Here is a 461,373-nt window from a genome sequence, read left to right as displayed (position 1 = left end):
AGTCAGAAGCCGCCGTGGCACGACGCCACGGCCGGACATCTTCTGCTTCTCCGAACCCGATCAGGATGAGCTCAGGGGGAAGCAAGCTACAAGCCGATAAACCAAGTTGATCGAATCTGTCCGGAACGAGCCGATCCCTTGACTGAATCGATCGGCTACCGAAGGAGTGCGGGGTGGCGCCCCGGTTCCTCTCCGCGCGCTACCAGGCGGCGGTCGCGAACATCCTGACTGAGAGATCGCAGTCGAGAGGCGGACGGAGACGGCGGAAGAATCCTTCGGTCCACGTCGGAGGCACGCGATGGCTGCCGTTGTGCGTGTCAACGGATGCAAGGACAGACGCCTTCCCTGCATCTGCGGGCGGAAGGCTTAGAACGATCGGGTCGACCTACATGACTTCGGCGTAGCCGAACGCCGAGACGCGGCTCGGCGATCTCAATTAGGCTCCTGCAAAAAGCACATGGGGGGCAACGTGACCATCGACGTAGTCGACGCCGTAGGGCTCGTCCACAAGAACCGGAAGACGCGCAAGCGTTTGCAAAAGGCGGCTCAGGAGCTCGATCGGCAGGCCACGGAGGACTCCGTCGCCCTGAGCAAGGCACGGCAGATGCTCTACGACGTGGCCGTTCTTCCCTCCCGTGATGTTTACGGGCGTATGAAGAACGTAGATCACTTCGAACTGGCGATGATCGAGAGGCCCACCGCGAGTAATGAGGGGGGTGTCGAGCCACGGCGAACGGGTGGTGTCGCTGTGTTGCCGGCCGCCCGCATGGTGGGCGGCGTGGTTCTGGTCGTCGCGCTCCCACTCGTCGTCGGTCCCGCTGTCAAATCGGGGTCCTATCGCGCGGTGCAGAGCCTCGGATCCGCCTCCACGGGCAGGGCGATCAAGACGCTGCGTGGGGTCGCAGCCCGCAACGCCGCAGAAGCATGGTTTGGTCGTGGGGCCGTTGCGGTCGGCGGCGGCGGGCGAGCGGCCGGTAGGAAGATGCTGGACCAGATCGAGGCCACTTCGGGCAAGGTCACGTACGAACTGGCAGCGACATGGCGGATCCAAGCGCTCGAAGCCAGCAAGCAGGAGGAGGCGCAAGTACTGGAGCGGCGCGAGGCCGGCGTAAAGCAGAGGCAGGACGAGGCGCTCGCGCTGCACGAGTGCGTCGAGGGCATGCAGCGCGTCATTCAGGATCTCCGGTCCGAGCTGATGACGAGGTTGCCGTCACTTGTCGCTCTGGTCGACAAGTGTGACGATTTCGCCCGATACGACTCCCGTCAGCGCGCAGAGGTCGCGACGATGGTCGATCTCGACGGTCTCGCGGTGAAGGTCATGAAGTGCCCAATGGTTGACCCAGCGGGATGCCCGACCGAGGAATCGAAGCTCGTCGTTGCCGAAGTCGAGGCGCGGCTCCAGGCGATGCAACCGCACGCGTGAGCTCCACAACTGGAGTGCTGATCTGCATGGACTCGGCGCGCGCTGGTGTTCAACCGGGTCTCGGAGCCGGGACATCCCAGGGACTTTTCAGGGACTTTCACGTCTGTCCCAGGGCGTCCCCAGGGACTTTCCGCCGCGTAAGCAGGGAAGGCCCTGACAGCGCTGAAAGATGCGAACACGCTGGTCAGGGCCTATCTGCCTAGTACTCGATGATGTTGACTGCGAGCCCGCCCCGCGCCGTCTCCTTGTACTTCACGGACATGTCCGGGCTATTGCCTAGGATCGATGACCGTTCCAGCGGAACAGGTCCTGTTCCTCGATCACCTGGTCCACAAGAGCGGACATGGCATGCAGCAGGCCGTTCCCATCGCGTGACGGCGTGGCGGTGGGGATGGGAGCGCCACGCTCCAGCACGTCGGAGTCGATGATCTCCGCCCGAATGAAGGTGGAGCCCTTCCCTTGCTGGCAGTAGGCATCCAGCCAGGCACTCTGAACATCCGTTTTGATGCGTTTTTCCGTCAGAGCGTAGATCTTGCTGGTGATGGCGCTGCTGATCTCTTCGACGATCGCGTCCCGCTGCTCACCGGTCGGAGGTTCCCCCTCCCAGCGCACGGGACGCTCAAGCAGCCACATGATCTGCACCTGAAGCTCATTGCGGAGTTCAGCGACAGGTTTGAGTGTGTCGTACTCGTCCCACCCCCATTCACCGAGCCGCCTGGAAAGGGCCTTGATCCGCGTCCAATGCTCCTTCGCGTTTGACTCAAGACCGAGAAGCCCACGCCATCGAGCCCGGTAGGTGCTCGCCGCTTTGGTCACGGCGAGGGCCAGATCCATCCGGTCGAAGACCGGCTTCGCCGGCCCCAGTGGCACCGATTCCTCACCATCGGCGAGTTGTCGTGTCAGTGCCTCGAGCTGACTGATGGTGCGTCGGGCACTGTTACTGACGGGACGTAGTGGTTTGTGCATTCCACCGACGAAGTAACAGCGCCGTTCCAGTCGCCGTCGGATTCCCCGCTCTGCTGTCGTACCCAGCTCCTCCCCGATGGAGCTGAGCATGTTCTCCGCCGAGGCGCGAACATGCTCTTCCCGGTCCGCGAAACTCGGAAGGTTGTCGGCTCTCATGCGGTCGAAATGGGTGAACAGGAAGCTCAGCTTGCTCGTGTTCCCCGAAACGGCAATGGACTTCAGAGCCGCGGCCGGGGCTGCCTGCATGGGAGCGGTGGCATTGTCCACAAGGAGGATGGCATCGACTTCGTCGAGCCGCTTGGCCAGATCGGTGGAGAGCGTGGACGCCGACTTCGGCGTATGCCCCAGACCCTCCAGGTCGATGAGAACCATTCGTTGAGGCGCATCTGCCCACGAGGAAGTGAAAGGCCCGCCCACTCGGATGCCGTTGACGAGTGGCGTGAGCAACCGACCGAAAAGCGGAGCGTAGTTGCTGGAAAGCCACGTGACCGACTTGAGGAACGCACCACGGTCCTCGGTCGACAGCGTCCAGGTGAGCGGCCACCCCTGACGCGTGCGCCGGAGCTTGCCCTCCGTGAGGAGTGCGAAACGGAGTTCGATCTCGTGGAGCATGTTGTCGACGATGGTGTGGAACTCCTCCAGCTGGCGGAGCGAGGAGTCGAGTACTTCTTCCAGGAGCTCCTCGATGACACGCTCGTCGTCACCCGCCTGCGGCTGCAGGTCCGCAAGGGCACCCTGCTTCTGTTCCGCCACCAACCTTCGCAGCTCGGCCACGGCCGTGATGAGCATGGCGGCGGTCGCGTCACTATCGATGGCGGCGAGTTCGTCGGCTTCGAGCGCAGTCGCGTCCTCGTCCGTCTCGTCCTCGTCATCGGGCATGTCGTCGTCATCGGGATTCAGCGTCGGCCGGCCGAGTGTGTAGCTGAACCGGAAGCGCTGGTTCACGTGATCCAGAAGTCGCCTCAGCACTTCGCTGTTCGATTTCCCCTGGAAGATTGCCAATGCGGCGGAGGACACGTTGTCCGTGAGGTGATCGATCACCTCATCTCGAGCGGCGAAGGTGACCGCAGCCTGGTAAGGGCCGTCCTCCGTCGGGATGATCTCGGTATCGGCCACCGTGGTCTTCGCTGTCGACGTGGACGGGAAACGCTCGGTGCCGGGATCTGTGCCGAGTAGTTGCCGCACCGCCGTGGTTTTCCCGGCACCCGTCGTACCCAACAGGAGGACATGGGGGTATCCATCAGCCAAGGTCGGCAGAGGCAGAAATTCTTCGCGCAGTCCTCTGAAGTCTGTACGGGTGGCTTCGAGCCCGTCGTAGAAGACATCGACGATCCGCTGGTCATACAGCGCGATTGCTTTGGACCGGGCCTGCGACTCCCACAGTCCTTCGTCCTGAAGGATCCGATTCAGTTGGTCGACGAGGGCGTCAGCCTCCTCGTCGACGCTCGTTCCCAGTCCTCGTCGGACACGCCGCCCCTTTTTACCGGTCGCCGGATCAAGTCGACTCGGGTGTCGGAAGATCACTGACCATCCGTCTCGCCCCTGCGAACGACTTTTCGACGCGGTGTAATGACGTCCCATTGCCAACCCCCCAGTTGTTCCCGGTTGTTCCGAGATGCAGAACGTTGGCAGGCAGGGTGACGCATAGTCAAATCGATCAAGCCGTATTTCCTGCGGTGGCCGTTGATCACGATGCTTGGCTGGCTGTCACGGCCTGCCTGCGGGGCTGTCCTTCCGCGTACCTGCGTGAAAGCTGACAAGCGCGAGACGCTGCTGGCGCTGTCCGAGATCGAGCCCGGTCTGCTCAGCGGCCGTAGACGGATGGCGGTTCAGCTTGCCGGTCCGACGTGACACGAACGGCATCGGACGTTGCGAGGCTGCTTCGGTGACAACCCTCCGTATAGAAGTGACGGACACTCAGATTGGGCTGATGTGCCGTCATCTACTCAAGATCATCTTGCACATACATTGCACAAGGTACTGAAAAGCAACAGTGATCAGTGGGGGGTTGTGAAGGTAGGTATCCGCAGTTCAGCGGCCAGATTGAGGTGGCGTGCCCCTTGCCTTCAAGGGGCACAACACCTCGCCGATCAGATGTCCCGGAACGTCTCGATCTGCGCCCCGATGGAGTTCAGCCGCTCCGCCAGGTCCTCGTAACCCCGGTTGATGACGTACACGTTGCGCAGCACCGAGGTGCCCTCGGCCGCCATCATCGCCAGCAGGACGACCACCGCGGGGCGCAGGGCCGGCGGGCACATCATCTCGGCGGCGCGCCAGCGGGTCGGGCCCTCGACCAGGACCCGGTGCGGGTCCAGGAGCTGGAGCCGGCCGCCGAGGCGGTTCAGGTCGGTCAGGTAGATGGCACGGTTGTCGTAGACCCAGTCGTGGATGAGGGTCTGGCCCTGGGCGACCGCCGCGATGGCCGCGAAGAACGGGACGTTGTCGATGTTCAGGCCCGGGAACGGCATGGGGTGGATCTTGTCGATCGGCGCCTCCAGTTTGGAGGGCCGGACGGTGAGGTCCACCAGCCGGGTGCGGCCGTTGTCGGCGAAGTACTCGGGCGTGCGGTCGTGGTCGAGGCCCATCTCCTCCAGGACCGCCAGCTCGATCTCCAGGAACTCGATCGGGACCCGGCGCACCGTCAGCTCCGACTCGGTGACGACGGCCGCCGCGACCAGGCTCATCGCCTCGACCGGGTCCTCGGAGGGGGAGTAGTCCACGTCGACGTCGATGGTCGGCACGCCGTGCACGGTGAGCGTGGTCGTGCCGATGCCGTCGACCTTGACGCCGAGGGCCTCCAGGAAGAAGCAGAGGTCCTGGACCATGTAGTTGGACGAGGCGTTGCGGATGACGGTGATGCCGTCGTGCCGGGCGGCGGCCAGCAGCGCGTTCTCGGTCACAGTGTCGCCGCGTTCGGTCAGGACGATCGGGCGGTCGGGGCTGACGGAACGGTCCACCCGGGCGTGGTACTGGCCCTCGGTGGCGGCGATGTCCAGGCCGAAGCGGCGCAGCGCGATCATGTGCGGCTCGACGGTGCGGGTACCGAGGTCGCAGCCGCCTGCGTAGGGCAGCTTGAACGAGTCGACGCGGTGCAGCAGCGGGCCGAGGAACATGATGATGGAGCGGGTGCGGCGGGCGGCGGTGGCATCGATCGACGCCAGGTCCAGCTCGGAGGACGGCACGATCTCCAGGTCGACGCCGTCGTTGATCCAGCGGGTGCGCACACCGATGGAGCCCAGCACCTCGAGGAGGCGGTACACCTCCTCGATGCGGGCGACGCGGCGCAGTACTGTGCGCCCCTCGTTGAGCAGTGAGGCGCACAGCAGCGCCACGCACGCGTTCTTGCTCGTCTTCACGTCGATGGCACCGGACAGCCGGCGGCCGCCGACCACCCGCAGATGCATCGGACCGGCGTAGCCGAGCGACACGATCTCGCTGTCGAGGGCCTCCCCGATGCGCGCGATCATCTCAAGGCTGATGTTCTGGTTGCCGCGCTCGATCCGGTTGACGGCGCTCTGGCTGGTTCCGAGCGCCTCGGCCAGCTGCGACTGGGTCCAGCCCCGGTGCTGCCGGGCGTCACGGATGAGCTTGCCGATGCGTACGAGGTAGTCGTCTGCCATGCGACTGAGGTTATCTCAGATATGAGATGTCGCCCGATCGGGGGGTCCGAACGGGTGACGGGACGTCAATCCCGCCCGGTGGCCTCAGTGTCGACGCTCCCTCGTGGTGCGCCGCCACCCGAAGGGTCCGGGCAGATCCATCGATGTCGTACGACGTCCCGTGCTGCTGTGGGTGTGACGCGGGCCGTTCTTTCCGCCGCCGGTGGTGATGGACCAGGAGCGCTTGTTGATGTTCAGCCGCACCCCCGGAAGGATCCGGAAACTCTTGCGGAACGTGAGCGGCATGCCTGTCCCCTCCTCCGTCTCGGGTGGATACCTGGTTCGGGTACCCGGGAAAAGGGCGCACATGACCGCACGGCGGGCGCCGGGGCATGACCATCCGGCACTCGTGTACTAGAGTTATCTCGACATCGAGATATCTGCCGAGAGAGCACCGCAGCCGCACGCCATCATCCCGCTGGCGGTAAGGGTTACCTAACTTAGCCTTACCTTAGCGGATCGGCCAAAACGCCGTGGCGGCAGGATCGTGGTGGTACGCGCACATCAATGAAGGAGACTGTCGTGTCGGCGAACAGCTTCGACGCCCGCAGCACGCTGCAGGTGGGCGACGAGTCGTACGAGATCTTCCGGCTGGACAAGGTGGAGGGCTCGGCCCGCCTTCCGTACAGCCTCAAGGTCCTGCTGGAGAACCTGCTCCGCACCGAGGACGGCGCGAACATCACCGCCGACCACATCCGTGCCCTCGGCGGATGGGACTCGCAGGCCCAGCCCAGCCAGGAGATCCAGTTCACGCCGGCCCGCGTGATCATGCAGGACTTCACCGGCGTTCCCTGCGTCGTGGACCTCGCGACCATGCGTGAGGCCGTGAAGGAGCTGGGCGGCGACCCGGCGAAGATCAACCCGCTGGCGCCGGCCGAGCTGGTCATCGACCACTCCGTCATCGCCGACAAGTTCGGCACCAACGACGCCTTCAAGCAGAACGTCGACCTGGAGTACGGCCGCAACAAGGAGCGCTACCAGTTCCTGCGCTGGGGCCAGACCGCCTTCGACGAGTTCAAGGTCGTCCCGCCCGGCACCGGCATCGTCCACCAGGTGAACATCGAGCACCTGGCCCGAGTCGTCATGGTCCGCGAGGGCAAGGCCTACCCGGACACCCTGGTCGGCACCGACTCGCACACCACCATGGTCAACGGCCTCGGCGTGCTCGGCTGGGGCGTCGGCGGCATCGAGGCCGAGGCCGCCATGCTCGGCCAGCCGGTCTCCATGCTGATCCCGCGCGTCGTCGGCTTCAAGCTCACCGGCGAGCTCACCCCCGGCACCACCGCCACCGACCTCGTCCTCACGATCACCGAGATGCTGCGCAAGCACGGCGTCGTCGGCAAGTTCGTCGAGTTCTACGGCGAGGGCGTCGCCGCCACCTCGCTGGCCAACCGCGCCACCATCGGCAACATGTCGCCGGAGTTCGGCTCCACCGCCGCGATCTTCCCGATCGACGACGAGACCATCAACTACATGCGGCTCACCGGCCGCAGCGAGCAGCAGCTCGCGCTGGTCGAGGCGTACGCCAAGGAGCAGGGCCTCTGGCTGGACCCGAAGGCCGAGCCGGACTTCTCCGAGAAGCTGGAGCTCGACCTGTCGACGGTCGTGCCGTCCATCGCCGGCCCGAAGCGCCCGCAGGACCGCATCGTCCTCGCCGAGGCCGCCCAGCAGTTCGCCAAGGACGTCCTCAACTACGTCGAGGCGCCCGTCGCCCAGCAGACCGCCGCCTCCCCGGTCGACGAGGCGAGCGCCGAGTCCTTCCCGGCCTCCGACGCCCCGGCCTACGGCAGCCAGGAGAACGGTGCCGGCGCGCCGCAGCACGCCGACGGCACCGGTGCCGCCGTTCCGTCGAGCCCGGTCACCGTCACCGCCCCCGACGGCTCGACCTACGAGATCGACCACGGTGCGGTGACGGTCGCGGCCATCACCTCCTGCACCAACACCTCCAACCCGTACGTCATGGTCGCCGCCGCCCTGGTGGCCAAGAAGGCGGTGGAGAAGGGCCTGACCCGCAAGCCGTGGGTCAAGACCACCCTCGCCCCGGGCTCCAAGGTCGTCACCGACTACTTCGAGAAGGCGGGCCTGACCCCGTACCTCGACAAGGTCGGCTTCAACCTCGTCGGCTACGGCTGCACCACCTGCATCGGCAACTCCGGCCCGCTGCCGGAGGAGGTCTCCAAGGCCGTCAACGACCACGACCTCGCGGTCACCTCGGTCCTCTCCGGCAACCGGAACTTCGAGGGCCGCATCAACCCCGACGTCAAGATGAACTACCTGGCGTCCCCGCCGCTGGTCGTCGCGTACGCCCTCGCCGGCTCCATGAAGGTGGACATCACCAAGGACGCCCTGGGCACCGACCAGGACGGCAACCCGGTCTTCCTCGAGGACATCTGGCCGACCGAGGCCGAGGTCAACGAGGTCGTCGCCAGCGCCATCGGCGAGGACATGTTCGCCAAGTCCTACAGCGACGTCTTCGCGGGCGACGCCCAGTGGCAGGCGCTGCCGATCCCCACCGGCAACACCTTCGAGTGGGACGCCGAGTCCACCTACGTGCGCAAGCCCCCGTACTTCGAGGGCATGACGATGGAGACCACCCCGGTCTCCGACATCTCCGGCGCCCGGGTGCTCGCCAAGCTCGGCGACTCGGTCACCACCGACCACATCTCCCCGGCCGGCGCCATCAAGGCCGACACCCCGGCCGGCAAGTACCTCACCGAGCACGGTGTGGAGCGTCGTGACTTCAACTCCTACGGCTCGCGCCGAGGCAACCACGAGGTCATGATCCGCGGCACGTTCGCCAACATCCGCCTGCGCAACCAGATCGCGCCGGGCACCGAGGGCGGCTACACCCGCGACTTCACGCAGGAGGACGGCCCGGTCTCCTTCATCTACGACGCCTCGCAGAACTACCAGGCCGCCGGCATCCCGCTGGTCGTCCTGGCCGGCAAGGAGTACGGCTCCGGCTCGTCCCGCGACTGGGCCGCCAAGGGCACCGCGCTCCTCGGCGTCAAGGCCGTCATCGCCGAGTCGTACGAGCGCATCCACCGCTCGAACCTCATCGGCATGGGCGTCCTGCCGCTGCAGTTCCCCGAGGGCCAGTCCGCCGAGTCCCTCGGCCTCACCGGTGAGGAGACCTTCGACTTCACCGGCGTCGAGGAGCTCAACAACGGCACCACCCCGCGCACGGTGAAGGTCACCACCGACACCGGCGTCGAGTTCGACGCGGTCGTCCGCATCGACACCCCCGGCGAGGCGGACTACTACCGCAACGGCGGCATCATGCAGTACGTGCTGCGCAGCCTGATCCGCAAGTAAGCGGACCGCCACGGCAGTTCGAGGGCCGCGTTCCCGGGTGACCGGGGGCGCGGCCCGCGCCGTTCACGGCAGGGCGCCGGTCTGGGCAGTGGGTCGCCCTCGAGTCGGACCGCATGACACGCCTGGTCGAGGACCTGCTGCTGGCCCGGCTGGACGAGGGCCGCTCGCCGCGGTCCACCGGGGTGGACCTGGCGGCGCTGGTCGCCGAGGCCGTGCGGGAGGCCCGGACCACGGACCGGGACCGCACCTGGCGACCGGCGCTCCCCGTCGCCGCCCCCGGCGCGTCCGCACTGGTCACCGGCGACGGACCGGGCCTGCGCAAGGCCGTGACGAAACTCCTCGTCAACGTCCGCGTCCACACCCCGCCCGGCACCACGGTGGTGGCCGAGGTGGAGGCCGGCGCCGAGCGCCACGTGATCCGCGTCCGACGACGACGGCCCCGGCCTCCCGCCGCGCCTCCTCGCCACCGCCTTCGACCGTTTCACCCGCGCCGACCCCGCCCGCTCACGCAGCGGCCAGGACGCCGGGGGATCGGGTCTCGGCCTGGCCGTCGTCGAGGCGATGGCGTCCGCGCACGGTGGACGGGCCCGGGTGCGCAGCGCGCCGGGGCGCACCGAGTTCACCGTCGAGCTGCCGAGCAGAACGGAACCGTCCCCGCCCAGCGGGGTCTCGGGGCTCTCCGAGCGGTGCTGAGAGGCGGCCGGGTCACTCGCCGCGGTACTTCGCCGCCGCGGCCTGGGCGAGGTCCTGCGACTTCTCGAGGGCCGTGTCCACCGACTGCTGCCCGGCGATGGCCGCGGCGATCTGCTCGGAGACCGCCGTACCCAGCACGGCGAACTCGGGAATGCCCAGAAAACCGATGCCGTCGTAGGGGCGGGGGGTGACGCCGGGGTCCTTCGGGTCGGCGGAGTCGGTCGCGGCGCTGTACTCCTGCCGGTACCAGGCACCGGCCGCCTGCCGGTACTCGGGCTTCTCGTAGAGCGACTTGCGGTTCCCGGCGGGAGCCGAGGTCCAGCCGACCTCCTCGCCGACCAGCTCCTGGAACTCCTTGGAGGAGGCCCAGGAGATGAACTCCCAGGCGGCGTCCTTGTTCTCGGCCGCCTGCTGGATGCCCCAGGCCCAGGTCCACAGCCAGCCGGCCTTGTCGGTCCGTTCGTGCGGGGCCTGGACGTAGCCCACCTTGCCCTTGACCGAGGAATTGTCGGCCTCGACCGACGAGGCCAGCGAAGTGGCGTCGTACATCATGGCGCACTTGCCCTCGACGAAATGGTCCAGGATCTCCAGCACGCCCATCCGTTCGGCGCCGGGCTGGCCGTGGGTGCGGAGCAGGTCGACGTAGAACCCGACGGCCTCCCTGAACTGCGGTGCGGTCAGGCGGGCGTTCCAGTCCATGTCGTACCAGGTGCCGCCGAAGGTGTTGACGACCGTGTTGATCGGGGCGAGGTTCTGGCCCCAGCCGGGCAGGCCGCGCAGGCAGATGCCGCTCGCGCCCTCGGTTCCGTCGACCCGGGCGGCGAGGTCCGCGACCTGCTTCCAGGTCGGGTTCGGCGGCATGCTCAGGCCGTCCTTGCGGAACAGGTCCTTGCGGTACATCAGGAAGGAGCCCTCGCCGTAGAAGGGCTCGGCGTAGAGCTTGCCGTCCTCCCCGGTCAGCGAGGACGCCAGGTTCGGGAAGACGTCTCCCTGGTCGAAGTCCTCGTCCGCCTTCACATAGGAGTCCAGCGGGGCGAGCCAGCCGTTGTCCGCGTAGATCGGCACCTCGTACGCGCTGACGCTGGCCACGTCGTAGTGTCCGGCCTGGGTCGCGAACTCGCGGTTCATCTTCTCCCGCGCCTCGTTCTCCGGCAGGACCGTGTAGTCGACGGTGATGCCGGTCTCCGCCGTGAAGTGCTTCTTGGTGAGCTTCTTGAGGGTCTGCACCTGCGGCACGTCCGTCGCGAGCACCTTGAGCTCGGCCTGCTCCTCGCCACCGGGCAGGTCGGCGTCACCGCACCCGGCGAGGGCCAGGCCGGCGGCGGCCGTGGCGGCCACGACCGCCATGGTGAGGCGGCTGGGATTCATGGCATTCCGGCCCCTACCCACCTTTGCCGTTTGTTAGGCATTTCAAGAAAAAAGGGATAACAGGCGGATATCACGCAGGCCGTGCCTCACGGCCGGCCGCGTCTGGCCTCGGCCCGCCGCGACAGCGCGTCGGCCGCCACGGCGGCCAGCAGCACCCCACCCGTGATCATGAACTGCACGGCGTCCTGGACCCCCAGCAGCCCCATGCCCGAGGCGATCGACTGGATGACCACCACACCGAGCAGCACCGACCAGGGCGAACCCCGCCCTCCGAACAGACTCGTCCCGCCGATGACGGCCGCCGCGATCGCGTTGATCAGCAACATCCCGGAGCCGGCGGCCCGTGCCGTCGTGGGACTGGCCGAGGTCAGCCCCGACGCCACGAACAGCCCCCCGACCGCGGCCAGCGTCCCCGACACCATGAACATCGCGACCCGCACCCGCTCCACCCCGATGCCGGCCCGGCGCGCCGCCTCGACCCCGCCGCCGAGCGCGTAGACCCGCCGCCCGTGGCGGGTGCGGCGCAGCAGGTAGTCCGAGACGACCAGGACCACCAGGAAGATCAACAGCGCCAGCGGCAGCCCCTGGAACCGGTTGAGGGTGTGGGCCGAGGCGAAGGCGAGCACCGCGAGCAGACCGGTGCGCAGCCAGATGTCACCCGCGGGCCGGTAGGGCATCCCGGCCGCCCGGTAGCGGCTCTGCCGGCGGCGGGCGGCCAGGAAGTACCCGGCCGTGCCGAGTGCCGCGACCGCGTACGCCGCCAGGTCGCCGCCGAAGTGCCGGCTGGTCAGGGAGGCGACCAGGCCCTCCTCGTCGATGTTGATGGTGCCGCTCGCCCCCAGCAGGTAGAGCGTCAGGCCGTTCCAGATCAGCAGCCCGGCCAGCGTCACCACGAACGCGGGCACGCCGAGCCAGGCGAAGAAGAGCCCGTGGAAGGCGCCCACGGCCGTCCCCGCGGCCACCGCCACGATCACCGCGAGCCACTCCGGCACCCCGTGGTTGACGTTCAGCACGGCGAAGGCGGCCCCCGCGAGCCCGCTGACGGAACCCACCGACAGATCGATCTCGCGGATCAGCAGGACGAACACGATGCCGACGGCGACCAGGCCGGTCCCGACGATGTCCACGCTGAGGTTGGACAGGTTGCGCGGTGAGAGGAACTTGTCGTCCAGGCTCTGGAAGACGATCCAGATCACGAGGAGCCCGGCGATGACCAGGAGCGGCCCCCGCTCGCCGTCCCGCACACTGCCGCGGATCCCCCGGACGTACTCCCGCAGGCCGTCCTGCCAGCCGCGGGCGCGCTGCCCGCCGCCGGTGGTGACCGGCCCGGCGCTGCCCGGCCCGGCCGGTCCGCCGTCGCGGTGCGTCCCGCCGCGGCTCACGGCCAGGCCTCCTCGTCCCCCTTCGTGCGATGGGCCACGGCGTTGTCCGCCGCCCCCGTGACGGAGGAGATGATCTGCTCCTGGGTCACCGTGCTCACGTCGAACAAGCCGTTGTTGCGACCCAGCCGCAGTACGGCGACCCGGTCCGCGACCGCCTTGATGTCACCCATGTTGTGACTGATGAGGATGATCGCCATACCCCGGTCGCGCACCTCCTCGATCAGGTCGAGCAGGTGGCTGGTCTGCTCCACGCCCAGGGCGGCGGTGGGCTCGTCGAGCAGCAGCACCTTGGGTGCGCCCATGAGCGAGCGGGAGATCGCGACGGCCTGCCGCTGCCCGGCCGACAGCGCGGCGACCGGCATCCGCACGTCGGGGATGCGGATCGACAGGGCGCGCATCAGGTCACGGGCACGGCGCTCCATCTCGACCTCGTCGAGGACGCCCACCCGGTCGATCTCGCGGCCGAGGAACAGATTGCCCACGACATCCAGGTTGTCGCACATGGCGAGGTCCTGGTAAACGGTCGCGATGCCCAGGGCGTGGGCGTCGTGCGGACGTTTGATCTGCACCGGCCGGCCCTCCCACTCGATGACGCCCCGGTCGGCTGGGCTGACCCCGGAGATCACCTTGACCAGGGTGGACTTGCCGGCCCCGTTGTCGCCCGCCAGGGCCACCACCTCACCGGCCCGGACCTTCAGGTCGACGTCCACGAGGGCCTGGACGCCCCCGAACCGCTTGGTGATGCCGCGCAACACCAGGACGGGTGGATGGACCACGGAGAACCACCTCGCTCACCGGGTGAGCCCGGCCCGGTCGCAGGCCGGGCGGAGCTTCGGGGTGCAGATCTGGCCGAGCGTGTAGACGCCGTCCCGGACGAGAGTCCGGACGATCGTCTCGCGCGTCACGGCCGTCGGGGTGAGCAGGAGCGCCGGGACGTCCTCGTTCGTGGGGCTGTCCACCGTCGTCGTGACCAGGGCGTCGATGTCGTCGTCACGCGCCAGGGCGACGGCCATCGCGGACGCCGCCTCGGTCTCCAGCCGGAACGGTTTGTAGACGGTCATGTACTGCTCGCCCTTGACGATGCGCTGCACGGCGTCGAGGTCGGCGTCCTGCCCGGTGACCGGGGGCAGCGGCGAGACACGGGCGCTCTTGAGCGCCGAGACGACACCGGCGGCGATCGAGTCGTTGGCCGCGAGCACCCCGTCGATCCGGCCCGGGCCGAGGGAGCTGATCGCGGCGGACATGTGGTCGTGCGCGTTCTCCGTGCGCCACCCGAGCGTGCTGTACGACTTCAGGAGCCGCACCTCGCCCCGGAGGACGGACCGGGCTCCGCCCTCGTACCAGGCGGCGTTGGGACTGGACGGGTCGCCGTTCATCATGACGACACCGCCGCCGTCGGCCCTGGCGCCCATGCCCTCGAGGAGTGAGCGGCCCTGGAGCCGGCCGACCTGGCCGCCGTCGAAACTGACGAAACCCGAGACCGGGCCCTCGGCGAGCCGGTCGTAGGCGAGGACCGGGATGCCCTCGCGCCGGGCCTCGCGGACGGAGGAGCGCAGCGCCTTGGGGTCGACGACGTCCAGGATCAGGGCCGAGACGCCCCGGGTGATCATGGAGTTCATCTGCTGCCGCTGGCTCGCCGCGTCGTTCTCGGCGTTGGCGTACACGACCGTGCAGTCCGGGCACAGCTCCTTGATCCGCTTCTCGATCAGGGGCTTGTCGGACTTCTCCCACCGGGGCACGGCCCGGCTCGGCAGCAGCAGCCCGATGGTCGGGCCGCCCCCGCCCTCCCCGCCGCCGTCCGAACACCCCGCCAGGGACACGGCGAGTACGACCGCCAGCAGCCAGGCGGCGCCACGCCGGCTGAGGCCACGCATCAGAAACCTCCCCGGTCGGGCCGGTCCCGGTGTGGGGGTGGTTCTCCAGCCGGATCTCCACGCCGACCGGGGTCCGGGTGGGGGTTGCGTTCGCCCCGGTCGGTCTCGTGATCCGCTGTCCCGCGCGCGGCCGGGTCGCCGTCGCGGTCTGTGGTCGGGTCGCTGTCGTGGTCTGTGGCGGGGTTGCTGTCGTGGTCTGTGGCGGGGTTGCTGTCGTGGTCTGTGGCGGGGTTGCTGTCGTGGTCTGTGGCGGGGTTGCTCTCGCGGTCCATGGCGGGGTCGCTGTCGCGGTCCGCGGTCCGGTCGTCGCGGTCCGGCCCCTGCTCGCGCGCCTTGCGGCGGTCGCGGTTGCGGCCCCGGCCCCAGGTGCGGTCACGGCCCAGGCCCCACACACGGCCCGGCCTGCGATCCTCCTCCGGCGCGGTCTCCGGTTCCGGCTCCGGATCCTCGCCGGGTTCCGCATCCGGGTCCGGGCGGGTGACGACGATCTCGCTCCACACCTGCTTGCCGCCGCCCACCGGCACCGATCCCCAGGCCGCCGACACGGCCTCGACCAGGAAGAGCCCCCGGCCGCCCGTCGACTCCCAGTCCACGACCACCGGCTTGGCCGGTGCCCGGGGCGAGGAGTCGCTCACGGTCACCCGCAGCCGGTCCGCCGCCAGGGTCAGTTCCACCCGGACCGCGCCCTGTGTGTGCACCAGCGCGTTGGTGACCAGCTCCGACACGACCAGCAGCACGGTGTCGGCCTCGGCCGCGATGCCCCACGAACGCAGCGTGCGCGCACTGAACCGGCGTGCGTGCATCACCGCGTCCGGCAGCCGCCACACCACCCAGCCCGCCCGCACCGGCCGTATCCGCATCCCGTCGTAGCGCAGCAGCAGCACCGCCACGTCGTCCTCACGGCGCCCGGTCTCGCCGAGCAACGCGTCGGCCATCCGCCCCGGGTCCGCGGGATCGGCCGCGGCGAGCGCCTGACGTACGAGCCGCATCCCCTCGTCCACGTGGAGATCCGCCGACTCGACCAGGCCGTCCGTCACCAGCGTGAGCACCGAGCCCGGGGCCAGCGCCAGCGCCGTCAGCGGGAACTCCGCGTCCGCGAGGACGCCCAGCGGGAGCCCGCCCTCGACCGCGATCTCCGCGGTGCCGCCGTCGGGGTGCCGCACCAGCGGGGCCAGATGCCCGGCCCGCACGAACAGCGCGTTGCCCTCCTCCATGTCCAGCTCTACGTAGCAGCAGGTGGCGAACAGGTCGGTCTCCATGCCGACGAGCAGCCGGTTGGCGTGCGCGACGACCACGTCCGGCGGATGCCCCTCCACGGCGTAGGCCCGGACCGCCGTACGCATCTGGCCCATGATCGTCGCGGCCCCGGCGCTGTGCCCCTGCACATCCCCGATGACCAAGGCCACCTTGCTCTCCGACAGCGCGATCACGTCGTACCAGTCGCCGCCCACCTGGAGTCCGCGGCGGGCGGGCAGATAGCGGGCCACGGCGGTGCCCCCGGGCAGCCGGGGGAGCCGGCGCGGCAGCAGGCTGCGCTGGAGCATCGTCGCGAGCTCCTGCTCGGCGTCGTAGGCGTGGGCGCGTTTCAGGGCCTGTCCGACCAGCCCGGCGGTCGCGGTCAGCAGAGCCCGTTCCTCGGGGGCGAACTCGTGCGGGGTGTCCCAGCCGACCAGGCACACCCCGGCCACCCTTCGCTTGGCCGGCAGCGGCAGCACCGCCAGCCCCCCGGGGCCGATCCCCGCGAGCCCGGGTTCCAGCACGGAACCCGCCGGCCACAGGCTCATCCGCCCGTCCCGCAGCGCCGCCTGGAGCGTGGGCAGGGCGGTGACCGGCGCGTCGGGCCACTCCGAGCGCCATTCGCGCCGCCACAGCTCCGGCCAGGCACCGGCACCCGGCGGATCGAGCACGGTGACCGCCAGCCGGTCCTCCAGCAGCTCGGCGAGCGCCACCCGGTCGGCACCGAGCGGCTCACGCAGCGCGGCGACCACCACACGGCTGACGTCCCGGACGGTCGTGGCGTCGTCCAGCGCGGCCGTCAGCCACTGGATCCGGGCCACGTCGCTGGCACTGCGGCGCAGCACGGGCGCCGCCGTCACCACGCCCAGCACCCGCTCCGGGGCACCCTCGGGCCCCTTCAGCACCCGGCAGCTCAGCCGCAGCCAGCACAGTTCACCGGTGGGGCGGCGGATACGGAATTCCAGCTCACGGCGGCCCGGCGTCTGCGCGGACGGTTCGATGACCGACATCAGGGCGGGGACGTCCTCCGGGACGCTGCACGAGAGCAGGGTGTCGGTCTTGCCGTCGAAGCCGCCCTCGGGGATGCCGACGAGTTCGAGCAGGGCGGAGTCCGTCTCGACCAGCCCGGTGCCGGGCGACAGGGCGAACGAACCGACCCCCATGGCGCGCAGGGCCGGATCCAGCACGGGCGAGGGGGCCGACCGGTCGGCCTCGCCCCGCAGCCGCTCGGCGACGGCCTCGGCATACCGCTCCAGGAACTCCCGCTGCTCGGCCCCGAATCCCTCCCCGGCCTCTCCCACCACGAGGAGACAGCCCAGCCACCCGCCCACGGCCCCCAGCGGCAGCGCCCCGAGCGGGACGGAGGCGGCCGTGCCTTCCTCCCGCCCGGCGGGCATCGCAGCGGCGCGCCACACCGGCCGCCCCCGCAGATAGGCCTCGGCCACGGGCGGGCCACCACCGCCTCCCGTGCCCGGCGGGCCCGGGGGCACCGGGACGGGGGCGTCACGGGGGGCGGGCGAGGTCGGTGAAGCGGGGGCGCGCGTACGGTCCGGAGCGAGGTTCGGGCCCGGCCCGGGAGAAGTTCCCGGCCCCGAGCCGGGAGACCCCTCCGAAGCAGTGGTGACCACCCGCTCCGGCACGTGGTGAGGCTGCTCGGACCCGGCTCCCGCCACCTCCGCCAGCCGCAGCTCCGTGCCGTCCTCGCACCGCACGTACACCGCTGCCAGGACCACCCCGGCGAACGCCAGCACGCGCGCCCGCGCGGCGAGCTCCGGCGAGGGACGAGACGGACCGGTGCCCCCGTTTCCCGGCGCCCGAAGGCCCGGGACCGCGGCCCGGGCATCGCCGTAATGGGGCATGTTCCGCATCCACCTCCCGTTCATGCCGCAGCCACCGGCAGGTGGGAGTCCCCGGAACTCAGGTGACGACGACGCGGGCACGGGACCGGCGGCGCGGCGTCGCGCCTCCCATGGCGGATCCACGCCGCACATGAGCGGCAGGGCACCCTCCAACAGAATCGCACACCTGGATAACCGGGACATATGGGGCGAACAGTCGGGTTCGGTCGACGGGGTCCGACGGGTTCTGGCGACCCACCCGCCTGCTCGGCCCACGTGGTGCCCCAGGTCGCCCGGAACCCGCTGCGACCAGTGCCCCGATCCGGCCGATCGCCATGGGCGGCTCGGCGCACGCCAGGGGGCCCACCGGCTCCGGCGGCTCGCCGACGACCTCCCCGCGCCCGGCTGTCCTGGGCCGCTCGGCCGGTGGACACGCCGCTGCGCGAAGCCCCCACCCGGCTGCCCGCGCCCCTCCGCGGCGCCCGAGCCGGGCGCTCCTGCGCGCCCACGCCGACCTCCTCAGCGGCCCCAGGGGCCGTCCCGGCGCCGGTCCCAGTCGGGACCCACGGGTCCGGGCAGCGCGACGCCGCCCGACCGCCACGGCCGGCCGTCAGGGGGCCGCCGGGCTGACGACGCTGTCACCGCCGCCCGGCGAGGCCGCGCAGTTCGCCGACCCTCATCAGGTGGGCCAGGGCGAGGTACCCCGCCGCCATGACGGCCGTTCCGGCAGCGAGACCGGCCGCGGTGGGCCAGGTGCCCTCGCCCAGCGAGGCGTCACAGGCCCGGGCGGCGGCCCAGCCGAGCCCCGCGGCGGGGGCGGCGGCGCACAGCAGCTTCGTGTAGGTGCGGCGCACCTTCCCGTCGTCGAGGCGAGCGCCCAGCTTCCCGCGCAGCCGCCACGCCGTGACGGCCAGCCCGGCCAGATAGGACACCGTGTAGGCGCCGGGCATGCCGGTCACCGCCCATCGGGCGGGAAGCAGCAGGTGGCAGACGGTGACCAGGGCGATGTTCACCGCGGCGATCCATGTCGCCATGAGGAAGGGTGTGCGCGTGTCCTCGAAGGCGTAGAAGCCGCGCAGGAGGAGGTACTGCGCCGAGAACGGGATCAGCCCGAGCCCGAACGCCTGGAGCATCTGCCCGGTCGGCTGGACGCAGGCGGCGTCGGCCGCGCCGTGGGCGAACAGCAGCGCCGAGATCTGCGGGCCCAGCGCCAGGAAGAGGAACCCGGCGGGCACGATGACGACCCCGGTGGCGCGCAGCGCCCGTGAGAGGTCGGCACGCACCTCGGGGACCCGGCCCTCGGCGGCGGCCCTGCTCATCCGCGGCAACAGCGCCGTCACCAGGGAGACGGTCACGATCGACTGCGGCAGCATCCAGATGGTCTGCGCGTACATGTAGGCCGAGTAGCCGGCTCCGGCGTGCGGCAGCGCCTGGTCCGCGGCGTTGGCGAAGTTCGTCACGACGGTCAGCGCGACCTGGTTGACGAGGACGAACAGCAGCGTCCACTTCGCGGCATGGGCGCTCTTGCCCAGGCCGGTGCCCCGCCAGTCGAAACGTGGCCGGAACCGGAAGCCCGTGGCGCGCACGAAGGGGATCAGCGCAAGGGCCTGGAGTGCGATTCCGACCGTTGTCCCCAGCCCCAGCAGCCGCACCTGCCCCGCCGTGATGTCCTCCACCCGGTCGGGGACCGTCATCAACCCCAGATACGCGGCGAACATGCCGATCAGAACGACGTTGTTCAGCACCGGCGTCCACATCATCGCGCCGAACTTCTCCCGGGCGTTCAGCACTTGGCCCAGCATGCCGAACAGGCCGTAGAAGAAGATCTGCGGCAGCAGGAACCGGGCGAAGACCACGGTCAGTTCGAACGCCTCGTGGCTGTCCGCGGTGTCGCGCATGTACAGGCTCATGATCTGCGGCGCGGCCCATACGGCCAGCACCGTTCCCGCGGCCAGGACGCACAGCACGAGCGTCACCAGCCGCTGCTCGTAGGCCTTTCCGCCGTCGGCCTCGGTGGCCCGCGCCCGGACCAGTTGCGGCACCAGTACGGCGTTGAGCGCGCCGCCGATCACCAAGGTGTACAGACTCGTCGGCACGGTGTTCGCCGTGTTGTACGTGCTCGCCAGCAGCCCGGTGCCCAGCGCCGCCGCCTGAAGCACCTGCCGGATCAGACCCGTTGCCCGGGACACCACCGTGCCCAGTGCCATCAGCAGGGACGAGCGGGCCGGTCCGCCCTTCCCCGCCGTGCCGCTCCGCGCCGGCTGCCGCCCCCCCGGCCCGCTCACTCGCGCCCGCCGGCCCGGCCGCGGCCCCCGCCCCCCACACCATGGCGTCAACCTACGCGGTCGAGACCCCCGCGAGGGAACCGGGACGGTGTGCTTCGGCCGGACGCGGTCCTGCGGCACCTGCCGTGCCGACGGGCCCGGTCACCGGACCTCTCCGGTCATCGGGCCCGCCGCGAGGGTCGGTTCAGCCCACCCGGCAGGGCAGGCCGCTCGCGCTGTCACCCCCCGGCCCGGAGACGACGTAGCCGAACGTCGTGCTCTTGCCCGGGGCGAGGGAGCCGTTCCAGTTGGAGTTGTGGACCATCACCGCCTGGCCGTTGTAGGTCGCGCTGCCGCTCCACAGGCTCTCGACCTTCTGGCCCGACGGGAGGGTCCAGTCGACCATCCAGCCGAGCATCGGGACCGTGCCGGTGTTGGTGACGGTCACCTCGGACTGGTAGCCGCCGCTCCAGGTGCCGGTGGTCTTGCGGGTGGCCGTGCAGGTGCCGGGCACCGGCTCGGACGGGTTGCCCGGCTGCTTGATGCCGGTCACCTCGCCCTTGCCACCGTCGAAGACCACGTCGGAGCAGGAGTAGAAGGTCTCCTGGCTGTCGGAGCGCTGCCAGACCATGTAGATGATGTGGCGGCCCGACTTGTTGTCGGGGAGCTTCCCGGCCCAGGAGTAGTTGGCCTCGACCGTGCCCGGGGAGCCGTTCAGCGGCGGGTGGTCGACACTCAGGAACGGCCGCTCCTCCATGTCGTTCCAGGTGAGCGTCTTGGTGGGGTCGAAGCCGTCCTTGGTGATGTAGACGTAGAACCAACCCGGGTGCGCCGCCCAGGCGTTGTACGAGAAGTCGACGGTCGCGCCCGAGGTGAGATGGGTGAGCGGCCAGTCCTTGCTGGGCGTGTTGAATCCGGTGAAGTTGGGGTTGCCGCCGCTGCACAGCTCGCCGTCCGGTACGAAGCCCCGGGTGCGGCCGGCGCCGTCCGAGCGGAGCACCGAGAACCAGTTGTAGAACGGCGTGGTGCCGCTGACCTGCTGTGCGCCCCGGCACGCGGGGTTCACCGGCTTGATCTCGCCGGTGTCGGTCAGTCCGTCCTGCCAGCACAGGAACGTACGGCTGCCGGGCTTCATGGGGGTGCCGTGCGCCTCCGCCTCACCACCGGCCGTCATGACCAGGCCGAGGGCCGGGACGGTGACGAGGAGGGAGAGCAGCACCAGTAAGAGGGCTCTGGCCCGGTGGGGGAGCGCTGATCGGGGCATCGTGGATCCTCCCGGTCGGCTTGTCAGGATCATGACAGCATCATCCGTTCGTGGGGGTACGGACCTGCGGATGTGTGTACACGGATGAGCGGGATGGGGGCACTCGAGGGCGGGTTCCGGTCCACCGTTATGGGAGCGCTCCCACCCCGCCTGTTGCGGAAGGTAGCGCCAGCCGGCCCGGTTGTCTACGGCCGGCGCACCGGGTCCTGGTCCTCACTGCGGCGACAAGGGCCGGTGTTCACGGCGTTCGCGGCCCGAACACCCTGGCCGGCGTGCCGGCGGTGCTGCCGTCGCGAGCCGCACGCCGTCGCCGCCACCGGCTCCGTCGGCGGCAGGGGGCACGCGGACACGGCGGCTCCTCGCATGAATCGGCCGCACCACAGAAACTTGCGGCCGTCCAGGGGTGGTTGGCCCCTGGGGGCTACCCACCTTCGATGCGGATCCAACCCGGCACAGGCGCCCCGTCGGACTCTCGCGGTACCCATTGACAGCGCTTTCTGCTGCCCCTAAGTTGCCGCGGAGTTACCGGTAAGAGCTCGAAAGTTTCGGTTCCGCGTCCCTGCTCACGGGAGGCCCGAGCAATGAGCACGTCCACCACACCGGCCCCGCCGGGCACCCAGGACCCGCCTCCGGCCCGGACCGCCCCCAGGCGCGGCGGGCGGACACCCGCCCCGACCGGCTGGCGGCGGGCGTTGCGCCGCGACTGGCAGTTGTACTCACTCGCGATCCTGCCGCTGCTGTTCTTCCTGGTGTTCCGCTATCTGCCGATGATCGGCAACGTGATCGCGTTCCGGCGCTTCGAGCCCGGTGGTTCGCCCTTCGGCGAGGAATGGGTGGGCCTGCGCTATGTGCGGATGTTCCTCGGCGACCCCACCTTCTGGCAGGTGTTCCGCAACACCCTGTGGCTGGGCGGGCTCACGCTCGTCTTCTGCTTCCCTCTCCCGATCGTGCTCGCGCTGCTGCTCAACGAGGTGCGCCGGCGTTCCCTGAAGCGGTTCGTGCAATCGGTGTCGTACCTCCCGCACTTCCTGTCGATCGTGATCGTCGCGGGCATCACGATGCAGATGCTGGCGAGCGACGGCCCGGTCAACCACGTCCTCGGCATGCTCGGCCACGAGCCGGTCCGCTTCATCCAGGAACCGGAGTGGTTCCGCACGATCTACGTCGGATCCGAGATCTGGCAGACCGCCGGCTGGGGCACGATCCTCTACCTCGCCGCGCTCACCACGATCGACGAGGACCTGTACGAGGCCGCCCGGATCGACGGCGCGGGCCGTTGGCGGCAGATCTGGCACGTCACCCTGCCCGGCATCCGCCCCACCATGATCACGCTGCTGATCCTCAACGTCGGCACCTTCATGGCGGTCGGCTTCGAGAAGGTGCTGCTGCTGTACAACCCGCTGACCTATCCGACCGCCGACGTGATCTCGACCTACGTCTACCGGGCCGGTGTCGAGTCCAGCAGCTTCAGCTACGCCGCCGCCATCGGCCTGTTCGAGGCGATCATCGGCCTGGTCCTGATCACCTCCGCCAACACGCTCTCGCGCCGCACAGTGGGGACCAGCCTGTGGTGAAGCCGAGCCGTTCCCACCGGGTCTTCCAGGGCGTCAACGGCGTGGTCCTCACGCTCGTCGTGCTGGTGACCCTGTACCCCTTCGTCAACATCATCGCGAGGTCCTTCAGCGGGGAGCGCCAGATCCGGGCCGGTGAGGTGAGCCTGTGGCCCAAGGGGTTCAACCTCACGACGTACAAGATCGTGTTCCAGGACTCGATGTTCTGGCGCACCTACGGCAACACCGTGTTCTACACGGTCGTGGCGACGGCCGTCGCCATGGTTCTGACGACCTGTTACGCCTACGTCCTGTCGAAGCGGCACCTCAAGGGCCGGGGCGTACTCGTCGGCATCGCCGTGTTCACCATGTTCTTCACCGGCGGCCTGATCCCGAACTACATCCTGGTCACGAGCCTCGGCCTGAAGAACAGCGTGTGGGCGATCGCCCTGCCGAACGCGATCAGCGTCTTCAACCTGCTGGTGATGAAGGCGTTCTTCGAGAACCTGCCGACGGAGCTGGAGGAGGCCGCGCAGATCGACGGCCTGAGCACCTACGGCATCCTGCTCAGGGTCGTGCTGCCGCTGTCCAAGGCGGTCGTGGCGACGATGCTCCTCTTCTACTCGGTGTCCTTCTGGAACTCCTGGTTCAGCGCGTTCCTGTACATGGACCACTCCGGCCTGATGCCGGTCACCGTCTATCTGCGCAACCTCATCGCCGGCGCCACCGGAGGCGGCAACGCGGGCGCGGGCACCGCGGAGCTCAGCCAGGTCGGCGCGAGCATCCAGGCGGTCACCATCGTCCTCACCGCCCTGCCGATCCTCCTCGTGTACCCCTTCGTCCAGCGCTTCTTCGTCTCGGGCGTGATGCTCGGCGCGGTCAAGGGCTGACGCCGCACCACTCCTCTACTGATCTACGGAACAAAGGAGTTCCCGTGCAGAACACAGGGCAGCTGTCGCGGCGCCAGATCCTCGCCGCCGCCGGGTTCATCGGCCTCGCCACGGTCACCGGCTGCGGCGGCGGGGACGACGGCGGCGACGGGAAGGACCTGTCGAAGAAGCAGGACGGGGCCATGAAGAACTACCGGGCCGGACAACGCTTCAAAGCGGCACGGCCGCTGTCGTTCTCGGTGCTGCACAACAACAACCCGGTCTACCCGATGAAGGACGGCTGGCTGTTCTGGAAGGAGCTGACCAAGCGCACCGGTGTGACCCTCAAGCCGGTCGACGTCCCGCTGGCCGACTACGAGAAGAAGCGCAGCGTCCTCATCGGCGCGGGCGACGCACCCTTCCTGATCCCGAAGACGTACCACCCCTCCGAGGTGGCCTTCGTCTCCTCGGGCGCGATCCTCCCGGTCAGCGACTACGTGAAGCTGATGCCCAACTTCCGCGACAAGGTGCGCAAGTGGAAGCTGGAGCCCGAACTCGACTCGATCCGCCAGTCCGACGGCAGGTACTACCTGCTGCCCGGCCTGCACGAGAAGCCCAAGTCCGGCTACTCGCTGTCCTTCCGCACGGACGTCCTCGACCGGCACGGCCTCAGCCTGCCCACCACCTGGGACGAGGTGTACGGCGTCCTCAAGGCGCTCAAGGAGGAGTACCCCGGCACGTACCCCTGGACCGACCGCTGGAGCACCAACACGCCCTTCCCGTGCGGCGCGTTGTTCAGCTACCTCGGCCAGGCGTACGGGGTCAAGGCGGGCTGGAGTTACGACAACATCGCCTTCGACGCCGAAGCGCGCAGGTTCGTCTTCAACGGGGCGACGGACGGCTACCGTCACATGATCGAGTATCTGAGAAAGGTCGTCGCCGAGAAGCTGCTGGACCCGGAGAGCTTCACGCAGCAGGACGAGCAGGCGGTGCAGAAGCTGCTGGCCGAGAAGTCCTTCGTGATCAGCGCCAATCCGCAGGAGCTGGTGCAGAACTACCGCTACAACCTGGAGAAGCAGGTCAAGGGCGCGACGATCGAGATGGTGCCGGTGCCGCTCGGCCCGGCCGGTCCCGTGGTGCTCGGCGGCACCCGGCTGGAGAACGGCGTCATGGTCTCCAGCAAGGCCCTCGAGAGCGACCACTTCGTCGCGATGATGCAGTTCCTCGACTGGCTCTGGTACTCGGACGAGGGCCAGAAGTTCTGCAAGTGGGGCGTCGAGGGCGTCACCTACACCCGGTCCGGCGGCCGGTTCGAGCCGAAGCCCGGCATCTCCCTCATGGGCTCGGACCCGGACGCGCCGAAGGACCTCCAGAAGGACTACGGCTTCTTCAACGGCGTCTTCACCTACGGCGGCAGCTGGGACCTGGTCTCGTCCTCGTTCAGCCCGGACGAGAAGAAGTTCCAGGACGCCATGGCCCGGCGCGAGGAACTGCCCGTCGACCCGGCCCACCCCCTCCAGTCCTTCGAGCAGGAGCAGGCGACCCTCTGGGACACCCCGCTCAAGGACCACGTCGTCCAGAACACCCTCCGGTTCGTCCTCGGCAAGCGCCCGCTGTCCCAGTGGGACGACTACCTCGCCGAGCTGAAGTCGAAGAACATGCAGCAACTCGTCGACCTGCACAACAAGGCGTACGAGCGGTACAGGAAGGAGAACGGGTGATCCGGGTCCCCGACGCGCCCCGCGACCGGCCCGCCGTCACCCGGCGCCACCCGGCGCCCGGGCGGGAGGTCACGGCGTGAGCACCGTACGGACCTCCGACTTCGGCACCGGAACCCTCTCCCGGGCCTCCGCCCTCATCCACACCGTCCTCACCGTCGAGGCACTGCTGCTCCTCGCCGCCTCCCCAGGTCCGGCCGGGTTGCTCCTGCTCGGCCCCGACCCGGCGAACCTTCCCCTGGCGGCCCTGTGCCTGCTGCCCCTCGGTCCGGCCCTGTCCGCCGGGCTCTACGCCCTGCACCACCGCAGCCGCGACCTCACCGAGCTGCACCCGGCCCGGGCCTACCTGCGCGGCTGGCGGCTCAACGCCGTACCGGCACTGAAACTGTGGGCACCCCTGCTGGCCTGGCTGACGGTCATCGCCTTCACCCTCACGCACTTCTCCGCCACCGGCCTGCCCGGCTGGTGGGCGCTGCTGCTCGCCGTGATCGGCGCCGGCTCCCTCCTGTGGGGCGCACACGCCCTCGTCCTCACCTCGCTCTTCACCTTCCGCGCCCGCGACACCGCCCGCCTCGCCGCGTACTTCCTGTTCCGGCACGGCCACGCCACCCTCGCCGCCGCCTCCCTGCTGATTCTCACGGCCGCGTCGACGGCCCTGCTGACCGAGGCCCTGCCCGCCCTGCTGGCCGCCCCGCTGCTGCTGTCCCTGCTGCACGGCAGCCGGACCGTGATCGCCGAGACGCGGAAGGACTTCACCGCATGACGCCCAAGATCCGCTACGGGGGCGACCACAGCCCCGAGCAGTGGCCGCCCTCGACCCGCCCGGCGCCGACCGGGTCGTACGCAGGGTCCTGGCCCGCCACGACCTGCCCGGCCCCTACGCCGGCCATCCGGCGGTGGAGACCGCCACCCGGGTGGCACCCGACGGCACCCGTCTGCTCTTCCTCCTCAACCACGCCCCGCAACCGGCCCGGCTGACCGCCCACGCCCCGGCCACCGACCTGCTCACCGGCAAGCGGGTGGACCAGGGCGACCCCCTGGTCCTCGACCCTCTGGGCGTGGCGGTCCTTCAGTAGATCCGCCGCCCCCGCGCGTCCGGCACCCCGGACTTGCGAAGGAAGTAGCTGTTGATCTGGTCGCGCCACTCGCGGGCGCTGCGGAGCTGCTCCTCGTAGCGCTCCGCCACCCGCGCGTGGCGCCCCGGCTCGACGAGGTCCGCGAGGCCCGTCCACACCCGGCGGGCCTCCTCGGCCTCCTCGACGCCCTCGAAGTGCGTGTCGTAGATGTGCTGGATGACGGTCTTCCCGCTCTTGAGCACATGCCCGTAGGGCACATGGTGGAAGAACAGCAGCAGCTCGTCGGGGCAGGTCTCCGGCGACTCGTACAGCCCGGACCAGGGCTTGCCGTACTGCCCGGCGAAACCCGTGCCGGTCGCCGCGCTGCGGTCGACGCCGACCCCGTCCCGGTCGGCGAAGTGATAGGTCCCCCACGGGCTGTACTCGTACCCGTCCACGCTCGGCCCGTAGTGGTGCCCCGGCTGCACCATGAAGCCCACGCCCAGCGGAGCGGTGTACTTCTCGTACGTCCGCCACGAGCCGTCGAGCACGGCGTGCAGCCCGTCGGCCAGCAGGGCGGGGGCGTCCGGGAAGCTGAGCGCGATCCACTCGTCGAGCAGCGCGCGCGGCTCGGCGTCCGGCTGCCAGGCCAGCCGCCCGAAGGTGTAGAGGTTGGCCTGCGCCAGCGGATGCCCCGTCCAGAACGGGTCGTCACCGGCGTTCGACACGGCGACGAGCCCGCCCCGCGCCGATGCGCCGACAGTGGACCCGGACGCGTGCCGGAATCGCAGCACCTCGCTCCACATGGGCCCCAGCCAGCACACATGCCGCTGCTGCCCGGTGTACTCCTGGGTGGCCTGCAGCTCCACCGCCAGCCGGGTGCGCGGCATCGCCCCGATCAGCGGCGAGACCGGCTCACGCACCTGGAAGTCCATCGGCCCGTGCTTCACCTGGAGCACGGCGTTCCCCGCGAACTCGCCGTCCAGGGGCACGAAATGGTCGTACGCGGCCCGGGCCCGGTCGGTCGTCCGGTCCCGCCAGTCCTGGCGGTGGTCGTAGACGAAGGCCCGCCAGTGCACGGTGCCGCCGAACGGCTCCAGCGCCGCCGCCAGCAGGTTCGCGCCCTCGGCGTGACTGCGGCCGTACGCGAACGGGCCCGGCTGGCCCTCCGAGTCGGCCTTCACGACGTACCCGCCGAAGTCGGGTATCGCCTCGTACACCCGCCGGGTCACCCCGGCCCACCAGGAGCGCACTTGCTCGTCCAGCGGGTCGGCCGTGGGGAGCCCGCCGAGCGTGACCGGGGCGGCGAAGGAGACCGACAGGTGGGTGCGGATGCCGTAGGGCCGCAATGCCTCGGCGATGCCGGCCACTTCACCGATCCGCTCGGTCAGCAGACGCGCCTCGGTGGCGTGCACGTTGACGTTGTTCACGCAGAGCGCGTTGATCTGGCACGCCGCGAGCAGCCTGCCGTAGGCCCGCACCCGGCCGGGTTCGCCTCGCGCCCTGCCGTCCTCCCAGAACAGGGAGCCGCCCGCGTAGCCGCGCTCCACCTGGCCCATGACCGGGTGCACGGCCACGTTGTCCCAGTGGTCGAGCATGCGCAGCGCGACGGTGGGACGACGGATCTCCCGCGCCCACGTGCCGGTGAAGGCCGCCTCCCCGAGGCGCAGGACATGGAACAGCCCGTACAGCAGCCCGCGACCGCCGGAGGCGGTGACGGTCGTCGTGCCGCCCTCGCGCGCGGTGGCGAAGCCCTCGCCGCCGAGGTCGTCGGCACCGAGGCCGAGGACCAGGTCGTACGGGCCGTCGTCCGACGCGTCCCGCACGACCCGGCCCCCGAATCTCCGGCAGGCCTCCGCCACCTCCCCGTGCACCGTCTCCACCAGGAGCCCCGACCCCCGGATCAGCGTCCGGCGGCCACCGATCGCCCGGAAGGCGGCGGGCGGCAGCCAGGCCGGGTCGACCCCCTCGGGCGGGACGGGCACGGGAAGCGGCATGAGACCCCCAACTCACGTGATCAGCGCAGCAGTTCGACCTCGGCCAGCGTCGCCTCGCCGTCGAGGACCAGGCGGTACTTCCCGTACGTACCCGGTGACTTCACCGAGAACGCGCGGGTCTGCCGGTCCCACGCGAAGGTTTCCCCGGAGCGCCGGTCCAGCGTCCGCCAGGTCTCACCGTCGGAGGAGCCCTGGAGCGTCCAGCCGGCCGGTGCCTTCGCCCGGTCCTTCGACGACGTCAGGGTGTACTGGACGGCCTCGGCACCCTCGCCTACCGGCAGGTCCACGGACGTCACCGCGGCGTCCGTCGCCGACGTGTCGTCGAACAGGGCGCCGTCACCCCTCAGCACGTCCGCGCGGGGTGCCGGTACCTCGTCGTCCTGGGTGATCGACACGGGCGCCGCGTCCTTGCCCGTGCCCCACGACGACGGCCGCGAGCCCATGTCGAACTCCAGGACACCGCCCTTGGCGACCAGCGAGTGCGGCAGCGAGGTCTTCGACCAGGTCCGGCCGTTGACCTTCAGCCCCTGCACGTAGACGTTCTTCGCGCTGTTGCGCGGCGCCTTCACCACCAGCTCGCGCCCGTTCTCCAGGTGCACGGTCGCCTTCTCGAACAGCGGCGAGCCGATCGCGTACTCGCCGCTGCCCATCACCAGCGGGTAGAAGCCGAGCGCGGAGAACAGGAACCAGGCCGACTGCTCGCCGTTGTCCTCGTCGCCGTGGTAGCCCTGACCGATCTCGCTGCCCGTGTACAGCCGGGACAGCACCTCACGCACGTTCTTCTGCGTCTTCCAGGGCTGCCCGGCCGCGTCGTACATGTAGAGGGCGTGGTGGGCGACCTGGTTGGAGTGCCCGTACATGCCCATCCGCACGTCCCGGGCCTCGGTCATCTCGTGGATGACACCGCCGTAGGAGCCGACGAACTCGGGGGAGGCCGTCTCGGGGGTGGACAGGTACGCGTCCAGCTTGTCGGCGAGGCCCTTGCGCCCGCCGTACAGGTTGGCGAGGCCCCGGCCGTCCTGCGGGGCGGTGAAGGCGTACCCCCACCCGTTGGTCTCGGTGTAGTCGTGGCCCCACACCCGCGGGTCGTACGTCGAGGACTCGACCCGCCAGTCGCCCTTGGCGTTCCGGCCCTGGAAGAACCCGGCCTTCCGGTCGAAGAGGTTCACGTAGTCCCGGGCGCGGTCCAGGAAGTACTCCGACTCCTCCTTGTAGCGCCGCTCGCCGGTCTCCTCGTAGAGCTTGTGGCCCATGCGGGAGATGCCGTAGTCGTTGAGGTAGCCCTCCAGCGCCCAGGACAAACCCTCGTGGGTCTCGGTGCTCGTGTAGCCGAGGAAGGGGGAGGTGGCCATGCCCTTGCGGCCGACGCCCGAATTCGGCGGGACGACCGTCGCGTTCTTCACGGCCGCCTCGTACGCCGCCTTCGCGTCGAAGTCGACGCCCTTGACGTACGCGTCCGCGAACGCCACGTCCGACGAGGTGCCCGTCATGAGGTCCGCGTAGCCGGGGGAGGACCAGCGGGAGGTCCAGCCGCCGTCCTTGTACTGCTGCACGAACCCGTCGACCAGCTCACCCGCCTTGCCCGGCGTGAGGAGGGAGTACGCCGGCCAGGTCGTCCGGTAGGTGTCCCAGAAGCCGTTGTTGACGTACACCTTGCCGTCGACGATCTTCGCGCCGGTGTGCGTCGGGGTGTCCGGGTTCGGCATGGGGGAGAAGGGCGAGGCGTACCGGTACTTCCCGTCGACCTTCTCGAACCCGGAGTTCGGGTACAGGTAGAGCCGGTACAGGCTGGAGTACAGCGTCGTCAGCTGGTCGGGGGTCGCGCCCTCCACCTCGACCTTGCCGAGCAGCCGGTCCCACTGCCGCCGGGCGCTCCTCTTCACCGCTTCGAAGGACCTGCCCTCCGGGATCTCCTGCCGGAGGTTGTCCTTGGCCTGGTCGAGGCTGATGAGCGAGGTCGCCAGGCGCAGGGTGACGGTCCGGTCGTCGGCCTTGAAGCGGAGGTAGCCCTTGACCCCGGTGGCGTCCGACTCGGTCACCGGCTTGTCGAACTCGCCGTAGACGAACAGCCGGGTCGCGCCCGTCGACAGCCCGGACTTCACGTCCGAGTAGCCGGTGACGATCCCGTTCTCCTTGTCGAGCGTGAGCCCCGCCTGGTCGGTCACGTTGTCGAAGAGGACACTCGCGTCATCGCCCGGGTAGGTGAAGCGCAACGCCGCCGCGTGGTCGGTCGGCGCCATCTCGGCCTTCAGCCCGTTCTCGAACCGCACCCCGTAGTAGTACGGCCGCGCCGTCTCGTTCTCGTGCCGGAAGGCCAGCTCGCGCGCTTCCCGGCCGAGGTCCGGAGTACCGGCGGCGACCGACGGCATCACCTGGAAGGTCTGCCGGTCGCCCATCCAGGGACTCGGCTCGTGGCTCGCGCTGAACGCCTGGATCGTCGGCAGGTTGTCCGCGTTGTTCGCACGCGCGTAGTCGTACAGCCAGCTGAGCGAACCCGCGTTGGTCACGGGCGTCCAGAAGTTGAAGCCGTGCGGCACCGCCGTCGCCGGGAAGTTGTTGCCCCGCGAGAAGCCGCCGCTGGAGTTGGTGCCGCGGGTGGTCACCGCGTAGTCCGACAGGTGGGCCTTCGGCTGCTCGGGGGCGACGGAGGCGATGCTCACGTCGTCCAGCCAGCCGCGGAACTTCGCCGGGCCCTTGGGGGAGTCGTAGGCCACCAGGATCCGGTCCACAGTCTTCCCGGCCGCGACCGAGCCGATCCGCGAGGCCACGTTGTTCCACTGGTTGACGTAGAGGATCTTGGAGGCGCCCTGACCCTGCGGGGTCAGCGGGAAGCCGTGCTGGTCGGTGGCGCGCAGGTCGCTCAGGCGGGTGCCGTCGGTGAAGGCCAGGTCGACGGAGACGTTCGTGGCGTCGTAGTCGAGGTCACCGTCCGCCATCGACGGGAAGATCCGGTACGACAGCCGCGTGTTCCGGCCGACGGCCACGTTCACGTCGAAGACCTTGTTGTACGAGTACGCCCGTCCCTCGGTGGTGTGCCGGCCGGCGTAACGCAGCGCACGCCTGCCCGTGAACCCGGCGCCCGCCTTGGCGGTGGGGGAGCCGCTCGGTCCCCGGTCGACCAGCGAGAGCATGTCCTGCGGGACCGGCCCGTCGCCGCCGCCCGTGGACAGCTGGAGGTCGGCGAGCTGCAGGATGCCACCGCCGTTGTTCCGGGTGACCTCCAGCCGGAAGTGCCGGTACTCGGCGGGCTCGGCCAGGTCGTAGGTCTTCGTCTGGAACCGCTCCGTGAAGGACTCGCCGGAGCGGGTGTCGAGCGTCGTCCACTCCTTGCCGTCGGCCGAGCCCTTCAGGGTCCAGTCCTTGGGGTCGCGTTCCTCGGCGTCATTGGCCGACGTCAGTGCGTAGCGCACAAGTCTGACGGGTTTGTCCAGGTCGAACTCCACCCAGCCGGTGGACTCGAAGGCCAGCCACTTGGTGCTCGGCTCGCCGTCGACGAGGTTCTCCTTCACCTCGCCACCGCCGGTGTTCTCGGCACTGGCCCGGACGTCGGTGACCCGGTCGGTCACATTGCCCGGTATGCCGCTGCTGTAGCCGCCGTCCACGCCCGAGGCGCGCTTGCCGCCGTCGGGGCCGGTGTCGACCGTGTTCGTCCAGTCCGGAAGCGGGTCGTCCGCCTCGAAGGAGGACGTGAACCCCCGATCGGGTCTCTCAGGGGCCTGGGGCAGTGCGACCGCAACGCCCTGTGAACCCAGGGCCAAAGCGAAGGCGGTCGCCGACACGACCGCCGAACCCCATCTGTGCCGAGCTTTCCGCTGCATCAACGGGTACCCTCCCTGCGCAGTGGACAACGTTGTCACCTTCGATGCGCAAGGACCAGTAGTTGCCCAAGTAGCGGGGAGTGTCAAGGGTGTTGCCTGTGGCATTACGGCGCGGCGACCGGGATATTTCCGGCGGAGCACCCGCAGGCCGCTCATACTTCCGCGAGGTCTCAACTCGGATAAGACCCACGGTCAACCTTGTGTTCGATCTTGATCCGCCGACGGGAAGTGGACTATACCTGTCGGGCGATTCACACGATCCGCACGTCACCACCCGCACTTTCCTGCACGACCCAGCTTGACCCGATCGCGGTGCCGGAGGATCCGGTTCACCGCCTGAGTCCTGGAGAAGGCGAGGACTTGAGCATGGGATCCACTTCCGCCGAGAACCACGGCACCGAAGGTGTCGGCCGCCGTGATCTGATCAAAAGGTCTGCCGCGCTCGGTCTGATCTCCGTCCCCACCATGAGCTTCCTGTCGGCCTGCGCCAGCAGTGGCGGCGACGGCAGCGGAGACAAGGCCAAGGCCGGAAAGAAGACCGCGAAGAACCCGCTCGCCGTCAACGACACGGCCGGTATGGAATTCGTCCTGTTCGACGGCGGCTTCGGCAAGGAGTACGCCGAGGACGCCGTGAAGATCTACGAAAAGAACTTCCCCAAGGCCCAGGTGAAGTTCTCCGCCACCCAGAAGATCCAGTCCACCCTCCAGCCCCGCTTCAACCAGGGCACCCCGCCGGACCTCATCGACAACTCCGGCGCCGAGCAGATGGACATGGGCGTCCTGGTCGGCAAGAACCAGCTCACCGACCTCACCCCGCTGCTGGACGCCCCCTCCTACGACGACCCGAACAAGAAGGTCCGCGACACGCTGCGCCCCGGCATCGTGGAGATGGGCCAGTTCGACGGCGAGAAGGTCTGGATCCTGTACTACGCCTACACGGTGTACGGCGTCTGGTACTCGCAGAAGGCCCTGGACTCGCTCGACGAGCAGTACCCCGAGACCTGGGACCAGATGCTCGCGGTCTGCGCGAAGGCCAAGAAGAAGGGCATGGCGGGCTGGACGTACGCGGGCAAATACCCGTACTACATCCCCTTCTCGCTCTACCCGATGATCGGCAAGGTCGGCGGCCGTGAAGTCCTCGACGCGATCGACAACCTGGAGCCGAACGCCTGGAAGCACCCGGCCGTCAAGGCCTGCTTCGAGGCGTACTACGAGCTCTACAAGAAGGGCTACGTCCTGAAGGGCACCCCGGGCCTGGACCACATCCAGTCGCAGACCGCCTGGGCCGAGGGCAAGGCGCTGTTCATCCCGAACGGCTCCTGGGTGGAGAACGAGTCCGCCAACGTCATCCCGAAGGACTTCGACCTGGCCGTCTCCGCGCCCACCGGCCTCGACTCCTCCGACAAGATGCCCTTCGGCACCATCTGGGCCTCCGGCGGCGAACCCTTCATCGTCCCGGCCAAGGCGAAGAACGCCGCCGGCGGTATGGAGCAGCTGCGCATCATGCTCAGCGAGGCCTCCTCGAAGAACTTCACCGGCAAGGTGAAGTCGCTGACCGCGTACAACGGCGGCACCGACGGCGTCGCCCTCACTCCCGGCCTGAAGTCGGGTGTCGCGGCGCTGGACAAGGCCGGGGAGAACGTGGTGAATCCCCGTCTCCAGGACTGGTACGTGCAGTTGCAGAAGGAGAAGATCGGTGTGTCCGGTCTGGGCGAGATGATGGCCGGCCGCCTCACCCCGGCCGAGGCCATCAAGAAGATCCAGGCCTTTGCCGACGAGGCCGTCAAGGACGACTCCATCAAGCACTACAAGCACCAGTAACAGCACCGGAAATCGATTTCCGCAACGGCACCGGAGTGGCGATGCAGCACGGCAAGTACCGGTTCATCGTGGGCTTCCTCGCGTTGCCCCTAGGACTGTACGCGCTCTTCGTGGTCTGGCCGTTCATCCAGTCCATCTATTACTCGTTCACGGACTGGACCGGCCTGAGCCCCGAATTCAAGATGGTCGGTTTCGACAACTACAGCCGCATGCTCGATGACGACATCTTCTGGAAGTCGTTGCAGCACAGCCTGCTGTTCGCCCTCCTGCTGCCGGTGGTGACGATCGGCCTCGCGCTGTTCTTCGCCTTCATGATCAACGTGGGCGGCAGAAAGAGAAAGAACGGCCCGGTGATCACCGGCGTCCGAGGCTCCTCGTTCTACAAGATCGTCTACTTCTTCCCGCAGGTCCTCTCGATCGCCATCGTCGCGCTTCTGTTCGCGTTCGCATACAACCCGGACAGTGGCGCGATCAACTCGCTCCTGCGCGGCGTCGGGCTCGCCGACCTCCAGCCCCTGTGGCTGGGCGATCCCGACCTCGCGCTGTGGGCCGTGATGGCGGTCCTCGTCTGGTCCACGGTCGGCTTCTTCGTCGTCCTCTTCTCCGCCGGCATGGCCTCCATCCCGGCGGAGATGTACGAGGCGGCGCTGCTGGACGGCGCCAACCGGGTCACCACGTTCTTCCGCGTCACCCTGCCCCTGCTGTGGGACACCGTGCAGTCCGGCTGGGTCTACGTGGGCATCCTCGCCCTGGGCGCCGAGTCGTTCGCGGTCGTGCAGATCATGACGACCGGGCCGGGCGGTCCCGACTACTCGACCACCGTCATGGTCCTGTACGTGTACCAGAAGGCGTTCCGTGACGGGCAGGCCGCCTACGCCACCACCATCGGTGTCGCCCTGCTCGTCGTCACGCTGGCCTTCGCCGCCGTGGTGATGCGGCTGGGCCGTCGCGAGCGGCTGGAGTACTGACCGATGAAGACGACCGAAACCCCCGCTCCCCTCCCGGCCGAGTCCGGCGCCCCCATCGCCAAGACGGACGTCCCGCCGCCCGCACCCGTGAAGGAGAAGAAAGAGGGCACGGTCCTCAACGTCTTCTCCCACGGCGTCCTGGTCCTCTGGGCGTTCATGGTGGTCATGCCGCTGCTCTGGGCGGTCATGACGTCCTTCAAGGACGACCGTTCCATCTTCAGCTCCCCGTGGTCGCTCCCGGACTCCCTGCACTTCGACAACTGGTCACGGGCGTGGACCCAGGCCAACATGAGCGACTACTTCCTCAACACCGTTCTGGTGGTGGGCGGTTCGCTCATCGGCACACTGGTCCTCGGCTCCATGGCGGCCTACGTCCTGGCGCGCTTCGAGTTCCCGGGCAACCGCTTCATCTACTACCTGTTCATCGGCGGCATGAGCTTCCCGATCATGCTGGCGCTGGTCCCGCTGTTCTACGTGGTGAACAACATGGGCCTGCTGAACACCATCCACGGCCTGATCCTGGTCTACGTCGCCTACTCGCTGCCGTTCACCGTGTTCTTCCTGACGGCGTTCTTCCGTACGCTGCCGACGTCGATCGCCGAAGCGGCCTTCGTCGACGGCGCGTCCCACAGCCGCACGTTCTTCCAGATCATGCTGCCCATGGCCAAGCCCGGCCTGATCAGCGTCGGCATCTTCAACTTCCTGGGCCAGTGGAACCAGTACATGCTCCCCACGGTCCTCAACACCGACCCGGACAAGCGTGTCCTCACCCAGGGACTGGTCCAGCTGGCGGTCAGCCAGGGCTACAAGGGCGACTGGTCGGGCCTCTTCGCGGGCCTGGTGATGGCGATGCTGCCGGTCCTCGCCGCGTACATCATCTTCCAGCGGCAGGTGGTGCAGGGGCTGACCGCGGGCGCGCTGAAGTAGCCCGGGCCTGAGCGCCACGGCCGGGTGGGTGCGCGACTCGGCGCGACGAGGTGCCTCCCCCCCCGGCTCTCGGCTTCGCTCGAGCGGGGGGCCCGACGCCCACTCGTGCCGCCCTCAGCGGCACGACTGCCCGAAGCCAAGCGGGACTGGGCGCCCGCCCCCGCGCACGTCCGCCCCCACACGCCCGCACCCGCCGGACGACGCAAGGGGCCGGGTCGGGGGACGTCCGCCCGCAGCGGCCGGCGCGTCGACGGACAGCGAGTCGGCACGCGGCCCCCATCGCGCCGTTCGTCGACCGTCTCGCCGACCGCGTCGGCGCCCCGGCCCGAGGACGAACACCCCCGGCGCGGCCGCGGCCCACCCCCGGCGGACGACGGCCCGCACCCCGCCCACCTCGGCCGACAGAAAGCGCGAACTATCACGTAGCGCTCCGCGACGACCCGTACACCGCCCGGAATCAGTTCAACCTCTTGACGGGAGGCAACCCGAACGGCTCAGCTTAGAGTTCACTAGTTGGACATAGACGGGGTCTCATCGAAGCGGCCCCGTGCGCAGGAGGTCGTCGTGGAGACTCCGGGGTCGCAGTCGTCGCTGCACCGAGCCAACCTGGAGCGGGTCGTACGAGCCGTGCGCCTGGCGGGCTCCCTCACCCAGGCCGAGATCGCGCGGACGACAGGTCTGTCCGCGGCGACGGTCTCCAATATCGTCCGGGAGTTGAAGGACGGCGGCACGGTCGAGGTCACTCCGACCTCCGCCGGCGGCCGCAGGGCCCGCAGCGTGTCGCTGAGCGGCGACGCCGGCATCGTCATAGGTGTCGACTTCGGCCACACCCACCTGCGCGTCGCCATCGGCAACCTCGCTCACCAGGTCCTCGCCGAGGAGTCCGAGCCGCTGGACGTGGACGCCTCGTCCACCCAGGGCTTCGACCGGGCGGAACAGCTGGTCACCCGCCTGGTCGAAGCCACCGGCGTCGACCGCTCCAAGATCGCCGGAGTCGGTCTCGGCGTCCCGGGTCCCATCGACGTCGAGTCCGGCACCCTCGGCTCGACCGCCATCCTCCCCGGCTGGACCGGCACCAAGCCGGCCGAGGAACTGCGCGGCCGCCTCGGTGTCCCCGTGCACGTGGACAACGACGCCAACCTCGGCGCCCTCGGCGAAATGGTCTGGGGCAGCGGCCGAGGCGTCCGCGACCTGGCATACATCAAGGTCGCGAGCGGTGTCGGCGCCGGCCTGGTGATCGACGGCAAGATCTATCGCGGCCCCGGCGGCACCGCTGGAGAAATCGGACATATTACACTCGATGAATCCGGCCCGGTCTGCCGTTGCGGCAACCGCGGCTGCCTGGAGACCTTCGCGGCCGCGCGGTACGTGCTCCCGCTCCTCCAGTCCAGCCACGGCACCGATCTGACCATGGAGGGCGTCGTGCGGCTCGCCCGGGACGGAGACCCGGGCTGTCGTCGGGTGATCGCCGACGTCGGCCGCCACATCGGAAGTGGAGTGGCCAATCTCTGCAACCTGCTGAACCCGAGCCGGGTGGTCCTCGGCGGTGATCTCGCCGAGGCCGGTGAGCTGGTGCTCGGGCCGATCCGGGAGTCCGTCGGCCGCTACGCGATCCCCAGCGCGGCACGCCAGTTGTCCGTTCTCCCCGGTGCCCTCGGCGGCCGTGCGGAGGTGCTCGGAGCGCTCGCTCTCGCTCTCAGCGAGATGGGCGATTCGACCCTTTTGGACGGGACTGCCACGGGACCGCTGAAGGCCGCTACCCCTGCCTTCACTTAGAGAACGGATGGCACCGTTGCCATCTCGTTAAGGATTTACTTCTTGACGTCGCACGTGCGGCCGAGTTGACTTCCAGCCACCTCGGCCGCAATGTCGCGGCCTCGTCAGGGAGGTTTCTGAAGTGAACACGCGTATGCGTCGCGCCGCTGTCGCTATTGCCGCCGGTGCGATGGCTGTTTCGCTTGCTGCCTGTGGCAGCGCCAAGGAGTCGGGCGACAACGCCGACTCCACGGGGTCCGCCAAGAAGGGCGACGACATCAAGGTCGGCCTGCTCCTTCCCGAGAACGCGACCGCCCGTTACGAGAAGTTCGACCGGCCGCTCATCGAGAAGAAGGTCAAGGAACTCACCAACGACAAGGGTGAGGTCGTCTACGCCAACGCCAAGCAGGACGCCAGCACGCAGAACCAGCAGGTCGACACCATGGTGACCAACAAGGTCGACGTGCTGATCGTGGACGCGGTGGACTCCAAGGCCATCGCCGGCTCGGTGAAGAAGGCCAAGGACGCGGGCATCCCGGTCGTCGCCTACGACCGCCTGGCCGAGGGCCCGATCGACGCCTACACCTCGTTCGACAACGAGACGGTCGGCAAGACCCAGGGTGAGGCCCTGCTGAAGGCGCTGGGCGACAAGGCCAAGGACGGCCAGATCGTCATGATGAACGGTTCCTCCACCGACCCCAACGCCGCCCAGTTCAAGAAGGGCGCGCACTCCGTGCTCGACGGCAAGGTCAAGATCGGCCGCGAGTACGACACCAAGGAGTGGAAGCCGGAGAACGCCAACTCCAACATGGAGGGCGCCATCTCCGCCCTCGGCAAGGACAAGATCGTCGGCGTCTACTCCGCCAACGACGGCATGGCGGGCGGCATCATCACCGCCCTGAAGGCCGCCGGCATCGCCGACATCCCGGTCACCGGCCAGGACGCCGAGCTCGCGGGTGTGCAGCGCATCGTCACCGGTGAGCAGTACATGAGCGTCTACAAGCCCTACCCGCAGGAGGCGGACGTCGCGGCCGAGATGGCCGTCGCCCTCGCCCAGGGCAAGTCGCTCGACTCGATCGCCAAGGACAAGGTCGACAGCCCGACCACCAAGGCCATCCCCTCCGTCCTCGTCCCGGTCGTCTCGCTGACGAAGGACAACATCAACGACACGGTCATCAAGGACGGCATCTACACCGTCAACGAGATCTGCGCGGGCAAGTACAAGGCCGCCTGCGACAAGATCGGCCTCAAGTAAGCAGCCGCCAGGTCCCCTGAGGGGCACGGGAGCCCGACGGCTCCCGTGACTCCCGTGCGGGGACCGGCTGCCCCCCGAGTTCCTCCGGCGCCCCGCCCTACCAGCCCCGCAAGCTCCGCGGGGCGCCGGACGGATCACTCCACCCACACTTCTGCACAACCTCCCGCCGGGTCAGGCGGCGAAGGAGATGGTTTACGTGTCCGCTACGCCCGTGCTGGCGTTGCGCGGGGTCTCCAAGCGGTTCGGTGCCGTTCAGGCGCTCACCGACGTAGAGCTTGAGGTCCACGCCGGTGAAGTGGTCGCCCTGGTCGGCGACAACGGAGCCGGAAAGTCCACGCTGGTCAAGACGATCGCCGGCGTGCACCCCATCGATGAGGGTGTCATCGAATGGGACGGCAGGTCCGTCCAGATCAGCAAGCCGCACGACGCCCAGAACCTGGGCATCGCGACCGTCTACCAGGACCTCGCGCTCTGCGACAACATCGACGTCGTCGGCAACCTCTACCTGGGCCGGGAGATCCGCAAGCGCGGCGTCCTGGACGAGGTGGAGATGGAACGCCGCTCCCGCGAGCTGCTCGACACGCTGTCGATCCGCATCCCCAGCGTGCGCATCCCGATCGCCTCGCTCTCCGGCGGACAGCGCCAGACCGTGGCCATCGCCCGTTCCATGCTCGGCGAGCCCAAGCTGGTCATCCTCGACGAGCCCACCGCGGCCCTCGGCGTCGAGCAGACCGCGCAGGTCCTCGACCTGGTCGAGCGGCTGCGCGAGCGCGGCCACGCCGTGATCCTCATCAGCCACAACATGGCCGATGTGAAGGCCGTCGCGGACAAGGTCGCCGTCCTGCGCCTCGGGCGCAACAACGGCGTCTTCGAGGTCAAGTCGACCTCGCAGGAAGAGATCATCTCCGCCATCACCGGCGCCACCGACAACGCCGTGACCCGCCGTGCGGCGCGCACGAACGGGGAGGGTTCCAAGTGAGCATCGACAAGACCTCCGCGGCTCCGGACGAGCACGTCGTGGAGAACCCCGAGGCGGCCAAGGCCGCCGTCACGGTCGTGGACCCCCGGCTGCTGGTGCGCGAGCAGGGCCTCAAGGGCTACGTCAGCGAGTTCAAGCGGAAGATGAAGTCCGGCGACCTGGGCTCCATCCCGGTCGTCATCGGCCTGGCCATCATCTGGCTCATCTTCACGAGCCTGAACTCCAACTTCCTCACCGCGGGCAACCTGTCCGACATGTCCGTCGCCATGGTCGGCACGGGCATGATCGCCGTCGGCATCGTGTTCGTGCTGCTGCTCGGCGAGATCGACCTGTCGGTCGGCTCGGTGTCCGGTGTGGCGGGTGCTTCGTTCGCGGTGCTGAACGTCACCAACGGCATGAACGAGTGGCTCGCCTTCGTGCTGGCCATCCTCACCGGCACGGTCGCCGGCGTGCTGCACGGCTTCTTCTTCGCGAAGATCGGCGTTCCCGCCTTCGCCGTCACGCTCGCCGGTCTGCTGTTCTGGAACGGCTTCATGCTCCAGATCCTCGGCGACAACGGCACCATCAACCTCGACCCGGACGGGGTCGTGGCCCAGCTGACCAGCTACTACTTCTCCGACGTGGCCGCCGCGTACGCGCTGGCCGCGGTGGTGACCGCCGGCTTCTTCGTCAGCTCCTTCCTCGGCAACCGGCGCCGCGAGGCCGCGGGCGTGCCGTCGCGGCCGCTGAGCGAGACCGTCGTGCGGACGGTGCTGCTGGCGGTGCTCGCCTTCACCGTGGCCATCGTCTTCAACCAGTACAAGGGCCTGCCGCTCGCCGTGGTGATCTTCATCGTGGTGCTGCTGGTCACGGACTTCGTGCTGCGCCGCACGTCCTACGGCCGGAAGGTGTTCGCGCTCGGCGGCAGCGTTGAGGCGTCCCGCCGGGCCGGCATCAACGTGGAGATGGTCCGGATCTCGGTGTTCGCGATCTCCGGCACCTTCGCCGCGGTGGGCGGTCTGTTCATCGCCTCGAAGATCGCCGCTGCCAACCAGGGAGCCGGTGGCGGTGACCTGCTGATGAACGCGATCGCCGCGGCGGTCATCGGCGGCACGTCGCTCTTCGGTGGCCGGGGACGCACCTGGAACGCGCTGCTCGGTGTCCTGGTGATTGTGTCGATCCAGTACGGCCTCGCCCTGGAGGGCATCGCCTCCCCGGTGCAGTACATGATCACCGGTGGTGTGCTGTTGGCCACGGTCGTCATCGACGCCGTCACCCGTAAGACGCAGAAGACCGCAGGGCGCGCGTAGCGCCCGGGAACACCCCTGTGCCCGGTACCTCCCAGGTACCGGGCACAGCCGTGTCGTAGGTGTGGCGCACCATGGGTAGAGCCGAACGCGTGACGTACGACGCACAGCCTCGGCGCCGCCCGCAAGGGCGGAACATTAGACTCGACAAGCCCGGCAACAGCTCTACTGCAAGGAGGCACGGGTGCCGCTGCTGACCCGTATCAGGGGACCGCGCGATCTGGACCGGCTCAACCTGGAGGAGCTGAACCAGCTGGCGGAGGAGATCCGCAGCTTCCTCGTCGAAGCGGTCTCCAAGACCGGCGGACACCTCGGCCCCAACCTCGGCGTGGTGGAGCTCACCATCGCCCTGCACCGGGTCTTCGACTCGCCCAAGGACAAGGTGCTCTGGGACACCGGCCACCAGTCCTACGTCCACAAACTGCTCACCGGCCGCCAGGACTTCTCGAAGCTGAAGATGAAGGGCGGCCTGTCGGGCTACCCCTCGCAGGCCGAGTCCGAGCACGACGTCATCGAGAACTCGCACGCCTCGACCGTCCTCGGCTGGGCCGACGGCATCGCCAAGGCCAACCAGATCCTGGAGCGCGACGACCACGTCGTGGCCGTGATCGGTGACGGTGCGCTGACCGGCGGCATGGCCTGGGAGGCGCTGAACAACATCGCCGACGCCAAGGACCGCCCGCTCGTCATCGTCGTCAACGACAACGAGCGCTCCTACGCGCCGACCATCGGCGGCCTCGCCAACCACCTGGCGACCCTGCGCACCACCGACGGCTACGAGCGCTTCCTCGCCCGCACCAAGGAGGTCCTGGAGCGCACGCCCGTCGTCGGACGGCCGCTCTACGACACCCTGCACGGCGCCAAGAAGGGGCTGAAGGACTTCATCGCCCCGCAGGGCATGTTCGAGGACCTCGGCCTGAAGTACGTCGGGCCGATCGACGGGCACGACCTGGAGGCCCTGGAGTCGGCGCTCGCCAAGGCCAAGCGGTTCGGCGGGCCGGTCATCGTGCACTGCCTCACCGAGAAGGGCCGCGGCTACCAGCCCGCCCTCCAGGACGAGGCGGACCGCTTCCACGCCGTCGGCAAGATCCACCCCGACACGGGCCTGCCGATCGCCAGTTCCGGCGCCGACTGGACGTCCGTCTTCGGCGAGGAGATGGTCAAGCTCGGCGAGGAGCGCGAGGACATCGTCGCCATCACGGCCGCCATGCTCCAGCCGGTGGGCCTGGACAAGTTCGCCAAGCGCTTCCCCAAGCGCGTCTACGACGTCGGCATCGCCGAGCAGCACGGCGCCGTCTCCGCGGCCGGTCTGGCCACGGGCGGCGTGCACCCGGTGTTCGCCGTGTACGCCACGTTCCTCAACCGCGCGTTCGACCAGGTGCTGATGGACGTGGCCCTGCACAAGTGCGGCGTCACCTTCGTGCTGGACCGGGCCGGCGTCACCGGCACCGACGGGGCCTCCCACAACGGCATGTGGGACATGTCGATCCTTCAGGTCGTCCCGGGGCTGCGCCTGGCCGCGCCGCGCGACGCCGACCAGGTGCGCGCCCAACTGCGCGAGGCCGTCGCCGTCGACGACGCGCCGACCGTGGTCCGCTTCTCCAAGGGCGCCGTCGGCCCCGCCGTGCCCGCCGTGCGGCGCGTCGGCGGCATGGACGTCCTGCGCGAGCCCGGCACCGACCGGCCGGACGTGCTGCTGGTCTCCGTCGGCGCCCTCGCGCCGATGTGCCTGGAGATCGCCGCTCTGCTCGACAAGCAGGGCATCTCCACGACCGTCGTCGACCCGCGCTGGGTCAAACCCGTCGACGAGGCCATGGCCCCGCTCGCCGAACAGCACCGCGTGGTCGTCACCGTCGAGGACAACAGCCGGGTCGGCGGCGTCGGCTCGACGATCGCCCAGGCGCTGCGCGACGCGGGGGTGGACGTGCCGCTGCGGGACTTCGGCATCCCGCCGCGCTTCCTCGACCACGCCTCCCGCGCCGAGGTCCTGGCCGAGATCGGTCTGACCGCGCCGGACATCGCCCGGCAGGTGACCGGCCTGGTCGCCAAGCTGGACGGACTCCCCACCGGTCGCAGCGCCGCGGACGCCGTGGAGAGTGCGCGCGACTGACGCGGCCGACGGGGCCGATACGGCCGAACGGGTACAGGATGGGCCGGTTTCCCCACCATGAGGGTGGTGGAACCGGCCCATTGGCGTGAATTCGCCCGTGCCGGGGCATACGGATGGTGCCACCTCTCGATCATGTCGAGGACGACGAGCGTGGGAGGTAACCCCGTGAGCAGTACCCTCTTCCGGACGAAGAAGGTCGAGCAGTCCATCCTCGACACCGAGGAGCCAGAACACGCGCTCAAGAAGTCCTTGTCCGCGCTGGATCTGACCGTCTTCGGCGTCGGTGTGATCATCGGTACCGGCATCTTCGTTCTCACCGGCACGGTCGCCAAGAACAACGCCGGGCCGGCCACGGCTCTGGCGTTCGTGGCGGCCGGCGTCGCCTGCGCCCTGGCCGCCCTCTGTTACGCCGAGTTCGCGTCCACGGTCCCGGTCGCCGGGTCCGCCTACACGTTCTCGTACGCCTCCCTCGGTGAACTGCCCGCCTGGATCATCGGCTGGGACCTGGTCCTGGAGTTCGCACTCGGTACGGCGGTGGTGGCCGTCGGCTGGTCCGGCTACATCCAGTCGCTCATGGACAACGCGGGCTGGAACATGCCGGCGGCCCTCGGCAGCCGCGAGGGCGCCGAGGGCTTCGGCTTCGACATCCTCGCCGCCGCGCTCGTCCTCGTCCTCACCGGCATCCTCGTGGTCGGCATGAAGCTGTCCGCGCGGATCACGTCGATCGTCGTCGCCATCAAGGTGACGGTCGTCCTCGTCGTGATCATCGCGGGCGCGTTCCTCATCAAGGGCGACAACTACGACCCGTTCATCCCCAAGGAGCAGCCCGTGGAGGCAGGGGCGAGTCTCGACTCCCCTCTGATCCAGCTCATGTTCGGCTGGGCACCCTCCAACTTCGGCGTGATGGGCATCTTCACCGCCGCCTCGGTCGTGTTCTTCGCCTTCATCGGCTTCGACGTCGTGGCCACGGCCGCGGAGGAGACCAAGAACCCGCAGCGCGACATGCCGCGCGGCATCCTCGGCTCCCTCGTCATCTGCACCACGCTGTACGTCCTCGTGTCGATCGTCGTCACCGGCATGCAGCACTACTCCAAACTGTCCGTCGACGCCCCCCTCGCCGATGCCTTCAAGGCCACCGGACATCCGTGGTACGCGGGCTTCATCAGCTTCGGCGCCGCGGTCGGCCTGACGACGGTGTGCATGATCCTGCTGCTCGGTCAGACGCGTGTGTTCTTCGCGATGAGCCGCGACGGCCTGCTGCCACGGTTCTTCTCGCACGTCCACCCGCGGTTCAAGACACCGCACCGGCCGACGATCCTGCTCGGCGTGGTCATCGCCGTCCTCGCCGGGTTCACGCCGTTGACGGAGCTGGCCGCGCTGGTCAACATCGGAACGCTGTTCGCCTTCGTGGTGGTCGCCATCGGCGTGATCATCCTCCGCAAGAGGCGCCCCGACCTGCCCCGGTCCTTCCGCACCCCGTGGGTGCCGGTCATCCCGATCCTGTCGGTGTGCGCCTCGCTGTGGCTGATGATCAACCTTCCCGCCGAGACGTGGGTCCGCTTCGGCATCTGGATGGCCGCCGGCTTCCTCGTCTACTTCCTGTACGGCCGCAGCCACAGCCGCCTCGCCCGCCGCGAGGCGGGGGAGGAACAGCCGAGCGTGGGCGGCGGCACGCCGTAAGGCGGCCGGGGCCCCGGTCGCTCGATGCGGGCCGTGCTGCGCGCCCGGCGCCGGGTGTCGGGCCGGGGGCGCGTCGGGGGGCCGTCGTCGGAACGGCGCGGGGGGCGTACCGACTCACTCCCCGCTGACGCGCCGACCGGTGCGGGCGGACACCCCCGACCCGCCCCCTTCTCGCGTCCGCGGGTACGGATCCGCTCGGCCCGCGGGCGCGCGGGCCGCCCGGGGCGGCACGGAGGGGCAGGCGGCACCCCGCTGCGCCGGGGTGCGGACCCGCCCGGCCCCGGCCTCGGCGTACCGCACCTACGGTCGGACGGACCGCGGCCCCGCCACCTCCGCCCCCAGTTCCCCGACCCGCCTGCGCAGCTCCCGGTCCGCCGTGATCACCAGGACGGACCGGTCACCGGCCGACGCCACCACCTCGACGATGTGGTCGTCCCCCTCGCCCGGCGCCGACGACACCCGCACCCCCGGCACGGACTCCACCCCCCGCGCCGCCCCCTCCACCACCAGGACGATCTCCGCCGGGCCGGGGACGGCGGGAACCCCCTTCGACGCCAGCCGGTCACGCAGCCGTTCCGCCGCGCCCCGACGGTCCCGCCACCACCCGTCCGGCACCGATCCGACGACGTTCGCGGCGTCGACGACGACGAGGACAGGCGCGTTGGCGTTCATGTGGCCAGGGTCGCACGGCGGACGGACCCGAGGCAGAGGCCGGCGGGCGCACCGGGCCCTGTCGGGCGCATAAAGTGAACAGGTGAACGGCGACTGGCTCATCCGCGGCCGCGACGGCCGCCTCACCGTCTACCTGCCCTCCGGCGACGCCGTCCTGTGCCGTGCGGAACGGGGCCCCGCCGGCCCCTGGGAGGACGCTCCACGCACCGTCGGCGGCAGCCAGAGGCTGCACCCGGGTGCGGCGGTCGGCCAGGGCACCGACGGGTACGCCCACCTGGCCGCCTGGCGGCCCACCGTGCCGGGGGAGTCCGGGCTCGTGCACTCCACGCACTTCCGGCCGGGGCTCGCGGCCCTGGACTGGGTCCCGATCGGGCACCCGGACCAGAAGGGCGAGCGGACGGGCCCGCCGGCCGTCGCGGTCGACGGTGCGGGGCGCGGCTATGTCTTCGTCCGGAACGGAAGCGGCGGGGTGAGCCTGCGCAACCAGAAGGTCAAGGGCGGCTGGGGAGGCTGGCTGAACCTCGGAGGGCAGGACGTCGAGGGGGAGTTGGCCGCCGTGACGGGGGAGTCGGGGCTCGTGGAGCTGTACGCCTGCGTGCCCGGCGGGATCCTGCGCTGGCGGCAGGAGGGGGACGGGAAGAAGCCGGTGCGGGCCGAGGGAGTCGACGCCTCCGTCCGTCCGGGGACCCTGCGCGCGCTCGCCACGTCCGCCGACCGCACCACCCTCTTCTTCACCGACACCTCGGGGGACCTGTGCGTCTGGCGCCCCGGTGAGAAGCCGGTGACCCTCCTCGCGTCCGCCGGCCCCGGCCCGGTCTCCGCGGTGCGGTGTGAGATCGAGGGGCACGACTGCACCGTGCTCGCGCAGCGGTCGGCGAGCGGACGGGTCGCCTTCGCCGCGTATCCGACCGAGCAGGAGTCGGCCGGTGCCTGGTGGACCGAGTCCGGCCCTCAACTGCCCGCCGACGCCATGGTGTCGGTGGCGCTCGACGAACACGACGAGGTCGTCGCCGCCTCCCTCTCGCCCTCGGCGGGGACCGTGCTGCTCACCCGCCGCAAGGACGAGCCGGGGCTCGCGCTGGAGGCCTGGAGGGAGGTCTGACGCCCTCCGGTAACCGGAACAGAACCTGTCACTCTGTGGCTCTCGACGCTCCAGACACCCGAGCTGTGTCGAGGGTTGTACAGATGTGTGCGTGACAAGGCGCACCTCGGGTGAACGTGGTCAAAAAGTGAAGGTCTTGTTAGCCTCCTCGGACTTGTTCGATTTTGCTCGGGGGGCCGGTTGCTGCAGCGTCTGGCCGACGCCGTGGCAACGGGGTTGGGGAATGATGTCGTGAGCAGATCCTCCACGGTGGATCTTGTCGTTGTCGGACTCGGTTACGTGGGGCTGCCGTTGGCAAGGTCCGCCGCTGCCGCGGGCCTGAAGGTGGTCGGTCTCGACCGCAGCCGGCGGGTGATTGACGGACTGAACACCGGCCGTTCACACGTCGACGACATCACCGACGCCGAAGTGCGCGCCATGCTGGACCAGGGCTTCGAGGCCGTCGACCGGGCCGACGTGATCGCGGACGCCGCCGCGGTCGTGGTGTGTGTTCCCACGCCGCTCACCGATCACGGTGCCCCGGACCTCGGCGCGGTGCACGCCGCCGTCGACGACATCGCCGCCCACCTCACGGCCGGCACCCTCGTGGTGCTGGAGTCCACGACGTACCCGGGCACGACCGACGAGGTCGTCCGGCCGCGTCTGGAGGCCGGGGGCCTGCGCGTCGGCATCGACTTCCACCTCGCCTTCTCCCCGGAGCGCATCGACCCGGGCAACGCCTCCTTCGGACTGGAGAACACGCCCAAGGTCGTCGGCGGCATCACGGCCGACTGCACCAAGGCCGCCCGCACCCTCTACGAGCGGTTCGTGAACCGGGTCGTCGAGGCCAAGGGCACCCGCGAGGCCGAGATGGCCAAGCTGCTGGAGAACACGTACCGGCACGTCAACATCGCGCTCGTCAACGAGATGTCGATGTTCTGCCGCGAGATCGGCGTCGACCTGTGGGACGCGATCCGGTGCGCCTCCACCAAGCCGTTCGGGTTCGCGCCCTTCTACCCCGGCCCCGGCGTGGGCGGGCACTGCATCCCGATCGACCCCAACTACCTGTCGTACAAGGTGCGTTCGCTGGGCATCCCGTTCCGGTTCGTGGAACTGGCGCAGGAGATCAACCAGCGGATGCCCGTGCACGTGGTGAACCGGGCCGCCGATCTGCTCAACGACCAGGGCAAGGCCGTGCGCGGGTCCCGCGTGCTGCTGCTCGGTGTGACCTACAAGCCGGACATCTCCGACCAGCGGGAGAGCCCGGCGCTGGCCGTCGCCGAGACCCTCCTCGCGCGCGGTGCCGAACTCGTCTACTTCGACCCGCGGGTCGAGGACTGGCGCGTCGGCGGTGAGCCCGTCGAGCGGGCCGGGGACTACCTCGCCGCCGCCGAGGCCGCCGACCTCACCATCCTGCTCCAGCCGCACCGCGAGATCGACCTGGACGTGCTCGCCGACCGGGCCCGGGCGCTCTTCGACACGCGGGGCAAATCCGCCGACCACCCGCGGGTGGTCAAGCTGTGACTGCCGACGACGCGTACATACCGGGCGCCGTCGACTCCGGTGGCCGACGGGCCCACCGCAAGCGGCGGCACCTGAAGGTCTCGTACTTCGTCTTCCTGGGCCTGGCCGCGCTGATCGCCACCCGGCTCGACGCCGGTTCCCTGCACCTGTACTCGATGGGTGCCATGGGCCTGCTGGCCCTGAAGATGTTCGGCGCCCTCTTCTACCGCCCGGCCAAAGCGGGCCGGGAGGAACTGGAGTACCTGGAGAACGCCTGGGTCACCGCGGTCATCCCGATCTACAACGAGGACCCGGTGATGTTCGAGCAGGGCATGCGCAGCCTTCTCGCGCAGAGCCGCCTGCCGAACGAGATCCACATCATCGACGACGCCAGTGCCAACGACTCCGGCATCCGGGCCGCCAAGAAGATGCGCCGCGAGTTCGAGGCCAAGGGCGTCAAGTACACCGTCAGCGTCCAGCCCGAGAACAAGGGCAAGCGCGAGGCGCTGGCGCTGGGCTTCGAGGCCGCGCCGTACTCCGACATCTTCCTGTGCGTCGACTCGGACACCGTGCTCTCCCGGGACACCGTGCGCGAGTTGCTGCTGCCGCTGGCCGACGAGAAGATCATGGCCTCCACCGGCATGGTGCTGGCGCTCAACCACGACAGCAACATCTTCACCCGCCTCCAGGACCTGCGCTACGGCAACTCGTTCCTCTTCGAGCGGGCCGCCTACTCGCGGCTGAAGTCGGTCCTGTGCTGCTGCGGCGCGCTGTCCGCGTACCGCGGCACACTGGTGCGCAAGTACCTGCCGGACTTCCTCAACCAGCAGTTCCTGGGCAAGCCGGCCGTCTTCGGCGACGACCGCCGCATGACCAACTACTGCCTGATGGAAGGCCAGGTCGTCTTCCAGGAGACCGCCGTCGGCTACACGGCCGTCCCCGAGAAGCTGCCGCACTTCCTGCGCCAGCAGGTGCGCTGGAACAAGTCCTTCTTCCGCGAGTCGCTGTGGGCGTTCCGGCACCAGAAGAAGTACCGCCCGGCCTTCTGGCTGACCTGCATGGAACTCGCGCTGTGGCTGGTCTTCGGCTCGGCGATGTTCTACTCGATGGTCATCCTGCCCATCATGAAGCCCCAGCAGTTCGTCCACCACATCGGCGACTACCTGGTCTTCATGGTCCTCATGGGCTATCTCCGCAATGTGCGCTACCTCGACTTCCCGCGCCGCGGCATGGGCTTCGTCAAGCGCTTCGGCATGTTCCTGCTCGCGCCGATCTACGGCGTGATCCAGCTGACCCTGCTGACCCCGCTGCGCTTCTACGCCCTGTTCACCCTCCACAAGGGCAGTTGGGGCACCCGCCAGGGCGGCGTCGAGGTGTCCGTGGCCGGCGACCACGAGAACGATGTGACGGAGATCTTCGAGGAAGAGGACCCGTACTCCGACAAGAAGGTCACCGAGACGCTCCAGTTGATGCGCCTGGAGGGCGTGGCGCTGCGCACCCGGCCCCGCCCGGAGGGCGGCATCCCCTCCCAGCCGCAGCCGATCCCCGGGTACGACGAGGAGCAGCACGCGGCCGTTCCGCAGCAGCGCGTGAGCTGGGGGGCGCCGGCACCGGCGGGGCACCCGCAGTGGCAGGGCGGGCACCCCGGGCACCACGACCCGTACCAGCAGCAGTACCCGGGCCAGGGCGGCCACGCCCCGCAGCAGGGGGGCTATCCGCCCCAGGACCCCTCGTGGCACCAGGGCCAGGGGCAGGGCCAGGGATACGGGCAGGGCGGCTGGTAGGGCCGCAGGAGAACGCGGAGAGGGGCGGCCGGGGGGCCGCCCCTCTCCTGTGCGTCCGGGCCGTGCGTCCGGGCCTCAGGTGTAGGAGGCCATGGCCTCCTCGACCGTCAGCACCGGGATGTCCCGGTCGTCGATCGCCTTCATCAGTGTCTCCAGGCCCGCCTTGCCGATCTCGGTGCTCGTCGCGGGGGCGCCGTCGACGACCTTGTGCAGACACAGGATCAGCCAGTCACCGCTGTTCACGCACCGGTCGAGCCGGCCGCCCGCGCCCGTGAGCTTCGACAGGGCCGTACCACCGATGCCCGTGCCGTCGTTGATGCCCGTCAGCGCCTTGAGGCGGTACGGCATCGCCGGGGCGAAGGACTCGATGGTCTCGGAGATGATCGACCGGGCCGTGGTGAAGTGCCGGCTCGCGATCTGGTCGACCGGCACCCCGTCGGACGTCTTCTGGAACGCGCCGTGCGGATAGGCGAAGTGCTCGCTGGTGAAGCCGTTGGACACCAGCCACTCGCGCAGCTTGCGGAAGTCGTCGTCGGCCTGCTCGGCGGTGAGCTTGGGGTAGCTGGCCGTGTGGACGGCGTTCGCGTACGAGTGGCCCCCCATCTCCCAGCCGGAGAAGTCCTGCATGGACCGCATCTGGTTGAGTGTCAAGAAGCTGCCGGTGCCGATGGCGTCGGCGATGTTGTAGACCGTGCCGGGGAAGCCGTAGCGGTCCATCACCGGCCGGGCCAGGTCGTGGATCGACTTGTGGGAGTCGTCGAAGGTGATGGAGACGACGCCCTTGGGGAAGACGGAGACGGTGTCCGGTATCAGCTCCACGGCCTGCAGCCGGTAGGTCACCGGGCCGCCCGCGTCGTCGTACACGGCGAACGACATGTCGGTGAAGCCGGTCTTCGTGGACGGCTTGCCGTCGGCGCCGATGGAGTACGTGCCGGCCGCCGCGTTGACGTCCGCCCACTGGAGGTGGACGGTCACCCACTCACCGGACTGGACGTAGTTGGCCGAGGTCTTGGAGTGGACGTGGTGCGTCCAGGCGAAGTGGTTCGCGAGGGAGCCGCTGCCCAGGTAGAAGACGAGCTTGGCCAGGTTCGTCACGTCCTCGACGCGGAAGACCAGCCGGATCATCTTGCCCGTCAGGCTCATCGCCGGCATGCCCGTCTTGCGGACGTAACTCTGCTTGCCGGTGCCGCTCGTGGTCACCCGGACCGACTGGGTGCCGCGGACGAAGACGGACTTGTCGTTCGCCTCGGCCGACGCGGTGCCCGTGCCCCCGGGCGTCCAGCCGTGGCCGGACTGGAACTGCTGGGACCAGCTCGCCCGGCGGTACTTGGGGCGGCGGCCCGAGGGGGCGTAGAGGGGAGGCGTGGTGAGGCCTCCGATGCCGGCCCCGGCGGCCGGGGCCGCGGCGGGCTGCGCCACCACCTTGCCCAGCCACGCGCCGCCGCCGGCCATCGCGACGCCTCCTGTGCCGCCCATCAGCAGTGCGGAACGCCTGCTGACCACCGGCTTGTCCTCCGTTGCCTCGGCAGCGTGCCTGTGGGCGCCGGACCGCCTTTTCCTCACCGGGACTCCCGAACCGTGTCGAAGTAGTTCATGCCCTCGCCGGTGAAGCCTTCGACAGCGGACTGCACTTGCTTCGCCGACAGGGTTTCGTTCGCGCTGTAGTAGAGCCAGTCCACCTTCATGTCCCAGGCGCGGTCGCCCTTGAACGGCAGATCGATGAACCAGTGGTTGAAGTTCACGGACATGTCCGCACGCGGGGTGTACTTGCCGTCGCTGAGGAAGAGCTTCTTGCCGTCGAGCCAGTAGGCGACGACGCCGTCCTTCACCCTGATCAGCACGGTGTGCCAGGTGTCGAGGCTCTTGTTGGTGGTCTTGTAGACCCGGTCGTTGGTCTTGTGGTCGAACCAGGTCACGGTGTCGAGCTTGGGACCGGGACGGCCCCAGCCGCCGTTGGGCATGTACTCGTTGTCCAGCTCGCTGTACGTCGAGCCCGTGCCGCCGATGGTGTAGAAGGTCTGGTTGACGTGGTCGCCGGTGTCCCCCGTGGCCGGCTCGTCGCTGAAGTGGATCCGGGCCGCGTAGGTGCCGTCGCGGAACTTGCTCGCGGCCGTGCCGAGGCTCGCCTGCTTCGTCCCGGCCTTCGTACCGTCCGTGCTCGCCCGCAGGTTGAGCACCTGGCCGTCGGCGTGCGAGCCTTCGGCGGTGGGGAAGCTGACGCCGTCGGCCGACCAGGTGTTGTCGACGCCCGGGCCGCCCTTGCTGGTGCGGACCAGCCAGCCGTGCTTGAACAGGGCCGGGTCCTTGGGGCCCTGGTAGGTGAAGTCGTCGAACAGCACCCCGGCCGGAGGGGCCGGCAGCGGGTCGGCCGCCGAAGCCTTCGCCGTGGCCTTCTTGGCGTCGCTCGCCTTGGTGCCGTCCGGCTCCTCGCCCCAGACAAGGACGCCCCGCTTGTAGGCGGTGACCTTCTCCGCCGCCTTGTAGCTGGTCATCTCCGCGTCGAAGGAGCGGTCGTCGGACTGCTTCAGCTTCTTGCGGTCGGTGCGGAAGAGCTGGAGGTCGATGCCCTTGCTGTTGGCGCCGGGCTTCAGGCTGCCCGCGGCGGCCGTGAACCGGACCTCCAGGTAGTGGTCGGCGGTGTCGGTGGGCTTGTCCATCGTGACGATCCGACCGGCGACGTTGGAACAGCCGAAGACGACGTTGACACAGTTGAAGGCGTACGAAGAGGGGCCCGCGGCGCCGTCGGCCGTGAACCAGTACCGGAGCGTCACATCGCTCAACGGCACTGCCGTCTCCGTGTCGTTGAAGACCTCGAAGGACGGCTTGGCCGCCGCGGCCGTCGCCGGGGTGTCGGTCCGGTAGCGGACCTTCAGCTCGGGCGGATCCGGGTTCGCGGCCTTCCACACGGGGTACAGCGCCGTGCCGCCGGCGGCGACGACCGCCACGAGGAGCAGGAGCCTGATCTTGGGCCAGACCCGGCGTCGGGGTGTTCGGCGACGAGGGGACGCCACGCAGGACTCCTTCGAGGGCACCCTGCGGTCTTGGGTGGAGACCGTCAGGGTCGGGTAAACAATGGTCGGATTGTGTGAGGATCCTATCCGTGGCGGCATGCACAAAGGGGGGCGGGTGCACGGATTGTTACCGTACGCCCCACCCCCCTCAGGGGTTACGCGTTACGCCGGGACGCTCGCGACGCCCTGGGCCAGGAACCTCTTGCCGTTCACGCGCTCGGAGACACCCTCGCGGTCCAGGTACGGCGTGATGCCGCCCAGGTGGAAGGGCCAGCCGGCGCCCGTGATGAGGCAGAGGTCGATGTCCTGGGCCTCGGCGACGACGCCCTCGTCGAGCATGATGCCGATCTCCTGCGCCACCGCGTCCAGGACGCGGTCGCGGACCTGCTCCTCCGTCAGGACGGTGTCGCCCTGCTTCAGCAGCGCGGCGACCTCGGGGTCCAGCTCGGGCTTGCCGCTGTCGTAGACGTAGAAGCCGCGCTTGCCCGCCTCGACGACCGCCTTGAGGTTCGGGGAGACCGTGAAGCGGTCCGGGAACGCCTTGTTGAGCGTCTCGGAGACGTGCAGGCCGATCGCCGGGCCGACCAGCTCCAGCAGGACCAGCGGCGACATCGGCAGACCGAGCGGCTCGATGCCCTTCTCGGCGACCTCGACGGGGGTGCCCTCGTCGATGATGTTCTGGATCTCGCCCATGAAGCGGGTCAGGATGCGGTTCACGACGAACGCCGGGGCGTCCTTGGTGAGTACCGCGGTCTTCTTCAGCTTCTTGGCGACACCGAACGCCGTGGCGAGGGAGGCGTCGTCGGTCTTCTCGCCGCGGACGATCTCCAGCAGCGGCAGGACGGCGACCGGGTTGAAGAAGTGGAAGCCGACGACCCGCTCGGGGTGCTTCAGCTTCGAGGCCATCTCCGACACCGACAGCGAGGAGGTGTTGGTGGCGAGGATCGCGTGCGCCGGGGCGACCGCCTCGACCTCCGCGAACACCTTCTGCTTGACGCCCATCTCCTCGAAGACCGCTTCGATGATGAAGTCGGCGTCCGCGAAGCCTTCGGCCTTGTCCAGCACACCGGTGACCAGCGCCTTGAGGCGGTTGGCCTTGTCCTGGTTGATCCGGCCCTTGCCGAGCAGCTTGTCGATCTCGGCGTGGACGTAGCCCACACCCTTGTCGACGCGCTCCTGGTCGATGTCGGTCAGCACGACCGGCACCTCCAGGCGGCGCAGGAACAGCAGCGCCAGCTGGGAGGCCATCAGACCGGCGCCGACGACGCCGACCTTGGTGACCGGGCGGGCCAGGGACTTGTCCGGGGCACCGGCCGGGCGCTTGCCGCGCTTCTGCACCAGGTTGAAGGCGTAGATGCCGGAGCGCAGTTCACCGCCCATGATGAGGTCGGCGAGCGCCTTGTCCTCGGCGTCGTAGCCCTGCTGGAGGTCGCCGTTCTTGGCGGCGGCGATGATGTCCAGGGCGCGGTAGGCGGCCGGGGCGGCGCCGTGCACCTTGGAGTCCGCGATGAAGCGGCCCTTGGCGACGGCCTGGTCCCAGCCCTCGCCGCGGTCGATCACCGGGCGCTCGATCTCCAGCTCGCCCTTGAGGACGGCGGCGGTCCAGATCAGCGACTGCTCCAGGAAGTCCGCGCCCTCGAAGATCGCGTCGGCGATCCCGAGCTCGTAGACCTGCTTGCCCTTGAGCTGCTTGTTCTGGTTGAGGCTGTTCTCGATGATCACCGAGACGGCCTTCTCGGGGCCGATCAGGTTCGGCAGCAGCGTGCAGCCGCCCCAGCCGGGCACCAGGCCGAGGAAGACCTCGGGCAGGGAGAACGCCGGGAGGGCCGCGGAGACGGTGCGGTAGGTGCAGTGCAGACCGACCTCGACACCGCCGCCCATCGCGGCGCCGTTGTAGTACGCGAAGGTCGGCACGGCCAGCTTCGACAGCCGCTTGAAGACCTCGTGGCCGCCCTTGCCGATGGCGAGCGCGTGCTCGTACTCCTTGAGGATCTCCACGCCCTTGAGGTCGGCGCCGACCGCGAAGATGAACGGCTTGCCGGTGATGCCGACGCCGATGATCTCGCCGTCCGCCGCCTCCTTCTCGACCTGGTCGATGGCGGTGTTCAGGTTCGCCAGCGAGGCCGGGCCGAAGGTGGTCGGCTTGGTGTGGTCGTGGCCGTTGTCCAGGGTGATCAGGGCGAAGCGCCCGGCACCCAGCGGGAGGTCGAAGTGGCGTACGTGCGCACTCGTGACGACCTCGTCCGGGAACAGTTCGGAAGCCTGCTTCAGAAGCTCGGCGGTGGTGCTCACTTGTCCCCCTCGAAGTGCGGGTTCTCCCAGATGACCGTCGCGCCCATGCCGAAGCCGACGCACATGGTGGTCAGGCCGTAGCGGACGTGCGGCTGCTCCTCGAACTGGCGCGCCAGCTGCGTCATCAGACGGACGCCGGAGGAGGCCAGCGGGTGGCCGAAGGCGATGGCGCCGCCGTACTGGTTGACGCGCTCGTCGTCGTCGGCGATGCCGTAGTGGTCGAGGAAGGCCAGCACCTGGACGGCGAAGGCCTCGTTGATCTCGAACAGGCCGATGTCGGAGATCGACAGACCGGCCTGGGCCAGCGCCTTCTCCGTCGCCGGGATCGGACCGTAGCCCATGACCTCCGGCTCGACGCCCGCGAAGGAGTAGGAGACCAGGCGCATCTTGACGGGGAGGTCGTGCTCCCGCGCGAAGTCCTCGGAGGCGATGAGCGAGGCGGTGGCGCCGTCGTTCAGACCGGCCGCGTTACCGGCGGTGACCCGGCCGTGCACACGGAACGGGGTCTTCAGGCCGGAGAGGTTCTCCAGGGTCGTGCCCGGGCGCATCGGCTCGTCGGCGGTGACCAGGCCCCAGCCCGTCTCACCGGCCTCGGGGGAGGTGCGGCGTACCGAGACCGGCACCAGGTCGGCCTGGATCTTGCCGTTGGCGTACGCCTTGGCGGCCTTCTCCTGGGAGCGCACGGCGTACTCGTCGGCGCGCAGCTTGGTGATCTGCGGGTAACGGTCGTGCAGGTTCTCCGCGGTCATGCCCATGAAGAGGGCCGACTCGTCGACCAGCTTCTCGGAGACGAACCGCGGGTTCGGGTCCACGCCCTCGCCCATCGGGTGGCGGCCCATGTGCTCGACACCGCCCGCGATGGCGATGTCGTAGGCGCCGAAGGCGACGGAACCGGCGACCGAGGTGACGGCCGTCAGGGCGCCGGCGCACATGCGGTCGATGGAGTAGCCCGGCACGGACTGCGGGAGACCGGCGAGGATCCCGGCGGTGCGGCCGATGGTCAGGCCCTGGTCACCGATCTGCGTGGTCGCGGCGATGGCGACCTCGTCGATCTTCTTGGGGTCGAGTCCGGGGTTGCGGCGCAGCAGCTCCCGGATCGCCTTCACGACGAGGTCGTCGGCACGGGTCTCGTGGTAGATGCCCTTCGGGCCCGCCTTGCCGAACGGGGTGCGGACGCCGTCGACGAAGACGACGTCCCTGACGGTACGAGGCACGATGGCTCTCCTCCAGGGTCAGGATCTGCATTGCTGCTGCGATGCGCTGAGCGCGCGCTCAGGCCCCATGCTACTTATGAGTAACGTAGCTGCACAGTCCTGACAGGGGGAGCGGTGAAGGTCACACCTTCGGCGGTGCCGTGGAGCCCCGCGGGGTCAGCACGGGAGTGGGCACCGGATGCGATCCGGCCTGGCCCCCGGTGATCACCGAGAACAGCGTCCGGGCCACCTCCGCCCCGAACCCGTGCACGTCATGGCTCATCGCCGACAGGGTCGGGTGCGTCAGCCGGCACAGCTGCGAGTCGTCCCAGGCCAGCAGCGACACGTCCTGAGGCACCCGCAGCCCCATCTCCGCCGCCACCGACAGCCCCGCCACCGCCATGATGTCGTTGTCGTAAACGATCGCCGTCGGCCGGTCGGCGGGCGACGCCGTCAGCAGCGACCGTGTCGCCCGCGCCCCCGCGTCGCCCGAGAAGTCCGTCGCGACCTGCCACGCCCCGGCCAGTGCGAGTGCCCCGGCCGCCTCGTCGAACGCCGCCGTCCGGATCGTCGTGTGACCGAGCTCCGCCGCCCCGCCCACCCGGGCGATCCGCCGGTGCCCGAGCGCGGCCAGATACCGCACCGCCTCCGTCACGGCCGTGGCGTCGTCGGTCCACACCGACGTGAGCCCCCCGGTCAGCGAGGGGTGCCCGACGGCGACCACCGGCATCCCCAGGCGCTCCGCCAGGGCCGAGCGGGGGTCGTCGGCCCGGAAGTCGACGAGGATCGACCCGCCGATCTGCCGCCCCCGCCACCACGCCTCCTGGACGGCCACCTCCTCGTCCATGTTCCGCACGAGCCGCAGCAGCAGCGAACTGGAGTGCTCGGTCAGCACGCTCTGCACGCCCGAGACGAACTCCATGTACCAGGGCTCCAGTCCGAGCACCCGCGCCGGCCGGCACACGGCCAGCCCGACCACGTCCACCCGCGATCCGGCCAGCGTCCGTGCCGTGAGGCTCGGCGCCCAGCCCAGCTCCCGCGCCGCCCGGAAGATCCGGTCCCGGGTGGCCTCCGACAGCCCGGGCTTGTGGTTGAACGCGAGGGACACGGCACCCTTGGACACACCGGCGCGCGCGGCGACGTCCTTGATGGTGACGCGAGGGGTCGGCGTTGCCGTCATCGGGTGGGCTCCACGCAGTACAGGGCAGAACGAGCGGTCTCCGCGTCCGGAGTCTTCCAGCCGCGGACCCCGATGGTCACCTCTTCGCCCGGCAGCAGCGTGACCCGGCCCCGGTCGGCCCGCGCCCCCGGCTCCAGCCGGTCGGCCTGGAGGAGCAGGTCCCGGACCAGGGTGCGGGCGGTCACCGTGATGCCGCCCGGAGTGAGCGCGACGTCGAACCGCGGGGCGGGATAGGGGACGTCGCGGTCGGGCACGGGGAAGTGCACCGCCCGCAGCCCGCCCACGTCGGCGACCAGGAACTCCTTCGGCCCGGCGGGCGTCAGCTCGCGCGGCACGTCGACACGCCCCACGGTCCGCTTCCCGGCCAGCAGTTCCCCGTCCGCCCGCCCCAGCACCTCGCCCTCGACGGAAAGCCGCCGCAGGGTCAGTGTGTCCCGCCAGTCGTCCGCTCCCTGGTTGACGGCGGCCAGCTCCAGCCCGCCGTCCCCCGCCCGGATCGTCAGCAGCCGGTCCGCGTACAACCGCTTCAGCTCGTGGTACAGCGGCTTCTCCCGGCCGTCCCCGTCGATCGCCGCCCAGGACGTCACCGGCCAGCAGTCGTTGAGCTGCCAGACGATCGTGCCCGCGCACACCGGCCAGTGCGCACGCCAGTGCTCGATCCCGGCCGCGACCGCCCGCGCCTGGTTGAGCTGCATGAGGTAGTGCCACCGGTCGAAGTCCCCCTCCGGCAGAGCGAAATGCCGCCCGAGTCCCCGCTCCAGCTTGCCGTTGCCGTCGTCCGCCTTCTGGTGGTGCAGCATGCCGGGGGAGTCCGGCGCGAGCTCCTCCCCGGGCAGGGCGCGGCGCAGGGTGGTGTACGCGGGAGGCGCCTGCCAGCCGAACTCGGCGACGAACCGGGGCACGCTGAGCCGGTAGTCCGCGTAGTCCTCCCGGTTCCACACCTCCCACGAGTGGTGGGTGCCGTGCGCCGGGTCGTTCGGGTGGTGCCGCCAGGACCCGGACCAGGGGCTCCCCGCGGTGTACGGCCGGGTCGGGTCCGACTCGGCCACCACGCGCGGCAGGAGGCCCAGGTAATAGCCCTCGCCCCAGGAGTCCCCGGCCAGCCGCGGCTCCCACTCCCAGTCCCGGAAGCCCCACAGGTTTTCGTTGTTGCCGTTCCACAGCACGAGCGAGGGATGCGGCATCAGCCGTACGACGTTCTCCCGGGCCTCGGCCTCCACCTCGCCGCGCAGCGGCTGTTCCTCCGGGTAGGCCGCGCACGCGAACGGGAAGTCCTGCCAGACCAGCAGGCCGAGTTCGTCGCAGGCGTCGTAGAAGTCCTCGCTCTCGTAGATCCCACCGCCCCAGATCCGCACGAGGTCCACGCCCGCGGCGGCCGCCTGCTCCAGCCGCTGCCGGTAGCGCTCGCGGGTGATGCGGGACGGGAAGACGTCGTCGGGGATCCAGTTGACGCCCCGCGCGAAGAGCCGCTCGCCGTTGACGACGAGGGTGAAGCCGGTGCCGTGCGCATCGGGCCGCCGGTCCAGCTCCACGCTGCGGAAACCGATCCGCCGCCGCCACACGTCCAGGTCGTCCTCGCCGTGCAGCAGCCGCAACTCGATGTCGTAGAGCGGCTGTTCGCCGTACCCGCGCGGCCACCAGAGTCGCGCGTCCGGCACCCGCAGCCGTACGGTCCCGCCCGCCCCCTCGATCTCCGCCCGCGCCCGCACCCCCGCGACGGTCGCCTCCACGGCGAGCGGTGCCTCCACCCGGGTCCGCTCGACGTCGACGGCCAGCTCGACGACGCCCGTGCCCTCCTCGACGGTGATCAGCGGGCGCACCCGGGCGATCCGGGCCGTCGACCAGTGCTCCAGGCGCACCGGCCGCCAGATCCCGGCCGTCACCAGGGTCGGCCCCCAGTCCCAGCCGAAGGAGCAGGCCATCTTGCGCAGGTACTGGTAGGGCTCGGCGTAGGCGGCGGGCCGTTCGCCCAGCCGGCTCCGCACGGCCTCGGCCTCGGCGTAGGCGGAGACGAACCGCACGGACAGCCGCCCGGACAGGCCCGTCACGTCGAACCGGTACGAGCGGTGCATGTTGCGCACCTTCCCCAGCGGCCGCCCGTCCAGGGAGATCTCGGCGACGGTGTCGAGCCCGTCGAAGACCAGGTCGGTCTGCTCCTGCCCCGGGGAGCCGCCGATCTCCCGCTCGTACGTCCAGTCGCGGCGCCCCACCCACGCCACCTCGGCCTCGTTGCGGCCGAGGAACGGGTCCGGGATCACCCCGGCCGCCATCAGATCGGTGTGCACGCAGCCCGGCACGGTGGCCGGCAGCGTGTCCGCGTCGTGCCGCAGGATCCATCCCTCGCCGAGCGGTGTGGCCTCCAGCATGCGCACTCCCTTAACCGGTTCAGTGAAGAGTCGAGTGTCGGTTTCGCATCGTTGGCGGGATTGGGACTTTACCGGTTGAGTGCACGCTGTCAGAGTTCCGAACCAGCCATACCGCACGTGCTCGTCCGTCCCGAGTTCCCCTCCGCGAACGGAGCTGATGCACATGAACCGCCGTACCCTCCTCGCCCTCGCCGCGGGCGCCGCCCTGCTCGCCTCCGGCTGCACCGGCAGCGGAGGCTCCTCGAAGGGCGCCGACGCCGAGGCGCCCGGCGATCCCTCCAAGGTCGACGGGACCATCACCGTCCTCACCCACCGGACCGACCTCGTGCAGGACGGGACGCTGAAGAAGTACGCCGCCGAGTTCAACAAGACGTACCCGAAGGTGAAGGTCGAGTTCGACGGCATCACCGACTACGAGGGCGAAGTCAAGATCCGTATGAACACGGAGAACTACGGCGACGTCCTCATGATCCCCGCGGTGATCCAGAAGAAGGACTACCCCCGGTTCTTCGCCTCGCTCGGCAGCCAGGAGGAGCGGAGCAAGAAGTACCGCTTCACGGACTTCACCGCCGTCGGCGGCAAGGTCTACGGCCAGAGCCCGCTCGGCGCGGTCCCCGGGTTCATCTACAACAAGAAGGTGTGGAGCGAGGCCGGGGTCACCGACTGGCCCACGACACCGGCCGCGTTCCTCGCCGGGCTCAAGGCGATCAAGTCGAAGACCGACGCGGTCCCCTACTACACCAACTTCAAGGACAAGTGGCCGCTCAGTCAGTGGACGGGGGTCAACGGCTCGGTCAGCTGCGACGAGCAGGCGACCACCAGGCTGGCCGAGGGCAATCCCTGGGCCGAGGGCGCCGACCTGCGGGTGGCCGACACACTGCTGTACGACATCGTGCACGAAGGGCTCATCGAGAAGGACCCGACGACCACCAACTGGGAGGCGTCCAAGCCCAAGCTGGCCAAGGGCGAGATCGCCACCATGTGGCTCGGCTCCTGGGCGGTCATCCAGATGCAGGGCGCGGCGAAGCAGGCCGGCACCGACCCGGACGACATCGGGTTCATGCCCTTCCCCGCACAGAAGGACGGCAGCTTCTGCGCGGTCACGTCACCCGACTACAACCAGGCCGTCAACATCCACTCCGAGCACAAGGAAGCCGCCCGGGCCTGGATCGACTGGTTCACCGAGAAGTCCGGCTACGCCCGGGACAACCTGGCGCTCTCCCCGCTGAAGTACGCCCCGCTGCCCGACGTCCTGAAGCCGTACGAGGAGGCGGGCGTCAAGCTCCTCGAACTCGACGACAGCAAGGGCGCCGAGGTGAAGACCATCGAGAACCAGTCCGAGGTCGGCATCAACAAGCCCGACTACCGCCAGGAACTCGTGGACATGGCCCGCGGCGCCAGGAAGGGCGACCCGGACGACTACCTGGACGGCCTCGGTGAGAAGTGGACCGAGACCCAGAAGTCGCTGGGGTACTGATGAGGGGCACGACCGAGACGGCGGCCGTCAAGGCCACCGCGGGAGCGGCCGCCCCCGCACCGGCCCCCGCCCCGCGCCCGGCCCGTCTGTGGCGCGGGGCCACCCCCTGGCTCTTCCTGCTCGCCCCGCTCGCCCTGCTGATCGTCTTCACCTACGCGCCGATCGCCAACATGGTCGCGTACAGCTTCACCGACTGGGACGGGGTGAGCCCCGAGCTGCGCTACACGGGCACCGAGAACTACGCCGAACTCTTCACCCGCTCCGAGCTGTTCGAGGTCTTCTGGGTCAGCGGCTACTACCTGGCGGCCTCGGCGTTCCAGATCGTGGCCGCGCTCTACTTCGCCACGATCCTCAGCTTCAACGTCCGCTTCCGGAACTTCTTCAAGGGCGTGCTGTTCTTCCCGTACCTGATCAACGGCGTGGCGATCGGGTTCGTCTTCCTCTACTTCTTCCAGGACGGCGGCACCCTCGACTCGGTGCTGAGCCTGCTCGGAGTGGAGACGGACCGAGCGTGGCTGGGGAGCCCCACCTCGGCGAACACGTCCCTCGCGGCGGTCTCCGTCTGGCGCTACCTGGGCCTGAACTTCGTCCTCTTCCTGGGGGCGATCCAGTCGGTCCCGGGGGAACTGTACGAGGCGGCCGAGCTGGACGGCGCGAACCGCTGGCACCAGTTCCGCCACATCATCGCGCCGGGCATCAAGCCGGTCCTGTCCCTGACGGTGATCCTGTCGATCTCGGGCTCCCTGTCGGTCTTCGAGATCCCGTACATCATGACCGGCGGCGCGACCGGCACCGAGACGTTCGTGATCCAGACCGTGAAGCTGGCCTTCCAGTTCGACAAGACGGGCCTCGCCTCGGCGGCCGCGGTCGTGCTGCTGCTGATCGTCCTGGCGGTGACCTGGGTGCAGCGGCGCCTCGCCCCCGACGACAAGGTGGACCTCGTATGACACGCCGCGCGGTGACCCGCGTCCTCGTGTACCTGTCGCTGATCGCCGCGACCGCGGTGGTCCTGCTCCCGCTGGCCGCCGTGCTCCTGACCTCCCTCAAGTCCGAGCGGGAGATGGCGGACGGCAGCGGAGCGCTCGCGCTGCCCGACGACCCGTTCAACTTCCACAACTACGTGACGGCGTTCCAGGACGGCCGGATGCTCTCGGCGTTCGCCAACACCGCGATCATCCTGGTCGTGGCCATCGGCGGCACCGTCCTCATCGGCTCGATGACGGCCTACGCCATCGACCGCTTCCGGTTCCGCCTCCGCACGTCGGTCCTGGCCCTGTTCCTCATCGCCGCGCTGGTCCCCGGAGTGACCACCCAGGTGGCCACCTTCCAGATCGTGAACAGCTTCGGCATGTTCGACAGCCTCTGGGCGCCGATCGCCCTCTACATGGGCACGGACATCGTCTCGATCTACATCTTCCTGCAGTTCGTCCGGTCGATTCCGGTCTCCCTGGACGAGTCGGCCCGCATCGACGGGGCCAACGCCTTCACGGTCTACCGCAAGGTCATCTTCCCGCTGCTGAAACCGGCGATCGCGACGGTCGTGATCGTGAAGGGGATCACCGTCTACAACGACTTCTACATCCCCTTCCTCTACCTGCCCTCCGAAGATCTTGGCGTGATCTCGACGTCGCTGTTCCGCTTCAAGGGACCGTTCGGCGCCCACTGGGAGACGATCTCGGCGGGAGCGATCCTCGTCATCGTCCCCACTCTGGTCGTCTTCCTGTTCCTCCAGCGGTTCATCTACAACGGTTTCACCCGGGGGGCCACGAAGTAGCCGGCCTTCCTCAGGCCTCCTTCGGGGACAGGGCCTCCACCAGCACCGGCGTCACCTGCTCCACCTGCCACGGCCGCGCACCATGACCGGCCAGAGCGGCCGCCACCGATTCGGCGTCCACCACCGCCGGCGGCTCCCAGCACACCCGCCGCACCGTGTCCGGCGTGATCAGATTCTCCTGCGGCATGGCGAGCTGCTCGGCCAGCGCCGACACCCCGGCCCGGGCCGCGGACAATCGCGCCGCGGCCGCGGGGTCCTTGTCGGCCCAGGCACGCGGCGGCGGGGGCCCGGTCACGGGCTGCCCCGGCTGCGGCAGCTGCGCCTCGCTCAGCGCCTTCGCCCGGTCCACCGCCGCCTGCCACTGCTCCAGCTGCCGCTTGCCCACGCGGTGGCCGAAACCGTTCAGCGCGGACAGCGCGTGCACATTGGCCGGAAGCGCCAGCGCGGCCTCCACGATGGCCGCGTCCCCGAGCACCTTGCCCGGCGACACGTCCCGCCGCTGCGCGATCCGGTCCCGGGTCTGCCACAGCTCCCGTACGACGGCCAGCTGCCGCCGCCGGCGCACCTTGTGCATGCCGGACGTACGCCGCCACGGGTCCTTGCGGGGCTCGGGCGGCGGAGCCGAGGCGATCGCGTCGAACTCCTGGCGGGCCCAGTCCAGCTTGCCCTGCCGGTCCAGCTCCTTCTCCAGCGCGTCGCGCAGGTCGACGAGCAGCTCGACGTCCAGCGCCGCGTACCGCAGCCAGGGCTCGGGCAGGGGCCGGGTCGACCAGTCGACGGCGGAGTGGCCCTTCTCCAGGACGAAGCCCAGCACGCTCTCGACCATCGCGCCGAGGCCGACCCGGGGGAACCCGGCGAGCCGCCCGGCCAGCTCCGTGTCGAACAGCCGCGTCGGCACCATGCCTATCTCGCGCAGGCAGGGCAGGTCCTGGGTGGCGGCGTGCAGCACCCACTCGACGCCGGACAGGGCGTCTCCGAGGGCGGACAGGTCGGGGCAGGCCACGGGGTCGATCAGGGCCGTTCCGGCGCCCTCGCGGCGCAGCTGCACGAGGTAGGCGCGCTGCCCGTAGCGGTAGCCGGACGCGCGCTCGGCGTCGACGGCGACGGGCCCGGATCCCGCCTCGAAGGCGGCGATCACCCGGGCCAGGGCGGTCTCGTCCGCGATGACGGGCGGAATGCCCTCACGCGGCTCCAGCAGAGGGGTCGGCGCCTCCGTAGCAGAAGATCCGCCGTCGTCCGGAGGAGCGCCTCCGGTGGTTCGCAGTGAGCTGTCTGCTGCGGTGTCGTGGGCGTCGGTCACCTGTCAAGGGTATCCATGTATGGACAGCGCCCGCCGACGGAACGTTCCGTCGGCGGGCGGCCCAGGGTCGCAAACCAGTCATGTCGGGGAAGCAGCGGGTTCGCGAACCGTGCGTGACGCGAACGGGGCCGGAGCCCGATCCCGTTCACGTGAACGAATGATCACGGGAGGTCACGGCGGAGCGGGTCAGTGGATGATCCCGGTCCGCAGCGCCACCGCGACCATGCCGGCGCGGTCGCCCGTGCCGAGCTTGCGGGCGATGCGGGCGAGGTGGCTCTTGACGGTCAGGGCGGACAGTCCCATCGAGACGCCGATCGCCTTGTTCGACTGGCCTTCGGCGACCAGCCGCAGCACCTCGACCTCACGGCCGGACAGTTCGCGGTAGCCGCCCGGGTGGCTCGGGGCACCCGGGGGGCGGCGGTGCAGACGGGCGGCGGCGGCGCCGATGGGGGCGGCGCCCGGGCGGGTGGGGAGTCCGACGTTGGTACGGGTGCCGGTGACGACGTAACCCTTCACCCCGCCGGCGAGTGCGTTGCGCACGGCGCCGATGTCGTCGGCGGCGGAGAGGGCGAGCCCGTTGGGCCAGCCCGCGGCGCGGGTCTCCGACAGCAGGGTGAGGCCGGAGCCATCCGGCAGGTGGACGTCGGCGACACAGATGTCGCGGGGGTTGCCGATGCGGGGACGAGCCTCCGCGATGGACGAGGCCTCGATGACATCGCGCACACCGAGCGCCCACAGATGGCGGGTGACGGTGGAGCGGACGCGCGGGTCGGCCACGACCACCATGGCGGTCGGCTTGTTCGGGCGGTAGGCGACCAGGCTTGCGGGCTGCTCGAGGAGAACGGACACCAGGCCTCCTGGGGTGCGGGACGGGGCCGGCTCGTGGGGGTGAAGCCGGGACGAACCGTGCTTTCAAGGTCACAGTCGTCTTCGGCACCGAACCCGTCCGCCTTTAGAGAATGATCACGATTCGGTGATAACAATCCGTGCAATTCGGACACGCGGTCGATCATTCGAAGGTCGAACGGTTTCGGTCTGCGTCGCTACGCGGTCGAAAGTGGCCGTATCGACAAAGTGATTCGGCCAAGAGGGGGACGCAGGTGTGATCGTCGGCAGGACATGGTTGACCGCCCCGCACAAGATCGATCAGTGCGGGGCGGCCAGGGGTGGATCAGCGGGACTGCGGCCCTCGCCGCTGGGGCAGCGTCACGATCGACGCGTCCCCGGGCCCGGCCGGGGGCAGCCCGGCGATCTGGGCGAGCAGATCGCACCAGGACGCGAGATGGGCGGCCGTGTCCGGTACCCCGCCCAGGCCCTCGCGCGGCGTCCACGACGCGCGGATCTCGATCTGCGAGGCGGCCGGGCGCGCGGACAGCCCGCCGAAGTAGTGGGAGCTCGCGCGCGTGACGGTGCCGCTCGGCTCCCCGTACGTCAGTCCGCGCGTCTGGAGCGCGCCGGTCAGCCAGGACCAGCACACCTCCGGCAGCAGCGGGTCCGCCGCCATCTCCGGCTCCAGCTCCGCGCGCACCAGCGTCACGAGCCGGAACGTGCCCCGCCAGGCATCGTGCCCGGCCGGGTCGTGCAGCAGCACCAGGCGGCCGTCGGCCAGGTCCTGGTCGCCGTCGACGACCGCGGCCTCCAGCGCGTAGGAGTAGGGGGCGAGCCGCTTCGGCGGGGGCGTCGGCTCGACCTCGATCTGGGGCCGCAGCCGCGCCGCCCTCAGCGCGTCGACGGCGGCCCGGAAGGGCAGCGGGGCGGAGTCCGCCTCCCGCCGGTCGTTCTCGGTGTCCTTCGCTTCGTCCATTCCGCCAGCGCCGTCCGACAGTCGTCCCTGAGCCGCAGCCATGCGGGAAGATTACGGGGACCGGAGCCCGGGTGCCGGGCTAGACACCCCGCGCCTCTCCAGGGGCTGGATCGCGCTGTACGGCAGCGTGCGAAACTTGGCCCCGTGAGTGCCAACGACGCCCCTCGGGCCCAGCAGCCGTCCGCCCCGTACGAATCCGCCTTCCTCAAGGCCTGCCGGCGCGAGCCCGTGCCGCACACGCCGGTGTGGTTCATGCGGCAGGCCGGGCGCTCACTGCCGGAGTACCGCAAGGTGCGCGAGGGCATTCCGATGCTCGAGTCCTGCATGCGGCCCGAGCTGGTCACCGAGATCACCCTCCAGCCGGTGCGCCGGCACGGCGTGGACGCGGCGATCTACTTCAGCGACATCGTCGTCCCGCTCAAGGCCATCGGCGTCGACCTCGACATCAAGCCCGGCGTCGGCCCGGTCGTCGAGCACCCCATCCGCACCCGCGCGGACCTGGCGCAGCTGCGAGACCTGGCCCCCGAGGACGTCTCCTACGTCACCGAGGCCATCGGCCTGCTCACCCGTGAGCTCGGCGCCACCCCCCTCATCGGCTTCGCCGGCGCCCCCTTCACCCTCGCCAGCTACCTCGTCGAGGGCGGCCCGTCCCGCACGTACGAGAACGCCAAGGCGATGATGTACGGCGACCCCGAGTTGTGGGCCGACCTGCTCGACCGCCTCGCGGACATCACCGCCGCGTTCCTGAAGGTGCAGATCGAGGCCGGTGCCTCGGCGGTACAGCTGTTCGACTCGTGGGCCGGCGCGCTGGCCCCCGTCGACTACCGCCGCTCGGTGCTGCCCGCGTCGGCGAAGGTCTTCGACGCCGTGGCCGGCTACGGCGTGCCGCGCATCCACTTCGGCGTCGGCACCGGCGAGCTGCTGGGTCTCATGGGCGAGGCCGGCGCGGACGTCGTCGGCGTCGACTGGCGGGTCCCGATGGACGAGGCGGCCCGCCGGGTCGGCCCCGGCAAGGCACTCCAGGGCAACCTCGACCCGACCGTGCTGTTCGCCCCGACCCAGGCCGTCGAGGCCAAGACCCTCGAAGTCCTGGACGCGGCGAAGGACCTCGAGGGGCACATCTTCAACCTCGGCCACGGCGTCATGCCGTCCACGGACCCGGACGCGCTGACGCGGCTCGTGGAGCACGTGCACACGCGGACCCTGCGCTGAGGCGAAAGCCCGATCGGCCGGACCGCTGAACGCGGCCGTACGGGCGTGCGTATGTGTCGGCAACCGCCCGCGGCGCGGGGAAGGCGGGTCGCGGGGCCGACGTGAGGAACAGGCGATGAACGACCGAGTTACTCCCGCGATGCACGCATTGCCCGACGGCGAGGCGGAGCTGACGCTGGTGGTGCGGCTGCCCTGGGAGGACGTGGCCCGCCTCGGCCAGGAGGCGGGGCGGCTGGCCACCCAGTTGCGGCGGCCCGTGACGTTGGAGGAGGCGGTGAGCCACCGGCTGCGGTCGACCCGGGTGGCCTCGCACGCGAAGCCGGCCGGGGAGCAGCCCCCGGCGGTGACGGCTTCGGCGTCGGTGTCCTCCCTGCCGTCGCGGCCGCCGGCGGAGCAGGCGCGCCAGGCGATCGACCGGATCAACGGGACGGTCGGGACGGCGTAGGGCTTCGCCTCAGGGGTGCGGGGCCGTCGCCGGGTGCGCGACGTCCGTGGCTCGTCGCGCAGTTCCCCGCGCCCCTGAGGCACCCGCCCCGTCACGAGGTGCCGCGGACCTTTGCCGCCGCTTTGCGGGCCGCCACCAGGACCGGGTCCCAGACCGGGGAGAACGGCGGGGCGTAACCGAGGTCCAGCATGGTCATCTGTTCTGCCGTCATGCCCGCGGTGAGGGCGACCGCCGCGATGTCGACCCGCTTGCCCGCGCCCTCCCGGCCGACGATCTGCACGCCGAGGAGGCGGCCCGTGCGGTGCTCGGCGAGCAGCTTGACCGTCATGGGGGAGGCGTTCGGGTAGTAGCCCGCGCGGCTGGTCGACTCGATGGTGACCGAGTGGAAGCGCAGCCCGACGCGGTGGGCGTCCTTCTCGCGCAGGCCCGTGCGGGCGATCTCCAGGTCGCAGACCTTGCTGACCGCGGTGCCGACCACGCCCGGGAAGGTCGCGTAACCGCCGCCGATGTTGGTGCCGACGATCTGGCCGTGCTTGTTGGCGTGGGTGCCGAGCGGGATGTGCCGGTCCTGGCCGGAGACCAGGTCGAGGACCTCGACGCAGTCGCCGCCGGCCCAGACGTTCTCGTGGCCGCGTACCCGCATCGAACGGTCGGTGAGGAGACCGCCGTGCGGGCCGAGCGGGAGGCCCGCGGCCCGGGCGAGGGTCGTCTCGGGGCGGACGCCGATGCCGAGCACGACCACGTCCGCGGGGAACTCGCGGTCCTGCGTGACCACCGCCCGCACCCGCCCTCCCTCAAGCTCTCGGCTGCGCTCGAGCAGGGAGGTGCCCCCGTCGTCGGTGAGGATCTTCGTGACCTCGGCGTCGTTCACCATCGTGATGCCCAGGCCCTCCATGGCCTCGTGCACCAGGCGGCCCATGTCCGGGTCGAGGGTCGACATCGGCTCGCTGCCGCGGTTGACGACCGTCACCTCGTAGCCGCGCTTGATGAGCGCCTCGGCCATCTCCACACCGATGTAACCGGCCCCGACGACCACCGCCCGGCGGCCTCGCGTGTGTTCCAGGGTGTCGAGAAGCGCCTGGCCGTCGTCCAGCGTCTGCACTCCGTGCACCCCGGCCGCGTCGACACCGGGCATGTCCGGCCGGATCGGCCGGGCGCCGGTCGCGATCACGAGCTGGTCGTACGACGTCCAGTACTCCTCACCGGAGCCGGCGTCACGGGCGCGTACCCGCCGTCCGTCGAGGTCGAGTTCCGTGACCTCGGTGCGCAGCCGCAGGTCGATGTCCCGGGCGCGGTGCTCCTCGGGGGTGCGGGCGATGAGCTGGTCCCGGCCGGTGACGTCGCCGCCGACCCAGTAGGGGATGCCGCACGCCGAGTACGACGTGAAGTGGCCCCGTTCGAACGCCACGATCTCCAGTTCCCCGGGGCCCTTCAGACGGCGCGCCTGCGACGCCGCGGACATGCCCGCGGCGTCGCCGCCGATGACGACCAGTCGCTCCCGTGTACGGCTCATGTTCATGCGAACACGCTACGGGAGCACGGCAATTCAGTCCTGCTCGCCCGGGGTCCGCGGCCGTGTGGACTCCGGCGCCGGGCGGGCCGCCGGCAGCGGGCCCAGCGCGGTCGTCATGGGTGCGGGCTCGGGGCGGCGCGGCAGCCGGGGGCGTACGACACGCAGCCACAGCAGCACGATCAGTGCCGCCACCGCCGCGAACGGCAGCACCGCGCCGAAGGCCACCGCGAGCCACCGCAGCATCGTCACGAAGGCGTTCCAGCCGCCCGCGAGCGCGTCGACGAACCCCGGGTCGTCGTCCTTGGCCTCCGCCTTCTTCACCGGGGTCTCGGACAGCGACAGGGTGATGGTGGCCAGGCTGGTGCGGTCCTTCAGGGACTCCTGCCGGGCGAGCAGCGCCTCCAGGTCTGCCTGACGGCTGCTCAGCTCGCCCTCCAGGGTCACCACGTCGCTGAGCTTGCCGGCCCGGTCCATCAGCTCGCGGATCCGGGCCACGCTGGCGCGCTGCGTCCTGATCCGGCTCTCCACGTCGACCACCTGGTCGGTGACGTCCTCGGCCTTCGCGCTGCGGTCGAGGAGCTTGCCGGCGCCCTCCAGGTCGGTGAGGACCTCGTCGTACTTCTCGACGGGCACCCGCAGCACGACCCGGGTGCGCTCATGGCCCTCGGCGTCCCGGGTGGTGGTCTCGTTGCCGACGTAGCCGCCCGCGTTCTCGGCGCCCGCGCGGGCCTGCTCCAGGGCCTTCGGGACGTCCTTGACCTGCACGGCCAGGGAGGCCGTGCGGATGATGTGGCTCGCGGCGAGCTTCGGCGGCGCCGTGGCCTTGGCGCCGCTTCCGGCACCGCCGGGGGCGGCCTCCGCCGAGCCGGCCTTGCCGTCCGCCCCGGGGGCGGCGACGCCGCGGTCGGCGGAGCTGCTGCCGCCGGCCCCGTCGTCCTGGGCGCTGCACCCGGTGAGTGCGACGGCGGCCGCCAGCAGGAGCGCTGCCAGGGCCGGGGCGGGGTGTCGTACGGATCGTCGTGTGCGCATGCGGGCATCCCCCGGGGTCGATTCTGCTGACGCTTCTTCGACGCCCGGACGGCGCCGATCGTTTGGCCCTGGACGGTTCCGATGCGGTCACGGTCGGGACTCGTGACGGACACCGGGGCGCGGCCGCGGTGCCGGCGGGGTCTGAGAGGCTGGGGGCATGCGCGAAGTTCAAGGGCAGGTCGTCGTCATCGGGGCGGGTATCGCGGGGCTGGCCGCCGCACACCGGCTGCTGGAGCGCGGGGCGCGGGTGACCGTGCTGGAGGCCTCCGGCCGGGTCGGCGGCAAGCTGCTGCCCGGGGAGATCGCGGGTGCGCGCGTGGACCTCGGCGCCGAGTCGATGCTGGCCCGCCGCCCCGAGGCGGTGGCACTCGCGCGCGAGGTGGGCCTCGCCGAGCGTCTGCAGCCCCCGGCCACCGCGACGGCCTCGCTGTGGACCCGCGGCGCCCTGCGCCCCTTCCCCAAGGGGCATGTGATGGGAGTGCCCGGCACCGCCTCCGCCCTGGCCGGGGTGCTGTCCGAGGAGGGCCTCGCCCGCATCGAGCGGGACGCCGAACTGCCCCGCACCGAGGTCGGCGACGACGTGGCGGTGGGGGAGTACGTGGCGGAGCGCCTCGGCCGCGAGGTCGTCGACCGCCTGCTGGAGCCCATGCTGGGCGGGGTGTACGCGGGCGACGCGTACCGCATCTCCATGCGCTCGGCCGTCCCGCAGCTCTTCCAGGTGGCCCGGAGCCACACCTCCCTGACGGCCGGGGTCCGCGAGCTCCAGGCGAAGGCGGCCGCGGCCCGGCAGACCGGCCCGGTCTTCATGGGGATCCGGGGCGGCGTCGGCACCCTGCCCCTCGCGGTGGCGGACTCGGTCAGGGCCCGCGGGGGCGAGATCCTCACGCGGACACCGGTGACGGATCTGCGTCGCACCCCCGAGGGCCGCTGGCACGTCGCCTCCGCCGGGCGCGAGTGGCTCGCGGACGCCGTGATCGTCGCCGCCCCCGCCCCCGTCGCCGCCCGGCTGCTGCGCGCCGAGACCCCCGGGGCCGCCGCGGAGCTCGACGGAGTCGAATACGCCTCCATGGCCCTGGTCACCCTCGCCTACCGCCGCGACGGGGCGGCCCTGCCCGACGGCAGCGGCTTCCTCGTGCCGCCCGTCGACGGGCACACCATCAAGGCGTCCACGTTCGCCTCGCAGAAGTGGGGCTGGATCGCCGACGAGAACCCGGACCTGGTCGTCCTGCGCACCTCCGTGGGACGCCACGGCGAGACGGAGATCCTCCGGCGTGACGACGGCGAGCTGGCCGACGTCTCCCGGCGGGACCTGAAGGCGGCGACCGGCCTGGACGCCACACCCGTCGCCACCCTCGTCACCCGCTGGGACGACGGCCTGCCCCAGTACCCCGTCGGCCACCACGCGCGCGTGGCCCGCATCCGCGACCACCTCGCCCGCCTCCCCGGCCTCGCCGTCTGCGGCGCCGCGTACGACGGCGTCGGCATCCCGGCGTGCATCGCCGGCGCGTACGCCGCCGTCGACCAGATCCACGGTGACCTGCGCGGTGTGCAGGAGCTCACCGCCCACCCGGTGCAGAGTCTGCACGGCGGAGCGGGAGAATGAGGAGCATGAGTGACGACGCCTCCACCACGGCCTCCAGCACCGCGCCCGAGCGCATCCCGAACAAGGGCAAGCTGGCCAAGGACCTCAACGAGGTCATCCGCTACACGCTCTGGTCCGTCTTCAAGCTGAAGGACGTCCTCCCCGAGGACCGCGCCGGGTACGCCGGCGAGGTCCAGGAACTGTTCGACCAGCTCGCCGCCAAGGACGTGACGATCCGCGGCACCTACGACGTGTCGGGCCTGCGCGCCGACGCCGACCTCATGATCTGGTGGCACGCGGAGACCAGCGACGCGCTGCAGGAGGCGTACAACCTCTTCCGCCGCACGCAGCTGGGCCGCGCCCTGGAGCCCGTCTGGTCGAACATGGCGCTGCACCGCCCCGCCGAGTTCAACCGCTCGCACATCCCGGCGTTCCTCGCCGACGAGACGCCCCGCGACTACGTGAGCGTCTACCCCTTCGTGCGCTCCTACGACTGGTACCTGCTGCCCGACGAGGACCGCCGCCGCATGCTGGCCGACCACGGCAAGATGGCCCGCGGCTACCCCGACGTCCGCGCCAACACCGTCGCCTCGTTCTCCCTCGGCGACTACGAGTGGATCCTCGCCTTCGAGGCCGACGAGCTGTACCGCATCGTCGACCTCATGCGTCACCTGCGCGCCTCGGAGGCCCGCCGGCACGTCCGCGAGGAGGTGCCGTTCTACACGGGCCGCCGCAAGGACATCGCCGAGCTGGTCGCCGGCCTGGCCTGATCAGCGGCCGCGCCCGACGGCCCCGGCCCGGTCCGGGGCCGTCGGCTTCGGCTCGGCGTGCGGGGCGCACTCCGCGCGCCGTCCCGGCAGCCGGCCCTGAAGCAGATACGCCTCCATGTGCCCGTTGACGCAGGCGTTCGGCCCGCCGGCCAGGCCGTGGGCGCCGGCGTCCCGCTCCGTCACCAGGACCGAACCCGCGAGGCGGTCGTGGAGTTCGAGGGCGCCGTCGTAGGGCGTGGCGGCGTCCCGCTCGGCGGCCAGGATCAGCGTCGGGGGCAGCTCGCCCGGCCCGGCCGCCACATCGAGCGGCCGCTGCCGGGGCGCCGGCCAGTACGCGCACGGCAGGTTCGTCCACACGTTGTGCCAGGTCTCGAAGGGCGCCACCCGCGCGAGCCGGGTGTTGTCCCGGTCCCACACCCTGAAGTCGGTGGGCCAGGGGGCGTCGTTGCACTCGACGGCCAGGTAGACCGCGCGCGAGTTCTCCGCCTCGACGGCCGCTTCCGGGTGTTGCTCCATCTGCTCGACCAGCGGCTTCGCATCGCCCTTGAGATATGCGGACAGCGCGTGCGCGCGGTGCGGCCACTGGTCGTCGTAGTACCCGGCTTGGAGGAACGCGCCCTGCAGCTGAGCCGGTCCGACCTTTCCGCCCGCCGGCTCGGCGGCCAGCTTCGCGCTCGCCCGCTCGTAGCCGCGCAGCACCTCCCGCGCGGTCCCGCCCAGCCCGTACACGTCGTCGTGCCGGGCGATCCACGCCCGGAAGTCCGCCCAGCGACGCTCGAACGCCGCCGACTGGGCGAGGTTGTTGCGGTACCAGATCCGCGCCGGGTCGGGGTGGACCACCGAGTCGAACACCATCCGCCGTACGTGTGCCGGGAACAGCGTCGCGTACAGGGCCCCGAAATAGGTGCCGTACGAGGAGCCCATGAAGGTCAGCCGTTCCTCGCCGAGCGCGGCGCGCAGCACGTCGAGGTCCCGGGCGTTGTTCAGTGAGTGGTAGTGCCGCAGCGCGTCGCCGGCCCGTTCGGCGCAGCCGCGCGCGTACGCCTTCGCCTGCGCGACGCGCTCCCGCTTGTAGGACTCCGAGGGGTGCGTCGGCGCCTGCGAGGGCCCTTTGAGGAACTGCTTCGGGTCCCTGCACGACAGCGGCGCCGAACGGCCGACCCCACGCGGGGCGTAGCCGACGAGGTCGTAGGCGGCCGCGATCCGTTTCCACTCGGGGAGCAGGCCGATGAGCGGGAAGTACAGGCCGGTGGCGCCCGGCCCGCCGGGGTTGTAGAGGAGGGCGCCCTGCCTGCGGACGGTGTGGGTGCCGTGGTGCGGGTCCTTCCGTGTGGCGCGGGCCCTGCTGACGGAGAGTTCGATCCGCTTGCCGTCCGGGCGGGCGTAGTCCAGCGGGACGTTCACCGTGCCGCACTGCATGCTGCCGGGCAGGTCCTGCGCGTCGGGGCACGGACCGAAGTCGACACCGGCCGCCTTCGCACGGGCGGCGGCCACGGCGGTGCCCCGCATCTCGGCCGCCCCCGTCCGGTCCTCGGTGGCCGGGGCCGCGGTGAGGGTGCTCAGCAGCAAGGACCCGGCGGCCGAGCAGAGGAGGGCGGCTCTCATCGCGTATCCCTTCGGTGCACGGTGGCGACGAGAGGGATGTTTCGTTCGGCGCGGCGGGAAGGCAAGCACTGTCCGCCGGTGTCGGGCCGGATGCCCCGTGTGCGCCGCCGGTCGGTCAGTCGTGCGACTCGCGGTGCGTGAACGCGGCGCGCAGATCCGGTTCGCCGATCGCGCGGACGCCGCGTACGGCCACCGAGGTGAGGTACGTACGGTCGTCGGCGGCGCCGTCCGCGGTCCGGGTCAGCGCGCCGAGCAGCCGCTGACCGGCCGGGGAGGCCCAGCGCGAGTAGGGGTGGATCTCGACCCGCGCGACGGCGAGGCAGCTCAGCGTCAGGGCGAGCGGCAGCGCGAACCACAGGGCGATCAGATGCCGCGGCATGTCCGGCGGGGCGGGTGTCAGCAGCGCGGCCACGCCCAGTCCGAGGACGGCGACGGCCGCCCCGCGCACCTGCCGGACGGCGCTCGCGACGGTGGTACGGGCGCTGTCCGGCACCGCGAGCCCCGCGCGCTCCAGCCCCTCGGCGATTCCGCGCACCGCGTCCGCCGTGGCGGCCGTGGCCCGCACCGGCGCGATGCGGGACTGCCCCTCGGGGCCGATGGCCCCTATCACCGACCGCTCCATCTCGTCCCGCCCGCGTGGGTCGACGACCGTGGCCCAGCCGGTGCGGGCGAGGAGCAGACGGCGCTGGCGGGCCATGGCGACCAAGGTGACGTCGGCGACCCGCCGGGGGCCGCCGGAGAGGAACGCGGCCTCGTACAGCGTGAGTTCACGCCCCCGGCCGGTGTCCGTGTCCACGGCCGCGGCGCGTACGGCGGCCAGGCACAGACGCGTGCACGCCGTACCGGCCACGGCCCAGGCCGCCAGCAGGAAAAGAACCCAGAGCATATGTTGTTTGTATGTGACACGGTCCCGAAAGCACCATGCCTCGTTCACGATCCGGACGGAGTGTTGTCGGTATGTGACGTTCCGTTTCAGCCCGGCGGCGGGCTGTAGGCGGGTGGCGGGAGCGTGTCGTCCGGCGACGGGGACGCGGGCGGCGGTACGGCCGGCCCCGGGTCGACGCCCGGGGGAGCGCTGTCGCCGGCCAGATCGCGGGCCACGGCGTCGAAGTCGACGTAGCCCGTGGCCTCCAGGACGGCCGGGGCGAGACTCTGGCCGGCGATGCGGTGCCGGAGAAGCAGGCCGCTGCCACCGGCGGGTCACGCCCGGGACACGAACGAGGCGAGGGGGAGGGGCGTGGTACCGACGGCGGGTGAGAGCGCGGACCGGGCGTGCTCCCCTCAGCGCCGCAGCAGGACGCGGCGCGTGGCGCGGGCGAACCGGTGGGCCGGGCGGCGGGAGCGTGGCGTCGGACCCGACCGTTCCAGCCACCACTCCCGCAGCTCCCGCCGTGCCTGCGTGTCCCCGGGGTGCCCGGTGGACAGCAGGTGCTCGGCGAAGGTGAGGGCGTCGCGCCGGTAACCGGCGGTCATCGGACGGGTCTGGGCGTAGCCGAGGAACGCCGTGCGGTACTCGGCCCCGAGGATCACCGGCAACTCCGGAGCGACCTTCGCCACGACATCCGCCCGCTTCGCGGCGAGCGCCCGCGCCTGTACGCCGATCCGCGTCCGGTCGAACCCCTCGGGCACGGGCGTTCCCGCGACCAGCGCCGACAGCAGCGCGGCCTGCGCCAGCCCGAGCCGCTGCCGAGCGCCGTCGACGCCCTGTTGGTGGGGCAGGCCGAAGGCGCCCCGTGTCGCCTCGACCGCCCCGGTCTCATGGCCCCGCGGCCCGGCGCCGTCGCCCCGGGCCTCTTCCCGCGGTCCTGCGCCGGCGCCTGCGAACAGACCACCGTCGACACGCCCGGCTTCGTCCCGCCGCCCGGAGCCGGCCCGCACCGGCGCCTCGTCGCGCCGTCCGGCCTGCGCCCGCCCCGCGGCCGCGAGGACCGTCGAGCGGAACTGCGTCTTCACGCGCTCGACCGCCCCCGCCTCCAGCGCCCGGCGGATCGAGGTCAACTCGCCCTCGAGTTCCGCCGGTTCCGGGAAGTTCTCGTCTCGTTCCAGGAGGACACCCGCGGGACAGACGCGGGAGGCGAGGTCCGTGAGGATGTCGAGGACCGGCCGGGGAACGGGGTGGGCGTGGCTGTCGTGCCAGACGCCGTCGCGTTCGAAACCGCCGGCGACGTGGACGTAGGCGATGGCCTCCAGGGGGAGCTCGGCGAGGGCCTTGGCCGGGTCCTCGCCGCGGTTGACGTGGTTGGTGTGCAGGTTGGCCACGTCGATCAGGAGACGGACACCCGTGCGGTCGGCGAGGTCGTAGAGGAACTGGCCCTCCGTCATCTCCTCGCCCGGCCAGCAGATCAGCGCGGCGATGTTCTCCACCGCCAGCGGCACCGGCAGTGAGTCCTGCGCGATGCGCACGTTCTCGCAGAGCACGTCCAGGGCGTCCCGGGTCCGCGGGACGGGCAGCAGGTGGCCCGCCTCCAGATGCGGGGACGCCGTCAGTGATCCGCCCGCCCGTACGAACGCGATGTGCTCGGTGACCAGCGGCGAGCCCAGCGCCTGGGCACGCTCGGCCAGTGCGGTCAGCCGGCCCGCGTCGGGCCGGTCCGCACCCCCGAGGCCGAGCGAGACGCCGTGCGGCACCACGGTGACGCCGCGCTCGCGCAGCCGCCGCAGCGAGTCGGGCAGGTGCCCGGGGCAGACGTTCTCGGCCACGGCCTCGACCCAGTCGATCCCCGGCATCCGCTCCACGGCGTCCGCGATCTCCGGCCGCCACCCGATGCCCGTCCCCAGTCGCTCCATCGTCCCCTCCTCCACCCGGCCCGTTCCTCGAACGTGAGGGGGGTATGGCCCAGCCGTCCGCGCCCGAACCCCACCCGGCCCGCCTTCAGAGCAACATTTGAGGTTCGGCGCCCCGCTTCTCGCCCCCACCGACGGAGGCGCAAGGATCGCGCCGGCCCCTGACACGTCGTAGACCGGAGGCATGTCCGAAGGCAGCGAGCAGCCGCAGCGCCCCGCGCGGAAGCGGGAACCGGAGTCCGGGACGGCCGCCGTCCGCCGGCTGCGGCTCGGGGCCGGAGCCCTGCTCCTGGCAGTCGGCACGGCCTACTTCCTGCTGCCGCTGGAGGGGCTCGGCGCCGACCGCCCCTGGCTGGGCCGGCCGCTGTTCGTGCTGTGCCTGGCTCTCGTCGCCACGCTGCTGCTGCGCCACGTGCGCGACATCGTGCTGGAGAAGCCGCAGGCCCGGTCCGGCATCATGATCTCGCTGCTGATGTGCCTGGCCGTGCTGGTCTTCTCGTCCGGGTACTACGCCCTCGCCCAGCAGCCGGGTCAGTTCACCGGCCTGCGCACTCGCATCGACGCGCTGTACTTCACCGTCGTCACGCTCGCGACCGTCGGCTACGGCGACATCACCCCGCGCGGGCAGGAGGCCCGCCTGGTGACCGTCGTGCAGATCGTCTACACGTTCGTCTTTCTCACGGCGGCGGCCACCGCGCTGACGCGCCGGATGCACGCGGTGGTCGCGGAGCGCGAGCGGCGCCCGCCGCCTACTTCCTGACCGGGCGCCCTACACCGGGCGGGAGGAGCGGTAGTTGAACACCGACCACAGGACGAACAGGCCGGTCACGATCATGATGATCGACCAGAAGGGCTGGTACGGCAGCCAGAGGAAGTTCGCGATCAGCGCCAGGCCGACCACGATCGCGCTCACGACCCGCGCCCAGGCGGCCCCGGTGAACAGGCCGCACCCGGCGGCCACCACCAGCACACCGACGATCAGATGGATCCAGCCCCACGCGGTCAGGTCGAACTCGAAGGAGTACTGGCCGAAGCTCGTGTACACCTCGTCGCCGGCGATCGCCGCGATGCCCTGGAGCACCGCGAAGAGGCCGTAGACGACCATCAGGATGCCGCCGAGAGCGAGACCCCCCGCCGCCCACGGGTCACCGGAGTGGCCCGGGCCGGGGCCGCCGGGCATCCGGTCGTCGGAGGCGGGCGGGGCGGGGCGGGGGGAGGGGGCGCGGCGCTGGACATGGCTGCCTCCTGGGTCGGGTCGACTGGTAACCCCACTGGAGCACTCGTCCACGGCCGCCGCGCCCGCGGCTACTCCGAACGGGTGGACGCCGGGCCGCTCGTCCCGTGCGGCTCCTCGCGCAGCGCCGGGTGGTCCGCCACCACCGTGCACGAGCCGGGCGCGATCTCCGTGAATCCCGCGTCGCGCACCAACGGCAGCCCGCTGCCGGTCAGTCCGGGCCAGCGGTCCGCATCGGCCGTGCGGACGGCGAGGGGGAAGCCCGCCTCCCGCCAGGCCGTCCGCTCCTCGTCGGACAACTCCCACCAGGCCAGTTGGGCGGCGTGGCCCGCCTGCGCCATCGCCTTCCCGGCCGACATGCCGAGGTCCGGGTTCAGCCACAGCACGGGAGCGGCCGGGTCCGCGTCCACCGGCGGCTCCGGGTCGTCCAGGTCGGTGCCGGACACCTGGAGCCTGGCCAGGTCCTTGGGCCAGCCGTCCAGGGGGACGGGCGGGAAGACCCGCACCTCCGCCGACTTGCCGGTGACCGTGATGCCGTCCAGCGCCTCGGCCCGCCGCCACTCGGCGCCGCGCGCCCGCCGCACCACCTTGCGGATCCGGGCGTCCTGCCAGTCCCGCATCGCCCCGGCCCACTCGCCCTCACCGGCCGACCGCTCGTCGGCCAGGATCGTCAGCACGGCCCGCGCGGCCGTCTCCAGCGCGTCCGTGCGCGGCGGGGGGTCCGCCCGCTCGATCCGCACGACCAGGGGCAGCACGAACTGCGGCGCCTCGTCGCGCGAAGAGGGCTCGGACCGGAAGGGACTGTCGCTCACGGGCGTCGGGTCTTCACTCACGAAACCCAGTGTGCCAGTCGGAAGATCGTGCAGGATGGGGCCCATGCGACCCGACCTGTGCCTGCGGAACGCGGGCCGACGGTACGGTCTGCGCGGCCCCTGGGTGCTGCGCGGTGTCGACCTGAGGGTGGCCCCGGGCCGGCTCGTCCGTGTCGAGGGCGCCAACGGCAGCGGCAAGTCCACGCTGCTGCGGCTGATCGCCGGCATCGACGCCCCGAGCGAGGGCCGCGTCACCGGCCGGCCGCGCACGGCGTACGTCCCCGAGCGGTTCCCGCCGGCCCTGCCCTTCACCGCGGCCGGCTATCTCACCCACCTCGGCGCCGTGCACGGCCTGACCCGCTCCGCGGCCGTGCGGGCCGCCGGGGAGTGGCTGGAGCGCCTCGGCGCCGCCGCGTACGCCGGGACGCCGATGTCCCGGCTGTCGAAGGGCAGCAGCCAGAAGCTCGCGGTCGCCCAGGCCCTGATGGCGGAGCCGGAGCTGCTGGTGCTGGACGAGGCGTGGACCGGACTGGACACCGAGGCCCGCGCCGAGTTGGAGCGCGCCGTCGCCGAACGCACGGCGGCCGGCGGATCCGTGGTCTTCGTCGACCACGACCCTCGCCGCCTCGCGGGCCTGCCGGACGCCACGTACGCCGTGCGCGACGGAGGCCTCGTCCAGGGCGCGTCACCCGAGCCGGGCCCGTCCGGCCCGCAGGTCACCGTCGACGTACAGGGCCCGCCGGACGGACGGCTCCCCGACGACGTACGACGGATCATCGCCTCCGCCGACGAGACCGCCCCGGGCGGCTACCGCCTCACCGTCCCCGCACCGCACTCCGACGTCCTGCTGCGCACCCTGCTGACGGCCCGTCCGCCCTGGCACGTGGTGAGCGTGTCCCCGCGGACGACGGCTTCGGGGAGGCAGGGATGACCGCCCTCACGCGCTACCACGCCGCCCTGCTGATGCGCTCGCAGCGCTGGCTGCCGCCGTTCCTGCTGTACGCGGCCTTCCTCGCCGTCAGCATCCAGGCCGGGCAGCCCGTGCTCGACTCGCTCGGCTACACGGCCGCCGCGTTGCTGCCCGTCGCGGCGTGGCTGGCCCGGATCTGCGTCACGGGCGAGCCGGACGCGGCACGGGGCTGTGTGGCGGCGGCCGCCGGGCCCGCGCGGGCTCATGTGGCCTGTCTGCTGGTGGCCCTGGCCGGCGCGACGGCGCTCGGCACGCTCGCGGTCCTCGCGGTGACGCTGCTCAGCGATCCGGTCGCCTCCGACCACCGCACCCGGGTGCCGCTCGCCGCCGCCTGCGGGGCCGGGCTGCTCGCCGCCCTGGCCTGCGCCCTGCTCGGCACGGCCGTCGGCGCGCTCACCAGCCGGCCCCTGCTGCGGTCGCCGGGCCGGGCCGTCCTCGCCCTGCTGCTCGCGGCGCTGCTGTCTCTGGTCGCCACCGGCTCACCGGCCCAGGCGGCCGTGCAGGGCCTGGTCACCGGCTCGCGGCAGGGCACCGTCCCGCTGCCGCTGCTGCCCCTGGCCGCGGCGGCCCTGGTCACGGCCGGGGCGCTGGCCCTGGCCGGTGCGCTGGCCTCCCGCAGATCACCCTGAGCAGGCGGTGCGCTGCGCCTCCTGCCATTCGCAGACGGGGCAGAGCGTGATGCCCTTGTACGACTCGGGATACTCCGTCGGCTCCCGGCACAGCACGCACTCCGCGTACGGCGGCCCCTCCGCCGCGGGCGGCCTGGTCGCGTCGATCAGGCAGTAGTCGTCCTCGCTCATACGTCCAGCGTAGGCCCGGGCGGTCGTCACAGGTCGTGCTGCTCCAGCGGCTTGGTCGCCGGGCCCTGGATCACCTTGCCGTCCGTGTCGAAACGGGAGCCGTGGCAGGGGCACTCCCAGGCGCGTTCGGCGGCGTTGAAGTCGACCAGGCACCCCAGGTGGGTGCAGCGGGCGGAGACGGCGTGGAGCCGGCCGTCGTCGTCCCGGTACACCGCCAGGCGCCGGCCGTCGGCGCGGACCACGGCGCCCTCGCCGGGCGGCAGGGACTCCACCGGCGGGGAAGGGCGCAGCCGGTCGCCCACGAAGTGCCCGGCGACCTTGGCCTGGGTCTTGAGGAACGTCGGCGCCTCACGCACCGCGGCCTTCACCCGGCGCGGGTCGTACAGCGCGCTCCACTCGCACTCCTCGCCCGTGATCTGCGCGCTCAGCAGCCGGCCCGCCATGATGCCGCCGGTCATGCCCCAGCCGCCGAAGCCGGTGGCCACATAGGCGTGCCGGGCTCCCTGGTGCAGCGGGCCGACCATCGGCACGGTGTCCGTGGGTTCGGTGTCCTGGGTGGCCCAGCGGTGGGTGATCTCCAGGTCCGGGAAGTGGCCGGTGGCCCAGGCGGTGAGGCGTTCGAAACGGGCCCGCGGGTCGCCCGTGCCCGGTGTGAAGTGCTCACCGGTGACGATGAGCAGCCGCCGGTCGCCCTCGTACGGCGCGGTGCGCACCGAGCGGGTCTCCTCGTCGGGGGTGATGAACATGCCGTCCGGGTCCTGCTCCGCGGGGATCGTCCCGGCGACCACCAGTTCGCGGCGCGTGGACAGGCGCGCGAAGAGCAGGGCCCGGTCGAAGATCGGGTAGTGCGTCGCGACGACGACGTCCCGGGCCCGGACGGTCGCCCCCGTCGCGGTGGACACCCGGCACGGCTCGCCCTCGTCCAGGCCGAGAACGGTGGTGTCCTCGTAGATCCGCCCGCCGTGCTCCACCAGGTCGGCGGCGAGGGCCAGCAGGTACTTGCGCGGGTGGAACTGGGCCTGTCCGGTGACCCGGACCGCGCCCGCCACCGGGAAGGGCAGCCCGGTCTCCGTGACGAACGAGGCGGGCAGCCCGGCCTCGGCCGCGGCCCGGGCCTCCGCGCGCAGCTCCTCCACTCGGCCCTCGTCGCGGGCGTAGGTGTAGGCGCTCCTCGTCTCCCACTCACAGTCGACGCCCAGTTCCCCGGCGATCCGGGCCGCGTGCTCGATGGCCTCGACCTGGGACCGCGCGTACAGCCGCGCGCCCTCGGGGCCCCGGGTGCGCCGCAGCTTGTCGTAGACCAGTGTGTGCAGGGCCGTGACCTTGGCGGTGGTGTGCCCGGTGACGCCGGCCGCGACCCGGCCGGCCTCCAGCACGGCCACGCTGCGCCCGGCCCGTGTCAGCTCCCACGCCGTCGACAGCCCGGCGATCCCGGCGCCGATGACCGCCACGTCGACGTCCAGGTCATCCGTCAGCGGCGGGTGGTGACCGTCCGGCGCGGTCTCGAGCCAGTACGAGCTGCTGACCTGCTGCTTTTCGCCCATGGAGCATCGAGTACCCCGGTCCGCCCGCTTCAGTGTCGGGCGGGTCGCTGTACAGAAGGGTCGAGCGGGACTAACATACAACCAAATGGTTGTAGATGAGCTGAGCGACGAGACGGTGGACCGGCTGTTCCACGCCCTGGCCGACACCACGCGCCGGGACATACTGCGCCGCTGCGTGCGCGGCGAGCTGTCGGTGTCCCGGCTGGCCGAGTCCTACCCGATGAGCTTCGCCGCGGTGCAGAAGCACGTCGCGGTGCTGGAACGGGCGGGTCTGGTCACCAAGCAGCGCAGCGGACGGGAGCAGCTCGTGCGCACCGACCCCGACGCGGTGGGCCGCGCGCGACAGGCCCTGGACGCACTCGAGTCGGCGTGGCGCGGGCGGGTGGACCGCATGGCCCGGCTGCTCGCCGAGGACACCGGAACCGCAGAGAACGACCCGACGGAAGGACCCGGACGATGAGCGTCACCAGTGTCGACAAGGACCTCGACAACCTCACCCTCACCCTGATCGCCGACTTCGCCGCCCCGCTCGAGCGGGTGTGGCGGCTGTGGGCCGACCCCCGGCAGCTGGAGCGCTGGTGGGGCCCGCCGAGCTATCCGGCGACCGTGGAGGCGCACGACCTGACCCCCGGTGGGGAGATCGCCTACTTCATGACCGGCCCGGAGGGCGACCGGCATCGCGGCTGGTGGCGGATCACCTCGGTCAGCGAGCCGACCGCCCTGGAGTTCACCGACGGTTTCGCCGACGACGACGGCAAGCCCAAGACCGACATGCCGACCACGTCCGTGCGGGTGCGGCTCAGCGAGCACGAGGGCGGCACCCGCATGGAGATGCGCTCCCTGTTCGACTCCCGCGAGCAGATGGAGCAGATGGTCGCCATGGGCATGGAGGAGGGCCTGACGGAGGCCGTCGGCCAGATCGACGCCCTGCTGGCCGCCTGAGCGGACCGATCAGGGCTGCTCCAGCAGCCGTCTGCGGCACTCGTCCACGTCGAAGTCCGCCTCCGGATACCGCGGATCCAGCTCCTCGAAGTGCTCCAGGAGCAGGGTGCTGACCGCCCAGTTGCGGTACCACTTGTGATCGGCCGGGACCAGGTACCAGGGCGCGTACGAGGTGCCGCAGCGCCCCAGGGCGATCTCGTAGGCCTCCTGGAACGCGGGCCACAGGGCACGGTCGTCGATGTCGGAAGCGGCGAACTTCCAGTGCTTCTCCGGCTTGTCGAGGCGTTTGAGCAGCCGGCGGCGCTGCTCGCCGTAGGAGAGGTGCAGGAAGCACTTGACCAGGGTCACGCCGTCGTCGGCGAGCAACCGCTCGAAGCGGTTGATCTGCTCGTAACGCCGTGCGATCTCGGTGGCGGGTGCGAGCTCCCGGACGCGGGCGATCAGCACGTCCTCGTAGTGGGAGCGGTCGAAGATGCCCAGCTCGCCGTGGGTCGGGAGCGCCTGCTCCACCCGCCACAGGAAGGGGTGCGCGCGCTCCTCGGCGGTGGGCGCCTTGAACGCGGTGATCCGGCAGCCGGACGGGTTGAGCAGGCCGATGACGTGCTTGACCGTGCCGCCCTTGCCGCTGGTGTCCATGCCCTGCAGGACCAGCAGGACCCGGCGCCGGTCGCCCTTGGTGCTCGCCGCCCACAGCCGCTCCTGGAGGACGGCCAGCCGCTCGCCGACACGGTCCGTGGCGGCCCTGCCCGCCGCCTTGCCGTCCGGGCCGGCGGGGGTGGCGGCGGCGTCGTACCGGGTCAGGTGGACCGGTTGGCCCGGCGGGAGGCGGAGCCGGTCCCGCAGCGGGGTGCTGTCCTTGTGTGTCATCGGGCCCCCTTGAGGTCCTGTGCCTCTGGTTCGGCGGGACGCCGGGTCTCGCCGGCGTCCCGTCCGGCAACTGAGCGCCGGCTAGCGGCGCCAGGGGCCCGTCACCGCGAACGTGGTGCCGGGCGTGTAGCAGTTGACGTACATCGTGTCGCCGTCGGGCGAGAAGGTCACCCCGGCGAACTCGCCCCACTCGGGCTCCTGCTCGGTGCCGATGTTCTGCCGGTTGCGGGCCATCGCGTAGACCTCGCCCCGCCTGGTGACACCGAAGACGTGCTGGGCGCCGTTGCCGTCCTCGCACACCATGAGTCCGCCGCTGGGCGCCAGGCAGATGTTGTCCGGCGACTCGCCCGGCAACTGCACATCGGTGTCCGGGCCGAACACGATCACCAGGGTGAGCCGGCGGCGCTCCGGGTCGTAGCGCCAGACCTGCCCGAAGTGGTCGGCGGCCGAACCGTCCGAGCGGCGGGCGAAGGACGACACGAAGTACACCGACCGGCCGCCCCAGTAGCAGCCCTCCAGCTTCTGGGCGTGCGTGATGCCCCCGCGGCCGAAGTCCTGGAACCGGATCGGCGTCTGTGCGGCCTGCGGGTCCGGGACGTCCACCCACTCGATGCGGTCGAACTCGGCGCCGACGTCCTGGACGGAGGACAGGTCCGGCACCCCCGGCACGCGCATGGCCTGGAGCCGGCCGCCCGCGCGCAGCGAACCCCGTCCGCCCAGCGGGCGCTCCGGCAGAAAGCGGTAGAAGAGGCCGAAGGGCTTCTCGAAGGCGTCCTCGGTCTCGTACACCACACCCCGCCGGGGGTCGACGGCGATCGCCTCGTGCGCGAAGCGGCCCATCGCCGTCAGCGGCACGGCCCCGCTGCGGTGCGGGTCGGCCGGGTCGACCTCGAAGATGAAGCCGTGGTCCTTGGTGTAGCCGTTGGTGCCGGCCTTGTCCTCGGTCTCCTCGCAGGTCAGCCAGGTGTCCCAAGGGGTGGGGCCGCCCGCGCAGTTCACGGCCGTACCGGCGATCGCGACGCGTTCCGACCGGACCCGGTTGTGGGAGTCCAGCGTCAGCGCCGTACAGCCGCCCTTGGCGGCCGGGTCGTAGGTGAGACCCTCGACGGCCGGGACCGGCACCTTGCCGTTGGCGCGGTTCTCGTGGTTGCGGACCAGGTGGACACGGCCGCCTCTGCCCGGGAAGGCCGACATGCCGTCGTGGTTGGAGGGGACCTTGCCCTCGCCGGAGCGGAGTTCGTCCCCCTCGCGGGAGAGGATCCGGTAGTGGAACCCCTCCGGCAGGTCGAGGACGCCCTCGGGGTCGGGGACGAGCGGGCCGTAGCCGGTGCGGCCGAGGCCCTGAGCGGCGGCGGTGCCGGCGAAGAGTTCGGACAGGGCGCCGGAGAACGCGATCCCGACGCCCAGGGCGCCCGTTCCGGCGAGCATCTGACGTCGTGTGGCGGAGCGACCGGATGCGGTCATGGGGAAACCTTCCTGCTGGCGGACAGGAACTGTGATCCCGCTGTGTCTATCACCTGGTGCGGGCGGCGGGAACCACGCGCGTAGCGCGGGTCACTGCTCGACCGCGCGCCGCAGCTGCTCCATGGCCTCTTCGGCCTGTTCCGTACGGTCGACGGCGCCCTCCGCCAGTTCCGCCCGGTCCGCCGCCTCGGCGTGTCCCGCGCTCTGCGCGGGGGGCTGCTGGCCCCGCTCCAGGAACCGCAGCAGCTCCACCGGGATGGGCAGGACCAGCGTGGAGTTCTTCTCCGCCGCCACCGCCATGACGGTCTGCAGCAGCCGGAGCTGGAGCGCCGAGGGCGTGTCGGCCATCTGCTGGGCGGCCTGGGACAGCTTCTTGGAGGCCTGGTACTCGGCGTCGGCGTTGATCAGCCGGGCCCGCCGCTCCCGGTCGGCCTCCGCCTGGCGGGCCATGGAACGCTTCATGGTGTCCGGCAGGGAGACGTCCTTGATCTCCACGCGGTCGATGGTCACGCCCCACTCCACGGCCGGGCTGTCGATCATCAGCTCCAGGCCCTGGTTGAGCTTCTCCCGGTTGGACAGCAGGTCGTCCAGCTCGCTCTTGCCGATGATCGAGCGCAGCGAGGTCTGCGCCATCTGCGAGACGGCGAAGCGGTAGTCCTCGACGTTGACGATCGCGGCCGCCGGGTCCACGACCTTGAAGTACACCACCGCGTCGACCCGCACGGTCACGTTGTCGCGGGTGATGCCCTCCTGGGCGGGGATCGGCATGGTCACGATCTGCAGGTTGACCTTGCGCATCCGGTCCACCGCGGGGACGACGAGAGTGAAGCCGGGCCGCCGCACCTCCCCGTGCAGCCGCCCGAGCCGGAAGACGACGCCGCGCTCGTACTGCTTGACGACCCGCGCCGCGGAGGCCAGATACACCAGTGCCCCGGCGCCGGCCGCGACCACCACACCGACCAGCTCTTCGACCATGCCGACCTCCCCGTTCAGAGGTCCGAAATCTTCGCCTTCTGTAACGATATGCCCGGATCGCGGTGCGGGGCCACGCCCTGCGGGCCGGGGCGGAACGGGAGCGGACGCGAGTGGTCCGGGGCGCGCAGCCGGCGCGCCCCGGACCGGGGATCGGGTGGGTCGGCCGTCCGCTAGGCGGCGGTGACCTTCTCCGTCGGGGCCCCGACGGGCTCCGTGACCTTCACCGGCTCGGTGCCCGTCGCACTGTGCCGCGCGGCCCAGTTCTCCAGGGCCGTCCGGCAGGCGTGGTCGAGGTGGTGCAGGCCCGAGAGGTCCAGCACGACCGGGCGGTCCTGCGGCAGGCCCTCCAGGTTGTCGAGGATCTTCGGCAACCGCAGGAAGGTCGCGTTGCCGGACAGGTACGCCTGGATCGGGCCGGCGCCCTTGTCGATGATCTCGAGCTTGATGTGCGAGGCCTCCCAGGCGGTCTTCACGACCGACAGGGCCAGACCGATGAGCACGCCCTCGAACATGTTCACCGCGACGATCGACACCGCGGTGACGACCAGGATCAGCGCTTCGCCCTTGTGCTCCCGCCACAGCGCCGTGATCTGGCTGAACGGGATCAGCTTCCAGCCGGCGTGCACGAGGATGCCGGCCAGGGCGGGGATCGGTATCAGCGCCAGGGCCCACGGCATCGCGGCGGCGAACAGCAGCAGCCACACGCCGTGCAGCACACGCGACGCCTTGGTCTTCGCGCCCGCGTTGACGTTGGCGGAGCTGCGCACGATCACCGCGGTCATCGGCAGCGCGCCGAGCAGACCGCACAGGGTGTTGCCCGCGCCCTGGGCGACCATCTCCTTGTTGTACTCGGTGCGCGGACCGTCGTGCAGCCGGTCCACGGCCGCCGCGCTGAACAGGCTCTCCGCGGAGGCGATCAGCGCGAAGGCGATGATGGTGCCCCAGATGGCCGGGTTGGCCAGCTCGCCGAAAGCCTCGGCCCCGGGCGGCTGGATGACGCCGAGCAGACCCTCCACCTGGACGGTGGCGACCGGCAGGCCGAAGGCGAGCACGGCGACCGTGGCCAGGATGACCGCGGCGAGGGCGCCGGGCACGGTCTGAACCGCCTTCGGCAGCTTCTTCCACAGCACGATGACGGCGATGGTGCCCGCGCCGATCGCGAGGGAGGCCAGGGCCTCGGTGCTGCCGAGCGCGTCGGCGAACGCCCCGGGCAGGCCCGCGATCTTGCCGAGACCGGACTCCGGGGCCTTCAGGCCCGCTGCCGCGTAGATCTGCCCGGCGATGATCACCAGACCGATTCCGCAGAGCATGCCCTCGACGACGGAGACGGAAATCGCCCTGAACCAGCGGCCTATCCCGAAGAAGCCCATGGCGAGCTGGAGCAGCCCGGCGAACAGCACGATCACGCCGAGCGTGGCCACCCCGAACTCGCTGACGGCCTCGAAGACCAGCACGGTCAGGCCGGCGGCGGGCCCGGAGACCTGGAGGCTGCTGCCGCGCATGAGCCCGGTGACGATCCCGCCCACGATGCCGGTGATCAGGCCCAGCTCCGCGGGAACGCCGGATGCGACCGCGACGCCGACGCACAGCGGTACGGCGACCAGGAAGACGACGATGGAGGCGAGGAAGTCCTGCCTCAGGTAAGGGAACTTCGACAGCATGGTCACCAGCCCCTCAGAGCGTCTCGAAGGTGTCGGATTCCGCGCGGTGTTCCCGCACGACGCCGGTGTGGACCTCGTAGTACCAGCCGTGCAGATGGAGTTCGCCCGCGTCGAGGCGCTTTTCGACGCACGGGTAGGAACGCAGCCGCAGCAGCTGCGTCAGCACGTGGTTCTGCACGGCCTCGGCGACGGTCGGGTCGGCCGGGTCGGAGCACTTGGGCTCGTCGGCGGCACGCGCCAGCCAGTCACGCACCGCCGGTACGGCGGCGAGGTCGTCGCCCCGGACCACCGCGCCCACGGCGCCGCAGTGCGAGTGGCCGCAGACCACGATCTCCTTGACGCCGAGGACCTCCACGGCGTACTCGATCGTGGCCGCCTCCGATGTGGGGTGCTCGAAGGAGTGCGGGGGAACGACGTTGCCCGCGGTGCGCAGCTCGAAGAGCTCGCCGGGACGGGCGCCCGTGATCAGGGCCGGTACGACCCTGGAGTCGGAGCAGGTGATGAACAGGACGTCGGGGGACTGACCCTCGGCGAGGTGGGCGAACTCCTCAGGGCGCTGTCCGAAGGTGCGGGCGTTGTCGATGAGGGGTTGCATGAGTGTGGTGACTCCTCCTGGCGCGCAGTGGGGGCGCGTCGGACGGGCATGACAAGGGGTGGGGGGAAACCGCTCCGCTGCTCAGCAGCGGTAGACCTGAAGTGCCGCCGGGGTGTGCGACGTCGAGGATCTCGAGGTGCGGTGATGCGCGGCGGCGGGTCCGGCCGCTTCCGGTGTCGTCGGCAGGATGTGCCTGTGCAGCGGCCGTTCGGGCGCCGTGGGCGCCGAGGCGGTGTGGGACCGGTCGCGGGTGCGCAGGGGACCGGTCGGGTCCCCGTGGTGTCCGGCGCGGCAGGTCGCCGTCTCGTCGCGCAGAGCCTTCCCGAGGAGCTTGTGGCCGGGGCGCGAGGACTTTCCGGAGGGCTTCGTACCGGGCTGAGCGTTGGCCTCGGCTTGACCGTGCGTATGCGCGGAAGCGAAGGACGCGGTCGGTGCGAAGAGCTGGAGGGCGAACAGGGCGGCGGCGATGACCGAAACCACGGTCCGTACCGTCGTACCTCGGAACATGCGCCCCCCTTCAGGTGATTGACACGTCTAGTGCTGACCAACACTTGGTCAACGACTGGTCAAGAAACACGTTAACCCTGCAACGTCGTTTGCAGGGTTAACTTAACGTTTCAAGCTGAAGAGAGCCTGAAAACCGTAGGTGGGCTGGCCTGAACAGGCCCTGCCCACCGTCCGGTCGGCGCGGTAATAAGGTTGTGGTTACCGGACGTCCACCAGCTTGCCCGCGTCACGGGCGAGGGCGGTGAGCCGGGAGATGGCCCTGAAGTACTTCTTGCGGTAGCCGCCGTTCAGCATCTCGTCGCTGAACAGCTGGTCGAAGGGCAGGCCCGAGGCGAGCACGGGCACCTCGCGGTCGTAGAGCCGGTCCGCGAGGACGACGAGCCTGAGGGCCGTCGACTGGTCGGGCACCGGCCGCACCCCGGTGAGGCACACGGCCTTCAGTCCGTCCGTCAGAGCGCCGTACCGGCTGGGGTGGACCCGGGCGAGATGCTCCAGGAGGGGCGAGAACGCGTCGAGGGACGCGCCCTCGGTGGCGTGCGCCGCCTTCGTCACCTGTTCGTCGGAGTAGGGCGGCGGTGCCTCGGGCAGGCCGCGGTGGCGGTAGTCCTCGCCGTCGATGCGCAGGGCGCGGAAGTGGGCCGACAGGCCCTGGATCTCACGCAGGAAGTCGGCCGCGGCGAACCGGCCCTCGCCGAGCTTGCCGGGCAGCGTGTTGGAGGTGGCGGCCAGCGCCACGCCCGCGTCGACGAGTCTGCCGAGGAGCGTGGAGACCAGGACGGTGTCGCCCGGGTCGTCGAGCTCGAACTCGTCGATGCACAGCAGGCGGTGACCGGACAGCGTCCGGACCGTCTGCTGGAACCCGAGGGCGCCGACCAGGTTCGTCAGCTCCACGAACGTGCCGAAGGCCTTGAGCGCGGGCTCGGCCGGGGTGGCGTGCCACAGGGACGCGAGCAGGTGGGTCTTGCCGACGCCGTAGCCGCCGTCGAGATAGACGCCGCGCGGGCCGGCGGGGGCCTTCTTCGCCGCCTTGCCGAAACCGAACAGCCGCCGCTTGCCGGAGCCCGTGGCCGCCTCGGAGCCGAGGCCCGCCGCGAAACCCTCCAGGACCCGGACGGCCTCCGTCTGGCTGGGCTGGTTCGGGTCGGGGAGGTACGTGCTGAAGCGGACGGAGTCGAACCGCGGCGGCGGCACCATCTCGGCGACCAGCCGGTCCGCGGGCACATGCGGCTCGCGGGCGCACAGGGACAGCGGGGCCGGGTCGGCTATGGGGCCGGTTCCGGAGGGGACGGGGGAAGAGGACACGGTTCACCATGCTACGGGGCGTGGAACACTGCACGGCATGCGACGTCTGTTCCCTGTGACCGATGAAACAGCAGCTCCGGCCCCGGGCGGCGGGTCCGGTGGGGACGCCGGACGGGAGTGGAGTCTGGACGAACTGGCCGCCGCCTACGCCTACCCCGAGCCGGGGCCCGCAGGCCCGGTGCCGTGGCTGCGCGCCAACATGGTGTCCACGCTGGACGGGGCCGCCCAGCACGACGGCCGTTCGCAGCCCATCTCCAGCGCCACCGACATGCGGATCTTCGGCACCCTGCGGGCGCTCGCGGACGTCGTGATCGTCGGCGCCGAAACGGTGCGCAAGGAGGGGTACCGGCCGGCCCGCGCGCGGGAGGACTTCGCGGCGATGCGGGAGGCGGCCGGGCAGCGGCCCGCACCCGCGATCGCCGTGGTCACCGCCGGCCTCGACCTGGACTTCTCGCTTCCGCTGTTCACCTCGCCCCTGGTGCCCACCCTGATCCTCACCGGCGCCGCGGCCGCCCCGGACCGGGTCGCCACCGCGCGGAAGGCGGGCGCCACGGTGGTGACCGCAGGGGACGGCATCGGTGTCGATCCCGCCCGCGCCGTCCGGGCCCTCGCCGACCTCGGCCACACCCGGTTGCTGACCGAGGGCGGCCCGCGGCTGCTGGGCCAGCTGGTCGCGGCCGGTGTCCTCGACGAGCTGTGCCTGACCGTCTCCCCGATGCTCACGGCGGGCGACGCGCAGCGCATCGCCGGGGGGCCGGCGGTCACGGTCCCGCACCGCTTCGCACTGGTGTCGATGCTGGAGGAGGACGGTTTCCTGTTCACGCGCTACGGGCGTGCCTGACGTACTGAACCACCGGTCGCGGGGTACAAGGTGTCGACGGTCGGACCGTCACACCGGCTGGTTCGTCCGGATACGGGGCCAAGGTCGCCGCAGGTCCGTTCATCATCGGAATGTGCCATTCCGTTTGGTGTGCGGAGGGCACACTGGGTCCGGCACTACCCGTGCGAACACGGGGCAGGATGGTTTCCGCAGGGCCCGGCGCGGCCTGCGGAGGAGCGGGGCCACGGGCCCCCGGAGCAGAAGGGGCGCCTGGTGTTCACCAGCGTATTGATGATCGAGAAGGCGCTGACGTCCGCCGACGTGGAGTTCGTCACCACCTTGCACGGCGAGGAGCAGGTCTCCTTCCAGGTGCTGCTGCAGCCGCGCGGTGAGCAGGCTGATCGTCTGCTGCGGGCCATCGACGACGTGGCGCTCGGCGAGCTCGACGAGGCCGTCCGCGAGGGGGAGACCCCTGAGGGCGAGGAGGCGCTGACCGTGGGGCAGCGGGCCCTGGAGGTGTCACTCGCCGCGCTGCGCGCCTCCGGCAGTGCGGCGGAGGGGCGGCTGATCGAGGATCACCCGCTGGACGCGCTGAAGTCCCTGGTGCAGGAGGTCGGGGCGGACGAGGTCATCGTGCTGACCGACCCCCACTACGTGGAGGAGTTCTTCCACCGCGACTGGGCCTCCCGGGCCCGGCACAAGGTGGGGGTGCCGGTGCTGAAGCTGTTCTCGCACAGCAAGGCGTGATGCCGGGCCGTGATGTCCGTCGGGTGCGGGCCGCTCGGGCCGCCCGTGGCTGCTCGCGCGGTTCCCCGCGCCCCTGATGGGCATGGCAGCCCGGCGCACGCAATAGGCTTGGCCCCGCTCACCCTCGTCACCCGAACTTGGAGACACACACATGGCAGCCGGCCTTCCTCCCGCCATGGACCGACCGCACTTCATCGGGATCGGTGGGGCCGGGATGTCGGGGATCGCGAAGATCCTTGCGCAGCGCGGGGCCGCTGTGGCGGGCAGCGACGCCAAGGAGTCGGCCACGGCCGAGGCGCTGCGGGCGCTGGGCGCGACCGTGCACATCGGGCATGCCGCCGAGCACCTCGCCGATGACGCCAGCTGTGTGGTCGTGTCGTCGGCGATCCGGCAGGACAACCCCGAGCTGGCCCGCGCGGCCGAGCTGGGCATCCCCGTCGTGCACCGCTCCGACGCGCTCGCCGCGCTGATGGACGGGCTGCGGCCGATCGCCGTCGCCGGGACGCACGGCAAGACGACCACCACGTCGATGCTGGCGGTGTCGCTGAGCGAGCTGGGCCTGAAGCCCTCGTACGCGATCGGCGGCGACCTGGACGCGCCCGGCTCCAACGCGCTGCACGGCGAGGGCGAGATCTTCGTCGCCGAGGCGGACGAGTCGGACCGCAGCTTCCACAAGTACGCGCCCGAGGTCGCGATCGTCCTCAACGTCGAGCTCGACCACCACGCCAACTACGCGTCCATGGACGAGATCTACGAGTCGTTCGAGACGTTCGTGGACCGGATCGCCGAGGGCGGCACGCTGGTGATCGCCGCCGACCACGAGGGCGCGCGGGAGCTCACGCGCCGCGTCCGGGCCCGCGACGTGACCGTGGTGACGTACGGCGAATCCGAGGACGCCGGCGTGCGCGTCCTGTCCGTCGTGCCGCAGGGGCTGAAGAGCGAGGTCACCGTGGTGCTGGAGGGTGAGGAGCTGACCTTCACCGTCTCCGTGCCCGGCCGGCACTACGCGCACAACGCGGTCGCCGCGCTGGCGGCGGGCGTGGCGCTCGGTGTCCCGGCGGCCGAGCTGGCCCCGGCGATCGCTGCGTACACGGGCGTCAAGCGGCGGCTCCAGCTGAAGGGCGAGGCCGCGGGCGTGCAGGTCATCGACTCCTACGCGCACCACCCCACCGAGATGACCGCCGACCTGGAGGCCATGCGCGCGGCGGCCGGAGACGCCCGGATCCTGGTCGTCTTCCAGCCGCACCTCTTCTCGCGCACGCAGGAGCTCGGCAAGGAGATGGGCCGGTCCCTCGCCCTCGCGGACGCCTCGATCGTGCTGGACATCTACCCGGCCCGCGAGGACCCGATCCCGGGTGTGACGAGCGAGCTGATCATCGAGGCGGCCCGGGCCGCGGGCGCGGACGTGACCCCCGTGCACGACAAGGCGGACGTCGCGTCGGTCGTCGCGGGAATGGCGAAGCCCGGGGATCTCGTTCTCACCATGGGAGCGGGCGACGTCACCGACCTCGGCCCGCTGATCCTGGACCGTCTGTCGAACTGAGGGGCTGGAGGCTCATGCCGTACGACGTGGAGAAGCCGGACGAGCAGTGGCGCGCGGAGCTGTCCCCGGGGGAGTACGCGGTCCTGCGGCAGGCGGCCACCGAACCCGCCTTCACCGGTGAGTACACCGACACCAAGACCCGGGGCGTCTACTCCTGCCGCGCCTGTGGCGCGGACCTGTTCACCTCGGACACGAAATTCGAGTCCCACTGCGGCTGGCCGTCGTTCTTCGACCCCAAGGACACCGACGCGGTGGAGCTGATCGAGGACCGTTCGCACGGCATGATGCGGACCGAGGTGCGGTGCGCCCGGTGCGGCTCGCACCTCGGGCACGTGTTCGCGGGCGAGGGGTATCCGACGCCCACGGACCAGCGGTACTGCATCAACTCGATCGCGCTGCGCCTGGCCCCCGAGGAGGGCTGAGGCGCCGCTCAGCGGATGCGGCACTCCTTCCGAGTGAGGGGTGCCGTGTTTCCCGCGGCGCGCCGGCACACCTCGTGCGGTGCGGACGTGCCGTCGGGGGCGCGGCTGACCTCCTTGAGGACGATGCTGTGCCCGGTGCGGTCGCCGTACAGCGGGGCGCCCGTGAAGTCGATGGTGCCGGTGGCCATCCCCTCGATCTTGACGTTGCGCAGATTCACCCAGGTCGAGGCGCGGCTCTGCGGCCGGTCGTCGCGGGTGGCCGCCCAGAACAGGGCGCGGGTCGCGTCGTGGGCGAGGGCGGTCTGGCCGCTGGCCAGGGCGGGGCTGTCGTAGCGCAGACTGCGGCCCCGCATCCCGGGCAGGTGCTGGGCGGCGTCCAGGTAGAAGCCCGTTCCGGTGGCGGCCTCGTGCAGCTCCGCGAGGGCCGCGTGGTACAGCGTGACCTTCGGCGCGACGGACTGGCCGCCGCCGGCGAAGTCGGCCTTGGACAGGTCGTCGCCGGTGAGGATGGCCAGGGGCTTGCCGGCGCAGCCCGGCTCGGTGCCCAGCTGGGTCATCAGGGGGTCGATGTCCTCCACCCGGCCCGCGAAGTAGATCACGGAGGGGACCCGCCCGCCCCGGCAGATCTCCTGGGCGTGCGAGCGGAGTTCGGGCTTGCCGCCCCTCAGGGTGTAGCGGCGCTGGTCGAGCAGGCTGAAGCCCTGCCGTCGCAGCATCCGCTGGCCGTAGCGCGCCTGCTCGTCGGTGTAGAGGTCGTCGGTCCTCGCCGTGTCACGGGCCAGCACGAGGGCGTACTGCCGCCGTCCCGGGGTGCGCAACTGGGCGGCGATCAGACCGAGTTGCCGGGTCTGCCACTCGTCCGTGGCGGCCAGGCTGAACCAGTTGGCGAACTCGCGGGGCAGATAGGTCGCGGAGTTCGTGCCGGAGACGACCGGCAGGCCGGCCTCCATCAGGGTGCGGGTCGTGGCCCGGCTCGACTTCAGGTCACGGCCGGTGCCGACGACCCCCACCACGGTCGGGTCGTGGGCGGCGTACGCGGCGATCGCCTCGGCCATCTCCTCCTGGTGGCCCAGGTCCACACCGCCGTTGGCGATCAGGACGCGCAGCTTCACGCTGGAGTTCTCGTTGACGACGGCCTGCGCCAGGTACACGCCCGCCAGCTCCTCGGCGCCCTTCACGAGGGAGGAGCCGGCCGCGGCGTCGGCGCTGAGCGGACCGGCGTAGACGACGGTGACGTACCTGCCGGCGTGGCCGGCGAGGACGTCCTCGTTCTGCCGGGCGATGCGGTCCTCCAGGTCGGCCACCGTCCAGGGGGTGTGGTCGTCGGCCGTGAGCGCCTTGACGTCGTCGCGGGGCTCGGGCGCGGGCAGCCAGTCGGCGAAGCGGACGTCGTCCGTCGCCACGCCGATGCACTCCGTGCGGCCGTCGGGTGCCGCCTCGCGCCGGGTGTCGCGGTTGGCGGTCAGCACGGACGCCGAGCAGTACCGGTCGTGCAGGGCGTCGGCCCGCATGACGGTGCCCGCGGCCAGCAGGGCGATCACCAGGACCAGGGTGTGCAGGGCCCACACCAGCCGGGCGGGCGTCGGCCGGGTGGAGGCCCGCAGATGGTGGCGGCCCTCCTCGACCGGGCCGAGCTGGTCGTGCGGCAGCGGGACCTTCATCACCCACGGCAGGACGGAGCGTTCCCGGCTGGGCGACTGCTCGGCGCGCAGGTTGCGGCCCCACTCCCGGTACCAGGTGCGCAGCCGGACGCCGAACGTGGGCGGCGCCGCCTCGGGCGCGGGCGCCGTCCGGACGACGCTGCGCTCCAGGCGCGGCACGTCGTGCGTGCGCACCGCGGCCACCACGAGCAGCGGATCGAGCTCGCTGCGCCGGCTGCGGACGTCGCTGATGGCCCGGATCAGTTCGATGCCGCCGTTGCGGTCGTCGGCGTGGGGCAGGAACAGCATCGGCGGGCGCGGCCGTTTGAAGCCGCGCAGGTCCCAGCTCCAGCGGCGGTGGTTGTCCCGCAGGTCCTCGCGCAGCGCCAGCACGTACAGCTGGAGGTGGAAGTCGCCGCCCGCCGTGAGCGCCTCGGCCACGTCGTGGGCCCGGGCCGCGATCGCCTTCCAGGAGCGCACCGGCCGCAGCAGCGAGACCTCGGTGGGCTCCTCCTGGTCCGCAGCCCTCAGGAAGGTCGTCGTCATGAACCAGCGGCTCTCGCGGCGCAGCCACAGGAAGATCGGCGCCCGCCCCGGCAGGGCGTAGTTGAGGACCGTCAGCACCAGCAGGAAGACGAGACCGGAACCGACCGCCACGTACCACTCGCTGCGGGCCAGCAGCGCGGCGAGCACGGTCACGAGGCTCGCCGGGAGGATGTGCGCCATGTCGAACAGCGGCAGGCCCGAGCGCCACCGCGCGGTGTTCTTCGGCCGCCAGCGCTGCTGCGCCAGCTCGTTCAGCAGCCGCTGCCGCTGGTCCTGCCCGGCCTCGGGGCTGCCGGGGGCGGGCGTCGGCCAGGTGTCGCCGAGGGCCGCCACCGCGTCGTCGATGGCGTGCACCAGCCGCAGCCGCGGGAACGCGTAGCGCCGGTAGACCGCCTTCGGGCCGCCCCACTTCCTCGGGTCGCCGAGTGCCCGCACCAGGGCCGCGGCCCGCCGCACCTCGGTGGAGCCCTCGTACGCATCCTGCGTCACCGCGCAGCGCGTGCCGTGCGCCTCCTGGCCCGCGTACAGCTGCCGGACCAGGCCGGCCACCGCGTCGTCGTCCCGGTCCTCCTGCCCGTGCACGACGAACACCGGCATCGGCGGTTCGGTGCTCCGGCGGAAGTCCTGGATGAGGATCTCGAGCTGGTTCTGCAGGAGGCGCCCGGCGTCGCTCTCCGGCATGCCGTCATGCCCTCCGGGGCACTCCGGCGGCGTGCGATCGGCGTTCACCATGGGCAACCCCCGTTAACCTTCGGTGACCTACGAGGCTAACCGGTGCGGGTGGTGTGGGAGTGGGTGACGGGCGAACTCCTGTTTCGTCCCGGTCGTCGACGCCGCCCGCCCGCGACCCTCCAGGCTCGCGTCCCGCACCCCGGCCGGCTTCCGGACGCCGAGCTGCCCCCCCCTGCTGGTCGTGCCCGCCTGCCGCCGACGACTCCGTCCTCGACCGGCTGCGTGCCTGCGCCCGGGCCGGCGGCCATCTCGTCCTCGGCCCGCGCACCGGCTACGGCGACACCGAGGCCCGGGCCCGCACCGGCCTCCAGCCGGACCGGCCGGCCGAGGCCGCCGGGGTGACGTACGACGAGTTCGGCAACCTGCGGGACCCGCTGTCCGTCACCGGCACGGACTCCCTCCCCCTCCCGCCCGGCGCGCACGCCCTGCACGGGACGCACGGGCTGTCGCCGCGGGGCGCCGAGCCCCTGGCGGTCTACGAACCCGCACTTCGGCCGCCGGCCCGCCGCCACCACGCACCGCCACGGCGCCGGACGCGTCACCTACGTCGGCACCGTGCCCGGCCCGGCCTTCGCCCGCGCCCTGTCAGCCGCTACGCCCCGGACGGCCTCCTGAGCCCCGCCCACCCGAGCGTCACGGCGACCTCGGCGACCGCCCGGGACCGCCGCCGCCGGGTGCGCTTCCCGCACAACTGGTCGTTTGACGACGGTGTCCGTGCCGGTGCCCGCCCCCCCCGCGGGACGTGCCGTCGGACACCCTGTACGCCGACGCGGTGCCGCTCGGACCGTGGGGCGTGAAGGTGCTGCGGCCGGAGCAGTCGGCCGGCCTTCCCCCGCGCGTGGGGAGTTCCGGCCGCCTGTTCGCTGGGCATCGTGTCAGGGGCGTGGGCCGCGCCGTCCCGGAGGGGGAACGGGCGGGCCGTGCCGCCCGGGCGAAGGGATGAGAAGCCATGACGTCACCGCTGCCCTCGGAAGAGACGCTGCCCCAGCCGGTGCTCAACCCACCGGCGTCGGTCGCGGTGTTCCTGGTCGCCACGATCGAACCCGGCGGGGAAGGCGCCGTACGGGAGGTGCTGGGGTGCCTCGCGGGCCTGGTGCGGTCCGTCGGCTTCCCCAGCCCCGACGGCGGCCTCGGCTGCGTCGCCGGGGTCGGGTCCCGGGCCTGGGGCCGGGTGTTCGGCGGTCCGCGGCCCGCCGAGCTGCACCCGTTCCGCGAACTGGCCGGCCCGCGGCACCACGCCCCGTCCACCCCCGGGGACCTGTTCTTCCACCTCAGGGCCGCCCGCACCGACCTGTGCTTCGCGCTGGCCGCCGAGCTCCTGCGGCGGCTGCGCGGCGCGGTCACCGTACGGGACGAGACGCAGGCCTTCTCCTACTTCGACTCGCGCAACCTGCTCGGCTTCGTCGACGGCACCGAGAACCCGGTCGGGCAGGCCGCGGCGGACGCGGCGCTGGTCGGCGCCGAGGATCCCGGCTTCCGGGGCGGCAGTTACGCGCTGGTGCAGAAGTACCTGCACGACGTGGACGCCTGGGACGCCCTCGCCGTCGAGGCGCAGGAGAAGATCATCGGCCGCACCAAGCTCACCAACCTCGAACTGGACGCGCCCGGTTCGCACAAGGACGTCAACACCGTCCTCGGCCCCGACGGCGCGGAGCAGCGGATACTGCGGTCCGCGATGCCGTTCGGCAGGCCCGGGCACGGCGAGTTCGGCACGTACTTCGTCGCCTACGCGCGCACGCCCGCGATTCCCGAGACGATGCTGCGCACGATGTTCCTGGGCGGGCCGGGCTCGGGGCCCGACCCGCTGCTGGACTACTCGCGGGCCGTCACCGGCAGCCTGTTCTTCGTCCCCCCGGCCGGCTTCCTGGAGGACCTGCCCGGCAGCTGACCGGCGCCGGCTCACGCCGCCGCGACCCCACCGGCCACCGCCCGCGGGAACCCCGCGCTGCGCAGTACCCGTCTCCCCGCGTCCACCGCGAACACCTCGCAGTTCTCGCGGGCCGCCGCCCACTCGACGCCCTCCGCGCCCAGCGCGAACGCGGCCGTGGCGACGGCGTCGGCCTCCGTCAGGGTCGGGGCCACGACGGTCATGCTGAGGAGGCCCGTCGCGGGGCGGCCGGTGCGGCCGTCGAGGATGTGGTCGCCGCGTTCGTAGCGGGCGGAGGTCGCCACCGCCCGGTCCGTGACGTCCAGGACCGCGCACAGCCGGTCGGCGTGCTCGGGGTGCCGTACGCCGACGCGCCAGGGGCCGCCGGAGGCGATCACGTCGCCTCCGGCGTTGAGGCAGAACCGCCGCGCCCCGGACGCCGACAGCAGCTCCGCTGCCTTCTGCACCGACCAGCCCTTCACCACGGCGCAGGGGTCGAGGCCGCGGCCGGGCAGACGGACGTCGAAGGCGCCCCCGGTCGCGATCCGGTACTCCTCGCACAGGTCCAGGACCTCCCGCAGCCCTGGAGTCGGCTCACGCACCTCGCCCCGGTCCAGCCGGGACACCTCGCTGTCCGGGCGGAACGGGCTGAACCGCGCGTCGACCTCGCGCAGCCAGGCGAACAGGCCGTCCACCGGTGCCTCGGGGAAGTCCTCGTCGTCGATCCGTACCGACACCGGGAACCCCATCACGTGCTCGACGCGCCGCATTTGCCTCAGCCCCTCGCGTCGATGGCGGCCTGGAGCGACTCCTTGTAGCCGTCGCTGGTGATCGTGGCGCCGGACACCGTGTCGATGTCGGCGCTCTGTGCCCGCAGGGTCTCCTCGATCAGCTTCGGCACGGCGGCCGTGGTCTGTGGATGGTCCGGCTGCCGCAGCATCCGCACCGAGGCGATCTCGTCGCCCTCGAAGGTGACCTGGACCTGCACCGGGCCCTTCTCGGTGTCGACGGTGGACCCCGACACGACCGTGGTCGTGGTGCCGCCGGGCCCCGCGGACGACGACACCGAGGGCGTCGACGCCGGGGCGGAGGCCTCCGTGGCTGCGGGCGACGACCCGGTGTCGTGCGACGGGGCGTAGCGCCAGACGGGGATCAGGCCCGCGACGCTCAGGACGAGGACGGGCAGGGCTCGCTTCACGACGGTCTCCTCGTCATCCGGCCAGGCTGAAGCGTTCGAAGTGGGTCTGCGACGACGGCACGCCCAGCTCGCGCAGGCTGCCGAGCACCGCGTTCATCATCGGCGGCGGACCGCACAGGTAGACGTCCCGCCCGGCGATGTCCGGCACCAGCCGGGCCAGCTCCCGCGGCGCCAGCCGGTCCGGCACGGGCGGGCCCGTGACCAGGTGCAGCTCGGCGCCCTTGGCGAGCGCGAGGTCGCGCAGTTCGTCGTGGAGGACGGCGTCCCGGTCCGTGGCGACCCGGTAGATCACGACCGCGTGGCCGTGCAGTTCCTCCAGCAGCGCCCGGATCGGCGTGACACCGACGCCACCGGCGATGAGCACGGCGTCCGGGCGCGTGCGGTGCAGGGCGGTGAAGGCGCCGTAGGGGCCCTCCGCGAACACGCGCGTGCCGACCTTGAGATGCCGCAGGGCCGCGCTGCCGTCACCGGCCCGCTTGACGGTCAGGCGGAGCGTACGGCCGTCGGGGGCGGCGGACAGCGAGAACGGGTTCGCCTGCCACCAGCGGTCCCTCGTCAGGAACCGCCACAGGAAGAACTGCCCGGCCCGGGCGGGCAGCCGGTCCAGGTCGCGGCCGGTGACGTAGACCGAGACCACGTCGTCGTTCTCCGGGACGACGGCCGTCACCCGCAGCCGGTGCCGCAGGTTGCGCCACAGCGGCAGCACCAGCCGGCCGGCGCACACCGAGGCCAGGGCCACGCCCCACACGCCGTACCAGTAGGCCGTCGCCACCGGTGACGAGGTGAACGTGGTCCCGGCCGCGACCTGGTGCGTGAACGCCAGGACCACCGCCACGTAGGTGTACAGGTGGATGAAGTGCCAGGTCTCGTAGGCCAGCCGGCGCCGGGCGTAACGGGCCGAGACCGCGCCGACCACGATGAGGACCGCCAGGGCGACGATCGCCCGGAGCACGCCCTCGACCGTCTCGGCGAGATCCACCAGCTGGTTCACCGGGTCCAGCGACGAGGCCCGCGCGTAGCCGAAGACGATGAACACGGCGTGCGCCGACAGCAGCCACAGCACCGAGAAGCCCGTCCAGCGGTGCCAGGACGTCAGCCGGTCCATGCCGATCCGCCGGTCGAACCACGGCAGCCGCGCCACCAGCAGCAGCTGGAACGCCATCAGCAGCGCCGAATACAGCCCTGCCAGCCGGCCCAGCACGATCAGCGCGTTCGAGGCGAAACCGGCCTGCACGAAGAAGACGGCCACCACGACCGCGTTCGTCAGCAGCACCGCGTACAGGCCGGTGCGGCCCACCACTTCGGGCCGCACGCCAGGGCGGGTCGCCCCGGGAGGTTGCTGGAGGGTCGTCACGGTCGGCAGCTCCTTGATCGGATCCTGGGACACCGAGCTTGGCGCGGGGGAGCTGTCGGGAAGCTGTCGCTCAACTTTCAAGTGTTTATCGATCCCGCGGCGAGGGGGTGCGCGGCTATGGCGGCACGGGACCCGTGCAGCACTATGAGCTCGTGGAAAAAGTACGACTTCTCGTCGTCGACGACGACCCGCCCATCGCCGACCTCGTCGCGACCGTCGCCCGCTACGAGGGCTGGGACGCGGTCACGGCGTACACCGGCGAGGACGCGCTGCGGCGGGCCGCCGAGTTCCACCCGGACATCGTGGTGCTCGACCTGATGCTGCCCGGCGTGGACGGCTTCGGCGTCCTGGATCGGCTGCGCGCCTCCGGCACGATGGTGCCGGTGGTCTTCCTCACCGCCCGCGACGGCGTCGCCGACCGGGTCGCCGGCCTCACCCGGGGCGGCGACGACTACCTGGTCAAGCCGTTCGCCGTGGAGGAGCTGATGGCCCGGCTGCGGACCGTGCTGCGGCGCAGCGCCGGACCCGCCTTCCAGCGGTCCGTGCTCCAGGTCGGCGACCTGACGATGGACGAGGACACCCGCGAGGTGCGGCGCGGCGACCGGCTGCTGTCGCTGACCCCGACCGAGTACGAGGTGCTGCGCTACCTGATGCGCAAGTCGCCCACCGTGCTCACCAAGGCGCAGATCCTCGACCACGTGTGGGAGTACGGCTTCGGTGGCCGCTCCAACGTCGTCGAGCTGGTCGTCAGCCGGCTGCGCCGCAAGCTCGACGAGACCGACGACGGCGGCGTGCCGCTCATCCACACCGTGCGCGGGTTCGGGTACGTGCTGCGCCAGGCCGCCGAGTGATCGCCCGGCTGCGACGGGCCTACCGCGGGATGCGGCTCGGCACCCGGCTGGCCCTCGGCCTCGGCGCCCTGTCCCTGGTGGTGTTCGCCGTCGTCGGCACGGCCCTGACCACGTACATGCGGGACTATCTCTCCGCCCAGCTCGACACGCAGCTGGCGCAGGCCCAGATCGCGCAGTCCAAGAGCATCGCGGACTACGGCACCCTCTCCGGCAAGAAGTACTACAGCTGGTTCTACGCCGTGTACGACGTGTCGGACGGCACGCCCGAGCTCCGCAGGCCCGAGGACCCCGCCGATCTGCCCCGGGACGTCGACGACTTCACCTCCCTGGCCCGGGCGCAGACCGCCGCGCACACCGAACTCCTGCGCACCGAGCACCTCAAGGGCGCCGGCTCCTACCGGCTGCGCGCCTGCCAGGTCGAGCCCGGCGTGGTCCTGGTCAGTGCCGCGCCCCTGGAGGACATCGAGGACACCGTCGGGCAGCTGATCACCATCCAGGTCGTCACCTTCGCGCTCGCGCTGCTCGCGCTGGTCGTCTTCGGCCGCCGCATGCTGCGCCGCGGCCTGAAGCCGCTCAGCGACATGGCCTCCACCGCGCACGGCATCGCCTCGCACGACCTGACCGAGTCGGCGGCCCGGCTGCCGCTGCGCGCCGACGGCCGGGACGGCGGGCCCGAGGTGGACGAACTGCGCACGGCCTTCAACACGATGCTGGAGCACATCGACGACTCCCTCGCCGTGCGCGCGGAGGCTGAGCAGCGGCTGCGCCGCTTCGTCGCGGACGCCTCGCACGAGCTGCGCACCCCGCTGATGTCGGTGCGCGGTTACGCCGACCTCTTCCAGTACGCCGCCGCCAACGCCCCCGAGGAACGCGACCGGCACCTGGCCCGGCTGCGCGCCGAGGCCGCCCGCATGGGCATCCTCCTGGACGACCTGCTGTTGCTCGCCCGGCTGGACGCGGCGGAGGTGGAGGCGCCGCTGCGTCTTCAGGACGCCGATCTGGTGGAGTTGGTGGGGCAGGCCGCGGACGCCTTCCGGGCGGGCCGCCCCGGCCACCCGCTGACCGTCCTCGTGGGCTCGGGCCCGGTGCGGCTGCCGATGGACCCGCTGCGCATCCGGCAGGTCGTCGACAACCTCCTGACCAACGCCGCCGTGCACACCCCGGCCGGCACGAAGGTGTCGGTGGAGGTGGCCCTCGCGCCCGGCGCGGCCGAGGTGCGGGTCGCCGACACCGGACCGGGCATCCCGCCCGGCGACCTGGCCCGCGTCTTCGACCGGTTCTACCGCGTCGACAAGGCCCGCAGCCGCGACCGCGGCGGCAGCGGCCTCGGCCTGGCGGTCGCCCGGTCCCTGGTCCGCGCCCACGGCGGCCGCATCGAACTGAACAGCGCACCGGGGGCGACGGTGTTCACCGTGCGCCTGCCCGTGGAGGGTGCACGCCCTGCGGACCGGTGAAAGGCGCCCTCTAGACTCGTCCGGAAAACAGCCCGTACGACCCTGGCCAACGCTTCCGCCAACCCGAAGGGCTCCGGCGCCTTGATACGGATCGAATCAGTCACCAAGCGCTATCCGGACGGCACGGTGGCTGTCGACCGGCTCTCCCTGGAGATACCCGACCGCTCGATCACCGTCCTCGTCGGACCCTCGGGCTGCGGCAAGACCACCACCCTGCGGATGATCAACCGGATGGTCGAACCGAGCGAGGGAACGATCCTCCTCGACGGCGAGGACATCCAGCGCCGGCCCGTCACCACCCTGCGCCGGTCCATGGGGTACGTCATCCAGAACGCCGGTCTCTTCCAGCACCGCACGATCATCGACAACATCGCCACCGTGCCCCGCGTGCTCGGCTGGGGCAAGCAGAAGGCGCGGGCACGGGCGGCCGAGCTGATGGAGCGCGTGGGCCTCGACGCCGCGCTCGCCAAGCGGTACCCGTACCAGCTGTCCGGAGGCCAGCAGCAGCGCGTCGGCGTGGCCAGGGCGCTCGCCGCCGACCCGCCCGTGCTGCTCATGGACGAGCCGTTCTCGGCGGTCGACCCGGTCGTGCGCAAGGGGCTTCAGGACGAACTGCTGCGCATCCAGGACGAGTTGGGCAAGACCATCGTCTTCGTCACCCACGACATCGACGAGGCGATCAAGCTCGGCACGATGGTCGCCGTGATGCGCGAAGGCGGACACCTCGCCCAGTACGCACCCCCCGCCGAGCTGCTGTCCAGCCCCGCCGACGCCTTCGTCGAGGACTTCCTCGGGGCCGACCGCGGCATCCGGCGGCTGTCGTTCTTCCCCTCCGCCGAACTCCCCCTGACGAGCGACCCGGTGATCCCGGTGGACGCCACCGCCGAGCAGATCGCCGCCTCCGACGCCCCCTGGCTGCTCGTCACCGACGCCGAGGGAAGGCCCCTCGGCTGGGCCGAGCCGCACGACCTGACCGCCGGCGACCTCGACCCCGGCCGGCTCCTGCCGCACGGACGGCCGTTCGTCCCCGGCACCGACTCCCTGCGGGCCGCCCTCGACTGCGCCGTGCTCTCCCCGGCCGGCTGGGCCGTCGCCGTGGACGACACCGGGCGGGTGACCGGCGTGGTCTCGCAAGCGACCATCGGCGAGGCGATCCGCAGCGCCCACGCCGCCGGCCGGGCCGACGAGGCCAAGGTCGCGTCGTGAACGGCTTCTTCGACATCCCGAGCGACCTCCAGCACAGCTACGCCGGACTGATCGGACTCCATCTGCGCGAGGCCCTGCTGCCGGTGCTCGCCGGGCTGCTGCTCGCGCTGCCGCTCGCCCAGCTCTGCGTCCGGTTCCGCTGGCTGTACCCGCCCGTGCTCGGCGCCACCACCATCCTCTACGCCGTCCCGTCGCTGGCCTTCTTCGTGGTCCTCATCGACTACACCGGGCAGACCGAACTGACCGTGATGATCCCGCTGGCCGTGTACAGCCTCGTGGTGCTCGTCCCGGCCATCGTCGACGGGGTGCGGTCCGTGCCCCAGGAGACCCTGGCCGCGGCCACCGCCATGGGGTTCGGACCCGTACGCCGTTACCTCCAGGTGCAGTTGCCCATCGCGGTGCCCGCCATCATCGCCGGGCTCCGGGTCGCCACCGTCTCCAGCATCTCCCTGGTCAGCGTCGGCACCCTCATCGGCAACCAGGGCGCCCTCGGCAACCTGCTCGCCGACGCGCAGAAGTACGACCGTCCCGAACTGGCCGTGAACTCCGTGCTCACCACGGCCGTCCTGGCCATCCTGTGCGACGCCCTGCTGGTGCTGCTGCGCGTGGCGCTGACCCCCTGGATGCCGAGCGGCGGTACCCGCAGGCGCCCGAAGACAGCGCGGCAGCCCCTGCCCGCCCCCCAGGACGTGACCCGGTGAACGTACTGAACTTCGTCAACGCCTTCTTCAGCGACAGCGCCCACTGGCGCGGCTACGACGGCATCCCGCAACGCCTGCTCGAACACCTCCAGTACTCGGCCCTGGCCCTGGCCCTCGCCGCCGCGATCGGCCTGCCCGTCGGCCTGCTGACCGGGCACACCGGGCGGGGCGGCAACGCCCTCGCGTTCATCGCCACCGCCGCCCGCGCGCTGCCCAGTTTCGGCCTGCTGGTGCTGATCGTCATCCTGATGGGCTTCGGCCTGCTGCCCGTGATGATCCCCCTGGTCGTGCTCGCCGTGCCGCCGATCCTCGTGACCACCTACGAGGCCGTCCGCACCGTCGATCCGTCCCCGGTGGACGCCGCCCGCGGCATGGGCATGCACGAGTCGCGGATCCTCTTCCAGGTCGAACTGCCGGTCGCGCTGCCGCTGATCCTCAGCGGTCTGCGCTCGGCCGCCATCCAGATCGTCTCGACGGCCACCATCGCCGCGTACGTCAGCCTGGGCGGCCTCGGCCGCTACATCGTCGACGGGCTCTACCAGCGCGACTACGAGAAGGTCGTCGGCGGCGCCACCCTGGTCGCCGTCCTGGCGCTCGTCACGCTGGCGCTGTTCTGGGTGGCGGGCCGGGTGGCCGTGTCGCCGGGGGTGCGCAGACGCTGAGACCGGACCTCGGGTCTGTAACAAACCGTGACCAAGGCGCTCTTGACTGATCATAAAGCGGCTGGATTGGATCGTTGAATGACTTCTACCGCGAAGAGCAGCAGGTCCAGGACGAGGCACACCGGCGCGGCGGCCGTCGCGCTCACCGCCGCGGCGGCGCTGCTCGCGGGCTGTTCGTCCGGCGACTCCTCCGACAACCCCCTGGCGGGCGAGAAGGCGAAGGCCGGCACCGTCGTCGTCGGCTCCAACAACTTCGCCGAGAGCACCCTGCTCGCCGACATCTACGGCGAGGCGCTCAAGGCCAAGGGCCTCAAGGTCACCTACAAGCACAACATCGGCAGCCGTGAGACGACGTACGGCCTGATGAAGAACGGCTCCGTCACCGTGCTGCCGGAGTACAACGGCTCGCTGCTGGCCTACCTCGACCCCAAGGCCGAGCAGAAGTCCGCCGAGGCGGTGAACGCGGCCGTCAAGGCCAAGCTCGACAAGAAGCTGACGGTCCTTCAGTCGTCGCCCGCCGAGAACAAGGACTCGGTCACCGTCAACGCCGAGACCGCGAAGAAGTACAAGCTCACGTCCTCGTCCACCCTCGCCGACCTCAAGGAGGCCGCACCGGACCTGGTGATCGGCGGTTCGCCCGAGTTCCAGACCCGGCAGCAGGGCCTGAAAGGCCTGAAGTCCGTGTACGGCCTGGAGTTCAGCTCCTTCAAGGCGCTCGACGCGGGCGGTCCGCTGACCCAGGCGGCGCTGGCCAGGAACACCGTCCAGGCCGCGGACATCTTCACCACGGATCCGACCATCGTGAAGGAGAAGTTCGTCGTCCTGAAGGACCCGGAGAACCTCTTCGGATTCGCGAACGTGACCCCGATGGTCAACAAGAGCGGCCTCTCCCAGAAGGGTGTCGACGCGCTCGACGCGGTCTCCGCCGAGCTGGACACGAAGACGCTCCTGGAACTCGACACGCAGGTGCAGCTCGAGAAGAAGGACCCGCTGGACGTGGCGACGGCGTGGCTGAAGTCGGCCGGCCTGGCCTGAGCCGGCCGCCCGTCACGACGGGATGACGGGCCGGGCCGGATTTCGCAGGGGATCGAACGCGGGCCGGTGGTGGGGCGTCACAGGGACGGGACCACCCGGCACCGCGACTCCCTGGGAGAGCCATGCGTACCGACAGGACACGAACCGCCCGTCTTCTGCTCGTCCTCGCCCTGTCCGTCACCGGAGCCGGTGCCGCCACGGGCTGCGGCTCGACCGAGGCCGGCGGCGGCGAGCCGGACCGGCGGCCGCCGTCGCAGGACCGGCCGACACAGGACAGCCCGTCGCAGGACCGCGCCCGCCAGGTCGCCGACGCCTGGGACGGCTCCCGGGCGGCCGCACAGTGGCACTTGGGCTACCACCCCGTGGCGCCGGTCGTCCAACTGCCCGCGGAGGGCCTGCGCGGCGAGGACCGGCGCGCCTACGCGACCGGCAACTTCGACCTGAGGGCACCCCTTCCCTCCGCCCGCGGCGCAAGCGGCCGGGTGACGTGGCGGGACGGAGGCGCGCTCACCAGGCCCCTCATGGCGGCCGACCGGGCCTACCGGGCCCTGGACCGCGACAGCAGCCCCGGCCCCCGACTGACCGTCACCAGGGGAGAGTTGGGGAACATGACCGTGCTCACCGCCCGCGGGCCGGCGACCGTCCCGGCCTGGCTGTTCACTCTGGAGGGCTACGCCAGTCCGCTGAAGAGGGCCGCGGTGAGCCCCTCCGGACTGCCCAGGCCGCCGATCGGGCCGCTCGGACAGGACGTGCCCACCGATGTGCTGGCGCCGCTCGGCGGCCTGATGAAGGTGGCGCAGGACGGCCGGTCCGTCACCGTGGTGGCGCACCACGGTTCCTGTGACGACGGCCCCGTCGTGGCGGCGCTCGAAACGAACGGGAGCGTGGTGTTGTCCGCCGCGGTGACGGGCGTCAACGACGGTCCCTGCACGGACGACCTGCGCGGCGAGAAGGTGACGGTGACGCTGGACCGGCCGGTCGGCGACCGCATCGTCCTGGACGCGTTCACGGGCCGCCCGGTGCCGTACACCGAGCAGCCCGGCGCCGCTCCCCGCCGCGGCTGAACCGTTCCGCCTCAGGCCTGCACCGCCGACGCGATCAACTGGTCGATCAGGGCGATCAGCACGTCACGGCACGACTCCCGGTCCCGGGCGTCGCACAGCAGCACCCGCACGTGCTCGGGCACCGCGAGCGCCTCCCGGATGTCCTCGGGCGGATACGGGTGCTCACCGTGGAAGCCGTTGACCCCGACGACGAACGGGATGCCCCGGCGCTCGAAGAAGTCGATCGCGGCGAAGCTGGACTCGGGCCTGCGGACGTCGATCAGGACCACCGCCCCCAGCGCGCCGAGCGCCAGGTCGTTCCACATGAACCAGAACCGCTGCTGCCCCGGCGTGCCGAACAGGTACAGCACCAGCTCCCGGCTGATGGTGATCCGGCCGAAGTCCAGGGCGACGGTGGTGGCCCGCTTCTCCTCGATGCCGTCGAGATCGTCGACGCCCAGACCGGCCATGGTCAGGGGTTCCTCGGTGCGCAACGGGACGATCTCGCTGACCGACCCGACCATGGTGGTCTTGCCCACGCCGAAGCCCCCGGCGATGAGGATCTTGACCGTGTCGGGTGCCGAAGACGCGTCAGGGGCAAGGTCAGAGCCGGCCAAGGCCGTCCCTCACTTTCTGCAGCAGGTCCAGGTCCGGAGTGGTGCGGGAAACGAGGCGCGGTGGGCGGACGGTGATCCGGCCCGCCTCCAGCAGATCGCAGAGCAGGATGACGACCACGCTCACCGGCAGGTCGAGCCGGGCGGCCAGCTCCGCCACGGCGAGCGGCTCGGCGCACAGCCGGAGGATCCGGGTGTGCTCGGGCTGGCACCGTGCCGCCGAGGCGGGCTGCGGATCGACCGCCGTGACCGTCGAGATGAGCGTGAAGTCGGCGCGGCTGGGCCGGGTCCGGCCACCGGTCAGAGCGAACGGCCTGACGAGCCGGCCCGCCGCATCACCTCCGCCCACCTCACACGCCTGGGTCGACGACGGGGCCGGCCACGCCCCGCGGTGCCGCGCTCAGGTGCTCGCCGATCTTCTTCACCAGCATGTTCATCTGGTAGGCCACCACTCCGACGTCCGCGCCGGGCCCGGTCAGCACGACCAGATGCGCGCCGGGACCGGCGGAGGTCAGGATCAGATAGCTGTTGGCCATCTCGATGAGCGCCTGGCGCACCGGACCGCCCCGGAAGTCCATGCTGACGCCCTTGCTGAGGCTCATCAGCCCGGACGCGGTCGCCGCGAGCCGTTCGGCGTCGTCGCGCAGGAATCCGGTGGACTTGCTGACCACCAGGCCGTCCTCGGAGAGCACCACGGCCTGGTTCACGTCGGCGACCCGCTCCACGAGTCCGGTCAGCAGCTGGTCGAGCTGGGTGTGCGTGGCGGGGATGGGGCGTGTCATTGCGGTGTCCTTCGTCAGCGGTCGGCGGGCGGAGTCGAGGGGACGGGACCGGCGGCGGCCCGCCGGGGTGCTGCGGCCGCCTCGGCGTCGTACGGCGGTTCGGCGTCGTCGTCACGGGCCCGGAGCGTGCCGCGCTGGAAACCGGCCAGGGAGGACGCGGCGGCCTCGGCGGTGAAGTCGTCGAGGGAACCGTCGTCACCGGCGGGCGCGGCCTCCTCGCGCAGTTCCTCCACCAGGCTGGTCTGCGGCACCCTGCGGGGGAGCGGGGCGAGACCGTCCCGGCGGGGGATGACCTCGCGCGGGGCGGACGGGACGGCGGAGGCGGTGCGGGCCGTGACGAGGGCGCGGGGCTCGCGGGCGGCCCCTGCGGCGCGTTCGGTTCCGCCCGGAGCGCCGGAGGGTTGCGGCGCCTCACTCGGCTCGGCGTCCACCGCACCCCGTCCTTCCACCGCCACCAGCGTGTCCTCAGGAGTGCCGCCGGCCTTCGCGCCGCCACCCGGGCTGCTCGGGCCGGCCGGGACCGCGAGGCCGTCGGCACCGGCCGCGGCCTCGGCGGACCGTGCCCGCGGCGCCCCGCTGCCCGCGATCTCCCGCACCACGATCTCGTGCGGTATCAGCACGATCGCCGTGGTCCCGCCGTACGGCGACGAGCGCAGGGTGACGGCGATGCCGTGCCGGTGGGCCAGCTGGGCGATCACGAACATGCCGAGGCGCAGGTCGTCGGCGAGCGCCACCACGTCGAACTGCGGGGGTACGGCCAGCTGTTCGTTGAAGGACGCGTAGTCCTCCTCCGACATGCCGAGGCCGCGGTCCTCCACCTCTACGGCCAGGCCCTTGGCCACCATCCCGGCCCGCACCGTGACGGGGCTCGGGGCGGGGGAGTACGCGGTCGCGTTGTCGATGAGCTCGGCCAGCAGATGGATGACGTCCGCCACCGCGGGCGGCGCGACGTACACCTCCTCCTCGCAGAGCACGTCCACCCGCTGGTACTCGGCGACCTCCCCGACCGCGCTGCGCAGGATGTCCATCAGCGCGACCGGCTCGGTCCAGCTGCGGCCGGGTCGTTCGCCGCTGATGATGACGAGGTTCTCCTCGTAGCGGCGCAACTGGCTCGCGGTGGAGTCGAGTTCGTACAGACCCTTGAGGATGTCGGGGTCGGTGTGCTCGCGCTCCAGCGTGTCGAGTTTGCTCAGCTGGAGGTTGACCAGGTTCTGGCTCTGCCGCGCGATGCCCAGGATGATCTTCTGGAAGCCGCGCCGGGTGTCGGCGAGTTCGACCGCGGTGTGCACGGCCGTGCGCTGCGCGGTGTTGAACGCCCGGGCGACCTGGCCGAGTTCGTCGTGGCCGTAGTCCAGCTCGGTCGTCGCCGACTCCGGATCGACCGTCTCACCTCGCTCCAGCCGCGCCACCACGTCGGGCAGCCGCTCCTGCGCGAGGCTGACGGCGGCCCGGCGCAGGCCGCGCAGCCGCCGGGAGAGCGAACGGGTGATCCGCCAGGACATGCCCACGCACACCAGCAACGCGAGCAGCCCGCCGGCACTCAGCAGCGCCGCCTTGAGCAGCAGGGCGTCCGCCTTGTCGGCACTGCGCTCCAGCAGCCCCGTCGTCTGCTGCTCGATGAGGCCCGCGTAGTCCTCGGACAGCTTGCCCATGGCGGTGTCCCACCGCTTCTGCGCGTCCGGCAGGGCGATCCGGTCGGCGGAGGCGCCGGAGTTGCGCGACGCCAGCACCTGGTCCTCGACGGACTGCAGCGCCTGCCACTGCGGGCTCGCCAGGATGCGCTCCGTCTGCGCCTTCGCCTCGCCCGTCAGCTGCGGCACGACCTGGTCCTTGACCAGCCAGCGCCGCGTGTTCACCAGCTCCGTGAACTGCGTCCACGCCTTGTCGTCCAGATGCCCGGACGGCCAGGCCAGGGTCAGCTGCGCGTCCTCCCGGGAGACCAGTTCCGCCGCGTGCTCGAGGCCGACCAGCGGGCCGGCCTGCGAGGTGAGGTCGCCGTCGTCGACCTGGGACAGCTCCTGGAAGGCGTGGATCTGGTCGTCGATGATCGAGGAGTACTGGTCCAGCGCCTGCTGCGCGGTGATGTCGGTCGGGTCGTCCACCTGGTCCCGGTAGTACTCCAGGCTGCCCACCGAGCCCAGCACCGAGTACAGCCGGTCGGATATGCGGGAGGGCGCCTTCTCGATCGCGTCCGCCTGCCCGACCAGCTTGGCGACCGCCTTGTCGGTCTCCTCGCGCTGCGCGTCGAGGGCGGCCCGGGAGCCCTTCGGCGAGGCCAACCAGGCGGCCGACAGACTGCGCTCCCGCTGCAGCGCGAGCGTCGCGTCGGTGCCCATGGCGCCGGTCGACCGGCTGAGGTCCGTCTGGTCGCGCAGCCTCAGACCCTCCGAGAACATCTGGATCGTCGTGACGCCCCACATGGCGGCGAGGGTGACGCCGGGCACGAGGGCCAGGAGCACCAGGGAGAGGCGTATGGAACCGAGACGGCGCCGGGCACCTGTCCGTCGAGACATCGTCGTCCTAGGGCGATCAGCGGGGGGTGGGGAACGGGGAGGCGGAGCGGTCGGGGGGTGTGGGGTACGGGCGCGGGTGTGGTGCCTTCCCCGGCACGGCACATGGGATGCGCAGGATGTTATCCGTACAAGTGGACGTACGGGCCGGGCCTGACCGAATCTTTGGCGACACCGTCACAGGAAGTGTCCGGTCACCGGGTCCCGGCGGCCGCGAACCGTGCCACGGCGGACACGTTCGACCTGGTCACGAAGGCGGGACCGGTGAGCACCGGCGCCGTCCCGCCGCCGCTGACGTTGCCGTTGGTCCGGTACAGCCACAGGGCGTCCACCGCGAGATAACCCTGCAGATACGGCTGCTGGTCCACGGCGAACTGGACCTCGCCGCCCTGGATCGCCTTGACCAGGTCCTTGTCGAGGTCGAAGGTGGCGACCCCGGCCCTGCTGCCGGCCTGCCGCACCGCCTTGACGGCGCTGAGCCCGTACTGGGCGCCCAGCGTGATGACTTCGTCGATGCTCGAGTCCTGCCGCAGCCGGGCCGCGATCGCGGCGGTCACCGCGTTCATGTCACTGCCGTCCACGTACAGGTTGTCGGTGGCGCCGCGGAACGTCTTGCGCACACCGGCGCAGCGGGCCTCCAGCGCCACGTTGCCCCGCTCGTGCACCACGCACAGGGCGTGTTCGGCCTTGAGGTCGTCCAGCTTGTCGCCGACGGCCCGGCCCGCGACGGACTCGTCCTGACCGAAGTACTCCAGGACCCCGGTCGGGCGCCAGGCGTCGATACCGGAGTTGAGTCCCACGACGGGGATGCCGGCCGCCTTGGCCTGGGCGACCGGGCCGCGCATCGCCGCCGGCTTGGCCAGGGTCACCGCGATGCCGTCGGTCTTGTCGCGGACCGCGTCCCGCATCAGGTCGGCCTGCGCGGCCGGGTCGGCGTCGCTGACGTACGTCAGGTCGACACCGTCCTTGGCTGCCGCCGCCTCGGCGCCCCTGCGCACCAGATCCCAGAAGGCGTCGCCCTGGCCGCCGTGCGTCACCAGGGTGACCTTCATCCGGCCGCCCGGCCCGCCCGCCGTGTCCGGCCCGTCGTCGGCCGCGCCGAGGGCAGAGCAGCCGGACACCAGCAGGCACAGGGCGGACGCCAGGGCCGCGAGGCGCGTGCGTCTCACGGAAGTGTGCGGCGGGGGAGGAGTGTTCATGAGGGGCGGACCTCGCTGTGCGGCCGAGCAAGAGCAGGGTGAGAGTGCAGGCGGGCCGCAGGGTGTGCACCGACCGGATGACTCTCGCTGGCCCGGAGCCAACCGTGTGAGACCACTGGTCGTCAAGTGAGCGGCCACATGCCGTGAGGTGATGCTGCCGCATCGTGATGATCTGTCCGACGGGTCGAACAGCGTCATCGAGCGAAGCTCTCACCTCGGCTTTCAGTACCGTCCGTGCGGTTCGGCCGTCGTGAATGGAGAGGGAGGGGGCCGGGTCCTCCGCTCGCGATCACCGCCGACGCGAGCGGCTCCGGCTCAGGGCGCCCACCTGGACTGGTGCCGCACGCGGGACGGCGGACGCGACGGAAGGGGCGGTGACGGTGGGGGCAGCCCGGCGAGGGCTTCGAGGACCCGTCCGCGGAGGTGCTCGCCCAGGCGGCCGCGGCCTTCGGACTGCTGGCCTCGCCCGCCCGGCTGCACATCGTCTGGGCACTGGCCCAGGGCGAGAGCGACGTGACCGGGCTCGCCGAGCGGGTCGGCGGGGCGCTGCCCGCGGTCAGCCAGCACCTCACCAAGCTGAAGCTGGCCGGGCTCGTCCGCTCCCGCCGCGAGGGCCGTCGGCAGGTGTACTCCGTCGACGATCCCGACGTCGCCGAGGTCGTGCGGCTCCTGGTGGACCGGCGCGTCGCCGCCTCCATGGCCTCTGAGACCGCCGAAGGCACCACCCTGGATGTGCTGCGGCGGCTCGAGTCCGGGCCCCGCGGGCTGACCGAGCCGGAGGCCGCGTCCCGGCTGGCCGCCTACGGCGAGAACACGCTGCCGGACCGCCGCACCCCCGTCCTGGCCCCGCCGGTGCGTGCGTGCCCTGAGCGATCCCGTCACCGCCGTACGGCTCTGCCTCGGCCTGGTGTCCGCCGCCGTCGCCTCCTGGGGCACCGCCGTGCGCAACGGACTGGAGCCCTGGCATCTGCTGATCGTGGCGATCGTCCTGTTCGGCTCGGAGAAGCTGCCGGACGCGGCACGATCGCTGGGCCGCTCGATGCGGATCCTCAAGAGCGAGGCCAAGGCCCCTGAAGGAGGGGGGCGGTTCGGGCGTGGCGCCCGGGGGCGGCCCCGGGCGCCACGCCCGTGGACGCCGCATAGGGCCGGTCGCGCGGCGGGCTCCGCGTGCCGGGAGCCGCTTGGCGGCAGGGCTCAGGGCTGCCCCACCGGCGCCGGGGGCACGGTCTTCGCCGCCCGGGTCTCCTTCCGGCGCTGCCTGCGGCTGACGCGGGGCTCCTGGTCCGGGAGCCAGCCGAAGGTGAGGCAGCTGCCGACGACGCCCAGGAGCAGGCCGACGAAGAAGCCGCCCAGGTTGGAGGTCAGCCAGGTGCCCAGGGAGACCAGCACCCCGATGACCGAGTAGAACAGGCGCTGAGCGGGGTTGAAGAGGATCAGCACGCCGCACAGCAGCATCACGGCCGGGAGCAGATAGCCGGCCAGGCCCTGCATGCCGACGTGCAGGATGACGTCCAGCGACGCCTTCAGGGTGAGCAGGACCTCCGCGCCGCCCAGGGCGAGCAGCAGCCCGCCCCAGAACGGCCGGCCGGCCCGCCACTGCCCGAAGGCGGGCCGGAACCCCTCGCGCGGACCGCGCGGCATCAGCACCCCGATCCGCTGAAGCCCAGCTTCAGTCCCGGCAGCTTGAACACGCCTGCCGTCGTGGCGTAGTTGGTCTGCCGCAGGTTGGCGATGTGCACCGTGTCGGACTGCTGGCTGAACACGCCCTTGGGCCCGCGGCCCTTCGGCCCGGCCTTGTCGAGCGTGCTGGCATCGTTGCCGATCTCGATGTTGTTGAACGCCGCGTCGCCGGTCAGCTCGGTGGAGTCGGTCGTCAGATCGCTGGCGGTGACCTTCTGCGCCCCTTCGCCCGCCCTGATGACCAGGTTCGTGCCGCCCAGGTCCACGCTCTGGCACAGCTTGGTGAGGGTCGCGTTCTTGATCACGGATGTGACGACCAGCACCTGGCCGCCGGTGTCACCCGCGTTGGGGCTGCCCTCGGCCATCTCGTCCAGGCCGCCGAACTGTGCGAAGCCGGTGCCGTTGAGCTCGGTCGCGGTGACCGTGAACGGCATGCCGGAGATGGCGAACTGCACGCCCAGCGCCCCCTCGGCGGTGAGGACCGCGAGGCCGGCGGCGACCAGGGTGGCCGGCACCGCCATCACCGCGGCCCGGCGTGCCCGGACCCGCCCGCGTCGCGCGGGAACGTCGCTGGCGTCCGGGGAGGCGGCGCCGTCCGCTCTCTCGGGCGTGTGCTCGGCGGAGGAGGTCATGTCTGCTCCAGGTGCGTGTGGGTGCGGATCGGGACGTCGGTGGCACGTTGCCCTGGCGCGGACATCGACCGCGTGCGCACATCCCTCGCAACTCCCGGCCGTTGCAAGGGCTTTCTCATTGCGCCGCAGTAGCCATCGAGGAAGTTACCGGCGGTTACATCAAGGGTCAAGGGAAGTGTGAACAAAGAGTGTCGATTCTGCGCCGCAGGTGAGTCGACGATGCCGCGAAAGGCTCAGCCTGCGCACAACTCCCTTGCCAAGCCTTGACGTTGACGGAGACACAGGTCTACAACTCTCCTCGTCCCACCGGATCCGTGGCGCCGGATCCGCCGCGCGGCACCGTCCGCGTGCCCCGGACCCGCTCGTCCCCGTACGGGCAGCTCGTCGCCCGGTGCGTCCGCACGGGCTTTCCCTCGCCCGAGTCCCCTCGTCACGGCACGGCCGCTTCCCTGGAGCCGCGCCACCAGCCACCCCCCGCCCGGCCCGGCCGTAGGTCCCTTCCCGTGTGAGCCTCCGGCCGGTGACCGGCCTGCCGTTGCCGGCCCGTCACGTACGGAGAAGGCGTGACGAGCCGGCAACGGCGGACGCCCGGCGCACCCCCCACCCCTCACCCCACGCTATGAAAGAGGTACACCCGCATGCGTACACGCACCCTCGTCGCTCTCACCGCCGCCGTCGCCGCCCTGGGCCTCGCCGCCCCCGCCTCCGCGGCCGACACCCCCGTCCTGACCACCACCGACGGGGCGGCCGTCGCGGTCGGCGACGTCCTCGACGCGTCCCTGGCGAGCGGCACCGCCGCCACCTTCTACTCCAGCGCGACCGGCACCAACGGCATCTCCTGCACCAAGTCGGCGTTCTCCGCCACCGTCACCGACAACCCGGCCGCCCCCGGCACCGCCACCGAGTCCCTGACCAAGCACAGCTTCGACACCAGCGGCTGTACCGCCAACGTCGTCGGGGTGCTGGGCGTCAGCGGCATCACCGTCGACAACCTGCCCTACACGACCAGCGTCTCCTCGGACGGCACCGTCTCCGTGACCCCGGCCGCGGGCTCCACCGTCCAGTCCACCGTCAAGCTGCGCACCCTGCTCGGCACCATCACCTGCGTCTACCAGGCCCCCGGCCTGACCGGCACGGCGAACAACGCCGACAACAGCATCTCCTTCAGCAACCAGCAGTTCACCAAGGTGTCCGGCTCGTCGCTGTGCTTCGCCAACGCGTTCTTCACCGCCAAGTACGCCCCGGTGACCGCGGGCGGCGTCGCCGTCAATGTCAACTGAGCTGTGAAGACCGTCAGTTCAACGTCGCCGTAGCCGTACGGCCAGGGCGGCGCCGCCGGTGAGCAACAGCACCGCCGCGGCGCCGCCCGCCAGCATGGGCGCGGACGGTCCGGAGGCCGGGCCGGAGGTACCGGCCAGTGGCGTCCGGTCGCCGCCGGGGCGCGGGTCGGGGGTGTGCACGGCAGTGCCGGCCGCCGGCTCCTTCTTCGCCGCCTCCCTCTTCCGCTCGGGCTTCGCCTCCTCCGGCTCCTCCCGCGCTCCCTCCTTCTCCTCCGCCCGCTGCGGCTCCTTCTTCTCCGTCTCCGGGAACACCACGTCCGAGCACGAGTAGTAGGTGTCCGGGGTGCTGCTGTTCTGCCAGACCGTGTACAGCACGTGCCGCCCGGCCCGGTCGGACGGCAGGGTCGTCTCGAAGCGGTACGCGCCGTCCGTCAGGGCCGGGTCCGTCACCTCCGCGAACGGCTTCCCGGGCAGGTCGGACCACGACAGCGGTCCGGACGGGTCGTAGCCGGGCTTCGTCAGATACATCCGGAACGTGCCGGTGTGCGGGATCGTCGAGACGTACCGCATCCTGAGCGTCGCGCCGGGGGTCACCCGCGTCGACGGCCAGTCGGCACGGGCGAGATCGAGGCCCCGGTAGGCGGGCAGACCCCCACTGCACAGCTCCCCGTCGGGGACGACATCCCGGTCCCGGCCGTTCACGTTCGCCACCCGCAGGTTGTCCCAAGCCGTGAAGGGCGCTCCGTTCGCGGCGACGGCCGCACGGCACGCCGCCGAGCCGGCGCGGTCACCGCCCTCCGGGGAACAGGCCACCACCCGGCTGACCGGGTCCGTCGGCGCGCCGTGCGCCCGGGCCGGTCCCGCCGCCCACCACGGCAGCAGCAGCGGTGTCACGAGAGCGGCCGCGAGTGCGGTGCGGTGTGCGGGTCTACGAGACATCCGTCTGCGTCTCCTCGGCCGGGGCGGCGACGTTCGGTATGCAGTACGGGAAATCGGCCCGGTGCGTTCATCGCGCCACGACCTGCTCGAAAAGGGTTCATTGGGCGCTCAACTGCCCGCCATAGAGGGTCGCGTGGCGGCCGGATCGAGGGTTTCCCCCGTATCCCGATGACCTTCCCTTTGCCTATCGTTCGAGCACAGCTGACCCACAGGTAACCCCGAACGGGTCCGCGGCTGTTTCGCGCCTGGCCGGCCATCGCGTCGCTCTTCGCTTTTCGAACCACCCCCCTCCGCTTCGAGGATGAAGCGACCCCACCGCCGCTCCGCCCAGCCCGGAGTCCGGCCACGAAAGGCAACGACCGTGCGTATCTCCCCAGAGCTCAGACGGAAGCTGATATCCGTCGCCGTCGTCTCCACGGCCCTGCTGACCGCAGCCCCCGCCTCGGTCGCCGTCGCCCAGGAGTCCGCCCCCACCCCGGCCGCCGTCCCGGCCGCGCAGACCGAGGCCGCCCCCGGCGCCCCGGCCGAGCGCCTCATCGTCGGATACAAGTCCGGCGCGAGCGAGGCCAAGTCCGACAAGGCCGCCGCCGCCGACGCCGCGACCAAGGCCGAGAAGACCGGCGAGGACGTCGACTTCCAGCGCCGCCTCGGCACCGGTGCCGCCCTCGTCGAGCTGGGCACCGACCCCTCCCGGGCGTCCGTCGCCGACGTCGTCGCCCAGTACGAGGCCGACCCGCAGGTCGCCTACGTCGTCCCGGACCGCCTGAACAAGCCGACGGCCGTCACGCCGAACGACACCGAGTACAGCAAGCAGTGGGACCTGTTCGAGTCCACCGCGGGCATGAACGTCCCCGGCGCCTGGGACACCACCACCGGCACCGGCGTCACCGTCGCCGTCATCGACACCGGCTACGTGGCTCACTCGGACCTGGCCGCGAACATCGTCGGCGGCTACGACTTCATCTCCGACACCGCCGTCTCCGTCGACGGCAACGGCCGTGACAGCAACCCGGCCGATCCGGGCGACTGGTACAACGACAACGAGTGCGGCCAGGGCATCGCCGCCTCCGGCTCCTCCTGGCACGGCACCCACGTCGCCGGCACCATCGCCGCCGCCACCAACAACGGCAAGGGCGTCGCCGGCATCGCCCACGGCGCGAAGATCTCCCCGGTCCGCGTCCTCGGCAAGTGCGGCGGCTACGACTCCGACATCATCGACGCCATCACCTGGGCGTCCGGCGGCACCGTCTCCGGCGTGCCCGCCAACACCAACGTCGCCAAGGTCATCAACATGAGCCTCGGCGGCGGCGGCGCCTGCTCCAGCGCCACGCAGAGCGCCATCAACGGCGCCGTGAACCGGGGCACCACGGTCGTCGTCGCGGCCGGCAACGAGAACCAGAACGTCTCCAACGCCTCGCCGGCGAACTGCAACAACGTCGTCGCCGTCGCCGCGACCAACCGCGCGGGCAGCCGGGCCTCGTACTCCAACTACGGCTCGCTCGTGGACATCTCCGCCCCCGGCGGTGAGACCCGCACCTCCACGGCCAACGGCATCCTCTCCACGCTGAACTCCGGCACGAAGACGCCGTCGAGCGAGAACTACGCCTCCTACCAGGGCACCAGCATGGCCACCCCGCACGTCGCGGGCCTCGCCGCCCTGATGAAGTCGGCCAACTCCGCCCTCACCCCGGCGCAGATCGAGTCGGCCATCAAGGCCAACGCCCGTCCGCTGCCCGGCACCTGCTCTGGCGGATGCGGCGCGGGCCTCGCGGACGCCGCGAAGACGGTCCAGGCCGTGAAGGGCGGATCGTCCACCGGTACGACCTTCTCCAGCACCACCGCCGTCGCCATTCCGGACAACGGCGCGGCGATCGAGTCGCCGATCAGCGTCACCGGCCGCAGCGGCAACGCCCCCTCGGCCCTCCAGGTCGGCGTGGACATCACCCACACCTACCGCGGTGACCTCGTCATCGACCTGGTCGCGCCGGACGGTTCGGCGTACCGCCTGAAGTCCGCCGCGTCGGACTCCGCCGACAACGTGAACACCACCTACACGGTGAACGCCTCCGGCGAGGTGGCCAACGGCACCTGGAAGCTGCGCGTCCAGGACACCGCGGCGCAGGACACGGGCACCCTCAACGGCTGGAAGCTGATCTTCTGAGCACTCTGAATCTCTTCGGGGAACGCTGAACGAGGCAGGCCACACAGCGGGCGGGCCGGCCGGTGCGGATGGGGCACCGGCCGGCCCGCCTTTACGTCTGGCCCCACATCCCCCACAGTTAGATACCGAACCCGCTGTTTTCTTTCACCAGTTGCGCTTGTTTTGCCGGATGTGCGCCCGCACTCCGGCACACCGGCGTGATGAGGGCCGTCTCAGGGTGAGTTATCGTGTACGGGGGGTAAAAACAAACGGCATGACCCGTTCATTTCCGTCCCGGGAGAGTTCAGTCGATGGCGAGGCAGTTGCGAGCCGAGCAGACCCGCTCGACGATCATCACGGCCGCCGCTGACCTGTTCGACCGTCGCGGCTACGAATCGACCAGTCTCAGCGACATCGTGGAGCACGCCCACGTCACCAAGGGTGCCCTGTACTTCCACTTCGCGGCGAAGGAGGATCTCGCCCACGCGATCCTCGAACTCCAGTCGCACACCGCCCGTCGGCTGGCGACGGAGACCGACCAGCGCGGCCACACCTCCCTGGAGGCGCTGATGCGCCTCACGTTCGGCATCACCCGCATGTCCGTCGAGGACCCGGTGCTGCGGGCCGGTCTGCGGCTCGCCACGGGCGGGATCCGGCCCCGGCCGCCCCTCAGCCACCCGTTCACGGAGTGGCTGGACATCGTCACGGCCCGGCTCGTCGGCGCGGTCAAGGAGTCCGACGTCCACCCGGACATCGACATCGACGTCGTGGCCCACTCGCTGGTCTGCTTCTTCGTCGGCACCCGTGTCGTGGGCCGCTCCCGCGAGCCGGTGGCGCGCCAGCCCCGCCGGACGGCCGAGATGTGGAACATACTCATCCGTGGCCTGGTCCCGGTGACCCGCCGCGCCCGTTATCTGAGCCTGGCTGCGCGTCTGGAGCGGGAGATCGCACCGGTGTGACCGGAGCGCCGGGCGGCTCGTCCGGTACGCAGGGCACGCGCGTTACGGTGAGGCCCATGCCCGACATCCCCTCCGCTCCCGTGCTCCTCGGCAATCAGCCGGGCTCCTTCCCCCACAGCGTGCTGGCCGAGCGGCACCCCGCGATCATCAAGCAGGTCCGCGAGGCCTTCCCGTACGAGCCGGCGCAGCACCGCGCCCTCGACGAACTCCTCGCCAACTGCACCGAGGGTGCGATCGAACCCCTCCCCGCCGACGCGCACGACCGGGATCGCTGGGAAAGCTGGGGGCTGCGCGCGTACACCGGCCGGTCCTGGTTCGACGTGCCGTGGCTCTGGTCCGAGAGCTGGTTCTACCGCCGACTGCTCGAGTCCGTCGGCTACTTCGGCCCGGGACCCTGGCAGGGCATCGACCCCTTCCGCCCCTTCAAGCACGCCGAGCTCGACTCCGCCGAGACCGACGAGGAACTCGCCGCCCTCGACGACCTCACCGGCCGGCCCGCCGCCGAACAGGCACAGGCCCTGCTGCACGGCTCCCTCTGGGGCAACCGCGCCGACCTCGGCTTCCGCCTCTCCGCCGAGGGCGCGCGGGACGCGGACGTCGCTCCCGGCCTGGTCGCCGACGACAGCGACCGGCTCTGGTCACTGCTCGACACCACGGGCCCGGGGGCCGGCACCCTGTGCCTGGTCGCCGACAACGCGGGCCGCGAACTCGTCCCCGATCTCCTCCTCGTCGCCCACCTCCTGGAGAGCGGCCGCATCGGACGGGCGATCCTGCACGTCAAGCCGTACCCCTACTACGTCTCCGACGCCACCACCGCCGACGTCGTCGACGCCCTGCGCCGGCTGACCGGCGCCGGGGGAGCGGCCGCCGCGTACGGGCGGCAGCTGTGGTCCGCCCTGGCCGACGGCCGTCTCACCCTGCGCGCCCATCCCTTCTCCAGTGCGCCGCTGCCGTACGAGGAGATGCCCGGCGACCTGCGCGCGGAGTTCGCGTCGGCCACGCTGACGATCGTCAAGGGCGACCTCAACTACCGTCGTCTGGTGGGCGACCGGCTCTGGGCCCCGACCACCTCCTTCGCGGACGTCACCGGCTACTTCCCCGGCCCGGTCGCCGCCCTGCGCACCCTGAAGTCCGATGTGATCACCGGCCTCGACGCGGACACCGAGGCCGCCCTCGTCGCGGCGGAGGACCAGCGCTGGCGCACCGGTGGCACGCACGCGCTGATCCAGGTACGGGACGCCCGGTAGAGGTCCGGGTACGGGACGCCGGTCAAGGGGAGGCGGGCGGTGGCGGCTTCCGGCTGGGGGAGGAACGCCACAACGGTCCGGCGGGAGGCCCGAATTCGCCCCTGATTCACGCGATGGTGTGATCATGTCCCGCCCGGCGGATGCCGCCGCGGGGTGCCGGGTAGGGCCCGGCCATGACGCAGCCGTTCGAACTCCCGCACTTCTACCTGCCGCATCCCGCGCGGCTGAACCCGCATGTCGACGAGGCCCGTGCCCATTCGACCGCGTGGGCGCGTGAGATGGGCATGCTGGAGGGATCCGGCGTCTGGGAGCAGGCCGACCTCGACGCGCACGACTACGGCCTGCTCTGCGCCTACACCCACCCCGACTGCGACGCCCCCGCCCTCTCCCTCATCACCGACTGGTACGTGTGGGTCTTCTTCTTCGACGACCACTTCCTGGAGATGTACAAGCGCAGCCAGGACCGCACCGCCGGCAAGGCCCACCTGGACCGGCTGCCCCTGTTCATGCCGCTGGACCTGTCGGCTCCCGTCCCGGAGCCGCAGAACCCGGTCGAGGCGGGCCTCGCCGACCTGTGGGCGCGCACGGTACCGAAGATGTCCGACGACTGGCGCCGCCGCTTCGCCGTGGCCACCGAGCACCTCCTCAACGAGTCGATGTGGGAGCTGTCCAACATCAACGAGGGGCGGATCGCCAACCCCGTCGAGTACATCGAGATGCGCCGCAAGGTCGGTGGCGCCCCCTGGTCGGCGGGTCTCGTGGAGTACGCGACCGCCGAAGTGCCCGCCGCAGTGGCCGGGACCAGGCCGCTGCGCGTGCTGATGGAGACGTTCTCCGACGCCGTGCACCTGCGCAACGACCTGTTCTCCTACCAGCGTGAGGTCGAGGACGAGGGCGAGAACAGCAACGGCGTGCTCGTCCTGGAGACCTTCTTCGGGTGCACGACGCAGGAGGCCGCCGACACCGTCAACGACGTCCTCACCTCCCGCCTCCACCAGTTCGAGCACACGGCGTTCACCGAAGTGCCCGCAGTAGCCCTGGAGAACGGCCTCAGGCCGGACGAGGTCGCGGCCGTGGCGGCGTACACCAAGGGGCTTCAGGACTGGCAGTCCGGCGGCCACGAGTGGCATCTGCGCTCCAGCCGCTACATGAACGAGAACGCGGTGCGCGGCGGCAGCCCGTGGCCGGGATGCTCCGGCTTCGGCACCTCGGCCGCCGACGTCCGCGCCCTGCTCGCGACGGCCGGAGCGGAGCGGCTGCGCTCCTACACGCATGTGCCGTACCAGAAGGTCGGGCCGTCGCAGATCCCCGACATCCGCATGCCGTTCCCGCTGGAGCTCAGTCCCCACCTCGACAACTCCCGCCGGCAGCTGCGCGACTGGGCGGACCGCATGGGCATCCTCGCCGAGGGAGTCTGGGACGAGGACAAGCTCCGGGCCTACGACCTCGCGCTCTGCTCGGCCGGCCTCGACCCGGACGCCACCCCCGAGGCCCTCGACCTCAGCGCTCAGTGGCTCGCCTGGGGCACCTACGGCGACGACTACTACCCCCTGGTCTACGGCCACCGCCGCGACCTCGCCGCCGCCCGCCTGACCACGGCCCGCCTGTCCGACTGCATGCCGGTCGACGGCGGGGAGCCGCTGCTCCCGGTGAACGCCATGGAGCGCGGCCTGGCCGACCTGTGGGTGCGCACCACCGCCGAGATGACGCCCGACGCGCGGCGCACGCTCAAGGACGCGATCAACGTCATGACCGAGAGCTGGGTGTGGGAGCTGTCCAACCAGCTCCAGAACCGCGTGCCCGACCCGGTCGACTACCTGGAGATGCGCCGCGCGACCTTCGGCTCCGACCTCACCCTGAGCCTGTGCCGGATGGGACACGGCCCGGCCGTCCCGCCCGAGGTCTACCGCAGCGGCCCGGTCCGCTCCCTGGAGAACGCCGCGATGGACTTCGCGTGCCTGCTCAACGACGTCTTCTCGTACCAGAAGGAGATCGAGTTCGAGGGCGAGATCCACAACGCGATCCTCGTCGTGCAGACCTTCTTCGGCTGCGACTACCCGACCGGGCTCGGCATCGTGCACGACCTGATGAGCCAGCGCATGCGCCAGTTCGAGCACGTCGTCGAGCACGAACTGCCCGTCCTGTACGACGACTTCCAGCTCACGGGGGAGGCACGCGCGGCGATGGGGGCGTATGTGGCGGACCTGCGGAACTGGATGTCCGGCATCCTCAACTGGCACCGTGAGGTGGACCGTTACAAGGACGCGTGGCTGTCCCGGCGCGCCCACGGCTTCCTCCCGGACCGCCCCCCGGCCGTGCCCGTGCCCGCCCTCCGCTGAGACGGGGGCGCCGCCCGAAGTTCCGGGCCGGGCCTCCCGTTCCCGCGGCTCGTACCGCACCCGGCGTCCGGGTGCGGTACGAGCCGTGCCCGCGCTCCGCGCCTCCCCGTTGCCGCGCCGGGCCCCGGTCAGTCTCACTCGTTCGTGGCTCGTCGGCCGCCGATGTGCCGGGTAGAGCACCTGCCGTGATCGCCTCCGGGATCCGCCGGAGGCGATCGGCACCATCCGGAGGCGAGCCATGGAACAGACCGCGCTGAGACCCAAGCCGATGCCGGGTCAGGAACCCGAGCGGGCCGCGCCGGCCACGGGGGCCGGCCCGTCCCGGCCCCGCCCGCACGCCGCCCGGCGCCGTGGACGGCGGCTCCTCAACGTCCTGCTGGCGGGGTTCGCCGGCGCGGTCCTGGTGCTGTCCGGGATCGGCCTCGGGGCGATGGGCGTCACCGTGGCCGGCAAGGGCGGGCGCTTCGACCCGCGGGCATGGCACACGCCGTCGCTCCCCGGCCCCGGCCCCTCGCCCTCCGCCGCTCCCGCCACGCCCGCCGCCGCGACCCTCGGCGTGCAGGTCATGGACGCCCGCAAGCCGGGGGCCGTGGTCGTGGGGCTGCACGTCCCCGGGCCGGCCCAGGCCGCCGGCCTGGTGCGCGGCGACGTCCTCCTCGCCTTCGGCACGACCCGGATCGACACGGCCGCCGATCTGGTCCGGGCCGTCGCCCGCGCCCGCCCGGGTTCCGAGGTCAGGCTGACGGTCCGCCACCGCGGCGGCGGCTACGAGCAGCTGACGCTCGTACCGGCCGTCGCCGCGTGAGGCACGCCCTCACGTCACGGCCCGGACGTGGCTCGTGAGCCGCTGCGAGTCGTCCAGGACATGGAACGGTGCCCGGGCGGCGCGTCCCGGTCCGGAATCTGCTCGCCCTCCCGGGGCAGCCGCAGCGTCCACGTCACCCCGGCCCGACGGCCGGCGGCCGCCCCGCGATCGTGGTGCCGGCGGGGGGTGTGGGGTGGCCGGCGATCAGTCCGGCGATCTCGGGGCGGCGGGCCGACGGCGGGCCAGCCGGCCGGGGCACCGCAACGGGTGGGGGTCGGGCCGGGGGCACCTCCCACGCCCTCAAGGCTGCGGGGGAGGGTGGTGCAGGGGCACCGGCGGGGTGGTGGAACGCGAGCGGGGCCGGAAGGCCGTCGTCGAGTGCGTCGAGGGTCGTCCCGATCCAGCCGTACGTCTCTTCGTCCAGTTCCCCGTCGTCGCGGCCCGGCACGGCGGAGTCGCACATGAGCACCACGCCGTCGTCGAAGACCTGCACGCTGTTGACCGGCCTCCGGGCCCCGGCTCCCCGGCCTCCGGCCCTCCGGCCTCCGGGCTCCGGCCCCCCGGCCTCCGGGCCCCGGCCCTCCGGGCTCCGGCCCCCCGCCCCCCCGGCCTCCGGGCCCCGGCCTCCGGGCCCCGGCCCCCGCCCCCCCGGCCTCCGGGCCCCGGCCTCCGGGCCCCGGCCCCCGCCCCCCCCGGCCCCCGGCCCCCGGCCTCCGAGCCCCGGCCCGGCAGCGCCTTGCGGTGGGCGGTACTGCTGTCGTGGTTGCCGGGGGTCAGTACCGGGAACGGGGCATCGCCGGTGTGCAGCCTGGGGTGAATGCCCGCAGACGGCTCGCGCCGCCCCCTTCGGGCGGGCAGGATGCTGCCCGTAACCCCTTCGTCCGTCCTGGGAGGCCCGGATGACCGGAAGCACGGCCGCGTCGTTCACCGCCGACGACTACCGGGCCCGCATGGAGCGCGCCGCGCGCACGGCCGCCGAGGCGGGTCTCGCGGGCCTGCTGGTGGCTCCGGGACCGGACCTGGTGTGGCTGACCGGCTACACGCCCCCGGCGGTCACCGAACGGCTCACCCTGCTGGTCCTCGCCGCCGGGCAGGACCCCGTCCTCGTCGTCCCCGCCCTGGAGGCCCCGGACGCGCGCCGGGCGGCCGGCGCGGCCGCCCTGACCCTGCGCGACTGGACCGACGGCAAGGACCCCTACGCCGCCACCGCCGCCCTCCTCGACGCCAAGGGCCGGTTCGGCATCAGCGACAACGCCTGGGCCCTGCACCTGCTGGCCCTCCAGCAGGCCCTGCCCGGCAGCTCCTACGCCTCGCTCACCGAGGCCCTGCCGATGCTGCGCGCCGTCAAGGACGCGGCCGAGCTGGACCTCATGACGGCCGCCGGCGCCGCCGCCGACGCCACGTTCGAGGAGATCCGGCACGTCTCCTTCGCCGGCCGCCGGGAATCCGAGGTGGCCGCCGACCTCGACCGGCTGCTGCGCCGGCACGGCCACGAGCAGGTCGACTTCACCATCGTCGCCTCCGGCCCGAACGGCGCCAACCCGCACCACGAGGCGGGCGAGCGCGTCATCGCCCGCGGCGACATGGTCGTCCTCGACTTCGGCGGCCTGCGGGACGGCTACGGCTCCGACACCTCCCGCACGGTCCACGTCGGCGAACCCACCGACGAGGAACGCCGCGTGCACGCCCTCGTGCGCGAGGCCCAGGAGGCCGGCTTCCGCGCGGTGCGGCCCGGGGCCGCCTGCCAGGACGTCGACCGGGCCGCCCGCGCGGTCATCGCCGACGCCGGCTACGGCGAGTACTTCATCCACCGCACCGGACACGGCATCGGCGTCACCACGCACGAGCCGCCCTACATGATCGAGGGCGAGGAACGGCCCCTCGTGCCCGGCATGTGCTTCTCCGTGGAACCCGGCGTCTACCTGCCCGGCCGGTTCGGGGTCCGCATCGAGGACATCGTCACCGTCACCGAGGACGGCGGCCGGCGCCTGAACACCACCACGCGCGAGCTGGTCATAGTGGAGTGAGGCCCCGATGTCCCCAGCCCGCCTCCCGAACGGCAACGGCGCGACCATGACCCAGGCACCCACACCGACCGCGGACACCGTCCGCCGGCTCGTCCTCTCCCTCCTCAAGGACGGCAAGGAAGGCAAGGACGCCCAGGACGGCCGGGGCGGCAAGGACACCCGCCCGGCCGGGAGCGGCCCCGGCCCCGACGTCCGGCCCGCCACCCCGGGCACCGATCCCGTCACCTGGTGGGTCGGCACCCGCCACGTGCTGCGCCTGGCCCCCGACCGCGAGGCCACCCTGCGCCAGCGACGCGAGCTGCGCCTGCGCGACCTCGTCCGCCCGCACGTCCCGATGGCGGTGCCGGCCAGTGTCGCGCACGGCGAGTGGGCACCCGGGCTGGCCTACACGCTGGACACCAAGGTGCCCGGCGGCTCGGGGGAGGAGCACGACGTGTCCGCCGTCGGAGAGGCCGACCTCGCCGCGCTCCTCACGGGCCTGCGCGAGGTACCGGTGCGGCAGGCCGAGACGCTCGGCGTGCCGCGCGCCGCGCCGCGTTCCCTGGAGGCCCTGCGCCGGGCCGCCGTGCGCGCCGCCGAACGCCTCGCCGCAGCCGACGAGTTCGACGCCGCACGCCTGAACCAGCTCACCCCGCCCGCCGCCTCCCAGCTCGCCGCCCAGCCCGGCACGGCCGTCCTCACCCACCACTCCCTGACCGGCGGCCACCTCGTGGTCAGCGCCGACGGCCGGGTGCGCGGCGTGCTCGGCTGGGCCGGCGCGGTCGTCGGCGACCCGGCCGAGGACATCGCGGGCCTCGCGCTCGCCGTCGGCTCACCCGCCGCCGTCCGCGCCGCCACTCTCGCCGGGTACGGCGCCCGTCCCTGCCTGCGCGGCCTGTGGCTCGCCCGCTGCGACACCGTCGTCCATCTCGCCGAGGCCCTCACCGGCAAGGACACTACCCTCCTGGGGACCCGGCTGCGCCGCGCCTGGGAACCGATCCTGCTGGAACGGGTCACGGACCTGGGGGACGTGGACGACGCCCTGTAGCGGGCCGGGCCTGCCCGTCCCGCACGGCTATCCTCCGCCACATGAAGAGCACCGTCGCGGCCGTGTCCCTGCTGGCCGCCGCCCTCACGTGCCTGGCCGGCTGCTCGGGCACCGCCGCGCCCGCCACGCCCGGTGCCACGGCCTCCCCGGCGCGGCAGCGCACCCCGGCGGAGCGCCTCGCCACGCTCATGGTCACGGCAGCCGACCTCGGCGCCGGCTACTCCGTGCGGACGTTCGACCCGACCGAGGGGAAGTCCGTCTTCGCCCGGTCCGCGCAGGAGATCACCGGCAGCGCCTGCACCCCGCTGGCGGCCATGACGCACCAGTTGCCCCTCGGCAGACCACAGGCCTTCACGAGCCGCGTCGTCGCGACCGAGGAGGCCCCCGGCACCCGGATCTACGTCACCGTCGCCACCTACGCCCAGGGCATGGCGGTGACGGCGATGGACGCACTCCTCGCCGATGCCGTGCAGGGCTGCTCCCTCGGCTTCACCGCCAGGGCGCACGGCAGCACCGAGCTGTACTACCCGTTCGAACCCGAGGACACCCCCACGGTGGGCGACGAGGCCCTGGCCTACCGCGGCGCCGTCACGAGGGAGGGCGGAGCGACCCGGCCGATCCGCACCGCCGTCGTACGCCACGGGGACACCATCACCGTCTGCACCGCGGTGGGCGGCGCCCGCATCGCGAGGCCGGGGCTCCTCGCGCCCGTCATCGAGGCGCAGGACGCGAAGCTGCGCTGACCCGCCGGGCGCTCACTCCCGCAGCAGCACCACGCCCGACTCCCCGGGCAGCCGCACCACCCCGTCCGCCCCGGGCGTGTCCACCGGCTCCCACGCGGCCAGCACGCGCGCGTGGGGTACGCCGAGCGGCAGCTCGGCCGCCTCGGGGGCCAGGTTCACCACCACCAGGACGTCCCCGCGCCGGAAGGCGAGCCAGCGGCGCTCCTCGTCGTAGGCCACCTTGGTGTCGGCGAGGTCGGGGTCGGTCAGGTCGGGCTGCTCGTGGCGCAGGGCGAGGAGCCGCCGGTACCAGGCCAGCACGCGCGCGTGGGGTTCGCGTTCCGGCTCGGACCAGTCGAGGCAGGAGCGGTCCCGGGTCGCCGGGTCCTGCGGGTCGGGAACGTCCTCCTCCTTCCAGCCGTGCGCGGCGAACTCCCGCCGTCTGCCCCGCCGTACGGCGTCCGCCAGCTCCGGGTCGGTGTGGTCGGTGAAGAACTGCCAGGGCGTGCCCGCGGCCCACTCCTCGCCCATGAAGAGCATCGGCGTGAACGGCGCCGTCAGGACCAGCGTGGCCGCGCACGCCAGCAGCCCGGGGGAGAGCAGGGCCGAAAGCCGGTCGCCCTGGGCGCGGTTGCCGACCTGGTCGTGGGTCTGGCTGTAGCCGAGCAGCCGGTGCCCGGCCACCCGCGTGCGGTCCAGCGGCCGCCCGTGGTGCCGCTCGCGGAAGCTCGAGTACGACCCGTCGTGGAAGTAGCCGCCCGTGAGGGTCTTGGCGATCCCGGCCAGCGGGGCGCGCGCGAAGTCGGCGTAGTAGCCCTGCGACTCGCCGGTCAGCGTGCTGTGCAGGGCGTGGTGGAAGTCGTCGTTCCACTGCGCGTGCAGCCCGAGGCCGCCCTCCGCGCGCGAGGTGATGAGCCGCGGGTCGTTCAGGTCCGACTCGGCGACCAGGAACAGCGGCCGGTCCACCTCCGCGGCCAGGGTGTCGACGGCAGTGGAGAGCTCCTCGAGGAAGTGGTGGGCGCGCGTGTCCACCAGCGCGTGCACCGCGTCCAGGCGCAGCCCGTCGATCCGGTAGTCCCGCAGCCACGCCAGCGCGCTGCCGATCAGGAAGGCGCGCACCTCGTCCGAACCGGGCGCGTCCAGGTTGACCGCCGCGCCCCAGGGGGTGTGGTGGGTGTCCGTGAGGTACGGCCCGAAGACGGGCAGATAGTTGCCGGACGGCCCGAAGTGGTTGTGCACCACGTCGAGCACCACACCCAGGCCGAGCGCGTGGGCCCGGTCGACGAAGCGTTTCAACGCCTCGGGACCGCCGTACGGCTCGTGCACCGCCCACAGCGAGACGCCCTCGTAGCCCCAGCCGTGCGTGCCAGGGAAGGGGCACAGCGGCATCAGTTCCACGTGGGTGACGCCCAGTTCGGCGAGATGTCCGAGCCGCTCGGCGGCCGCGTCCAAAGTGCCCTCGCGGGTGTACGTCCCCACGTGCAGCTCGTACAGCACCGCGCCGGGCAGCGGCCGTCCCCGCCACCGCGCGCGCCACGCGTACCGCTCGTGGTCGACGACGGCGCTCAGCCCGTCCGGGCCGTCCGGCTGCCTGCGCGAGCGCGGATCGGGCAGCACGGGCCCGTCGTCCAGCGCGAAGCCGTACCGGGAGCCGTCGCGCGCCTCGGCCTCGCCCCTCCACCACCCCGCCCGTTCCGGATCGCGCTCCAACGCGCGGGTGACGTCGTCGCACCGGAGCGTCACACGGCCGGCCTGTGGTGCCCACACCTCGAACTGCACGGACGGTTCCCCTTCGTCTGCTCACCGTGATGTAGCCCGTCCATGGTGCGTCAAACGAGATCAATCCGCTGGTGCATCCACCCTTTTGCGGCGGGTCTCGCCGGGTACGCACGCGTGGCGGCAGGTTTCCCGTTTTCTGGACAGCCCGGCCGCGCTGCCCGACAATCACCAGCGTGACGTCGTCCTTCGAGTTCAACACGTTCCCCGCGCGGCTCTCCGACGCGGAGCGCGACCGGGCGCTGAAGGTACTCCGTGACGGCGTCGCCGTGGGCCGCCTGTCCCACGACACGTTCGTCCGCCGCATGGAGCTGGCGCTCGCCGCCCGCCGCCCGGACGAACTCGCCGTGCTCACCGCCGACCTGCGCACCGAGAGCCGGCTCTCGCGCCTGGTGTTCGGCACCGTCGAGGCGGTCTCGGGCTTCACCGTACGCATGCGCAGGGCCTGGCAGTCCGAGCGGCTGCCCAAACTGCTGCTGCCCCATCCGTCGCACGGCCATCCGCTGCGCATAGGCCGCGACCCCGCCAGCGGATTGCGCCTCAACCACGAGACGGTCTCCCGCGTGCACGCCGAACTCCGTCACCAGGGTGGCCTGTGGGTCCTGCGCGACCTCGGTTCCACCAACGGCACGACGGTGAACGGACGGCGTGTCGTCGGCGCGGCCGTCGTGCGCGAGGGGGATCAGGTGGGCTTCGGCCGGATCACGTTCCGATTGTCGGCCGACTGACCGGAAACGGAGCCACCCCTCAGCCCTGGCCTGGGCATTACCGTATGCCGGTCGCGGAAGCGTGGCCGAAATGCCTTTGCCGTCCACGGTGTTGACGTACCTCTGAAGTCGTGACTGACTGTGCGTACGCCATCTACACCTGGTGAACCGACGGCACCGCATGGGGGAGGTGTGCCCTGCCGCCTCTCCCGCGCTACCCGACCGTCGACGAACTGGGCGCCCGGGCCACCGCCCTCGTCGCCCGCCACCCCCGTGACGCCCGGTTGCGCCGGGTCGGCACCTCCCGTGCGGGCACCCCGATGTGGCTGCTCTCCGTCGGCCACGGCAGCCGCCAGGCCCTGGTCGTCGCCGGCCCCCACGCCAACGAACCGGTGGGCGGCGCCACCGTGCTGCGCCTGGCCGAGCGGGCCCTGGCCGACCCGCGGCTCACCGAGGGAGCCGACGCCACCTGGAACCTGCTGCTGTGCCTCGACCCGGACGGTTCGCGCCGCAACGAGGGCTGGCTGGGCGGCCCCTACACGCTCGGCCAGTACGTCCGGAACTTCTTCCGGCCCGGCTTCTTCGAGCAGCCCGAGTGGCTGCCCGACGGCGCGGCCGGCGCCGCCCTGCCGGAGACCCGAGCCCTGCTCGGCCTCCAGGACGAACTGCGCCCGTTCCTGCAGTGCTCCCTGCACGGCGTGGACATCGGCGGCGGCTTCGTCGAGCTCACCCACGACCTCCCGGGCTTCGCCCAGCGCCTCGCCCACATCGCCGCCCGGCTCGGCATCCCGCGCGAACTCGGCGCCTACGACGCCCTGTACTGGCCCGGCCTCGGACCCGCCGTCTACCGCATCCCGCCGCCGCGCCGGGCCGATCTGGCCGCGGCCATCACGGAGGCCGCCGTCGAGTCCACGTGGTTCCACCCCTACCGGCACGGCACCGTCACCGCGGTCGTCGAGGCGCCCATGTGGGGCGTGACGGCCGTGGCGGACGGCTCCCCGCCCGCGGACCGGGACGCCGTGCTGCGGGCCGTCAGCAGCACCCTGCGCCACGACACGGGCCTCCTGCGGCACCTGCTGGCCCGCATCAGGCCGCACCTCGCCACCGTGCCCGACGCGGCCCGCCTGCTCGCCCCGGTCGACGACTACCTCCTGGTCTGCCCCGGCCTCGCCGACGCCTGGGACCCCGACACCGGCGACGGCCCCGCCCACCCCCTCCCTCCGCTGAGCACCGCCCACCTCGTCGCCCTGCGCATCTCCGGGCGGCGGCTCGCGCTGCGCACGGCGGGACTGCTGCACCAGCTCGTACGGGCCGCCGGCCGCGACCCGGCCGGGGCGCTGCCGGAGCTGGACCGGCTGATCGACGCGTGGTGCGCCGACTACCGCGACGGCTGCCGGGCGCGGTGGATCCCGGTGGCCCGCCAGGCCGAATACCAGACCCGTGTGGTGCTCGCCGCGTTCGAGCTGGCCGGACGCCGCGCGCCCGCGCGCTCCGGCTCGGGGGAACCCGTACCGATGCAGCAGGACTGAGACGCGGGGCGGCCGGGGCGCCCCAGGCGTCCGGAGCATCGCGCCGCGCAGCCCCTCCGAAGCTACGAAGCCCTCTCGCGGGCGTGCAGCGCCGCCGCGACGACCGTGCGGGACTGGTGCTCCACCTGGTGCTCCAGAGGCACCCAGCGGGCGCGGAAACGCTCCGCGAAAGCGTCGCTCCAGGTCGAGACGAGCCCCTCCAGCCGCTGCGCCGCCTCGTCGTCCGTCCCGCGCAGCACCCGCAGCAGCATGGCCGCCGCCCGCAGCGGCACGCGGCGCGCGAAGGCGTCCACGCTGCCGACGTACGCCCGGGTGAGGTCGGCGGGCGGGGTGTGGACCAGGTCGTAGGCCAGACCCGGCACCAGCTCCAGCCCCCACCGGGCGGCCCGCAGCAACGGCCCGTCCAGGTCCGCAAGCCGCGGCAGCGCCCCGTCGAGCACCCGTGTCACCTCCCGCGCGTCGCTCTGCAGCCGGCGCGCCAGCCGCCCGATCGCCGCCGCCGGAGCAGGATGCGGAGCCGGGTCGTCGACCAGGTCGCTCGCCCACATCGGCACCTCGACCACCGCGGTCAGCCCGCCGTACCGGTGGGCGTGGTACCAGGTGCTGTGCCGCGCGTCGTCCGGCAGGCTCGGGTACGCCGGCCCGATCTCCGGCGCGGGCATGACGTGCACGCCCGGCCCGGAGGCGGGCCAGCCCGCGGCGTCCGACGCGCCGGTCTCCACCGGGATGTGCAGCTCGGCCGCCGACTTCGCGAACGGCTCGGCGAGCCCCGGCACGTCCTTCGTCAACTGCACCCAGCTGCCGCCCAGGTCCGTGCCGTGCAGCGTCACCTGGAGGTAGGGGCGCAACTCGTCGATGACGCCCGTCAGGGCCCGGGTCTCGGGCGGCAGCCGGTCCGGCGGCAGCAACGACGGCGCCCACTCGGGCTGCTCCGGGCCCGCGGGGCGGAAGAAGCCGAGGTGGTAGTCGAAGAGGCTGCGCGGCGCCGGCGTCACATGCAGGCTCGCCCCGTCGGGATCCGCGCACAACAGGAAGTGCCAGGAGATGCCGTCGCGCAGCTCCCGCTGCTCCAGGACCCGCCGGGCGAGCGCGAGCAGGGTGCAGGAGCCGGTCGGCTCGTTGGCATGGGCGCCGGCCACCACCAGTACCGCGCGGTGGGCGCGGCCCACGGACAGCAGGTGCAGAGGTCTGCCGGCGCGTGAGGCACCCACCTGCCGCAGGGTGCACACTCCGGGGCGCTGAGCGGTCAACGCCCGGGCAGCAGAGACCTGTTCGGTCACCGTCGGGTAGCGCAGCTCCGGCAGGACACTCACCCCCGTCACATCCGCCCGAGTTCGCCATCGCAGTACCCCACGGCCATGGTGCGGTGTCAAGGGCGCGATCGGGGAGGCTCCAGGGGGCGCCCGGAAGCACTGGCCGCCGGCTACTGCTGGTGCAGCCCCCGCCCCGCCAGGGTCAGGAACGCCTCGCCGACTGCCTCGGACAGGGTCGGGTGCGGGTGGACGTGCCGGGCCACGTCGGACGGCTCGGCGTCCCAGCCGACGATCAGCTGGCTCTCGGCGATCATCTCCGACACGTGCGGACCCACCAGGTGCACGCCGAGCACCCGCCCGCCGGTCTCGGCGACGACCTTCACCATCCCGCCCCGTCCGTGCACCATGCCCTTCGCGACGGCGGTCAGCGGCATGGTGTCGGTCTCCACCTCGTACCCCCGCGCGCGTGCCTCGGCCTCGCTCAGACCGACGGCCGCCGTCTGCGGCGACGAGTACGTGACCCGGGGCACGGCCGCGTAGTCCACGGGCGCGGACGGCATGCCCGCCAGCGTCTCGGCCACCAGCAGCCCTTCCGCGAACGACGCGTGGGCCAGCCCGGGCGACGGCGGCGGCAGCAGATCGCCCACGACGTGGACGCCCGGCACAGCCGTCTCCAGCCGGTCCCAGTCGGCCGGTACGACGAACCCGCGCGCGTCCGTGGCGAGCCCCGCGGCCGCCACGTCCAGGCCGTCGGTGACCGGGACCCTCCCGACCGCCACCAGCAGCCGCTCGGCCTCCACCGTGAGGGTCTCGCCCCGGGCGGTACGCACGCGGGCCCGCACCCCGTCGCCGAGGACCTCGGCGTCCAGCAGGCGGGCGCCGGCGCGTACGTCGATGCCGCGCTTCTTCAGCCCCCAAGCCAGATGACGGCTCACCTCCGCGTCCTCCAGCGGCACGATCCGGTCGGCGGCCTCCACCAGGGTGACCTCGGCTCCCAGGGAGCGATGGAACGAGGCGTACTCCACCCCGATCGCGCCGCCGCCGAGGACCAGCACGGACGCCGGGAGCCCGGGGGCGAAGAGGGCGTCGTCGCTCGTCACCACGCGCTGCCCGTCGGGTTCGAGCCCCGGGAGCGTGCGCGGCCGTGAGCCGGTGGCCAGGACCAGTCCACGGCGCGCGGAGAGGTTACGTACGCCGGTTTCGCCGTGCGCGCCCGGGCGGGTGTCCGGGACGCCCGGACCCGTCACCCGTACCGAGCGGGGCCCGGTCAGCCGCGCGCTCCCCGCGATCACCCGGACGCCCGCACGCGCGAGATGCGCCTGCACGCCCCGGTGGTTGCGGGCCACGATGTCGTCACGGGTGGCCACCAGGGCGGGCCAGTCGACCGCGTCCAGGGTGGCCTTCACACCCCAGCGTTCGCGGGCCTCGGCGATTCCGTCGACGAGTTCGGCCGCGTGCAGCATCGCCTTGCTGGGGATGCAGCCGCGGTGCAGGCAGGTCCCGCCGACCTTGTCCCGCTCGACGAGCACGACCTCGAGGCCGAGGGCCGCGGCGCGCAGGGCGGTGCTGTAGCCGCCCGTGCCGCCGCCGATGACGATGACGTCCGGTGAGTCCATGTCCCCAGCCTCCGCCCGGCCCTTGCCATGCGTCCAAGGCAATGTTCTTGTGGATTCGATGCAGGACGTTTATGGGGGAGGGGTTCGTGAGCCTGCGCCAGATGGAGTACTTTCTGACGGTCGTCGAGGAGGCGTCCTTCACGCGCGCGGCGGAGCTCCTGCACGTCTCGCAGCCCGCGCTCTCCCACCAGGTCAAGGCACTGGAACGGTCCGTGGGGGGTGCCCTCCTGGAGCGCCTGCCGCGGGGCGTGCGCCTGACGCCGATGGGGCGCGCCTTCCGGCCGCACGCCGAGCTCGCCGTGCGCAGCGCCGCCCAGGCCCGCCGCGCGGCCCGTGCCACCGCCGGTGCCGAGGGCGGTGAACTCCACATCGCCGCCGTCCACTCCGTCGCGGTCGGCGTCCTCCCGGACGTCTTCGCCCGCTGGCGCGCCGCCCACCCGCGCGTGCTGCTGCATCTGCACGAGTACGCCACCTCGCAGGCGCTGGAGGAGCAGATCGAGCGCGGAAGCGCCGATCTCGCCGTCGGCCCGGCACCGGCCGACCCGCCGGGCACGGTCGTACCGGTCGGCCAGGAGGAGATCGTCCTCGTGGTGCCCTTCGACGACCGCTTCGCGGGCCGGACGACGGTGACGCTGGCGGAGCTGGCCGACCGCTCCTGGGTGCGTTGCGCCATGGAACCCGTGGTCCACGGTGAACGTTTCCTCGACTGGGCGTGCGGCCGCGCGGGCTTCACCCCGCGCACCGCCGTGTTCACCGAGCACACCTCGACGGCGGTACGGATGGCCGCGGCCGGTGTCGGAGTCTGCGCGGCCCCGGCCCACCTCGTCGGCGACGCGGTCGGCGGGGGCTGTGTCGTCCTCACCCCCGACCCGGCCTGGCGGCGCACCCTGACGGTCTTCTCGCGCCTGCCGCCGACCGGAGCGGCGGAGAGGTTCGTGGACCTGCTGCGCACAGCCTGGCCGTGCCCGCGAGCCCCCCTGCCCGCCTACGAGGACTGCCCCGAGGACGGCCCCGCCGTCGCCTGAACTCAGTCACCCACCCTTTCCAGCAACGCCACCGGCACCCCCGCGAACAGCTCCGCCACGCGCGCGTGCCCCGTGAACTCCCGCCCGGGCTCCAGCACGTCCGCCCAGCGGCCCGGCGGCAGCGGCAGCCGCGTGTCCCGCCAGCCGCCCGCCTCCGCGAGCCGCAGGGACAGGCGCGTCACGGCCGTCAGCACCTCTCCGGAGCGGACGAACGCCAGGCAGTGCGCCGCCGCCGGGCCCTCGGCGGGCAGTGCCATGTACGTCGCCGTGTCGCCGAAGGCGCCGGGCCGCCGGGCCCGCAGCCCGAGCGCCGCCCGCGTCACCGCCGCCTTCTGCGCGGACGTGCCGCCGGACTCCTCGGGCGGGAAGTCCACCGCCCGCCGGTTGTCCGGGTCGACCAGCGCCCGGTACTCGGCCTCCGTGCCCTGGTAGACGTCCGGGACGCCGGGCATCGTCAGCTGCACCAGGGCCGTACCCAGCACGTTGGACCGGATGTGCGGCGCCAGCGACTCCCGGAAGGCGGCGACCCGCTCACCCGGCGCCCCGCACGGCCCGGCCGCCACGAACCGCCCCACCGCCTCCTCGTACGCCGGCTCCTGCTCGGTCCAGCTCGTGTGCAGGCCGGCCTCCCGCACATGCTTCAGCAGCGCCCCCCGCACCCGTTCCAGCGCCCCCGACGCCGGGCCCAGCCCGAACACCGTCTGCCAGGCCGCCCACGCCAGTTGCGCGTCCGGCACGCCCTCCCCGGCCCGGGTCACCTCCGCGAGCACGTCCGCCCAGCGGTCCGGGCACTCGGTGAGCACCTGCAGCGCCGCCCGGACGTCGGCACTGCGCTTGGTGTCGTGCGTCGACGCCACGGTGCCGGACACCGGCCAGTCGCGCTGCAGGCGCGCGCAGTAGGCGTGGAACTCCTCCGGCGACAGCGCGGGAGCGCCCGGATTCCCGCCCACCTCGGTCGCCGACAGCAGCGGCACGTACCGGTAGAACGCCGTGTCCTCCACCGACTTGGCCCGCAACGCCGACGAGGTCTGCGCGAACCGCGTCCGGAACTCCAGCTGCGCGGGACCGTCGCCGTACCGCCCCAGCACGAGGTCCCGTACGACGTCCACGGCACCGGCCTCCTCGGGCACCGCGAAGGCCTGCCGGGCCTCGGCCGCCGCCGCCTCGGTGACCACGGACGCCGCGTCGACGGACTCGTAGGGCCGGTAGACCTCCATTCGTACGAGCAGCTCCTGGAGCGCCGTGCGCAGTGCCCAGGGCGCGCGGTCGCGCAGGGCCGGTTCCGGTGAGGTCGCGCAGAGCCGGGTCGCCACCCGGGTCAGCCGGTCGGTCTCGGTGGCCAGCTCGTGCGTGAGGACCTTGTACGCCGCCCGGCGCACCGTCGCCTCCCACTGCCCGCCCCGGTCCGTCTGCGGGGCCGCGAAGCGCCGGTACTGCCCCAGGAGGTCCCCGAACCCGGCCGGGTCCGTGAAGACCCCGTCCACGTGCCGCAGGGCGTCGTAGCCGGTGGTCCCGGCGACGGGCCAGGACGCCGGCAGGTGCTCGCCGTCGGCCAGGATCTTCTCCACGACCGTCCAGCGGCCTCCTGTCGCCTCGTGCAGCCGCGTGAGGTAGCCGTCGGGGTCGGCGAGCCCGTCGGGGTGGTCGATGCGCAGCCCGTCGATCACACCGTCGTGGAGCAACCGGAGGATCTTGCCGTGGGTGGCCTCGAACACCTCGGGGTCCTCCACCCGGACCCCGATGAGCTCCGAGATGCTGAAGAACCGCCGGTAGTTGAGGTCGGTCCGGGCCAGCCGCCACCACACCGGGCGGTACCACTGCGCGTCCAGCAGATGCGGCAGCGGCAGGTCCTCGGTGCCCTCGCGCAACGGCAGGACGTGGTCGTAGTAGCGCAGGACGTCACCGTCGACGCGCAGCTCGTCGAGCACCTCGCCCAGCGGCCCGCCGAGGAGCGGGAGCAGCACCTGGCCGTCCTGCGCCTCCCAGTCGATGTCGAACCAGCGCGCGTACGGCGACTTCGGGCCCTCGCGCAGCACCTCCCACAGGGCGCGGTTGTGGCGCGGGGACATGGCCATGTGGTTGGGGACGATGTCCACCACCAGGCCGAGCCCGTGCTCGCGTGCGGTGCGCGCCAGCGCCCGCAGCCCGTCCTCGCCGCCCAGCTCCTCCCGCACGCGCGCGTGGTCGACGACGTCGTAGCCGTGCGTCGAGCCCGGCACCGCCTCCAGGACGGGGGACAGGTGCAGGTGCGAGACGCCGAGCGAGGCCAGGTACGGCACGGCGGCCGCGGCTGCTGCGAACGGGAAGTCGGGCTGCAACTGCAGCCGGTACGTGGCCGTGGGCACTACCGGGTCAGGTCGCTCAGGTGTCATGGAAACGTACGTACCCGCCACGCCTCCGTTCGTGTCATCGCTCGCGCCAGGTGCGCCGCGCGTCGCCCGGACGAGTGGCTCTTTCCGGACGACGCGGCGGCGGCACGGCCCCGGGGGGCCGCCGGGCGGTCACACGGGCCGCTGGAGCACCGTCATGCTCCGGTCCGTGAGGGTCAGCCGGTCCCCGGCCTGCACCTTCGGGCCGGTGTCGGAGGGGAGCCCGCTCGCGCGGGCCGTGTCGACCACGACCTCCCACTGCCGCCCGTGGTTGACCGGAACCACGAACTCCAACGGCTTCGGCGAGGCGTTGAACATCAGCAGGAACGAGTCGTCGGTGATGCGCTCCCCGCGCGCGCCCGGCTCGGAGATCGCGTTGCCGTTGAGGAACACCGTCAGCGCCGAGGCCTGTGCCGAGTCCCAGTCGCGCTGGGTCATCTCCCGGCCGTCGGGAGTGAACCAGGCGATGTCGGACAGGTCGTCGTGCGTGCCCTCCACGGGCCGTCCGTGGAAGAAGCGCCTGCGGCGGAAGACCGGGTGGTCCCGGCGCAGCCACACCATCGCCCGCGTGAAGGCCAGCAGCTCCCCGCTCAGCCCGCCCTCGGCGTCCTCCCCCTCCTCGGGCCACTCGACCCAGGACAGCTCGTTGTCCTGGCAGTAGGCGTTGTTGTTGCCGTGCTGGGTGCGGGCGAACTCGTCGCCGTGGCTGATCATGGGCACGCCCTGGGACAGCATCAGCGTCGCGATGAAGTTCCGCATCTGCCGGGCGCGCAGCCGCAGCACGTCCGGATCGTCGGTCTCGCCCTCGACCCCGCAGTTCCAGGACCGGTTGTGGCTCTCGCCGTCCCGGTTGTCCTCGCCGTTGGCCTCGTTGTGCTTGTCGTTGTAGGCCACCAGGTCGTGCAGCGGGAAGCCGTCGTGGCAGGTCACGAAGTTGATCGAGGCCAGCGGGCGGCGCCCGTCGTCCTGGTACAGGTCGGACGAGCCGGTCAGCCGGGAGGCGAACTCCGCGAGCGTGCGCTGCTCGCCCCGCCACAGGTCGCGCACGGTGTCCCGGTACTTGCCGTTCCACTCGGTCCACAGCGGCGGGAAGTTCCCCACCTGGTAGCCGCCCTCGCCCACGTCCCACGGCTCGGCGATCAGCTTCACCTGGGAGACCACCGGGTCCTGCTGCACCAGGTCGAAGAACGACGACAGCCGGTCCACCTCGTGGAACTGCCGGGCCAGCGTCGCCGCCAGGTCGAAGCGGAATCCGTCCACGTGCATGTCCGTCACCCAGTACCGCAGCGAGTCCATGATCAGCTGGAGCACGTGCGGGGACCGCATGAGCAGGGAGTTCCCCGTCCCGGTCGTGTCCATGTAGTAGCGGGGGTCGTCCGTCAGCCGGTAGTAGCGCGAGTTGTCCAGGCCCTTGAAGGACAGGGTCGGGCCCAGGTGGTTGCCCTCGGCGGTGTGGTTGTAGACCACGTCGAGGATCACCTCGATCCCGGCCTCGTGCAGCGCCTTGACCGCCGACTTGAACTCCAGCACCTGCTGACCCCGGTCGCCCCAGGACGCGTAGGCGTTGTGCGGGGCGAAGAAGCCGATGGTGTTGTAGCCCCAGTAGTTGTTCAGGCCCATGTCGACCAGCCGGTGATCGTTCACGAACTGGTGTACGGGCATCAGCTCCAGGGCCGTGACCCCGAGCTCGGTGAGGTGCTCGATGATCGCGGGGTGCGCGAGGGCCGCGTAGGTGCCGCGCAGCTCCTCCGGAAGGCCCGGGTGGCGCATGGTGAGGCCCTTGACGTGGGCCTCGTAGATCACCGTGTGGTGGTACTCGGTGCGCGGGCGCCGGTCGTCGCCCCAGTCGAAGTAGGGGTTGACCACGACCGACGTCATCGTGTGCGGCGCCGAGTCGAGATCGTTGCGCCGGTCGGGATCGTCGAAGTGGTAGCCGTAGACCTCCTCGCCCCATTGGATCGAACCGCTGATCGCACGCGCGTACGGGTCGAGCAGCAGTTTCGCGGAATTGCAGCGCAGTCCGCGCTCCGGGGCGTACGGGCCGTGCACCCGGAACCCGTACCGCTGTCCCGGCATGATGCCCGGCACATACGCGTGCCGCACGAACGCGTCGCTCTCCCGGAGCTCGATCGCCGTCTCCGAGCCGTCGTCGTGCAGCAGACACAGCTCTACTCGGTCCGCGGCCTCCGTGAAGACCGCGAAATTGGTACCGGCGCCGTCGTACGTGGCACCGAGTGGATACGCCTCGCCAGGCCAGACCTGCATGAATACGACTCTTTCAGGTGTGCGGCGCCGGTGGGGACGCCTTGGTCCCGAGTCTCCCCGAAAGTGAGGGAACCTCCTATGACTTATCTCCCTCTTACCGAGTGACCAGTGCATACGCGGTATGCCAAACCATTGGGGCAAACACATACTCCCGGGGCTTGGGGGAGTAGGGGGAAGACGTGCGCAACATAGTGCACCGCCACCTGGGCAAGGTGGTGGCGGGTACGGCCATCGCGGTGGCGGGGACCGCCGTGATGATCGGGATCACCCTGCCGGGCACGGCGGGGGCGGACGACACGGGGACCCGCGCGGGGCAGTCCGTCCCGCGGGAGACCGGCGGCCCGGCGGGCGACGGCCCGGCGGGCGGGGGCCGGGCCGTGGCGCCGGGGGTCGTGGAGGAGGCACCGGCCGAGGGGCAGCAGGGCGAGGGCCGTGACCCGCTGACCGACGACGAGCTGAAGCGGGTCGAGAAGATCGCCCTCAGCCGGCAGCTGTTCCAGAGCAGTGAGAGCGTCGACGGGGACCGCGGCCCGCAGCGCCTCGGCGTGGACCTCGCCGAACCCGAGGCCGACGAGGCCGGCAAGCCGGACGCGCCCCGGCGTGCCGACGTGACGTTCTACGACTACCGGGACGACACCCTCGTCACCCGGACCGTCGACCTCGGCACCGGCAAGGTGGTGAGCACCGGCACCCAGCACGGCGTCCAGCCGCCGCTCAGCCGCGCCGAGAAGGCCGAGGCGGCCGCACTTCTGATCGCCGACCCGCTGGGCGCGGACCTCAAGGCCGACTACAACGACGCCACCGGCAAGGCGCTCACCTCCCCGGACCAGCTCCAGCTCAGCGGCGCCGTCTACCGGGCCGCGCCGGGCGCCCAGCCCGCCGTGCTCGACCGGTGCGGGGAGCACCGCTGCGTCCGGCTGTTCCCGAAGATCAAGAACGGGCCGTGGGTCGACGCCAGGTCGCTGGTGATCGACCTGAGCGCCCGCAAGGTCGCCCGGCTCGGCCGCTGACCCACCCTCTTCGCTCACCCGTCCACCTCGCTCCTCCTCGTCAGGGAGTCATCTCGTCATGCGCGTGAACAGCAACACCAAGGTCCGCACCCGGGCGGCCGTGGGCCTGACCGTGGCCGCGCTGGCCGCCGGCGCCACGGCCGGCGCCGGACCGGCCACCGCCCAGCCGAAGGCCGCCCCCGCAGCGGCACCGGCCGCCGACTGCAGCGCCGCCTACCGCATCGAGCAGAAGCTCTCCTCCGGCACGACCTGGCGGATGTGCTGGCGCTACGACGGCAAGGCCGGCCTCGTCCTGGAGAACATCTCGTACCAGCCCAAGGGCGAACCCAAACAGATCAAGGTCCTCAACAGCGCGCGCCTGGGCCAGATCCACGTCCCCTACGACGACGGCTCGGTCGAGTACGACGACCTCACCGGCTTCGACTTCGCCCAGGGCCTGATGAACCTGGCGCCGGGCGAGTGCCCCGGCGGGGCCATCAAGACCGTCAAGGTCCCCGACTCCTGGAACGACGACCCGAACGTCAAGGGCCTGTGCACCACCACCCGCTCCCGCGGCCACGCCTACCGCATGCAGGGCGACACCGCGAACAAGGTCTTCCAGGCCGAGGGCAAGGACCTCCTCGTCTACACGGTGAACCAGGTCGGCTGGTACGAGTACATGACCGAGTGGCGCTTCCAGGACGACGGCACGATCACCATGAACGTCGGCGCCACCGGCAGCCTGTCCTTCGACGACTACGACGCCGGTGACGGCCGCGGCTGGCCCATCGGCAAGGGCGCGAGCGCCAAGGCCACCAGCCACAGCCACAACGCCTTCTGGCGGCTCGACTTCGCCCTGGACGGCTCCACCAAGAACGGCGTCGAGCAGTACGACTCCGCCGTCACCGCGCCGACCCGGGGCCAGCGCGCCCCCACCACCAAGACGACCCGCACCAAGGTCACCAAGGAACTGGCCGGGGACAGCAAGGCCTACCGCTGGTGGCGCATGGTCAGCGCGACCGGAAAGAACAAGGACGGACACGCGCGCTCCTACGAGATCGTCCCGGGGGTCACGACCAAGTACCCGGGCCGCAGCTACACCAAGCACGACCTGTACGTCACGCAGTACAACAAGTGCGAACTGTTCGCCAGCCACAACCCCGGCAACTGCGGGGCCGGAGCCGGAAAGTCCGTCGACAAGTGGGTGAACGGACAGACCCTGACCCACCCGGTGGTGTGGATGAACGTCGGCTTCCACCACATAGCCCGGGACGAGGACCAGCAGCCCATGCCCGTCCACTGGCAGGGCTTCTCCATCGCCCCGCGCGACGTCACCGCCATGAATCCGCTCACTCCGGCCGAGCTCGCCTGGCAGAACGGGCACTGGCGGCCGCGCGGTTGAGAACTACCCTGCCCATCCGGCTGCACCGCCGACCGCTCCCGGAGTACCCTTCCTTGATCGTTGACAAGGGCGGTGCCCGGGGGAGCGGAAGGCGGTGCGCGGGTGGGCTCGGGAGGGCTGGAGCTGCCCCCTGGTGACGAGGGTCACGAGGGGAACTCCGCAGACGTCCCGACCGGTGCCGTGTCCCTGGCGCGGCCGATGGACGCGACGGGTTCGATCGGCCCGGAACTGGACTGGGACGCCGACGCCTGGCGCGAGGTGCGCACCCGTGCCCAGCGGGCCGGCCGGGCCTACATCTGGCTGAACCTCGTCGAACAGCGGCTGCGCGCGGTGGTCGCCGCCGTACTGCGGCCGGTCTACGAACCCGTGCACGGCGAGGACTGGGTGGTGGCCGCCGCCGGACCGGCCGGCCAGGAGTGGGTGCAGCGCGCGGTGGCCGTGCGCGAGGTCAGCCGCCGCAAGGGCTACCTGCTCGACCCGGCCGACGACAACGTGCTGTCCTTCCTCACCCTGCCGCAGCTGCGCGAGCTGATGGTGCAGCACTGGCCCTGCTTCGAGCCGTACTTCGACGACCGCCGGGACGTCGAACTCGCCTTGGACGAGCTGGAGGTCACCCGCAACGTCGTCTCCCGCAACCGGGCCCTGTCCGAGGCCGTGCTGAGCCAGGCCGAGCGGGCCTCGGCCCGGCTGCTGGAGATGCTCGGCGCCGGCGGGGACGTGCCGTCCGCGCGCCGGCTGCCCATCGACGCGGTCGAGGACCTGGTCGGCGACCGGTACGCCGACGTGGTCGCCGTGCACTCGGACCGGGTGCGGCTGATGCGGCAGTTCCCGGCCGAGGACATCTTCGGCGGCGCCCGCCGTCTCGACGCCATCGGCATCGGCCTCAACCTGCTCGTGCAGAACTTCTCCGGCCGGCGCCTGGTGCGGCTGGCCGAGTCCGGCTGCCGGGTCAGGCTGCTGTTCCTCAATCCGGCCTCCAGCGCGGTGAAGCGGCGCGAGCGCGAACTCGGCATCAAGCGCGGTGAGCTCAGCCGGGCCGTCGAGATGAACATCCTGCACATGCGCCGGGTGCGGGCCCGGCTGCGCGACCCGGGCGCCTTCGAGATCCAGGTCTTCGACGAGACGCCCCGCTTCACGGCGTATCTGGTGGACGGCGACGGTGCGGACGGCATCGCGGTCGTGCAGAGCTATCTGCGCCGCACCCGGGGCATGGAGGCACCGGTGTTCGTGCTGCGCAACAGCGGCAAGGTGGTCAAGTCGGGCGAGGTGGACGAAAGCGGCCTCTTTCCCACCTATCGCGAGGAGTTCGAGGTGATGTGGGCGGATTCGCGGCCGGTGTCGTGACCTGTGTCCCTCTGCGCGGTGGTGCCGGGCCCGCCGCCGGGCGTCGGCGGAACGCGGCCCTCTGATTGTCAGTGGTGCGTGGGAAGGTGGAGACCACTGGGGGAACGCACCACAAGAAGGGGGACCGCCCATGAGCTGGCACCGGGAGCTGCTGGTCGGCTTCGACCTGGAGACGACGGGCACGGATCCGCGCGAGGCACGCATCGTCACGGGAGCCGTGATCGAGGTCAGGGGCGGGGAGCCGAGGGGACGCCGGGAGTGGCTCGCGGACCCGGGAGTGCCGATCCCCGAGGACGCGGTGGCGGTGCACGGCATCAGCAACGAACGCGCGGCGGCCGAGGGCAGACCGGCCGACCAGGTGGCGGACGCCCTGGCCGACGTCCTCACCTCCTACTGGAAGACGGGCGTGCCGGTCGTCGCCTACAACGCGACCTTCGACCTCACCCTGCTCTCCGCGGAGTTGCGGCGCCACGGCCTGCCGTCCCTGCGCGACCGCCTGGGCGGTGTGGACCCGGCCCCGGTCATCGACCCGTACACCATCGACCGCTGGGTCGACCGCTACCGCCGCGGCAAACGCAACCTCGAAGCCGTCTGCGCCGAGTACGGAGTCGTCCTCGACGCCGCCCACGACGCCACGGCCGACGCCCTGGCGGCCGCCCGCCTGGCCGGCGCGATAGCCGACCGCCACCCCAAGATCGCCACCCTCGGCCCGGCGGCCCTGCACCACCGCCAGATCGAGTGGTACGCGCAGTGGGCGGCGGACTTCCAGAGTTTCCTGCGCGGCAAGGGCGACGTGACGGCGCTGGTCGACGGGACGTGGCCCGTGCGGGAGTTGGCGGAGGAGCCGGTCTGACAGAGCCTGCCGGCCGTCAGAACGGATACCACCGCACCGTCTCGTCCCCCTCCCGCAAGGACCTCACCCGCCGCTCGAACTCGGCCAGGGCCTTCGGGTTGCTCGGCGCGTGCTGGGCGACCCACGCACAACTGGCCGTCTCCCGGGCCCCGCGCAGCACACCGCAGCCCTCCCACGCGCGTACGTCCCAGCCGTAGGTGTCGGCGAACGACGCGTACGCCCCGTCCGACACCCCGTACCGGTCGTGGGACAGCACCATCACCACCAGATCGTGCTCCCGCAGATCCGCGGACACCGTCTCCAGGTCCACCAGTACGGGACCGTCAGGTCCGACATGCACATTCCGCGGCAGCGCGTCCCCGTGGATCGGCCCCGGCGGCAGATGCGGGGTGAGCGCGGCCGCCTGCGCGGCGAACCCGTCCCGCCGCTCGCGCAGATACGCCGCGTCCGCGGGGTCGATCGCGTCCCCCGCGAGCCGCAGCCAGCGCTCCACACCGCCCAGCAGATCACGGCCCGGAAGCTCGAACGGAGGCAGAGGCGTGGCGTGCACGACCCGAAGGAGTTCGGCCAGATCCCGCGGCTCGGCGGGCCGCACGGCATCCGGCAGCCGATGCCACAGCGTCACCGGATGCCCCTCCACCAGCAGCGCCTTCGGCTCGGCCGCCCGCACCGCCGGCACGCCCGCCCCGGCGAGCCACACCGCGATGTCGAGTTCACGGCGCGCCCGGTCGAGGAGTTCGGCGTCCCGGCCGACCTTGACGACCAGGTCACCGGCGGCGAACACCGCGTTCTCGCCCAAGGCGAGCAGCCGTGCCTCCCGGGCCGCACCCGGCAGCACCCCTGCCGCTGCCAGTACGTCCCGCGCCTGTGCCTCGTCCATCGTCCGCCTCCGTCGTCCACGCTTCGGCCGTCGGGTTCCGGCCATTTCACCGGCCAGTGTCGCATCGGCACAGGTCGGGCGGCGTGTGCGGTGCCTTGACGAGGCATACGGCCTTCACGAGCATGACCAAGCCGGCCGCGTTGTGCGAAGGGGCTGATTCCGTGACATCGGTGACCGAGGCCTCCTCACCCTCGCCCCCTTCGCCACCGAAAGGGCGGGCCGGGCGCAGACCCGGCGGGAGGCGGCCACGGCCGGCCGCCGACCACGGGGCCTGGTTCCTGGTGCTGCCCGCGCTGATCCCGATCCTCGTCCTCAGTGCCGGACCACTGCTGTACGGGATCCTGCTGGCCTTCACCGACGCCCAGTCGGGCCGCACCGAGCCCACCCGGTGGATCGGCGCCCTCAACTTCCGGGACCTGCTGCACGACACGCTGTTCTGGGAGTCGTTCCGGATCGGGCTGGTGTGGGCGGTCGGGGTGAGCGTGCCCCAGTTCCTGCTCGCGCTCGGTCTCGCCCTGCTGCTCAACCAGGATCTGCGGCTGCGCTGGCTGGCCCGCGCCCTGGCGATCATCCCCTGGGCCATGCCCGAGGTCGTCGTCGGCATCATGTGGCGGCTCGTCTACAACCCCGACGCGGGCATCCTCAACGAGACCTTGGGCGACCTCGGGCTCGGCGGCGGCCGGGACTGGCTCAGCGGACTGGCGACGGCGCTGCCCGCCGTGATCGTCGTCGGCGTCTGGGCGGGCATGCCGCAGACGACGGTGGCGCTGCTCGCCGGGCTCCAGAACACTCCGCGCGAACTGCACGAGGCGGCGGCGGTCGACGGAGCGGGCGCCTGGAGACGCTTCCGCACGGTCACCTGGCCCGCGCTGCGGCCCATCGCCCTCGCCGTCACCGCGCTCAACCTCATCTGGAACTTCAACTCCTTCGCCCTGGTCTACGTCCTGACCAACGGCGGCCCGGGCGGCCGCACCCGGCTGCCCATGCTCTTCGCCTACGAAGAGGCCTTCCGCTACGGGCAGTTCGGTTATGCGGCGGCGATGGGGTGCGTGATGGTGGCCGTGATCTCGATCGCCCTGGCCGTGTTCCTCGCCGGCCGCCTCAAGGCAGGTGACGACTCGTGAGGACCGGCCGCCCGGCCCGCGTCGGCCAGTACACGGCGCTGCTCGCCTACCTCGTCTTCCTCGCCTTCCCGTTCCTCTGGCTGGTCTCCACCGCCTTCAAGCCGCCGCGCGAGCTGAGCAGCCTGCACCCGACCTGGATCCCGAACGACCCCACCCTCGCCAACTTCCGGCAGGCCTTCGACGAACAGCCGCTGCTGCACGCCGCGCTCAACTCCCTGATCGCCGCGCTCGCGGCGGCCGTCGTCGCCGTGCTCATCGCGACGCCGATGGCCTACGTCGTGGCCCGGCGCCGCACCCGGCTCGCGAAGGCGGTGACGGGCTGGGTGGTGGTCAGCCAGGCCTTCCCGTTCGTGCTGCTGATCATCCCGCTGTTCCTGGTGCTGAAGAACCTCCGTCTGATCAACTCCGTGCCGGGGCTGGTGCTGGTGTACGTGGTGTGGGCGCTGCCCTTCGCGCTGTGGATGCTCGCCGGGTACGTACGCGCCGTGCCGCCCGAACTGGAGGAGGCGGCGGCGGTCGACGGGGCGGGCCGGGTACGGACGCTGGTGTCGGTGACCGCGCCGCTGCTCGCCCCGGGCATCGTGGCGACCGCGCTGTTCGCGTTCATCACCGCGTGGAACGAGTTCTTCTTCGCGCTCGTCCTCCTCAAGACACCGGAGAAACAGACGCTTCCCGTGATCCTCACCCACTTCATCGGCGCCGAGGGCGTCGCCGACCTCGGCCCCCTCGCGGCGGCCGCGTGCCTCGCCACGCTGCCCTCCCTGGTCGTCTTCGCGCTCATCCAGCGGCGGATCACCGGCGGCATGCTCACCGGGGCGGTGAAGAGCTGATGCGGGCGCGCCTGCTGGCCTTGGTCCTCCTGCTGCTGCTCGCCGGCTGCTCCTCCGGCGGCACCCGCGACGACGGCCGCATCACGCTGCGCTTCCAGTCCCTGGCCTGGCAGGAGGAATCCGTCGAGGCCAACAGGCGACTGGTGAAGGAGTGGAACGCCGGACATCCGGACATCCGGGTCGAGTACGTCCAGGGGTCCTGGGACAGCGTCCACGACCAGCTCCTCACCGCCTTCGAGGGCGGCGAGGCACCCGACATCATCCACGACGCCTCGGACGACCTCGCGGACTTCGCCTACGGTGGCTACCTCGCCGATCTCGCGGATCTGCTGCCCGCCCGGCTCATGTCGGACATCCCGCGGCGCAGTTGGGAGACGACCACCTTCGGGGACGGCATCTACGGTGTGCCGTTCCTCCAGGAACCGCGCGTGCTGATCGCCAACGCCACGTGGCTCCGGGAGTCCGGCGTGCGGATCCCGACGCCGGAGCGGCCGTGGAGCTGGGACGAGTTCCGCCGGATCACCGAACGCCTCAGCGGCCGGGGCACGTACGGCGTCGCCTGGCCGCTGAAGGAACCCGTCTCGGCCACGCTCAACCTCTCCCTGTCGGCGGGCGGGCAGCTCTTCCACCGCGGGCCGGACGGCAAGGTGACGGTCCGGTTCGAGGCGGCGGACCAGGTGGTGCCGCGCACCATCCACGACCAGGCCAACACCGACCGCAGCGCCTCGCCCACGACCCTGGGCAGCGGTGGCTCCGACACACTGCCCGGCTTCTTCGGCGGCCGGTACGCGATGGTCCCGCTCGGCTTCTCCTACCGTCAGCAGATCGTCCAGCAGGCCCCGAAGGGCTTCGACTGGCAGGTGCTGCCCGCCCCGGCCGGGGCGGGCGGTCCGACCCAGGGCGTCAGCCCGCAGACCCTCTCCATCGCCGAGGACTGCCCGCACAAGAAGGAGGCCGCCCGGTTCCTCGACTTCCTCCTCCGGCCACCGAACATGGTCCGTCTCGCCCTCGGCGACTGGATGCTGCCCACGGGCACCGAGGCGCTGAAGGACCCCGCCCTGCACCGCGCGAAGGACGGCTGGGCCACCGGCACCGCCCTCGCCGGGCACCTGAGGCCGGCACCGGCCCAGTCCGTGCGCGGCTACCCGGAATGGAAGGACAAGGTGGCCACACCCGCGTTCCAGGAGTACTACAGCGGGGCGATCGGCATCGGTGAGCTGCGGAAGCGACTGGAGAAGGACGGCAATCTGGTGCTGGCGCGCTACCAGCGCTGACGCACACGATGGTTGCACGAGACGTATCGTCTCGCGTACGGTCGGCGCATGACCCGTCGCGCCCACATCGCCATGTTCTCCATCGCCGCCCACGGCCACGTGAATCCGAGCCTGGAGGTGATCCGCGAGCTCGTGGCGCGCGGCCACCGGGTGACCTACGCGATCCCGCCGGTCTTCGCCGACAAGGTCGCGGGCACCGGCGCGGAGGTGAAGCCCTGGAACACGACCCTGCCCTCGCCCGACGACGACCCGCAGGCGTGGGGGAGCACGCTGCTGGACAACGTGGAGCCGTTCCTCACCGACGCGATCCAGGCCCTCCCGCAGCTGATCGAGGCGTACGAGGGTGACGAGCCGGACCTCGTCCTGCACGACATCGCCTCCTACCCGGCCCGGGTCCTCGCCCACCGCTGGGGCGTCCCCGCGATCTCCCTCTCGCCGGCCATGGTCGCCTGGGAGGGGTACGAGGAGGAGGTCGCCCGGCCCCTGTGGGAGGAGCCGAGGAAGACGGAACGTGGCCGCGCCTACTACGCCCGTTTCCATGCCTGGCTGGAGGAGAACGGGATCACCCAGCACCCGGACGACTTCGCGGGCCGGCCCGACCGCTCGATCGTCCTGCTCCCGAAGGCGCTCCAGCCGAACGCGGACCGCGTCGACGAGCGCGTGTACTCCTTCGTCGGGGCCTGCCAGGGCGACCGCACCGCGGACGGCGACTGGCAGCGGCCCGCCGACGCCGAGAAGGTCGTGCTCGTGTCCCTCGGCTCCGCCTTCACCAAGCAGCCCGGCTTCTACCGGGAGTGCGTCAAGGCGTTCGGCGACCTGCCCGGCTGGCATCTGGTGCTCTCGGTCGGCAAGCACGTGGACCCGGCCGGGTTCGCGGACGTCCCGGCCGACGTCGAGGTGCACTCCTGGGTGCCGCAGTTGGCGATCCTGAAGCAGGCCGACCTGTTCGTCACGCACGCCGGCGCCGGCGGCAGCCAGGAAGGCCTGGCCACCGCCACGCCGATGATCGCCGTACCACAGGCCGTGGACCAGTTCGGCAACGCGGAGATGCTCCAGGGTCTCGGCGTGGCTCGGTACCTCCCCACGGAGGAGGCGACCGGCGAGACCCTGCGCGAGGCGGCCCTCGCCCTGGCCGGTGATCCCGAGGTGGCCCGCCGGCTGAGGGAACTCCAGGCGGAGACGGCCCGGGAGGGCGGCACCGGGCGCGCGGCCGACCTCATCGAGGCCGCACTGGACACCCCCTGGCACCGCCGTCCCGCGTCAGGCCGTGGTCACACCGAGACGGCCTGACGGGTCAGGGGCAGCCGGGCGTTGTCGAGTGTGGCGTCCATCCGTGCCGACTGGCCCTTGGTGAACATGAACATCGCGGCGTCGTCGGTGTAGTCCATGTAGTTCATGAACATGTCGCCGTCCGGCCCGTTGTTGCACGTCACATGCGGGAAGCCGGGCGAACCGACGTTGGGGCCGCCCTGGTTGGGAGTGTCCGCGACGAAGTCGCTGCCGTTGCACCCCGCGTCGTCGTCGCCCCAGATGTGCCGCAGGTTCAGCCAGTGCCCGATCTCGTGCACGGCCGTGCGGCCACCGTCGAACGGCGCCGTGGCGGTGCCGGTGGTCCCGAGCGCGCTGTGCGTGACGACCACGCCGTCCGTGGAGGCGGCGCCGCCCGGGAACTGCGCGTAACCCAGCAGTCCGCGGCGCAACTGGCAGACCCAGAGGTTCAGATAGATGTCCGCGGGCCACGCGTCCTGGCCGCCGCTCAGGCTGAACTTGACCAGGTCGTCGGTGTCCCAGTCGGCGTTCGCGCTCCGGGTCCGCGTGATGCCGTCGGTGGGGCGGCCCAGCGGGTCGGTGCGGGCGAGGTGGAACTGCAGGCGCGCGTCCGCCACGAGGTCCTGCCAGACCGCGGGCACCTTGGCGACATCCGGGTTGCTCCCCCGGAAGTCCTGGTTGAGCACGTCGATCTGACTCTGGATCTGGGCGTCGCTCACGTTCTGCTCGGGGGTGCTGTGCACGACGTGTACGACGACGGGGATGTCGACCGGGCCCTGCCGTCCGGTGACGTGCTCCATCGTCTCGTAGGCGAAGGCGGTGTTCTCGATCAGGGCCCGGTTCTCGGCGTACTCGGGGTTCAGGCTGAGGAGTCTGCGGTCCACCTCCATGGCGCCGCACCAGCGGCTGTAGTCGGCGGAGGTGACGCGGAGGAAGGACTGGGCGTCGGACATGACTGCCCCTCGGGAAGCTGAGGGTGTGCCGCGCAGGCGGCTGCGAAGTGCGCGTCTGACACGCGCCGCGAGGGCCGGGCGACGCCGGGCGGAGCGGTCGGTTGCCCGTTCCCTCCGAACCCATACACTGATAATCCTAGCCACTCATGTGCAATACCGGCAATGTGGACGGCTTTTGGGCGAGTGAGGTGCCGGGTCATGCGACAGCCCCCGTCGGACCTGTTCCGTTCCTGGTTCCATTCCTACGAGGAGGACCACGAGGACGTGCGGGTGTACCGGCCGGACGACTACCCCTTCCCGCCGGCGCGCGGACGCCGCGGCATGGAGTTCGCGCCCGACGGCACCTTCGTCGACCACCCGCTGGGGCACGGCGACGCATCCGGCGCCGTCCCCGGCCGCTGGCACCTCGTGGCGGACCGTCACCTCGCGCTCACCTTCGACGGCACCCGCCCGGAGCGGGAGCTGGAGATCCTGCGCTGCGACGAGCATGAGCTGCAGGTGCGCCGGCTGACGTAGTGCCTCTGTGCGAACCTCGGCCGTCCCAAGTTGAACGACGAACCTTTCGGTTGAGCCGTCAAACTCATCCGCCCTCGGGCGACTTGCCACCCCGCACTGAGCAGCGGAGACTGTGAATGATGACGTAGAGCCCACCGACACTCCGACTCTGCGCCGCCCCGAAGAGCACGAACAAAGGGGTGACCCGGTGGAGAACGAACTGCATATCCTCCTCACCGAAGAGGACGCGGAAGCCGAACGCGTCGCCGAGCTGACCGGCTATCTGCGCGAGGAACTGCTCGATCTCGACGTGGACGACGTCACCGTGCCCCCCGGCGGGGAGGTCCCGCCCGGAGCCCGGGCCGTGGACGTCACCCAGATCGGTGCCCTGCTGGTGACGCTGGGCAGCTCGGCGACCGCCCTGAGCCAGGTGATGACCGTGATCCGGTCGTGGGTGGGCCGTCGCCATGACACCCACCCGTCCCTGCACCTGCGGATGGGGGACGACGTCCTGGAGGTGTCCGAGGCGACCGACGACCAGGTCACCGAGGCGTTCAAGATCTTCGTCGAGCGCCATTCCACGGCGGGAGCCGGGCCATGACGGATTCCAGGCACGCGCTGATCATCGCCAACGACCGGTACACCGACCAGGGGCTCAAGAAGCTCAGGGCGCCTGCCCAGGACGCCGCGGCTCTCGAGCGGGTGCTGCACGACCCGCAGATCGGCGACTTCGAGGTGCAGGTCGTGCACAACGCCTCGGCCGACCTCATGCGCAGGCGCATCCAGAGCTTCTTCAACGACCGCCGCCGCTCCGACACGCTCCTGCTGCACTTCTCCTGCCACGGCCTCAAGAGCGAGTCCGGCGAGCTGTACTTCGCCGCGAGCGACACCGAGCCCCCGCTGCTGGCCGCCACGGCTGTCGCCTCCCAGTTCGTCCGCGGTTGCATGTCCGGCACCCGGGCGGGCCGCAGCGTCCTGTTCCTCGACTGCTGCTACGGCGGCGCCTTCTCCCGGGGCTCGGCCTCCGTGCGCGCTTCCGGGGAGGTCAACGTCCTCGAGTCGTTCCCGAAGGACGAACCGGCCGGTGGGCGGGGCTGGGCCGTCATCACCGCCTCCGACTCCATGGAGTACTCCTTCGAGGGCAACGAACTCGCCGAGGATTCCGCTCCGCGGCCTTCGGTGTTCACTCACGCGGTGGTCGAAGGCCTGGAGACCGGCGAGGCCGACCTCGACGCGGACGGGAATGTCTCCCTCGACGACCTGTACGAGTACGTCTACAGACACGTACGGGAGCAGAACCCCCATCAGACCCCGAAGAAGGCGGCGGAGCTGCAAGGGGAGCTGCATCTGGCCCACAGCAGACGCGGCCGCATCAAGATCGTCGCCATCCCCTCGCCGCCCACCCTGCGGACCGCCCTGAACAGTGACGAGGTCCTCACACGGCAGGGCGCCGTGCTGGAGTTGCGCAAACGGCTGCGGCACACGGAGCTGCCCGTGGCGGAAGGGGCGCGTCAGCACCTGGAGGACATCGCGCGCAACGACATCCAGCAGATCGCCGATCTGGCGTCCGACGCCCTGAGGGAGATCCGCCTGGCACCGTCCCCGGACCACCTGGACTTCGGCCGTGTACCGAGGAGCTCGACCCCCGGGAAGAGACCCGTCACCCTGCACGGCCCACCGCTGGCCCGGCACTGCGTGGCCCAGCCCCAACAGCCGTGGCTGCGGGTCGATCCGACCCGGAGCGGTCTGGAGGTCCACGTCGACACGGCCGCCGCGGGGCCCCTGGCCGGCGACATCGTGCTGAAGGGGGTGGCCGACGAGTCAGTGATCCACGTCGAGGCGGAGGTGGCCCCGGCAGACGAGGCCGGCCGCACAAAGCCCGGCCCCGACGCCTCGAACGACTCCGCAAAGCCGAAGCCTCGATCGGAGGACAAGCGGGACACAGTGGTCATCGAGCCCTCACACGTCCCGCCCCGGCCGATGAAGCCGCCCCTGACCACCGCGCACCGGAAGCGACCGGACCCGTCATCCCCGTCCCGACGCGCTCCCGTCCTTGCCGGTGCCGCCCTCGCCCTCGCCGTCACGGCGGTCGTCACGCTCCTACTGGCTCTCCAGAGGGGGGTGGTGGCCGTCGTGGAACGGGGCGAGGAAGGCAGGTCCGGCAACGTCGAGGACAACATCCGCGAGCACGCGGCGCTCACACCGCTCACCGTGTGTCTGATCACCGGCGCGGTGGCACTGGTCGTCGCCGCGTTCGCCCGGCACGATCCGGGCACCCGCGGGGAGCACGGCACGAGGCGGGCGGTGAGCGGTACGCGCACACTGACCTCGGTCGCGACGGGCCTGGCGATCCCGGCGCTGGTCCTGGCCGTCCTCGCGGGCATCGCCTACCTGGTGGGCAGCGGCCAGTGGTGACCGTCCGCCGCGGGATCGGAGCCGGTCCGGGACTCCAGAACACCTGCTCGGCGAGAGGTGCGGAAGGGCCCGTCGATTCCCCCGGGAACCGACGGGCCCTTCGTGCGGCGGTGGCGGTCAGACCTTGAGGGGCTCGCCCTCGTCGTCCCGCGCCGCCGGTTTGGCGATCGCCTGCGGCGCCTCGTCGTGCGTGAGGTCCGGCAGCCGGTGCAGCCACTTCGGCAGGTACCAGTTGCGCTCGCCGAGCAGCGCCATCACCGCCGGCAGCAGCACGCCCCGGATGACCGTGGCGTCGATGAGCACCGCGGCCGCGAGGCCGACACCCATCTGCTTCATGGACTGCATGGACAGCGTCCCGAAGATCGCGAACACGGCGACCATGATGACCGCGGCACTGGTGACCACCCCGGCCGTGGTGACCACGCCGTGCCGGATCGCGTCCCTCGTCGCCAGGCCCCGCAGCCGTGCCTCACGGATCCGGGAGACCACGAACACGTGGTAGTCCATCGACAGGCCGAACAGGATCACGAAGAGGAACAGCGGCAGCCAGGTGATGATGGCGCCGACACCCTCCGCGCCCACCAGGGACGCGCCCCAGCCGTGCTGGAAGACGGCGACGAGGATGCCGTACGCGGCGCCCACCGACAGCAGGTTCAGCACGATCGACGTGACCGCGATGGTCAGCGAGCGGAACGACAGCAGCATCAGCGCGAAGGCGAAGACCACGACGAACGCGAACACCGGGACGACGGCGCCCGCCAGCTGGTCGTTGAAGTCCTTGGAACCGGCCACCTGCCCGGTGATGGGCGCCTCGACGCCGTCGACCTTGCCGAGCGTGGCCGGACGCACCTCGTCGCGCAGCTTGTCCAGGCTCGCACCCGCCTTGTCCTGGTCGGAGCCGCCGACCAGCGGGACGTAGACGAACGCGACGTTCTGCGCGTCGTGCAGCTTGATCTCCACCGGCCCGCGCGAGGCGCCCGAACTGATCGCCCGCTCGCGGAAGTCGGCGAGTGCGGACTTCACCTCGGGCGCGTTGATGTCGTCCGCCTTGACGATCACCTCGGCCGGCTCGGAGCCGCCCGGGAAGGCGTCGTTGAGCCGGTTGTACGTTTGCACGATGGGCAGCGAGTCGCCGAACTCCTGGTCCAGGGTGAACTGTTGCGTCTTCATGCCGAGCGCGGGAGCCGTGATGGCCAGCAGCGCACCGGCCGCCACGACGACGGCGATCACCGGCTTGGCGAGGACGCGCCGCAGCACGGCCGTCCAGAACCGGCTGTCCTGGCTGCCGCCGCCCCGCTTGCGCCGCCGCAGGAACGGCAGGCGGCCCTTCTCGACGCGCTCGCCCAGCAGCGACAGCAGCGCGGGCAGCACCGTCACGGAGCCCACCATCGCCACGGCCACCACCATCAGCGAGGCCAGACCCATCGCCTCGAACTCGGCGAGCCCGGTGAACAGCATGCCCGCCATCGCCACGCACACCGTGACACCCGAGACGACGATCGCCCGGCCACTGGTCGCGGCGGCGATCCTGAGGGCCGTCCGCGCGTCCCGGCCGGCCTCGCGCTCCTCGCGCTCGCGGCGCAGATAGAACAGGCAGTAGTCGACGCCGACCGCCATACCGACCAGCAGCATCACGGAGTTGGCGGTCTCGCTCATCGGCATGACGTGGCTGACGACGCCCATGAGGCCCATCGTCGCCATGATCGCGGTGACCGCGAGCGCCACCGGCAGCAGCGCCGCGACCAGCGCGCCGAACGCGATGAGCAGAATGCCGAGGGCCACCGGCACGGCGGAGTACTCGGCCTTCTTGAAGTCGTCGCCGAACGCGTCGTCGAACGTCTTCATCATGCTGGCGCCGCCGATCTCCTCGATCCGCAGCGACGCGTGGTCCTCCTGGACGCCCTCGACGGCCTTCAGCACCGGCTCGATCCGCTCGCCGGCGGTGTCCGGCTCGCCGCGCACGTCGAACTGCACGAGCGCGCTGCGGCCGTCCTTCGAGATCGTCTTCGTGTCGTACGGCGAGGTCACCTCGGTGACCCGGCCCGTCCCCTCGACCGCCCGCACGACGGCGCCCACGGCGTCCCGGAACTCGGCGTCCGTCGCCTTCAGGCCACCGCCCTTCGCCTGGATCAGAACCGTCTCACTGGCCGGCTCGTCGATCCCGGCGTCCTCGATGATCCGCGCGGCGGTGTGCGTCTCGCCCTTCAGCTGGTCGCTGTCCTTGACGTCGACCCGGCCCGCTGCCGAACCGAGCCCCATCGCCAGGACGACGAACAGCACCCAGATGCCGACGGCGGCCCATCGGTGCCGGGCGCTCCAGCCGCCGGCCCGGGCGGCGAGTCCCCGCACCCGTATGTCTCCGTTCCCCATGACGGGCCTGCCCCCTCGTGATGCGGTGGCGACCCCCTGCCGCCCCCTTCCGTTTCGAAGGTATGGGCCGGATAAGGCCATCTCGTCGTGCTGGCCGGTGAAGTGGCGGGGCCGCACCTCATCCCCACGGACCGAGCCCCCTCCCCACTGGGGAGGACCGCCACGGACTGTGGTCCCTTACACCTATCGGGAGACATATCGGGCTCCCCGGGTGTGTGGATCCTGAGCAGACGGTTGTGCCCCGCGAAGACCGGTGAGTAATTTACGGGGCCGGGCAGCTGCCCGCCGCGGCCGTCGTGCCCACCCCCACGGGGCACGACGGCCGCCTATCGTGAGCGGATGACGACGACATACGCGGCCCTGCTGCGCGGAATCAACGTGGGCGGCAGCAGGAAGGTCCCCATGGCCGACCTGCGCACGCTCCTGGCCGGCCTCGGCCTCGACGACGTCCGTACATACCTGCAGAGCGGCCAGGCCGTGTTCTCCTCCGGCCACGGGGACGAGGAGTCCCTGACCGGGGAGATCGCGCGGGCCGTCGAGAAGCGCTTCGGCTTCGCCGTCGACCTGATCGTGCGGGACCACGCCTATCTGCGGGCGATCGCCGACGCCTGCCCGTTCCCGGCCGCGGACCTGGAGGCCAAGCAACTCCACGTGACCTACTTCTCCGCGCCCGTCACCGCCGACCGCTTCGCGGAGATCGACCAGGAGGCCTTTCTCCCCGAGGAGTTCCGCCTCGGCGACCGGGCCCTGTACCTGTACGCCCCGAACGGCCTGGGCCGCTCCAAGCTGGCCGAACAGCTGTCGAAACCGCGCATCAACAAGGGCGTGATCGCCACGACCCGCAACTGGAACACCGTCGTCAAGCTGGTGGAGATGACGGGTGCCTGAACACAACCCGGCCGTGGAGTCGGCGATGGAGGGCGAACTGGCCCTGCTCACCCCGAAGGTCCGCCGTTCGCCCGAGCGGGTCGGGGCGCTGCTGCACCCCGACTTCCACGAGTTCGGCGCCTCCGGCCGGCACTGGAGCCGGGCCGCGATCATCGCCTCCCTGGCCGCGACCACCGAGCCGGGGGTCCGGCCCGTCGCCGTCTCCGCGCTGAGAGGCGTCCAGCTCGCCCCGGACCTGGTCCACCTCACCTACGACACGGAGTACGACGGCAGCCGCGCCCACCGCAGTTCGCTGTGGCGGCGCACGGAGGGCCGCTGGCTGCTCTGGTTCCACCAGGCGACCCCGTTCAGCGAACGGGCAACATGACGCGGCGCTCCCCGAGGTAGGGCGCGTACGACGTGATCTCGGCCGGCACGGTCAGCCGCGGATCCGCGAAGAGCCGCCGCCGGTCGTCCTCGGAGCGGGCCGCGGCGACCGCGTCGGCCGCCGCGAGGTCGTCGTCGGTGAGGGGCGCGCCCTTGCGGAGCCCCGGGCCCCAGCCGTCCCAGGGGAGCAGCTCGACGCCGTTCAGCGCGGCCAGGTCGCGCAGCACGTTGCCGCGCACGAACCACAGGCCCCGCAGTTCTTCCACGGAGCTCACACCGCACGTCTCGGGGTCCACGCGCCCCTGCCGACAGGCCCGCCAGACGTCACCGGCCACCAGGAAGGCGTCCCGCGGCACGTCCATCGGGTCGAACGGCACGCCGTACCCGTCGTGGACCTGGGCGTCGGCCAGCCGCGGAACACCGTCCGGCGCACGGTACTCCGTGACCCAGTGGTCCTCGTACCAGCCGTCGGCGAAGTAGGTGGCGAACCCGCAGCGCACACGCGCCGGTGTCCCCGTGGCCCGCAGCAGCGAGCACAGCAGGAGCGAGAAGTCCCGGCAGGTCCCCACGAACCTCGCGGCGGGCGCCCGCCGTTCGGTGAGCGGGGTGTCACCGCGCTCCCGCAGGATCCGCAGGATCTCCGTGACGTACCGGGACTCGGCGTCGTGGTGCAGCCGTTCCTCGGGCACGGTGTACCCGAAGAGCCCGCCCTCGCCCCGGTGGACGACCAGGCCCCTGACCATCGCGGCCAGCCGGCGCGGCTCGCGGGGCAGCACCCCCGTGTCGAGTTCCCCGGGATCGCTGTACGGCGTCTGGCGCAGAGAGAAGTCCTCGTTCATGCCGGGACCCTCGGCCCTGCCCCAGGGGCAAGGTCAACCCGGTCGCCGTTCATGTGAACACCTCCGCCGCCACCTCCGTACCTACGGACGGAGGGACGGCACGAGAACGGAGTCTCGCGAGAGGAATCGCACGGCCACCGACAGGAGCCCGCAGTCATGAGCGACACGAACCTCGTCTACGCCTACGCGGTCCTGCGCCGCACCCCGGAGGCCGCGGCGGCGACCGCCCACCTGCGCGGTGTCGCCGGAGAGCCCATCCACCTGGTCACCCCGGCGGTCACCGGCCCCCAGCTCGCCTTCGCCGTCGGCCACGTCCCGCCCGCCGACTACGCCGACGCCCCCCTCCAGGCCCACCTCGACGACCTCGACTGGCTGGAGTCCACCGTCCGCTCCCACCACGCCGTGGTGGCCGCCCTGGTCGCCTCCGGCACCGCCGTGCTTCCCCTGCGCCTGGCCACCGTCTACCGCGACGAGGACACCGCCCGGCAGGCCCTCGACACCCGCCGCGGCTACTTCCTGTCCCTGCTCGACCGCCTCACGGGCCACGTCGAACTCGGCGTCAAGATCTACGCCACCCCGGACATCACCCCGCCCGAAAGCGGCACCGAGCCCGAACAGGACCCGGTCACCGGCCTCGGAGTCGGCCGCGCCTACCAGGTGATCCGCCGCCGCAGACAACGCCGGAACGACGACGCCTGGCGCACGGTCGCCCTGGCCGCCGCCCACCTCACCGACACGGCCGGCGCCCTCGCCGTCGACCGCGTCGCCCACACCCCCGAACGCGGCAGCCTCGCGGGCTCGGCCCCCGGCACCAACATCGGCAACGACGCCTACCTCGTCCCGAAGGACCGGGTCGCCGCCTTCCGCACGGGCATCCTCGCGGCCGCCCGGGGCGTCCCCGGCCTCCGCGTGGAGATCAGCGGCCCGTGGGCCCCGTACTCCTTCGCCCTCCAGCCCCAGCCGCACGAGGAGACGGCGGCGTGAGGGGCACCGCGACCGGATTCCCGCCCTGACGGCTTCGAGCCGGGCCCGTTCGGAACCCGCCCCGCCGGCCGGCTGAGGTCAGGCGCTCACCGCTGCGAGCAGCGGCACCCGTGCCGCCTCGTACCGTTCCAGCACCACCCGCGCCACCTCCGGCGCCGGGCCCAGGACGTCCGCCAGGACGTCCGCCTCCGCCGCGCCCCGGGCGATGCGGTCCGGGAGGAAGCCGGGGGCCAGGACGTAGGGCGCGACGGCGACGCGCGAGCACCCCAGGGCGCGCAGTTCGCGGACGGCGTCCTCGGTGCGGGGGAACCCCGCGGGAGAACCGGCGGAGGCGAACGCAGGCCGCACGGCGCACCAGCCGGTGTGCCGCCACTCCCGCGCGATTGCTGCGATCACTGCGATCGCCTCCGGGTCGGTGGACCCCGCCGAGGCCAGCACGACCCCGGTCGAGGACTTGTCGGCGGGGGCCAGGCCCGCCTCGTACAGGCGTCGTTCCAGGGCCGCGAGGAGGAGGGGGGAGGGGCCCAGGACGTCCGCCAGGTGGATGCGGAGCTGCGGGGACGCGTCCGCGAGGACCGCGGGAATGTCGGCCTTCGCGTGGAACGCCCGGGTGAGGAGGAGGGGCAGGGCGACGACGTCGCGGACGCCCTGCACCGCCAGGGACTCCAGGACCCCCTGCACGGAGGGGACGTTGAAGTCCAGGAAGCCCGTCTCCACCCGCACGTCGGGGCGCTGTGCGCGCACCCGGCGCACCAGGGCGTGCACCGTCGCGGCGTGGCGCGGGTCGCGGCTGCCGTGGGCGATGACGAGGAGAACGGGCTTGTCGATCATGGGCGTCAGTTCTTCACCAGGAGGCCGCGGCTGCGCAGCACCCACCGCTCCAGCGGGCTGAAGATGAGCAGGTCGATGGCGATGCCGACGATGAGGATCAGGAGGATCGCCTCGAACACCATGGCCATGTCGCTGGCGTTACGGCCGTTCTCCAGCAGCTGGCCGAGGCCCACGCCGAGGTCGGGGAAGGACGCGATGATCTCGGCGGCCATCAGGGAGCGCCAGGAGAAGGCCCAGCCCTGCTTCAGGCCCGCCACATAACCGGGCAGGGCGGCCGGAAGGACGATGTGCCAGGTGCCCTTCAGACCCGTCGCGCCGAGCGTGCGGCCCGCGCGCAGGAACAGCGGGGGCACCTGGTCGACGCCGGAGACCAGGCCGTTGGCGATCGACGGGACCGCGCCCAGCAGGATCACCGCGTACATCATCGAGTTGTTCAGACCCAGCCAGATCACCGCCGGCGGCACCCAGGCGACCGACGGCAGGGACTGCAGACCCGACAGGATCGGGCCGATCGCCGCGCGGATGAACTTCACCCGGGCGACGATCAGTCCCAGCGGCGTGCCGATCAGCAGGGCGAGGCAGAAGCCGAGCAGACCGCGCGAGACGCTGGTCCAGATGTAGCCGAGCAACTCGCCCTGGAGCCACGCCGTCTGCACGACGTCCCACACCGCGGACGGAGCGGGCAGCTTGGTCGGGTCGTCGACGACCTTGAACGAGACGAGCGCCTGCCAGAGCGCCAGCACCAGCGCGACGGCGAGGACGGGCGGCAGGATCTTCTCGGTCAACGTCTGCCGGAACGGCGTGCGGAGCGTCTGCCTCGACTCCAGCGCGTCGAGGCCCGCCTCCAGTCCGGCGAGATCGCTGCCGTCCTTGGCGACGGTCGTCGAATCAGTGCTGGCCATGACGGCGGATCTCCCCACGCAGTTCTTCGGTGATCTCGACGGACAGCTCCGCCACGGCGGTGTCCTCGATGCGACGCGGATGCGGAATGCCCACGGTCCACTCGCGGGCGATCCGCCCCGGACGGGAGGACAGCAGCACCACGCGCTGCGCGAGCCGGACCGCCTCGCGCACGTTGTGCGTGACGAACAGGACGGACAACTGGGTCTCGCGCCAGATGCGGGTCAGCTCGTCGTGCAGCACGTCCCGCGTGATGGCGTCCAGCGCCGCGAACGGCTCGTCCATCAGCAGCAGCTTGCTCTCCTGCGCGAGCGCACGGGCCAGCGCGACGCGCTGACGCATCCCGCCCGACAGCTCGTGCACCCGCTTGCCGTACGCGCCCTTCAGCCGCACCAGTTCGAGCAGCTCCTCGGCACGCTCGCGGCGCTCGGTCTTCGGCACACCCCGCAGCTTCAGGGCGAGTTCGATGTTCTTGCCCGCGGTCAGCCACGGGAACAGCGCGTGCTCCTGGAACATCAGCGCCGGGCGGCCGTCCGTGGCGATCTCGCCGGCGGTGGGGCGATCCAGGCCCGCCACCAGGTTGAGCAGCGTGGACTTGCCGCAGCCCGAGGCCCCCAGGAGGGTGACGAACTCGCCGGGCGCGACATCGAGGGTGATGTCGTCCAGGACGAGCTGCTGCCCGGCGGGGCCCGCGAACGACTTCGACACGTGGTCGATCCGGGCGGCGTGCGTGGCCGACCCGGTGCCGTCGGCGGCCTTGGCGAGGGTCGTGGCCATGGTCGTCACCTCCTGGGAACTCTTCACAATGCGGCTTCGGGACGCGGGCTTACTTCACGCCGAGGCCGGCGTCGTCGACCGTGGGCTCGCCCTCGGCCTTCAGGACCTTGTTCAGCGGAACGAGGTCGTAGATGCCCTTCAGGTCCGGCTTCTCGAGCAGCCCCGCCTTCACCGCGTGCTCGGCCTCGGTGTTGAGGGTGGAGGCCAGCGGGTCGTCGGTGAACTGGATCGACTTCCACGCCGGGTCCAGCACATCGGCCGGCAGCGCCTTGCCGGAGTCGGCCTCCAGCTGCTTGTTCGCCGCCGCCTTCGCCGCGTCCGGGTTGGCGTTGATCCACTTGTTGGTGTCGACCGAGCCCTTCAGCACGGCCTCGACGACCTTCGGGTGCTTCTCGAGGAACTCCTGCCGCACGATGATGTTCGTGATCACGAACTTCTTGTCCGGCCACAGCGACGCCTCGTCGAGCAGCACCTTGCCGCCCTCGGCGACCAGCTTCGACGCGGTCGGCTCCGGCACCCAGGCGCCGTCGACGGACCCGGCCTTGTAGGCGTCCGGAGTGACCTTGTTGTCGCTGCGGACGACCGTGACGTCGCCCTTGCCGCTCTGCGGGTCGACCTTCCAGCCCTGGTCGGCCGCCCAGTTGAGGAACGCCACGTCCTGCGTGTTGCCGAGCTGCGGGGTCGCGATCCGCTTGCCCTTGACGTCCTTCAGCGACTTGATCCTGTCCGGGTTGACGACCAGCTTCACGCCGCCGGACGCCGAACCGCCGATGATGCGCAGGTTCTTGCCGGCCGCCTTGGTGTAACCGTTGATCGCGGGGGAGGGACCGATCCAGCCGATGTCGATGGACTCGGAGTTGAGCGCCTCGATCTCGGACGGGCCGGCGTTGAAGATCGCGGGATCGACCCTCGTGGCGCCGAGAGCCTTCTGGAAGAAGCCCTTCTGCAGGCCTACCAGCGCGGTTCCGTGGGTCAGATTGCCGAAGTAGCCGATCTTGACGCTGTCGAGACCGTCGATCTTCTTCGCCCCGGCGGCGACCTTGGCGGCGCCGTCGTCCTTGGCCTGGGAGCCGTAGCCGCAGGCGGCCAGCGTGAGCAGGGGAAGTGCGGCGATGACCGCGAAACTGCGGCGAAGAGCGGATGAAGCAGGCACGGGAGGTGGTCCTCTCGGAGGCCCGGCGGTCACGGTCTCTCAGGTCGTGGCCGGGAGGTCGGCAGGTTTTCGTCTACGGCGGTGGGGGGTGAGGGCGCGCAGGCAGTGCGCGTACGTCAGCACACACATCGCGCCACTCCGCCCTGCCCGCTGCCGAGAGCACCGCTGCCGACGCGGCCGCCCTCCTTGGCGAACATCGAGTAGAAGTCGGGGGAGGTCATGTCAGAAGTCCCACCCGTCGTCCTCGGACTCGTCCTTGACCGGCTCCGGAGCCGCGAAGGACTCGCCGACCATGCCGGCGGTGAGGGTGGTGCCGTCGTTCGGGTCGATCAGGATGAACGAGCCGGTGCGGCGCGAGTCGGCGTAGGAGTCGACCGGCAGCGGCTCGGCGGTACGGATCTTCACCCGGCCGATGTCGTTGGCGACGAGCTGTCCCGGGTGCGGGTGCAGGGACAGGTCGTCGAGCGTGAGGCGGGACGGGATGTCCTTGACGATCGCCTTGACCGTGCGGGTGCCGTGCTTGAGCAGCACCCGGTGCCCGACCGTCAGCGGGGCGTCGGCGACATGGCAGACGGTCGCCTCGATGTCCTGCGTGGTCGCGGGCGCGTCCTTGCTCGGCACGATCAGGTCGCCGCGCGAGATGTCGATGTCGTCCTCCAGCAGGAGGGTCACCGACTGCGTCGTCCAGGCCACCTCGACCGGCTCGCCGAGCAGGTCGATACCGGCGATCTTCGAGGCCCGGCCGGACGGCAGCACCGTGACGGACTCGCCGACGTGGAAGGAACCGGCCGCGATCTGACCGGCGTAGCCGCGGTAGTCCGGGTGGTCCGGGCTCTGCGGGCGGATCACGTACTGCACGGGCAGCCGGGCGTGGCAGTGGCTCAGGTCGTGCGCGACCGGGACCGTCTCCAGGTGCTCCAGCACGGTCGGGCCGCCGTACCAGTCCATGTTCGCGGAAGGCTCCACGACGTTGTCGCCGACGAGCGCCGAGATCGGGATGGCGGTGACCTCGGGGACGCCCAGTTCGGTCGCGTACGCCGTGAACTCCTCGGCGATCGCCGCGAACACCTTCTCGTCGTAGCCCACGAGGTCCATCTTGTTGACGGCGAGGACCGCGTGCGGGACGCGCAGCAGGGCGGCGATGGCCGCGTGCCGGCGGGTCTGCTCGACGACGCCGTTGCGGGCGTCGACCAGGATCACCGTCAGCTCGGCGGTGGAGGCGCCGGTCACCATGTTGCGCGTGTACTGCACATGGCCCGGGGTGTCGGCGAGGATGAACCGCCGCCGGGGCGTGGCGAAGTAGCGGTACGCCACGTCGATCGTGATGCCCTGCTCCCGCTCGGCCCGCAGGCCGTCCGTCAGCAGCGCGAGGTCCGGGGCCTCCTGGCCGCGGCTCGCGGAGACGCGCTCCACCGCCTCCAGCTGGTCGGTGAGGACCGACTTGGAGTCGTGCAGCAGCCGCCCGACGAGGGTGGACTTGCCGTCGTCGACGGAACCGGCGGTGGCGAACCGCAGGAGGGTGGTTTCCGAGAGTTCCTCGGTCGTGATCGTGCTCATCTCTAGAAGTACCCCTCGCGCTTGCGGTCTTCCATCGCGGCCTCGGACATCTTGTCGTCGGCGCGGGTGGCGCCGCGCTCGGTGAGCCGGGAGGCGGCGATCTCCACGATCACCTTCTCGATGGTGTCGGCGTCGGAGTCCACCGCGCCGGTGCAGGACATGTCACCCACGGTCCGGTAGCGCACGAGCCGCTTCTCGACGGTCTCGCCGTCCTTCGGTCCGCCCCACTCGCCGGCGGTCAGCCACATGCCGGCGCGGGAGAACACCTCGCGCTCGTGCGCGTAGTAGATCTCGGGCAGTTCGATGCCCTCGCGGGCGATGTACTGCCACACGTCCAGCTCGGTCCAGTTGGACAGCGGGAACACGCGGACGTGCTCGCCCGGCGCGTGCCGGCCGTTGTACAGGTTCCACAGCTCCGGGCGCTGGCGGCGCGGGTCCCACTGGGAGAACTCGTCGCGCAGGGAGAACACCCGCTCCTTGGCCCGGGCCTTCTCCTCGTCGCGGCGGCCGCCGCCGAAGACGGCGTCGAACTTCTCCGCCTGGATCTTCTCGGTCAGCGGCAGCGTCTGGAGCGGGTTGCGGGTGCCGTCCGGGCGCTCCTTGAGCACACCGCGGTCGATGTAGTCCTGCACCGAGGCGACGTGCAGCCGCAGCCCGTGCTTCTCGACCGTGCGGTCGCGGTAGTCGAGGACCTCGGGGAAGTTGTGCCCGGTGTCCACGTGCAGCAGCGAGAAGGGCACCGACGCCGGGCGGAAGGCCTTCAGCGCCAGGTGCAGCATGACGATGGAGTCCTTGCCGCCGGAGAAGAGGATCACCGGCCGCTCGAACTCGCCCGCCACCTCGCGGAAGATGTGCACCGCCTCGGACTCGAGGGCGTCGAGGTGCGACAGCGCGTACGGGCTGTCGGTCTCCTCGGAAACGGTGGCGACGGTCGTCATGCCAGTCCCCTTTCGGTCAGCAGGGCGTACACGGAAGCCGCGGACTCCTGCACGGTCTGGTTCTGCGACTCGATGCGCAGATCGGGCGACTCGGGCGCCTCGTACGGGTCGTCGACACCGGTGAGCCCCGAGAGCTCACCCGCGGCCTGCTTGGCGTACAGACCCTTCACGTCCCGCTCGCTGCACACCTCGACCGGCGTGGCCACGTGCACCTCGACATACGCCGTGCCGTTCGCCTGGTGGCGCTTGCGCACCGCGTCCCGGCTGTCCTGGTAGGGCGCGATGACCGGGACGAGGGCCAGCACGCCGTTGCGGGCGAGCAGCTCGGCGACGAAGCCGATGCGCTGCACGTTGGTGTGCCGGTCCTCGCGGCTGAAGCCGAGGCCCGCCGAGATGAACTCGCGGATCTCGTCGCCGTCGAGCACCTCGACCCGGTGGCCCTCCTCGCGGAGCCGGCCGGCCAGTTCGTAGGCGATCGTGGTCTTGCCGGCGCTCGGCAGACCCGTGAGCCAGACGGTGGCTCCGGTCGTCACGTCACTCTCCTGAATCGTCGTCGTCATCCGTGCAGCCCGCACTCGGTCTTGCTGCGGCCCGCCCAGCGGCCGGCGCGCGCGTCCTCGCCCTCCAGGACGCGGCGGGTGCAGGGGGCGCAGCCGACGGAGGCGTAGCCGTCCATCAGCAGGGGGTTCGTCAGGACGCCGTGCTCGGTGACGTACGCGTCCACGTCGTCCTGGGTCCAGCGGGCGATCGGCGAGATCTTGACCTTCCGCCGCTTCTCGTCCCAGCCGACCACCGGGGTGTTCGCCCGGGTCGGGGACTCGTCGCGGCGCAGACCGGTCGCCCACGCCTGGTAGCCCTTCAGGCCCTGCTCCAGCGGCTGCACCTTGCGCAGCTTGCAGCACAGGTCGGGGTCGCGGTCGTGCAGCTTCGGGCCGTACTCGGCGTCCTGCTCGGCGACCGTCTGAACGGGGGTGAGCGTGATGAGGTTGACGTCCATCACGGCCTCGACCGCGTCGCGGGTGCCGATGGTCTCCTCGAAGTGGTAACCGGTGTCGAGGAAGACCACGTCGACGCCGGGCATGGCGCGGGAGGCGAGGTGGGCGACCACCGCGTCCTCCATCGAGGAGGTCACGCAGAAGCGCTTGCCGAACGTCTCCGCCGCCCACTGGAGGATCTCCAGCGCGGAGGCGTCCTCCAGCTCACGGCCCGCCCGCTCGGCGAGCCGCTTCAATTCCTCGGCAGTGCGCTCTTCCTGAACGGTCGTCATATCTGTGCCCCTCCGGAATCGGATCGCTTCAGCCCCTGGGCCAGCAGCCCGAGGAACTTCAGCTGAAAGGCCCGGCTGCACGCCGCGCATTCCCACGCGCCGTGCCTGCCCTCGGCGGCCTCGCTCGGACGCAGGTCCTCGTCGCCGCAGTAGGGGCAGTAGAACGGTGCCGCCCGCTCGCTCACGACAGGGCCTCCTCGCTGGCCCGCGACGCCCAGGCGGCGAACCGCTCGCCGTCCTCGCGCTCGGCCTGGAACCGCCTCAGGACGCGCTCGACGTAGTCCGGGAGTTCCTCGGAGGTGACCTTCAGACCGCGCACCTTGCGGCCGAAACCGGCCTCCAGGCCCAGGGCGCCGCCCAGGTGCACCTGGTAGCCCTCGACCTGCTCGCCCTGGTCGTTGAGCATGAGCTGGCCCTTGAGACCGATGTCCGCCACCTGGATACGGGCGCAGGCGTTCGGGCAGCCGTTGAGGTTGATGGTGAGCGGCTCGTCGAAGTCCGGCAGACGGCGCTCCAGTTCGTCGATCAGCTGCGAACCGCGCTGCTTGGTCTCGACGATGGCGAGCTTGCAGAACTCGATGCCGGTGCAGGCCATGGTGCCGCGCCGGAAGGAGGAGGGCCGGGCGGTGAGGTCGAGCGCCTCCAGCGCCTCGACGAGCGACTCGACCTGGTTCTCCTCGACGTCGAGGACGATCATCTTCTGCTCGACGGTGGTGCGCACCCGGCCCGAGCCGTGCGCCTCGGCGAGGTCGGCGATCTTGGTGATCGTCGCGCCGTCGACGCGTCCGACGCGCGGCGCGAAGCCGACGTAGAACCGGCCGTCCTTCTGCCGGTGGACGCCGATGTGGTCGCGCCACAGCTGGGACGGCTGCTCCGGGGCGGGGCCGTCCACCAGCTTGCGCTTCAGGTACTCGTCCTCCAGCACCTGCCGGAACTTCTCCGGACCCCAGTCCGCGACGAGGAACTTCAGGCGGGCGCGGGTGCGCAGCCGGCGGTAGCCGTAGTCACGGAAGATCGAGATGACGCCCTCGTAGACGTCCGGGACGTCGTCGATGGACACCCAGGTGCCCAGACGCACGCCCAGCTTGGGGTTGGTGGACAGGCCGCCGCCGACCCACACGTCGAAGCCCGGGCCGTGCTCGGGGTGCTTCACGCCGACGAACGCGACGTCGTTGATCTCGTGCACCACGTCCAGCACCGGCGAACCCGAGATGGCCGTCTTGAACTTGCGGGGGAGGTTCGAGTACGCCGGGTTGTTCAGGACGCGGCGCTTCATCTCCTCCAGTGCCGGGGTGGCGTCGATGATCTCGTCCTCGGCGATGCCCGCCACCGGCGAGCCGATCATCACACGCGGGGTGTCGCCGCAGGCGGTGACCGTCGACAGGCCCACGCCCTCCAGCCGGTTCCAGATCTCGGGCACGTCCTCGATGCGGATCCAGTGGTACTGGACGTTCTGCCGGTCCGTGATGTCGGCGGTGCCGCGCGCGAACTCCTGCGAGATCTCGCCGATGACCCGCAGCTGCCGCGTGGTCAGTGCCCCGCCGTCGATCCGGACGCGCAGCATGAAGTACTCGTCGTCCAGCTCCTCCGGCTCCAGAATGGCCGTCTTGCCCCCGTCGATGCCGGGCTTGCGCTGGGTGTACAGCCCCCACCAGCGCATGCGGCCGCGCAGATCGTTCGGGTCGATCGAGTCGAAGCCCCGCTTGGAGTAGATCGTCTCAATGCGTGTCCGCACATTGAGACCGTCGTCGTCCTTCTTGAACTGCTCGTTGCCGTTCAGCGGGGTGTAGTGCCCCGCGGCCCACTGGCCCTCACCGCGGTGACGGCTCACCTTGCGGCGGGGAGTCGCGGCGGCAGGCTTCTGCGGGGTGGCGGCCATGGTTGATACGTCCTTCGGACAGGCAATGGGTAGGGGGCGGCGCGCAGCGCCGTCGTTGAGGGGTGGCGGTCGGGTGACGGGAGGGAGGCTCTGACCTGCGCGTGCGCGCATGGGCATACGTGCGCGTCATTGCGCGGGAAAGGAAGAGGAGAAAGGGGATGTCGGACGCGGGCTGAGTACGCTCAGTGCGCCGGACAGATGGCGCTGGACATGCGGCCGAGGTCGACGTGCCGCCGACTCACCAAGGCAATTCCAGTTCCGGACATGACGAAAGCGTGTCACGGCGATCTGGACACAGTCCAGCTTCGTCCAAGATGCGGACACCCTTGTCTCGCAGAGCAAGACAAGGGTGTCGTGGGTCACATCGTGGGCGCCGCTGAGGAGTCCGTCCAGGTCAGACGGGGAACGCCCCAGGCCACGGTCCCGGAGCGGCGGCCTCCGCCTCTTCCTCGACCTTGGTGTCGAACAGCTTGAAGCCCCGCCGCAGGTAGTTGTCCATCGCGTGCTCGCCGTCCTTGCTGCAGGTGTGCAGCCAGACCCGCTTCGTCGGCGCCAGTCCCGCCCAGCGCTCCGCGAGGTCCCAGGCCCGGGCCGCACCGCACGACAGCAGGTGCCCGCCGATGCGCCGGCCCCGGAAGGCGGGCAGCAGCCCGAAGTACACGATCTCCACGACCGCGTCGTCCTGCGCCTCCAGCTCCACGTACCCCGCGGGCGTGCCCCGGTCGTACGCCACCCACGTCTCCACGCCGGGCCGCTCCAGGTGCTCCACCCACCGCGCGTACGACCAGCCGAGCCGGTCCGTCCAGAGGATGTCGCCGCCCACCGACGCGTACAGGTACCGGCTGAACTCGGGCGAGGGCACCTCGGAGCGGACGACCCGGACATCCCCGTCCGGCGCGGCGGCCGGCAGCAGGTCGGTCGGGGCGGTCTGCTCCAGGGACCAAGTGGTCACGGCGATGGTGGTCATACGGGCCAGAAAATCATCCGGCCCACCGGTCTGTCGATCGGCCCGGCGTCCCCGCGAGCGGCGCCCGTCAGTCCAGCGCCCGGTCGATCGACGTCAGCGGCAGCGCGAACAGCGTCCGCCCCGACTGGGACCAGACCTCGCCGGTCTCCTGCCAGTAGGACAGGGAACCGGAGTCGCCGCTCCAGCAGTGCCGTGTCTCGTCCGTGCCGCACTCCGTCGCCCGCGCGCCCTTTGTGTCCTGGCGCCACAGCGTCCCGTGACCGCCCGGGTCGCCCGCCGTGCGGTCCAGATACCAGCCCGAGCGGTGCGCCAGCACGCCCCGCACACCGGTCGTCTTCGTCTCGTACGCCTCGACCGGGGCCGCCCGTCCGGAGGAGTCCGTGCTGAGCAGGCCCGAGCGGGCCGGGTCCCGGCTCAGCGCGTAGCGCCACAGCCGGGTGCGCCGGTCATCGTCCGCGGGCACCCACTCGCTCGCGACCAGACTGTCGGGGGAGGTGCTGCGGTCCAGGGAGACGGTGGCCGGGCGGGACACGTCGTCACCGCCGGGCAGGGTGTACGAGGCCACGGCGGGCAGCACGTACCGGTAGCCGTGCGCCGCCCAGCCGCCCCGGACCCGGCCGACCGCGTCGGACTCGACGGTGGCGCGCTGGATGCGGTCCATGTCGTACACGTACAGCGCGTCCCGGTCGCGCTCGCGGGTCGTCACCAGCAGCTTGTCCTGGTACCAGACCATGCCGGACAGCGGGGAGATGAGGCCCCGGTAGTCCTGCCCGCCGTCCACCGGGACGGCCAGCAGGGCCCAGGTGTAGCGCAGCCGGGCGGAGTCGTTCGCGTCGACGAAGGCGACCTTGGCCAGACCCTGCCCGGGAGCCGGGCCGTCCATGGACCCGCCCCCGGCGGCGCCGCGGGTCCAGCCGGAGAGGATCACGCGGTTGCCGCCCCAGCGGCCGTCGTCGTCCGCGTCGCCGGAGGTGGTGACCGCGCCGGCCCGCCAGCCCCGGGTGTCGGAGCCGCCGAAGCAGTACGCGCGCGTGGCCGCCGGCTCCACCGGCAGGCTGTGCTTCGCGGCCGTAGAACAGTGGGCCGCGTCCCGCAACGGGAGGTCGGCGCCCTCGAGCACCGTGCCGACGCCCACGGGCCGGCCCATCTTCGACGCCAGCCGGTCCAGCCACCGCCCGGGCACCCGGTGCTCGGCCAGCGGCAGCCGCCCGCCCTCGTCGGACGCGACCGGCCTGAGCGCTCCGGGAGCATCGGCGACGGTGGCCTGCGAGGCGCTGATCAGGGTGGCGGCGGCGGTGAGCGCGAGGGCCGTCCCGGCCAGGGTCGCGCGCAGCGCCCTGCCCCGCCTGCGCCGCCGGTGTCTGCCGCGATGCTTCATGACGTCCTCCCGAGACGGACCAACTGCGCCTGGTGATCCGTACGTTGACGGAGGAGCAGGTGGGGTGGCCCGTAGAGGGATGCTACGGCAGGTAAGCGGTGCGGGGGACGAAGACCCTGCAAATATGCGAAAGATGCACCCCTCGGGGCGGCTTGTACGGCACGCGCAGTGAACCTCAGGGCGTCGATGCGGACCCGCGCTGCCCGCTCACCGCCGGTGCCGTCGAGTGCGGCAGCAGATTCCGCGGGTCGTCCGGAAGCAGCACCTCCACCTCGGCGTCCTCCGCGAACCGGTACGGCCGGTGCTCCAGGAACGCCCCCAGATACCGCCGCACCCGCGACATCTCGGCGCGCACCGTGACCGTGCGGGCCGGGTCACCGAACACGTCCCCGGCCAGGCCCGACGCGCTGCGGCCCGAGCGGTGGACGGCGAGGAGATACAGCAACTCCGCGTGCCGGGGGCTCAGTTCCCTGGTCCACGAGCCCGCCCCGCCGTGCACCTCCACCGACCAGTGCCGCGCCTGCCTGAGGTCCAGCACGATCCGGGCCGGACCGCGCGGCACCGGCTCGTCGGCGGCCGCCGAGAGCAGCCAGCCCCCGGCCAGCGGCTCCACCCAGCACACCCCGAGCGCCGGCAGCCATCTCGGGCCCGGCGACAGCGACTTCGGCAGGGCCACCCGGCGCACGTACGGCATGCCGCCGACCGCGGCGGTCCAGCCGTCCGGATCGACGGCCAGGGCACGGCCGCCGACCCGGGCCAGCACCGGCGCCGCCACCGCCCGCAGCCGCTCCAGCGACTCCACGTGCATCTCCCGCAGCCGCGCCTCGGCCAGTTTGGCCACCGAGCCGACCCAGGCGAGCGTGGCCGGATGCATCGTCTCCAGCGGCCCGCTCACGTCCACCACACCGAGCAGCCGGCCGTCCCGCGGATCCGTCAGCGGAGCACCCGCACACGTCCACCCGGCCTGCGAGCGCACGAAGTGCTCGGACGCGAACACCTGCACCGGCCGGCGCACCACCGCCGGGGTGCCCACACCGTTCGTGCCGACGACGTCCTCACGCCAGTCCGCGCCGAGTTCGAAGCCGAGCCCGTCGGCCTTGCGCAGCACCGGCGGACTGCCCTCGCGCCACAGCACCCTGCCGTCCTCGTCGGCCACCACCATGATGTGGTGGGCGACGTCCGCGGCCGCCAGCAGCCCCTCCCGCAGCACCGGCAGCACATGGCGCAATACCGACGCCTCGCGCCGCCGCTGCACCTCCTCGCGGGACAGCAGATCCGCCCGGAAGTCGTGGTCCGGGTCGACGCCGCTGCGCAGCATCCGCTCCCAGGACCGCTCGATCACCGGACGCGGCGCCATCGGAGCGGGCTGCCCGGCCAGCCGGGCCGAGCGGACCTCGCTGAGGACCCGGGCCGCGCGCGAGCTGTCCACGGCGGCCAAGTGCGTGACGTCCATACGCGGTGCGCCCCCCGGAGTCGCTTTCGACTGTCCGTCTCATAGTGCCGCCTGCCCGAGGGGTGCGCGCACGGTCCGCACACAGTCAGCAGCAAGTTGCAACCCCTTGCAACCCTGGTGGCACGGACCGGCCGTGTCCGAAACTTGAGCGGCGCCGTCCCGAGCGGCGTTCAGTGGCTCGAACGGGCCAGTGCGGCGGGGGTGGTGCCGTGTCGGCGCAGCACCACCCCCGCTTTTCCCGTACCCGGAACGGCGGACCGGGTCAGGACACCGGCCGGGCCCGCTCCACCACCGACGCCAGGTCCAGCGTGTGCGGAAGCGTCCCGAAGACCGCGCCCCCGTCGCCGCCGAGCCGCCCCGCGCAGAACGCGTCGGCGACCTGCGGCGGCGCGAAACGGACCAGCAGCGATCCCTGGAGCACCAGCGCGATCCGCTCCGCCAGCCGCCGCGCCCGCCCCTCCACACCCTCCAGATCGGCGAGTTCGGTCAGCAGGTTCTTGATGGCCGCGTCGAGGCGGTGATCGGCGCCGCGCGCCTGCCCGACCTCCCGCAGATACGCGTCCAGCGCCCCCGGCTCCCGCTGCAACGCCCGCAGCACGTCCAGCGCCTGGACATTGCCCGCGCCCTCCCAGACGGAGTTCAGCGGCGACTCGCGTACCAGCCGCGGCATTCCGGACTCCTCCACGTACCCGTTGCCGCCGAGGCACTCCGCCGCCTCCACGGCGACGGACGGGCACCGCTTGGTCACCCAGTACTTGGCGGCCGGCACGGCGATCCGCAGCAGCGCCCGCTCCCGCTCGCCCCCGTCGTCGCAGGCCGCCGCGAGCCGCAGCGCCAGGGTCGTCGCCGCCTCCGACTCCAGTGCCAGGTCGGCCAGGACGTTGCGCATGAGCGGCTTGTCGACGAGCTTCCCGCCGAACGCCTCGCGGTACGTGCAGTGGTGCACCGCCTGCGCCACGGCCTGCCGCATCAGCCCGGCCGAGCCGAGCACGCAGTCCAGCCGGGTCGCCGCGACCATCTCGATGATGGTGCGCACCCCGCGCCCCTCCTCGCCCACCCGGCGCGCCCAGGTCCCCTCGAACTCGACCTCGCCCGAGGCGTTCGACCGGTTGCCGAGCTTGTCCTTGAGCCGCTGGATCCGGAACACGTTGCGCGTGCCGTCCTGGAGCACCCGCGGCACCAGGAAACAGGTCAGTCCTCCCGGAGCCTGCGCCAGCACCAGGAAACCGTCGGACATGGGCGCCGAGCAGAACCACTTGTGCCCGGTCAGCTCGTACGTCCCGTCCTCGGCGAGCGGCCGGGCCGACGTGGTGTTCGCCCGGACGTCGCTGCCGCCCTGCTTCTCCGTCATGCCCATCCCGAACAGCACCCCCGCCTTGAGGTGGGCGGGCCGCAGCTCACGGTCGTAGACCATGGACGTCAGCCGCGGTTCCCACTCGGCGGCTAGGTCCGGGTCATGGCGCAGGGCGGGCACCGCCGCGTGCGTCATGGACAGCGGGCAGCCGTTGCCGGCCTCGACCTGGGTCCACACCAGGAAGGCGGCGGCCCGCCGCAGATGCCCGGCCGGCCGGTCCCACGCCGCCGTCAGACCGGCCGAGACGCCCTTGCCGAGCAGCCGGTGCCAGGAGGGGTGGAACTCGACCTCGTCGACGCGGTTGCCGTACCGGTCGTGCGTGAGCAGCCGGGGCGGGTTCTCGTTCGCCAGCCTCCCCCACTCCTGCACCTGGGCCGAGCCGGAGGTCCGGCCGAGCGCCGTCAGCTCGCCGAGGACCTCCTCGCGCAGCTCCGGGTGGTCGAGGTGCCGGCCGACCGCGCCGGCCAGGGCCCGGTCGGCGGAGAAGACGTCGTAGCCGACCAGCGGCGGGACCTGGTTCGTCACGGTGTGGGTGCTGCCTGCCATGCTGCGAAAGTACCCCGCGGTAGCACCTTGGCACCCGGCGGACCCGGGCCGGTCCGCGAAGACCCGGCCTGTGGGTGAGTGGGGCCGGGCACGACGGATACCGTTAGGGGGTGCAGCCAGCAAGTGAAACCCCCGACACGCCCTCCGGGCGCCTCCACCGGGCGCGGGCCCTCTACCGGAACGTCTCCAAACGCAGGACCGCCTGGCTGTTGCTCAAGGACACCGTCAACTCCTGCGTCGAGTACCGCATCCTGGGCCTCGCCGCCGAGGCCGCGTTCTTCACGCTGCTGTCGGTGCCGCCGCTGCTGCTGAGCATGATCGGACTGCTCGGCTACGTCGACGCCTGGACCGGCGCCGACACCATCGAGAGCCTCCAGACCAACCTCCTGGAGGCCTCCCGCACGGTCCTGTCCGACCAGGGCGTCCGCGAGATCGCCCAGCCGATCCTGCACGACGTGATGAAGGGCGGCCGGCCCGACGTCATCTCCATCGGCTTCCTGTTCGCCCTGTGGTCGGGCTCCCGCGCGGTGAACGTCTTCATCGACACCATCACCGTGATGTACGGCCTCGACGGTGTCCGGGGCATCGTCAAGACCCGCCTGATGGCGTTCCTGCTGTTCATCGTGGCCCTGCTGATCGGCTCGGTCGCGCTGCCGCTGATGGTGGCCGGGCCGGACGCGGTGGTGCGGGTCGTGCCGTGGTCGACGACGGTCGTGCAGGTCCTGTACTGGCCGGTGGTGATCCTCCTGTCGATCGCCTTCCTGACAACGCTGTACCACGTGTCCGTCCCGGTCCGTTCCCCGTGGATCGAGGACGTGCCCGGCGCGCTGGTCGCCCTCGGCATGTGGGTGCTCGGCAGCTTCCTGCTGCGGATCTACCTGACCAGCACGGTGGAGGGCCCCACGATCTACGGTTCCCTCGCCGCGCCCGTCGCCGTGCTGCTGTGGATCGGCGTGTCCGCGTTCGCCGTGCTCGTCGGGGCCGCCGTCAACGCCGCCATCGACCGGGTCTGGCCGGCCGCCGCCACCGCCGCGGCCCGCGAGGCCAACGAGCGGCTGCGGCAGGCCCAGGTCGCCGAGTACGTCGCCCGCGCCAGCGCCGCGGGCGAGGCCGATCCCGACATGCCCTCCGAGTTCCCGGAACGCTGGTCCCGCTTCCTGCCGCCGGAGGACGTGTCGGCCCGGCTGCGCACCCACGTGAAGAACCCCCACGTGAAGAACCCCCACGTGAAGAACGCCCATGTGAAGACCACCCAGGTCAACGGGGAGGGACAGCCGCCCGAGGAGAAGTGACGGACGCCGGTCTCAGGCCTTCCAGGTCCCGGCCGCCGCCTCCTCGCGCACGAAGTCGCCGAAGTCCCGGGGATCGCGGCCCAGGACCTCCCGCACCCCGCCGGAGAGGTGGGCGTTGCGGCCGTCGAGGAGGGTGCCGAAGATCTCCGTCATCCCCGCCACCTCCTCCGGCGGCACACCGAACCCCACCAGCGCCTCCCCGTAGTCCCGCGTCGAGACGGCCCGGTACGTCAGCGGACGCCCTGTCGCCCCGGCGATCTCCGCGACGGCCTCCCCGAAGGTCAGCAGCCGCGCCCCGGAGAGGGTGAGGGTCCGCCCCACGTACCGTTCGCCGGACGTCAGCGCGGTCACCACCACGTCCGCGATGTCCCGCACGTCGAGGAACGGCTCCCGCACCTCGCCGGCCGGGAACACCAGCTCCCCGCGCTCCCGCAGCTCCGCCACCAGCGGACCCTCGCTGAAGTTCTGCGCGAACCACGCGGCCCGTACGACCGTCCAGTCCGCCCCCGACGCGTGCAGCGCCTCCTCGGTGGGCAGGGCCTGGTCCTCGCCGCGCGCGGACAGCAGCACCAGCCGCCGCACCCCGAGCCCGACCGCCTCCCGCGCGAGGGCGCCGACCGCCTCGGCGGCACCCGGAGCGCCGACGTCCGAGGGGTGGACGAGGTAGGCCGCGTCGGCGCCGCGCAGGGCGTCCGCCCACGTCGAGCCGTCCCACCAGTCGAAGCCGGTCGTGCGCGACGCCGCCCGCACCGTGAGCCCGGCCGCCGCCGCGGCCCGCGCCACCCGGCTGCCGGTACGCCCCGAGGCGCCCGTCACCACCACCGTCATGCCCTGCGGGTTCCGTACCGTGTTCCGTGCCGTGTTCTCCGCCGTGTTCGTCATGCCGACGAGTCAACTGCCGTACACCGCACGGAACCATCGCTGAACGGCTCATTCCCATACGCCCGCGTCTACGCTGGCCCCATGGACGCGCCCCCACGCTCGGACACCCTCACGCGGGGGGACCCCCTCGCAGGCCTGCTGGAGGGCCCCCGCGCGCGGGGCGCGTTCATGATCAGGGCCTGTTTCGACCCGCCGTGGGCGGTGCGCGTGGAGGACCGGGCCCCGCTCACCGTGATGCTCGTCGTCCGCGGCGAGGCCTGGATCGTGCCCGGCCGGGGCGAGAGGGTGCGGCTCGCGGCCGGGGACCTCGCCATCGCCCGCGGCCCCGATCCCTACACCTGTGCCGACGCCCCCGACACGGCACCGCAGGCGGTGATCCTGCCGCACCAGGAGTGCCGCTACCCCGACGGACGGCCGCTCAACGGCTCCATGGACCTGGGCGTCCGCAGCTGGGGCGACCGGCTCGACGGGGCCACCGTGATGCTGATCGGCACCTATCCCATGCAGGGCGAGATCGGCGGGCGGCTGCTGGACGCCCTGCCGCCCCTGCTCGCCCTCACGTCCGACGTGTGGGACTGCCCGCTCACGCCGTACATCACCGAGGAGATCGTCCGGGACGAACCCGGCCAGGAGGTCGTCCTGGACCGCCTGCTCGACCTGCTGGTCATCGCCGCGCTGCGGGCCTGGTTCGCACGCCCCGAGGCGGAGGCACCGGCCTGGTACCGGGCCCTCGCCGACCCGGTCGTCGGCGGCGTGCTGCGCCTGCTCCAGGACGACCCGGCCCACCCCTGGACCGTCGCCGCGCTCGCCGCGAAGGCCGGGGTGTCCCGTGCCGCACTGGCCCGCCGTTTCACCGGCCTGGTGGGCGAACCCCCGATGTCCTACCTCACCGGCTGGCGCCTCGCCCTGGCCGCCGACCGCCTGCGCGACTCCACCGACACCCTCGACGCGGTGGCCCGCAGGGTGGGCTACGGCAGCGCGTTCGCCCTGTCGACGGCGTTCAAGCGGGTGTACGGGGTGAGTCCGGTGGAGTACCGGGGGCGGGTGGCGTAGATCGCCGGGCCCGGACGCGCCGCCGTGCCGCGCGTATCGGGGGCGCGGGGCGGCGCGACGCACCGCACCCGCGCCGGCCCCCGTGTCGCGGCGTAGCCTGGCCCTCGTGTACGTGGAGCGGGCGTCGCGGCTGCCGGGGGCGGTCGTGTGGACCAACACCCCGTCCCGGCCCGGAGCGGGACGGGTCCTGCCCGACGGGTGCATGGATCTGCTGTGGCACGACGGGCGGCTGCTGGTCGCCGGGCCCGACACCCGCGCCCACCTTCCGGACGGTGCGACCGGCCCCTGGGCCGGCGTCCGTCTCTACCCGGGCACGGCCCCGGCGCTCCTGGGCGTGCCGGCGCACGAGCTGCGCGACCGGCGCGTCGAGCTCGCCGACCTGTGGCCGGCCGCGCGGGTGCGCCGGCTGGCCGACCGCGTGAACGCGGCCCGCGACCCGGCGAGCGGCCTGGAGGACCTGGCGCTGCGGCAGGCGGCCGGCACCGAACCCCCTGACCCGCTGCTCCGGCAGATCGTCACCGCCCTCGACGCGGGCCGTTCGGTCGCCGCCACCGCCGACGCGCTGGGCGTCGGCGCCCGCAGGTTGCACCGCCGCTCGCTGTCCGCCTTCGGCTACGGCCCGAAGACCCTGGCCCGCATCCTGCGGCTGAACCGCGCCCTCGCACTGGCCCGGAGCGGTGTGCCCTTCGCGGAGACGGCCGCCCGGGCCGGTTACGCCGACCAGGCCCATCTGGCCCGTGACGTGAGGGAGTTGTCCGGTCTGCCGCTGGGGGAGCTACTCGGCCGCGGTGGCCAGCGGGGCGAACAGGTCCACCCCGTTGCCGTCCGGGTCGAGCACGATGGCGTACCGCTGACCCCAGAAGGCGTCCCACGGCTTGAGCTCGCCGTGGTACCCGGAGCCGGTCAGCTCCTCGTACAGGGCGTCCACCTCCCGCGGCCCGTCGCACCGCAGAGCCAGTGAGGTCCGGCCCCCCGGGGCGGGCGGCCGCCACTCGGGCAGGAAGGAGCGGACCGTCTCCTCGGTGTCGAACATCAGCCGCAGCCCGCCGGGCAGTCCGGCCTCGGCGTGCGGCTGTTCCTCGGCGCCCGCCGGGAAGGCGAACCCGAGCCGGCGGTAGAACGCGACGGAGGCGGCCATGTCGGAGACGACCAGGCCGATGGCATCGAATCGTGCAGTCATGGAGCCACCGTAGGCAGACCCGCACCGCCCGGTCTTGAACGAATCGGACACCCCGGTCCGGCCGTGCCGGGCGGTGCCGGGCCCGAAAATTTCGGTCGCCGCACGGGCCTGCCCGGCGGCCTCGGATCTCCTAGGTTCGGATGTCATGGCACCACGACTGCTCGTCCACACCCGCACCACCGGCTACCGGCACGACTCCATCCCGGCCGGCATCGCCGCCCTGCGCACCCTCGGGGACTTCGACGTCGACGCCACCGAGGACCCGGCGGCCCTCGAACAGCCCCTGGACGTCTACGCGGCCGTGGTGTTCCTCTCCACCAGCGGCGAGATCCTCACCCCGGACGGGCGCGAAAGGCTCGCCGCCTACGTGGAGTCGGGCGGCGGCTTCGTGGGCGTGCACGCGGCGGCCTGTACGGAGTACGACTGGCCGTACTACGGCGAACTGCTCGGCGCGTGGTTCGCCCGGCACCCGCTCCACCAGCCCGGCAAGGCCGTCGTCGAGGACCACGGCCATCCGGCGACCCGGCACCTGCCCGCCGTCTGGGACTTCACCGACGAGTGGTACGACTTCCGCACCAACCCGCGCGGCAGGGTCCGCGTCCTGGTCACCGCCGACGAGTCCTCCTACGACGGCGGCGGCATGGGCGCCGACCACCCCCTGGTCTGGTGCCGCGACCACGGTGAGGGCCGCGTCTTCTACACGGCCCTGGGCCACGCCTGCGAGGCCTACGAGGATCCCGCCTTCCGCGCCCATCTCCTGGGCGGCATCACATGGGCGGCCGGACTCCCGCTGCCCTGAGCCACCGGTGTTCGCCCTGCCGCGCCCGCCTGCCGCCGGTCCCCGACCCGGGCGGGTCCACCGGCGACCCGCCGCCCGCCCGGGACGCCGAAGCCCCGGGCGTGAACCGTCCCTGGGCGGTCCGGGGACGCCGGCAGGGCTCGGACATCCGTGCTACCAGGGGCCGGCGTCCCGTGCGCCCCGCGAGGGCCGAGTCCGTCAGGCCCCCTGCGGATCCACGGGCCGTACCGCGACCGCGTCGACCTCGAACAGCATCCCCGGCAGCGCCAGCGCGGCGACCCCGCTCAGCGTCTGCGCCGGGAGCCGCTCCCCGAAGCGGCTGTGCAGGGCCTTGCCCAGGATCTCCAGCTTGCCCGGGTCGTGGTCCACGATGAACGTGCCGAGCCGTACGACGTGTTCGTAGCCGAGACCGACCCCCTCCAGGGCCGAGCGCAGCCGGTCGAAGGCCAGTTCCACCTGCGCCGCGAAGTCTCCCGGCACCGGTGCGCCGGTGGCGTCCGAGGCGTACTGGCCGCCGATGAAGACGGTTTCACCCGGTGCCGACACGGCGTGGCTGTAGCCGAAGGGCGTGGGGTCGTGGAGAGTGGCCGGGTTGGTGATCGTGCGCGAGTCGCGCGTCATGACCGGCGCTCCTTTCGCTGAGTACGGCCGCCGCCACACCGACGGCTGACCTGGCGCTCCAGCCAACTCCCCCCACCCATCGGCGTATTCCCCGCCGAGGCACCGTCAGCGCACGCGCACCACGAACGCCTGCCGCTCGCTGAAGGCGTTCTCCCCCTGGAGGTCCAGCCGGTCTCCGTCGAAGGCCACGACACGGCCCCGGGCGTCGATGGACGGATGGGCCGCGGGGCGTTGGTTCACCGTGCCGTCGGGGCGGGCACTGATCAGGTCAACCCGGCCGGTGCGCAGATCACGTAGGTAGACGACCTGGCGCGGGCGCTGACCGACGTCCGATTCGTAGACGGCGAAGACGATCCGCCGAGCGTCCGCGCTCGGCCGGCCGCTGTGCGTGGCGTAGCCCGCCTTCGGCCCCAGGACGTGCCGAAGCGTCCCCCGCCGGACGTCCCGTACGAAGACGTCCCCGGTGTCGCTCGTCCCTCCGGCCGGCAGTGTGAGGCACTTCCAGCGGAAGACGACATGCCCGCCGTCGGCGCTGATCGCGGGGGCGCTGACTCCGTTCTCCGCGGGATCCCCGGCGCAGTCGGCGTCCGCGCGGACCCGCTCGCCCGTCCGCCGGTCGAGCACGTACACGCCCTCGTGCTCCTCGCCGGGATCCGTTCCGGCGTCCCACACGACGTAGGCGACGCGGCTGCCGTCTCGGCTCAGGGTGGGGGAGGCGAGGCTCTGGTTTCCGCTGGGCAGCGGGTGGTCGATCCACGAACCGGTATCCCGCAGGAGATCCCGCACGTAGACGCGGAACCGGTTGCCGGACACGTCGGCCGGCCGCCCGGTGAAGGTCACGTAGCGTCCGTTTCCGCTGAGAACCGGTGTCGGCACACTGCGCAGGGCCGGGTCGGCCGTCTCGTCGATGCGTTCGGTCCGGCCCGTCCGGCTGTCGTGCACGAAGGCCGGGAGTCGCGCGTTCTGAGGCGGCGGCCAGGTGTCGGGTGCCAGCGCCGCGAATGCCACCCGGGTGCCGTCCGCGCTGATCGACGGCGTTCCGAACTCCACCTCCTCGCCCTGCCCGTCGGGGACGTCACTGACCCAGCGGAGCCTCCCGGTCCGCAGGTCCTTCACATAGACGTCGGCGGTGCTGTCGGTGTCGCCGGGCGCCAGGTTCGTGGCCCACGACAGGAACGCCACGTGCCTGCCGTCGCCGCTGACCACGGGATACGCCGAAGCGCCGTTCCCCTTCACGCCGTCGGCTGTGACATCGACGTACTCCAGCCCCGGTCTGGGCCGGGACGCCCCTGCGGGCACTGCCGACGTCGCGGCGCACACCGAAGCCACGGCCACGACGACGGCCGTTCGTAACACAGAACGCATTCTTCCCCCCGGTCGGCAAGGCCCCCGCCCCGCGGCAAGGGGCCGGTCCCCATGCAACGGTCCCGTCCGCCTCGGGTCAATGCGTCCATTTCCGTACAACCCGAACGCGTGATCGACCGTCCGTGCCCGTGAAGCCGTGAAGCCGTGAAGCCGTGAAGCCGTGAAGCCGTGAAGCCGTGAAGCCGTGAAGCCGTGAAGCCGTGAAGCCGTGGAGACGAACAGCGCCTCCTATGGTCGCGGCGCCGCCGTACTCGACCGTTCCACCAGGCGCGTCGACAGCTCCGTGCGCGTGGACTCCGGATGATGGCCGTCCATCAGGCGCAGCAGCGACCGCAGGGCCGTCGCGGCCATCTCGGACAGCGGCTGGCGGACGGTGGTCAGGGCGGGGGAGGCCCAGCGGGCCTCGGGCAGGTCGTCGAAGCCGACCACGCTGATGTCGTCCGGGACCCTCAACCCCCTTTCGGCCAGGGCCGCGTAGACACCCAGCGCCATCCGGTCCGAGCAGACGAAGACGGCGGTCGGCGGCTCGGGCAGGTCGAGGAGCTCCAGCATGCGGCGGTGGGCGACACTCTCGTCGAAACCGGCGTGCCGGACGTACTCGGGGCGGTGCCGGACCCCGGCCGACGCGAGCGCCGAGCGGTACCCGGCGACCCGGGCGCTGCTGCACATCGTGCGGCGGGGACCGGCGATGACGGCGACCCGCTCGTGCCCCAGCGACAACAGATGCTCCGTGGCGGTCAGACCGCCCTGCCAGTTCGCCGCCCCCACCGAGACCACGCCCTCCGGCGGTTCCTGCACCGGGTCGATCATCACGAACGGGATGCGGTGCTGCTCCAGCCACGCGTACTGCGAGTCGCTGAGCTCGGCCAGGTTGAACAGGACCCCGGAGGAGCCCCGGGCGACCAGCTTGTCCAGCCAGCCGCGCTCCGGGCGGCCGACCCGGGAGCGGATCAGCGCCGCCGACACCACGACCTCCAGGCCCGCGTCGTGAGCCGCCTCCTCCGCACCGTGCAGCACCGCACCCGACCAGGAGCTCTCCAGCGAGTGCACGACCAGATCGATCAGCCGGGGTGGCTTCGCCGCGTCGAAGCGGGGTCTGCGCACGTACCCGAGCCGGTCGAGCGCCTCGGTCACCCGGCGGCGGGTCTCGGGGGCCACGTCCTCGCGGCCGTTGACCACCTTCGACGCGGTCGGCACCGACACCCCCGCCTCGCGCGCCACGACCGCCAGCGTCGGACCGGCCGTCACGCTCGCACTCGCCGTACGGACCATCGGGAACCCACCTCTCCGGCCCGCCCGTGGGCCGTGGAAAGTTTCGACCAGCGCTGCACACGGCGGTCACGAGGTCCGACCGGGCAGAAAGCGCTTCCTACTGTAGGTGCGGTGCAGGACGGCGGGAAGACAACTGAATTCTTTGCTTCGCGCCGGGCAAAACTTTCGAAACGCCGAACAACGCCCGCAGCCGGGTGTGCAGTTCAGCCGAAACCCGGTGAAGTCCGCCGTGAACGAGGCGTCGACGAGGTCCCGGGCGTGGATGCCCGGCCTCCGGCAACGGCACCTCCGGGTCGCCCGGGTGGTCGGCAGCGGCAGGTCGTCGAGTTCGTACGGACCGGGCGGCTCCCTGGCGCGAGCCGCCCGCACCCCGTCCGGCACGCTGATGTACGCCACATGGCGGTACCACCCGCTCGTGCACCGGAATACCGGGCCACCATGAGTTGCTCTGATCTTCACGGTGCACGAGCGCGGTGAGGGGGCTGGTGGACGTATGACGGCAGACCAGGCGGACCCCGTGGTGAGGACGCCCCACGGTGCCCTGCGGGGCCGGTACGAGCGCGGGGTCGCGGTCTTCCGCGGCATCCCGTACGCCGCCCCGCCCTTCGGCCCCCGCCGTTTCCGCCCGCCCGTGCCGCTGCCGCCCTGGGACGGCGTCCGCGACGCCGGCGTCTTCGGCCCGACCTCACCGAAACCGCCGTACTCCGAGGCCTTCGCCCACTACCTGTCCGACCCGGTCGTGCCCGGCGACGACTGCCTCAACCTCAACGTCTGGACGCCGCAACCCGACCCCGGAGCCCGCCTCCCCGTCCTCGTCTGGCTGCACGGCGGCGCCCTGACCAGGGGCTCCTCCGCCGTACCCGTGTACGACGGTCACGCCTTCGCCCGCGACGGCGTGGTCTGTGTCTCCGTCAACTACCGGCTGGGCGTCGAAGGCTACGGGCTGTTCCCGGACACGCCCCCGAACCCCGGGCTGCGCGACCAGATCGCCGCCCTGACCTGGGTGCACGAGGCCATCGAGGCGTTCGGCGGCGACCCCGGCCGTATCACCCTCTCCGGCCAGTCCGCCGGAGCCATCAGCGTCGGTGCCCTCCTCGCCGCCCCGCAGACCCAGGGGCTGGTCCGCCGGGCCGTCCTGCAGAGCGGTCCGCCGGAGGCGTCCGAGCGGGCCAAGGTGCGGCGGATGGTGCGCCGGATGGCCTCCCGGCTGAAGATCCCCGCCACCGCCGAGGCCTTCGCCGCCGTCGACCGCGACCTGCTGCTGCGCACCCAGGCCGACGTGGGGAAACTGGGCAGCCCGGTGGTCGGCGGACCCGCCTTCGGCCTCGTCGTCGACGGTGACGTCGTCCCGCGCGACCCGCTGGAGGCCCTCACGGAGGGCGGCGCCGCCCCGGGCGTCGAACTGCTGCTGGGCTGGACCCGCGACGAGTACCGGCTGTGGCTGGTGCCGGGCGGCCTGCTGGAGCACGTCGACCGTCTCGGAGCCGTCGCCCTCGCGGGCGCCATGGCCCGCTGTCGCTGCGGCAGCGAGGTGCCGCGCGGCTACCGCACCCTGCATCCGGAGGCGGGCACGGCGGACCTCGTCGGCCAGCTCGTCACCGACCACCTGCTCCGCATCCCCCTGCACCACCTGGCCGACGCCCGTACCGATCCGTCGTACGTCTACGAGTTCGCCTGGCCCTCGAACCTGCCCGGCCTCGGCGCCTGCCACGCGCTGGAGCTGGGCTTCGTCTTCGACACCGGAGACGTCGAGGAGTCCCGGAAGCTGGCGGGGGAGGGGGCGCCGCAGGACTTGGCGGACGCGATGCACACGGCCTGGGTGCGGTTCGCGACGGACGGCGACCCGGGCTGGGAGCGCTGGAACGACGAACACCCGGTGCGGGTGTTCGGAGACCGCGCGCCCGACGCCGAGGACGGCCTGGCCTACACGGTCCACGGCCCCCGCGACCGGGAACTCGCCCTCTGGCGGGCCGATGCCCTCAGGCCCCCGGAGCCCCCGCCCGTGTCGATCCCGTCCGACGGTTCGCCCACCCGCAGCACGGAACTGCGATCGGCCGTACGACGCCTCCGCCGCTCCGGGGCACTCCGCCGGCACTGACGTCCTTCGCGCCGCCGGGCGGGCCGTGCGGCCGGCGCCGACCGGGGAGGCCCCGCCGAGTCCCTCACCACCACGTGCGTGCCCGGCGGCGGGTGTTCGCCCGGGTCGCCCGGGGCGTGCTCCAGGACCGTGCGGAGGGCGAGGCGGCCCACTTCCTCATGGGAGACGTGGACCCGCGTCAGGCCGGGACGCGGTCTGCGCGGATGCCCGGCCGGTCCGGGACGCCGTCGCCCTACGCCGCTCCCAGCGTCCCCGCGATGTTCGAGATGCCCTCCGGGCCCACCCGGCAGCAGCCGCCGATCAGCCGGGCCCCAGCCTGCCGCCAGCCCTTCACCTGGTCGGCGGTGAAGGTGGAGCGGCCGGTCCAGGCGCGTGCCCCGGCGTCCCAGGTCTCGCCGCTGTTGGGGTAGACGACGACCGGCTTGCCGGTGACCCGCGCCGCGGTCGCCGCCGCGGCCTCCACGTCCTCGGGCGCGCAGCAGTTCACCCCGACCGCGATCACCTCGTCCGCCTCCGCGGCCAGGGCGAAGGCCTCCTCCAGCGGCTGCCCGGCGCGCGTGCGGCCACCGGCGACGGAGTAGGTCAGCCAGGCCGGCACCCCGAGCCCGCGCACCGCCCGCAGCAGGGCCGTGGCCTCGTCGGCGTCGGGGACCGTCTCCAGCGCGAGGACGTCGGGCCGGGCGGCGGCCAGTACCTCGAGGCGCGGCCGGTGGAAACGCTCCAGTTCGTCCACGCTCAGCCCGTAGCGCCCCCGGTACTCCGAACCGTCCGCGAGCATCGCCCCGTACGGACCGGCCGAGGCCGCCACCCACAAGGGCCGCGGGACCCGCGCCCGCCGGGCCGCCTCGCGGGCCGACTCCACGCTCAGCGCCATCAGTTCGGCCGCCCGCTCGCGGCCGATCCCGCGCTTGGCGAACCCCTCGAACGTGGCCTGGTAGCTGGAGGTGATCGCCACGTCCGCACCCGCCCGGAAGTAGGCGAGGTGCGCCTCGGTCACCGCCTCCGGCTGTTCGGCGAGCAGCCGCGCCGACCACAGCTCGTCGCTCAGGTCGTGCCCGGCCGCCTCGAGCTGGTTGGACATGCCGCCGTCCAGGACGACCGTCCCGGCGGCGAGGGCTTCGGCGAGGGTGAGGGTGAGGGTGCTGGTCATGCCGACGACGGTAGTCGAGAAACAGCGGCGGTCCCCAGCCGAGTGTGTCCAGTGTATGAACAGGTCGACCAGCATGTGGGACGGCGGGTTACGATCACGGCCCTCCCCCCTCCGCTCGTACAGGAACGCCCATGACCGTCCCCCGCCCCGCCGAGGCCTCCGAACCCGCCGGCCCCGCATCCCCCGAGCCGGCCGCGGCCACCGGCGTGACCCCGCCTCGCCGCCGTACCTTCGGCCTCGCCGCCGCCACGGCCCTCGTCATGGGCAACATCATCGGCGGCGGCATCTTCGCCCTGCCCGCCACCGTCGCCCCGTACGGCACGATCAGCCTGCTCGCCTTCCTCGTGCTGTCGGTCGGAGCCGTCCTGCTCGCCCTGCTCTTCGGCCGGCTGGCGCGGCGCAGCCCGGTCACCGGCGGCCTGTACGTCTACCCGCGGGACGCCTTCGGCGAGTTCGCCGGATTCCTGTCGGCCTGGTCGTACTGGACGATGTGCTGGGTCAGCATCGCCGCCCTGGCCGTCGCCGTCGTCGGCTACGTCGACGTCCTGATACCCCTGCACGGCAACCACGCCCTCCAGGCCGCCGTCGCCCTGGCCGCCCTCTGGCTGCCCGCAGCGGCGAACTTCGCCGGCACGCGCTGGGTCGGCACCGTGCAGGTCGTCTCCACGATCCTGAAGTTCGTGCCGCTGCTCCTGCTCGCCACGATCGGCCTGTTCTTCGTCGACGCGGACAACTTCGGCCCGTTCAACGCCTCCGGACAGAGCGTCTCCGGCGCGCTCGCCGCCTCCGCCGCGCTGCTGCTGTACAGCTTCCTCGGAGTCGAGTCGGCCGCGGTCAGCGCGGGCGAGGTCCGCGACCCCGAGCGCACGGTCGGCCGGGCGAGCGTCCTCGGCACCCTGGCGTCCGCCCTCGTCTACGTCCTCGGCACGGTCGCCGTCTTCGGCCTGGTCCCGCACGACCGGCTCGTCGAGTCGGGCGCCCCCTTCGCCGACGCGGTCGACGCGATCACCGGGGGCGGCTGGGGCGGCACCGCCATCGCCCTGGTCGCCGTCGCCTCGATCACCGGCTGCCTCAACGGCTGGATCCTCATGGCCGCGCAGATGCCCTACGCCGCCGCCCGCGACGGTCTCTTCCCGGCCCCGTTCGCGCGGCTCGGCAAGGGCGGCGTCCCCGGTTTCGGCGTGTGGGCCTGTGTGGTTCTCGGCTCGCTGCTCATCGCCCTCAACTACACGGCCGGCCCGGACACCACCTTCCGCGTCCTCGTGCTGATCACCACGTTCACCGGCTGTGTGCCGTACCTGCTGTCGGCGGCGGCCCAGCTGTACTGGCTGGCCCGCGGCACCCGCGAGCGCGTCCGCCCCGCGGGCCTCGCCCGGGACCTGACGGTCGCGGCCCTCTCCTTCGGCTTCTCGTTCTGGCTGATCGCCGGCGCCGGGTACGCCGCCGTCTACCAGGGCGTGCTGTTCCTGTTCGCCGGAATCCCGGTGTACGTGTGGCTGCGGGGACGCAAGGACAGCGCCGAGGTGTCGGCATAGCATCGGGGGATGCCCGAAGTCGCCGCAGCACATGCCGAAGTACGTGAGGTCCTGGGAGTCCCGGCGGACCAGGCGGTGTTCGAGCCGCTCCCGCACAACCCCTGGAACGGCGTCACGGCCGGGGTGTGGCGGGTCACCGGCGGCGACCGCTCGGCCGTCCTGAAGGTGCTGACGCGGACGAAGGAGACCGGCGTCGCCTGGTCGGCGTCCAACGACCCGCGCCACTGGAACTTCTGGCGCCGCGAGGCGTACGTCTACCGGTCCGGCCTCGCCCAGGTCTGGCAGCGGCACGGCATCCGCGCGCCCCGGCTGCTGGAGTGCGCCGAACGCCCGGACGGTGACGTGGCGTTGTGGCTGGAGGACGTGCCGGGCGAACCGGCCACCGCCTGGTCCCTCACCCGCCACGTCGACCACGCCCACCGCCTGGGCGCCGCGCAGGGCGCGGTCGGCGCGGGCGAGGACACCCCCTGGCTGTCGCAGGGGTTCCTGCGGGACCACACCTCGGGGAAGACGACGGGTGAGGCCCTGCTCGACGACGACGAGGCGTGGCGACACCCCCTGATCCGGCGGCACTTCCCGCCCGGCCTGCGCGAGGACATGGTCCGCCTCCACCACGACCGCGAGTGGTTCCTCACGGTCATGGAGTCACTGCCCCGCGCCCTCTCCCACCTCGACCAGTGGCCGGCGAACCTCCGCTCCGACGGCCCGGGCACCAGTGTCCTGTTCGACTGGGCGTTCACCGGCGACGGCGCCCTCGGGGAGGACCTCGGCAATTACCTGCCCGACTGCGTCTTCGACCTGTTCGTGCCCGCCGCCGACCTGCCGGGCCTGGCCAAGGCGGCCTACGACGCCTACGTGCACGGCCTGCGCGGCAGCGGCTGGCGGGGCGACGAACGCCTCGTACGACTCGGCGTGTGCGCCTCCGCGGTGAAGTACGACTGGCTCACGGCACTGATGCTGGCGCGGGCGGACGAGGAGCAGGTGGCCTACGGCGGCGAGGGCGCCGTCCCGCCCGAACTCCGCTACCGGGAACGGGGCCTGGCCCTGGAGTTCCTGGCCGAGTGGGCCGCCGAGGCCCGGCTGCTGGCTCCCCGGCTCGGCTTCCCCCAAGCCCCCAGCGGCCGCTGAAGCGCGGAAGGGAACCGATGGTCATGGCCCGAGTCGTCGAGTTGTCGTACTACCCCGTCAAGGGCTGCGCCGGGACGTCGGTACGCGAGGCGCTGCTGACGCCGGCCGGACTGGCGCACGACCGCAGCTTCATGGTCGTCAGCGAGGAGGGCGTGTACCGGACGCAGCGCCGGGATCCGCTGCTGGCCGTCATCCGCCCCCTGATCGCCCCCGACGGCGGCCGCCTCACGCTCACCGCGCCCGAGGCCGAGCCCCTCCACCTGCGGGTGGACACCTCCGGCACCCGGCGGAAGGTGGACCTGTTCGGAACCGCTTACCAGGGCATCGACCAGGGCGACGAGGCGGCGGACTGGCTCTCGGACGTGCTCGGCGCACGGAGCCGTCTGGTGCGGGTCCCGCCGGAACACGACCGGGTGACCGACGGTCTGACCCCGGGTACCTCCGGCTACGCCGACAGTTGTGCCCTGCACGTCATCTCCCGCGCCACCCTCGGCCTCCTCGACACCAAGCTCACCGACCGCGGTGCCCGCCCCCTTCCTCTCGACCGTTTCCGCCCCAACCTCGTCATCGACGGCTGGGACGCCCCCCACACGGAGGACCGCGCCCACCGCCTGCGCATCGGCACCACGGAACTGGGTTACGCCAAGCTCGCCATCCGCTGCGCGGTCACCCTGGTCGACCAGCGGGCCGGCACCCGGGCGGGCCCCGAACCCCTGCGTACCCTCGCCGGCTACCGCCGCGCCGCCCAGGGCGGTGTCGCCTTCGGCACGAAGTACGCGGTACTGCGGCCCGGCAAGGTGGCGGTGGGGGACGAGGTGGACGTCACGCTGTGGGGCGAGTCCGAGCTGTGACGCCGGAACTCAGGCCGGCTGAACGGGGGTGCGCGGCGGACGGTCCGCACGGCGGAACACCGGATCGACGGGCTCGACGAGCCTCCCTGACGACCGGGCGGCCGAGGCCGGGGCCGGCGGTCGATCCGAGTTCCTCCTCGACGGCACGAACCGTCGTCTCCCGCTCGATCACGGGTGCGGCGTCCCCCAGGAGCGTCGCAGCGCACGAGTTCATGTACTCGCGTGCCGCCCCCGTCGACGGCCCCGGCCCCGTCGTGCCGCCATCGGTACCGCGAGGCTGATGATCAGGGCGGAGCCCAGGGCATAGGGCCACCAGCCGAAACCGGCGTCGTCCGAGGCGCCGGCGCTGCGCGGGGTCGCACGGGTGGGGGCGGACGGCGTGGGGGCGGAGTGGCTCGGGGAGGTGGCTGCCGTCAGGACGACGTCGTTGCCGTCGCCGCCTCGGTAGGTGAGGCGGTAGCTGGTGTCGGCCAGCTTCACGCGGGCGCCCTCCTTCAGGCCGGTGAAGGTTCCTGAGGTCCTGGTCTCGCCCCGGTGGTCGAGCACGGTGATCTCGGGTGTGTTCCCGGGCGCGGCCGAGGCGTCGAGGTCTCCGGCCAGCCGGACCGGGCCCGTCACGGTCAGCGGCCTGTCCCGCAGGACCAGTGAGCCCTTCCGGCCCTGGGCGTAGGCGCCGTTGACGGTGAGGCCCGTCGTGACCGTGCCGTCGTTGGTGACCGCGCCCTTCACCGTGCCCTTCCCGGTCAGCGTCGTCGCCACGCGCAGGCCCGACCGGCCGGTGTCCAGCCTCGCCCCCGCAGAGGTGAGCCGGATCGACTCGCTGCGGGCGAGTGTCGCTCCGCCGCGCAGCGCGAGGGTGCCTCGGGAGACCGTGGTCGGCCCGGTGTACGTCACCGCCCCGCCCGTCAGGGTCGTCGTGGCGGCGCCCGACTGGGTGAGGGAGCCGCTGCCGCCGACGCGGGACAGGGCGAGGGGCCTGCTGGTGTTGCGCAGGACCAGGGAGCCGTCGTTGACGAGCCGGTAGTGGGCGCCGCCCGTGTACAGGCCGCCGTCGCCGCCCCGCTTGCCGCTGCCCAGACGCAGGACCGCGCCCTTCTCCACCGTCGTGGAGCCGTCGTAGTACTGGACGGCCGCGAAGGTCACGTCGTTGCCGGGGGTGCCCGCGATGACGATGTCGCCGGCGCCGGGGGCCGACAGGGTGTCGTGGAACCGGCCGCCGCCGATCGGGGCGCCGAGCGTCACCGGGCCGTTGTAGTCGAAGGTGAGCCTGGAGCGCGAGCGGGCCGCCAGCAGGTTGATGTACACCGTCTCCGCGGTGCCCGGCATGAAGATCCGGTCGGTCGTGCCGTCGCCCCACCGGATGTTCGCGCCCTTGATGTTGGTGCCGCGCTTGTTGACGTTCTTGCGGGCGGGGGTCCAGTTGAGCGCCGGGTCGCTGAGGGAGGGGTCGGTGTCGCCGCCCCGGTCCGACCAGCTGTACTGGCCGGTCAGGACCACCGTGCCGCCCGGCCGGGACTGGACGTTGATGTCGCTGCCGTACTCGCGCTGGTAGAAGTCCATGCCCATCGTGACGGTCCGGCCCAGCGGGGTGTCGACCGTCCAGGTGCCCTGGTTGAGGATCTTGCGGACGCGGGGGAGGGACGTCGCGTACTCGGGCCGCCCGGCGTTCACCTGTGTGCCGTTGTCGATCACCCCGGAGAAGGAGTGGGCGCCCGACAGATCCCACGTGCCCCAGAGGAACCTGGGCTGTGTGATCAGGCCCGAGCCGCTGATGGTGCCCAGGTTGTAGGCGCTCTTGAGGGAGAGGCGGAGGGTGCCGTCGACCCGGATGTTGTCCTGGTTGAGGCGGAACGCCGGGGTGTTGTACGGGAAGTGGCCGATCAGGCCGGTCGTACCGCCGTTGCCGTACTGGAGCGTCGCGCCGCGCTCCACCGTCACCGCCGGAGGATCGGGGTGGGTGACCGTGACGTACGGGTGGTTGCCGCCCGCCGTCCGCACCCGCTGCCGGGACCGGGGGAGGGTGAAGTCGCTGTCCTCGGTGAGGACCAGCGTCCCGCTGCCGCGCACCGTGAGCGTGCCCTCGCCGCGGAACACGCCGTCGTACGTCGTCGTTCCGGGCGGCACGGTGACGACGGTGTCGCCGACGAGCGTCACGTCCCGGCCGGCCAGGACGTCGGCCGTGACGTCCCGGGCGCCGGCGGCCACCGCCGGGGGAGCGGAGACCAGGGAAGCGACCGCCGCGAGGACGCCCGCGGCCGCTGCTGTGGTGTGGGTGAGGCTGTGCACATGACCGGAGACGGGCCATGTCCCCGCCGATAACAGAAAATTCGGCGGCTGCTGTTTCCGAAACGGCGGAACGTGTTCGTCCCGTCAGACCCGTTGACCTCCTCGTGCCACCCCCTTACCTTTTCGGCGTTCGTAATGACAGATGGTGTTCGAAATCTCAGATGACGTGGAGACGACAACGCCGTGTGTTCCCAGTGAGAGGCAGGCCCCCTGCGCATGAGCCGCGACCGCGACCACGCTCTGCCCGAACCCCCCAGCCGCAGACTGCTGCTGAAGGGCGCCGCAGCCGCCGGCGCCCTGGCCGCCGTCCCCGCCCTCCCCGGCGTCGCCGAGGCAGCACCCCGGACGGAAACCGCTGCCGGGGCTCCCGGCGGGCACCCGAAGCCGGCCCCCTTCGTGAACCCCCTGGTCCGCAACCGTGCCGACCCGCACATCAACCGGCACAAGGACGGTTTCTACTACTTCACCGCCACCGCCCCCGAGTACGACCGCATCATCCTGCGCCGCTCCCGCACCCTGAACGGCCTCGGCACGGCCGACGAGTCCGTCATCTGGCGGGCCCACGCCACCGGCCCCATGGGCGCCCACATCTGGGCGCCCGAACTGCACCGCATCGGCGGCAAGTGGTACATCTACTTCGCCTCCGCGCCCGCCGAGGACGTCTGGGCGATCCGCATATGGGTGCTGGAGAACGCCCACCCCAACCCCTTCAAGGGCACCTGGGTGGAGAGGGGCCAGGTCAAGACGGCCTGGGAGACGTTCTCCCTGGACGCCACCACCTTCACCCACCGGGGCAAGCGCTACCTCGCCTGGGCCCAGCACGAGCCCGGCCTGGACAACAACACCGGCATCTTCCTCTCCGAGATGGCGAACCCGTGGACCCTGAAGGGCCCGCAGGTGCGGCTGTCCACCCCCGAGTACGACTGGGAGTGCATCGGCTTCAAGGTCAACGAGGGCCCGTACGTCCTCAAGCGCAACGGCCGCCTCTTCATGACGTACTCGGCCAGCGCCACCGACTTCAACTACTGCGTGGGTCTGCTGACCGCCGACGCCGACAGCCACCTCCTGGATCCGATGAGCTGGTCCAAGTCGCCGACCCCCGTCTTCACCAGCAACGACACCACCAAGCAGTACGGCCCCGGCCACAACTGCTTCACGGTCGCCGAGGACGGCCGCACCGACGTCCTCGTCTACCACGCCCGGCAGTACAAGGAGATCAACGGCGACCCGCTGAACGACCCCAACCGCCACACCCGCGTCCAGACACTCGGCTGGAAGCGCGACGGCACCCCCGACTTCGGCGTCCCGGTCGCCGACACGGTGAAGGTGGGCGACTGACATGAGACGTGCGTACGCCACCCTCCTCGCCCTGTGCCTCGGGCTGTTCGGCGCCCTCGCCACCGGCGGGCCCGCCCAGGCCGCGCCCCAGACCATCACCAACGGAACCCAGTTCACGGACACCTCGGGCAGCCCCGTCCACGCGCACGGCGGCGGCGTCCTCAAGGTCGGCAGCTACTACTACTGGTTCGGCGAGCACCGCAACGCCGACAACACCTTCCGGTACGTCGACGCCTACCGCTCGACCGACCTGAAGAACTGGGAGTTCCGCAACCACGTCCTGACCGAGGCCGGCGCCCCGGAGCTCGCGACCGCCAACATCGAGCGGCCGAAGGTCATGTACAACGCCTCCACCGGCAAGTTCGTGATGTGGATGCACAAGGAGAACGGCACCGACTACAGCGAGGCCCGCGCGGCGGTCGCCGTCTCCGACACCGTCGACGGCGACTACACCTGGAAGGGCAGCTTCCGGCCGCTCGGCCAGCACATGTCCCGTGACATCACGGTCTTCGTCGACACCGACGGCGCCGGCTACATGATCTCCGCCGCCCGCGAGAACTACGACCTCCAGATCTACCGCCTCACCGCCGACTACACGGGCATCGCGAGCCTGGTCGCCAACCCCTGGCCCGGCGGCCACCGCGAGGCGCCGGCGCTGTTCAAGCGGGGCGGCGTCTACTTCATGCTGACCTCGGGCGCCACGGGCTGGAACCCCAACCAGCAGCAGTACGCCACGGCCACCAGCATCGCCGGCCCCTGGTCGGCCATGAAGAACATCGGCGACTCGACGACGTACGGTTCGCAGACCGCGTTCGTCCTGCCCGTGCAGGGCACCTCGGGCACCTCGTACCTGTACCTGGGCGACCGCTGGGGCAACTCCTTCGGCGGCACGGTCAACGACTCGCGTTACGTGTGGCTGCCGCTGACCTTCTCCAACTCGACCACGATGTCGATGTCCTGGTCGCCCGAGCTCACCGTCGACACGGCCGCCGGGACCGTCACCGGCACCAGTGCCACCTACAACACGCTGATCGCCCGCCACTCCTCCAGGTGCGCGGACGTGACGAGCCAGTCGCTCTGGGCGGGTGCCCAGCTCAAGCAGTACGACTGCAACGGCGGCAGCAACCAGAAGTACTGGTTCAAGTCCGTCGGAAGCGGCTACTACCAGCTGATGGTCAGGAACAGCAGCCTGTGCGTGCAGGAGAACGCGAGCACGGTCACACAGGAGAACTGCGCCTCCTCCGCGACGAGCCAGCAGTGGTCGCTGACCACCACCGGCTCGTACGTGAACGTCAAGTCCCGCGCGAGCGGCGAATGCCTCGACGTGAACGGCGGGTCCACCGCCAACGGCGCCGCGCTCATCACGTACACGTGCAACGGAGGCACCAACCAGCAGTGGACGCGCGGGACATGACGCCGGGACGCTGTACTTGAATCCTCCCCTCCCTGAGGGGAGGAGATTTCTGGCTCAGGCTGCCTCCTGGAGCAGCGCTCCAGGAGGTCTTGCGCCCTCGACACCAGCCGGGTTGAGACCAGCCCGGACGAGCATCACGCGTGCGGAGCTCTTGTCCCGTGGGGACCCGAGCCCGCATGCGGTGCAGGTGTAGGTACGCTCACCCAGCGGCAGGCGGTGCTCGGCTCTCGCATCACACTGCGCGCAGTCCATCGTGGTGTGCGCGGGGTGGACCAGACGGATGTCCCGCCCGTGCTTGCGGCCCATCTCGACCAGAGCGGCCTTTGTGGCGCCGATGGCGGCGTCGGCGGCCTTGCGCGCCATCGTGGTCTTGGCCAGGAACCTCCGACGGAAGTCCTCCACAGCGACGGCATCGTGGTCGCGGACCACCTTCTTGGCCCACTTACGGCCCGTATCCTCACGCTGCCTGGCGACCTTCTTGTACGCCTTCGCCCGCAGGCTCCTCGCCTCGCGGTAGCCCTTCGACGCCGGCTGTCCCCTCTTCGGCCTGCGGCGGGCCGTCATCCGGTCGTACCGGGTCAGCCTCTGCCGGGCCCTCCTACCGTGCTCAGCGTGCGGAAGGTCGTGCGCGTCGGACGTGGCGGTCGCGGTCGCCTTCACTCCAGCCGGCACACCGTGTCCTCTCGAACTCTCCGAAGGACCATACGTACGGCAGCCGCACGGGCGTGCCCTGATCCCGCGGCCATCACCCTGACCGGCGATCACGAGCACACGCGTTCGCGCCCCCCGGTGATACCGGCAGCGCCACGGGTACTCCGTGCCCTGAGCCGGATGTGGCGACGCTCCGCGCTCGCGACACCCGGTTGTGATCCCGCCCCGGCGTGAACCCCGGGGCGGGATCGCAAGTTCAGGTGCACGTTGAATCGATTTCGTGAAAGGGCTTTCGGTCAGGTGAGGTTGCCCATCGCGTGAATGCTGCTCGGGGACTAGAAAGCGCTTGTACAGAGCGATACGGTCCACTTCCAGGTCTTGTCGTCCGCTGGGAGGAGCCCCGAGTGAGACGTTTCAGCATCGCCGTTGCAGCGGCGGTGACCCTGGGTGTCGCGTCGTCGTCCGTACCGGCCCAGGCCCATACGGGCCGGCCGTCCCCGGGCCTCGCGCACTGCACCGCCGACACCTGCCACTTCAACGTTCCGCCGGGCACGTACGACGTGCGGGTCGTGGTCGGCGGAAAGACAGCGTCCGCCACGAGCATCAGCGGCGAGAGCCGCCGGTCCCTGCTCCCCGAGACAGCCGCACCGGCGGGTGAGCGGATCACCCGCAGTTTCACGGTGAACGTCCGCACCCCCGAGGGCGAGCCCACCGGCCCCGAGGGAACACCGGGCCTCGACCTGCGGATCGGCGGCTCCGCCCCGGCCCTCGCCGGCATCCGGGTCACCCGGGCTTCCCACGCCCGCCAGATCTTCCTGGTCGGCGACTCCACCGTCTGCGACCAGCCCGGCGACCCGTACTCCGGCTGGGGCCAGCAGCTGCCCCAGTACCTCCGCAAGGGCGTGTCCGTCGCCAACTACGCCGATTCCGGGGAGAGTACGGTCTCGTATCTGGGGAACCCGCAGCTGTGGGCCACCGTACGGCCCCTGATCCGCCCCGGCGATCTGGTCCTGGTCCAGCTCGCCCACAACGACAAGACCACGGACGAGGCCACCTACCGGGCCAACCTGGAGACCCTGGTGGCGGGCGTCCGGGAGCGGGGCGGACAGCCGGTCCTTGTCACTCCCATCGTGCGGCGCTGGTTCAACCCCGAGGGCACGCTGAACAACGGAACCGCGCTCCTGGTCAACGGCCTCGGTGTCGACCACCCGGCCGTCATCCGCTCGGTCGCCGCGGCGCGTGACGTCCCGCTGATCGACCTCACGGCCAAGACCAAGGCGCTGGTGGAGTCCCTCGGCGCGGAAGGCTCCAAGGCGCTGTACCTCACCAACGAGGCGCGGGACAACACGCACACCTCCGTGCGCGGCGCGACGGCCTACGCGGGCCTCGTCCGCGACGAACTCGTCACCCGGCATCTGGTGCCGAAGGGCAAGGTGCGGGTGGGATGAACCCCTGGGGCGCCCCGACCGGAACCGGGGCGCTCCAGGTCTGATCCGTTCCGACCGGCCCGAGCCCGAAAGACATCCGATGCAGCTGCCTCCCGCCGACCGCACGACGTCCCCGTTCACCGGATACACCCGCGCCCACTGGGAGGCGGCGGCCGACTCCCTGCTCACCGCCGTCGAGCCGTACGCGAGCGAGGACCGCGCGCTCTACCACCTGCCCGGCGACCGGTCGAGCTGGTCGGGCCGCCTCTCCGACGGCCTGGAGGGCTACGCCCGCACCCTGCTGCTCGCCGCCTTCCGCCGCGACGAAAAGGCCCTGGAACGCTACGCGACCGGCCTCGCCGCCGGCGTCTCGGGCGTCTGGCCCCGCATCGAGGACCGCAGCCAGCCCCTGGTGGAGGCGGCGTCCGTCGCCCTGGCCCTCCGCCTCACCCGGGACCTGCTCTGGGACCGCCTGGACGACGGCGTACGCCAGCGCACGGCGGACTGGCTGGCCGACGCCCTCACGGCCGAGCCCTGGCCCTGCAACTGGGAGCTCTTCCCGGTCACGGTGGGCGGCTTCCTCGCCGAGATCGGCCACGAGCCGGACGCCTCCCGCGCGGCGATCGACCGCGGCCTGGAACGCATCGAGCAGTGGTACGTCGGCGAGGGCTGGTACACCGACGGCGACGGCCGCAAGTACGACTACTACAACGGCTGGGCGATGCACCTCTACCCGGTGCTGCACGCCTGGCTGGAGGGCGACGAGCGCCTGCTGGACCTGTACGGCGACCGCCTCTCGCGCCACCTCCGCGACTACTCCCGGCTCTTCGGCGGCGACGGTGCCCCCATGCACCAGGGCCGCTCCCTGACGTACCGCTTCGCGACGACGGCCCCGCTGTGGCTGGGCGCGCTGACCGGCCGTACGCCCCTGCCCCCCGGCGAGACCCGTCGGCTGGCCTCGGGCGCGCTGAAGTACTTCCTGGAGCGGGGCGCGGTGGACGACCGGGGCCTGCTGTCCCTCGGCTGGCACGGCCCCGACGAGTCCGTCCTGCAGGGCTATTCGGGCCCGGCCTCCCCGTACTGGGCGAGCAAGGGCTTCCTCGGCCTGCTCCTGCCCCCGGACCACGAGGTCTGGACGGCGCCGGAGGAACCCGCCCCCGCCGAACGCGCGGACTTCGTCACCCCCGTCGGCCCGCCCAACTGGCTGCTCCAGTCGACCCGTTCCGACGGCGTGGTCCGCCTCCACAATCACGGCAGCGAGGACGTCCGCTACGACCCGTACTACACGCGGCTCGCGTACTCCACCGTGACGACGCCCGCGGACGCGTACGACAACAGCGTCCTGGTCGCCGGGGACCCGAGCCGCACCGGCATCGAACCGCTCGGCGTCGGCGACGGCTGGGTGGCGTCCCGGCACGACGCGGGCGGGGGAGCCCGGGTGACGAGTGTCGTGCTGGCGCGCGGGGCGGTGGAGGTGCGTGCGCATCTGGTGGTGAGCGCGGAGCCGGGGACGCAGGTCCGTGTGACCGGCTGGAGCGCGCCGGACGGCGTCCGGGCGGAACTGCTGCCCGCGGTCGGCCTCGACGAGGACCTCACCGGCGTCACGACCGGGGGCTCCACCTTGTTCGTCGCCCTGGCCCGGCTCACCGCCGAGGCGGATCCGGCTCCACTGGCGGAAGCAGCAGCCGTGACCGCTACCGCGGACGCCGGGTTCACCGTCCGCTGGAGCGAGGGGCCCGAGGTGCGGGTCCGGCTGGACGGGGCCGGGGTCAACGTCGACTGAGGTCTTCACGCTCCAGGGTTCGCCCCGCGGCCGCCGTAGTTCGGCCCGCGCCGAAGCGAGCCGGGCCCAGCATGGCGGCATGACCACAGATCCGCAGCAGACACCGTCACGCCGGGCCGCGACCGCCTTCGCCCGCCTCCACCGTGCCGGAGAGCCCCTGCTCCTGCCCAACGCCTGGGACCACGCATCCGCCCGGGCCCTCGCGGAGCAGGGCTTCCCGGCCATCGGGACGACGAGCCTGGGCGTCGCCGCGGCGGCGGGACTGCCCGACGGGGCGGCGGCGACCCGCGAGGAGACGCTGCGGCTGGCCGTGGCCCTGGGGCCCGGGCCGTTCCTGCTGTCCGTCGACGCGGAGGGCGGATTCAGCGACGACCCGGACGAGGTGGCGGAGTTCGCGCGGGAGCTGCACACGGCCGGAGCGGTCGGCATCAACCTCGAGGACGGGCTCGGACCGGCCGCCCGGCACGCGGCGAAGATCGAGGCGGTCAAGCAGGCCGCTCCCGGCCTGTTCGTCAACGCCCGTACCGACACTCACTGGCTGGGCGACGGCGACGGCACCCTCGCGCGCCTCGACACCTACCGGCAGGCGGGCGCGGACGGGGTGTTCGTCCCCGGCCTCACCGACCTGCGGGCGATCGAGGCGCTGGTGCGCCACCTGGACGTGCCCCTCAACGTCCTCCACTCGCCCGGCGGCCCGCCCGTCCGGCACCTCGCCGACGCAGGCGTACACCGCATCAGCGTCGGCTCGCTGCTGTACCGGCGGGCGCTGGGCGCGGCCCTGGAGACGATGGCGGACCTGCGCGCCGGCCGGACACCGACGGGTGCGACACCTTCCTACGACGCTGTCGCGAGGCTCGCCCTCCGTTAGGGCCGCCCGTCCAGCGCGGCGACCAGCTGGGTGACGGCCGTGAGGTCCGGCGCGGTGCGCAGGCAGGTGACGGCCTGCCGGCCGCCGAACTCGCGCTGTGCGGCGGTCACGGTGGGATCGACGGCCGTCTCGGCCTGCACCCGGATGTAGTTCAGGGCGGTGGCGAAGAGCATCGAGAAGGACTCCGGGCCGGTGAGGACGGCCTGGCCCCCGGCCTCGCGGTAGGCCCGGGCCAGGCGCCGCGCGGCGGCGATGCCGACGTCGTTGCCGCCGGACCAGACGTGGAGGGCGCGGGCGAACTCCCGTTCCGGTGCGACGGGCCCGGCGTTGTCCCAGTCCAGCAGGACGGGGCCGTCCCGGCCGACCAGGACGTTCTGGGGCTGGAGGTCGAGGTGGGAGGTCGCCAGGCCGCCGGGCGGCGAGGGGGTCACCCAGTGGGCCAGCCGGGGTGCGGACGTGGCGATGAACCGGTCCAGTTCGTCCGACCACGGCAGGCCGGCGTCACGCACCTTCTTGAGGACGTCCTCCCAGTCGGCGTCGTCGGGACACCGCTCGTACCAGTCGCCCGGGGGCCCGGCGGCTCCCTCACCGGCCCGGTGGAGCAGTGCCGTGGTCCGGCCGAACCAGTCCAGGACGTGCGGGTCGCAGGCGTCCGCCCGGGCGCCGTCGATCCAGTCGTACAGCTTCACCCAGGACCCGCCGCTCGGGAAGCCGAGGCGGGAGACGTGCGCGCCGTGCCGGTCGGGGTGGAGCCGGGGCGAGGCGATGCCCAGCTCCGCGGCGGAGTCCCGTAACGCGGCCTCGCGGGCCACCTGGGCCTCGTCGCAGCCGAGGAGGAGCTCCTTCACGGCCCAGGAGCGGCCGCCACCGGACAGTTTCCAGATCTGGCCGAGGGCGCCCCGCGTGACGGGGGTCATGGTCCAGGGGCCGGTGCCGAGCGAGTAGGTCTCGGCCATGGCCTCGGCCATGATCCCGGCCGTGTCCTCGGGCCGGGCCGGTTCAGCCATCGGGGGTCCTCTTCTCGCGGGGCCAGTTTTCGAGCAGTACGTGCAGGGCGTGGATCGCCCTGTCCCAGGAGGCCTGTACGTCGCGGGGCGCGCCGAAGGCCCCGGTGGACTCCAGGGCGCAGTAGCCGTGGAAGGTGCTGCGCAGCAGGCGCACCGCGTCGGTGAGGTCGGGTTCCTCCAGGCCGTAGGGGCGGAGCATGCCGGAGATGACGTCGGCCGTGCGGCGCATCGCGGGGGAGCCGGTGAGGAGGTCCTGCTCGATCCGGATCTGCGTCGCCGCGTAGCGGCCCGGGTGCTCCAGCGCGTAGGCCCGGTAGGCGGAGGCGAAGGCGGCGAGGGTGTCCCGGCCGGCCTCCCGGCCCTCGACCGCCCCGGCGATCCGGTCGATCATCTGGCCGCCCGCGAGGAGGGCCATGCGGGTTCGCAGGTCCTTCAGGCTCCGGACGTGGGTGTACAGACTCGCGTCCTTCACCCCGAAGCGCCGCGCCAGGGCGGAGAGGGTGACGCCCTCCAAGCCGGCCTCGTCGGCGAGCTCGACTGCGGCGGCGACGAGGCGCTCGGGAGTGAGACCGGCTCTGGGCATGGGGGTTCGCGGATACCTCTCGAAGAGGGCCAAGTGGGGGGCGGGCCCCACGGACGCAGGGAGCGATCGTAGCCGCCGGGGGGACGCCGTGGCGCGGGGCCGGGATCACTCCCGGCACCGCGGGGCCGGCCACGGACGGACGGACGGGCGGGGCCGGTCGGCGTGCTCAGCGGATCGGCGCGTACACCACCCCGAGCTTGTCGAGCTCGGCGCCCGCGCGGCCGGTGAAGCCCACGATCTGCCAGCCGGAGGGGGCGGTGAAGGTCTTCGCGTCGGACGTGGCCGTGCCGGCGGACAGGGTGTGGTTCCGGTCCGTCGTGAAGGCCGCCGAGAACAGGCGCGTACGGCCGTCCTTCTGGCCCTGCGTCAGCCTGACCGAGGTCAGGTGCTCACCGGCGGCCAGGGTCAGGGAGGTCGCGGTGCCGCCCGTGCCGCCGTGGGTGAGGGTCGTGCCGCCGTCGTGGGTGAGGGACACGGCGTCCAGACGGGCGCCGCCGCGCAGCGTCAGGGTGCGGGGAGAGGGGGCCGGCGGCAGGTCGTCCGCGTCGTTGAAGGCCGTGCCGTGCGGGCCGCCGAAGAAGTCGCTCGCGCGCAGCGACGAGTTGAGCGTGTAGGAGAAGTCGACCGCGTGCGGGAAGTGGTCGGAGAGGTTGCCGCCGGCCGGGTCCAGGAAGGACGCCCACGCGTTGCTGTAGCGGGTCGCGTCCAGGTTCAGCAGCCGGCTGCCGCGGTAGAGGACCTTGTCCACGACCTCGCAGTCGTTCGTGGGCGCCGTGGTGGGGCAGACGAGCGCGTCACTGCCCTGGGCCGGGGGCGTCCCGCCCTTCACGTGCTGGACCCATGCGTCGGTCAGGCCGTTCTCGGCCACGAGGGTGCGGATGTTGTCGCCGGTGCGCGTGTAGCGCGTGTTGGTGTCGCCCATGACGATCACCGCGTTGCCGGACGAGTTCGCCCGGATGAAGGCGGACAGTTGCTCGACGTTGGCGCGGCGGGCGGCGCGCGCGTCGTCGGTGTCGTCCGCGTTCGTGTGCACGTTGTAGAGGTCCAGGAAGACACCCTCGGCGAGCCGTACCCGCGCCAGGGAAAAGCCCTTCGGGGTAAGGCAGTTGGTGCCGGTGCACTTGTTCCACTTCACCCGCTGGAAGTCCTCGAAGGGCACGTCCGAGAGGGTGTTGAGGCCGTCCCCGAAGGGGACGCCGCCACTGGTCGCGGTGCGGTGGGCGTGGTTGTCGCCCGCGTACAAGGCGGCGTGGTAGTTGAAGTCCTCCTGCACGTTGACGAGGTCGTACGCCCCGAGGCGGGGGGAGATCAGCGGTGTGTTCTTCTCCGGGGTGCCGGAGCTCAGGCCCTCGGGGAGGCCCGCGACGTTGTAGGTGAGGACGTTGAAGGAGCCGGAGTCCGCGGCGACGGCGGGTGTCGCGGCGGTGGTGGTCAGGCTCGTGACGGCCAGGGCGGCGGCCACGGCGGTGCCGATCAGTCTCTTCATGGGGGGTGTCTCCGGTCGGAGAGGCGAAGGGGAGGAAGGTGAACGGTGCTCAGGTTCGAGGGCAACGCCCGTGGTGCGCAAGGGGAGTCGCGCGAACAGTGGGGGACACCCTCGTGTCAGGAGGGACGCAGCAGGTCCAGATCCGTGCCCCAGGAGTCGAGGACCTCGTCGTGCCCGGCCGCGCGCGCCGCCTCCTCGATCCCGGCGAAGAGGGCGCGCTGGGTGGGCGGGTCGCCGTCGGCCAGGATGCGCCGCAGGACCGGCAGGAGCCGGTGCGCGTCCCACCGGGGGTCGCCCAGCGGCTGCCGCTCCAGCTCCCACCGCAGGTACTTGTTGTAGGGCCGGACGCGGCGGTGCAGCGCGAAGAGCACCTCCAGGGCGTACGGGACGGACTCGGCGGCGTCCAGATGGCCCAGGTCGGGGCGGTCGTCGCGGTAGCTCTTCAGGGAGCGGTAGGTCTGGTTGACGTAGGCGTCGAGCCAGCCGGCGGCGGCGTCCCGTGCCTCGTCGGCGCCGAGCGCCCGCTTCTCGTCGAGGATCCGGGCGAGCGCCCCGTCGAGCCGGTCGAACAGCACCTCGGCGTGGACGTAGGAGTACCGCGCGAAGCTGTCCGGGCGGCCGGGCATCCCGCGGGTGCGGAACTCCGCGAGGGTGATGACGACGAGGTCGAGGTGGGCCGAGCGGAAGCGGTCGAGAGCGGCGAGGGCCGGGACGCTCTCGTCGCGGACGACGACGTGCAGGTCGTAGTCGGAGTGGACCGTCGGCATCCCGGCGTAGACCCGGGAGCCGCTGAGGACGAGCCCGACGACGCCGGGATCGGCGGTCGCCCGGGAGGTGAAGGCTCGCAGCGTCTCCTCGGGGGTCGCGCCGGGGACGGGGGCGTAGCTGTCGCGCACCATGGTGATCTCTCCATGCGGAAGCGTCCGCGGCGAGCGTGGGCCGCCACGGGTACGGATCGGTTCGCTTCTGCGGCACCGGGAGCACCGCCCAAGAGATCACTTCACGCCGCCGAGGTTACCCGTCCAGGCCTGTGGCTTCAGCCCTTTCGCGCAGCGCGGAACGGTTCCTGCCGGGGGCAGGGGGGTGCGGGTGCGACCTCCCCCGGCCGCCGGGCACGGCCGTAAGGTTGCCGGGGACGCGGGGTGGAGGACCGGGCTCGGACGCGGGGGAGGCGGCATGACGCACGGGGCGGCACGGCGCGAGGACGGACACGGCAGCCCCGCGGAGGCCGCCGACGACGGCTTACGCGGTACGCGTCCGCTGTGGCGCCAGCGCGACTTCGGCATCTTCTGGGCCGCTCAGACCCTCTCCGTGCTCGGTGACTCCTTCGCACTGATCGCACTGCCGCTGCTGGTGCTGGAGGCCACGGGTTCGGTCGCGCGGATGGGGCTGCTGACGGCGGTGGGCGGGGCGGCGGCGGTCGTGGCGGCGGTGTTCGCCGGGGCGGTCGTGGACCGCGTGGACCGGCGCCGGCTGCTCATCGCCTGCGACCTGGTGCGCATGGGACTGTACGGCGTGATCCCGCTGGTGTGGCTGTCCGGCCCGCGGATCTGGCTGCTCTACGGGGTGCTGCCGCTGTGCGAGGCCGTCGGCATGCTGTTCGCCGTCGGCTACGTCACGGTCGTGCGCGGCCTGGTCGGCACCGGGCAACTCACGGAGGCCAACGGGCGGTTGAACGCCACGGCCGCCGCCGCGGGCGTCCTCGGGCCGCTGTGCGCCGGCCTGGTCGCCGCCTGGTCCGGCCCGGCCGCGGCCGTCGGCGTGGACGCGGCCAGCTTCGGGGTGTCGGCGACGTGCCTGTTCTTCGTGCGGTTTCGCCGCCGCGCTCCGGACGAACAGCCGGGCAAGCGCACCGGACTGTGGCAGGACCTCCGCACCGGCATCGGCTTCCTCTACGGCCACCCCGTGCTGCGCTCGCTCACGGTGCTGCTGTTCGTCTTCAGCTTCCTCACCCTCGGCATCAACGACCTGGTCATCTACCACCTCAAGCACGACCTCGGGCACGACGACGGCACCGTGGGCACCGTCATGGCCGTCGGCGCGCTCGGCACCATCACCGGCGCCCTGCTCGTGGCCGGGATCCGCCGCCGCCTCGGCTTCGGGCCGACGTGGACCGGCTCGGTCGCGGGCTGCGGTCTGGCTTTCGCCGGTCTTGGCTGGGCGCGTGACGTGCCGGTCGTCGCGGCCCTGAGCGCCGCGTTCCTCGCCTGTGCCGCCATGGGAGGCACCTGCTCGCTGTCGCTCCGCCAGGAGGTCACTCCGGAACACCTCCTGGGCCGGGTCACCTCCGCGTTCTGGACGCTTCACTACGCGGCGGCGCCGATCGGTGCCGCCGTGCTCACCTGGGCCGCGGAGGAACAGGGCACGGCACCGGTCGCCCTGGCCGCCGGAGCGACCTGCGTCCTGCTCGCCGTGACCGCCCTGTTCACCCCGATCCACAGGTCGGGCCGGACCGTCAGCCGTTGATCCCGCTGTAATGCCGCAGACTCCACGTCCACAGCCCGCGCGCCGCCAGATACGCCAGCAGCCCGAGCAGCGGTGAGGCCGCCGCGAGCCAGTACGGGACTCCGGTCGAGTGGCCGTGGCCCGTCAGGACCGCCGCCGGGAAGTAGGCGACGAACGCGAGCGGCAGGCCGAAGGTCAGGAAGCCGCCCACCGCCTTGGGCAGCACGTTCAGGGGGTAGCTGCCGAAGGTGCCGAGAAGTTCCTCCAGCCAGCGGCCCCACATGTCGGCGGCCGGGAAGCGCAGGGAGGCACTGGCCACGACCGTGAACAGGGCGGCCTCCAGCAGCATGCCGCCGAGGACGGCCGCGATCAGGTACGTCACGCGGCCCGTCGTCCAGTCCAGGTCGCTGCGGGAGAGCGCGCCCGCCATCAGGCCCGCCGCCACCGTCAGGTCCCCGATCGCGTTCGTCGGGAAGAACGCCAGCTGGATCTGGCGGTGGACCGGCATCGGACGCATCAGATAGATGTCGATCCTGCCTTCCTGGACCTGCCGGCCGGCCCAGTGCATGCGCCCCAGGAACAGCACGAACAGTCCGTGCGCCAGCATCCGCGTCGCCGGGATCAGCAGCACGTCGGAGCTGTCCCAGCCGCCCATCCCGGCGAACCGCGACAGCAGCACCGTCGCGAACACGATCACCGACACCTGCCAGATCGCCCCGATCGCGATCATCAGCAGGAACTCGGTGCGGTACTCCAGCTGCGCGCGGAAGTTGAGCGCCGTCACACGCCACACGATCCGCAGAGCCTTCAGCGACATCTCAGCCTCCCTGCGCGATCACGCGCCGGGCGGCCCGCCGCCACAGCAACCGGGTGAACAACGCCAGCGCCACGACCCAGGCGGCCTGAACGGAGAGCTGGAACGCCGCGTCCGACAGGGGGATGCGCCCCACGTACAGCGACAGCGGCACGCTCAGCGTGGCCTGGAAGGGCAGGAACGCGCTCATCGTCACGAACCAGTCCGGGAAGAACCACAGCGGCGCGTACACCCCGGACAGCAGGTTCTGCGCGAACAGCAGGATCAGCATGGCCGCGGTGTTGCGGACCGTCCAGAAGCACAACTGGTCCAGGACCAGCATGACGTAGTACAGGACCCACTGGCCCAGCAGCATGCTGAGCAGGAACACCCCCGCCACGGCGGGCGACGCGGGCGGCTCGACGACGCCCGCGGCCAGGCAGATCAGGTAACCCGTCAACGCCCAGGCCAGCCCGTACAGTTGCTCTCCGGCGGCCCGCAGGGCGTAGTAGCGCTGCGGCGGCAGCGGCCGCAGGTACCAGTACACGATGGTGCCGAAGTGCATGTGCTGCAGGACGGTGTCCCGGCCCGCGTACTGGTCCAGCTCCCGCAGCCGGGACGCCAGCACGGCCAGCACGGCGTACGTGACCGCCTGGTCGCGGCTCAGCCCCGCGGTCGTGCCGGTCTGCGCGTACAGGCCCCTCCACAGCGACCAGACCAGCACCACCTGCACGGCCAGGCGCAGGGCGACGGCGGTCATCCGGGGCGGCGCGTTCAGCTCGCCGAGCGGGGTGACCCGGGCCGCGCGCCAGGCATGGAGCAGGGCCACGTCAGGCCTCCCCGGCGTGGGCGTACGCGGCCCGCATCACGTCCTCGAGGTCCGCCTCGTCCAGGGCGATGTCCGTCACCTCGAACCGCTCGATCACCGCCTTCAGCGCCTGCTGGACGGTGGGCGCGTCCGTCCCGTCCGGGCCGAGGACGATCTGCGCGCCGGTGTGCCGCAGCAGCGTGGTGCCCGGCGGCGGCACGACCTCGGCGTGCGGATCGGCCAGCGTGGCCCGCACCTGCCAGGTCGAGCCGAACTTCCGGCGGATCTCGTCGAGCGAGCCGTCCAGCATCAGCCGGCCGTGGTTGACCAGCACGACCCGCTCGGCGAGCCGCTCCACCTCCGTCATGTCGTGCGTGGTCAGCAGCACCGTACGGCCCCGCTGCTCCACCTGGTGCCGCAGGAACTCCCGCACCTGCTCCTTCACCACCACGTCCATGCCGATCGTCGGCTCGTCGAGGAACACCACCGGCGGGTCGTGCAGCAGCGCGGCGGCCAGATCGCTGCGCACGCGCTGACCGAGGGAGAGATGGCGCACCCGCGTGTCCCAGAACGACGACAGGTCGAGGATGTCGTCGAACTCCTTCAGCCGGGCGGCGTGTTCGGCCTTCGGCACCTCGTAGATGTCCCGCAGGATCGCGAACGACTCGCGCACCGGCAGGTCCCACCACAACTGGGTGCGCTGCCCGAACACCGCCCCGACGTTGCGGGCGTTGCGCTCCCGCTCCCGGTACGGCACCACGCCGGCGACCCGGGCCTCGCCGGACGTGGGCGTGAGGATCCCGGTGAGGATCTTGATGGTGGTGGACTTGCCGGCGCCGTTCGGGCCGAGCAGGGCGAGGAGTTCGCCCGCCGCCACGTCGAAGGTGATGTCGCAGACGGCGTGCTTGGCCACCCGCTCCGGGTTGACGAGGGAACGGACGGCGCCCGTGAAGCCGGGGCGGCGGACGGTGGTGTGGAAGGTACGGGACAGCCCGCGGACCTCGATGGCGACACTCAACTGACCCACCAACTCCCTTGCGGTGAACACAGCGACGGCCGGTCGGCACGAGGGCCGACCGGCCGCGGACGACATCCCGACCCTCTCGGAATGTCGATCAATCGGTCAATCGATTAATCGGTTTCTTACCTGGCGGTCGAGATGACGAACGAGAACTCCACCGGCTCCGCCTTCAGGAAGTACTGCGGCAGCGGACCCGGGCCGCAGGACTGCGAACCGATGCCGTGCAGCCCGTGGTCGAGGTTGACCCACACCGTGTCGCCGGCCGTGAGGTCGCTGCGGTGCCGGGCGGCGTCGAGCTGCTCGGTCGTCCAGCGCCGCGCGGTGAACCAGAACTCCGGGTCGCCCTCGATCCGCAGGCCCCCGAGCTCCACCCAGCGGACGTCGGCGCGGGCGCCGTTCTCCTGCGGACGGACGTACGGCGTCTGCAGCCCGTCCACCGTCGACTGCCAGCGGCCGACCATGGACGCCTTCCGGGTGTCCGGGTACGCCTCGCCGGGACCGCCGCCGAACCACTCCACCCGGTCCGCCTCCGCCAGCCCGAAGCGCACCCCGAGCCGGGGCAGCGGCACCGTCCAGTCGCCCTCCGGCGTCACGGACACCGACAGCCGCAGCCGCTCGCCGTCGGACGTCCAGCGGTACACGGTGTCCAGGCCCACCTCGCGGGCGGCGGGCGCCACCCGGGTCCGGACCGTCAGCGCGTCGTCGCCGGCCTCGACCGAGACCAGGCGGTGCCGCATGCGGTGCAGGCCGAGCGTGCGCCACAGCATCCCGTAGCGGGTGTCGGTCTGCCACTCGGCGCCGTCGTCGTTGTCGGTCGGCGCACGCCACACGTCCAGCCGCGGCGCCGCGGTGACCTCCACCCCGTCGACCGAGAGCAGCGCACCGGTGCGGGCGTCGAACCGGGCCGGGCCGAGCGTGATCCGGCCCCCGTCGAGCACCGGCCGGTCGCTCGCGGGGAAGGACGGCAGCGGCCGCGCCCCCGCCGCGAACTGGCCCCAGGCCACGACGTGGCCCTTCGCGGCCCAGGACGTGCCGTCCGCGAGCAGCGCCCGCACGGTCCACTGGCGTTCGCCGCCCCGGCCGTCCACGGGCGGCTCCGGCAGCTTCACCTCGGCGCTCTCGCCCGGCGCGAGCGCCGGCACCGACAGCGAACCCGACTCGACCGTCTCGCCGTCCACCTGGCACGACCACTCGAAGGCCAGCGCCGACAGGTCGGCGAAGTCCTGCTTGTTGGTGACCCGCACGATGCCGTTCGCGCCGTCGCCCTCGATGTGGACCGGCTCGATCACCTTCTTGTACTCGATCAGGCCCGGCGACGGCGTCCGGTCCGGGAAGACCAGGCCGTCGCACACGAAGTTGCCGTCGTGCAGCTCCTCGCCGAAGTCACCGCCGTAGGCGTAACCCAGCTCGGCGTGCTTGACGCCGTGGTCGATCCACTCCCAGATGAACCCGCCCTGGAGCCGGTCGTACTTCTCGAACAGCTCCTGGTAGTCGGCGAGCCCGCCGGGGCCGTTGCCCATGGCGTGCGCGTACTCGCACTGGATGAACGGCAGCTCGCGGCGCTTGTGGGTGCCGCCGTCGAGCTGCTGCCCGATCTTGTCGACCTCGTCGTGGAACGCGTACATCCGCGAGTACACGTCCGTGTCGCGGCAGTTCCAGTCGCCCTCGTAGTGCACCAGCCGCTCGGGGTCGCGGTCGTGGATCCACTCGGCCATGGCGGTGAGCCCGCGGCCGGTGCCGGCCTCGTTGCCCAGCGACCAGAACACGACCGACGGGTGGTTCTTGTCCCGCTCGACCATGCGTGCCGCGCGGTCCAGCAGGGCCGGGGTCCAGCGGTCGTCGTCGACCGGGTTGTCCCGCCAGTCCTGCTCGGTGAAGCCGTGGGTCTCCAGGTCGCACTCGTCGATGACCCACAGCCCGTACTCGTCGCACAGGTCCAGGAAGGCCGGGTGCGGCGGGTAGTGCGAGGTGCGCACGGCGTTGAGGTTGTGCCGCTTCATCAGCAGCACGTCCTCGCGCATGGTCTCCAGGTCGAGCGCGCGGCCGTGCTCGGGGTGCCACTCGTGCCGGTTGACGCCCTTGAACAGGATCGCCTTGCCGTTGACCTTGATGAGCCCGTCCTCGAGGACGACGGTACGGAAACCGATCCGCAGCGGCACCCGCTCCCCACCCGTGGCCAGCACACCGTCGTAGAGCTTCGGCGTCTCGGCGGTCCACGGCTCGACCGCGACCGTCACCGGCTCGCCCGTCGCGACATCGATGTCCAGGGCAGGCACGGTCACCCTGCCGTCGACGTCGGAGTCGACGCGCAGGGTGCCCTCGCCGGTGGTGTGGTCGTAGGAGGCGTGCACGAAGAAGTCGCCCACGCCGTCCGCCGGGCGGTGCAGCAGGGTGACGTCACGGAAGATGCCCGGCAGCCACCACTGGTCCTGGTCCTCCAGGTACGACCCGGCCGACCACTGGTGCACGCGCACGGCGAGCACGTTGCCGCCCGGCTTCAGCAGCTCACCGACGGCGAACTCGTGCGGCAGCCGGGAGCCCTTGAACTCGCCGAGCTCGGTGCCGTTCAGCCAGACGCGGGCACAGGACTCGACACCGTCGAAGCGCAGCACCGCCCCGCCGTCCGACGGCCAGTCGGACGGCAGGTCGAAGACGCGCAGATGGTCACCGGTCGGGTTCTCCGTCGGGACGTACGGCGGGTCCACCGGGAAGGGGTAGAGATGGTTGGTGTAGATCGGGGAGCCGAACGCCCCGTCGCCCTGGAGAACCCAGTGCCCGGGGACCGTGACCTCGGCCCAGTTCCCGGCGTCGTAGCCCTCCCCGGCGAACGAGTCGTCCTCGGCGCCGGCGGTGGCCGACAGCCGGAAACGCCAGCTGCCGTTCAGCGACAGGGACCGCGCGTCCGAGGACGCGTACCAGGCACGGGGCGGCAGGGCACCGCTGCCCGGAGAGACGTCCTCGACGTAGTCGACGGATGGGGTCGTGCGGAAAGACATCGGTCTCCTAGCTCAGCCCTTGATGCCGGTCTGTGCGATCCCCTGCACCAGCCAGCGCTGGAGGAAGAGGAAGACGAAGATCAGGGGCAGGATCGAGATGGCGGTGGCCATGAAGATCAGGTGGTAGTTGACGGTCTGGTTCGTCATATACGACGACAGCGCCACCTGGACTGTCCAGGCACTCGGATCCTGTCCGATGACCAGGGGCCAGAGGAAGGCGTTCCAGCCGTTGATGAAGGTGATCGTGGCGATGGCCGCGAAGAAGTTCAGCGAGTTCGGCACGACGACGCGCCAGTAGGCGCCCCAGTAGCCGAGCCCGTCCACGCGCGCCGCCTCCTCGAGCTCCTTCGGGAACCCCAGGAAGTACTGCCGGAACAGGAAGCACGTGAAACCGCTGAAGAGGCCCGGGATGATCAGACCCCGGTAACTGTCCACCCAGCCGAGGGACGAGACGAGGACGAAGCTCGGCACGAAGGTGACCGCCGTCGGAACCATCAGGGTCACCAGAACGGCGTAGAACACCTTGTTGGCGTGCTTGTACGGGATCCGGGCCAGTCCGTACCCGGCCATCGAGCAGACCAGCAGGATGCCCGAGGTGTGCAGGACGGCCACGACGACCGAGTTCCACAGGGACCGGGCGAAGTCGACGGTGACGTCGTCGAACGGCTCGCTGAAGTTGCCCCACTGGATGGAGGTGGGGATCCACTTCCACTCCTCGCCCGTGATCTCCTGGTCCGTCATCACCGCGTTGCGGACGATCAGGTAGAAGGGGACGAGGAAGAGGAGGCCTGCGACGCCGGTCGCGATGTACAGGCCGGTGTTTCCGATGACGCCGCCGCGCTTGACCTTGGCCGGCTTCGCGACCTTCCTGACGTCGGGTGCTGTGGTGGTCACTTGGTCTCCTCACCCCTTCCGAAGCCCATGATCTTGCCCTGGAAGAGGGTCACGACGCAGATGAGCAGGGTCAGGACGACCGCGCCCGCGCTGCCCGCGCCGTAGTTCTGGTTCTGGCCGAGGGCCATCTTGTAGAGCTCGACCAGCGGCGGCTGGCCCCAGGTGGCCTTGCCGAGCAGGTTGAAGAACTCGTCGAAGGCCTGGTAGGCGGCGACCAGCAGGAGCAGGATCACCGCCGTGGACGTGGCCCGCAGCTGCGGCAGCGTGATGTGCCGGAAGGTCTGCCAGCCCGGCTTGGCGCCGTCGATGGAGGCGGCCTCGTACAGCTCCCGCGGGATGTTCTGCAGCGCCGCGATGAACAGGATCATGTAGAAACCCGACTGCAGCCAGAGGCGGACCGTCACGATGACCAGCCAGTACCAGGGCGGGTCGGGGTTGGCCAGCCAGGCGATGTTGTCGATGCCGAACCAGCCGATGACGGTGTTGGCCAGGCCGAAGCGGACGCCGTTGAAGATGGACATCTTCCAGATCAGCGCGGCGGCGACATAGCTGACCGCGGTCGGCAGGAAGAACACCGACCGGAAGAACGCCCGCATGAACCGCAGCCGGTTCACCAGCAGGGCGAGTCCCAGCGACATGGCCCAGGTGGCGGGCACGATGAACGCGGCGAACACGGTGAACGTGACGAGGGAGTTCCGGAAGTTCGTGTCCGTCAGGATCTGCTTGTAGTTGTCGAAGCCGACGAACTCGCTCGGCGTGACGGTGAAGCGCGCCTCGAAGAAGCTGAGCCAGATGCTCCAGCCGATGGGCACGAAGACGAAGATGACCAGACCGATCAGGAACGGACCGGTGAACAGCCAGAAGTTGAAGGTGCTGCTCGCCCTCAGGCCCCGCCTCGGCCGGGTCTTGGAGACCTTGGCCGGGGCGGGCTGGGCGACCCCGCGTGTGGTGGTGGTCGACATGTCGAGATCCGTCCGGTGGTCTATCCGAAGAGCTTCTTGAGTTCGGCGTCGACCTTCTTCTCACAGGCGTCGAGCGCGGCCTTCGGGTCGCCGTTCTTGCGGACGGTGTTGGCGATCACGTCCCAGAACGCGGCGATCATGGCCTGCGTCCAGCCGATGTTGTCGAAGTGGCCGAACTCGTTGAAGAGCTTGACGCCCTCGGCCGGCAGACCGGACTTCAGCTTGGTCGCGGACGCGGCGAGCGAGGTGCGCGGCGGGATGTGGAAGCCGTAGGAGGTGGCGAAGTCCTCCTGGTACTTCTTCTGGTCGATCCACAGCCACTTCACGTACTCCTTGGCCGCCTCGACGTTCTTGCTCTTGGCGTTGACGAACATCGACCAGCCGCCGTTGTAGACCGACTGCTTGCCGGCCGAGCCGACCTTCGGGAACGGGAAGATGCCGATGTCGTCGCCGAGCGCCTTCTGCATGGCCGGCATGGCCCACATGCCGCACCACTGGATCGCGGTGAGGCCCTGGATGAACGCCGACGGGTCCCAGGAGTCGGCGGGGGCGTCGAGGAGCAGGTTGCCGCTGGTGAACAAGCCACGCAGCTGCTTGAGGCCCTCTGCGACGGCGTCGGTGTTGAAGGCGGGCTTGTTGTCCGCGGTGAGCGTGTCGGCACCGGCCGACCAGATCAGCGGGCGGTCGATGGAGGTCAGGTCGTTGCCGAGGAAGAGGCCCTTGACCTTGCTGGTGGTCAGCTTGTCGGCGGCCTCGATCAGCTCTTCCAGCGTGGTCGGAACCTCGACGCCGGCCTTCTTGAACAGCGAGGGCCGGTAGAAGAGGAACTGCGGGTCGTCGATCATCCGGACGCCGTATATCTTGCCGTCGACCGTGTGCGACTTGATGTCGGCCTGGTTGAAGTCGTCCTTGACCGGCTCGATGATGTCGGTCAGATCGGCCACCTGACCGCTCTTGACGAGCTGGATCTGCGGGTGGAACTCGAAGACGTCGGGCGCGTTGTCGGTGAGCAGCGCGGCGAAGAGCTTCTGCTCGTAGTTGTTGCCGGTGATCCACTGCGTGGCGACGTTGGCGTCCTTGTAGGCCTTCGCGTAGCGCTTGACGGCCTGCTCGACACCGGCCTCGCCGTACGCGTGGAAGTACTGGACGAGGGCGTCGCCCGACCCGCCGCCGCCCCGGCCGGTGTTGCTGCCGCACGCGGTCAGTCCGCCGGCGGCGGCCAGGCCCATCGCGGCCCGCAGTACGTTTCGGCGGTCCCAGTTCATGTTGCTCGATGCCGACATGCTGACGTCCTTGTCTCGAGTGCGGCTGCGGCTCTGCGGCTCACTGCCTGATGGCTCACGGCCCGGGGGCTCGCGCCAGATGGCTCAAAGAGAGGTGCGGTGCGGGACGCTAGAGCTTCGGTTAAGGCTTCGGCAAGGGGTTGGACGAAGTCTGTACGAAGCGTTGTGTGCGGTTCGCGATTTCGAACGCGCGGGAGGAGTGGAGGAGTTGGTTCCGTCCCTACGACGGTGGGGTGGTGGTGCGTCTCCTCGCGGGGGTGGTGCGTGTGCCGTTCCGCTGCCCGACGGTCTGGAGCGCGCCCTCCAGCGCGAACGTCGCCGCGCCGAGACACACCGGGTCGGTGGGGATCGGGGAGAGAACGACCTGGGTGGCGGCCAGCGGCCGTGGCAGCGCGTGCCGGGTCACGGCCTCGCGCACCTCGTGCAGCAGCGGCTCGCCCAGGGTGCGGGCCACCCAGCTGCTCAGCACGACGATCTCGGGGTTGAACAGGTTGACCAGGTCCGCGACACCGGCGCCCAGATAGCGGGCGGTGTCGTGGACGACCCGGCGCGCCACGGGATCGCCCGCCGCGACCCCGCGGGCCAGGGCGTCGATGGTGGCCGTCTGGTCATCGGGGTGCAACAGCGCGCTGTCGGGGCTCAGTTCGCACAGGTTCAGCATGATGCCGCGTGCGCCGACGTACGCCTCCACACAGCCGTGGTCGCCGCAGCGGCACAGGCGTCCGTCCAGCACCATCGTGGTGTGGCCCCACTCGCCGGCGCTGTTGCTGACGCCGCGGTGCAGCCCGCCGCCGAGGACGAGTCCGGCGCCCACGCCGGTGCCGAGGTTGACCACCACGGCGTTCCCGCGCCCGCGCGCGGCCCCGAACCACAGCTCGGCGACCGCGCTGGCGCGCAGCGGGTTGTCCAGGTACAGCGGGTAGGCGATGTGCTCGGTGAGCAGGTCGAGGAGTGGTACGTCGTGCCAGTCCCAGTTGGGCGCGTACTCCGAGATGCCGGTCGCGCGGTCCACCTGCCCCGGCACGCTCACGCCCACCCCGAGCACCCGGGCGCCCTCGATGCCGGCCTGGGTGACCACCGAGCCGACGGCGGTGGCCACATGGCCGACCACCTGCTCGGGCAGACTCTCACTGGGCCGGACGTCCTCCTCGGCGCGGGCCAGGACGTTCAGGCCCAGGTCGAACAGCTCGACGTGGACGTACGTCTCGGCGATGTCGACGCCGATCAGCGCGCCGCCCGAGGTGTTGACCGCGACCAGGCCGCGGGGGCGCCCGCCCGCCGAGTCCTCGAAGCCGACCTCGGTGATCATGCGGAGGTCGAGCAGTTCGCCGACGAGGGTGGCGACCGTCGCGAGGCTGAGACCTGTGGCCGCCGCCAGTTCCTGCCGGGAGGTGGGCGACTCCGCGATGATCTGGCGCAGCACCTCATAGCGGTTCGCGGTGCGGATGTCACGTGATGTGCGCTTCACCGGGGTGCCCCCTTCCTTCCCAGACCGGCCGGGCCGGGTCGGACGTCGGCACCGGCGCGGCGCAAGGCTATGGGCTGCCGGGACTTTCGACAAGGGGTTAGGAAAGGGGCTTTATAAAGTGCGCGCCTGGTGAAAGCCGGTGATGGCCGAGCATGGCCTGCCCATGATGCCTCAGTGCGGGTGCGGGTGCGGGTGCGGGTGCGGGTGCGGGTGCGGGTGCGGTGGGGCTGCGCGTGCGGGACGGGGTGTTGTCAGTCCGCGTCCTCGGCGGCTCCGTCCGCGGGGCGCGCCGCTTCCTCGCCCGGGCGGCTCGTGCCGGCGACCGCGGCGGCCAGCTGCTGCTGCACCTGCTCCGGCAGGGTGGTGCCGCGCACGGTGCCCACCAGGTCCTGGGCGAGTTGGTGCAGCTTGGTGTTGGTGTTCTGGGAGGTCCGGACCAGCACGCTCCAGGCCGTCTCGGGGCTGAGGCCGAAGGAGGCCATCAGGATGCCGCGGGCCAGATCGATGGTGGGCCGGGTCTGCATGGCGCGGCGCAACTGGGCGACTTCGGCGCGGAGGTCCTGGTCGTCCTCCTGCGGCGGCTCGGCGGCGGGCGTGGCGCTCTCCCGCGGGGCGGTGTCCGCGAACAGCTCCCGGGTGCCCGTCAGGTCGAGAAGGCGCTCGACCGCGACACCGCAGGACCGGACGGTGACCGTCTTGCCCTGGTCGACGGCGCGTGCACGCAGGTCCAGCAGCGCCTTGAGGCCGGAGCAGTCGCAGAACCCGACCGCGTCCAGACGCAGATCGATGCCGCTGCCCGACAGCGTGAGCATGTCGTAGAGCTCGGGCAGCAGCCGGCGGCTGCCCAGGTCCAGTTCGCCCCACATCGTCACGGACAACCGGTCGCCGTCCGGAACGACGTCCATGGTCGCCATGCACGGCGGGACCGCCGCCGGCGCACTGTCGCCCGCCACGGGTGCGGCCCCCGGCCGCGCGTGGGGCGGCGCAGCGTACGCAGGCTCCGGCATGGCCCTGTTCTCCCTCGTCTGTCCGCCTTGCCTCCGCTTCCAGCGTTGCCCCTCTACCCCATACACGTCAACCGATACATGAAATGGAGTACGTGTTTTTGGGTGCATGAATGTCATGTCGCTAGAGTTGGAGCATGGATGGAGTGCCCGAGCCACACACCGGATGGACGTTCCTCACCAACCACGCCCGCGTGCTGGCCGCCATTGCCGACAACCACAGCGCCCGCATCAGGGACATCGCGGCCCACTGCCGGCTCACCGAACGAGCCGTGCAGAAGATCATCGCCGACCTGGAGCAGGACGGATACCTCTCCCACACCCGGGAGGGGCGCTCCAACACGTACCAGATCGACCCGGGCAAGGTGCTGCGCCACCCGGCCGAGGCGGGTCTGACCGTGGCGTCCTTGATGTCCCTGCTCGTCCAGGACGAGGCCGACCGCGCCACGACCTCCACTCCCCGCGTCCGCCCTCACGCCACGACCTGACCGACGGACCGTCGCGGTCGGCCCTCGCCGCCGTCCGTGCGCGTGCGAGCGCGCCCCGCAGGACCTGGGCAGTCCCTCCCGTGGCACGGCCCTGAAGAGACCGCGCTGCGCGGCCGGTCGGCGGGGCGCCGCCGCCCGCTCCCGGATCGCGTCGAGCGCGTACGGCGTCTGCGGGCCTGCCCGCGCGGCCGCACGCCATGACCTGACCCGGCGCCATGACCTGACCCGGCAGGCCGCCCACCGCCACCGGGGCCGGCCGGCCCCGGTGGCCGGCTAAGCCCCCGCGAGCACCTCCCGCACGAAGGTGTTGGTGAACTTCCCCCGGGGGTCCAGCTCCCGCGTCAGCGCCCGGAAGTCGCCGAGCCGCGGGTACAGCGCGCGCAGGGCGGGGGCGGGTACGGCGAACACCTTGCCCCAGTGCGGCCGTGCCTCGAAGGGGGCCAGCGCCTCCTCGACCCGCCGCACCACCGGCAGCACCGCCCGGGTGTCCTCGACCCAGGTGAAGTGCGCCGCGACGGTGTCCCGGCCGTGGGACGGGCTCAGCCACTGGTCGTCGCCGGCGACCGTGCGCACCTCGCAGGTCTGCAGCACGGGGGCGATCGTCTCGCGGATCGCGTCGAGCGCGTGCAGCATCTCCACGGCGTGCCCGCGCGGCAGCAGGTACTCCGACTGCAACTCCACCCCGCTGCTCGGGACGAACTCCGCCCGGAAGTGCGGCAGTCGCTGGTGCCACGGCCCCGGCACGCCGAACTGCTCGGTGCAGTTGAGCGCGGGCATGCCCGGCACCGGGTGCATCTTCTCGGTGGCGGGAGTGGCCCAGGGGAAGGCGGGCAGCGGCTGGTCGGTGCGCCGCTTGAGCCACACCTGACGGAAGCCCGGCGCCCGCCAGTCGGTGAACAGGCTGACGCTGTACCCCGTCGCCATAACCGTCTCGAACGCCCCCTGGTCCAGGCCCTCCAGCGGCAGTTCGGTGAAGACGTGCTGCTCGACCTCGTAGGCCGGCTCCAGGTCGAGGATGAGCGCGGTGACGACGCCGAGCGCGCCGAGTGAGGTGACGGCCCCGCCGAACCGCTCCTCGTCCCGGCCTATGCCGAGGGCCGAACCGTCGGCCGTGACCAGCTCCACCTCCCGCACGGCCGCCGAGAGCGGGCCGTTGAGCACGCCCGAGCCGTGGGTGCCGGTCGCGACCGATCCGGCCACCGAGATGTGCGGAAGGGATGCCATGTTGTGCAGCGCGAGCCCCTGCCCGTGCACCCGGCGGGCCAGCTCCGCGTAGCGCACGCCGCCGCCGACCCGGACCGTACGGGCGGCCGTGTCGACGTCCACCTCCGGGGGCAGACCGGCCAGCGACAGCAGGACGCCCTCGGGGCCCGGTTCGGCAATTTCGTTGAACGAGTGCCCGCTGCCGAGGACCCGCACCCGGTCGCCGTCCGCGACGAGCGCGCGCAGCGCGGCGAGCGAGCCGGGCCGGTGCAGCTCCTTGGCCGCGTAGGTGATGTTGCCCGCCCAGTTGGTCACGGTGCCGTTCATCGCGTCGTCCTTCCCCGAGGCAGCGGGAGCAGGGAAGCCCCCGCCGGAACCTACCCCGGCCGGGGTCCGTTGCCGCCGCCGCCCGGCCCGCCTACCGTAGGCACCGTAGAGAGCGGTTTCTACCCGTGTACGGGAGCCGTTCCGCAGCGTCCCCCGAACCGGAAGGTCACCTCCTTGAGCCAGCGCCCCCAGGCACTGTTCGCCATGGCCGCCGAGAACGTGCCGCAGGTCTTCCCGCCCGGGGTGCTGGCGCGGCTGCGTGAGTCCGTGGACATCGACGTGGACCTCGTGGCCCAGGACTTCCTCGACCCGCGTGTCCTCGACGTGCTGGCCCGGACCGAGATCCTGGTGACCGGCTGGGGGTGCCCCCGCCTCGACGAGGCGGTCCTGGACGCCGCTCCCCGGCTGCGGGCGGTGCTGCACTCGGCCGGTTCCGTGAAGTCCTTCGCCACCCCCGCCCTCCGGGAGCGCGGTGTCGCCGTCTCCTCGGCGGCCGCCGCCAACGCGCTGCCGGTCGCCGAGTACACCCTCGCCATGATCCTGCTCGCCGGGAAGGACGTCCTCGCCGCCCGCGAGCGCATGCGCACGTCCCGCACCTCCGCCGGCTGGGGCGTCATCCCCGGCATCGGCAACTACGGCCGCCGGGTGGGCGTCGTCGGCGCCTCCCGCATCGGCCGCCGCGTCCTCGACCTGCTCCGCCCCTTCGACCTGCGCCCCGCCCTCACCGATCCGTACGTCGACGAGCGCCAGGCCGCCGTGCTCGGCGTCCCCCTGCTGCCGCTGGACGACCTGCTGCGCACGTCCGACATCGTCACCGTCCACGCCCCCGAGACGCCCGAGACCCACCACATGATCGGCCGTCGCGAACTGGCCCTGATGCCCGACGGCGCGGTGCTGATCAACACAGCGCGCGGCGCCCTGGTCGACCACGACGCCCTCGTGACGGAACTGCGCGCCGGGCGCCTGACCGCGATCCTCGACGTCACCGACCCCGAGCCGCTCCCCGCCGACTCGCCCCTCTACGACCTGCCCGGCGCCTTCGTCACCCCCCACCTCGCGGGCTCCCAGGGCAATGAGCTGGCCCGGCTCGGCCTGACGGTCGCGCAGGAGGCGGAACGGCTGCTGGCCGGGAAGGAGCCGGAGTACGCGGTGGACTGGGCGGCGCTGGCTCGCGAAGCCTGACCCGCTCGCCCATCCCGGCGAGAACCGTCACGAACAGGACATTTCATCGGCTCGGGGGGACCCGGTACCGGTCGCGTACACCCATGGGCATACCGTGAGGAGTCGTACGTCCGAACCGGGAGGAGACACGGGATGGGCAGCCGTACCGCGCTGGTCGAGGATCTGATGGAGCGGTTCCCGCACGTACCGCGGGAGGCCGTCTTCAAGGAGGACCTGCTCCGCGGCGGAGTCGCCTTCGACCCGTCCGCGCTCAGCGACAACGAGGGCGGCGAGGTCAAGCCGAAGTCGTACTTCATCTTCTCCTTCGACCACGGCACCCTGCCCGAACTGGGCGAGGCCGCGCTGCGCAGGCCGCCCGAGGAGATCATCCTCACCGGCGGCCCCTACGATCTGCGCCGCACCGTCGTCTCGGTCCGGGTGAACCCCTCCTCGCCGTACCGCGTCGCCGCGAACGAGGACGGGGTGCTCGGCCTCTACCTCGACGGCAAGCGGATCTCCGACGTCGGCGTGCCGCCCATGCCCGAGTACTACCGGCACACCCTCTCCAACGGGAAGTCGGTCATGGAGGTCGCCCCGACCATCCAGTGGGGCTACCTGATCTACCTGACCGTCTTCCGGGTCTGCCAGTACTTCGGCGCCAAGGAGGAGTGCCAGTACTGCGACATCAACCACAACTGGCGCCAGCACAAGGCCGCCGGCCGGCCCTACACGGGCGTGAAGGACGTCGAGGAGGTCCTGGAGGCCCTGGAGATCATCGACCGCTACGACACGGCGAAGGCCTCCACCGCCTACACCCTCACCGGCGGCGCCATCACCAAGACGGTCTCCGGTCGCGACGAGGCCGACTTCTACGGCCACTACGCCAAGGCCATCGAGGAACGCTTCCCCGGCCGCTGGATCGGCAAGGTCGTCGCCCAGGCGCTGCCCCGCGACGACGTCCAGCGCTTCAAGGACTACGGAGTGCAGATCTACCACCCCAACTACGAGGTGTGGGACGAGTACCTCTTCAAGATGTACTGCCCGGGCAAGGAGCGGTACGTCGGCCGGGACGAGTGGCACAAGCGGATCCTCGACTCGGCCGAGATCTTCGGCGCGCGCAACGTCATCCCCAACTTCGTGGCGGGCGTGGAGATGGCCGAGCCGTTCGGCTTCAAGACGGTCGACGAGGCCATCGCCTCCACCACCGAGGGCCTGCGCTTCTTCATGTCGCACGGCATCACGCCCCGCTTCACGACCTGGTGCCCGGAGCCCACGACGCCGCTCGGCAAGGCCAACCCGCAGGGCGCGCCCCTGGAGTACCACATCCGCCTGCTCCAGGCCTACCGGCAGACGATGGAGGACTTCGGCCTCTCCTCGCCCCCCGGCTACGGCCCGCCCGGTGCCGGCAACGCGGTCTTCTCGGTCAGCTCCTTCATGGACAGCCTCCCGGCCGACGAACCGACCGCTGTTTGATAACGCTTCGATGACGTCGTCCTCCGTGGCGGCACGGCATTGAGCAGCAGGGCGGCCGCACCCGTATGACACTCCGAAGCCGGAGCCATGGGGGTGCGGCCGCCCTGTCGTGATATCTGAACAGGGCGCTTGTCAGTTGTGTGAGAGGCGTGAAAAGCTCTTGCCCTGCCGCGAGGTTCCCCCCAACTCCGATTCCGATGTGGTGAGTTGACCTCGCTTGTGGATGCAGGAGACTCATGCCCGACCTGCCGACCCCTCAGGACTCCACCGAGGCCGCGCTGTTCTCCGAGTGCTGGGACGCGGTCCTCGCGTACGCCGATCTGTGCACGTCCGGTTCCACCGCCGCCGCACAACTGGGCCGCGAGGCGTTCGCACACGGCATACGCGAGGCCCGGGCCGCCGAAACCGGCTCGGTCCGCGGCGCCGGCCGCCGCCCGGCCCGACTGCCCCGCATACCCCTGCTGCTGACCGCCGTACGCACCACGGCCGCGGCCTGGGAAGAGGAGGGACAGGGCCACAAACTCGACCCCGACCTGCGCCTGTGGCTCAACTCGGACAAGGCCGCCCGCTACACCGGCCCGCCCCTGCAGCGCCCGCTCGCGCTGCGCGGCCTGCGCGATCTGCAGCAGCCCGACGCGGAACTGCTCTGGTTCGCCGAGGTGGAGGCGCTGCCGCTGCCCCTGGTCGCGCGCCGTCTGGGCCTCGACCCGGCCGGCGCCGCCGAGGAACTCCAGCAGGTGCGCACCCTGTTCCGGGAACGCTGCCACCGCAACCACCTCGACACGCCGATGGACGCCCGGTGCCGCAGCTACGCCCGGCTGCTGGACGCCGTCACCCGCTCCGCCGCCTCCGAGACCCCCGGCGACCTCTCCCGCCACCTCGCCACCTGCGTGCAGTGCGCCGAGGCCGCCGCCTGTCTGCGCCTGCACGGCGGCGGACTGCCCGGTGCGCTGGCCGGCGGAGTGATCGGCTGGGGCGGCCTCGCCTACCTGGAGCGCCGCCGCCGCGCCGCCGAGGTGCGGCTGGGCGCGGGACGCCCCGGCGCCGCCGACCAGGCGGCCGCAGAACCGCAGGACGCGGAGCAGAAGGCGCGCGTCGCCCGCAACGGCCTCCTCGTCGCCGCGGTCCTGGTCTCCGTGCTGGCCCTCGGCGTCTCACTGATGCCCTTCGGCGGTGAGGGCGACGACCTCGGCGCACGCGGGGGCATCGACCGTCAGCCGGTGGCCGATCCCGGCCCGTCCCTGCCCTCCGCCCCGTCCCTGCCGCCCGCGACCTCGAAGCCGGCCGCCCGGAACACGGAGAGGACCGAGCGGCCGGACCCCTCCGGCACGCCGGAGGACAAGAGCCGCCACACCGAGCCGCAGGGCACCTCCTCACCCACCCGCCGGGCCGAGCCCGGTGAGAGCGGGGACCCCGCCTGCCGGGTCGAGTACGACCTGGTCAACCAGTGGCCCGACGGCTTCCAGGCCACCGTCACCGTCACCAGCGCCGAGTCCCTCGACTCCTGGCGCCTCGCCTGGTCCTTCCGGGACGGCCAGCAGGTCGGCCAGATGTGGGACGCCTCCGTCGCCCAGAACGGCTCCCGCGTCACCGCGACCGCCGCCGACTACAACAAGTCGGTCCCCGCGGGCGGCGACCTGGCCTTCGGCTTCCTCGCCTCCTGGCACGGGAAGAACTCCCCGCCCTACGACTTCGAACTGAACGGCCACGCCTGCGCGAAAAGCAGTTGACGCACCTCCGCCGTGACGGGATAACGTTACGGCGGTTCCGCGCACACGGCGGTTCCACGACGACGAGAAGCAGAAGAACGAGGAGGTGTCGACCGATGGCTGTCATTGCGATGAGCGCTGCCCGCATCCAGTTCATCACGTCCACCTCCGTGGCCGCCGGCTGATCCGACCGACTGTCGGGCCGGGGCCGACCTGGGAAGGGTCACCCTTGTCTTCCTCTTCTGCTTCATCCGTTTCCACCGCGCTCGCTCCCTACGGCTGGGACGAGGCCTGGGCCGAGGCGTTCGCCCCCTACGCGACGGAAGGGCTGCTGCCCGGCCGCGTCGTCCGGGTCGACCGCGGGCAGTGCGACGTCGTCACCGCCGGCGGGCTGCTGCGGGCCGACACCGCGTTCGTCACCCCGCACGACCCCCTGCGGGTCGTGTGCACCGGCGACTGGGTCGCCGTCGAGCCCGGCGGGAACCCGCGCTACGTGCGCACCTGTCTGCCGCGCCGCACCGCCTTCGTCCGCTCCACCTCCTCCCAGCGCTCCGAGGGGCAGATCCTCGCGGCCAACGTCGACCACGCCGTCATCGCCGTGTCCCTCGCGGTCGAGCTGGACCTCGGCCGCATCGAGCGCTTCCTCGCGCTCGCCTGGGAGTCCGGGGCCCAGCCCGTCGTCGTCCTCACCAAGGCCGACCTCGTGCCGGACGCCGTGACCCGCTCGCACCTCGTCCAGGACGTGGAGACGAGCGCGCCCGGCGTGCCGGTCGTGCCGGTCAGCTGCGTCGACGAGGGGGGCACCTCATCGCTCGAGCGCAGCCGAGAGCTCGGGGGAGGGCTGGACGTGCTCGCCGCGATCGTCGGCGGGGGGACGTCCGTGCTGCTCGGGCAGTCCGGCGCGGGCAAGTCGACCCTCGCCAACGCGCTGCTCGGCGAGGACGTGATGACCGTCCAGGCCACCCGGGACGTCGACGGCAAGGGCCGCCACACCACGACCACGCGCAACCTGCTCGTACTGCCCGGCGGGGGTGTCCTGATCGACACCCCCGGACTGCGCGGCGTCGGCCTGTGGGACGCCGGGACCGGCGTCGGGCAGGTGTTCTCCGAGATCGGGGAACTGGCCGAGCGGTGCCGCTTCCACGACTGCGCCCACGAGGCCGAGCCGGGCTGCGCCGTGCTGGCCGCCATCGAGACCGGCGAACTGCCGGAACGACGGCTGGAGAGCTACCGCAAGCTCCTGCGGGAGAACCAGCGCATCGTCGCCAAGACCGACGCCCGCCTGCGGGCCGAGATCCGCAAGGACTGGAAGCGGAAGGGGGCGATCGGCAAGGCCGAGATGGAGGCGAAGCGCGGACCGCACTGGCGTTCGTAGTCAGGCCCCCCGGCCCGATACGATCAACGGCCGCCCGGGGGGCGGTCATACGTTCGGATCGAGGGGGATGACATGCGTTTCAAGGCTCTGGGTGCGGTCGCTGCCGCGGTGGGTGTTCTCGCGCTCACCGCGGCACCGGCCGGCGCCGCGCAGAACTGGCAGGCGGTGACCACCACCTCCACCTGGCACTGCGGTGCCTACAAGACCCACAAGGTGTCGGACCACGTCAAGTTCAAGGTCTGCGCCGTCCTCAACGGCAGCCGCTACGGCCAGGCCGTCCTGGTCGTGCAGAACGCGGCGAGCGTGGCGGTGTCGATCGGCGGCGCGGTGAGCAGCAACTTCGACAGCAACGTGGAGTGCGCGAGTTCCACGCTCAACGCCGGCTTCACCCGCGGCTGCCTGGCGCCCACGCAGTACGTCGGCAACGAGTCGATCCTCGTGGTGGCAGGCCGGCTGCGGCTCAACGGAGTCGACGACTGGTACTACGACACGACGTTCTACGTGGGATAGCCCTGGCCGACGTCATGTCCGATTTCCGCCAGCGGCCTCACGGCCGCGGGCGGAGACTGGACCTGTGACGGACCAGGTGACAGACGAGGACCCCAGGTACGAGGCCGTACGCAGCCGCGACGCCCGTTTCGACGGCGTGTTCTTCTTCGCCGTCGAGACGACCGGCATCTACTGCCGGCCGAGCTGCCCCGCGGTCACCCCGAAGCGGGCCAACGTACGGTTCTTCGCCACGGCCGCCGCCGCGCAGGGCTCGGGATTCCGGGCCTGCCGGCGGTGCCGCCCGGACACCGTGCCCGGCTCCGCCGAGTGGAACGTCCGCGCGGACGTGGTCGCCCGTGCCGTGCGGCTGATCGCCGACGGCGTGGTCGACCGGGAGGGCGTCCCCGGGCTCGCCGGACGCCTCGGCTACAGCGCACGGCAGGTGCAGCGGCAGCTCACCGCCGAGCTCGGCGCCGGGCCGGTCGCCCTCGCCCGGGCGCAGCGGGCTCACACCGCGCGCGTCCTGGTGCAGACCACCGAACTACCGATCACCGAGATCGCGTTCGCGTCGGGCTTCGCCAGCGTGCGGCAGTTCAACGACACGATCCGGGCCGTGTACGCGTCGACCCCGAGCGAGCTGCGCGCCGCCGCACCGGACAACGGCCGGGGCCGCCGTACGGCCACCCCGGACGCCGGCATCCCGCTCCGGCTCGCCCACCGCGGCCCCTACCAGGCCGGACCCGTCTTCGACCTGCTGGAACGCGAGGCCGTGCCCGGCATCGAGCAGATGAGCGGCCCGCCCGGCACCCGCACCTACCGGCGCACCCTCCGCCTCCCGTACGGCACCGGCATCGTCGCCGTCGACGAACGCCCGGGCACCACGCGGACCGGGCTCGGCGCCCACCCGGGCGGCTGGCTCGACGCCCGGCTGCACCTCACCGACCCGCGCGACCTCACCACCGCCGTCCAGCGGCTGCGGAGGCTCTTCGACCTCGACGCCGACCCGTTCGCCGTCGACGAGCGCCTCGCCGCCGACCCGCGGCTGGCACCCCTGGTCGCCGCCCGGCCCGGGCTGCGCTCACCGGGCACCGCCGACCCGGAGGAACTCGCGGTACGCGCGCTGGTGGGGCCCGCGGAGGCGGAACGGCTCGTACGCCGCTACGGCAAGGCTCTCGACGCCCCCTGCGGCAGCCTCACCCACCTCTTCCCCGAGCCCGCCGTCCTCGCCGGGGCCGAACCCGGCGGCACCCTCGGCGCGCTCACCGCCGCCCTCGCCGATCACGCCGTCCGCCTGGATCCGGGCGCCGACCGGGAGGACGCGTGGCACGCCCTGCGGGCCGTGCCCGGCCTGGACGCCGGCACGGTCGCGGTCATCCGCACCCGCGCCCTCGGCGACCCGGACGTGGCCCCGCCGGGCCTCGACGCCCCCGACCACTGGCGCCCCTGGCGCTCGTACGCTGTGAACCACCTGCGCGCAGCAGGGGAGTGGGAGTTCCGATGACCGACCCGACCTACTGGACGAGCGTGCCCGGCCCCCTCGGGCCGCTGCTCCTGACCGCCGCCCCGACCGGCGAACTGACCTCCGTGTCCGTGCCCGGCCAGAAGGGCGGACGCGAGGTGCGCGACGACTGGCGGCGCGACCCCGGGCCCTTCCGGGAGGCCGAGGAACAGCTCTCCGCCTACTTCGCCGGGGAGCTGAAGGAGTTCCACCTGGCCTGGCGCACCGAGGGCACCGCCTTCCGGGAGAAGGTCTGGGCCGCGCTGGACGACATCCCCTACGGCGCGACCGTGACGTACGGCGAGATCGCCGCGCGCATCGGGGCGCCCCGGGCGGCCGTGCGGGCCGTGGGCGGTGCGATCGGGGCGAATCCGCTGCTGGTGGTCCGCCCGTGCCACCGGGTGATCGGGGCGGGCGGCGCACTGACCGGATACGCGGGGGGCCTGGACCGCAAGGTGCGGCTGCTGACGCACGAGGGCGTGCTGCCGGCGTGAGACTCAGCCCCAGAAGACCGCGCCGACCCAGGCCGCCGCGATCAGCTGGCAGGTGAACAGTTCGGCCAGGACGCTGGAACCGCCCGCGCGCATGACCGTGCGCAGGGCGGCCACCGCGTCGGCGTGACGGCCGAGGCGCAGCCGTTCGAAGAGGTAGACACCGGCCAGAAATCCGGGGATCGCGCCGAGGACGGGGACCAGGACGAAACCGAGGACGGAACCGGCTCCGGCGTAGGCCAGCATGCGGCTGTTGGTGCGGCTGACGCGCAGCCGCCGGGGCGGCAGGGCCCAGCGCACGCCCAGCGAGACGAGGAGCAGGACCGTGGCGCCGACCAGCACCCACCAGGCGACGGGCTGCGGATCCTTCAGCGCCCACCACATGACCGCGGCCCACACCAGCCACGATCCCGGCATGGCGGGCAGCAGCACTCCGCACAGCCCGAGCAGGATGACCAGCCCGACCAGCAGGAGGTCCCACACTCCCATCTGACCAGACTGCCGGAACACGCGAGAACGCGCAGGTCAGCAGCGTAGCCGGGGATCAGACCCGCAGGTCAGCCGCTCGCGGACCGCCGGGTGCCGAATATCGCATGACCGTTCTAGAGCTCACTCGACGTGTCGTTCACCGGCGGGTGACTGGCCGGTTTTTTCCACAAGCCCCGTTTTCATCCCGCTCGTGCGGTGGACAATGACGGCATGAGCCAGCAGGGGGGAAGGCCCACCGGTCACGGGGACGACTGGTGGAGGCGGTTGTACGACGACTCCACCGACGACACGGGCCCCACACCGGCACCGGACTCCCTCGACGACCGGTTCGCGTCCGCGTCCGGGGCCGTGGGAGACGGTCCGGAAGGACGGTCCGGCTCCGCGGCCGGGCCGGTGAAGCGGCCCTCCGGAGCGGAGCCGGTGGTCCCGGCGCCCCGGGCCGGGGCCGACGACATGATGGACGCGCTCCGCCCCGACGACCTGCCCCCGCGGCGCGCCCCCTGGGAGCCGCCCCCGGCCCGTCCCCCGGGGCCCGTGAGCTTCCCGACGGCGGCCGAACCGCCCGGCCGGCCCGCCGATCGCTCGCCCTCGGACGAACACCCGGGCGGCGCGGCCTCGCCGACCGGCCCCGGTACGCCCTCGGACGAGCGGCCGGGCGATGCGAACGCGCCGGCCGGCCCCCGTACGCCCTCCGCGAGAGTGGAGCGGCCCCCCGCCTCGACGTTCCCCGCATCACGAACGCCTCCGGCCCCTCCGCCCCCTGCGGACCCCCCGGCCACGGCGGCCGGTACACCGGCTGGTCCCACCCCTCCGGCAGTCGCCCCGCCCCCCGACGAAGCCGCCTCCGCACCACCCGAGGCGGGTCATGGAGCCTTGCCCGCCGCCGAGCCCGGATCCACGGCGCACCCGGCCACGACCGCCTGGCCGCCCGTGCCGCCACGGCCCGGTGCCGCGCCGTCGAGCAGCCCCGATCAGCCGCCCGTGCCCCCACGCCCTGCCGAGCCGCCGTCCGCGGCCTCCCGCCCCACAGATCCCCCTTCGGCGCCGCCACGCCCGGCCGAGCCGCCGCCCGGAGCGCGACAGCCCGCCGGCGTGCCGCCCGAGGCGTACCGCCCGGCCGAGCCACCGCCCGCGGCGCAACGCCCCGCCGACCCGTCGCCTGACGCGCGACGCCCCGCCGGCTCACCCGCCACCGACCGCCGCGCCGAGCCCCCGCCTCCGCGTCCGTCCTCGCCCCCCGCCCCCACTCCCGCGACCGACCGGCCCGGCCCTCGGATCGAGCGGCCCGTGCCCACCCCCGGGTCCCGTGGCCACGTCGGGACCCGGCCGCCCACCTACGACGCCGAACCCACCGCTCTCCCGGCCGCCGATCCGGATGATCTCGATGACCTCGTGGCGGACACCGTGCTGGACGGGGCCCGGTACGGGGCCTGCACACTGCGGGCCGTTTCCGTGCGGGGGGACTCCGCGCGGTATCGGGGGGAGCCCCGCAGGGACGCGCTGCTCACGGCCCGGTTCGGCGCGGGGGAGCAGGCGCTGCTGCTGGTGGCGATGGCGACCGGGGCCCGGGCCACACGGGGGGCGCACCGGGCCGCCGCCGAGGCCTGTCACTGGATCGGGCGGGCCGTCGGGCGCAGTCACGCACGCCTGGTCGAGGACATAAGGGACGGCCGGCGCGGCGACCTCAAGTCCGGGCTGCACCGGCTCACCGACCGCAGTCTCGGCAAGCTGCGGGCCAGCGCCTCCGAGCAGGGCGTCGACCCCGAGGAGTACGCGGCCGGCCTGCGCTGCCTGCTGCTGCCGGCCGACCCCGCCTGCCGTACGCGCGTGTTCTTCGGGGTCGGGCCGGGCGGACTGTTCCGGTTGCGGGAGGGGGAGTGGCAGGACATCGAGCCGCAGGTCGCCGAGGTCAAGGGCGAACCCGTCGTGGGGTTCGGCTCGCCGCCCTCCGAGACCCCCGAGGGCGACCGGCTCACCATGGACCTGGGCATCCCGACACCGCCCAGCCCGTACGAACCGGCCCCGGAACCGCCCCGCGAGCCCTTCCGGTTCCGGACCTCCGTCGCCCGCCCGGGTGACACGCTCCTGATGTGCAGCGGCGGTCTCGCCGAGCCCCTGCGCGGTGAGCCCGAACTGGGCGAGTACCTCGCCGAGCGGTGGTCCCGGCCCGAACCGCCCGGCCTCGCCGCGTTCCTCGCCGACTCCCAAGTACGGGTCAAGGGTTATGCGGACGACCGTACGGCCGCCGCGGTGTGGGAGGCGTGAGCGCGGCTCGTGTGACTTGATGGAACCCGGAGGGATCCCAGGAGACCGAAGGGGCAGACGAGAACCATGGCCAAACAGAACGTCGCGGAACAGTTCGTCGACATCCTCACCCGTGCCGGAGTCAAACGCCTCTACGGGGTCGTCGGCGACAGTCTCAACCCCGTCGTCGACGCCGTCCGCCGCAACTCCGCCATCGACTGGATCCACGTCCGGCACGAGGAGACCGCCGCCTTCGCCGCCAGTGCCGAGGCGCAGATCACCGGCGGGCTCGCCGCCTGCGCCGGCTCCTGCGGCCCCGGCAACCTCCACCTCATCAACGGCCTCTACGACGCCCACCGCTCGATGGCCCCGGTCCTCGCCCTCGCCTCGCACATCCCGTCCAGCGAGATCGGCCTCGGCTACTTCCAGGAGACCCACCCGGACCGGCTGTTCGCCGAGTGCAGCCACTACAGCGAGATGATCTCCAGCCCGAAGCAGATGCCCCGGCTGCTCCAGACCGCCATCCAGAACGCCGTGGGCCGCAGCGGCGTCAGCGTCGTCACTCTGCCCGGTGACATCGCCGACGAGCCGGCCCCGGAGCAGGCCGTCGAGACCGCCCTCGTCACCTCCCGGCCGACGGTCCGCCCCGGTGACGCCGAGATCGACCGGCTCGTCGAGATGATCGACGAGGCAGGCAAGGTCACCCTGTTCTGCGGCAGCGGCACCGCGGGTGCGCACGCCGAGGTCATGGAGTTCGCCGGGAAGGTCAAGTCGCCGGTCGGGCACGCCCTGCGCGGCAAGGAGTGGATCCAGTACGACAATCCCTTCGACGTCGGCATGAGCGGGCTGCTGGGATACGGCGCCGCCTACGAGGCCACCCACGAATGCGACCTGCTCATCCTGCTCGGCACCGACTTCCCCTACAACGCCTTCCTCCCCGACGACGTGAAGATCGTCCAGGTCGACATCCGGCCGGAACACCTGGGCCGCCGCTCGAAGCTGGACCTCGCGGTGTGGGGTGACGTACGGGAGACGCTGCGCTGTCTGATCCCGCGGGTGAAGGAGAAGAAGAACCGCCGCTTCCTCGACCGAATGCTCAAGAAGCACGCGGACGCGCTGGAGGGGGTGGTGAAGGCGTACACCCGCAAGGTCGAGAAGCACACGCCGATCCACCCCGAGTACGTGGCGTCCGTGCTCGACGAGGTGGCCTCCGACGACGCCGTGTTCACCGTCGACACCGGCATGTGCAACGTCTGGGCGGCCCGCTACATCTCGCCCAACGGCCGCCGCCGCGTCATCGGTTCCTTCTCCCACGGCTCGATGGCCAACGCGCTTCCCATGGCGATCGGCGCGCAGTTCACCGACCGCAAGCGGCAGGTCGTGTCGATGTCCGGCGACGGCGGCTTCTCCATGCTGATGGGCGACTTCCTGACGCTGGTGCAGTACGACCTGCCCGTGAAGGTCGTGTTGTTCAACAACTCCTCGCTCGGCATGGTCGAGTTGGAGATGCTGGTCGCCGGCCTGCCGTCGTACGGCACCGCCAACAAGAACCCCGACTTCGCCGCCGTCGCCCGCGCCTGCGGTGCCTACGGGGTGCGCGTCGAGAAGCCCAAGGACCTCGCCGGGGCCCTGAAGGACGCCTTCAAGCACAAGGGGCCGGCCCTCGTCGACATCGTCACCGACCCCAACGCGCTGTCCATCCCGCCGAAGATCAAGGCCGAGATGGTGACCGGCTTCGCCCTGTCCGCCTCGAAGATCGTGCTGGACGGCGGGGTCGGCCGCATGCTGCAGATGGCCCGGTCCAACCTGCGCAACGTGCCGCGACTCTAGCTGTAGGGCGTCCACCCACGCGCGGAGGTGTCGTACACGTAGCGGGGCAGGCCCTTGATGCCGCTGGTGCGGAACGGGCGGCCGTCGTCGTCGATCCGGACCGTGCCCCTGCGGCCCTGGGAGGACCAGTCCAGCTCCAGGTACCAGCGGCAGTCGCACGCCTGGGTCCGGGCGTTGACGAGCAGCACCTCGGGGTCCCGCGCGGAGACCCGGTACGGCATGCGCACGGCCGGGATCGGCGTACCGGCGTCGCTCCCGGCGACCGCGCGGGCGATGGGGCGGTCCTTGTCCAGGTTCACGTCGAAGGAGCGCGGGGTGATCGAACCGCCGCAGCCCCGGTCCATGGCGTAGGCGTTGCCCTCGGCGGGTGCCGTGCGCCCCACCACGCGCACGCGCAGGGCCTCCAGCACGACCGCCGTGTCGGTGCGCCCCTGCACGGAGAGCTGTACGAGTGTCTCGCCGCCGTGCACCGCGTTCTGTGAAGCGGCCCAGACTCCGGCGTCCTGCGGGACGGGCGGCGGTGGCACCTGCCGGGGCGGCGCGGCGACGACGTAGTCGTGTCCGCAGCCGAGCTTCCACGCCTGGGAGTCGGCGGACCAGGTGAGGGGGGTGGCGGGGGCCGCCGCGTCTGCGGGCGGGGTGGTGCGGGCTGAGGGAGAGAGGGAGGGGGAGGACTTCTTCTTCGGAGTGGCGGAGGGCGCGGACCGCCGGGCGGTGGGGGAACTGCCGCTCGGGGTGGGGGAGGCGCTCTTGCGGTCCGGGGCATCGGCCTTCGCCGTACCGGACGGGGCCGGAGCGGCCGACGGGGCACGGCCGTCGGCGGACGCACGCCGCCCGTCCGGCAGTGCGGCCAGGCTCCCGAGTACCGCGAACACCGCGCAGGCGGCCGCCAGTCCCACCGCGACGCGTCGGCGGCGGTACCAGGGGCGGCGGGGGAGCAGCGGCGCCTCATGGGCAGGACCGTCGACGCCGGCCGGTGCGGCCTCCGGTTCCTCCGCCTCGGCGGCGACCGCGCCCTCCTCGGCCGTACCGGCCGCGCTCGCGGTGCGGGGCCGCTGCCGCGCTGCCACCGCCAGGAGCCAGCGGCGGTGGAGCTCCAGACGTTCCTCCGGGGACGCCCCGCACAGGGCGGCGAAGCGCTCCACGGGCGCGAAGTCGACGGGGACCGCCTCGCCCGCGCAGTAGCGGTGCAGGGTCGAGGTGTTCATGGCCAGGCGCCGGGCCAGGGAACCGTAACTGCGGTCCGTGCGCTCCTTCAGCGTCCTCAGCAGCGCCGCGAACTCCCCGACGTCGTCCACGTCGTGCTGTGCCGACACCGTTCCCCCGTCCTCAAGGCCCGACCCGGCCCGGAACGGCATCCCAGGCACCTCATGTACCTGCACGTCAGACGGGCTGGGATGGTTCCACCGAGCCGGATCGGATGCGGGCTGTTGCGTCCGCCCGGTGTGACCGCTGATGCTTTTGGTGTCGCACCGACCAGGGCCGGGCCGACCAGCCGGCCCGGCAGCGGCATCGACCATCCACGCATTCACCCACGGGGGACACCCATGTCCAAGCACGTCCGAGCGAGCGCGCTCGCCGCCCTCACCGTCGCCGCCCTCGCGGCGGGCACGGTCCTCACGGCACCGGCCGCCGGTGCCGCTCCGAAGGCCGCCGCACCGAAGTTCCTGTCGGCGTCCCAGCTGCCGCCGCACCCGACCTCGGCCTGGACGGCCGGCCCGGTCACCGAGGGGTTCCCGGAGGGACTCGGCTCCTGCGTGAGCACGGAGGGCGTGCCCTCCTACGACTACCGGTACCGGGAGTTCCGGACCGACCTGGACACCAGCGCCGTGCAGTTGACCGTCGTGGCGGACACAGCCGCCCTGGCCAAGGCCCTGGCGAAGCACTACGACGACCTGATCCGCACCTGCGCCGACCGCATCGAGGAGAACGACCCGGACGTCGAGGCCGAGGGCCGGGACTACGGTTCATTGCCGGTCGAGGAGGGTGCTCGCGTCCGCGGCCTGCACACCGAGACGTCCTGGGGCGCCACGGACATCTCGCTGCTGTCCGTCGGACGGGACGGCAGGACCGTCACCGTCGTGTCGTGGGGCCAGATGGGCGACTTCGGGGACGCCCCCGTCGGCGCCTTCAAGAAGACGACGACCACAGCGGTCAACAAGCTGTACTGACCGCGCCCGACGGAAAACCGGGGCCGTCCTCCCGCCACGGGGGTGGGGAGGACGGCCCCGGGCCGGTCTCGGCGGCTGTCAAGACCGTCGTACTTCGGCCAACTTCACCGCAGCGCGCGCCCTCCGGCCCGCCGCCCCGGCCCTTCACCGCGTACGCAGGGATCGGCAGCCGGCCGTCGGCCCATCGTCCGATCTCCGGCGGTCAGGATCCACCCGAGGACTCTGACCGGCTACCGTCTTGTCCCCTTCCCCTCCACCGCCGTACCGCTCGGCGACCCGCCGCCCGGACCGCCCGTCCCGTCCCGGTGGCCGAACACCCGGTCGTTGACGATTCGACATGACTGCCGCGTGCCCGTTGGGGCATGGATCCCCGTGAACGTGTTCGAGCAGGAGGGGAACCGACATCGGCGCGCGGGCGGGGGTCATGGAGAGGCAGGCACGACGAGGCGGTCCCATAGCGATCGGGGGCTTCTCGGCGAAGACGGTGGAGGACAGGACCGACGACGTCACGGAGCAGGCGCCGGCGCCGCAGTTGAGGCGCAGACTCGGGAGGGCGGACCTGCGGGCCGTCCCGGAGGCCCGCAGGGCCCTGCGGGAACTGCTCGGACAGTGGGGGAAGCACGGACAATCGGACGTCGCGGAACTGCTCACCAGCGAACTCGTCACCAACGCGATCGTCCACACCGACCACGACGCGGTCCTCACGGCCACCGTCGGACCCCGCGGACTGCGGGTGGAGGTGCGGGACTTCGTGGCCCGCAGGCCCCGGCTGCGGGTGGCGGTCCCCGACGAGGGCACGAACGGCAGGGGTCTGCTCCTGGTGCAGTCCCTCGCGGACGCCTGGGGGGTCCGGCCGCACGGAGTGGGCAAGGCCGTCTGGTTCGAGCTGGAGGCCGAGGCGGCCTGAACGCCGAAGGGGCGCGGCCCGCAGGCCACGCCCCTTCACTGTCGTTCTGCGGCTCGGCTAACCGAACTGCTGCTCAAGGTCCTTGAGCTTGCGCTCCAGGGAGTCCAGGCGCGGCAGCGCCATGGTGTCGTCCTCCGCGGTGAGGTCCACGGTCACCGGGTCAGCGCCTTTGCGTACCGGCTGAAGGGAGGGACGCGAGCGGACGGGCAGGGGCTCCGGCGCCGCTATGGCAGGCTCCGCGGAGACCTGCGAGGAGCCGCGCTCCACCTGCACCTCGAGCTGCCGTCCGCCGCCCCGGCCGAAGTGGCCGCGGTGACCGCGGCTGATCGCCTTCAGCTGGGCCCGCTCCACGCGCTGCTGGTCGCGTCGCCGCTGCCGGGTCTCTTCCTTCTTGCGCTTGTCCTCGCGCACCTCGTCGACCGCCTCGTCCAGGCTGCGCACACCCTCCAGGAGCATCAGCGACCAGGCGCGGTAGGTCTCCCGGGGGGCCCGCAGCCAGCGCACCATACGGATCTGCGGCAGCGGGCGGGGCACCAGGCCCTGCTCCCGCAGGGCGGCCCGGCGGGTCTGCTTCAGCGCGCGGTCGAAGAGGACAGCCGCCGACAGGGACATGCCCGCGAAGAAGTGGGGGGCACCCGCGTGACCGGCGCCCCGGGGCGCGTGCACCCAGTTGAACCAGGCCGCGGCGAAGGCGAACGTCCAGACCAGTATCCGGGAGCCGAGCGCCGCGTCGCCGTGGCTGGCCTCGCGCACCGCGAGGACGGAGCAGAACATCGCCGCACCGTCCAGGCCGAACGGGACGAGGTACTGCCAGCCGCCGGACAGTCCGAGGTTCTGTTCACCGAAGCCGACCAGGCCGTGGAAGGAGAGCAGGGCGGCGACGGCCGCACAGCAGAAGAGCAGGAGGTAGGAGAGGGTGCCGTAGAGGGCTTCCTTGCGTCTGCGGCGTTCCTCGCTGCGCTCCCAGGAGTCGTCCGCGCTCGTGTCCTTGACCGAGGAGCGCTTGCCGCGCGCGAGCACCGCCATCGCCGCCAGCATGCCCAGGAGAAGCACGGCGCCCGGAAGCAGCCAGTTCAGCGATATGTCGGTCAGTCTCATCTGGGTGGTCCCTTGCATTGGGATAGGGCGTAACGCCCGCCATAGTGGCCCAATCCCATCGGCCCTCAGGGGGTTTCGGGGCAAGAGGCCGCCAAGGAAGTGCAAGGGAATGCCCAGGGCGGCGTTCTGCTCGAACTGCCGCTTGAGGGGCGGGAGTTGAGTTCGAACAAGACTACCCGTACGAGTGGTTCCCCGGAAAGTTCCCGTGTCGCGTGAGGAAGGTGTGAATCGCCTGTGGGCGTGTGGGTGTCCGGTTCCGCGATGATCTTACGGGACGCCGGGAGCGATCGACCCCGCGCGTACGTCAACTGGCCGTGGCCAGCAGCCTGGTGACCCGGTCCGTGTCGCAAGTGCGCGGGCAGGTGGCGCAGGTGTCCTCCGGGCGCAGCGTGTAGAACATGCAGCAGCTCGCGCGGTCGCGGGTGAGCAGCGGCTCGCCGCCGGGGCCGGCCAGCTCCCGGAACGCGGCCGTGCCCACATACGGCTTGGTCGCGCCCGGCAGGAGCAGCTCCAGCTCGCGCATCGCGCGCCGCTCCTCGGTCTCGCCGAGCAGCTGGGCGACGTACCAGAGGCCCTCCACGATCTCGTCGGTCGCCATACCCCACAGGGCGCGGCCGCGGCGCCGCATCCGGGGGCCGAAACCGGTCAGGACCGGCTCCAGGTGCTCGGCGACCGCCGACCGCACCTCCGCCCGCAGCGCCTCCTCGTCCGGGACGACCCGGGCGCCGGGCAGTGCGGCCGCCGCGTCGCCGGGCAGGCAGGCGAAGCCGGCGGGGCGGACGACCAGGTGTCCGAGGGCGTGGCCGGGGGCGGTGCGGTCGTACGAGACGTGCGTCACGGGGTAGCGGGGGACCCGGCGGTGCAGGAACCACGGCACGGTGATCAGGAGGCAGGCGGGCCAGGCGTAGCGGTGCAGGCCGAAGCCGGCGACGACGTCGGGGCGGGCCTGCGTGCCGTAGTCCCGCTCGATCTGGTCCACGTCCCACGCCAGGAAACGGTCGAGGGCGGGGCCGGCGGCCGCGAGGTCGGCCGCCGCGGCCCAGCCGCCGCCCTGCGGCGCCCGGTCCTCGCCGGTCAGTTCGGTGACGGCGAGCCCCGGGAGAACCTCGGCCAGACGGGTGTAGGCACCGGAGACGGCCGAAAGGGGCGCGGGCATGTGATCACCGATCCGTCGGGGTGAAACGGGGCTTCTTGAAGGTAAGCCTAACCTTACTCAAGATCCGCGGAAGTTGAACGAGGATGTGTTCTGGGCGCCGGGGCGCTTATGGTGCTTGACGGACGAGTAACAACCCGCCGTAATGACCCCAAGTACCGATACGTCCGGAGGAGGACCCGTGAGGCAGGGAGCGCAGGGCTCCGCGGAAACGGGAACTCCGTGGGCGGCGGGTCCGGCCGCGCCGGGTGTGCCGGCCGGGCAGGCGCGCGTGCCCCAGCAGTCCGGGGCGGTGCGGGGGGAGCACACGCACAGTGAGCCGCCCGCGCCACGGACTCGGCCGGTGGTGCAGCGGGCCTCCGTGCGCGGGCAGATCCTGGACGCGCTGCGTGCCGCGCTGGTGGCCGGGGACCTCCGGCCGGGAGAGGTGTACTCGGCGCCGGTGCTCGGCGAGCGGTTCGGGGTCTCGGCGACGCCGGTCCGGGAGGCCATGCAGCAACTGGCCCTCGAAGGGGCCGTCGAGGTCGTGCCCAACCGTGGGTTCCGGGTGGTCGAACGGGGTGTGCGGGAACTGGCGGAACTGGCCGAGATCCGCACGCTGATCGAGGTCCCGGTGATGTTGCGGCTGGCCCGTACCGTCCCCGCCGAACGCTGGGCCGCGCTGCGCCCACTCGCCGAGGCGACGGTCCGCGCGGCGTCCTCCGGCTGCCGCGCGACCTACGCGGAGTCCGACCGGGGGTTCCACCGGGCCGTGCTGTCCCTCTCCGGCAACGAGCAACTGGTCCGGATCGCGGAGGACCTGCACCGCAGGGCCCAGTGGCCGCTGGTCGGGGGCGCACCGGGGGGCCGGGGGCGGGCCGACCTGGTGGCGGACGCGCACGAGCACACGGCCTTGCTGGACGCCCTGATCGCGCGGGACCTGGATGTCGTGCGGGCGCTGGTGGGCGAGCACTTCGCGGGGGCGGCCGCGGCGGGCGCCTGATCGCCGGTGGTGGGTCGGGGCCGCGCCGGGGGTGTCCGTCCTCGGAACGACGCGATCCGGTTGCGTACCGACTGACTCCCCGTTGACCCGCCGACCGCTGCGGGCGGACACCCCCCGACACGGCCCCTTGCGTACGACGGCGGGTGCGGGCGCGTCCCGGCCGGCGCCGCATGCGCGCGGCCCTGGCTGCGGGCATGCGTGCCGCTGGGGGGCGGCACCCGTCCCGAGGAGAGCGGCACCCGCTACGCCGGGCTGCGGACCCACCCTGCCTCAGCGCCGACGCCGAGTGCCCTGCACCGCTCAAGCCGTCGCAGCCGGCGGTACCGGCGGAGCCAACTGGCGGGACAGCCACGTCGGTACGCCCCCGAGCAGCCGGAACAACCGCCGGGCCTCCTCCCGCAGCCGGGACGCCTCCGGCTCCGTCTCGGTGTCGGCGAGGGACACCAGCGCCGGGGCCGTACCGACGAGGTAACCCAGCTCCTCCCGGATCCGCAGCGACTCCGCGAAACCGTGCCGCGCCTCCGCCAACTCCCCGTCCCGCAGGGCGAGTCCCGCGAGGTGACGCCACGTGAAGGACAGCAGCAGCGGGTCGGAGTGCGCCGTCGCCCCCGCATGGGCGCGCCGGTACGCGGCCCGCGCGGCCTGGGGCGCGCTCGTCAGGTTCTCCGCCAGGAGCCCGCGACGGAAGTCGAGCAGAGCCCGCGCCGGGGCCCCCGGAGGGACCAGCGCCGCCGCCCGCCCCAGCGCGGCCCGCGCCTCGTCGGCCCGGTCCCGCACCGCGAGCAGGGTCGCCGCGTAGGCCAAGTACCCGCGTTCACAAGCGGCCGCGCCCCGTTCGTCGTCGCTGTGGGCCATCGCCTCGGCCGTGCGCAGCGCGTCCTCGGCCTCCTCCCAGCCCTGCTCGGTGTAGAGACACCGTTCCACCAGCAACGACGCGCGTTGTAGCGCCGCCGCCGGTGTGGCCGGCAGCAGCAGGGCGGCCGCGTCGGCCCAGCACCCGCGGGAGCGCAGCCGCCATACCGCGGTCTGGAGGGGATCGTCACCGGCGGTCGTTCCGTTACCAGACATGGCGGTATGCGCCACGTTGCCCTCCCCGAGCACGCCATCGAGCTGTTGAGTGGTGGCGGCATCTCAGCACGAATCGGCGGGCCGGGCCAAGAGGGTGGGTGAAGGATTTCACAAAGTCGTGGGACCCGGGGGTGTCCCGGGTTCGCCTCCGGGACACCTCGCGTATCAGCTCATGCGCAGTGCCAGGAAGAAGTCCAGCTTGTCCTCGAGGCGCGACAGGTCACGACTCGTCAACTGCTCGATACGCCCGACCCGGTAGCGCAGCGTGTTGACGTGCAGGTGCAGACGGGCGGCGCAGCGGGTCCAGGAGCCGTCGCAGTCGAGGAAGGCCTCCAGGGTGGGGATCAGCTCGGCGCGGTGGCGGCGGTCGTAGTCGCGCAGGGGATCCAGGAGACGGGCCGTGAAGGCCCGGCGGACGTCGTCCGGGACGAACGGCAGCAGCAGGACGTGCGAGGCCAGTTCCTGGTGGCCCGCCGCGCAGACCCGGCCCGGGCGGGCCGCGGCGACGCGCCGGGCGTGGCGGGCCTCCTCCAGCGCGCCGCGCAGGCCCTCCGCCGAGTGGACGGCCGCGCTGACGCCCAGGGTGAGGCGGCCGTCGCCGTCGAGGCCCGCCGTCAGGGGGTCGCGCACCGATTGCAGGAGCGCGTCGGCGAGGACGCCCGTCTCCGAGCCGTCGTGCTCCGTCGAGACGGCCGGGAGGGGCACCAGGGCGATGGCCTCGTCGCCCGTGTGGGCCACGGCGATGCGGTCGGAGTGCTCGGGCCCGGCGGCGGCGGGGTCGACGAGGACCTCCTCCAGCAGGGCCTGCGCCACCGGGCCGCCCTCGATCTCCTCGCCGTCCCAGTCGACGCGGGCCACGACCACCTGCCAGTGCGGCGCGGCGCCCAGGCCGGGCAGCAGCACCGGCGCCGCCACGCGCAGCCGGGCGGCGATCTCGGCGGGTGCCGCGCCCGTCTGGACCAGTTCCAGGACCTCCTGGGCGAGGCGGCGGCGGACCGTGCGGGCGGCGTCGCGGCGGTCCCGTTCGACCGCGATCAGCTGGGTGACGCCGTAGAGCAGGTCCAGGCGCTCCTCCGGCCAGTCCCCGGCGTCCGCCTCGACGGCCAGCAGCCAGTCCGACAGGACGGTCTCGCGGACGTCCCGGGACGGCTGCGGGGAGCGGCCCGTGGAGCGGACCGGGAACAGGGAGTACGTGGTGGCGCCCAGGACGGCGCGGTGGGGGCCGCGGCGGCCCGTGCGGGTGGCGGCCAGGTGTTCTCCCGCGAGCCGGGCGCACGTCCCGGCCGGCAGGGCGGGGCCCGCCGCCTTCGAGCCCGCGATCAGGCGGCCGGTGGGGGAGAGGACCCAGGCGCGCAGGTCCAGGTCCGTGCCGAGCAGGTCCAGGACCACGTCCGGGCCGCCGCCCGCCGGGCCGGAGGTCATCATCCGGCGGTGGCGGTCGACGACCGCCGCGAGGTCTCCGGCGCGCTCGCCGGAGACCTGCCGCACGACGTGCTCGGTGATCGTCGCGAACGCCACCGACTCGTGCACCGCGAAGAGCGGCAGGTGGTGGCGGGCGCAGGCCACCACCAGGTCCTCGGGGACGTCCCCGAGCTCGGCCTCGCCCGCGGCGAGTGCCGTCACGCCCGCCTGCACCAGGATCCGGACGAACGGCTCCGAGTCGTCGGCGTCCCGGCGCCAGGCCAGGCCCGTGAGCACCAGTTCGCCGCCCGCGAGGTAGCGGCTGGGGTCGCGCAGGTCGGTGGTCATCACACCCCGCACGGTGCGGTCCAGCTCGTCCTCGCCGCCGAGCAGCTTGAGGCCCAGCGCGTCGGTGTCCAGCAGTGCGCGCAGCCGCATTCTCGTCGCCGCCGTTCTTTGTCTCGAAATCTATGGTGGATCGTGGAGGGGTATGCGAGGAACGCCTGTTCGGAGGGTCGGCGGGCGTTGCCCGTCGGCCCCCGGACCGTGTCCGGGTTGTGTCCCAGGTCACGCGGCTGTGTCGCGCGTTTCCACAGGAGAACGAGGAGGTTTCCGAGGACCTCCGTTCATACGAATCTACAAGATGCCTGTCCTGGCCAGCCAACTCCTTCATGGTTTCCGTGACTGACTCGCTCGGCGCAGCGCGCTGTGTACTGAGTCCATTACGCGTCAACAGCACATGAACGAGCCGGGACCGCCGCACACGGATTGGCTCAATCTGAACGCCCCACGAGAAGACGAAGAAGAGAGCCGGTCATGGACTTCCTTCGCCCCGCCAGCTGGGAGGAGGCGCTCGCCGCGAAGGCGGAGCACCCCTCGGCTGTGCCGATTGCGGGTGGCACCGACGTGATGGTCGAGATCAACTTCGACCACCGCCGGCCCGAGTACCTCCTGGACCTGAACCGCATCGGCGATCTCTCCGAGTGGGAGGTCGGTGAGGAGAGCGTGCGGCTGGGTGCCTCCGTGCCCTACACCAAGATCATGGAGAACCTGCGCACCGAGCTGCCGGGTCTCGCCCTCGCCTCGCACACGGTCGCCTCCCCGCAGATCCGCAACCGCGGCGGCGTCGGCGGCAACCTCGGCACCGCCTCCCCGGCCGGTGACGCCCACCCCGCGCTGCTCGCCGCGGGCGCCGAGGTGGAGGTCGAGTCGGTGCGCGGCACGCGCCGCATCCCCATCGACGCGTTCTACACGGGCGTGAAGCGCAACGCGCTGGAGCCCGACGAGCTGATCCGGGCCGTGCACGTGAAGAAGGCCGACGGACCGCAGCAGTTCTCCAAGGTGGGAACCAGGAACGCGATGGTGATCGCCGTGTGCGCCTTCGGACTCGCGCTGCATCCCGGGACGCGGACCGTGCGGACCGGGATCGGTTCGGCCGCCCCGACACCCGTTCGGGCCAAGGCCGCCGAGGAGTTCCTGAACGCCGCGCTGGAGGAGGGCGGCTTCTGGGACAACGGGCAGATCATCGCCCCTTCGGTCGCCAAGCAGTTCGCGGACCTGTGCTCCGCCGCCTGCAATCCGATCGACGACGTCCGGGGCACCGCGAGCTACCGCCGCCACGCGGTCGGCGTCATGGCCCGCCGCACACTGACCTGGACCTGGGAGTCCTACCGCGGCGCCCGCCGCACCACCGAGGGAGCTGCGTGATGCGTGTCAACTTCACGGTCAACGGCCGTCCGCAGGAAGCCGACGACGTGTGGGAGGGCGAGTCCCTGCTGTACGTGCTGAGGGAGCGGCTCGGGCTGCCGGGTTCGAAGAACGCCTGTGAGCAGGGCGAGTGCGGCTCGTGCACGGTCCGGCTGGACGGTGTGCCGGTGTGCTCGTGCCTGGTCGCCGCCGGGCAGGTGGAGGGCCGCGAGGTCGTCACCGTCGAGGGGCTCGCCGACTTCGCCAAGCAGCGCGCCGAGGGCGGCTGCGCGTCGGGCGCCTGCGGTACGTCGATGCAGAACGCACACCAGTGGGAAGCCAAGGGCAGCGACTCGCACACCGGCGAGGGCACCGCGCTCTCCCCGATCCAGCAGGCGTTCATCGACGCCGGCGCCGTGCAGTGCGGCTTCTGCACCCCCGGTCTGCTGGTCGCCGCCGACGAGATGCTGGAGCGCAACCCGACCCCGACCGACGCGGACATCCGCGAGGCGCTGTCGGGCAACCTGTGCCGCTGCACCGGTTACGAGAAGATCATGGACGCGGTCCGGCTCGCGGCCGCCCGGCAGGGAGAGGCGGTCTGATCATGGCTTCCCCCAGCGGAACCCCCACGAAGATCACCCAGGGATCCCGGACCAAGGGCGGCATCGGCGAGAGCACGCTGCGCCCCGACGGCACCCTCAAGGTCACCGGCGAGTTCGCGTACTCGTCCGACATGTGGCACGAGGACATGCTGTGGGGGCAGATCCTGCGCTCCACCGTCGCGCACGCCGAGATCGTGTCCATCGACACGAGCGAGGCCCTCGCCACGCCCGGCGTGTACGCCGTCCTGACCTACGACGACCTGCCCACCGACGTGAAGAACTACGGGCTGGAGATCCAGGACACCCCGGTCCTCGCCCACGGCAAGGTCCGCCATCACGGCGAGCCGGTCGCCCTGGTGGCCGCCGACCACCCGGAGACCGCGCGCCGCGCCGCCGCGAAGATCAAGGTGGACTACCGCGAGCTGCCCGTCGTCACCGACGAGGCCTCCGCCACCGCCCCGGACGCGATCCTCATCCACGAGAACCGCGACGACCACCACGCCGGCCACGTCCCGCACCCCAACATCGTGCACCGCCAGCCGATCATCCGCGGTGACGTCGCGGCGGCGCGCGAACGGGCCGACGTGATCGTCACGGGCGAGTACACCTTCGGCATGCAGGACCAGGCCTTCCTCGGCCCCGAGTCCGGCCTCGCCGTGCCCGAGGAGGACGGCGGCGTCCACCTCTACATCGCCACGCAGTGGCTGCACAGCGACCTGCGCCAGATCGCGCCGGTGCTCGGACTGCCCGAGGACAAGGTGCGGATGACGCTGGCCGGCGTCGGCGGCGCGTTCGGCGGCCGCGAGGACCTGTCGATGCAGATCCACGCCTGCCTGCTGGCCCTGCGCACCGGCAAGCCCGTCAAGATCGTCTACAACCGGTTCGAGTCCTTCTTCGGGCACGTCCACCGCCACCCCGCGAAGCTCCACTACGAGCACGGGGCCACCAAGGACGGCAAGCTCACCCACCTGAAGTGCCGGATCGTCCTGGACGGCGGCGCCTACGCCTCCGCCTCCCCGGCCGTCGTCGGCAACGCCTCCTCCCTGTCCGTCGGCCCGTACGTGGTCGAGGACGTGGACATCGAGGCCATCGCCCTCTACACCAACAACCCGCCCTGCGGCGCGATGCGCGGCTTCGGCGCGGTCCAGGCGTGCTTCGCCTACGAGGCGCAGATGGACAAGCTCGCCGCGAAGCTCGGCATGGACCCGGTGGAGTTCCGCCGGCTCAACGCCATGGAGCAGGGCACGCTCCTGCCGACGGGCCAGCCCGTCGACTCCCCGGCCCCGGTCGCCGAACTCCTGCGCCGCGTCAAGGCGATGCCGATGCCGCCGGAGCGCCAGTGGGAGTCCAGCGAGGGCGCCGACGTACGGCAGCTGCCGGGCGGCCTGTCCAACACCACGCACGGCGAGGGCGTCGTCCGCGGGGTCGGCTACGCGGTGGGCATCAAGAACGTCGGCTTCTCCGAGGGGTTCGACGACTACTCCACCGCCAAGGTCCGTCTGGAGGTCGTCGCCGGTGAGCCCGTCGCCACCGTGCACACCGCCATGGCGGAGGTCGGCCAGGGCGGCGTCACCGTCCACGCGCAGATCGCCCGCACCGAACTGGGCGTCACGCAGGTGACCATCCACCCGGCCGACACCAAGGTGGGCAGCGCCGGTTCGACGTCGGCCTCGCGGCAGACGTACGTCACCGGCGGCGCGGTGAAGAACTCCTGCGAGCTGGTCCGCGAGAAGGTCCTGGAGATCGGGCGCCGCAAGTTCGGCTCCTACCACCCGGCCTGGGCGACGGCCGAACTGCTCCTGGAGGGCGGCAAGGTCGTCACCGACGGCGGCGAGGTCCTCGGCGACCTGGCCGACGTCCTGGAGGGCGAGGCCGTCGAGGTCGAGGCGGAGTGGCGGCACCGGCCGACCGAGCCCTTCGACCTGCGCACCGGCCAGGGCAACGGGCACGTGCAGTACTCCTTCGCCGCGCACCGGGCCGTCGTCGAGGTCGACACCGAGCTCGGCCTGGTCAAGGTCATCGAGCTGGCCTGTGCCCAGGACGTCGGCAAGGCGCTCAACCCGCTGTCGGTGCTCGGCCAGATCCAGGGCGGCACCACGCAGGGCCTGGGCGTGGCGGTCATGGAGGAGATCGTCGTCGATCCGAAGACGGCGAAGGTCAAGAACCCCTCCTTCACCGACTACCTGATCCCGACCATCCTCGACACGCCGACCATCCCGGTCGACGTCCTCGAACTCGCCGACGAGCACGCCCCGTACGGGCTGCGCGGCATCGGTGAGGCACCCACCCTGTCGTCGACCCCGGCCGTCCTCGCGGCCATCCGCGACGCGACCGGGCTCGAGCTGAACCGGACTCCGGTGAGGCCCGAGCACCTGACGGGTACGCAGCTCACCGAGGGCTGAGCAGTCACGTCGACCTGGGGGGCGCCGCCCCCCGGGTCCCCAGTTCGTCTCGGGCCGTCCCCCGGGTCGTGAACATCCCAACCCCCTTTGAAACTTGGGAGACGGCACCCATGACCCAGCAATCACTGGAGCCGAGGGCCACAGCCGAGGACGCGGGTGAAGGCACCCGCGTCCCGGCCGGACGGTCCTGGCTCGACCGGTACTTCCACATATCCCACAGAGGGTCCACGGTCGCCCGTGAAGTGCGCGGCGGCATCACGACCTTCATGGCGATGGCGTACATCCTCCTGCTCAACCCCCTGATCCTGTCCGGCAAGGACGCGGCCGGGGCCACCCTCGCCCAGCCGGCCCTGATCACCGCGACCGCGTTCGCGGCGGCCTTCACCACCCTGCTGATGGGCTTCGTCGGCAAGGTGCCCCTGGCCCTCGCCGCCGGCCTGTCCGTCTCCGGGGTCCTCGCCTCCCAGGTCGCACCCGAGATGACCTGGCCGCAGGCGATGGGCATGTGCGTGATGTACGGCGTGATCATCATGCTGCTGGTCGTCACCGGCCTGCGCGAGATGATCATGAACGCGATCCCGCTCGCCCTCAAGCACGGCATCACCATGGGCATCGGCCTGTTCATCGCCCTCATCGGTTTCTACAAGTCCGGCTTCGTGCACCAGGGCAAGGCCACGCCCCTCGCGCTCGGCCCGGCGGGCGAACTGGCCGGCTGGCCCGTCCTGCTCTTCGCCGGCACCCTGCTGCTGATCTTCATGCTCCAGGCCCGGAACATCCCGGGCGCCATCCTCATCGGCATCGTCAGCGGCACGGTCGTCGCGGCGATCCTCAACGCCGCCGGCGTCGTCGACCCCAGGCAGTGGGCGGGCGGCGCGCCCGAACTGCACGGCAGCGCCGTCTCCATGCCCGACTTCACGCTCTTCGGGGACGTGCGGTTCGGCGGCTGGGGCGAGGTCGGCGCCATGACCGTCGGCATGATCGTCTTCACCCTGGTGCTCGCCGGGTTCTTCGACGCGATGGCCACCATCATCGGCGTCGGCACCGAGGCGAAGCTCGCCGACGACAAGGGCCGTATGCCGGGCCTGTCCAAGGCGCTGTTCATCGACGGGGCCGGCGGCGCGATCGGAGGCGTGTCCGGCGGCTCCGGGCAGACGGTGTTCATCGAGTCGGCGACGGGTGTCGGCGAGGGCGCCCGCACCGGGCTGGCCTCCGTGGTCACGGGCCTGTTCTTCGCGGCCTGCCTGTTCTTCACCCCGCTCACGGCGATCGTGCCGCAGGAGGTCGCGTCCGCCGCCCTCGTCGTCATCGGCGCCATGATGCTGATGAACGCCCGGCACGTGGACTGGGCCGACCGGGCCACCGCCGTCCCGGTGTTCCTCACGGTCGTGCTGATGCCGTTCACGTACACCATCACCACCGGTGTCGCCGCGGGCGTCATCTCCTACGTCGCCATCAAGACCGCGCAGGGCAAGGTGCGCGAGATCGGCGCCTTCATGTGGATCCTCACGGCGGTGTTCCTCGTCTACTTCGCCCTCAACCCGATCGAGAGCTGGCTCGGCGTCCACTGACGCCCCGCCCGCCGCAACCCCAAGGAGACCGAGACAGATGCTGGACATCGCCGAGGAGCTGAACCGGTGGGTCGAGCAGGGCCGTGACTTCGCCGTGGCCACCGTGGTGGCCGTCGGCGGCAGCGCGCCCCGCATGCCCGGTGCCGCGCTCGCGGTGGACACCGAGGGCACGGCGATCGGCTCGGTCTCCGGCGGCTGCGTGGAGGGCGCGGTCTACGAGCTGTGCGAGCAGGCGCTGCGGGACGGCGAAACCGTCCTGGAGCGCTTCGGATACAGCGACGACGACGCCTTCGCCGTGGGCCTGACCTGCGGCGGCGTCATCGACATCCTGGTCACCCCGGTACGGGCCGCCGATCCGGTCCGCCCGGTGGTCGCGTCCGCGCTCACCGCCGCCGCCCGAGGGGAGGCGGCGGCGGTCGCGCGGATCGTGTCGGGCCCGCGCGAACTGACGGGCCGGGCCCTCGTGGTCCGCCCCGACGGCTCCTTCGACGGCGGTTTCGGCGCCCATCCGGAGCTGGACCGCACGGTCGCCGCCGAGGCCGGCGCCTTCCTGGACGCCGGCCGCACGGGCACTCTGGAGATCGGTGAGCAGGGCTCCCGCTGCGGAGTGCCCCTCACCGTTCTGGTCGAGTCGTCGGTCCCCGCACCCCGCATGATCGTCTTCGGGGCGATCGACTTCGCCTCCGCCCTGGTCCGCATGGGCAGGTTCCTCGGCTACCACGTCACCGTGTGCGACGCGCGCCCCGTCTTCGCGACCCGGACGCGCTTCCCCGACGCCGACGAGATCGTCGTCGACTGGCCCCACCGCTACCTGGAGCGCACGGACGTCGACGCGCGGACGGTGCTGTGCGTACTCACCCACGACGCCAAGTTCGACGTCCCCCTGCTGAAGCTGGCGCTGCGCCTGCCGGTGGCGTACGTCGGTGCCATGGGCTCCCGGCGCACCCACCTGGACCGCAACGCCCGGCTGCGTGACGTGGGCGTCACCGAGCTGGAACTGAGCAGGCTGCACTCGCCGATCGGCCTGGATCTCGGGGCCCGCACCCCCGAGGAGACGGCCCTGTCGATCGCTTCGGAGATCGTCGCCGGCCGGCGGGGCGGCAGCGGCGTCTCCCTGACCGGGGCGCACACGCCGATCCACCACGAGCCGGAGTCGACGAAGGTGGGGCGGATCGGCTCGGTGGCCTGAGGGCCCGCAGGGTGACGCCGCTCGGGCCCCGTCCCGCGGCCGGTCCGTCAGGGCTGTCTGAGCAGGCGGTTCAGGGCTCGCCCGAACACGTACCGCGAGGCATGCCGCACCACACCGTCGAAGAGCGACGGCAGGAACCGGACCCGGATCTCCTCCCGCCAGATCACCCGCGTACGGCCCCCCGGGCCGGGCCGCACTTCGAGTTCGGCCCATCCCAGCACCACCCGGCCCCGCTTCTCCAGCCGGCACATCCCCGCTGCCCCGCCCTCGGGCGGCCGCCACACCGTGACCTCCATCGGATCGTTGAAGACCAGCGGCCCGGCGCCCGAGCGGGCCACGACGAGGGTGCCCTCGCGCGTCGGCCCGGGCGGCACCACCCGGACCACCGTCAGCGGCACCGCCGCACCGTGCCGCGGCCACCGCGTGATCCGCCGCCACGCCTCGTCGAGGGGGAGCGGGACGGTGCGTTCGAGCAGGAAGTTCGCCACTCCCCGATCGTAGAGAACCCGTGGAGGGTTATCGGTACACCTTCCCCGGCTCCGCCTTCCCCGGTGCCAGCAGCTGGGGCACCGTGACGAACACGAAGCCGCGTTCCTTCAGGGCGTCGATGATCCCCGGTACGGCCGGCACCGTGCCGTCGTAGAGGTCGTGCAGGAGGATGATCCCGTCGCGTGAGGACTGGGCGAGGACGCGGCGGGTGATCAGATCGGAGTCCGTCGTCCGGTAATCCTTCGCCGTCACGCTCCACAGCACCTCGGACAGGCCCAGTTCACGGCAGATGGCGTGCACGGTGTCGTCGGTGCGGCCCTGCGGCGGGCGCATCAGGGTGGGGCGCCGGCCGGTGAGGCGTTCTATCTCCTCGTTGGGGCGTTCCAGTTCCTCGCGTATCTCCTCGGGCCCGAGCCGGGTCAGGATCTTGTGGTCCCAGGTGTGGCTGGCCACCTCGTGGCCCTCGTCGGCCATCCGCCGCACCAGCTCCGGGTACCTCTCGATGTGCCGCTTGCCCAGGAGGAAGAAGGTCGCCGGGACCTGCTTCTCCTTCAGGATGTCCAGCAGCCGCGCGGAGTGCTCGCTCGGCCCGGCGTCGAAGGTGAGTGCGATGCACTTGACCTCGCGGCAGTCGACGGCACCGAAACGGGCCGCCTGCATGTCCGTGGCCGGGCGGGCCCGGGCGGCACTGGGAGCCGTGGTGTCGGCCCCCGTGCAGCCGCTCAGGGCGAGGGTGAGGGCGGCGGTCGCCGCGAGCGTTCCTGCCGTTCGGAACGCGATCCCCGTTTTCTTCATCTTCCTGGTCAGAGAAGGCATGCCGGGACTATATATCGCGTGTATACGCGCGGTTTATAGTCACCGAGGCGTGCCCCCGACGGCCTGACCTGGTGTTTGAGGGAGCCGTACCGCGGCACCCGCCAGCACCGTGGTCCGCGCACACCGCCGGAGGGAGGCCCGCCCGCATGACCTCGTACGCCGTCGTGATCCCCACCCTCGTACCGGACACCCTCGCCGACTGTCTCGCCGCCCTCGCCGCCGCGACCGGGCCGCGCCCCGAGGAGATCGTCCTCGTCGACGACCGCACCGACCCCGAACCCGGTCCGCTCCAGCACCCGTTGAGCGTCCTCGGCGACCTGCGGGAGCGGACCACCGTGCTGGGTGGCGGCGGTCGTGGGCCCGCCGCCGCCCGCAACACCGGGCTGCGTGCCGTGCGCGCGCCGTGGACCGTGTTCCTCGACGACGACGTCCAGGTCGGGGCCCGCTGGTGCGAGCAGCTGGCCGAGGACCTCGCCGAGGCGTCCCCCGACACCGCGGGAGTCCAGGGCGTCCTCGCCGTGCCGCTGCCCGGCGAACGCCGCCCCACCGACTGGGAACGCGGCACCGCCGGACTCGCCAGGGCCCACTGGGTCACCGCCGACATGGCCTACCGCACGGAGGTCCTCAAGCAGGTCGGCGGCTTCGACGAACGCTTCCGGCGCGCCTTTCGCGAGGACGCCGACCTCGCGCTGCGCGTCCTCGACTCGGGCCGGCGCATCCGGCAGGGCCGCCGCACCACCCGCCACCCCGTGGGCTCCGCCTCCCGCTGGGCGTCCGTGCGCCAGCAGCGCGGTAACGCCGACGACGCCCTCATGCGGCATCTGCACGGCCCCGACTGGTGGCACAAGGCCGTAGCCCCGCGCGGCCGGATCCGCACCCACGCGGCCATCACGACCGCGGGGATCGCCGCGTGCGCCCTCGCCGCCACCGGGCACGGCCGGGCCGCGACGGCCTGCGCCCTCGGCTGGGCGGCCGGCACCGCGGAGTTCGCCCGCGCCCGGATCGCCCCCGGCCCGCGCACCCGCCACGAGGTGACGACGATGCTCGCCACCAGCGTGCTCATCCCGCCCACCGCGACCTGGCACCGGCTGGCAGGTGCCTGGCGCCACCGTCACACCCCCGCCTGGCAGGAGGAGGCCACCCCGTGAGCCCGGTCAAAGCCGTGCTGTTCGACCGCGACGGCACGCTCGTCGAGGACGTCCCCCACAACGCCGACCCCGACCGCGTACGCCCCGTGGAGGGCGCCCGCGAGGCGCTCGCCCTGCTGCGCGAGCACGGCATCCGCACCGGCGTCGTCACCGACCAGCCAGGCGTCGCCCGCGGGCTGCTCACCGACGCCGACGTCCGTCGCGTCAACCACCGCGTCGACGAACTCCTCGGCCCCTTCGACGTGTTCGCGGTCTGCTCGCACGGCCCCGACGACGGTTGCGGCTGCCGCAGGCCGCAGCCCGGCATGCTGCTCTGGGCGGGCGGGCGGATCTGCACCGGACCCGCCGAACTCGTCGTCGTCGGCGCGACCGCCACCGACACGGAGGCCGCGCGCCGGGCGGGCGCCCACGGCATCCTCGTCCCGAACGGGCGCACCCGCCCCGAGGAGACCACGCGGGCCGACCACGTCGCGCCGGACCTGCTCACCGCCGTCCGCGCGGTGCTGGACGGACCGCCGAAAGGCCGCGTCCTCGTCGACGAACGCCCCATCCAGGAGGCGTTCACGGCCGGCCCCGGACCCGACGGGCACCGGTGACGGCTCGCACACCCGAGGCCGTCACCCTCACCGACCCGGCCGCGGTGCTGCCGGGCGGCACCCGATGGGCGGGCCTGCGGCGGCGAACCCGGCACACGCGCGGCAGGCTGCTGTCATGACCCCGGACCGGACAGCGCAGCCCGCCCGCCCCCGCCTCCTCGTCCTGCGCGCCCTCGGACTCGGTGACCTCCTGGCCGGCGTCCCCGCGCTGCGCGCCCTGCGGCGGGCCCATCCGGGGCACGAACTCGTGCTCGCGGCGCCCGCCGAACTCGCCCCGGTGGCGGCGGCGACCGGGGCCGTCGACCGGCTGCTGCCCGCCTCCGCCCCCGGCCGGGCCGTCCCGCGCACCCTCGACTGGACCGGCCCGCCCCCGGACATCGCCGTCGACCTGCACGGCAACGGCCCGCCCAGCCACCGCCTGCTCCTCGCCCTGCGCCCGCTGAAGCTGCTCGCCTTCGCCCACCCCGACCTGCCCGGGATCGACGGCCCGCCCTGGTACGCGGAGGAACACGAACGCGACCGCTGGTGCCGGCTGCTGCGGGCATACGGCATCGAAGCCGACCCGGGCGATCTGCTGCTGCCCCGCCCGCAGGCCGCGTCCCCGGCGCCCGGTGCGGTCGTCCTGCACCCCGGCGCGGGGTCACCCGCGCGCTGCTGGCCCGTGGAGCGGTACGCGGTCGTCGCGGCGGGACTGCGCGCCCGGGGCCTGCGGGTCGTGGTGACCGGCGGCGCGGCCGAGGGCGACCTGGTGGCCCGGCTCGCCAAGGAGGCGCGCCTGCCCGACACCGACGTGTTCGGCGGCGGCCTCCCCTTCGACCGGTTGTCCGCCCTCGTGGCGGGCGCCCACGTCGTGATCAGCGGCGACACCGGTGTCGCCCACCTCGCGGTCGCCCACGCCACGCGTTCGGTCACCCTGTTCGGGCCGGTCGCCCCCAGCCGCTGGGGCCCGCCGTCCGATCCGCGTCACCGCGCCCTGTGGTACGGCCCGGAGGGCGACCCGCACGGCCGCCGGCCCGACCCGGCGCTCCTGCGCATCACCCCCGACGACGTCCTGCACGCCGTGGACGAACTGCCCGGCGCCGCGCGGCCGTAGCGGGAAGGACCGCGTTCAGCTGCCGCACCACCGGCACATCAGCCGGAACGCGGCGAACAGCGTCAGGGGCCACAGCGCGGCGAACGCCCAGATCACACCCGGCTCGGACGTGACGATCCCGGCCACCATCAGCCCGACCGACACCGCGAGCAGGACCGCCACGGTCCAGCCGCGGGGGCGGTAGGAGGCCAGACGGGCCAGGACGCGGGCGGGGTCGGGGCGGCGGCTCACTCGGTGGGTGCGCAACCTGCGAGCCAGGCGACGGTCGCGGCGCAGGGCCCGTTCCATCTCGTCGAGGATGCGCTGCTCGTTCTCGGGAAGTCGGCCGATGGACACGCTCTCTCCTTCCGGGCGGCCGGACCGTCTCTCCTCCCGGGGGGACGTGCGGCGGGGGAAGTACAGCGGGGGACGTACAAGCGGGTGCCCCGTGGTGCCCTCGGGCTAACCGGGCACCGGCCGTGCCAGCGCCTCGACGAGCCGGTCCGCGCTGTCCGGCACGGTGCCCTCGCGGAACCCGTCGCGGATCTGCCGGGCGGTCACCCGGCCCCCGGTCAGGCACCAGTCCCACCAGCGGTCCAGCTGCCGCACGCCCAGCCGCTCCGCGGGCACCAGCGCGGGCCAGCCGCACGCACGGGCCTGCGCGGTCAGCTTGGCGCCACCGGCGACCGGGTCGACGGCCAGCACCGGCGTGCCGACGCGCAGCGCGATCACCAGACCGTGCAGCCGGTCCGTGACGACGAGGTCCAGCCGGGCCAGCACGGACTGCAATTGCGCGGGCGTCGCGCTCAGATGCCAGTCGTGCGTGTCCAGCCGGGTCTCCAGCTCCAGCCGGCCGCAGTCCTTCGCGGCCAGCCAGCGCGTCACCTCCTCGGCGACCTGCCCGTGCCGCCGCAGATGCCCGTACTCGGGCTGCCCGTGGGCGAGGATCACCCCGACGACGGGCCGTGCCGGTACGTCCGGGGCGCGCGCCGCGAGGTCCTCCACCGGCTCGCTGTCCGGTCCGTCCCGGGGCAGCACCCGGTGGAAGCCGGTCACGGCCGCGCTGGCGGGGTCGATCACCGAGGTGCCGACGGCGATCCGCACGCAGTGCGCGAACCGCCGGTGCAGCTCCTCGATCTGCGGCCCGTGCAGCGGGCCGCACACGAACACCAGATGGGTGTAGTCCTCGGGCCACAACCGGTCCAGGTGCAGCGCCTCCGGGCGGAAGCGGGGACTCCAGGCCACGTCGTAGGCAATGCCCGTGCCCCGCAGCACGTCCTCCACCCGGCGCAGGGCCAGTACGTCCCCGGCGGTCGCCTCCCTGTCCCGGAAGCTGAACCACCCGGTGAGCAGCACCCTGCGCGGTCGCTTGCGCTCTTGTGTGTGCACATGCCCTGAGTGCCCGCCCGGCGAGAAGGCAATCAGGGCATTACGCTCATATGCCGCGCCGTCACTGGGCGTAGAAGGTGGCGTCCGCCCGGTCGGTGGAGGTGCTCACCGCCTGTACGTTCAGCAGGTACTCCCAGTGGCGGACGTAACGCCCCGGGTAGTTGTACGACTCGTAGGACACGCCCGCGGGGTCGGCGAGTCCGGCGCGCTGGTGGAAGGTCGCGTCGGACGCGAACCCGGCGCTGCCGTCGTACTTCTCCAGCCACACCTCGAAGTTCTCGTGCCGCAGGTAGTAGCCGGGGAAGTTGGCCGACTCCAGCGAGACGGTGCCGCTGCCCGCGAGACCCGGCACGACCCGGAACTGCGAGTCGGCGAGCTTGCCGACGTTCGCCTCGATCCTGGCCCGGTAGTCGTAGTGCCGGACGAACCGGTCCGGGAAGTTGTACGAGGAGAAGCGCTGCGGGGAGACCCCGTCGGCCACCGGGATGCCGAAGTTCGGGGTGCCGTCGGCGTTCCAGTAGACCTTCTGCACGCGGGTGCGGCGGTTGGGGTCGTTGAGGGGGTCGCCGCTGATGTCCTTGTAACTGCGGTCGTGGTACACGAGGACGTCGCTCCTGCCGTCCTCGGACACGGTGAAGGAGTTGTGGCCCGGCCCGTACTGGCTGGTCGCGGCGCTGCTGGTGAACACCGGGGTGGGGCTCTTGCTCCAGGACGCACGGCTGAGCAGGTCGGCGCTCGCGGAGGCGGTGAGCATGCCCAGGCAGTAGTTGGCGTCGGTGGCGCTCGCGGAGTACGTCATGAACACCTTGCCGCCGTGCTGGATCACGGCCGGACCCTCGTTGACCTTGTATCCGACGGTCTCCCACGCGTAGGTGGGCCGCGACAGCATCACCGGAGTGCCGGTGATCGTCCAGGGGTTGGCCATCTTCGCGAGGTAGACGTCGGTGTTGTTGTTCACCGACGGGTCGCGCTGCGCCCAGGCCAGGTAGCGCACGCCGCCCACGACGAAGGTGGTGGCGTCCAGGGAGAAGCTCTCCCACTGGGTCCTGATCTGCCCCTTCTCCGTCCAGGAGGCGGTGAGCGGGTTGGCGCCGGTGCCCTCCAGGACGTACATCCGGATCGCCCAGACGTCGTTGGTGGCGCCGGCGGCGAAGTAGACGTACCACTTGCCGTCGATGAAGTGGATCTCCGGCGCCCAGATGTGGGCGCCCATCACGCCGCTGGTGTGCTTGGTCCAGATGGTGGTCTCGGGTGCTGTCTTCAACCCCTGGATGGTGGTCGCGCGGCGCAGCACGATGCGGTCGTACTCGGGGACGGTCGCGGTGAAGTAGTAGTAGCCGTCGGTGTGTTTGACGATGTGCGGGTCGGCCCGCTTCTCCGCGATCGGGTTGGTGTACGTGACGGCGGGGGAGTCGGGCACGGCGGCCTGGGCGGGCGCGCCCGCGAGGCAGGCCGCGAGGGCGACCAGGACGGCCAGGAGCAGCCGTACGGCTCTAGGTCTCAAGGGGGTTCTCCGGGGGATCGGGGGAGGGGGGACGAGTCACGCTGTCCGTGATATCGAACACGGTTCGTGAATTCGGCCATGAAGTCGGTCAGAAGATAGGTGGGGCTCCCACCCCCGTCAACGGTTCGGACAATCATGGACAGCGGACGCGGACAGCAGGTCCTCGCGCTGCCGTTCTCCGAACCCGGTTCCGTGACCGCCCGGGCCGGGCCGGCGGCTTCGCACGGCCGTAGGCTGGACGCATGTCCCGTACGGCTGCCGAGCCGCCCGTCGCGCTCACGGTCCGGCCCTCTGCGCCGGCGCTCGTGCCGTTGATCGGCGCGATGGGCTACACCGAGGGGCGGTTCGCGCACTCCGCCGAGCTGGCCCTGCCGACCGGCGGGGCGCAACTGCTGGTGAACCTCGACGGGGACGCCCTGTCCTCGTCCCCGTTGCGGGGCGCGGACCGGCGTACCGGGGGCGCTGCCCTGCAAGGGCCGTACGCCGAGCCGGCCGTGATCGACCCGGCGCAGCAACGGGCCGTCCTGTGGGTGGCGTTCCGGCCCGCGGGCGCCCGGCCCTTCCTCCGCGCCCCGGTCTCGGAGGTCCGTGACGAGCTCGCCGGCCTCGGTGAACTGTGGGGAACGGACGGTGCGGTGCTGCGCGAGCGGCTGCTCGACGCCGTGACGGCCGGTGGCCCACGGGCCGGACTGAAGGTGCTGGAGACGGCCCTGCTGGGCCGGGCGGTACGCCCGTTGGAGCCCGACCCGGCGGTCCGTCACGCCGCTGCCCTGCTCGATCGCGGCACACCCGTGGGCGAGGTCGCCGACCGGCTCGGCTGGACCACCGGACGGCTGGCCCGCACCTGCGCCGAACACCTGGGCCTGACGCCCAAGCGATATGCGCGCATCCGGCGCTTCCAGCGGCTGCTGGGCCGTGTGAACGCCGGGCACGGGGCCCCCGACTGGGCGGTCCTCGCCGTGGACTGCGGCTACCACGACCAGGCGCACCTCATCCACGAGTTCCGCGCGTTCGCCGGCATCACCCCTACCGCGTACGCGCCGCGCTCGCCGCACGAACGCAACCACGTTCCGCTCGGCGGATGACGGACTGCGCCCGGTCGGCGGTTTTCTACAATCCACACCGCCCGGCACCCGCGATCGTGAAGGCATGACGAACACCACCGGCACACCCGCCGTCACCCGCCTCTACGCACGGCTCGTGGTCTCCGACGCGGCCCGGGCGATCGACTTCTACCGGGACGCGCTCGGCGCCGAGGAGACCGAGCGCTACACCGCCCCCGACGGGAAGATCGTGCACGCCGTGCTGCGTCTCGGCGGCACGCAGATCGCGGTCAAGGACGAGGACGCCGGTGACCCGGCTCCCCCGTCCCTCGGCGGCAGCCCGGTGATCATGGCGCTCGACGTGTCCGACGCGGACGCCGTCGCCGAGGCCATGCTGCGGTGCGGGGCGACGGTGGTGTACCCCGTCGCCGACCAGCACTACGGGCAGCGCGGGGGCCGCCTCGCCGACCCGTTCGGGCATCTCTGGATGATCTCCCGGACCATCGAGGACCTGACGCCGGAGCAGATCCAGGAACGTACGACAGGCCTGTTCACGTCCTGAAGCGCAGGTGGGGCACCGGTCAGTGCGTCCGCACGACCGGTTCCTCCACCGAGGAGGTGTCGGCCACCTTGCCGCCCGGGTGCCGCAGGGCGCACAGGAAACCGATGCCCAGGGCGATGGCCATGCCGTAGAACACCCACTGGTTGGCCTCGGCGAAGTCCATGCGGATCGCGGACATCGACTCCCGGGCCGCCTCGGCGGCGGGGCCGGTGCCGGTGGGCGGCCGGGCGTCGCCGCTGCCGGTGATCGACTCGGTGACGTCGCGGGCCACGGTGTTCGCGTCGGCGGCGGACATGCCCCGGGACGTCAGGGTGCCCACCACGTTGTCGGTCGTGACGTGGGTCAGGATCGTGCCGTAGACGGCCAGGCCCACGCTCGCCGCGTAGTTGCGCACGGTCTGGGTGATGCCGGTGACCTCGCCGTACGAGGCGCCGATGGCCCGGTTGACGGCGTCCGTGGAGGCCGGCGCCAGGACGAAACCGATACCGGCCCCGGCGAGGGCGGCGTAGGGCCACTGGTCGTGCATGGACAGGTCGGTGAGCTTGCCCGCCCACAGGGCGAAACCGACACAGCCCACGGCCGTGCCCAGCTTCAGGGCCGGACGCGCACCCCTCTTGTCGAGGATCCGGCCGCCCCACTGCGAGGCGATGGCGAAACCGACGAAGAAGTACAGCAGGAACAGGGCCGCCTGGTTCGGCGAGGCGCTCAGGGACACCTGGGCGTACACGGACGTGAAGAAGAACAACGGGACGAAGGCGAGCATCGAGAAGAACAGCACCGCCGCGTCCACGGTGAACGCCTTGTCCCGGAAGACCCGCAGGTCGATCAGCGGATGTTCCACCCGCCGCTCGAAGCGGACGAACCCGGCGAGGATCGCGAGGCCGCCCGCGATGCACACCCAGGTCGCCCAGCTGTCCCAGCCCCAGGACCAGGCCTGCTGGAAGCCGAGGACGCTCAGGCCCATGCCGGCCGCGATCAGCACGGCGCCCGGGATGTCCAGGGTGCCGGACCGCCGCCGGTCGGGGATGTGCGCCAGGGCCGTGAGGACCAGCGCCACGATCGCCACGGGCACGTTCACCCAGAACACGGCGCGCCACGTCCAGTTGGTCAGCCAGCCGCCCAGCAGCGGGCCGACGGCGGTCAGCGCGCCGGTGACCCCGAAGAACAGGGCGAGGGCGCGGCCCCGCCGCTCGACCGGGAACACCGCCACCACCACGGCCAGGGCCGCCGGGAAGAGCAGAGCCGCCCCGAGCCCCTGCGTGCCGCGGAAGACGATCAGCCAGGTCTGTGCGGCGCCGCCCTCGGGGACACAGCCGCACAGCACCGACGACACGACGAACACCAGCGTGCCGATCACGACGATCCGGCGCGGCCCGTAGAGGTCCGCGAGCCGGCCGCCCAGGGCGAAGAACGCGGCGAGGGCCAGCAGGTAGGCGTTGACCACCCACTGCATGCCGGAGGACGACAGACCCAGTTCGCGGACGATGTCCGGGGCCGCGATCGAGACGATGGTCTGGTCGATGAAGGTCATGGCGACGGCGAACATCATCGCCGCCAGCGCGAGGGACTGCTGCGGTGCGGATCGGGAGGGGGTCGCGGCTTCGCCGCGCCCCGGGCGCGTGCTGCTCACGCCCTCAGTTTGCGCCCGGCCCCGTCGTGTCGCATCACAGGACTCTTTCCGCCCCGGGCGGCACACTGATACCCCCGAACGCGTCCCCCGGCAACCCCTCGGCGGTGTGAGGACGACCTCCTCGGCCATGTGACCACGGCCCGCCACGGATGCCGCGTCGAAGGTGCAGGATGCGGGCACCAAGGAGGACAGGCAGTCGAACGACGGGAGAGGCAGACGATGGTCCCAGCGGAACCGCAACCCCAGGGGATCGGCATACCGGCCGAATCCACTGCGGGCGAGACCAGGGTGGCGGCGACGCCGGCCACCGTGGGGAGACTCGTCGCGCTCGGGTACGACGTGACGGTCGAACCGGGAGCGGGAGCCTCGTCCCGCTTCTCCGACGCGGCCTACGAGGAGGCGGGAGCCCGGCTCGGCGACCCGTGGCAGGCGGAGATCGTGCTGAAGGTCAACGCCCCCTCCGGCGAGGAGATCGGCCGGCTGCGCGACGGGGCGACGCTGATCGCGCTGATCAGCCCCGCCCTCAACCCGGAACTGGTCGAGGAACTGGCGAGCCGTCCGATCACCGTGCTTGCCATGGACGCCGTCCCGCGCATCTCGCGCGCCCAGTCCCTGGACGTCCTCAGCTCGATGGCGAACATCGCCGGGTACCGGGCCGTCGTCGAGGCCGCGCACGCCTTCGGCCGCTTCTTCACCGGCCAGGTGACCGCCGCCGGCAAGGTGCCGCCCGCCAAGGTGCTCGTGGCCGGGGCCGGGGTGGCGGGGCTCGCGGCGATCGGCGCGGCCCGCAGCCTCGGTGCCGTGGTCCGCGCCACCGACCCCCGTCCCGAGGTGGCCGAGCAGGTGCGCTCCCTGGGCGGGGAGTTCCTCGCGGTGGGCGTCCAGCAGGAGGTGAGCACCGACGGCTACGCCAAGGCCACTTCCGACGACTACAACCGGCTCGCGGCGCAGCTGTACGCCGAGCAGGCCGCCGACGTCGACATCATCATCACCACCGCGCTCATCCCGGGCCGCCCGGCACCGCGGCTGATCACCGCCGAGGACGTCGCGCGCATGAAGCCGGGCAGCGTGATCGTCGACATGGCGGCCGCCCAGGGCGGCAACGTCGAGGGCACGGTCGCCGGGAAGGCCGTCGTCACCGACAACGACGTGACGATCATCGGCTACACCGACCTGCCCGGCCGGCTGCCCGCCCAGGCCTCACAGCTGTACGGCACGAACATCGTCAACCTGTTGAAGCTGCTCACCCCCGGCAAGGACGGCCGGCTCGTCCTCGACTTCGACGACGTCGTGCAGCGCTCGATGACCGTGGTGCGCGAGGGCGAGAAGACCTGGCCGCCGCCCCCGGTCCAGGTGTCCGCCGCGCCCGCCGCCACACCGGCCCCGGAAGCCGCGGCCCCGTCCGAGGCGCCGGCGAAGTCCTCCCGCCCGGCTTGGTCCTCGTACGCCCTCGTCGCCGCCGGAGCGCTCGCACTGTTCCTGGTGACGGCCTTCTCACCGAGCGAACTCCTCGGCCACTTCACGGTGTTCGTCCTGGCGATCGTCATCGGCTTCTACGTCATCGGCAATGTGCACCACGCGCTGCACACCCCGCTGATGTCGGTCACCAACGCCATCTCCGGCATCGTCGTGGTCGGAGCACTGCTGCAGATCGGGCACGGCGACACCGCCGTCACCGTGCTGTCGTTCGCCGCGATCCTGCTGGCGAGCATCAACATCTTCGGCGGATTCGCCGTCACCCGCCGCATGCTCGGCATGTTCTCGAAGGGCTGATCAGGGATGACCACAGACACGGCCGCCCAGGCCGCCTACGTCGTCGCCGCGCTGCTGTTCATCCTCAGCCTCGCCGGCCTCTCCCAGCACAAGACCTCGCGTTCCGGAGTCGTCTGGGGCATCGCGGGCATGGTCGTCGCCCTGGCCGCCACGGTCGGGCTCGCCTCCCGCAGCATCACCGCGACCGGGCTCGTGCTGATCGCCGTCGCCACGGCCCTCGGCGCGGGCATCGGCCTGTGGCGGGCCCGGGTCGTCGAGATGACCGGCATGCCGGAGCTGATCGCCATCATGCACAGCCTCGTCGGCCTCGCCGCCACGTTCGTCGGCTGGAACGGCTACCTGGACGTCGACGCCGAACTCTCGGGTTCGCTGCTGGGCATCCACCACGCCGAAGTGTTCATCGGGGTGTTCATCGGCGCCGTCACCTTCACGGGTTCCGTCGTCGCCTACCTGAAGCTCTCGGCCCGCATCAACTCCCGCCCGCTGACGCTGCCCGGCAAGCACGTCCTCAACATCGGCGCGCTCGTCGCGTTCGTGGGGCTCACGGTGGCGTTCGTCGTACGCCCCGGTATCGGCCTGCTCATCGCGGTCACCGTGATCGCCCTCGCCCTCGGCGCGCACCTGGTCGCCTCCATCGGCGGCGGTGACATGCCGGTGGTCGTCTCCATGCTCAACAGCTACTCCGGCTGGGCCGCCGCCGCCTCGGGCTTCCTGCTCGCCAACAACCTGCTCATCGTCACCGGCGCGCTGGTCGGCTCCTCCGGTGCCTACCTGTCGTACATCATGTGCAAGGCGATGAACCGCTCCTTCATCTCGGTGATCGCGGGCGGATTCGGCACACCGGCGGCGACCGCCGACGACGGTGAGCAGGGCGAGCACCGGGAGATCAACGCCGAGGAGACCGCCGAACTGCTCCGCGACGCCACCTCCGTCATCATCACGCCGGGCTACGGCATGGCCGTCGCCCAGGCCCAGTACCCGGTCGCCGAACTGGCGCGCAAGCTGCGCGAGCGGGGCGTGGAGGTGCGCTTCGGCATCCACCCCGTCGCCGGCCGGCTGCCCGGGCACATGAACGTGCTGCTCGCCGAGGCCAACGTGCCGTACGACATCGTCCTGGAGATGGACGAGATCAACGACGACTTCGCCGCCACCTCGGTCGTCCTGGTCATCGGCGCCAACGACACGGTCAACCCGGCCGCCACCGACAACCCGTCCAGCCCCATCGCCGGCATGCCGGTCCTGCACGTGTGGGAGGCGGCCAATGTGATCGTCTTCAAGCGCTCCATGGCCGCCGGCTACGCGGGCGTGCAGAACCCGCTGTTCTTCCGCGAGAACACCCAGATGCTCTTCGGCGACGCCAGGCAGCGCGTGGAGGACATCCTGCGCGGCCTCGACGCCCTCGACACCCCCGCCCGGGAGATGGCCGGCACGACACGCTGAACGCGCGGCTACGTCCCGCCCACGGTCCTGGGCGCGTACGACGGCGCTTCGCCGAGCGCCCCCACCTGTGACGGGCGGTCGCCGGCCGACGACAACGCCTTCTACTGCCCGACGAGCGAGGACTACGTCGACTGGGACACCGACCTCGTGCGCTCCGGCTACCGGTACGGAGACGCGTTCGTGGACCTGGTCGTCACGCACGAGTGGGGGCACGCGGTTCAGAACCGTCTCGATGTCCGAGTGCGGTCGATCGACGGCGCATTGCAGGCGGACTGCCTGGCCGGAGCGGAACTCGCGGGTGCCGCCCCGGACGGGACGGTCGTGTTCGAGTCAGGGGACGTCGACGAGCTGCGTACGGCCCTCGTCCGCGCCGTCGACAAGACCTCCTGGACGAAGGAAGGAGACCACGGAAGCGCCTCCGAGCGGGTCGACGCCTTCGCCATGGGGCAACAGCGGGTTGTCGAAGGATGCCTGCCGCAGGAGGTGTCCACCGCAGGCGCGTCGGCCCAGGGTCGGTGAGGGGGGCTTCACGGAGCCGGCCCCTGTGCCGTACGGGCTGCGCGCGAGGAGGCCGGCCCGACGCGATGTCGGGCCGGCCTCCCGGCGGTGCCGTGGGCTCAGTCCGTGCCGGACTCCATCGCCGCGCGGTCCAGCCAGGCGTCCTCCTCCGAGACCGCGCCGCGGGAGGCGATGGCCTCGGCGCCGCCCTGGGGCAGCTCCGGCATGGTGCCGATCAGCCCGGTCGCGGCGGCCTGGGAGGCGCCGATGGTGGGGCTGCCGGTGCCGATCAGGCCGATGCCGGCGTACTGCTCCAGCTTGGCGCGGGAGTCGGCGATGTCCAGGTTGCGCATGGTGAGCTGGCCGATCCGGTCCACCGGGCCGAACGCGGAGTCCTCGGTGCGCTCCATGGACAGCTTGTCCGGGTGGTAGCTGAACGCCGGGCCCGTGGTGTCGAGGATCGAGTAGTCCTCACCGCGCCGCAGCCGCAGCGTCACCTCGCCGGTGACGGCCGCGCCGACCCAGCGCTGGAGCGACTCGCGGATCATCAGTGCCTGCGGGTCCAGCCAGCGGCCCTCGTACATCAGCCGGCCGAGGCGCCGGCCCTCGGTGTGGTACTGGGCGACGGTGTCCTCGTTGTGGATGGCGTTGACCAGCCGCTCGTAGGCGGCGTGCAGCAGCGCCATGCCCGGGGCCTCGTAGATGCCGCGGCTCTTGGCCTCGATGATGCGGTTCTCGATCTGGTCCGACATGCCCAGGCCGTGCCGGCCGCCGATGGCGTTGGCCTCCATCACCAGGTCGACGGGGGAGGCGAACTCCTTGCCGTTGACCGCCACCGGGCGGCCCTCGACGAAGCCGATGGTGACGTCCTCGGCGGCGATCTCGACCGACGGGTCCCAGAACTTCACGCCCATGATCGGCTCGACGGTCTCGACGCCGGTGTCCAGGTGCTCCAGGGTCTTGGCCTCGTGGGTGGCGCCCCAGATGTTGGCGTCCGTGGAGTACGCCTTCTCCGTGCTGTCCCGGTAGGGCAGGCCGTGGGCGAGCAGCCACTCCGACATTTCCTTGCGGCCGCCGAGCTCGGTCACGAAGGCCGCGTCCAGCCAGGGCTTGTAGATCCGCAGGTGCGGGTTGGCGAGCAGGCCGTAGCGGTAGAACCGCTCGATGTCGTTGCCCTTGAAGGTCGAGCCGTCGCCCCAGATCTGGACGTCGTCCTCCAGCATCGCCCGGACCAGCAGCGTGCCGGTGACGGCGCGGCCGAGCGGGGTGGTGTTGAAGTACGCCCGCCCGCCCGAGCGGATGTGGAACGCGCCGCAGGTCAGCGCGGCCAGGCCCTCCTCGACCAGTGCCGCGCGGCAGTCGACCAGACGCGCGATCTCGGCGCCGTAGGTCTGGGCACGGCCGGGCACCGAGGCGATGTCGGGCTCGTCGTACTGGCCGATGTCGGCGGTGTAGGTGCACGGGACGGCGCCCTTGTCGCGCATCCACGCGACCGCGACGGAGGTGTCGAGACCGCCCGAGAAGGCGATGCCGACGCGCTCGCCGGCGGGCAGGGAGGTGAGGACCTTGGACATAGAAAGAGTATGTATCACTTTGCATAGTCATGCAAGCCGGGTATGCGAAATCGCCGTACGGCCGGCTGCCGCTTCAGGAACCCGCCGCCCCGGAACCCCCGAGCGCGCCGAGGATCCGCTCCGCGGCCAGCGTCGGGGTCAGCTCGCCCTCCCGGACCCGCCGCTCCAGCACCGGCGCCAGCGCCCGTACCGCCGGATCGGCGGTGAGGCGGCCGAGGAGTTCGTCGCGGACCATGCTCCAGGTCCAGTCGACCTGCTGATCGCGGCGCTTGGCGGTGAGGCGGCCGGTGGAGTCCAGCAGGGTGCGGTGCTGTTCCAGGCGCTCCCACACGGTGTCCAGGCCCGTCGACTCGCGGGCGCTGCAGTGCAGGACCGGCGGGGTCCAGAACGCGTCCTTGCCGTGCATCAGCCGCAGCGCGCCCGCCAGTTCCCGCGCGGCGGCACGGGCGTCACGCTCGTGCGGGCCGTCCGCCTTGTTGACGGCGATCACGTCGGCCAGCTCCAGGACGCCCTTCTTGATGCCCTGGAGCTGGTCACCCGTGCGGGCCAGGGTGAGCAGCAGGAAGGAGTCGACCATGTTCGCCACGGCCGTCTCGGACTGGCCCACGCCGACCGTCTCCACCAGGACCACGTCGTAGCCGGCCGCTTCCATCACCACGATCGACTCGCGCGTGGCCTTGGCGACCCCGCCCAGCGTGCCGGCGGTGGGGGAGGGGCGTACGAACGCCGCCGGGTCCACGGCCAGGCGCTCCATCCGGGTCTTGTCGCCCAGGATGGAGCCGCCCGTACGGCTGGAGGACGGGTCGACGGCGAGGACCGCCACCCGGTGCCCGAGCGAGGTCAGCAGCGTGCCGAACGCGTCGATGAACGTCGACTTGCCTACGCCGGGCACCCCGCTGACGCCGATCCGCCGGGCCCGGCCGCTGTGCGGCAGCAGCGCGGTCAGCAACTCCTGGGCCAGCGCGCGGTGTTGCGGCCGGGTCGACTCGACGAGTGTGATGGCACGGGCGATGATCGCCCGCTTCCCGTCGAGCACGCCCTTCACATACGCGTCGACATCGATCACAGGTCGTGCCCGAGGTCGTCCGACAGCCGCTTCACCAGGTCGTACGCCGCGTCCGGGATCACCGTCCCGGGCGGGAAGACGGCCGCGGCGCCCATCTCCAGCAGCGTCGGCACGTCCTGCGGCGGGATCACGCCGCCGACCACGATCACGATGTCCTCGCGGCCCTCCTCGGCCAGTGCCTCGCGCAGCGCCGGGACGAGGGTGAGGTGACCGGCCGCCAGCGAGGAGACGCCGACGATGTGCACGTCCGCCTCGACGGCCTGCCGGGCCACCTCGGCGGGCGTCTGGAACAACGGGCCGACGTCCACGTCGAAACCGAGGTCGGCGAAGGCCGTGGCGATCACCTTCTGGCCGCGGTCGTGGCCGTCCTGGCCCATCTTCGCGACCAGGATGCGCGGACGGCGGCCCTCGGCCTCCTCGAAGTCGGAGACCAGCGCTCGGGTGCGGTCCACGGACGGAGACTCCCCTGCTTCGTTGCGGTACACGCCGGAGATCGTACGGATCTGCCCCGCGTGCCGGCCGTACACCTTCTCCAGGGCGTCGGAGATCTCCCCGACCGTGGCCTTGGCGCGGGCCGCGTGCACCGCCAGCTCCAGCAGGTTGCCCCCGCCGCCGGCGGCCCGGGTCAGCGCGTCCAGCGCGTCCTGGCAGGCCCGCTCGTCCCGCTCCGCGCGCAGCCGCCGCAGCTTCTCGATCTGCTGCGCCCGCACGGAGGAGTTGTCGACCTTCAGGACGTCGATCTGCTCGTCGGTCTCCACCCGGTACTTGTTGACGCCGATGACGGGCTGGCGGCCCGAGTCGATCCGGGCCTGCGTGCGCGCCGCGGCCTCCTCGATGCGCAGCTTGGGGATGCCCGCGTCGATGGCCTTGGCCATGCCGCCCGCGGCCTCGACCTCCTCGATGTGCTGCCAGGCGCGCCGGGCCAGGTCGTACGTCAGCTTCTCCACGTACGCGCTGCCGCCCCACGGGTCGATCACGCGGGTCGTGCCGGATTCCTGCTGGAGCAGCAGCTGCGTGTTGCGGGCGATGCGCGCCGAGAAGTCGGTGGGCAGGGCGAGCGCCTCGTCGAGGGCGTTGGTGTGCAGCGACTGCGTGTGGCCCTGGGTGGCCGCCATGGCCTCGACGCAGGTGCGCGTCACGTTGTTGAAGACGTCCTGCGCGGTCAGCGACCAGCCCGAGGTCTGCGAATGGGTGCGCAGGGACAGCGACTTGGCGTTCTGCGGGTCGAACTGCCTCACCAGCTTCGCCCACAGCAGGCGCGCCGCCCGCAGTTTGGCGATCTCCATGAAGAAGTTCATGCCGATCGCCCAGAAGAACGACAGTCGGGGCGCGAACGCGTCCACGTCCAGGCCGGCTTCACGTCCCGCGCGGATGTACTCCACGCCGTCCGCGAGCGTGTACGCCAGCTCCAGATCGGCCGTCGCACCCGCCTCCTGGATGTGGTAGCCGGAGATGGAGATGGAGTTGTAGCGCGGCATCCGCTGCGAGGTGAAGGCGAAGATGTCGGAGATGATCCGCATCGACGGCTTCGGCGGATAGATGTAGGTGTTGCGGACCATGAACTCCTTGAGGATGTCGTTCTGGATGGTCCCCGCCAGCTTCTCCGGCGGCACGCCCTGTTCCTCCGCCGCCACGATGTACAGCGCGAGCACCGGCAGCACGGCGCCGTTCATCGTCATCGACACGGTCATCTTGTCCAGCGGGATGCCGTCGAACAGCTGCCGCATGTCGTAGATCGAGTCGATCGCCACGCCCGCCATGCCGACGTCACCGGTCACCCGCGGGTGGTCGCTGTCGTAACCCCGGTGCGTGGGCAGGTCGAAGGCGACCGACAGACCCTTCTGCCCGGCCGCGAGGTTGCGCCGGTAGAACGCGTTGGACTCCTCGGCCGTGGAGAAGCCGGCGTACTGGCGGATGGTCCAGGGCTGGTTGGCGTACATCGTCGGGTACGGGCCGCGCAGGAACGGCGCCGCACCCGGGTAGGTGTCCAGGAAGTCCAGGCCCTCCAGGTCACGGCCGGTGTAGAGCGGTTTGACGGCGATGCCCTCCGGGGTCTCCCAGAGCAGGTCGTCCCCGCCGGACGCGTTCTTGACCGCCGTGCGCCACTCGTCGGCGCCACCGTCGGGGGCCGGGGTGCCCAGCTCGATCCCGGAGAAGTCGGGGACGGACGGGCCGGTAGGGGCGGACATCAGGACACTCCCATGCGGTCGAGGGTCGCGGACAGCACGGCCACGGCGTCGCAGCCCGCGAAGACGTGGTCGTCGACACCGGGGTACTCCCCGGGGCGGCCCGCGAGGAACACATGCCGTGCCCCGGCGGCCTTCAGCTCCTGGACGGTGGCCTCGGCCCGCTCCGCGTACAGCGCGTCGCTGGAGCACAGCACGGCCTCCGTCGCCCCGCTCTCCTCGAAGGTGCCCTCCGTGACCGGCTCGATGCCGCCGGCCTGGAAGAGGTTCGAGGCGAAGGTGAGGCGTGCGGTGTGCGCGGCGGCCGGGCCGAGCGCGGCGAGGTAGATCCGGGGCCGGGAGCCGGTCGCGGCGAGGTGGGCGTCGGACCGGGCGCGCAGTGTCTCGTACGCCTCGTCACGGCGTACGCGCGGCAGCCCTCCGGAGCGCGGCTCGGGCGCGCTCGCGCGGACGACCGGCTTCTCCGCGAGGAACGGGAACTCGCTGACACCGGTGACGGGTTCGCGCCGCTTGGCCAGCCCGGCCGTGCGGGCCTGCCAGGTCTCGGCGAGATCCCGCCCGACGTCGCCCGAGCGCAGGGCGGCCGCCATGCCGCCGAGCCGCTCGATCCGCTGGAAGAACTCCCAGCCGGCGTGGGCGAGTTCGTCGGTGAGCCGCTCCACGTACCAGGAGCCGCCCGCCGGGTCGATGACCCGGGACAGGTGCGACTCCTCGATGAGGATGGTGGAGGTGTTGCGGGCGATCCGCCGCGCGAACGCGTCCGGCAGGCCGAGGGCGTGGTCGAAGGGCAGCACGGTCACCGCGTCGGCACCGCCGGCCCCGGCGGCCAGCGTGGCGATGGTGGTGCGCAGCATGTTCACCCACGGGTCGCGGCGCGTCATCATCACCGGCGAGGTGACGACGTGCTGGAGCTGCGCTCCCGCGCGCGGTGCCCCGCAGACCTCGGCCACCCGGGCCCACAGCCGGCGCGCGGCGCGCAGCTTGGCGATCGTCAGGAACTGGTCGGCGGTCGCCGCGTACCGGAACTCCAGTTGCCCACAGGCCTGTTCGACATCCAGCCCGGCCCCGGTCAGCTCCCGCAGATACGCCACCGCGGTGGCCAGCGAGCAGCCCAGCTCCTGGGCCGCCGAACCACCGGCCTCGTGATAGGGCAGCGCGTCCACGGTCAGCGCCCGCAGCCCCGGGTACTGCCCGGCGCACAGCCGCGCGAGCTCCGCCGCAGGCGCGGCATCGCCGGGCCGGCCGGTGCGGGCCTCGTGCCCGAGCGGATCCGCGCCCAGATTGCCGCGCGCCGCGTCCCGGGCGACACCCCGCTCCTCGTACACCCGCAGCAACTCCCGCGCGGCGGGCTCGGTTTCACACCCCGCGTCGAGGACGACGGGCGCCAGATCGAGATAGACGCCGTCGAGGACCCGGCCGAGGTCCGGCACCGCGATGCCGCCCTCCCCGACCGTCAGCCAGAGAGAGGTGACACCGTTCTCGAGGTCACCGAGCACCGCGTCACGGTCGGCCGCGGAGTGCCGTTGCCGTACGTCCCAGCCGCCGACCGTGTTCCCCTCGGCACGGCCACCGCGCACAAAGGGGGCGAAACCGGGGAAACCCGGCTCGGGTGCGGAGTCACGGGCGGTGTAGAGGGGGCGGGTACGCAACCCGTCCTCCAACGCGGTGGACAGGGCTTCCTCGGCCTCGGCCCCCTCGACGTCCTTGCCCGATTTGCGCAGCACACCCGCCACAAGGCGCTGCCACTGCTCATGGGGCACGTCAGGGAACTCGCCGGCCAGTTCAAGCCCGTCGTCAGGCAGGACCGTCATGCTCGGATGCTAGGTCACGGACACGAACGAGCAGCAGAGGGTGCGGCTGTGACCTTGCCCTCGCCCTGACTGTGACCTCGCTCTCCCCGCCGTCGCGGCCGGGATCGTCGCTCATGCTAGCGACCGATCCGCCCGTGGGGGCGGGTTTCGTTGGGAGAGCGCCGTGCCGGGCCGCGGCGGCTCAGCGCAGTACGGCCGTCAGCAGGTCGGTGCCCAGTGCCGTCAGCGCGGGCACGTCGAGGGTGTTGCGGACGTAACGGCCGTGCCGGCGGGTGGTGAGCAGGCCCGCCCGGCGCAGCAGGGCCAGGTGGCGGGAGACCTCCGGAGGCGTGAGTCCCCAGACGTGGGCCAGCTCGCCGGTGGTGTGCGGGCCGCGGGCCAGGGTGCGCAGGAGCCGCAGCCGTACCGGATGCGCGAGCGCCTCCAGCCGCAGGGTGACCGTGTCCAGCGGCACCGGCTCCGACGGATCCGGCTCGGCCACCGGGTACTGCACCACCGGCTGCCACCCCGGCGCGTGGACCGCCACCAGGTGCGGGCGGCCGTGGACGCTGGGAATGAAGGTCACCCCGGTGCCGTCGGCGGTGGTCGCCTTGTCCTGCAGCTTGTCCACGACGATGCAGTCACCGTCCGGCGCCAGGGTGACCGCCCCGGAGACCGATGCCAGAGCCGCCCCGATGCCCTGGCGCCTCAGCAGGTCGTTCTTCACGCGCAGGTCGGTGGCGAGCCGCACCGCGACGCCCGCCCAGGCCGCGTCGAAGAAGGCTTCGGCGCACTGTTCGAGGGTGTGGCGCACACGGGCCCGCACGGCCGCCGGGTCGGTGAGCAGCCGCTCCGCGAAGGCCTCCTGCCGCAGGCCGCGGGCCTGGGCCAGGTCCAGGGCGCGCTCGCGCGCGGCCGCGTCGGCCAGCGGCGACGGCGCGCCGAGGGGGGCCCGGGTACTGCCGCACGTCGTGACGAGTGCGGCGGTCACATACGTGTCGTCGTCGATCCGGTCCACGTCGTCCAGCTCCTCGGCGAGGGTCGGCCGGGGCCGGGCGGGGAGCAGGAAGTCGGCCTGTGAGGACCGCCAGAGGAACTCGGCCTCCCTGAGCCGCTCGGCCAGCTCCGGCCGCAGCCCGGCCCAGACGTCCGCGGCCCAGCCGGAGTGCTGCGGATGATGCCCGGGTTCGGCCAGGACGTGCAGCATCGCGGTCAGCTCGGCCAGCGGGGAGGCGGCGAACCGCAGACCCCCGGACGGCAGTCCGCCGATGTCGATCCTCAACGTCATCCCCCCATCATCAGGGGCCGGGTGCCCGGAGCCGGCGACGGTTGACGATGACCGTCAAGCGACGTGCCCGGACCGGCCGCCGCACGCACCGTGACGCCATGGCAACCACCACCAAGATCCGGCCCCGCGCCCTCGTCCGCGCCTGCGGAGGCCCCCGCTACGCCGTCGCCCTCGCCGTGGACGCGCTCGGCACCGGCCTGCTGCGGCCCTTCCTGCTGCTCTACGGAGTGCTGGTGCTGCGGCTGTCCGCACCGGTCACCGGCCTCGCCATGACAGCCGGCATCGTCGCGGGCCTGGTGTGCATGCCCGCGGTCGGCCGCTGGCTGGACCGGGGCGCCCGCAGCACGGTCGTGGCCGCGTCGATGCTGGTGCGTGTCCTGGGTGTCGCACTGCTGCTGGCCACCCCCTCGGGGCACGTCTGGACGTTCGCGACGGCGGCGCTCTTCCTCGGCGTCGGCAACCAGGCATGGCCCGCCGCACACGCGGCCGTCGTGGCCACGGTCTCCCACGGCCGGGAACGCGACGCCGCTCTCGCCGCGGGCCGCGCCCTGCGCAACGCCGGCCTGGGCGTGGGCGCGCTCGTCGCCACCGTGTGCCTGACCGGCGGCGCCCCCGCCCTGCGGGCGCTGGCCGCCGTCACCGGACTCGCCTGTCTCACCGCGGCGGCCCTGGCCTGGTCGGTCCACCTGCGCGCGCACCCGGCCGCCGCGCCGGACGACGACCCGGCCCACCGTCCCGCGCCCCGGATGCGCGCGCTGCCGGCCGCCAACGTCGTCTACGTCTTCTGCCTCAACGTCCCCGAGATCGCGCTCCCGCTGATCCTGGTGACCCAGTTGCACGCGTCACCGGTGTGGTCGGCGGCCGTCTTCGTGACCAACACGGTCCTGGTGGTCACCCTGCAGGTGCCGCTCACCGTCCTGATGTCCCGCTTCGCCCGGCGGACCGTCCTGGCGCTCGCCGGCGTCGTCCTCACCGCGTCCTACCTCGGCTTCCTCGCGGCCGCCTCCCTGGGGTCCGGCTGGGGCGCCCCGGCCGTCGCCGCGGTGTCCGTGGTCTGCACCCTCGGCGAGATCCTCTACGCGGGCAGCGCCATCGCGCTGGTCACCCACCTCGCCCCCGCCCACGCCCTGGGCCGCACCCTCGCCCGCTTCGAGCTCTCCTCGGGCCTCGGCCTCGCCGTCTCCCCGACGGTCATCACCGCTCTGGCCCCCCACGGCCCGACCGCCCTCTGGGGCAGCCTCGCCGCCGCGACGCTCCTGTCCGCCTCGGCCGTCGCCACCGGGAAGGACGACCGGGAAGGACGACCGGGGAACGCGGCTGGGCGACTGCGGCGCAGAGCACACCGGAACGGCGGGCCGCCGGCAGTATGCGCGGTCCACGCCGGGGTAGGCGAACGACCGAAAGACCCCTGAGCAACACGAACAACAACGAAAGAGCCCCCCCATATGGTCATCCCGCTTATGAAGCAGGCGGCAGATGAGCCGGGCGCGGACGAGCAGACCCACCTGCGCTGCGGCGCGGTCTGGGCAGAAGGCGCAGCTTGCGCTGTCGAGGCGCGCCGGGCCCTGCAGGCATTCCTGGCGTACGTACCGCGCACCGGCCGCCCTCCCGTACCGGCCCCGCTGGCGATCGACGCCGAACTGGTCGTCAGCGAACTGGTCACCAACGCGATCCGGCACGCTCCCGGCCCCTGCGGGATGATCCTTCTGCTGTCCGACGACGAACTGGCCGTCACGGTGTGGGACACCTCGGCGGAACGGCCGGTGGTCAGGCAGCGCGACGGGCAGCGCTTCGGCGGCCACGGGATGCACGTGGTGCACACGGTCAGCACCGATGTCGCCGTCGCACCCCTCGGCGACGGCAAGCAGATCACCGCCTACCTGCGCCCGGTGCCGGACGAGGACACCGATGCCGACGCCGACACCGGAGCGGTGGTCGAAGCCGGCTCGGCCGCCTGACGCCTGCGCCGCGACCGCCGCCGACCTCGGTGCACCCGCCGTTCTACAGCCGCTTCTCGAACCAGTGGTGGGCGTAGGGCTCGTCGTTGAAGGCGGGGACCTCGATGTACCCGCTGCCGCGGTAGAGACGAGTGGCCGCTTCCAGGGCCTTGTTGGTGTCGAGCCGCACCCGGTCGCTGCCGTGCCGGGCGGCGCGGGCCTCGAGTTCGGACAGCAGGCGGCGGGCCAGGCCCAGTCCCCGGGTCCGGGGGTGGACCCACAACCGCTTGATCTCCGCGGGGGCCCCGGCCGGCAGCTTGAGCCCGGCGCAGCCCACAGGCTCGCCGTGCAACCGGGCGACGAGGAACACCCCGCGCGGCGCCCGCAGCTCGCCCGGGTCGGGCAGCAGGCTGTGCGCGGGGTCGAAGCCGCCGTCGAAGAGCTCCCGCAGCTCGGCGGCGTAGGACCGCAGGCAGTACGCGGCGTCCGGGTGGCCGGGGTCGACCTCTTCCAGGGAGACCGTCGAGGCGGTCAGCAACCGCTCGACCTCGGCCATGGCGGCGGTCAGTCGCTCCCGCTGCCGGGCGTCGAGCGGTTCGAGGAGCGAGGCGGCGAGTGCGTCGCTGCGGTCGTCGAGCAGAGCACGCTCCCGCTGCCCGGCCTCGGTCAGCCGCACGGTGCGGACCCGCCGGTCGCGGGGGTGGGGCTCGACGGCGACCAGACCGTCGCGCTCGAGCGCCCGCAGCAGCCGGCTCACATAGCCGGAGTCGAGACCGAGCCGCTCCCGTACGCCGCGCACGTCGTGCGTGCCGCCGTCGCCGATCTGCCAGAGCAGCCGGGCCTGCCCGTAGGGACGGGCCCCGCCCAGATACCGGTCGTGCAGCACTCCCACCCGCTCGGCGACCGTCCGGTTGAACCGCCGTACCTGCTCCACCTGCTCCCTCGCCATTCTCTGACCCTAGTCAGGTAAGGGCGGCGCGGCAAAGGGCCGGCTCGGCTTCTCACGGGGCGTGGGGCGCGAAGTCGGTCTCCTTCGCCGTGATGATCCGGGCGCCCATGTTGCGCTCCATCATCTCCAGCGCCGCGGACGCCAGATGGGGGTGGATGGAGGCGACGGCGTCCTTCGGCACCGTCACCTCCAGGTGACGGATGTGTGCGTCCAGGGCGGAGTAGAGGACGCACTGCTCGGTGACCTGCCCGGTCAGGACCACGTGCCCGACGTTCAGGCTCCACAGGAGGTACGACAGGGGCGTCTCGAAGAAGACCGAGTGGCGGGCCTTCATGACGAAGAGCGACTGGTCGTCGGGCCGGATCGGCTCGATCAGGTGGGCGTTCGGCTGGGACAGGGCCGCGTCCAGCAGCTCTCCGTGGTGCGAGCGCCACAGCCCGAAGTTGTCGTTCACGTAGATCACGGGAACGTCCGCCTCGCGGGCCCGGCCGAGCAGCTCGGTCAGGACGGGCACGATCTCTTCGACGGACGGCACGAGGAGCTCGGCGTCCTCGTGGTCGTAGGTGTTGATCATGTCGATCACGATCAGAGCCGACCGCGTCGGGTCCGCGCCTCGTTCCATGCCCTCCACCGTCCGTCCGGTGCTGTCACTCATGGGGGGCGGCGCGTTCTGGTCGGGGCGGAAGTCGGAGCATCGGATCTCCCGAGTGGAGCGTGTGGTGCGGGTGCCGGGAACGCACTGCTGAGTACCCGGCGGCGCGGCGGACGTAACAACCTGCCCGGAGGCCGTCAGTCCGTGCTGACGGCGTCGCGCCGGCTCCACTCGGTGCCGCGGGCCGCCCTGTGCGGGAAGCCGGCGACGTCCGCGCGGCTGATCTTCGGGTGGCCCCTCATCGGCAGACGCTCTCCGACGCAGTAGCTGCCCCGGGCGGGGTCCTTGGTCAGCATGGTCGGGTGGACCAGCGTCCGGTCCGGACCGCTGGAGCGGATGGCCTTCTCGGCGAGCTCCACGCCGTGCCGGCCGGCTGCTCGCGGCGTTCGCGGCAGGTGTCGGCCGGCGTGGCGGGGGAGGCGACGCGCACGCCGTCGCGGTACAGGGCCGCCTCCACGACGCTCGCCACCTCGGCCGGCTCGTCCCGGTCCGGCGGGGCGACGCTGCCGGGCGGCCGGGGCGCGGGCGGCTGCGGTGAGATCGGCTGCGGTGAGATCAGGGCTCGGCGCCAGGCCGACTCGCGGGCGGTGTGTGGTTCCCGGCCGCGCACGCCCGACCGAGAGGCAGCCGGGATGCACCGGCGCCGCGCCCACCTCGCCAGGGAGAAAGCGCCGCGCCCACCCCGCCGGGGAGGACCAGCCCGCAACATCACCGCAGGCCTGATCAGGCGGCGGAACAGGAGCAGGAGACGCGGCGTACGAGAACCACAACCCCCGCTGCTCGCCCCGTACGTCGCGGCCAGAACCTGTCCGCAAGCCCCGCTACCGTGCCTTCCATGACGAACACCAAGCGGAGCGTCACCGGCACGGCACCCCTGCTCGGCACGCGTGCCCTCAACCGCGCGACCCTCGATAGGCAGCTGCTCCTGCGCCCCGCCCGGCTCTCCGTCTCGGCGGCCGTCGAGCACCTGCTCGGGCTCCAGGCGCAGAACGTCAAGCCGCCGTACTACGCACTCGCCGCCCGGCTCGACGGGTTCACCCCCGAGGCGTTGTCCCGGCCGATGGCGGACCGCGAGGTCGTCCGGATCGTCACGATGCGCTCCACCATCCACACCCACACCGCGGACGACTGCCTCACCCTGCGGCCACTGGTGCAGCCCGCCCGGGACCGGGAGCTGGTCAACTTCCGTGCCGGACTCGCCGGGGTCGACCTCGACCGGCTCGCCGGGCTCGCCCGCGACCTGGTCGAGGCCGAGCCCCGCACCATGAAGCAGCTGCGCGAGGCCCTGCTCAAGGAGTGGCCCGACGCCGATCCGCAGGCCCTGGCGGTCGCCGCCCGCTGCCGGCTCCCGCTCGTGCAGGTCACTCCGCGCGGCCTGTGGGAGCGCAGCGGGCAGGTCAGTCTCACCACCGCCGAGCACTGGCTCGGGCGGCCCGCGGAACCGGCCCCCACGCCCGACGCGGTCGCCTTGCGCTACCTCGCCGCGTTCGGCCCGGCCTCCGTGAAGGACATGCAGACCTGGGCCGGAATGACCCGGCTGCGCGACGCCTTCGAACGCCTCCGCCCCCGGCTCGTGACCTTCCGGGACGAGAGCGGCGTCGAACTCTTCGACCTACCGGACGCCCCCCGCCCCGGCCCGGACACCCCCGCGCCGCCGCGCTTCCTCCCCGAGTTCGACAACCTGCTGCTCTCGCACGCCGACCGCACCCGCGTCATCCCGCCCGAGCACCGAGGCCGCTCGTGGAAGGGAAACCTGGCCTACCGCACGCTCCTGGTCGACGGCTTCCTCGCGGGGCTGTGGCGGCTGGAGGAGGACGCGCTGGTGATCGAGCCCTTCGGACGCCTCACCCGGGCCCAGCGGGAGGAGGTCACCGCCGAGGGGGAGCGGATGCTGCGCGTCATGCACCCGCGGGCGTCGTACGACATCCGGTTCGGCCTCGTGCGCACCTGACCGGAGCGGCGGCTCGGTCCGCCCGGCCCGTCACCGCCACCGTCACGCCCGGGCCGACCGAGATCGGCGCCAGGCCCAACAGCGGCGTCTGCGGGGGCACGTGGTCCGCCGCGTGGGCCACGAACCGCGGCAGGAGGGCGGCGAAGAACACCACGCCCCTGGACGCCCAGGTGCACCGGATGCGCGACGCCCGCCGGCTTCACCGTCAGGTGCACCGTCACCGACCGCTCGACCAGCGGGCCGACGCCGAACGCGATCGCCACGACCAGCGGACAGGAGCCGCCCATTCGAGCACCGCGACCCGGCCGGGGCCATGGAGAGGGGGCGTTGCGGGCCGCTCGTGGAGGCCCGCAACGCCCCCTGGTCATTCACCTGAGGGGTACTCAGGAGCTAGTGGCCGGTCACGAGTTGATCTGCGTCGTGACCAGGTTGGAGAAGGTGGTCAGCCGGGTGTAGACACCCGGGTGACCGGCCTGGGCGCAGCCTTCGCCCCAGGAAGTGATGCCTGCCAGGACGCCCCCGATGAGCAGGGGGCCGCCGCTGTCGCCCTGGCAGGTGTCCACGCCGCCGGTGGTCTTTCCGGCGCACACCATGTCGCTCTGCACGAAGTCGGAGCCGTAGGCGCTCGCGCAGCTGGAGTCGGACACGGTCGGTACGGTCGCGGTGCGCAGCTGGTTGGAGGCGCTGCCGTTCTCGGAGGTGTCGCCCCATCCGAGGATGCGGGCGGTGGTGCCGGCCGCGTACACCGAGGTCTGGGAGGAGGAGACGTACTTCGCCGTGGTGTACGGCATCGACGTCGACAGCGTCAGCACGGCCAGGTCGTCGCCCTTGTTGACGCCGGTGTAGCTCGGGTGGATCCATATCTTGCTGACTCTGGCGACCGTGCCGTTGGTGCCGTTGAGGTAGGTGCGGCCACCGACGACGCGCACGCTGCTGGTGGTCTCACCGACCATGCAGTGCGCGGCGGTGACGACCTTCGTGGGCGAGACCAGCGTGCCGCCGCAGAACTGGTTCTGCGAGGCGTCGGTGATCTGCATGACGAACGGGTACGCGGACGTCGTGGTCGTGGTACCGCCGACGATCGGCTGGGGCGCGGCGACGGCCGTGGGGGCGGCGAGCAGCGCGGTCGTGGCGGCGGCAGCGGTCGCCGCGACGACGGCGGCGGCCTTCTTGGCAGCGTTGAGCCCGAACATGGGTCTCCTTGGGGAGTTGCCGGTGGGGGGTCGCGCGGGTGGTGGTGCACGGGGACCCTGACGCCGTTGTTCGGATCTCCGTGTGCCCGGCGAGCGGCACGCCCCCAAGCTAGAGCCCGGACGAGGGGGCTCCCAATGAGGGAACCCCCTAAGGGAGTTGGGCAGGGATAACCCTCGGTCGGACGCCGTGAACCCAGGTGGGGTCAGGTCGTTCGGCGACCCGCGGCCAGCCGGACGATGTCCACGCGGGAGCGGATGCCGAGCTTGCGGTAGACCCGGGTGAGGGTGGCCTCGACGGTCTTGACGCTGATGAACAGACGCCCCGCGATCTCCCGGTTGGTCGCACCCTCCATCACCAGCGAGGCGACCTGACGCTCCATCGCGGCCAGGCCCTCCAGCGCGTCGAGGGCGACGGCCGGCGCGGTGGCGGCCGGCTCCACGGCCGTGGGACCGGCCGTGGCGGCCGCGTCGACCTGCCGCAGCCAGGGCAGCGCACGGCAGCGCCGGAACAGCCGGGCGGCCTCGTCGTACGACGCCGGTCCCGGCAGGGGCCTGGCGCCGGTGCGGGGGGCGGCGGCGGCCTGGGCGCGCAGCCGGGCCAGCGCGAAGGCGGCCCGGGCCTCCTCCAGGCCGTACCCGAGCCGGCCGAGCCGGTCCTGCACGGACGTCAGCCGGACGACAGCGGCCTCGTGTTCGCCGCGTGCCGCCCGCACCAGCGCCTCGGCCCGGTCGAGGACGGCCAGCACGCTCTGCCGGCCCAGCCGCAGCGCGTGCGCCCGGGTCGTGTCGATGACGTCCTGGGCCTCGCCCGGCTCGCCGATGCGGACCAGGGCCTCGGCGAGGTCGCCGTGCCAGCGGCCGCGCCCGGGGTCGTTGATGCCGAGGCCCTGCTCCAGCTCCCGCACCCGGCGCAGCGAACGGACGGTGGCGGCCGGGTCGCCGGCCACCAACTGGGCGTAGCCCAGCGCCGCCAGGGCCCGGGACAGGTACATCTGGTCGCCGTCGACCTCGGCGTGGTCCGCCGCCTCCCGGGCGAGGGCCAGGGCCCGGTCGACGTCCCCGGCCGAGGCCTCCGCGAGGGAGGCGAGCATCGCCGAGGCACCCTCGCCGATGCCGGAGTCCCGTGCCAGCCGCAGGCTTTCGCGGGCCAGGTCCAGGGCACGGCCGCAGTGCCCGGAGCGCAGTTCCGTGTCGGCGAGGAAGCGCAGGAAGTGCACCTCGCTCTCGACCATGCCGCGCCGGCGCACCTCGCGCAGCAGCGCGGTGATCGTCGCCCGTGCCTCGGGCAGCTGGTCGCTCATGATCAGCCAGCGGAACCGGGCCGACCCGGCGCCGTTGTGGTGGCAGGCCACGTAGGGGTCCTGGGGTTCCTTCAGGGCCCGTTTGACGGTCACGGGGGCGTCCGGGTGGCCCATCAGGGTCTCGGTGGAGGCCTGGAAGGACAGCGCCATCAGCTCGGTGCGCCGGTCGCCGCCCCGGGCGGCGAGCTCCGCCGCGTGCGCGGCCTCCTTGCGGGCCTCGGCGAAGTCGCCCTCGACGACCAGGCCGCGCCAGGCCAGCTGGTAGTGGACCAGGGCGAGAAGGCCCGGGTCGTCACCCGCGTCGGCCAGGACCTGCGGGAAGACCGCGTCGACCTCGCCGAGCGCCTGCCCGGCCGCCTCGATGACCACCATCCAGGCCCGGACGCGCTCGGCGGGCACGGTGGCACGCGTCAGTACGTCACGTGCGATGTCCCGGGCCAGATCGGCCTCGCCGGCGGTGATCGCGTCCTCCGCGGCCTGCAGACGCCGATCGTCGGGGCCCGGGGTGCTGTCCACCGGGGTGTGCCGGGCCGCGAGCAGCCCGAGCGAGGCGGCGACGGAGGGGGCCCCGCGGTCCCGGGCCAGCGCGCCGGCCTCGGCGAGCCGGGCCGCCACGTCCGGGTCGGTGCCGGTGGTCGCCAGGGCCAGGTGCCGGGCCCGCTCGATCGGGTCGGAGGCCGCCGTGGACAGCGCGGCGTGCACGGCCCGCCGCTCCTGCGCCGGGGCCTCCGCGTACAGCGCGGCCGAGATCAGCGGATGCGCGAACCGCAGGGCCGGTGCCTCGGGGTCCGTGGCCAGCAGGCCCAGCGCCGCCGCCTGGGCCGTCTCGGCCTCGGCGTGCTCCCGCCCGGCCGCGTGCAGCAGCGCCAGCGTGGGACGGGCACCGGCGCTGGCCACGAGGAGGGTGCGGCGGGCCTCGTCGGACAGCATCTCCAGCCGGCTCAGCACCAGGGCCCGCAGCGAGGTGGGCACGGGCAGCGGCTCACCGGGCCGGGGCCGGGCCGGACTCTCGGCCAGGGCCCGGCCCAGCTCCAGCGCGAAGAGCGGGTTGCCGCCGCTGGTGCGGTGGATGTCGCGGACCGTGGAGCGGGACAGGGGCGTGTAGCCGCGGTGGTCGAGCAGCGCCGAGACCTGCGTACGGTTCAGCGGGCCCAGCCGGACGGCGAGCGTGTCGGGCGGGGACGCCGGCAGGTGCCGGTCGTACTCCTGGCCCTCGGTCCGCACCGCGCACAGCATCTGCACGGGCGTGTCACCGAGCCGGCGGGCCGCGAAACCGAGCAGTTCGGCACTGGCGGCATCCAGCCACTGGAGGTCGTCGGCGACCACGAGCACCGGGCCCTTGGCGGCCAGCGCCCGCAGCGCCGACAGCACGGCGAGGCGCAGCGCGAGCCCGTCCCGCTGGAGCGTGGACTCGCCGCGGCCGGTGAGCGCCGACTCCAGGGCGGTGCGCTGGGCGGCGGGCAACGCACCGGAGATGTCGTCCAGGACCAGTCCGAACAGGTCGGCCAGGGCGAGGAAGGGCAGATGGGATTCCGACTCGGTCGCCGAGCAGCGCAACACCGTGCGGTCCGGACCGGCGTAATCCGCGGCCAGCGCCCGCAGGACTGTCGACTTTCCAATTCCGGCGGGGCCGTGGAGCAGCACGCTGCCCCCGCGGCCGAGCTGCTCACGCGCCGACGTGAACAGATCCTCCCGGCCGATGAGCAGGTCGGGGCGGCTCCTGGGAGGCTCCTGGAAGTCCCGTCGAACGGTCACCGCTCCCCTCCCTGTGTCGTGTCCTGGCCAATATTAGGCAACGGTTCTTTGAATTTCGGAGGGACGGCGTGGTGAGGGAAATAACAACACATGCCGGTGGGCGAATTCATCGGACTCCCGAATGCCGCGGAACACCAGGGCCGGCGGCCCGTCGGGAACCCGCGGGCGAAGCGATCGCGCGGGATCACGGAGAACACCACAAACCTATGGCAACCACCCCGCCCGTCGCGCGGCGACCACGGCCTCGCCACGGGTGCCGGCCCGTAGCTTCCGCATGGCCGACCGCAGATAACCCTTGACGGTCTCGGGCGTCACGCCCAGCCGTTGCGCGGCCACCGCGTTCGTGGCGCCCGCCGCGACGCACGCCAGCACGTCCACCTCGCGCGGCGCGAGCCGGACCCGCACCGAGGGGCCCGCCTCGGCCGTCAGCAGCGCACACGCCCCGAGCAGCTCCGCGCGCAGCTCCGAATCCGCGATCCGCGGGGCCAGCGCCCGCAGCGCCGCGTGCGCCTCCCGCACCTGCTCCCATCCCGGGCCCGCCCCGGCCCCGGCGGCGAGCGTGCGGGCCTCGTCCCGGACGACCAGCGCCCGCTCCACGTCCCGCGCCGCCTCGACGGCCGTGTCCAGCATCCGCCCGCCCAGCGGCAGGGCCGTGCGCAGCGCCCCGTACAGCACCCCGCGCACCCGGTTGCGCACCACCACCGGCACGGCCAGCACCGACCGCAGCCCCTCCACGGCCACCGGGGCGTCGTACTCGTGGCTGATCTGCCGCGACGCCGAGTAGTCCGTCACCACGCACGGCCGGGACAGTGCCACCGTCTTGCCGCCGAGACCGGTGCCGGACGTCACCACCAGCGACCGCAGGGCGTGCGTCGACGTGCCGCTCAGCTCGCTGATGCGCATCTGCCGCCCGGCCTCCATCAAGCCGCCGAAGGCGACCGGAAGGCCGGTGCCGCGCCGCAGGCGCAGCAGCGCGTTCCGGATCTCGACCGCGTCGGACGCGTCTGCTGTCACCTGATCGCCCCTTCACTACGGCTCCCGCGCGGGCGCACCCCCCGTTCGGGGGTAGTGAGACCTGCATCACGGATTACACGATGGCTCGGAGCCGCCCGGCAATGGTCCGGTACCCAGGAGGACAGATGACATCGGCGACGGAGATGTTCCGCGAGGCGCGGGACTTCCTGCTGGCACACCGCGAGGACTACACGACGGCCTACCAGGGCTTCCGCTGGCCGCGCCCCGAGTACTTCAACTGGGCGCTCGACTGGTTCGACGAGATCGCCGACGGCAACGCCCGCACCGCCCTGCACCTCGTCGAGGAGGACGGCCGGGAGACCGAGCTGTCCTTCGGCGAGATGTCCGTGCGGTCGGCGCAGTTCGCCACCTGGCTGCGCGACCGGGGCGTGCGCGCCGAGGACCGCATCCTCGTCATGCTCGGCAACCAGGCCGAACTGTGGATCACCGCCCTCGCCGCGATGAAACTGCGCGCGGTGGTCATCCCGGCCACTCCGCTGCTCGGCCCTGCCGACCTGCGCGACCGGGTCGAGCGCGGCCGCGTCCGGCACGTCATCACACGCCCCGAGGACACCGGGAAGTTCGCCGAGGTCCCCGGCGACTACACCCGCATCGCCGCGGGCGCCGCCGGCGCGGTGCCGCAGGGCTGGCTGCCGCTGGACGACGCCTACGGCGCCTCCGCCGCCTTCACCCCCGACGGCCCGACCCGGGCCGACGACCCGCTGATGCTCTACTTCACCTCGGGCACCACCGCCCGGCCCAAGCTCGTCGAGCACACCCACACGTCGTACCCGATCGGCCATCTGTCGACCATGTACTGGATCGGCCTGAAACCCGGCGACGTGCACCTGAACATCTCCTCACCCGGCTGGGCCAAGCACGCCTGGTCCAATCTGTTCGCCCCGTGGAACGCCGAGGCGACGGTCTTCCTGCACAACTACACGCGTTTCGACGCCGCTCGTCTCATGACCGAGATGGACCGGGCCGGTGTCACCACCTTCTGCGCCCCGCCGACCGTGTGGCGCATGCTCATCCAGGCCGACCTGACGCAGCTGCGCACCCCGCCCCGCGAGGTCGTCGCGGCCGGTGAGCCGCTCAACCCGGAGGTCATCGAGCAGGTCCGCCGCGCCTGGAACCGCACCATCCGGGACGGCTTCGGCCAGACCGAGACGGCCGTCCAGGTCGCCAACAGCCCCGGCCAGCCGCTCAAGACGGGCTCGATGGGCCGGCCCAGCCCCGGTTACCGCGTCGAGCTCCTCGACCCCGTCTCCGGCGCGCCGGGCGCCGCGGAGGGCGAGATCGCGCTCGACCTGTCGGACCGCCCGGTGGGCCTGATGACCGGCTACCACGGCGACGCGGACCGCACGTCGGAGGCCATGGCGGGTGGCTACTACCGGACGGGAGACGTCGCCTCCAGGGACGACGAGGGGTATCTGACGTACATCGGGCGGAGCGACGACGTCTTCAAGGCCTCCGACTACAAGATCAGTCCGTTCGAGCTGGAGAGCGCGCTGCTGGAGCACGAGGCCGTGGCCGAGGCGGCGGTCGTGCCCGCCCCGGACGAGCTGCGGCTCGCCGTCCCCAAGGCCTACGTCGTGCTGGCCGAGGGCTGGCAGCCCGGCCCCGACACCGCCAAGGTCCTCTTCGAGCACTCCCGCGGGGCCCTGGCCCCCTACAAGCGCATCCGCTGCCTGGAGTTCGGCGACCTGCCCAAGACGGTCTCCGGCAAGATCCGCCGGATCGAGCTGCGGGAGGCCACGGCGGCCGGGTCGGACGCCGAGTACCGCGAGGAGGACTTCCGGTGAGCTCCTACAGCCACGGCACCAGTGGGACGGCGTTGCTCGGCGACACCATCGGGGCCGACCTGGACCGGGCGGTGGCCGCCTGGCCGGACCGCGAGGCACTGGTCGACGTGCCGTCCGGCCGGCGCTGGACGTACGCCGAATTCGGCGCGGCGGTCGACGAGCTGGCCTCCGCCCTGCACGCCTCGGGCGTCGCCAAGGGCGACCGGGTGGGCATCTGGGCGGTCAACCGCCCCGAGTGGGTGCTCGTCCAGTACGCCACTGCCCGCATCGGCGCGATCATGGTGAACATCAACCCGGCGTACCGCACCCACGAGGTGGAGTACGTGCTGAAGCAGGCGGGCGTGTCCCTGCTGTTCGCCTCCCTCCGTCACAAGACGAGTGACTACCGGGCGATGGTGGGCCAAGTGCGCGGCCGGGTCCCGGAGTTGCGTCAGGTGGTCTACTTCGGCGACCCGAGCTGGGAGGCGCTGCTCGGGCGGGCGGCCCCCGGCGCGGTGTACGCGGAGCTGTCCTGCGACGACCCGATCAACATCCAGTACACGTCGGGCACGACGGGCTTCCCGAAGGGCGCGACCCTCTCCCACCACAACATCCTCAACAACGGCTACTTCGTGGGTGAGACGCTCGGCTACTCCGAGCAGGACCGGATCTGCGTCCCGGTGCCCTTCTACCACTGCTTCGGCATGGTCATGGGCAATCTCGCAGCCACCTCGCACGGCGCCTGCATCGTCATCCCCGCCCCCTCCTTCGACCCGCAGGCCACCCTCGAGGCGGTCCAGCAGGAGCGCTGCACCTCCCTCTACGGCGTCCCGACCATGTTCATCGCGGAGCTGAACCTCCCCGACTTCGCGAGCTACGACCTCTCCTCCCTGCGCACCGGCATCATGGCGGGTTCGCCCTGCCCGGTGGAGGTGATGAAGCGGGTGGTCGCCGAGATGCACATGGCGGAGGTCTCCATCTGCTACGGCATGACCGAGACGTCCCCGGTGTCCCTCCAGACCCGCAGGGACGACGACCTGGAGCACCGCACCGGCACGGTCGGCCGGGTCCTGCCGCACATCGAGGTGAAGATCGTCGACCCGGCCACGGGCGTCACCCGGCCGCGCGGCACGGCGGGCGAGTTGTGCACCCGCGGCTACAGCGTGATGCTCGGCTACTGGAACGAACCGGAGAAGACCGCCGAGTCCGTCGACGCGGGCCGCTGGATGCACACGGGCGACCTCGCCGTGATGCGCGAGGACGGCTACGTCGAGATCGTCGGCCGTATCAAGGACATGATCATCCGAGGCGGGGAGAACATCTACCCGCGCGAGATCGAGGAGTTCCTCTACGGCCACCCCAAGATCCAGGACGTCCAGGTCGTCGGCGTCCCGCACGAGCGTTACGGCGAGGAGGTCCTGGCCTGTGTCATCCCCCGCGACCCGGCCGACCCGCCGACGCCGGAGGAGCTGCGGACGTTCTGCGAGGGGCGGTTGGCGCACTACAAGATCCCGAGCCGGGTCCGGATCCTCGACTCCTTCCCCATGACGGTGTCGGGGAAGGTGCGCAAGGTGGAACTGCGGGAGAGGTTCGCCGACGGTTGAGGGGCGCCGCTTCCACCGGTCACAACGCTGCGCGCATGCACACCCGCGGCCAGCGGTCCAGGCCGTGTGCGGACTCCGTCGTGCGGATCTCGCGCAGGCCGGGGGTGAGGTCGGTCTCCGGGAGGGGGCGGAAGCCGAGGCGCGCGTAGTAGGGGGCGTTCCAGGGGACCTGCGTGAAGGTGGTGAGCGTCAGGGCCGTCAGGCCCTCCGCGCGGGCCCGGTCGGCGGCGTGGGCCAGGAGGGTACGGCCCACGCCCCGGCGTGCGGCACGCGGGTGGACCGAGACCTGCTCGATGTGCAGGGCGCCGTCGACGGGTTCCGCGACGAGGTAGCCGGCCGGCCGGTCCCGGTCGTCCGCGGCCACCCAGCAGCGGCCTGCCCTGCGGTAGCGCTCCAGAACGTCGAGCGCGGGCGGCTCGTCGTCGGCGATCTCCGGCATGCCGAGGCCGCGGAAGGGCGCGCCGGCGGCCCGCTCGATGTCCTGGAGGGCCGGGAGTTCGGCCCGGGTGGCGGGGCGGATGCGCATGCGGTGAGTATGCGGTGCGCCGGCGCCCGGCGTCAGGGTGCCCGCTTGCGCGGGCCGGTGGCGGCCAGCGCCTCGGCCGGGGCGTTCACCGGCCTCGGTGTGCCGGTGAGGTCCAGGACGAACAGGGGGACCCCCAGGGCGTCGGCGCGGGCCCGGGCGTCGTCCGCGTACCCGCTGAGGGAGAAGTAGAGGCATTCCGCGGACTCGGTCATGGCCGTCAGCCACAGGCACTCCACGTCCCGCAGGGTCGCCGGGCGCACGGCCGGGTCGACCTGGGCGAGGACGCCGCGGGCGGCCAGCCCGATGCCGGACGGGGGCCGCTGGTCCGCCCGGCGGACGCCCGGGAACCCGAGCCAGCGCAGATACAGCGCGGTGGCCGTGACGGCGTCGAGGGCGGAGCGGATGGCGACGGACCGGAAGGGAGGCCCGGCGGAGGCGGCGTCCGGGGCGGCGGTCTCGCGGGGGCCGGGCGCGGCGTCCTGGCCGCCCGCGTCGCCCTGGCCCGCCGGTGCCTCCTGAACGGAGGCACCGCCCTGGCCCACCGCCGTGTCCTCGCCGGGCATCGCGCTCTCGGGGGCCGGCGTCCCCCCGGCCGCCGCGCCCTGATCCCCGCTGCCGCCCGGGCCCTCCACCACCGCCACCCGCAGCACCATCCCGCACGCGCACCCCACTTCCGGGCGCGGCCACTCGCCGCGCCGCCCGCAGGATCCGCACCGCACCGTCACCCAGTCGTCCTGCCAGACCCGGTGCGAGACGGGCGTCGCCGGGCCGTCGCGGTCCAGCCGCGGGGCGACCGGCGCACCGCACACGCAGGGGTACGCCTGTGCCGTGTAGCGGTGCTCGCGGCGGCAGGCCGGGCAGTGCACCGGAACGGTCTCGGCCATGGCCACTCCAGAACCGTGTCGCGTCGGGACAGCGTGCCCATCGTGCTCCCGAGGGCCGCTCCCTGTCCGGCGCTTGCCCTCTCTTGACGCCCTTCCCCCACCCCACATACATTCATTCCAGATCGTAGAAAACAAATTCCACAATACGGAAGAGCTCACCGCAGGGCGCGACGGGAGTGCGAATCCGACAGCCGAAGCAGGAGTACTCGATGGCTCGAATGACCGCTGCCCGCGCGGCAGTGGAGATCCTCAAGCGCGAGGGCGTCACCGACGCGTTCGGTGTCCCGGGCGCGGCGATCAACCCCTTCTACGCGGCACTCAAGGCCTCCGGCGGCATCGCCCACACCCTCGCCCGGCACGTCGAGGGCGCCTCGCACATGGCCGAGGGCTACACCCGCACCCACGCGGGCAACATCGGCCTCTGCATCGGCACCTCGGGCCCGGCCGGCACCGACATGATCACGGGCCTGTACTCCGCGATCGGCGACTCCGTCCCGATCCTGTGCATCACCGGCCAGGCCCCGACCGCGGTGATCCACAAGGAGGACTTCCAGGCCGTCGACATCGCCTCCATCGCCAAACCGGTCACCAAGATGGCCGTGACCGTCCTGGAGGCCGCGCAGGTCCCGGGCGTCTTCCAGCAGGCCTTCCACCTGATGCGCTCCGGCCGCCCCGGCCCGGTCCTCATCGACCTGCCGATCGACGTGCAGCTGACGGAGATCGAGTTCGACCCGGAGACCTACGAGCCGCTCCCGGTCTACAAGCCCGCAGCGACCCGCGCCCAGATCGAGAAGGCGATCGGGATGCTGAACGCCTCCGAGCGGCCCCTGATCGTCGCGGGCGGCGGCATCATCAACGCCGACGCCGCCGAACTCCTCGTCGAGTTCGCCGAGCTGACCGGCACCCCCGTCGTGCCCACCCTGATGGGCTGGGGCCTGCTGCCCGACGACCACGAGCTGAACGCCGGCATGGTCGGCCTCCAGACCTCGCACCGCTACGGCAACGCGACCTTCCTCGAGTCCGACTTCGTCCTCGGCATCGGCAACCGCTGGGCCAACCGCCATACGGGCAGGCTCGACGTCTACACGGCGGGCCGCACGTTCGTCCACGTCGACATCGAACCGACCCAGATCGGCAAGATCTTCGCCCCCGACTACGGCATCGCCTCCGACGCCAAGGCGGCCCTGCGGCTGTTCGTCGAGGTCGCCCGCGAGCTGAAGGCGGCCGGCAGGCTGCCCGACCGCTCGCAGTGGGCCGCCGCCGCGCAGGAGAGGAAGGCCACGCTCCAGCGCCGCACGCACTTCGACGACATCCCGATCAAGCCGCAGCGCGTCTACGAGGAGATGAACAAGGCCTTCGGCCCGGAGACCCGGTACGTCTCCACCATCGGCCTCTCGCAGATCGCCGGCGCGCAGATGCTGCACGTCTACCGGCCCCGCCACTGGATCAACTGCGGCCAGGCCGGGCCGCTCGGCTGGACCATCCCGGCCGCGCTCGGCGTCGCCAAGGCCGACCCGGAGGCGTCCGTCGTCGCGCTCTCCGGTGACTACGACTTCCAGTTCATGCTGGAGGAGCTGGCCGTCGGCGCGCAGCACAGGATCCCGTACGTCCACGTCCTGGTGAACAACTCGTATCTGGGCCTGATCCGCCAGGCACAGCGGGCGTTCGAGATCGACTTCCAGGTCAACCTGGAGTTCGAGAACCTCAACTCGCCCGAGCTCGGCGTCTACGGTGTCGACCACGTCAAGGTCGCCGAGGGCCTGGGCTGCAAGGCGATCCGCGTCACCGACCCCGCCGAGCTGGGCGAGGCCTTCGAGGAGGCGAAGAAGCTGGCCGCGCGGTACCGGGTCCCGGTCGTCGTCGAGGCGATCCTGGAGCGCGTCACCAACATCTCCATGTCGACCACCAACGACATCGGCAACGTCGTGGAGTTCGAGGAGATCGCCACGGAGCCCGGCCACGCGCCGACCTCGATCAAGACGCTGAAGGTCTGACACCCGCGCGGCACAGGGGGCGGCCCGTCCGGAAGGACGGCCCGCCCCCTCCGTGTCCTCGGCGCCCATGGCCCCGGACCCCTCAGTCCCCGCCGCCCCCGCCGCAGGAGAGGTAGCCGCCCCCGCCCCCGCTCGTCCCGCGCGGTGCGTGCTTGAGGAGGCTCTTGCCGCCCACCTCGGCCCGGCGGACCGGACCCGCCCGCAGGGCGAAGCGGGGGACCAGGAGGCGGAGGGCCGGTTCGCCGTGCAGGGCTACGGCCGACAGCCGGTCGTGGTCGCTCAGGCCGCGCCGGTTCGCCGGCAGGGGGTGGTCGTGCCGGAGGTCCCGGACGTGGCGGCGGGCCGCGCGCGGGGGACCGAGCAGCGGGTAGCGCAGCAGGCCCGCCTCCGCGAGCGGGATGCGCAGGAGGGCCACCGCCAGCCGGATGGCCGGGGCCCTCACCAGGGTCCGGAGGCCGGCGGGCTTGCCCAGGAACGTGTGCATCGCCTCGGCGAGGGCGGACGGCGGCGGTCCCCCCGCCACGGCGTCTGCGACGCCCCTCCGCACGGTCCCGGGCAGGTCCGCCTCCACCAGGCCCCGCAGATGCAGCTCCACCAAGGCGACGGTGACGGCGGCCCGCGGGCCGCCCCCCAGCAGTGCGATCTCGTGCGGCTCCAGCCGGACCGCCGTACCGTCGCCCATGGCCTCACCCCCGTACCGGGGCCCGCCGCCCCCGTGCCGACGGGCCCCGTGTGACGAGAATGTGCCCGGCCCCAGGGGCTGTTGAAGCCCCCGGGGCCGGGTTCAGAGGTTCATTTGAGGGTTCCGTACGGGGTGGACGACCGGTGCCGTAGACGCGCTCACGCCTCGTGGTGCTCCGACAGCCCGGGCCAGTCGTCCGGGCCGCCGCCCTGCCACTCGACGAGGTCGCTCTCCGCGACGTCGGTGACGTACAGGTCGGCCAGGCGCAGGATCTCGGCGACGTCGTCGGTATGGGTGGCGACGCCCAGCGGCTCCTCGCCCAGGGTGACCCGGCGGGAGCCGTCCAGAGCGGGGGCGTGGACCACGACATGCGGATGCTCGGTGGGAGGTGCCATGCCTTCAGGCTGCTGCGAACGGGACGGTTCCGCACCCTGGGGAGGCTGGCCGTCCGGCGGGGCGAGGCTGGGCGCGACAGGACGTTCGCGCCGCCGGACGGGGTCGGGGGAGAGGGGCTGTGCTGGGGACCGCGGCGGGTGCGACGGGCTGCGGGCGGGCTTCCCTCAGGTCGAGAAGCCGGCCCGGGCCCTTCACCACCGCACTGGCTCGCAGCCGCCGCGGTCCGCGCCCTGACGGTGCCCTTGCCCGGGGGACCACCCCTCATCCGGGTCGCCCGGGCGGTCGGGCACCGTCAGGGAGTTCAGTCCTCGCGCAGGGCGCGGACCGCCTCCTCCACGCGCCGCCCGTACTCGGGGTCGGCGGCGTGGAAGTGCGCGAGGTTCTTGTCGATCACGTCGTCGCGGGAGACCTGGGACAGGCCCCCGGCGATGTTCGCGACCAGGCGGGACCTCTCCTCGGCGGACATCAGCCGGAACAGCTCGCCGGCCTGGAAGAAGTCGTCGTCCTTGGTGTGCGGGGGCGCCTCGTGGGTGCCCGTGTGGCCGTTCACCGCGAGCGGCGCCGACAGCGGGCGGCCGGTCTCGACCGGGCCGTCGTAGGAGTTCGGCTCGTAGTTCTTGGCGTACCGGCCCTGGGCGTTGGACGCCATCAAGCCGTCCCGGCCGTAGTTCCGGGCGGTCGTGGCCTTCGGCGCGTTGACGGCCAGCAGGGTGTGGTTGACGCCCAGGCGGTAGCGGTGGGCGTCCGCGTAGGCGAACAGACGGCCCTGGAGCATCTTGTCCGGGGAGGGGCCGATGCCGGGCACGAAGTTGTTCGGGGAGAACGCGGCCTGCTCGACCTCGGCGAAGACGTTGTCCGGGTTGCGGTCGAGCACCAGCCGGCCCACGCGCCTGAGCGGGTAGTCCGCGTGCGGCCACACCTTGGTCAGGTCGAACGGGTTGAAGCGGTAGTCCGCGGCCTCGGCCGCCGGCATCAGCTGGACGTGGAGGGTCCAGGACGGGTGCACACCGCGCTCGATGGCCTGGAGCAGGTCCGTCTGGTGGGAGCCGGGGTCCTTGCCCGCGATCGCGGCGGCCTGCTCGCTGCTCAAGCAGCGGACGCCCTGGTTGGTCTTGAAGTGGTACTTGACGAAGAAGGCCTCGCCCCGGCTGTTCGTCCACTGGTAGGTGTGCGAGCCGTAGCCGTTCATGTGGCGGTACGAGGCCGGGATGCCCCGGTCGCCCATCAGCCAGGTCACCTGGTGCGTGGCCTCGGGGGAGTGTGCCCAGAAGTCCCAGACGTTGTCCGGCTCCTGACGGCCCGTGAACGGGTCGCGCTTCTGCGAGTGGATGAAGTCCGGGAACTTGATCGGGTCCTTGATGAAGAACACCGGCGTGTTGTTCCCGACCAGGTCGTAATTGCCTTCCCCGGTGTAGAACTTCACCGCGAAACCGCGCGGGTCGCGCACCGCGTCCGCGCCGCCGAGCGAGTCGGCCACGGTCGAGAAACGCACGAACACCTCGGTGCGCTTGCCGACCTCGCCGAGGAAGTCGGCGTGGGTGAACTCCGTGACGTCGTCGGTCACTTCGAAGTGGCCGTACGCACCCGAGCCGCGGGCGTGCACCACGCGCTCCGGGATGCGCTCGCGGTTGAAGCGCGCCAGCTTCTCCAGCAGATGCTGGTCCTGGAGCAGGAGCGGGCCGCCCACGCCGGCGGTGGCGGAGTTCTGGTTGTCGGCGACGGGGGCGCCGGACTCGGTGGTGAGCACGCGCTGCGACATCGTGACCTTCCGTACGAGAGGGTAGCGGAAAAGTGTTTCCGCTTTGTGGAGCCTAGGGTCGGGTGATCGGAGCGTCAACAGTTTGTTGAAGCGGTGGGCATGGCTGGTTCCGGGCGGCGCCGCCCCTTTGGGCGCGACAGGACAGGTGTCAGGGGCGGCGCCGCCCGGGATCGTGGGACCCCCGGGGTCGCGAGGGTCGGGAGGAGGTCAGATCCGCGCGCCGGAGAGCCGCTCCACGGCCCGCAGCAGCGCCGAGTGGTCCAGGCCGCCGTCGCCCTGCGCACGCAGGCTCGCGATCAGCTGGGCGACCACGGCGCCGACCGGCAGGGCCGCGCCGACGTTGCGCGCGGCGTCCGTGACGATGCCCATGTCCTTGTGGTGCAGGTCGATGCGGAAGCCCGGCTTGAAGTCCCGGCCGAGGAAGTTGTCCTTCTTGCGGGTCAGCACGGTCGAGCCGGCGAGCCCGCCGCCCAGGACGTCCAGCGCCGCCTTCAGGTCCACGCCGGACTTCTCCAGGAAGACCACGGCCTCGGCGCACGCCTGGATGTTCACGGCGACGATCAGCTGGTTGGCGGCCTTCACGGTCTGACCGGAGCCGTGCGGGCCGCACAGCACGATGGTCTTGCCGAGCGCGTCGAGGATCGGCTTCGCGGCGTCGAAGTCGGCCTGCTCGCCGCCGACCATGATCGACAGTACGGCCTCGACGGCACCGGCCTCACCGCCGGACACCGGGGCGTCCAGGACGCGGATGCCCTTGTCCTTCGCCGCCTGCGCCAGATCGACCGAGGTCTGCGGGGTGATCGAGGACATGTCGATCAGCAGCGCGCCGGACCTCGCGTTCTCCAGGATGCCGTCCGGACCGTAGGCGACGGCCTCGACCTGCGGGGAGGCCGGGACCATGGTGATGACGACGTCGGCGTCCTTCACGGCCTCGGCGACGGAGCCGGCGGCCGTACCGCCGGCGGCGGCCAGGCGGTCCAGCTTGTCCCGTTCCAGGGTGTAACCGGTGACCTGGTAACCCGCCTTGATCAGGTTCTCGGACATGGGGGAGCCCATGATGCCGAGGCCGATCCACGCGATCTTGGGAAGAGTGCTCATGGTGGGGTGCCTTTCGGTACGGGGTCAGCGGGGCAGCCAGTCGAAGGCCTCGGCGCTCGGGCGGTCACCCGGCTTGTACTCGAGGCCGACCCAGCCGTCGTAGCCCGCCTTCCTCAGCTGGTCGAGGAGGTCTTCGAGGGGCAGTGAGCCCGTCCCGGGGGCGCCGCGGCCCGGGTTGTCGGCGATCTGCACATGGCCCGTCCTCGACGCGAACCGTTCGATCACCGACGGGAGGTCCTCGCCGTTCATGGACAGGTGGTAGAGGTCCATGAGGAAGCGGGCGTTGCCCAGCCCCGTCGCCTGGTTGACCCGGTCGACGACGGCCACGGCCGCCGGGGCCGACACCAGCGGGTAGAGCGGGGACTCGGGCTGGTTCAGCGCCTCGATCAGCAGGACCGCGCCGATCCGGTCGGCGGCCCGGGCCGCGAGGACCAGGTTCTCCAGGGCGAGCGCGTCCTGCTCCGCCGGGTCCACGCCCTCGACGCGGTTGCCGTACAGCGCGTTGAGCGCGGTGCAGCCCACGGAGGCGGCGAAGTCCGCGGCCACGTCGATGTTGGCGCGGAACCGGTCCGACTCCGCTCCGGGGACCGACAGGGCGCCGCGGTCCGGGCCGGGGAGCCGGCCGGCGTAGAAGTTCAGGCCGGTGAGCCGGACGCCGGCGTCCTCGATCGCGCGCTTGAGGGCGCCGAGCTCGGACCGCTCGGGGACGGGGGCGTCGACCCAGGGCCACCACAGCTCGACCGCGGTGAAGCCCGCCGCGGCCGCGGCCGCGGGACGCTCCATGAGGGGGAGCTCCGTGAAGAGGATCGACAGGTTGACGTTGAAGCGCTGGTCTGCGAATCCCATCGGGGCGGCGCTCCCTTCCGTGTCTTCCATGGCGCGGGCTCCCATGGTGCTTATTCCGTATTGCGGAATCTTACTTCTGCTTAACGGAAGATTGCCTGTGAGGTGCGAGGGCTGTCAAGAGGGGCTGCCGGAAAGCCCGCCCCGCGCGTTAGGTTGAGCGCGTGCGACTGAGAGTGGAGTTCACGACCGAGCCGTTCGACCTGGACGAGGCGCCCGCGCACGCGGTGGTGGCCCGTGAGGTCGTGGAGGCCGCCGAGCTGGACGCCGTGGACGTGGGCCCGTTCGGCAACACCGCGGAGGGCGGTTCCGACGCGGTGCTCACCGCCGTGGACGCCCTGCTCCGCAAGGCGCTGGAGGCCGGTGCCACCCGGGTCTCGCTCCAGGTCAACGTGGTCGGGGAGGGCGAGGCGTGAGCGGCGGGGACGAGCCGTTCATCGCGGCCGTCAAGCCCCTGGTCGACGCCATGGGCGGCGAGATGATCCCGCCCGACGAAGCCGGCCCCGACGATGTCGTCCTCGCCTGGGAGGGCCGGGACGCCGTCGCCGTACGGCTGCCGCAGCTCGCCGACTCCCTCGATCACATCCTGGCCGCCATGGAGCGCCGCAAGGGCATGCCGCTGGCCGATCTGGACCGCAGGGCCAAGCAGGAGGTCGTACGGGTACTCGAGGCGCGCGGCGCCTTCTCCGTACGGCACGGGGTGGAGACCGTGGCGAGCGCCCTCGGCGTCAGCCGCTTCACCGTCTACAACTACCTCAACCGCGAGAAGGGGGCCTGAACGGACCCGCACGGCACCGTCCGGTTTCACGCCACCGAATTTTCAACAAACTGTTGACGTGCTGTCGCGGGAGGGCGTTAGCTATCGGCACGCCCGTTCAGCACGAAGGCCGCAACCGGCCACGGAGGCTCCCGTGACGTCCACTTCCACGCCGCCGGGCCTGGCCCGCTTCAACACCCTCGAGGAGGACGCGGCCTTCACCGCCCTCCACGAGGCGTGCGCCTCCACGGCGTGGGCAAGGCGACTGCTCGCCGCCCGCCCCTACGCCACCCCCGAGGACCTGTACGCCGCGAGCGACGCCGCCATGGCGGAGCTGACGGCCGCCGACCTCGACGAGGCGATGGCCGGTCACCCGCCCATCGGCCGCCCCAAGCCCGGTGACCCCACCTCGGCGCGGGAGCAGCGCGGCATGGCCGGCGCCTCCGAGGCGCTCAAGGCGGAGATGCTGGAGCTGAACCTCGCCTACCAGGAGAGGTTCGGCCATGTCTTCCTGATCTGCGCCACCGGCCGCACCGGCGAGCAGATGCGCGACGCGGTCAGGGAACGGATCGGCAACACGCCGGAGCGGGAGCGGGAGATCGTCCGCGGGGAACTGGGGAAGATCAACCGCATCCGTCTGGCCCGACTCGTCGAAGAGGACTGACAGCAGCATGAGCACCTCCGCCACCGCGTCCGTGTCCACGCACATCCTGGACACCAGCGTCGGCCGCCCCGCCGGGGGCGTCGCCGTCCACGTCTCCGCCCGCACCGGCCGGACCGCCAACTGGCAGGCGCTCGGCGGCTCCGCCACCGACGCGGACGGGCGGTGCAAGGACCTGCCGGCGCTGCCGGAGGGCACCACCCACGTACGGCTCGACTTCGCGGTCGAACCGTACTTCGAGAAGAAGCAAGCCGATGCGCAGCAGGACGCCCCCGCGAATCGGGACAGCGGTGCGTTCTTCCCCGAGGTGGCGATCACCTTCGCCGTGGAGCCCGGTGAGCACTACCACGTACCGCTGCTGCTCAACCCGTTCGGCTACTCCGTATACCGAGGGAGCTAGCTAGAGATGCCCACGATTCTTGGACAGAACCAGTACGGCAAGGCCGAGAACCGAGTCGTCAAGATCACGCGGGACGGCGCCACCCACCACATCAAGGACCTGAACGTCTCCGTCGCACTGAGCGGCGACATGGACGAGGTCCACTACTCCGGCTCGAACGCCCACGTCCTGCCGACCGACACCACCAAGAACACGGTGTACGCGTTCGCCAAGGAGCACGGCATCGAGTCCGCCGAGCAGTTCGGCATCCACCTCGCCCGGCACTTCGTCACCAGCCAGGAGCCGATCCACCGGGCCCGGATCCGCATCGAGGAGTACGCCTGGGAGCGGATCGAGGCCTCCGACGCCAACTCGCAGTTCATCGGCGCCGACGAGGTCAAGCACTCCTTCGTCCGCAAGGGCCAGGAGACGCGACTGACCCAGATCACCTACGACGGTGAGCGGTGGGAGGTCGTCTCGGGCCTGAAGGACCTCGTCGTGATGAACTCGACCAACTCCGAGTTCTGGGGCTACGTCAAGGACAAGTACACGACCCTGAAGGAGGCCTACGACCGCATCCTGGCCACCGAGGTCTCCGGCCGCTGGCGGTTCAACTGGACCGACGACGAGCAGCGCATGCCCCACTGGGACAAGTCCTACGAGCAGGTGAAGAAGCACCTGCTCCAGGCCTTCGCCGAGACCTACTCGCTCTCGCTGCAGCAGACGCTGTACCAGATGGGTTCGCGGATCATCAACCACCGCAGCGAGATCGACGAGGTCCGCTTCTCCCTCCCGAACAAGCACCACTTCCTGGTGGACCTGGAGCCGTTCGGGCTGAAGAACGACACCGCCGACGGAGCCGTGTACTACGCCGCCGACCGTCCCTACGGCCTGATCGAGGCGACGATCCTCAGGGACGGCTGCGAGGCGCGGATCCCCGTGGACCTCACCAACCTCTGACGTTCCCCTCTTTCGGCACCCGTGGCCGGGGGAACCCTCCTCCCGGCCACGGCACTCAAAACTCCCAGGGTCCTGCCGTGCCCCCTCCACATCAGCGCAAAGGACGAACCATGGCAGCAGACCGGCGCATCGTCATCGAGAACTGCGCGATCGCGACCGTCGACGCGAACGACACCGAGTACGCCTCCGGGCACGTCGTCCTCGCCGGCAACCGCATCGAGTCGCTCGGCGCGGGCGGGGCCCCCGAGGGCCTGGAGAACGTCGTACGCCGTATCGACGCCTCCGGGCACCTCGTGACGCCCGGCCTGATCAACACCCATCACCACTTCTACCAGTGGATCACCCGCGGCCTGGCCACCGATCACAACCTCTTCGACTGGCTCGTCGCGCTGTACCCCACCTGGGCGCGCATCGACGAACCGATGGTCCGCGCGGCGGCCCAGGGCTCCCTCGCGATGATGGCCCGCGGCGGCGTCACCACCGCCATGGACCACCATTACGTCTTCCCGCGGGGCTCCGGCGACCTCTCCGGCGCGATCATCGGCGCCGCCCGCGACATGGGCGTCCGCTTCACCCTCGCCCGCGGCTCCATGGACCGCAGCGAGAAGGACGGCGGCCTGCCCCCGGACTTCGCCGTCGAGACCCTGGACGGGGCGCTGGCCGCGACCGAGGAGACTGTGCGCCGGCACCACGACTCCTCCTTCGACGCCATGACCCAGGTCGCCGTCGCGCCCTGCTCGCCCTTCTCCGTCTCCACCGAACTGCTGCGCGACGGCGCCCAGCTGGCCCGCCGCCTCGGCGTACGGCTCCACACCCACGGCTCGGAGACCGTGGAGGAGGAGAAGTTCTGCCACGAACTGTTCGGCATGGGCCCGACCGACTACTTCGAGTCCACCGGCTGGCTCGGCGAGGACGTGTGGATGGCGCACTGCGTCCACATGAACGACTCCGACATCGCCGCCTTCGCCCGGTCCAGGACCGGCGTCGCGCACTGCCCGTCCTCCAACGCCCGCCTCGCCGCCGGTATCGCCCGCGTCCCCGACATGCTCGCGGCCGGCGTCCCCGTCGGCCTCGGCGTCGACGGCACCGCCTCCAACGAGTCCGGCGAACTCCACACCGAGCTGCGCAACGCCCTCCTCATCAACCGTCTCGGCGCCCACCGGGAAGCCGCCCTGAACGCCCGTCAGGCCCTGCGCCTGGGCACGTACGGCGGCGCCCAGGTCCTGGGCCGGGCCGCGGAGACCGGCTCCCTGGAGCCCGGCAAGCTCGCCGACCTGGTGCTGTGGAAGCTGGACACGCTCGCCCACGCCTCCATCGCCGACCCGGTGACCGCCCTGGTCTTCGGCGCCGCCGCCCCCGTCACCGCCTCCTTCGTGGACGGCCGGCAGATCGTCGAGGAGGGGCGGCTGCTCACGGTCGACGAGGACGCCGTCGCCCGCGCCACGCGGGACGAGGCCCAGCGCCTGGCGCGGATCGCCGCCGAGGCCTGACCACCCGGATACTCCGGCCGGGAGGGACGGCTCCCGGCCGGTGGCCGTGGACCCGAGCGGGGACCACGGCGGTCGTCTCCGGGGCGCGCGTGAACGCGTGCGCCCCGGAACGGCCACCCCCGTCACCTGGTCCCTCCCCCAAACTCTCGGCTCCGCTCGAGCAGGGAGGTACCCCCATGACCACCCGCACCACCTCCTTGACACCCGCGGCGGCGATCCGACGCAGCCGTGTAACCGACCGGAGGGACGCCGCCGTGGCCGACCACCCCGTTGACGAAAAACTCCCCGCGCTCAAGATGGCGACGACCGGCCTGCAACACGTGGCCGCCATGTACGCGGGCGTCGTCGCCCCGCCCCTGATCATCGGCGCGGCCATCGGCCTCACCGCCACCGACCTGACCTTCCTCACCGGCGCCTGCCTGTTCACCGCGGGCCTCGCCACCTTCCTGCAGACCCTCGGCATCTGGAAGATCGGCGCCCGGCTGCCGTTCGTCAACGGCGTCACCTTCGCCGGTGTCGCCCCGATGACCGCGATCGTCGCCTCCACCGAGGACAAGTCCGACGCCCTGCCGATCATCTTCGGCGCGGTCGTCGTCGCCGGACTCCTCGGCTTCCTCGCCGCCCCCGTCTTCTGCAAGGCGGTCCGCTTCTTCCCGCCCGTGGTCACCGGCACGGTCATCACCCTGATCGGCATATCCCTGCTCCCGGTCGCCTTCGGCTGGGCGCAGGGCCCGAACCCGGCCGCACACGACTACGGTTCGGCGACCAACCTGGGGCTGGCCGCCGTCACCCTGCTGATCGTGCTGCTGCTGCGCCGCTTCACCACGGGCTTCGTCAAGCAGATCGCCGTGCTGCTGGGCCTGGTGATCGGCACGCTCATCGCGATCCCGTTCGGCGCCACGGACTTCGGCCCCGTCACGGACGCGGCCGTCATCGGCTTCCCGACCCCCTTCCACTTCGGCGCCCCGCAGTTCCAGCTCGCCGCGATCATCTCGATGTGCGTGGTGATGGTGGTGTCGATGACCGAGTCGACCGCCGACATGCTGGCGCTGGGAGAGATCGTCGACCGTCCGGCCGACGAGAGGACCATCGCGGCCGGCCTGCGCGCCGACACCCTCGGCTCGGCGATCAGCCCCCTCTTCAACGGCTTCATGTGCAGCGCCTTCGCACAGAACATCGGCCTGGTCGCCATGACGAAGATCCGCAGCCGGTACGTCGTCGCCGCGGGCGGCGGCTTCCTGGTGCTGATGGGCCTGTGCCCGATGGCGGCCTCGCTGATCGCCGTCGTACCCCGCCCGGTGCTCGGCGGGGCGGGCGTGGTCCTGTTCGGCTCGGTCGCCGCCAGCGGCATCCAGACCCTGGTCCGGGCCGCCCTGGACAAGGACAACAACGTCCTGATCGTGGCCGTCTCCCTGGCCGTCGGCATCATCCCCATCACGGCCCCGGACTTCTACCACTCCTTCCCGGAGACGGCCCGGATCGTCCTGGACTCGGGCATCTCGACGGGCTGTGTGGCGGCCGTGCTGCTCAACCTGGTCTTCAACCACCTGGGCAGGGGCGGCCGGGACGCCCACGACGTGACCCACCCGATGGAGGCGGGCGAGGAACTCACGGGCACACCCAGGGCTCCGGCCGCGCCCTGAGCCCACCGGACTCCGCTTAGGCTTCTGCCCCGGACGACCGATCGCTGACCGGGAGTCAGGAGACGAGGGGGAGACGGGCATATGAACCACACGACCGAGGTGTTCCAGCCGTTGCGGGCGGACGATCCGCCCGTGATCGCCGGGTACCGCCTCGCGGCCCGGCTCGGCGCGGGCGGCAGGGGCCGGGTCTACCTGTCCCACACCCCCCGGAAGCGTCCCGGCCCTCCCCGACGAAGTCGGCCGCTCCCCAGGTCGAGTCCCAGGCGCCCCTCATGCTGACCCCGGAGAATTCGCTGAGTTTCCGGAAGCCGTTCATGCGCGACGACCGCAAGGGGGACATCCGCTTCGACTGCAAGAGCGTCGGCTGCGCCGTGGAGAGCGACACCAGCGTGTTCCTTCAGCTCTTCGGCAAGTCGGGGGCGACCCTCGACGAGTGCCGGCTCATGCTCGCCAGTGCCGACCGCCACCGCTGGACCCTGGCCGGGGCGGCGGCCGGCAGCGAGATCTGCGTCAAGCACTCCAACGGGGACATCGCCCTGCTGGTGCTCCAGACGAAGCAGACCGCCCTGCCCGAAGTCGCCGCCCTCACGGTGGACATGACGATCTGGCGGGACGCCGCCTAGAGCCCGAACATGCCCGGGTCATCCGCCAGCTTCCTGAAGACCCCGGCGGGATCGGCGACCAGCTTGCGCTTTTCGAGGTCCAGGATCCCGCCGACCGCCGTGATCTCGGCGGCCACCGTGCCGTCGGCCTTCAGCACGGTCTGCTGGATCCGGAACGTCTTGCCGCCGCCCCACTCGAAGGCGCAGGTGACCTCGGCCTCGTCACCCGCGAGCAGCTCGCGTTTGTACCGGATGGTCGTCTCCAGGGCGACCGGGCCCACGCCGCTGCCGATGAGGGCGGCCTGGCTGATCCCCGCGGCCTGGAGCAGCGACCAGCGGGCGTGTTCCGCGTAGTTCAGGTAGACCGCCTGGTTGAGGTGCCCCTGCACGTCCGTCTCGTATCCACGGACGGTCACAGGGACGGAAAACGGCTCGCTCACGGCTTCCCCTTCGGATTCTCGTGCACTGCACAACGATCCATCGATCTTGGCATGCCCATCACGCCCGGCGCGGGGAAGCCAGCAGATACCGTCCCCCGGTGCGCGGCTCACGGTGCTCGCTCACCTGCCAGCCTGCGCCCTCCAGGGTGGCCGCGCAGGCCCGCAGCGCCTCGCCGTCCGGCTCGTGCACGGCGACGGCCTCCGGCTGCGGGGTCTCCCGCACGCGGTATCCCCCGCCCTGCTGCCCCGCGGGGTGGTGCCCGGCGGCCTCCAGGGCCAGCGCGGCGGCCTGCACCAGATGCGCACGCTCCCAGCCGCACGGCCGGTCCACGGCCTGGTCCGGGTTGGTCATCCGGCGCAGCTCCAGCAGCCCCTGCCAGGCGCTGTGCACCTCGCGGCGTCTGGCGGGCCCGGCCTCGGTCGCGCCCTCCTCACCGCCCACGCGCGCGGCGAACACGCCCGTCGACGCCGGGGCCTCTCCGCTCGGCTCACAGGCCCGGGCGATGCCCTGCCGGACCCGGTGCCCCTCGGGGGTCAGGAAGTGATCGTGCGGCGGCCGGGGGTGGCGGAAGGCGAGGCCCCGCTTCACCAGTGCCGTGAGCTGCGACTCCGTGCCCCTCAGTCGCCCGGTGACGGGGTCGGCCGCGTCGATGACACGCCGTTGCGCGGCGGTCGGCGGTCGGGTCACGGCGTGCTCCTCTCCGGCCTCGGAGTGGCCCCGGGGCCACTCGCCCCACCTGCTCGAAGGCTACGACCCGCCACTGACAACCGCGCCCGTCACCGCCCCGCCGCCCTACTGCCGGTACCCGCCGAGGAACCGCCCGATCCGGCCGATCGCCGCCTCCAGGTCGTCCGCGTACGGCAGGGTCAGGATGCGGAAGTGGTCCGGCGTCGGCCAGTTGAAGCCCGTGCCCTGGACCACCTGGATCTTCTCCCGCAGCAGCAGGTCCAGGACGAACCGCTCGTCGTCGTGGATCTTGTGCACCTTGGGGTCGAGCCGCGGGAAGGCGTACAGCGCGCCCTTGGGCTTCACGCAGGTCACGCCGGGGATCTCGTTGAGCATGCGCCACGCCACGTCCCGCTGCTCCAGCAGCCGCCCGCCCGGTGTGGTCAGCTCGCGGATGGACTGCCGGCCGCCGAGCGCGGCCTGGATGGCGTACTGGGCGGGCGCGTTGGCGCACAGCCGCATGGAGGCCAGCATGGTGAGGCCTTCCAGGTAGTCCTTCGCGTGCTGCCTCGGCCCCGTGACCACCAGCCAGCCGGAGCGGAAGCCCGCCACGCGGTAGGTCTTGGACAGGCCGCAGAAGGTGAGGACCACCAGGTCGGGGGCGAGCGCGGCGGCCGAGTGGTGCACGGCGTCGTCGTAGAGGATCTGGTCGTAGATCTCGTCGGCGAAGACCATCAGGCCGTGCCGCCGGGCGAGGTCGAGGATGCCCTCGACGATCTCCTTCGGGTAGACCGCGCCGGTGGGGTTGTTCGGGTTGATGATCACGACCGCCTTCGTACGGTCGGTGATCTTCGACGCCATGTCGTCGAGGTCCGGGTACCAGTCGGCCTGCTCGTCGCACAGGTAGTGGACCGCCTTGCCGCCCGCGAGGGTCGTCACCGCCGTCCAGAGGGGGAAGTCCGGGGCGGGGATGAGGACCTCGTCGCCGTCCTCGACGAGCGCCTGCACGGCCATCGACACCAGTTCCGAGACGCCGTTGCCGAGGAAGACGTCGTCGACGCCGACCCCCAGGCCCAGGGTCTGGTAGCGCTGGGCGACCGCCCGGCGGGCGGAGAGGATGCCGCGCGAGTCGGTGTATCCGTGCGCCTGCGGCAGCATCCGGATCATGTCCTGGAGGATCTCCTCCGGCGCCTCGAACCCGAAGAGCGCGGGATTGCCGGTGTTCAGGCGCAGCACGCTGTGGCCCGCCTCCTCCAGCGCGTTGGCGTGCTCTATGACCGGGCCGCGGATCTCGTAACAGACCTCGCTCAGCTTGCTCGACTGCCGGAACTCCATGCGCTGCTTCCCCTCTGGCGACTGGTGCTGCTTGGTTTTACCAAGTAGGCGCTTGGAAAGTCCAACAAGTTGTCTAGACTGCCTCGCATGCCACCTCGCCGAAGCTACGACCAGTACTGCTCCGCCGCCCGTGCCCTCGACCTGGTCGGCGACCGCTGGACCCTGCTGATCGTCCGGGAGCTCCTCGCCGGTCCCCGCCGCTACACCGACCTGCACGCGGATCTGCCCGGCGTCAGCACGGACGTACTCGCCTCGCGGCTGAAGGACATGGAGCGCGACGGTCTCGCGACCCGGCGCCGGCTGCCGCCGCCCGGCGCGGCGTACGTGTACGAAGTCACGGGGCGCGGGAGGGAGTTGCTGCCCGTGTTGCAGGCGCTGGGGGAGTGGGGCCAGGCGGAGCTCGGGGAGCGGCGGCCGACGGACGCGGTGCGGGCGCACTGGTTCGCCCTGCCCCTGCTGCGCCTGCTGGACGGCGAGGGTCTCGTCGAAGTCCGCTTGGAGGAAGGCCTGTTCCATCTGTACGCCGGTGCCGAGGAGGGGCCCGTGTACGGCGACGGGCCCGCCCCCGGTGAGCCGGACGCGCGGCTGGTCCTGGACACCGCCACGTGCACGGCCGTCGCCCGCGGTGAGCTGAGCCTCCGCCACGCCGTGCGGGAGGGCCGGGTGGCGGTGAGCGGCGACGGCGCCGTCGCCAAGGCGCTGCGCGAGGCATGACAGAAGGCCCGCCACCGGCGGGCCTTCTGAAGGGCGGTCAGGCGAAGGCCGATCGGGCGAAGATCGACCGGGTCAGAGTCCGTCAGGCCCCCGGTGGCACCCGGGACGGCCGCCCCGTCCCGCGCGTCAGCGCGTACCCGCCGACACCCGCCAGCGCGGCCAGGATCCCACCGGCCGCGGTCCACACCCACCGGTCCGACCACCAGCCGGACGCCCAGCCGTCCTCGGGTTCCAGACCGGCCAGCACCGCCGCGTCCTCCCGCTCCTCCTCGGGCTTCGTGGCGACCCCCGGCACCAGCGGCTCGGCGAGCGAGCCGTCCACCGCCGCGGAGCCGCCGATGTCCTTGGAGTCCACCCGCACCTCACTGCCGACCGGGAGACCGAGGTCGGCGGTGGCGACACCGGTGGTCGTCAGCCGGATGTAGTACGTGCCCGGCAGCGGGTCGTTCGCCCACGGCTCCGACCAGGAGCGGACCGTGCGCAGGACGCAGGCCAGCTCGACGGAGGACGTGCCCGCCGCCGCGGTGCGCGTCTGCGCCCCGTACTGGCAGGCCTGACGGCGGCGCAGACCGTCGTAGACGTCGATCTGCCACGTCTGGGAGCCGTGGGTCTGCGGCAGCTTCACCGTCGCCTCGACCGTGGGACGCTGTCCGGTGTCGGCGGGGAACGACCAGTACAGGTAGTCCCCCGTGGACCCGCTCGCCGTGGCCGACTGCCCCTGCTCGATCTCCGTCGCCGTGCGGAACGACGTACCGGCCCGCGTGGGGGCCGGCGTGCCGTCCTGCGACGGGCTCGGCGAGGCGTCGGCCGCAGCCGGGGCGGCCGCCACTCCGAGGGTCAGCAACGCCGCGCTCAACGCTCGTACCACTCGCATCAGTTGGTCCTCCAGACCGCGACCCGCCAGCGCGACAGCCAGCCCCAGACGAGACCGGCGAGGAAGCCGGCGAGGATCAGCACACCGAGCAGCCACCAGCCGCGGCCGAGACCGAAGGCGGCCACATCGCCCGCCTGGCTCGGGGCGTCCACGACGTCCACCGTCAGCTCCAGCGGCAGGCCGGGGGTGGCCTTCACGCCCGAGGCCGCCGAGAAGGAGTGCGAGACGGCGAGGCAGACCGCCTCGGCGGGAGCGTCCTCGTCGTCGCTCTCCGCCTTCGGGTAACGCAGACCCGTCGAGATCACGTCCGTACGGCCGTTGCCCGCCGCCTCGCCGCGCACGATCTCGCGGCCCTTGGACGTCACGGCCCGCAGCAGGACGCCGTAGCCGGGGTTCACCGCCCGGTCCGCGGCGACGCTCACCGAGGCGCGCAGCTCCTGACCCGGCCGCACGTCCACCCGGTACCAGCGCTGCTGCCCGAACTCCTCGCGGTCGGTGTACAGGCCCGACTTCAGCGTCGGCGCCCCGGCGCACCGGTCGGCACCCTCCGCCGGCACCGGCGTCACCACCGGATCGGCCGCCCGGTCCACCAACTGGTTGACCCGGTCGGTGAGTTCGTCCTGGTGCTCGACCGACGTGTAGGTGCCGCCGGTGGCCTCCGCGATGCAGCTCAGCTGCCGGCTCAGCTTGGCGGTCGGCACCAGGCCCAGCGTGTCGATGGTCAGGCCGATGCCCTTGGCCGCGATCTCGCGGGCCACCTCGCACGGGTCGAGCGGGGCGCAGGTGTCCTCGCCGTCGCTGATGAGCACGATGCGCTTGGAGCCGTTGCCGCCGTCCAGGTCGCCGGCCGCCTTCAGCAGGGCCGGGCCGATCGGCGTCCAGCCCGTCGGGCTGAGCGTGGCGACGGCCGTCTTGGCCTCCGTGCGGTCGAGCGGACCGACCGGGTAGAGCTGCGCGGTGTCCTTGCAGCCCGTCTTCCGGTCGTCACCCGGGTAGTTCGCGCCGAGCGTGCGGATGCCGAGTTCGACCTCCTCGGGCGTCGCGTCGAGCACCTCGTTGAACGCCTGCTTCGCGGCGGCCATCCGCGACTGCCCGTCGATGTCCCGGGCCCGCATCGAGCCGCTCACATCGAGGACGAGGTCGACCTTGGGGGCGTCCTGGCCCGTGGGTTCACCGGCGGCCGCCCCGGCCGGGAAGGCGAGCCCGGCCGTCAGCGCGGCGAGCAGGGCACAGACCCCTGCCGCCAGCCGTGTTCTTGTGATCATCGCCGGATCCTATTGATCACCCCGCTCCGGCTCCAAAACGAAGGTCAGCGCAGGGGATTGGGCAGTTCCGCCCACTGGTCCCCGGGCGTCCGGGGCGAGAGCCGCATCAGCGTCAGCGCCTTCGTGGGCAGGGGATCCGTGCACAGGGCCGCGAGATCGGGGCTGCGCGGCAGATCCCGTACGGCCGCCTCCAGGGCCGCTCCCAGCGCCGGCCCCGATCCGGCCGTTCCGGCCAGCGCGCCCGCCACGAGCGAACCGAACAGCTTGCGGCGGAGGGCGCCTTCGTCGTCCGTGACCATCCGGGCGGGCAGCTCGGGCACCGCGATGCCGTGCCGGGCGAGGCGGGCCGGGCTGACGCGGATGTCGGCCAGGTCGCGGTACACGAGCCGCAGGGGTTCGCCCGCCGCCGAGAGGATCACCAGGAGGTTCTGGCCGTGCGCCTCCAGGGCCACGCCCAGCTCCAGCAGCCGCAGCCCGGTCCCTAGGGCGAGCCGTGCGAAACCGGCCAGCCAGGCGGGGGAGTGGGGGAGGCCGGTGGTGGCGAGCGCGGCCACCGGCAGCACCCGCTCGCCGCTGCCCGCGTACGTCTGCGGCGACTCCCGCAGGACGGCCGCGAAATCGGGGGAGCCGGCCGCCGCCGCACCCAGGGTGCGGGTGACGTGCAGCAGACCCTCCGTGCGCGCCGCCGGTGTCCCGGCGAAGTCCGACAGCACCGCCGACGCGGCGACCGAGGGCAGGGAGATGTCCCGCACCGAGGACGTCAGCCGGGCGCTCAGCGAGGTCTTCACGTGCGGCCCGCCGGGCAGGGCGAGCGTCCGCAGGGACATCAGCGGATGGGCGGGGCGCCGCTCCTCGCACGTCCGCTTCAGCACATGCGCCGCCTGCCACGGATGCACCGGCAGCACCACCCGCCCCCCGTCCCGCAGCTCGCCCGGCCACACGCCCGTCACCAGGCACTCCTCCGCCGGGACCGGCACCAGCCCGAGCTCCACGACCGGCCGGTGCTCGGGCCCGTAGGCGAGCTGCTCCGCCACCGAGAAACCGGGCCGGGACCGGCACGTCGGGTGGAACGGATGCCCGTCGACGATCCGCTGCTCCCACTCCCAGTCGCTGTCCGGCCAGCCGTCCCCGTCGTCCTCCTGCCCCGCCCGCGACAGCGCCGACGAGGCCACGCTGTGCCCGAGTTCGGCGGCGAAGGAAGCGGAGTGCGGTACGGCGAGGTCCGTCATCAGCCGCGCCGGATCCTCATAGGCCGTCCCGTCGAGCCGTACGGCGGTGACGTGGGCGCCGGTCGCGTACGGATCCGGCCGGGGGCCGTGCAGCCGGCGACCGTCCGGCAGGAACAGCGTCAGCCCGTCCCCGCCCCCCTCCCTGCGGGTGATCCAGGGCAGCGGATCATGGGCGAGACCGCGCCACAGCCGGGACAGCACGGCCGCCCGGGCGCCGGGCAGTTCGGCCTCGTACCGCGGCAGCAGGCCGGGCCGTACGACGGACAGCTCGTCGGCGACCTCGGTCTCGGCGGTGGGGGGACGGTGCACGGGCGGGCTCCTCGGGTACGAATAGGGGCGTCACAGCGGAATGGCGACGACCGACATACTGATCATCTCCGCCCGGAACGCTGGAAGGACCGTAGGGACGAGTGGAACGCGTGGACCTCATGCCCCCGCCCGCCGACGACGACTCGGCCCACGGCGACCGTGCCCACGGCGGAAGCGCGGCCGTGGGCGCCCTCGCCGACGCCTGCGCCGCCGTGCCCCTGCTGAACTGCCTGCTGCGGGAGGTGGCCCGGCCGGTGCGCCGGGAGGGCGAACACCGCGTGTACCGGCTGCCCGGCGGGGACCGCCTGCTGCGGGTGCGCGGGACACGGCGGCCCGCCGAACCGGAGGTGTGGGGCGCGGGCGCCTGGCACCGCCTCGGCCACACCGAGCTGGTCAAGCTCGTCGCCGAGGAACTGCGCCGGCACACCGGGCTGTCCAACGACGAACTGCCCGCCGAGATGCTCGACAGCCGCGACGCCGTGGCCGCCCTGCTCGCCGCCCGGGCCCGGGCCACCCCGCCCGGCGACCTCTATCTGCGTTCCGAGCAGTCCCTCCTCACCGGCCACACCCACCACCCCGCCCCCAAGGCGCGCGGCGGCGGCCCCGCCGCCGGGTGGCTGCCCTACGCGCCCGAGGCGTACGCCCGCTTCCCGGTGGCCCTGCTCGGCCTGCGGGAGGACGCCGTCGTCGAGGAGGGCGACACCTCCGCCCTCGACGCCCTCGGCACGGCCCCGCCCGGCTACCGCGTGCTCCCGGCCCACCCCTGGCAGCTGGACCTGGCCGGTCCGCAGCTCGCCGCCGCCTTCGCCGACGGCAGGCTGATCCGGCTCGGCACGACCGCCTTCGACACCTGGCCCACGGCCGCGATCCGCACCCTCTACACGCCCGAGCACGACCTATTCCTGAAGTTCAGCCTGGACGTGCGCATCACCAACGACATCCGCCGCCTGTGGCGCCACGACCTGCTCGCCCTGCGCCGGACCGACGCGGCCGTCCGCTCCGCCTTCGAGACGTTCGACGGCCCCCCGGCATGGCTCGGCGACCGCGGGTACCGCACCGCCGGCTTCGCCTTCGAGGCCCTGGCCGTCCTCGTCCGCGACGGCTTCGGCGGCCGCCTCCTGCCCGGCGCGACCCCGCTGCTCGCCGCCGGCCTCGTCGAGGGCTTCGACGGCAGTCCGCTCGACCGCGCCCCCGACCCCGGGGCCTGGTGGGCGGCGTACCTGGCCCAGGTGGTGCCCCCGGCCCTGACGGCGTTCGCCGAGCACGGTGTCGTCATCGAAGCCCACCTCCAGAACACCCTGGTCGCGGTGGACGCCGACGGCCTGCCGGTGCAGGCGCTGTACCGGGACGCCGAGGGCGTGAAGCTGCTGCCGGACGTGTCGCGGCAGGCCGGCTGGGAGCGGCTCGTGTACTGCCTGGTCGTCAACCACCTCGTGGAGATCGCCGGCGCCCTCGCCGAACGCCACCCCGGCTTCGACCCCTGGCCCGCCGCGCGCCGCGAACTCGCCCGTCACGAGATCCCCGAGATCCCCGCCCTGCTCACCTCACCGACCCTGCCCGCCAAGACCAACCTGCTGCTGCGCTGGACAGGCGCGGACGGCGCCGACGCCCGCTACCGGCCGCTGCCCAACCCGCTCGGGGAAGGGACCTGACCCGCGGGGCCCGGGCGTGCGCGTGACATGATCACCACCACACGCAGAGAGGGAGGGTGCGACATGTCCGCGACGCCGGACGCGGGGGGCAGGGTTCCCTGCCGCATCGTCGTCTGCCGGGACTGCTGCTGCGGCAGCCGCAAGATCAGAGGCGTCGATCACGCCGCCCAGGCCGAGCGTCTGCGCGAGGCGGCGCCGGTGCGCGTCTCCGACTGCCTCGACGTCTGCGACCAGGCCAACGTCATCGTCGTCCAGCCGTCCGCCGCGGGCCGGGCCGCCGGAGGCCGGCCGGTGTGGCTGGGCCTGGTCAACGACCCGGCGGCCACCGAGGACGTCGTCTCCTGGGTCCGGGAGGGCGGCCCGGGGATCGCGCCGGTGCCCGACATCCTCGGCCTGTACGTCTTCAGCCCCCACACGCGGCGAGGCGCCGGCCCCTCATGACCCGGTCGCCGGCACGCACAGCACCGGCACGCCCGACAGGTGCAGCAGCTTGTGCGGGGTCGAGCCCAGCAGCGCTCCGCGCACCGGGCTCTCACCCCATGTGCCCACCACGATGACCCTGGCCTCGTGGCGGGCCGCGGCGTCGAGGAGCGCCTGCGCGGGCCGCTCGTCGATGAGCTCCACCGAGGTCCGCACACCGGCCTCGTCGGCCACCCGGACCGCACGACCGAGCGCGGTGCTGCCCGCCTCCCGGACGGCCTCGTGATGGGCGCCGTACTCCTCACCCGTGACGCCGGGGGCGGCGACGCCGTAGACGATCACCAGCGGTTCGTCGTACGCCGCCGCCACCTCGATGGCGACGCGCAGCGCGCTCAGGGCGCCCGGGGACTCGTCGAAGCCGAGGACCACCGACATCTTCAGGACTCCTTGCCGTCGACGAGGTGCGGGTCGACCACGCTCGGGTGTTCCGACCAGAAGGCGGGCGCCGTCAGCCGCCGCACGATCATGAGGACGACGCCCGCGAGGAGGAGGCCGATCCCGATGACGAGCGGCGGTCCGAGCCCGAACCAGGAGACGCCGCTGTAGGAGTTGCCGGGGTCGGACATGTCGGCCACGGATTCCACCAGCAGCCACGCCAGCAACCCCGCACCGATCAGCGGGCCGAGGCCGATCAGGAAGAAGGTGCGGGCGCTGCGGGTCAGTTGGCGGCGGTAGTAGACCGCGCAGGCCACTCCCGTGAGCGCGTAGTAGAAGGCGATCAGCAGGGACAGCGCCGTGAGGGAGTCGAAGAGGGCGTTCTCACTGACGTGGTAGAGGACGAGGTACCAGGCGATGGCGATGCCGGCGACCCACCAGGTGCTCACGTCGGGGGTGCGGAAGCGCGGGTGGATGCGGCCGAAGTACGCGGGCAGGGCGTGCCGGCGTGCCATGGACAGGCCCGTGCGCGACGCCGGGATGATCGTCGTCTGCGTGGAGGCGAGCGCGGACGTCGAGACCGCCAGCAGCACGACCCAGTCCCAGCCGCCCATGGCCTCCTCGGCGAGCAGGGCGAAGATGAACTCCTCCTCCGCCGCGTTCTCGGCGAGATAGTCCGTGCCGGCGTAGGCCACGACCGCGAAGGCGACCGCGAGGTAGGTCACCAGCAGCAGCACCGTGGACCAGACGGCCGCCTTGCCGGGGGCGGTGGCGGAGTCCTCGACCTCCTCGGTGAGGTTGACCGCCGACTCCCACCCCCAGTAGATGAACACGCCCAGCAGCAGGGACGCGGTCAGGGAGGCCCCGCCGGCCCCGAACGGATCGAGCCAGCCGAACTCCGGATCGATGGCGTCCAGGGTGCCGGTGCCGGCGTAGACGCGGTGGAGCGCCACCACGGCGAAGGCGAGCAGGCAGACGACCTGCGCCAGGATGAGGACGTTCTGCACCTTGGCCGACACCTCGGTGCCGATCACGCAGACGGCCGTCATCACCAGGATGAGCAGCACCGTCAGCACCTGGCGCACCGTGTCGTTCTCGGCCCAGCCGTCCAGGCCGACGGCGAGCAGGAAGAACGTCACGGCGACGTCCGCGAGCGACCCGACGACCAGGACGCCGGTCATCGTGATGGCCCAGCCGCCGAGCCAGCCCGCCCACGGCCCCATGGCGCGGGTCACCCAGGAGAACGTCGTGCCGCAGTCCTGGTCGACCTTGTTGAGGTGGTAGAACGCCGACGCGATGAGCAGCATGGGCACGAACGACGCGAGCATCACCCCGGGGGCGTAGATGCCCACCAACGCCACGACCGGGCCGATGACCGCCGCCACGGAGTACGCGGGGGAGGTCGCGTTGAGCCCGATGACCAGCGCGTCGACGAACCCGATCGCGTCGGGCTTCAGGCTCGCCTCCGGGGGCGGGCCCGGGTCTGTGATGTCCTTGGCCATGCTCCCTCGCTCCCTGTGGGTGTGGATCCATACAACAGGGAGCCGTAAGGCGGTTTGATCATTGATGCCCTTTTTAGGGCGTCATGTCGAGCTTCGGCTCCGTACCAGCAGCCGCAGGAAGTACGGCGTGCCGATCACCGCCGTCATCAGGCCGGCGCCCAGCTGGGCGGGTGCGATGACGGTGCGTCCGAGCAGGTCGGCCGTGCAGACGAGCGCGGCGCCCAGCAGGACGGCGACCGGCACGACCCGTACGTGCCGCCGGCCCACGAGGGCACGGGCCGCGTGCGGCGCCACCAGGCCCACGAAGCCGATCGTGCCGGCCGAGGCGACGGCGGTCGCGGCGAGCAGCACACCCACCACCAGGAACCCCAGCCTCGCCCGCGGCAGTCCGAGGCCGAGCAGCCGCGGGGTGTCCTCGTCCAGGGAGACGAGGTCCAGTTCGGTGCGCCGGGCGACCGCGACGACCAGGCCCAGCGCCAGCACGAGCGCGACGGGCAGGACGTCCGCCGTGGTCCGGCCGTACGTCGAACCGGACAGCCAGGTCAGCGCCTTGGTGGCGTTGAACGGGTCGGTGAGCACGATGAGCAGGCTGATCAGGGCCGTGGAACCGGCGGCCATGCCGATGCCGACGAGGACCAGCCGGTTCTGCCGGTAGCCGCCCCGGGCGGACAGCCCGAAGACGACGGCGGAGGCCAGCGCGGCACCCGCGAAGGCGGCACCCGCGATGCCCCAGGATCCGGCGGCGGGCACGGTGGTGACCAGCAGGACGGCGCCCAGCGCCGCACCGCCGGAGACGCCCAGCACCCCGGGTTCCGCGAGGGGGTTGCGGGTCACGGCCTGCACCAGCGTGCCGGCCAGGGCGAGGGAGGCGCCCGCGCACAGGGCCGCGAGCACGCGGGGCACGCGGGTGTCCAGGACGAAGGAGACGGTCTGCCCGGCCCGCCCCTGGAGCCAGTTGGCGACATCGCCGAGCAGGAGCTTGCTGTCGCCCAGCAGGACGCCGGCCAGCGCGACGCCGACGACCGCGGCGACGAGCGCGGTCACGGTGACGAGGAACGCCGTCCGGCTCGGGATGCGCAGCCGGTCGGGGGTGTCGGCCCCGGCGGTGTCCGGCAGCCGCAGGGCCGTCACCACCAGGAAGACGGCGCCGACCAGGCTGGTGACGATGCCCGTGGGGACGGCCACGGCCGTGTCCGCCGGGATGAGGGCGCGCAGCAGCACGTCCGATCCGAGGACCAGTCCGGCACCGGCCAGACCGGCCACGGGCAGGACCGCCCGGGCGCGGACGAAGCCCCGGAACCGGCGGGCGAGCGGACGGACCAGCGCGGGGGCGCACAGGCCGACGAAGCCGATGGGCCCGGCCAGTGTGACGGCCGCCGCGGACAGCAGCGCCGCCAGCACCACCACCGTGACGCGGGTGGCGTGCACCGGGACACCCAGCCCGCGCGCGGCGTCGTCCCCGAGGGCCAGCGCGTCGACCCGGCGGGCGACCAGCAGCAGCCCGGCGAGCCCCCCCAGGGCGACGGGGAGCATCTGCAGGACGCCGTCGAAGCCGTTCTGGCCGATGCTGCCCTGGTTCCACTGGTAGAGGCCCTCCGTCTGCTGCGGGAACAGCAGGAGCAGCCCCTCCGTGACGGAGTTCAGCCCCAGTGCGAGCGCGGTACCGGCGAGAACCAGCCGTACGGTGCCCGTGCCGAGGCCGGACAGGGCGAGCACGACGGCGGCGGCCGCCAGCCCGCCCGCGAAGGCGACACCCGAGGAGGCGAGCAGCGGCAGGGAGACGCCGGTCGCGCCGACCAGCCCGAGCGCCAGGTACGAACCGGCGTTCACCGCGAGGGTGTCGGGCGAGGCCAGCACATTGCGGCTGACGGCCTGGAGGACCGCGCCCGCGATGCCGAGGACGACGCCGACGAGGATGCCGGCGCTCATCCGCGGCAGCCGGGAGGCGACGACCACGGACGCGTCGCCCGGATCGGCCTGCCCGGTCAGGGCCTTGAACACCTGCGCCGGCCCGACGGCGGCGGTGCCCTGGGTGATGTCGACGACGGCGAGGGCGGCGACGAGGAGGACGAGCCCGGCCGTCACCGCGGCCGCACCCGTCCGGGACGCGGCCGCCGGCGGACGGGTGGCGTGGGGTGCTTCGGTGACGGCCATGACCGGCGCTACTTCGTCAGCGCGCCGACGAGGGCGTCGATGTACGCCTCCATCGACCGAGGACCGCCGAACATCCAGATGCCGTCGGGCAGCCGGTGCACCCGGTCCGCCTTCACGAACGGCAGGGAGGTCCACACGGCGTTCTTCTTCAGCTGCCCGGCGAACGGGTTGCTCGACTTGTCCTCGTCGTTGCCTATGTAGGCGAACCGAACGTCCTTCGGCAGGGCGGTGAGGCCCTCGACGTCGGTGGTGCCGAGACCGTAGGCCGGGTCGCCCTTGACCTTCCAGGCGTTCTTCAGGCCGAGCCGCTCGTTGACGGCGCCGATCAGGGAACCGCTGGTGTACGGGCGCAGGGAGACCTGGTTGGAGGTGACGTAGCCGTCCGCGAAGGCGATGCCGGTGCCCTCCAGCTCGGCGTCGGCGAGGGCCTTCCTGCCCTCGGCGACCTTGGCTTCGAAGGTCTTCCGGGCCGTCTCGGCCTTGTCGGTGGTGCCGGTGGCCTCGGCGATCAGGTCGAGGTTCTTGAACATCTGCCCGATCTGGTCGGAGGCGTCGGCGGACTTCACCTCCAGCACCGGGGCGATCTTCCGCAGCTGCTTCACGACCGCGTCCGGCAGGTCGGAACTGGCCACGATGAGGTCGGGGGAGAGCGAGGCGACGGTGTCCATGCTCGGCTCGCCGCGCGTGCCGATGTCCTTCGGCTCGTTCTTCAGCGGGACGGCCGTGTCCCAGGTCTTGTAGCCCTTGACGTCGGCGACGCCCACGGGGTCGACGCCGAGGGTGATGAGGCTCTCGACCTCGTTCCACTCGGTGGCGACGACCTTCTTGGCGGGTCCGTCGAGTTCGACCTTCGCGCCGGTGGAGTCGGTGAGGCTGATGGCCTCGGAGGTCTTCTTCTTCGAGCTGTCGGCGGCCGGCTCGGTGGTGCCGCAGGCGGCGAGGGTGAGCGCCGCGGCGGTGGTGGTCGCCGCGGTGAGCAGGAGACGTCTCATGAGGTGGTGCCGAGCCTTTCGCTTCGGATGGTGCGGGTGTGGTGCCGGCCGATCGGACGGGTCCGTATCCGACCGGTGCGGGGGTCTGTGTCGACGTCGATCCGGATGCCGTAGACGGCGGTCAGCCGCTGCGGGGTCAGGACCTCCTCGGGCCGGCCGTCGGCGACGATCCGGCCCGCTTCGAGCAGCGTGATCCGGTCGGCGACGGCCGCCGCCTGGTCGAGGTCGTGCAACACGACCCCGACGGCGATCCCGTGGTCGTCCGCCAGGTCGCGGACGAGGTCGAGGAGTTCGATCTGGTAGCGCAGGTCGAGATAGGTCGTCGGCTCGTCCAGCAGCAGCACGCCGGTCTCCTGCGCGAGACAGCTCGCGAGCCACACGCGCTGCAACTGCCCGCCGGACAGGTGGTCGGCGCCCCGCTCGGCGAGGTCCGTCACCCCGGTGAGGGCGAGCGCCCGCTCGACGGCGGCCGACGCGTCCGGATCCGGGCGGCCGAAGCGTCCCCGGTAGGGGTAGCGGCCGAACTCGACGAGATCCCGCACGGTCAGTCCGCTCGGCGTGGGGCGCCCCTGCGTCAGCAGGGCCACGTACCGCGCGAACTCCCGGGCGGTCAGGGCGAGACCGTCGGTGCCGGCGTCGATCCTGAGCTCGGCCCGGCGGGCCCGCTGGAGCCGGGCGATCGTCCGCAGCAGCGTCGACTTCCCGCTGCCGTTGGGGCCGACCAGGACGGTCACCTCACCGGGCCGCAGCGTGATCGCCGCATCGTGCACGACGTCGGTGCCGTCGTACGACACCGTCACGCCGGTGGCCGAGAGTCGATGCCCGCGCAGACGCGTTCCGCCGGCCGTTTCTTCACCTGATCTCACGCGGCGAAGGTTAGCCTAACCTAATATCGCCTTGACAAGGGGGTGCGGCGTCCGGGCCCGGACCCCCCTGGGTTCCGGGCCCGGGACACGGCCGTTCAGTCGCCGGTCGTCTTGTCCATCAGCGCGCCGTACGCCAGCTGCAGCGTGTCCGCCCCGGCCAGGGCGGCGAGTGTGCCCATGGCCGTGCGGGTCGCCCGGGGCCAGAGCAGCTGGCCGGCGGTCAGGGTCGAGGCGACCCAGACACTCATGCAGAACGGGCACGTCGCGAGTTCGCCGACGGTGTGCTTGCCCTGCTCGGACTGTGCCTCCTCGCGCAGTTCGGCGGGACCCTGCGGCCCGACGTACCGGGTGAAGGGCGCCCGCAGCGGACTGGTCACCGCCGCCTTGCTGAGCAGCCGGCTGAGCCGGAACGTGGCCACCGACGTCAGGACCACGTCCCACGGCTCGGGCCGCTCGGGCACCGGGCGCCCGCTGCGCCGCACCACCGTGGTCCAGGCCGCCGTGTACGCCGCGAAGCCCGCCATGGCAGCGAGGTAGCCGCCCAGAGGACGGTCGTGCCCGGCCGCGTATTCCCGGCCGGTGCGCCGGAGTGCTCCGTGCAGCCGGCGCGCGATGCGGTTGTCAGCCATGGTCGCCATGCCCATGGGCAGCCCCCGTTCCCGTGGTGCCGCCCCGCCCGGCCGGTTCCCGTCCGTCCTCCGAGGCCTGCCCGCCGTTCTGATGACGCAGGCGCACCTCGACGTGGCCGCCGGTGATCCGTGTCTCGAAGGAGGGCTGGGGTGCGGTGGCCGGTCCGCGCACGTTCCAGCCGTCGGAGAGCCGGAAGACGCTGCCGTGCCACGGGCACCGCACACACCCGTCGGCCACGGTGCCCTCGGACAGTGGTCCCGCGAGGTGGCTGCACCGCTCGGCCAGCGCGTGGATCGCCCCGCCGGTCTCGCGCACCACCAGCACCGGCACGTCGTCCACGCTGCGCCGCACCGGCTCGCCGGCCGGGAACTCGTCGACGGTTCCGATCCGGTGCCAGCCCGCGGAGACGACGTTCGGGACCTCTTCGGCGTGGTTGGCGCCGGAGGCCTGCCGGTAGGCGAGGTGGCCGCCCAGCATGCCGCCGAGCCCGACTGCGGTCAGTCCCAGGAAGCCGTACGCCAGGCCCGCCCCCTCGCGTTCTTTGGCCCGGCAGACGAGCGAGGCGGCGTACAGACCCACGGCCGCCGTGTTGGACAGGGCGTGCACCAGCCCGATCCGCTGCTGGCGGGGATGCAGCTCCGCCCAGTCCACCCAGCCGGCGACGGCCGCGGGGGCCGCCGCGCCCAGCCCGACCCCGATCAGCAACCGCGACTCGCGGGAGTGGCCGGGGCGCAGGTCCAGGACCGCCGCCGACAGCCAGCTTCCTATCGGCACCTGCACCATCAGCGGGTGCACCGGGTGTCCCAGCCACCTGCCGTGCAGCAGGTCCCGGCCCCGCCCCAGGGGCAGGGCCCGCACGCCCTTGCGGAGCGTGTCGATCACCGCATCGGCCCTGGGCTCGTGTTCCAGGCGGTCCAGCAACCACAGGACCCGGTTCTGCCGCATCACGCGGCGTCGTGGGGTTGCGTTCATGCTCGGCCGGGTCCCCACCGGCACCGACGGCAAACGGCACGACGGTGCCGAAGAGGGCGATCGGCCCGTCGTACCCCCGACGTTCCGCGCGCGCACCCGCGGCAGCACGGCCCCGGCCCCGGCCCGGGGCCCTTCGCCGACGGTCACGCCTGGTTACTATGGGCCCTTCGGATCCTGCCCTCCGTGGAGCCCTGGAGCATGCTGAGAGAGGTCACCGCGACCCGCTACGTCGAGCCCCTGCGGTCCGGCGGCTCCGTCCCCGGAGTCGTCGAGGCCGACGACCTCGGCACCTACGTCGTGAAATTCACCGGCTCCGCACAGGGCCGCAAGGCGCTCGTCGCCGAGGTGGTCGTGGGGGAACTGGCCCGTGCCCTCGGGCTGCGCTTCCCCGAACTGGTCCTGGTGCACTTCGACCCGGCGATCGCGGAGCACGAGCCGCACCAGGAGGTGCGGGGCCTGCACGCGGCCAGCGCGGGCCTCAACCTCGGTATGGACCACCTGCCGGGCGCCCGGGACTTCACCCCGGAGATCGCCCGGGTCTTCCCCGTCGGTCCGCTGGAGGCGGGGAGGATCGTCTGGCTCGACGCCCTGACCGTGAACGTCGACCGCACGGTGCACAGTTCCAACCTGATGGTGTGGCCCACCCTCGGCGTCGCACCCCCGCGACTGTGGCTGATCGACCACGGTGCCGCCCTGGTCTTCCACCACCGCTGGGACGCGACCGACCCGCGCAAGGCCTACGACTTCCGGCACCACGCCCTCGGCCACTACGGGCCCGACGTCCGGGCCGCCGACGCCGAGCTGGCCCCCCGCGTCACCGAGGAGCTGCTGCGGCGGATCCTCGCGGAGGTCCCGGACGCCTGGCTCGCCGACGAGCCGGGCTTCGCCACCGCGGACGAGGTACGCGAGGCGTACGTGACCTACCTCCGCGCCCGCGTGGCGGCCTCCGGGGACTGGCTGCCCACCGGCTTCCCCACCCGGGAGGAGCTCGCCGCCGAGGAGGCCCTCCGGGCGGCGAGGAACCAGCAGGAACGCCCCGCGTGGCTCAAGCAGGTGCCCGATCTGCACGGCAAGCCCGCGGCCCGGCAGGATTGGTCGGTGCACCTCGGATGAGTGGCCGTGTCGAGATCGAGTACTGCACCCGGTGCCGCTGGCTGCCGCGCGCGGCCTGGCTGGCGCAGGAGCTGCTCACGACCTTCGAGGCGGAGCTGACGGAACTGGCCCTGAAGCCGGGCACGGGCGGGGTGTTCGTCGTCCGCGTGGGCGACGAGGTCGTCTGGGACCGGCGCGAGCAGGGCTTCCCGGAGCCCACGGCCGTGAAGAAGGCCGTACGCGACCGAGTGGCCCCGGGCAAGACCCTGGGCCACTCGGAGCGCTAGCGGTACGGCCGCGCGGTCAGCCCTTGAGCTGCTCGTACGCCGGGAGCGTCAGGAAGTCGGCGTAGTCCTCGTCGAGGGACACCTTCAGCAGCAGGTCGTGCGCCTGCTGCCAGTTGCCGGCCGCGAAGGCCTCCTCGCCGATCTCCGCCTTGATGTTCTCGAGTTCCCCGGCGGCGACCTTGCGGGCCAGCTCGGCGGTGACCTGCTCGCCGTTGTCGAGGACGACCTCCGCGTTGATCCACTGCCAGATCTGGGAGCGGGAGATCTCGGCGGTGGCCGCGTCCTCCATCAGGTTGAAGATGGCGACCGCGCCGAGTCCGCGCAGCCAGGCCTCGATGTATCGGATGCCGACCTGCACGGCGTTGACCAGGCCCGCGTACGTGGGCTTGGCGTCCAGCGAGTCGATCGCGATCAGGTCGGCCGCCTCGACGGCGACGTCCTCGCGCAGCCGGTCCTTCTGGTGGGGCTTGTCGCCGAGGACCTTGTCGAAGGACTCCATGGCGATCGGCACCAGGTCGGGGTGGGCGACCCAGGAGCCGTCGAAACCGTCGTTCGCCTCACGGTCCTTGTCGGCGCGGACCTTCTCGAAGGCGACCTTGTTGACCTCGGCGTCCCGGCGCGAGGGGATGAACGCCGCCATACCGCCGATGGCGTGCGCGCCGCGCTTGTGACAGGTACGCACGAGGAGTTCGGTGTAGGCGCGCATGAACGGGGCCGTCATCGTCACCGCGTTGCGGTCCGGCAGGACGAACTTCGCGCCGCCGTCACGGAAGTTCTTGACGATGGAGAACAGGTAGTCCCAGCGGCCGGCGTTCAGCCCGGAGGCGTGGTCGCGCAGCTCGTAGAGGATCTCCTCCATCTCGTACGCGGCGGTGATCGTCTCGATGAGGACGGTCGCGCGGACGGTGCCCTGCGGGATGCCGCAGTACTCCTGCGCGAAGACGAACACCTCGTTCCACAGGCGCGCCTCCAGGTGGGACTCGGTCTTCGGGAGGTAGAAGTACGGGCCCTTGCCGAGGTCCAGCAGGCGCTGGGCGTTGTGGAAGAAGTACAGGCCGAAGTCGACTAGGGCGCCGGGCACGGGGGTGCCGTCGGCGTCGACGAGGTGACGCTCGTTCAGGTGCCAGCCGCGCGGGCGCATGACGACCGTGGCGAGCTCATCGTCCGCCTTCAGGGCGTACGACTTGCCGGACTTCGGGTCGGTGAAGTCGATGGTCCGGGTGTAGGCGTCGCTCAGGTTGACCTGGCCCAGGACCACGTTCTCCCAGGTGGGCGCGGAGGCGTCCTCGAAGTCCGCGAGCCACACCCTGGCGCCCGAGTTGAGGGCGTTGACGGTCATCTTGCGGTCGGTGGGGCCGGTGATCTCGACCCGGCGGTCGTTCAGGGCGTCCGGGGCCGGGGCCACCTTCCAGGAGTCGTCGGCGCGGATCGCGGCGGTCTCCGGGAGGAAGTCGAGGGTGGAGGTGCGGGCGATCTCGGCGCGGCGCTCGGCGCGGCGGGCCAGGAGTTCGTCACGCCGGGGCGTGAACCGCCGGTGCAGCTCGGCGACGAAGGCGAGCGCCGCTTCGGTGAGGACCTCCTCCTGCCGGGGCAGGGGCTCGGCGTCGACGATGGCCAGCGGGGACGGCGCTGGAGCGGACATGAACGGTCACTTCCTTCAGCGAGCTGTGAAGACGATCCGGCGTGCTCGGCACCGGGTGCCAGTCTTCCCGGATACGGCGTTCGGCGCCCGGGGAGCCGTCGGGCGCTTCTGAACAGTGGATACTAGTTTCCTCATGGTGGAAGTTCAATCGTCTGTTGATGTCGAGATTCTCTGAGTCGAGGCAAGGTGGCGCTCCGTGCCACTCCGCTCACTCCAGGTGGGTCAGGTCGGCTTCGGTGTCGATGTCGAAGGGCCGGGCGACGTCCCCGCACTCGACGAGGGCGATCTCCCGCCGGTGCTCCGTCAGGTAGGCGCGTGCCCCCCGGTCGCCGGTCGCGGTCGCGGCGATACCCGACCAGTGAGCGGCACCGAACAGCACCGGATGGCCGCGCACGCCGTCGTACGCCGCCGACGCGAGGGACGCCTCGCCCTCGTACGCTGCGAGGACCCGGGCCACCGCCTCCGGTCCGATGCCGGGCTGGTCGACGAGCGACACCAGCGCGGCCCGTGCGCCCGTGCCGGCGAGCGAGCCGAGCCCGGCGCGCAGCGATGTCCCCATGCCCTGCTCCCAGTCGGGGTTGTCGACCAGGACGCAGTCCGGCAGCGAGGCGCGTGCGCGCACGTCGTCGGCCTGTGCGCCCAGTACCACGTGGACGGTCGCACAGCCGCCCTCCCGCAGGACCCGCACCGCGTGCTCCACGAGCGGCCGTCCTCGGTGGGGGAGCAGCGCCTTGGGCCGTCCGCCGAGCCGCCGCCCGCCCCCGGCGGCGAGCAGCAGTCCCGCGACCGCCCGCGCCCCGCACGTCGTCTCCCGTGTCGTCATGCCCCCTGCATACCGCACGCCCCGCACGGGGGTGCGACGGCGCGGGGTGCGCGTCGGACAGGCGTGCGCCTCGGGCCAGAAAGTCACTCAGCGAAACAAGTCGATGACGCAATGGACTGGCGCCTGGTGGCTCGCGTCGTTTACTGTCCCCGCACCGACCGGCCGCTGTCCGGTGTGGGGGACTTCGTGTCGGAAGGGCACGCGCACGACGAGGTGCGAGGGGGAGGACTGTGTTGCGGAGCGTGGAGCAGAAGCGGCAGGGGTCTGTGACCGGCGGCGACGAGGACCCGCGCGTGACGGAGCTGTCCTGCGCCGTCTCCCGGTTGCGCCGCCGACTGGCCGCCCATCCCGGCGAGTTCGCCGACCGGAGCATCGCCGAGGAGGAACTGGCCGCTCTGGCCGCCCTGGCCGCGGACGGCCTCCCCGAGATCCCCCGGCTGCGCCGCTCCCTGCTGCTGATCGCGGGCGCGATCGGCTCGGTGAGCGCGCTCTCCGCGGAGCTGACGGAGGTCCGGCGGGCGGTGGATCTCTTCGGAGGGCCGATGCGGGGCCAGGGTTAGGCCCTGTCGTTCGGATCAGGCCGGCTGTGAGGCTCGGCTCCCGTCAGCCGACTCGGGCCCCGCGACGCCGGGATGATCCAAACGGCAGGCCCTGGGGGGAGCGCTCGCCGACCCGGGTCCACACCGGCGCCCCTCGCGGGCGCCGGCCGCGTCGCCGCCGGGAAACGGCTCCGCGAGACCGGAGCCTCGCGGTCTGCCGCCGTTACGCGGGGCTCTGGCTGGCGAGCGCCACGGAGAGCTCCCCGGCGACCTGCTGGAGCACCGGCACGATCTTGTCCGTCGCCGCCTCCGTGACCCGGCCCGCCGGGCCGGAGATGGAGATGGCCGCGGCGGTGGGGGAGTCGGGAACCGGGACCGCGAGGCAACGGACCCCGACCTCCTGCTCGTTGTCGTCGATGGCGTAGCCCTGCCGGCGCACGTCCTCCAGCGCCGCGAGGAACCCGTCGGCCGTCGTGATCGTCTTCTCCGTCGCGGCGGGCATGCCCGTACGGGACAGCAGTGCCCGCACCTCCTCCGGCGGGAAACCGGCGAGCAGGGCCTTGCCCACTCCCGTGGAGTGCGGCAGCACGCGCCGGCCGACCTCCGTGAACATGCGCATCGAGTGCTTCGAGGGCACCTGCGCCACGTAGACGATCTCGTCCCCGTCCAGCAGTGCCATGTTCGCCGTCTCGCCGGTCTCCTCGACCAGCCGCGCGAGGTACGGCCGCGCCCAGGTGCCCAGCAGTCGGGAGGCCGACTCGCCGAGGCGGATCAGGCGCGGGCCGAGCGCGTACCGCCGGTTGGGCTGCTGACGCACGTATCCGCAGGCCACCAGCGTGCGCATCAGCCGGTGGATGGTCGGCAGGGGCAGCCCGCTGCTCGCGGACAGCTCGCTCAGGCCGACCTCGCCGCCCGCGTCCGCCATCCGTTCGAGCAGGTCGAAGGCGCGCTCCAAGGACTGGACGCCGCCGTTGGCGGAGGACCGGGCGGAGTCGGTGGTGCTGGCGCTGGACGTCGGCACGGCGCGTTCCTTTCGGGGCGGGCGGGAGGGGCAGAAGCCTACCCGGCAGTCGGTTGACTCCCCGCTTGGACGTAGCTACGTTCTGCTTGCTGGAAGTTTAATTCCGCTTTGTGGAAACGTCCAGAGGTGTGCGCGTGAAGGGCGCCGCGGTCAAGTGTGCCCTTGACGGCGCGGGAGAGGGAGTGAAGACTTCTTCAACAGAAAGTTGAATTCCGTTACGCGGAAGTAAGGGGTTCGGGTGTCCGACGCTGAACTGGTGCTGCGCTCGACGCGCGTCATCACTCCCGAGGGAACGCGTGCCGCATCCGTGGCGGTGGCCGGCGGCAGGATCACGGCCGTCCTCCCGCACGACGCGCCCGTGCCGGAGGGCGCCCGCCTGGAGGATCTGGGCGACCACGTGCTGCTGCCCGGCCTCGTCGACACGCACGTGCACGTCAACGACCCCGGCCGCACCGAGTGGGAGGGCTTCTGGACGGCCACCCGCGCCGCGGCGGCCGGTGGCATCACGACCCTCGTCGACATGCCCCTCAACTCCCTCCCGCCGACCACGACCGTCCCGCACCTGCGGACCAAGCAGCAGGTGGCCGCCGACAAGGCACACATCGACGTCGGTTTCTGGGGAGGCGCCCTGCCCGACAACGTCAAGGAGCTCCGGCCGCTGCACGAAGCGGGCGTGTTCGGCTTCAAGGCGTTCCTGTCGCCGTCCGGCGTGGACGAGTTCCCGCACCTGGAGCGGGAGCCCCTTGCCCGCACCATGGCCGAGATCGCCGCCTTCGACGGACTGCTCATCGTGCACGCCGAGGACCCCCGCCGCCTCGCCTCCGCCCCGCAGCAGCCCGGCCCCAGGTACGCCGACTTCCTCGCCTCCCGCCCCAGGGACGCCGAGGACACCGCCATCGCCCAGCTCATCCGTGAGGCGAAGGCTCTCCACGCGCGCGTGCACGTCCTGCACCTGTCCTCCAGCGACGCCCTGCCGATGATCGCCGAGGCGCGGGCGGAGGGCGTCCGCATCACCGTGGAGACCTGCCCCCATTACCTGACCCTCACCGCCGAGGAAGTCCCCGACGGCGCCAGCGAGTTCAAGTGCTGCCCGCCCATCCGCGAGGCCGCCAACCAGGACCTGCTCTGGCAGGCACTCGCCGACGGCACCATCGACTGCGTCGTCACCGACCACTCCCCGTCCACCGCCGACCTGAAGACCGACGACTTCGCGACGGCCTGGGGCGGCATCTCCGGACTCCAGCTGAGCCTGGCGGCCGTGTGGACCGAGGCGCGCAAGCGGGGACACGGCCTGGAGGACGTGGTCCGCTGGATGTCGACGCGCACGTCCGAACTCGTCGGGCTCGACGACCGCAAGGGCGCCATCGCGGTGGGCCGCGACGCCGACTTCGCCGTCCTCGCCCCCGACGAGACCTTCACCGTCGACCCGGCGGCCCTCCAGCACCGCAACCACGTCACCGCGTACGCGGGCAGGACCCTGCACGGCGTCGTGAAGTCCACCTGGCTGCGCGGACAGCGGATCGTCGCGGACGGCGCGTTCACCGAGCCGAAGGGGCAGCTCCTCACCCGGACCCACTGACAACCATCCCGGACCTCGAAAGGCAGACCTGATCACCGTGACGGCGATTCCCAGTTTCACCGGCGACGCGAACCCCTACGGAGGCGGTGACCCGTACGCGGACTACCGCACCGCCGACTTCCCCTTCACCCAGTACGCCGACCTCGCCGACCGCCGCCTCGGGGCCGGTGTCATCGCCGCCAACGACGAGTTCTTCGCCCAGCGCGAGAACCTGCTGGTGCCCGGGCCCGCCGAGTTCGACCCCGAGCACTTCGGGCACAAGGGCAAGATCATGGACGGCTGGGAGACGCGCCGCCGCCGGGGCGCCTCCGCCGACCACCCCTGGCCGACCGAGGAGGACCACGACTGGGCGCTGGTACGCCTCGGCGCCCCGGGCGTGATCCGCGGGATCGTCGTCGACACCGCCCACTTCCGCGGCAACTACCCGCAGGCCGTCTCCGTCGAGGGCACCTGCGTGGCGGGCTCCCCCTCGCCGGAGGAGCTTCTCGGGGACGACGTGAAGTGGACGAGCCTCGTCCCGCGCACCCCGGTCGGCGGCCACGCGGCGAACGGTTTCGCCGTCGACGTCGAGCAGTGCTTCACCCACCTGCGGGTCAAACAGCACCCCGACGGCGGCATCGCCCGCCTGCGCGTCCACGGCGAGGTCGTCCCCGACCCCGCCTGGCTGGAGGCGCTCGGCACCTTCGACGTCGTCGCCCTGGAGAACGGCGGCCGGGCGGAGGACGCCTCCAACCTCTTCTACTCGCCCGCCTCCAACACCATCCAGCCGGGCCGCTCCCACAAGATGGACGACGGCTGGGAGACCCGCCGCCGCCGGGACCGGGGCCACGACTGGATCCGCTACCGGCTGGCCGCACAGGCGCAGATCCGCGCCCTGGAGATCGACACCGCCTACCTCAAGGGCAACAGCGCCGGCTGGGCGTCGGTGTCCCTCAAGGACGGCGAGGACGGCGACTGGCAGGAGATCCTGCCCCGCACCCGCCTCCAGCCCGACACCAACCACCGCTTCGTCCTGCCGGCCCCGGCCGTCGGCACGCAGGCGCGCGTCGACATCTTCCCGGACGGCGGCATCTCCCGCCTGCGCCTGTTCGGCTCCCTGACCCGGGAGGGGGCGAGCCGGCTGGCGGCCCGCCACCAGGAGCTGGGTGGCTGACCCTCCCCTCGGCCGTGGGGCGCCCCGGCCGGACAGCACCGGTGCGCCCCCCGTCCCTCACGCCGCGTGACCGCCGTCCACCGAGAACTCGGCACCGGTCACATACGTCGCCCCCGCCAGGTACGCGACCATCGAGGCCACCTCGTCCGCCGTCCCGAACCGGCCCAGCGCCGTCATCGCGGCCTGGCCGGCCGCGTACGGCCCGTCCGCCGGATTCATGTCCGTGTCGATCGGGCCGGGAAGGACGAGGTTCGCCGTGATCCCGCGCCCGCCCAGCTCCCGGGCCAGCGCCTTCGTCAGCCCGGCCAGGGCCGCCTTGCTCGTCGTGTAGAGCGTCCCGCCGGGCCCCGGCACCCGCTGGGCCATGCAACTGCCGATCGTGATGATCCGTCCGCCGTCGGGCATCCGCGCGGCGGCCGCCTGGGAAGCCAGGAAGACACCCCGGACGTTGACGTGGAGGACCCGGTCCACGTCGGCGAGCGACAGGGTCTCCAGCGGTCCGAGCACCCCCACCCCCGCGTTGTTCACCAGGATGTCGAGTCCGCCCAGCGCCTCGGCCGCCGCGTCCACCACCTCGGCGGCCTCGGCGGCCTCGGCCGCGTCCGCGCGCAGCGCCACCGCCCGGCGCCCCAGTGCCTCCGCCTCCCGGACGACGTCCTCGGCCGCCTCCTTGCCGTTCACATAGGCGACGGCCACGTCCGCGCCCTCCCGGGCCAGGCGCACCGCCGTCGCCGCGCCGATCCCACGGCTCCCGCCGGTCACGAGAGCCACCTTGCCGTGCAGAGTTCCTTGAGAAGTCATGGGTCCATCCCAGCGGCGGCACGGCCGCGGCGCTGGCGGCGAACGGACGTCGAGGTCCGGGAGTCCGGAGGAGATGCCCCCTGTCCGGAGCACATCCCGAACCGGTTCTTGTCGGCTCCGGCATCGTCTTCAGCCGTACCGGCCGCAGCGGCGGTGAGGAGGGCATCCGGCGCCGTGGCGCGCGCGGACGGCCCAGCGATGAGTTGCGGGGGCCTGCGGGGTCTGAACCGATGACAGCAGATCCCGTCCGACCCGGAAGGAAGGCACCCGCCATGGGCAAGCTCGTCTCCACCCTCTTCGTCACCCTCGACGGCGTCTACCAGGCCCCCGGCGGTCCGCAGGAGGACACCCGCGGCGGCTTCACCCACGGCGGCTGGAGTTTCCCCTACGCCGACGAGGACTTCGGCCGGTTCATCGGCGAGGTGTTCGCCCGCCCGGGCGCCTTCCTGCTCGGCCGCCGTACCTACGACATCTTCGCCACCTACTGGCCCAAGGTGACCGACCCGACGGACCCGGTCGCCTCCCGGCTCAACTCCCTGCCGAAGTACGTGCCTTCCTCGACCCTGACGGATCCCGGCTGGGCGGGCACCACGGTGCTCACCGGTGACCTGGCCGAGGAGGTCACCGCCGTGAAGGAGCGCACCGACGGGGAGGTCCAGGTGCACGGCAGCGGCGCCCTCCTGCGGTCCCTGCTGGCGCTCGACCTGGTCGACACCCTGCACCTGCTGACCTTCCCGGTCGTGCTCGGCTCCGGGTTCCGGCTGTTCCCCGAGGGGGCCGTACCGACCGCGTTCGAGCATGCCGGGGGGAGCGTCACCGGCGCGGGCGTGTCGATCCAGACCTACGACCTGAAGGGCCGCCCGGAGTACGGCGAGTTCGGGCTGCCGGAGGACGCGTGAGGGCATCGGGGGGCGGGTGAACTTCCCGCGAACGCACGGGGTTTCACAGGAAATTCCCCAGGCTTGTCATTGACATGCCAGCGTCTACGCGCGTCATCATGAACGTCATGAATTTCCCCCCACGCGCCTCACGGCTCGGCGCAGCAGCCGCCCTCCTGTCCGCTCTCCTCGTCGGCGGAACCGTCTCCGCGACCACCGCCGACGCGGCCCCCACCGCCGTCGGCGACATCTGCTACAGCGACCTGCCGTCCCAGGCCCACGACACGCTCGACCTGATCGAGCGGGGCGGCCCCTACCCGTTCGACCAGGACGGCACCGTCTTCCAGAACCGGGAAGGCATCCTGCCCAGCCGGTCGTCCGGCTACTACCACGAGTACACGGTCATCACCCCCGGCTCCTCCACCCGCGGCGCGCGGCGCATCGTCACCGGTGAGGAGAACCGGGAGGACTACTACACCGCCGACCACTACGAGTCGTTCGACCTGGTCGACTACGGCTGCTGAGCCCGTCGTGGCCGCGGGCCGGACGTCCATCCGCAGTTCAGACGGACTTCCGGCTCCCGGCCGCCGCGAACAGGGCGACGCCCAGCACGAGCAGCGCGACGCTCGCGTAGACCTCGTAGCCGTCGAGGAACCCCAGCCGCTGCACCAGGCCCCAGTTCCAGTCGGTGAACTCGTGCACCAGGCCCGCCCCGCCCTGCACCAGGGCGAGGAAGCCGAGAATCTCCAGCACCTGCTTCATGTCACGAGCCTCGCCCCGCGGATCCCCCACGCACATCGGCCGCGGGGCGAGCACCCGGGGCCGGACGTCTCCGCTCCGGCGCCACGGCGGCATCGAAAGTCTGCGGTGTGCCGACTTTGGTCGACGAACCCGCGCGAGGGCGGGTGCGGCGGGCTGCGGCTGCGTAGATTTGTCGCTCGTGAGTGGTGATGACGTGGGGCACGCCTCCCCGGTACCGGCGGGAGCGACGCCCGGGCTGTTCACCGGGCGCAGATGGTTCTTCCCGTCGGCCCTCCTGCACGAACTCGACCCCGACGCCGTACGGGCCGGGCTGCGGCCCCGGCGCACCGCCCGGGACTGGGTCGTCGACTTCTCCTGCTTCCTGCTGGCCGTCTCGGTGGGCGCGCTGGCCGTCGACGCGCTCGTCGACAACCCCCATGTGCCGCCCGGACTGGCCGTCGCCGACCAGGTGATCGGTGCGCTGGCCTGCGCCGCGGTCTGGCTGCGGCGCCGCTGGCCGCTCGGGCTGGCCGTGGCGATGACCGCCGTCACCTTCGTCTCGGACACCGCGGGCGGCGCGGGCCTCATCGCCCTGTTCACCCTGGCCGTGCACCGCCCCTTCCGGTACGTGGCCTGGGTCGGCGGCGTCAACGTGGCGCTGGTGCCCCTCTACTACTGGGTGCGCCCCGACGCGGACATCCCCTACCTGGTGAGCGTTCTCTTCGTCGTGGTGCTGACCGTGGCGATCGTCGGCTGGGGCATGTTCGTACGGGCCAAACGGCAGCTCATGGTGAGCCTCCGGGACCGCGCCCGGCGCGCCGAGACGGAGGCACGGCTGCGGGCCGAGCAGGCGCAGCGGCTCGCCCGCGAGGCCATCGCGCGGGAGATGCACGACGTGCTCGCGCACCGGCTGACGCTGCTGAGCGTGCACGCGGGCGCCCTGGAGTTCCGGCCCGACGCGCCCCCGGCGGAGACGGCGCGGGCGGCGGGGGTGATCCGTGAGAGCGCGCACGAGGCGCTCCAGGACCTGCGGGAGATCATCGGCGTGCTGCGGGCGGGCGAGCCCGACGACACGGGCCGGCCGCAGCCCACGCTCGCGGCGCTGGACACGCTGGTCGCCGAGTCCCGCGAGGCCGGCATGAAGGTCTCCCTCGACCAGCGCGTCGAGGATCCCGCCACCGTGCCGTCCTCCGCCGGCCGCACCGCCTACCGGATCGCCCAGGAGGGTCTGACCAACGCGCGCAAGCACGCCCCCGGCACGGAGGTCACCGTGACCGTCACCGGCGCACCCGGCACCGGCCTCACCGTCCGTGTGCACAATCCGCCGCCCGAGGGCGAGGTACCGCCCGTCCCCGGCTCCGGGCAGGGGCTGATCGGCCTGACGGAACGGGCGACCCTGGCGGGCGGCCGACTGGAACACGGACCCACACCCGAGGGCGGGTTCGAGGTGCGGGCGTGGCTGCCGTGCGGGTGAGCACTCGCCGCCCGGCCGTCAACCCCCTCCGCGGGGAGGGACGTTGGCGCGGACCATCACCCCGTCCGGGCCCGCCGCCCGGCCCGGCCGTGATTACGTAAGGCCCATGACTGCGATCAGAGTGCTCCTCGTCGACGACGATCCGCTGGTGCGGGCCGGGCTGTCCTTCATGATGGGCGGCGCCGACGACATCGAGATCGTCGGCGAGGCCGCCGACGGCGCCGAGGTGGAGGCCCTCGTCGACCGCACCCGCCCGGACGTCGTCCTCATGGACATCCGGATGCCGACGGTCGACGGTCTCACCGCCACGGAGCGGCTGCGCGCCCGCCAGGACGCCCCGCAGGTGGTGGTGCTCACCACCTTCCACGCCGACGAGCAGGTACTGCGCGCGCTGCGCGTGGGCGCCGCCGGGTTCGTCCTCAAGGACACGCCGCCGGCCGAGATCCTCGCCGCGGTGCGCCGGGTCGCGGCCGGCGACCCGGTCCTGTCGCCCACGGTCACCCGACAGCTGATGCGGCACGCCGTCGGCACCGCCGGCGACACGCGCCGCACCCGCGCACGCGACCGCATGGCCGTCCTCAACGACCGCGAGCGGGAGGTCGCCGTCGCGGTCGGCAGGGGCCTGGCCAACGCCGATATCGCCACCGGCCTCTTCATGAGCGTCGCCACCGTGAAGACGCACGTCTCGCGCATCCTGGCCAAGCTCGACCTCAACAACCGCGTCCAGATCGCGCTGCTCGCCTACGACGCCGGGCTCCTGGAGGAGGAACGGGAAGAGCACTGACCGCCCCGCGCCCGACCGTCAGGCGAACGCGGGTCAGGCCCCACCGGGGATCTCCGCGAGGTGCACCGGCCTGCGCTCCCGCCGCGACAGCTCGCACGCCTCGGCGATCCGCAGCGCCTGCAGCGCCTCACGCCCGTCGCAGGGGTTGGCCCGCTCACCCCGGACGACCTCGACGAAGGCGTTCAGCTCCGCCTCGTAGGCCGGGCCGAACCGCTCCAGGAAGCCCGTCCACGGCTTGTCCGCGGCCGGCGGCCCGGTCGGCTCGGTGGACGCGATCGGCGTACGGTCGTCCAGCCCCACCACGATCTGGTCGCGCTCCCCGGCGAGCTCCATGCGCACGTCGTAGCCGGCCCCGTTCATCCGGGTCGCGGTCAGGGTCGCGAGGGTGCCGTCGTCCAGGGTGAGCAGCGCGGCCGCCGTGTCGACGTCGCCCGCCTCGCGGAACATCCGGGGACCGGCGTCGGACCCGGCGGCGTAGACGTCCGCCACCTCCCGGCCGGTCACCCAGCGCAGTACGTCGAAGTCGTGGATCAGCGTGTCCCGGTACAGCCCGCCGGACAACGGCAGCCACGCGGCGTCCGGTGGCGCCTGGTCGCTGGTGAGGGCCCGCACGGTGTGCAGGCGCCCCAGCCGACCGGAGCGCACGGCCTCGCGGGCACCCGTGTAGCCCGCGTCAAAGCGACGCTGGAAGCCCATCTGGAGAGCCGTGCCGGCCGCCTCGACCTCGGCGATCGCGTTCAGGCTCCCCGGCAGATCCAGCGCGATGGGCTTCTCGCAGAAGACCGGCAGGCCCGAGCGTGCTGCCCGACCGATCAGTTCGGCGTGGGCCGACGTCGCCGTCGTGATCACCACGGCATCCACCCCCCAGCGGAAGATCTCCTCCACGCCGGGCGCCGCTGTCTCACCCAGCCGGTGCGCCAGTTCCTGGGCCCTGCCGGGGTCCGCGTCCGTGAGGATCAGGGAGCCGACGTCGCGATGCCGACTGAGCGTGTTCGCGTGGATGGTGCCGATGCGGCCCGTACCGATGACGCCGATGCGCATGAGAACAAAGTGCGTGCACAGCCCGCCGCTGTCAATCTGTATGTCCGGACAATCTGACTACACGACTTCCCGTCAACAACGCACGGAGCTACGCTCGGCCCGTGCCGAAACCAGAAGTGGACCCGACCGTGCAGCTCGAGCTGAGCGTGGACCGCAGCTCTCCCGTGCCGTTGTACTTCCAGCTGTCCCAGCAGCTGGAGGCCGCGATCGAGCACGGCACGCTGACCCCCGGCAGCCTGCTGGGCAACGAGATCGAACTCGCCGCCCGGCTCGGCCTGTCCCGGCCGACCGTCCGCCAGGCCATCCAGTCGCTCGTCGACAAGGGCCTCCTCGTACGCCGCCGCGGCGTGGGCACACAGGTCGTGCACAGCCAGGTCAAACGCCCCCTGGAGCTCAGCAGCCTCTACGACGACCTGGAAGCGGCGGGCCAGCGCCCGGCGACCAAAGTCCTGGTCAACGAACTCGTCCCCGCCTCGGCCGAGATCGCGGCCGCACTCGGGGTCGCAGAGGACAGCGACGTCCACCGCGTCGAGCGCCTGCGCCTCGCCCACGGCGAGCCCATGGCCCACCTCTGCAACTTCCTGCCCCCCGGCCTGATCGGCCTCGACACCGACCAGCTGGAGACGACGGGCCTCTACCGCCTGATGCGGGCGGCGGGCATCACCCTGCACAGCGCCCGCCAGTCCATCGGCGCCCGGGCGGCGACGACGGAGGAGGCGGAGCGGCTGGCCGAGGAGACGGGCGCGCCGCTGCTGACCATGCAACGCGTCACATTCGACGACACCGGCCGCGCGGTCGAGTACGGCACGCACACGTACCGTCCGACACGCTATTCGTTCGAGTTCCAGTTGCTCGTGCGTACGTGAGGGGCGCGGACCGTAGCGATGTGCGGCTCCGCCGCGTGCGCGGCGAGCCACCGGGCACCCGCACCCGGTGACGATCCGCGCCACCCCTCTGCTCCGCACCCCGCCTCCCCGTGAGGCAGAATCGGCGGCGATGAGCACCTACCGCGACTTCACCGCCCCCATCGGCTCCCGCCGTGCCACCGTGCTCCGCACCGTCGGCACCCGGGAGCGCCGTTCCCACCTGACGGCACCCCGCGTGCCCACGGTCGGCATCGACATCGGCGGCACGAAGGTGATGGCGGGCGTCGTGGACGCCGACGGCAACATCCTGGAGATGCTCCGCACGGAGACCCCGGACAAGTCGAAGAGCCCCAAGGTCGTCGAGGACACCATCGCGGAGCTGGTCCTGGACCTCTCCGACCGGCACGACGTGCACGCCGTCGGCATCGGCGCGGCCGGATGGGTGGACGCCGACCGCAACCGGGTGCTGTTCGCCCCGCACCTGTCCTGGCGCAACGAACCGCTCCGCGACCGCCTCTCGGGCCGGCTGTCCGTTCCGGTCCTCGTGGACAACGACGCCAACACCGCCGCCTGGGCCGAGTGGCGCTTCGGCGCCGGCCGCGGCGAGGACCACCTGGTCATGATCACCCTGGGCACCGGCATCGGCGGCGCGATCCTGGAGGACGGGCAGGTCAAGCGCGGCAAGTACGGCGTCGCCGGAGAGTTCGGCCATATGCAGGTCGTGCCCGGCGGCCACCGCTGCCCCTGCGGCAACCGCGGCTGCTGGGAGCAGTACAGCTCCGGCAACGCCCTGGTCCGCGAGGCCCGTGAGCTGGCCGCCGCCGATTCGCCCGTCGCGTACGGGATCATCGAGCACGTCAAGGGCAGCATCGGCGACATCACCGGCCCGATGATCACCGAGCTGGCCCGTGACGGCGACGCCATGTGCATCGAGCTGCTCCAGGACATCGGACAGTGGCTCGGCGTCGGCATCGCCAACCTCGCCGCCGCCCTCGACCCTTCCTGCTTCGTGATCGGCGGCGGTGTCTCGGCCGCCGACGACCTGCTGATCGGCCCGGCCCGGGACGCCTTCAAGCGGCACCTCACCGGCCGCGGCTACCGCCCCGAGGCCCGCATCGTCCGGGCCCAGCTCGGTCCCGAGGCCGGCATGGTGGGCGCCGCCGACCTCGCCCGGCTGGTCGCCCGCCGCTTCCGCCGCGCCAAGCGCCGCCGCGTGGAGCGGTACGAGCGCTACGAGCGGTACACGCAGTCGCTCCGCAGTACCCAGGAGACGCCGTGACCGCCTCCCTGCCCCACCAGGGACCCTGGTCCGACGAGCAGGACCGCCCGGTCGAGGACCGCCGCCACAGGAACCGCCGCAGGGCCCTCACCCTGCTGATCATCGTGCTGCTCATCGGCGTCCCGGCCGGCTACCTCGTGATCTCCGCGAACCAGAGCCGCGACAGCGGCAAGGACAAGGAGGCGAAGTACTCGGCGACCGGCCTGACCGCGGGCTGGCCCTCCAAGCTCCAGCGCCGGATCTACCAGGTGCCCGTCCCGCACCCCGCCTGGCACGTGGCGTACTACGAGACCAACAACTGGAAGACCAGCCGCCTGTACACCCAGTTCGAGACCAACGCGGCCGGCCTGGACGCCTATCTGACCGGCTTGGGCGTGACCCGGAAGGATCTGGAGAAGGGCCACATCACCATCGGCGCCCGCGACCGCAAGGTCACCGGCTGGAAGTTCGCCACGACCGACTCGTGGTTCGGCTTCGTCCACCGGCAGAAGAACCCGGCCCCCACCCACGACGTGGTGGTGGACCTGTCCAACCCGGCGTACCCCTGGGTGTACGTCGTGTCCCGCACCGTGCCCTGAGCCCGCCGGAGCCGATTGTCAGACCCCGCCCGTAGAGTCGGAGACAACTGATCCGGCACGCGGGGCGGGAGGTGGCAGGACGTATGGGAGAGACGGCTCCGACAGCCGATCGGACGGCGGACACGACGGTCCCGGTCCGGCTCCCGGCCGTCTTCCTGCCCGCGCCCCTCCCGCGCGACGGGCGCATCGCCTTCTGGGACCCCGAGGGCGAGCCCCTGCCCGCAGAGCCCCTGCCCGCCGAGGACACCGAGCTGACCGTCGTACGCCGGCACGGCACCGCCGGAGTCCGGCGCCGCACCACCCCGGCCCTGTCCCTCCCGCTGGACGCGGCCCTGCCGCTCCTCGTCCGCGCCCGGCACGACCCGGCGGCCCACCCGGCCACGGCCTGCTGGGGCGCGGCGGCCCTGCACGCCCTGAGGCTGACCGCGCGCGGCCGGCTGCTGCCCGGTCTGACCGCCACGGGCCACGACGCCTGGCGCGCCGGCCCCCTCGACCCGGACGACATCGCGCACCTGCGCGCGGTCGCCGCGGCCCTGCCCCATGAAGGCCACGCCGTCCCGCTGCCCGGCCCCGGCCCGCTCCGGCTGCCCGAACCGGAAGCGCTGGTGCGCGCCTTCCTGGACGCGGTCGCCGACACCCTGCCCCGCACCCCGGCCGCGCCCCACACCTCGGGCCGGCCCTTCGCGGCCCGCGAGGCCCAGCACCTGCCGGCCGCCCACGACTGGGCCGCCGAGGTCGCCGCCGGCATGGACGCCGGCGTGCGGATCTCGCTCCGCCTGGACCTGTCCGCCTACGACCTGTTCGACGACGCCTCCGACGGCGGCGCCCGCAGCGCCGGCGCGGCGATCGTCCAGGTGCACAGCCTCGCCGACCCCACCCTCGTGGCCGACGCCGCGGCCCTGTGGGCGGGCGCGGCCGCCGACGCCTTCGGACCCCGCGCCCGCGTGGACGCGGCCCTCGCCGTCCGCCGGGCGGCCCGCATCTGGCCCCCGCTCGACCGGCTCGCCGACCAGGACGTGCCCGACGTGCTGGCCCTGACCGAGGACGAGCTGAACGACCTGCTCGGCGTCGCGGCGACCCGGCTCGCCGCGGCCGGGGTCGCCGTGCACTGGCCGCGGGACCTCGCGCAGGACCTGTCCGCCGCGGCGGTGGTCCGTCCGGCCCCCGGCTCGGCGACCGACGGCACCGGCTTCTTCGAGAGCGAGGACCTCCTCCAGTTCCGCTGGCAGCTGGCCCTCGGCGGCGACCCGCTCACCGACACCGAGATGGACGCCCTTGCCGAGGCCCACCGCCCGGTCGTCCGGCTGCGCGACCAGTGGGTGCTGGTCGATCCGGCGCTCGTCCGCAAGGCCCGCAAACGGGACCTGGGCCTGCTCGACCCGGTCGACGCGCTGTCCGTCGCCCTCACCGGCACCGCCGACGTGGACGGCGAGACGGTCGAGGCCGTACCGGTCGGCGCCCTGGCCGCCCTGCGCGACCGCCTGACCGCGGGCATCCGCCCGGCCGAGCCGCCCCCGGACCTGCGGGCCACCCTCCGGGACTACCAGCTCCGCGGCCTGGCCTGGCTCGACCTGATGACCTCCCTCGGCCTCGGCGGCTGCCTCGCCGACGACATGGGCCTCGGCAAGACCGTCACCCTCATCGCCCTGCACCTGAAGCGGGCCCGCCGCGAACCGACCCTCGTCGTCTGCCCGGCCTCCCTGCTCGGCAACTGGCAGCGGGAGATCACCCGCTTCGCCCCTGGAGTCCCGGTCCGCCGCTTCCACGGCCCGGACCGCAGCCTCGACGGCCTGGACGGCGGTTTCGTCCTCACCACGTACGGCACCATGCGCTCGGCGGCCCCCGCCCTGGCCGAGCGCGCCTGGGGCATGGTCGTCGCCGACGAGGCGCAGCACGTCAAGAACCCCTACTCGGCCACGGCCAAGGCGCTGCGCACGATCCCGTCCCCCGCGCGCGTGGCCCTGACCGGCACGCCCGTCGAGAACAACCTCTCGGAGCTGTGGGCCCTGCTCGACTGGACCACCCCCGGCCTCCTCGGCCCGCTGAAGTCCTTCCGCGCGCGGCACGCCCGGGCCGTGGAGACCGGTGAGGACGAGGAGGCGGTGGAGCGCCTGGCCCGCCTGGTCCGCCCCTTCCTCCTGCGCCGCAAGAAGTCCGACCCGGGCATCGTGCCCGAGCTGCCGCCCAAGACGGAGACCGACCACCCGGTGCCGCTCACCCGCGAACAGGCGGCGTTGTACGAGGCGGTGGTCCGGGAGTCGATGCTCGCCATCGAAACGGCCGAGGGCATGCCCCGCCGGGGCCTGGTGCTGAAGCTCCTCACGTCGCTGAAGCAGATCTGCAACCACCCGGCACTGTTCCTGAAGGAGGAGCACACCCCGGCCGCGGGCGACCGGCTCGCCGCCCGCTCCGGCAAACTCGCCCTGCTGGACGAGCTGCTGGACACGCTGCTCGCCGAGGACGGGTCCGCCCTCGTCTTCACCCAGTACGTCGGGATGGCCCGCCTGATCACCACCCACCTGGCCACCCGCGCGGTCCCGGTCGACCTCCTCCACGGCGGCACGCCGGTCCCCGAGCGCGAGCGCATGGTGGACCGCTTCCAGGCCGGTTCGACGCCGGTCCTGGTGCTGTCGCTCAAGGCGGCCGGCACCGGCCTGAACCTCACCCGGGCGGGCCACGTCGTGCACTTCGACCGCTGGTGGAACCCGGCCGTCGAGGAACAGGCCACCGACCGCGCCTACCGCATCGGCCAGACCCAGCCGGTGCAGGTGCACCGCCTCATCACCGAGGGCACCATCGAGGACCGCATCGCCGAGATGCTCCAGTCCAAGCGGGCCCTGGCCGACGCGATCCTCGGCTCCGGCGAGTCCTCCCTCACGGAACTGACGGACCGGGAGCTGTCCGACCTGGTGTCCCTGCGGAGGTCGTCATGACCCCCAGCCCGGCCGACGAGGCCCGCCGCGCGCTGCGCGAGGCCCGGGAGCGGGCGGCCAGGGAAACCGGCCCGGCACCGGCTGCCCGGCCGGGCCCGCCCCCGGCCGGGGGCGCCGCCGCCCAGGGAACCCCCGGGCCGGCAGACGTGGCACGCGAGGCGCTCCGGAGGGCGGTGTCCGTTCGGGACGACGTCAGTGACGATGTCCCCGATGTCCCTGAGTCCGACATCGCCGGTCGGGAGGAGGACGACTGCGGCGCCGAAGCCACCAGCGCCCGCGAAGCCGACCACGGCCTCGAATCCACCAGTGCCCCCGATCTCGCCGGTGCCTCCGAGAGCGCCGGTGCGTCCGGGACCGCCGGTGCGCCCGGGACCGCGGATGCAGGGGAGGCCCTCGGTGCGCCCCATGACGCCGGCGCACCCGACGACACCCCGGCCCCCGATACGCCGGAGCCCCAGGCATCCGGTGACCCTCGGACCAACCCGGCGGGGGCCGCCCCCGCCGATGCCGCCCCCGCGCGGCCTTCCGCCCGGGCGGGTGCCGAGCCACGCGCCGCGGACGTCGCCCGTGAGGCGCTGCGCGCGGCACGGGACGACGCGCGGCGGGCCCGCGAGGAGACCGAGCGGGAAGGCGCCCGCCGCAGGCGCCGGGCCCGGCAGAGCGCCGTGGACGACAGAGCGGCGGCCGCGCGGCGAGCGGGCGCGGACGCCCCGGCGGCGCGTGACGTCCGGCAGTTGCTGTCCGACGCGTTCCGGATGCCGAATCCGCAGGACGCGCCCACCGACGACCACGAGCGAACCACCGGGCAGGGGAGCGGTCCGGCTCGCACGGCCGACCTGCTGCACGGCTCCGCCGGCCGAAGCCCGGAGAGGCCGCACAGCGGATACGGCCAGGAGGAGCCGTACGGCGGTTACGACGAGGCCGCACCCGGTCCGGTAGGGCCTCACAGCGAGTCCGGCCCGGCCGCACCCGGCCCTGTGACGCCCGGCCGGGCCGGAAGCCCGGGGACCGGTTCCGAGGCCTCGGCCGCCACGGCAGGGACGGGCACCCCGGCATCCCCGCCCCCGGACCCCGCCGCGCACCCAGACGGCCCGGCGACGCCGCTCCCGCCGTCGGCCCCGGCCTACGCCCGCCCAGGCCACCCGGCGCCTGCGAGTTCCCCGACCGCCCACTCCACGCAGCTCTCGACCCCGCGCTCGGACTCTGTGTCCCGCACCCCCAGGTCCCCCCGCTCCATGGCCGACCCCTCCCGCGACAGCGAACTGCGCCGTACCTTCCCGCCCTTCCCGCCCCGGGCCGGCGAACGCTTCGCCGAGAGCTGGTGGGGTAACGCCTGGGTCAGCGCCCTGGAGCAGGGCGCGCTGGACGTGAAGCGGCTGGAGCGCGGGCGGGGGTACGCCGGGCAGGGGCATGTCGACGCCATCACCGTGACACCCGGGATGGTGCTGGCCTACGTCCAGGGCAGCCGGCCCCGCCCGTACCGCGTCCAGGTCCGCCTGCGCACGCTCGACGACACCGACTGGGACCGGTTCCTGGACACCGCCGCCGACCGCCCCGGGCACATCGCGGCGCTGCTCGACAAGGAGATGCCCCAGTCCCTCGCGGACTGCGGCGTGCCGCTGCTGCCCGGCCCCGGCGACCTGGAGCCCCGGTGCAGCTGCCCCGACCGCGGCCACCCCTGCAAGCACGCGGCCGCCCTCTGCTACCAGACCGCCCGGCTGCTCGACGCCGACCCCTTCGTCCTGCTTCTGCTGCGCGGCCGGGGCGAGCGGGAACTGCTCGACGCGCTGTCCCGGCTGAGCGCCACCCGCGCCGCGCGCGCCGCGCAGGACAGGGGCCCGGCGCCCCTGCCCGGCGTGCGGGCGGCGGAGGTCCTCGCGTCGCGCGCCCTCCCGCCCCTTCCCGCACCATTGCCTCCGCCCGCGCACCCCGAGCAGCCCCCGGCCTATCCGGCGGCCCCCGGCGGCCCGGACCCCTTCGCGCTGGACCAGCTGGCCACGGACGCCGCCGTCCGCGCCCACGCCCTGCTCCACACGGGCCGTGACCCGGTCGGTGAGCTGACCTTCTGGCAGGACGCGGTCCGTCTCGCCGCGGCCCGCCCCGGGTCGGGGCTCACCGCGGGCAGCCGGGCGCTCTACTCCTCCCTCGCCTCCGCGGCGGGCCGCACCCCGTCCGAGCTGGCCCGCGCGGTGGCTGCCTGGCGCCAGGGCGGACTGGAGGGCCTCGCCGTGCTGGAGGAGCCGTGGGATCCGCCCGCCGGCCGGTTCGACCGGGCCCGGCCCCTCCTCCTCGCCGCCGACCTGCCCGCCTTCCGGCCCTGGCGCAATCACCTCACCCACCCCCAGGGCCACGTCCAGCTCCGCCTCGGCCGCGACGGCCTCTGGTACGCCTACGAGTCCGAGCCCGGCCACGACGACTGGTGGCCCAGAGGCACCCCCGACCTCGACCCGGTCGGAGCGCTGACCGGCCTCGGCCTGCCGAGCGACCTCTGACGGCGTCCCAGGGCCTGCCGGGGGCCGGTGGGTGGAGGCGGCGTGCGCATTCGCGGCCGATTTTCGGGAGCCGGGTGTGAGGATCGGGGGACCGGCGTCGGCGGCGCCGGAATCGACGGTTAGCGTGGAGCGGTGAGTGAGACGACGACCCCTGCCCTCCAGTACCGCTTCGACGGCCCGGAAGACGCCCCCGTCCTCATCCTCGGGCCCTCGCTCGGCACGACCTGGCACAGGTTGTAGGGAACCGTCTATAGGCGTCCAGGTCAGTCCAAGGCGACCGCACAATTCCAGGTCAGAGCGTTTTGGTCCGGGGGAGTCGACGCAGTCGGTGACAGGTGTGTGATAGCGGTGTTCGACGAGAAGCCTCGCCCGTGCGGTCCGACGGATCTCAATTAGGTGCGTGCAACGTCCGTCGAGGGCACCGTTGCGCCCGGCTTCTCCCCTCCTGAGTACCCGAAGCAAGGAGGGGGCGACGCCGCTCTGACGGCCGAGGCACAGCGTGTCACCCAGGGATTCTCCGCGCCCAACCGGGAGGCACTCTTGGCTCCTGCGAATCCAACCGCCTTTGGGAGTGTCTACGGCACGGCATGTCTCTCCGAGACCGTGCCTCGAGTAGTTCCTCCCGCGCGTGATCTCCGCCACCGGCGTCAGCGGCTCGGTGCGGTCCTCCAGAGCACGACGTGCTGGGTCAGACACTGGAGATCGACGAGGCCCTCGCCCGGCGGCATCCGGCGCCCTCGCCTCACTCGACGGCCACCGCATCACGGTCCACGCCCCGTTCGTCGTCGACGGCGTCGGCGCGGGCGACTCCTTCACCGCCGGCCTGCTCCACCGCCTCTTCGCCCTCGGCCGCCTCGGCGGCCGCCTCGACGGACTGAGCGTCGCGGATCTCACCGAAGCCTGCGCTTCGCCGCCCGCGTCGCCGCGCTGACCTGCTCCGTCCCCGGCGCGAACCCTCCGCGCACGGACCCGGCATCCTTGGAGGCCGAGGCGGAACGACTCCTGCCGCACGCCTGAACACGCATAGGTGCCCCCGGCAACAACTGTCGCCGGGTATCAGGCGGTTCTGGTCGTGAACTCGGCCAGGAGTGCGGTGACGACCCGATCTGTCACGGCCGTCATGTCGACGGACTCGGGGGCGAGCAGCCACTGGACCTGGAGGCCGTCCATGACGGCGATGATCGCCGTGGCAGCCTCTTCGAGGTTGAGGTCGGGGCGTGTCTCGCCGAGTTCGGATGCTTCGGCGAGGGCTTCGGTGACCATGACGCGCAGGCCGGCGTAGCGGGCGCGGAAGTAGTCCTGGGCGGGGTGTCCCTCGGTGACGCTTTCCGCCGAGAGCACGGCGTAGAGGCGGACGATGCCTTCGCGTTCGGTGTTGCGGCGGACGGTGTCGACGAGGTGGCGCAGGAAGGCCATCCCCTTGGGGCGGTCGGGGCCGAGCTGCTCGATGTCGGTGGCGTCACGCAGGTCCAGGACGCTGGTGAGCAGTTGGGCCTTGGAGCGGAAGTAGTGCAGGACGCCGGCCTGGGTGACCCCGGCGCGGTCGGCGATCTCTTGAAGCGAGGCGTTGTTGTAGCCGCGGGCGGCGAAGGTGTCCATGGCGATCTGCAGGATCTCCTGCCGTCGCTGCTGGGCCTTGAGACTCTTCCCGGCGCGGGGCTGCCGTTCCCCGTTCGGCGTGCTCTCGCTCATCGTGCGGAGTCTACGGGGCTGTCTATCAGTGGTCACCCTCCGATCAAACCTGAGAAAGAACTTACGCACAAGGACTTACTAAGCACTTAGTGAGTGTGCTTTCCTGCTCCCGTTCCGCCCGCTTCGTGCCGCCCCGCGGCCTGGAAGGACGAGCATGAGCCGCCCTGCCCTCCCTGATGACGCCGAGCTCCGTGACCGCGTCCGCGGCCTGGACCTGGACTCCAAGGTCCGGCTGCTTACCGGCGCGGACCTGTGGAGACTTCCTGCCGAGCCCCGGCTCGGACTGTCCGCGGTGACGATGTCCGACGGCCCGCAGGGCGTGCGGGGGACCGGCGACGACCCCGACGAGACCGGCCTGCTGGCCCCCGCGCCGAGTGCGCTGGCGGCGGCCTGGGACACCGAGCTCGCCGAGCGCCTGGGGGAGCTGTTCGCCACGGAGGCGCGCCGCAAGGGCGTCGACGTGGTGCTGGCGCCGGTGGTGAACCTGCAGCGCACCCCGATCGCCGGGCGGCACTTCGAGTACTTCTCCGAGGACCCACTGCTCACCGGCACCCTGGCCGCCGCCGTCGTACGCGGCCTGCAGAGCCGGGGCGTGGGCGCGTGTCTGAAGCACTTCGTGGCCAACGACTCCGAGACCGACCGCACCGAGTACCGCGCCCGGCTGGACGAGCGGACACTGCGGGAGGTCTACCTGACCCCCTTCGAGCAGGTCCTCGCCGAGGCCGAGCCGTGGAGCGTGATGGCCGCCTACTCGGGCCTGGACGACGGGACCGAGTCAGCGCCGATGACCGAGAACGCGCGGTTGCTGCGCGGGGTGCTGAAGGGCGAGTGGGGTTTCTCCGGGCCCGTGGTGAGCGACTGGGCCGCGACCCGGTCCACCATGGCCTCGGCGGTCGGTGGTCTGGATCTGGTGATGCCGGGTCCAGACGGTCCTTGGGGTGACGCCCTCGCTGCCGCCGTGCGCGCGGGCGAGGTGGACGAGCAGTTGGTCGACGACAAGGTGCTGCGGCTGCTGCGCCTGGCCCGGCATGTCGGCGCACTGGATGAGTCGGCGCCGTCCCCCGTACCGGCCAAGCCCGCGCCGGAGGAGTTCCGCCTGCTGCGCGAGGTCGCCGCTCGCGGCACGGTGCTGCTCCGCAACGAGGCCGACCTGCTGCCGCTGCCCCCGGACGGCATCCGCAGCGTCGCGTTGATCGGCCCCAACGCCGTCGCGCCCTATCTCCAGGGCGGCGGGAGTGCCTTCGTCCCGGCGGTGCGCACGGTGTCGTACGAGGACGGGCTGCGGGCCGCGCTCCCCGAGGACGTCCGGCTGACCGTGCACCGGGGCGGCGACGCCCGCCTGCGCCTGCCGTATGCCTCCGCCGACTTGCTCACCGATCCCGACACCGGCGCGGCGGGCATCCGCGCCGACCACCTGGACGCCGACGGCAACCGCATCGGCGGCGAGGCCGGCGCCACTGGCGACTGGACCATGTACGACGATTTCGCCCCGGCGACCCACCGGGTTCTGCTGCGCACGGAGCTGACCCTCGCCGAACCGGGGACGCACCGCCTGGAGTTCGGCTGCGCGGGGCGCTTCAGCGCGAGCATCGACGGCGAACACGTCCTGGCCGGATACGACGATCGCGGCGTGGAGCTGGTGCTGGAGTCCAAACACGCCCACCCGCCACAGCGGGGGATCGACATCGAGGTGGGGCCGGAAGGCCGCAGACTTGCGCTCGCCCTGGATCTCACCGTCGTCGACGCCGGTGGCTACGGGCGCTTCGTCACCGCCCAGCTGCGGCACACTCCGCCGGGGACCACCCCCTACGAAGAGATCGCCGAAGCCGCCGCCGCGGCCCAGGCCGCCGATGTGGCCGTCGTCGTGGTGGGTACCAACGAGGAGGTCGAGTCCGAGGGCTGGGACCGCACCAGCCTCGACCTGCCCGGCCACCAGAACGACCTGGTCCGCAAGGTGATCGCCGCCAACCCGCGCACCATCGTGGTCGTCAACGCCGGCGCCCCGGTGCTGCTGCCCTGGGCCGACGAGGCCCCCTCCCTGCTGTGGTCGTGGCTGCCGGGCCAGGAGGCCGGGCACGCACTCGCCGATGTGCTGCTGGGCCGTACCGAGCCGTCGGGCCGACTGCCGTGGACGCTGCCCGCCCGCGCCGAGGACGTCCCCGTCCCCGACGCCCGCCCCCGCGACGGCATCGTGGACTACACCGAGGGCGTCCACGTCGGCCACCGGGCCTGGGACCGGGACGGCCTCACGCCGGCCTTCCCGTTCGGGCACGGTCTGGGCTGGACGCGATGGACGTACGAGTCCGTGACGATCTCCCCGGCTCCCGTCTTCGCCGATCTGCCCTGCCCCGCGGGCGGAGACGGACTCAACCTGACCGTGGAACTGACCAACAGCGGCCCCCGGGCCGGCCGTGAGGTCGTCCAGGTCTACCTGGAGCCGCCGCAGGACGTCTCCGACCGGCCGGTGCGCCTGCTGGCGGGCTTCGCCACGGTCCAGGCGGCACCAGGTACACGCGTCACCGCCGAGGTACACATAGCCGCCCGCGCCTTCCAAATCTGGGACGGCGAAACCCACACCTGGCGTACACCGCCCGGCCGCTACCGCCTGCACGTCGGACGTTCCAGCCGTGATCCGCGCCTCACCGCCGGGGCGACCGTCGATGGCGGCCGCCTACACCCCGAAGGCTGACCCACCCGGCCGCACAGTCGCTTTTGCCCCGCTCACCTCCCGCGCCGTGTCCAGCCCAACCGCAAGGAGCCGCACCCATGCGCACCCCTCGTCCCACCACCAGAACCCTCCAGATCGCCTGCGCCACCGTGGCCGCCGCCCTGCTGGCCACCGGCTGCGGCCGGAGCGACGACGCCTCGTCCTCCGACAATGCCCCGGCGAAAATCGGCAGCGGCAAGGCCAAGGGCAAGCTGGTGATGTGGTCCATGGGCGACAAGGCCGACAAGGACCTGGAGAGCCTGGCGAAGAAGTTCGAGCAGCGGAACCCGGACGTGACGGTTCGGATCACGGCGGTGCCGTGGGACGCCGCGCACGAGAAGCTGACCACCTCGATCGCTGGCGGCAACACCCCGGACATGTCGTTGATCGGCTCGACGTGGATGGCCGAGATGGCCGCGATGAACGGTTTCCAGGCAACGCCGGCCTCGTTCGAGGAGTCCGCGTTCTTCCCCGGCCAATGGGACACCACGAAGTACAAGGACACCTCGTACGGCGTCCCGTTCATCGCCGACACCTCGGTGATCTACTACCGGACCGACATCACCACCAAGGCCGGTATCGAGGGGGCCCCCGCGGGCGACTGGGCCGGATACCTGAAGGACCTGAAGGCCGTCCAGGCCACCGCGGGCAAGCAGAATGCCAAGCTGCGCAACGCCACCCAGTTGCAGGTCGGCTTCAACTCCTGGCTGTTCTGGCTGCCAATGGTGTGGCAGCAGGGCGGTGACATTTACGACGCCGACGCGAAGAAGTTCACCTTCGACACGCCTGCGGTCACCAAGGCCCTGGAGTACTACAGCGGCATCTTCGAGGACAAGCTGACGCCGAACGACAAGACCGACGCACGCCAGAACCTCCAGAACGGGCTGATCGGCACCGTGCAGCAGGGCCCCAGCACCGGCGGCGACCTCCACAAGAACGCCCCGGAACTGGACGGCAAGTGGCAGACCATGCCGCTGCCGAAGGGCACGCAGGCGGCCGGCCTGGCCGGCGGCAGCGACCTCGCCGTCTTCAAGGACGCGGACAACGCCGACGCGGCCTGGAAGTTCGTCAAGTTCCTCACCGAGCCGAAGAACCTGGCCGAGTACGCGGACGCCTCGGGCAACCTGCCCGCCGCCGTCCAGTCCTGGTCGAAGGGCAAGCTGAACGAGAACCCGAAGATGGCCGCCTTCGAGACCCAGCTGAAGGTCACCAAGGCCCCTCCGGCGATCACCACCTGGCAGCAGATCGCCGACGCCATCGACTCCGAGCTCGAGAAGCTCGCCTACGGCAAATCCAGCGTCGCCGACGTGCAGAAGGCCCTGCAGTCCAAGGCCACCAGCATCGGCACCGGCCGCTGAAGCGCCGCCGCACGCATCCCCCGTACGGACGGATGACCACCATGCCCACGGACGGATGACCACCATGTCCACGAACACCATCGCCGGGCAGGGCACCGAGGGGCACGACACCGCCGGCAAGCAGCCGGCGGTGCTCCGCCGCACCTCCTCGCCGCGGCGGAGCACCGCACGGGGCCGCCAGGCCCGCACCGCGTGGATCCTCGCCGCCCCGTTCCTCGCCCTGTTTCTCGCCTTCATGCTGCTGCCGGTCGTCTGGTCGACGCTGATGAGCCTGACCGACACCAAGAGCGCCGACCTGCGCACCCCGCTGAACGTGTCGTTCGTCGGCCTCGACAACTACGTACGGCTCTTCCAGGACCCGCAGTTCTTCACCGCCCTGCGCAACACCGGCGTGTTCGTCCTGGCGGCCCTGCCCCTGACCCTGGCCGCCGGGCTCGCCGCGGCGGTCGCCCTCGACAGTGGCATCCGCCGCTTCCGAGCCGCCTTCCGGGTCGGCTTCTACCTGCCGGTGATCACCAGCATCGTCGCCGTCGCCGTGGTGTGGAAAACCCTCCTCGAACCCCACACCGGCCTGGTGAACACCGTCCTCGCCTGGTTCGGCATCGACGGCCCGGCCTGGCTGGCCGACACCCGCCTCGCCCTGCCCGTCATGATCCTCATGGCCGTATGGCGCAACCTCGGCACCGTCATGATCATCATGCTGGCCGGTCTGCAGTCCGTCCCCCACTCCCTGACGGAGGCCGCCGAACTCGACGGCGCCGGCCCCTGGCAGCGCTTCTGGCGGGTCACCTTCCCCCTCCTGCGCCCCGCCCTCCTCCTCACCGCCGTCACCACCGGCATCGGCTACCTGCAGTTCTTCGACGAGCCGTTCGTCATGACCGACGGCGGCCCCCTGGACTCCACCCTGTCGGCCACGCTGTACGCCTACAAGCAGTTCGGCAACGGCAACTACGACATCGCATCGGCCGCCGGCTACGTCGTCTTCGTTCTCATCATCGCGCTGACCGTGCTGCAGTTCCGCATGCTGCGCGACAAGGACTGATGCCCCATGACCACGACCACGATCGATCCCGCTGTACAGAAGTCCGTACGACGCCGCCGCATCCGCCAGGAGTGGGGCCGCCCCTGGCTGTACCTGCCGCTCACCGGCCTCCTACTGCTGATGGTCACGCCGTTCCTGTGGATGCTCTCCGGGGCGTTCAAGCCCGAGGCGGACATCCGCAAGATCCCGCCCGACCTGATCCCCACCCGCCCCACGCTCACGAACTTCCAGGAGCTGTTCGGCAGCCTGGACTTCACGACGATGTTCGCCAACTCGGTGATCGTGGCCCTGGCCGTCACCGCCGGGAACCTGATCTTCTGCTCGATGCTCGGCTACGCCCTCGCCAAACTCGAGTTCCGCGGACAGCGCGCCGTGTTCACCGTCGTCATCGCGACCCTCATGGTCCCGGGCCTGGTCACCTTCGTACCGCTGTACGTCCTGGTGGCCAACATGAAGCTGACCGGCTCCCTGCTCGGGCTGATCCTGCCCTTCCTCGCCACCCCGTTCGGGGTGTTCCTGATGCGGCAGTTCATCTCCACCCTGCCCGACGAACTCATTGACGCAGCCCGCGTCGACGGCTGCCGCGAACTGGCCATCTTCTGGAAGATCATCCTGCCCCTGACCAAGCCGGCCCTCGCGACGCTCGGGATCATCACCTTCCTCGGCTCCTGGAACAACTTCCTGTGGCCGCTGGTCGTGGCCCAGAACGAGAGCCAGTACACCCTCCCCGTCGGCCTCGCCCTGGCCAGCAGCGGACAGGACTTCACCCGCTTCGGCATCCTGCTCGCCGGAGCCGTCGTCGTCCTGCTCCCGGTGACCATCGTCTTCCTGCTCTTCCAACGCCACTTCGTCGCCGGTATCGCGACCACCGGCCTGAAGTGACCCCGGCTCCGGCGCCCTTACCCGCCCCTCCCGCGCCGGTCCCGCCCCACCCACGTCCTGCACGCGCGCCGCCGTGCCAGGCCGTCATGCCCGCAAGGAGCCGCACCATGAGAACCACCACCCGGCAATGGCGCCGGACATCCCTGGCAGCCGCCGCGACCCTGCTCGCCACGCTCCCCGTCCTTCCGGCAGCCACACCCGCCTCGGCCGACTCCGCGCCCGGCCGGGCGTCGGTCTGGATCACCAACCCGTCCACCAAGACGTACCTGTCCCAGCAGTCCCCGGTGACCTGGAAGACCGGACCCGCACCCTCCGGCTCGACGATCACCGTGGACACCTCCCGCAGGTACCAGCCCATGTCCGGCTTCGGGGCCTCGTTCACCGACTCCTCCGCCTGGCTGGTCGGCACCAAGCTCAGCGCCGATCAGCGGAACGCGCTGATGCGTGACCTGTTCAGCCGCCGCGACGGCATCGGTCTGAGCATCCTGCGTCAGCCCATGGGCGCCAGCGACTTCACCGTCAGAGGGAACTACTCCTACGACGACATGCCCGCCGGCCAGAGTGACCCCACACTGTCGAACTTCTCGATCGACCACGACCGGGCATACACCATCCCCCTGCTGAAGCAGGCCCGCGCGCTCAATCCGAAGCTGACGGTCATGGCCACCCCGTGGAGCCCGCCGGGGTGGATGAAGACCAGCGACTCGATGAACGGCGGCCGGCTCAAGCCGGACGCCTACCAGCCGTACGCCGACTACTTCGCGAAGTTCCTCAAGGAGTACGCGGCGGCCGGCGTCCCGGTGCGCTACATCACCCCGCAGAACGAGCCGCTGCACGAACCGTCCACCTACCCGGGCATGCGCCTGTCCGCTGACGAGGCGAACGCCTTCGTCACCGACCACCTCGCCCCGACCCTGCGCGAACAGAAGCTGTCCACGCGCATCCTGGGCTACGACCACAACTGGGACGTCACCAGCTACCCCGAGTCGTTCTACGCCGACCCGGCCACCGCCCGGAACGTCGCCGGTACGGCCTGGCACTGCTACGCCGCCGCCGAGCTGGTCCTGAACCAGACCGTCGTCCACAACGACTACCCCAACGAGGGCGCCTTCCAGACCGAGTGCTCTGGCGGCACCTGGGAGGGCGACGAGCAGGACGGCTTCGCCGGCGCCATGGACAACGTCATCAACGGCCCCCGGAACTGGGCCCAGAGCATCGTCCGCTGGAACGTCGCCCTTGACAACGACAGCGGCCCCAGAAACAACGGGTGCGAAGGCTGCCGCCCCATGGTGACCGTCTCTCAGGACGCCGACAGCACGTGGTCGTACACGCCGACGGCCGACTACTGGGGGCTCGCCCAGGCCAGCAAGTTCGTCCAGCCAGGCGCTCGCCGGGTCGCATCCAACACCCTGGGCAAGGGCAGCGTCGAAGACGTCGCGTTCACCAACCCCGACGGCTCCACCGCCCTGGTCACCTACAATTCCGGCACCACTGACCGCACGTTCACCGTCCGCTGGGGCAAGCGCTACTTCACCTACACCCTGGCCGCCGGAGCAGCCGCGACTTTCACCTGGAACGGCACCCAGCACGGCAGCACCGACCCGGCCGCCATCGGCTCCGTCGACCTCCCCTTCCGCAACCCCGACGGCAGCAAGGCCCTGATCACCTACGACAGCAGCCTGCTCGCCCGGCAGCCCCAGGTCCGCGTCGGCGACCAGTGGCTCGGCTACACCCTGCCCGCCGGCGCCTCGCTCACCCCGCCCACCGGTGAGGTGGCCCTGCCCCGCGGCAGCTGGCAGGCATCGGCCTCCGCGAGCAGCTCGGACGATCCGCCCACCAAGGCGATCGACGGCGACGCGGCCACCCGCTGGAGCTCCGGCCAGGGCATGCGACCGGGCGACTGGTTCCAGCTCGACCTCGGCTCCGCCCGGACGTTCAACGAGATCGTCCTGGACACCAGCGCCTCGTCCGGCGACTTCGCCCGCCAGTACGAGGTGTACACCTCCGATGACGGCACCACCTGGGGCAAGCCGATCGCCACTGGCCCCGGCAGCACCGTGACCCGGATCCTGCTGCCCACCACCACCGCCCGTTATATCCGCGTCGTCAACAAGTCCGACTCCGGCAGCTGGTGGTCCATCCACGACGTCTCCGTCCTCGCTCCCGACGGCAAGGTCACCTCGAACGCCGGTGTGACGAAGGGCGTTCAGCGCAAGAGCGCTCAGCTGCCGGACGGCACCCGGTTGTCGGCGACGTACAACTCCGGCAGCGGCACCGCGGCGTTCGACGTCCGGTGGGGCGGCACAACGTACGGCTACCGACTGCCTGCCGGCGCCGCCGCGATCTTCACCACGCGGTCGGCCTGAACCCATACCCACAAGGAGGTGGCGTTTCGATGAAGCAGTACTGCGAGGCCGTAGGCGACACAGGAGTGAGGCCCGGTACCTCACGCCGCAGGTCGGCCTGGGGCCGTCTCACGGCCGTTGCGACTGCCGCGGTATCGAAGGTGACCGGCCCGGGCGACCGCGCCAGATCCGGCACCCGAGGCCGCAACCGGGCTGCACAGGACACGGTGCCGTCAGCGGCCGTCCATCCGCATGCCCGCTCACGCATGACCAGGAGGACAGCTTCCATCGGGCTGGCCCTCGCCAGCCTGCTCATAGGCACGGCAGCAGTGCCGGCCTCGCCCGCACCCAAACCGAGCCAGACCGGCGACGACGGCTGGGTACTGAGCACGACCGACACATCAAAGAACTACTCCCCGACGTTCATCGGCAACGGCTACCTCGCCGCGCGCGTGCCCGCGGCGGGTCACGGATACAGCAGCACACCCATCGTCACCCAGTCCCAGCTCGCCGGTTTCTACGCCCGTCTGCCCAGCAAGTTCGAGGACCGGGCCAGCCTGCCGAGCTGGGCCACGCTCGGCTTCGGCCGCGGCGGTGACCTCTACGGGATCGGTCGCTGGTCCTGCGCGTTCAACCAGCTGTGTCCGGCGATGTACGGGCAGATCTCCGGTGGCGCGTTCGTGGAGAGGTCCCACCCCGGCTCGGTCGCCGGCGGCTACCTGGCCGGCCTGAACAATGGCGGCAACCCGACGGTCGGCGGCGCCGGCGTCGTCCCGATCCGTGACGCGCCGGCCGGCAAGGCCACCCTGGCCGTCCGGTACGCGAACGGCAGCGGCGGCCCGCAGACCATCCACCTCAGGGTCAACGGCACGCTCCAGCAACTGACCCTGCCCAGCACAGGCGGCTGGGACGACTGGGCGGTACTGACCATGCCGGTGACGCTGACGGCAGGCGCGAACACACTCAAGATCACCGTCGAGGAGGGTGATACCGCGCGGGTGAACGTCGACTACCTCACGGTGTATCCCGACGGCGCACAGCCACCCACCGACGTCGCATCCGCCACCGTCGGCACCACCAGCAAGTACCGGCAGTCGCTGGACCTGCGTACCGGCGTGCTGAGGACGTCGTTCGACTGGACCTCCCCGGCGGGCGACAGAACCAGCTTCGCCTACGAGGTCAACGCCAACCGCGCGGACGGCCATCTGGGCACCGTCAGCGTGCGGGCCGTCCCGCACTGGAGCGGAACCGCCACCGTCGTGGACCAGTTCGACGGCCAGGGACTGAAGTACGCCTCGACCAGAAACACGCGCGTCAACGGCAGGACCGCGACGCTGTCCCAGACCGTCGTGAGCGACGGGAAGCTGGTCACCGCCGGGCTGAACTCCGTACTCCGCGTCAACGACCGAGCCGTGCCGACCAAGGCGATGGCCGTACCCGACGACGGCACCGCCGGGCAGAGCGCGACCATCCCGGTCCGCGCCGGTCAGCCGCTACGGATCACCAAGTACGTGGGCGTGGCCTCCAGCGTCGACACCGACCGGTCGCTTCGGTCCGCGACCCCGCAGCAGGCCGCCGCGAAGACCGCGGCCCGAGCATCCGCGGACGGCTACCAGCAGGCGCTCGCCCGCAACAGCAAGGCATGGTCCCGTCTGTGGCAGTCGAGCATCTCGATCCCCGGTGACACCGCCATGACCGCGCAGATCCGCGCGTCCATGTTCTACCTGCTCGCGAGCACGCGCGCCGGCGTCGACTGGAGCCTCAGCCCGGCCGGACTGTCCTCGGACGGCTACGGCGGCCACGTGTTCTGGGACACGGAGACCTGGATGTACCCGGCGCTGCTCGCCCAGTACCCGGACATCGCACTCGGCGCGAACACCTACCGGCAGAAACTGCTGCCCGCCGCCCGGGCCCGTGCCGAGGAACTGTCCACTCCCGACCACCCGATCAAGGGCGCGAAGTTCCCGTGGCAGAGCGCGCTGACCGGCAAGGAGGAGACCCCGCCGCCCTGGAACGAGGGCAACACCGAGATCCACATCAACTCCGACATCGCCCTGGCCCAGTGGCAGTACTACCAGGCGAGCGGCGACGAACGGTGGCTGCGCGACAAGGCGTGGCCGGTGCTGAAGGACATCGCCGACTACTGGGCCACGCGCGCCGAGCCCGACCCGGCCGGCGGATACGACATCAACGACGTCATGGGCCCGGACGAGTACCACGACCACGTCGACAACAGCGTGACCACCAACGCCAGCGCGCAGGCATCGCTGCGCATCGCCGTCAGCGCCGCCCGCATTATCGGCCGGCCCGCCGATCCGGAATGGAGCAAGGTCGCCGACGGCCTGAAGATCCCGGTGGACACGGCCCTCAACATCCACCCCGAATTCGAGGGCTACAACGGGCAGACCGTCAAGCAGGCCGACGTCACCCTGCTGCAATACCCCTGGGCGGTGCCGATGCCGGCTGGCCTGGCCCAGAACGACCTGGACTACTACCAGGCACGCACCGACCCGAACGGCCCGTCCATGACGGACGCGATCGCCACCATCGCCAGCGCTGCCCTCGGATCCCCGGACTGCCAGACGTACCACTACATGCGGAACAGCGTGGACCCCTACCAGGCCGCACCGTTCAACCAGTGGTACGAGACCCGCAATGGCGGAGCCTTCAACTTCACCACCGGTCAGGGAGGCTACCTACAGGAGTTCCTCTACGGCTTCACCGGGATGCGCTGGGGAACCGACACGATCACCATCGACCCCTTCCTGCCGCCGCAGCTCCCGGGCGTCGACATCACCGGGGTGAAATGGCAGGGGCGCACCTTCGACCTGTCTGTCGGCCAGCAGACCACGAAGCTGACCCTGCGCTCCGGCCCGCCGCTTCCCGTCCGAGTCGGCCTTGGCAGCGATGACGTGCGCAAGGTCAAGCCCGGCACAGCACTGAAGGTGCCCACACGGCACCCGGCCGGCGACGCGACGAACTGCAAACCGTAAACACGCCGGGCGCCGCCGCAGTCGTCCGCGATCGCCGTAACCACGGCACGGCCTGCACGGCACAGCGGTCGGCCAGCCCGAACCGTCACTGACCGTGCCCCTCAGCCGGATGCATCCGATGCTCCGGCCGAGGGTGCCCCTAACGCCACCGCCTCCGTCACCAGCGGAGGCGGTGGCCGTGCCCCGTTCGGCTCGTTCCTCGTGGAGCTGGCCGTCTGCGAGCGTCCTGTTGTGCCGGATCACCCGGCACGCCGTCGGCGGCCCTGCAACTGCTGCACCATATCCGCGAACACGCCGCACTCACCGACGCCGTTCGGTGGTCCTGCCACAGCGCCCACCGGGTGCGCGCCGACCCCGAATTGCGCACGGTCCTGCCGGACCCGCACGCCGACGTGGAGCGGTAGCCGCACCCCCCGGCGGAACCCTCGGCCTGACACCGCGGTACGCGGCCATGAGCGGGCCACGGACGCCTCGACCCACCCGGAAATCTCTTGGTTTCGCGCACGTACTGTCGGCGCCGGGCGTCGGCTGTCGAATCGTCTCGATTGACGATCGGGTTTGAACACAGGGGCCGATGGGTTGGGAGGGGCGGAAGGATAGGTGGGTGCTGTCCCGGGTCGTGGGGTCTGACTCATGATTTCTCTGACCGAGGTGTCCTGGTGTCACAGTGTCGGCCGTTGGCCGGGGATGGTGCGTTGTCGGTGCCGGGCTGGCGGGGTGTGTCCCGATAGGGGCCTGCCGATTGTTGTGGCGTCCTCACGATTCTGACCGCCCGAGGCGGCCCGGTACCGGCAACGCGACATGACATCGGACCGGAAGGGGAACGGGCATGTCCAGATCGACCGTGCCCAGTACGTCGGCTGCTCCGAAGACCCGCCGTCGCCGCCCTTCGGGGGAGGTGGTGTTGGGAGTGGACACGCACCGTGATGCCCATATGGCTGCGGTGCTCTCCTCGACGGGGGCTGTGCTTGCCACCGACGAGTTCCCGGCCACCGCGGCTGGATACCGTGAGCTGCTGAAGTGGGCCAGGAATTTGGGCGTGGTGGGGCGGGCCGGGGTGGAGGGGACCGGCTCCTACGGGGCGTCCCTGTCGCGCTATCTGCTGGCCCAGGGCATAGACGTGTTTGACGTGAACCGGATGGACCGCGCAGATCGCCGCCGGCGCGGCAAATCGGATCCGCTCGATGCCCAGAACGCGGCCAGGGCCGTATTGAGCGGGCGGACGTGCGCGCGGGCCAAAGCGGGCGACGGTCCGGTGCAGATCGCGAGAATGTACAAACTCACGAAGGCGTCGGCCGTCAAAGCCCGTACGCAGGCCGTCAATCAGCTCAAGGCCGTCCTCGTCACTGCTGACCCCGTCTTGCGGGAAGAGCTGGCCGGACTGGGCAATGCCGAACTTTTCCGTACCTGTGCGCGGTTCACCGACGTGAGTGGTCACGGGGAGGTCGGTGAGGAGTCGGTGCTGCAGGCCACGCGGATCACGCTGGGTCTGCTGGCTGATCGGATCGGCCAGCTCTCCGAGCAGATCCGGGAGGTGGACGCTCGTATGGCCCGGCTTGTGGAAGGTCATGCCCCGCAGCTGCTCGACGTCGTGGGGATCGGTCCGGACACGGCGGTCGCTCTGCTGATCACGATGGGGGACAACCCGGAGCGGTTGGACAGCGAGGCGTCCTTCGCCGCGCTGTGCGGCGTCAGCCCCGTCGAGCGTTCCTCGGGACGTCGGCAGTTCCGTCGCCTCAACCGCGGCGGCGACCGTCAGGCCAACGCCGCGCTCCACCGCATCGTCTTCACCCGCCCGCGGGTCGACCCGCGCACCCAGGACTACTACGAGCGCCGCATCAAGGAGGGCAAGACCCGACGCGAAATCGTCCGGTGCCTCAAACGCTACGCGGCCCGGGAGGTCTTCCACCTGATCAAACAGCCGCGACCAGCACCCCGCTCATAGGGGCTGCCGTGACAGATGAGAGGCTCAGACGGGTGAGCGAGACACCACCGAACACCCTGCAATACCGCTTTGACGGGCCAGAAGAGGCTCCCGTCCTGATCTTGGGTCCCTCACTGGGTACCACATGGCACATGTCGTAGAAGCCGTCCAGGGGCGTCCATCCAGTCCTATGCGGACATGTATGTGCAGTTTCGGGATCATGTGCCGGAGGGTGTCCACGGGGTCTGTGACTCGCGCGTGACACCTGACAGCGCGACGCAGCCCCGCTGGCCTGCTTCGGCGGGGCTGCGTCGTGCGGCTGTGCCGAACGCCTGGGCGACGTCCTCGAAGCGGTCCGCGGGCGCGGACTCCGATGGGCGAAGCACCCACTGCCTCCGCACGCGTGCACGCTCGGCCGTCGTGGAGATCCGCGCGCAGCTTCCGGCGCCGTCCCTGTGGGTGGCCCACATCCATACCGGAGCCTGAGCGGTGCCGTCAGTCACCGCGGGCGTCCTGCCGCCCGTACGCCGGCCACATGCGCGGCGTGCTGTACGAGTCGCCGCGTCGGCGCAACACCCGGGCCGCCGACTACCTGTGCCGGCTGTGCAAGGAGAGCCCGGCGGCGGCCTGGGATCACTGCCATGACCACGGCTACGTCCGAGGCCCGTTAACCGAACTAACTCGTGAGTTCTTGCAGGTCAGACGGCTTCTCCACTAGCTTCTCAGGATGCTTCAAGGCGATGTCCCCGAGCGGGACTTGGCAGCGTTCGTCCTGCCCGAGTTGGGCAGACTGCAGGAGACCGGTGATCAGTGGGCGCCGTACCAGTTGCTCGACCAGGATGGCGTTGTTGTCGACCCCGTCCGGGTCTTCTTCGCCGAGCTGCAGGCAGAGGACAAACCTGCCTCCACGGTCCGCTCATACGGCATGGACCTGCTGCGCTGGTGGCGGTTTCTGTGGGCTCTCAACATCGAGTGGAACCGGGCAACGCGTACTGATGCACGGGACTTCATCCGGTGGATGCAGATCGCGAACAAGCCCCAGCGCCTGCACTGGCGACACCGGAAGGCAGGCTACCCCGAGGAGACGGTGCCGAAGCCGCGGACGACGCGCAAGAAGATCCCCGGTACGCCGAACGCCATCACGGGCAAGGTCTCACCCGGCCCGCAGTACGCCGCGAGGACACGCGCACACTGCGAAACCGTGCTCCGCACGTTCTACGACTTCCACCAGGACGAGGGCACCGGGCCAATCATCAACCCGTTTCCGCTCGACCGCTCGCGTCGCAACAGCCGCGCGAACGCCCACCACACGCCTGACCGGCCCTTTGCCCAAGAGCGGACAGGCCGCTACCGGCCGACCATCCCGAAACGTGCGCCCCGGCGTATTCCGGACGGGATGTTCAACGCGCTGTTCGCCGCCCTCCGGCACAATCGAGATCGCGCTCTACTGGCTTTCTGGGTTTCCAACGGGGCCCGCGCAGAAGAACTGCTCACCAGCCGGCAGCGCGATGCGCTACCCGGTCAGCAGTTGGTCGGCGTGATCCGAAAGGGAACCCGCGCCTACCAGCAGCTTCCTTGCTCAACCGACGCCTTCGTCTGGCTGCGCCTCTACCAGGAGGAAACACGGCGAGATGGCATCCCGCGGGGCAAGAACCTGCCGTTGTGGTGGACCCTGAGGCGTCCCTGGCGCCCGCTGAACTACGACGCGGCGCGGGCGATGTTCAACCGCGCCAACGATCTCCTCGGGGCGAACTGGACGCTCCACGATCTACGCCACACCGCGTCCTACCGGCTCGCCCGCGACCCCAACATGCCCCTGACCGACGTCCAATGGGTCCTCGGTCACGCACATCTGACAACCACCCAGCTCTACCTTCCGGCCAGCCAAGACGAAGTGATCGAACGTGTCCGCGCCCATCATGCACGCCGGGCAGAGCAGCGTGACCGGCCGCCCGCGCCACCGGCCCCCGGCTACAACCCCGACTCGCTGAAGACTCTCTTCGGGAACTCATGGTGACGAGCACAGAGACCTTGCGCGCTCCGGCCGTCATCCGAGATGCACAGCCACTCGCCGGCGAGGCTCTCCGGGCAGTCAAGAAGCGTTTCCCGCCGCGGCCCTACGAGGACGCTTGGCCTGCCACCGGCCAGTCCTACGAGGAGGTCGTGGCTCAGCTGAACCGGCCTCCGCTTCGGGCCGCGAGCGAGTCCACCCATTTCTACCGGCGGCGAGGCGCAACGCTCATTCTCCGCTGGCTCCTGGACCAGCCGGGCTCCACCTGGCAACAACGGTGGAACGCGAGCCCCGCTGCAAACGCGACCGGGGCACAGTGGAACAAGCTCAACGCCAGCTGGGTCGGCTACGACGCGGCGAATGCGAACGGCATTCTGAACACGGGCCTGTTCGCCCTGGTCTGCGCCGATGTGCTCCGGCCGTCGCTCCACTGGCAGCTCACCCGGACCTCGACCAACCTCCGTGCCATCATCTGCCAGTACCGTGACCCTGAGGGATTTGCCCGCCTTCAGGAGCTGGTGGGCCCAGAATCGTGGTCCTCCCACCTCGGCATCCTCGCCAAGAACGTTCTGGTCAAGCTGGTCATCGCCAAGGGCGGGGGGCTGGCCGACATCGATGTCGGGGACGCCATTGAGTACATGGAAGCGCATCGAGCTCAGCGGGCCACATCGGGCGGGCAAAGCCTGTTCTACTCCTGGCTGAAGGACCTGGGTCACCTCCCACCCGACGCGCCCGTGTCATTGAGGTTTCTGCACCGAACGTCCGGCCAGGTCTCGGTCGAGCAACTCGTCGACCGCTACCGCCCGCAGTCCAAGCCCATCCGGGATCTGCTGGTCGAGTACCTCAAGGAACGCCAGCCCACCATGGACTACACGTCCTTGGAGGACGCGTCCCGGACGCTTGTGAGGAACTTCTGGCTGCAGATTGAGCGCATCCAGCCCGGCATCGACACACTCCGGCTGCCGCCTGAAGTCGTGAGCGCATGGAAGCAGGTCAGCCGGACGAAGGTCACACGCCGTCGGCTGCCGGATGGCACAGTCCATGAGGCGGTGACGGAGCGGGCCAACTACGGCAACCTCATGATCGGAGTTCGAGCCCTCTACCTCGACCTGGCCCACTGGGCCGTCGAGGAACCAGAACGCTGGGGCCCGTGGGTTGCTCCCTGCCCGGTCAGCGCCGCCGACGCCAGTACCTCCAAGCACGAGAAACGCCGCAAGGCCAAGATGGACCAGCGCACCCGCGAACGACTGCCCGCGCTGTCCACCGTCGTCCGCGCCGCTAAGGCGAACTGGACAGAGGCCCGTGAGGGGATGGACGCCCTGCAGGCCGCCCCACTCGGCGGCCAGTTCACGTTCAGAGGCAGAACCTACACGCGCCAGAAGAAGGACTCGTCGACTCCGTTCCGGGCCTACGACGAGTCCGGCCGACGCATCCATCTGGGACTGCTCGAGGAACGGGCCTTCTGGGCCTGGGCCACGATCGAATTCCTGCAGCACACCGGCGTCCGGATCGAGGAGATGCTGGAGGCCAGCCATCACGCCTTGATCCAGTACAAGCTGCCCACCAGCGGTGACATAGTGCCTCTGCTCCAGGTCGCTCCCTCGAAAACAGACGAAGAACGGCTTCTCCTCGTCAGCCCGGAATTGGCCGACGTCCTCAGCACGATCATCGCCCGCGTCCGTGACCCTCGAACAGGCGCGATCCCGATGCTGCCCAACTACGACGTCGCGGAGAAGATCTGGAACCCGCCGATGCCGCTGCTGTTCCAGTGGACATACGGAGGCCAGCGCACGCCAGTGTCCCGACAAATGATCCGCGACGGTCTCAACGAGGTCCTGAAACGGACCGGGCTCACCGACTCCGTGGGCCAGCCCCTCGACTTCGCTCCGCACGACTTCCGAAGAATCTTCATCACCGACGCAATCCGCAGCGGCCTGCCGCCCCACATCGCGCAGGTCCTCGCAGGTCACTCCGACATCAACACCACGATGGGCTACAACGCCATCTACCCGGCGGACGCCATCGAAGCCCACCGCGCGTTCATCGCCCGCCGTCGATCACTTCGTCCCAGCGAGGAATACCGGACCCCGACGAACGAGGAGTGGGACGCCTTCCTCGCCCACTTCGAGAAACGGAAGGTGTCCATCGGTACCTGCGCACGCGCCTTCGGGACCCCATACATTCATGAACACGCTTGTGTCAGATGCTCACTCCTCCGGCCTGACCCGGCCCAACGGGCACGGCTTGCCGAGATCCGCGACAACTTGATCGCCCGAGTCACCGAAGCAGAGACGGAAGGCTGGCTCGGCGAGGTCGAAGGTCTCCAGATCAGCCTGGCTGGCGCCGAGGAGAAACTCAGCCAGCTCGACGTACAGATCTCCCAGCAGCAGGAGTCCGTTGACCTGGGAATTCCCACCTTCCGGGAGATCGTTGCTCACACCACTACCGTGGCCACACCGCCGGAGCCTTCGTGACCAGGACGGTCGTCACCTCTGGCGATGCTCAGTGGACGTCGGCACAGAACGCGGCGGCGCGGACGAGCTTCATCCACGCGGATGATCTACACCACCCCGACCCAGGCCACGGGCACGCTCTACGGGCGGCGGGCCAGAAAGTGGGTGTCGAGGAAGCCACGCTCGGACGCTGGGTCGTGGAGCAACCGAGCCACCGTGACAAGGCCGGCACCGGCCAGCAACTCGGCAAACTGCTCCGCCGGCCAGCTATAAGCGGGCGCCACCTTGTGGTCGAAGCGGACCGGTTCCGGCCCCTCCGTCCCGAAGAAGGACACCAGGAGCAGACCCCCTGGTGCCAGGACACGCACCTGCTCAGCGAGCAGTGCGGGCAATTCTCCAGGTGGGGTATGGATCATCGAGTAGTGGGCCAGCACCCCGCCGAGCGCGCCGTCCTCGACCGGCAAGGCCTCCATGCGCGCTTCGTCGAACCGCAGCGCCGGCTCGGCCCGCCGAGCGTGGTCGACCATGGCCGGGGAGAGGTCGAGCCCGAAGGCGTCCAGCCCCAAGTCGTGCAGCATGGCTGTCAGATGACCGGGTCCGCACCCGACGTCGGCTACCCGCAGGTTCCCCGAATCGCGCACGAGCTCGGCGAAGGTGCCGATCATGTTCCGCGCGAACGGCTGCGTCTCCAACCGACTAGTGAACATCGACGCATAGAGCTCGACGACCCCGTCGTAGGCCGCCCTGGTCTCATCCTGGTGTTTTAACACGGGCAGGAAACTAACACCCGCGCCGTTCGCAGCCGTTCTCCGGCCCTTCCTCTCGGGACTGATCGTCCCGTCGCCGGATCACGGGACGCCCCGGTAGTTCGGAGAAGGGCCTCTCTGCGGTAGCTGCAACACCCGCGAGGGCAAAGCCTCGCCGGACTGGTTCCTCCGTACCGAGGACAGCGTGCTGCACCTGCTGGAGTGCCGGCACTGCCGCGAGCAGCGAACGCTGCCGCGCCGGTTCCACATCGGAGTGGTCCACGCGCACCTGGAACGGACCGAGCGGCACGGGCGCTGCCAGCGAAAGCCGTACGCCCGCGAGCTGGCGTACGCGCACGGCGTGCACCGGTTCGAACTGGACTGCGGTTGGCACACAACCGGTGGATGGACAAAGGACGTCACGGCAGCCGAGAAGGTCGCGCTCGTGCGGGCCTTCGTCGACGCAGCCCTAGCCTCGCAGGAACCCTCGCCATTCCTTGACGCCGGGCCCGAGGGGCAGCGACCCCGGTGCCCGTCGCGGCCCGCAGGGACCAGTTGCTCATGAGGGAGCTGGTGTCGAGCAGGAACCCTGCGGCGGTGCCGATCAGACACCCGGCGGCCATCACCGCGATCATGCCGAGGGCCGTCGAGCTGAGAAGGGGGATCAGGACCTTGAGATCACGGCCTCCACCGGGCGCCCTGGGCCCCGGCCTTGCCCCGGCTCTCCACCGTTTCACCTGTACCGTTCGGAGCGGCTCCGAGCCTTCGTCGGAAAAGGCCATGACGTTGTCAGGGGCTGCTCGTATCTTCAGACCATGACCGTCACTGCCTGCCGGGAGCTGGTGAGTCCAGCGACCCGCAACGCTTTCCGCTCGTTCGCCACGGATGACCATCCGGATCGTGGAGGAGCTGTGGGAGGACCATGGGTTCGCACCCATCCCTCCGGAGGTGCCGGACCCGGCCCGGCCCGGCGCTCGGCACCAAGGTAGTTGGTGCGGATGTCGGCGATGACCTGGGGCCAGGGGCGGGCTCTACGTCTCCGGGGGCTCCGCCGGAGACGAGGACGACGGCTCCGGCCGGCTTGATGAGCGGGTCGAGGTCGCGCAGGGTCTGGTCGCGGTCCATCCAGTTTCTCTGAACGAGCAAAATCGGCTCCAACTACTTGGTGGCGATGAAGATAGGGGCAGTTCATCCGTCGGCTCTCAGCGGCAAGAATCCAGTCGGCTACTCTGCTCTCCCATCAGGGGGGACCCGCTGGAGCAAGCGATGCAAGCAGCTGAGGGGGCGACGCGTGGCGACAAGAGATGGGCTGCTCTCCGAGCTCTCGATTCATGGCTACGCGGTGCTCGACGGAGTCGACTCGAAGGACGTGGCCGTCAGCTTGGGCCGTGCGGGCAGCGGTGAACTCCTCGTGCCGCAGGAGGCGGGCAGCGCTCGTCGTTCCTGGTCCCTTTCCGGCGTATACGGCCTCGGGGCATTCCCATGGCATACCGATGCTGCGATCTCGGTGAACCCCCCGCGGTGGTTGGTACTCACGGCCCGCGAGCTCTCCGAACCGACCTGGACGGATGTCTTACGGCCTGCTGAGGATCTTGTCTCGTCTCTGAGGCGCACGGTACTGCGGTGTACGGACGGTAAAGGACGCACTCGGTACCTGCCCGCGGCGGTCCCCGACTCGGATGAGTGGGTTCGAATCAGGTGGGATCCGCGAATCTGTACGCCGCTCTCTGGTTTGACTGTTGCCGATGTCGGATCTGCAGCACCCACGGCGAGGGTGACTTGGCAGAAGGATCGCGTGTTGATTCTCGATAACGCCGTCGTGATGCATAGAAGACCAGTCGTCCCTTCGAGAATGCGGCGATCGATCGAGCGCATATATGTCTGGAGTCGTTGATGTGGTCTTATGATGCCCTTCTCGGGAAAGCGGGCGCATACTTCAATCGGGCAGAGGAACATCCCAGGGCCGATGGAGAGGTGTTCGCTCTTTGGCTCCTTCTTGGACTTGAATTCCTGCTGCGTGCGCCGCTGGCGAGGGTTCACCCCACCCTGCTCGCCGATCCCGATGGCACGGCCATGCTCCACGCTGCAGGATTTCCTCCCAAGCCTGCGCAGCCCGGGGCTAAACCTCCCAAGGATCCGAAGTCGATTGCCACGCACACGGTAATCTCGCGGCTCGGTGTCGTGATCGAAGAGTTCACGAAGGAGCGCCAGGATGAGGCGACCTTCCTCACGAACTTGCGAAATCGGGAGCTACATACCGGCGATGCTGCGCTGTCCCTCGATTCGTCGATTTGGTTGCCACGCTTCACTCGGGTGACGACGGTGGTGTGTGAGCACTTGGATCTCGAACCTTCCGACTTGCTCGGTACGGAGATCGTCCAGCTCGGTCAACAACTGGTCGACGATGAGGACAAGCGTCTGGAACATGAAGTGAGGAAGCGGATCGAAGCTTGCGCCGCAACCTTCGCCGGCTTGTCTGATGACCTGGTATCCGCTCGTCGAGCAGCTGCCCGCCCTGGCGACAAGGGAATTTTGGATCACGTCGTGGAATGCCCCGCTTGCCAGTCGAGGGTTTGGCCTTCTTTGGAGGCGGTCCGACGAACGAATGAGCGCATTGAGTCCTATGGCATCTACGCAGATGTCATCTCGGTTGCAACGGGGTTCTCCTGTGGTGTGTGTAGTCTCGTGTTGAACGGAACAGCGGAGATCAAGAGCGCGGGCCTGCCTCAGCAATACACGCATGAAGAGGAAGAGACCTTCGAACAGCGGTTCCTCGACACGTACGAACCTGACTATGGAAATGACTGAGTGGTCGCACTTCACTAGCCGTTCTCCGATCGAGCTCCGATCGAGCTGGGTGGACAGTAGCCCGGTTGTCGGTGGTGGCGAATCTGCTGCGCACGATCGATTACCGTGAGGGGCGGATGGCGAGGATGGCTTCGGTGCGCACGAGCTCGTCGAAGGGGCCGCGGGGTTGAACTCCGTGACGGCCTGGCGGAGTCGCGCTCGAAGGCATCCTTGCGGTCGCCGAGCTGGGCGGGACTGCTGTAGCTGTAGGAGAACTGGAGGCCGATCACGGAGTCCAGGTCGCGGGTGACGGTGCGGTCCCAGTGGGCGACGTCGATGTAAGAGAACGGGGAGCTAGTACTTCCTGGTGGCTCTCATTGGGGTGGGTGTAGGTGCCCGATCCGGCCCGCCGCTCGGACCCGAGGTAGCGGGTGCGGACCTCGGCAGCGATGTCCAACTAACGAGCTCGTGCATGGTTGGCGTTGGCACGTCGAGGACCCTGATCGTTGATCATGGTTGGTGTGGTGGGGAACCGTGCACGTGCAGCGATTATGCGAAGCCAGCGGATCACGGGGCTGGCGCCCGGAGTGATCGCCGAACTCGTCGCCGAGATCGGCCCGTTGTGGCACGAGCGCCATCAGGCTGGTCTCGCGTCGCGTCCCCGTCGCCGGGCCGTGGGTGCCGGGGCGAAACACAAGCTGGTCTTCGTCGACCGACTGTTAGCCACCCTCGTCCACCTTCGCCATGGCGCCACCCATGACGTGCTGGCCTGCTGGTTCGGTGTCGACCGCTCCACCATCACTCGCGCAATCGGTGAAATACGGCCGCTGTTGGCGATGCGCGGCTGCATCGTTGCCCCCGACGTCCGACTGCGTACGCTCGCCGAAGTCATCGACCATCTCGGTGCAAGCGGGCAGACCGGGATCATCGACGGCACCGAGATCCGGGTCCGCCGCCCGGCTGCCGGACGCAAGGACCGGGAGAAGTTCATCTCCGGCAAGAACAAGCAGAACGCCGTGAAGTCCATGGTCATCACGGACGCTGACGGGCGGGTGGTGTTCTGCAGCCCGGCTGAACCCGCGAGCTGCGCGGACATCACCCAGGCCCGGCAGTTGGGCCTGGTCAAGCTCCTGGCCAACGGACCGGCCGTGGAGATTCTTGCCGACGCCGGCTACCAGGGACTGGGCGCTCAGACAGGCGGGCGCGTAGTGACACCACCGCACCGCAAGTTCAAGAAGAACGCCCCGGAGTGGTACGAGGAGATGCATGAACGCCAGCGCAAAGCCCACTCCTCACGGCGTATCCGCGTCGAGCACGGCATCGCGCACTTGAAGAACTGGCGAGCCCTCGCCCGGCACCACGGCCGCCGCGAGCACATGACCGACATCGTCCAAGCCGTAGCCGGGCTCCTCTCGCACCAGCAGACCGCCATGCTCTCCGGCGATCAGCGAAAGTGAACCTGGAGGCAAGCTGCGGTCCTCGACGTGCCAACGCCAACCATGCACGAGCTCGTTAGGCAGGCGGTTCGATGACGCCGGGGGCTGGCCCACCGACCACCACGACGACTCAACCGGGCGTGACGAACTCGTCAAGGGCAGACAGGAGGGTGTCGCGTTCGGTCCAGTGGACGCCCCCGCTGATCGGTCTGTTCAATATCGCAGCGGGATCATGCCAGGTGTGGCGCAACGGCATGAACGGGGCCTTTCCGACCAGCCTGCGTAGTTGGTGGATGCAGTGATCCGCCGCCCCCGCATTCCCTGCTGATGTAGATCGCATGTAGATTGTGTCGCGCTCGACATGAGTGAGGTCAGTTCGTGAAGGCGTCGGGTTGTCGAGGGCCGGGGGAGTGCATTCGTGAAGTCCATTGTGCACATTGCGTTGAGTGGCGACAGTCTCGCGATGTGTGACGCACGGATAGAGTGCCGTGCGCCCCGGGCAGCCGAGCCCGAGCAGGCAACGTGCCAGGAATGCATCGACACCTACATCGAGGGATGGGCCGCGGCGCAACATGACGGCCCGCCGGGTGCCCCGCCCATGCCCAGCTACCCGCCGTCACGTCGCCCATCAGCCATGCGGTACGCGGCGTTGGGGGCCACTGCCGCACTGGCGGTAGCCGCACTCGGCTACTGGGCTCTCGCGGATCACGGTAGCGGCGAGAACAGCGACATCGCCGTCACAGTGGTCGATTGCTCACAGACCCGGCTCTACGCTGCTAAGGACGGTGGGCCGATGCTGCCCGCCCGCGTGGCGCAGATCCAGTTCGTCAACAACGGGGACAGCGAGCAAGCTTTCTCGGCGCAGGTTGACGGCGTGACGCTGGAGGGCCAGGACGGCAATCGGGCGAGATGCAGGCTCGCTCCCCACGACTCGAAGCTCATCAGCTTTCCCATGAACCCGACCAAGTACGGCAGCAGCGAGGGAGCGTGTTACGCGTTGAATGTTCGGGCGGCCTCATGAGCGCGAGGCTCGACGACTCTGCGTCTGGACGGCGCGGGCACCGTCGCGACCGGCGCGGCGACCGGCCGGACAACCCTCGAACGGACACAACGCGGAAGGCCATGCGGGAACCGCGACGGATTGAGCAGAAGTGGGGCTTTGGCATGGCCCCGATCAAGCCTGCCGTGCAGAAGGAGCGGGTCGAGGCTGCCCGTACCGTGCTGAGCACCCTCGCGGAGGGGCGTCACGCAGCCCTTGGTCGACTGGACGACCTGTCGACCGTGAAGGGGCTCTTCACTCGCACGTACAAGCAGGATCAGTGGGACTGGTTCACTGTCTGGGAACAACTGGGGTTTCCTGAAAAGGCAGTTGCCCGTCAGGTCTCCGGTGCACTGCTGCATCTCTATCGGTGCATCCGGGATTTTGACGCCGTAGGCACTGAGCAGGCGTTCGGCACGCTGAAGAAATACGACCTGCCGGTGACTCTCGAACGCTACGTCTCCAGCACGCCGTACCGGCCAGTGGATCACGGGTTCATCTACGTTCTCTCCACACGTGAGGCACCCACTCTTCTCAAGATCGGGTACACGGATCGGGACATCGCCACACGCGCCAGGGAGATTAACTCGTCCACTGGCGTGGTCGTCCCCTACGGCGCGCGCGGAGCGTGGCTGGTCCCACGCGCCCGCCATGTGGAGGCAGAGGTGCACGCCAGACTCGCGGTATTCCGCGTCCGCAAGGACCGCGAATTCTTTCTGCTGGAGTACCGGGAGGCGGCAGCCATCATCGATGACTATGTGAAGAACCTCTAGCAGACAGCCACGTCATGTCCAATGGGCGGGTTTCCCGTCCGCGCACCACGGGCCACCGCCGCGGACTCGCACAGCGAGAAGGTGCCTCCTCGCTGGGGCGGCGGGACTGGACGTCACGCGAGTAGCTGTGGCCCGAGGTCTTTCCTTTGCTCTGAGCTGCATCTGGGCCGGGCGCTGAGGCCGCCCGCCACCTCGCCCTGTGCGGCGCTCTGCCCCACCGACGTCCCCCTCACTCGCCGGCACACGCTGACGCGGCACCGACCGACGGGGCCACCTCATCTACGCCCGCGATGCGCTCCGTCGAAGTGTCCACGCCTGTCTCCCCTAGCGGGCCGGGCGGGCGCCCGACTGTCGCGATCTCCCGCTCGTCCGCACTGCGGATGCTGACACGGCTGCCCCAGCCGCCGCTGCGCGTGCCAAGAGTGCCCGGCGTCGACGACTTCGCTTTCAAGCGGCGCCACCGCTACGCCACCATCCTCATCGACGTCGAGACCGGCGAACGGATCGACGTGGTGGGGAGGGGGCGGTGATCACGCCCCGGACCAACCACGCTGCCTTCCGAGGGCATGCGCGTGCGCCTGGTCGAGGAGCTCGCGCAGTACCGACGAGGTCGGTGCCACGGCTGTGGCGAGCAGAGCCGGCCCCTCGGCCAGCGGCGCGAGGAGGCCGCACCCGTCCTTGGAGCCCTCTCGGAGCAGGACGGGGTCCAGGCAGGCGTCCACGCCGGGTCCGACGAGCAGAAGCTGGCCGACGGCGCGATTGCCCCTCAGAACGGCCGGGTCGTCCCAGCCAGGTTCCGGGCTGCCGTACGCCGTGTGCTGGTCGAGCAGCGTGCGTCCGGCGCGGCGGACAAGGATCCGGCTGACGAGGTGGCCGGGCTCTTCGCCGCCCCGGCCCAGGAGTTGCTCTTCCCGCAGTACCAGCCGTGCTGTGGCGTTGAGTTCAACGGTGCACGTCTGGCGCAGGTTGCTGCCGGCGGCGCTGATCAGCGGCTGCGGCAGCCAGCGCAGGATGGCGTGCTCTGCGACGGAGAGCCGTACGTCGTAGGTGGCCGGGGCGGTGGTGGGGCCGCGCAGGGCGAGTGTGGCGGCGGCCGTGGTACCGACGCAGCCCCGTCGGGAAGCATCCCGACGGGGCTTCTGCGCGGACCGGGCTACGACGAAGTGTCGCGGCCGGCGTGGGTACCGTTGTACTCGGGCACGCCGCTCTCGAGCACCCGGAGCAGGGACGCGGTGACGACACGTGTTGTACGGCCGATGCGCAGCACGCGGCAGGGGAACTCTCCGCGACGAATAAGGTCGTAGCCCTTCGCTCGTGAAAATCCCAGTGCCCTTGAGGCATCTTCCACGCTCCCCGTTCCGTCCCACGTAGCCCGAATGTGGATAGGGCTGTAGCGGGGGCCTGACAGCTCATTGTTCTCTTGATGCATTCCGAAGTGTTTCGTCCTGGCTCAGGCGGATCGCTCACGTATAGCCGGTAGGTTTTGGACTGTTCAGAGCAGCGGCTGCGCGTAGTCGGGGACTGGGTCCCGCACTGCGGAGTCAGCTGGCAAAAACGGGACAGCGGCTAGGGCCGGTATCGGTTACACCCGTACCAGCTGAGAGAGCGCGCCGAGACTCGGCTACCCCAGATCGGTGAGAGGGTCGTTCGTGCTGCAGAGAGCTGAAGGGGTCCCAGGATCTTGGGCGTGAGTGGCGCGACCCGAGGGACTGGTATGGGCTCTCGGAGTCGATCTGGTGTCATGTTCGCGATTCCTTCCGACATGCGAGCAGGTGTTGGCGGTGGGCCAATAATGATCCGCGGGATTGCCGGTTTGGCTAACCGGCAATCCCGCGCTATGTTGCGCCGCTTTGCATGTGCTGCACGCCACGGAGCCGCAGGGCCGCCCGTGTCAAACGCCCTTCAGGGCTCCTTCCCGCTCAGTAGGATCACCGGCAGAGCGAGGCGGGAGTGCGCACGGGGTGGGGATTAGCGGTATGGCAGCGGGGGGCCGGCGACCGTCGGCGGAGCGTGTGCGGCAGCGCCGGTCGGCCGCCGTGCGCAGGCGCGTGCACGAGAAGGCGCTGGTCGAGGTGCGCGGCTGTCTGCGGGACTGGGATGACGGCCGTGAGGCGGCTCGCGAAGCCAAGGCCATGGCTGAGACGATCATCGCGCCCGAGTATGAGGGCCGGGTGCTCATCGAGTTGTTGCAGAACGCGCACGACGCGCACCCGGCCGGTGCCGCCGACGGACGTATCGAGATCCGGCTGGACGAGGACGAGGGTGAGCACGGCACCCTCTATGTGGCCAATCGCGGCAAGCCGTTCGGCGGCAAGAACTTCAAGGACCTGTGCAGCATCGCCCTGTCCAGGAAGCGTGCCAACGCCGGGATCGGCCACAAGGGCGTCGGCTTCAAGAGTGTGCTGCACCTGTGCGATGCCCCCGAGGTATACAGCGTGGCCGGGGAGGGATCCCGGGTCCCCGACGGGTTTACCTTTCGGTTCGCCCGGCTCGACGACTACGACGCGCTCGCCCGGGAGGTGGCGCCCGAACGCGCCGGTTTTGCCGACTACTTGAAGGAAAACCTGCTCACGCTGAAGGTGCCGGTCTTCCTGGAGGAGACACCGAAGACCGTCCACAACTTCGCGCGCCGGGGCTTCGTCACCGTCATCCGTCTGCCGCTGAAGTCCGCCGACGCGCGCTCGGCCGCCAGGGCGCAGGTGCGGGAACTCATGGACGACAGCGCCCCGTTCGAGCTGTTCCTCGACCGCCTGGAACGTGTCCGGCTGGAGTGGCGGGCCGCAGGGAAATCCCGGGGCAGGACGTACGACCGTCAGGTGGAGGTGCTGCACCAGGCCCGTGGCCTGAAGGTGCAGCAGGTCACCTTGCGCCGGCGGATGCGACTGATCGTCGTCTGCGGGAAGGCCGACCCGGACCGCGCCCGGGAGGCGCTCGCCGCGTCGATCGAGAAGAGCGGGATGCGGCGCGACTGGATGGCCTGGGAGAAGAAGGCCGAGGTACGCGTCGCCGTACCGGTCGCCGATCCCCTGAGGGAGGGGCGGCTGTACACCTTCCTGCCGATGGGAGAGCAGATCGCGGCCCCCGTGCGCGGCTTCGTCCACGCCCCGTTCTTCGCTGAGATGAACCGGCGCTCGTTCAACGAGGCGGTGCCGTGGAACGGCCTGCTGCTCGACACCGTGGCCGAGACGTGTGCCCGCGCGGTGCTCGCCACGGCGGACGGACGCGCACCCGTTCCTGCCGGAGCGCTGGTCGACCTGATGTGCTGGCGGTCGCCCACGGCACTGACCCGGCTCACCTCTGCCTTGCAGCGGCTCGGTCACGGCATCGCCCAGGTGCCGTTCATCCCGGTGATCGCCACGGCGTCCGGCACGCGCACGTCCCTGCACCGGGCAGTGCTGTGGGAGGGCAAGGAGCACGCCACGGCCTTCACACCGCACGCGGTCGCCGCCACGGGGGTCACGGATCTCCTCGACCCGGAGCTGCACCCCGTACGGCTGCGGCGGCTGGTGTCTGTGGCGAGGAGTGTGGGCACGCGCCTCGAACCGCCCCCGGAGTGCCTCGCCTCCTGGGCCGAGCGGCTCGCCGAGGCCGCCGCCCGCGCCCCCTTCGACCCCGGATGGTGGGCGGACTTCTACTACGACCTCTCGCAGGAGTTCCCCGACGGCTCGGACGTGACCGGCAAGCGGATCATCCTCACGTCCGGGTCGGCGCTGGCACCGGCCGGCGCGGAAGGCGTCTTCTTCGACCGGGAGTCCCCGCGGGGCGGCTCCCTTCCGGCCCTGCCCGACGGGCTGTCCGGCCGTCTGCACTTCGTGCACGAGGGCATCGCCTGGACCGGCAAGGGCCGCAAGCGCAGAGCGCAGGGCCGCACCTGGCTCAGGACCGCCGACCTCGTCCACGACTACGGCGCCGACCGGGTGCTCGATGTCGTGGCTGCGGTCCTGAGCGCGGGCGGAGAGGGCGGAGACGACGACGGCGTGCGCCTGGCCTGCCTCCGCTACGCCTGCGCGGTGTCCCACACACTGGAGACCGAGGGGCGCAGGGCTCCGCGGCTGAAGGATCTCCGGGTACCGACGCGGGGCGGCTGGTCGGAGGCGAGCCGCGCCATGTTCGGGCCGGGGTGGCCCGGTGAGCATTCCTCCGTCGATGACACTCTGACCCGGTTTTTGGAGCGCGTCCGGGGACTGTCGTCCGTGCTGACGCAGACCGAGCGGCGGCTTCTCCTGCGCCCCGACGAGCTGTGCGGGGACACGCTCCCCGTCGAGGCCATGCGGCGCTTCCTCGACCGGCACGGCGTCGCTCACGGTCTCCGTCCCCGGTACGAGGTCTTCCGCACCGAAGTGCGAGGCGAGGCCCTCAACTGGCCCGCCCGTTTCTGGTCCCCGGGCAGGCAGGATCTGCTGCCCCAGTGGCGGACGACCGCCGAGCGCTGGCTGAACCGGCGGCGGGTCGGCTACCTCAAAGTCGCATACCACTCACGCTTCCGTACCGCGGCCGTGCTGCCCGGACAGGACGACTACGCCGCCTTCGGTGAGGAGGACCGCAGGCTCTACGCGGAACTCATTGTGCACGGCCTCGCTTTCTCCTGGCTCGACTCCGCGCTGGAGATGCACTTCGTACGCCACACCGACTCCGCCGGGACCCCGTGGCCCACTCCGCTGGCCGCCTTCCTCGCCCACGCGCCGTGGATCCCGCAGACCGCAGTCCCGGGCGCCCCCGCGGAGGGGACCGTGTTCGCGACCGCAGGCCGGGCCTGGTGGTGGCAGGGCACCCAGTCCCCGCCGCCGTTCCTCGGCGTGGTGCCCGCGACCTTGCGCAGCAGGCGGTCCGCCAAGCTCGTGGCACGCCTCGGCCTGCTCGGCATCCGTTCCTGGGACGACCTCGGCACCGCGCTCGACCGGCTCGGCCACCTGCCCGACCTGGTGCAGGCCGGCCCGCACTTGCGCGAAGGCAGGCACGCGCACGAGATCGGGCAGGAGTACGAGAAGGCGTGGGCCCAGCTGCTGCCCGCCGAGGGCGGCACACGCACCGCCGACGGCGGGCCCGCCACGCCACCGCACCGGCTGCTGGTCCACCGGGCAGGTGCCCTCGAACCGCTGGACCCGGCGGAGACGGACGAGACGGTCTTCGTCCCGGACCCGGACGGCGCCCAGAACCGGACCCTGCTGGACCGCGTCCCGGTGCCCGTGATCCCGATCAGGGACAGGGCGCTGGGCGCCCGGGTCCACGCCTTCCTCGACCAGGGGACGACGTTCGACGTCCAGCGGTGCGGCGACGCCGCACACGACATCCAGGCCGACGGGCTGCCCGTCCGTGAGGCGATGCGCCTGCCGCTGACCCGGTACGCGGGCCCCTGGCTGCTCACCCTGGTCGCCGCTCTACTGGAGTTCGACGAGGAGCGCGCGTCCCGGACGGAGCCTGTGGCCGTGGCGGAGGCGACCGGCCTGCTGCGCCGCTGCGAGGTGACCGTGGCCGAAGAGGCCGTCGTCTGGATCGCGGGACACCGTCTCACCGAGAACGGCGCGGACCGCGCTCTGTTGCACCCGCATCCCGACCGGCCCTGTGTCGTCGTCGTGCACAGCGGGCCGCGCACCGGCTGGCGGGTGCTCCGCACCGCCGCATCCGCCCTGGCCGCTCTCATCCGTGCGCCCTACCTCGCGGACATCCTGTGGAAGGCACTGACTCGGTTGGAGGAGCGGGGCCTGAAGACGGACGACATTTCCGAGGAAGATCTCGCGGACGTCCTGGAACTGCGGCAGCACCAGCTGCGAGCGGTCCTCGCCGAGAGGGCCTCGCAGCGCTCTGGCAGCGCGCGGCTCGTACCGCTCCTCGCTTGCCTCGACCTCGACCTCGCGGAGGAACTTCAGCAACGTGTCGAGGACTTCCCCGACCGTGCTGCCCTCCTGGCCTGGCTCACCGCCCGGACCGGCGCACCGGACGCGGAACGCCTCATGCAGCTCCTCGACGACGACGAGCCGGAACGGCAGCTGAGGGCCCTTTCCGTGCCCCTGGCCGAGGCCAACCGAGCCTGGCGCGCACTGGGCCTGCCGCAGATCGACAACACCGACCGGCACGAACGACAGTTCGCGACCTGGCTCCAGCGGAACCGTCCCGCACTCGCCGAGCGGATCAGGGACGCCCACGCCGACGTGCACCGCTCCGGCCGGTGCCTGGCCGCCTACGTGCGGCTGCGCGGCCTGCCCTCACTCGCGCCGGACCCGGCCTGGCACACGACACTCTGGGACCTCACCGACCAGCTCCTCCACGCTCACGCGGACGCCTGGTTGACCCGATCCCTCCCCGCACAACCGCCGACGTCCCGCGCGCTGCCGCCGCTCACCGAGGTCCGCGAAGCATCCACCACCGCCGTCCACCAGCACCTGCCGCGTCTACGGCAGCTGATCGAGGAATGGCAGCGTCTGCACCCGACGAGCCGTACCCTGGTGCTGCCGCCCCCGCAGGATGTGCTGCGAGCGCTGGACGCCGAAGGGATGCTGGACTTCCAGGTCCTGTCCACGATGACGTTGATCACCTGGCTCAGCGACCACGGCCACTGGCCGGTGGACATGCCCCTGTCGGACCGGCGCGCCCAACTCGGGCTGTCCCCGACGCGCTCGTCGGCGCCTGCCGGGAACAGCGCCGCGGCCACGGGCACCAGCCGATCCGGGGCACCCCTGCCGGGGCCCCAAGTAACCCTGAACGGCAGGCTTGTCCCGGCGGGCCCCGACGACCTGGCCGCACTGGCCCGTGAGGTGGCCGCGGACCTGACACCAGAACAGCGCGCCACCCCGGCCACGTCCGTGACGGCACTCGTGCCCCGCATTCCCCGGCCTCGCACCCCGTCACAGCCCGCCGCCGGATCGCAGGGCGGTTCCTACCAGGCCGCAGGCAACGACCAGGACCGCACCGTGCCGGTGGGCGTCGCCGGGGAGGCGGCGGTGGCCGCGTGGCTGCACGAGCAGTTCGGCGTCGAACCACAGGACTCGTGGAAGTCGAGCCTGCGCGTGCACGGACTCGCTGGTGCGCAGCCGGGGGACGACCGGTTCGGCTACGACTTCCTCATCCACGACGGCGACGCGACGTACCTCTACGAGGTCAAGTCGTCCATGGGCGACAGCGGAGAGATCATCCTGGGAGAGTCGGAGGTGCGACGCGCTTCCCGGCTGGCCCCGGGCGAGACGTACTTCATCGTGTACGTCTCTCATGTCCTCGACCGCGACCGCCGCGACATCACCGTCCTGCCCAACCCATTCTGCGCCCCCGACCTCGCTGGCTATGAACTGGTTAGCACCCAGCTGAGGCTCCGATTCAACCTTGGCTGAATCAGTAAGTTCGTGCCCGGCTGGCTGCGGGACGACGGCAGCACCTGGTCGTATTGTGATGCTCGGCATGCGGCGGGGGGCGTAAGGGGATGGGGGGGGGTGCCTGTGCGAGGTTACCGGCGCGCGGTACTGGTCACGACGGTGCTGGTCCTAGCGGTCTTCGCTGGTGTGCTGTCGCTGCTGAGCTGGGACCGGGCGAACCAGGTGGCTGGCATGGTCTCCGCGGTGGTCGGTGTGGCCGCCCTGGGGGTCGGCGTCTGTGCGCTGCTGGCCCCGACCGGGAGCACGTCCGTACAGGTGTCCAGGACCGGGCGTGCCACGGCCACCAGCGGCGGGGACGCCAACACGGGTGCCGTTGCCTCCTCGTCCGCCGGTGCGGTCTCCGTCGGGGAGACCGGTGAGGCTCGGGCGGATGGCGGCAGCGCGAACACCGGCTACCGGCGGCAGGACTAGCAGCGCATCCGATGTTCTTCCGCAGACGCGCCGCGGTGCGCAAGTCAGGCGGATCTTCCGCCGAGGGAGCTGGAGCCTTCGCCAACAGCGGCGTGATGATTGACAGCCCCGTACAGGTGGTCGCGGGGCGCACCGCCGTCTCCGGCTATCTCCTGCAGGTGGGCCAGGGCCTTGTCGCCAGCTTCCAGGGGCGTGAGAGTGAACTTGCCCAGCTGGCCGCCTTCTGCGCGCACGATGTCCCTGCGGACCGTGCTAGCGCCGGCTACTGGCGTTGGGTGGCCCCGGCGTGGGCGGGAAAGTCCGCTCTGCTGGCGTACTTCGTCCTGCATCCCCCACCCGGCGTCGACGTCGTGTCGTTCTTCATCACCTCCGGCATGGCCGCGCAGAACGACGCTGCGGCGTTCTGCGAGGTCGTTCAGCGGCAGTTGTACGCCTTGCTTGATGAGGTGGAGCCGATGAGCACCCCCGCCACGCGATACGAGCAGATGCTGCGCGCGTTGCACCGCGCGGCACAGCGGTGCGCGGTGCGCGGTCGACGGCTCGTGCTTGTGGTGGACGGGCTGGACGAAGACCGCGGCGTGACCGCCGGTCCTGACGGCCACAGCATCGCGGCGCTGTTGCCCCGCGTTCTCCCACACGGCATGCGAGTCATCGTCGCCGGCCGTCCGCATCCGCCGGTACCGGGGGACGTGCACGCGGACCACCCCTTGCGCAGCACGCGGATCGACCACCAGTTGGAGCCGTCCCCGCACGCCCGCGCGGTGCGCCGGGACGCAGAGCAGGATCTGCTGCGACTGCGAGTCGGCGGCGGGCTGGGCTGGGACCTGGCCGCTCTGACCGTCGTGGCGGGAGGCGGGCTGAGCACGCCCGACTTCGCCGAGCTGACCGGGAGCCCGGCCCGGCTGGTTGAGCGCGAGCTGTCCGCGGTGAACGGCCGCAGCTTCCGCCGGCGCCCCGGGCACTGGACGTCCGCCGGTCCACCCGTCTTTCTCTTCGCGCACGAGGAGATCCGGCGCGCCGCAGCGGAACTGGCCACGGACCAGGAGCTGGCGGCCCACCGCAGCCGTCTGCACCAGTGGGCGGACTCCTACCGGCACGCCGGGTGGCCGGAGGGGACTCCGGAGTACCTGCTGCGTGGCTACACCCAATCACTGCGCGAACAGGGGGAAACTTCCAGGCTGGTGGCGCTGGCCTGCGATCCCCGGCGCCAGGCGCGGCTGTGGCGGGCGTCCGGGACGGACCTGCAGGCGCTCAGCGCGGTGTCGGCCGCTTTCGGCCTGGTGCTTGCGGACGGCAGGCGCCGCAGCGATCAGGACGTGTCCGCGGCACTGCGGCTCGCCGCCGCGCGGGACGGGCTGCATGACCGGACGGCGCCTCTCTCCCCCGGCCTGATCGCACTGTGGGCTCAGTGGTACCCGGCACGCGCCGTTCATCTGGCCGAGTCGCAGCGCGACGCGTGGGACCGGGTGGCCGCTCTGAGCGCCACCGCCGGCGCCCTGGCCGCCGCGCGCCCGGATCAGGCGGCCGCTCTGCTCGGCAGAGCGGACAGCACCGAAGACCGGGACCACTTCCTGACGGCGATCGCCAAGGGGCTGGCGGACTCAGGCCGGCCCGCCGAGGCCCTGCGGTCGGCCCGCCACATCAGCGACCCGGAGCGCAGGGCGGAATCCCTCGTCACCGCCGTCGGGGCCCTGGCCGGAGTGACGAGGAACGCGGCAGCGGCTCAGGAGGAGGCCGGGGGCCGGGGCACCGATGCGATCTCCTGGGCGCTGGAAGCCGTCGACGCGGTCATGGCGGTGCCCAACACCGTCTCCCGGAGCGCCCTGGGCGCCTCGCTGGCCGCCGCGCTCTCCCGGCTTGGCGAGCACCGCCGGGCTCTGGCGCTGGCGGAGCGTGTGATGTCCCGTTCGGACGACTTCGGTGACACGGTCCGGCGTGCGCAGTACCTCGCCCTGTTCGCCCGGGGGATGTCCACGGCGCCGGCGCTGGCCGCGCAGGCCGCCGAGTTCGCCGTGACGTCGGCCCGGCTGGCGGCGGACGTCGACGACCCCGACGGCGTGGACTGGGTCTACCCCCACGTCGCTGCGGGCCTGGAGGCGACCGGGCACCACCAGCAGGCGATCGACTTGATCAGCCGTTTCCTGAACGATCCGGAGGACGGGCTAGTCGAGATGGGCATCGCGGCCGCGGAAACCGGTGACCTCGACCGAGCCCTGGAGCTGGCCGAGAGGATCACGGAACCCATCTACCGCGCCCGCGTCTTCAACGCCGCCGGCAGGATGACGGCAAAATCCTGTGACCCGGAGCGGACGGTGCACCTGGCTCAGCAAGCCCGTGACGCCACCGACGAGGTGCCCTGCCTCCACTGGCGGGTGACGCTGTCGACCGACACCGCCGACCTCCTGCTGCGGGCAGGCCAGGAGGAACACGCCCACGCAGTAGTCAAGCGGGCGACGAGCATGGTGCGGAGAGGCCGAGGGCCCGGGGTGCGCACCCTCATCAACCTGGCCGTTGCGGCTGAAGGGTCCGGGCAGCGGGGCGACGCAGCCCGCCTCATCCACCGCGCCCAACAGGCCGCCGACGCGTCCGACAGTTACGCTCGCATCCGCGACCTCGCGGAGGTAGCCGAAGGCTTGCACCACACGGGCCACCCCGCGGAAGGGGACGAACTCCTGCGCCGCATACTCCACGAGTGCCGGACCCTGGCTGATCACGCCGAGCACGCCGAGGGCCTGCAACGGGTGGCCGAGGCATACGGCCGTGTAGGGAAACCGGACGGAGCGGCACAGCTGGCACAGGAGATGCTGCGCCTGGCAAGCACCGCCGACAGCCCCTCCCGCCGACGCTGGGACACGTATGCCGCCGCCGGTGCGCTCCTCGCGGCGGGCGATATCGACGCGGTGCTCGATCTGGAGGCTGGCCTGCCGGAGGAGGCGGTCGACGATATCCTCACCGGTGTAGTGGAGAAGCTTGTGGCCGCCGGTGATTTGGCCGCAGCAGAGCGGATCACCGACTGGCAAGGAGACGAGCACGCCATCGGCTACCTCGCGGCGGGCGCCGCAGCCACGGGGGACTTCGCCCGTGCCGCCGCGCTGCTGGAGGAGATCAGCCACCCTGTCCGGCGTGAGGCGGCCACACCGGCCGTCGTCAAGGCGCTCTGCCGGGTGGGTGCCCGCGCGGCGGCCCGCGCCCTGGCCGACGCCCTCACCGCGCCCGAGCACCGCGGCAAGGCGCTCGCAGCGATCGCCCATTCGCTCGGCCCCTGCCCGCAGGGGCGCCTCGTGCTGATCGAGGCGCTGTGCTCGGGCCCGTGGGAGCAGATGCCTGAGGAGATCGCCGGTGTGGCGCCGGGGCACCTGCCGCTCCTGGCGGACCTCGTGCTGACGGAGGGCTAAAGCCGAGGTGACGATCCTGCCCGGGGCGACCCCGCCGTCGCCTACGTGGGAGCCCACTACCTGGTTGACTAACGAGATTGAGACAGGCGCTTAGAAGGCATGTGCTCTATCCATTGAGCTCCGGGGGGTGACCTGCGTAAAGGCAGCTTCCGGGCGCTGTCCCCCGGTTCTCGGGGGACACATGGGAGAATCGCGGATTCCCGCTGACCGGGGGACGCGAGCGCTCCCGATCGGGCCGTACTTAGGGTCTCACACCATCTTCACGCCCCCGAAGCCTCTCGCGGAAACAATCCCGCACCTCATCGGCGTTGGTGATCTCCGAGCCGAGGATGGGAAGGTGTCGGGCCTGAAGCTGTTCCGCACTGACACGACGAATAGCGGCATGACCGAGGTCGCGCCGCGTCTTGCTGAGGCCGAGGCCGATGTGCAGGGTCTCGTCGAGGCGCACATGGAGACGTTGCTGGGCGTCCGGTTCCTGGCGAGCGAGTACAGCACTGGGCCGGTCCACGGGGGCCGGATCGACTCGCTCGGGCTGGACGAGAACGGCTCGCCGGTCATCGTCGAGTACAAGCGTGGTGTCGATGCCGGCGTCATCAACCAGGGTCTCTTCTATCTGGCGTGGCTGATGGACCACCGGGCCGAGTTCGAGCGCCTGGTCTGCGACCGGCTCGAGGTGACGGCCGCGTCCCAGATCCTGTGGAGCGGCCCGCGCCTGATCTGCATCGCCGGCGACTTTACCCGCTACGACGTGCACGCCGTGAGCGAGCACCGGCGCTCGATCGACCTGGTCCGCTACCGACTCTTCGGCAGCGACCTGCTCGGGCTTGAGACCGTGGCCTCCGTGAGCGGCGGCATGCAGGTGAGCCGCCGGTCACGGCGCCGGGCAGTTGCCCGGGTGGCGGCCGACGACCAGGGCGCGTCGATGGCGCAGCTGGCGAGGGCGGTCGACGACGCCCTGTGCGGGCTCGGGGACGGCGTGAACCGCGTCGAGCGCAAGACCTACCGGGCGTATCAGCGCCTGCGGAACTTCGCCTGCCTGTGCCCGCCGCAGCGCAGCAAGCTACTGGTCTACCTGAAGGTCGACCCGAAGGACGTAGACCTCGTTCCGGGCTTCACCCGGGACGTGTCCGGGCTCGGCCACCACGGGACGGGCGACTTGGAGGTGCAGCTCCGTACGCCGAGGGACGTAGAGCGGGCGCAGGAGCTGTTCCGGGCGAGCTACGCGGCGGCGTGATCGCAGGCCATTGTCTGCCTCCTGGCGGGCTGCGCTCGTCTCGTGTCTGCGGTCGTAGGTGGAGCCTTTCGACATGCGGGCAGGGCGTAGCGGTGGACTATCTACGGTGCGCGGGATCGCCGGTTGGCCAACCGGCGATCCCGCGCTATGTTGTCGGGCTCGTAGGTTGCTGGTGGGTGTGCCTGGTGACTGAATCGGCTACGAGCAGAGGCGGTTGGCAACACGGGCGGCTAGTCACACGACGTGGACCACGAGCGAGCGAACTACAGCTCGCCGCTCTTCACCGTCGGTCGTCGAGGGGACGCGCCTTCGCGGGCATCTCTCCCGACAACGCATCCTCCGTTAGTCGTCAGCGGCTTCGTCTCCCTGCTCTTCGGGCGGCGCCGACCGCCGGTACTGGGGGTGGTCGAGGTCGAGCTGTTTGGCTGCGTGCAGGGGCACGGGATAGCGCGAGCGGTCGGACCAGGCGATGGTCTGGTGGCACAAGCGCGCGGTCGCCCGTGCGAGCATCGTCCGGTCGACCCCATCGGCCACACCGACCGGGTAGATCTCGGTCGCCGTGATCGCCCACCACGGCGTCTTGAGCTCGTTCGTCTCCCGCTCCCCCTCCTCCCCACCCTTGCCCGGGTCGGCGTCCCAGCGGGTGATGGTTTTACCCAGGTCTCCGCCCTTGGCCTGGTAGTTGCGCGGGATGTTGAAGAGGACCCAGAAGGGGTTGCCGAAGTCGACGTCGGCGCGATGCAGCTTGGCCGATGCGAACGTGATGGACTCTTTTTCGGTTTCCGGGTCGCTCTCGCGAGGGACGGGGACGTACTGAGGTACCTCGTCGTCAGCGATGTTCATGCGGATGATCGCGCTTGGCTTCTTGCGCGGTGCGTTCTTGCCTTTGCCGTATCCCGGCAGCCAGGTGCGCGGATCGGTGATGTCTTCTTCCTGGTAGCTCTGATTCTCGTTGTGCAGGCCCGTCCACATCCGTCGGCAGGCGTGCCCGTCGACCATGACGACATAGCCCATGCCGGGTTCCAGCTCGTCGCGTACGAGGCTCGAGAGGGCGTCTTCGACGTGTGCTGCTGCTTCCGCCCAGCGTTCCTTGTCCGTCTCGCCCTTGCCGTCGACGTGGAGCGCGTAGTCACTGGCATGGAAGGCAGCGATTGCCTCCCGGTAGGGCACCCAGGCCCCGATCTGGGGTGTCCACGCTCGCATCGTCCAGGCACTGCCCACCTCCTCCGGCGGGAACAGGGCGGTGGCAACGATGATGCGTTTGGTGTGCTTGCCGTCGGCGGTCTTCGCCTGCCGGCGGGCGTGGATCCCGCAGTAGACGAGTTTGCCCGCCTCGTAGCCCTTCCTGTCCTTGGCGATGGCCCGCGCGAGGCGTTGGTCGATGATGCCGAGCGAGCGGTACAGGTCGAGGAGCGCCATGTAGGCGGCGTGGTCTTTCCCCGGCCTCGGAGGACTGATTTCTGTTGCAGGGTTTCCGAAGGATCCCGGTTTCATTCCCGCGGTGAACTGGCAGACGAACTCCTTCTTGGCCAAGAAGCGGCGGACTTGGAACTTCCCGTCATAGCGCTCCTTGCGTAGCAGGAAGGTGTTCCGCTTCTCTCCGTCCTTCCTCTTCAGGGCCGGGATCTCGGTCTCACACCACGCGCCGACCATTACCTGCGACTCGCTGTCGGTGAAGTCGTCTTCGAGGGATTTGAACTCCACGGTCCGGTTGACGTCGTCGCCGTGTGACAAGAAGCGCTCAGCCTGGCGGAACACCACACTGATGCCGGGAGCGAGGGAGACCTCCTCACCTGGCTCAGGGTCACCGATGGGCGGGCCGTCCGGGAAGGCGAGGGACAGTGCGTTGATCATGCGCAGGCGGGTGTTCCAGCGGACCCACAGGCATACGATCCGCAGGTGCTCGAAGCCCTGGGCCTTCACGGAAGCGGTGATCTCTTCGGGCGGGGGAAAGCCGATGGTGTGGAGGAGTTCGCCGGCCTCGATGCGGCTTGCCCGCTCCTGCGGGGCCATCTTCTGTTTGTCTGTGGGGCGCGGCTCGAAGGTCATCGGTTCCACTGTGAAGTCGACCCAGGTGGCCTTCTCGCCCAGCACCTTGGAGACGTGTTCGGCCAGGAGCCGCAGGTGGAGGGTGCCCGGTCCCGTGCCGACGGCGAAGTTGTCGTTCTGCGGCATGAGCGGGCGGATGACGCCGGCGTCAGGGGTGATGAACGAGGGGAATTCCCCCTTCTCGGCGGCCTTTTCGAGCAGGCCCCGCTCTTCGGTGACGCGCGTCTGCAGCGCCTGCAGGACGCTGATGTCCATCTCGTCGCGTGCGAGCAGTTCCAGGGCGCGCTGGTTGACCGCTCGGACGCTGCCGTTGCGTACCAGCTCGGTGTGCAGGATGGGAAGGCCGTCGCTGCCCTGGTAGATGTGCGTGGACTTCGCGTAGACCATGTTGCTGTGGACGCGGGTGACATGGGCGTCCAAGAAGATGACGGGGTGGACGACGTTGGGCTCGGTCTTCATGACCACCGAGAGCCGGGACATCGCGTACTGCGCTTTGGTGGCCTCGTTGACCTCGGTTGCGTCGTCACGGAGGTTGTACTTGCGTCCGAAGGGATGATCCCAGGCGATGAGGCCGCCCCTGCTGTCGGGGAGGTAGGTGACTTCCCTCTTGTTCGGGTTGGCCTTCCAGCCGATCGTGCGGTTCTTGTAGACCTGTTCGCCGTTGGCGTCGAGCTTGGGAGAGCCGTCCTTCTCCTTGTCGGCGACCTTCTTGGTGATCGGGACGAGGTCGTAGATGGTGAACTTCTCTTGGGCGAGCTTCTTGGAGATCACCCAGGGCACGGCCACGTACATCCAGTCGGGACACTTCGGCTGCCTGCCTGACACCGGCTTAAGGAGCCGTGCCATATCGAATTCCTGCTCGGGCGTGTTCGCGATGGCTTCGGCCACCGGCGGTACGTCGAGGAGGACGGCCTGGTCGGTGTTCAGTCCCTTGCTGTAGCCGACGACGCACCGGAAGACGTGGCGCAGGGTGTCGTCGTCGATCTTCTCCAGTGAGACCAGGAAGTTGAGGTACCGGTCGAGGTGGACGTACCCGCCGGTCTTGAACTTCAGGTATGTCAGGGCGGTTGAGTACGGCAGGTTCTTCTTCTCGTCCGGGTGCTGCTGGCCTTTCTGCTCGTCGTCTCCGTCACCTTTTAGCCTCTCCCATTCTTCCCGCACGCTGCGCGGGAAGATCCGTACGTACACCTTCTGGCCCTGGACGAGTTCGGGGGTGCAGCGCAGGGTGAGGGTGCTCGGGAGAGTCGCGGTGGTGTCGCTCAATGCTGTGATCTCTTTCGGGAAGAAGCGCTCGGCTATGCGGAGAGGGCGAGGTCGACGCCTGCGTAGGTCAGGAACGCGTTGACGGCTTCGCCATACAGTTCGGCCATCTGCTGGCGTTCTTCTGGCAGCCATCGGGAGACCATGCGTTCAATGATGCTGGCGAGGTCGGAGCTCCAGGTCTCGTCGTGAAAGGCGTAGTCCACGAAGTGCAGTTCCATGTTGGTGCCGCCGCGTCGTGCTCGGCCGGCGAGTTGGATGAGGGACACCAGCATTCCGGCGACCATCTGTTCCTGGAGGACGAGGTCCATGGTCGACAGCTGCGGGGAGGAGCGCAGAATGGTGGCCAGGTGGTCGCGTGCTGCGGTCCGAGCCGTCTGCAGAGCCTGGACGGGATCCGAGGCGCCGGATGCGGGCAATGAGTTGATGCCTGCGGCGTTGACACTGCCGTACATCCAGGTGGGATCGTCGATGATCAGCGGGGGCCTCACGCACAGGTAGATGGAGTGGATGGCTGAGCGGAGATTGACGACGATGTTGAGTCCTCTGGCGATATTAGCCAGGGGGGCGATCAGGATGTCGCCGAATTGAGGGAATTCCTCGACCTCTTCGACGGTGATGCGGCGGACCAGTGACGGGTCGGGGAGGTGGCGGACGTTGCTGTGGCGGTCTTCTTCCCGGGCGAGGACGCACACGCGGTGGGAGAGCCCTTTGGCCTTGGCGATTCCGGTGGCGATGTGGCCGCACTGTTCGTAGCTGTTGGCCGTCAGGATCACGCGGGCGCGGGTGCGGGTCGATTCCGATTTGGCTAGGCGCGTGAGTTTCCTCGACAGCTTTGTTTCGTACAGGCGTTCACCGATTTCGCGCAGAGCTTCGGGCTTGTCGGAGGGAAACTGGCCGGCGATCGGGATGCGTTCTCCGGCCTTTCGGTGGCCGTTGCCGTAGGTGACGGCCGAGGACTCGACCAGGATGGATTCTTCCTGGGCGTCGGTCATCCACCACATCACGGGGGCGTGGACGTGTTCCTTGACCGCCTGAGGGAAGTAGGCCGTGGCGGAGAGCCCGAAGATGGGCCGCTCCACGCCGGCGGTGATCAGCGAGACGAGTCCGCCGAGTTCCGACACGTAGGTGTGCGGGTCTCCGGCCATGTGCTGCGTGGAAAGCTTGGCGTCCTTCTCCGGGTTCTTCATGCCGGTGACCCGGTAGCCGTTGATCGGCCTGCCGATGGTTCCGTGCGGAAGTACGTCGGCGATGCCGCCGGAGCGCATCGAGTCGATGATGCGGTTGGCGCTGAGCAGCCCGGAGTGACGCAGGGACTGGGCGGTGTCGCGCAGAACGGCGAGCGACACGTCCAGTTCGCTCATCAGCGTGCGGATGAGGAGGTGGTCGATGGCCCGGTTGCGTGTGCGGCCGTCACTGATCATCGGGGCGAGGGCCTCGTGGAGCCTGAGTTTGAGCGCGTCACGCTGGTTGATGCCGCGCGGCGACACGACGGCTCCGAGGACGCTGCTCACGCGTTCCCACTCGGGGTCCAAGAGCATGGGTGCAGGAGCCGTCTCGTCGTCTTCGCCGAGGTCGGGTGCCGGTACCAGGGCGTTGAGTCGGGCGATGGCCTCGGCGGGAAGCGGCTGGCCGTCGCTGACCTGGTATTCGGGGAACAGGAGGCTGATGAGCTCGCGGTCCTTAGAGCGTGGCAGGCGCCAGCCCTCGTAGTCGTATTCGTGCCGCAGCCGCGGGACTCGGGCGTCGTCGTGGTGGTTGAGGCGGAATGCCTTGGTGCACAGGCCGGTCAGCAGGGACTCGGCCATGAGCCGGACGTGGCTGACCGGTTCGATGAGTTGGTCCTCGAAGCGCAGAGGAAGGTGCTTGGCCGCGGTGTCCAGGACCTGCGGTTCTGCGGTCCACGGACGCCGGGAGTGCAGGTCGACCGTGGTGGCGCAGCGGTCGACGGCGACGGCCTGAAAGGCGTCGATCTCGTCGATGATGACGAAATCGCTGGCGCGGAGCACGAACTCCCGGACGGTGACGGACCGGACCGGGCGGCCGTCGATCTGGATGCCCACCCGCATGGTGCCCTGGATGAAGTTGTGGTGGTTGGTGACGATCACCGTGGCGTCAGCGGCCTGGTAAGCGGGGGTGAACTTGCCGCAGGTCGGGATCCAGGGGCAGGCCAGCATCTCTCCGCCGCCGCGCAGGCTCAGACAGTTCTCCTTGCCGGGGCGGTAGATGCCGGCGGAGTCGAGCCAGTGCTGCTGAGCGCATCCATAGGCGAGGTGGTCGACGTCACGGCGGCCTCGCTTGCCCCATTCCCCGGGGGCGTCGGGGTCCTCCTTGACGAGGGCCGCGTGCTTGAGGGCCCGCTCGTGTCGTGAAGACGGCGACATCAGCGGAGCGCACGTCGCCAGGTGCTCGGTCTTGCCCGCCTCGTGCAGGATCTCAAGGTCGCGGCTGATGTCCCAGACGGAGGCGAGCGTGGCCTTCACATCGGGGACGAGGAGGGTGATGCGGTAGTCGTTGAGCGCGGCCCACGAGCCCAGGAGACGGACCAGCACGGACTTACCGGTTCCGGTGGGCGCGTGGAAGATCTGGGTGCAGCCGGCCAGGAGCTCCAGCACATCGACGGTGTCGGTGTCACGGGCCTTGACCCGGTCGAGCAGGCCCGTCAGCACCTTGTGCAACCAGGGGCCAGCCTCTGTGTCCTCGTACTGGGTGTCCAGGAGCTGTGCGATGTCCTTGAGATCTTTGACGTAGACCGGGACCGTGCCAACGTTGGGCCGGGTGGTGAGGGCGGGAAGCGTGTCGTGGCCGAGAGGCTGGGTGAAAGCGGGAAAGCGGGGGATGGTCACGCGCCCGTGGACGATCTCATTGCCCTCGGTGCGCTCACTCGTCTCGTACGTCTGGCCCGGCGCTGCGAACTCGTGGGGCTTGCGCCGGCTGCTCGGCCGCCGGTAGGGCGCGAGAAGGCTCTTGGCGTAGCCGAGGTAGTCCCCTCCCAGCAGGGGGTAGGCCGCGGTGGCGGTGAGAGGATCACCGGCCAGGGTGAACAGCTGGAGGGTGGTCTGCTCGTCCTCCTCGTCGGCGCTGTCCATGGCGCCCAGGAGGATCCGCGCGGCGGAGGCGAACCGCTTCTCGTCGGCGAGGTCGGGGTTGCTGAGCTTCATCACCTCGGCCACGAGCAGGCGTTCCTCACTGCCCAGCTCATTCCATCTCTCCCATGCCTGCGGTTTGCAGCTGGCGAAGAACGCCGCGTGGCGGAAGGAAGCCAGCGGCTTGCCGTCGTCATCGTGCTGCGGGAAGTAGTGGGCCGCCAAGGCCAGCGCGGCGCGGACGAAAGCGTCCCTGACAGTCATCTGGCTCATGCCCACACCACCCCGGCGCTCCGGCAGACCATCTTGGCGAAGTCGGTCATGGTCGCGGTCTTCATTCCGTACTTGTGGCAGGTCACGGTCAGCAGGGGGATCTGGTCGGCCCTGTGGTCGGGAACAACGAGCCATTCGGCGCCGCCCTTGTCGCCCTCGTGGCGGTGCAGGCTCTCGGCCAGGACACGGCCGTGGGTGTAGTCCTTCACATCCACGGTGAAGACGTGAGTGCTCCCGTCAGGGCCCTTGACCTCGATGCGATGGTCGTAGGCATCGCTCATCGGCCAGAGCCTGACGGCTTTGTCCACATCTGCCAGTGAGGCGGCCAGCCGCTCCCGCAGGACGGTGTGCAGACGCAGCTCGTGCAGGCCGGGCACGCAGGTGTAGCGCCACACGCCGCGCTTGAGGGCCAGGTGCCCCTCAACCGGCTTCGCCTCCGGCACGGCACCGGTGGTGCCCAACGCGAGCGCTGCCTCGCGCGGAGCCGGGGTGTCAGGGCTGTCCGGATGCAGCTGCGGCGCGTCTCCGGACGTGGGCCGGAACATGAAGCTGGCACCGGTATCGGCGTGACGGCCGTAGAGGCAGGCGACCCGGTAGTACTCGAGGCCCGCACTCATCCGCTTGCTGATCTTCATGGGCCACCTGCACACCGTGCAGGGAAACCACCATGTGCGGTAGACGGCGTGGTATGGGATCGGCTCGTAGAAGCCGATCGCGTTGAGGGGCAGGCCGCGCTTGTTCAGCTCAGCGGCCGTGCCAGCCGGGCATTCCACCAGCGTGGTGCGGTCCTTGACGTACTGGGCGTCACCGCGGCCTTTGAGGATCTCGTACATCTGATCCTGGTCGATCTCGTCCTGAAGCTGCTCCTCGGTGAACCGCATCCGGCCGATCCGCCGAAGCCGCTTCAAAATCCGGTGCAGCTGGGAGGTCTCCCACTGCAGATCGAAGGCGTTGCCGGTGACGCACCCCTCGGCGTCGACGACGGGAAAGTCGAGATCGCCGAAGTCGGACCGGTCCAGCCACGGTGGGAGCAGGCCGTCGATGGGACCGCGCAGCCTTCGGCGGAACTCTCCGAACGACAGCGGCACTCCGGGGCCGTACGCGGCGAGCAAGTCCCCGTGGTACCGCATCAGTTTCTCGGCCCGGTGCCTGGGGCTCAGATCCGGGGCGCTGATCGTCTGACAGGCTTTGATGAAGGTGAAGTTGATCAGGCGGAACGCCTCGAAATGCGAGAACGTCAGGCCGTCGTCATCGACATGGGTCGTCACGGGAGACGACCGTAGAGCACGGGTCTGACAATGCCCCCGGAACGGCCTCGGACCGCCCTAAACGATCATTGCGGTGGAGACGTCGCGGCTGGGTACATCTCCGTGTAAACATGCAGGTAGGAGGCAATGTGCTGCTGCCCGAGAGTGGTGGTGTGCCACCGGTATTCGAGGACGTGCGTATCGCCCGGTGCCATCCGGGGACGTAGTTCGATGAAGCCTCTGCTGGGATGTGACTGGCGCTTCGGCCGATAGCCGACAGCCAAGTAGAACAGGGACTTACCGGTTAGCTCGCTCTCGTGGAGACCCTCCGGGCCGGCCGCGGCGACACGCAGCAGAACGCCCCACAGCCATTCAGACAGCAGATGCGGGGGAGGCGCCGACTCCGCAGGCTCTCCCAGCCCGGCGCGGGCGCAGGCACGGCCGCGGCGCGTAATCTCCACGAGGGTCCGGTCTACCTCGCCGACTCCCGGAACCTCTACGCGGTCCTTGGTCACTTTGATCAGTCCCAGCCGCTCCAGGGAGTGGAGGGTGGCCCCGGCCCCTTGATCGTGGACGCCAGCGCTCCGCAGGCGCTGCTGAAGGCGCGTGTGGCCGACTACTTCGGTGGGGGCGTCGAGAGCGAACGGCAACTTCCGCCACTGCTTGGCCGGCGGAACCCTGACCTGGTTCTGCCGGCGCATCCACATCTCAGTTTCAGTCATCTGGTCATCGCGCAGGATTTCTCCCAGATAGACCTGCTGCCGTTCATTCAGCCCCTCCCAGCCCTCGACCGCTGACGCCGGCGGACCGTGCCGCTCACGCTCGGGCAGACGCGGGGGCTCATCTGTCGGCCGCGTGCGCATCCAGGCGTCCATCACCATCCGGACCGGCACCTTGTACACGGCGGCAAGCTGCTGCACGAGTCGGCCCGTGTGCCCCGGCTTCTTCCAATTCCAGCCGGACACCTGACGGCCCCGCTCCAGGCTGCGGATTTTGTGTGCGTCCACGAAAAGATCACGGCCGACGGCAGTCGCGCGAAGCCGGGTGGCGACCTCCTCTGCGGTGAGACCAGCGGCATACCGGAGATCAACCAGCGTCTCGGACCCGCTGGGCGTACCCGTGAGATCGGCGGTGGCGCAGCCCAGAGCGTCGGCGAGCCGCCGCACGTTCCTGGCTTCAGGCACGTACCTGCCCTCTTCCCAGTACACGACCACGCGGTACGTGACCCCCACGCGATCAGCAAGCTCCTGCGGAGTAAGCCCGGCCTGCTCGCGCAGCGCCTGGATTTTGATGTGCTCAACGGCCAGCAGACGCCTTGGCATAGCTCTAGGGAATCCCAATGAAGTCTTCATGGCAACTATTGGGTCGAGCGGCTTATAGGAGACGGTGAGGTCAGGTAGCGCTGGGGAGTCGCCAAAGGCCCGAGACCGACACGGTGGTCCCGTGGGGAGCGCAGGGGGTGGGGTGATGCACTTGCCAGGGCGGTCGAAGGGCGCGCCTGTCGATCACGAAAGGGCGGGTTACCCCAGGCGTCAGATGGGGATGGTCGACAGCGGGTTCGTGCCATCGACCGGCCAGGCCCACGGCATCGCGCCGGTGCCCTCTCCGTCTGTCCTTGCGAGCCTCGCCTGCTTGGCACGATTGCCGTATTTCGTGGTCCTGGGGAGGGATATCGTTGGCAGGTCGTCCGCACAGGGATGCGACGTCCCACGCAGGTCCACTCGGCCGGGGCGCGTCCGGCGGATGCATGCCGGGTCTAGCCCGAACTGGGCTGACCGGTAGGAAGACCACGCACGACCTACGGGTCGCCACCCTTTGACGAGCAAGGACACCCCCGACTGATGGTTGTGACCCAGCAGGAGATCGAGAGCCGGTTGTGGGACGCCGCCGACGAGCTGCGCGTGGCGATGCCCGAAGCGCAGTACTCCTCGGTCGTCTTCCCGCTGATGTTTTGGAAGTACCTATCTGACACCTGGGAGCACCACCACCAGGAGTTCCTGGCCGAAAATGAGGGCCTGGACGACCTCTCTGCTGAGGAAGCACACGAGATCGAGTACCGCGACTACCAGTCGTTCGAGATCCCGTTCATCCACTCCGGCACCGTCCAGAAGCGTCGCGCTTCCTGGTCCTCCATCCTCGCCACCATCGCTCGGCCCGGCCTCGGCCAGCGGGTCCGTGCTTCCTTGCAAGCCATCGAAACGGCCAACCCTGACAAGTTCTCCCGCATCTTCGGGGCTATGGCCTGGACCTCCGAAGAGGTGCTGTCGGGGGAGGTGTTGGCGGCGGTGATGCAGGCGATGGACCGTACCCCGAAAATGCACGAGGGCAACATGTCCCACGACGTGCTGGGTGGAGCGTACGAGTACTTGCTGAAGCGGTTCTCCGACGGATCCGGTACGCGTGCCGGCCAGTTCTTTACACCGCGAGAGGTGGTCGAGCTGATCGTCGAGGTCCTAGACCCCAAGGGCCACGAGTCGGTGTACGACCCAACCTGTGGGTCGGGCGGGATGCTCATCGCCTCTGCGAACCTCCTCAAAACACGTGGCGGGCGTGGCTACACACTCAGCCTGCACGGGCAGGAGGCGGTCCCGGACACCGCGGGTGTGGCACGCATGAACCTCTTCATGCACAACCTCACCCAGTTCCAAGTCGAGGTCGGCGACACGCTCAAGGACCCGCGCTTCAAGAAGCCGGACGGGTCTGTGAAGCAGTTCGATGTGATCGTCGCCAACCCGCCTTACAGCCTGAAGTGGAAGCCCTGGACCAATGACCCGCGTGCACTTGGTGGAGTCGCGCCGCAGTCGTCGGCGGACTGGGCGTTCGTGCAGCACATGATCGCCAGCATGGGGCCAAGCAAGGGCCGTGCCGGCGTCGTCCTGCCTCACGGCGTCCTCTTCCGCGGTGGCCAGGAAGCATCCATCCGCCGACGTGTCCTGGACGACGACCTCTTGGAAGCCGTGATCGGCCTGCCGGCGAACCTCTTCTATTCGACTGCCATCCCGACCTGCATCCTCGTGTTCCGTGCCCCCGGCACCAAGACCGAGGACCGCCAGAACGGGGTGCTATTCATCGACGCCTCTAAGCGGTTCACCAAGGCCAAGACCCGCAATGTCCTGACCGAAGCGGACATCGCCGACGTAGTTAACGCCTACCACTTGAAGTTCGATTCCGATGGCAATCCGATCGATTCTGACGGCGGCGGCGGGATCTCGGCGCGCTTCGTGCCCATCACGGAGATCGCAGCGAGCGAATACGACCTCAATATCGGTAGGTACATCAAGCAGACCGCTGCAGAGCAGAAGGACCTCGGCACCATCATCGACGCCTACAACATCGCCCGCGCCGAGCGGCAGAAGGCCGAGCAGCGCATGCTCGCGGTGCTCGCCGCCGCCGGAATCGAGGGCTTTGATGAGTGACCCGATGAGCAATGATCAGTCCGCCCGGCCGCAGGATAGCTGGGCCCGGGCGCCACTGGCTCGGTTCCTCATGGCGAATGTGGAAACCGTGGATGTGGACCCGGAACAGACGTACCCAATCGTGGGGGTGCTGAACAGGGGGCGAGGGCTGCTCTATCGCGATCCTATCGTGGGGAGCTCGACCTCCTACAAAAAGCTCAACCGGATCGGCCCCGGAATGCTTGTCTACAGTCGACTCAAGGCATTCGAAGGCGCAATTACAGTAACCCCCGACGACCTATCAGAATCGTTCGCTTCGCAGGAGTTCCCGACTTTCGCCTTCACGTCCGATGCGGACCCCGACTTCTTTCGCATCCTCACCACGACGCAGCGTATGTGGAGCGCCCTTCAAGGAGCATCCAAGGGAATGGGCGGGAGGCGTGAGCGGGTGAAGCCCGCTGACTTCCTCAGCATCGACATGGTCATTCCTCCCCTGCCGGTGCAGAAGCGGATTGTCGAGGTCATCGGTGCGGTTGACCGCCAGATCGCCGCACTCGACGCCGAGGCGGATGTGCTTGATGACCTTTGGTGGGCGCTGGGGCGAGAGATGGTTGCAGCGGTTGCGCACGAGAGGACGGTTCCGCTGGCGTCGTTCTGCGACATCTCGGGAGGTCTCACGAAGAACAAGAAGGACCTTGAGCAGCCGGACCTTGTGGAGGTGCCGTACCTGCGCGTCGCGAACGTTCATCGACACCGCCTGAATTTGGCCGAGGTGGCCACTATCCAGACCACCAAGGCCAAGGCGGAAAAGCTTCGACTGCGCTCGGGTGACGTTCTTATGAACGAGGGCGGGGACAAGGACAAGCTTGGTCGGGGGCACGTCTGGGAAGACCAGATTCCCGGCTGCATTCACCAGAACCATGTCTTCAGGGTTCGGGTCACGGATCAGCGCTTCGACCCGTATTTCGTGTCGGCCTGGGGCAACACCTTCGGTAAGGAGTGGTTCGAGACATTCGGCACCCAGACGACAGGGATCGCCTCCATCAACCGCGCCACCCTGAGTAGGTTCCCTGTACCAGATGTCCCGCTGTCCGTGCAGCAGGACTGGGCGGGTCGTCTCGGGGTCGTCGTAGAGACGATGGACTCCCTCCGAGGTCAGGCAAACAGTCTCCGAACAACCCGCGCAAGCCTGGTGTCGGGCCTGCTAGACGAGAGCATCACCATCGATACAGAGTCTGCCGAGCTGGAGGTCTGAGTCGTGGCGAAGGGTCTTCGCGAGCGGGAGTTCCAAAACCTTATGATCCAGTGGTCCCTCCCGATGGGCTGGGGCTACACAGCGGGCAGGGTTCTGCCGCGTGAGGCGACGCAGACGGTGGTCGCCGAACATCTGCGGGAAGCCATAGTCCGGCTTAACCCTGGGGTGATCGAAAGGTTTGACGCGGACTCGGTTGTCAATGAGATCGTCGCCACGGTCAACGCCGTTGAAGGCGGGCTGGTGCGGGCCAACGAGCAGGTGTTACGTCTGCTGCGCGGGCAAAAAGAGTTCCGGGACGCCGACGGCGTCTGGCACGCCCTGAAGGTCGTCGATTTTGAGCAACCAACCGCCAACACCCTGGTTGTGTCAGACGAGGTGACCATAACCGTCCCTGGCAAGATGTCCCGGCGGTTCGACCTCGTGTATTGGGTTAACGGGCTGCCTCTGGTCGTGGTGGAGGTGAAGTCACCAACTGCGAAGTCCGGGTGGGTGAAGGCCGCCCGGGAGATCAATGACGTGTACGCTACCGAGTACCCGTGGTTCTTCACCCCCAACGTCTTCGCAGTCGCTTCGGACGGGCTGAAACTGCGGTTCGGCGCCGCTGGCGCGCCCACGAACCTGTGGCAGCCGTTCCGGTCCACTGCCGACGACGAAAACTTGTCCGGGCAGGCCGACGTGCAGCGCTCTGCCGAGCTGCTGCTCAACCCGGCCAACGTCTTGGACATGCTCGCTAACTTCGCGCTGTTCGCCACCTCCGGGGGCGGGGCGGACAAGAAGTACCTCCCTCGCTATCCGCAGATCGAGGCCGCTCACCTGATCCACGAACGGGTCCTGGACGGCGGATCGAAGGGCCTGATCTGGCACCACCAGGGATCGGGGAAGACGCTACTGATGGTCTTCGCCGCCTCGCTGTTGCTGGCGGACACCCGTACTGAGTCACCCACGATCATTCTGCTCTCGGACCGCACCCAGCTCGTCCGGCAGACCTCCGGAGTGTTCACCTCCGCGATGGGGGACGCCTACTTCCATCAGCCCGCCACCAGCAAGGAGCTGCGCTCCCTGCTGGCCGACGACGTGCGCGGCGTTATCTCCACCACCGTCCACAAGTTCGCCGACGCCGGCAGAAACCTGTCGACCCGGCGCAACATCATCGTCCTGGTCGACGAGGCCCACCGAACCCAGTCGGCCGACTCGAAGTCGCTCGCCGGGCAGATGCGCGCGGCATTGCCGCACGCAAGGTTCTTCGGCATGACTGGGACCCCCGTCAGGAACCTCGCCACAGACACCTTCGCCCTCTTCGGGGAGGAGACCGACCCGGGCAGGGTGCTGCACCGCTACTCGGTGTCCCGTTCGCTGCTCGACGAGGCCACCGTCCCTGTCATGCTGGACCCGCATCCGGTTGTCTTCGAGATGAACGACCAAGAGCTGCAGGCCGAGTTCGACCAGTTTGCCGACGACTTCGACCTCGACGACCCGGACCGCGAGACCTTGTCCCGCAAGTTCGGACGGCTCACCTCGGTGTTCGCCAACCCCGACCGCATCCACGCGGTGTGCCAGCACATCGTGGACCACTATCTGGCCGGCGCCTACCGCAACGGTCTCAAAGCCCAGGTCGTCGCGTTCAACCGTGAGCTGGCCGTGGCGTATACGGACAAAATCAACGAGCTGTTGGCCGGCTTCGAGGCGTCACAAGCGCTCGCCGCAGTCGGAAAGCATGACCGGATCACCGCCGAGGTGAACATCTCCGTCTCGGACTCCAAGGACGAAGACGCCGCCATGCGGCCGTACCGGTTGTCGGAAGCCGAGGAGGAGGAGCAGAAGCGGCGGTTCCTCGCTCCAGACGATCCGTTGTGCTTCCTGGTGGTGACCGCGAAACTGATGACGGGGTTCGACGCCCCCAACGAGGGCGTCCTCTACCTGGACAAGCCGCTGAAGGCCCACAACCTGTTCCAGACGATCACCCGCCCGAACCGCACCTGGGTGTCACCTACCGGGTTCGTCAAGACCTCCGGCGTGGTCGTGGACTACATCGGCCTGGCCGAAGAGGTCCAACGCGCCGTCATCGATCCCACTTCACAGCAGACCGACAAGGGCGGCGGCTTCGTCACCGACGTGTCCGAGTTGGTCGCCGAGTTCCGCACCACCTTCGCCCGCATCGAAGACCTCCTTGCGGACGTAGACGGCGCGGATCTCACCCTCCATGGTTACGAGTCGGTCCGAGCTATCAACATCTACCTGGATGCCGATGCCGCAGCCGCCGAGGCGTTCGCCAAGGACTACCGACTCCTGGCCCGCCTGTACCCGCTCATCACCACCGACAAGCGCGTCGCCAAGTACCGCGACGGCTTCGGGCTGTTCGGATCCGTCTACACGACGCTGTTCAAAAAGTCCTCGGACGAGGAGAGGAAGGAGCGGCTGAGCGAACTGGGGCCGATGGTCTTGGAGATCATCAACGCCCACGTCCACTCCTTCGCCGTGGCCGCCTCCCAAGAGGAAGCCCTTATCCTGGACGCCCAGGGAATCACTGTCCTCAAGGAGCTATTGGCCCTGGTCCGCCCCAAGCCTGACAAGGACGACGGCCGGGACGAGCAGCTGCCATCCGCGGCGGAGATTCTGGACGACATCAAGACCGCCCTCGAGAAGGGCGTCGAACCCGGGTCCGCGAAGTACACCGCGCTCGCCGAACGCATCAGACAACTGCGAGATCGGATCATCCAGAACGCCCAGGACGCCCTGGAGTTTCTCTCCGAGGCACTCCGGGTCGCACGCGCCATCGTCGACGCCGAGAAGCATCCCGACGAAGCCGTCGTCGTGCTGGACGACGACCACATAGGTGTCCTGTCGCGGATCATCCGGGATCACGCGCCCCCCGGCCTCACCATCACGGAGAGGAACCTGGCCGAGCAGATCGACCAAGTCGTTACGCACACCCTCGCCCGGTCATGGGACAACGCCGACGCTCGCAACCGGGGCGTTCGCCGCGCCACCGCTGCGGTCTTCCGCCGGTATGCCCTCAAGCCGGTGGGAGAGCCGTACGACTCCACCGTCGCCTACGTCGAAGCCCACTACCTAGTCGACTGATATACGTCCGGAGGTCCGGCAACCCGTGATAGTTACCGGACCGCCTGCGGCGCATAAGCCGTTTTGCGAGCTATAGAGCGACGGCTGAAGGTATCCCAGGCTATGGGCCTGGTGTCCACATCTGGTCGTCGGTGGTCCTCGCCCCCGGCGCATCCATGGTCAGCGCCTACGGCTGGCTGAAAGGGCGCCCGCAACTGCCTGAGCAGTCGGCGGTGGGACGGCGAAGCACTGTTCGCGGTCTGCCGGCTGAGCCTGGTGCGTGCCGGTCTCGTGGGCGAGGGTCTTGGTGAGGTCGGTCAGCAGCGAACACGGGGTCTGGGGGGACGCGGTGATGGTCCAGTTGGGCCGGTCTGGGCCAGGTCCGGCCCAGATGGTCCAGGTGGCCAGGTTCTGGATCGGGTGCTGTGCAGTGAAGGCGTCGAACTGGACGCCCGCGTCCCTGTCGGGGGAGGCCCAGCGGATCCATCGCCCGTCCACGGTGTGCTTCCATCCGGCGTCGGAGAGCGGCTGGGTGGCTGCGGTGACCATCTTCTCGTCCACCGGCGCGCTGATGACCGTGTCCCAGCCGTCGCCGTCGGCGAGGTGGATTAGCAGATTCTGCAGCACTGGGGCGGGGGTGGCGCCGGTCGCGGTGAGGACCCACATGCGGTCGGAGACGGGTGTCTCGTAGGCGGCTACGGTCCATGCGGTCTCGTGGGCGGGGGTTTCGTGGACGCGCTCGATACGCAGGGTCTGCGACTCGTGGATGGCGTGCGTCGTGTCATCCGACCAGGTGCGCCATTTCTCGAACTCGCTGTGCGCGTCGAGGAAGGTGTCGAGGAGCGCGTCGTGGTCGCCGGCATCGGCCCGGTAGACGGGAACGGTCTCCGGCTCCGGGCGGGAGGGTTCTGACTTGGCCGTAGTGACGCCGAAGACGGAGCGCGCTTCGATGGCGGCGCGTTCTGTGTCGGTCAGGGGAGCTGGGCCGGGGCTCATCTCGGCCGCGTGAGCCTTCTCGAAGGCGAGCAGGGCCTTGGCGGGCGAGTCGAAGGTGTCGGCGATTTGGCGCAGGTGGTCCTCGCCGTGCAGGTAGACGGACTTGCCGCCTCGGTGGAGGTAGGTGCCGACCGCGACGGTGGTGTGGCCGTCGTGGGCGTGGGCGTGGATGAGGAGCTGGCCGTTGCGGATGTCGTCGTGGATCTTCTGCGCCTGGTTGGAGACCTCGCGGATTTGGCTGCGGGTGCACCAGGGCATCGGGTAGTTCGCCCAGGTCCATTCCTCGTCGATGGCCTCCTGGAGCCGAGGGGTGATCTCGACGGTGATGCCTTCGGCGATCAGGTGCTTGGCGGCGTCAGCGGCCCAGTAGGGCTCCTCGTGATCGATGCGGGCCAGGACCAGGATGTTGTCGGCGGCGGCGCTCCAGTCGGCAGCCTCCAGAGCCATGAGAGCGACGTGGGCCTGGCTGCCGGTTAGGACGGCCTGCACGGCGCTCGGGTGAGTGGGGTGGGTGTCGAGGCGGACGTGGGCGTCGATGGCGGGAGTCACGTGGGGGTCTCGTCTCTTCTGCCGGTGCCCGGGCCTTGGGGTCCGGCCACCGGTGTACGCGGGGGGCTATCGGGTTGCCCGTGTGGACCGGGCGGTGTGTGCAGCCGTGGTGGTCGGCGGGCCGGCGCGGGTGGTGGGCGCCGGTCGCCGCTGCTGTGGCGGGGTGGCTCCGGTGGCGTGCTGCCAGCGGGTGCGGGCGGCGGCGATGTCGGCGAGGGCGCGGCGGGCGCCGACGATGAGTTGGAAGGGGGTGTTCGCCGGGTCGCCGGCGTATGCCTCGATGCGTCGGCCGGTGTGCTCGGCCGTGGCCAGGAGGGAGCGCTGCAGGGCGCGCTCGCCCCAGTGCTCGACGGATCCGGCCGGTTCGGCCAGCATGCGGAGGACCTCGCCTGGTTCACTGCCGTCGTCCAGCAGGCCGCGCTGCTGGGCTTCCCACAGGACGGTGACGGGGTCGACGGGCTCGTGGCGGCGGGCAAGGCCGGTCAGGCACTGCCACAGGCCGGCGTGCAGCGGCAGGGTGAGGTCGTCGGGGAGCAGCCACCGGACGGCTTCGATGTCGGAGGGGTAGGCCGTTGCGGTGGCGAGCAGCATCTGCTCCTCCTCGACGGCCTCTGCGGGGTCGGGCGCGGCGGGCGGCGGCGGTGCCGTGCGGGGCAGCACGCCTGCGCGTGGCGGGAAGCGGTTGGCGATGTCGTCCACGACCGCGGCGAGCGCATCGGCCTCGGCGAGAACCGTCTGGACGGGGTGCGGGAGGGAGACGTCGTGGACGGTGTGGACGAGGCGTTCGGCGGCCGTCAGCAGGCGGCGGCGGGCGTGCTCCGCCTCGACCATCCGGGCGTAGGCGGGGGCGTGGCTGGGCCAAGGGCAGACCTGGACGAGGGTGTGCAGGTAGGAGGCGGTGAGTCCGCGCGCCTGCTCCCGGCCTGTGGCGAGCACGCGGTCGAGCCACTTGGTGTTCTTCGCGTGCTCGGCGGGGTCGGGCGGCGGCAGGGTGGTGATCGCGGCGTACAAGGCGGCGTGCGCGGCGGTGGAGAACGAGTCGGCGGCGATGCCGGTCACGTTGCTGAGACGGTGCGGATCGAGGAGGAGGGCGCCGAGGAGGGCCTGCTCCACGTGGAACACCGGCTGGGGCGGTGCGATGGCGTCGAGGTCGTCTTCGTCGGGTTCGGGGGCGTGGGGCATCAGGCGGCGAGGGTGAAGTCGTCGGGGTGGAGGGTGACGCCGAGGTGTGGGGCGAGGAGGTGGCCGGCGAGCAACGGGGGTACCGCGTTGCCGATCTGGGAGAACTGCTGGCCCTTGTTGCCGGCCCAGGGATAGTCGGCGGGGAAGGTCTGCAGGATGCCTGCCTCGCGGGCGGTGATCCGGATCGGCTCGGGAACCGCTGGCGCGTCGACATCCATGGCCGGCGAGGCGGGCTCGGCGACCCAGGTGCACTCGTTCGCGCGGTGCCCGAAGAACAGCGTGCCAGCCGGCTCGGACAGTGGACGGACGGTGGCGTTTGCCTGGTTGTTGCTGCGCAGGGACCAGGACCAGCGGGGGGCCTCAGCGGTGAACGTCGGCGCCGGAGCGTCGGCGGCCCGGTTCTCGCGGGTGCCGTGCCGGGCCGCCCATCCGGCGCCTTCACGACGGGACTGCAGGACCACTCCGTCCGGCCGGGGCATCCAGGTGCCGCGCTCACGTGCGTCGGACAGCGTCTTGCGGGAGCCCGACGGGAACGGTTCGGGTCCACCGCCGGGTCCACCGCCCGCGCAGACGGTGGGGACGGGCCGGTCGGTTGCGCCCCATCCCAGGGCCTCGGCCATGCTGACCCAGCGGGCGCGGCCCGGACCGAACAGCGACTCCGGTTCGGCGAATTGGGAGTGCGTGGGGGTAGGAGGCTGCGCCGTACGGACGCGGGAGGCCAGGAGTATCGCCCGCTTCCTGGTCTGCGGGACGCCGAAGTCGGCCGCGTTGAGGATCCCGTACCAGACGGAGAACCCCCACCCGCGCAGGACGGCCGCGTACTGCTTCCACAAGGGCAGGACGTGCGGCACTTCCTCCATGGCGACCCAGTCGGGCTCGCCGACCGTGTTCAGGGCGTACAGATAGCGCATCGGCTCGGCTGCGAGCAGGGAGCGCTCGTCACGGCATGCGGCGAGGAGGCGTTCGCGGGAGTCGCGTCCGGCGGCCAGGTCCTCGACCGCCGCGTGCACCAGCGGCTGGTCGAGCAGGCCGAGGCGTTTGCCGGCCATGCTCCACGCCTGGCACGGAGGGGAAGCGATCATTCCGCGGGTGCGGCCGATGAAAGGCCACGTCGGATACATTGCCACGTCGGTGCGGATTGTCAACTGCCCAGCCGCAGCCGGGGTCTTGCACGCCCACTCGTCCCATTCCAGCCCGATGTCGCGCACGCCGAGGACGTGCAGTGCCCTGCTCCAGCCGCCCGGCCCCGCGAAGAGGTCGAGTATCACGTGGTCAGCCCCAAGTCGGACTGTGTCGGCGCGTGCTTCGCCACGGCGCGGGCGGTGATCGCCTGCGACGCGCGGGCGGACGCCGCGGACAGCTCCTCCGCGCCGGGCTCCCGGTACCACGGCCGAAGGTCGAGCATGGCGGCGCGCATGCCGGTGGCGAAGCAGAGCGCGGTTCCCTTGGGCAGGGCTCGGATCGCGTCGGCGGGCAAGATCCGCTCCTGCCGCATCGACACCGACGTGCTCTTTCCGGACTCTGAGTGCGAGGTGGACGTGGTCTTCACGTCGTGGTCACCGATCAGGCGGCTGAGCTTGTCCGCGAAGTCCGGGTCGTCAATACCGCTGCCGATCACCTTGACAGTCGAGGCGGACCACATGGCGTCCATGCCCGCGTCTCCCCAGACCTTCTGGCCCTGGCGGTAGGACTGCAGGATCGTGATCGGGATGATCCCGCGGCTGCCGAGGTGGGAGTACAGGTCCGGCAAGTCGCTGATCTTGCACACGTTGGCGGCCTCGTCGAGGATCGCCAGCATGGGCGGATCCAGGCGCCCGCCAGCACGTTCGGCCTGCGCGGTCGCGGCCCGCATCACCGAGTCCGCGCACGCGGCGATCAGCGCCGAGGCTCCGCCGCCACCGTCCTTGCTGAGCAGGAACAGCGTGTCGGTGGACGTGACGAACTGCTCCGGTCGGAATTCCGGGACGTCCTTCTGCGGCGTCACCCACGCGGCGATTTCCGCGTTCAGGAGCGCGGAGGCGTACTGCCGGGCTGTCTCGTAGATGCCGTCCCTCGTTTCCGGGGGGCCTTCGACGGTGCCCTTGAGCTGAGCGGCGACGGCGGCGAAGTCGTGGTCGCGCAGGATGTCCAGCGGAGTGCGGTCGGCGGGGAAGGCGAGCCACTGCATGATGTCGGTGATGGGCCGCTCGTCGAGCGCCGCAGCCAAGAGCAGCTGGGACAAGATGTTGCTGCCGGCCTTCGACCAGAAGTCGCCCTGCTGGGAGGCATCCACCGAGGCGGCGAGGAAGTGTCCGGCGAGCCGGTTCGCCCCGTCCAAGGTGGTCGCGCTGGCAAGAGGGTTCCACCACATCTCGCGGGCGGCATGCGCGATCTGCTGTGGATCCATGGTCCACACCGCCCCCACCCGGGCCCTTGCCTCGTAGGCGGTGGTGAAGGCGTCTCCGGCGGCCTTGTTCGATGTCAGCAGGACCGGGCCGGGTGCGCCGAGCATGGACGGAATGGCGAGCGAGGTGGTCTTGCCGGACCGGGGCGCCATGATCGCGACGGCGACGTCCTCGAACCCCATCCGCACCTCGTGGCGGCTGCCCTGCAGGTTGCCGAGAAGGATGCCGGTGTCCTTCGCGTCGATGTGCTTGCTGTCCTTCAGGCTGGGGCGCAGGGAGCGGGCCTTGTCGGTGATCGCCTTGGCCATCAGCGGCTCGATGTCCCGGGCCTTGGCCATGTCGGTGATCTTCTTCCGGCCGCCGCTTCGGTTGTTGTGCCGGGCCCACAGGACGCCAGCCCCTGCCCCGAGAGCGAGAAGCAGGAGAACGGGGACGATGCGGGCACCGATCAGCAGGGACGTATCTCCTGCGGCGGGCCAGACCTGCTCGGGGCGGAGCAGGGCGTTGGTCGGCTGGTAGGGGGCCCAGCTGGTGCCGGTGAGGTAGGCGGTGATGTTGCCGGACAGCCAGGCCAGGTGGGACAGGGGGACGACGACGGCGAGCACGCCGAGGAGGAGGCACAGGACGAGGTCGTATCCGTCGGTGCTGCTGCTGGAGGAGGAAGGGGGCAAGGGCTAGGTGCTTCCGGGCAAGGAGGGAGGGGTAGCGGCTGCGGCCGTGCCTGGGCGGCGCTGGCCGTGAGGGGATCGAGGCCGTTGGCGTGGTGGTGTGCCGGGCAGCGAGGGAGTGAACGCGGTCTTCCAGCGCGCCGGCGACGTACACGGCGAGCACGTCGGTCGTCCGGCGGATGACGACGTTCGGGTCGAGGGTCGGCAGACTGCGCCCGCTGTCGGTGCGGTGCACGGGCTTCGGATCGCCGAGCGCGGCGGTGAACGCGGCGACAAGGTATGGCGGAGTGTGCGCACCGAAGCGGGCCTGCCAGACCTTCTGTGCCGAGGGCGACCGTGACGAACCAGGCTTCCGGATCAGCCGGTGTTCCCAGCCGCTCGACGTACGCCGTCTTGTCGGGGGAAGCAAGGCCGTTGTCGCCGTACGGTGACCAGCCGGCCTGCCGGAGCGCTCCGTACGGAGAAGTCGACCTCGACGGTCTCGGGAGTCGGGGCCCTAGTCACTTCCGTGCCGCAGTTCGTCGCATGGGTGCGAGGGCAGGCATGGGAACCAGGGATGAGGGGGCCTTGCGGGCTGCGGTGTTGATCTCCCGGAGCGCTTTGCCGTGGGTGGCCCAGTCGTCGAGGTAGCTCCAGGATTCGGCGTGATGTTCGGCGAGGGCGTCGTCGAATTCGGCGGTGCCGGGCTTGGCGGTGGCGGGCAGGGCGTCGCGGGTGAGCAGCCATTGCTCGTGCAGTTCGTCGAGACGGTCGAGGGCCGTGTGCAGGACGCCCAGCTGGTATACCCAGCGGCTCTGCACCGTGTTCTCTGGCAGCTGGGCCAGCTGTGTCTCGGCGGTCGCCAGCAGGTGCCGGGCGCCATAGCGGAGCGGCTCGAACGCCTCGGCGGTGTCGGCATCGCGCTGGCTCTTGCGCATGCCGTAGGCGTGGTCGTCGTAGGGCCAGCCGTCGAGGCCGGTGTGCTCGTCGGAGTAGGCGTCCCAGGCGTCGAGGATCTTCTGGCTGTCCCGCACGTAGTGGTCGAGGTGGCGCAGGAAGTCGCGGTGTGCGTGGTGGTCTCGGGAGATTAGGAGGGGTCCTGTCAGGTCAGCGGCGAGCGGCCGGCTGCGCGGTACTGGCGCGCGCCGGGATCGTCGCGGGTTTCGTCTGCTGGCGGCGGGCTGAGCGTGCCTGGGCGCGCAGATGCTTGATGCGCGTGACGTGGGCGTCGACCACCTGCTGCGGGCGCAGCGGGCTGGGCTCCTGTACGGCGCTGTAGTGGCCGGTGCGTTCGAACATGCCGCGCTGGAGCGGGTTGCGGTCGGTCAGCGCGGTGAGGAACGCGCTGACCAGGTGAGCGGGGGTGTGCTCGTCGAGGTAGGCGTGCCAGATGCGCGGGCCGGGAAACTCCCCTTGGCCGGGCTCGCGGGTCTCGATGTGCCAGGACGACCGGTCGTGGAATTCGCTCAACGGCCGCAGTTCGATGTGGCACATGGAGTCCGGCGAGCGCGCGCCGTCTGGCTCGTGGTGCCATCCTGCCGAGGTCACCTGCTGCCACGGGCCCGGCTGCTGTGGCGGCGGGGCGGTGAGGGCGTCGGTGAAGGCGGCGAGGACCTCGGCGGGCACGAGTTCGCCGAACTCGGCGTACCAGCCGGGCTCGGTGCCGACGGGCTCCGCCCGTAGCCGCCACCACGCCGAGGTGCGGGACTGCGGGTCGAACTGGAGCCGGTGGCGAAGGTCAGGGCTTGCCAGGATGATCTCGGCGCTCAGGGGGTCGGAGACGGCGTTCCATCCGGCGGCGGCCAGACCGTGGGTGACGTGGCGGGCGTCTCCGGGGCCGGCGAGGTGGCGGGGGCTGGTGTCGTACGGGATCTGCACGGCGTGCTTGTCGGCGAAGGCGGCGAGCTGCCGTTCGCTCAGCGGCACCAGCAGCACCCCTGCTCGCTCGTCGGCGAACTGCCGTACAGGTCACGGAGATCGTCCAGCACGTAGTGGAGGGTGTGCTGGTCGGCCAGTTCCCACGCGGCCGTGCGCAGCTCGGTGATCAGCAGGTCGCCCTGCGCCGTGCGCGGCGCGTCAGGGCTCTCCTGAACGGCGCGGGCGAGGGCGCGCAGCGTGTCGGCGAACTGGACGGGTAGGCCCGTGTACTCGTCGAGGAGGGGCTCGACGAGGGCGAGGGCTTCTGCGGGGTCGGGGTTCTCGCGCAAGTAGTCGGTGAGGTCCGCGAGCGCTTCGGTCAGGGTGCGGATGGTGTCCGGGGTGAGTGCGGGCATCGGGCTCCTCGAGGCGGGGCTATTGCGGTCAGCGGCGGGTGCGTGCGCCGCCGGCCGGGGTGTAGGGATGGGCGCTGGTGCGCGGCCTGGTGCTACGGGCGCTGTTGCGGGCCCAGGTGGCGGCGCGGGCGGCCGTGATGCGGGCCTGCTGCCACGCACTGAGCTGGGAGGGCTTCACGGACACCGACCAGGTACGGATTTGCGCGCTGTGCGGCACGCGTCCGCGCGGGCGCATCACGGGGTCCGGGCTGGCGAGTTCGGTGGAGAAGGCTTGCACCAGGTGCATGGGGGTGTTCGGCGTGAAGTTGGCCGTCCAGCCGTTGCCCTGCTTGTCCCGCGCTCCGGTCCACCACATCGCCGCCCCGTCGGGGCTTTGCCGGTACTGCATCCACGCGGTGCCGTCGGGGCTCGTCGCCATGTAGTCCTGGCCCTCGAAGCGCGTGTGCCAGTTCTGCTCCTGCAGAGGGGCCCAGACGTTGGGGGCGTGGGCGAAGCGGGGGCGGGTGAGGGCGTCGGTCAGGCCGGCGACGATCTCCGCCGGCGTTTGCCGGCCCAGGTGGGCAGACCACTCGCCGTTCGCTCCGTCTGCGTGGCCGTGGATGGTCCATCCGCCGGGGAGGACGTAGGGGTCGTAGGCGATGCGGACGGTGCGGTCCGGGCTCTCCATGCGCAGGGGGCCGCCTGTCTTGGACTTGTCCCTCCAGCCGGAGGCGCGCAGGAACTCCGAGACGTGCCGGACGTCGCCGCCGCCGGCCAGGGCGCGGGGCTGGACGAGGTAGTGCTGCTCGGCCTGCTCGTCGGGTCCCCAGCCCTGCCACTGCTTCTTCTTCACCGGCGGCGCCGGACGACGAGCGGTGCGGGTGCCGGGGGCTTCGCCGCCGTAGTGGCGGGCTGGGCGCCGACGCGCTGAAGAGCGTCTTTGTGTTCGTCCAGGTCGAGGGTGATGTCGCCGAGTTCGTTCGAGGCACGGCCCAGGGCGAGCCACACCTCCGCGGGGAGCGCGCCTCGCTCTGCCTGGTCCTTGGCGAACACGCTGCCGGTGGCGACGAGGTGGGTGACGCCGCCGAGGACTCCGGTGTCCGGGTCGAGAACGCGGGCGATGACCTGAGCGGCCTGGGGCGGGGGAAGCTGAGATAGGTGGTCGGCGAGCTGGCCGAGCTGGCGGGTGATCTCGTCGGCCAGTCTCACCGGGTAGGGGGTGGGGTGGGACATGCTCCTCCGGGCGGTGGACGGTCAGTGGTGGTGGCGATGCCCGACGCGCTGCGTCTCGGCGAGGGCGGCCTCCGGGCGGGCGCCGGCCAGCGGGGAGGCGTGGTCGGGGCCGGTCGGAATACAGGCGCGCAGATAGCGGCGGAAGAGGGCCGTGGCGAGTCGGGGCTTGAGCCGGTTGCTGATCGGTGGGGGTGTGCGGATTGCTACGGGTATCTCCGGGTCTCGGGTGGTGAGGCGGGCGGTCCCGGCGCGGTGCCGGGACCGCCCAGGCGCCTTACGGGGTGCGGCGGGCCGGGGCTGCAGGCGAGGGGGAGCCGATCGGTGCCTGTTGCCGCACGGCAGGGCGGCCCGCTCGGGTGCGCAGGTCCTGCACGGCCTGTCGGTAGGCGGATTCGTCGAAGACGTCGGGCGTGCAGTTGACCTCGTACCCGGCCAGGAGCAGGACCGGGATGGCGCGGGTTGCCAGCCGCTTCTGCTCGTCGGCGTCGAGGTGTTCGGGCACGGTGTGCCAGATGTAGATGGGCGTGTCGGCGGGGTACTCGTGGCGTTCCAGGCCGAGGTGTTCCAGCAGGTCGTGGAGCTGGGCGGGGGCGCCCGTTGGGGTGTCGGCGTGGATGGTGGTCGTCAGGGCCTTGATGTAGATCTCGACGTCCGTGCCGTATTCGTCGGCCAGGTTGGCCATGTGGTTCTCCGGACTCAGCGGCGGCGGGATTTCGCGGGCTGGGCGCGGCTCGGCGGTGGTGAGGTAGTGGCCGGCCGCTGCGCAGGGCGCGCGGCGTGGTTGCGGGCGTGGAGGATGGCGCGCGCGGCCTCGCTCATGGAGGTGGCGGTGCTTCCGAGCCGTGCGATGGGATCGGGTTCCCCGGTGGGCGCGGCCCCTTGGAAGTCGCTGGCGGCGATCCAGGCGCTGACGACGACCTCTCTGGCGAGGGGCAGCAGCCCGTGGACGGGGGCAGCGATCTCGGTCAGGACCTCGGCCACCTCGCTGCTGGTTGTGGCGGCTGCGGCTCGCTCAGCGAGGCCCGCCAGGTAGCGCAGGGCGGCCTCACGTTCACCGTCCGGTGCGACCAGCATGTTCAGCGTGGGGTCGAGGTGGACGCTGTGACCGGCGGCGAGCAGGGCGTGCGAGGCTGCGGTCGCCTTCTGGCGCTGCTGCTCGATGGGCCGGCCGTGTGGAAGCCGGTGATGGTCCCCGCGCGGTCCGGGAGCGGAGAGGAAGCCGCCGGTTCGCTGGAGGATGTCCGCGGCCTTTTCGGTGCCGCCGATGGCCACGACCAGGTCGGTTCGGGGGTCCTTGGTGATGGTGACGTACTCCAGCACCCAGAAGTCGGGCTCCGTCTGCTTCACCGAGACCGGGTGGTTGGGGTACGGGGACCGGCCGGGACGTGCGGCACGGAAGCGGCGGTGGTGGGCGCGGTCCGGCCTGCGGGATGCTGCAGAGCGGTGCCGATGCCGAGCGCGTCGAGGTGCGGGCCGATCTCGCGCAGGGCGCGGGCCTGGGCCTGGGTGTCGTCACCACTCAGGTGGTAGATGCCACTCTGCGGGCCCTGGACGAAGCCGTGGGCCATGAGGACCGCGCTGGCGCGGTCGTCGGCGGGGGCGGTGGCGATGCTGCCGTCCGGCTGCCAGGTCAGGACGACCCGGTCCGGTTGGGAGGGCTGGATGCCGCCCAGGGCGTTGTGGCGGACCTGGGCGAGGGCGGCGTCGTAGCGGGCGAGCAGGTCGCCGGTGACCTGCTCGGCGCTCAGGAACGGGTCATCGGCCAGGGCGATGCCGTTGGGCTCGGGAACGCCGCGGAACGCCTCGTCGGGCAGGGCGTGCGGGGCGACGGCGGCGATGAGGAAGCCGTCGCGCTCGTCGCTCCGGTCCAGAAGGACGAGCTGCGCACCGTCCTGTCGGCTCAGGATGGCGGCCTGCTGCAGGGGGTGCTCGGCGAGAGAGGCGGCGACCAGGTCCAGGTCCCAGATTCGGTCGGCGAGTTCGGCGAGGTCGTCCTTGGCGTCGGCTGGCAGGTGGGAGCTGGTCCAACTGTCGGGGAGTTCGCCGGCGAGAACGTCGGCGTACGAGGCGAGGCGCTCGGAGGTGTGGTGGTCGTGCATGGTGTCCTTGGGCGAGGTGGGAGTCAGCGGCGCAGTCCGGCGGCCATCGGGGGCGGCGGGGCCGGTAGGGTGCGCGGCGGTGGCGGGCAGGCGCACACGGCAGAGCGCTCTTGCTCGGTTGACGGGACTTCCCCGGTGCAGATGCTGCGGCCGGGGTGCGGGGCATGCCGGTCGGCGAGCTGGTTGCGGGTCTCGGAGAGGTCGGTACGGATGACGCGAAGGTGCTCGTCGGCGAGGTAGCGAAGCCGCCGCGCGATGTAGGGGTCGGCCGCCTGGCCGAGCCCGTCGTGGAAGTCGGCGGTGGCGGTGAGGACTTCCTCCAGCGCGGCGAGGACGCCGTCGTGGGCGGCGGTCAGCTCAGTCAGCGCATCGGCCGCCTCGCCCGTAGTGGCGGCCTCGCGAAGGCGCTCGGTGACGTGGGCAACGGAGGATCCCAGCGGCAGGTAGCTGGCCGGACGCGAGTCGGTGTCGAAGTCCGCGTCGCAGTCGACGTGGTAGCCGGCCGCCCGCAGGCGGGCCACGGCGTCGGTGGCGAGACGGGACTCGTCGTCCTCCGCTAGGCCGGTCGGGGCGCGGTGGTACGTCTCATGGACGCGGACGACGGCGACGAAGCCCGCGCGCTGGAGGATGCTGTGTGCCTCGGAGTCGCCGCCGCGGGCAAGGAGTTCGTCGGAGTGCGGGTCGCGGCGGATGTCCAGGAAGCGGTCGGTGCGGGGCAAGGAGACGTTTCTCCTACGGTGATCGGTGGGCGTTGTGCCGGACGGCGTCCGGGGCCGGGACGGCGCGGGGCTGGACCAGGCGGTCTGCGGTGGTGTCCAGGTCCTGCTGGATGGCGTGGAGGCGGCGGGCGATCAGCTCCAGGCGGTGTGCCGTATCGGTGCTGGCTGCTCCCGGCTGGCGGGCGATCCGGTGCGAGGTGTGCTCGACGAGTCCGCGTACCGCTGCCAGAGGGCTGGCCTGTTCGTCGGCGAGCTGCGTGAGGATGGTCGCGAGCTGGGACGACGCCGTGGGCGCCGTGCGGACGGCAGGCCGCGAAGGGGGGTCGGATCGGACAGGGATCAGGTGGAGATCCTGTTCGATGCGACGCGCCTCCTGTGCCAGGCGCCGCAGTTTGTCTGCGGGAGGAGCGTGCCACGCGCCGTCGAGATGGATCAGGTTGGCGATCAGGTCGAGGCGCCCTGGCTGGGCTTGGACGGCGATCCACCGGCAGCCATGTTCCTTGCCGGGGATCTCGATGCCGACGGCTCGTGCGAGCCGTTGAGCGACCTCGGCCCACTCCGGTCCTGTCAGTTCCCGGTCGTCGGGGTGAAGGCGGATGTCGAGGTGGAGGATCGCCCGCCGGTCGCCGTCGGGGCTGCTGGCGAACGGGTGCTCCAGGTAGGGGTCTTCGAGGTGCTCGGCCCACTGGACGGACGTCCAGGTCTTCTGCTCGTCGTCCAGGGTGAAGTAATCCAGGCCGGGCCAGTGGGCGGCGATCGTGTGTTCCGTCAGGCCCTCGTTCGGTGAGACCGGCCGCCCCAGCGCCTCTTCGAGCGGGTGGTGGGGCCGGTGGGTCCGCTCGTGCAGGCGGGGGATCAACGGCCGCTCCGGATGTCGGCGATGTGCACGAGTTGGCCCAGGGCGGTGGTGGTGTACCAGCCGCAGTCGATCAGCTCGTCGCGGTCGGCGAACCGTGCGAGGAGGGAGTCCTCCATGGCCCGTAGATAGATCAGGCAGTCAGGGCAGCGGCGTGAGAGGTGCACGAGGTAGCGAGGGTGGGCGGTGACGTAGGACTGGGCGCCGCCGGTCGCATCCCGCAGCCGCCACCCGTCCTCGTCGGTCGGGGTGTGCCAGGAAGGGGCCACGACGCGCATCGCGTCGCCCCACAGTTCTCCGCCGGCCACCCCCTTCAGGACGACGACGGTGTCACCGGCCTGGAAATGGGCGTGGGTGATGTCCCGGTCGGGGGTGAGCGGGTCGGGCGTCGGTGCGAACGCCGAGGCGGACGGGGGCTGGGACATGAGTTCCTTCCACGCGATGGCTGGCGGGGTGGGAGCATCAATAGTCCGGAGGAACGCCGGTTTGGCTAACCGGCGTTTCCCGGCTATGTTGCCCCGCCGTCAGCGGAACGGGTTCTCCGTCCCGCGGTCCGCCTCACTGGCCGCGTCGAGGAGTTCGAGCAGGTCAGTGCCTTCGGCGTCCCGCTGGTCGATCCACCATCCGGCACGGGTGACGGAGCGGGCCTTCTGCTCCAGCTTCGCCCAGTCCGCCTCGTCCCAAGTGCCCTCGACGACGAGCGCGGTGTGCGCGGCCGTCATCAGCTGGTGGCGGGAGCGCTCGCCCCAGCCCAGGGCCTTCTCCGGGCCCTCCAACTGCGGCATGTAGAACTGCTTGGCCCACGCGACGGCTGCCTCCTGCTCCTCGGCCCGCTTGGTCGCGAGCCACTCCTCCTTGGACTCGGAGTCGGCGTCGCGCGCCGCCTTCCAGCAGTCGGTGCAGTCCTTCGACGCGAGCCAACGGGCAAAGCCCGCCCGCTTGTCGGCAGGACGATTGGACAGGTCATGATCCACGCTGTGGGAGCAGGCGTGCTCCACGGTCCAGTGCGTACGCACGGCCATAATTCGATCTCCTCAAGGGGGTTGGAAGGTGGGGGGCGCCCTGATCAGGACGTCTTGTGTTGGCCTCGGAGTGGGCGGCGGTGTCGGCCCGGCGGCCGGTGCCCGGCGGGGCGGAGCTGTCGGCGCGCGGCGAGAAGGACGGCGAGGGCGAAGGCCGCGCCGGCGGCGGGGAGCGCCGCGCTGGCCAGCGTCTGCTCGGCGAGGCATCCGGCCAGGGCGGTACCGGCGGACTGCCCGACGCCGATCGAGAGGATCAGCCACGCATACGCCTCGCTGGTCCGGCCCGCAGGGGCGAGAGCATCGGTGGTCACGTAGGCGCAGGCGACCACGACGGTCAGGAACCCACCAGGCACGGTGACCGCGGCGGTGGCCGCGAACGGCGCGGGCTGGGTTGCGAGCGGGAGCCATCCGGCCAGGAACGCGGCGCTGGCGATGATCAGCCGGTCGGCGGCGGTCCGACTCCAGGTGCGGCGCCCGTAGACGAGGCCGCCCAGGAAGCTGCCGGTGGAGAACGCGGCGGGGATGATGCCCGAGAGCATGTCCTGTTCGTGGTCCTCGGCTATGGCGATCGACCACACATTCAAGGCCCCGATCGCGAACCCGATGCCCGTCAGAGAGACGAACAGGAGCAGCAGACCGGGGCTGGTCAGCCGTCCAACGGGACCGTGCAGGGTGCCGACTGACGGCGTCGATCGCCAGCGCCGCGATGGCGGAGCGAGGACGACCACGGTGGTGCCGGCCAGGCCGAGGACGGCGGTGACGGTGATCGCGACGCTCGGGTTGTACGCGGAGGCAAGGGCGGCGACGAGCAGGGGGCCGACGATGTACAGGAGGCCCTGCGTACCGGTGTCGAGGGCGAGCGCGGCGTGTCGAAGGCGGGCGTCGGGCAGCACGCTGGGCCACAGGGCCCGCAGCCCGGCCTCCAGGGACGGGGTGGTCAGGCCGGCGGCGACGACGAGGGCCGTGGCGAGGCCCGGTCCGCCGTACGGTCCCGTCAGCGGAAGGGTCACCAGGAGAGCCGAGTTGAGCACGGCGGCCGGAAGATGCACCGCCACCTGGCCGTGGCGGTCCATGAGGCGTCCCTTGACGGGCTGCACCACCGAGGAGGACAGCCCGTACAGGGCGCTGAGCAGTCCGCCGAAGGCGATGCTGCTGCCGCTCGTGGTGGCCCACAGGAGGATGGCGACGGGCGCCATGCCGTTAGGGAGTCGGCCGGTGAGGGTGCCGCCGAGGAGGCGGGCGACGTACGGGCTGCCCAGCACCGCGCCGTAGGTGATGCGCGGAGCCGGGGCCGGGGGTGCGGTCGGGGACAACGGGTGCTTTCTCGGGGGCTAACGGTGGCGGGCGGTCGTGCTGGCGCGGGGTGGCGGCGTGGGCGGGGCGGTGTCCACGGCGGGGCGCGGGCGGGCGCGTAGCACGGGGGTGCGGTGCGGGGGCAGGACGGCGACGGTCGCGCCGAGGTCTTCGGCCGCCTCTTCGACTTCACGGGTGAGGAAATCGACCTGCCGTCCCAACGCTGAGAGGCGGGCGGCGATCTGGCGGCCCTGCACGGTCTCCAGGGCGCTGGCGAACTGGCTGCTCGTCTCCAGGAGTTCCTGCAGGCGGACCATCGGGCCGGCGGCGTAGCCGCGCTGGACGGCTCCGAGTAGAGCGTTCGATGCGTCACCGGCGGTGTGGCCTTCGACGACGCCGCGGATGAGGTCCTGCAGAGACACCTCCGGGGCCGGTGCCGGGCGGTTGAACCGGGAGACGTCCGCGCGCAGGATGCCGGGCGGGACCGGAGCGGGCAGGGCCTTGCCCGCCTCGTACTCGTGGGCGTAGTGCCCGATCACCTGCCAGCCCGGTACCCCCGGATCGCCGCGCAGCGCGACCACCGTCGAGTCGTTGTCCTCGACCAGGTAAGCGAGGGTGATCGGCTGCCCGTCGGCGGCATACCACGACTCGGTCAGCTCCAGCTCTCCGCGCCGCTGCGCGGCCTGGGCCCTCTCGGTCCACATTTGCTGCTCCTCGTCGGTCAGCGGAGCCTTGTGGTGCTGGCCGTCGCGCTGGTCGGCGAGGTTGCTGGCGATAGAGCTGTGGTCCGCCCAAGCGGTGAGGTGCGGCCACAAGGCCGCGTGCTGAGTGCGTTCGGCCTGGGAGCCAGGGGCGGCCGGCCGGTCGAGGCCCGGCGGATCTCGGCGGCTGATGCAGCCAGGCCGTCCAGGACTGCCCGCCACCCGGCCAGGTGCCGGGCGGGTGGCAGCTCGTCGAGCAAGAGGCGGGCGGCATCGAGGAGAGCCTCGGCGTGCGGGGCGAGGTGAGTGGCGTACGCCTCCACCGCCGCCTTGTCACGGTGGGCTCGTGCGGCTGCGGCGGCGCCCGGGTGGACGGTACGGCCGTAGCGGTCGCGTGTCACGTCGAGCGCGGCCTCGGTCTCGCTGTCGATGACCGCCATCCGCAAGCGGAAGTCGCATGCCCCGTTGGCCAGTTCCCCACCACCGTGACCGCGGCGGGCCCGCCCGAGGGCCCGCGGTCGGGCGCTGTCGGCAAGGGACCGTCGGGGGCCGGGCTGCTCGCGGGTGTCATCGGGACCGCCCGCCGGTCGCGGCCGTCAAATTGACGGTCGGAGCGTACGTGCGCTTCGGCGGGATCGGCCGGGCGGCTGGCGGGGAGGTGGTGGGCGGTGCGGAGCGCTGCGTCGTCCGGCCGGCGGCGGCCTGGGCGAGCCGGCTGCGGCGCTCCTGGAGTCCGTTGGGCCGGACGGGGCGCGGCGGGCCGGCCGAGAGGGACGGCTCGAGGCGGATGTCGGCCTGCACGGTGTAGCCGTGGCGGCGCAGGTCGTGGACGGCTTGGCGGGTGCGGCGGACTCCGTCGCGCTCGGGCTCGCTGAGCCGGTACAGGCCGGGTTCTCCGGGAACGGGCTCGAACTGCTCGCGCTCCAGGTACCAGTGGGCGAGGTGCGCGGGCAGGGCGGCGGTGAAAGAGGCCACGAAGCCGTGTTCCTCGTGGTCGCCGAAGGCGAAGTGGGTGCCGGGTCGCAAGGGGGCGGTGCTCTCCTCGGGCGTGGGGCGGAAGGGTCAGGGGCCGCGGTGCGCGGGCCGGGCCGCGGTGAGGGGGCGGGCTGGCGCAGTGACGGGCAGGGCCGGGCGACGATGGGGTGCGCTGATGCGGGCCTGACGAAAGGACGTTTCGCCGTCGGCGGGCCACGTCTCGATGGCCGGCCACGCGTGTGCTCGGCGCTCCTGCTTCGGCACGGAAGGGCGGTGTGCGCCCACCGGTACTGCTCGCCCGAGGCGATCGCGACGATCCCGGACTCCCGGCTGTGCGACAGGACGATCTGCGCCTCAGCCACGGACCAGGTTTTCGCCACCGCACAGGACGGCGCGCAGGCTGCGGCCGTACGCCCAGGCGTGCTCCCGGGCAGCTGCCTCCAGCCGGTCGTATCCGACCTGGGCCGTCATCTGCCCGTCCCACTTGCGGTACCTGTACACGGGTACTGGCAGCAGGATGCCGGGGGCGAGAGCGGTGACGCCGAGGGCCGCGCAGTAGTCCTCGCCCTGGACGAGGCCGCCCATCGGAGCGGCGCGCACGAGGTCGGTGCGGGCGAGGATCGTGGTCGGCCCGATGGGGATGGTGTCCGCAGGCGACTTCCAGTACGTCCACACGTCACCGGCCTCATGCCGGCCGGGCGGCGTGGGGCAGCGCCACAGGGTGGTCGAGCCGTCGGGGTGCTGGTCCTCGCTCCAGCCGGCGCACCAGCCGACTCTCGTCGACTCCAGGGTGTTCAGCCGTACGGCCATCGCATCGTTGGGGAACAGGTCATCGTCGTCGGCCCAGTTGGTGTACGGGGTGCGTACGTGAGCGAGGGCCAGGTTCCTGGCGCAGGCGGCGCCGACCGGACGGGGCAGCGCCAGCGTGCGAACGCGCGGGTCCTGGGCGAGCGGAGCCGGCAGACGGTCGGGCGAAGCACCGTCGAGCGCGATCACGGCCTCCCACGGCACGGACTGCCGGGTGAGGCTGGCGTGCATGGCGGTCAGGTAGTCCAGCCGGTCTTCGCGCAGGCGGCTTGCGATGACGACGGTGATCAGGGGCGTGGTGTACGGGGGCAGAGAAGGCTCCGGGAAGACGAGGGGGAACTAGCGTCGGGCGGCGGGGCGCGGGGCGCCGGCCTTCGCCGGGGCTGCGGCAGGAGCGCTCTGGGGCTGCCTGCCGCGCGATGCCCGCATGGCGGGCGGGGAGTCGAGGGCGGACCAGGCCGCCGGGTGGTCGTTGAAGGCGGTGCGCGGGTCGGTGGACCAGCTCACGATCGGGCCGATGTCCTCGTGCAGGAGGCTGATCACCTCGACGCCCTCCTTGTGCAGGACGTACCCCCACTGCACGTCCTGCTCGTCGGCGGTCGTGTCGGTGACCGACATGCGTACCGGGGATGAGCCGTCCGGGGTGATCAGGTGATCGAGGGTTCGGCTGGGCCAGTGCTCGCCGCCGGTCAGCGCGGTCACGAGTGCGGGCGGGGCGTCGTCGAGGAGATCGGTGCCGAGTTCGTCCCAGCCGACGGCGACGTCGTCGATGAGGTGCCGGGACATGGCCTCGATGTTGCGTCCGAACTTGTACTGGTAGGCGGCCAGGAGCAAGGGGAGGTGGTGGCTGGGCACGCCGTCGAGCTGGATGTGGATGCCCGTGTATCCCGTACCGCGGGCGGGGCGGGCGATGAAGGAGCGTGTGGACAGGGGATTCTCCGGAGGAACGGGGTGCGGGGGAGATTCGGCGACAGTCACGGTGGCGCGCGGGGGCGTCTACGCGCGGTCGGACCAGGACGGGACCGGAGGGCCGGAGGCGTCGGTACGCGCGCAGGTGTAGCCGATCAGGCGGGAGGGCTCGGCCTTCGCGGGGACGGTGGCGGCGTCGTTGCACACGAACGTGTAGCGGATGGAGGTGCGGGGCACGTCGTGGAGCCAGGCCCGGTCGTCCTTGCCGGGGTTGATCTGCAGGCCGGAGTGCGCGACGGAGTCGGTCTGGGTGTGCGTGTGGGAGAGAAGGATCAGCGCGCCGCCGTCTGCCGTCTTGAGGGCGTAGGCGTCGTTGTAGCGGTTGTCGGCTCCGTCGAAGACGGTGGTGCCCTGGTTACCGAAGCGGGTGCCGGTCTCGTCGTGGACCTTGATCTGCTGCTTGCTGGCCTTGGTCGGCGCGAAGACCTTACTTCCGCTGTTCGTGCCTCCGGTGGCGAAGTTGTCCAGCACGGCAGTACGCAGAACGTCGGCGTCGGCGGCCAGGTGCTTGTTGTCGTTGGCGGCGACGGCCGTCGCGTATCCCTCACGGTCGAGGGCGACGTCGGGCAGCTTCTGGCTGTCGAGGTCAACGACGGACACCATCTCCCAGCGCTCGTGCTGGGGCCGTTCGGCGAACACGGCCAGTCGCGAGGGGGCCTTGCCCTTCTCGCTGGAGAGCGCGGCAGCGAACCAGCCTTCCTGCCCGTCGGCCAGGCGCGGGATGTACAGCTTGGCGCTGGTGATGTCGTAGGACCACGCCTTGTACGGCTTGCGGTCCTTGGCGGGAAGCCCTTCGGTCTCGGTGTAGTCCGAGAGGGACATCGCGTACAGCGGCCCGTCCTCGACCGTGTCGAGCAGGCGCCGGTCCCGTTCGGCGTTGGCCTCGTTGTTGATCTCGGAATAGCGGGTGATGACGTCACGGGCCTGGGCGATGCTGAGAGCGGGCACGAGCTTCGGGGCGGTGCTGGCGCTGGGCGTCTGCCGGGCCTGGGCGGGGCCGTCTTCGCCGGAGCAGCCGGTGACGGCCAAGGCGAGGCAGGCGGCGCCGACGAACAGCGGGAGGGTACGGCGGGCGGTGCGGATGGAGGCTCCAAGGGTTCGCAGAGGGGAAGGAATCAGGGCGTGCGCCTGGCGGTTGGGGCGGCTTTCGGCGATGCCGGCGGGAGGGCCCGTGGCGGAAGGGACGACGCATTGGCCGGGATAGAGGGCAGTCGCGGTGCCGGCGCGAGCGGAGTGAGGGCCCGCATGCGGTCCTCGGCCACATGCAGGACCTCTGCGAGGTTGCGGATCTCGGCGGCGGCGTCGGCGAGGTCGTAGGACAGGTCGAAGCCGTCGTCCTCCTCGGCTTCCTTGGCCTTCTCCCCGGCTGCTTCGAAGAACTCGCCGAGCTGCGCCAGCAGGCCGTCGGAGGGTTCCAGGATCTGGTGCAGCAGGGCAGCGGCATCCGCATGTGACTCGGCTCCGTTGAGCCGGTCGGTCAGATCGCGCAGCGCGTCGCCGTAGACGTACACGGGGCCACGGTGTGCTGTGCCGGGGACATCCCGGGGCTCGGGCGGGGGTGCCGGTTGGGCTGGGTGCACGTGTGGGCTTTCGTGGGGCAAGACGGGGTGCGGTAGCAGCCCGAGCTGGGCGAGGCGGAGGTCGATCGCCTCGATCAGGGATTGGGCGCTGCCGCCGTGGCGGGCTTCGGGCCGCTGGGGAGCACCGGGGTCGTCGGAGGGAGCTGAGTCGTAGAGGACCTCGAACAGCGTCTGGTCGTCGGGGTGCTCGCGAGTCGCGATCCAGCCCTCCGGGTCTCCGGGCGGTCGCTCGGAGGACGGTTCCTGCGGCGGACTGATGACCAGGTAGCTCTCGTCGGGGAGCGAGACGCGCACGTTGTAGGTGCTGAGGCCGAACTCGATGTCGCACTGCAGTCCGCGTGCCCGCAGCGGCGTGATGACGTGTGCGTGGCGACGCCACAGCTCCTGCCACCACGGCGTGTTCACGTTGCGGTGGTCGGGAATCGGCGCGAGGGGAGCTGTGCGGGCATCTGAGGTGTTCGCTTCGTCAGCGGCCACGGCTTCTCCTGCGGGACGCTGGTGTCCGACGGGGCAGAGGTGTCCGGCGAGCGAGGTCGGCTTCCGACTTCGGACCCGGAGTGAGGTCGACTGCGTACTCGTCGTAGACAGCGATCAGGTCATGTTCCGACTGGGCTTCGCGGTCGACGGTCTGCGCCATGAGGTCGTCGTGATCGGCCTGACACTGCTGGTAGTCGGCCCAGTCGGCGTCACCGAAGTGTGCGGGGCAGTTCAGGGGGCTCCTTGCGGTCATGATCAGGTTCGGGGGCTATCGGTGGCGACCGCTCGGCCCGGGTGGTGGAGGCGCCGGGCTTTGCTGCGGGGGAGATGGGCGGAAGAAGCGGTGGATGTCGAGGTGGTCGTTGAGTTCTTTGACTGCGTCGCGGAGTGAGTCCGAGGATCGGCGCAGGTAGGCGCGTGCTGTGGCGTGGTCGATGACCATCCGGCTCTCCGAGTGCTGCCGGTCGGTCGGGCCTGCGGAGCGGGGCAGGGAGAGGGCGATCTCCGCTGTCTTGGCGAAGGCGGGTACGGCGTGGCTCGATATGGTGGCGGCCGTCGCGAGGTGGGCGAGGACGGCGGTGCCGACGCGGGTGGTGCTGTGGCTGCGGCGGGCGAAGTCGGCTGTCAGCTGGAGGATGTCGCGGGAGAGGGCCTGTGCCTCGGCGGCGTGCTGCAGCAGTTCGGCGCAGGACGGCGTGGCGGGCCCTCGGCCTCGTCGTCCAGCAGGTGTGTCTGCTCGGCGGCGGAGTGGAGTCTGGACTGCAGGGCGTCAAGAGAGTCGATCAGGTGGAGAGTGGCGTTGCGGGGTATCAGCTCGCGACGTGAGTCGGAACTCACGGGCTCCTGCTTTCAGTGCATGCGGGCGTCGGTGTCGAAGAGCGCCAGTTCGTGGCTGTGCAGGAGGTGCTGCACGATGAAGGATCGTCCGGCGACCTTCCAGAGGCCGCGCCCTCGGTTGAGGTGCGCGATGGCGTCCATCTCGACGGAGGTCAGGCCGAGCAGGGAGGCCGCGGCGTGGAGCTGGTCGGTCTCCTGGCGGTAGATGATCCGGGTGCTGCAGTCGGCGAGGAGGCCCTCGGCCAGGGCCCGGCCCTGTGATCCGGCGTCGCCGGCGGTGAGCAGGTCGGACAGCCGGTGGATCACCATGAGGTTGGCGATGCCGAGGCCGCGGGAGAGCTTCCACTGGGCCTGCATCCGCTGAAGCAGGCCGACGTGCCGCATCAGGCGCCATGCCTCGTCGTACACGATCCAGCGCCGGCCGCCGCTGGGATCGGAGAGGGCGGATTCCATCCAGGCGCTCGCGCAGGTCATCGCCAGGACGAGGGCGGTGTCGTCCCCGGAGCCGCCGAGGCGGGACAGGTCGATGGTGAGCATCGGCGCGTTCGGATCGAATGCGACGGTGGAGGGGGCGTCGAACATGCCGGCCAGGTCGCCGTGGACCAGGCGCCGCATGGCGTGGGCCAGGTCTCGCGCTGCGTCGCCGAGTTGGCCCGACATCATCCCGGCGGCCTCGTCGAGCTCGTGGGGGTTGTTGAGGGCGGCGGCGACGTCGCCGAGGAGCGGGGTGCGGTGCGTGTCGGCGGCGCGGGTGACGACGACGTCGAGGGCGACGTCCAGGGCGGTGTGCTCCATGGGCATCAGGTCCCGGCCCAGGATGGTGCGTGCAAGGGAGCCGAGCAGGAGCAGGCGCCGCTTGCGGATCTCGCCGACCCAGTCGGCCTCGGCCACGCTCTCCGGGCGCGGGGCCGCGTCCAGAGGGTTCAGGCGTCCGGGCAGTCCGGGCCCGAGGGCGACGGACCGGCCGCCGAGGGCTTCGGCCACCGGAGTCCACTCGCCCTTCGGGTCGCACGGGACGTAGACGCGGTATCCGAAGGCGACCGATCGCAGCGCGAAGGACTTGGCGAGGGCGCTCTTGCCCTGGCCGATCACGCCGGCGAGCAACAGGTTGGGGTTGGTGAATCCCTCGACTTTGCCGTACAGAGCGAACGGGTCGAAGACGAATGATGCTTCGGCGTGGACGTCGCGGCCGATGTAGATGCCCTCGGCGCCGAGTCCGCCTTCGGCGAGGAAGGGATAGGCGCCGGCCGCGACCGCGGTGGTCATGCGGTGGGCGGGCAGCTTCAGCCGGTTCCCGCGAGAGGAGGCGGGCCCGGGGCGTCCGCTCGGTGGGTAGTGCGGGGCGGGCAGCTGGTGCTCGGCGGGCGTGCTTTCGCTCTGGTGGGCGCTGGCTTCGGCGCGGGCTTTGGCGGTGGCCTCGGCGAGCTGGCGGCGGGCGGCCTTGCGGCTGGCGCGGTCGGTGCCGTGGGGGGTGAACAGCGGGCTGGCGGACGCGCGGCGGGCGCGACGGGCGGGCCGGTGGCTCATCGGGGGCCCTCGATTCTGCGGGTGGTGCTCATCGCACGCAGGCCGTGGTGTGCGGGCGGAGGTCGGTGGGGGTGGTCTTGCGGCGGACTACGTGTCCGGCGGTGAGGTGGCGTTGGCAGATCGTCAGCACGGGCGGGCCCTCGGGAAGCCGTTCTGGATGGCAGGCGCTTGTCTCGGCGTCGGCCTGGGGTGTGCCGGGCAGCAGGTGGAAGGCGGCGTGGACTTCGCTGGTGGCCTGCCAGAGCCTGGTGTGGGCGGTTGCCAGGTGACGTCCGGCGGCCGGGCGAGGGGGCCGGGTGTTGTCGGCGAGCCGGTCCAGAAGCTGGAGCAGAGCGGTGAGGTGGGCGTGCAGCACGTCAAGGTGCAGACGATCTCCGGGCTTGGGCGGGTCCGCGTCCGACGGCGCTAGGGTCCGTGCGTGGTGGCGGATGCCGGCGCTCGCGGCGCGGAGGTAGGGGTGCGCGTCGTCGGGGCGCGTAGGAGAGGTCAAAGGTGGTGGTCCTTCCTGCCGGTAGGCAGGGTGGTGAGGGGCGCCCCGTCGCGGGTGATCCGGAGTGCGGTGGGTCGGGGTGCGCACGGGCGCTGTTGGTTCACAAGGCGGTGCGGGCGAGCGGGAGCGCGGAGAGGGCGAAGGCGTCGGGCTGCTGGTAGTTGAGCCGTCGGAGGTCGACGCCAGAGGTGACGGCGTGGGTCTCGATCTGTGCGCAGGCGGCGTCCAGGAGGGCGTCGGTCTCGGCGGTGACGGTGACCAGGCCGGTCAGTGCTACATCCGCGTGCCCGGCGATGAGCTGGCGTTCGCGGGTTTTGACGTCGGCGTACTCGACGGAGTCCTCTTCGGAATCGACCTGTCCGCGGCGTGCGCGTTCGTTGGCGTCGGCGATGATCGCGGCCTTCTTGCGCTGGACGTCCCGCAGTGCGGACTCGAGCCCCTGCGGCACGTATATAAGGGAGAGGCTGCGGCGCACGCCGGCCGTGAACATCAGCCCGTGCAGGAACCCGGCCCCCATCTCGGTCCTCGGCCAGTTCTCCACCCAGTACGTCGCGTGCCGTGCGCTGTCGGTGGCGAGGCGGTCGTACTCCTCGAACTGGACGACGGGACCGGCGGCTGCGGGGTCGGCTTCGGCGCGGCCGGTCTCGGACCACTGCTGGAGCGCGGCGAGGGCCTTCGGGTCGTAGGCGGTGCGAATGACGGCGGCGATTTCCCGTGCGCTCAGCCAGCCGGTGACCTGGAGACCTGCGTTGCGGGCGGCCTGCGCGATGGACGCGGTGGTCTGCTCCATGACGGTGAACGCCCCGGGCAGCCCTCCGCCGGCCTGGTTGATCAGGCGCCGGGCGGCCTTCATGTCGAGGGAGATGGCGAGGTAGGTCTCGTGCGGGGCGGCGGCAGGGCCGGCAGAGGAGACCAGCTCGGAGTAGATCTGTCCGGCGATGGGGGTCTGGGGCTGCCCGTTGTGGGTCCAGTGGCGGGTGAGGGTGTCGCCCGAGTCGGGGACGGTGCGTTCCAGCACCTGCACGGTGGCGATGTGCCCGGTGCGGGCGATGCCCGCGAGCGCGCGTCCCCAGCTGCTCACGTTGTGGTTCTGGGTGGCGGGGTCGAGGAGGGCGAAGGCGCGGCTGGTGACGCGGGCGATGGCGGTCAGGGTTTGCTGGTGCGGGTCGTGGACGGCTGCGGCGCCGTTGGCGGAGTTGCCGGGGGTGACCACCTTGAGGGATGCGGCGGTGCCGGGCAGATGGAGGACGCCGTCCTGCCGGGGCCGGGTGACGGGCCGAGCGAGCCAGAGGGTCTGGCCGGTGCGGCGACGGTGCGCATACCGGGTGACGATCGGCGCCCAGTCGATCAGGGAGCGGCCGTGCCGACGGATCGCGACGAGTGCCCCGGATGCCGCCCACAGCGGTGCCAGGGCGACGGCGCCGAGAAGCCCGGTGGAGATCACCGTCATCAGCAGCAGGGCCAGCATGCAGGAGACGAGTACGAGTTGAGGCAGGGAGAGGCCGAGGAGGATGCCGCGGCGGCTCCGGTGCGGGAACTTCACCGTGACCGGGGCGACGGAAAGATCAGTCAAGGGGCGGGTCCTGGAGGCGCGGGTGGAACCCGGGGGCGGGAGGGCGCCTGCACATCCTGCCCCCGGGAGTCGGTCAGGGAATCAGAGGCCGGTCGGAGGCGGCGGGGGTCCGCTCGCCCCGCTGGACGGGGTGTTCTGCGTGCCGGAGGACGGCGGTGCGCCCTGCGGCGGCGGGGTTGTGGTCGGCGGAGTGGACTGCCATCCGCCGCTCTGCCCAGACGCGGCACTCGCACCGGATCCGCCAGGCCCCGGGCTGCCGCCCACCTGGCCGCTGGTGTCGTCGGACACGCTCGTCGGCGCGGGCTGGACGGCCTTCTCCAAGCCGGACTTGACCGCGTCGCCGCCGGGCGAGGCACCCGTTCCGCCGCTCTGCGATCCCTCCTTGCCCTCGCCGCCTCCGCCGGTCGGGTTGGCGGCGATGTCGCCAGGGAAACCGCCTCCGGCAGCAGCCTCACTGCCCAGCGCTGCGGCGCCTGCTCCGGCGGCAGCGCCACCGGTTCCGGCGGTGGCCGCAGCGGCGGCGGTCTTACGGGCGGCCTTCTCGGCGTGAGCCTTGGCCATCTGGGCCCCAGCGCCACCGGCCCGGTGGATGGACTCGCCGTCGGTGCCGTCGGCTGCCCAGTGCACGAACTTGAAGACGGCGTACGGGCACAGCAACACCAGAATCATGATCACGATGCCGGACATCACGTCGGCCAGAGCGGCGATACCATCGCCGGCCTCGGTCTTGCCCATGGCGGCGATACCGAGCACGAAGATCACGGTCATCAGCAGCTTGGAGACGACGAGGGTGGCGGTGGCTTCGATCCAGCCCCTGCGCCAGCGGCGCGCGACCTCCCAGCCACCGCCGGCGGAGGCGAAGACGGCCAGGGTGACCATGACGAGGATGCCGACCTTGCGGACCATCATCACGCACCAGTAGAGGAACGCGCCGATGGCGGCGCCGAGACCGGCGACTGCCGCCACGAGCCAGCCCAGTGCGGACAGGCCCGGGATCTGGCCGACCTTCACGATGCGGCGCACAGCCGACTCGATGTTCAGGTTCGCTGTCTTGAACAGGCCGGCGGACAGGGCGTCGACCACTTCGACGGCGACCGTAGTCAGGGCGATGGCGCAGAAGGCGAACAGGACGCCCGACATGGTGCCGGTGAACGCTTGTGTCAGGGCTTGTCCGTCGCGCCTGACGGCGGCTCGGACCAGCTGCGCGCAGAACGTCGCGACCAGCAGAACCAGGCCCAGCGGCAGCAACATTTCATAGTTGTCCCGGAACCACCCGGCGTTCAGGTCGACCTTGGTGGTGGTGTTGACTGCCTCGGCCGCCAGGTCGGCTGCGGCGGCTGCCAGTTCACCGGCGGACTTCGCCATCCAGTCGCCCATGGCCTTGGCGGGGTCCGAGGCGAAGTCGACCGCGTCACCGACGGCGCACAGCTTGTCTGCCAGGGGGAAATCACAGAAACCCACGGGGAGTTACTCCTCCATTCTTGTGTCAGGCGCGGGTCACTGCGTGACGCTCGGTGCGATGGCGGCCAGGGTGCAGTCGTGGTGCGGGCGGCACTGGACGGCGAGGGTCACGGCCCGTTCCTCGGCCCCTCCGCCGCCCTTCTTCCAGCTGAGCGTCTGTTTGCCGTTGACGGTGACGACGTAGATGTACGCCTCGGTGATCGCGGACGGGTCGTCGGCCAGGGCCGCCTTGAAGGCGGACGGGTAGTGGCCCTCGGTGACGCTGGCGGTGGCGTGCTGGTCCTGGTCGGCCATCCGCGACCACAGCACTGGATCGGGAACCTGGCCGGAGACCGAGGCCCAGTCGGCGTACTTGGTCTCCGTGGTCATCCAGGCGCGCATGCCGGCGAGCTGCTGGTCGCGGCTGGTGTCGCGGGTGTCGTAGGACCACAGCATTCGGGCCGCAGCCTTGGCGTAGGCGACCGGCTCGGCGATCTGCGGAGGCTTGGGCACCGACCCCGATCCGGAGGAAGGCTTCGGGGCGGCCTCGGTGGAGGACGGGCTGACAGCCGGGGCGGGCGCGGCGGTGCCCGGGGCCTGGTGGCCGTTCCCGCCACCGGTCAGCAGGGCGACGACCCCGGCGATGGCGAGCAGGACGGCGACGACGCAGGCGACGATCGCTATGCGCCGGTTGGCCGACCAGCCCGAGCCGTACGAGGACAGCGAAAAGGAGGGGGATCGTTTCCGCATCAGTGGACCTGCGACCCCAGGCCGGAGAAGAAGGCCACGATTCCGTTCGCGGCACCCAACCCGAGGGCAGCACCGGCGGCCACGACCGCGCCCTTCTTACCGTTGGCCTCGGCCTGGTGACCACCGGTGTGGTGACCCCAGGCCCATACGCCGAGCGAGACGGCGAGGGCGCCGACGACGGCGATGATCCCGAACATGTTGATGCTGTTGACGACGTTCTTCAGCACACTCAGCCCGGGCAATCCGCCGCCTTTGGGTGAGATTCCTGGGTCGTAGGCGAGCTGGATGACGCGGTCTGCGAGAGGGACGGACATAAGTGTGGCAGGGCTCCTTGCGTACGCGGGCCAGGCGAGGGCCGGCGGTAAAGGGGAAAACGGAGGGGGAGGTGCGCTCGGAGCGCGGAAGTGGCCGCGGCGGCGACCCGCCCGGACCGGCGTCGGGCAGAGGCGGGGAGAGGCCACTCCTTGGGCCAGGGCGCGGCTTCGAAGCCGCTTTTTCGGCTCGGGGCCCGCGAGGGCTGCCGGGGCGTTCTACTTCGGGAGCGACGGCTTCGGCGCCGGGTTCGACTCGTACGGGTTGGCGCAGTCGTAGATCATGTATCCGCGGATCTTCTTGCCGTCGGACTTCCGGGTCACCGTGCCGTGGGTGTACCAGGTCTTCTCTGCGCGCTTGTACGCGAACTGGTTATAGGTGACCTTGTCGTGCCGGTAGGCGATGCCCACGACGGTGGACTTCTTCGAAGGGTCCTTGCGGACCTTGACTGCCTTGCACGAGATCGTCGTGTGGCCGGTTTCGTACGCCTGGGCTGTGGAGGCGCTGGCTAGGCCGCCGGCCGCCACTGCGAGGCCGATCGAGCTGGCCGCGAGGGCGCGCCGGACGCGGGAGTGGATTGTCACGTGGATGCTCCGGGGTGTTGGGGGATAGGGAGTGGGCCGTCGGCTCGTCCTGCTGGGCGGCCGTCGGCGAAGCGGTCGAGAGTGATGGGGAGTCGGCCACCGAGCCCAGCTATCGGGCAGACCGCCGGTGAGGTCCTGGTGACGGCGGCTCGCGGGCCTGCGGGCTGACCGGGATCAGATGACGCGGCGAGCGGCGAGGATCGTCCAGTCCTTGATCGGGGTGATCCGGACCGGCTTGGTGGTGCGCGGCGCCTCGATCACGAGGCCCTCGCCCATGTACATGCCGACATGCTCGGGCCGTGCGGCGGTGCCCCGGCTGAAGATCAGGTCCCCGGGCTCAAGTTGGGAGGGCGAGACCGCCTTGCCCTCGTTGACCTGCGTGTACGTGGTGCGGGTGAGCGTGACGCCGGCATGCGCGTACGCCTGCTGCATCAGGCTGGAGCAGTCGCACCGGCCCATGGGGTCGGGGCCGTGCGAGTTCGTGCAGGAGCCGCCCCACTGGTAGAGCGTGCCGAGCTGCTGCATCGCCCACGTGATGGCCTTACGGGCCCGCGGATGGGCGTCCTTGGGGATCGAGTAGCCCTTCGGGACGCTTCCCTCGGGGATGCGGCCGAAGCCGGAACCGTCCTGGCCCGGCGCGCAGCCGGTCGTACTGGTCGACGGCTTCTTGTCCTGGTCTGTGTCCTTGCCGTCCGCGTCACCGCCGCCGGGGAAGGTCTTGGCGATGGCGGCCTGCAGCGCGGTGGCGAGCTCTTCCCACTGCGCGTACGCGTCTGGCAGACCGGACTTCTGCACGGCTTGGGCGGCCTGGGTGACGGTCATCTGCTGCCACCCGCTCACTTTGAGCAAGTGCTTGTAGAACTGCTCGCTCGCGTAGGTGGGGTCGCGGATCTGCTCAGCGCTGCCCCAGCCCTGGGAAGGGCGCTGCTGGAAGAGGCCGAGGGAGTCGCGGTCGCCGTAGGCGAGGTTGCGCAGTCGGCTCTCCTGCATCGCCGTGGCGAGCGCGATGATCTGTCCCTTCTTGGGGACGTCAAGGGAGAGGCCGGCGGCCACGATCGTCTGGGCGTTGGGGACCTGCTCGGCGGGCAGGTCCAGGCCCTCGACGTGCACGTCCTTGCCGGAGGCGCCGTCGAGGATCTTGGTGACCTGTTCGGCGACCTTGTCGCTGTCGATGTCGCTCAGGCAGCTGCTGAAGGAGCCGCTGCTCTGCACGGCGTCGGCCGAGGAGGCCAGCATCATGCCGGTGCCGGCGATCAAGATCGGGGACAGGAAGACGACGCCGATGCCGGCGGCGAGCCCCTTCAATCCGAGCGGACCGCTCGCCGGTCAGCGGTTTCGGGCATGGGTGGGTAGCGAGACATCATGAGCGTGTCCTTGGGGGTGCGGTGTCCGGCGTACCGCGTGCGCGAGGCGTCTCGGAAGGGCGCGGCAGCCGGGGTGGGCGATCGGGACGGGCCGGTGCGGGGCGAGTTGCCGCTCGCTCCGCGTGGCCGGGCCGTGAGCTAGGTGTGCCGGGGCAAGGGGTACCTCCGTGAGGTGTGGCAGGGGAGTGGCCAGCGGCGGTGTGCGCCGGGCGGTTCAAAAACAGTAGGCGCGGATCGGCGGTTGACCAAAAAGTCGGCGTGAGGTGCCGGAAACCGATACCTCGACAGGGCACTTCTTGGTCGTCGGCGGTTTCGCCTCTACAGTTTTTGGACTCCCCCTCGCCCTCCTCGGTCTGCGGCCCTGGGATTCTGCATGCCCACTTCCGGCCCGCGAGGACTCCTGCGCGAGGCGACTATTTCCCTCCGCCTTTCCGCACCCGAATCGGGGTTCCCCTTTGCCTTTTTCCCTTCACCAGGGCGACGCTCTGGCCGTTCTCTCCGGCCTTCCGGACGGCTGCGTCGACTCCGTCATCACCGACCCGCCGTACAACAGCGGAGGGCGGACCGCGAAGGAGCGCACCACGCGCTCCGCGAAGCAGAAGTACACCTCCGCCGACGCCAAGAACGACCTCGCCGACTTCACCGGCGAGAACATGGACCAGAGGTCCTACTCGTTCTGGCTGACGCAGATCATGACCGAGGCTCACCGCCTTACCAAGACCGGCGGGACGGCCCTGCTGTTCACCGACTGGCGCCAGCTCCCGACGACGACGGACGCGATCCAGGCGGCCGGATGGCTGTGGCGCGGTGTCCTGGCCTGGCACAAGCCGCAGGCCAGGCCCCAGAAGGGCCGGTTCACCCAGAACTGCGAGTTCATCGTCTGGGCCAGCAAGGGGCCGATCGACGGCTCCCGCAACCCCGTCTATCTGCCTGGCATGTACTCGGCTTCGCAGCCCTCTGGCGCGAAGCGCCAGCACATCACGCAGAAGCCGGTCGAGGTGATGCGCGAGCTGGTCAAGATCAGCCCCGAGGGCGGCACGGTCCTCGACTTCTGCGCCGGCTCCGGCTCCACGGGCGTGGCCGCCCTGCTGGAAGGCCGGGACTTCATCGGCGTGGAGAAGACCGAGCACTACGCGTCGATCGCGGCCGACCGGCTCACCGAGACGATCCGCGCAACCCTCACGCAGGACGACCTGGTTCTCACAGCCTGAGCCGCGTCCTTGCCCGTCGCCAAGGCGACCAGCTCCCAGGCGTAGCCGTCGGCGAATATCGCCGGAGGAACGTGCAATCCGCTGACGGCGCCGCGCGAGTGCGCCCCCGCACTTCCCTCATTCCGCGTCTCGTAGGAGGCCGAACTCCTCAATGCCCGAATCCGCAAAACCTGCCGACGATGGAGAGATGGAGCCGATTCGTATTCCGGATCCGCAGCTGGAGGGAATCGAGGCGAGCGTGCGGCGGCTCATGGAGCAGTCGGCGCAACAGGCTCAGCAGCTCGACCACCTCGCGTCCGCCCCGTCGCCGAGTGGATCACCGTTCGCCGCGTTCGGCATGCCGGGACTCGACGGCCCGCCGGCCGCCGCTCCACCGGAGCCCCGCCCGATCCTGGAACTGGACGGAGAGGAACGCGAGGACGAACTCGACGCCCTGTCCGACTGGGTCGACGACTTCTTCCTCCCGGTCTACGGGGCCGAGGTCACCACCGCGGCGCCCTGGTGCCTGCAGTGGCAGGAGCACGACGACGTCGTGGCCTGGCTCCATGCCTTGTGGCTCGCCTACCAGCAGCACAAGGATCCCGAAGCCGGGCTCTCCGGCCTGTTCGTGTGGCACCGAGACTTCCTCACCCACGCCGTCGCGGCGATCCGCGCACCGGGCGGCCCGCTCTCGGCCTGCATGACCTCTCCCGACCGGCCCGCACACCGTCTCCTGCCCGGTCCGCCGCCGTCCGTACGGACGGAGACGGAGGCCACGGCGGAAGCCGCTGACCAGGACGAGCCGGCGTCATGACCGCGGGACAGGGACAGCCCGCCTTCGGACTGAGCTTCGATCCGCGCGCGCTGACCGATCTCCTCCAGGCCCCCAGCGACATACGTGACCTCACCCTTGCCTACCTGCAGGAAGTCGTGAACGCGCAGCGCTTCGGGCTGCGCCTCGACGGTGACCTGGAGGGCTGTCGAAAGCTGTTCGTGGACTCCCGCAAGGACTGGCGCGTCGTCTACGCCGTCCGGCCGGCGCCCGCGGAGTCCGCCCACCACAAGGAGATCCACGTCGTCGCGATCCGGCCCCGCGCGGGCAACGACGTCTACGACGAGGTCGGCCGCCGTTTGGGCATGACTCGCCGGCCGCTGAGCGCCCGCACCCACGCGGCACGCTCCCGTTCCCCGCAACTGGCCGCCCGCGCGCCCGTGCCCCGGCCCGGTCCGCCGCCCACTGCGCCACCGGGTCTGCCCCGTCCCGCACCGAACCCCGCGCACCATCCCACTCGCTGAACGCACGGAGCGTCGCCAATGCCCCCTGAACCCGCGCCGGCACCCTCCCGGCGTGCGGTCTCCCCGCTCGACCATCGCCTCGAAGCCGCCACCGGGCACGACATCGACACCCTGTGGGCCTACCGCGACCGCGGCGTCCTCGACGAGCAGCACGCCCAACTGGTCGACCGGCACCGGAAGCTGGCCAAGACCCAGACTGGCGTCATCTTCCACCTGCGCCGAAGCTGCAGCAGCGTCCGTCGCGCCCGACGCGCAGCAGCTCTCGACTGACGACCAGGCGGCGCTGCTCGCCATTGCCGGCGGCGCCAAGCTCTACGAACACCTTCTGACCGGTCGGATGTCCGTCACAGCCACCTCCGGCACCCGCATCTCCCACGCCAAGCTACGGCGGCTGGAGGACGCCGGCCTGGTCGCGCGGGACACCGGTCACCCCGCACACGCCGGCCAGCCGGTCGCGCCCGCCGACGCCGGACGAGCCGCGCTTTTCGCCGCCCGCCGGGCCCCCATGACGCAGACGCCGAAGGTCCCAGCTTGCCCCGGCACATCGCCGTCAACTCCGGCGCAGCACCGCTGAACTCCACCGAAAGGCCCCTTGTTGTCTCCCACCGAACCGGCGCCGGTCCGGAAGTCCATCCCCCAAGTCGACTTCGATCTGGACGACCTCGACGCCGACGAGGAGAGGTACTTCGACTTCTACCGCAAGGTCGGCGTCCACGAGGACATGCTCGTCCCCCTCGCCGAACATCACGACGGTCCGCACAGCTACTACGTCCTGTTCGACCGCACCGCGACCTGGGGACACCCTGGCATGCCCCAGGTGCTCGCCGTGCATCTGCAACGGGACTACGAGAAGCGGACGTTCAGCTTCGAGAAGGCCCCGCTGCCGCTGCCCGCGATGGCGCAGTCCTGGCTCATCCACCGCGGCTGCCCGCACGAGGCCATCGGCCTCGACCCCGAGCTGGGCCCGCCGCCGGCTGACGAGGCCACGCGAGCACTGGAGCGACGCCTCGCCGGCGACGGCGACCACTACGCCATGGGCTACTCCTACACCAGCGACGACCCGGACGACATGGTCATCGTCGTGGCCCTGCGCGTCCTGGACGAACGCGCCCCGTCGCCGTTCCGCGTTGTGGTCGAAGAGGTCGACACCGACACCTGGACGCACACCCTGCGCGAGGGCGGCTTCGACACGGTCGACGAGGCCCTGCAGTGGTGCGACGACCGGCTCACCGGAGAGGCCGGCCCTCTCCCTCCGGTCCGCCCTGCAGCCGCTGCCAGCCGCCCGGCCGGTGTGGCGAAGGCCCCTGCCCCGCGCCCGCCAGGCCGTTCGCGCTAAGCGCTCAGCCCGACGCGGGCGGCGCAACATAGCCGACGATCGCCGGTTAGCCAAACCGGCGATTCTCCGGACTCTTATACAGCCGCCGGGACAATCCCCGCGGCGCCCTTCCACACATTCCCCACGCCTTCACGGAGGCTTCTTCCGCATGCGCTCCACGCGAATTGCCATATCCGCGGCGATGCTCGGCGCACTCGCGCTGCCGGTGCTGTCCGCCACCACCGGCAGCGCCGCGACCGTACCCACCGCAGCAACCGCCGCCAGCTGCCACAACCTGCCGCCGCTCCCGTACACGGTGCACGCCAAGGCCGTGACCATCCGGTCCAAGGCCAGCTCGAAGTCCACGGCGCTCGGCGTGCTCTACAAGAGCCACAAGTTCACCGTTCACAAGAAGAGCGGCAACTGGGTCTACATCACGGACAAGACGACCGGCGTCAAGGGCTGGGTCTCTGGTACGTACGTCTACCGCGACGTCCGCATGTGCCTGGACTAAACGCACTTCAACACGTCCCGGCAAGCGGCTCATCGCCGAGCACGGGACCCCTCATATTCCCTACGCATCGGCCTATCCAGAACAGGAGGTCCCCATTGTCCGACGGCATGTCCGAGGATTCTGCGGATGCCGTGGGCGTGCTCACCGAACGGATCGAAGCGCGCTTCGGCATGGGCATGGACCAGTTGAAGGCCGCGGTCGCCGCCGCGCCGACCGCGAATCCCGACGCCACCGACGTCGTCAAGTGGCACAACCTTCTCGTCGAGGCTCAGTCCGTGCTGGAGCGCGCGGAGGACGACCTCCTCGCCGCACTGCAGACCCAGCCCAGCGAGGTCGACGACCCGACGATGGGCCTCGCCCACAGGGTGAACGCGGCCGTCACTGCCCGCGACGGCCGGGCCATGGTGGTGCGATGGCTCCTCGACCCGAACGCCCCGGGGAAGAAGGACCTCGCCGCAGAGCGCCTCGCCCGCCTTCGGCCCCGCACCGGGCCTGCGGTGCAGACCAGCGCCCCCAACCGGCCCGCGGGTTCAACCGCACCGGCGACGGCGTGGCGGTCGGCAAGGGCCGCCCGATGAGCCGGGACAAGGCCACCACGATGGACGCCGACCTGCAGAAGGTCTTCGGTAAGCCGGTCCTCGAGCTGTACGAGACGGCTGCCGACCACGATGCCTCGCCCGCGCTCGCCCGGGCCCTGGAACTGCGGTCCTTCCTGGCGCTCACCGAGGAGCAGGTCGCCCGCGTCCGCGACCGCGTCCACGCCGACATGGATCCGGACCGCAACCTGGGCGAACTGTCGGCGGACAAGCTCCGCTTCGACGCGCAGTGGCTGGACGCGGCACTGGAGGCCCGCGACGCCTACCGCGCCGCCCCCGGCGAGCTGCTGCGCACCCTGCCCCCGCCCGCACAGCAGGCCCGGCCTGTACGAACGGCTCAGCTCAGGGCCACCGCAACCCTGCCCCCGTCTGCCGCCCCGGCACTCCAGCGTGCCGGGGCGGCCCGGGCCCGCCGACCGTGAAAGCCCCCGATTGCCCCACCCCACGTCCACCGACATAGCTGGACGGATCGAGGTCCTGTACGGCGCACCGCTTGCCGACCTCGAAGCTCACGCCCAGGACCAGCCGCCCGGCATGCTCTGCGCCCTGCTCGGCATGCACGACGACCTTGCCCTCGCCGAGCGCAGCATCGACTTCCACCGCGACCACCTCGCCCGGCTCATCCACCCTGAACGGCAGATCGGCCCGCACGAGGTCTCCCACCTCCTCGACGGGACCCGCCGGCTCGCCGAAGCCGTCGCCGTCCGCGAGGTCCAGGCCAAATCGGTCGCCGCCGTCCTGCAGAGCCTGGCCCGCGTCCCGGCCCCGACGCCTGTCCCGCCAGCTCCCTCGCAGCCTGCTCCGGCTCCGCCTCTTGCGGCGCCGAGTCCGGCGCACAGCCGCTGACGAGCAGGCGATCCCCCCTTTCATTCACCCAGGAGTTCCTCCCTTGGCCGTCACCGCTCTGCCCCCTGACACCGACGCCGACATCGCCCGGGTCACCGAGGCCCTCGCCATGATCACCCCGCGCTGGAGCGTGAGGATCCTCTTGGCCCTCTCCGGCCCGCCGCTGCGCTACAGCGAGCTGGCGGCCAAGGTGTCCTGGCTGCAGAACGGCCAGCTCCACCCCAAACTCAAGGCGCTGTGCGACGCCGGACTCGTCGAACGCACCGAACACACCGCACGGCACGTGACCTACGGCCACACTGAACGTGGCGTTGCCCTGCTGCCGGTCCTACCGATGATTGTTACCTGGGCCGAGGAACACCTGGAGAAGGCGGACCGCTCGCTGGCCGCGATCGAGCAGATCGAGGACAGCCTCACCCTGCTCACCCGGCGCCATGCCGCAGCCATCCTGTGGGTGCTGAAGTCCCGTGAGGAAGTCAGCGGCCGGGCTTTGGCTCGAATCGTGATGCCCAGCAGCGACTGGACCAATATCTATCCGCCTCTGCGGCAGCTCGTCTTCGACGGCCTGGTTGACACCGACGGCATGGGCCGGCCCTACCGGCTGTCCGCGGCCGGCGATGGCCTGGGCCCCGTGCTCGGCGCCCTGTCCGCGTGGGCCGCCGGGCAGCCCCTCGACCAGGCAGCCCGGCACCCGGTCTGGGGGCACCCGCAGGCGAAACCCGCGCCGAGGCCGTGGATCAGCAGCCAGTCTCGGCCGGCCCCCACGGCGCTCCCACCCGCTCGGACACCCCATTCCCCTCCGGCCTGGCACAACGGGGATCTCTTCTCGCACGCTGCGATCGCCCGCCCGAAGGCAGCCGTCCCGGCGGGAGGCCCGCGCCGATGAGCACCCCCTTTATCTCTGCCGAAGCGCAGCGCGCTGTCGAACTGCTTGCCTCGCGGCCCTTGGTCCGCCTGGTCACCGAGATCGACGACAACGGCGCCATACCGCCGCGACGGCTGGCCGGCACCCTGTCCGACCTCTCCACGCACCAACTGCGCAGCGCATCCGACACGGCCCGCGCCCACGGTCTCATCCGGATCGCGCCCGGCACCGGTCTGGAACTGACCGAGGCTGGGATGGAGTTGGCCAGCCTGTACGACGCGATGGCCCGCTGGGCCCGGCGTCACGCCGTCCCGGCCCCCGTCTGCGAGTTCAGCAGCCGCATTCGGCACGTCCTTGCCCTGTTGGCACCATCGCTCATCACCGAGCGCGCCGACGGAGCGGAGGCGGGCCTGGCCCGTCTCCGCACGCTCCTGATCCAGTGGCTGGCCGACAACCTCCAGGTGGCCAGGGTGTCCGAACCTGAGCCGGTCGCGTGAGCGAAGCGGTCACACCCCGGCACGCACGCCACACCGGCGGGCTGATACGCAGCATCTATCTACCGCGCACGACGGACGCGTTGGCGTTCGCGATGTCCACCTACGGCATCCCGCTGCTCGTCCTGGCCACGACGCGCTCCGCCGCGCTGACGGGCGCAGCCTTCGCCCTGGAGTGGATACCGCGGCTGGCTGCGTTCGGGTGGGCCGGATCGGTTGTCGACAAGCGCGGTGCTGCGGTGGTCTTCCACCTGGCCTCCCTGGGGCGGGCGCTGGCCCTCGCCGCCGGCGCGGTCCTGCTCCACCTCCACGCGTCCGGCACCGTGGCGAGCGCGACCGTGATGGTGCTGGCGGCGACGACCGGCGTGCTCACCGAGTTCAGCTATATCGCGGCCGAGACCGCGGGCGCTGCCGCCGGCCGCCGAGCAGGACGGCGGGCCCACCGTGTCCAGGCCGTCCTGCTCGGCATCGACCAGACGGCGACCCTGGCCGGTCCGGCGCTCGCCGGGGTGCTCCTGCTTGCCGGTCCGCCGTTGATGCTCGCGGTGATCACCGTGCTCTCGTTGCTTGCCGCGCTGCTTGCCCTGCGCACTCCGCACTCGCCCGTGGCACCGGCCCGTGCGCCGAAGGGGAGGTCCGGGGCCGGACTGCTCACCGGGTGGCGCACCATCCGCTCGCTTCCCGCGCTCGGCTGGCTCGTGACCGGGCTGACCCTGTCCAACCTGGCCACCGGCCTTCTTCAAGCGGCCGGTCCCGTGATCGTCGTCAAGCACTTCGGGCAGTCCACCACCGCTGTCGGCCTCGTCTGGTCCGCCGCTGCCGCAGCGACGCTCCTCAGCGTCACGCTCTGCCGGTTCGCGCTCGACCGCCTCGGCCTGTGGCCGGTCGGCGCCGCCTGCGCCGCCCTCGCCTCGCTCGGCTGTCTCGCCGCTGCCCAGGCTCCCGACTACCGGTCCTACCTGGTCCTGGTCGCGGTCCTCATGGCGGGCGAAGGCGGCATGACGGTCGTCCTGCGCACGCTGCGCTCCCGCCTGATCCCTCCGGAGAAGTTCGGCAGCACCCTGTCGGCGACCATCCTCATCCTCCTGCTGCCCTTCCCCGTCGCCGGCGTGCTCACCGCGCTCACTCCGCCCGATGCGCTGGGCCACGTCATCACCGTCTGTGCCGCGCTGCAGGCCCTCGGTCTGTTCTGCGCCTTCGCCCGCCTGCGAACCGATCCCGCCCTGCGCACCTGACCCTGCTGCGCCCCCAGCCTGTGGAGAACTTCATGTCCATTGCCGCCCTTGGATCGCACCGCGCGACTGGTCGCTCCATCACCGAGCAGTTCCACGCCTTCGACGCCCACAACCCGCACGTCTACCGGGCCCTGGAACGCATGGTCGCTCGCCGACTGGCCGCCGGCGCAACCCGGGTCAGCTTGAAGGACCTGTTCGAGGACCTGCGCCGCCAGCTCCCTCATGGGGTCGCCGGGCTTAACAACAACTACACCGCCCTCTACGCCCGCCGCCTGATCGGCGAACACCCTCACTGGGCTGCGGCGTTCGAGCTGCGCCGCCGCCGTGCCGCCTGAGACACCCCTCTCTTCCCTCGTCCCGCGTCCACCGATTCGGAGAACCCCTTCTTGTCCGCTCGTCCTCTCGTGCTCGTCGTTTCTCCCGGCGACGAGACCTACCGCGGTTACTGCCTGGAGCAGGTGGCCGCCGCGTACGACGTCGTCCTGCTCACCGGCACCGAGCCGTCGTGGGAGAAGCCGTTCATCGTCGACCACACCGTGGTCGATCTGAGCGACCCCGCAGCGCTGCTCGCCGGCGGCCGGGCGCTGGCCGAGCACCATGACCTTGCCGGCGTGGTCACCTGGGACGAGTGGCACCTCGTCCCCACCGCCCGTCTCGCCCGCGCGCTCGGTCTGTCCTCGACGTCCGTCGAGGTGATGCGGGCCTGCCGCAACAAGGCAACCGCCCGCACCCTGTTCGCCCGCCATGGCGTTCCCTCGGCCGCCTCGATGAGGGCGCGGACTCTACTGGAGGCCGGCCTGGCGACGATGACCCTCGGCCTGCCGGCGGTCATCAAGCCCGCGGCCTTCGCGGGCAGCATCGGCGTGATCCGCGTCGACCGGCCCGAAGAACTGCCCGCCGCGTTCGCGTTCGCCTCGGCCGGTGCGAGCCGCAGTCGCGACGACACCGGCGTCCTGGTCGAGGAATACCTCGACGGGCCGGAATTCTCGGTCGAATGCGTCACCCACCGCGGAGCGACCACGGCGGTCGCCGTGACCCGCAAGCACCTGGGCCCCGCGCCGTACTTCGACGAGGCCGGGCACACCGTCGATGCCGCCGACCCGCTCCTGGCCCAGGTCGCCCCGGCCGCTGCTGCTGCGGTCAAGGCCCTGGGGATCACCGACGGTGTGCAGCACGTCGAGCTGCGCCTGGTGGACGGTCGGCCGCGGTTGATCGAGGTCAATGCCAGGATCGGCGGCGACATGATCGGCCACCTTGTCCGTCTGGCCACCGGCATCGACCTGCCCCGGGCCGCCGCCGACCTCGCCTGCGGCCGAGCGCCGGACCTCACCCCGACCCGCAGCGGAGCCGCGGGCATCCGCATGCTCTACCCGGATACCTCCGGCACCCTGACCGCCCGGCACATCAACCAGCCCTTCGCCGCCCACACCCCCTGGCTGCGCCAGGTGCAGTGGATCCGCGAGATCGGCGACCAGCTCGTCCTGCCGCCCGACGGCGACCTGTTCACCGCCCGGGCCGGGTTCTACATCGTCACCGGCCGCACCACCGCCGAGGTCACCGAACGCCTCGACACCGCCGCCGACGAGATCACCGTTACCACGAGGGCAGACCGATGAACCCACAGCCCGATTCGCACCACGAGATCGACGGCGACGTCTACGTCTCCCCGCGCCACCTCGCCTCCACCACCGGAACCGGCGACCCCGCCCTCGCCCCGTTGCTCGACCTCGGCTGGGACCTGCGGTACGACGAGGACTCCAACGTGTACGTGACAGCTCCCGACCGGCGCGTGCGCCTGGGCTACCTGCCCGAAGGCGAGGACGACGGGCTCTGGCGCATCAACGCCTACAAGGACTCCTTCGGACCGCCGGCGTGGGGCGTCTGCTTCAACGACCGCGTTCCCACCGAGTTTGTCCAGGCGTTCACCACCATGCTGGCCACGGCGTACGAGCAGGGACCGAACGCCTACCTCGCCCGGCCGATCTCCGGCATCGACGAGCACGATCCCTTCCTCGCCGTCGTCCCGCTTCTGAAGCAGGGCTGGGAGATCGACCGTCCGCGCTGGGGCGTCTTCGCGGTCCAGGCTCCGGACGGCCTCGCCGGCATGGAGTTCACCACCGGCGACCTCGATCCGGAAACCGAACTGACCACGCGCGACGCGCGCTGGCAGCTGTGGGCGGGCAAGTCCATCGACCGGCCCGTCTGGTACGCCACTGCCAGCACCGACACCCCGGTCGCCCTGCTCACCGCCGTCACCGAGTGCGTCGCCGATCCGGCTCCCCTGCCCCGGTGGCGCGAGGTGACCTCCAGCTACATCAAGGGGATGGCCCAGCTCACCCCGATCCTCCCACCGGGCCCGCCGACTCCCACTCCGCTCGACGTGCAGCGGGCCGTCTCCTCCCGCCGTCCGGCTGCGCTGCCCGTGGCCAGCGTCCCGCGCTGGAGCACCACCAGCCGACCGGCCCTGCCCGGCCCGCGCCTGTAGGACCAGCCAGACCTCGACCGGAGCCTCTCTTGTCCCTGCAAGCCGCCGAGTTCTTCGCCGAGCTGTGCCTTCCCTTCCACGACCACACCGTTGTTGGCAACACCTACTTCGCTGTCCCGATCCCCGATGAACCGCTGCGGATGCGGATCGACTTCACCCGCACCATCCACGCGGACACCTACGGAGGGCTGCGTGTCGCCGTCGTTCACCCGGCACGCGGCGAGATCGACGCGGTGGCGCTCAGCTTCGTGGACCACGGGACCTTCCACCGCCGCGATGAAGCCACCAATACCCGGCCGAACACCAAGCAGTACGGCACCTTCGACACCTATCACCGCCCCGGCCGCACGCCGTGGGACGGGGCCGTCACCACCGGGCTGCGCGACGCCATCGAGCAGTACACCGCCGTCTGGTTCCCCGGCGCCTGGGCCGCGTCCAGGCCCAGGCGCGCGGCTGGCCGTACCCCGCGCAGCACTCCCACCCAGCCGGCTACCCCAGTCGTCGGCCGCACCCGCTGACCTCCCCCGACCGATCAAGGAGTCCTCTTCCCCGTGCACGCATGTCTCGTCCGATCCGCTGCTGCCGTCGCCGTCGCGGCCGGAACCCTGAGCTGGGCGCCAGCCGCGAGTGCCGAGCCCTCCGAACCGACCCCCTCGGCCTCCGCCGCTCCCGTCGCGACACCGGCTTCGGACGCGGGCAGCGTCGAGATCACTACGAAGGACACGGCCGGAGACGTCTTGCCCGGCGCCGCGTTCCTGCTGCTCGACTCCGCCGGCCAGGAAGCCGCACGCGGACAGAGCGACGCCCAGGGGAGGCTGACCTTCCCCGACCTCGCGCCGGGCGTCTACCGGCTCAAGCAGACGGCTTCCGGCAGCCCGCTCCACGAGGTTGTCAGCGATCAGGACGTCATTGTCACCCCGGGCGCGACCACACGGCTGACGATCACCGACCCGTTCAAGGCCGCAAAGGTCCTCCTGCAGGCCAAGGACGACAAGACCGGAAAGCTCCTGCCCGGCGCGACCGTGAACATCGGCACCGGCACCTCCACGCTGCTCACCCTGACTACCGGCACCAAGGGCGCCGCCTCCGGAGAACTGCCCGTGTCGAGCCGCAGGACGCAGTTCTGGGTCAAGGAGATCAAGGCTCCTGCCGGCTACGACCTCTACAAGCCGACGAAGACGTTTACCGCAGGTCCCGGCGCCCCGGTGACGGTGACCGTCACCAACGCCAAGACGGCCACCGACCCGAAGCCTGACCCCTCGAGCCAGCCGACGCACAGGCCCACCGACTCCCCGTCCAGCCCGGGCAAGCCGAACAGCGGTACCCCAGGTGCCACGCCCTCCGCCTCGGGCAGCGACACGCCGGAGCCCGACTCCTCACCCGTCGCCGCGACCTCGGTCAAGGACTCCGCGCCGAAAACGCCGACGGGCTCCCTCGCCCACACCGGAGCCGACGCCACACCGTGGCTGATCGGTGGCGCGGCCGTGCTGATCGCAGCAGGCGGAGGCGCTCTCCTCCTTGCACGCCGCAGCCGCACGGACAGCCCCACCGACGACTCCACCGAGAGCTGACCCGCACTCCCCCCTCCACGACGCAGAGCCCCCGGATTCCACCGCCTGGAATCCGGGGGCTCTGTCGTCCACGAACGCGCGCGGACCTCGATACGCTGCCGCAGTGATCGACCCCTCTTCGCTCCCCGGCGATCCCTCCGAGCTGCACCTGCGCATCTCCTACGACGACGAACTCTGGGACACACCGCCGACCGACACGCTGGGACGTTGCCGTCCTGCACCGCTGACGCACCCGCGCCGCGGGGCACGAACTGGTCGGCCCCAGCGGGTACGCGGCCCCCGACGCCCGGCCCCGCGCGGTCGAGGACGTCCCCGTCGGGTCCATGACGTTCTACCGGGTGCACCTCGACCGAGGCCGCAATGCCTTCTGGGCCATGGAGGAGGAGTCCGAAGAACTGTACGAGACCGCCCGGGTCCTTCTCGACCCCGAGACGGGCTCCTTCACCGACGAAGTCAGTGAAGGACTGGAGTACGTCGGCTCAGCGCTGCTCGTCATGGATCGAGTGAGCGCTGGATCCCCCATGGTGGGGCACGGCCTGGCGGCCGTACTCGCGTGTGAGGCGATCCCCCGGCTTATGGCTGGCTGCCGCTCCATCGCCTGCTCGCCAGGCATTATCGACCTCAGCAGCCGCCGGCTGACGGACAAGGCCGACTCGCGACGGTCGTCGCGCGCGGAAAGCTAGGCGCGTGCGGGGGGCAGGTCGTAGCGGCTGACGGCCACGTAGGTTTCCGGCGTCGCTGCTTCGAGGAGGCTCTCGTCGCCCTCCAGGTCGAGCTCCGGCTCCTGGGGACGACGGAGAAGGTCGCTCCAGTCGCTCGCTGCACCTCGCTCGTAGGCGTCGCGGAGTAGGGGGCGCAGCCGTGGGCGGGCTTCTTCTTGCTGTTCGCGGAAGATGCGCCGCTGGGTGAGTCGCTGTTCTTCCTGGGCTTCGTCGCTGAGGTCCAGGTCGGCGGGCGGCTGGTCCTCGGCGCGCAGTCCCGGGGTGCGCCGGGCGATGGCGAGGTCCTCCTCGTGGAGGCGCTCACAGGCGGCGAACAGCTTCCGGGACATGCCGAGGTGGACCTCCGTGCCGGGGATGCGGCAGCTCAGGAAATCGTCAAGGCCCACGGAACGGATTCCGACGCGCAAGGCGTGCTGTTCTGTGCCGGTCGCTGCTCTGCGGGCGTCGGCCCGCATGGCGAGAGTAAGGCTGTCGTCTTCCAGGGGCGTGGTCAGCCCGGAGCGCCGGCGGCGGGAAGCGCGGTCGGCGGCAACGGGTACGGTGCGCAGCTGCGAGGCGGGAGCCGAACGCAGTGCCAGGTAGGCCAGCATCTGGGCGCGGGCGGCACCGATGAGCGCGTCGTCGCTGTCGCCGAGGCGATCCTCCAGGTTGCCCAGGCCCGCTGCCTCGTCGTCGGCATCGGATCCGGCAGGGGCGAGCGGCGCCTGGCCGGGGTGCAGGTCGTGGTCGATCGTGAGGAAGAGGTCATCGTCAGGCCGTACGGACGCCCCGACCAGGATGGTGCGGTGCCCGTACGCGCCGAGGGCCTTGCTGCCGGCCGCCAGCTGCGCCCACCCCTCGCGGAGTCTCCTGAGTCCCACGTCGCCGCCCTTGGCCTCGATCAGCCAGTAAAGCTCCTCCGTCTCGTGGAGCCCCCACAGGTCGGGCAGCTTCTTCTTCGGATCCTTGAACGTGTCATACAGAGCAGGGACGGGTCCGCCGAGTTCGAGGTGCTCGGTCTGGCCGAGGCCCAGCAGCGAGCGGCAGGCCCACTCGGTCATCGTCATGCCCAGCCGGTAGCCGGCGGCATTCTTCGCGCTGCGCTCGGTGCCGTGCGCGTAGACCGGATTCCAGGTCAGGCGCCGCCCCTTGGCCCCCGGCACGGGATGCCGGGGCGTCACGGGGTGTGCGCCGAGGTAGGCGTACAGCGGGGAGACGCGGGCGACGAGTTCCCCGTGGGCGTAGCGCGGCTGGTTCTGCAGGTGCGGGGTGACGTCGCGGCCGACTTCGGTGGCGGCCTTGATGATCTCCCGCCACGTGGTGGTCGGCGCGTACCAGCCGTCGGCGGCCGGGAATCCGTCCGATCCGGTCCATGCCTTGTGCTTGGCCGTCCGCCACTGCCGCCGGGGCTTCTTATCGGGCCCGTTACGGAATAGGACTGGTATGTCGAAACTGTCGGCGTACGTCAGCGGCGGCTCGTCGGGGACGTGTGCGGGGATCATGCGGATCACTCTGGCACGGCCCCAGACCTCTCCCGGCCCCGGGTGCCGAGCCGTCTGCGGGGCCGTGACGGGGGTGATCCGGCTGTCGACGAGACTGTCCGTTGACATCAAAGTTTGTCGACAGCAACGCCCTGGCCTGCGACGACTGGATTGCATGACAAGCCGTCGGATGCGCCCTTCCCTGATCAGGTGTGTGGCGAGGAGCCGAGTAGGGAGTGCGAAACTGGCGCCAGAAACCCGCCACGGGGTGACCTTTAGGTCTTGAGACTCATGGCCCGACCGCCTGGCCCGGGCCGTCCTGTCGGGGTATTTGCTGGGTGTCGACGTTGCGGTCGCCGTCGTCGACGTGGCGGCCACGGAACCTTCGTACGATCAGGGCGCACAGGGACAATGCGCAGGCGGCGGCGAACGAGCCGAGGAACTCCGGCAGCGCGGCGGCGAGGATGGTCATGCTCCGCCTCCTCGAACGACGTGCTCCTGGCGGCGTTTGTACTCGGAGCCCAGGCGCTTGAGCTTGCGCCGCACCCGCTCCCCGTACGCCGTTTCCTGCCCGGCGCTGTCTGCGGTCTCGGCCCAACTGTCCCCAGTGCGGGCCCAGCTGAGTGCGATCTCCGTGTCCGCATGTGGCAGTTGGCTCAGTACAGTGCTGATCCGGTCATCGATGAACGCGTCGTTCAGCAGAACTTCTGGACTCTGTGCGCCGGGGAGCGCGTCGGCCAACGTTAGGCCGTCGCCAACAGGTCGGCTCAATACCGCCGTTCGCTTGCCCTGCACTCGACGTTCCCACAGAGGTTGCAGCCTCTTATGTTCTGTCTTGCGGTGGCGATGCAGCAGGTCGGTGATGAAGGGATCGTGCGTGCATCCGCCCCCCAGCGCCTCGACCCAATCCCCCAGCAGGGCCATCTCCACGGCCTCACGCCAGCTCTCCGGTCGGGCGAGGCTAAGCCAAGTGCGGCTGAAGGCGTCGACGCCTTCAGCGTCGCCCTCGATCGCAGCGTTGCGTGCGACGAGAGCGGCGAGCAGCGCTTCGCGGGTAACGAGGGGCCACGGTACCGCGCCAACGGATGCCAGCTCGATCAGAGCCGTACATAGCACGGAGTCGATGACCCGCAGAGAGTCCGACTTGGGGCAGCGGCATCTGTGGCTGGCCGGGCACTGGTGGCTCTCCATGCTTGCCCGCCACCGCGCAATGTTCGCGATCACGCGCGAAGCGAGGTCGGCAGGAGCGGTAGCGGCTGCTTGAGGGCGGGGCGCGTCCTTGTACTGCGCCTCAAAAAGCTGGTGGTCCATTGTCGCCCATGGGTGAAAGGGGTTCCCCGCACTCCAGGACTCAGCCAGCAACTCCGTGTACCGCGCGAGTCCTTCGAGTGACGGCTCAGGCACCGGGAGTTCGACTGCGACCACGACGTGCACCCGTGGGACTCCGTCTTCACCGACGGTTACCTCGCCGTCTTGGGGGGCGCGTGGACGAAGGGCCTGAAGGGCGCTGGCGAACTCGCCGGCGTGCAGAGAGGGATACATGCGGACTCCATGAGGGCTCGTGGAAATGAGGCTTCTCCCTCTGGGCGTTGCTGGAGCCGCATCCGACAATTTTTCTTCAGATCGGCTCTGTGACCCCTGTCACAGGGTCCTGGCGTTCTCGCTCAGACCCGACTGCAAAGTAGGTAGCTCCAGGCCGAACGGGGACGGGGAGAGGCGTTCAAGGTCGCTGACGTATCTGGGCCACACCCGATGGAGAGGGCTCGATCTGCGTCGGTGTACAAGACCTCGGCGTACGGCTCCGCGCTCTGCACCCAGCCGATACAGCCACTTCACAACCCCGGCGTTCGTTTGCCTCCCACGACTAGGTTCACTGGCAAGGAAGCGAGAACGAATGAGTTCGATGTCAATCGCCTCGATTGGATGGCAGCGGACAAAGACCTGCGTCCGAGGTGGGGATCGGGCAGTTTGTCCCGTCTCGCCGAAGGTTGAGCGTGCTCACCGAACTTTGACTGTCTCGGTCGAGTCTGCCCGCTCTCGGCACGTGGCTGAACCAGCCGCATGACCGCCGGTCATGCGGCTGGTGAGAACAGGAGGCGGGTTCCTCAACTGCCTTGAGGAGCCCCCCGGCACATGCCGGTCTCGGGTTCTGCCGCGCCGGTCAGACCTGAAGGATCAGCGCTTCTACCTGTTCGAGCGTCGTCACGCTGGCCTGGGCCGCGGCCCGGACCTTCGTCAGCTTCTCCATCCACTCGATCCGCTGCTCGGCCGGGAGCGCGTCCTCTCCGAGCTGGACTCGCAGGCGGTGCGCCTCTTCGAAATCCGTCATCAGGGTGTGGGCGGAGTCCACGGCCTGCTGGTAGCCGCTCTCGACGAGTTCCACACGCGCGGGCAGCTCCCGGCGCAGCGTGGCGAGCTGGTCGTGCGGGTCGGCTGGCGGAGCGCCGTTCACGGTGGCAGTGGGATCCGTGCTGGTCCCGGCCGTGGTGGAAGTGGTGGTGCTTCCGGGGCTCCCCGGGGTCGGGCGGCCGAGCTCCACGGGGAACGTCTCGTCGAACCAAGCCTTGTCGGCGACGTAGTGGGTGGGCCGGCCCTCGGTGTCAGGAGCGATTACCATCCCCGCGGTGATCGGCGCCCGGCCCTCCACCCAGTGCCGCTCCCCGTAGCAGACCAGAGGCTCACCGCTTTCCGCCTCGGGCGGCTGCGTCGCGTCCGGGTGCTCCAGCACGGCCTTCGCGAACGCGAGGAGGAGTGCCCGGCTGATGTTCGGGGCGCTGGTTGCCGTGTACGCCAGAGTGAGGGCGGCGAGGGCGCTCTTAGGGGTGCGCCGCACACCCTTGCGTCCGTCGCCCGCCTCGCTGCCCTGGCCAGCGGTGATGAACGGCTGCGGGGCGTGGATCAGCGCCGGTGCCATGCGCTGGACGAGGGCGGCCCAGGCGGTCGCGTCGCCGGCCTCTGCCCCGAGGAGGAGCACCTTGAGCGACCGCGGGTCCTGCCCGGCGCCCTTGGCGGTCTCCGGCACGCCGAAGAAGCCGAGGGCGGAGAGGATGTTGCCCCGGTGCAGGAACAGCTGGGCGATGGCGGCGGACCACAGGCGGGTGCGTGCCTCTGCTGTCTTCGCCCTGGTCTGGCTCCACGCCGGCTCCTGCAGCGTGCCCCTGACGATCGGCCAGAAGCGCCCCGTGTCGCGGACGGTGCGTGCGGTCGGCCGCTTCGGGGCCTCGGGCGGGATCTCGGGGAACACGAGCGCGGTGATGGCGCGCACCGCGATGTCGCGGAGCACGGCCGGGGAGACGTCGTCGCCCACGGGCACGAGCGGCACGAGCGGGTCGAGCGGTCCGTTGGCGGTCAGCGCGTCGCGCACCCCGACCAGGTCGAGGAGGTCCGCGCCGCGCGCGTCGGGGAACGCCTCGGCGAGCGCGTCCGCGAGGAGCGATTCCCTGGCGTATGCGTCGACGAGCGTCGCGAACAGGGCGATCAGGCGTGCGTCCTCGTCGTAGGGCTGGATGCCGCGCAGGTGGTCGTTGACGTTCAGCGTCCGCAGGACGTGTTCCAGAGCCGCCGGCTTGGTGCAGCCGATCACGATCTCCGCGGACACCGTGGCGATCTTCCCGGCCCGGACCGACGGGTCGGTCGCCTCCGTCTCCGGCTTAGCGGCGGCCTCGTTGAGCCGGTCGGAGAGCCGGTTCAGGATCTCCCGCTGGCTCAGCAGCAGCAGCTCGGGATTGGCCTTCTTGCCCTTCGGCATGGGCAGGAGGGACTGGGGCATCCCCGTGACCAGGTGTTCCGGACGCACACGGAAGATGTTGAGACGGGCCAGTGCACGGTTGTTCCCGGTCACGGCGGCCAGCCGCCACAGCTTCGACACCGTGCCGTCGGGGCGGGTGATCTGCCACTGCTGCATGACGTTCATGCCCTTGGAGAGCTGACCCGCGTCCACGAGGGACTCGGCCAGGTCGTAGCCGCGGGTCTTGCCGGCACGCTCCAGATTCTCGGCGGCGTACCGCTGCATGTGGACGGCCACCTCGTACGGCTGCTCGGCGAGAGTGAGCGCCGCCTTCGGCTCCCCGTCCTCCTGCGCCGCCCGGACCACAGGACGCGGCCGTCGGCCACCGAGGGCGGTGAGGAGGGCCTGGCGCACGCCTTCGAGTTCCCCCACGCGGCGCTCAGCGTCCTCGTGCTTCTGCGTGGCCGCAGCAAGGGCCTGCGCGGCGTACGTGTCGTCACCGGCCGCGCGGCGGCAGCTCTCCCGCTCCTTCTCAGCGGTCTTCGCGGTCTTCCTGGCTTCGTGCAGCGCCAGCTCGGCGGCGATGAGGTCCTTGACGCGCTGGCTGGCCTCAGCAACGGGCGGCGACCAGCAGCCGACGGTGCGGTCGTTGAGGTCCCACGGGACCACCGCAGCACCATGGACGTCACACATCAGCAGGAGTACCTGCTCGTCCCCGGCCTGCACGAGACGGTAAGCCGAGGGCTTGAGCACCTTCTTGTTGCTCCGGCTGGCGATCAGGCCCTTGATCTCGGTGTCCGGGAGAGCGGTGGCCAGCCCCTCGGTGATCGCCTGCCGGGGAGGCGGTACGACCCCGAGTTCCGCGCAAGTGTTCTCGATGGCGTCCGCGAGATTCCGGCCCCAGGCGTCGGTGCCGATGTGCGGGAAAATGCCATCAGGTCGTTTCGCGACCATGGTGTTGTCCTTCCACCCGGGCCTGCCGGGCCAACACAGAAACTCCCGTCCCTCGGGAGCGTGTCACGCGCCCGAGCGCCGAAGCCTCGTGCCGACGAAGAACGGGCCAACACCCTGCAAAAGGGTGCGGCGGTCCTCGCCCCGTACGGCCCACCTGCCAACGCCCGAAGAACGATCAGCCCCAACAACGCCTCGGTGGCGTCTGGACGTCTCGCAGCTTGCTCCTGCTCCGCCGACGGCGGCATGAGGCGGACGCCGGTGATGAGCCACCGACGTGCACCACGGAATCTGCCACCCGCGCCCGGGCAATGCCGAACTAGTACGGCGGAGTTCCATTAGATCAGGTGAATTAGCAACCAATTGTGCTGCTCGCAGGCCGATTTGAGGTATCGCACGATGACAACAGAGTGGTGTCAGCTGGCGAGCCGGGCGAGGTTCTGACCTGCGGGCCGTCGGTGGTGAGCAACTCCGACCTGCGCGGTACCTCTGGCTCAGTAGGCCCGCAAGGCGGTCAGAGTTCGGTGAGAACGCTCAACCTTCGGTTGTAGGATCTCGCGGCTCGTGGTACCGGTCGTCCTGGCTGACCAGCAGCTCTTACGCTGTCTCAAGTTGATGGCACAGCCGGTCCGTCTCACGGCCGGGGCATTTCCTCAGGGTGTAGTGGGCCCGCCGAGACCGGTGGGCGGGAGGTCCGAGTTGGCGAGCTGAAGTCACGCCCTGCGGGGTGGCGCGATCTGCTCCACCCCGAAACCTGGCCCTCTTCGCGAAGTGATCAGACCTTGGTCTTGCGCCACGGCGCGGCGGGGTCCGAGAGCGTGTCGAGGATCAGCTCGCACCAGGTCACGGCAGCATTGACCGTCAGGCGGGCATGACGCACTCCAAGCCCAGACGGTGCGCTCGCCTGACCGTGACCGCTGCCGAAGCCCTGGTTGCGCAGTTCAGCGACGCCGACTGCTATGTTCACCGAGCCCGAAAGGATTCTCTTCACGGCCTTGCTGCCGTCCGGCCCATCAGGAGCCGAGCCAGCGTCGAGCTTCAGCGCCTTCTGGACCGTGCTGATCAGGGCTGGGAGCGCGGCGTTCCGGTCGACCTCGATGTTCAGCTCCCCAAGAGCGGTCTTCGCCGTTGCCTCGATGAGCTGCTTGGCCGCGCCGATGGCCCCATGGGGATCGGTGGTCAGGTCCCTCCGGATGCGCTCCAACTCGATCGTGATGCCGGAGGCGTCGCTCAGGGTACTGAGGTCGCGGACCAGCACTGGCGGGTTGGACCAGGAGATCCTCCCCTCCTTATCGAGAGTGAAGCCGTCCCGCTCCAAGCGGACCCTGATGTCGTCAAGCCACTTCGGGGTTCCCTGATCGTCCGGGTTCCGGTACGCGCGAATGAAGTCCTCGAAGACGAGGAGTACACGTCGAACCTGGTTCGGATCCGACCAGTCCACGCCCTCCGCGTAGAGCATGAATTCAGTCCGCCGCTGGCCTGAGTCCTGGTACTTCAGCTCATCTGGCGGGATGGGCGCGAACCCGTGGTCCTCCCACAGTTCGGCGACAATCCGGACGGTCAGGTCCGTGGCCAGAGAGCGGAAGGCGTTGCGGGTCGCCGGGCTCACCAGCTCCCGCCGTGCGGTGACGGTCATGGTCTGAAGATAGGAGCAGACCCTGACACCGTCACTGTCTTTTCCCAAGGTGACGTCTGATCCATGCCGCGCCCGTCTGACCAACCCCTCGGGTTGCGGCTGATCGGCCACTGGGTGGCCGTTGGTCGTGAGATTCGGCCACGGAATCTGAGATCCCACACGCGTTGTGGGATCTCGCGGCTCGTGTCATCCGCCGCGTGGCAGCTCGGCGGCCCCGGTGGCGGTCCGCACGCTGCGGTGCTTGAGGTGCTGGACGAGCAGGCTGGTGTTGACCGCGGCGAACGCCTCGTACGTGGCCAGCAGCGCGTCCTGGCCGGTCTCGGCGTCGGTCAGGCAGAGCCGGTTGGAGGCGGTCTTGTCCGGGCTGCACAGCCGGAAGGCGCCGACGGCAGGGTCGCGGATCACGCCTTCATCTTGGCACGGGAGTGGGCCGTCGGGTCCGCACGGTGACGCGCCAGGTCAGCCGGACAGCATGAGCGTGATCTCCGCCCAGATCGTCTTGCCCTCACGGGTGTAGCGGGTTCCCCATCGGTCTGTGCACTGGGCGACGAGGAACAGCCCCCTGCCGCCCTCGTCGTCGTGGGCGGCGCGTCGAAGGTAGGGAGCCGTATGCGCTGCGTCGGTGACTTCGCAGATCAAGGTTCTGTGCTGATCGCGGAGCATCCTGAACGTGATCGGGTCGGTGCCGTATCGGATCGCATTCGTCACGAGTTCGCTCACGACCAGTTCCGTGACGAAAGCGATCTCCTCCAGTCCCCAACGCTCCAGCTGGACCCGCGCGTGTTCCCGCGCGCCCGCCACGGCTGAGGGATCCCGGGCGACGCGCCAACTCGCCTTGTTCTCTGCGGGAAGCGCGTGGACACGGACGAGCAGCAACGTCACATCGTCCTCGGCCGAACCGCGGGCGACCGGAGCGGTGACCATGTCGCACAGGGCCTCGAGATCCAGTGCGGGATCCGCCAGAGCGCGGCGGACACTCGCCATGCCACTATCCATTCCGGCACGCCGGGACTCGATCAACCCATCAGTGTAGAAAGCCAGCACACTCCCTTCGGGAACGCCGACTTCGGCGCACTCGAAGGGCAGACCACCGATTCCGAGCGGTGGTCCCACTGACAGATCCAGCAGATCCGGGGGCTGCCCAGGCATGGCGACGACCGGGGCCGGGTGGCCGGCGCTCGCGACGGTACAGGTACCGGTGACGGGATCGTGGACGGCGTAGAGACAGGTCGCACCGAGTGCCTCGTCCTCCGGAGTTTCACTGCTCGGCCGGTGAATTCCCACCCGGGCCTGGCCCACCAAGTCGTCGAGCCGGGCCAGCAATTCGTCTGGGGCCAGGTCCAGTGCGGCAAGAGCGCGAACCGTAGTGCGCAGTCGTCCCATCGTGGCCGCGGCGTTGAGGCCGTGGCCCACCACGTCCCCCACGACGAAACCGACCCGCGCCCCGGAGAGAGGGATGACGTCGTACCAGTCGCCTCCGACACCGAGCGGACCGGCGGTCGGCACATACCTGTGGGCTACTTCGACAGCCGTGGGTTGCGGCATGACCTGCGGCAGCAGGCTGCGCTGCAGGGTCAGAGCGGTCGTGTGCTCGCGCGCGTAGCGGCGGGCATTGTCGATGCAAACGGCCGCTCGGGACACCAACTCCTTGGCGAGCGTGACCTCCTGAGCGGTGAACGGGTGGCGCGGCACCGTGCGGGTGAAGGCAACCGCGCCGAGGACGATGTCACGGGCGGACAGGGGGAGGACCAGGTGGCGGGGGCCGTCGGTCTCGGCCGAGAGGAGCAGCCCGAGGCTCGGCACAGAGGCGGACGTCACCTGTGCGCTGCGTTCGGCGACGCGTCGTACCGAGGTGCCTCTCTCGCCGTCGGCGGGTGGAGGCTGGTCGCCGGCCACGACCTGTTTCACGAGGTCCACTTCGACGCGGTCCGCGAAGTCGGGAACGGCCACCGACGCGAGGTCCTGCGCTGTGCGCACGACGTCGAGACTGGTGCCGATCCGGCTGGCACGGCCAAGAAGCTCGACGCGCAGTCGTGCCTCGTAGCGGTTCGTGATGTCGAAGGCGGACTCGCACACACCGAGAGGGCTTCCGTCCATGGCGGACAGCCGGAAGTACGAACAGGACCAGATCCGCTGGTGGCTCAGGTCGGCCGGCGTGGGACTGCTGTAGAGCACGTCGAAGACGGGTTCACCGGTGTCGCGCACCTCGGCCATGACGTCCTCCAGGACGCCGGTGTACCCCGGCGAGAGGATCATGCCCTGCGGGAGGAGTTCGGTGCTGTAGCGGCCGATGCACTGGCTGCGCGTCAGGCCCATCTGCTCCTGGAGCACGTCGTTGATCCAGCGCACACGCAGGTCGGGGCCGTAGACGGTGAGCGCGATGGGCGACTGGGTGGACAGCCCTCGCAGCATGGACTGGTCGGTCATCCATCTGTGCGTCTCATCGGCTGTGGCAGCCACAATGACGCTCGCCGCCCCCGTGGTCCGATGGTTCAGGGGGCTGACGCGCAGGACAACGCTGACCGACGTCCCGTCCGCGCGGCGGATCTTACGGGTCTCCGACCAAGGGCAGGGCGATGAGGCGGCCTCGGCGAGCAAGGGGGACGAGTCGGTGTCGGCGACCTGGAGAACTCGGTCGAGCGACCGTCCGAGGACATGTGCGGCAGAGGAACCGAAGAGGATTTCGGCCGTTTGGTCCCATCCGATCACCATCCCCTGTGGGTCGATCACGATGGTCGCTGCCGTCGTCGTGTCGAAGGGGGGTGCCTGACCGGTCTCCAGCGGCGGTCGCAACGTCGTCATGGGAGCTGCTCAGGGAGTGTCCGACTGGGAAAATCCTAGCACTGGCGGTCCTGAGGGAGCGCGGCGCGGCAGAGGGCCCGGCCCCGGTAGTGGGAGGGCCGGGCTCGCTTGCCGGCAGCCTGAGACCAGTTGTCCGACCGTTTTGGTGCAGGTTCACGCCGGTCTTTCGTAGGATCGGTGAGCCCGATGACTCCGGGCATGACAGTGGGCTTGTCCCCGCTCGATGGCTCGAAAGTCACCCGGAACCATCTCGACAGCGGCTCCACCGGGCGCATCACCTCGTCCAGAAGAATCGGCGTACCTGTCGGAACCCGTCGCCGCTCAAGCAGCTCGTTCAGATCGGCAGGGCGAACGCCGGCCACGCCTCCTACCTTTCCGGTCAGAAGCAGGACCGGCCGACTTCTTCTCCCAGGCGGTCACCCCGAGCGCGATGTGCAACCGCGGCTCTCACCCTCAGATCCTTGAAGGACGTTGCTATCGTGGGGTGGGGTAGTCCGGCTTCGAGAGGGATTCACTGATGAAGCCATTGCACACCCGGGTCCTGGTCGAGGCGGCCTACGCGGCCGGAGCCGGCGACCGGCGCGAGGCCGCGATGACGGTGCTGAGGCTGCTTGAGCCGGTGACTCATCACGACGCCGGCGCCCTCATGCTCTGGGACCCGATGGCCCGTGCGCACCGCGCACTCGGAGTGGTCACCTACGGTGATGCGACGGTTGCCGCACTGGGTGACCGCTATGCGGCGAGCGCCGAGAACCGGCCGGTCCGGGAGCGGCACCTGCCGTTGCGGATCGACGACATGCCGGGCGACTACCGACGGTCCCCGATGTACCGAGAGGTGCTCGGACCTGCCGGCTTCGCAGACGGCATGACCGCCTGCCTCTTCTCGGACAGCGGTGTGTACACGGGCATGCTGCATTTCTCCGCGGCGGCGCGCGGCGCGTTCCGTGATGACGCGGCCGAACTCCTCAAGGCCCTGGTGCCCGCGCTTGCTCAGATGTGCGACGTGGCTCGACGGCAGACCACCGGATGCGCCATACCGCCGGGAGCGAACGCCACCCTGATCGACCATACCGGCCGTGCCTGGGCCGTCGAGTCGTGTGCCCCGGCGCTCGCGCCCACGCAGCCCGAGTTCACCGGCTTTCTGCGTCGCTTCATGGCCTCAGCGCAGGTCGCCGCCACCGGGCTGCAGGCGTCGAGTGAAGGGTGGCTCTCGCTGCAGGTCCTGAAGGTGGCCGATCCGCTGGGACGGCCGGAGCCGGCTGTACTGGTGCAGGAGCTTCCGACGGCCGGCTTGCCCTATTCACTCTCGCCGCGCGAGTACGACATCCTGAACGGGATGGCGGCGGGGTTCTCGAACCAGCAGCTGGCTTCGCAGCGAGACGTCTCCGTGCGCACGGTGACCACGCACGTGGAGCGGATCCTCCACAAGATGGGGCAGCCGTCGCGAGCCGGCGCGGTGGCGTCGGCGCTGCGCGAGGGGATTCTCAGCCTGGACCGCTGACCGCCGCTGTCGGTAGGAATGCGTATTGAGCCACAAGGTGGCCTAGCACCATATTCGAGGTGAAGAGAAGCCCGCGCTGAAGGCGGTCCCCACCCGCCGAGCCGGCTGTTGCCGACCCCCGTGTCCTACCCCGCTGTCGCCGCTCATGGCGCCGACAGTCGGCCGGGGGCTCGTTCATCCCTCAGGAGGCCCGGCCTTGAACGCTCCAGAAGCTCCGCAAGCCATGTCCGATAGAGTCGGCGGCGCGGATGACGCCCGCGACCGGCTGCACGAACTCGGTTACGAGCAGGAGCTCGCCCGCACACTCAGCCTGGCCGACGTCGTCATCTACGGCCTGATCTACATGGTGCCGCTCGCCCCCGTCGCGGTGTTCGGCATCGTCTACAACATGTCCGCCGGCGCCGTCGCCGCGGTCTACGTGGTGGCTGCGATCGCGATGCTGTTCAGTGCCATCAGCTACAAGGAGATGGCGGTCCGGTTCCCGGTCGCCGGCTCGGTCTACAGCTACGTGCGGATGGGCAGCAACCGCTTCCTCGGGTTCGTCTCCGGGTGGGCCATCCTGCTCGACTACCTGCTGCTGCCCGCGCTGCTGTGTGTCTTCGCGGCCAGCGCGATGACTGGAGTGGTCTCCTGGGTGCCCGCCTGGATCTGGGTGGTGATCTTCGTCGCCGCGACCGCCCTGATCAACATCATGGGCATCAGCGTCACCGCGACGATGAACAAGATCTTCCTCTACATCCAGCTGGTCGTACTGGCCGTGTTCCTGGTCTGGGCAGCCGTGCTCATCTTCCAGGGCCAGGCCCACCTGTCGCTCAACCCGTTCATCCCCGCGGACGGCGGCTCCTGGTCCCTGGTCCTCGGTGCGGTCCCCGTCGCCGCGCTCAGCTACATCGGCTTCGACGCGATCTCGACCTTGAACGAGGAGGCCGAGGGCGGCGGCAGAACCGTCTCCAAGGCCACCATGATCGTCCTCTACCAGGTGACCGCGCTGTTCGTCGTGCAGGTCTTCGTGGCGGGCATCCTGGTCCCGAGGGGGACGGAGTTCGCCGACGGCGACGCGGTCAACAACGCCTTCTACAACGTGGTGGGCACGGCCATGGCGGGCTGGTTCAAAACGGTCCTCCTGCTGACCGCCGCCCTGATCGCGATCTTCGCCAACACCATCGCCTCCAACGCCACCTCTTCCCGCCTGGTCTTCAGCATGGCCCGCGACGGGCAGCTGCCGAAGTTCCTGTCGCGGGTCAGCGACAGGCATCAGGTCCCCCTCAACGCGATGATCTTCATCGCGCTCCTGTCGGTGGGAGTCGGCATCCTCGGCGTGGAGCAGTCGGGACTGCTGACCACCCTGGTGACCTTCGGCGCGATCACCGCCTACATCCTCCTCCACGTCAGCGTCTTCACCCACTTCGTCGTCCGAGGCCGCAGCCGCCGCTTCTTCGTCCACTGGATCTCCCCGATCCTCGGCGCCACACTCCTCCTGGTCGCGCTGTGGAACGCGGACCCCCACGCCAAGATCGTCGGCTCGTGCTGGCTCGTCATCGGCCTCGGCGTGGCGGCGTACTTCAAGCTCACCGGCCGCTCGCTCAGCGGCTCCGACGCCTGACCTCACTCCCGCTCACCGCCGGGCAGCACTCGGCATCGGTCCGAGGCACCGTCACCGAGGCGTAAGCCACAGTCGCGGCCCGGCGCCCGCGAGCCCCCTCAAGCATGAAAGGCATCCTCAGTGAGCCCATCGTCCTTGCCCCGTCGCACCGCGAAGGTGTTCCAGCAGCAGGAGGTGAACTGATGCGCACCAGTGCAGACCGCTCGGCCGAACTGCTCGAAGTGTTCCGTCTGCGCAGCGAAGAACGCCTGCGCAAGCAGTGCACCGACGAGGTCGCCGCTGCCCATGAAGCGGCTCCGTTGGGACCGCACGACGACCGCACCCAACGCGTGCTGCGGGCGCTGCGCAGCCTGCCCGTCTCGGGCAAGCACATCATCTTCTCCGCAGGCCCCGACGGGCCCTGGCGCGTGTCGAAGATTGCCCTGGGCATGCCGGGCAATCTGCTCCTGACCGAACAGTCCTTCGGGGACTACGAAGACGCCATGCGGTACATCTTCACCGCGCGTGCCGCGGCACTGCAGCAGAACTAGAAAGAAACGAGAAGGTCATGGCACTCGCGAGCGGCCGCACGACGACCCAGAACGTCTTCGGCTACACCGATCGCTTCTCCGCCCGCCCTGGCGAGCAACTGTCGTTCCACATCAGCTGTGAAGGCCCTGCGACCTACGACGCCGCCCTGGTGCGCCTGCGGCACGGATACGACGGGCAGGCGGGGCCCGGCTTCCTGGAGGCCGAGGTCCCCTCCACCATCGACGGCACGTACCCGGGGCAGTACTACGCCTGCCAGCCCGGCTCCTACGTCGAAGTCCCCGACCCAAAGGGCCTGCTGGCGACCCCCGACGCACTGGTCATCCGCGCCTCCGTCTTCCCGACGCTGCCACGCAACAACCGCTCAGGGAACCTGGGCGCCTACCGGGTCAGCCAGAGCTCCGTCGGCTTCACCGGCGAACGCCAGGCGATCCTGGGCACCTGGGACGCGGCGACCATGACCGGCTGGGCCCTGCTGCTCGACGAGGGCAAGCCGTCCTTCGTATGGAGCGAGGGCGGTCAGCGGCGGACCCTCACCCTGGAACAGGAGCTGACGGCCCACCAGTGGTACCGGCTCGAGGTCGAACTTCCACGATCGGCGGGGCAGATCACCCTGCGGCAGACCCCGCTGGACCACTGCGCGGACCGGGTGGCACCGGCCGCCACAGCCTCCGTACCCGAGCAGGCGAACGCAACCGCCTCGGCGGCCTGGACGGCTTCCTCCATGCCGTTCCGTATCGGCGCGCTGGCTCGCGAGGACGGCGACCGGCTGCTCGCGGCAACCGCGTTCAACGGGAAGATCGGTGGCATCCGCGTCGAACGCGCCACCGACGACGCCTCCAGGACGCGCGAGCCGGTGGCCGCCTGGCACTTCGGCCGCAGCGAGCGCGCCGACGGGCTGCTGCTATGGGATGTGGTCGACGAGGGCCCGCACAGGCTGCACGGCCGCTGCGTCAACGCGCCCGTCCGGGGCGTCACCGGGCCCACGTTCCAAGGTGTCGTGGAGGACTTCCGGCTCGCGCCGGACGAGTTCGACGCCATCCACTTCCACGACGACGACATCGCCGACGCCCAGTGGCCCGCGGCTTTCACCTTCGAGGTACCCGAGGACCTGCCCAGCGGCGTCTACGCGGTACGGCTGCGGGCCGAGGGCATCGAGCAGCACGTGCCCTTCCTCGTCGGACCGGGCCGACGGCGCAAGGACGTCGCCGTCCTGTTCCCCACGGCCACCTACCTGGCTTACGCCAACGACCGGATCGCCTTCGAGGCGGACGGCATGGAGATGCTCCTCGGGCACACGCCCATCGTCCACAAGGAAGACCTGGTCCTACAGGACCACCCCGAGTTCGGCCGCTCCCTGTACGAAATCCACAATGACGGATCCGGCGTGGTGTTCGGCAGCGTCCGCCGCCCCCTGATCAGCCTGCAGCCGCGGTACCGGGCCTCGTTCATGAGCGAAGGCCCCTGGGGCCTGCCCGCCGACCTGTCCCTGGTGCACTGGCTGGAGACGGCGGAGTGCGAGTTCGACGCCCTCACCGACGAGGACCTCGACCGGGAAGGCTACGACCTGCTGCGCGACTACCGCGTCGTGATCACCGGAAGCCATCCCGAATACGTCACGCGGCGCGAACTCGACGCCCTCGAGGAGTTCACCGCGAACGGCGGCCGGCTGATGTACCTGGGCGGCAACGGGTTCTTCGCGACTGTCTCCTACGACCCCGACGCCCCGCACCTGATGGAGCTGCGCCGGGCCGACGGCGGCACCCGCCCCCACCAGTCCCCCTTCGCCGAGCGTCGCCATACCACCTCGGGCGAGGCCAGCGGCCTGTGGCGCAACAAGGGCAAGGCCCCGCAGCGTCTGGTGGGAGTCGGGATGGCGGCCCAGGGTTTCGACCGCTGCACCTACTACGAGCGCCTCGCGGACAGCCGGGATCCGCGGGCGGCCTTCATCTTCGAAGGCGTCGGCGAGAACGAGCTCCTGGGCGACTTCGGCATCATCGGCGGCGGCGCGGCCGGCGCCGAGATCGACTGCTGGAACCCGGCGCTCGGCTCGCCGCCCGGAACCCTGGTCCTGGCCACCTCCGGGCCCTTCTCCGACAGCTACCTGCTGGTGACCGAGGAGATCTTCGAGATGCTCCCGGGGATGGGCGGAACCGAGCAGCCGGCGGTCCGCTCGGACATGGTCTACTGCGCGCTGGAGGGCGGCGGCGGATTCTTCTCGGTCGGATCCATCGCCTGGACGGGGTCGCTGTCCCACAACGGGTACGACAACAACATCGCGAAGATCACAGGCAACGTGCTGCGGCGCTTCCGCGACGAGAAGCCGCTGGAATAGGCCGCCCCCGCTGCCGGGTGCGACCCGCTTCCGCCGACGGAAGCGGGTCGCTTTCCGAAATCCGGCTGCGCAAACCGAAACGCGCAGAGGCGCAGGCCACGCTCTGCGGAGCCCCATACCCGGCACCGAGCCGGTGCCGGCCGGAGGCGGGGGTAAGCGGGGAACCCTGGCAGCCGATCATTGTCGCCGCCGTGCTGGTGCTGTGGTCCTCGTCCCCGTCCACGTGGAGCCGGATCCGGATTCGAAGAAACATGCGAGAAGCCACCTATGTGCCGACTGGAGCCCCAGTGACAACTGTTCTGCGCACGCTGCGAAACTACATCGGCGGCGAGTCCCTGGACGCCGCCGACGGGCGGACCATCGAGATCGTCAACCCGGTGACCGGCGAGCCCTACGCCACCTCGCCGCTGTCCGGCCAGGCGGACGTCGACGCAGCCATGGGCGCAGCCGCGGCCGCGTTCCCGGCCTGGCGCGACACCACCCCAGCCCAGCGACAGCGCCTGCTGCTGAAGATCGCGGACGCTTTCGAGGCGAGAACCGGGGAACTCGTCGCCGTCGAGTCCGAGAACACCGGCAAGCCCCTGGGGCTGACGGCGAGCGAAGAGGTGCCACCGATGGTGGACCAGATCCGCTTCTTCGCCGGCGCCGCGCGCCTGCTGGAGGGCCGCTCGGCCGGTGAGTACATGGACGGCATGACCTCCATCATCCGGCGTGAGCCCGTCGGAGTCTGCGCGCAGGTCGCACCGTGGAACTACCCGATGCTGATGGCGGTCTGGAAGTTCGCCCCGGCGCTGGCCGCGGGCAACACCGTGGTCCTGAAGCCGTCGGACACCACCCCGGCCTCCACCCTGCTGATGGCCGCGATCATCGGGTCCATCCTGCCCAAGGGCGTCTTCAACGTCGTCTGCGGTGACCGCGACACCGGCCGCCTAATGGTCGAACACCCCACCCCGGCGATGGCCTCCATCACCGGCTCCGTACGAGCCGGCAGGCAAGTCGCCGAATCCGCGGCCAAGGACGTCAAGCGCGTCCACCTGGAGCTGGGCGGCAAGGCCCCTGTCGTCGTCTTCGCCGACGCCGACATCACCCAGGCCGTCGAGGGCATCTCGGTGGCCGGCTTCTTCAACGCCGGCCAGGACTGCACGGCAGCGACCCGCGTCCTCGTACAGGAATCGGTCCACGACGAGTTCGTGACGGCGCTGGCGAGGGCCGCCACCGGCACGAAGACCGGCCGACCCGACGACCCGGACGTTCTGTACGGACCGCTCAACAACGCAGGCCAGCTCACGCAAGTCTCCGGCTTCATCGAGCGTCTGCCCGCTCACGCCAAGATCGAGGCAGGCGGCCACCGCGTCGGCAACAAGGGCTACTTCTACGCCCCCACCGTCGTCTCCGGCCTCAAGCAGGACGACGAGATCATCCAAAACGAGGTGTTCGGCCCGGTCATCACCGTCCAGCCCTTCCGCGAGGAGGCACAGGCCCTGGAGTACGCCAACGGCGTCGACTACGCCCTGGCCTCGTCGGTGTGGACCAAGGACCACGCACGCGCGATGCGCATGTCCAAGAAGCTGGACTTCGGCTGCGTGTGGATCAACACCCACATCCCACTGGTCGCCGAGATGCCCCACGGCGGCTTCAAACAATCCGGCTACGGCAAGGATCTGTCCGCGTACGGCTTCGAGGACTACACCCGCATCAAGCACGTCATGACGTCACTGGACGCGTGACCCTCGCGCCGACGCCGCCAGTGGGAGGCCGGGGGCGGAAGAACGAGGGCAGAGTCGAAAGGACCTTGCATGGCTGCAGAATGAATCGGCCCAGCCCTTGATCCGGCGGCGCCCCGCCCGTGGGCGCTGGCTGGGTAACCGCAGAATCGTTGCTGTTGAGCCGCTTGGCGCACCGTGATCCCTGCCATCGACTCAGCGATCGGTGACAGAGGGCTCACTGTCGAGTCGCCTGAGTCTTTGAGAAGCGCATGGCGACGCCGTCCTTGATGAGGGCGAGGCGGACGGCGGCCAGGCTGGTTCCTTCGCGGTCGGCGATGTCTTGCAGGGAGATGTCGCCTTGTTCGTACCAGGTGCGCCATTGTGTTACGCGGGTGGCAGTGCGCTGGGTCCGCCGGAAGCGTGGCCCGCTCCAGTCGACGGGGTGCTGGGACAGCAGGTAGAAGACGTGGGTGGGGGCGGTGTTCAGGGTGTGCGCGAGCTGGCCGATGGAGAAGTCGCTGCCGGACACGGCCTGGCGGAGCTGGGCGGGGGTGATGCTGTCCGGGTCGGGCCCGGGGAGCACGAGATGGCGCAGTGCACGGGCAGGCAATTGTGGCGTCCACTGGAGGGGTTCGTCGATGCCGTGCTCGTCCAGCAGGGTGCGTGCGGTGTGATGGAGCAGTTCGTGCTCGGCGGGCAGGATCCGCCAGCGAAAACGCTGGTACTGCCCGTGTTGTGAGCGGGTGGCGGGCGCTATGTCTGGGTGCGCGAGACGAGGGGGTGATCCGGTCAGGGTCTGGAAGATCCAGCGCTGGGCATGCCGGGCGTCGAGGGCCGGGGCCGCGCGCAGTCGCTTCTGCAGATCCAGCCACCTCTCCGGGGCGATGAAGCTGGGGCGGGCGGTGAACAGGGCACGACGTCGGGCATAGTCGATGGGGGAGCCGTGCGCATCGAGGTTATCGGCCAGCAGGATCAGTGCGCGCAGGACGCCGGCACAGTCGCGGCGGCGGGTGAGTTCGGCGAGGAACGCTGACACGGTGTGCCTGCTAAAGGAGGTGCCGGTCAGGCTGGACGCGTCCTGGATCGAGGTGGTGTTGCCGGCCAGCAGGCAGGCAACGGTGAGGAGTTCGTCCGCGCGTTGGGCTGTGGGACGGCCATCGGCGTGCCGGGGAGACAGACGCAGGGCCCACGCCGGCCACAGCGCCGTCGGCAGCATGTCCGCCCTGGAACCGCGCGCGGCCGGGGGCCGGGTCGAGCCTAGGACGGTGCGGTAGCGCAGACGGACCACCGGAACCAGGGTTGTCTCCCGGCTGCAGCGCAGGGCCGCTTCGAGTACCGGGGAGAGCGTGCTGCTGCGGGCGACGAGGCTGTCGGGGTAGAGCCGGCGGCCATCGGCAATCACACGGCCGGTCAGCCACCGCACGGCCCTGCCCGCATCGCGGATGCTCTCGGCGCGCAGGACGCGGATCGCTGTCGTGGCTGCCACGGCCACGGCAGCGGCGTCGCCGGGGGTCACGCTACTGGTCGGATCGACACCCCGGGCGTCATGCGGGTGCTGGGCCCTCGCGGGCAGGGGCTTGGTGCGGTAGCGCTCCAGGCGCTCCAGGACGTCGGGCGGGGCCACGCGGCGCAGGTCCTCGGGTGCCGCGTGGTGGAGGACCAGCGTCGCCAGGGCCTTCACGTCGCGCAACACCACCTCCAAAGGCACACCGGCCGGCCCGTACAGCGGCCAGCGCACCGTGTGGCCGGGGTCCTGGAGGAGGGTGTCGATGAGGCGTTGCGTCCGTGCCAGGGCCCCGTCGGGAGCGATCGCGGTTGCCGGGGTGCCGGCCAGGGGGTGGTGGCAGCGCGGCGGCCGTAGCCCGCCGTCAGGGGCGGGGCTTGAGCACCATCCGGGACGGGGGGTTTGGGTGCGAGGATGCGCGCGGATGCGGGGGATACGCTGGCAGGCCGGGCAGCGGTCGGCCAGCAGCACATGATGCCGGGTGCAGGCGAAGGACCAGCCCAGACGCCAGGTGATCTGCCAGCGTCCGCCGCTGTCCGTCAGGCAGGCGGGGCAGAACCGGGACCCTGCCCGGCCCCACAGCACCTGCGGGCGCACCCGTCGTTGTTCGGGCTGGATCACCACTGCATGCCCGTCGAAGCGTTGCAGGGTCATCGCGGGGAGTACGTCTTCGGCCATCCCGGTGACCTCGGCGATGGAGGACAGCTCGTCGCGGGTGGTCAGGATGGCCCAGCGCGGCAGCACCAGTGCCGCCATGGCCGGGTCACGGTTCGGCAGGCCGAGCGCGTTGAGCACGTCCGTGAACGGGCAGTTCAGGCGGGCGGCGATGAACTCTAGCCAGGAGTCCAGGGCCTCGCCGGGATACGGGGCGCACCGGATCGGCAAGGTCCGCCGCATGGCACTCACCTACGAGTGGCCCGCGCCCTGCGGGGACGGCTGGTGGCCTTGCCCGTGCGCAGCGCGGATTCCAGCTCCCGGCGGGCGTGTTCGGCGGCCTCGTCATTCTTGACCCGGTCGAGCAGGTCCAGGGTGAGGCGTTCGGCGCCGGTGCGCTGGGCCCGCTGACAGCCTCGGTTGATCAACGTCATCAGCGAGCCGATGTGCCCGGTGCTACGGGCGAAGAGGTAGTCCGACAGGTCATTGGCGAGCATGCCCGGATACTTGTCGGTCAGAACGATGCGCTGTTCCAGGGCCAGCAGCAGCTGTCGCCAGTGATGGCGGCCCTGGTCGGTGTCAATGGTGAAGGGCGGCATGTCCAGGCGGGTGGTACGCCGGCCGGTCTGAGCCAGGGCCGTCTCGCCGGCTGCCTCGCCCTCGCTGAACAAGCCCTTGTCCGCGAGCCCTACTCCGACCTTGAGGAGGGTGACGGGGAACTCGTTGGCGATCCATTTGAGGTGGTTGCTGACCTCGATGCCGCTGGTCTTGCGCCACTTGAGGAAGTGCAGGTCGTCCAGGATCAGCAGGCGGACCTCGCAGGACAGCACGCAGTCCAGGGCCTGCAGACCCAGCTGGGCGGCGGTGGAGGTCTGGCGTCCGGGGTGGCCGAAGAATTCGAGCATGGCCCGGTTGAGGTCCTTCATGCCGGTGTTGCCGGTGAGTCCCACCCGGCACACCGGCCACCGCTCGTGCCCCTGCACGGTGAACGCCCCCTGCTCGGCGATCTCCCGGCGGTGGAACTCCCGGGTGAAGGCGAGAACGGCGGTGGTCTTACCCAGTCCCGGAAAGGCATCAACGGCCACGGCCCCCTTGGCCCTGTCCCCGTCCTGCAGATTGCTGTCCACGATGTCCCACAGGTCCTCGTGCAGCGCGGCGAGCTGAGGAGTACGGATCGGGCCTAGGTTGGCATGCCACTGCCGCCGGGCACGGTTGTAGGCATCCCGCTCGGCCGCATCCAGGACCCCCAACTCATCCCGGCTCAGCACCGGGGGCTGCACGCGGCCCGGTGCGTCGCAGAACGCCTTGAAATCCTCCTTCCGCGACAGCGTCAGAACCGCCGGACTCACCTGATTCGAGGGAGCGTTCACACGTCCCCCAGAGCGTCGGCGTAGAAGTCGTCCACGTCGGTCTCGTCGTCATCGCCCATCTCTGCGGCCGGCTCGGGCCTCTCAGGCGCTGCCGTTCTCGGGTCGTGGCCCAGGGCGCGGCGTACGGACGGCAGCGAGGCAGTCTCCGGTTCGCCGGTGTCGGGCAGATTGAGGGCGGCTTGTTCACGGGACAGGCGCAGGGCCATACGCCGTTCGGCCAGCGTTGTGCCCAGCCCGAGGTTCCAGCGTTCCAGGAGGTCCGCGACGGCGAGCCGGTCATCGGGGTAGCGGTACTTCGCAGCGGCCAGCTTCCGGGCGAAGAGCAAGGCGTCCTCACTCAGCGGCATGCGCGCCGCCGGTGCGTGCTCCCAGGTCAGCGTGTGCCAGGTGCGGGTGGCGGGATCGCGGAAGTAGATCCGGGTGATGTCGTCCGGGTCGACTTGGAACGGCCAGCTGTTCTTGCCCGGCCCGTCATAAGGGCTGCGGATCCCGGTAGCCGGCAGACCGGGGCCGCGATAGCGTCGGCGACCGATCTCGACTCCGTAGTGCTGGATCGTGCGCCACTTGGTGGGCAGGAACTCAAACGCGAGATCAGGGTCCCGTGGAGCCTCGATGTAGCCGGCCCGGGCCATGCCGTGCTCGAACATCTGGGCCGGGGACATCCGCAGCCCCGGCAAACCCGGGTCGACCAGGCTGGAGTGGGGACGACAGTGGTAGACCGTCGCGGTCCACTCCCGGACGATTCCCTCCAGCTCGTCCAAGAAGAAGAACGCTTCTCCTTCCGGGGCCTCGCCACGCGAGTGGATGTCCGGGCCCTTGTAGCCCGGCAGGGCCTGCAGCAGGTCCTCACGCAAGGTGCGGAAGAACCGCTCAACGGGCCCTTTGTCCCGCCCGGTCCGCAGTCTGGCAGGCTGGATCGAGATGCCCATGCGACGGCAGACGCTGGACAGATGGTCCGAGACGTAGACCTTGCCGTGGTCGACCACCAGCGTCTCCGGCACGATCGGCGGCGACGCCAAGCCAATCCCCTCGACGGCGACGTCGACCAGCGCGGTGCACGGGATGCCGTGTTCGGGCCAGACTGCCCCGCGCGGCCAGTCCTTGCCGAACGGCCGCGGGCGGAAGGATTCGAAGAGCACTGCCGCGACGTCCACGGCCTTCGTGGAAACCGGCGTCACCCTCACCCCCGTGATGCAGCGGGTGTACCAGTCCATGCCGACGCTGAGCTCGGCCTGCACCCACCGCAGTGTGAACGGATCGAACGCGAACACGTCCAGCCGGGTGGAGTCCATCAACAGGTACTCGCCCGGCCTGGTGGGCCGCAGCTTCCCGTAGGGGCCGTCCGGCCGGCCAGCGATATCCCGGTTCCGCTTCGTGCTCAACCGGAACAGCGGATGGCGACGCTCCAGATCGGCCAGAATGCGAAAAGCCGTCGCCCGGCTCGGCTGCGGTACCACCTCTGGGCCGAACCGGGCGATCACTCGTGCTCGGGTCCGCTCGATCACCATCGTCCGTGACGGCCTCGACGCATCAGTGTGCTCGACCATGACTTCCAGCGCCGTCTCCACCCACCGCTGGTCCGCCGATGCCGCTGGACCGCTGACGTGCCCTTTCCTGGGAGCCAGCCCGGCCTCGCCTTGGTCGCGGAAGGCGGCGAGCCACCGCTCAACGGTGCGGATGGTGACCCCGAGTTCCGCCGCCTTGGCCGCCTTCCTGTCTTCCATCGGCACAGCCAGGGTGTAACCGACTCGCGGCTCACCGTTGGCCGCCAACTCCGGGCTGCCCGACCGATAGCCCGTCAGTACTTCCCTGATATGGCCTGCCCGCTCGGCGGTCAGTTCGCGCTCTTCGGCGATGAGCTGGTCCAAGACCACCGAGGCGACCTCGTCGGCATCGCCTCCCGAAGGGCCGGGGCCGTCGGGGAGCACGCGTGCCAGGTCCGAGAAGAGCAGTTCCTTCAGCGACAGGCGCTGGACACGGCCGTGGCCATCCTTCAGGACCACCTCATTGCCTGCCGTCGTCGCAGCCAACTCGACTACCTCGACGGCCTCTCCGTCGTAGAGGAGGCGCGTTCCGACACCGATCCGAGTCCCGGCTCCGCTCACGCTGGAACCCTCAGCCTCGTGGAGGGCTGCAGCGGACGCGTGAGATCGGCACGCAGCTCCTGCTTCCACAGCAGATGATGGATCGCTGCCCGCACCTGCGCTTCTGCTCGTCCCAGAACACGCCGGCCTGCTTCACCTAACGTGACACCGTCCAGGTCAGCGCGGCGTACCTCCTGCAGGAGATCGGGGCTGAACAACCAATCGCGACGGTACCCGGCCAGGAAGCGAATGTTGTCCAGTTCTGTCTCCGGCGGCTCGCACCACACCTCGTAGCGCCATCCGTGCGACTCGACCGCCTGCCGGGTCCACGCGAACGTGAAGGCCACCACCGGCTTCGACCACCGCCGACGTGGCTTGACGTCCACGACGACCGGGCCATGCTCAGTGGCCAGGAAGTAGTCCGGGATGTGCTTGCGGGCTTTCCCCTCCACCACGGTCCTCAACAGGAAAGGCTGCGCCACGATGGCGCGTACGGAAGGGTCGAAGTCAGCGAATAGCAGCCGCGCAAGCTCCAGACGCGACTCGTAGATCACATGGTCCCCGACCGTCGCCGCCCAGTACGCGCCGGAATAGTGTCTCTGCCCCTTGTACCAGCGGAACGTCCGCCAGGGGACAGCCGACTGAAGTGATGCCGCTGCCACGAATCCCCAGAGCCGGTCCTCAACTCCACCGCCGCGCCTGCGGAAGCTGACCTGCGCCTCCATACCCCACCACCCAGGATGGACTGCCATCAACAGCACCGTGCTCCCGTCGACACGCCGACGGAAGTACGCTCGCACGGCTTCACTCGAACGAGTGATGGCCGCGACCTGCAAGTCTCAACTCCGTGTCGGATCCGAAAATGATCCGACATCGATCGTGAGATTCCGACACGAAATCTGAGATCCCACATCGGTGAGACGAGACACAGTTCGCCGGGGGCAGACAGGAAAGATCGCGGAAAGACTGGCCAAGGAGTGCGAGGGCATGTCAACGTAGACGACCTTGCAAGAAACCCCAGGTCAGAGAGGTGATTGCCCGTGACCGTAGCCTCTGCGGGCCCCCGTTTCTCCACCACCGTCGAAGACCTGCGACTGCGGGAGTGGCACCTCGGCCCCGGCCAGCCGACCCTGGTCATGGACCAGTTCTCCGCCGAGGACTTCCACCTGATCGTCGATGACCGCGCGGACGTGCACGTCAGCTCGAAGGACGGCCGGTTCTACCTCGGCTGGTTCCCGCTCGGACGCCCCGGCACGGACGGCGAGGGATGGAAGATCGCCGTCACCGGCACCGCCCAGGTCCGCGGCTACCACCTGTCGTTCGATACCGAAACGCCGGCGGACATCGTCGCCGCCGCCGTAGCGCGCGTGCTGGAGACCTCACGCCGCCTCTGACAGCGCGGACACCGACAGGTGATGCCCGCCCTGTGAGCGAGCTGGCCGTCCGTACGGCGGCCCGCTCCACCACCCGTTTCCCCGCACCGCAGGAGGCTGTTCGTGACGTCCCCGGAAATGACCGTCGGCGATCTCATCGACTTGCTGTCCGGCTGCGACCCGAATGCTCCGGTCCGCCAGGCCATGAACCCGTTCTTCCCGATGGCCCACCGCTTGGCGCAGGTCCTGCAGTCGGTCGACGAGACTGGCCGGACCGTCGTCTACCTCGCCGAAGGGCGTGACGAGGACGCACAGCTCGGGCACCTGCCACCGGAGGTCGCCGTTGAGCTGACGTGGCAGGGCCCCGTCCAGGCACCCCCGCGCCGCCCCCGTCGTCGCGCCGGCGGCAACTAGACCCGCAACGAGCCCTTGGAGGCGCCCCTGTACCCCGACTTCCCGCCCGACTCGTCCACCCCGCCCGGCGGCCAGCCCGCGTTCTGGGTCGGCCCCCGGCATCTGGCCGGTGACGATGGGCGCCTCTACGACGTCGTCGCCGACACGCTGGCTGGCCTGGGCTGGACGAGCCTGACGATCGTCCGCGGACGGCACGAGCCGGACGAGGCACCGGAGGAC

380 protein-coding genes and 13 pseudogenes (1 of these 393 cut by a window edge) are annotated in these 461,373 nt (G+C 71.2%); 195 read left to right on the top strand and 198 right to left on the bottom strand.

All coding sequences use genetic code 11. From position 1 onward, the window contains the following. Positions 1 to 469 precede the first annotated feature (469 nt). A complete protein-coding gene (locus ACFY9E_RS06305; protein ID WP_390979820.1) occupies positions 470 to 1,423 on the top strand; it encodes a hypothetical protein in 954 nt (317 codons plus the stop codon). 276 nt (positions 1,424 to 1,699) lie between these two features. On the opposite strand, the gene ACFY9E_RS06300 is transcribed toward ACFY9E_RS06305, so the two are convergent. The 3 genes from ACFY9E_RS06300 to ACFY9E_RS06290 all read right to left on the bottom strand — a co-directional run bounded on the left by ACFY9E_RS06300 (position 1,700) and on the right by ACFY9E_RS06290 (position 6,294). Continuing rightward, a complete protein-coding gene (locus ACFY9E_RS06300; RefSeq protein WP_390979818.1) occupies positions 1,700 to 3,913 on the bottom strand; it encodes a hypothetical protein in 2,214 nt (737 codons plus the stop codon). Positions 3,914 to 4,479: 566 nt separating this feature from the next. Next, positions 4,480 to 6,009 (bottom strand): UDP-N-acetylglucosamine 1-carboxyvinyltransferase, encoded by a 1,530-nt coding sequence (locus ACFY9E_RS06295; RefSeq protein ID WP_390979817.1) that lies wholly within the window; start codon positions 6,007 to 6,009, stop codon positions 4,480 to 4,482. 84 nt (positions 6,010 to 6,093) lie between these two features. Next, on the bottom strand, positions 6,094 to 6,294 hold the full coding sequence (locus ACFY9E_RS06290; RefSeq protein ID WP_390979815.1) for a DUF4236 domain-containing protein: 201 nt from the start codon (positions 6,292 to 6,294) through the stop codon (positions 6,094 to 6,096). Between the two features lie 276 nt (positions 6,295 to 6,570). Between ACFY9E_RS06290 and ACFY9E_RS06285 the strand changes: the two genes are divergently transcribed. Beyond that, positions 6,571 to 9,363 (top strand): aconitate hydratase AcnA, encoded by a 2,793-nt coding sequence (locus ACFY9E_RS06285; RefSeq protein WP_390979813.1) that lies wholly within the window; start codon positions 6,571 to 6,573, stop codon positions 9,361 to 9,363. Positions 9,364 to 9,852: 489 nt separating this feature from the next. Beyond that, a pseudogene (locus ACFY9E_RS06280) lies at positions 9,853 to 10,056 on the top strand (ATP-binding protein); the annotation flags it as partial. A 12-nt stretch (positions 10,057 to 10,068) separates the two neighbouring features. On the opposite strand, the gene ACFY9E_RS06275 reads toward ACFY9E_RS06280, so the two are convergent. From ACFY9E_RS06275 to ACFY9E_RS06245, 7 genes and pseudogenes are all read right to left on the bottom strand, one after another. After that, positions 10,069 to 11,424 carry an extracellular solute-binding protein gene (locus ACFY9E_RS06275; protein ID WP_390979811.1) on the bottom strand — a complete coding sequence of 452 codons (1,356 nt, stop codon included), beginning with the start codon at positions 11,422 to 11,424 and terminating at the stop codon, positions 10,069 to 10,071. A gap of 86 nt (positions 11,425 to 11,510) precedes the next feature. Beyond that, positions 11,511 to 12,806, bottom strand: coding sequence for a sugar ABC transporter permease (locus ACFY9E_RS06270; RefSeq protein ID WP_390979810.1), 1,296 nt, complete (start codon positions 12,804 to 12,806; stop codon positions 11,511 to 11,513). Further along, positions 12,803 to 13,582, bottom strand: coding sequence for an ATP-binding cassette domain-containing protein (locus ACFY9E_RS06265; protein WP_390979808.1), 780 nt, complete (start codon positions 13,580 to 13,582; stop codon positions 12,803 to 12,805). Before ACFY9E_RS06265 ends, ACFY9E_RS06270 begins: the two co-directional genes overlap by 4 nt. Before the next feature lie 15 nt (positions 13,583 to 13,597). Beyond that, complete coding sequence (locus ACFY9E_RS06260; RefSeq protein ID WP_390979806.1) at positions 13,598 to 14,680, bottom strand: substrate-binding domain-containing protein; 1,083 nt, start codon at positions 14,678 to 14,680, stop codon at positions 13,598 to 13,600. Positions 14,681 to 15,144: 464 nt separating this feature from the next. Next, positions 15,145 to 17,775, bottom strand: a pseudogene (locus ACFY9E_RS06255) (SpoIIE family protein phosphatase); the annotation flags it as partial. A 617-nt stretch (positions 17,776 to 18,392) separates the two neighbouring features. Next, positions 18,393 to 20,039, bottom strand: a complete 1,647-nt coding sequence (gene murJ / locus ACFY9E_RS06250) for a murein biosynthesis integral membrane protein MurJ (protein ID WP_390979804.1) — start codon at positions 20,037 to 20,039, stop codon at positions 18,393 to 18,395. 184 nt (positions 20,040 to 20,223) lie between these two features. After that, positions 20,224 to 21,282 carry a lytic polysaccharide monooxygenase gene (locus ACFY9E_RS06245; protein ID WP_390979802.1) on the bottom strand — a complete coding sequence of 353 codons (1,059 nt, stop codon included), beginning with the start codon at positions 21,280 to 21,282 and terminating at the stop codon, positions 20,224 to 20,226. Positions 21,283 to 21,863: 581 nt separating this feature from the next. Here ACFY9E_RS06245 and ACFY9E_RS06240 point away from each other — a divergent pair. The 5 genes and pseudogenes from ACFY9E_RS06240 to ACFY9E_RS06220 form a co-directional block, all read left to right on the top strand. Continuing rightward, on the top strand, positions 21,864 to 22,856 hold the full coding sequence (locus ACFY9E_RS06240) for an ABC transporter permease subunit (RefSeq protein ID WP_390979800.1): 993 nt from the start codon (positions 21,864 to 21,866) through the stop codon (positions 22,854 to 22,856). Then, complete coding sequence (locus tag ACFY9E_RS06235) at positions 22,850 to 23,722, top strand: ABC transporter permease subunit (protein ID WP_390979798.1); 873 nt, start codon at positions 22,850 to 22,852, stop codon at positions 23,720 to 23,722. Before ACFY9E_RS06240 ends, ACFY9E_RS06235 begins: the two co-directional genes overlap by 7 nt. A gap of 44 nt (positions 23,723 to 23,766) precedes the next feature. Beyond that, positions 23,767 to 25,422 (top strand): extracellular solute-binding protein, encoded by a 1,656-nt coding sequence (locus ACFY9E_RS06230; protein WP_390979796.1) that lies wholly within the window; start codon positions 23,767 to 23,769, stop codon positions 25,420 to 25,422. Positions 25,423 to 25,498: 76 nt separating this feature from the next. Further along, complete coding sequence (locus tag ACFY9E_RS06225) at positions 25,499 to 26,182, top strand: hypothetical protein (protein ID WP_390979794.1); 684 nt, start codon at positions 25,499 to 25,501, stop codon at positions 26,180 to 26,182. 46 nt (positions 26,183 to 26,228) lie between these two features. Beyond that, a pseudogene (locus tag ACFY9E_RS06220) lies at positions 26,229 to 26,495 on the top strand (Beta-galactosidase C-terminal domain); the annotation flags it as partial. Here ACFY9E_RS06220 and ACFY9E_RS06215 read toward each other — a convergent pair. Both ACFY9E_RS06215 and ACFY9E_RS06210 read right to left on the bottom strand, forming a co-directional pair. After that, the gene (locus tag ACFY9E_RS06215; protein WP_390979792.1) at positions 26,489 to 28,471 is read right to left on the bottom strand and encodes an alpha-glucuronidase; all 1,983 of its coding nucleotides are present in this window, start codon (positions 28,469 to 28,471) and stop codon (positions 26,489 to 26,491) included. The pseudogene ACFY9E_RS06220 and the gene ACFY9E_RS06215 sit on opposite strands and share 7 nt — an antisense overlap. A 20-nt stretch (positions 28,472 to 28,491) precedes the next feature. Continuing rightward, positions 28,492 to 32,289: a GH92 family glycosyl hydrolase gene (locus tag ACFY9E_RS06210; RefSeq protein WP_390979790.1), complete on the bottom strand. Its 3,798-nt coding sequence runs from the start codon at positions 32,287 to 32,289 to the stop codon at positions 28,492 to 28,494. A 366-nt stretch (positions 32,290 to 32,655) separates the two neighbouring features. On the opposite strand from ACFY9E_RS06210, the gene ngcE reads away from it, so the two are divergent. From ngcE to ACFY9E_RS06165, 9 genes are all read left to right on the top strand, one after another. Next, positions 32,656 to 34,110, top strand: a complete 1,455-nt coding sequence (ngcE, locus tag ACFY9E_RS06205; protein ID WP_390979788.1) for an N-acetylglucosamine/diacetylchitobiose ABC transporter substrate-binding protein — start codon at positions 32,656 to 32,658, stop codon at positions 34,108 to 34,110. Positions 34,111 to 34,151: 41 nt separating this feature from the next. After that, complete coding sequence (locus ACFY9E_RS06200; protein ID WP_390979786.1) at positions 34,152 to 35,078, top strand: ABC transporter permease subunit; 927 nt, start codon at positions 34,152 to 34,154, stop codon at positions 35,076 to 35,078. A gap of 3 nt (positions 35,079 to 35,081) precedes the next feature. Beyond that, the gene (locus ACFY9E_RS06195; RefSeq protein WP_390979784.1) at positions 35,082 to 36,005 is read left to right on the top strand and encodes an ABC transporter permease subunit; all 924 of its coding nucleotides are present in this window, start codon (positions 35,082 to 35,084) and stop codon (positions 36,003 to 36,005) included. A 564-nt stretch (positions 36,006 to 36,569) separates the two neighbouring features. Continuing rightward, positions 36,570 to 37,781 carry an ROK family protein gene (locus tag ACFY9E_RS06190; protein ID WP_390979782.1) on the top strand — a complete coding sequence of 404 codons (1,212 nt, stop codon included), beginning with the start codon at positions 36,570 to 36,572 and terminating at the stop codon, positions 37,779 to 37,781. A gap of 133 nt (positions 37,782 to 37,914) precedes the next feature. Beyond that, positions 37,915 to 39,015 carry a substrate-binding domain-containing protein gene (locus tag ACFY9E_RS06185; protein WP_390980318.1) on the top strand — a complete coding sequence of 367 codons (1,101 nt, stop codon included), beginning with the start codon at positions 37,915 to 37,917 and terminating at the stop codon, positions 39,013 to 39,015. 187 nt (positions 39,016 to 39,202) lie between these two features. After that, entirely contained in the window at positions 39,203 to 39,994 is a 792-nt protein-coding gene (locus ACFY9E_RS06180; RefSeq protein ID WP_390979780.1) for an ATP-binding cassette domain-containing protein, read from the top strand. Continuing rightward, the gene (locus tag ACFY9E_RS06175) at positions 39,991 to 41,283 is read left to right on the top strand and encodes a sugar ABC transporter permease (protein WP_390979778.1); all 1,293 of its coding nucleotides are present in this window, start codon (positions 39,991 to 39,993) and stop codon (positions 41,281 to 41,283) included. Before ACFY9E_RS06180 ends, ACFY9E_RS06175 begins: the two co-directional genes overlap by 4 nt. Positions 41,284 to 41,464: 181 nt before the next feature. Next, on the top strand, positions 41,465 to 43,390 hold the full coding sequence (dxs, locus tag ACFY9E_RS06170; RefSeq protein ID WP_390979776.1) for a 1-deoxy-D-xylulose-5-phosphate synthase: 1,926 nt from the start codon (positions 41,465 to 41,467) through the stop codon (positions 43,388 to 43,390). A 165-nt stretch (positions 43,391 to 43,555) separates the two neighbouring features. Further along, the gene (locus ACFY9E_RS06165) at positions 43,556 to 45,070 is read left to right on the top strand and encodes an amino acid permease (RefSeq protein ID WP_390979774.1); all 1,515 of its coding nucleotides are present in this window, start codon (positions 43,556 to 43,558) and stop codon (positions 45,068 to 45,070) included. Positions 45,071 to 45,370: 300 nt separating this feature from the next. On the opposite strand, the gene ACFY9E_RS06160 is transcribed toward ACFY9E_RS06165, so the two are convergent. After that, positions 45,371 to 45,742 carry an NTP pyrophosphohydrolase gene (locus tag ACFY9E_RS06160; RefSeq protein WP_390979772.1) on the bottom strand — a complete coding sequence of 124 codons (372 nt, stop codon included), beginning with the start codon at positions 45,740 to 45,742 and terminating at the stop codon, positions 45,371 to 45,373. 82 nt (positions 45,743 to 45,824) lie between these two features. On the opposite strand from ACFY9E_RS06160, the gene ACFY9E_RS06155 reads away from it, so the two are divergent. The 3 genes from ACFY9E_RS06155 (at position 45,825) to ACFY9E_RS06145 (ending at position 50,110) form a co-directional block, all read left to right on the top strand. Further along, the gene (locus ACFY9E_RS06155; RefSeq protein ID WP_390979770.1) at positions 45,825 to 46,844 is read left to right on the top strand and encodes a hypothetical protein; all 1,020 of its coding nucleotides are present in this window, start codon (positions 45,825 to 45,827) and stop codon (positions 46,842 to 46,844) included. A 231-nt stretch (positions 46,845 to 47,075) separates the two neighbouring features. Then, positions 47,076 to 48,347 carry a nucleotide sugar dehydrogenase gene (locus ACFY9E_RS06150; protein ID WP_390979768.1) on the top strand — a complete coding sequence of 424 codons (1,272 nt, stop codon included), beginning with the start codon at positions 47,076 to 47,078 and terminating at the stop codon, positions 48,345 to 48,347. Then, positions 48,344 to 50,110, top strand: a complete 1,767-nt coding sequence (locus ACFY9E_RS06145; protein WP_390979766.1) for a glycosyltransferase — start codon at positions 48,344 to 48,346, stop codon at positions 50,108 to 50,110. Before ACFY9E_RS06150 ends, ACFY9E_RS06145 begins: the two co-directional genes overlap by 4 nt. A 75-nt stretch (positions 50,111 to 50,185) precedes the next feature. Here the strand turns inward: ACFY9E_RS06145 and ACFY9E_RS06140 are convergent, their stop codons facing one another. The 6 genes from ACFY9E_RS06140 to ACFY9E_RS06115 all read right to left on the bottom strand — a co-directional run bounded on the left by ACFY9E_RS06140 (position 50,186) and on the right by ACFY9E_RS06115 (position 60,152). After that, positions 50,186 to 51,613: a polysaccharide deacetylase family protein gene (locus tag ACFY9E_RS06140; protein ID WP_390979764.1), complete on the bottom strand. Its 1,428-nt coding sequence runs from the start codon at positions 51,611 to 51,613 to the stop codon at positions 50,186 to 50,188. Positions 51,614 to 51,669: 56 nt separating this feature from the next. Continuing rightward, positions 51,670 to 53,121 (bottom strand): cellulose binding domain-containing protein, encoded by a 1,452-nt coding sequence (locus ACFY9E_RS06135; protein ID WP_390979762.1) that lies wholly within the window; start codon positions 53,119 to 53,121, stop codon positions 51,670 to 51,672. A gap of 162 nt (positions 53,122 to 53,283) precedes the next feature. Continuing rightward, a complete protein-coding gene (locus ACFY9E_RS06130) occupies positions 53,284 to 55,413 on the bottom strand; it encodes a 3-hydroxyacyl-CoA dehydrogenase NAD-binding domain-containing protein (protein WP_390979760.1) in 2,130 nt (709 codons plus the stop codon). Beyond that, positions 55,410 to 56,627, bottom strand: coding sequence for a thiolase family protein (locus ACFY9E_RS06125; protein WP_381427908.1), 1,218 nt, complete (start codon positions 56,625 to 56,627; stop codon positions 55,410 to 55,412). The genes ACFY9E_RS06130 and ACFY9E_RS06125 overlap by 4 nt, the downstream gene beginning before the upstream one ends. Before the next feature lie 121 nt (positions 56,628 to 56,748). Continuing rightward, on the bottom strand, positions 56,749 to 57,786 hold the full coding sequence (locus tag ACFY9E_RS06120) for a substrate-binding domain-containing protein (RefSeq protein ID WP_390979758.1): 1,038 nt from the start codon (positions 57,784 to 57,786) through the stop codon (positions 56,749 to 56,751). After that, the gene (locus tag ACFY9E_RS06115) at positions 57,783 to 60,152 is read right to left on the bottom strand and encodes a glycoside hydrolase family 2 protein (RefSeq protein WP_390979756.1); all 2,370 of its coding nucleotides are present in this window, start codon (positions 60,150 to 60,152) and stop codon (positions 57,783 to 57,785) included. Before ACFY9E_RS06115 ends, ACFY9E_RS06120 begins: the two co-directional genes overlap by 4 nt. Positions 60,153 to 60,315: 163 nt before the next feature. Here ACFY9E_RS06115 and ACFY9E_RS06110 point away from each other — a divergent pair, with 163 nt between their 5' ends. From ACFY9E_RS06110 to ACFY9E_RS06100, 3 genes are read left to right on the top strand one after another with little or no spacing between them, the layout of a single operon-like run. Next, positions 60,316 to 61,629: an extracellular solute-binding protein gene (locus ACFY9E_RS06110; protein WP_390979754.1), complete on the top strand. Its 1,314-nt coding sequence runs from the start codon at positions 60,316 to 60,318 to the stop codon at positions 61,627 to 61,629. Continuing rightward, on the top strand, positions 61,629 to 62,576 hold the full coding sequence (locus tag ACFY9E_RS06105; protein ID WP_390979752.1) for an ABC transporter permease subunit: 948 nt from the start codon (positions 61,629 to 61,631) through the stop codon (positions 62,574 to 62,576). The genes ACFY9E_RS06110 and ACFY9E_RS06105 overlap by 1 nt, the downstream gene beginning before the upstream one ends. Continuing rightward, a complete protein-coding gene (locus ACFY9E_RS06100) occupies positions 62,573 to 63,403 on the top strand; it encodes an ABC transporter permease subunit (protein ID WP_390979750.1) in 831 nt (276 codons plus the stop codon). The genes ACFY9E_RS06105 and ACFY9E_RS06100 overlap by 4 nt, the downstream gene beginning before the upstream one ends. A gap of 10 nt (positions 63,404 to 63,413) precedes the next feature. Here ACFY9E_RS06100 and ACFY9E_RS06095 read toward each other — a convergent pair whose 3' ends face one another. The 3 genes from ACFY9E_RS06095 to ACFY9E_RS06085 form a co-directional block, all read right to left on the bottom strand. Next, positions 63,414 to 64,703, bottom strand: coding sequence for an HRDC domain-containing protein (locus ACFY9E_RS06095; protein WP_390979748.1), 1,290 nt, complete (start codon positions 64,701 to 64,703; stop codon positions 63,414 to 63,416). A 186-nt stretch (positions 64,704 to 64,889) separates the two neighbouring features. Continuing rightward, positions 64,890 to 65,552, bottom strand: coding sequence for a response regulator transcription factor (locus tag ACFY9E_RS06090; RefSeq protein WP_003993737.1), 663 nt, complete (start codon positions 65,550 to 65,552; stop codon positions 64,890 to 64,892). 322 nt (positions 65,553 to 65,874) lie between these two features. Further along, positions 65,875 to 66,549 carry a DUF3000 domain-containing protein gene (locus ACFY9E_RS06085; RefSeq protein ID WP_078899169.1) on the bottom strand — a complete coding sequence of 225 codons (675 nt, stop codon included), beginning with the start codon at positions 66,547 to 66,549 and terminating at the stop codon, positions 65,875 to 65,877. 102 nt (positions 66,550 to 66,651) lie between these two features. Here ACFY9E_RS06085 and hemE point away from each other — a divergent pair, with 102 nt between their 5' ends. Continuing rightward, positions 66,652 to 67,719: a uroporphyrinogen decarboxylase gene (hemE, locus tag ACFY9E_RS06080; protein ID WP_390979745.1), complete on the top strand. Its 1,068-nt coding sequence runs from the start codon at positions 66,652 to 66,654 to the stop codon at positions 67,717 to 67,719. Positions 67,720 to 67,834: 115 nt separating this feature from the next. After that, the gene (locus ACFY9E_RS06075) at positions 67,835 to 68,164 is read left to right on the top strand and encodes a hypothetical protein (protein ID WP_386503853.1); all 330 of its coding nucleotides are present in this window, start codon (positions 67,835 to 67,837) and stop codon (positions 68,162 to 68,164) included. Between the two features lie 91 nt (positions 68,165 to 68,255). Here ACFY9E_RS06075 and ACFY9E_RS06070 read toward each other — a convergent pair whose 3' ends face one another. Beyond that, positions 68,256 to 69,683, bottom strand: a complete 1,428-nt coding sequence (locus tag ACFY9E_RS06070) for an FAD-dependent oxidoreductase (RefSeq protein WP_390979743.1) — start codon at positions 69,681 to 69,683, stop codon at positions 68,256 to 68,258. Between the two features lie 27 nt (positions 69,684 to 69,710). Next, the gene (locus ACFY9E_RS06065) at positions 69,711 to 70,706 is read right to left on the bottom strand and encodes a DUF4349 domain-containing protein (RefSeq protein WP_390979741.1); all 996 of its coding nucleotides are present in this window, start codon (positions 70,704 to 70,706) and stop codon (positions 69,711 to 69,713) included. Between the two features lie 157 nt (positions 70,707 to 70,863). On the opposite strand from ACFY9E_RS06065, the gene hemG reads away from it, so the two are divergent. Beyond that, positions 70,864 to 72,309: a protoporphyrinogen oxidase gene (gene hemG / locus ACFY9E_RS06060; RefSeq protein WP_390979739.1), complete on the top strand. Its 1,446-nt coding sequence runs from the start codon at positions 70,864 to 70,866 to the stop codon at positions 72,307 to 72,309. A 5-nt stretch (positions 72,310 to 72,314) separates the two neighbouring features. Beyond that, complete coding sequence (hemQ, locus tag ACFY9E_RS06055) at positions 72,315 to 73,058, top strand: hydrogen peroxide-dependent heme synthase (RefSeq protein ID WP_390979737.1); 744 nt, start codon at positions 72,315 to 72,317, stop codon at positions 73,056 to 73,058. On the opposite strand, the gene ACFY9E_RS06050 is transcribed toward hemQ, so the two are convergent. The 3 genes from ACFY9E_RS06050 to ACFY9E_RS06040 form a co-directional block, all read right to left on the bottom strand. Continuing rightward, positions 73,059 to 74,663, bottom strand: coding sequence for an alpha/beta fold hydrolase (locus ACFY9E_RS06050; protein ID WP_390979736.1), 1,605 nt, complete (start codon positions 74,661 to 74,663; stop codon positions 73,059 to 73,061). Between the two features lie 115 nt (positions 74,664 to 74,778). Then, positions 74,779 to 75,549: a TIGR04222 domain-containing membrane protein gene (locus ACFY9E_RS06045; RefSeq protein WP_390979734.1), complete on the bottom strand. Its 771-nt coding sequence runs from the start codon at positions 75,547 to 75,549 to the stop codon at positions 74,779 to 74,781. A gap of 395 nt (positions 75,550 to 75,944) precedes the next feature. Continuing rightward, a complete protein-coding gene (locus ACFY9E_RS06040; protein ID WP_390979732.1) occupies positions 75,945 to 77,450 on the bottom strand; it encodes a DUF692 family multinuclear iron-containing protein in 1,506 nt (501 codons plus the stop codon). A gap of 181 nt (positions 77,451 to 77,631) precedes the next feature. Between ACFY9E_RS06040 and ACFY9E_RS06035 the strand changes: the two genes are divergently transcribed. Then, positions 77,632 to 78,207: an ion channel gene (locus ACFY9E_RS06035; RefSeq protein WP_390979730.1), complete on the top strand. Its 576-nt coding sequence runs from the start codon at positions 77,632 to 77,634 to the stop codon at positions 78,205 to 78,207. Positions 78,208 to 78,216: 9 nt separating this feature from the next. Here ACFY9E_RS06035 and ACFY9E_RS06030 read toward each other — a convergent pair whose 3' ends face one another. Together ACFY9E_RS06030 and ACFY9E_RS06025 are read right to left on the bottom strand one after the other, a co-directional pair. After that, positions 78,217 to 78,627 carry a hypothetical protein gene (locus ACFY9E_RS06030; protein ID WP_390979728.1) on the bottom strand — a complete coding sequence of 137 codons (411 nt, stop codon included), beginning with the start codon at positions 78,625 to 78,627 and terminating at the stop codon, positions 78,217 to 78,219. Positions 78,628 to 78,752: 125 nt separating this feature from the next. Then, positions 78,753 to 79,514, bottom strand: coding sequence for a peptidyl-tRNA hydrolase (locus tag ACFY9E_RS06025; protein ID WP_390979726.1), 762 nt, complete (start codon positions 79,512 to 79,514; stop codon positions 78,753 to 78,755). A gap of 43 nt (positions 79,515 to 79,557) precedes the next feature. Here ACFY9E_RS06025 and ACFY9E_RS06020 point away from each other — a divergent pair, with 43 nt between their 5' ends. Together ACFY9E_RS06020 and ACFY9E_RS06015 are read left to right on the top strand one after the other, a co-directional pair. Continuing rightward, positions 79,558 to 80,424 carry an ATP-binding cassette domain-containing protein gene (locus tag ACFY9E_RS06020; protein ID WP_390979724.1) on the top strand — a complete coding sequence of 289 codons (867 nt, stop codon included), beginning with the start codon at positions 79,558 to 79,560 and terminating at the stop codon, positions 80,422 to 80,424. Next, positions 80,421 to 81,092 carry an ABC transporter gene (locus ACFY9E_RS06015; RefSeq protein WP_390979722.1) on the top strand — a complete coding sequence of 224 codons (672 nt, stop codon included), beginning with the start codon at positions 80,421 to 80,423 and terminating at the stop codon, positions 81,090 to 81,092. The genes ACFY9E_RS06020 and ACFY9E_RS06015 overlap by 4 nt, the downstream gene beginning before the upstream one ends. Here the strand turns inward: ACFY9E_RS06015 and ACFY9E_RS06010 are convergent. Next, entirely contained in the window at positions 81,084 to 81,263 is a 180-nt protein-coding gene (locus tag ACFY9E_RS06010; protein WP_390979720.1) for a hypothetical protein, read from the bottom strand. The genes ACFY9E_RS06015 and ACFY9E_RS06010 overlap by 9 nt on opposite strands. Positions 81,264 to 81,289: 26 nt before the next feature. Beyond that, complete coding sequence (locus ACFY9E_RS06005) at positions 81,290 to 82,807, bottom strand: FAD-dependent oxidoreductase (RefSeq protein WP_390979719.1); 1,518 nt, start codon at positions 82,805 to 82,807, stop codon at positions 81,290 to 81,292. Between the two features lie 85 nt (positions 82,808 to 82,892). Between ACFY9E_RS06005 and ACFY9E_RS06000 the strand changes: the two genes are divergently transcribed. Together ACFY9E_RS06000 and ACFY9E_RS05995 are read left to right on the top strand one after the other, a co-directional pair. After that, positions 82,893 to 83,267, top strand: coding sequence for a metalloregulator ArsR/SmtB family transcription factor (locus ACFY9E_RS06000; protein WP_390979717.1), 375 nt, complete (start codon positions 82,893 to 82,895; stop codon positions 83,265 to 83,267). Then, positions 83,264 to 83,749: an SRPBCC domain-containing protein gene (locus tag ACFY9E_RS05995; RefSeq protein WP_390979715.1), complete on the top strand. Its 486-nt coding sequence runs from the start codon at positions 83,264 to 83,266 to the stop codon at positions 83,747 to 83,749. The genes ACFY9E_RS06000 and ACFY9E_RS05995 overlap by 4 nt, the downstream gene beginning before the upstream one ends. Before the next feature lie 9 nt (positions 83,750 to 83,758). Here ACFY9E_RS05995 and ACFY9E_RS05990 read toward each other — a convergent pair whose 3' ends face one another. The 7 genes from ACFY9E_RS05990 to zapE form a co-directional block, all read right to left on the bottom strand. Beyond that, positions 83,759 to 84,616 (bottom strand): PPK2 family polyphosphate kinase, encoded by an 858-nt coding sequence (locus tag ACFY9E_RS05990; RefSeq protein ID WP_390979713.1) that lies wholly within the window; start codon positions 84,614 to 84,616, stop codon positions 83,759 to 83,761. Between the two features lie 81 nt (positions 84,617 to 84,697). Continuing rightward, positions 84,698 to 86,080: an alkaline phosphatase PhoX gene (locus ACFY9E_RS05985; RefSeq protein WP_390979711.1), complete on the bottom strand. Its 1,383-nt coding sequence runs from the start codon at positions 86,078 to 86,080 to the stop codon at positions 84,698 to 84,700. Positions 86,081 to 86,170: 90 nt separating this feature from the next. Continuing rightward, on the bottom strand, positions 86,171 to 87,055 hold the full coding sequence (locus ACFY9E_RS05980; RefSeq protein ID WP_390979709.1) for an SPFH domain-containing protein: 885 nt from the start codon (positions 87,053 to 87,055) through the stop codon (positions 86,171 to 86,173). Positions 87,056 to 87,225: 170 nt separating this feature from the next. Next, positions 87,226 to 88,716, bottom strand: coding sequence for a SulP family inorganic anion transporter (locus tag ACFY9E_RS05975; RefSeq protein ID WP_390979708.1), 1,491 nt, complete (start codon positions 88,714 to 88,716; stop codon positions 87,226 to 87,228). A 13-nt stretch (positions 88,717 to 88,729) separates the two neighbouring features. Further along, a complete protein-coding gene (locus tag ACFY9E_RS05970; protein WP_390979706.1) occupies positions 88,730 to 89,311 on the bottom strand; it encodes a carbonic anhydrase in 582 nt (193 codons plus the stop codon). A gap of 81 nt (positions 89,312 to 89,392) precedes the next feature. Beyond that, complete coding sequence (locus ACFY9E_RS05965; RefSeq protein WP_390979704.1) at positions 89,393 to 89,818, bottom strand: hypothetical protein; 426 nt, start codon at positions 89,816 to 89,818, stop codon at positions 89,393 to 89,395. Positions 89,819 to 90,016: 198 nt separating this feature from the next. Then, entirely contained in the window at positions 90,017 to 91,120 is a 1,104-nt protein-coding gene (gene zapE / locus ACFY9E_RS05960) for a cell division protein ZapE (protein ID WP_390979702.1), read from the bottom strand. Positions 91,121 to 91,157: 37 nt separating this feature from the next. On the opposite strand from zapE, the gene ACFY9E_RS05955 reads away from it, so the two are divergent. From ACFY9E_RS05955 to msrB, 4 genes are all read left to right on the top strand, one after another. Next, positions 91,158 to 91,961, top strand: coding sequence for a dihydrofolate reductase family protein (locus ACFY9E_RS05955; protein WP_390979700.1), 804 nt, complete (start codon positions 91,158 to 91,160; stop codon positions 91,959 to 91,961). 252 nt (positions 91,962 to 92,213) lie between these two features. Next, a complete protein-coding gene (locus ACFY9E_RS05950) occupies positions 92,214 to 92,687 on the top strand; it encodes an indole-3-glycerol phosphate synthase (RefSeq protein WP_390979698.1) in 474 nt (157 codons plus the stop codon). 151 nt (positions 92,688 to 92,838) lie between these two features. Further along, positions 92,839 to 94,230, top strand: a complete 1,392-nt coding sequence (murC, locus tag ACFY9E_RS05945) for a UDP-N-acetylmuramate--L-alanine ligase (protein ID WP_390979696.1) — start codon at positions 92,839 to 92,841, stop codon at positions 94,228 to 94,230. Between the two features lie 14 nt (positions 94,231 to 94,244). Further along, positions 94,245 to 94,652 carry a peptide-methionine (R)-S-oxide reductase MsrB gene (gene msrB, locus ACFY9E_RS05940; RefSeq protein ID WP_352120283.1) on the top strand — a complete coding sequence of 136 codons (408 nt, stop codon included), beginning with the start codon at positions 94,245 to 94,247 and terminating at the stop codon, positions 94,650 to 94,652. 8 nt (positions 94,653 to 94,660) lie between these two features. Here msrB and ACFY9E_RS05935 read toward each other — a convergent pair whose 3' ends face one another. Further along, on the bottom strand, positions 94,661 to 97,519 hold the full coding sequence (locus tag ACFY9E_RS05935; RefSeq protein WP_390979694.1) for an ABC transporter substrate-binding protein: 2,859 nt from the start codon (positions 97,517 to 97,519) through the stop codon (positions 94,661 to 94,663). A 1,000-nt stretch (positions 97,520 to 98,519) separates the two neighbouring features. Here ACFY9E_RS05935 and ACFY9E_RS05930 point away from each other — a divergent pair. After that, the gene (locus tag ACFY9E_RS05930; protein WP_390979692.1) at positions 98,520 to 99,458 is read left to right on the top strand and encodes a Dyp-type peroxidase; all 939 of its coding nucleotides are present in this window, start codon (positions 98,520 to 98,522) and stop codon (positions 99,456 to 99,458) included. Positions 99,459 to 99,469: 11 nt separating this feature from the next. Here ACFY9E_RS05930 and ACFY9E_RS05925 read toward each other — a convergent pair whose 3' ends face one another. The 3 genes from ACFY9E_RS05925 to ACFY9E_RS05915 are packed head-to-tail and all read right to left on the bottom strand — an operon-like array spanning position 99,470 to position 101,989. Then, positions 99,470 to 100,207 carry an FAD:protein FMN transferase gene (locus ACFY9E_RS05925; RefSeq protein WP_390979690.1) on the bottom strand — a complete coding sequence of 246 codons (738 nt, stop codon included), beginning with the start codon at positions 100,205 to 100,207 and terminating at the stop codon, positions 99,470 to 99,472. 5 nt (positions 100,208 to 100,212) lie between these two features. Next, entirely contained in the window at positions 100,213 to 100,635 is a 423-nt protein-coding gene (locus ACFY9E_RS05920; RefSeq protein ID WP_390979688.1) for an FMN-binding protein, read from the bottom strand. 13 nt (positions 100,636 to 100,648) lie between these two features. After that, complete coding sequence (locus ACFY9E_RS05915) at positions 100,649 to 101,989, bottom strand: ferric reductase-like transmembrane domain-containing protein (protein WP_390979686.1); 1,341 nt, start codon at positions 101,987 to 101,989, stop codon at positions 100,649 to 100,651. A gap of 152 nt (positions 101,990 to 102,141) precedes the next feature. Between ACFY9E_RS05915 and ACFY9E_RS05910 the strand changes: the two genes are divergently transcribed. The 7 genes from ACFY9E_RS05910 to ACFY9E_RS05880 all read left to right on the top strand — a co-directional run bounded on the left by ACFY9E_RS05910 (position 102,142) and on the right by ACFY9E_RS05880 (position 108,962). Next, positions 102,142 to 102,840, top strand: a complete 699-nt coding sequence (locus ACFY9E_RS05910; protein ID WP_390979684.1) for a response regulator — start codon at positions 102,142 to 102,144, stop codon at positions 102,838 to 102,840. Beyond that, positions 102,837 to 104,294, top strand: coding sequence for an ATP-binding protein (locus ACFY9E_RS05905; RefSeq protein ID WP_390979682.1), 1,458 nt, complete (start codon positions 102,837 to 102,839; stop codon positions 104,292 to 104,294). Before ACFY9E_RS05910 ends, ACFY9E_RS05905 begins: the two co-directional genes overlap by 4 nt. An 81-nt stretch (positions 104,295 to 104,375) precedes the next feature. Then, on the top strand, positions 104,376 to 105,500 hold the full coding sequence (locus ACFY9E_RS05900) for an ATP-binding cassette domain-containing protein (RefSeq protein WP_390979680.1): 1,125 nt from the start codon (positions 104,376 to 104,378) through the stop codon (positions 105,498 to 105,500). After that, a complete protein-coding gene (locus ACFY9E_RS05895; protein WP_390979678.1) occupies positions 105,497 to 106,201 on the top strand; it encodes an ABC transporter permease subunit in 705 nt (234 codons plus the stop codon). The genes ACFY9E_RS05900 and ACFY9E_RS05895 overlap by 4 nt, the downstream gene beginning before the upstream one ends. Beyond that, positions 106,198 to 106,863 (top strand): ABC transporter permease subunit, encoded by a 666-nt coding sequence (locus ACFY9E_RS05890; RefSeq protein WP_390979676.1) that lies wholly within the window; start codon positions 106,198 to 106,200, stop codon positions 106,861 to 106,863. Before ACFY9E_RS05895 ends, ACFY9E_RS05890 begins: the two co-directional genes overlap by 4 nt. A 78-nt stretch (positions 106,864 to 106,941) precedes the next feature. Further along, a complete protein-coding gene (locus ACFY9E_RS05885) occupies positions 106,942 to 107,898 on the top strand; it encodes a glycine betaine ABC transporter substrate-binding protein (RefSeq protein WP_390979674.1) in 957 nt (318 codons plus the stop codon). Positions 107,899 to 108,020: 122 nt separating this feature from the next. Next, positions 108,021 to 108,962 (top strand): hypothetical protein, encoded by a 942-nt coding sequence (locus ACFY9E_RS05880; protein WP_390979672.1) that lies wholly within the window; start codon positions 108,021 to 108,023, stop codon positions 108,960 to 108,962. An 11-nt stretch (positions 108,963 to 108,973) separates the two neighbouring features. Here ACFY9E_RS05880 and ACFY9E_RS05875 read toward each other — a convergent pair whose 3' ends face one another. The 5 genes from ACFY9E_RS05875 to ACFY9E_RS05855 all read right to left on the bottom strand — a co-directional run bounded on the left by ACFY9E_RS05875 (position 108,974) and on the right by ACFY9E_RS05855 (position 114,046). Further along, a complete protein-coding gene (locus ACFY9E_RS05875) occupies positions 108,974 to 109,558 on the bottom strand; it encodes an ATP/GTP-binding protein (protein ID WP_390979670.1) in 585 nt (194 codons plus the stop codon). After that, the gene (locus ACFY9E_RS05870) at positions 109,545 to 109,904 is read right to left on the bottom strand and encodes a DUF742 domain-containing protein (RefSeq protein ID WP_283970397.1); all 360 of its coding nucleotides are present in this window, start codon (positions 109,902 to 109,904) and stop codon (positions 109,545 to 109,547) included. The genes ACFY9E_RS05875 and ACFY9E_RS05870 overlap by 14 nt, the downstream gene beginning before the upstream one ends. A gap of 1 nt (position 109,905) precedes the next feature. Next, on the bottom strand, positions 109,906 to 110,337 hold the full coding sequence (locus ACFY9E_RS05865) for a roadblock/LC7 domain-containing protein (RefSeq protein WP_010034179.1): 432 nt from the start codon (positions 110,335 to 110,337) through the stop codon (positions 109,906 to 109,908). A gap of 14 nt (positions 110,338 to 110,351) precedes the next feature. Continuing rightward, positions 110,352 to 112,850 carry a nitrate- and nitrite sensing domain-containing protein gene (locus ACFY9E_RS05860; protein WP_390979668.1) on the bottom strand — a complete coding sequence of 833 codons (2,499 nt, stop codon included), beginning with the start codon at positions 112,848 to 112,850 and terminating at the stop codon, positions 110,352 to 110,354. A gap of 191 nt (positions 112,851 to 113,041) precedes the next feature. Further along, positions 113,042 to 114,046 carry a substrate-binding domain-containing protein gene (locus ACFY9E_RS05855; protein WP_390979666.1) on the bottom strand — a complete coding sequence of 335 codons (1,005 nt, stop codon included), beginning with the start codon at positions 114,044 to 114,046 and terminating at the stop codon, positions 113,042 to 113,044. A gap of 423 nt (positions 114,047 to 114,469) precedes the next feature. Here ACFY9E_RS05855 and ACFY9E_RS05850 point away from each other — a divergent pair. The 3 pseudogenes from ACFY9E_RS05850 to ACFY9E_RS05840 all read left to right on the top strand — a co-directional run. Beyond that, positions 114,470 to 114,736: pseudogene (locus tag ACFY9E_RS05850) on the top strand (ArsR/SmtB family transcription factor); the annotation flags it as partial. Positions 114,737 to 114,742: 6 nt separating this feature from the next. Then, positions 114,743 to 114,832, top strand: a pseudogene (locus ACFY9E_RS05845) (hypothetical protein); the annotation flags it as partial. A gap of 154 nt (positions 114,833 to 114,986) precedes the next feature. After that, positions 114,987 to 115,122: pseudogene (locus tag ACFY9E_RS05840) on the top strand (Sec-independent protein translocase subunit TatA); the annotation flags it as partial. Positions 115,123 to 115,240: 118 nt separating this feature from the next. On the opposite strand, the gene ACFY9E_RS05835 reads toward ACFY9E_RS05840, so the two are convergent. Beyond that, positions 115,241 to 115,687, bottom strand: a complete 447-nt coding sequence (locus ACFY9E_RS05835) for a DUF6114 domain-containing protein (protein WP_390979664.1) — start codon at positions 115,685 to 115,687, stop codon at positions 115,241 to 115,243. Then, entirely contained in the window at positions 115,687 to 116,358 is a 672-nt protein-coding gene (locus tag ACFY9E_RS05830; protein WP_390979662.1) for a DUF6230 family protein, read from the bottom strand. The genes ACFY9E_RS05835 and ACFY9E_RS05830 overlap by 1 nt, the downstream gene beginning before the upstream one ends. Before the next feature lie 638 nt (positions 116,359 to 116,996). Between ACFY9E_RS05830 and ACFY9E_RS05825 the strand changes: the two genes are divergently transcribed. Next, the gene (locus tag ACFY9E_RS05825) at positions 116,997 to 117,638 is read left to right on the top strand and encodes a Tat pathway signal sequence domain protein (RefSeq protein ID WP_390979660.1); all 642 of its coding nucleotides are present in this window, start codon (positions 116,997 to 116,999) and stop codon (positions 117,636 to 117,638) included. An 18-nt stretch (positions 117,639 to 117,656) separates the two neighbouring features. Here ACFY9E_RS05825 and ACFY9E_RS05820 read toward each other — a convergent pair whose 3' ends face one another. After that, on the bottom strand, positions 117,657 to 118,577 hold the full coding sequence (locus ACFY9E_RS05820; protein WP_390979657.1) for a lytic polysaccharide monooxygenase: 921 nt from the start codon (positions 118,575 to 118,577) through the stop codon (positions 117,657 to 117,659). 361 nt (positions 118,578 to 118,938) lie between these two features. Here ACFY9E_RS05820 and ACFY9E_RS05815 point away from each other — a divergent pair, with 361 nt between their 5' ends. From ACFY9E_RS05815 to ACFY9E_RS05795, 5 genes are all read left to right on the top strand, one after another. Then, positions 118,939 to 120,738 (top strand): S8 family serine peptidase, encoded by a 1,800-nt coding sequence (locus ACFY9E_RS05815; RefSeq protein WP_390979655.1) that lies wholly within the window; start codon positions 118,939 to 118,941, stop codon positions 120,736 to 120,738. A gap of 290 nt (positions 120,739 to 121,028) precedes the next feature. Further along, the gene (locus tag ACFY9E_RS05810) at positions 121,029 to 121,676 is read left to right on the top strand and encodes a ScbR family autoregulator-binding transcription factor (RefSeq protein WP_390979653.1); all 648 of its coding nucleotides are present in this window, start codon (positions 121,029 to 121,031) and stop codon (positions 121,674 to 121,676) included. A gap of 56 nt (positions 121,677 to 121,732) precedes the next feature. Further along, positions 121,733 to 122,923, top strand: coding sequence for an ARMT1-like domain-containing protein (locus ACFY9E_RS05805; protein ID WP_390979651.1), 1,191 nt, complete (start codon positions 121,733 to 121,735; stop codon positions 122,921 to 122,923). 173 nt (positions 122,924 to 123,096) lie between these two features. Beyond that, on the top strand, positions 123,097 to 125,262 hold the full coding sequence (cyc2, locus tag ACFY9E_RS05800; protein ID WP_390979649.1) for a germacradienol/geosmin synthase Cyc2: 2,166 nt from the start codon (positions 123,097 to 123,099) through the stop codon (positions 125,260 to 125,262). A 238-nt stretch (positions 125,263 to 125,500) separates the two neighbouring features. Further along, positions 125,501 to 126,067: a PDZ domain-containing protein gene (locus ACFY9E_RS05795; RefSeq protein ID WP_390979647.1), complete on the top strand. Its 567-nt coding sequence runs from the start codon at positions 125,501 to 125,503 to the stop codon at positions 126,065 to 126,067. 133 nt (positions 126,068 to 126,200) lie between these two features. Here ACFY9E_RS05795 and ACFY9E_RS05790 read toward each other — a convergent pair whose 3' ends face one another. Next, the gene (locus tag ACFY9E_RS05790) at positions 126,201 to 126,560 is read right to left on the bottom strand and encodes a hypothetical protein (RefSeq protein WP_390979645.1); all 360 of its coding nucleotides are present in this window, start codon (positions 126,558 to 126,560) and stop codon (positions 126,201 to 126,203) included. Positions 126,561 to 126,966: 406 nt separating this feature from the next. Between ACFY9E_RS05790 and ACFY9E_RS05785 the strand changes: the two genes are divergently transcribed. Genes ACFY9E_RS05785 through ACFY9E_RS05775 form a run of 3 tightly spaced genes read left to right on the top strand, consistent with a single transcriptional unit; the run spans position 126,967 to position 129,864 of the window. Then, entirely contained in the window at positions 126,967 to 128,094 is a 1,128-nt protein-coding gene (locus ACFY9E_RS05785; protein WP_390979643.1) for a M24 family metallopeptidase, read from the top strand. A gap of 46 nt (positions 128,095 to 128,140) precedes the next feature. Further along, a complete protein-coding gene (locus tag ACFY9E_RS05780) occupies positions 128,141 to 129,121 on the top strand; it encodes a phosphotransferase (protein WP_390980317.1) in 981 nt (326 codons plus the stop codon). Between the two features lie 41 nt (positions 129,122 to 129,162). Further along, the gene (locus ACFY9E_RS05775) at positions 129,163 to 129,864 is read left to right on the top strand and encodes a hypothetical protein (RefSeq protein ID WP_390979641.1); all 702 of its coding nucleotides are present in this window, start codon (positions 129,163 to 129,165) and stop codon (positions 129,862 to 129,864) included. A 12-nt stretch (positions 129,865 to 129,876) separates the two neighbouring features. Here ACFY9E_RS05775 and treZ read toward each other — a convergent pair whose 3' ends face one another. Beyond that, positions 129,877 to 131,622 (bottom strand): malto-oligosyltrehalose trehalohydrolase, encoded by a 1,746-nt coding sequence (gene treZ / locus ACFY9E_RS05770; RefSeq protein ID WP_390979639.1) that lies wholly within the window; start codon positions 131,620 to 131,622, stop codon positions 129,877 to 129,879. Between the two features lie 173 nt (positions 131,623 to 131,795). Between treZ and ACFY9E_RS05765 the strand changes: the two genes are divergently transcribed. Further along, the gene (locus ACFY9E_RS05765) at positions 131,796 to 132,347 is read left to right on the top strand and encodes an FHA domain-containing protein (protein WP_390979637.1); all 552 of its coding nucleotides are present in this window, start codon (positions 131,796 to 131,798) and stop codon (positions 132,345 to 132,347) included. A gap of 176 nt (positions 132,348 to 132,523) precedes the next feature. After that, positions 132,524 to 133,855: a M14 family zinc carboxypeptidase gene (locus ACFY9E_RS05760; RefSeq protein ID WP_390980315.1), complete on the top strand. Its 1,332-nt coding sequence runs from the start codon at positions 132,524 to 132,526 to the stop codon at positions 133,853 to 133,855. Between the two features lie 62 nt (positions 133,856 to 133,917). On the opposite strand, the gene ACFY9E_RS05755 is transcribed toward ACFY9E_RS05760, so the two are convergent. Both ACFY9E_RS05755 and lpdA read right to left on the bottom strand, forming a co-directional pair. Next, positions 133,918 to 135,168 carry a M14 family zinc carboxypeptidase gene (locus ACFY9E_RS05755; protein ID WP_390979635.1) on the bottom strand — a complete coding sequence of 417 codons (1,251 nt, stop codon included), beginning with the start codon at positions 135,166 to 135,168 and terminating at the stop codon, positions 133,918 to 133,920. Between the two features lie 110 nt (positions 135,169 to 135,278). Continuing rightward, positions 135,279 to 136,724: a dihydrolipoyl dehydrogenase gene (gene lpdA / locus ACFY9E_RS05750; RefSeq protein ID WP_390979633.1), complete on the bottom strand. Its 1,446-nt coding sequence runs from the start codon at positions 136,722 to 136,724 to the stop codon at positions 135,279 to 135,281. An 86-nt stretch (positions 136,725 to 136,810) separates the two neighbouring features. On the opposite strand from lpdA, the gene ACFY9E_RS05745 reads away from it, so the two are divergent. Beyond that, entirely contained in the window at positions 136,811 to 137,749 is a 939-nt protein-coding gene (locus ACFY9E_RS05745) for a LysR substrate-binding domain-containing protein (protein ID WP_390979631.1), read from the top strand. Between the two features lie 2 nt (positions 137,750 to 137,751). On the opposite strand, the gene treY is transcribed toward ACFY9E_RS05745, so the two are convergent. Continuing rightward, entirely contained in the window at positions 137,752 to 140,121 is a 2,370-nt protein-coding gene (gene treY / locus ACFY9E_RS05740) for a malto-oligosyltrehalose synthase (RefSeq protein ID WP_390979629.1), read from the bottom strand. 129 nt (positions 140,122 to 140,250) lie between these two features. Beyond that, positions 140,251 to 142,383 (bottom strand): glycogen debranching protein GlgX, encoded by a 2,133-nt coding sequence (gene glgX, locus ACFY9E_RS05735; RefSeq protein ID WP_390979628.1) that lies wholly within the window; start codon positions 142,381 to 142,383, stop codon positions 140,251 to 140,253. A gap of 179 nt (positions 142,384 to 142,562) precedes the next feature. Between glgX and ACFY9E_RS05730 the strand changes: the two genes are divergently transcribed. The 4 genes from ACFY9E_RS05730 to ACFY9E_RS05715 all read left to right on the top strand — a co-directional run bounded on the left by ACFY9E_RS05730 (position 142,563) and on the right by ACFY9E_RS05715 (position 146,971). Further along, on the top strand, positions 142,563 to 143,393 hold the full coding sequence (locus ACFY9E_RS05730) for a Tat pathway signal sequence domain protein (protein ID WP_390979626.1): 831 nt from the start codon (positions 142,563 to 142,565) through the stop codon (positions 143,391 to 143,393). A 58-nt stretch (positions 143,394 to 143,451) separates the two neighbouring features. Next, on the top strand, positions 143,452 to 144,774 hold the full coding sequence (locus ACFY9E_RS05725) for a copper amine oxidase (RefSeq protein WP_390979624.1): 1,323 nt from the start codon (positions 143,452 to 143,454) through the stop codon (positions 144,772 to 144,774). Positions 144,775 to 144,876: 102 nt separating this feature from the next. Beyond that, positions 144,877 to 146,118 (top strand): SAV2148 family HEPN domain-containing protein, encoded by a 1,242-nt coding sequence (locus tag ACFY9E_RS05720; RefSeq protein WP_390979622.1) that lies wholly within the window; start codon positions 144,877 to 144,879, stop codon positions 146,116 to 146,118. A 130-nt stretch (positions 146,119 to 146,248) separates the two neighbouring features. Then, positions 146,249 to 146,971: an exonuclease domain-containing protein gene (locus ACFY9E_RS05715; protein WP_390979620.1), complete on the top strand. Its 723-nt coding sequence runs from the start codon at positions 146,249 to 146,251 to the stop codon at positions 146,969 to 146,971. A gap of 16 nt (positions 146,972 to 146,987) precedes the next feature. Here ACFY9E_RS05715 and ACFY9E_RS05710 read toward each other — a convergent pair whose 3' ends face one another. Beyond that, entirely contained in the window at positions 146,988 to 147,851 is an 864-nt protein-coding gene (locus tag ACFY9E_RS05710; protein ID WP_390979618.1) for a phosphotransferase, read from the bottom strand. A 161-nt stretch (positions 147,852 to 148,012) separates the two neighbouring features. On the opposite strand from ACFY9E_RS05710, the gene ACFY9E_RS05705 reads away from it, so the two are divergent. Genes ACFY9E_RS05705 through mgt form a run of 4 tightly spaced genes read left to right on the top strand, consistent with a single transcriptional unit; the run spans position 148,013 to position 152,369 of the window. Further along, on the top strand, positions 148,013 to 148,975 hold the full coding sequence (locus tag ACFY9E_RS05705; protein WP_390979616.1) for an ABC transporter permease subunit: 963 nt from the start codon (positions 148,013 to 148,015) through the stop codon (positions 148,973 to 148,975). Further along, positions 148,972 to 149,805, top strand: coding sequence for an ABC transporter permease subunit (locus ACFY9E_RS05700; protein ID WP_390979614.1), 834 nt, complete (start codon positions 148,972 to 148,974; stop codon positions 149,803 to 149,805). The genes ACFY9E_RS05705 and ACFY9E_RS05700 overlap by 4 nt, the downstream gene beginning before the upstream one ends. Then, positions 149,805 to 151,079: an extracellular solute-binding protein gene (locus ACFY9E_RS05695; protein ID WP_390979612.1), complete on the top strand. Its 1,275-nt coding sequence runs from the start codon at positions 149,805 to 149,807 to the stop codon at positions 151,077 to 151,079. The genes ACFY9E_RS05700 and ACFY9E_RS05695 overlap by 1 nt, the downstream gene beginning before the upstream one ends. A gap of 48 nt (positions 151,080 to 151,127) precedes the next feature. Further along, a complete protein-coding gene (mgt, locus tag ACFY9E_RS05690) occupies positions 151,128 to 152,369 on the top strand; it encodes a macrolide-inactivating glycosyltransferase (RefSeq protein ID WP_390979610.1) in 1,242 nt (413 codons plus the stop codon). On the opposite strand, the gene ACFY9E_RS05685 is transcribed toward mgt, so the two are convergent. Beyond that, complete coding sequence (locus ACFY9E_RS05685) at positions 152,351 to 153,301, bottom strand: M43 family zinc metalloprotease (protein ID WP_390979608.1); 951 nt, start codon at positions 153,299 to 153,301, stop codon at positions 152,351 to 152,353. The genes mgt and ACFY9E_RS05685 overlap by 19 nt on opposite strands. A gap of 198 nt (positions 153,302 to 153,499) precedes the next feature. Between ACFY9E_RS05685 and ACFY9E_RS05680 the strand changes: the two genes are divergently transcribed. From ACFY9E_RS05680 to ACFY9E_RS05670, 3 genes are all read left to right on the top strand, one after another. After that, entirely contained in the window at positions 153,500 to 153,817 is a 318-nt protein-coding gene (locus tag ACFY9E_RS05680; RefSeq protein ID WP_390979606.1) for a hypothetical protein, read from the top strand. Positions 153,818 to 154,004: 187 nt separating this feature from the next. Next, the gene (locus tag ACFY9E_RS05675; protein WP_390979604.1) at positions 154,005 to 154,397 is read left to right on the top strand and encodes a hypothetical protein; all 393 of its coding nucleotides are present in this window, start codon (positions 154,005 to 154,007) and stop codon (positions 154,395 to 154,397) included. Further along, positions 154,394 to 156,211 carry a caspase family protein gene (locus ACFY9E_RS05670; protein WP_390979602.1) on the top strand — a complete coding sequence of 606 codons (1,818 nt, stop codon included), beginning with the start codon at positions 154,394 to 154,396 and terminating at the stop codon, positions 156,209 to 156,211. Before ACFY9E_RS05675 ends, ACFY9E_RS05670 begins: the two co-directional genes overlap by 4 nt. A 117-nt stretch (positions 156,212 to 156,328) precedes the next feature. On the opposite strand, the gene ACFY9E_RS05665 is transcribed toward ACFY9E_RS05670, so the two are convergent. Further along, complete coding sequence (locus ACFY9E_RS05665; RefSeq protein WP_390979601.1) at positions 156,329 to 158,581, bottom strand: MMPL family transporter; 2,253 nt, start codon at positions 158,579 to 158,581, stop codon at positions 156,329 to 156,331. Between the two features lie 339 nt (positions 158,582 to 158,920). Between ACFY9E_RS05665 and ACFY9E_RS05660 the strand changes: the two genes are divergently transcribed. Further along, a complete protein-coding gene (locus tag ACFY9E_RS05660; RefSeq protein ID WP_390979599.1) occupies positions 158,921 to 159,469 on the top strand; it encodes a DUF1697 domain-containing protein in 549 nt (182 codons plus the stop codon). After that, positions 159,462 to 159,836: a DUF4440 domain-containing protein gene (locus tag ACFY9E_RS05655; protein WP_390979597.1), complete on the top strand. Its 375-nt coding sequence runs from the start codon at positions 159,462 to 159,464 to the stop codon at positions 159,834 to 159,836. The genes ACFY9E_RS05660 and ACFY9E_RS05655 overlap by 8 nt, the downstream gene beginning before the upstream one ends. Here ACFY9E_RS05655 and ACFY9E_RS05650 read toward each other — a convergent pair. Next, positions 159,817 to 160,674, bottom strand: a complete 858-nt coding sequence (locus ACFY9E_RS05650; RefSeq protein ID WP_390979595.1) for a transglutaminase domain-containing protein — start codon at positions 160,672 to 160,674, stop codon at positions 159,817 to 159,819. The genes ACFY9E_RS05655 and ACFY9E_RS05650 overlap by 20 nt on opposite strands. 156 nt (positions 160,675 to 160,830) lie before the next feature. Here ACFY9E_RS05650 and ACFY9E_RS05645 point away from each other — a divergent pair, with 156 nt between their 5' ends. Next, positions 160,831 to 161,658, top strand: a complete 828-nt coding sequence (locus tag ACFY9E_RS05645; RefSeq protein WP_390979593.1) for a GvpL/GvpF family gas vesicle protein — start codon at positions 160,831 to 160,833, stop codon at positions 161,656 to 161,658. 78 nt (positions 161,659 to 161,736) lie between these two features. Here ACFY9E_RS05645 and ACFY9E_RS05640 read toward each other — a convergent pair whose 3' ends face one another. From ACFY9E_RS05640 to ACFY9E_RS05570, 15 genes are all read right to left on the bottom strand, one after another. Continuing rightward, positions 161,737 to 162,489 carry a CbiX/SirB N-terminal domain-containing protein gene (locus ACFY9E_RS05640; protein ID WP_390979591.1) on the bottom strand — a complete coding sequence of 251 codons (753 nt, stop codon included), beginning with the start codon at positions 162,487 to 162,489 and terminating at the stop codon, positions 161,737 to 161,739. A gap of 5 nt (positions 162,490 to 162,494) precedes the next feature. Then, positions 162,495 to 163,391, bottom strand: a complete 897-nt coding sequence (locus ACFY9E_RS05635) for an ABC transporter permease subunit (RefSeq protein ID WP_390979589.1) — start codon at positions 163,389 to 163,391, stop codon at positions 162,495 to 162,497. Further along, positions 163,378 to 164,166 (bottom strand): ATP-binding cassette domain-containing protein, encoded by a 789-nt coding sequence (locus ACFY9E_RS05630; protein ID WP_390979587.1) that lies wholly within the window; start codon positions 164,164 to 164,166, stop codon positions 163,378 to 163,380. The genes ACFY9E_RS05635 and ACFY9E_RS05630 overlap by 14 nt, the downstream gene beginning before the upstream one ends. 49 nt (positions 164,167 to 164,215) lie before the next feature. Beyond that, positions 164,216 to 165,319: an aliphatic sulfonate ABC transporter substrate-binding protein gene (locus tag ACFY9E_RS05625; protein ID WP_390979585.1), complete on the bottom strand. Its 1,104-nt coding sequence runs from the start codon at positions 165,317 to 165,319 to the stop codon at positions 164,216 to 164,218. Between the two features lie 222 nt (positions 165,320 to 165,541). Then, on the bottom strand, positions 165,542 to 166,876 hold the full coding sequence (locus ACFY9E_RS05620) for a GTP-binding protein (RefSeq protein ID WP_390979583.1): 1,335 nt from the start codon (positions 166,874 to 166,876) through the stop codon (positions 165,542 to 165,544). Between the two features lie 2 nt (positions 166,877 to 166,878). Next, positions 166,879 to 167,814: a sulfate adenylyltransferase subunit CysD gene (gene cysD / locus ACFY9E_RS05615; protein WP_390979581.1), complete on the bottom strand. Its 936-nt coding sequence runs from the start codon at positions 167,812 to 167,814 to the stop codon at positions 166,879 to 166,881. Beyond that, on the bottom strand, positions 167,811 to 168,347 hold the full coding sequence (gene cysC / locus ACFY9E_RS05610) for an adenylyl-sulfate kinase (protein WP_283971681.1): 537 nt from the start codon (positions 168,345 to 168,347) through the stop codon (positions 167,811 to 167,813). Before cysC ends, cysD begins: the two co-directional genes overlap by 4 nt. A gap of 23 nt (positions 168,348 to 168,370) precedes the next feature. Further along, positions 168,371 to 169,081 carry a phosphoadenylyl-sulfate reductase gene (locus ACFY9E_RS05605; protein WP_390979579.1) on the bottom strand — a complete coding sequence of 237 codons (711 nt, stop codon included), beginning with the start codon at positions 169,079 to 169,081 and terminating at the stop codon, positions 168,371 to 168,373. After that, a complete protein-coding gene (locus ACFY9E_RS05600; protein ID WP_390979577.1) occupies positions 169,078 to 169,266 on the bottom strand; it encodes a hypothetical protein in 189 nt (62 codons plus the stop codon). The genes ACFY9E_RS05605 and ACFY9E_RS05600 overlap by 4 nt, the downstream gene beginning before the upstream one ends. Beyond that, on the bottom strand, positions 169,263 to 170,960 hold the full coding sequence (locus ACFY9E_RS05595; protein ID WP_390979575.1) for a nitrite/sulfite reductase: 1,698 nt from the start codon (positions 170,958 to 170,960) through the stop codon (positions 169,263 to 169,265). Before ACFY9E_RS05595 ends, ACFY9E_RS05600 begins: the two co-directional genes overlap by 4 nt. Before the next feature lie 182 nt (positions 170,961 to 171,142). Continuing rightward, a complete protein-coding gene (locus ACFY9E_RS05590) occupies positions 171,143 to 171,226 on the bottom strand; it encodes a putative leader peptide (RefSeq protein ID WP_311241247.1) in 84 nt (27 codons plus the stop codon). A 128-nt stretch (positions 171,227 to 171,354) separates the two neighbouring features. Next, entirely contained in the window at positions 171,355 to 171,927 is a 573-nt protein-coding gene (locus tag ACFY9E_RS05585; RefSeq protein WP_390979573.1) for a GNAT family N-acetyltransferase, read from the bottom strand. A 67-nt stretch (positions 171,928 to 171,994) separates the two neighbouring features. Continuing rightward, positions 171,995 to 173,305 carry a hypothetical protein gene (locus ACFY9E_RS05580; RefSeq protein WP_390979571.1) on the bottom strand — a complete coding sequence of 437 codons (1,311 nt, stop codon included), beginning with the start codon at positions 173,303 to 173,305 and terminating at the stop codon, positions 171,995 to 171,997. Positions 173,306 to 173,480: 175 nt separating this feature from the next. Continuing rightward, on the bottom strand, positions 173,481 to 174,758 hold the full coding sequence (locus ACFY9E_RS05575; protein WP_390979569.1) for a GAF domain-containing protein: 1,278 nt from the start codon (positions 174,756 to 174,758) through the stop codon (positions 173,481 to 173,483). A gap of 262 nt (positions 174,759 to 175,020) precedes the next feature. Next, a complete protein-coding gene (locus ACFY9E_RS05570) occupies positions 175,021 to 176,658 on the bottom strand; it encodes an acyl-CoA dehydrogenase family protein (protein WP_390979567.1) in 1,638 nt (545 codons plus the stop codon). A gap of 110 nt (positions 176,659 to 176,768) precedes the next feature. Here ACFY9E_RS05570 and ACFY9E_RS05565 point away from each other — a divergent pair, with 110 nt between their 5' ends. Next, entirely contained in the window at positions 176,769 to 177,950 is a 1,182-nt protein-coding gene (locus ACFY9E_RS05565; protein ID WP_390979565.1) for a YhjD/YihY/BrkB family envelope integrity protein, read from the top strand. Positions 177,951 to 177,962: 12 nt separating this feature from the next. Here the strand turns inward: ACFY9E_RS05565 and ACFY9E_RS05560 are convergent, their stop codons facing one another. After that, positions 177,963 to 178,832, bottom strand: coding sequence for an NmrA family transcriptional regulator (locus ACFY9E_RS05560; RefSeq protein WP_390979563.1), 870 nt, complete (start codon positions 178,830 to 178,832; stop codon positions 177,963 to 177,965). An 81-nt stretch (positions 178,833 to 178,913) separates the two neighbouring features. Between ACFY9E_RS05560 and ACFY9E_RS05555 the strand changes: the two genes are divergently transcribed. Further along, on the top strand, positions 178,914 to 179,885 hold the full coding sequence (locus tag ACFY9E_RS05555) for a cupin domain-containing protein (protein WP_390979561.1): 972 nt from the start codon (positions 178,914 to 178,916) through the stop codon (positions 179,883 to 179,885). Positions 179,886 to 179,991: 106 nt separating this feature from the next. Next, a pseudogene (locus ACFY9E_RS05550) lies at positions 179,992 to 180,675 on the top strand (helix-turn-helix domain-containing protein); the annotation flags it as partial. On the opposite strand, the gene ACFY9E_RS05545 reads toward ACFY9E_RS05550, so the two are convergent. Beyond that, positions 180,661 to 181,065, bottom strand: a complete 405-nt coding sequence (locus ACFY9E_RS05545) for a VOC family protein (protein ID WP_390979559.1) — start codon at positions 181,063 to 181,065, stop codon at positions 180,661 to 180,663. The pseudogene ACFY9E_RS05550 and the gene ACFY9E_RS05545 sit on opposite strands and share 15 nt — an antisense overlap. A 145-nt stretch (positions 181,066 to 181,210) precedes the next feature. On the opposite strand from ACFY9E_RS05545, the gene ACFY9E_RS05540 reads away from it, so the two are divergent. Next, positions 181,211 to 181,864 carry a ThuA domain-containing protein gene (locus ACFY9E_RS05540; RefSeq protein WP_390979557.1) on the top strand — a complete coding sequence of 218 codons (654 nt, stop codon included), beginning with the start codon at positions 181,211 to 181,213 and terminating at the stop codon, positions 181,862 to 181,864. Positions 181,865 to 182,062: 198 nt separating this feature from the next. On the opposite strand, the gene ACFY9E_RS05535 is transcribed toward ACFY9E_RS05540, so the two are convergent. The 3 genes from ACFY9E_RS05535 to ACFY9E_RS05525 form a co-directional block, all read right to left on the bottom strand. Then, positions 182,063 to 182,485 carry a Rid family hydrolase gene (locus tag ACFY9E_RS05535; protein WP_390979555.1) on the bottom strand — a complete coding sequence of 141 codons (423 nt, stop codon included), beginning with the start codon at positions 182,483 to 182,485 and terminating at the stop codon, positions 182,063 to 182,065. A gap of 105 nt (positions 182,486 to 182,590) precedes the next feature. Then, the gene (locus tag ACFY9E_RS05530) at positions 182,591 to 183,721 is read right to left on the bottom strand and encodes a TolB family protein (protein ID WP_390979553.1); all 1,131 of its coding nucleotides are present in this window, start codon (positions 183,719 to 183,721) and stop codon (positions 182,591 to 182,593) included. A gap of 357 nt (positions 183,722 to 184,078) precedes the next feature. Beyond that, positions 184,079 to 185,122 (bottom strand): substrate-binding domain-containing protein, encoded by a 1,044-nt coding sequence (locus tag ACFY9E_RS05525; protein WP_390979551.1) that lies wholly within the window; start codon positions 185,120 to 185,122, stop codon positions 184,079 to 184,081. Between the two features lie 493 nt (positions 185,123 to 185,615). Between ACFY9E_RS05525 and ACFY9E_RS05520 the strand changes: the two genes are divergently transcribed. After that, positions 185,616 to 187,220: a carboxylesterase family protein gene (locus ACFY9E_RS05520; protein ID WP_390979549.1), complete on the top strand. Its 1,605-nt coding sequence runs from the start codon at positions 185,616 to 185,618 to the stop codon at positions 187,218 to 187,220. A gap of 232 nt (positions 187,221 to 187,452) precedes the next feature. Here the strand turns inward: ACFY9E_RS05520 and mmuM are convergent, their stop codons facing one another. Beyond that, the gene (mmuM, locus tag ACFY9E_RS05515) at positions 187,453 to 188,370 is read right to left on the bottom strand and encodes a homocysteine S-methyltransferase (RefSeq protein ID WP_390979547.1); all 918 of its coding nucleotides are present in this window, start codon (positions 188,368 to 188,370) and stop codon (positions 187,453 to 187,455) included. Positions 188,371 to 188,501: 131 nt separating this feature from the next. Between mmuM and ACFY9E_RS05510 the strand changes: the two genes are divergently transcribed. The 3 genes from ACFY9E_RS05510 to ACFY9E_RS05500 are packed head-to-tail and all read left to right on the top strand — an operon-like array spanning position 188,502 to position 191,884. After that, on the top strand, positions 188,502 to 189,905 hold the full coding sequence (locus tag ACFY9E_RS05510; protein ID WP_390979545.1) for an amino acid permease: 1,404 nt from the start codon (positions 188,502 to 188,504) through the stop codon (positions 189,903 to 189,905). Positions 189,906 to 189,914: 9 nt separating this feature from the next. After that, entirely contained in the window at positions 189,915 to 191,033 is a 1,119-nt protein-coding gene (locus ACFY9E_RS05505; RefSeq protein WP_390979543.1) for an aminoglycoside phosphotransferase, read from the top strand. A gap of 23 nt (positions 191,034 to 191,056) precedes the next feature. Continuing rightward, on the top strand, positions 191,057 to 191,884 hold the full coding sequence (locus ACFY9E_RS05500; RefSeq protein WP_390979541.1) for an MOSC N-terminal beta barrel domain-containing protein: 828 nt from the start codon (positions 191,057 to 191,059) through the stop codon (positions 191,882 to 191,884). 210 nt (positions 191,885 to 192,094) lie between these two features. Here ACFY9E_RS05500 and ACFY9E_RS05495 read toward each other — a convergent pair whose 3' ends face one another. After that, positions 192,095 to 194,170 carry an autotransporter-associated beta strand repeat-containing protein gene (locus tag ACFY9E_RS05495; RefSeq protein ID WP_390979540.1) on the bottom strand — a complete coding sequence of 692 codons (2,076 nt, stop codon included), beginning with the start codon at positions 194,168 to 194,170 and terminating at the stop codon, positions 192,095 to 192,097. A gap of 216 nt (positions 194,171 to 194,386) precedes the next feature. Between ACFY9E_RS05495 and ACFY9E_RS05490 the strand changes: the two genes are divergently transcribed. Together ACFY9E_RS05490 and ACFY9E_RS05485 are read left to right on the top strand one after the other, a co-directional pair. Then, on the top strand, positions 194,387 to 195,508 hold the full coding sequence (locus tag ACFY9E_RS05490; protein WP_390979539.1) for a family 43 glycosylhydrolase: 1,122 nt from the start codon (positions 194,387 to 194,389) through the stop codon (positions 195,506 to 195,508). 1 nt (position 195,509) lies between these two features. Beyond that, positions 195,510 to 196,922 carry an RICIN domain-containing protein gene (locus ACFY9E_RS05485; protein ID WP_390979538.1) on the top strand — a complete coding sequence of 471 codons (1,413 nt, stop codon included), beginning with the start codon at positions 195,510 to 195,512 and terminating at the stop codon, positions 196,920 to 196,922. Between the two features lie 54 nt (positions 196,923 to 196,976). Here ACFY9E_RS05485 and ACFY9E_RS05480 read toward each other — a convergent pair. After that, a pseudogene (locus ACFY9E_RS05480) lies at positions 196,977 to 197,597 on the bottom strand (RNA-guided endonuclease TnpB family protein); the annotation flags it as partial. A 380-nt stretch (positions 197,598 to 197,977) separates the two neighbouring features. Between ACFY9E_RS05480 and ACFY9E_RS05475 the strand changes: the two are divergent. The 3 genes from ACFY9E_RS05475 to ACFY9E_RS05465 all read left to right on the top strand — a co-directional run bounded on the left by ACFY9E_RS05475 (position 197,978) and on the right by ACFY9E_RS05465 (position 201,651). After that, the gene (locus ACFY9E_RS05475; protein WP_390979537.1) at positions 197,978 to 199,021 is read left to right on the top strand and encodes a GDSL-type esterase/lipase family protein; all 1,044 of its coding nucleotides are present in this window, start codon (positions 197,978 to 197,980) and stop codon (positions 199,019 to 199,021) included. A gap of 79 nt (positions 199,022 to 199,100) precedes the next feature. Further along, entirely contained in the window at positions 199,101 to 200,783 is a 1,683-nt protein-coding gene (locus ACFY9E_RS05470) for a DUF2264 domain-containing protein (RefSeq protein WP_390979535.1), read from the top strand. A gap of 79 nt (positions 200,784 to 200,862) precedes the next feature. Further along, positions 200,863 to 201,651, top strand: a complete 789-nt coding sequence (locus ACFY9E_RS05465; protein WP_390979533.1) for an isocitrate lyase/phosphoenolpyruvate mutase family protein — start codon at positions 200,863 to 200,865, stop codon at positions 201,649 to 201,651. Here the strand turns inward: ACFY9E_RS05465 and ACFY9E_RS05460 are convergent. The 4 genes from ACFY9E_RS05460 to ACFY9E_RS05445 form a co-directional block, all read right to left on the bottom strand. After that, positions 201,648 to 202,658 carry a phosphotransferase gene (locus ACFY9E_RS05460; RefSeq protein WP_390979531.1) on the bottom strand — a complete coding sequence of 337 codons (1,011 nt, stop codon included), beginning with the start codon at positions 202,656 to 202,658 and terminating at the stop codon, positions 201,648 to 201,650. The two genes, ACFY9E_RS05465 and ACFY9E_RS05460, sit on opposite strands and share 4 nt — an antisense overlap. After that, the gene (locus ACFY9E_RS05455) at positions 202,651 to 203,241 is read right to left on the bottom strand and encodes a WHG domain-containing protein (RefSeq protein ID WP_390979529.1); all 591 of its coding nucleotides are present in this window, start codon (positions 203,239 to 203,241) and stop codon (positions 202,651 to 202,653) included. The genes ACFY9E_RS05460 and ACFY9E_RS05455 overlap by 8 nt, the downstream gene beginning before the upstream one ends. A 166-nt stretch (positions 203,242 to 203,407) precedes the next feature. After that, the gene (locus ACFY9E_RS05450) at positions 203,408 to 204,727 is read right to left on the bottom strand and encodes a jacalin-like lectin (RefSeq protein WP_390979527.1); all 1,320 of its coding nucleotides are present in this window, start codon (positions 204,725 to 204,727) and stop codon (positions 203,408 to 203,410) included. A gap of 116 nt (positions 204,728 to 204,843) precedes the next feature. After that, positions 204,844 to 205,626 (bottom strand): hypothetical protein, encoded by a 783-nt coding sequence (locus ACFY9E_RS05445; RefSeq protein WP_390979525.1) that lies wholly within the window; start codon positions 205,624 to 205,626, stop codon positions 204,844 to 204,846. A gap of 277 nt (positions 205,627 to 205,903) precedes the next feature. Between ACFY9E_RS05445 and ACFY9E_RS05440 the strand changes: the two genes are divergently transcribed. Beyond that, a complete protein-coding gene (locus ACFY9E_RS05440; RefSeq protein WP_390979523.1) occupies positions 205,904 to 207,193 on the top strand; it encodes an MFS transporter in 1,290 nt (429 codons plus the stop codon). On the opposite strand, the gene ACFY9E_RS05435 is transcribed toward ACFY9E_RS05440, so the two are convergent. The 9 genes from ACFY9E_RS05435 to ACFY9E_RS05395 all read right to left on the bottom strand — a co-directional run bounded on the left by ACFY9E_RS05435 (position 207,183) and on the right by ACFY9E_RS05395 (position 218,302). Further along, a complete protein-coding gene (locus ACFY9E_RS05435) occupies positions 207,183 to 207,989 on the bottom strand; it encodes an ABC-2 family transporter protein (RefSeq protein WP_390979521.1) in 807 nt (268 codons plus the stop codon). The two genes, ACFY9E_RS05440 and ACFY9E_RS05435, sit on opposite strands and share 11 nt — an antisense overlap. A 1-nt stretch (position 207,990) precedes the next feature. Continuing rightward, a complete protein-coding gene (locus ACFY9E_RS05430) occupies positions 207,991 to 208,794 on the bottom strand; it encodes an ABC-2 family transporter protein (RefSeq protein WP_390979519.1) in 804 nt (267 codons plus the stop codon). A 1-nt stretch (position 208,795) separates the two neighbouring features. Continuing rightward, complete coding sequence (locus ACFY9E_RS05425; protein ID WP_390980313.1) at positions 208,796 to 209,791, bottom strand: ATP-binding cassette domain-containing protein; 996 nt, start codon at positions 209,789 to 209,791, stop codon at positions 208,796 to 208,798. A 125-nt stretch (positions 209,792 to 209,916) separates the two neighbouring features. Next, a complete protein-coding gene (locus ACFY9E_RS05420) occupies positions 209,917 to 212,790 on the bottom strand; it encodes a glycoside hydrolase family 2 TIM barrel-domain containing protein (RefSeq protein WP_390979517.1) in 2,874 nt (957 codons plus the stop codon). 12 nt (positions 212,791 to 212,802) lie between these two features. Continuing rightward, positions 212,803 to 213,684, bottom strand: a complete 882-nt coding sequence (locus tag ACFY9E_RS05415) for an ABC transporter permease subunit (protein ID WP_390979515.1) — start codon at positions 213,682 to 213,684, stop codon at positions 212,803 to 212,805. After that, positions 213,681 to 214,646, bottom strand: coding sequence for an ABC transporter permease subunit (locus tag ACFY9E_RS05410; protein ID WP_390979513.1), 966 nt, complete (start codon positions 214,644 to 214,646; stop codon positions 213,681 to 213,683). Before ACFY9E_RS05410 ends, ACFY9E_RS05415 begins: the two co-directional genes overlap by 4 nt. A gap of 20 nt (positions 214,647 to 214,666) precedes the next feature. Next, positions 214,667 to 215,929, bottom strand: coding sequence for an extracellular solute-binding protein (locus tag ACFY9E_RS05405; protein ID WP_390979511.1), 1,263 nt, complete (start codon positions 215,927 to 215,929; stop codon positions 214,667 to 214,669). A gap of 220 nt (positions 215,930 to 216,149) precedes the next feature. After that, on the bottom strand, positions 216,150 to 217,397 hold the full coding sequence (locus ACFY9E_RS05400) for an ROK family protein (protein WP_390979509.1): 1,248 nt from the start codon (positions 217,395 to 217,397) through the stop codon (positions 216,150 to 216,152). Positions 217,398 to 217,648: 251 nt separating this feature from the next. Then, on the bottom strand, positions 217,649 to 218,302 hold the full coding sequence (locus ACFY9E_RS05395; protein ID WP_390979507.1) for an ANTAR domain-containing protein: 654 nt from the start codon (positions 218,300 to 218,302) through the stop codon (positions 217,649 to 217,651). 236 nt (positions 218,303 to 218,538) lie between these two features. On the opposite strand from ACFY9E_RS05395, the gene ACFY9E_RS05390 reads away from it, so the two are divergent. Continuing rightward, positions 218,539 to 218,889: a MarR family transcriptional regulator gene (locus ACFY9E_RS05390; RefSeq protein ID WP_390979505.1), complete on the top strand. Its 351-nt coding sequence runs from the start codon at positions 218,539 to 218,541 to the stop codon at positions 218,887 to 218,889. A 273-nt stretch (positions 218,890 to 219,162) separates the two neighbouring features. Here ACFY9E_RS05390 and ACFY9E_RS05385 read toward each other — a convergent pair whose 3' ends face one another. Then, a complete protein-coding gene (locus tag ACFY9E_RS05385) occupies positions 219,163 to 220,419 on the bottom strand; it encodes a D-arabinono-1,4-lactone oxidase (RefSeq protein ID WP_390979503.1) in 1,257 nt (418 codons plus the stop codon). A 174-nt stretch (positions 220,420 to 220,593) separates the two neighbouring features. On the opposite strand from ACFY9E_RS05385, the gene ACFY9E_RS05380 reads away from it, so the two are divergent. From ACFY9E_RS05380 to ACFY9E_RS05350, 7 genes are all read left to right on the top strand, one after another. Then, on the top strand, positions 220,594 to 221,601 hold the full coding sequence (locus ACFY9E_RS05380; RefSeq protein ID WP_390979501.1) for an NAD(P)-dependent oxidoreductase: 1,008 nt from the start codon (positions 220,594 to 220,596) through the stop codon (positions 221,599 to 221,601). A 132-nt stretch (positions 221,602 to 221,733) separates the two neighbouring features. Continuing rightward, complete coding sequence (locus ACFY9E_RS05375; protein WP_390979499.1) at positions 221,734 to 223,053, top strand: radical SAM protein; 1,320 nt, start codon at positions 221,734 to 221,736, stop codon at positions 223,051 to 223,053. A gap of 236 nt (positions 223,054 to 223,289) precedes the next feature. Next, the gene (locus ACFY9E_RS05370) at positions 223,290 to 224,783 is read left to right on the top strand and encodes a cellulose binding domain-containing protein (RefSeq protein ID WP_390979498.1); all 1,494 of its coding nucleotides are present in this window, start codon (positions 223,290 to 223,292) and stop codon (positions 224,781 to 224,783) included. A 208-nt stretch (positions 224,784 to 224,991) separates the two neighbouring features. Beyond that, positions 224,992 to 226,137: a ribosome small subunit-dependent GTPase A gene (gene rsgA, locus ACFY9E_RS05365; protein WP_390979496.1), complete on the top strand. Its 1,146-nt coding sequence runs from the start codon at positions 224,992 to 224,994 to the stop codon at positions 226,135 to 226,137. Positions 226,138 to 226,209: 72 nt separating this feature from the next. Then, positions 226,210 to 226,647 carry a hypothetical protein gene (locus ACFY9E_RS05360; RefSeq protein ID WP_390979494.1) on the top strand — a complete coding sequence of 146 codons (438 nt, stop codon included), beginning with the start codon at positions 226,210 to 226,212 and terminating at the stop codon, positions 226,645 to 226,647. A gap of 64 nt (positions 226,648 to 226,711) precedes the next feature. Next, positions 226,712 to 228,127 (top strand): AlkA N-terminal domain-containing protein, encoded by a 1,416-nt coding sequence (locus tag ACFY9E_RS05355; RefSeq protein WP_390979492.1) that lies wholly within the window; start codon positions 226,712 to 226,714, stop codon positions 228,125 to 228,127. Continuing rightward, a complete protein-coding gene (locus tag ACFY9E_RS05350) occupies positions 228,124 to 228,618 on the top strand; it encodes a methylated-DNA--[protein]-cysteine S-methyltransferase (protein ID WP_390979490.1) in 495 nt (164 codons plus the stop codon). The genes ACFY9E_RS05355 and ACFY9E_RS05350 overlap by 4 nt, the downstream gene beginning before the upstream one ends. Positions 228,619 to 228,621: 3 nt before the next feature. Here the strand turns inward: ACFY9E_RS05350 and ACFY9E_RS05345 are convergent, their stop codons facing one another. Beyond that, entirely contained in the window at positions 228,622 to 229,104 is a 483-nt protein-coding gene (locus tag ACFY9E_RS05345) for a DUF456 family protein (RefSeq protein WP_390979488.1), read from the bottom strand. Positions 229,105 to 229,314: 210 nt separating this feature from the next. Here ACFY9E_RS05345 and ACFY9E_RS05340 point away from each other — a divergent pair, with 210 nt between their 5' ends. Further along, positions 229,315 to 231,369, top strand: coding sequence for a protein phosphatase 2C domain-containing protein (locus ACFY9E_RS05340; protein ID WP_390979486.1), 2,055 nt, complete (start codon positions 229,315 to 229,317; stop codon positions 231,367 to 231,369). 66 nt (positions 231,370 to 231,435) lie between these two features. After that, complete coding sequence (locus ACFY9E_RS05335; RefSeq protein ID WP_390979484.1) at positions 231,436 to 233,178, top strand: pyruvate dehydrogenase; 1,743 nt, start codon at positions 231,436 to 231,438, stop codon at positions 233,176 to 233,178. Here the strand turns inward: ACFY9E_RS05335 and ACFY9E_RS05330 are convergent. Next, positions 233,175 to 234,494 carry a helix-turn-helix domain-containing protein gene (locus tag ACFY9E_RS05330; protein ID WP_390979483.1) on the bottom strand — a complete coding sequence of 440 codons (1,320 nt, stop codon included), beginning with the start codon at positions 234,492 to 234,494 and terminating at the stop codon, positions 233,175 to 233,177. The genes ACFY9E_RS05335 and ACFY9E_RS05330 overlap by 4 nt on opposite strands. A 231-nt stretch (positions 234,495 to 234,725) precedes the next feature. Between ACFY9E_RS05330 and ACFY9E_RS05325 the strand changes: the two genes are divergently transcribed. Then, positions 234,726 to 235,349: a hypothetical protein gene (locus ACFY9E_RS05325; RefSeq protein WP_390979481.1), complete on the top strand. Its 624-nt coding sequence runs from the start codon at positions 234,726 to 234,728 to the stop codon at positions 235,347 to 235,349. Positions 235,350 to 235,773: 424 nt separating this feature from the next. Then, positions 235,774 to 236,256: an ATP-binding protein gene (locus tag ACFY9E_RS05320; protein WP_390979479.1), complete on the top strand. Its 483-nt coding sequence runs from the start codon at positions 235,774 to 235,776 to the stop codon at positions 236,254 to 236,256. 57 nt (positions 236,257 to 236,313) lie between these two features. Here ACFY9E_RS05320 and ACFY9E_RS05315 read toward each other — a convergent pair whose 3' ends face one another. Further along, positions 236,314 to 237,354, bottom strand: coding sequence for a DUF2637 domain-containing protein (locus ACFY9E_RS05315; RefSeq protein WP_390979477.1), 1,041 nt, complete (start codon positions 237,352 to 237,354; stop codon positions 236,314 to 236,316). Between the two features lie 304 nt (positions 237,355 to 237,658). After that, positions 237,659 to 238,510 carry a (2Fe-2S)-binding protein gene (locus ACFY9E_RS05310; protein ID WP_390979475.1) on the bottom strand — a complete coding sequence of 284 codons (852 nt, stop codon included), beginning with the start codon at positions 238,508 to 238,510 and terminating at the stop codon, positions 237,659 to 237,661. Between the two features lie 178 nt (positions 238,511 to 238,688). Here ACFY9E_RS05310 and ACFY9E_RS05305 point away from each other — a divergent pair, with 178 nt between their 5' ends. Then, positions 238,689 to 239,489, top strand: coding sequence for an FCD domain-containing protein (locus ACFY9E_RS05305; RefSeq protein ID WP_390979473.1), 801 nt, complete (start codon positions 238,689 to 238,691; stop codon positions 239,487 to 239,489). Between the two features lie 300 nt (positions 239,490 to 239,789). On the opposite strand, the gene ACFY9E_RS05300 is transcribed toward ACFY9E_RS05305, so the two are convergent. Both ACFY9E_RS05300 and ACFY9E_RS05295 read right to left on the bottom strand, forming a co-directional pair. Then, complete coding sequence (locus tag ACFY9E_RS05300; protein WP_390979471.1) at positions 239,790 to 240,557, bottom strand: hypothetical protein; 768 nt, start codon at positions 240,555 to 240,557, stop codon at positions 239,790 to 239,792. Between the two features lie 165 nt (positions 240,558 to 240,722). Beyond that, the gene (locus tag ACFY9E_RS05295) at positions 240,723 to 242,396 is read right to left on the bottom strand and encodes a PucR family transcriptional regulator ligand-binding domain-containing protein (protein WP_390979469.1); all 1,674 of its coding nucleotides are present in this window, start codon (positions 242,394 to 242,396) and stop codon (positions 240,723 to 240,725) included. Between the two features lie 378 nt (positions 242,397 to 242,774). Between ACFY9E_RS05295 and ACFY9E_RS05290 the strand changes: the two genes are divergently transcribed. From ACFY9E_RS05290 to ACFY9E_RS05270, 5 genes are all read left to right on the top strand, one after another. Continuing rightward, entirely contained in the window at positions 242,775 to 243,665 is an 891-nt protein-coding gene (locus ACFY9E_RS05290) for an FAD binding domain-containing protein (protein ID WP_390979467.1), read from the top strand. Next, positions 243,665 to 244,246, top strand: a complete 582-nt coding sequence (locus ACFY9E_RS05285; RefSeq protein WP_390979465.1) for a 2Fe-2S iron-sulfur cluster-binding protein — start codon at positions 243,665 to 243,667, stop codon at positions 244,244 to 244,246. The genes ACFY9E_RS05290 and ACFY9E_RS05285 overlap by 1 nt, the downstream gene beginning before the upstream one ends. A 2-nt stretch (positions 244,247 to 244,248) precedes the next feature. Next, the gene (locus ACFY9E_RS05280; RefSeq protein WP_390979463.1) at positions 244,249 to 246,648 is read left to right on the top strand and encodes a molybdopterin cofactor-binding domain-containing protein; all 2,400 of its coding nucleotides are present in this window, start codon (positions 244,249 to 244,251) and stop codon (positions 246,646 to 246,648) included. A 110-nt stretch (positions 246,649 to 246,758) separates the two neighbouring features. Next, positions 246,759 to 248,216: a solute carrier family 23 protein gene (locus ACFY9E_RS05275; RefSeq protein ID WP_390979461.1), complete on the top strand. Its 1,458-nt coding sequence runs from the start codon at positions 246,759 to 246,761 to the stop codon at positions 248,214 to 248,216. Between the two features lie 37 nt (positions 248,217 to 248,253). Then, the gene (locus ACFY9E_RS05270) at positions 248,254 to 249,405 is read left to right on the top strand and encodes an XdhC family protein (RefSeq protein ID WP_390979460.1); all 1,152 of its coding nucleotides are present in this window, start codon (positions 248,254 to 248,256) and stop codon (positions 249,403 to 249,405) included. A gap of 47 nt (positions 249,406 to 249,452) precedes the next feature. Here ACFY9E_RS05270 and ACFY9E_RS05265 read toward each other — a convergent pair whose 3' ends face one another. Continuing rightward, the gene (locus ACFY9E_RS05265; RefSeq protein WP_390979458.1) at positions 249,453 to 249,893 is read right to left on the bottom strand and encodes an SRPBCC family protein; all 441 of its coding nucleotides are present in this window, start codon (positions 249,891 to 249,893) and stop codon (positions 249,453 to 249,455) included. 28 nt (positions 249,894 to 249,921) lie between these two features. After that, positions 249,922 to 250,710: a polysaccharide deacetylase family protein gene (locus ACFY9E_RS05260; protein ID WP_390979456.1), complete on the bottom strand. Its 789-nt coding sequence runs from the start codon at positions 250,708 to 250,710 to the stop codon at positions 249,922 to 249,924. A 146-nt stretch (positions 250,711 to 250,856) separates the two neighbouring features. On the opposite strand from ACFY9E_RS05260, the gene ACFY9E_RS05255 reads away from it, so the two are divergent. The 3 genes from ACFY9E_RS05255 to ACFY9E_RS05245 all read left to right on the top strand — a co-directional run bounded on the left by ACFY9E_RS05255 (position 250,857) and on the right by ACFY9E_RS05245 (position 253,547). Continuing rightward, positions 250,857 to 251,858, top strand: a complete 1,002-nt coding sequence (locus tag ACFY9E_RS05255; protein ID WP_390979454.1) for a glycosyltransferase — start codon at positions 250,857 to 250,859, stop codon at positions 251,856 to 251,858. Beyond that, the gene (locus ACFY9E_RS05250) at positions 251,855 to 252,454 is read left to right on the top strand and encodes an HAD-IIIA family hydrolase (RefSeq protein ID WP_390979452.1); all 600 of its coding nucleotides are present in this window, start codon (positions 251,855 to 251,857) and stop codon (positions 252,452 to 252,454) included. Before ACFY9E_RS05255 ends, ACFY9E_RS05250 begins: the two co-directional genes overlap by 4 nt. A 115-nt stretch (positions 252,455 to 252,569) precedes the next feature. Next, a complete protein-coding gene (locus ACFY9E_RS05245; protein ID WP_390979450.1) occupies positions 252,570 to 253,547 on the top strand; it encodes a glycosyltransferase family 9 protein in 978 nt (325 codons plus the stop codon). Positions 253,548 to 253,562: 15 nt separating this feature from the next. Here the strand turns inward: ACFY9E_RS05245 and ACFY9E_RS05240 are convergent, their stop codons facing one another. The 3 genes from ACFY9E_RS05240 to ACFY9E_RS05230 all read right to left on the bottom strand — a co-directional run bounded on the left by ACFY9E_RS05240 (position 253,563) and on the right by ACFY9E_RS05230 (position 256,419). Next, the gene (locus ACFY9E_RS05240; protein ID WP_390979448.1) at positions 253,563 to 253,883 is read right to left on the bottom strand and encodes a DUF3040 domain-containing protein; all 321 of its coding nucleotides are present in this window, start codon (positions 253,881 to 253,883) and stop codon (positions 253,563 to 253,565) included. A 105-nt stretch (positions 253,884 to 253,988) separates the two neighbouring features. Beyond that, the gene (locus ACFY9E_RS05235) at positions 253,989 to 254,915 is read right to left on the bottom strand and encodes a polysaccharide pyruvyl transferase family protein (protein ID WP_390979446.1); all 927 of its coding nucleotides are present in this window, start codon (positions 254,913 to 254,915) and stop codon (positions 253,989 to 253,991) included. A 61-nt stretch (positions 254,916 to 254,976) separates the two neighbouring features. Beyond that, on the bottom strand, positions 254,977 to 256,419 hold the full coding sequence (locus tag ACFY9E_RS05230) for a family 43 glycosylhydrolase (protein WP_390979444.1): 1,443 nt from the start codon (positions 256,417 to 256,419) through the stop codon (positions 254,977 to 254,979). A gap of 242 nt (positions 256,420 to 256,661) precedes the next feature. On the opposite strand from ACFY9E_RS05230, the gene ACFY9E_RS05225 reads away from it, so the two are divergent. Together ACFY9E_RS05225 and ACFY9E_RS05220 are read left to right on the top strand one after the other, a co-directional pair. Next, positions 256,662 to 257,504, top strand: a complete 843-nt coding sequence (locus ACFY9E_RS05225) for a helix-turn-helix domain-containing protein (RefSeq protein WP_390979442.1) — start codon at positions 256,662 to 256,664, stop codon at positions 257,502 to 257,504. Between the two features lie 64 nt (positions 257,505 to 257,568). Then, positions 257,569 to 258,024 (top strand): VOC family protein, encoded by a 456-nt coding sequence (locus tag ACFY9E_RS05220; RefSeq protein WP_390979440.1) that lies wholly within the window; start codon positions 257,569 to 257,571, stop codon positions 258,022 to 258,024. Between the two features lie 19 nt (positions 258,025 to 258,043). On the opposite strand, the gene ACFY9E_RS05215 is transcribed toward ACFY9E_RS05220, so the two are convergent. Further along, on the bottom strand, positions 258,044 to 259,573 hold the full coding sequence (locus tag ACFY9E_RS05215; protein WP_390980311.1) for an MFS transporter: 1,530 nt from the start codon (positions 259,571 to 259,573) through the stop codon (positions 258,044 to 258,046). A gap of 300 nt (positions 259,574 to 259,873) precedes the next feature. Between ACFY9E_RS05215 and ACFY9E_RS05210 the strand changes: the two genes are divergently transcribed. From ACFY9E_RS05210 to ACFY9E_RS05200, 3 genes are all read left to right on the top strand, one after another. Further along, the gene (locus ACFY9E_RS05210) at positions 259,874 to 261,427 is read left to right on the top strand and encodes a Re/Si-specific NAD(P)(+) transhydrogenase subunit alpha (protein WP_390979438.1); all 1,554 of its coding nucleotides are present in this window, start codon (positions 259,874 to 259,876) and stop codon (positions 261,425 to 261,427) included. A gap of 6 nt (positions 261,428 to 261,433) precedes the next feature. Continuing rightward, positions 261,434 to 262,867: a Re/Si-specific NAD(P)(+) transhydrogenase subunit beta gene (gene pntB / locus ACFY9E_RS05205; protein WP_390979436.1), complete on the top strand. Its 1,434-nt coding sequence runs from the start codon at positions 261,434 to 261,436 to the stop codon at positions 262,865 to 262,867. Between the two features lie 147 nt (positions 262,868 to 263,014). Continuing rightward, positions 263,015 to 263,386, top strand: coding sequence for a hypothetical protein (locus ACFY9E_RS05200; protein WP_390979434.1), 372 nt, complete (start codon positions 263,015 to 263,017; stop codon positions 263,384 to 263,386). A 98-nt stretch (positions 263,387 to 263,484) separates the two neighbouring features. Here the strand turns inward: ACFY9E_RS05200 and argG are convergent, their stop codons facing one another. The 5 genes from argG to ACFY9E_RS05175 form a co-directional block, all read right to left on the bottom strand. Beyond that, entirely contained in the window at positions 263,485 to 264,939 is a 1,455-nt protein-coding gene (gene argG / locus ACFY9E_RS05195) for an argininosuccinate synthase (RefSeq protein ID WP_390979432.1), read from the bottom strand. Positions 264,940 to 265,012: 73 nt separating this feature from the next. Next, a complete protein-coding gene (meaB, locus tag ACFY9E_RS05190) occupies positions 265,013 to 266,005 on the bottom strand; it encodes a methylmalonyl Co-A mutase-associated GTPase MeaB (protein WP_390979430.1) in 993 nt (330 codons plus the stop codon). Further along, positions 266,002 to 268,194, bottom strand: coding sequence for a methylmalonyl-CoA mutase (gene scpA / locus ACFY9E_RS05185; RefSeq protein ID WP_390979428.1), 2,193 nt, complete (start codon positions 268,192 to 268,194; stop codon positions 266,002 to 266,004). Before scpA ends, meaB begins: the two co-directional genes overlap by 4 nt. Continuing rightward, on the bottom strand, positions 268,194 to 270,002 hold the full coding sequence (locus ACFY9E_RS05180) for a methylmalonyl-CoA mutase family protein (RefSeq protein WP_390979426.1): 1,809 nt from the start codon (positions 270,000 to 270,002) through the stop codon (positions 268,194 to 268,196). Before ACFY9E_RS05180 ends, scpA begins: the two co-directional genes overlap by 1 nt. A 181-nt stretch (positions 270,003 to 270,183) precedes the next feature. Continuing rightward, complete coding sequence (locus ACFY9E_RS05175) at positions 270,184 to 271,269, bottom strand: DUF5937 family protein (protein ID WP_390979424.1); 1,086 nt, start codon at positions 271,267 to 271,269, stop codon at positions 270,184 to 270,186. A 98-nt stretch (positions 271,270 to 271,367) separates the two neighbouring features. On the opposite strand from ACFY9E_RS05175, the gene ACFY9E_RS05170 reads away from it, so the two are divergent. Then, positions 271,368 to 272,681 carry an MFS transporter gene (locus ACFY9E_RS05170; RefSeq protein WP_390979422.1) on the top strand — a complete coding sequence of 438 codons (1,314 nt, stop codon included), beginning with the start codon at positions 271,368 to 271,370 and terminating at the stop codon, positions 272,679 to 272,681. Positions 272,682 to 272,729: 48 nt separating this feature from the next. Further along, positions 272,730 to 273,227, top strand: coding sequence for an ATP-binding protein (locus tag ACFY9E_RS05165; protein ID WP_390979421.1), 498 nt, complete (start codon positions 272,730 to 272,732; stop codon positions 273,225 to 273,227). Between the two features lie 43 nt (positions 273,228 to 273,270). On the opposite strand, the gene ACFY9E_RS05160 is transcribed toward ACFY9E_RS05165, so the two are convergent. The 3 genes from ACFY9E_RS05160 to ACFY9E_RS05150 form a co-directional block, all read right to left on the bottom strand. Beyond that, the gene (locus tag ACFY9E_RS05160) at positions 273,271 to 274,155 is read right to left on the bottom strand and encodes a GNAT family N-acetyltransferase (RefSeq protein WP_390979419.1); all 885 of its coding nucleotides are present in this window, start codon (positions 274,153 to 274,155) and stop codon (positions 273,271 to 273,273) included. A 52-nt stretch (positions 274,156 to 274,207) separates the two neighbouring features. Next, complete coding sequence (locus ACFY9E_RS05155; RefSeq protein ID WP_390980309.1) at positions 274,208 to 274,777, bottom strand: isochorismatase family protein; 570 nt, start codon at positions 274,775 to 274,777, stop codon at positions 274,208 to 274,210. A gap of 167 nt (positions 274,778 to 274,944) precedes the next feature. Beyond that, on the bottom strand, positions 274,945 to 275,166 hold the full coding sequence (locus ACFY9E_RS05150) for an NAD(P)H-binding protein (protein ID WP_390979417.1): 222 nt from the start codon (positions 275,164 to 275,166) through the stop codon (positions 274,945 to 274,947). Positions 275,167 to 275,642: 476 nt separating this feature from the next. On the opposite strand from ACFY9E_RS05150, the gene ACFY9E_RS05145 reads away from it, so the two are divergent. Further along, positions 275,643 to 276,758, top strand: coding sequence for a DNA glycosylase AlkZ-like family protein (locus ACFY9E_RS05145; protein ID WP_390979415.1), 1,116 nt, complete (start codon positions 275,643 to 275,645; stop codon positions 276,756 to 276,758). A gap of 401 nt (positions 276,759 to 277,159) precedes the next feature. On the opposite strand, the gene ACFY9E_RS05140 is transcribed toward ACFY9E_RS05145, so the two are convergent. From ACFY9E_RS05140 to ACFY9E_RS05130, 3 genes are all read right to left on the bottom strand, one after another. Further along, positions 277,160 to 277,951, bottom strand: coding sequence for a trypsin-like serine protease (locus tag ACFY9E_RS05140; protein ID WP_390979413.1), 792 nt, complete (start codon positions 277,949 to 277,951; stop codon positions 277,160 to 277,162). A gap of 203 nt (positions 277,952 to 278,154) precedes the next feature. After that, a complete protein-coding gene (locus ACFY9E_RS05135) occupies positions 278,155 to 281,007 on the bottom strand; it encodes an AAA family ATPase (RefSeq protein ID WP_390979411.1) in 2,853 nt (950 codons plus the stop codon). A 204-nt stretch (positions 281,008 to 281,211) separates the two neighbouring features. Beyond that, the gene (locus ACFY9E_RS05130; protein ID WP_390979409.1) at positions 281,212 to 282,021 is read right to left on the bottom strand and encodes a LuxR C-terminal-related transcriptional regulator; all 810 of its coding nucleotides are present in this window, start codon (positions 282,019 to 282,021) and stop codon (positions 281,212 to 281,214) included. Between the two features lie 125 nt (positions 282,022 to 282,146). On the opposite strand from ACFY9E_RS05130, the gene ACFY9E_RS05125 reads away from it, so the two are divergent. Together ACFY9E_RS05125 and ACFY9E_RS05120 are read left to right on the top strand one after the other, a co-directional pair. Further along, positions 282,147 to 283,826, top strand: coding sequence for an AMP-binding protein (locus tag ACFY9E_RS05125; RefSeq protein WP_390979407.1), 1,680 nt, complete (start codon positions 282,147 to 282,149; stop codon positions 283,824 to 283,826). Then, the gene (locus ACFY9E_RS05120; protein WP_390979405.1) at positions 283,823 to 285,409 is read left to right on the top strand and encodes an AMP-binding protein; all 1,587 of its coding nucleotides are present in this window, start codon (positions 283,823 to 283,825) and stop codon (positions 285,407 to 285,409) included. The genes ACFY9E_RS05125 and ACFY9E_RS05120 overlap by 4 nt, the downstream gene beginning before the upstream one ends. 19 nt (positions 285,410 to 285,428) lie before the next feature. Here the strand turns inward: ACFY9E_RS05120 and ACFY9E_RS05115 are convergent, their stop codons facing one another. Continuing rightward, a complete protein-coding gene (locus tag ACFY9E_RS05115) occupies positions 285,429 to 285,935 on the bottom strand; it encodes a GNAT family N-acetyltransferase (protein WP_390979403.1) in 507 nt (168 codons plus the stop codon). A 32-nt stretch (positions 285,936 to 285,967) separates the two neighbouring features. Continuing rightward, positions 285,968 to 286,819, bottom strand: a complete 852-nt coding sequence (locus ACFY9E_RS05110; RefSeq protein WP_390979401.1) for a hypothetical protein — start codon at positions 286,817 to 286,819, stop codon at positions 285,968 to 285,970. Positions 286,820 to 287,028: 209 nt separating this feature from the next. On the opposite strand from ACFY9E_RS05110, the gene gcl reads away from it, so the two are divergent. Beyond that, a complete protein-coding gene (gene gcl, locus ACFY9E_RS05105) occupies positions 287,029 to 288,813 on the top strand; it encodes a glyoxylate carboligase (RefSeq protein ID WP_390979399.1) in 1,785 nt (594 codons plus the stop codon). Between the two features lie 82 nt (positions 288,814 to 288,895). Here gcl and ACFY9E_RS05100 read toward each other — a convergent pair whose 3' ends face one another. The 5 genes from ACFY9E_RS05100 to ACFY9E_RS05080 form a co-directional block, all read right to left on the bottom strand. Continuing rightward, positions 288,896 to 289,495, bottom strand: a complete 600-nt coding sequence (locus ACFY9E_RS05100; RefSeq protein WP_390979396.1) for a TIGR04222 domain-containing membrane protein — start codon at positions 289,493 to 289,495, stop codon at positions 288,896 to 288,898. A gap of 158 nt (positions 289,496 to 289,653) precedes the next feature. After that, a complete protein-coding gene (locus ACFY9E_RS05095) occupies positions 289,654 to 289,890 on the bottom strand; it encodes a hypothetical protein (RefSeq protein ID WP_031134159.1) in 237 nt (78 codons plus the stop codon). 302 nt (positions 289,891 to 290,192) lie between these two features. Then, positions 290,193 to 291,650, bottom strand: a complete 1,458-nt coding sequence (locus tag ACFY9E_RS05090) for a catalase (RefSeq protein WP_390979395.1) — start codon at positions 291,648 to 291,650, stop codon at positions 290,193 to 290,195. 207 nt (positions 291,651 to 291,857) lie between these two features. Continuing rightward, positions 291,858 to 292,748 carry a 2-hydroxy-3-oxopropionate reductase gene (locus tag ACFY9E_RS05085; RefSeq protein ID WP_390979393.1) on the bottom strand — a complete coding sequence of 297 codons (891 nt, stop codon included), beginning with the start codon at positions 292,746 to 292,748 and terminating at the stop codon, positions 291,858 to 291,860. 24 nt (positions 292,749 to 292,772) lie between these two features. Next, complete coding sequence (locus ACFY9E_RS05080; RefSeq protein ID WP_390979391.1) at positions 292,773 to 293,594, bottom strand: TIM barrel protein; 822 nt, start codon at positions 293,592 to 293,594, stop codon at positions 292,773 to 292,775. A 161-nt stretch (positions 293,595 to 293,755) separates the two neighbouring features. On the opposite strand from ACFY9E_RS05080, the gene ACFY9E_RS05075 reads away from it, so the two are divergent. The 8 genes from ACFY9E_RS05075 to ACFY9E_RS05040 all read left to right on the top strand — a co-directional run bounded on the left by ACFY9E_RS05075 (position 293,756) and on the right by ACFY9E_RS05040 (position 300,104). Then, positions 293,756 to 294,007 carry a hypothetical protein gene (locus ACFY9E_RS05075; protein WP_283971571.1) on the top strand — a complete coding sequence of 84 codons (252 nt, stop codon included), beginning with the start codon at positions 293,756 to 293,758 and terminating at the stop codon, positions 294,005 to 294,007. A gap of 50 nt (positions 294,008 to 294,057) precedes the next feature. Next, complete coding sequence (locus ACFY9E_RS05070; RefSeq protein WP_390980307.1) at positions 294,058 to 294,369, top strand: helix-turn-helix domain-containing protein; 312 nt, start codon at positions 294,058 to 294,060, stop codon at positions 294,367 to 294,369. Positions 294,370 to 294,502: 133 nt separating this feature from the next. Further along, positions 294,503 to 295,012, top strand: coding sequence for a 2-oxo-4-hydroxy-4-carboxy-5-ureidoimidazoline decarboxylase (gene uraD / locus ACFY9E_RS05065; protein WP_390979390.1), 510 nt, complete (start codon positions 294,503 to 294,505; stop codon positions 295,010 to 295,012). 7 nt (positions 295,013 to 295,019) lie between these two features. Continuing rightward, positions 295,020 to 295,409: a hydroxyisourate hydrolase gene (uraH, locus tag ACFY9E_RS05060; RefSeq protein ID WP_390979388.1), complete on the top strand. Its 390-nt coding sequence runs from the start codon at positions 295,020 to 295,022 to the stop codon at positions 295,407 to 295,409. A 6-nt stretch (positions 295,410 to 295,415) separates the two neighbouring features. Then, a complete protein-coding gene (gene pucL, locus ACFY9E_RS05055; RefSeq protein ID WP_390979386.1) occupies positions 295,416 to 296,348 on the top strand; it encodes a factor-independent urate hydroxylase in 933 nt (310 codons plus the stop codon). Positions 296,349 to 296,458: 110 nt separating this feature from the next. Next, positions 296,459 to 297,838 (top strand): 8-oxoguanine deaminase, encoded by a 1,380-nt coding sequence (locus ACFY9E_RS05050; RefSeq protein ID WP_390979384.1) that lies wholly within the window; start codon positions 296,459 to 296,461, stop codon positions 297,836 to 297,838. 254 nt (positions 297,839 to 298,092) lie between these two features. Continuing rightward, on the top strand, positions 298,093 to 299,481 hold the full coding sequence (locus tag ACFY9E_RS05045) for a solute carrier family 23 protein (protein WP_390980305.1): 1,389 nt from the start codon (positions 298,093 to 298,095) through the stop codon (positions 299,479 to 299,481). 272 nt (positions 299,482 to 299,753) lie between these two features. Continuing rightward, positions 299,754 to 300,104: a hypothetical protein gene (locus tag ACFY9E_RS05040; RefSeq protein ID WP_390979382.1), complete on the top strand. Its 351-nt coding sequence runs from the start codon at positions 299,754 to 299,756 to the stop codon at positions 300,102 to 300,104. On the opposite strand, the gene ACFY9E_RS05035 is transcribed toward ACFY9E_RS05040, so the two are convergent. The 3 genes from ACFY9E_RS05035 to ACFY9E_RS05025 form a co-directional block, all read right to left on the bottom strand. Continuing rightward, a complete protein-coding gene (locus tag ACFY9E_RS05035) occupies positions 300,101 to 300,523 on the bottom strand; it encodes a thioesterase family protein (RefSeq protein WP_390979380.1) in 423 nt (140 codons plus the stop codon). The genes ACFY9E_RS05040 and ACFY9E_RS05035 overlap by 4 nt on opposite strands. Before the next feature lie 58 nt (positions 300,524 to 300,581). Next, the gene (locus ACFY9E_RS05030) at positions 300,582 to 301,211 is read right to left on the bottom strand and encodes a hypothetical protein (RefSeq protein ID WP_390979379.1); all 630 of its coding nucleotides are present in this window, start codon (positions 301,209 to 301,211) and stop codon (positions 300,582 to 300,584) included. Between the two features lie 105 nt (positions 301,212 to 301,316). Further along, positions 301,317 to 302,525 carry an aminotransferase class I/II-fold pyridoxal phosphate-dependent enzyme gene (locus ACFY9E_RS05025; protein ID WP_390979377.1) on the bottom strand — a complete coding sequence of 403 codons (1,209 nt, stop codon included), beginning with the start codon at positions 302,523 to 302,525 and terminating at the stop codon, positions 301,317 to 301,319. 87 nt (positions 302,526 to 302,612) lie between these two features. On the opposite strand from ACFY9E_RS05025, the gene ACFY9E_RS05020 reads away from it, so the two are divergent. After that, positions 302,613 to 303,239, top strand: coding sequence for a winged helix-turn-helix transcriptional regulator (locus ACFY9E_RS05020; RefSeq protein ID WP_390979375.1), 627 nt, complete (start codon positions 302,613 to 302,615; stop codon positions 303,237 to 303,239). 82 nt (positions 303,240 to 303,321) lie between these two features. Here ACFY9E_RS05020 and ACFY9E_RS05015 read toward each other — a convergent pair whose 3' ends face one another. From ACFY9E_RS05015 to ACFY9E_RS05005, 3 genes are read right to left on the bottom strand one after another with little or no spacing between them, the layout of a single operon-like run. Then, positions 303,322 to 304,113: a hypothetical protein gene (locus ACFY9E_RS05015; protein WP_390979373.1), complete on the bottom strand. Its 792-nt coding sequence runs from the start codon at positions 304,111 to 304,113 to the stop codon at positions 303,322 to 303,324. Then, complete coding sequence (locus tag ACFY9E_RS05010) at positions 304,113 to 305,378, bottom strand: VWA domain-containing protein (protein WP_390979372.1); 1,266 nt, start codon at positions 305,376 to 305,378, stop codon at positions 304,113 to 304,115. Before ACFY9E_RS05010 ends, ACFY9E_RS05015 begins: the two co-directional genes overlap by 1 nt. A gap of 44 nt (positions 305,379 to 305,422) precedes the next feature. After that, entirely contained in the window at positions 305,423 to 306,916 is a 1,494-nt protein-coding gene (locus ACFY9E_RS05005; protein ID WP_390979370.1) for an IucA/IucC family protein, read from the bottom strand. A 101-nt stretch (positions 306,917 to 307,017) separates the two neighbouring features. Here ACFY9E_RS05005 and ACFY9E_RS05000 point away from each other — a divergent pair, with 101 nt between their 5' ends. Both ACFY9E_RS05000 and ACFY9E_RS04995 read left to right on the top strand, forming a co-directional pair. Next, positions 307,018 to 308,568 (top strand): IucA/IucC family protein, encoded by a 1,551-nt coding sequence (locus tag ACFY9E_RS05000; RefSeq protein ID WP_390979368.1) that lies wholly within the window; start codon positions 307,018 to 307,020, stop codon positions 308,566 to 308,568. A 63-nt stretch (positions 308,569 to 308,631) separates the two neighbouring features. Continuing rightward, positions 308,632 to 309,009 carry a (2Fe-2S) ferredoxin domain-containing protein gene (locus ACFY9E_RS04995; protein ID WP_390979366.1) on the top strand — a complete coding sequence of 126 codons (378 nt, stop codon included), beginning with the start codon at positions 308,632 to 308,634 and terminating at the stop codon, positions 309,007 to 309,009. On the opposite strand, the gene ACFY9E_RS04990 is transcribed toward ACFY9E_RS04995, so the two are convergent. The 7 genes from ACFY9E_RS04990 to ACFY9E_RS04960 form a co-directional block, all read right to left on the bottom strand. Continuing rightward, entirely contained in the window at positions 309,004 to 309,423 is a 420-nt protein-coding gene (locus tag ACFY9E_RS04990; protein ID WP_390979364.1) for a universal stress protein, read from the bottom strand. The two genes, ACFY9E_RS04995 and ACFY9E_RS04990, sit on opposite strands and share 6 nt — an antisense overlap. Before the next feature lie 2 nt (positions 309,424 to 309,425). After that, a complete protein-coding gene (locus ACFY9E_RS04985; RefSeq protein WP_390979363.1) occupies positions 309,426 to 310,925 on the bottom strand; it encodes an amino acid permease in 1,500 nt (499 codons plus the stop codon). A gap of 81 nt (positions 310,926 to 311,006) precedes the next feature. Next, positions 311,007 to 313,079 carry a Fe(3+)-hydroxamate ABC transporter permease FhuB gene (locus ACFY9E_RS04980; protein WP_390979361.1) on the bottom strand — a complete coding sequence of 691 codons (2,073 nt, stop codon included), beginning with the start codon at positions 313,077 to 313,079 and terminating at the stop codon, positions 311,007 to 311,009. Positions 313,080 to 313,087: 8 nt separating this feature from the next. Next, on the bottom strand, positions 313,088 to 314,071 hold the full coding sequence (locus ACFY9E_RS04975) for an ABC transporter substrate-binding protein (RefSeq protein WP_390979359.1): 984 nt from the start codon (positions 314,069 to 314,071) through the stop codon (positions 313,088 to 313,090). Continuing rightward, complete coding sequence (locus tag ACFY9E_RS04970) at positions 314,068 to 314,937, bottom strand: ATP-binding cassette domain-containing protein (protein ID WP_390979357.1); 870 nt, start codon at positions 314,935 to 314,937, stop codon at positions 314,068 to 314,070. The genes ACFY9E_RS04975 and ACFY9E_RS04970 overlap by 4 nt, the downstream gene beginning before the upstream one ends. A 95-nt stretch (positions 314,938 to 315,032) precedes the next feature. After that, on the bottom strand, positions 315,033 to 315,575 hold the full coding sequence (locus ACFY9E_RS04965; RefSeq protein ID WP_390979355.1) for a DUF1360 domain-containing protein: 543 nt from the start codon (positions 315,573 to 315,575) through the stop codon (positions 315,033 to 315,035). Continuing rightward, on the bottom strand, positions 315,559 to 316,539 hold the full coding sequence (locus tag ACFY9E_RS04960) for a Rieske 2Fe-2S domain-containing protein (RefSeq protein WP_390979353.1): 981 nt from the start codon (positions 316,537 to 316,539) through the stop codon (positions 315,559 to 315,561). The genes ACFY9E_RS04965 and ACFY9E_RS04960 overlap by 17 nt, the downstream gene beginning before the upstream one ends. A 198-nt stretch (positions 316,540 to 316,737) precedes the next feature. Between ACFY9E_RS04960 and ACFY9E_RS04955 the strand changes: the two genes are divergently transcribed. Both ACFY9E_RS04955 and ACFY9E_RS04950 read left to right on the top strand, forming a co-directional pair. Next, positions 316,738 to 317,652, top strand: a complete 915-nt coding sequence (locus tag ACFY9E_RS04955) for a HipA family kinase (protein WP_390979351.1) — start codon at positions 316,738 to 316,740, stop codon at positions 317,650 to 317,652. Continuing rightward, positions 317,649 to 317,918, top strand: a complete 270-nt coding sequence (locus ACFY9E_RS04950) for a SelT/SelW/SelH family protein (protein WP_190197490.1) — start codon at positions 317,649 to 317,651, stop codon at positions 317,916 to 317,918. The genes ACFY9E_RS04955 and ACFY9E_RS04950 overlap by 4 nt, the downstream gene beginning before the upstream one ends. Before the next feature lie 16 nt (positions 317,919 to 317,934). Here the strand turns inward: ACFY9E_RS04950 and aceB are convergent, their stop codons facing one another. Next, complete coding sequence (gene aceB, locus ACFY9E_RS04945; RefSeq protein WP_390979349.1) at positions 317,935 to 319,560, bottom strand: malate synthase A; 1,626 nt, start codon at positions 319,558 to 319,560, stop codon at positions 317,935 to 317,937. A gap of 208 nt (positions 319,561 to 319,768) precedes the next feature. Further along, a complete protein-coding gene (locus tag ACFY9E_RS04940) occupies positions 319,769 to 320,383 on the bottom strand; it encodes an NTP transferase domain-containing protein (protein ID WP_390979347.1) in 615 nt (204 codons plus the stop codon). 230 nt (positions 320,384 to 320,613) lie between these two features. Here ACFY9E_RS04940 and ACFY9E_RS04935 point away from each other — a divergent pair, with 230 nt between their 5' ends. After that, a complete protein-coding gene (locus ACFY9E_RS04935) occupies positions 320,614 to 320,943 on the top strand; it encodes a DUF5955 family protein (RefSeq protein WP_390979345.1) in 330 nt (109 codons plus the stop codon). A 202-nt stretch (positions 320,944 to 321,145) separates the two neighbouring features. Here the strand turns inward: ACFY9E_RS04935 and ACFY9E_RS04930 are convergent, their stop codons facing one another. Next, entirely contained in the window at positions 321,146 to 321,943 is a 798-nt protein-coding gene (locus ACFY9E_RS04930) for an IclR family transcriptional regulator C-terminal domain-containing protein (protein ID WP_390979343.1), read from the bottom strand. 238 nt (positions 321,944 to 322,181) lie between these two features. Here ACFY9E_RS04930 and allB point away from each other — a divergent pair, with 238 nt between their 5' ends. Continuing rightward, on the top strand, positions 322,182 to 323,522 hold the full coding sequence (allB, locus tag ACFY9E_RS04925) for an allantoinase AllB (protein ID WP_390979341.1): 1,341 nt from the start codon (positions 322,182 to 322,184) through the stop codon (positions 323,520 to 323,522). A 37-nt stretch (positions 323,523 to 323,559) separates the two neighbouring features. Next, positions 323,560 to 324,675: an allantoicase gene (gene alc, locus ACFY9E_RS04920; RefSeq protein WP_390979339.1), complete on the top strand. Its 1,116-nt coding sequence runs from the start codon at positions 323,560 to 323,562 to the stop codon at positions 324,673 to 324,675. 57 nt (positions 324,676 to 324,732) lie between these two features. On the opposite strand, the gene ACFY9E_RS04915 is transcribed toward alc, so the two are convergent. Beyond that, a complete protein-coding gene (locus tag ACFY9E_RS04915; protein WP_390979337.1) occupies positions 324,733 to 325,476 on the bottom strand; it encodes an SDR family oxidoreductase in 744 nt (247 codons plus the stop codon). A 272-nt stretch (positions 325,477 to 325,748) separates the two neighbouring features. On the opposite strand from ACFY9E_RS04915, the gene ACFY9E_RS04910 reads away from it, so the two are divergent. Beyond that, positions 325,749 to 326,375 (top strand): dihydrofolate reductase family protein, encoded by a 627-nt coding sequence (locus tag ACFY9E_RS04910; protein ID WP_390979335.1) that lies wholly within the window; start codon positions 325,749 to 325,751, stop codon positions 326,373 to 326,375. A gap of 107 nt (positions 326,376 to 326,482) precedes the next feature. Further along, a complete protein-coding gene (locus tag ACFY9E_RS04905; RefSeq protein ID WP_390979333.1) occupies positions 326,483 to 326,878 on the top strand; it encodes a ribonuclease domain-containing protein in 396 nt (131 codons plus the stop codon). 37 nt (positions 326,879 to 326,915) lie between these two features. Here the strand turns inward: ACFY9E_RS04905 and ACFY9E_RS04900 are convergent, their stop codons facing one another. After that, a complete protein-coding gene (locus ACFY9E_RS04900; protein WP_390979331.1) occupies positions 326,916 to 327,116 on the bottom strand; it encodes a hypothetical protein in 201 nt (66 codons plus the stop codon). Between the two features lie 178 nt (positions 327,117 to 327,294). Between ACFY9E_RS04900 and ACFY9E_RS04895 the strand changes: the two genes are divergently transcribed. Together ACFY9E_RS04895 and ACFY9E_RS04890 are read left to right on the top strand one after the other, a co-directional pair. Next, positions 327,295 to 328,569, top strand: coding sequence for a histidine kinase (locus tag ACFY9E_RS04895; RefSeq protein ID WP_390979329.1), 1,275 nt, complete (start codon positions 327,295 to 327,297; stop codon positions 328,567 to 328,569). A 106-nt stretch (positions 328,570 to 328,675) separates the two neighbouring features. After that, positions 328,676 to 329,353: a response regulator gene (locus ACFY9E_RS04890; protein WP_390979327.1), complete on the top strand. Its 678-nt coding sequence runs from the start codon at positions 328,676 to 328,678 to the stop codon at positions 329,351 to 329,353. Between the two features lie 33 nt (positions 329,354 to 329,386). Here ACFY9E_RS04890 and ACFY9E_RS04885 read toward each other — a convergent pair whose 3' ends face one another. After that, complete coding sequence (locus ACFY9E_RS04885) at positions 329,387 to 330,394, bottom strand: Gfo/Idh/MocA family oxidoreductase (protein ID WP_390979325.1); 1,008 nt, start codon at positions 330,392 to 330,394, stop codon at positions 329,387 to 329,389. 128 nt (positions 330,395 to 330,522) lie between these two features. On the opposite strand from ACFY9E_RS04885, the gene ACFY9E_RS04880 reads away from it, so the two are divergent. The 6 genes and pseudogenes from ACFY9E_RS04880 to ACFY9E_RS04855 all read left to right on the top strand — a co-directional run. After that, a complete protein-coding gene (locus ACFY9E_RS04880; protein WP_390980303.1) occupies positions 330,523 to 331,260 on the top strand; it encodes a UTRA domain-containing protein in 738 nt (245 codons plus the stop codon). 130 nt (positions 331,261 to 331,390) lie between these two features. Next, positions 331,391 to 332,539 (top strand): ROK family glucokinase, encoded by a 1,149-nt coding sequence (locus ACFY9E_RS04875; protein WP_031106526.1) that lies wholly within the window; start codon positions 331,391 to 331,393, stop codon positions 332,537 to 332,539. Next, positions 332,536 to 333,117, top strand: a complete 582-nt coding sequence (locus ACFY9E_RS04870) for a sugar kinase (protein ID WP_390979323.1) — start codon at positions 332,536 to 332,538, stop codon at positions 333,115 to 333,117. The genes ACFY9E_RS04875 and ACFY9E_RS04870 overlap by 4 nt, the downstream gene beginning before the upstream one ends. Before the next feature lie 83 nt (positions 333,118 to 333,200). Continuing rightward, a complete protein-coding gene (locus ACFY9E_RS04865; protein WP_390979321.1) occupies positions 333,201 to 336,050 on the top strand; it encodes an SNF2-related protein in 2,850 nt (949 codons plus the stop codon). Then, positions 336,047 to 338,542, top strand: coding sequence for an SWIM zinc finger family protein (locus tag ACFY9E_RS04860; RefSeq protein WP_390979319.1), 2,496 nt, complete (start codon positions 336,047 to 336,049; stop codon positions 338,540 to 338,542). The genes ACFY9E_RS04865 and ACFY9E_RS04860 overlap by 4 nt, the downstream gene beginning before the upstream one ends. Before the next feature lie 724 nt (positions 338,543 to 339,266). Next, positions 339,267 to 339,559: pseudogene (locus ACFY9E_RS04855) on the top strand (PfkB family carbohydrate kinase); the annotation flags it as partial. Between the two features lie 39 nt (positions 339,560 to 339,598). Here the strand turns inward: ACFY9E_RS04855 and ACFY9E_RS04850 are convergent. Next, positions 339,599 to 340,234, bottom strand: coding sequence for a TetR family transcriptional regulator (locus tag ACFY9E_RS04850; protein WP_390979318.1), 636 nt, complete (start codon positions 340,232 to 340,234; stop codon positions 339,599 to 339,601). A gap of 154 nt (positions 340,235 to 340,388) precedes the next feature. Between ACFY9E_RS04850 and ACFY9E_RS04845 the strand changes: the two genes are divergently transcribed. From ACFY9E_RS04845 to ACFY9E_RS04795, 11 genes and pseudogenes are all read left to right on the top strand, one after another. After that, entirely contained in the window at positions 340,389 to 342,923 is a 2,535-nt protein-coding gene (locus tag ACFY9E_RS04845) for a glycoside hydrolase family 3 C-terminal domain-containing protein (RefSeq protein WP_390979316.1), read from the top strand. A 77-nt stretch (positions 342,924 to 343,000) separates the two neighbouring features. Next, the gene (locus ACFY9E_RS04840; RefSeq protein WP_390979314.1) at positions 343,001 to 344,299 is read left to right on the top strand and encodes an extracellular solute-binding protein; all 1,299 of its coding nucleotides are present in this window, start codon (positions 343,001 to 343,003) and stop codon (positions 344,297 to 344,299) included. Between the two features lie 55 nt (positions 344,300 to 344,354). Beyond that, positions 344,355 to 345,341 carry an ABC transporter permease subunit gene (locus ACFY9E_RS04835; protein ID WP_390979312.1) on the top strand — a complete coding sequence of 329 codons (987 nt, stop codon included), beginning with the start codon at positions 344,355 to 344,357 and terminating at the stop codon, positions 345,339 to 345,341. A gap of 6 nt (positions 345,342 to 345,347) precedes the next feature. After that, positions 345,348 to 346,223, top strand: coding sequence for an ABC transporter permease subunit (locus tag ACFY9E_RS04830; RefSeq protein ID WP_390979310.1), 876 nt, complete (start codon positions 345,348 to 345,350; stop codon positions 346,221 to 346,223). 107 nt (positions 346,224 to 346,330) lie between these two features. Further along, on the top strand, positions 346,331 to 348,589 hold the full coding sequence (locus tag ACFY9E_RS04825) for a discoidin domain-containing protein (protein ID WP_390979308.1): 2,259 nt from the start codon (positions 346,331 to 346,333) through the stop codon (positions 348,587 to 348,589). A gap of 245 nt (positions 348,590 to 348,834) precedes the next feature. Next, positions 348,835 to 351,561 carry a glycosyl hydrolase family 65 protein gene (locus ACFY9E_RS04820; RefSeq protein WP_390979306.1) on the top strand — a complete coding sequence of 909 codons (2,727 nt, stop codon included), beginning with the start codon at positions 348,835 to 348,837 and terminating at the stop codon, positions 351,559 to 351,561. Positions 351,562 to 352,471: 910 nt separating this feature from the next. Further along, positions 352,472 to 353,506 (top strand): IS110 family transposase, encoded by a 1,035-nt coding sequence (locus ACFY9E_RS04815; RefSeq protein ID WP_390979304.1) that lies wholly within the window; start codon positions 352,472 to 352,474, stop codon positions 353,504 to 353,506. 32 nt (positions 353,507 to 353,538) lie between these two features. Continuing rightward, a pseudogene (locus ACFY9E_RS04810) lies at positions 353,539 to 353,640 on the top strand (3-oxoadipate enol-lactone hydrolase); the annotation flags it as partial. Positions 353,641 to 353,858: 218 nt separating this feature from the next. Then, positions 353,859 to 354,203: an endonuclease domain-containing protein gene (locus ACFY9E_RS04805; protein ID WP_390979302.1), complete on the top strand. Its 345-nt coding sequence runs from the start codon at positions 353,859 to 353,861 to the stop codon at positions 354,201 to 354,203. Between the two features lie 9 nt (positions 354,204 to 354,212). Continuing rightward, positions 354,213 to 355,502: a tyrosine-type recombinase/integrase gene (locus tag ACFY9E_RS04800; RefSeq protein WP_390979300.1), complete on the top strand. Its 1,290-nt coding sequence runs from the start codon at positions 354,213 to 354,215 to the stop codon at positions 355,500 to 355,502. Positions 355,503 to 355,648: 146 nt separating this feature from the next. Further along, positions 355,649 to 357,970, top strand: a complete 2,322-nt coding sequence (locus ACFY9E_RS04795) for a tyrosine-type recombinase/integrase (protein ID WP_390979298.1) — start codon at positions 355,649 to 355,651, stop codon at positions 357,968 to 357,970. A 119-nt stretch (positions 357,971 to 358,089) separates the two neighbouring features. Here the strand turns inward: ACFY9E_RS04795 and ACFY9E_RS04790 are convergent, their stop codons facing one another. Continuing rightward, positions 358,090 to 358,719 (bottom strand): class I SAM-dependent methyltransferase, encoded by a 630-nt coding sequence (locus ACFY9E_RS04790; RefSeq protein WP_150478924.1) that lies wholly within the window; start codon positions 358,717 to 358,719, stop codon positions 358,090 to 358,092. 1,869 nt (positions 358,720 to 360,588) lie between these two features. Between ACFY9E_RS04790 and ACFY9E_RS04785 the strand changes: the two genes are divergently transcribed. From ACFY9E_RS04785 to ACFY9E_RS04765, 5 genes and pseudogenes are all read left to right on the top strand, one after another. Continuing rightward, positions 360,589 to 361,503: a hypothetical protein gene (locus tag ACFY9E_RS04785; protein ID WP_388325493.1), complete on the top strand. Its 915-nt coding sequence runs from the start codon at positions 360,589 to 360,591 to the stop codon at positions 361,501 to 361,503. Positions 361,504 to 362,069: 566 nt separating this feature from the next. Continuing rightward, entirely contained in the window at positions 362,070 to 362,939 is an 870-nt protein-coding gene (locus tag ACFY9E_RS04780; protein WP_390979296.1) for a transposase family protein, read from the top strand. A 397-nt stretch (positions 362,940 to 363,336) separates the two neighbouring features. Further along, on the top strand, positions 363,337 to 363,939 hold the full coding sequence (locus ACFY9E_RS04775) for a hypothetical protein (RefSeq protein WP_390979294.1): 603 nt from the start codon (positions 363,337 to 363,339) through the stop codon (positions 363,937 to 363,939). 143 nt (positions 363,940 to 364,082) lie between these two features. Continuing rightward, on the top strand, positions 364,083 to 364,730 hold the full coding sequence (locus ACFY9E_RS04770; RefSeq protein WP_390979293.1) for a GIY-YIG nuclease family protein: 648 nt from the start codon (positions 364,083 to 364,085) through the stop codon (positions 364,728 to 364,730). Between the two features lie 324 nt (positions 364,731 to 365,054). Continuing rightward, positions 365,055 to 365,245: pseudogene (locus ACFY9E_RS04765) on the top strand (ISL3 family transposase); the annotation flags it as partial. Positions 365,246 to 365,260: 15 nt separating this feature from the next. Here the strand turns inward: ACFY9E_RS04765 and ACFY9E_RS04760 are convergent. The 3 genes and pseudogenes from ACFY9E_RS04760 to ACFY9E_RS04750 all read right to left on the bottom strand — a co-directional run bounded on the left by ACFY9E_RS04760 (position 365,261) and on the right by ACFY9E_RS04750 (position 366,159). Continuing rightward, positions 365,261 to 365,452 carry a hypothetical protein gene (locus ACFY9E_RS04760; RefSeq protein ID WP_390980339.1) on the bottom strand — a complete coding sequence of 64 codons (192 nt, stop codon included), beginning with the start codon at positions 365,450 to 365,452 and terminating at the stop codon, positions 365,261 to 365,263. 39 nt (positions 365,453 to 365,491) lie between these two features. Then, positions 365,492 to 365,806: pseudogene (locus tag ACFY9E_RS04755) on the bottom strand (urease accessory protein UreD); the annotation flags it as partial. 77 nt (positions 365,807 to 365,883) lie between these two features. Beyond that, positions 365,884 to 366,159, bottom strand: coding sequence for a helix-turn-helix domain-containing protein (locus tag ACFY9E_RS04750; RefSeq protein WP_390979291.1), 276 nt, complete (start codon positions 366,157 to 366,159; stop codon positions 365,884 to 365,886). 583 nt (positions 366,160 to 366,742) lie between these two features. Between ACFY9E_RS04750 and ACFY9E_RS04745 the strand changes: the two genes are divergently transcribed. The 4 genes from ACFY9E_RS04745 to ACFY9E_RS04730 all read left to right on the top strand — a co-directional run bounded on the left by ACFY9E_RS04745 (position 366,743) and on the right by ACFY9E_RS04730 (position 377,134). Beyond that, the gene (locus ACFY9E_RS04745) at positions 366,743 to 372,052 is read left to right on the top strand and encodes a sacsin N-terminal ATP-binding-like domain-containing protein (protein ID WP_390979289.1); all 5,310 of its coding nucleotides are present in this window, start codon (positions 366,743 to 366,745) and stop codon (positions 372,050 to 372,052) included. A 99-nt stretch (positions 372,053 to 372,151) separates the two neighbouring features. Then, positions 372,152 to 372,505, top strand: coding sequence for a hypothetical protein (locus tag ACFY9E_RS04740; RefSeq protein ID WP_390979287.1), 354 nt, complete (start codon positions 372,152 to 372,154; stop codon positions 372,503 to 372,505). A gap of 95 nt (positions 372,506 to 372,600) precedes the next feature. Beyond that, positions 372,601 to 375,900 (top strand): hypothetical protein, encoded by a 3,300-nt coding sequence (locus tag ACFY9E_RS04735; protein ID WP_388325512.1) that lies wholly within the window; start codon positions 372,601 to 372,603, stop codon positions 375,898 to 375,900. Positions 375,901 to 376,237: 337 nt separating this feature from the next. Next, positions 376,238 to 377,134 (top strand): transporter, encoded by an 897-nt coding sequence (locus tag ACFY9E_RS04730; RefSeq protein ID WP_390979285.1) that lies wholly within the window; start codon positions 376,238 to 376,240, stop codon positions 377,132 to 377,134. Positions 377,135 to 377,476: 342 nt separating this feature from the next. Here the strand turns inward: ACFY9E_RS04730 and ACFY9E_RS04725 are convergent, their stop codons facing one another. The 4 genes from ACFY9E_RS04725 to ACFY9E_RS04710 all read right to left on the bottom strand — a co-directional run bounded on the left by ACFY9E_RS04725 (position 377,477) and on the right by ACFY9E_RS04710 (position 386,371). Then, the gene (locus ACFY9E_RS04725) at positions 377,477 to 380,578 is read right to left on the bottom strand and encodes an RNaseH domain-containing protein (protein ID WP_390979283.1); all 3,102 of its coding nucleotides are present in this window, start codon (positions 380,576 to 380,578) and stop codon (positions 377,477 to 377,479) included. Further along, a complete protein-coding gene (locus ACFY9E_RS04720) occupies positions 380,479 to 383,802 on the bottom strand; it encodes a hypothetical protein (protein ID WP_390979281.1) in 3,324 nt (1,107 codons plus the stop codon). The genes ACFY9E_RS04725 and ACFY9E_RS04720 overlap by 100 nt, the downstream gene beginning before the upstream one ends. Next, the gene (locus ACFY9E_RS04715) at positions 383,799 to 385,070 is read right to left on the bottom strand and encodes a hypothetical protein (protein ID WP_388325522.1); all 1,272 of its coding nucleotides are present in this window, start codon (positions 385,068 to 385,070) and stop codon (positions 383,799 to 383,801) included. The genes ACFY9E_RS04720 and ACFY9E_RS04715 overlap by 4 nt, the downstream gene beginning before the upstream one ends. Positions 385,071 to 385,135: 65 nt before the next feature. After that, entirely contained in the window at positions 385,136 to 386,371 is a 1,236-nt protein-coding gene (locus tag ACFY9E_RS04710; RefSeq protein ID WP_388325525.1) for a helix-turn-helix transcriptional regulator, read from the bottom strand. Positions 386,372 to 386,890: 519 nt separating this feature from the next. Here ACFY9E_RS04710 and ACFY9E_RS04705 point away from each other — a divergent pair. Genes ACFY9E_RS04705 through ACFY9E_RS04695 form a run of 3 tightly spaced genes read left to right on the top strand, consistent with a single transcriptional unit; the run spans position 386,891 to position 392,780 of the window. Further along, complete coding sequence (locus ACFY9E_RS04705) at positions 386,891 to 388,465, top strand: N-6 DNA methylase (RefSeq protein WP_388325528.1); 1,575 nt, start codon at positions 386,891 to 386,893, stop codon at positions 388,463 to 388,465. A gap of 4 nt (positions 388,466 to 388,469) precedes the next feature. After that, positions 388,470 to 389,699, top strand: a complete 1,230-nt coding sequence (locus ACFY9E_RS04700) for a hypothetical protein (RefSeq protein WP_390979279.1) — start codon at positions 388,470 to 388,472, stop codon at positions 389,697 to 389,699. Positions 389,700 to 389,702: 3 nt separating this feature from the next. Further along, positions 389,703 to 392,780: an HsdR family type I site-specific deoxyribonuclease gene (locus ACFY9E_RS04695; RefSeq protein ID WP_390979277.1), complete on the top strand. Its 3,078-nt coding sequence runs from the start codon at positions 389,703 to 389,705 to the stop codon at positions 392,778 to 392,780. Between the two features lie 159 nt (positions 392,781 to 392,939). On the opposite strand, the gene ACFY9E_RS04690 is transcribed toward ACFY9E_RS04695, so the two are convergent. From ACFY9E_RS04690 to ACFY9E_RS04535, 32 genes and pseudogenes are all read right to left on the bottom strand, one after another. Next, entirely contained in the window at positions 392,940 to 394,304 is a 1,365-nt protein-coding gene (locus ACFY9E_RS04690) for a DUF317 domain-containing protein (RefSeq protein ID WP_390979275.1), read from the bottom strand. 66 nt (positions 394,305 to 394,370) lie between these two features. Then, positions 394,371 to 395,486 (bottom strand): DnaB-like helicase N-terminal domain-containing protein, encoded by a 1,116-nt coding sequence (locus ACFY9E_RS04685; RefSeq protein ID WP_388325538.1) that lies wholly within the window; start codon positions 395,484 to 395,486, stop codon positions 394,371 to 394,373. Beyond that, entirely contained in the window at positions 395,486 to 396,754 is a 1,269-nt protein-coding gene (locus tag ACFY9E_RS04680) for a DNA cytosine methyltransferase (protein WP_390979273.1), read from the bottom strand. Before ACFY9E_RS04680 ends, ACFY9E_RS04685 begins: the two co-directional genes overlap by 1 nt. After that, positions 396,751 to 398,541, bottom strand: coding sequence for a TraM recognition domain-containing protein (locus ACFY9E_RS04675; RefSeq protein ID WP_390979272.1), 1,791 nt, complete (start codon positions 398,539 to 398,541; stop codon positions 396,751 to 396,753). Before ACFY9E_RS04675 ends, ACFY9E_RS04680 begins: the two co-directional genes overlap by 4 nt. 277 nt (positions 398,542 to 398,818) lie before the next feature. Beyond that, positions 398,819 to 398,947: pseudogene (locus tag ACFY9E_RS04670) on the bottom strand (hypothetical protein); the annotation flags it as partial. Between the two features lie 91 nt (positions 398,948 to 399,038). Beyond that, positions 399,039 to 399,551 (bottom strand): hypothetical protein, encoded by a 513-nt coding sequence (locus ACFY9E_RS04665; protein ID WP_319648413.1) that lies wholly within the window; start codon positions 399,549 to 399,551, stop codon positions 399,039 to 399,041. 73 nt (positions 399,552 to 399,624) lie between these two features. Next, complete coding sequence (locus tag ACFY9E_RS04660; RefSeq protein ID WP_390979270.1) at positions 399,625 to 400,443, bottom strand: DUF317 domain-containing protein; 819 nt, start codon at positions 400,441 to 400,443, stop codon at positions 399,625 to 399,627. Then, entirely contained in the window at positions 400,434 to 400,790 is a 357-nt protein-coding gene (locus ACFY9E_RS04655; RefSeq protein ID WP_390979268.1) for a hypothetical protein, read from the bottom strand. The genes ACFY9E_RS04660 and ACFY9E_RS04655 overlap by 10 nt, the downstream gene beginning before the upstream one ends. 28 nt (positions 400,791 to 400,818) lie before the next feature. Next, entirely contained in the window at positions 400,819 to 401,622 is an 804-nt protein-coding gene (locus ACFY9E_RS04650; protein ID WP_390979266.1) for a DUF317 domain-containing protein, read from the bottom strand. After that, entirely contained in the window at positions 401,619 to 402,002 is a 384-nt protein-coding gene (locus ACFY9E_RS04645) for a hypothetical protein (protein ID WP_266405131.1), read from the bottom strand. The genes ACFY9E_RS04650 and ACFY9E_RS04645 overlap by 4 nt, the downstream gene beginning before the upstream one ends. A gap of 274 nt (positions 402,003 to 402,276) precedes the next feature. Continuing rightward, positions 402,277 to 402,684 (bottom strand): hypothetical protein, encoded by a 408-nt coding sequence (locus ACFY9E_RS04640; RefSeq protein ID WP_390979263.1) that lies wholly within the window; start codon positions 402,682 to 402,684, stop codon positions 402,277 to 402,279. Between the two features lie 14 nt (positions 402,685 to 402,698). Further along, a complete protein-coding gene (locus ACFY9E_RS04635; protein WP_390979262.1) occupies positions 402,699 to 403,349 on the bottom strand; it encodes a hypothetical protein in 651 nt (216 codons plus the stop codon). Beyond that, on the bottom strand, positions 403,346 to 404,101 hold the full coding sequence (locus tag ACFY9E_RS04630; RefSeq protein ID WP_390979260.1) for a hypothetical protein: 756 nt from the start codon (positions 404,099 to 404,101) through the stop codon (positions 403,346 to 403,348). The genes ACFY9E_RS04635 and ACFY9E_RS04630 overlap by 4 nt, the downstream gene beginning before the upstream one ends. Positions 404,102 to 404,124: 23 nt before the next feature. Further along, complete coding sequence (locus ACFY9E_RS04625; RefSeq protein WP_390979258.1) at positions 404,125 to 404,820, bottom strand: hypothetical protein; 696 nt, start codon at positions 404,818 to 404,820, stop codon at positions 404,125 to 404,127. A gap of 13 nt (positions 404,821 to 404,833) precedes the next feature. After that, complete coding sequence (locus tag ACFY9E_RS04620; RefSeq protein ID WP_390979256.1) at positions 404,834 to 405,679, bottom strand: relaxase/mobilization nuclease; 846 nt, start codon at positions 405,677 to 405,679, stop codon at positions 404,834 to 404,836. Then, positions 405,676 to 406,101 carry a hypothetical protein gene (locus tag ACFY9E_RS04615; RefSeq protein WP_390979255.1) on the bottom strand — a complete coding sequence of 142 codons (426 nt, stop codon included), beginning with the start codon at positions 406,099 to 406,101 and terminating at the stop codon, positions 405,676 to 405,678. Before ACFY9E_RS04615 ends, ACFY9E_RS04620 begins: the two co-directional genes overlap by 4 nt. A gap of 99 nt (positions 406,102 to 406,200) precedes the next feature. After that, on the bottom strand, positions 406,201 to 406,698 hold the full coding sequence (locus tag ACFY9E_RS04610; protein WP_390979253.1) for a hypothetical protein: 498 nt from the start codon (positions 406,696 to 406,698) through the stop codon (positions 406,201 to 406,203). Between the two features lie 44 nt (positions 406,699 to 406,742). Further along, positions 406,743 to 408,011 carry an MFS transporter gene (locus ACFY9E_RS04605; protein ID WP_390979251.1) on the bottom strand — a complete coding sequence of 423 codons (1,269 nt, stop codon included), beginning with the start codon at positions 408,009 to 408,011 and terminating at the stop codon, positions 406,743 to 406,745. An 18-nt stretch (positions 408,012 to 408,029) separates the two neighbouring features. After that, the gene (locus ACFY9E_RS04600) at positions 408,030 to 408,806 is read right to left on the bottom strand and encodes a hypothetical protein (RefSeq protein ID WP_390979249.1); all 777 of its coding nucleotides are present in this window, start codon (positions 408,804 to 408,806) and stop codon (positions 408,030 to 408,032) included. Positions 408,807 to 409,259: 453 nt separating this feature from the next. Further along, positions 409,260 to 409,718, bottom strand: coding sequence for a hypothetical protein (locus tag ACFY9E_RS04595; protein WP_390979247.1), 459 nt, complete (start codon positions 409,716 to 409,718; stop codon positions 409,260 to 409,262). A gap of 303 nt (positions 409,719 to 410,021) precedes the next feature. After that, complete coding sequence (locus ACFY9E_RS04590) at positions 410,022 to 410,765, bottom strand: glycosyltransferase (protein ID WP_390980301.1); 744 nt, start codon at positions 410,763 to 410,765, stop codon at positions 410,022 to 410,024. 48 nt (positions 410,766 to 410,813) lie between these two features. Next, entirely contained in the window at positions 410,814 to 411,329 is a 516-nt protein-coding gene (locus ACFY9E_RS04585; RefSeq protein ID WP_390980299.1) for a hypothetical protein, read from the bottom strand. 141 nt (positions 411,330 to 411,470) lie between these two features. Beyond that, positions 411,471 to 412,472 (bottom strand): hypothetical protein, encoded by a 1,002-nt coding sequence (locus ACFY9E_RS04580; RefSeq protein WP_390979245.1) that lies wholly within the window; start codon positions 412,470 to 412,472, stop codon positions 411,471 to 411,473. 86 nt (positions 412,473 to 412,558) lie between these two features. Further along, entirely contained in the window at positions 412,559 to 413,500 is a 942-nt protein-coding gene (locus ACFY9E_RS04575; protein WP_390979243.1) for a hypothetical protein, read from the bottom strand. A gap of 849 nt (positions 413,501 to 414,349) precedes the next feature. Next, positions 414,350 to 415,864 carry a VirB4 family type IV secretion system protein gene (locus ACFY9E_RS04570; RefSeq protein ID WP_390979241.1) on the bottom strand — a complete coding sequence of 505 codons (1,515 nt, stop codon included), beginning with the start codon at positions 415,862 to 415,864 and terminating at the stop codon, positions 414,350 to 414,352. A 28-nt stretch (positions 415,865 to 415,892) separates the two neighbouring features. Next, positions 415,893 to 416,354 carry a DUF6238 family protein gene (locus ACFY9E_RS04565; protein WP_390979239.1) on the bottom strand — a complete coding sequence of 154 codons (462 nt, stop codon included), beginning with the start codon at positions 416,352 to 416,354 and terminating at the stop codon, positions 415,893 to 415,895. Positions 416,355 to 416,454: 100 nt separating this feature from the next. Further along, positions 416,455 to 417,927 carry an SCO6880 family protein gene (locus ACFY9E_RS04560; RefSeq protein ID WP_390979237.1) on the bottom strand — a complete coding sequence of 491 codons (1,473 nt, stop codon included), beginning with the start codon at positions 417,925 to 417,927 and terminating at the stop codon, positions 416,455 to 416,457. An 81-nt stretch (positions 417,928 to 418,008) separates the two neighbouring features. After that, positions 418,009 to 419,388 (bottom strand): ATP-binding protein, encoded by a 1,380-nt coding sequence (locus ACFY9E_RS04555; RefSeq protein WP_356041039.1) that lies wholly within the window; start codon positions 419,386 to 419,388, stop codon positions 418,009 to 418,011. A 36-nt stretch (positions 419,389 to 419,424) separates the two neighbouring features. Next, on the bottom strand, positions 419,425 to 420,117 hold the full coding sequence (locus tag ACFY9E_RS04550) for a hypothetical protein (RefSeq protein WP_390979235.1): 693 nt from the start codon (positions 420,115 to 420,117) through the stop codon (positions 419,425 to 419,427). Then, entirely contained in the window at positions 420,117 to 420,431 is a 315-nt protein-coding gene (locus tag ACFY9E_RS04545; RefSeq protein WP_011031268.1) for a DUF6112 family protein, read from the bottom strand. Before ACFY9E_RS04545 ends, ACFY9E_RS04550 begins: the two co-directional genes overlap by 1 nt. 216 nt (positions 420,432 to 420,647) lie before the next feature. Beyond that, positions 420,648 to 421,013 (bottom strand): hypothetical protein, encoded by a 366-nt coding sequence (locus ACFY9E_RS04540; protein WP_388325593.1) that lies wholly within the window; start codon positions 421,011 to 421,013, stop codon positions 420,648 to 420,650. 174 nt (positions 421,014 to 421,187) lie between these two features. Then, entirely contained in the window at positions 421,188 to 422,318 is a 1,131-nt protein-coding gene (locus ACFY9E_RS04535) for an NlpC/P60 family protein (RefSeq protein ID WP_390979233.1), read from the bottom strand. Positions 422,319 to 422,832: 514 nt separating this feature from the next. Here ACFY9E_RS04535 and ACFY9E_RS04530 point away from each other — a divergent pair. The 19 genes from ACFY9E_RS04530 (at position 422,833) to ACFY9E_RS04440 (ending at position 435,467) form a co-directional block, all read left to right on the top strand. Next, the gene (locus ACFY9E_RS04530; RefSeq protein WP_031109304.1) at positions 422,833 to 423,588 is read left to right on the top strand and encodes a site-specific DNA-methyltransferase; all 756 of its coding nucleotides are present in this window, start codon (positions 422,833 to 422,835) and stop codon (positions 423,586 to 423,588) included. 250 nt (positions 423,589 to 423,838) lie between these two features. Then, positions 423,839 to 424,381, top strand: coding sequence for a DUF4913 domain-containing protein (locus ACFY9E_RS04525; RefSeq protein ID WP_355720476.1), 543 nt, complete (start codon positions 423,839 to 423,841; stop codon positions 424,379 to 424,381). After that, on the top strand, positions 424,378 to 424,863 hold the full coding sequence (locus ACFY9E_RS04520; RefSeq protein WP_020271124.1) for a hypothetical protein: 486 nt from the start codon (positions 424,378 to 424,380) through the stop codon (positions 424,861 to 424,863). The genes ACFY9E_RS04525 and ACFY9E_RS04520 overlap by 4 nt, the downstream gene beginning before the upstream one ends. An 18-nt stretch (positions 424,864 to 424,881) precedes the next feature. Then, positions 424,882 to 425,133, top strand: coding sequence for a hypothetical protein (locus tag ACFY9E_RS04515; RefSeq protein ID WP_388325599.1), 252 nt, complete (start codon positions 424,882 to 424,884; stop codon positions 425,131 to 425,133). Between the two features lie 67 nt (positions 425,134 to 425,200). After that, a complete protein-coding gene (locus tag ACFY9E_RS04510; protein ID WP_390979230.1) occupies positions 425,201 to 425,437 on the top strand; it encodes a hypothetical protein in 237 nt (78 codons plus the stop codon). 18 nt (positions 425,438 to 425,455) lie between these two features. Beyond that, complete coding sequence (locus ACFY9E_RS04505) at positions 425,456 to 426,199, top strand: hypothetical protein (RefSeq protein ID WP_390979228.1); 744 nt, start codon at positions 425,456 to 425,458, stop codon at positions 426,197 to 426,199. A 148-nt stretch (positions 426,200 to 426,347) separates the two neighbouring features. Beyond that, on the top strand, positions 426,348 to 426,692 hold the full coding sequence (locus ACFY9E_RS04500) for an SH3 domain-containing protein (protein ID WP_388325641.1): 345 nt from the start codon (positions 426,348 to 426,350) through the stop codon (positions 426,690 to 426,692). A gap of 95 nt (positions 426,693 to 426,787) precedes the next feature. Beyond that, on the top strand, positions 426,788 to 427,270 hold the full coding sequence (locus ACFY9E_RS04495) for a hypothetical protein (protein ID WP_358651925.1): 483 nt from the start codon (positions 426,788 to 426,790) through the stop codon (positions 427,268 to 427,270). After that, on the top strand, positions 427,267 to 427,710 hold the full coding sequence (locus ACFY9E_RS04490; RefSeq protein ID WP_390979225.1) for a hypothetical protein: 444 nt from the start codon (positions 427,267 to 427,269) through the stop codon (positions 427,708 to 427,710). Before ACFY9E_RS04495 ends, ACFY9E_RS04490 begins: the two co-directional genes overlap by 4 nt. 10 nt (positions 427,711 to 427,720) lie before the next feature. Continuing rightward, on the top strand, positions 427,721 to 428,134 hold the full coding sequence (locus ACFY9E_RS04485) for a hypothetical protein (RefSeq protein WP_388325644.1): 414 nt from the start codon (positions 427,721 to 427,723) through the stop codon (positions 428,132 to 428,134). Between the two features lie 43 nt (positions 428,135 to 428,177). Next, the gene (locus ACFY9E_RS04480; protein WP_390979223.1) at positions 428,178 to 429,020 is read left to right on the top strand and encodes a winged helix-turn-helix transcriptional regulator; all 843 of its coding nucleotides are present in this window, start codon (positions 428,178 to 428,180) and stop codon (positions 429,018 to 429,020) included. Then, complete coding sequence (locus ACFY9E_RS04475; protein ID WP_388325647.1) at positions 429,017 to 429,496, top strand: regulator; 480 nt, start codon at positions 429,017 to 429,019, stop codon at positions 429,494 to 429,496. The genes ACFY9E_RS04480 and ACFY9E_RS04475 overlap by 4 nt, the downstream gene beginning before the upstream one ends. Continuing rightward, a complete protein-coding gene (locus tag ACFY9E_RS04470; RefSeq protein WP_388244568.1) occupies positions 429,493 to 430,728 on the top strand; it encodes an MFS transporter in 1,236 nt (411 codons plus the stop codon). Before ACFY9E_RS04475 ends, ACFY9E_RS04470 begins: the two co-directional genes overlap by 4 nt. Positions 430,729 to 430,760: 32 nt before the next feature. Continuing rightward, positions 430,761 to 431,063 (top strand): hypothetical protein, encoded by a 303-nt coding sequence (locus tag ACFY9E_RS04465; RefSeq protein WP_358651913.1) that lies wholly within the window; start codon positions 430,761 to 430,763, stop codon positions 431,061 to 431,063. Positions 431,064 to 431,114: 51 nt separating this feature from the next. Next, the gene (locus tag ACFY9E_RS04460) at positions 431,115 to 432,344 is read left to right on the top strand and encodes an ATP-grasp domain-containing protein (RefSeq protein ID WP_388325652.1); all 1,230 of its coding nucleotides are present in this window, start codon (positions 431,115 to 431,117) and stop codon (positions 432,342 to 432,344) included. Then, on the top strand, positions 432,341 to 433,213 hold the full coding sequence (locus ACFY9E_RS04455; protein ID WP_390979220.1) for a DUF317 domain-containing protein: 873 nt from the start codon (positions 432,341 to 432,343) through the stop codon (positions 433,211 to 433,213). The genes ACFY9E_RS04460 and ACFY9E_RS04455 overlap by 4 nt, the downstream gene beginning before the upstream one ends. Positions 433,214 to 433,242: 29 nt before the next feature. After that, entirely contained in the window at positions 433,243 to 433,731 is a 489-nt protein-coding gene (locus tag ACFY9E_RS04450) for a hypothetical protein (protein WP_388325655.1), read from the top strand. A gap of 33 nt (positions 433,732 to 433,764) precedes the next feature. Beyond that, the gene (locus ACFY9E_RS04445; protein ID WP_390979218.1) at positions 433,765 to 434,784 is read left to right on the top strand and encodes a SpaA isopeptide-forming pilin-related protein; all 1,020 of its coding nucleotides are present in this window, start codon (positions 433,765 to 433,767) and stop codon (positions 434,782 to 434,784) included. A 323-nt stretch (positions 434,785 to 435,107) separates the two neighbouring features. Continuing rightward, complete coding sequence (locus ACFY9E_RS04440; protein WP_390979216.1) at positions 435,108 to 435,467, top strand: hypothetical protein; 360 nt, start codon at positions 435,108 to 435,110, stop codon at positions 435,465 to 435,467. On the opposite strand, the gene ACFY9E_RS04435 is transcribed toward ACFY9E_RS04440, so the two are convergent. The 7 genes from ACFY9E_RS04435 to ACFY9E_RS04405 form a co-directional block, all read right to left on the bottom strand. After that, positions 435,464 to 436,987 (bottom strand): gamma-glutamyltransferase, encoded by a 1,524-nt coding sequence (locus ACFY9E_RS04435; protein WP_388325662.1) that lies wholly within the window; start codon positions 436,985 to 436,987, stop codon positions 435,464 to 435,466. The two genes, ACFY9E_RS04440 and ACFY9E_RS04435, sit on opposite strands and share 4 nt — an antisense overlap. Before the next feature lie 268 nt (positions 436,988 to 437,255). Beyond that, positions 437,256 to 437,438 (bottom strand): hypothetical protein, encoded by a 183-nt coding sequence (locus ACFY9E_RS04430; protein ID WP_388325665.1) that lies wholly within the window; start codon positions 437,436 to 437,438, stop codon positions 437,256 to 437,258. Beyond that, positions 437,435 to 438,277: a hypothetical protein gene (locus ACFY9E_RS04425; protein ID WP_388325669.1), complete on the bottom strand. Its 843-nt coding sequence runs from the start codon at positions 438,275 to 438,277 to the stop codon at positions 437,435 to 437,437. The genes ACFY9E_RS04430 and ACFY9E_RS04425 overlap by 4 nt, the downstream gene beginning before the upstream one ends. A gap of 850 nt (positions 438,278 to 439,127) precedes the next feature. Further along, positions 439,128 to 441,647 carry a hypothetical protein gene (locus tag ACFY9E_RS04420; RefSeq protein WP_390979213.1) on the bottom strand — a complete coding sequence of 840 codons (2,520 nt, stop codon included), beginning with the start codon at positions 441,645 to 441,647 and terminating at the stop codon, positions 439,128 to 439,130. A 772-nt stretch (positions 441,648 to 442,419) separates the two neighbouring features. Next, positions 442,420 to 443,280, bottom strand: coding sequence for an abortive infection family protein (locus tag ACFY9E_RS04415; RefSeq protein ID WP_185015068.1), 861 nt, complete (start codon positions 443,278 to 443,280; stop codon positions 442,420 to 442,422). Positions 443,281 to 443,466: 186 nt separating this feature from the next. Continuing rightward, positions 443,467 to 443,685, bottom strand: a complete 219-nt coding sequence (locus ACFY9E_RS04410; RefSeq protein ID WP_390979211.1) for a hypothetical protein — start codon at positions 443,683 to 443,685, stop codon at positions 443,467 to 443,469. A 54-nt stretch (positions 443,686 to 443,739) separates the two neighbouring features. Next, the gene (locus tag ACFY9E_RS04405) at positions 443,740 to 446,082 is read right to left on the bottom strand and encodes a SpoIIE family protein phosphatase (protein WP_390979209.1); all 2,343 of its coding nucleotides are present in this window, start codon (positions 446,080 to 446,082) and stop codon (positions 443,740 to 443,742) included. 517 nt (positions 446,083 to 446,599) lie between these two features. Here ACFY9E_RS04405 and ACFY9E_RS04400 point away from each other — a divergent pair. The 5 genes from ACFY9E_RS04400 to ACFY9E_RS04380 all read left to right on the top strand — a co-directional run bounded on the left by ACFY9E_RS04400 (position 446,600) and on the right by ACFY9E_RS04380 (position 453,776). Further along, entirely contained in the window at positions 446,600 to 447,583 is a 984-nt protein-coding gene (locus ACFY9E_RS04400) for a LuxR C-terminal-related transcriptional regulator (RefSeq protein ID WP_390979207.1), read from the top strand. Positions 447,584 to 447,806: 223 nt separating this feature from the next. Next, the gene (locus ACFY9E_RS04395; RefSeq protein WP_390979205.1) at positions 447,807 to 449,186 is read left to right on the top strand and encodes an amino acid permease; all 1,380 of its coding nucleotides are present in this window, start codon (positions 447,807 to 447,809) and stop codon (positions 449,184 to 449,186) included. A gap of 182 nt (positions 449,187 to 449,368) precedes the next feature. Next, positions 449,369 to 449,716, top strand: a complete 348-nt coding sequence (locus ACFY9E_RS04390) for a hypothetical protein (RefSeq protein WP_390979203.1) — start codon at positions 449,369 to 449,371, stop codon at positions 449,714 to 449,716. 17 nt (positions 449,717 to 449,733) lie between these two features. Next, the gene (locus ACFY9E_RS04385; protein WP_390979201.1) at positions 449,734 to 452,049 is read left to right on the top strand and encodes a N,N-dimethylformamidase beta subunit family domain-containing protein; all 2,316 of its coding nucleotides are present in this window, start codon (positions 449,734 to 449,736) and stop codon (positions 452,047 to 452,049) included. Positions 452,050 to 452,336: 287 nt separating this feature from the next. Continuing rightward, a complete protein-coding gene (locus tag ACFY9E_RS04380) occupies positions 452,337 to 453,776 on the top strand; it encodes an aminobutyraldehyde dehydrogenase (protein ID WP_390979199.1) in 1,440 nt (479 codons plus the stop codon). A gap of 214 nt (positions 453,777 to 453,990) precedes the next feature. Here the strand turns inward: ACFY9E_RS04380 and ACFY9E_RS04375 are convergent, their stop codons facing one another. Genes ACFY9E_RS04375 through ACFY9E_RS04360 form a run of 4 tightly spaced genes read right to left on the bottom strand, consistent with a single transcriptional unit; the run spans position 453,991 to position 460,092 of the window. Further along, the gene (locus tag ACFY9E_RS04375; RefSeq protein WP_390979197.1) at positions 453,991 to 456,156 is read right to left on the bottom strand and encodes a TniQ family protein; all 2,166 of its coding nucleotides are present in this window, start codon (positions 456,154 to 456,156) and stop codon (positions 453,991 to 453,993) included. 5 nt (positions 456,157 to 456,161) lie between these two features. Further along, complete coding sequence (locus tag ACFY9E_RS04370; protein WP_390979195.1) at positions 456,162 to 457,262, bottom strand: AAA family ATPase; 1,101 nt, start codon at positions 457,260 to 457,262, stop codon at positions 456,162 to 456,164. A gap of 17 nt (positions 457,263 to 457,279) precedes the next feature. Then, positions 457,280 to 459,388, bottom strand: a complete 2,109-nt coding sequence (locus tag ACFY9E_RS04365) for a helix-turn-helix domain-containing protein (protein WP_390979193.1) — start codon at positions 459,386 to 459,388, stop codon at positions 457,280 to 457,282. Continuing rightward, entirely contained in the window at positions 459,385 to 460,092 is a 708-nt protein-coding gene (locus ACFY9E_RS04360; protein WP_390979191.1) for a TnsA-like heteromeric transposase endonuclease subunit, read from the bottom strand. The genes ACFY9E_RS04365 and ACFY9E_RS04360 overlap by 4 nt, the downstream gene beginning before the upstream one ends. Positions 460,093 to 460,407: 315 nt before the next feature. Here ACFY9E_RS04360 and ACFY9E_RS04355 point away from each other — a divergent pair, with 315 nt between their 5' ends. The 3 genes from ACFY9E_RS04355 to ACFY9E_RS04345 all read left to right on the top strand — a co-directional run. Continuing rightward, positions 460,408 to 460,761: a DUF317 domain-containing protein gene (locus ACFY9E_RS04355; protein WP_390979189.1), complete on the top strand. Its 354-nt coding sequence runs from the start codon at positions 460,408 to 460,410 to the stop codon at positions 460,759 to 460,761. Positions 460,762 to 460,863: 102 nt separating this feature from the next. Continuing rightward, positions 460,864 to 461,154 carry a hypothetical protein gene (locus ACFY9E_RS04350; RefSeq protein ID WP_388325676.1) on the top strand — a complete coding sequence of 97 codons (291 nt, stop codon included), beginning with the start codon at positions 460,864 to 460,866 and terminating at the stop codon, positions 461,152 to 461,154. Between the two features lie 15 nt (positions 461,155 to 461,169). Then, a protein-coding gene (locus ACFY9E_RS04345; RefSeq protein WP_388325679.1) for a DUF317 domain-containing protein crosses the window boundary here: on the top strand, positions 461,170 to 461,373 show its 5' end (the start). 618 nt of this gene lie beyond the right edge of the window; the window shows 204 of its 822 coding nt (coding positions 1-204); its start codon is at positions 461,170 to 461,172; its stop codon lies off the right edge, out of view.

The sequence above is a fragment of the Streptomyces sp. NPDC012466 genome (assembly GCF_042955215.1).
GTDB lineage: Bacteria > Actinomycetota > Actinomycetes > Streptomycetales > Streptomycetaceae > Streptomyces.
Note: the sequence above shows the minus strand (reverse complement) of the source record. Positions and strands in the feature narration are given on the sequence as shown.

Coding starts and splice junctions, on each gene's coding strand:
- ACFY9E_RS06295 (WP_390979817.1), bottom strand. CDS start 6,009: ATGGCAGACGACTACCTCGTACGCATCGGCAAGCTCATCCGTGACGCC.
- ACFY9E_RS06290 (WP_390979815.1), bottom strand. CDS start 6,294: ATGCCGCTCACGTTCCGCAAGAGTTTCCGGATCCTTCCGGGGGTGCGG.
- ACFY9E_RS06275 (WP_390979811.1), bottom strand. CDS start 11,424: ATGAATCCCAGCCGCCTCACCATGGCGGTCGTGGCCGCCACGGCCGCC.
- ACFY9E_RS06260 (WP_390979806.1), bottom strand. CDS start 14,680: ATGCGTGGCCTCAGCCGGCGTGGCGCCGCCTGGCTGCTGGCGGTCGTA.
- ACFY9E_RS06245 (WP_390979802.1), bottom strand. CDS start 21,282: ATGCCCCGATCAGCGCTCCCCCACCGGGCCAGAGCCCTCTTACTGGTG.
- ACFY9E_RS06240 (WP_390979800.1), top strand. CDS start 21,864: ATGAGCACGTCCACCACACCGGCCCCGCCGGGCACCCAGGACCCGCCT.
- ACFY9E_RS06215 (WP_390979792.1), bottom strand. CDS start 28,471: ATGCCGCTTCCCGTGCCCGTCCCGCCCGAGGGGGTCGACCCGGCCTGG.
- ACFY9E_RS06210 (WP_390979790.1), bottom strand. CDS start 32,289: ATGCAGCGGAAAGCTCGGCACAGATGGGGTTCGGCGGTCGTGTCGGCG.
- ngcE (WP_390979788.1), top strand. CDS start 32,656: ATGGGATCCACTTCCGCCGAGAACCACGGCACCGAAGGTGTCGGCCGC.
- ACFY9E_RS06200 (WP_390979786.1), top strand. CDS start 34,152: ATGCAGCACGGCAAGTACCGGTTCATCGTGGGCTTCCTCGCGTTGCCC.
- ACFY9E_RS06195 (WP_390979784.1), top strand. CDS start 35,082: ATGAAGACGACCGAAACCCCCGCTCCCCTCCCGGCCGAGTCCGGCGCC.
- ACFY9E_RS06185 (WP_390980318.1), top strand. CDS start 37,915: ATGCGTCGCGCCGCTGTCGCTATTGCCGCCGGTGCGATGGCTGTTTCG.
- ACFY9E_RS06180 (WP_390979780.1), top strand. CDS start 39,203: ATGGTTTACGTGTCCGCTACGCCCGTGCTGGCGTTGCGCGGGGTCTCC.
- ACFY9E_RS06160 (WP_390979772.1), bottom strand. CDS start 45,742: ATGAACGCCAACGCGCCTGTCCTCGTCGTCGTCGACGCCGCGAACGTC.
- ACFY9E_RS06120 (WP_390979758.1), bottom strand. CDS start 57,786: ATGACGGCAACGCCGACCCCTCGCGTCACCATCAAGGACGTCGCCGCG.
- ACFY9E_RS06115 (WP_390979756.1), bottom strand. CDS start 60,152: ATGCTGGAGGCCACACCGCTCGGCGAGGGATGGATCCTGCGGCACGAC.
- ACFY9E_RS06110 (WP_390979754.1), top strand. CDS start 60,316: ATGAACCGCCGTACCCTCCTCGCCCTCGCCGCGGGCGCCGCCCTGCTC.
- ACFY9E_RS06105 (WP_390979752.1), top strand. CDS start 61,629: ATGAGGGGCACGACCGAGACGGCGGCCGTCAAGGCCACCGCGGGAGCG.
- ACFY9E_RS06100 (WP_390979750.1), top strand. CDS start 62,573: ATGACACGCCGCGCGGTGACCCGCGTCCTCGTGTACCTGTCGCTGATC.
- ACFY9E_RS06085 (WP_078899169.1), bottom strand. CDS start 66,549: ATGGCTGCGGCTCAGGGACGACTGTCGGACGGCGCTGGCGGAATGGAC.
- ACFY9E_RS06075 (WP_386503853.1), top strand. CDS start 67,835: ATGAACGACCGAGTTACTCCCGCGATGCACGCATTGCCCGACGGCGAG.
- ACFY9E_RS06070 (WP_390979743.1), bottom strand. CDS start 69,683: ATGAACATGAGCCGTACACGGGAGCGACTGGTCGTCATCGGCGGCGAC.
- ACFY9E_RS06065 (WP_390979741.1), bottom strand. CDS start 70,706: ATGCGCACACGACGATCCGTACGACACCCCGCCCCGGCCCTGGCAGCG.
- hemG (WP_390979739.1), top strand. CDS start 70,864: ATGCGCGAAGTTCAAGGGCAGGTCGTCGTCATCGGGGCGGGTATCGCG.
- hemQ (WP_390979737.1), top strand. CDS start 72,315: ATGAGTGACGACGCCTCCACCACGGCCTCCAGCACCGCGCCCGAGCGC.
- ACFY9E_RS06050 (WP_390979736.1), bottom strand. CDS start 74,663: ATGAGAGCCGCCCTCCTCTGCTCGGCCGCCGGGTCCTTGCTGCTGAGC.
- ACFY9E_RS06045 (WP_390979734.1), bottom strand. CDS start 75,549: ATGCTCTGGGTTCTTTTCCTGCTGGCGGCCTGGGCCGTGGCCGGTACG.
- ACFY9E_RS06040 (WP_390979732.1), bottom strand. CDS start 77,450: ATGGAGCGACTGGGGACGGGCATCGGGTGGCGGCCGGAGATCGCGGAC.
- ACFY9E_RS06035 (WP_390979730.1), top strand. CDS start 77,632: ATGTCCGAAGGCAGCGAGCAGCCGCAGCGCCCCGCGCGGAAGCGGGAA.
- ACFY9E_RS06030 (WP_390979728.1), bottom strand. CDS start 78,627: ATGCCCGGCGGCCCCGGCCCGGGCCACTCCGGTGACCCGTGGGCGGCG.
- ACFY9E_RS06020 (WP_390979724.1), top strand. CDS start 79,558: ATGCGACCCGACCTGTGCCTGCGGAACGCGGGCCGACGGTACGGTCTG.
- ACFY9E_RS06015 (WP_390979722.1), top strand. CDS start 80,421: ATGACCGCCCTCACGCGCTACCACGCCGCCCTGCTGATGCGCTCGCAG.
- ACFY9E_RS06010 (WP_390979720.1), bottom strand. CDS start 81,263: ATGAGCGAGGACGACTACTGCCTGATCGACGCGACCAGGCCGCCCGCG.
- ACFY9E_RS06005 (WP_390979719.1), bottom strand. CDS start 82,807: ATGGGCGAAAAGCAGCAGGTCAGCAGCTCGTACTGGCTCGAGACCGCG.
- ACFY9E_RS06000 (WP_390979717.1), top strand. CDS start 82,893: ATGGTTGTAGATGAGCTGAGCGACGAGACGGTGGACCGGCTGTTCCAC.
- ACFY9E_RS05995 (WP_390979715.1), top strand. CDS start 83,264: ATGAGCGTCACCAGTGTCGACAAGGACCTCGACAACCTCACCCTCACC.
- ACFY9E_RS05990 (WP_390979713.1), bottom strand. CDS start 84,616: ATGACACACAAGGACAGCACCCCGCTGCGGGACCGGCTCCGCCTCCCG.
- ACFY9E_RS05985 (WP_390979711.1), bottom strand. CDS start 86,080: ATGACCGCATCCGGTCGCTCCGCCACACGACGTCAGATGCTCGCCGGA.
- ACFY9E_RS05980 (WP_390979709.1), bottom strand. CDS start 87,055: ATGGTCGAAGAGCTGGTCGGTGTGGTGGTCGCGGCCGGCGCCGGGGCA.
- ACFY9E_RS05975 (WP_390979708.1), bottom strand. CDS start 88,716: ATGCTGTCGAAGTTCCCTTACCTGAGGCAGGACTTCCTCGCCTCCATC.
- ACFY9E_RS05970 (WP_390979706.1), bottom strand. CDS start 89,311: ATGCAACCCCTCATCGACAACGCCCGCACCTTCGGACAGCGCCCTGAG.
- ACFY9E_RS05965 (WP_390979704.1), bottom strand. CDS start 89,818: ATGTTCCGAGGTACGACGGTACGGACCGTGGTTTCGGTCATCGCCGCC.
- ACFY9E_RS05955 (WP_390979700.1), top strand. CDS start 91,158: ATGCGACGTCTGTTCCCTGTGACCGATGAAACAGCAGCTCCGGCCCCG.
- murC (WP_390979696.1), top strand. CDS start 92,839: ATGGCAGCCGGCCTTCCTCCCGCCATGGACCGACCGCACTTCATCGGG.
- msrB (WP_352120283.1), top strand. CDS start 94,245: ATGCCGTACGACGTGGAGAAGCCGGACGAGCAGTGGCGCGCGGAGCTG.
- ACFY9E_RS05935 (WP_390979694.1), bottom strand. CDS start 97,519: ATGCCGGAGAGCGACGCCGGGCGCCTCCTGCAGAACCAGCTCGAGATC.
- ACFY9E_RS05930 (WP_390979692.1), top strand. CDS start 98,520: ATGACGTCACCGCTGCCCTCGGAAGAGACGCTGCCCCAGCCGGTGCTC.
- ACFY9E_RS05925 (WP_390979690.1), bottom strand. CDS start 100,207: ATGCGGCGCGTCGAGCACGTGATGGGGTTCCCGGTGTCGGTACGGATC.
- ACFY9E_RS05885 (WP_390979674.1), top strand. CDS start 106,942: ATGACTTCTACCGCGAAGAGCAGCAGGTCCAGGACGAGGCACACCGGC.
- ACFY9E_RS05880 (WP_390979672.1), top strand. CDS start 108,021: ATGCGTACCGACAGGACACGAACCGCCCGTCTTCTGCTCGTCCTCGCC.
- ACFY9E_RS05865 (WP_010034179.1), bottom strand. CDS start 110,337: ATGACACGCCCCATCCCCGCCACGCACACCCAGCTCGACCAGCTGCTG.
- ACFY9E_RS05860 (WP_390979668.1), bottom strand. CDS start 112,850: ATGTCTCGACGGACAGGTGCCCGGCGCCGTCTCGGTTCCATACGCCTC.
- ACFY9E_RS05855 (WP_390979666.1), bottom strand. CDS start 114,046: ATGAACACTCCTCCCCCGCCGCACACTTCCGTGAGACGCACGCGCCTC.
- ACFY9E_RS05835 (WP_390979664.1), bottom strand. CDS start 115,687: ATGCCGCGCGGTCCGCGCGAGGGGTTCCGGCCCGCCTTCGGGCAGTGG.
- ACFY9E_RS05830 (WP_390979662.1), bottom strand. CDS start 116,358: ATGACCTCCTCCGCCGAGCACACGCCCGAGAGAGCGGACGGCGCCGCC.
- ACFY9E_RS05825 (WP_390979660.1), top strand. CDS start 116,997: ATGCGTACACGCACCCTCGTCGCTCTCACCGCCGCCGTCGCCGCCCTG.
- ACFY9E_RS05820 (WP_390979657.1), bottom strand. CDS start 118,577: ATGTCTCGTAGACCCGCACACCGCACCGCACTCGCGGCCGCTCTCGTG.
- ACFY9E_RS05810 (WP_390979653.1), top strand. CDS start 121,029: ATGGCGAGGCAGTTGCGAGCCGAGCAGACCCGCTCGACGATCATCACG.
- ACFY9E_RS05805 (WP_390979651.1), top strand. CDS start 121,733: ATGCCCGACATCCCCTCCGCTCCCGTGCTCCTCGGCAATCAGCCGGGC.
- cyc2 (WP_390979649.1), top strand. CDS start 123,097: ATGACGCAGCCGTTCGAACTCCCGCACTTCTACCTGCCGCATCCCGCG.
- ACFY9E_RS05795 (WP_390979647.1), top strand. CDS start 125,501: ATGGAACAGACCGCGCTGAGACCCAAGCCGATGCCGGGTCAGGAACCC.
- ACFY9E_RS05785 (WP_390979643.1), top strand. CDS start 126,967: ATGACCGGAAGCACGGCCGCGTCGTTCACCGCCGACGACTACCGGGCC.
- ACFY9E_RS05780 (WP_390980317.1), top strand. CDS start 128,141: ATGACCCAGGCACCCACACCGACCGCGGACACCGTCCGCCGGCTCGTC.
- ACFY9E_RS05775 (WP_390979641.1), top strand. CDS start 129,163: ATGAAGAGCACCGTCGCGGCCGTGTCCCTGCTGGCCGCCGCCCTCACG.
- lpdA (WP_390979633.1), bottom strand. CDS start 136,724: ATGGACTCACCGGACGTCATCGTCATCGGCGGCGGCACGGGCGGCTAC.
- treY (WP_390979629.1), bottom strand. CDS start 140,121: ATGACACCTGAGCGACCTGACCCGGTAGTGCCCACGGCCACGTACCGG.
- glgX (WP_390979628.1), bottom strand. CDS start 142,383: ATGCAGGTCTGGCCTGGCGAGGCGTATCCACTCGGTGCCACGTACGAC.
- ACFY9E_RS05725 (WP_390979624.1), top strand. CDS start 143,452: ATGCGCGTGAACAGCAACACCAAGGTCCGCACCCGGGCGGCCGTGGGC.
- ACFY9E_RS05715 (WP_390979620.1), top strand. CDS start 146,249: ATGAGCTGGCACCGGGAGCTGCTGGTCGGCTTCGACCTGGAGACGACG.
- ACFY9E_RS05710 (WP_390979618.1), bottom strand. CDS start 147,851: ATGGACGAGGCACAGGCGCGGGACGTACTGGCAGCGGCAGGGGTGCTG.
- ACFY9E_RS05695 (WP_390979612.1), top strand. CDS start 149,805: ATGCGGGCGCGCCTGCTGGCCTTGGTCCTCCTGCTGCTGCTCGCCGGC.
- mgt (WP_390979610.1), top strand. CDS start 151,128: ATGACCCGTCGCGCCCACATCGCCATGTTCTCCATCGCCGCCCACGGC.
- ACFY9E_RS05685 (WP_390979608.1), bottom strand. CDS start 153,301: ATGTCCGACGCCCAGTCCTTCCTCCGCGTCACCTCCGCCGACTACAGC.
- ACFY9E_RS05680 (WP_390979606.1), top strand. CDS start 153,500: ATGCGACAGCCCCCGTCGGACCTGTTCCGTTCCTGGTTCCATTCCTAC.
- ACFY9E_RS05670 (WP_390979602.1), top strand. CDS start 154,394: ATGACGGATTCCAGGCACGCGCTGATCATCGCCAACGACCGGTACACC.
- ACFY9E_RS05665 (WP_390979601.1), bottom strand. CDS start 158,581: ATGGGGAACGGAGACATACGGGTGCGGGGACTCGCCGCCCGGGCCGGC.
- ACFY9E_RS05660 (WP_390979599.1), top strand. CDS start 158,921: ATGACGACGACATACGCGGCCCTGCTGCGCGGAATCAACGTGGGCGGC.
- ACFY9E_RS05650 (WP_390979595.1), bottom strand. CDS start 160,674: ATGAACGAGGACTTCTCTCTGCGCCAGACGCCGTACAGCGATCCCGGG.
- ACFY9E_RS05645 (WP_390979593.1), top strand. CDS start 160,831: ATGAGCGACACGAACCTCGTCTACGCCTACGCGGTCCTGCGCCGCACC.
- ACFY9E_RS05640 (WP_390979591.1), bottom strand. CDS start 162,489: ATGATCGACAAGCCCGTTCTCCTCGTCATCGCCCACGGCAGCCGCGAC.
- ACFY9E_RS05635 (WP_390979589.1), bottom strand. CDS start 163,391: ATGGCCAGCACTGATTCGACGACCGTCGCCAAGGACGGCAGCGATCTC.
- ACFY9E_RS05630 (WP_390979587.1), bottom strand. CDS start 164,166: ATGGCCACGACCCTCGCCAAGGCCGCCGACGGCACCGGGTCGGCCACG.
- ACFY9E_RS05620 (WP_390979583.1), bottom strand. CDS start 166,876: ATGAGCACGATCACGACCGAGGAACTCTCGGAAACCACCCTCCTGCGG.
- cysD (WP_390979581.1), bottom strand. CDS start 167,814: ATGACGACCGTCGCCACCGTTTCCGAGGAGACCGACAGCCCGTACGCG.
- ACFY9E_RS05605 (WP_390979579.1), bottom strand. CDS start 169,081: ATGACGACCGTTCAGGAAGAGCGCACTGCCGAGGAATTGAAGCGGCTC.
- ACFY9E_RS05595 (WP_390979575.1), bottom strand. CDS start 170,960: ATGGCCGCCACCCCGCAGAAGCCTGCCGCCGCGACTCCCCGCCGCAAG.
- ACFY9E_RS05590 (WP_311241247.1), bottom strand. CDS start 171,226: ATGTCCGGAACTGGAATTGCCTTGGTGAGTCGGCGGCACGTCGACCTC.
- ACFY9E_RS05585 (WP_390979573.1), bottom strand. CDS start 171,927: ATGACCACCATCGCCGTGACCACTTGGTCCCTGGAGCAGACCGCCCCG.
- ACFY9E_RS05580 (WP_390979571.1), bottom strand. CDS start 173,305: ATGAAGCATCGCGGCAGACACCGGCGGCGCAGGCGGGGCAGGGCGCTG.
- ACFY9E_RS05575 (WP_390979569.1), bottom strand. CDS start 174,758: ATGGACGTCACGCACTTGGCCGCCGTGGACAGCTCGCGCGCGGCCCGG.
- ACFY9E_RS05570 (WP_390979567.1), bottom strand. CDS start 176,658: ATGGCAGGCAGCACCCACACCGTGACGAACCAGGTCCCGCCGCTGGTC.
- ACFY9E_RS05560 (WP_390979563.1), bottom strand. CDS start 178,832: ATGACGAACACGGCGGAGAACACGGCACGGAACACGGTACGGAACCCG.
- ACFY9E_RS05555 (WP_390979561.1), top strand. CDS start 178,914: ATGGACGCGCCCCCACGCTCGGACACCCTCACGCGGGGGGACCCCCTC.
- ACFY9E_RS05545 (WP_390979559.1), bottom strand. CDS start 181,065: ATGACTGCACGATTCGATGCCATCGGCCTGGTCGTCTCCGACATGGCC.
- ACFY9E_RS05540 (WP_390979557.1), top strand. CDS start 181,211: ATGGCACCACGACTGCTCGTCCACACCCGCACCACCGGCTACCGGCAC.
- ACFY9E_RS05535 (WP_390979555.1), bottom strand. CDS start 182,485: ATGACGCGCGACTCGCGCACGATCACCAACCCGGCCACTCTCCACGAC.
- ACFY9E_RS05525 (WP_390979551.1), bottom strand. CDS start 185,122: ATGGTCCGTACGGCGAGTGCGAGCGTGACGGCCGGTCCGACGCTGGCG.
- ACFY9E_RS05520 (WP_390979549.1), top strand. CDS start 185,616: ATGACGGCAGACCAGGCGGACCCCGTGGTGAGGACGCCCCACGGTGCC.
- mmuM (WP_390979547.1), bottom strand. CDS start 188,370: ATGACCAGCACCCTCACCCTCACCCTCGCCGAAGCCCTCGCCGCCGGG.
- ACFY9E_RS05510 (WP_390979545.1), top strand. CDS start 188,502: ATGACCGTCCCCCGCCCCGCCGAGGCCTCCGAACCCGCCGGCCCCGCA.
- ACFY9E_RS05505 (WP_390979543.1), top strand. CDS start 189,915: ATGCCCGAAGTCGCCGCAGCACATGCCGAAGTACGTGAGGTCCTGGGA.
- ACFY9E_RS05500 (WP_390979541.1), top strand. CDS start 191,057: ATGGCCCGAGTCGTCGAGTTGTCGTACTACCCCGTCAAGGGCTGCGCC.
- ACFY9E_RS05490 (WP_390979539.1), top strand. CDS start 194,387: ATGAGCCGCGACCGCGACCACGCTCTGCCCGAACCCCCCAGCCGCAGA.
- ACFY9E_RS05485 (WP_390979538.1), top strand. CDS start 195,510: ATGAGACGTGCGTACGCCACCCTCCTCGCCCTGTGCCTCGGGCTGTTC.
- ACFY9E_RS05470 (WP_390979535.1), top strand. CDS start 199,101: ATGCAGCTGCCTCCCGCCGACCGCACGACGTCCCCGTTCACCGGATAC.
- ACFY9E_RS05465 (WP_390979533.1), top strand. CDS start 200,863: ATGACCACAGATCCGCAGCAGACACCGTCACGCCGGGCCGCGACCGCC.
- ACFY9E_RS05460 (WP_390979531.1), bottom strand. CDS start 202,658: ATGGCTGAACCGGCCCGGCCCGAGGACACGGCCGGGATCATGGCCGAG.
- ACFY9E_RS05455 (WP_390979529.1), bottom strand. CDS start 203,241: ATGCCCAGAGCCGGTCTCACTCCCGAGCGCCTCGTCGCCGCCGCAGTC.
- ACFY9E_RS05450 (WP_390979527.1), bottom strand. CDS start 204,727: ATGAAGAGACTGATCGGCACCGCCGTGGCCGCCGCCCTGGCCGTCACG.
- ACFY9E_RS05445 (WP_390979525.1), bottom strand. CDS start 205,626: ATGGTGCGCGACAGCTACGCCCCCGTCCCCGGCGCGACCCCCGAGGAG.
- ACFY9E_RS05440 (WP_390979523.1), top strand. CDS start 205,904: ATGACGCACGGGGCGGCACGGCGCGAGGACGGACACGGCAGCCCCGCG.
- ACFY9E_RS05435 (WP_390979521.1), bottom strand. CDS start 207,989: ATGTCGCTGAAGGCTCTGCGGATCGTGTGGCGTGTGACGGCGCTCAAC.
- ACFY9E_RS05420 (WP_390979517.1), bottom strand. CDS start 212,790: ATGTCTTTCCGCACGACCCCATCCGTCGACTACGTCGAGGACGTCTCT.
- ACFY9E_RS05410 (WP_390979513.1), bottom strand. CDS start 214,646: ATGTCGACCACCACCACACGCGGGGTCGCCCAGCCCGCCCCGGCCAAG.
- ACFY9E_RS05405 (WP_390979511.1), bottom strand. CDS start 215,929: ATGTCGGCATCGAGCAACATGAACTGGGACCGCCGAAACGTACTGCGG.
- ACFY9E_RS05395 (WP_390979507.1), bottom strand. CDS start 218,302: ATGGACGTCGTTCCGGACGGCGACCGGTTGTCCGTGACGATGTGGGGC.
- ACFY9E_RS05390 (WP_390979505.1), top strand. CDS start 218,539: ATGGATGGAGTGCCCGAGCCACACACCGGATGGACGTTCCTCACCAAC.
- ACFY9E_RS05385 (WP_390979503.1), bottom strand. CDS start 220,419: ATGAACGGCACCGTGACCAACTGGGCGGGCAACATCACCTACGCGGCC.
- ACFY9E_RS05375 (WP_390979499.1), top strand. CDS start 221,734: ATGGGCAGCCGTACCGCGCTGGTCGAGGATCTGATGGAGCGGTTCCCG.
- ACFY9E_RS05370 (WP_390979498.1), top strand. CDS start 223,290: ATGCCCGACCTGCCGACCCCTCAGGACTCCACCGAGGCCGCGCTGTTC.
- ACFY9E_RS05360 (WP_390979494.1), top strand. CDS start 226,210: ATGCGTTTCAAGGCTCTGGGTGCGGTCGCTGCCGCGGTGGGTGTTCTC.
- ACFY9E_RS05350 (WP_390979490.1), top strand. CDS start 228,124: ATGACCGACCCGACCTACTGGACGAGCGTGCCCGGCCCCCTCGGGCCG.
- ACFY9E_RS05345 (WP_390979488.1), bottom strand. CDS start 229,104: ATGGGAGTGTGGGACCTCCTGCTGGTCGGGCTGGTCATCCTGCTCGGG.
- ACFY9E_RS05340 (WP_390979486.1), top strand. CDS start 229,315: ATGAGCCAGCAGGGGGGAAGGCCCACCGGTCACGGGGACGACTGGTGG.
- ACFY9E_RS05335 (WP_390979484.1), top strand. CDS start 231,436: ATGGCCAAACAGAACGTCGCGGAACAGTTCGTCGACATCCTCACCCGT.
- ACFY9E_RS05325 (WP_390979481.1), top strand. CDS start 234,726: ATGTCCAAGCACGTCCGAGCGAGCGCGCTCGCCGCCCTCACCGTCGCC.
- ACFY9E_RS05320 (WP_390979479.1), top strand. CDS start 235,774: ATGGAGAGGCAGGCACGACGAGGCGGTCCCATAGCGATCGGGGGCTTC.
- ACFY9E_RS05315 (WP_390979477.1), bottom strand. CDS start 237,354: ATGAGACTGACCGACATATCGCTGAACTGGCTGCTTCCGGGCGCCGTG.
- ACFY9E_RS05310 (WP_390979475.1), bottom strand. CDS start 238,510: ATGCCCGCGCCCCTTTCGGCCGTCTCCGGTGCCTACACCCGTCTGGCC.
- ACFY9E_RS05300 (WP_390979471.1), bottom strand. CDS start 240,557: ATGTCTGGTAACGGAACGACCGCCGGTGACGATCCCCTCCAGACCGCG.
- ACFY9E_RS05295 (WP_390979469.1), bottom strand. CDS start 242,396: ATGCGGCTGCGCGCACTGCTGGACACCGACGCGCTGGGCCTCAAGCTG.
- ACFY9E_RS05290 (WP_390979467.1), top strand. CDS start 242,775: ATGGACTTCCTTCGCCCCGCCAGCTGGGAGGAGGCGCTCGCCGCGAAG.
- ACFY9E_RS05285 (WP_390979465.1), top strand. CDS start 243,665: ATGCGTGTCAACTTCACGGTCAACGGCCGTCCGCAGGAAGCCGACGAC.
- ACFY9E_RS05280 (WP_390979463.1), top strand. CDS start 244,249: ATGGCTTCCCCCAGCGGAACCCCCACGAAGATCACCCAGGGATCCCGG.
- ACFY9E_RS05275 (WP_390979461.1), top strand. CDS start 246,759: ATGACCCAGCAATCACTGGAGCCGAGGGCCACAGCCGAGGACGCGGGT.
- ACFY9E_RS05270 (WP_390979460.1), top strand. CDS start 248,254: ATGCTGGACATCGCCGAGGAGCTGAACCGGTGGGTCGAGCAGGGCCGT.
- ACFY9E_RS05260 (WP_390979456.1), bottom strand. CDS start 250,710: ATGCCTTCTCTGACCAGGAAGATGAAGAAAACGGGGATCGCGTTCCGA.
- ACFY9E_RS05255 (WP_390979454.1), top strand. CDS start 250,857: ATGACCTCGTACGCCGTCGTGATCCCCACCCTCGTACCGGACACCCTC.
- ACFY9E_RS05245 (WP_390979450.1), top strand. CDS start 252,570: ATGACCCCGGACCGGACAGCGCAGCCCGCCCGCCCCCGCCTCCTCGTC.
- ACFY9E_RS05225 (WP_390979442.1), top strand. CDS start 256,662: ATGTCCCGTACGGCTGCCGAGCCGCCCGTCGCGCTCACGGTCCGGCCC.
- ACFY9E_RS05220 (WP_390979440.1), top strand. CDS start 257,569: ATGACGAACACCACCGGCACACCCGCCGTCACCCGCCTCTACGCACGG.
- ACFY9E_RS05215 (WP_390980311.1), bottom strand. CDS start 259,573: ATGATGTTCGCCGTCGCCATGACCTTCATCGACCAGACCATCGTCTCG.
- ACFY9E_RS05210 (WP_390979438.1), top strand. CDS start 259,874: ATGGTCCCAGCGGAACCGCAACCCCAGGGGATCGGCATACCGGCCGAA.
- pntB (WP_390979436.1), top strand. CDS start 261,434: ATGACCACAGACACGGCCGCCCAGGCCGCCTACGTCGTCGCCGCGCTG.
- argG (WP_390979432.1), bottom strand. CDS start 264,939: ATGTCCAAGGTCCTCACCTCCCTGCCCGCCGGCGAGCGCGTCGGCATC.
- scpA (WP_390979428.1), bottom strand. CDS start 268,194: ATGTCCGCCCCTACCGGCCCGTCCGTCCCCGACTTCTCCGGGATCGAG.
- ACFY9E_RS05180 (WP_390979426.1), bottom strand. CDS start 270,002: ATGACGGTCCTGCCTGACGACGGGCTTGAACTGGCCGGCGAGTTCCCT.
- ACFY9E_RS05175 (WP_390979424.1), bottom strand. CDS start 271,269: ATGACGTTGAGGATCGACATCGGCGGACTGCCGTCCGGGGGTCTGCGG.
- ACFY9E_RS05170 (WP_390979422.1), top strand. CDS start 271,368: ATGGCAACCACCACCAAGATCCGGCCCCGCGCCCTCGTCCGCGCCTGC.
- ACFY9E_RS05165 (WP_390979421.1), top strand. CDS start 272,730: ATGAAGCAGGCGGCAGATGAGCCGGGCGCGGACGAGCAGACCCACCTG.
- ACFY9E_RS05160 (WP_390979419.1), bottom strand. CDS start 274,155: ATGGCGAGGGAGCAGGTGGAGCAGGTACGGCGGTTCAACCGGACGGTC.
- ACFY9E_RS05155 (WP_390980309.1), bottom strand. CDS start 274,777: ATGGAACGAGGCGCGGACCCGACGCGGTCGGCTCTGATCGTGATCGAC.
- ACFY9E_RS05145 (WP_390979415.1), top strand. CDS start 275,643: ATGACGAACACCAAGCGGAGCGTCACCGGCACGGCACCCCTGCTCGGC.
- ACFY9E_RS05140 (WP_390979413.1), bottom strand. CDS start 277,951: ATGTTCGGGCTCAACGCTGCCAAGAAGGCCGCCGCCGTCGTCGCGGCG.
- ACFY9E_RS05125 (WP_390979407.1), top strand. CDS start 282,147: ATGACATCGGCGACGGAGATGTTCCGCGAGGCGCGGGACTTCCTGCTG.
- ACFY9E_RS05115 (WP_390979403.1), bottom strand. CDS start 285,935: ATGCGCATCCGCCCCGCCACCCGGGCCGAACTCCCGGCCCTCCAGGAC.
- ACFY9E_RS05110 (WP_390979401.1), bottom strand. CDS start 286,819: ATGGCCGAGACCGTTCCGGTGCACTGCCCGGCCTGCCGCCGCGAGCAC.
- gcl (WP_390979399.1), top strand. CDS start 287,029: ATGGCTCGAATGACCGCTGCCCGCGCGGCAGTGGAGATCCTCAAGCGC.
- ACFY9E_RS05100 (WP_390979396.1), bottom strand. CDS start 289,495: ATGGGCGACGGTACGGCGGTCCGGCTGGAGCCGCACGAGATCGCACTG.
- ACFY9E_RS05095 (WP_031134159.1), bottom strand. CDS start 289,890: ATGGCACCTCCCACCGAGCATCCGCATGTCGTGGTCCACGCCCCCGCT.
- ACFY9E_RS05090 (WP_390979395.1), bottom strand. CDS start 291,650: ATGTCGCAGCGCGTGCTCACCACCGAGTCCGGCGCCCCCGTCGCCGAC.
- ACFY9E_RS05085 (WP_390979393.1), bottom strand. CDS start 292,748: ATGAGCACTCTTCCCAAGATCGCGTGGATCGGCCTCGGCATCATGGGC.
- ACFY9E_RS05080 (WP_390979391.1), bottom strand. CDS start 293,594: ATGGGATTCGCAGACCAGCGCTTCAACGTCAACCTGTCGATCCTCTTC.
- ACFY9E_RS05070 (WP_390980307.1), top strand. CDS start 294,058: ATGGGCGGCGAGATGATCCCGCCCGACGAAGCCGGCCCCGACGATGTC.
- uraH (WP_390979388.1), top strand. CDS start 295,020: ATGAGCACCTCCGCCACCGCGTCCGTGTCCACGCACATCCTGGACACC.
- pucL (WP_390979386.1), top strand. CDS start 295,416: ATGCCCACGATTCTTGGACAGAACCAGTACGGCAAGGCCGAGAACCGA.
- ACFY9E_RS05050 (WP_390979384.1), top strand. CDS start 296,459: ATGGCAGCAGACCGGCGCATCGTCATCGAGAACTGCGCGATCGCGACC.
- ACFY9E_RS05040 (WP_390979382.1), top strand. CDS start 299,754: ATGCTGACCCCGGAGAATTCGCTGAGTTTCCGGAAGCCGTTCATGCGC.
- ACFY9E_RS05025 (WP_390979377.1), bottom strand. CDS start 302,525: ATGGAGTTCCGGCAGTCGAGCAAGCTGAGCGAGGTCTGTTACGAGATC.
- ACFY9E_RS05020 (WP_390979375.1), top strand. CDS start 302,613: ATGCCACCTCGCCGAAGCTACGACCAGTACTGCTCCGCCGCCCGTGCC.
- ACFY9E_RS05015 (WP_390979373.1), bottom strand. CDS start 304,113: ATGCGAGTGGTACGAGCGTTGAGCGCGGCGTTGCTGACCCTCGGAGTG.
- ACFY9E_RS05010 (WP_390979372.1), bottom strand. CDS start 305,378: ATGATCACAAGAACACGGCTGGCGGCAGGGGTCTGTGCCCTGCTCGCC.
- ACFY9E_RS04995 (WP_390979366.1), top strand. CDS start 308,632: ATGTCCGCGACGCCGGACGCGGGGGGCAGGGTTCCCTGCCGCATCGTC.
- ACFY9E_RS04990 (WP_390979364.1), bottom strand. CDS start 309,423: ATGTCGGTGGTCCTCGGCTTCGACGAGTCCCCGGGCGCCCTGAGCGCG.
- ACFY9E_RS04985 (WP_390979363.1), bottom strand. CDS start 310,925: ATGGCCAAGGACATCACAGACCCGGGCCCGCCCCCGGAGGCGAGCCTG.
- ACFY9E_RS04980 (WP_390979361.1), bottom strand. CDS start 313,079: ATGGCCGTCACCGAAGCACCCCACGCCACCCGTCCGCCGGCGGCCGCG.
- ACFY9E_RS04975 (WP_390979359.1), bottom strand. CDS start 314,071: ATGAGACGTCTCCTGCTCACCGCGGCGACCACCACCGCCGCGGCGCTC.
- ACFY9E_RS04965 (WP_390979355.1), bottom strand. CDS start 315,575: ATGGCGACCATGGCTGACAACCGCATCGCGCGCCGGCTGCACGGAGCA.
- ACFY9E_RS04960 (WP_390979353.1), bottom strand. CDS start 316,539: ATGAACGCAACCCCACGACGCCGCGTGATGCGGCAGAACCGGGTCCTG.
- ACFY9E_RS04955 (WP_390979351.1), top strand. CDS start 316,738: ATGCTGAGAGAGGTCACCGCGACCCGCTACGTCGAGCCCCTGCGGTCC.
- ACFY9E_RS04950 (WP_190197490.1), top strand. CDS start 317,649: ATGAGTGGCCGTGTCGAGATCGAGTACTGCACCCGGTGCCGCTGGCTG.
- aceB (WP_390979349.1), bottom strand. CDS start 319,560: ATGTCCGCTCCAGCGCCGTCCCCGCTGGCCATCGTCGACGCCGAGCCC.
- ACFY9E_RS04940 (WP_390979347.1), bottom strand. CDS start 320,383: ATGACGACACGGGAGACGACGTGCGGGGCGCGGGCGGTCGCGGGACTG.
- ACFY9E_RS04915 (WP_390979337.1), bottom strand. CDS start 325,476: ATGACTTCTCAAGGAACTCTGCACGGCAAGGTGGCTCTCGTGACCGGC.
- ACFY9E_RS04910 (WP_390979335.1), top strand. CDS start 325,749: ATGGGCAAGCTCGTCTCCACCCTCTTCGTCACCCTCGACGGCGTCTAC.
- ACFY9E_RS04905 (WP_390979333.1), top strand. CDS start 326,483: ATGAATTTCCCCCCACGCGCCTCACGGCTCGGCGCAGCAGCCGCCCTC.
- ACFY9E_RS04900 (WP_390979331.1), bottom strand. CDS start 327,116: ATGAAGCAGGTGCTGGAGATTCTCGGCTTCCTCGCCCTGGTGCAGGGC.
- ACFY9E_RS04890 (WP_390979327.1), top strand. CDS start 328,676: ATGACTGCGATCAGAGTGCTCCTCGTCGACGACGATCCGCTGGTGCGG.
- ACFY9E_RS04885 (WP_390979325.1), bottom strand. CDS start 330,394: ATGCGCATCGGCGTCATCGGTACGGGCCGCATCGGCACCATCCACGCG.
- ACFY9E_RS04875 (WP_031106526.1), top strand. CDS start 331,391: ATGAGCACCTACCGCGACTTCACCGCCCCCATCGGCTCCCGCCGTGCC.
- ACFY9E_RS04865 (WP_390979321.1), top strand. CDS start 333,201: ATGGGAGAGACGGCTCCGACAGCCGATCGGACGGCGGACACGACGGTC.
- ACFY9E_RS04860 (WP_390979319.1), top strand. CDS start 336,047: ATGACCCCCAGCCCGGCCGACGAGGCCCGCCGCGCGCTGCGCGAGGCC.
- ACFY9E_RS04850 (WP_390979318.1), bottom strand. CDS start 340,234: ATGAGCGAGAGCACGCCGAACGGGGAACGGCAGCCCCGCGCCGGGAAG.
- ACFY9E_RS04845 (WP_390979316.1), top strand. CDS start 340,389: ATGAGCCGCCCTGCCCTCCCTGATGACGCCGAGCTCCGTGACCGCGTC.
- ACFY9E_RS04840 (WP_390979314.1), top strand. CDS start 343,001: ATGCGCACCCCTCGTCCCACCACCAGAACCCTCCAGATCGCCTGCGCC.
- ACFY9E_RS04835 (WP_390979312.1), top strand. CDS start 344,355: ATGACCACCATGTCCACGAACACCATCGCCGGGCAGGGCACCGAGGGG.
- ACFY9E_RS04830 (WP_390979310.1), top strand. CDS start 345,348: ATGACCACGACCACGATCGATCCCGCTGTACAGAAGTCCGTACGACGC.
- ACFY9E_RS04825 (WP_390979308.1), top strand. CDS start 346,331: ATGAGAACCACCACCCGGCAATGGCGCCGGACATCCCTGGCAGCCGCC.
- ACFY9E_RS04820 (WP_390979306.1), top strand. CDS start 348,835: ATGACCAGGAGGACAGCTTCCATCGGGCTGGCCCTCGCCAGCCTGCTC.
- ACFY9E_RS04805 (WP_390979302.1), top strand. CDS start 353,859: ATGGGCGAAGCACCCACTGCCTCCGCACGCGTGCACGCTCGGCCGTCG.
- ACFY9E_RS04800 (WP_390979300.1), top strand. CDS start 354,213: ATGCTTCAAGGCGATGTCCCCGAGCGGGACTTGGCAGCGTTCGTCCTG.
- ACFY9E_RS04785 (WP_388325493.1), top strand. CDS start 360,589: ATGTGGTCTTATGATGCCCTTCTCGGGAAAGCGGGCGCATACTTCAAT.
- ACFY9E_RS04770 (WP_390979293.1), top strand. CDS start 364,083: ATGGCCCCGATCAAGCCTGCCGTGCAGAAGGAGCGGGTCGAGGCTGCC.
- ACFY9E_RS04750 (WP_390979291.1), bottom strand. CDS start 366,159: ATGCATCAAGAGAACAATGAGCTGTCAGGCCCCCGCTACAGCCCTATC.
- ACFY9E_RS04735 (WP_388325512.1), top strand. CDS start 372,601: ATGATTGACAGCCCCGTACAGGTGGTCGCGGGGCGCACCGCCGTCTCC.
- ACFY9E_RS04725 (WP_390979283.1), bottom strand. CDS start 380,578: ATGGCTGCCAGAAGAACGCCAGCAGATGGCCGAACTGTATGGCGAAGC.
- ACFY9E_RS04720 (WP_390979281.1), bottom strand. CDS start 383,802: ATGAGCCAGATGACTGTCAGGGACGCTTTCGTCCGCGCCGCGCTGGCC.
- ACFY9E_RS04710 (WP_388325525.1), bottom strand. CDS start 386,371: ATGCCAAGGCGTCTGCTGGCCGTTGAGCACATCAAAATCCAGGCGCTG.
- ACFY9E_RS04705 (WP_388325528.1), top strand. CDS start 386,891: ATGGTTGTGACCCAGCAGGAGATCGAGAGCCGGTTGTGGGACGCCGCC.
- ACFY9E_RS04700 (WP_390979279.1), top strand. CDS start 388,470: ATGAGCAATGATCAGTCCGCCCGGCCGCAGGATAGCTGGGCCCGGGCG.
- ACFY9E_RS04685 (WP_388325538.1), bottom strand. CDS start 395,486: ATGCCCCACGCCCCCGAACCCGACGAAGACGACCTCGACGCCATCGCA.
- ACFY9E_RS04655 (WP_390979268.1), bottom strand. CDS start 400,790: ATGCCCGCACTCACCCCGGACACCATCCGCACCCTGACCGAAGCGCTC.
- ACFY9E_RS04645 (WP_266405131.1), bottom strand. CDS start 402,002: ATGTCCCACCCCACCCCCTACCCGGTGAGACTGGCCGACGAGATCACC.
- ACFY9E_RS04640 (WP_390979263.1), bottom strand. CDS start 402,684: ATGGCCAACCTGGCCGACGAATACGGCACGGACGTCGAGATCTACATC.
- ACFY9E_RS04630 (WP_390979260.1), bottom strand. CDS start 404,101: ATGCACGACCACCACACCTCCGAGCGCCTCGCCTCGTACGCCGACGTT.
- ACFY9E_RS04615 (WP_390979255.1), bottom strand. CDS start 406,101: ATGTCCCAGCCCCCGTCCGCCTCGGCGTTCGCACCGACGCCCGACCCG.
- ACFY9E_RS04610 (WP_390979253.1), bottom strand. CDS start 406,698: ATGGCCGTGCGTACGCACTGGACCGTGGAGCACGCCTGCTCCCACAGC.
- ACFY9E_RS04570 (WP_390979241.1), bottom strand. CDS start 415,864: ATGAGCCACCGGCCCGCCCGTCGCGCCCGCCGCGCGTCCGCCAGCCCG.
- ACFY9E_RS04550 (WP_390979235.1), bottom strand. CDS start 420,117: ATGCGGAAACGATCCCCCTCCTTTTCGCTGTCCTCGTACGGCTCGGGC.
- ACFY9E_RS04545 (WP_011031268.1), bottom strand. CDS start 420,431: ATGTCCGTCCCTCTCGCAGACCGCGTCATCCAGCTCGCCTACGACCCA.
- ACFY9E_RS04525 (WP_355720476.1), top strand. CDS start 423,839: ATGGAGCAGTCGGCGCAACAGGCTCAGCAGCTCGACCACCTCGCGTCC.
- ACFY9E_RS04520 (WP_020271124.1), top strand. CDS start 424,378: ATGACCGCGGGACAGGGACAGCCCGCCTTCGGACTGAGCTTCGATCCG.
- ACFY9E_RS04515 (WP_388325599.1), top strand. CDS start 424,882: ATGCCCCCTGAACCCGCGCCGGCACCCTCCCGGCGTGCGGTCTCCCCG.
- ACFY9E_RS04510 (WP_390979230.1), top strand. CDS start 425,201: ATGTCCGTCACAGCCACCTCCGGCACCCGCATCTCCCACGCCAAGCTA.
- ACFY9E_RS04500 (WP_388325641.1), top strand. CDS start 426,348: ATGCGCTCCACGCGAATTGCCATATCCGCGGCGATGCTCGGCGCACTC.
- ACFY9E_RS04490 (WP_390979225.1), top strand. CDS start 427,267: ATGAGCCGGGACAAGGCCACCACGATGGACGCCGACCTGCAGAAGGTC.
- ACFY9E_RS04475 (WP_388325647.1), top strand. CDS start 429,017: ATGAGCACCCCCTTTATCTCTGCCGAAGCGCAGCGCGCTGTCGAACTG.
- ACFY9E_RS04465 (WP_358651913.1), top strand. CDS start 430,761: ATGTCCATTGCCGCCCTTGGATCGCACCGCGCGACTGGTCGCTCCATC.
- ACFY9E_RS04455 (WP_390979220.1), top strand. CDS start 432,341: ATGAACCCACAGCCCGATTCGCACCACGAGATCGACGGCGACGTCTAC.
- ACFY9E_RS04440 (WP_390979216.1), top strand. CDS start 435,108: ATGACGTTCTACCGGGTGCACCTCGACCGAGGCCGCAATGCCTTCTGG.
- ACFY9E_RS04435 (WP_388325662.1), bottom strand. CDS start 436,987: ATGATCCCCGCACACGTCCCCGACGAGCCGCCGCTGACGTACGCCGAC.
- ACFY9E_RS04430 (WP_388325665.1), bottom strand. CDS start 437,438: ATGACCATCCTCGCCGCCGCGCTGCCGGAGTTCCTCGGCTCGTTCGCC.
- ACFY9E_RS04425 (WP_388325669.1), bottom strand. CDS start 438,277: ATGGACCACCAGCTTTTTGAGGCGCAGTACAAGGACGCGCCCCGCCCT.
- ACFY9E_RS04420 (WP_390979213.1), bottom strand. CDS start 441,647: ATGGTCGCGAAACGACCTGATGGCATTTTCCCGCACATCGGCACCGAC.
- ACFY9E_RS04415 (WP_185015068.1), bottom strand. CDS start 443,280: ATGACCGTCACCGCACGGCGGGAGCTGGTGAGCCCGGCGACCCGCAAC.
- ACFY9E_RS04405 (WP_390979209.1), bottom strand. CDS start 446,082: ATGACGACGTTGCGACCGCCGCTGGAGACCGGTCAGGCACCCCCCTTC.
- ACFY9E_RS04400 (WP_390979207.1), top strand. CDS start 446,600: ATGAAGCCATTGCACACCCGGGTCCTGGTCGAGGCGGCCTACGCGGCC.
- ACFY9E_RS04395 (WP_390979205.1), top strand. CDS start 447,807: ATGTCCGATAGAGTCGGCGGCGCGGATGACGCCCGCGACCGGCTGCAC.
- ACFY9E_RS04390 (WP_390979203.1), top strand. CDS start 449,369: ATGCGCACCAGTGCAGACCGCTCGGCCGAACTGCTCGAAGTGTTCCGT.
- ACFY9E_RS04385 (WP_390979201.1), top strand. CDS start 449,734: ATGGCACTCGCGAGCGGCCGCACGACGACCCAGAACGTCTTCGGCTAC.
- ACFY9E_RS04375 (WP_390979197.1), bottom strand. CDS start 456,156: ATGCGGCGGACCTTGCCGATCCGGTGCGCCCCGTATCCCGGCGAGGCC.
- ACFY9E_RS04360 (WP_390979191.1), bottom strand. CDS start 460,092: ATGGAGGCGCAGGTCAGCTTCCGCAGGCGCGGCGGTGGAGTTGAGGAC.